The sequence below is a fragment of the Leifsonia shinshuensis genome, from assembly GCF_014217625.1.
GTDB lineage: Bacteria > Actinomycetota > Actinomycetes > Actinomycetales > Microbacteriaceae > Leifsonia > Leifsonia shinshuensis_A.
The window spans coordinates 3,477,142-3,928,370 of record NZ_CP043641.1 but is presented as its reverse complement, the minus strand read 5'-3'; the positions used below and the strand labels follow the sequence as shown (position 1 = coordinate 3,928,370).

The 451,229-nt window shown below is 70.2% G+C and carries 444 protein-coding genes, 4 tRNA genes, 1 pseudogene and 2 riboswitches (2 of these 451 only partly in view); of the genes and pseudogenes, 188 read left to right on the top strand and 261 right to left on the bottom strand.

The genetic code is table 11. The annotated features are described in order from the left end of the window. Positions 1-937: the 3' portion of an MFS transporter gene (locus F1C12_RS19135; protein ID WP_185276428.1), read on the top strand. 392 nt of this gene lie to the left of the window's left edge; 937 of the gene's 1,329 nt are visible here — the last part of the coding sequence; its start codon lies beyond the left edge, outside the window; it ends in the stop codon at positions 935-937. 6 nt (positions 938-943) lie between these two features. On the opposite strand, the gene F1C12_RS19130 is transcribed toward F1C12_RS19135, so the two are convergent. Next, positions 944-1,531: a TetR/AcrR family transcriptional regulator gene (locus F1C12_RS19130; RefSeq protein WP_185276427.1), complete on the bottom strand. Its 588-nt coding sequence runs from the start codon at positions 1,529-1,531 to the stop codon at positions 944-946. Between the two features lie 221 nt (positions 1,532-1,752). Here F1C12_RS19130 and F1C12_RS19125 point away from each other — a divergent pair, with 221 nt between their 5' ends. Further along, the gene (locus F1C12_RS19125) at positions 1,753-2,253 is read left to right on the top strand and encodes a DUF805 domain-containing protein (protein WP_185276426.1); all 501 of its coding nucleotides are present in this window, start codon (positions 1,753-1,755) and stop codon (positions 2,251-2,253) included. A 16-nt stretch (positions 2,254-2,269) separates the two neighbouring features. On the opposite strand, the gene F1C12_RS19120 is transcribed toward F1C12_RS19125, so the two are convergent. Both F1C12_RS19120 and F1C12_RS19115 read right to left on the bottom strand, forming a co-directional pair. Then, on the bottom strand, positions 2,270-2,749 hold the full coding sequence (locus F1C12_RS19120; protein WP_185276425.1) for a hypothetical protein: 480 nt from the start codon (positions 2,747-2,749) through the stop codon (positions 2,270-2,272). A gap of 42 nt (positions 2,750-2,791) precedes the next feature. Next, the gene (locus F1C12_RS19115; protein WP_185276424.1) at positions 2,792-3,268 is read right to left on the bottom strand and encodes a GNAT family N-acetyltransferase; all 477 of its coding nucleotides are present in this window, start codon (positions 3,266-3,268) and stop codon (positions 2,792-2,794) included. A 75-nt stretch (positions 3,269-3,343) separates the two neighbouring features. Here F1C12_RS19115 and F1C12_RS19110 point away from each other — a divergent pair, with 75 nt between their 5' ends. Then, a complete protein-coding gene (locus tag F1C12_RS19110; protein ID WP_258046018.1) occupies positions 3,344-4,588 on the top strand; it encodes a toxic anion resistance protein in 1,245 nt (414 codons plus the stop codon). Here the strand turns inward: F1C12_RS19110 and F1C12_RS19105 are convergent. The 4 genes from F1C12_RS19105 to fdhD form a co-directional block, all read right to left on the bottom strand. Continuing rightward, a complete protein-coding gene (locus tag F1C12_RS19105; protein ID WP_185276423.1) occupies positions 4,581-4,826 on the bottom strand; it encodes a hypothetical protein in 246 nt (81 codons plus the stop codon). The genes F1C12_RS19110 and F1C12_RS19105 overlap by 8 nt on opposite strands. Positions 4,827-4,871: 45 nt before the next feature. Continuing rightward, positions 4,872-6,467 carry an alpha-amylase family glycosyl hydrolase gene (locus F1C12_RS19100; protein ID WP_185276422.1) on the bottom strand — a complete coding sequence of 532 codons (1,596 nt, stop codon included), beginning with the start codon at positions 6,465-6,467 and terminating at the stop codon, positions 4,872-4,874. 88 nt (positions 6,468-6,555) lie between these two features. Further along, positions 6,556-8,859 carry an FdhF/YdeP family oxidoreductase gene (locus F1C12_RS19095; RefSeq protein ID WP_185276421.1) on the bottom strand — a complete coding sequence of 768 codons (2,304 nt, stop codon included), beginning with the start codon at positions 8,857-8,859 and terminating at the stop codon, positions 6,556-6,558. Then, positions 8,859-9,755 carry a formate dehydrogenase accessory sulfurtransferase FdhD gene (fdhD, locus tag F1C12_RS19090; protein WP_185276420.1) on the bottom strand — a complete coding sequence of 299 codons (897 nt, stop codon included), beginning with the start codon at positions 9,753-9,755 and terminating at the stop codon, positions 8,859-8,861. The genes F1C12_RS19095 and fdhD overlap by 1 nt, the downstream gene beginning before the upstream one ends. 98 nt (positions 9,756-9,853) lie before the next feature. On the opposite strand from fdhD, the gene F1C12_RS19085 reads away from it, so the two are divergent. Further along, on the top strand, positions 9,854-11,005 hold the full coding sequence (locus tag F1C12_RS19085; protein ID WP_258046017.1) for a molybdopterin molybdotransferase MoeA: 1,152 nt from the start codon (positions 9,854-9,856) through the stop codon (positions 11,003-11,005). A gap of 4 nt (positions 11,006-11,009) precedes the next feature. Here F1C12_RS19085 and F1C12_RS19080 read toward each other — a convergent pair whose 3' ends face one another. Continuing rightward, positions 11,010-11,441 carry a hypothetical protein gene (locus F1C12_RS19080; protein WP_185276419.1) on the bottom strand — a complete coding sequence of 144 codons (432 nt, stop codon included), beginning with the start codon at positions 11,439-11,441 and terminating at the stop codon, positions 11,010-11,012. After that, entirely contained in the window at positions 11,438-11,869 is a 432-nt protein-coding gene (locus tag F1C12_RS19075; protein ID WP_219732654.1) for a group III truncated hemoglobin, read from the bottom strand. The genes F1C12_RS19080 and F1C12_RS19075 overlap by 4 nt, the downstream gene beginning before the upstream one ends. 95 nt (positions 11,870-11,964) lie before the next feature. On the opposite strand from F1C12_RS19075, the gene treS reads away from it, so the two are divergent. The 7 genes from treS (at position 11,965) to F1C12_RS19040 (ending at position 19,199) form a co-directional block, all read left to right on the top strand. Continuing rightward, entirely contained in the window at positions 11,965-14,292 is a 2,328-nt protein-coding gene (gene treS / locus F1C12_RS19070; RefSeq protein WP_185276417.1) for a maltose alpha-D-glucosyltransferase, read from the top strand. Between the two features lie 378 nt (positions 14,293-14,670). Continuing rightward, a complete protein-coding gene (locus F1C12_RS19065) occupies positions 14,671-14,838 on the top strand; it encodes a hypothetical protein (RefSeq protein ID WP_185276416.1) in 168 nt (55 codons plus the stop codon). A gap of 410 nt (positions 14,839-15,248) precedes the next feature. Further along, entirely contained in the window at positions 15,249-15,641 is a 393-nt protein-coding gene (locus F1C12_RS19060) for an ArsR/SmtB family transcription factor (RefSeq protein WP_185276415.1), read from the top strand. Beyond that, on the top strand, positions 15,638-16,717 hold the full coding sequence (locus F1C12_RS19055; RefSeq protein ID WP_185276414.1) for a cation diffusion facilitator family transporter: 1,080 nt from the start codon (positions 15,638-15,640) through the stop codon (positions 16,715-16,717). Before F1C12_RS19060 ends, F1C12_RS19055 begins: the two co-directional genes overlap by 4 nt. After that, positions 16,714-17,328, top strand: coding sequence for a cation transporter (locus F1C12_RS19050; protein WP_185276413.1), 615 nt, complete (start codon positions 16,714-16,716; stop codon positions 17,326-17,328). Before F1C12_RS19055 ends, F1C12_RS19050 begins: the two co-directional genes overlap by 4 nt. A gap of 72 nt (positions 17,329-17,400) precedes the next feature. Beyond that, a complete protein-coding gene (locus F1C12_RS19045) occupies positions 17,401-17,826 on the top strand; it encodes a hypothetical protein (RefSeq protein WP_185276412.1) in 426 nt (141 codons plus the stop codon). Then, complete coding sequence (locus tag F1C12_RS19040; RefSeq protein WP_185276411.1) at positions 17,823-19,199, top strand: MBL fold metallo-hydrolase RNA specificity domain-containing protein; 1,377 nt, start codon at positions 17,823-17,825, stop codon at positions 19,197-19,199. Before F1C12_RS19045 ends, F1C12_RS19040 begins: the two co-directional genes overlap by 4 nt. Here the strand turns inward: F1C12_RS19040 and mgtA are convergent. Both mgtA and F1C12_RS19030 read right to left on the bottom strand, forming a co-directional pair. Further along, the gene (mgtA, locus tag F1C12_RS19035) at positions 19,171-21,813 is read right to left on the bottom strand and encodes a magnesium-translocating P-type ATPase (RefSeq protein ID WP_258046016.1); all 2,643 of its coding nucleotides are present in this window, start codon (positions 21,811-21,813) and stop codon (positions 19,171-19,173) included. The two genes, F1C12_RS19040 and mgtA, sit on opposite strands and share 29 nt — an antisense overlap. Then, positions 21,810-22,718 carry a universal stress protein gene (locus F1C12_RS19030; RefSeq protein ID WP_185276410.1) on the bottom strand — a complete coding sequence of 303 codons (909 nt, stop codon included), beginning with the start codon at positions 22,716-22,718 and terminating at the stop codon, positions 21,810-21,812. The genes mgtA and F1C12_RS19030 overlap by 4 nt, the downstream gene beginning before the upstream one ends. 122 nt (positions 22,719-22,840) lie before the next feature. Between F1C12_RS19030 and F1C12_RS19025 the strand changes: the two genes are divergently transcribed. Beyond that, positions 22,841-23,395, top strand: coding sequence for a flavodoxin family protein (locus F1C12_RS19025; protein WP_185276409.1), 555 nt, complete (start codon positions 22,841-22,843; stop codon positions 23,393-23,395). A 27-nt stretch (positions 23,396-23,422) separates the two neighbouring features. Here F1C12_RS19025 and F1C12_RS19020 read toward each other — a convergent pair whose 3' ends face one another. Genes F1C12_RS19020 through F1C12_RS19010 form a run of 3 tightly spaced genes read right to left on the bottom strand, consistent with a single transcriptional unit; the run spans position 23,423 to position 25,227 of the window. After that, positions 23,423-23,884 (bottom strand): universal stress protein, encoded by a 462-nt coding sequence (locus F1C12_RS19020; RefSeq protein ID WP_185276408.1) that lies wholly within the window; start codon positions 23,882-23,884, stop codon positions 23,423-23,425. A gap of 25 nt (positions 23,885-23,909) precedes the next feature. Further along, on the bottom strand, positions 23,910-24,329 hold the full coding sequence (locus F1C12_RS19015) for a pyridoxamine 5'-phosphate oxidase family protein (RefSeq protein ID WP_185276407.1): 420 nt from the start codon (positions 24,327-24,329) through the stop codon (positions 23,910-23,912). Next, complete coding sequence (locus F1C12_RS19010) at positions 24,316-25,227, bottom strand: universal stress protein (RefSeq protein ID WP_185276406.1); 912 nt, start codon at positions 25,225-25,227, stop codon at positions 24,316-24,318. The genes F1C12_RS19015 and F1C12_RS19010 overlap by 14 nt, the downstream gene beginning before the upstream one ends. Before the next feature lie 129 nt (positions 25,228-25,356). Between F1C12_RS19010 and F1C12_RS19005 the strand changes: the two genes are divergently transcribed. The 5 genes from F1C12_RS19005 (at position 25,357) to F1C12_RS18985 (ending at position 30,445) form a co-directional block, all read left to right on the top strand. Continuing rightward, positions 25,357-26,358, top strand: a complete 1,002-nt coding sequence (locus F1C12_RS19005) for a zinc-binding alcohol dehydrogenase family protein (protein ID WP_219732653.1) — start codon at positions 25,357-25,359, stop codon at positions 26,356-26,358. 13 nt (positions 26,359-26,371) lie between these two features. Continuing rightward, positions 26,372-27,271 carry a universal stress protein gene (locus F1C12_RS19000; protein ID WP_185276405.1) on the top strand — a complete coding sequence of 300 codons (900 nt, stop codon included), beginning with the start codon at positions 26,372-26,374 and terminating at the stop codon, positions 27,269-27,271. 30 nt (positions 27,272-27,301) lie between these two features. Continuing rightward, positions 27,302-29,023: a GAF domain-containing sensor histidine kinase gene (locus F1C12_RS22850; protein WP_308457990.1), complete on the top strand. Its 1,722-nt coding sequence runs from the start codon at positions 27,302-27,304 to the stop codon at positions 29,021-29,023. After that, positions 29,020-29,664 carry a response regulator gene (locus tag F1C12_RS18990; RefSeq protein WP_185276404.1) on the top strand — a complete coding sequence of 215 codons (645 nt, stop codon included), beginning with the start codon at positions 29,020-29,022 and terminating at the stop codon, positions 29,662-29,664. The genes F1C12_RS22850 and F1C12_RS18990 overlap by 4 nt, the downstream gene beginning before the upstream one ends. A gap of 70 nt (positions 29,665-29,734) precedes the next feature. Continuing rightward, positions 29,735-30,445, top strand: coding sequence for a BON domain-containing protein (locus tag F1C12_RS18985; protein WP_185276403.1), 711 nt, complete (start codon positions 29,735-29,737; stop codon positions 30,443-30,445). A 13-nt stretch (positions 30,446-30,458) separates the two neighbouring features. Here the strand turns inward: F1C12_RS18985 and F1C12_RS18980 are convergent, their stop codons facing one another. Continuing rightward, positions 30,459-31,319 carry a universal stress protein gene (locus F1C12_RS18980; protein ID WP_185276402.1) on the bottom strand — a complete coding sequence of 287 codons (861 nt, stop codon included), beginning with the start codon at positions 31,317-31,319 and terminating at the stop codon, positions 30,459-30,461. Positions 31,320-31,489: 170 nt separating this feature from the next. Beyond that, a complete protein-coding gene (locus F1C12_RS18975; protein WP_258046015.1) occupies positions 31,490-32,503 on the bottom strand; it encodes a universal stress protein in 1,014 nt (337 codons plus the stop codon). Here F1C12_RS18975 and F1C12_RS18970 point away from each other — a divergent pair. From F1C12_RS18970 to F1C12_RS18960, 3 genes are all read left to right on the top strand, one after another. Continuing rightward, a complete protein-coding gene (locus tag F1C12_RS18970) occupies positions 32,502-32,804 on the top strand; it encodes a DUF5652 family protein (protein WP_219732652.1) in 303 nt (100 codons plus the stop codon). The two genes, F1C12_RS18975 and F1C12_RS18970, sit on opposite strands and share 2 nt — an antisense overlap. A gap of 92 nt (positions 32,805-32,896) precedes the next feature. Beyond that, complete coding sequence (locus tag F1C12_RS18965) at positions 32,897-33,046, top strand: hypothetical protein (RefSeq protein ID WP_185276401.1); 150 nt, start codon at positions 32,897-32,899, stop codon at positions 33,044-33,046. Continuing rightward, the gene (locus tag F1C12_RS18960) at positions 33,043-33,741 is read left to right on the top strand and encodes a cytochrome b N-terminal domain-containing protein (RefSeq protein ID WP_185276400.1); all 699 of its coding nucleotides are present in this window, start codon (positions 33,043-33,045) and stop codon (positions 33,739-33,741) included. Before F1C12_RS18965 ends, F1C12_RS18960 begins: the two co-directional genes overlap by 4 nt. A 931-nt stretch (positions 33,742-34,672) precedes the next feature. Here F1C12_RS18960 and F1C12_RS18955 read toward each other — a convergent pair. The 5 genes from F1C12_RS18955 to F1C12_RS18935 form a co-directional block, all read right to left on the bottom strand. Then, complete coding sequence (locus tag F1C12_RS18955) at positions 34,673-34,900, bottom strand: ferredoxin (protein WP_185276399.1); 228 nt, start codon at positions 34,898-34,900, stop codon at positions 34,673-34,675. Then, positions 34,897-36,147, bottom strand: coding sequence for an NADH-ubiquinone oxidoreductase-F iron-sulfur binding region domain-containing protein (locus F1C12_RS18950; RefSeq protein WP_185276398.1), 1,251 nt, complete (start codon positions 36,145-36,147; stop codon positions 34,897-34,899). The genes F1C12_RS18955 and F1C12_RS18950 overlap by 4 nt, the downstream gene beginning before the upstream one ends. Beyond that, a complete protein-coding gene (locus tag F1C12_RS18945; protein WP_185276397.1) occupies positions 36,144-36,731 on the bottom strand; it encodes a ferric reductase-like transmembrane domain-containing protein in 588 nt (195 codons plus the stop codon). Before F1C12_RS18945 ends, F1C12_RS18950 begins: the two co-directional genes overlap by 4 nt. A gap of 27 nt (positions 36,732-36,758) precedes the next feature. Beyond that, positions 36,759-37,100, bottom strand: coding sequence for a hypothetical protein (locus F1C12_RS18940; protein WP_185276396.1), 342 nt, complete (start codon positions 37,098-37,100; stop codon positions 36,759-36,761). Between the two features lie 105 nt (positions 37,101-37,205). Beyond that, positions 37,206-38,858 carry an FAD-dependent oxidoreductase gene (locus F1C12_RS18935; RefSeq protein ID WP_185276395.1) on the bottom strand — a complete coding sequence of 551 codons (1,653 nt, stop codon included), beginning with the start codon at positions 38,856-38,858 and terminating at the stop codon, positions 37,206-37,208. 121 nt (positions 38,859-38,979) lie between these two features. On the opposite strand from F1C12_RS18935, the gene F1C12_RS18930 reads away from it, so the two are divergent. Both F1C12_RS18930 and F1C12_RS18925 read left to right on the top strand, forming a co-directional pair. After that, positions 38,980-39,162: a hypothetical protein gene (locus F1C12_RS18930; protein WP_185276394.1), complete on the top strand. Its 183-nt coding sequence runs from the start codon at positions 38,980-38,982 to the stop codon at positions 39,160-39,162. Positions 39,163-39,164: 2 nt separating this feature from the next. Continuing rightward, entirely contained in the window at positions 39,165-39,431 is a 267-nt protein-coding gene (locus tag F1C12_RS18925) for a metal-sensitive transcriptional regulator (RefSeq protein ID WP_185276393.1), read from the top strand. Here F1C12_RS18925 and F1C12_RS18920 read toward each other — a convergent pair. Next, a complete protein-coding gene (locus F1C12_RS18920; RefSeq protein ID WP_185276392.1) occupies positions 39,415-40,569 on the bottom strand; it encodes a cation:proton antiporter in 1,155 nt (384 codons plus the stop codon). The two genes, F1C12_RS18925 and F1C12_RS18920, sit on opposite strands and share 17 nt — an antisense overlap. Before the next feature lie 140 nt (positions 40,570-40,709). Between F1C12_RS18920 and F1C12_RS18915 the strand changes: the two genes are divergently transcribed. Genes F1C12_RS18915 through F1C12_RS18895 form a run of 5 tightly spaced genes read left to right on the top strand, consistent with a single transcriptional unit; the run spans position 40,710 to position 45,312 of the window. Continuing rightward, a complete protein-coding gene (locus F1C12_RS18915) occupies positions 40,710-42,095 on the top strand; it encodes a ferredoxin reductase family protein (RefSeq protein WP_185276391.1) in 1,386 nt (461 codons plus the stop codon). A 13-nt stretch (positions 42,096-42,108) separates the two neighbouring features. Continuing rightward, a complete protein-coding gene (locus F1C12_RS18910; RefSeq protein ID WP_185276390.1) occupies positions 42,109-42,603 on the top strand; it encodes an FMN-binding protein in 495 nt (164 codons plus the stop codon). Next, the gene (locus tag F1C12_RS18905; RefSeq protein ID WP_185276389.1) at positions 42,600-43,358 is read left to right on the top strand and encodes an FAD:protein FMN transferase; all 759 of its coding nucleotides are present in this window, start codon (positions 42,600-42,602) and stop codon (positions 43,356-43,358) included. Before F1C12_RS18910 ends, F1C12_RS18905 begins: the two co-directional genes overlap by 4 nt. A 41-nt stretch (positions 43,359-43,399) precedes the next feature. Further along, a complete protein-coding gene (locus F1C12_RS18900; RefSeq protein WP_185276388.1) occupies positions 43,400-44,068 on the top strand; it encodes a response regulator transcription factor in 669 nt (222 codons plus the stop codon). Further along, positions 44,065-45,312 carry a sensor histidine kinase gene (locus tag F1C12_RS18895; RefSeq protein WP_185276387.1) on the top strand — a complete coding sequence of 416 codons (1,248 nt, stop codon included), beginning with the start codon at positions 44,065-44,067 and terminating at the stop codon, positions 45,310-45,312. Before F1C12_RS18900 ends, F1C12_RS18895 begins: the two co-directional genes overlap by 4 nt. Positions 45,313-45,385: 73 nt before the next feature. On the opposite strand, the gene F1C12_RS18890 is transcribed toward F1C12_RS18895, so the two are convergent. Then, positions 45,386-46,309: a S1C family serine protease gene (locus F1C12_RS18890; RefSeq protein WP_185276386.1), complete on the bottom strand. Its 924-nt coding sequence runs from the start codon at positions 46,307-46,309 to the stop codon at positions 45,386-45,388. Between the two features lie 189 nt (positions 46,310-46,498). Between F1C12_RS18890 and F1C12_RS18885 the strand changes: the two genes are divergently transcribed. From F1C12_RS18885 to F1C12_RS18870, 4 genes are read left to right on the top strand one after another with little or no spacing between them, the layout of a single operon-like run. Beyond that, positions 46,499-47,593: an ABC transporter ATP-binding protein gene (locus F1C12_RS18885; RefSeq protein ID WP_185279058.1), complete on the top strand. Its 1,095-nt coding sequence runs from the start codon at positions 46,499-46,501 to the stop codon at positions 47,591-47,593. Next, positions 47,590-48,798 carry an ABC transporter substrate-binding protein gene (locus tag F1C12_RS18880; RefSeq protein WP_185276385.1) on the top strand — a complete coding sequence of 403 codons (1,209 nt, stop codon included), beginning with the start codon at positions 47,590-47,592 and terminating at the stop codon, positions 48,796-48,798. Before F1C12_RS18885 ends, F1C12_RS18880 begins: the two co-directional genes overlap by 4 nt. After that, positions 48,795-49,613: an ABC transporter permease gene (locus F1C12_RS18875; RefSeq protein WP_258046013.1), complete on the top strand. Its 819-nt coding sequence runs from the start codon at positions 48,795-48,797 to the stop codon at positions 49,611-49,613. Before F1C12_RS18880 ends, F1C12_RS18875 begins: the two co-directional genes overlap by 4 nt. Further along, entirely contained in the window at positions 49,610-50,425 is an 816-nt protein-coding gene (locus tag F1C12_RS18870; RefSeq protein ID WP_258046012.1) for an ABC transporter permease, read from the top strand. The genes F1C12_RS18875 and F1C12_RS18870 overlap by 4 nt, the downstream gene beginning before the upstream one ends. A gap of 71 nt (positions 50,426-50,496) precedes the next feature. Here F1C12_RS18870 and F1C12_RS18865 read toward each other — a convergent pair whose 3' ends face one another. Beyond that, entirely contained in the window at positions 50,497-51,507 is a 1,011-nt protein-coding gene (locus F1C12_RS18865) for an aldo/keto reductase family protein (RefSeq protein WP_185276383.1), read from the bottom strand. 90 nt (positions 51,508-51,597) lie between these two features. After that, positions 51,598-52,503 (bottom strand): alpha/beta fold hydrolase, encoded by a 906-nt coding sequence (locus tag F1C12_RS18860; RefSeq protein ID WP_185276382.1) that lies wholly within the window; start codon positions 52,501-52,503, stop codon positions 51,598-51,600. Between the two features lie 112 nt (positions 52,504-52,615). Here F1C12_RS18860 and F1C12_RS18855 point away from each other — a divergent pair, with 112 nt between their 5' ends. From F1C12_RS18855 to F1C12_RS18840, 4 genes are all read left to right on the top strand, one after another. Then, positions 52,616-53,122: a MarR family winged helix-turn-helix transcriptional regulator gene (locus F1C12_RS18855; protein ID WP_185276381.1), complete on the top strand. Its 507-nt coding sequence runs from the start codon at positions 52,616-52,618 to the stop codon at positions 53,120-53,122. A gap of 47 nt (positions 53,123-53,169) precedes the next feature. After that, entirely contained in the window at positions 53,170-54,117 is a 948-nt protein-coding gene (locus tag F1C12_RS18850) for a helix-turn-helix transcriptional regulator (protein ID WP_185276380.1), read from the top strand. A gap of 77 nt (positions 54,118-54,194) precedes the next feature. Continuing rightward, entirely contained in the window at positions 54,195-54,815 is a 621-nt protein-coding gene (locus F1C12_RS18845; protein WP_185276379.1) for an SGNH/GDSL hydrolase family protein, read from the top strand. A 33-nt stretch (positions 54,816-54,848) separates the two neighbouring features. Continuing rightward, on the top strand, positions 54,849-55,187 hold the full coding sequence (locus F1C12_RS18840; RefSeq protein ID WP_185276378.1) for a hypothetical protein: 339 nt from the start codon (positions 54,849-54,851) through the stop codon (positions 55,185-55,187). Here the strand turns inward: F1C12_RS18840 and F1C12_RS18835 are convergent. The 5 genes from F1C12_RS18835 to F1C12_RS18815 all read right to left on the bottom strand — a co-directional run bounded on the left by F1C12_RS18835 (position 55,174) and on the right by F1C12_RS18815 (position 58,804). Next, positions 55,174-56,166 (bottom strand): hypothetical protein, encoded by a 993-nt coding sequence (locus tag F1C12_RS18835; protein ID WP_185276377.1) that lies wholly within the window; start codon positions 56,164-56,166, stop codon positions 55,174-55,176. The two genes, F1C12_RS18840 and F1C12_RS18835, sit on opposite strands and share 14 nt — an antisense overlap. A gap of 65 nt (positions 56,167-56,231) precedes the next feature. Continuing rightward, entirely contained in the window at positions 56,232-56,864 is a 633-nt protein-coding gene (locus F1C12_RS18830; protein WP_185276376.1) for an ATP-binding cassette domain-containing protein, read from the bottom strand. Further along, positions 56,855-57,847, bottom strand: coding sequence for a peptidoglycan-binding domain-containing protein (locus tag F1C12_RS18825; protein ID WP_185276375.1), 993 nt, complete (start codon positions 57,845-57,847; stop codon positions 56,855-56,857). Before F1C12_RS18825 ends, F1C12_RS18830 begins: the two co-directional genes overlap by 10 nt. A 28-nt stretch (positions 57,848-57,875) precedes the next feature. Beyond that, entirely contained in the window at positions 57,876-58,325 is a 450-nt protein-coding gene (locus F1C12_RS18820) for a hypothetical protein (RefSeq protein ID WP_185276374.1), read from the bottom strand. A 194-nt stretch (positions 58,326-58,519) separates the two neighbouring features. Next, positions 58,520-58,804 (bottom strand): lactococcin 972 family bacteriocin, encoded by a 285-nt coding sequence (locus F1C12_RS18815; RefSeq protein ID WP_185276373.1) that lies wholly within the window; start codon positions 58,802-58,804, stop codon positions 58,520-58,522. A 254-nt stretch (positions 58,805-59,058) separates the two neighbouring features. On the opposite strand from F1C12_RS18815, the gene F1C12_RS18810 reads away from it, so the two are divergent. Then, positions 59,059-61,707: an MGH1-like glycoside hydrolase domain-containing protein gene (locus F1C12_RS18810; protein WP_185276372.1), complete on the top strand. Its 2,649-nt coding sequence runs from the start codon at positions 59,059-59,061 to the stop codon at positions 61,705-61,707. Positions 61,708-61,871: 164 nt separating this feature from the next. Next, complete coding sequence (locus tag F1C12_RS18805; RefSeq protein ID WP_185276371.1) at positions 61,872-62,312, top strand: DUF805 domain-containing protein; 441 nt, start codon at positions 61,872-61,874, stop codon at positions 62,310-62,312. A gap of 1 nt (position 62,313) precedes the next feature. On the opposite strand, the gene F1C12_RS18800 is transcribed toward F1C12_RS18805, so the two are convergent. Next, positions 62,314-62,949, bottom strand: coding sequence for a TetR/AcrR family transcriptional regulator (locus F1C12_RS18800; protein WP_185276370.1), 636 nt, complete (start codon positions 62,947-62,949; stop codon positions 62,314-62,316). Between the two features lie 125 nt (positions 62,950-63,074). Here F1C12_RS18800 and F1C12_RS18795 point away from each other — a divergent pair, with 125 nt between their 5' ends. Then, positions 63,075-64,598: an MFS transporter gene (locus tag F1C12_RS18795; protein ID WP_185276369.1), complete on the top strand. Its 1,524-nt coding sequence runs from the start codon at positions 63,075-63,077 to the stop codon at positions 64,596-64,598. Between the two features lie 54 nt (positions 64,599-64,652). Here the strand turns inward: F1C12_RS18795 and F1C12_RS18790 are convergent, their stop codons facing one another. Together F1C12_RS18790 and F1C12_RS18785 are read right to left on the bottom strand one after the other, a co-directional pair. Further along, a complete protein-coding gene (locus F1C12_RS18790; protein ID WP_185276368.1) occupies positions 64,653-65,354 on the bottom strand; it encodes a phosphonatase-like hydrolase in 702 nt (233 codons plus the stop codon). Then, positions 65,351-66,130, bottom strand: coding sequence for a GntR family transcriptional regulator (locus F1C12_RS18785; RefSeq protein ID WP_258046011.1), 780 nt, complete (start codon positions 66,128-66,130; stop codon positions 65,351-65,353). Before F1C12_RS18785 ends, F1C12_RS18790 begins: the two co-directional genes overlap by 4 nt. A 164-nt stretch (positions 66,131-66,294) precedes the next feature. Here F1C12_RS18785 and F1C12_RS18780 point away from each other — a divergent pair, with 164 nt between their 5' ends. The 7 genes from F1C12_RS18780 (at position 66,295) to F1C12_RS18750 (ending at position 74,098) form a co-directional block, all read left to right on the top strand. Beyond that, entirely contained in the window at positions 66,295-67,473 is a 1,179-nt protein-coding gene (locus F1C12_RS18780; protein ID WP_185276367.1) for a TIGR03364 family FAD-dependent oxidoreductase, read from the top strand. Between the two features lie 3 nt (positions 67,474-67,476). Beyond that, on the top strand, positions 67,477-68,538 hold the full coding sequence (locus F1C12_RS18775; RefSeq protein ID WP_185276366.1) for a 2-aminoethylphosphonate ABC transporter substrate-binding protein: 1,062 nt from the start codon (positions 67,477-67,479) through the stop codon (positions 68,536-68,538). Positions 68,539-68,588: 50 nt separating this feature from the next. Then, a complete protein-coding gene (locus tag F1C12_RS18770; RefSeq protein WP_258046010.1) occupies positions 68,589-69,722 on the top strand; it encodes an ABC transporter ATP-binding protein in 1,134 nt (377 codons plus the stop codon). Beyond that, the gene (locus F1C12_RS18765) at positions 69,719-70,612 is read left to right on the top strand and encodes a 2-aminoethylphosphonate ABC transporter permease subunit (protein WP_185276364.1); all 894 of its coding nucleotides are present in this window, start codon (positions 69,719-69,721) and stop codon (positions 70,610-70,612) included. Before F1C12_RS18770 ends, F1C12_RS18765 begins: the two co-directional genes overlap by 4 nt. After that, positions 70,609-71,409, top strand: coding sequence for an ABC transporter permease (locus F1C12_RS18760; RefSeq protein ID WP_185276363.1), 801 nt, complete (start codon positions 70,609-70,611; stop codon positions 71,407-71,409). Before F1C12_RS18765 ends, F1C12_RS18760 begins: the two co-directional genes overlap by 4 nt. Before the next feature lie 111 nt (positions 71,410-71,520). Further along, positions 71,521-72,990, top strand: a complete 1,470-nt coding sequence (locus tag F1C12_RS18755; RefSeq protein ID WP_258046009.1) for an AAA family ATPase — start codon at positions 71,521-71,523, stop codon at positions 72,988-72,990. Positions 72,991-73,111: 121 nt separating this feature from the next. After that, entirely contained in the window at positions 73,112-74,098 is a 987-nt protein-coding gene (locus F1C12_RS18750; RefSeq protein ID WP_185276362.1) for an Abi family protein, read from the top strand. A gap of 22 nt (positions 74,099-74,120) precedes the next feature. On the opposite strand, the gene F1C12_RS18745 is transcribed toward F1C12_RS18750, so the two are convergent. Then, positions 74,121-74,522 (bottom strand): VOC family protein, encoded by a 402-nt coding sequence (locus F1C12_RS18745; RefSeq protein WP_185276361.1) that lies wholly within the window; start codon positions 74,520-74,522, stop codon positions 74,121-74,123. Between the two features lie 61 nt (positions 74,523-74,583). Between F1C12_RS18745 and F1C12_RS18740 the strand changes: the two genes are divergently transcribed. Beyond that, positions 74,584-75,099, top strand: coding sequence for a MarR family winged helix-turn-helix transcriptional regulator (locus F1C12_RS18740; RefSeq protein WP_185276360.1), 516 nt, complete (start codon positions 74,584-74,586; stop codon positions 75,097-75,099). A gap of 10 nt (positions 75,100-75,109) precedes the next feature. On the opposite strand, the gene F1C12_RS18735 is transcribed toward F1C12_RS18740, so the two are convergent. From F1C12_RS18735 to F1C12_RS18690, 10 genes are all read right to left on the bottom strand, one after another. Beyond that, a complete protein-coding gene (locus F1C12_RS18735) occupies positions 75,110-76,471 on the bottom strand; it encodes a family 43 glycosylhydrolase (RefSeq protein ID WP_185276359.1) in 1,362 nt (453 codons plus the stop codon). 102 nt (positions 76,472-76,573) lie between these two features. Continuing rightward, positions 76,574-78,208: a collagen-binding domain-containing protein gene (locus F1C12_RS18730; protein ID WP_185276358.1), complete on the bottom strand. Its 1,635-nt coding sequence runs from the start codon at positions 78,206-78,208 to the stop codon at positions 76,574-76,576. A gap of 55 nt (positions 78,209-78,263) precedes the next feature. Then, entirely contained in the window at positions 78,264-79,577 is a 1,314-nt protein-coding gene (gene paaK, locus F1C12_RS18725) for a phenylacetate--CoA ligase PaaK (RefSeq protein ID WP_185276357.1), read from the bottom strand. Positions 79,578-79,607: 30 nt separating this feature from the next. After that, complete coding sequence (gene paaI, locus F1C12_RS18720; RefSeq protein WP_258046008.1) at positions 79,608-80,009, bottom strand: hydroxyphenylacetyl-CoA thioesterase PaaI; 402 nt, start codon at positions 80,007-80,009, stop codon at positions 79,608-79,610. 134 nt (positions 80,010-80,143) lie between these two features. Then, the gene (locus tag F1C12_RS18715) at positions 80,144-82,342 is read right to left on the bottom strand and encodes a beta-galactosidase (RefSeq protein WP_258046007.1); all 2,199 of its coding nucleotides are present in this window, start codon (positions 82,340-82,342) and stop codon (positions 80,144-80,146) included. After that, the gene (locus tag F1C12_RS18710) at positions 82,339-83,511 is read right to left on the bottom strand and encodes a glycoside hydrolase family 1 protein (protein ID WP_185276355.1); all 1,173 of its coding nucleotides are present in this window, start codon (positions 83,509-83,511) and stop codon (positions 82,339-82,341) included. The genes F1C12_RS18715 and F1C12_RS18710 overlap by 4 nt, the downstream gene beginning before the upstream one ends. 49 nt (positions 83,512-83,560) lie before the next feature. Next, complete coding sequence (locus tag F1C12_RS18705; protein WP_185276354.1) at positions 83,561-85,252, bottom strand: ABC transporter ATP-binding protein; 1,692 nt, start codon at positions 85,250-85,252, stop codon at positions 83,561-83,563. After that, a complete protein-coding gene (locus F1C12_RS18700) occupies positions 85,249-86,220 on the bottom strand; it encodes an ABC transporter permease (protein WP_185276353.1) in 972 nt (323 codons plus the stop codon). Before F1C12_RS18700 ends, F1C12_RS18705 begins: the two co-directional genes overlap by 4 nt. After that, positions 86,217-87,197: an ABC transporter permease gene (locus tag F1C12_RS18695; protein ID WP_185276352.1), complete on the bottom strand. Its 981-nt coding sequence runs from the start codon at positions 87,195-87,197 to the stop codon at positions 86,217-86,219. The genes F1C12_RS18700 and F1C12_RS18695 overlap by 4 nt, the downstream gene beginning before the upstream one ends. A gap of 73 nt (positions 87,198-87,270) precedes the next feature. Then, complete coding sequence (locus F1C12_RS18690; protein ID WP_185276351.1) at positions 87,271-88,929, bottom strand: ABC transporter substrate-binding protein; 1,659 nt, start codon at positions 88,927-88,929, stop codon at positions 87,271-87,273. A 166-nt stretch (positions 88,930-89,095) separates the two neighbouring features. On the opposite strand from F1C12_RS18690, the gene F1C12_RS18685 reads away from it, so the two are divergent. From F1C12_RS18685 to F1C12_RS18675, 3 genes are read left to right on the top strand one after another with little or no spacing between them, the layout of a single operon-like run. Next, positions 89,096-90,184 carry a LacI family DNA-binding transcriptional regulator gene (locus F1C12_RS18685; RefSeq protein ID WP_258046006.1) on the top strand — a complete coding sequence of 363 codons (1,089 nt, stop codon included), beginning with the start codon at positions 89,096-89,098 and terminating at the stop codon, positions 90,182-90,184. A gap of 52 nt (positions 90,185-90,236) precedes the next feature. After that, the gene (locus tag F1C12_RS18680) at positions 90,237-91,190 is read left to right on the top strand and encodes an alkaline phosphatase family protein (RefSeq protein WP_185276350.1); all 954 of its coding nucleotides are present in this window, start codon (positions 90,237-90,239) and stop codon (positions 91,188-91,190) included. A 58-nt stretch (positions 91,191-91,248) separates the two neighbouring features. Next, on the top strand, positions 91,249-92,436 hold the full coding sequence (locus F1C12_RS18675; RefSeq protein ID WP_185276349.1) for an alkaline phosphatase family protein: 1,188 nt from the start codon (positions 91,249-91,251) through the stop codon (positions 92,434-92,436). A 73-nt stretch (positions 92,437-92,509) separates the two neighbouring features. Here F1C12_RS18675 and F1C12_RS18670 read toward each other — a convergent pair whose 3' ends face one another. Then, positions 92,510-93,103 carry an N-acetyltransferase gene (locus F1C12_RS18670; RefSeq protein ID WP_185276348.1) on the bottom strand — a complete coding sequence of 198 codons (594 nt, stop codon included), beginning with the start codon at positions 93,101-93,103 and terminating at the stop codon, positions 92,510-92,512. Position 93,104: 1 nt separating this feature from the next. Then, the gene (locus F1C12_RS18665) at positions 93,105-93,791 is read right to left on the bottom strand and encodes a GNAT family N-acetyltransferase (RefSeq protein WP_219732649.1); all 687 of its coding nucleotides are present in this window, start codon (positions 93,789-93,791) and stop codon (positions 93,105-93,107) included. Positions 93,792-93,889: 98 nt separating this feature from the next. Here F1C12_RS18665 and F1C12_RS18660 point away from each other — a divergent pair, with 98 nt between their 5' ends. After that, positions 93,890-94,849, top strand: coding sequence for a diacylglycerol/lipid kinase family protein (locus F1C12_RS18660; protein ID WP_185276346.1), 960 nt, complete (start codon positions 93,890-93,892; stop codon positions 94,847-94,849). 140 nt (positions 94,850-94,989) lie between these two features. Here F1C12_RS18660 and F1C12_RS18655 read toward each other — a convergent pair whose 3' ends face one another. Beyond that, positions 94,990-95,382, bottom strand: coding sequence for an SHOCT domain-containing protein (locus F1C12_RS18655; RefSeq protein ID WP_185276345.1), 393 nt, complete (start codon positions 95,380-95,382; stop codon positions 94,990-94,992). A 186-nt stretch (positions 95,383-95,568) separates the two neighbouring features. Here F1C12_RS18655 and F1C12_RS18650 point away from each other — a divergent pair, with 186 nt between their 5' ends. Next, positions 95,569-95,982, top strand: coding sequence for a DUF7144 family membrane protein (locus F1C12_RS18650; protein WP_185276344.1), 414 nt, complete (start codon positions 95,569-95,571; stop codon positions 95,980-95,982). 127 nt (positions 95,983-96,109) lie between these two features. Further along, a complete protein-coding gene (locus F1C12_RS18645) occupies positions 96,110-96,547 on the top strand; it encodes a VOC family protein (RefSeq protein WP_185276343.1) in 438 nt (145 codons plus the stop codon). A gap of 7 nt (positions 96,548-96,554) precedes the next feature. Here F1C12_RS18645 and F1C12_RS18640 read toward each other — a convergent pair whose 3' ends face one another. Then, the gene (locus F1C12_RS18640; RefSeq protein ID WP_185276342.1) at positions 96,555-96,995 is read right to left on the bottom strand and encodes a tautomerase family protein; all 441 of its coding nucleotides are present in this window, start codon (positions 96,993-96,995) and stop codon (positions 96,555-96,557) included. A gap of 94 nt (positions 96,996-97,089) precedes the next feature. Here F1C12_RS18640 and F1C12_RS18635 point away from each other — a divergent pair, with 94 nt between their 5' ends. From F1C12_RS18635 to F1C12_RS18610, 6 genes are all read left to right on the top strand, one after another. Further along, complete coding sequence (locus tag F1C12_RS18635; protein WP_185276341.1) at positions 97,090-97,662, top strand: TetR/AcrR family transcriptional regulator; 573 nt, start codon at positions 97,090-97,092, stop codon at positions 97,660-97,662. 217 nt (positions 97,663-97,879) lie between these two features. Then, on the top strand, positions 97,880-98,650 hold the full coding sequence (locus F1C12_RS18630; protein ID WP_185276340.1) for an amino acid ABC transporter ATP-binding protein: 771 nt from the start codon (positions 97,880-97,882) through the stop codon (positions 98,648-98,650). A gap of 3 nt (positions 98,651-98,653) precedes the next feature. Next, positions 98,654-99,292: an amino acid ABC transporter permease gene (locus tag F1C12_RS18625; protein WP_185276339.1), complete on the top strand. Its 639-nt coding sequence runs from the start codon at positions 98,654-98,656 to the stop codon at positions 99,290-99,292. Continuing rightward, positions 99,289-99,960: an amino acid ABC transporter permease gene (locus F1C12_RS18620; protein ID WP_185276338.1), complete on the top strand. Its 672-nt coding sequence runs from the start codon at positions 99,289-99,291 to the stop codon at positions 99,958-99,960. Before F1C12_RS18625 ends, F1C12_RS18620 begins: the two co-directional genes overlap by 4 nt. 12 nt (positions 99,961-99,972) lie before the next feature. Continuing rightward, on the top strand, positions 99,973-100,848 hold the full coding sequence (locus F1C12_RS18615; RefSeq protein WP_185276337.1) for a substrate-binding periplasmic protein: 876 nt from the start codon (positions 99,973-99,975) through the stop codon (positions 100,846-100,848). A gap of 130 nt (positions 100,849-100,978) precedes the next feature. Then, positions 100,979-102,385: a DUF6421 family protein gene (locus F1C12_RS18610; RefSeq protein ID WP_219732648.1), complete on the top strand. Its 1,407-nt coding sequence runs from the start codon at positions 100,979-100,981 to the stop codon at positions 102,383-102,385. A gap of 73 nt (positions 102,386-102,458) precedes the next feature. Here the strand turns inward: F1C12_RS18610 and F1C12_RS18605 are convergent, their stop codons facing one another. Then, entirely contained in the window at positions 102,459-103,445 is a 987-nt protein-coding gene (locus F1C12_RS18605; RefSeq protein ID WP_185276336.1) for a LysR family transcriptional regulator, read from the bottom strand. A 5-nt stretch (positions 103,446-103,450) separates the two neighbouring features. Then, the gene (locus tag F1C12_RS18600) at positions 103,451-104,785 is read right to left on the bottom strand and encodes a M20 family metallopeptidase (RefSeq protein ID WP_185276335.1); all 1,335 of its coding nucleotides are present in this window, start codon (positions 104,783-104,785) and stop codon (positions 103,451-103,453) included. Positions 104,786-104,878: 93 nt separating this feature from the next. Here F1C12_RS18600 and F1C12_RS18595 point away from each other — a divergent pair, with 93 nt between their 5' ends. The 3 genes from F1C12_RS18595 to F1C12_RS18585 all read left to right on the top strand — a co-directional run bounded on the left by F1C12_RS18595 (position 104,879) and on the right by F1C12_RS18585 (position 107,199). Continuing rightward, on the top strand, positions 104,879-105,826 hold the full coding sequence (locus F1C12_RS18595) for a LysR family transcriptional regulator (protein ID WP_185276334.1): 948 nt from the start codon (positions 104,879-104,881) through the stop codon (positions 105,824-105,826). 129 nt (positions 105,827-105,955) lie between these two features. Continuing rightward, positions 105,956-106,420 carry a RidA family protein gene (locus F1C12_RS18590; protein ID WP_185276333.1) on the top strand — a complete coding sequence of 155 codons (465 nt, stop codon included), beginning with the start codon at positions 105,956-105,958 and terminating at the stop codon, positions 106,418-106,420. Then, the gene (locus tag F1C12_RS18585) at positions 106,417-107,199 is read left to right on the top strand and encodes a hypothetical protein (protein ID WP_185276332.1); all 783 of its coding nucleotides are present in this window, start codon (positions 106,417-106,419) and stop codon (positions 107,197-107,199) included. The genes F1C12_RS18590 and F1C12_RS18585 overlap by 4 nt, the downstream gene beginning before the upstream one ends. Here F1C12_RS18585 and F1C12_RS18580 read toward each other — a convergent pair. From F1C12_RS18580 to F1C12_RS18540, 9 genes are all read right to left on the bottom strand, one after another. Continuing rightward, positions 107,196-108,467 (bottom strand): amidohydrolase, encoded by a 1,272-nt coding sequence (locus F1C12_RS18580; RefSeq protein WP_219732647.1) that lies wholly within the window; start codon positions 108,465-108,467, stop codon positions 107,196-107,198. The two genes, F1C12_RS18585 and F1C12_RS18580, sit on opposite strands and share 4 nt — an antisense overlap. Positions 108,468-108,524: 57 nt before the next feature. After that, positions 108,525-109,469 (bottom strand): nucleoside hydrolase, encoded by a 945-nt coding sequence (locus F1C12_RS18575; protein ID WP_185276331.1) that lies wholly within the window; start codon positions 109,467-109,469, stop codon positions 108,525-108,527. Between the two features lie 17 nt (positions 109,470-109,486). Beyond that, complete coding sequence (locus F1C12_RS18570) at positions 109,487-110,452, bottom strand: nucleoside hydrolase (RefSeq protein WP_185276330.1); 966 nt, start codon at positions 110,450-110,452, stop codon at positions 109,487-109,489. Between the two features lie 32 nt (positions 110,453-110,484). After that, positions 110,485-111,279, bottom strand: a complete 795-nt coding sequence (locus tag F1C12_RS18565; protein ID WP_185276329.1) for an energy-coupling factor ABC transporter ATP-binding protein — start codon at positions 111,277-111,279, stop codon at positions 110,485-110,487. Then, entirely contained in the window at positions 111,260-112,132 is an 873-nt protein-coding gene (locus F1C12_RS18560; protein ID WP_185276328.1) for an energy-coupling factor ABC transporter ATP-binding protein, read from the bottom strand. Before F1C12_RS18560 ends, F1C12_RS18565 begins: the two co-directional genes overlap by 20 nt. Then, positions 112,123-112,944 (bottom strand): energy-coupling factor transporter transmembrane component T, encoded by an 822-nt coding sequence (locus F1C12_RS18555; RefSeq protein WP_185276327.1) that lies wholly within the window; start codon positions 112,942-112,944, stop codon positions 112,123-112,125. Before F1C12_RS18555 ends, F1C12_RS18560 begins: the two co-directional genes overlap by 10 nt. Positions 112,945-112,946: 2 nt before the next feature. Further along, entirely contained in the window at positions 112,947-113,618 is a 672-nt protein-coding gene (locus F1C12_RS18550; RefSeq protein ID WP_185276326.1) for an ECF transporter S component, read from the bottom strand. 120 nt (positions 113,619-113,738) lie between these two features. After that, complete coding sequence (locus F1C12_RS18545; protein ID WP_185276325.1) at positions 113,739-114,755, bottom strand: LacI family DNA-binding transcriptional regulator; 1,017 nt, start codon at positions 114,753-114,755, stop codon at positions 113,739-113,741. Further along, the gene (locus F1C12_RS18540) at positions 114,752-115,726 is read right to left on the bottom strand and encodes a ribokinase (protein WP_185276324.1); all 975 of its coding nucleotides are present in this window, start codon (positions 115,724-115,726) and stop codon (positions 114,752-114,754) included. Before F1C12_RS18540 ends, F1C12_RS18545 begins: the two co-directional genes overlap by 4 nt. Positions 115,727-115,983: 257 nt before the next feature. Here F1C12_RS18540 and F1C12_RS18535 point away from each other — a divergent pair, with 257 nt between their 5' ends. Beyond that, positions 115,984-116,604 (top strand): trimeric intracellular cation channel family protein, encoded by a 621-nt coding sequence (locus F1C12_RS18535; protein ID WP_185276323.1) that lies wholly within the window; start codon positions 115,984-115,986, stop codon positions 116,602-116,604. Between the two features lie 3 nt (positions 116,605-116,607). On the opposite strand, the gene F1C12_RS18530 is transcribed toward F1C12_RS18535, so the two are convergent. From F1C12_RS18530 to uriH, 4 genes are read right to left on the bottom strand one after another with little or no spacing between them, the layout of a single operon-like run. Further along, positions 116,608-117,984, bottom strand: a complete 1,377-nt coding sequence (locus tag F1C12_RS18530) for an FAD-dependent oxidoreductase (protein ID WP_219732646.1) — start codon at positions 117,982-117,984, stop codon at positions 116,608-116,610. A 53-nt stretch (positions 117,985-118,037) separates the two neighbouring features. Then, entirely contained in the window at positions 118,038-118,955 is a 918-nt protein-coding gene (locus F1C12_RS18525) for a ribokinase (RefSeq protein WP_219732645.1), read from the bottom strand. Continuing rightward, entirely contained in the window at positions 118,952-120,388 is a 1,437-nt protein-coding gene (gene uriT / locus F1C12_RS18520; protein WP_185276322.1) for a uridine transporter UriT, read from the bottom strand. Before uriT ends, F1C12_RS18525 begins: the two co-directional genes overlap by 4 nt. Next, a complete protein-coding gene (gene uriH, locus F1C12_RS18515; protein ID WP_185276321.1) occupies positions 120,385-121,386 on the bottom strand; it encodes a uridine-preferring nucleoside hydrolase UriH in 1,002 nt (333 codons plus the stop codon). Before uriH ends, uriT begins: the two co-directional genes overlap by 4 nt. 100 nt (positions 121,387-121,486) lie before the next feature. Here uriH and F1C12_RS18510 point away from each other — a divergent pair, with 100 nt between their 5' ends. After that, complete coding sequence (locus F1C12_RS18510; protein ID WP_258045981.1) at positions 121,487-122,509, top strand: LacI family DNA-binding transcriptional regulator; 1,023 nt, start codon at positions 121,487-121,489, stop codon at positions 122,507-122,509. 3 nt (positions 122,510-122,512) lie between these two features. On the opposite strand, the gene F1C12_RS18505 is transcribed toward F1C12_RS18510, so the two are convergent. The 3 genes from F1C12_RS18505 to F1C12_RS18495 are packed head-to-tail and all read right to left on the bottom strand — an operon-like array spanning position 122,513 to position 123,891. Then, positions 122,513-123,334, bottom strand: a complete 822-nt coding sequence (locus F1C12_RS18505) for a DUF1206 domain-containing protein (RefSeq protein ID WP_185276320.1) — start codon at positions 123,332-123,334, stop codon at positions 122,513-122,515. A 9-nt stretch (positions 123,335-123,343) separates the two neighbouring features. Continuing rightward, entirely contained in the window at positions 123,344-123,571 is a 228-nt protein-coding gene (locus F1C12_RS18500) for a hypothetical protein (RefSeq protein WP_185276319.1), read from the bottom strand. Continuing rightward, positions 123,568-123,891: a hypothetical protein gene (locus F1C12_RS18495; RefSeq protein ID WP_185276318.1), complete on the bottom strand. Its 324-nt coding sequence runs from the start codon at positions 123,889-123,891 to the stop codon at positions 123,568-123,570. The genes F1C12_RS18500 and F1C12_RS18495 overlap by 4 nt, the downstream gene beginning before the upstream one ends. A 217-nt stretch (positions 123,892-124,108) precedes the next feature. Here F1C12_RS18495 and F1C12_RS18490 point away from each other — a divergent pair, with 217 nt between their 5' ends. The 6 genes from F1C12_RS18490 (at position 124,109) to F1C12_RS18465 (ending at position 129,156) form a co-directional block, all read left to right on the top strand. Further along, positions 124,109-124,462 (top strand): DUF7882 family protein, encoded by a 354-nt coding sequence (locus tag F1C12_RS18490; RefSeq protein ID WP_185276317.1) that lies wholly within the window; start codon positions 124,109-124,111, stop codon positions 124,460-124,462. Between the two features lie 42 nt (positions 124,463-124,504). Beyond that, positions 124,505-125,041 carry a MarR family winged helix-turn-helix transcriptional regulator gene (locus F1C12_RS18485; protein WP_185276316.1) on the top strand — a complete coding sequence of 179 codons (537 nt, stop codon included), beginning with the start codon at positions 124,505-124,507 and terminating at the stop codon, positions 125,039-125,041. Positions 125,042-125,072: 31 nt separating this feature from the next. Next, the gene (locus F1C12_RS18480) at positions 125,073-125,564 is read left to right on the top strand and encodes a MarR family winged helix-turn-helix transcriptional regulator (protein ID WP_258045980.1); all 492 of its coding nucleotides are present in this window, start codon (positions 125,073-125,075) and stop codon (positions 125,562-125,564) included. A 246-nt stretch (positions 125,565-125,810) separates the two neighbouring features. Further along, a complete protein-coding gene (locus F1C12_RS18475; protein ID WP_185276315.1) occupies positions 125,811-126,362 on the top strand; it encodes an RNA polymerase sigma factor in 552 nt (183 codons plus the stop codon). Positions 126,363-126,427: 65 nt separating this feature from the next. Further along, complete coding sequence (locus tag F1C12_RS18470) at positions 126,428-127,393, top strand: AraC family transcriptional regulator (protein WP_185276314.1); 966 nt, start codon at positions 126,428-126,430, stop codon at positions 127,391-127,393. Between the two features lie 131 nt (positions 127,394-127,524). Beyond that, positions 127,525-129,156 (top strand): glucoamylase family protein, encoded by a 1,632-nt coding sequence (locus F1C12_RS18465; protein WP_185276313.1) that lies wholly within the window; start codon positions 127,525-127,527, stop codon positions 129,154-129,156. A gap of 69 nt (positions 129,157-129,225) precedes the next feature. Here the strand turns inward: F1C12_RS18465 and F1C12_RS18460 are convergent, their stop codons facing one another. Then, positions 129,226-130,062, bottom strand: a complete 837-nt coding sequence (locus F1C12_RS18460; protein WP_185276312.1) for a COG4705 family protein — start codon at positions 130,060-130,062, stop codon at positions 129,226-129,228. Positions 130,063-130,292: 230 nt separating this feature from the next. Between F1C12_RS18460 and F1C12_RS18455 the strand changes: the two genes are divergently transcribed. Further along, positions 130,293-131,399 (top strand): hypothetical protein, encoded by a 1,107-nt coding sequence (locus F1C12_RS18455; protein ID WP_185276311.1) that lies wholly within the window; start codon positions 130,293-130,295, stop codon positions 131,397-131,399. A gap of 9 nt (positions 131,400-131,408) precedes the next feature. On the opposite strand, the gene F1C12_RS18450 is transcribed toward F1C12_RS18455, so the two are convergent. Then, positions 131,409-131,708 carry a hypothetical protein gene (locus F1C12_RS18450; RefSeq protein ID WP_185276310.1) on the bottom strand — a complete coding sequence of 100 codons (300 nt, stop codon included), beginning with the start codon at positions 131,706-131,708 and terminating at the stop codon, positions 131,409-131,411. Positions 131,709-131,756: 48 nt separating this feature from the next. Next, positions 131,757-132,197, bottom strand: coding sequence for a hypothetical protein (locus F1C12_RS18445; RefSeq protein ID WP_258045979.1), 441 nt, complete (start codon positions 132,195-132,197; stop codon positions 131,757-131,759). Positions 132,198-132,428: 231 nt separating this feature from the next. Between F1C12_RS18445 and F1C12_RS18440 the strand changes: the two genes are divergently transcribed. From F1C12_RS18440 to F1C12_RS18430, 3 genes are read left to right on the top strand one after another with little or no spacing between them, the layout of a single operon-like run. Then, a complete protein-coding gene (locus F1C12_RS18440; protein WP_185276309.1) occupies positions 132,429-133,643 on the top strand; it encodes an epoxide hydrolase family protein in 1,215 nt (404 codons plus the stop codon). Then, complete coding sequence (locus F1C12_RS18435; protein WP_185276308.1) at positions 133,640-134,587, top strand: alpha/beta hydrolase; 948 nt, start codon at positions 133,640-133,642, stop codon at positions 134,585-134,587. Before F1C12_RS18440 ends, F1C12_RS18435 begins: the two co-directional genes overlap by 4 nt. Next, positions 134,580-135,632 carry a redoxin domain-containing protein gene (locus F1C12_RS18430; RefSeq protein WP_185276307.1) on the top strand — a complete coding sequence of 351 codons (1,053 nt, stop codon included), beginning with the start codon at positions 134,580-134,582 and terminating at the stop codon, positions 135,630-135,632. The genes F1C12_RS18435 and F1C12_RS18430 overlap by 8 nt, the downstream gene beginning before the upstream one ends. A gap of 45 nt (positions 135,633-135,677) precedes the next feature. Here F1C12_RS18430 and F1C12_RS18425 read toward each other — a convergent pair whose 3' ends face one another. The 6 genes from F1C12_RS18425 to F1C12_RS18400 form a co-directional block, all read right to left on the bottom strand. Beyond that, the gene (locus F1C12_RS18425; RefSeq protein ID WP_258045978.1) at positions 135,678-137,678 is read right to left on the bottom strand and encodes a beta-galactosidase; all 2,001 of its coding nucleotides are present in this window, start codon (positions 137,676-137,678) and stop codon (positions 135,678-135,680) included. Between the two features lie 8 nt (positions 137,679-137,686). Further along, entirely contained in the window at positions 137,687-138,625 is a 939-nt protein-coding gene (locus F1C12_RS18420; RefSeq protein ID WP_185276306.1) for a carbohydrate ABC transporter permease, read from the bottom strand. Next, on the bottom strand, positions 138,618-139,568 hold the full coding sequence (locus F1C12_RS18415) for a carbohydrate ABC transporter permease (RefSeq protein ID WP_185276305.1): 951 nt from the start codon (positions 139,566-139,568) through the stop codon (positions 138,618-138,620). The genes F1C12_RS18420 and F1C12_RS18415 overlap by 8 nt, the downstream gene beginning before the upstream one ends. Before the next feature lie 72 nt (positions 139,569-139,640). Continuing rightward, complete coding sequence (locus F1C12_RS18410; protein ID WP_258045977.1) at positions 139,641-140,999, bottom strand: ABC transporter substrate-binding protein; 1,359 nt, start codon at positions 140,997-140,999, stop codon at positions 139,641-139,643. Positions 141,000-141,042: 43 nt separating this feature from the next. Next, positions 141,043-143,142 (bottom strand): beta-galactosidase, encoded by a 2,100-nt coding sequence (locus F1C12_RS18405; protein ID WP_185276304.1) that lies wholly within the window; start codon positions 143,140-143,142, stop codon positions 141,043-141,045. A 133-nt stretch (positions 143,143-143,275) separates the two neighbouring features. Continuing rightward, positions 143,276-144,280, bottom strand: coding sequence for a LacI family DNA-binding transcriptional regulator (locus F1C12_RS18400; RefSeq protein ID WP_185276303.1), 1,005 nt, complete (start codon positions 144,278-144,280; stop codon positions 143,276-143,278). Positions 144,281-144,451: 171 nt separating this feature from the next. Here F1C12_RS18400 and F1C12_RS18395 point away from each other — a divergent pair, with 171 nt between their 5' ends. The 3 genes from F1C12_RS18395 (at position 144,452) to F1C12_RS18385 (ending at position 146,602) form a co-directional block, all read left to right on the top strand. Beyond that, complete coding sequence (locus tag F1C12_RS18395; RefSeq protein WP_185276302.1) at positions 144,452-145,555, top strand: GNAT family N-acetyltransferase; 1,104 nt, start codon at positions 144,452-144,454, stop codon at positions 145,553-145,555. Positions 145,556-145,673: 118 nt separating this feature from the next. Next, a complete protein-coding gene (locus F1C12_RS18390; RefSeq protein ID WP_185276301.1) occupies positions 145,674-146,207 on the top strand; it encodes a GNAT family N-acetyltransferase in 534 nt (177 codons plus the stop codon). Further along, positions 146,207-146,602, top strand: coding sequence for a hypothetical protein (locus F1C12_RS18385; protein WP_185276300.1), 396 nt, complete (start codon positions 146,207-146,209; stop codon positions 146,600-146,602). The genes F1C12_RS18390 and F1C12_RS18385 overlap by 1 nt, the downstream gene beginning before the upstream one ends. Positions 146,603-146,621: 19 nt before the next feature. Here F1C12_RS18385 and F1C12_RS18380 read toward each other — a convergent pair whose 3' ends face one another. From F1C12_RS18380 to F1C12_RS18370, 3 genes are all read right to left on the bottom strand, one after another. Next, positions 146,622-146,924, bottom strand: coding sequence for a hypothetical protein (locus tag F1C12_RS18380; RefSeq protein ID WP_185276299.1), 303 nt, complete (start codon positions 146,922-146,924; stop codon positions 146,622-146,624). Positions 146,925-146,969: 45 nt separating this feature from the next. Then, complete coding sequence (locus F1C12_RS18375) at positions 146,970-147,623, bottom strand: DedA family protein (protein WP_185276298.1); 654 nt, start codon at positions 147,621-147,623, stop codon at positions 146,970-146,972. Positions 147,624-147,713: 90 nt separating this feature from the next. After that, the gene (locus tag F1C12_RS18370) at positions 147,714-148,445 is read right to left on the bottom strand and encodes a PASTA domain-containing protein (protein WP_185276297.1); all 732 of its coding nucleotides are present in this window, start codon (positions 148,443-148,445) and stop codon (positions 147,714-147,716) included. Positions 148,446-148,692: 247 nt separating this feature from the next. Here F1C12_RS18370 and F1C12_RS18365 point away from each other — a divergent pair, with 247 nt between their 5' ends. Further along, positions 148,693-149,322 (top strand): DUF1269 domain-containing protein, encoded by a 630-nt coding sequence (locus F1C12_RS18365; protein ID WP_185276296.1) that lies wholly within the window; start codon positions 148,693-148,695, stop codon positions 149,320-149,322. Between the two features lie 70 nt (positions 149,323-149,392). Here F1C12_RS18365 and F1C12_RS18360 read toward each other — a convergent pair whose 3' ends face one another. Then, on the bottom strand, positions 149,393-149,701 hold the full coding sequence (locus tag F1C12_RS18360) for a hypothetical protein (protein ID WP_185276295.1): 309 nt from the start codon (positions 149,699-149,701) through the stop codon (positions 149,393-149,395). Positions 149,702-149,870: 169 nt separating this feature from the next. On the opposite strand from F1C12_RS18360, the gene F1C12_RS18355 reads away from it, so the two are divergent. Both F1C12_RS18355 and F1C12_RS18350 read left to right on the top strand, forming a co-directional pair. Then, positions 149,871-150,764, top strand: a complete 894-nt coding sequence (locus F1C12_RS18355; RefSeq protein WP_185276294.1) for a sigma-70 family RNA polymerase sigma factor — start codon at positions 149,871-149,873, stop codon at positions 150,762-150,764. Positions 150,765-150,789: 25 nt separating this feature from the next. Continuing rightward, positions 150,790-151,260 (top strand): carboxymuconolactone decarboxylase family protein, encoded by a 471-nt coding sequence (locus F1C12_RS18350; protein WP_185276293.1) that lies wholly within the window; start codon positions 150,790-150,792, stop codon positions 151,258-151,260. On the opposite strand, the gene F1C12_RS18345 is transcribed toward F1C12_RS18350, so the two are convergent. From F1C12_RS18345 to F1C12_RS18325, 5 genes are all read right to left on the bottom strand, one after another. Beyond that, positions 151,261-151,656: a VOC family protein gene (locus tag F1C12_RS18345; RefSeq protein WP_185276292.1), complete on the bottom strand. Its 396-nt coding sequence runs from the start codon at positions 151,654-151,656 to the stop codon at positions 151,261-151,263. It abuts the gene before it with no gap. Then, a complete protein-coding gene (locus F1C12_RS18340) occupies positions 151,653-152,117 on the bottom strand; it encodes an SRPBCC family protein (RefSeq protein ID WP_185276291.1) in 465 nt (154 codons plus the stop codon). The genes F1C12_RS18345 and F1C12_RS18340 overlap by 4 nt, the downstream gene beginning before the upstream one ends. Next, positions 152,114-152,452, bottom strand: coding sequence for an ArsR/SmtB family transcription factor (locus F1C12_RS18335; protein ID WP_185276290.1), 339 nt, complete (start codon positions 152,450-152,452; stop codon positions 152,114-152,116). The genes F1C12_RS18340 and F1C12_RS18335 overlap by 4 nt, the downstream gene beginning before the upstream one ends. A gap of 105 nt (positions 152,453-152,557) precedes the next feature. Continuing rightward, positions 152,558-153,145: a hypothetical protein gene (locus F1C12_RS18330; protein WP_185276289.1), complete on the bottom strand. Its 588-nt coding sequence runs from the start codon at positions 153,143-153,145 to the stop codon at positions 152,558-152,560. A 64-nt stretch (positions 153,146-153,209) separates the two neighbouring features. Beyond that, entirely contained in the window at positions 153,210-153,593 is a 384-nt protein-coding gene (locus F1C12_RS18325) for a hypothetical protein (protein ID WP_185276288.1), read from the bottom strand. 115 nt (positions 153,594-153,708) lie between these two features. Between F1C12_RS18325 and F1C12_RS18320 the strand changes: the two genes are divergently transcribed. From F1C12_RS18320 to F1C12_RS18310, 4 genes are all read left to right on the top strand, one after another. Then, positions 153,709-154,008, top strand: a complete 300-nt coding sequence (locus F1C12_RS18320; RefSeq protein WP_185276287.1) for a hypothetical protein — start codon at positions 153,709-153,711, stop codon at positions 154,006-154,008. Beyond that, positions 154,005-154,136 (top strand): hypothetical protein, encoded by a 132-nt coding sequence (locus F1C12_RS22780; RefSeq protein ID WP_258045976.1) that lies wholly within the window; start codon positions 154,005-154,007, stop codon positions 154,134-154,136. The genes F1C12_RS18320 and F1C12_RS22780 overlap by 4 nt, the downstream gene beginning before the upstream one ends. Before the next feature lie 97 nt (positions 154,137-154,233). Further along, positions 154,234-154,620: a hypothetical protein gene (locus F1C12_RS18315; RefSeq protein WP_258045975.1), complete on the top strand. Its 387-nt coding sequence runs from the start codon at positions 154,234-154,236 to the stop codon at positions 154,618-154,620. 185 nt (positions 154,621-154,805) lie between these two features. Beyond that, positions 154,806-155,498 carry a hemerythrin domain-containing protein gene (locus F1C12_RS18310; protein WP_185276286.1) on the top strand — a complete coding sequence of 231 codons (693 nt, stop codon included), beginning with the start codon at positions 154,806-154,808 and terminating at the stop codon, positions 155,496-155,498. Here the strand turns inward: F1C12_RS18310 and F1C12_RS18305 are convergent, their stop codons facing one another. Further along, positions 155,499-156,239 carry a helix-turn-helix transcriptional regulator gene (locus F1C12_RS18305; protein WP_185276285.1) on the bottom strand — a complete coding sequence of 247 codons (741 nt, stop codon included), beginning with the start codon at positions 156,237-156,239 and terminating at the stop codon, positions 155,499-155,501. Positions 156,240-156,714: 475 nt separating this feature from the next. On the opposite strand from F1C12_RS18305, the gene F1C12_RS18300 reads away from it, so the two are divergent. Continuing rightward, positions 156,715-156,909 carry a hypothetical protein gene (locus tag F1C12_RS18300; RefSeq protein ID WP_185276284.1) on the top strand — a complete coding sequence of 65 codons (195 nt, stop codon included), beginning with the start codon at positions 156,715-156,717 and terminating at the stop codon, positions 156,907-156,909. Between the two features lie 168 nt (positions 156,910-157,077). On the opposite strand, the gene F1C12_RS18295 is transcribed toward F1C12_RS18300, so the two are convergent. The 5 genes from F1C12_RS18295 to F1C12_RS18275 form a co-directional block, all read right to left on the bottom strand. Next, entirely contained in the window at positions 157,078-158,628 is a 1,551-nt protein-coding gene (locus F1C12_RS18295) for an AlbA family DNA-binding domain-containing protein (protein WP_185276283.1), read from the bottom strand. 288 nt (positions 158,629-158,916) lie between these two features. Beyond that, on the bottom strand, positions 158,917-159,444 hold the full coding sequence (locus F1C12_RS18290; RefSeq protein ID WP_185276282.1) for a hypothetical protein: 528 nt from the start codon (positions 159,442-159,444) through the stop codon (positions 158,917-158,919). A gap of 58 nt (positions 159,445-159,502) precedes the next feature. Beyond that, positions 159,503-165,640, bottom strand: a complete 6,138-nt coding sequence (locus F1C12_RS18285; RefSeq protein WP_185276281.1) for a hypothetical protein — start codon at positions 165,638-165,640, stop codon at positions 159,503-159,505. A gap of 587 nt (positions 165,641-166,227) precedes the next feature. Next, complete coding sequence (locus F1C12_RS18280) at positions 166,228-166,716, bottom strand: hypothetical protein (RefSeq protein ID WP_185276280.1); 489 nt, start codon at positions 166,714-166,716, stop codon at positions 166,228-166,230. Positions 166,717-166,937: 221 nt separating this feature from the next. Then, positions 166,938-167,522 (bottom strand): hypothetical protein, encoded by a 585-nt coding sequence (locus F1C12_RS18275; RefSeq protein ID WP_185276279.1) that lies wholly within the window; start codon positions 167,520-167,522, stop codon positions 166,938-166,940. 71 nt (positions 167,523-167,593) lie between these two features. On the opposite strand from F1C12_RS18275, the gene F1C12_RS18270 reads away from it, so the two are divergent. The 3 genes from F1C12_RS18270 to F1C12_RS18260 all read left to right on the top strand — a co-directional run bounded on the left by F1C12_RS18270 (position 167,594) and on the right by F1C12_RS18260 (position 169,862). Next, complete coding sequence (locus tag F1C12_RS18270) at positions 167,594-167,869, top strand: hypothetical protein (RefSeq protein ID WP_185279115.1); 276 nt, start codon at positions 167,594-167,596, stop codon at positions 167,867-167,869. Between the two features lie 488 nt (positions 167,870-168,357). After that, positions 168,358-169,428 carry an IS110 family transposase gene (locus F1C12_RS18265; protein ID WP_168688437.1) on the top strand — a complete coding sequence of 357 codons (1,071 nt, stop codon included), beginning with the start codon at positions 168,358-168,360 and terminating at the stop codon, positions 169,426-169,428. Between the two features lie 122 nt (positions 169,429-169,550). After that, the gene (locus tag F1C12_RS18260) at positions 169,551-169,862 is read left to right on the top strand and encodes a hypothetical protein (protein WP_155829054.1); all 312 of its coding nucleotides are present in this window, start codon (positions 169,551-169,553) and stop codon (positions 169,860-169,862) included. A gap of 328 nt (positions 169,863-170,190) precedes the next feature. Here F1C12_RS18260 and F1C12_RS18255 read toward each other — a convergent pair whose 3' ends face one another. Continuing rightward, positions 170,191-170,580: a heavy metal-responsive transcriptional regulator gene (locus F1C12_RS18255; RefSeq protein ID WP_039922792.1), complete on the bottom strand. Its 390-nt coding sequence runs from the start codon at positions 170,578-170,580 to the stop codon at positions 170,191-170,193. 345 nt (positions 170,581-170,925) lie between these two features. Between F1C12_RS18255 and merA the strand changes: the two genes are divergently transcribed. The 3 genes from merA (at position 170,926) to F1C12_RS18240 (ending at position 174,503) form a co-directional block, all read left to right on the top strand. Further along, positions 170,926-172,368 carry a mercury(II) reductase gene (gene merA, locus F1C12_RS18250; protein WP_021763757.1) on the top strand — a complete coding sequence of 481 codons (1,443 nt, stop codon included), beginning with the start codon at positions 170,926-170,928 and terminating at the stop codon, positions 172,366-172,368. Positions 172,369-172,410: 42 nt separating this feature from the next. Next, positions 172,411-173,058: an organomercurial lyase MerB gene (gene merB / locus F1C12_RS18245; RefSeq protein WP_021763756.1), complete on the top strand. Its 648-nt coding sequence runs from the start codon at positions 172,411-172,413 to the stop codon at positions 173,056-173,058. A gap of 95 nt (positions 173,059-173,153) precedes the next feature. Continuing rightward, on the top strand, positions 173,154-174,503 hold the full coding sequence (locus tag F1C12_RS18240; protein ID WP_021763755.1) for a dihydrolipoyl dehydrogenase family protein: 1,350 nt from the start codon (positions 173,154-173,156) through the stop codon (positions 174,501-174,503). A 725-nt stretch (positions 174,504-175,228) separates the two neighbouring features. On the opposite strand, the gene F1C12_RS18235 is transcribed toward F1C12_RS18240, so the two are convergent. The 3 genes from F1C12_RS18235 to F1C12_RS18225 all read right to left on the bottom strand — a co-directional run bounded on the left by F1C12_RS18235 (position 175,229) and on the right by F1C12_RS18225 (position 177,041). Then, positions 175,229-176,113, bottom strand: coding sequence for a cytochrome c biogenesis CcdA family protein (locus F1C12_RS18235; protein ID WP_021763754.1), 885 nt, complete (start codon positions 176,111-176,113; stop codon positions 175,229-175,231). A 5-nt stretch (positions 176,114-176,118) separates the two neighbouring features. Then, on the bottom strand, positions 176,119-176,469 hold the full coding sequence (locus F1C12_RS18230; protein WP_115698479.1) for a TlpA family protein disulfide reductase: 351 nt from the start codon (positions 176,467-176,469) through the stop codon (positions 176,119-176,121). Positions 176,470-176,675: 206 nt separating this feature from the next. Next, complete coding sequence (locus F1C12_RS18225) at positions 176,676-177,041, bottom strand: hypothetical protein (protein WP_168688434.1); 366 nt, start codon at positions 177,039-177,041, stop codon at positions 176,676-176,678. 176 nt (positions 177,042-177,217) lie between these two features. On the opposite strand from F1C12_RS18225, the pseudogene F1C12_RS18220 reads away from it, so the two are divergent. The 5 genes and pseudogenes from F1C12_RS18220 to F1C12_RS18200 all read left to right on the top strand — a co-directional run. After that, a pseudogene (locus F1C12_RS18220) lies at positions 177,218-177,718 on the top strand (IS110 family transposase); the annotation flags it as partial. Positions 177,719-177,819: 101 nt separating this feature from the next. Further along, the gene (locus F1C12_RS18215) at positions 177,820-178,509 is read left to right on the top strand and encodes a ParB/RepB/Spo0J family partition protein (RefSeq protein ID WP_185276278.1); all 690 of its coding nucleotides are present in this window, start codon (positions 177,820-177,822) and stop codon (positions 178,507-178,509) included. Between the two features lie 105 nt (positions 178,510-178,614). Further along, on the top strand, positions 178,615-178,803 hold the full coding sequence (locus F1C12_RS18210) for a hypothetical protein (RefSeq protein WP_185276277.1): 189 nt from the start codon (positions 178,615-178,617) through the stop codon (positions 178,801-178,803). A gap of 95 nt (positions 178,804-178,898) precedes the next feature. Next, positions 178,899-180,116, top strand: a complete 1,218-nt coding sequence (locus F1C12_RS18205) for a tyrosine-type recombinase/integrase (protein ID WP_219732644.1) — start codon at positions 178,899-178,901, stop codon at positions 180,114-180,116. Then, the gene (locus F1C12_RS18200; protein ID WP_185276276.1) at positions 180,109-182,610 is read left to right on the top strand and encodes a tyrosine-type recombinase/integrase; all 2,502 of its coding nucleotides are present in this window, start codon (positions 180,109-180,111) and stop codon (positions 182,608-182,610) included. Before F1C12_RS18205 ends, F1C12_RS18200 begins: the two co-directional genes overlap by 8 nt. 132 nt (positions 182,611-182,742) lie before the next feature. On the opposite strand, the gene F1C12_RS18195 is transcribed toward F1C12_RS18200, so the two are convergent. The 4 genes from F1C12_RS18195 to F1C12_RS18180 all read right to left on the bottom strand — a co-directional run bounded on the left by F1C12_RS18195 (position 182,743) and on the right by F1C12_RS18180 (position 185,793). Continuing rightward, on the bottom strand, positions 182,743-183,291 hold the full coding sequence (locus F1C12_RS18195) for a hypothetical protein (RefSeq protein ID WP_185276275.1): 549 nt from the start codon (positions 183,289-183,291) through the stop codon (positions 182,743-182,745). Between the two features lie 62 nt (positions 183,292-183,353). Continuing rightward, positions 183,354-184,622, bottom strand: a complete 1,269-nt coding sequence (locus F1C12_RS18190) for a hypothetical protein (RefSeq protein ID WP_185276274.1) — start codon at positions 184,620-184,622, stop codon at positions 183,354-183,356. Next, the gene (locus F1C12_RS18185) at positions 184,619-185,317 is read right to left on the bottom strand and encodes an ATP-binding cassette domain-containing protein (RefSeq protein WP_185276273.1); all 699 of its coding nucleotides are present in this window, start codon (positions 185,315-185,317) and stop codon (positions 184,619-184,621) included. Before F1C12_RS18185 ends, F1C12_RS18190 begins: the two co-directional genes overlap by 4 nt. A 59-nt stretch (positions 185,318-185,376) precedes the next feature. Beyond that, a complete protein-coding gene (locus F1C12_RS18180) occupies positions 185,377-185,793 on the bottom strand; it encodes a hypothetical protein (RefSeq protein WP_185276272.1) in 417 nt (138 codons plus the stop codon). A 261-nt stretch (positions 185,794-186,054) separates the two neighbouring features. Here F1C12_RS18180 and F1C12_RS18175 point away from each other — a divergent pair, with 261 nt between their 5' ends. Then, complete coding sequence (locus F1C12_RS18175; protein ID WP_219732643.1) at positions 186,055-186,489, top strand: hypothetical protein; 435 nt, start codon at positions 186,055-186,057, stop codon at positions 186,487-186,489. Positions 186,490-186,542: 53 nt separating this feature from the next. Here the strand turns inward: F1C12_RS18175 and F1C12_RS18170 are convergent, their stop codons facing one another. From F1C12_RS18170 to F1C12_RS18145, 6 genes are all read right to left on the bottom strand, one after another. Next, the gene (locus F1C12_RS18170; protein WP_185276270.1) at positions 186,543-186,845 is read right to left on the bottom strand and encodes a hypothetical protein; all 303 of its coding nucleotides are present in this window, start codon (positions 186,843-186,845) and stop codon (positions 186,543-186,545) included. 543 nt (positions 186,846-187,388) lie between these two features. Further along, entirely contained in the window at positions 187,389-188,762 is a 1,374-nt protein-coding gene (eno, locus tag F1C12_RS18165; protein ID WP_185276269.1) for a phosphopyruvate hydratase, read from the bottom strand. A 181-nt stretch (positions 188,763-188,943) separates the two neighbouring features. Further along, entirely contained in the window at positions 188,944-189,321 is a 378-nt protein-coding gene (gene crcB, locus F1C12_RS18160; RefSeq protein WP_185276268.1) for a fluoride efflux transporter CrcB, read from the bottom strand. Continuing rightward, a complete protein-coding gene (locus tag F1C12_RS18155; protein WP_175339102.1) occupies positions 189,318-189,821 on the bottom strand; it encodes a fluoride efflux transporter FluC in 504 nt (167 codons plus the stop codon). Before F1C12_RS18155 ends, crcB begins: the two co-directional genes overlap by 4 nt. 27 nt (positions 189,822-189,848) lie before the next feature. Further along, the gene (locus F1C12_RS18150; RefSeq protein ID WP_185276267.1) at positions 189,849-190,604 is read right to left on the bottom strand and encodes a 2,3-bisphosphoglycerate-dependent phosphoglycerate mutase; all 756 of its coding nucleotides are present in this window, start codon (positions 190,602-190,604) and stop codon (positions 189,849-189,851) included. After that, complete coding sequence (locus F1C12_RS18145; protein ID WP_175339100.1) at positions 190,601-191,119, bottom strand: universal stress protein; 519 nt, start codon at positions 191,117-191,119, stop codon at positions 190,601-190,603. The genes F1C12_RS18150 and F1C12_RS18145 overlap by 4 nt, the downstream gene beginning before the upstream one ends. A 174-nt stretch (positions 191,120-191,293) precedes the next feature. Next, positions 191,294-191,355: riboswitch (Fluoride riboswitch) on the top strand. A 37-nt stretch (positions 191,356-191,392) separates the two neighbouring features. Between F1C12_RS18145 and F1C12_RS18140 the strand changes: the two genes are divergently transcribed. The 8 genes from F1C12_RS18140 (at position 191,393) to F1C12_RS18105 (ending at position 202,141) form a co-directional block, all read left to right on the top strand. Further along, positions 191,393-192,952, top strand: a complete 1,560-nt coding sequence (locus F1C12_RS18140; RefSeq protein ID WP_185276266.1) for a MutS-related protein — start codon at positions 191,393-191,395, stop codon at positions 192,950-192,952. Beyond that, the gene (locus F1C12_RS18135; protein WP_185276265.1) at positions 192,949-194,484 is read left to right on the top strand and encodes a MutS-related protein; all 1,536 of its coding nucleotides are present in this window, start codon (positions 192,949-192,951) and stop codon (positions 194,482-194,484) included. Before F1C12_RS18140 ends, F1C12_RS18135 begins: the two co-directional genes overlap by 4 nt. A gap of 189 nt (positions 194,485-194,673) precedes the next feature. Continuing rightward, complete coding sequence (locus tag F1C12_RS18130; protein WP_217499248.1) at positions 194,674-195,633, top strand: respiratory chain complex I subunit 1 family protein; 960 nt, start codon at positions 194,674-194,676, stop codon at positions 195,631-195,633. After that, positions 195,633-196,325, top strand: coding sequence for a hydrogenase (locus F1C12_RS18125; protein WP_175339096.1), 693 nt, complete (start codon positions 195,633-195,635; stop codon positions 196,323-196,325). The genes F1C12_RS18130 and F1C12_RS18125 overlap by 1 nt, the downstream gene beginning before the upstream one ends. Before the next feature lies 1 nt (position 196,326). Beyond that, complete coding sequence (locus F1C12_RS18120; RefSeq protein WP_185276264.1) at positions 196,327-197,823, top strand: proton-conducting transporter transmembrane domain-containing protein; 1,497 nt, start codon at positions 196,327-196,329, stop codon at positions 197,821-197,823. Then, on the top strand, positions 197,820-199,313 hold the full coding sequence (locus F1C12_RS18115) for a hydrogenase large subunit (protein ID WP_185276263.1): 1,494 nt from the start codon (positions 197,820-197,822) through the stop codon (positions 199,311-199,313). The genes F1C12_RS18120 and F1C12_RS18115 overlap by 4 nt, the downstream gene beginning before the upstream one ends. Positions 199,314-199,346: 33 nt before the next feature. Further along, complete coding sequence (locus F1C12_RS18110; RefSeq protein ID WP_219732642.1) at positions 199,347-200,108, top strand: hypothetical protein; 762 nt, start codon at positions 199,347-199,349, stop codon at positions 200,106-200,108. After that, positions 200,105-202,141: a proton-conducting transporter transmembrane domain-containing protein gene (locus F1C12_RS18105; protein ID WP_185276261.1), complete on the top strand. Its 2,037-nt coding sequence runs from the start codon at positions 200,105-200,107 to the stop codon at positions 202,139-202,141. Before F1C12_RS18110 ends, F1C12_RS18105 begins: the two co-directional genes overlap by 4 nt. Positions 202,142-202,159: 18 nt before the next feature. On the opposite strand, the gene F1C12_RS18100 is transcribed toward F1C12_RS18105, so the two are convergent. The 5 genes from F1C12_RS18100 to F1C12_RS18080 form a co-directional block, all read right to left on the bottom strand. Beyond that, positions 202,160-202,651, bottom strand: coding sequence for an inorganic diphosphatase (locus F1C12_RS18100; RefSeq protein ID WP_185276260.1), 492 nt, complete (start codon positions 202,649-202,651; stop codon positions 202,160-202,162). Further along, positions 202,651-203,880 carry an MFS transporter gene (locus F1C12_RS18095; RefSeq protein WP_185276259.1) on the bottom strand — a complete coding sequence of 410 codons (1,230 nt, stop codon included), beginning with the start codon at positions 203,878-203,880 and terminating at the stop codon, positions 202,651-202,653. The genes F1C12_RS18100 and F1C12_RS18095 overlap by 1 nt, the downstream gene beginning before the upstream one ends. A gap of 159 nt (positions 203,881-204,039) precedes the next feature. After that, positions 204,040-205,464: a type I glutamate--ammonia ligase gene (glnA, locus tag F1C12_RS18090; protein ID WP_185276258.1), complete on the bottom strand. Its 1,425-nt coding sequence runs from the start codon at positions 205,462-205,464 to the stop codon at positions 204,040-204,042. A 25-nt stretch (positions 205,465-205,489) separates the two neighbouring features. Further along, positions 205,490-205,562: riboswitch (Fluoride riboswitch) on the bottom strand. Positions 205,563-205,592: 30 nt separating this feature from the next. After that, positions 205,593-206,138, bottom strand: coding sequence for a hypothetical protein (locus tag F1C12_RS18085; RefSeq protein WP_185276257.1), 546 nt, complete (start codon positions 206,136-206,138; stop codon positions 205,593-205,595). Positions 206,139-206,140: 2 nt separating this feature from the next. Then, positions 206,141-206,425, bottom strand: a complete 285-nt coding sequence (locus tag F1C12_RS18080) for a DUF211 domain-containing protein (RefSeq protein ID WP_175339267.1) — start codon at positions 206,423-206,425, stop codon at positions 206,141-206,143. Positions 206,426-206,644: 219 nt separating this feature from the next. Here F1C12_RS18080 and ettA point away from each other — a divergent pair, with 219 nt between their 5' ends. The 4 genes from ettA to F1C12_RS18060 are packed head-to-tail and all read left to right on the top strand — an operon-like array spanning position 206,645 to position 209,833. Continuing rightward, positions 206,645-208,273, top strand: coding sequence for an energy-dependent translational throttle protein EttA (gene ettA / locus F1C12_RS18075; protein ID WP_185276256.1), 1,629 nt, complete (start codon positions 206,645-206,647; stop codon positions 208,271-208,273). A gap of 5 nt (positions 208,274-208,278) precedes the next feature. Beyond that, on the top strand, positions 208,279-208,605 hold the full coding sequence (locus F1C12_RS18070; protein ID WP_185276255.1) for a hypothetical protein: 327 nt from the start codon (positions 208,279-208,281) through the stop codon (positions 208,603-208,605). Beyond that, on the top strand, positions 208,602-209,183 hold the full coding sequence (locus F1C12_RS18065; RefSeq protein WP_185276254.1) for a histidine phosphatase family protein: 582 nt from the start codon (positions 208,602-208,604) through the stop codon (positions 209,181-209,183). Before F1C12_RS18070 ends, F1C12_RS18065 begins: the two co-directional genes overlap by 4 nt. Next, complete coding sequence (locus F1C12_RS18060; RefSeq protein ID WP_185276253.1) at positions 209,180-209,833, top strand: histidine phosphatase family protein; 654 nt, start codon at positions 209,180-209,182, stop codon at positions 209,831-209,833. Before F1C12_RS18065 ends, F1C12_RS18060 begins: the two co-directional genes overlap by 4 nt. Here the strand turns inward: F1C12_RS18060 and F1C12_RS18055 are convergent. The 4 genes from F1C12_RS18055 to F1C12_RS18040 form a co-directional block, all read right to left on the bottom strand. Next, entirely contained in the window at positions 209,788-210,573 is a 786-nt protein-coding gene (locus F1C12_RS18055; RefSeq protein ID WP_185276252.1) for a hypothetical protein, read from the bottom strand. The two genes, F1C12_RS18060 and F1C12_RS18055, sit on opposite strands and share 46 nt — an antisense overlap. Positions 210,574-211,175: 602 nt before the next feature. Further along, positions 211,176-212,300 carry a hypothetical protein gene (locus F1C12_RS18050; protein WP_185275590.1) on the bottom strand — a complete coding sequence of 375 codons (1,125 nt, stop codon included), beginning with the start codon at positions 212,298-212,300 and terminating at the stop codon, positions 211,176-211,178. 269 nt (positions 212,301-212,569) lie between these two features. Further along, positions 212,570-212,920, bottom strand: a complete 351-nt coding sequence (locus tag F1C12_RS18045; protein ID WP_185275282.1) for a helix-turn-helix domain-containing protein — start codon at positions 212,918-212,920, stop codon at positions 212,570-212,572. Positions 212,921-212,939: 19 nt separating this feature from the next. Beyond that, positions 212,940-214,073 carry a tyrosine-type recombinase/integrase gene (locus F1C12_RS18040; RefSeq protein ID WP_258045872.1) on the bottom strand — a complete coding sequence of 378 codons (1,134 nt, stop codon included), beginning with the start codon at positions 214,071-214,073 and terminating at the stop codon, positions 212,940-212,942. A 219-nt stretch (positions 214,074-214,292) separates the two neighbouring features. On the opposite strand from F1C12_RS18040, the gene F1C12_RS18035 reads away from it, so the two are divergent. The 3 genes from F1C12_RS18035 to F1C12_RS18025 all read left to right on the top strand — a co-directional run bounded on the left by F1C12_RS18035 (position 214,293) and on the right by F1C12_RS18025 (position 219,144). Further along, positions 214,293-214,961, top strand: coding sequence for an ArdC-like ssDNA-binding domain-containing protein (locus tag F1C12_RS18035; RefSeq protein WP_185276251.1), 669 nt, complete (start codon positions 214,293-214,295; stop codon positions 214,959-214,961). Between the two features lie 662 nt (positions 214,962-215,623). Beyond that, a complete protein-coding gene (locus tag F1C12_RS18030; RefSeq protein WP_185276250.1) occupies positions 215,624-215,911 on the top strand; it encodes a hypothetical protein in 288 nt (95 codons plus the stop codon). Positions 215,912-216,537: 626 nt separating this feature from the next. Then, on the top strand, positions 216,538-219,144 hold the full coding sequence (locus F1C12_RS18025) for an AAA family ATPase (protein WP_258045974.1): 2,607 nt from the start codon (positions 216,538-216,540) through the stop codon (positions 219,142-219,144). An 8-nt stretch (positions 219,145-219,152) separates the two neighbouring features. On the opposite strand, the gene F1C12_RS18020 is transcribed toward F1C12_RS18025, so the two are convergent. Further along, positions 219,153-219,389, bottom strand: coding sequence for a hypothetical protein (locus F1C12_RS18020; RefSeq protein WP_185276248.1), 237 nt, complete (start codon positions 219,387-219,389; stop codon positions 219,153-219,155). A 261-nt stretch (positions 219,390-219,650) separates the two neighbouring features. Between F1C12_RS18020 and F1C12_RS18015 the strand changes: the two genes are divergently transcribed. The 3 genes from F1C12_RS18015 to F1C12_RS18005 are packed head-to-tail and all read left to right on the top strand — an operon-like array spanning position 219,651 to position 221,949. Beyond that, on the top strand, positions 219,651-220,727 hold the full coding sequence (locus F1C12_RS18015) for a tyrosine-type recombinase/integrase (protein ID WP_185276247.1): 1,077 nt from the start codon (positions 219,651-219,653) through the stop codon (positions 220,725-220,727). Positions 220,728-220,765: 38 nt separating this feature from the next. After that, the gene (locus F1C12_RS18010) at positions 220,766-221,347 is read left to right on the top strand and encodes a helix-turn-helix transcriptional regulator (protein ID WP_185276246.1); all 582 of its coding nucleotides are present in this window, start codon (positions 220,766-220,768) and stop codon (positions 221,345-221,347) included. Between the two features lie 47 nt (positions 221,348-221,394). Further along, positions 221,395-221,949: a hypothetical protein gene (locus tag F1C12_RS18005; protein WP_185276245.1), complete on the top strand. Its 555-nt coding sequence runs from the start codon at positions 221,395-221,397 to the stop codon at positions 221,947-221,949. Between the two features lie 439 nt (positions 221,950-222,388). Here the strand turns inward: F1C12_RS18005 and F1C12_RS18000 are convergent, their stop codons facing one another. Together F1C12_RS18000 and F1C12_RS17995 are read right to left on the bottom strand one after the other, a co-directional pair. Continuing rightward, complete coding sequence (locus tag F1C12_RS18000) at positions 222,389-223,102, bottom strand: hypothetical protein (RefSeq protein WP_185276244.1); 714 nt, start codon at positions 223,100-223,102, stop codon at positions 222,389-222,391. A 200-nt stretch (positions 223,103-223,302) separates the two neighbouring features. Beyond that, a tRNA-Ser gene (locus F1C12_RS17995) sits at positions 223,303-223,392 on the bottom strand. 136 nt (positions 223,393-223,528) lie between these two features. Between F1C12_RS17995 and F1C12_RS17990 the strand changes: the two genes are divergently transcribed. Further along, positions 223,529-224,296, top strand: a complete 768-nt coding sequence (locus F1C12_RS17990; RefSeq protein ID WP_185276243.1) for an SGNH/GDSL hydrolase family protein — start codon at positions 223,529-223,531, stop codon at positions 224,294-224,296. Here the strand turns inward: F1C12_RS17990 and F1C12_RS17985 are convergent. The 6 genes from F1C12_RS17985 to F1C12_RS17960 form a co-directional block, all read right to left on the bottom strand. Next, positions 224,293-225,237, bottom strand: a complete 945-nt coding sequence (locus tag F1C12_RS17985) for an alpha/beta fold hydrolase (protein ID WP_185276242.1) — start codon at positions 225,235-225,237, stop codon at positions 224,293-224,295. The genes F1C12_RS17990 and F1C12_RS17985 overlap by 4 nt on opposite strands. Positions 225,238-225,382: 145 nt before the next feature. Next, complete coding sequence (gene radA, locus F1C12_RS17980) at positions 225,383-226,744, bottom strand: DNA repair protein RadA (RefSeq protein ID WP_185276241.1); 1,362 nt, start codon at positions 226,742-226,744, stop codon at positions 225,383-225,385. A 116-nt stretch (positions 226,745-226,860) separates the two neighbouring features. Then, positions 226,861-227,496, bottom strand: coding sequence for a hypothetical protein (locus F1C12_RS17975; RefSeq protein WP_185276240.1), 636 nt, complete (start codon positions 227,494-227,496; stop codon positions 226,861-226,863). Between the two features lie 44 nt (positions 227,497-227,540). Further along, on the bottom strand, positions 227,541-228,056 hold the full coding sequence (locus F1C12_RS17970; protein WP_185276239.1) for an amino-acid N-acetyltransferase: 516 nt from the start codon (positions 228,054-228,056) through the stop codon (positions 227,541-227,543). Between the two features lie 86 nt (positions 228,057-228,142). Continuing rightward, positions 228,143-230,665, bottom strand: coding sequence for an ATP-dependent Clp protease ATP-binding subunit (locus F1C12_RS17965; protein WP_185276238.1), 2,523 nt, complete (start codon positions 230,663-230,665; stop codon positions 228,143-228,145). Between the two features lie 103 nt (positions 230,666-230,768). Beyond that, the gene (locus F1C12_RS17960) at positions 230,769-231,200 is read right to left on the bottom strand and encodes a hypothetical protein (protein WP_258045973.1); all 432 of its coding nucleotides are present in this window, start codon (positions 231,198-231,200) and stop codon (positions 230,769-230,771) included. A 100-nt stretch (positions 231,201-231,300) separates the two neighbouring features. Here F1C12_RS17960 and F1C12_RS17955 point away from each other — a divergent pair, with 100 nt between their 5' ends. Continuing rightward, positions 231,301-232,284 carry a pirin family protein gene (locus F1C12_RS17955; protein WP_185276236.1) on the top strand — a complete coding sequence of 328 codons (984 nt, stop codon included), beginning with the start codon at positions 231,301-231,303 and terminating at the stop codon, positions 232,282-232,284. 132 nt (positions 232,285-232,416) lie between these two features. Here the strand turns inward: F1C12_RS17955 and cls are convergent, their stop codons facing one another. Together cls and F1C12_RS17945 are read right to left on the bottom strand one after the other, a co-directional pair. Beyond that, entirely contained in the window at positions 232,417-233,895 is a 1,479-nt protein-coding gene (gene cls, locus F1C12_RS17950; RefSeq protein WP_185276235.1) for a cardiolipin synthase, read from the bottom strand. Positions 233,896-233,962: 67 nt separating this feature from the next. Next, positions 233,963-234,136, bottom strand: a complete 174-nt coding sequence (locus F1C12_RS17945; protein ID WP_185276234.1) for a hypothetical protein — start codon at positions 234,134-234,136, stop codon at positions 233,963-233,965. 27 nt (positions 234,137-234,163) lie between these two features. On the opposite strand from F1C12_RS17945, the gene F1C12_RS17940 reads away from it, so the two are divergent. Then, positions 234,164-235,075, top strand: a complete 912-nt coding sequence (locus tag F1C12_RS17940) for a cytochrome c oxidase assembly protein (protein WP_258045972.1) — start codon at positions 234,164-234,166, stop codon at positions 235,073-235,075. A 6-nt stretch (positions 235,076-235,081) separates the two neighbouring features. On the opposite strand, the gene lysS is transcribed toward F1C12_RS17940, so the two are convergent. From lysS to F1C12_RS17880, 12 genes are all read right to left on the bottom strand, one after another. After that, complete coding sequence (lysS, locus tag F1C12_RS17935) at positions 235,082-236,608, bottom strand: lysine--tRNA ligase (RefSeq protein WP_185276233.1); 1,527 nt, start codon at positions 236,606-236,608, stop codon at positions 235,082-235,084. Between the two features lie 55 nt (positions 236,609-236,663). Then, positions 236,664-237,539 carry a pantoate--beta-alanine ligase gene (panC, locus tag F1C12_RS17930; protein ID WP_185276232.1) on the bottom strand — a complete coding sequence of 292 codons (876 nt, stop codon included), beginning with the start codon at positions 237,537-237,539 and terminating at the stop codon, positions 236,664-236,666. A gap of 59 nt (positions 237,540-237,598) precedes the next feature. Continuing rightward, complete coding sequence (locus F1C12_RS17925) at positions 237,599-238,405, bottom strand: Rossmann-like and DUF2520 domain-containing protein (protein ID WP_185276231.1); 807 nt, start codon at positions 238,403-238,405, stop codon at positions 237,599-237,601. Further along, positions 238,402-240,048 carry a PH domain-containing protein gene (locus tag F1C12_RS17920; RefSeq protein ID WP_185276230.1) on the bottom strand — a complete coding sequence of 549 codons (1,647 nt, stop codon included), beginning with the start codon at positions 240,046-240,048 and terminating at the stop codon, positions 238,402-238,404. Before F1C12_RS17920 ends, F1C12_RS17925 begins: the two co-directional genes overlap by 4 nt. Beyond that, positions 240,045-240,530, bottom strand: coding sequence for a PH domain-containing protein (locus F1C12_RS17915; protein ID WP_185276229.1), 486 nt, complete (start codon positions 240,528-240,530; stop codon positions 240,045-240,047). Before F1C12_RS17915 ends, F1C12_RS17920 begins: the two co-directional genes overlap by 4 nt. Next, positions 240,514-240,993, bottom strand: coding sequence for a DUF3180 domain-containing protein (locus tag F1C12_RS17910; RefSeq protein WP_185276228.1), 480 nt, complete (start codon positions 240,991-240,993; stop codon positions 240,514-240,516). Before F1C12_RS17910 ends, F1C12_RS17915 begins: the two co-directional genes overlap by 17 nt. Beyond that, complete coding sequence (folK, locus tag F1C12_RS17905; RefSeq protein ID WP_185276227.1) at positions 240,990-241,553, bottom strand: 2-amino-4-hydroxy-6-hydroxymethyldihydropteridine diphosphokinase; 564 nt, start codon at positions 241,551-241,553, stop codon at positions 240,990-240,992. Before folK ends, F1C12_RS17910 begins: the two co-directional genes overlap by 4 nt. Then, a complete protein-coding gene (gene folB / locus F1C12_RS17900; RefSeq protein ID WP_185276226.1) occupies positions 241,550-241,948 on the bottom strand; it encodes a dihydroneopterin aldolase in 399 nt (132 codons plus the stop codon). Before folB ends, folK begins: the two co-directional genes overlap by 4 nt. Beyond that, positions 241,941-242,744, bottom strand: a complete 804-nt coding sequence (gene folP / locus F1C12_RS17895) for a dihydropteroate synthase (protein WP_219732641.1) — start codon at positions 242,742-242,744, stop codon at positions 241,941-241,943. The genes folB and folP overlap by 8 nt, the downstream gene beginning before the upstream one ends. A 79-nt stretch (positions 242,745-242,823) precedes the next feature. Then, entirely contained in the window at positions 242,824-243,399 is a 576-nt protein-coding gene (gene folE, locus F1C12_RS17890; RefSeq protein ID WP_185276225.1) for a GTP cyclohydrolase I FolE, read from the bottom strand. Positions 243,400-243,411: 12 nt separating this feature from the next. After that, the gene (gene ftsH / locus F1C12_RS17885) at positions 243,412-245,415 is read right to left on the bottom strand and encodes an ATP-dependent zinc metalloprotease FtsH (RefSeq protein WP_185276224.1); all 2,004 of its coding nucleotides are present in this window, start codon (positions 245,413-245,415) and stop codon (positions 243,412-243,414) included. Between the two features lie 78 nt (positions 245,416-245,493). Next, positions 245,494-245,844, bottom strand: coding sequence for a nuclear transport factor 2 family protein (locus tag F1C12_RS17880; protein WP_185276223.1), 351 nt, complete (start codon positions 245,842-245,844; stop codon positions 245,494-245,496). A 118-nt stretch (positions 245,845-245,962) separates the two neighbouring features. On the opposite strand from F1C12_RS17880, the gene F1C12_RS17875 reads away from it, so the two are divergent. After that, positions 245,963-246,232: a type II toxin-antitoxin system Phd/YefM family antitoxin gene (locus tag F1C12_RS17875; protein ID WP_185276222.1), complete on the top strand. Its 270-nt coding sequence runs from the start codon at positions 245,963-245,965 to the stop codon at positions 246,230-246,232. After that, positions 246,229-246,495 (top strand): type II toxin-antitoxin system RelE family toxin, encoded by a 267-nt coding sequence (locus tag F1C12_RS17870; RefSeq protein ID WP_185276221.1) that lies wholly within the window; start codon positions 246,229-246,231, stop codon positions 246,493-246,495. The genes F1C12_RS17875 and F1C12_RS17870 overlap by 4 nt, the downstream gene beginning before the upstream one ends. On the opposite strand, the gene F1C12_RS17865 is transcribed toward F1C12_RS17870, so the two are convergent. From F1C12_RS17865 to tilS, 3 genes are read right to left on the bottom strand one after another with little or no spacing between them, the layout of a single operon-like run. Beyond that, positions 246,477-246,923, bottom strand: a complete 447-nt coding sequence (locus F1C12_RS17865) for a DUF1801 domain-containing protein (protein ID WP_258045971.1) — start codon at positions 246,921-246,923, stop codon at positions 246,477-246,479. The two genes, F1C12_RS17870 and F1C12_RS17865, sit on opposite strands and share 19 nt — an antisense overlap. A 7-nt stretch (positions 246,924-246,930) precedes the next feature. Then, positions 246,931-247,482: a hypoxanthine phosphoribosyltransferase gene (gene hpt, locus F1C12_RS17860; protein ID WP_185276219.1), complete on the bottom strand. Its 552-nt coding sequence runs from the start codon at positions 247,480-247,482 to the stop codon at positions 246,931-246,933. A 16-nt stretch (positions 247,483-247,498) separates the two neighbouring features. After that, positions 247,499-248,605, bottom strand: coding sequence for a tRNA lysidine(34) synthetase TilS (tilS, locus tag F1C12_RS17855; RefSeq protein ID WP_185276218.1), 1,107 nt, complete (start codon positions 248,603-248,605; stop codon positions 247,499-247,501). A 44-nt stretch (positions 248,606-248,649) separates the two neighbouring features. On the opposite strand from tilS, the gene F1C12_RS17850 reads away from it, so the two are divergent. Further along, the gene (locus F1C12_RS17850; RefSeq protein WP_185276217.1) at positions 248,650-249,141 is read left to right on the top strand and encodes an inorganic diphosphatase; all 492 of its coding nucleotides are present in this window, start codon (positions 248,650-248,652) and stop codon (positions 249,139-249,141) included. A gap of 78 nt (positions 249,142-249,219) precedes the next feature. Here F1C12_RS17850 and F1C12_RS17845 read toward each other — a convergent pair whose 3' ends face one another. Further along, positions 249,220-250,545 carry a C40 family peptidase gene (locus F1C12_RS17845; protein ID WP_185276216.1) on the bottom strand — a complete coding sequence of 442 codons (1,326 nt, stop codon included), beginning with the start codon at positions 250,543-250,545 and terminating at the stop codon, positions 249,220-249,222. Next, entirely contained in the window at positions 250,538-251,797 is a 1,260-nt protein-coding gene (locus F1C12_RS17840) for a peptidoglycan DD-metalloendopeptidase family protein (protein ID WP_185276215.1), read from the bottom strand. Before F1C12_RS17840 ends, F1C12_RS17845 begins: the two co-directional genes overlap by 8 nt. Before the next feature lie 343 nt (positions 251,798-252,140). On the opposite strand from F1C12_RS17840, the gene F1C12_RS17835 reads away from it, so the two are divergent. The 3 genes from F1C12_RS17835 (at position 252,141) to F1C12_RS17825 (ending at position 252,466) form a co-directional block, all read left to right on the top strand. Next, a tRNA-Glu gene (locus F1C12_RS17835) sits at positions 252,141-252,213 on the top strand. Between the two features lie 37 nt (positions 252,214-252,250). Beyond that, positions 252,251-252,327 (top strand) — tRNA-Asp (locus F1C12_RS17830). 63 nt (positions 252,328-252,390) lie between these two features. Then, a tRNA-Phe gene (locus F1C12_RS17825) sits at positions 252,391-252,466 on the top strand. Between the two features lie 75 nt (positions 252,467-252,541). Here the strand turns inward: F1C12_RS17825 and F1C12_RS17820 are convergent. The 14 genes from F1C12_RS17820 to F1C12_RS17755 form a co-directional block, all read right to left on the bottom strand. Further along, positions 252,542-252,958, bottom strand: coding sequence for a tyrosine-type recombinase/integrase (locus tag F1C12_RS17820; RefSeq protein ID WP_258045970.1), 417 nt, complete (start codon positions 252,956-252,958; stop codon positions 252,542-252,544). Between the two features lie 242 nt (positions 252,959-253,200). Then, a complete protein-coding gene (locus F1C12_RS17815; RefSeq protein WP_185276214.1) occupies positions 253,201-254,841 on the bottom strand; it encodes an ABC transporter substrate-binding protein in 1,641 nt (546 codons plus the stop codon). Next, positions 254,831-255,751 carry an ABC transporter permease gene (locus F1C12_RS17810; protein ID WP_185276213.1) on the bottom strand — a complete coding sequence of 307 codons (921 nt, stop codon included), beginning with the start codon at positions 255,749-255,751 and terminating at the stop codon, positions 254,831-254,833. The genes F1C12_RS17815 and F1C12_RS17810 overlap by 11 nt, the downstream gene beginning before the upstream one ends. A gap of 2 nt (positions 255,752-255,753) precedes the next feature. Continuing rightward, positions 255,754-256,797, bottom strand: coding sequence for an ABC transporter permease (locus F1C12_RS17805; protein ID WP_185276212.1), 1,044 nt, complete (start codon positions 256,795-256,797; stop codon positions 255,754-255,756). Further along, positions 256,794-257,609 (bottom strand): ABC transporter ATP-binding protein, encoded by an 816-nt coding sequence (locus F1C12_RS17800; protein WP_185276211.1) that lies wholly within the window; start codon positions 257,607-257,609, stop codon positions 256,794-256,796. Before F1C12_RS17800 ends, F1C12_RS17805 begins: the two co-directional genes overlap by 4 nt. Then, on the bottom strand, positions 257,606-258,481 hold the full coding sequence (locus F1C12_RS17795) for an ATP-binding cassette domain-containing protein (RefSeq protein WP_185276210.1): 876 nt from the start codon (positions 258,479-258,481) through the stop codon (positions 257,606-257,608). Before F1C12_RS17795 ends, F1C12_RS17800 begins: the two co-directional genes overlap by 4 nt. A 43-nt stretch (positions 258,482-258,524) precedes the next feature. Further along, positions 258,525-259,583 (bottom strand): aldo/keto reductase family protein, encoded by a 1,059-nt coding sequence (locus F1C12_RS17790; RefSeq protein WP_185276209.1) that lies wholly within the window; start codon positions 259,581-259,583, stop codon positions 258,525-258,527. A 195-nt stretch (positions 259,584-259,778) separates the two neighbouring features. Then, the gene (locus F1C12_RS17785; protein ID WP_185276208.1) at positions 259,779-261,245 is read right to left on the bottom strand and encodes an aspartate ammonia-lyase; all 1,467 of its coding nucleotides are present in this window, start codon (positions 261,243-261,245) and stop codon (positions 259,779-259,781) included. Further along, positions 261,217-262,263, bottom strand: coding sequence for a zinc-binding dehydrogenase (locus tag F1C12_RS17780; protein WP_185276207.1), 1,047 nt, complete (start codon positions 262,261-262,263; stop codon positions 261,217-261,219). The genes F1C12_RS17785 and F1C12_RS17780 overlap by 29 nt, the downstream gene beginning before the upstream one ends. Positions 262,264-262,273: 10 nt before the next feature. After that, positions 262,274-263,038: an SDR family oxidoreductase gene (locus F1C12_RS17775; RefSeq protein WP_185276206.1), complete on the bottom strand. Its 765-nt coding sequence runs from the start codon at positions 263,036-263,038 to the stop codon at positions 262,274-262,276. Next, a complete protein-coding gene (locus tag F1C12_RS17770) occupies positions 263,035-263,823 on the bottom strand; it encodes an SDR family NAD(P)-dependent oxidoreductase (protein WP_185276205.1) in 789 nt (262 codons plus the stop codon). Before F1C12_RS17770 ends, F1C12_RS17775 begins: the two co-directional genes overlap by 4 nt. A 24-nt stretch (positions 263,824-263,847) precedes the next feature. After that, positions 263,848-264,858: a sugar phosphate isomerase/epimerase family protein gene (locus F1C12_RS17765; RefSeq protein ID WP_219732640.1), complete on the bottom strand. Its 1,011-nt coding sequence runs from the start codon at positions 264,856-264,858 to the stop codon at positions 263,848-263,850. Then, positions 264,851-265,618 (bottom strand): SDR family NAD(P)-dependent oxidoreductase, encoded by a 768-nt coding sequence (locus F1C12_RS17760; RefSeq protein WP_185276204.1) that lies wholly within the window; start codon positions 265,616-265,618, stop codon positions 264,851-264,853. Before F1C12_RS17760 ends, F1C12_RS17765 begins: the two co-directional genes overlap by 8 nt. Before the next feature lie 45 nt (positions 265,619-265,663). Further along, on the bottom strand, positions 265,664-266,872 hold the full coding sequence (locus F1C12_RS17755; protein WP_185276203.1) for an aspartate transaminase: 1,209 nt from the start codon (positions 266,870-266,872) through the stop codon (positions 265,664-265,666). Positions 266,873-267,062: 190 nt separating this feature from the next. Here F1C12_RS17755 and F1C12_RS17750 point away from each other — a divergent pair, with 190 nt between their 5' ends. Continuing rightward, positions 267,063-267,854: a hydroxypyruvate isomerase family protein gene (locus tag F1C12_RS17750; RefSeq protein WP_185276202.1), complete on the top strand. Its 792-nt coding sequence runs from the start codon at positions 267,063-267,065 to the stop codon at positions 267,852-267,854. Here the strand turns inward: F1C12_RS17750 and F1C12_RS17745 are convergent. Genes F1C12_RS17745 through F1C12_RS17715 form a run of 7 tightly spaced genes read right to left on the bottom strand, consistent with a single transcriptional unit; the run spans position 267,851 to position 273,913 of the window. Continuing rightward, complete coding sequence (locus tag F1C12_RS17745; protein ID WP_185276201.1) at positions 267,851-268,669, bottom strand: NAD(P)-dependent oxidoreductase; 819 nt, start codon at positions 268,667-268,669, stop codon at positions 267,851-267,853. The genes F1C12_RS17750 and F1C12_RS17745 overlap by 4 nt on opposite strands. A 40-nt stretch (positions 268,670-268,709) precedes the next feature. Continuing rightward, positions 268,710-269,507 carry an aldo/keto reductase family protein gene (locus F1C12_RS17740; RefSeq protein WP_219732639.1) on the bottom strand — a complete coding sequence of 266 codons (798 nt, stop codon included), beginning with the start codon at positions 269,505-269,507 and terminating at the stop codon, positions 268,710-268,712. A 16-nt stretch (positions 269,508-269,523) separates the two neighbouring features. After that, positions 269,524-270,690 carry a M24 family metallopeptidase gene (locus F1C12_RS17735; protein WP_185276200.1) on the bottom strand — a complete coding sequence of 389 codons (1,167 nt, stop codon included), beginning with the start codon at positions 270,688-270,690 and terminating at the stop codon, positions 269,524-269,526. Positions 270,691-270,712: 22 nt separating this feature from the next. Beyond that, positions 270,713-271,390: a 4-carboxy-4-hydroxy-2-oxoadipate aldolase/oxaloacetate decarboxylase gene (locus tag F1C12_RS17730; protein ID WP_185276199.1), complete on the bottom strand. Its 678-nt coding sequence runs from the start codon at positions 271,388-271,390 to the stop codon at positions 270,713-270,715. Between the two features lie 15 nt (positions 271,391-271,405). Further along, positions 271,406-272,416 (bottom strand): 5-oxoprolinase subunit C family protein, encoded by a 1,011-nt coding sequence (locus tag F1C12_RS17725; protein ID WP_185276198.1) that lies wholly within the window; start codon positions 272,414-272,416, stop codon positions 271,406-271,408. Then, positions 272,416-273,126 (bottom strand): 5-oxoprolinase subunit B family protein, encoded by a 711-nt coding sequence (locus tag F1C12_RS17720; RefSeq protein ID WP_185276197.1) that lies wholly within the window; start codon positions 273,124-273,126, stop codon positions 272,416-272,418. Before F1C12_RS17720 ends, F1C12_RS17725 begins: the two co-directional genes overlap by 1 nt. Positions 273,127-273,130: 4 nt before the next feature. Continuing rightward, positions 273,131-273,913 (bottom strand): LamB/YcsF family protein, encoded by a 783-nt coding sequence (locus F1C12_RS17715; protein WP_185276196.1) that lies wholly within the window; start codon positions 273,911-273,913, stop codon positions 273,131-273,133. A gap of 129 nt (positions 273,914-274,042) precedes the next feature. On the opposite strand from F1C12_RS17715, the gene F1C12_RS17710 reads away from it, so the two are divergent. Genes F1C12_RS17710 through F1C12_RS17700 form a run of 3 tightly spaced genes read left to right on the top strand, consistent with a single transcriptional unit; the run spans position 274,043 to position 276,717 of the window. Then, complete coding sequence (locus F1C12_RS17710; protein WP_185276195.1) at positions 274,043-274,957, top strand: LysR substrate-binding domain-containing protein; 915 nt, start codon at positions 274,043-274,045, stop codon at positions 274,955-274,957. A gap of 43 nt (positions 274,958-275,000) precedes the next feature. After that, on the top strand, positions 275,001-275,993 hold the full coding sequence (locus F1C12_RS17705; protein ID WP_185276194.1) for a 2-hydroxyacid dehydrogenase: 993 nt from the start codon (positions 275,001-275,003) through the stop codon (positions 275,991-275,993). A gap of 19 nt (positions 275,994-276,012) precedes the next feature. Next, positions 276,013-276,717: a GntR family transcriptional regulator gene (locus F1C12_RS17700; RefSeq protein ID WP_185276193.1), complete on the top strand. Its 705-nt coding sequence runs from the start codon at positions 276,013-276,015 to the stop codon at positions 276,715-276,717. Between the two features lie 4 nt (positions 276,718-276,721). Here F1C12_RS17700 and F1C12_RS17695 read toward each other — a convergent pair whose 3' ends face one another. The 11 genes from F1C12_RS17695 to nirD form a co-directional block, all read right to left on the bottom strand. Then, positions 276,722-277,429 carry an SDR family oxidoreductase gene (locus tag F1C12_RS17695; protein ID WP_185276192.1) on the bottom strand — a complete coding sequence of 236 codons (708 nt, stop codon included), beginning with the start codon at positions 277,427-277,429 and terminating at the stop codon, positions 276,722-276,724. After that, complete coding sequence (locus tag F1C12_RS17690; protein ID WP_185276191.1) at positions 277,426-277,779, bottom strand: hypothetical protein; 354 nt, start codon at positions 277,777-277,779, stop codon at positions 277,426-277,428. Before F1C12_RS17690 ends, F1C12_RS17695 begins: the two co-directional genes overlap by 4 nt. Positions 277,780-277,883: 104 nt before the next feature. After that, a complete protein-coding gene (locus F1C12_RS17685; RefSeq protein ID WP_185276190.1) occupies positions 277,884-278,231 on the bottom strand; it encodes a hypothetical protein in 348 nt (115 codons plus the stop codon). A gap of 18 nt (positions 278,232-278,249) precedes the next feature. Next, the gene (gndA, locus tag F1C12_RS17680; protein WP_185276189.1) at positions 278,250-279,713 is read right to left on the bottom strand and encodes an NADP-dependent phosphogluconate dehydrogenase; all 1,464 of its coding nucleotides are present in this window, start codon (positions 279,711-279,713) and stop codon (positions 278,250-278,252) included. After that, positions 279,689-280,252: a gluconokinase gene (locus tag F1C12_RS17675; protein WP_258045969.1), complete on the bottom strand. Its 564-nt coding sequence runs from the start codon at positions 280,250-280,252 to the stop codon at positions 279,689-279,691. The genes gndA and F1C12_RS17675 overlap by 25 nt, the downstream gene beginning before the upstream one ends. Next, positions 280,252-281,016 (bottom strand): SDR family oxidoreductase, encoded by a 765-nt coding sequence (locus tag F1C12_RS17670; RefSeq protein ID WP_185276188.1) that lies wholly within the window; start codon positions 281,014-281,016, stop codon positions 280,252-280,254. The genes F1C12_RS17675 and F1C12_RS17670 overlap by 1 nt, the downstream gene beginning before the upstream one ends. Positions 281,017-281,043: 27 nt before the next feature. Beyond that, complete coding sequence (locus F1C12_RS17665; RefSeq protein ID WP_185276187.1) at positions 281,044-282,093, bottom strand: D-2-hydroxyacid dehydrogenase; 1,050 nt, start codon at positions 282,091-282,093, stop codon at positions 281,044-281,046. A gap of 6 nt (positions 282,094-282,099) precedes the next feature. Continuing rightward, entirely contained in the window at positions 282,100-282,858 is a 759-nt protein-coding gene (locus tag F1C12_RS17660; protein ID WP_185276186.1) for an SDR family oxidoreductase, read from the bottom strand. Between the two features lie 215 nt (positions 282,859-283,073). Further along, positions 283,074-284,456 (bottom strand): MFS transporter, encoded by a 1,383-nt coding sequence (locus F1C12_RS17655; protein ID WP_185276185.1) that lies wholly within the window; start codon positions 284,454-284,456, stop codon positions 283,074-283,076. Positions 284,457-285,705: 1,249 nt separating this feature from the next. Continuing rightward, positions 285,706-286,437, bottom strand: coding sequence for a sirohydrochlorin chelatase (locus F1C12_RS17650; protein WP_185276184.1), 732 nt, complete (start codon positions 286,435-286,437; stop codon positions 285,706-285,708). 13 nt (positions 286,438-286,450) lie between these two features. Then, positions 286,451-286,822 (bottom strand): nitrite reductase small subunit NirD, encoded by a 372-nt coding sequence (gene nirD / locus F1C12_RS17645; RefSeq protein WP_185276183.1) that lies wholly within the window; start codon positions 286,820-286,822, stop codon positions 286,451-286,453. A gap of 218 nt (positions 286,823-287,040) precedes the next feature. Here nirD and nirB point away from each other — a divergent pair, with 218 nt between their 5' ends. From nirB to F1C12_RS17630, 3 genes are read left to right on the top strand one after another with little or no spacing between them, the layout of a single operon-like run. Further along, complete coding sequence (gene nirB, locus F1C12_RS17640; RefSeq protein ID WP_185276182.1) at positions 287,041-289,638, top strand: nitrite reductase large subunit NirB; 2,598 nt, start codon at positions 287,041-287,043, stop codon at positions 289,636-289,638. Then, positions 289,635-290,420: a uroporphyrinogen-III C-methyltransferase gene (gene cobA / locus F1C12_RS17635; protein WP_185276181.1), complete on the top strand. Its 786-nt coding sequence runs from the start codon at positions 289,635-289,637 to the stop codon at positions 290,418-290,420. Before nirB ends, cobA begins: the two co-directional genes overlap by 4 nt. Position 290,421: 1 nt before the next feature. Next, on the top strand, positions 290,422-291,546 hold the full coding sequence (locus F1C12_RS17630; RefSeq protein ID WP_185276180.1) for a uroporphyrinogen-III synthase: 1,125 nt from the start codon (positions 290,422-290,424) through the stop codon (positions 291,544-291,546). Positions 291,547-291,659: 113 nt separating this feature from the next. On the opposite strand, the gene F1C12_RS17625 is transcribed toward F1C12_RS17630, so the two are convergent. The 11 genes from F1C12_RS17625 to F1C12_RS17575 all read right to left on the bottom strand — a co-directional run bounded on the left by F1C12_RS17625 (position 291,660) and on the right by F1C12_RS17575 (position 305,699). Next, a complete protein-coding gene (locus F1C12_RS17625) occupies positions 291,660-293,228 on the bottom strand; it encodes an FAD-dependent oxidoreductase (RefSeq protein WP_185276179.1) in 1,569 nt (522 codons plus the stop codon). Next, the gene (locus tag F1C12_RS17620; RefSeq protein WP_258045968.1) at positions 293,225-295,264 is read right to left on the bottom strand and encodes a molybdopterin oxidoreductase family protein; all 2,040 of its coding nucleotides are present in this window, start codon (positions 295,262-295,264) and stop codon (positions 293,225-293,227) included. Before F1C12_RS17620 ends, F1C12_RS17625 begins: the two co-directional genes overlap by 4 nt. Positions 295,265-295,323: 59 nt before the next feature. Next, entirely contained in the window at positions 295,324-296,748 is a 1,425-nt protein-coding gene (locus F1C12_RS17615; RefSeq protein ID WP_185276177.1) for an MFS transporter, read from the bottom strand. Positions 296,749-297,284: 536 nt separating this feature from the next. Then, positions 297,285-297,932, bottom strand: coding sequence for a HutD/Ves family protein (locus F1C12_RS17610; RefSeq protein ID WP_185276176.1), 648 nt, complete (start codon positions 297,930-297,932; stop codon positions 297,285-297,287). A gap of 42 nt (positions 297,933-297,974) precedes the next feature. Further along, positions 297,975-299,648 (bottom strand): thiamine pyrophosphate-dependent enzyme, encoded by a 1,674-nt coding sequence (locus F1C12_RS17605; RefSeq protein ID WP_185276175.1) that lies wholly within the window; start codon positions 299,646-299,648, stop codon positions 297,975-297,977. After that, positions 299,648-301,324, bottom strand: a complete 1,677-nt coding sequence (hutU, locus tag F1C12_RS17600; RefSeq protein WP_219732638.1) for a urocanate hydratase — start codon at positions 301,322-301,324, stop codon at positions 299,648-299,650. Before hutU ends, F1C12_RS17605 begins: the two co-directional genes overlap by 1 nt. Positions 301,325-301,383: 59 nt before the next feature. Further along, entirely contained in the window at positions 301,384-302,298 is a 915-nt protein-coding gene (locus F1C12_RS17595; protein WP_185276174.1) for an ABC transporter substrate-binding protein, read from the bottom strand. A gap of 148 nt (positions 302,299-302,446) precedes the next feature. Further along, a complete protein-coding gene (locus tag F1C12_RS17590) occupies positions 302,447-303,196 on the bottom strand; it encodes an ABC transporter permease (protein WP_185276173.1) in 750 nt (249 codons plus the stop codon). Continuing rightward, the gene (locus F1C12_RS17585) at positions 303,193-303,852 is read right to left on the bottom strand and encodes an ABC transporter permease (RefSeq protein ID WP_185276172.1); all 660 of its coding nucleotides are present in this window, start codon (positions 303,850-303,852) and stop codon (positions 303,193-303,195) included. The genes F1C12_RS17590 and F1C12_RS17585 overlap by 4 nt, the downstream gene beginning before the upstream one ends. Continuing rightward, positions 303,849-304,925 (bottom strand): ABC transporter ATP-binding protein, encoded by a 1,077-nt coding sequence (locus F1C12_RS17580; protein WP_185276171.1) that lies wholly within the window; start codon positions 304,923-304,925, stop codon positions 303,849-303,851. The genes F1C12_RS17585 and F1C12_RS17580 overlap by 4 nt, the downstream gene beginning before the upstream one ends. A 69-nt stretch (positions 304,926-304,994) precedes the next feature. Then, a complete protein-coding gene (locus F1C12_RS17575; protein WP_258045967.1) occupies positions 304,995-305,699 on the bottom strand; it encodes an IclR family transcriptional regulator in 705 nt (234 codons plus the stop codon). Between the two features lie 135 nt (positions 305,700-305,834). Here F1C12_RS17575 and F1C12_RS17570 point away from each other — a divergent pair, with 135 nt between their 5' ends. Then, positions 305,835-307,274 carry an aromatic amino acid ammonia-lyase gene (locus F1C12_RS17570; protein WP_185276170.1) on the top strand — a complete coding sequence of 480 codons (1,440 nt, stop codon included), beginning with the start codon at positions 305,835-305,837 and terminating at the stop codon, positions 307,272-307,274. Positions 307,275-307,276: 2 nt separating this feature from the next. On the opposite strand, the gene F1C12_RS17565 is transcribed toward F1C12_RS17570, so the two are convergent. After that, positions 307,277-308,029 (bottom strand): IclR family transcriptional regulator, encoded by a 753-nt coding sequence (locus F1C12_RS17565; RefSeq protein ID WP_185276169.1) that lies wholly within the window; start codon positions 308,027-308,029, stop codon positions 307,277-307,279. A gap of 145 nt (positions 308,030-308,174) precedes the next feature. On the opposite strand from F1C12_RS17565, the gene F1C12_RS17560 reads away from it, so the two are divergent. The 6 genes from F1C12_RS17560 to F1C12_RS17535 all read left to right on the top strand — a co-directional run bounded on the left by F1C12_RS17560 (position 308,175) and on the right by F1C12_RS17535 (position 313,325). Then, positions 308,175-308,930 carry an MIP/aquaporin family protein gene (locus F1C12_RS17560; RefSeq protein WP_185276168.1) on the top strand — a complete coding sequence of 252 codons (756 nt, stop codon included), beginning with the start codon at positions 308,175-308,177 and terminating at the stop codon, positions 308,928-308,930. Further along, positions 308,927-309,607: a dihydroxyacetone kinase subunit DhaL gene (gene dhaL / locus F1C12_RS17555; protein WP_185276167.1), complete on the top strand. Its 681-nt coding sequence runs from the start codon at positions 308,927-308,929 to the stop codon at positions 309,605-309,607. Before F1C12_RS17560 ends, dhaL (F1C12_RS17555) begins: the two co-directional genes overlap by 4 nt. A gap of 31 nt (positions 309,608-309,638) precedes the next feature. Continuing rightward, on the top strand, positions 309,639-310,640 hold the full coding sequence (locus tag F1C12_RS17550) for a dihydroxyacetone kinase subunit DhaK (RefSeq protein ID WP_185276166.1): 1,002 nt from the start codon (positions 309,639-309,641) through the stop codon (positions 310,638-310,640). A gap of 16 nt (positions 310,641-310,656) precedes the next feature. Next, positions 310,657-311,328, top strand: coding sequence for a dihydroxyacetone kinase subunit DhaL (gene dhaL / locus F1C12_RS17545; RefSeq protein WP_185276165.1), 672 nt, complete (start codon positions 310,657-310,659; stop codon positions 311,326-311,328). Positions 311,329-311,400: 72 nt separating this feature from the next. Then, positions 311,401-312,420 (top strand): class II fructose-bisphosphatase, encoded by a 1,020-nt coding sequence (gene glpX, locus F1C12_RS17540; RefSeq protein WP_185276164.1) that lies wholly within the window; start codon positions 311,401-311,403, stop codon positions 312,418-312,420. A gap of 92 nt (positions 312,421-312,512) precedes the next feature. Beyond that, positions 312,513-313,325: an aldo/keto reductase gene (locus F1C12_RS17535; RefSeq protein WP_258045966.1), complete on the top strand. Its 813-nt coding sequence runs from the start codon at positions 312,513-312,515 to the stop codon at positions 313,323-313,325. Positions 313,326-313,349: 24 nt separating this feature from the next. Here F1C12_RS17535 and F1C12_RS17530 read toward each other — a convergent pair whose 3' ends face one another. The 12 genes from F1C12_RS17530 to F1C12_RS17475 form a co-directional block, all read right to left on the bottom strand. Further along, complete coding sequence (locus tag F1C12_RS17530) at positions 313,350-313,619, bottom strand: hypothetical protein (RefSeq protein ID WP_185276162.1); 270 nt, start codon at positions 313,617-313,619, stop codon at positions 313,350-313,352. Continuing rightward, on the bottom strand, positions 313,616-313,972 hold the full coding sequence (locus F1C12_RS17525) for a DUF7882 family protein (RefSeq protein WP_185276161.1): 357 nt from the start codon (positions 313,970-313,972) through the stop codon (positions 313,616-313,618). The genes F1C12_RS17530 and F1C12_RS17525 overlap by 4 nt, the downstream gene beginning before the upstream one ends. Beyond that, positions 313,972-314,274 carry a DUF7882 family protein gene (locus tag F1C12_RS17520; RefSeq protein WP_185276160.1) on the bottom strand — a complete coding sequence of 101 codons (303 nt, stop codon included), beginning with the start codon at positions 314,272-314,274 and terminating at the stop codon, positions 313,972-313,974. The genes F1C12_RS17525 and F1C12_RS17520 overlap by 1 nt, the downstream gene beginning before the upstream one ends. A 93-nt stretch (positions 314,275-314,367) precedes the next feature. Continuing rightward, positions 314,368-315,222 carry a serine/threonine-protein kinase gene (locus F1C12_RS17515; RefSeq protein WP_185276159.1) on the bottom strand — a complete coding sequence of 285 codons (855 nt, stop codon included), beginning with the start codon at positions 315,220-315,222 and terminating at the stop codon, positions 314,368-314,370. 84 nt (positions 315,223-315,306) lie between these two features. After that, positions 315,307-316,644, bottom strand: a complete 1,338-nt coding sequence (locus tag F1C12_RS17510) for a GGDEF domain-containing protein (protein ID WP_185276158.1) — start codon at positions 316,642-316,644, stop codon at positions 315,307-315,309. An 81-nt stretch (positions 316,645-316,725) separates the two neighbouring features. Next, positions 316,726-317,523: an EAL domain-containing protein gene (locus F1C12_RS17505; RefSeq protein WP_185276157.1), complete on the bottom strand. Its 798-nt coding sequence runs from the start codon at positions 317,521-317,523 to the stop codon at positions 316,726-316,728. A 116-nt stretch (positions 317,524-317,639) separates the two neighbouring features. Continuing rightward, complete coding sequence (ggh, locus tag F1C12_RS17500; RefSeq protein ID WP_185276156.1) at positions 317,640-319,004, bottom strand: glucosylglycerate hydrolase; 1,365 nt, start codon at positions 319,002-319,004, stop codon at positions 317,640-317,642. Beyond that, on the bottom strand, positions 319,001-320,362 hold the full coding sequence (locus F1C12_RS17495; RefSeq protein ID WP_185276155.1) for a hypothetical protein: 1,362 nt from the start codon (positions 320,360-320,362) through the stop codon (positions 319,001-319,003). The genes ggh and F1C12_RS17495 overlap by 4 nt, the downstream gene beginning before the upstream one ends. Before the next feature lie 14 nt (positions 320,363-320,376). Further along, positions 320,377-321,156, bottom strand: coding sequence for a polyprenol monophosphomannose synthase (locus F1C12_RS17490; protein WP_185276154.1), 780 nt, complete (start codon positions 321,154-321,156; stop codon positions 320,377-320,379). A gap of 117 nt (positions 321,157-321,273) precedes the next feature. Then, positions 321,274-321,894, bottom strand: coding sequence for a signal peptidase I (locus F1C12_RS17485; RefSeq protein WP_219732637.1), 621 nt, complete (start codon positions 321,892-321,894; stop codon positions 321,274-321,276). Then, on the bottom strand, positions 321,891-323,498 hold the full coding sequence (locus F1C12_RS17480; protein ID WP_219732636.1) for an RICIN domain-containing protein: 1,608 nt from the start codon (positions 323,496-323,498) through the stop codon (positions 321,891-321,893). Before F1C12_RS17480 ends, F1C12_RS17485 begins: the two co-directional genes overlap by 4 nt. Positions 323,499-323,535: 37 nt before the next feature. Next, complete coding sequence (locus F1C12_RS17475; protein ID WP_185276151.1) at positions 323,536-324,117, bottom strand: alternate-type signal peptide domain-containing protein; 582 nt, start codon at positions 324,115-324,117, stop codon at positions 323,536-323,538. A gap of 308 nt (positions 324,118-324,425) precedes the next feature. Here F1C12_RS17475 and F1C12_RS17470 point away from each other — a divergent pair, with 308 nt between their 5' ends. Then, positions 324,426-324,956 (top strand): DUF2127 domain-containing protein, encoded by a 531-nt coding sequence (locus F1C12_RS17470; protein ID WP_185276150.1) that lies wholly within the window; start codon positions 324,426-324,428, stop codon positions 324,954-324,956. On the opposite strand, the gene F1C12_RS17465 is transcribed toward F1C12_RS17470, so the two are convergent. Together F1C12_RS17465 and F1C12_RS17460 are read right to left on the bottom strand one after the other, a co-directional pair. Continuing rightward, positions 324,922-325,443, bottom strand: a complete 522-nt coding sequence (locus F1C12_RS17465) for a gluconokinase (protein ID WP_185276149.1) — start codon at positions 325,441-325,443, stop codon at positions 324,922-324,924. The two genes, F1C12_RS17470 and F1C12_RS17465, sit on opposite strands and share 35 nt — an antisense overlap. Before the next feature lies 1 nt (position 325,444). Then, positions 325,445-326,908, bottom strand: a complete 1,464-nt coding sequence (locus F1C12_RS17460; RefSeq protein ID WP_185276148.1) for a GntP family permease — start codon at positions 326,906-326,908, stop codon at positions 325,445-325,447. Between the two features lie 144 nt (positions 326,909-327,052). Here F1C12_RS17460 and F1C12_RS17455 point away from each other — a divergent pair, with 144 nt between their 5' ends. Next, entirely contained in the window at positions 327,053-327,784 is a 732-nt protein-coding gene (locus F1C12_RS17455) for a FadR/GntR family transcriptional regulator (RefSeq protein WP_185276147.1), read from the top strand. Here the strand turns inward: F1C12_RS17455 and F1C12_RS17450 are convergent. The 4 genes from F1C12_RS17450 to F1C12_RS17435 form a co-directional block, all read right to left on the bottom strand. Next, entirely contained in the window at positions 327,744-329,015 is a 1,272-nt protein-coding gene (locus F1C12_RS17450; protein WP_185276146.1) for a serine/threonine-protein kinase, read from the bottom strand. The two genes, F1C12_RS17455 and F1C12_RS17450, sit on opposite strands and share 41 nt — an antisense overlap. Further along, positions 329,012-329,419 (bottom strand): hypothetical protein, encoded by a 408-nt coding sequence (locus tag F1C12_RS17445; RefSeq protein ID WP_185276145.1) that lies wholly within the window; start codon positions 329,417-329,419, stop codon positions 329,012-329,014. The genes F1C12_RS17450 and F1C12_RS17445 overlap by 4 nt, the downstream gene beginning before the upstream one ends. A 66-nt stretch (positions 329,420-329,485) precedes the next feature. Beyond that, entirely contained in the window at positions 329,486-330,295 is an 810-nt protein-coding gene (locus F1C12_RS17440) for an alpha/beta fold hydrolase (RefSeq protein ID WP_185276144.1), read from the bottom strand. 10 nt (positions 330,296-330,305) lie between these two features. After that, on the bottom strand, positions 330,306-331,706 hold the full coding sequence (locus F1C12_RS17435; RefSeq protein WP_185276143.1) for an FAD-binding oxidoreductase: 1,401 nt from the start codon (positions 331,704-331,706) through the stop codon (positions 330,306-330,308). A gap of 74 nt (positions 331,707-331,780) precedes the next feature. On the opposite strand from F1C12_RS17435, the gene F1C12_RS17430 reads away from it, so the two are divergent. Further along, a complete protein-coding gene (locus tag F1C12_RS17430) occupies positions 331,781-331,939 on the top strand; it encodes a hypothetical protein (protein ID WP_185276142.1) in 159 nt (52 codons plus the stop codon). A gap of 45 nt (positions 331,940-331,984) precedes the next feature. On the opposite strand, the gene F1C12_RS17425 is transcribed toward F1C12_RS17430, so the two are convergent. Continuing rightward, positions 331,985-332,290: a hypothetical protein gene (locus F1C12_RS17425; protein WP_185276141.1), complete on the bottom strand. Its 306-nt coding sequence runs from the start codon at positions 332,288-332,290 to the stop codon at positions 331,985-331,987. 196 nt (positions 332,291-332,486) lie between these two features. On the opposite strand from F1C12_RS17425, the gene mgrA reads away from it, so the two are divergent. From mgrA to F1C12_RS17400, 5 genes are all read left to right on the top strand, one after another. Beyond that, positions 332,487-333,524, top strand: a complete 1,038-nt coding sequence (gene mgrA, locus F1C12_RS17420; protein ID WP_185276140.1) for an L-glyceraldehyde 3-phosphate reductase — start codon at positions 332,487-332,489, stop codon at positions 333,522-333,524. Positions 333,525-333,846: 322 nt separating this feature from the next. Continuing rightward, a complete protein-coding gene (locus tag F1C12_RS17415) occupies positions 333,847-335,418 on the top strand; it encodes a glycosyltransferase family 39 protein (RefSeq protein ID WP_185276139.1) in 1,572 nt (523 codons plus the stop codon). A gap of 43 nt (positions 335,419-335,461) precedes the next feature. Further along, positions 335,462-336,556, top strand: a complete 1,095-nt coding sequence (locus tag F1C12_RS17410; RefSeq protein ID WP_185276138.1) for a hypothetical protein — start codon at positions 335,462-335,464, stop codon at positions 336,554-336,556. Positions 336,557-336,913: 357 nt separating this feature from the next. Next, on the top strand, positions 336,914-338,437 hold the full coding sequence (locus F1C12_RS17405; RefSeq protein ID WP_185276137.1) for a DUF4082 domain-containing protein: 1,524 nt from the start codon (positions 336,914-336,916) through the stop codon (positions 338,435-338,437). A 100-nt stretch (positions 338,438-338,537) separates the two neighbouring features. Next, positions 338,538-339,464 carry a glycosyltransferase family 2 protein gene (locus F1C12_RS17400; protein ID WP_185276136.1) on the top strand — a complete coding sequence of 309 codons (927 nt, stop codon included), beginning with the start codon at positions 338,538-338,540 and terminating at the stop codon, positions 339,462-339,464. On the opposite strand, the gene F1C12_RS17395 is transcribed toward F1C12_RS17400, so the two are convergent. The 5 genes from F1C12_RS17395 to F1C12_RS17375 all read right to left on the bottom strand — a co-directional run bounded on the left by F1C12_RS17395 (position 339,403) and on the right by F1C12_RS17375 (position 344,017). Then, positions 339,403-340,893 carry an O-antigen ligase family protein gene (locus tag F1C12_RS17395; protein ID WP_185276135.1) on the bottom strand — a complete coding sequence of 497 codons (1,491 nt, stop codon included), beginning with the start codon at positions 340,891-340,893 and terminating at the stop codon, positions 339,403-339,405. The genes F1C12_RS17400 and F1C12_RS17395 overlap by 62 nt on opposite strands. After that, positions 340,890-341,738: a hypothetical protein gene (locus F1C12_RS17390; protein ID WP_185276134.1), complete on the bottom strand. Its 849-nt coding sequence runs from the start codon at positions 341,736-341,738 to the stop codon at positions 340,890-340,892. Before F1C12_RS17390 ends, F1C12_RS17395 begins: the two co-directional genes overlap by 4 nt. Beyond that, positions 341,735-342,433, bottom strand: a complete 699-nt coding sequence (locus F1C12_RS17385; RefSeq protein ID WP_185276133.1) for a hypothetical protein — start codon at positions 342,431-342,433, stop codon at positions 341,735-341,737. The genes F1C12_RS17390 and F1C12_RS17385 overlap by 4 nt, the downstream gene beginning before the upstream one ends. An 82-nt stretch (positions 342,434-342,515) precedes the next feature. Beyond that, positions 342,516-343,169 (bottom strand): polysaccharide deacetylase family protein, encoded by a 654-nt coding sequence (locus F1C12_RS17380; protein ID WP_185276132.1) that lies wholly within the window; start codon positions 343,167-343,169, stop codon positions 342,516-342,518. Then, positions 343,166-344,017 (bottom strand): glycosyltransferase, encoded by an 852-nt coding sequence (locus tag F1C12_RS17375; protein ID WP_219732635.1) that lies wholly within the window; start codon positions 344,015-344,017, stop codon positions 343,166-343,168. The genes F1C12_RS17380 and F1C12_RS17375 overlap by 4 nt, the downstream gene beginning before the upstream one ends. Positions 344,018-344,131: 114 nt before the next feature. Here F1C12_RS17375 and F1C12_RS17370 point away from each other — a divergent pair, with 114 nt between their 5' ends. Continuing rightward, positions 344,132-344,998 (top strand): hypothetical protein, encoded by an 867-nt coding sequence (locus F1C12_RS17370; RefSeq protein WP_219732634.1) that lies wholly within the window; start codon positions 344,132-344,134, stop codon positions 344,996-344,998. Between the two features lie 5 nt (positions 344,999-345,003). Here the strand turns inward: F1C12_RS17370 and F1C12_RS17365 are convergent, their stop codons facing one another. The 9 genes from F1C12_RS17365 to F1C12_RS17325 form a co-directional block, all read right to left on the bottom strand. After that, on the bottom strand, positions 345,004-346,734 hold the full coding sequence (locus tag F1C12_RS17365; protein WP_185276131.1) for an asparagine synthase-related protein: 1,731 nt from the start codon (positions 346,732-346,734) through the stop codon (positions 345,004-345,006). A gap of 4 nt (positions 346,735-346,738) precedes the next feature. Beyond that, positions 346,739-346,993 (bottom strand): acyl carrier protein, encoded by a 255-nt coding sequence (locus F1C12_RS17360; RefSeq protein ID WP_185276130.1) that lies wholly within the window; start codon positions 346,991-346,993, stop codon positions 346,739-346,741. A 65-nt stretch (positions 346,994-347,058) separates the two neighbouring features. Next, positions 347,059-348,285 (bottom strand): pyridoxal-dependent decarboxylase, exosortase A system-associated, encoded by a 1,227-nt coding sequence (locus F1C12_RS17355; RefSeq protein WP_185276129.1) that lies wholly within the window; start codon positions 348,283-348,285, stop codon positions 347,059-347,061. Continuing rightward, positions 348,282-349,838, bottom strand: coding sequence for an acyl-CoA ligase (AMP-forming), exosortase A system-associated (locus tag F1C12_RS17350; protein WP_185276128.1), 1,557 nt, complete (start codon positions 349,836-349,838; stop codon positions 348,282-348,284). The genes F1C12_RS17355 and F1C12_RS17350 overlap by 4 nt, the downstream gene beginning before the upstream one ends. Beyond that, positions 349,838-351,187, bottom strand: a complete 1,350-nt coding sequence (locus F1C12_RS17345; RefSeq protein ID WP_185276127.1) for a glycosyltransferase family 4 protein — start codon at positions 351,185-351,187, stop codon at positions 349,838-349,840. Before F1C12_RS17345 ends, F1C12_RS17350 begins: the two co-directional genes overlap by 1 nt. A gap of 14 nt (positions 351,188-351,201) precedes the next feature. Further along, positions 351,202-352,443, bottom strand: coding sequence for a rhamnosyltransferase WsaF family glycosyltransferase (locus F1C12_RS17340; RefSeq protein WP_258045965.1), 1,242 nt, complete (start codon positions 352,441-352,443; stop codon positions 351,202-351,204). Next, on the bottom strand, positions 352,431-353,582 hold the full coding sequence (locus F1C12_RS22770; protein WP_185276126.1) for a glycosyltransferase family 2 protein: 1,152 nt from the start codon (positions 353,580-353,582) through the stop codon (positions 352,431-352,433). Before F1C12_RS22770 ends, F1C12_RS17340 begins: the two co-directional genes overlap by 13 nt. Beyond that, on the bottom strand, positions 353,579-355,039 hold the full coding sequence (locus tag F1C12_RS22765; protein ID WP_185276125.1) for a lipopolysaccharide biosynthesis protein: 1,461 nt from the start codon (positions 355,037-355,039) through the stop codon (positions 353,579-353,581). Before F1C12_RS22765 ends, F1C12_RS22770 begins: the two co-directional genes overlap by 4 nt. Next, positions 355,036-356,088, bottom strand: a complete 1,053-nt coding sequence (locus F1C12_RS17325; protein WP_185276124.1) for a glycosyltransferase — start codon at positions 356,086-356,088, stop codon at positions 355,036-355,038. Before F1C12_RS17325 ends, F1C12_RS22765 begins: the two co-directional genes overlap by 4 nt. A gap of 132 nt (positions 356,089-356,220) precedes the next feature. Between F1C12_RS17325 and F1C12_RS17320 the strand changes: the two genes are divergently transcribed. Next, the gene (locus F1C12_RS17320) at positions 356,221-356,934 is read left to right on the top strand and encodes an SOS response-associated peptidase (protein ID WP_185276123.1); all 714 of its coding nucleotides are present in this window, start codon (positions 356,221-356,223) and stop codon (positions 356,932-356,934) included. A 13-nt stretch (positions 356,935-356,947) separates the two neighbouring features. Here F1C12_RS17320 and F1C12_RS17315 read toward each other — a convergent pair whose 3' ends face one another. The 12 genes from F1C12_RS17315 to pip all read right to left on the bottom strand — a co-directional run bounded on the left by F1C12_RS17315 (position 356,948) and on the right by pip (position 373,279). Continuing rightward, positions 356,948-357,961, bottom strand: a complete 1,014-nt coding sequence (locus F1C12_RS17315; protein WP_185276122.1) for a hypothetical protein — start codon at positions 357,959-357,961, stop codon at positions 356,948-356,950. A 24-nt stretch (positions 357,962-357,985) separates the two neighbouring features. Further along, the gene (locus F1C12_RS17310; protein WP_185276121.1) at positions 357,986-358,654 is read right to left on the bottom strand and encodes a hypothetical protein; all 669 of its coding nucleotides are present in this window, start codon (positions 358,652-358,654) and stop codon (positions 357,986-357,988) included. After that, positions 358,651-359,244 (bottom strand): acyltransferase, encoded by a 594-nt coding sequence (locus F1C12_RS17305; protein WP_185279031.1) that lies wholly within the window; start codon positions 359,242-359,244, stop codon positions 358,651-358,653. The genes F1C12_RS17310 and F1C12_RS17305 overlap by 4 nt, the downstream gene beginning before the upstream one ends. A gap of 99 nt (positions 359,245-359,343) precedes the next feature. Beyond that, complete coding sequence (locus tag F1C12_RS17300) at positions 359,344-360,876, bottom strand: sugar transferase (RefSeq protein ID WP_185276120.1); 1,533 nt, start codon at positions 360,874-360,876, stop codon at positions 359,344-359,346. 345 nt (positions 360,877-361,221) lie between these two features. Beyond that, complete coding sequence (gene lhgO, locus F1C12_RS17295) at positions 361,222-362,409, bottom strand: L-2-hydroxyglutarate oxidase (protein WP_185276119.1); 1,188 nt, start codon at positions 362,407-362,409, stop codon at positions 361,222-361,224. A 136-nt stretch (positions 362,410-362,545) separates the two neighbouring features. Then, a complete protein-coding gene (locus F1C12_RS17290) occupies positions 362,546-363,649 on the bottom strand; it encodes a DegT/DnrJ/EryC1/StrS family aminotransferase (RefSeq protein WP_185276118.1) in 1,104 nt (367 codons plus the stop codon). Next, positions 363,646-364,275 (bottom strand): NeuD/PglB/VioB family sugar acetyltransferase, encoded by a 630-nt coding sequence (locus tag F1C12_RS17285; protein ID WP_185276117.1) that lies wholly within the window; start codon positions 364,273-364,275, stop codon positions 363,646-363,648. The genes F1C12_RS17290 and F1C12_RS17285 overlap by 4 nt, the downstream gene beginning before the upstream one ends. Next, complete coding sequence (locus F1C12_RS17280) at positions 364,272-365,423, bottom strand: DegT/DnrJ/EryC1/StrS family aminotransferase (RefSeq protein WP_185276116.1); 1,152 nt, start codon at positions 365,421-365,423, stop codon at positions 364,272-364,274. The genes F1C12_RS17285 and F1C12_RS17280 overlap by 4 nt, the downstream gene beginning before the upstream one ends. Next, the gene (locus F1C12_RS17275; RefSeq protein WP_185276115.1) at positions 365,420-366,418 is read right to left on the bottom strand and encodes an NAD-dependent epimerase/dehydratase family protein; all 999 of its coding nucleotides are present in this window, start codon (positions 366,416-366,418) and stop codon (positions 365,420-365,422) included. Before F1C12_RS17275 ends, F1C12_RS17280 begins: the two co-directional genes overlap by 4 nt. Continuing rightward, positions 366,415-367,485 carry a Gfo/Idh/MocA family protein gene (locus tag F1C12_RS17270; RefSeq protein WP_185276114.1) on the bottom strand — a complete coding sequence of 357 codons (1,071 nt, stop codon included), beginning with the start codon at positions 367,483-367,485 and terminating at the stop codon, positions 366,415-366,417. Before F1C12_RS17270 ends, F1C12_RS17275 begins: the two co-directional genes overlap by 4 nt. Before the next feature lie 67 nt (positions 367,486-367,552). Then, positions 367,553-371,974 (bottom strand): DUF4082 domain-containing protein, encoded by a 4,422-nt coding sequence (locus F1C12_RS17265; protein ID WP_219732633.1) that lies wholly within the window; start codon positions 371,972-371,974, stop codon positions 367,553-367,555. 201 nt (positions 371,975-372,175) lie between these two features. Continuing rightward, on the bottom strand, positions 372,176-373,279 hold the full coding sequence (pip, locus tag F1C12_RS17260) for a prolyl aminopeptidase (protein WP_185276113.1): 1,104 nt from the start codon (positions 373,277-373,279) through the stop codon (positions 372,176-372,178). Positions 373,280-373,451: 172 nt separating this feature from the next. Between pip and F1C12_RS17255 the strand changes: the two genes are divergently transcribed. Then, entirely contained in the window at positions 373,452-374,432 is a 981-nt protein-coding gene (locus F1C12_RS17255) for a malate dehydrogenase (protein WP_185276112.1), read from the top strand. Between the two features lie 192 nt (positions 374,433-374,624). Here the strand turns inward: F1C12_RS17255 and F1C12_RS17250 are convergent, their stop codons facing one another. The 4 genes from F1C12_RS17250 to F1C12_RS17235 form a co-directional block, all read right to left on the bottom strand. After that, positions 374,625-376,757 carry an acyl-CoA dehydrogenase family protein gene (locus tag F1C12_RS17250; RefSeq protein ID WP_185276111.1) on the bottom strand — a complete coding sequence of 711 codons (2,133 nt, stop codon included), beginning with the start codon at positions 376,755-376,757 and terminating at the stop codon, positions 374,625-374,627. A 175-nt stretch (positions 376,758-376,932) separates the two neighbouring features. Then, a complete protein-coding gene (locus tag F1C12_RS17245; RefSeq protein ID WP_185276110.1) occupies positions 376,933-377,385 on the bottom strand; it encodes a DapH/DapD/GlmU-related protein in 453 nt (150 codons plus the stop codon). A gap of 168 nt (positions 377,386-377,553) precedes the next feature. Continuing rightward, positions 377,554-379,392 carry a glycoside hydrolase family 3 protein gene (locus F1C12_RS17240; RefSeq protein WP_185276109.1) on the bottom strand — a complete coding sequence of 613 codons (1,839 nt, stop codon included), beginning with the start codon at positions 379,390-379,392 and terminating at the stop codon, positions 377,554-377,556. Positions 379,393-379,428: 36 nt separating this feature from the next. Next, complete coding sequence (locus F1C12_RS17235) at positions 379,429-379,863, bottom strand: hypothetical protein (protein WP_185276108.1); 435 nt, start codon at positions 379,861-379,863, stop codon at positions 379,429-379,431. A 161-nt stretch (positions 379,864-380,024) separates the two neighbouring features. Here F1C12_RS17235 and F1C12_RS17230 point away from each other — a divergent pair, with 161 nt between their 5' ends. Further along, the gene (locus F1C12_RS17230; protein WP_185276107.1) at positions 380,025-380,600 is read left to right on the top strand and encodes a dihydrofolate reductase family protein; all 576 of its coding nucleotides are present in this window, start codon (positions 380,025-380,027) and stop codon (positions 380,598-380,600) included. Positions 380,601-380,609: 9 nt separating this feature from the next. Here the strand turns inward: F1C12_RS17230 and recQ are convergent, their stop codons facing one another. After that, complete coding sequence (gene recQ, locus F1C12_RS17225; protein WP_185276106.1) at positions 380,610-382,622, bottom strand: DNA helicase RecQ; 2,013 nt, start codon at positions 382,620-382,622, stop codon at positions 380,610-380,612. A gap of 167 nt (positions 382,623-382,789) precedes the next feature. Between recQ and F1C12_RS17220 the strand changes: the two genes are divergently transcribed. Both F1C12_RS17220 and F1C12_RS17215 read left to right on the top strand, forming a co-directional pair. Then, positions 382,790-383,635, top strand: a complete 846-nt coding sequence (locus tag F1C12_RS17220; protein WP_185276105.1) for a DMT family transporter — start codon at positions 382,790-382,792, stop codon at positions 383,633-383,635. A gap of 52 nt (positions 383,636-383,687) precedes the next feature. Then, on the top strand, positions 383,688-385,259 hold the full coding sequence (locus F1C12_RS17215) for an amino acid permease (protein ID WP_185276104.1): 1,572 nt from the start codon (positions 383,688-383,690) through the stop codon (positions 385,257-385,259). Positions 385,260-385,297: 38 nt separating this feature from the next. Here the strand turns inward: F1C12_RS17215 and F1C12_RS17210 are convergent, their stop codons facing one another. Both F1C12_RS17210 and F1C12_RS17205 read right to left on the bottom strand, forming a co-directional pair. Next, the gene (locus F1C12_RS17210) at positions 385,298-385,822 is read right to left on the bottom strand and encodes a MarR family winged helix-turn-helix transcriptional regulator (RefSeq protein WP_185276103.1); all 525 of its coding nucleotides are present in this window, start codon (positions 385,820-385,822) and stop codon (positions 385,298-385,300) included. Beyond that, on the bottom strand, positions 385,752-387,494 hold the full coding sequence (locus F1C12_RS17205) for an MFS transporter (protein ID WP_185276102.1): 1,743 nt from the start codon (positions 387,492-387,494) through the stop codon (positions 385,752-385,754). The genes F1C12_RS17210 and F1C12_RS17205 overlap by 71 nt, the downstream gene beginning before the upstream one ends. A 190-nt stretch (positions 387,495-387,684) precedes the next feature. On the opposite strand from F1C12_RS17205, the gene F1C12_RS22760 reads away from it, so the two are divergent. From F1C12_RS22760 to F1C12_RS17195, 3 genes are all read left to right on the top strand, one after another. After that, positions 387,685-387,810 carry a hypothetical protein gene (locus F1C12_RS22760; protein ID WP_258045964.1) on the top strand — a complete coding sequence of 42 codons (126 nt, stop codon included), beginning with the start codon at positions 387,685-387,687 and terminating at the stop codon, positions 387,808-387,810. A 73-nt stretch (positions 387,811-387,883) separates the two neighbouring features. Then, positions 387,884-388,552, top strand: coding sequence for a Type 1 glutamine amidotransferase-like domain-containing protein (locus F1C12_RS17200; RefSeq protein ID WP_185276101.1), 669 nt, complete (start codon positions 387,884-387,886; stop codon positions 388,550-388,552). 143 nt (positions 388,553-388,695) lie between these two features. After that, complete coding sequence (locus F1C12_RS17195; RefSeq protein ID WP_185276100.1) at positions 388,696-389,991, top strand: glycosyltransferase 87 family protein; 1,296 nt, start codon at positions 388,696-388,698, stop codon at positions 389,989-389,991. A gap of 18 nt (positions 389,992-390,009) precedes the next feature. Here F1C12_RS17195 and F1C12_RS17190 read toward each other — a convergent pair whose 3' ends face one another. Genes F1C12_RS17190 through F1C12_RS17180 form a run of 3 tightly spaced genes read right to left on the bottom strand, consistent with a single transcriptional unit; the run spans position 390,010 to position 392,444 of the window. Next, positions 390,010-391,218, bottom strand: coding sequence for an alpha/beta fold hydrolase (locus tag F1C12_RS17190; protein ID WP_185276099.1), 1,209 nt, complete (start codon positions 391,216-391,218; stop codon positions 390,010-390,012). Positions 391,219-391,245: 27 nt separating this feature from the next. Further along, positions 391,246-391,869, bottom strand: a complete 624-nt coding sequence (locus tag F1C12_RS17185; RefSeq protein WP_219732632.1) for a hypothetical protein — start codon at positions 391,867-391,869, stop codon at positions 391,246-391,248. After that, positions 391,866-392,444 (bottom strand): helix-turn-helix domain-containing protein, encoded by a 579-nt coding sequence (locus tag F1C12_RS17180; protein ID WP_185276098.1) that lies wholly within the window; start codon positions 392,442-392,444, stop codon positions 391,866-391,868. The genes F1C12_RS17185 and F1C12_RS17180 overlap by 4 nt, the downstream gene beginning before the upstream one ends. Before the next feature lie 135 nt (positions 392,445-392,579). Between F1C12_RS17180 and speB the strand changes: the two genes are divergently transcribed. Genes speB through F1C12_RS17150 form a run of 6 tightly spaced genes read left to right on the top strand, consistent with a single transcriptional unit; the run spans position 392,580 to position 399,377 of the window. After that, positions 392,580-393,548, top strand: coding sequence for an agmatinase (speB, locus tag F1C12_RS17175; RefSeq protein ID WP_185276097.1), 969 nt, complete (start codon positions 392,580-392,582; stop codon positions 393,546-393,548). Beyond that, positions 393,545-395,176 (top strand): thiamine pyrophosphate-binding protein, encoded by a 1,632-nt coding sequence (locus F1C12_RS17170; RefSeq protein ID WP_185276096.1) that lies wholly within the window; start codon positions 393,545-393,547, stop codon positions 395,174-395,176. Before speB ends, F1C12_RS17170 begins: the two co-directional genes overlap by 4 nt. 31 nt (positions 395,177-395,207) lie before the next feature. Continuing rightward, positions 395,208-396,713, top strand: a complete 1,506-nt coding sequence (locus F1C12_RS17165) for a sodium:solute symporter (RefSeq protein WP_185276095.1) — start codon at positions 395,208-395,210, stop codon at positions 396,711-396,713. A 28-nt stretch (positions 396,714-396,741) separates the two neighbouring features. After that, complete coding sequence (locus F1C12_RS17160; RefSeq protein ID WP_185276094.1) at positions 396,742-398,340, top strand: purine-cytosine permease family protein; 1,599 nt, start codon at positions 396,742-396,744, stop codon at positions 398,338-398,340. Then, on the top strand, positions 398,337-398,726 hold the full coding sequence (locus F1C12_RS17155; RefSeq protein ID WP_185276093.1) for a nuclear transport factor 2 family protein: 390 nt from the start codon (positions 398,337-398,339) through the stop codon (positions 398,724-398,726). The genes F1C12_RS17160 and F1C12_RS17155 overlap by 4 nt, the downstream gene beginning before the upstream one ends. Then, the gene (locus tag F1C12_RS17150; protein WP_185276092.1) at positions 398,727-399,377 is read left to right on the top strand and encodes a cyclase family protein; all 651 of its coding nucleotides are present in this window, start codon (positions 398,727-398,729) and stop codon (positions 399,375-399,377) included. It abuts the gene before it with no gap. Between the two features lie 29 nt (positions 399,378-399,406). On the opposite strand, the gene F1C12_RS17145 is transcribed toward F1C12_RS17150, so the two are convergent. The 3 genes from F1C12_RS17145 to F1C12_RS17135 form a co-directional block, all read right to left on the bottom strand. Then, on the bottom strand, positions 399,407-400,879 hold the full coding sequence (locus tag F1C12_RS17145; RefSeq protein WP_185276091.1) for an APC family permease: 1,473 nt from the start codon (positions 400,877-400,879) through the stop codon (positions 399,407-399,409). A gap of 113 nt (positions 400,880-400,992) precedes the next feature. After that, positions 400,993-402,375: an LLM class flavin-dependent oxidoreductase gene (locus F1C12_RS17140; protein WP_185276090.1), complete on the bottom strand. Its 1,383-nt coding sequence runs from the start codon at positions 402,373-402,375 to the stop codon at positions 400,993-400,995. Positions 402,376-402,380: 5 nt separating this feature from the next. Further along, entirely contained in the window at positions 402,381-403,598 is a 1,218-nt protein-coding gene (locus tag F1C12_RS17135) for an SfnB family sulfur acquisition oxidoreductase (RefSeq protein ID WP_185276089.1), read from the bottom strand. Positions 403,599-403,730: 132 nt separating this feature from the next. On the opposite strand from F1C12_RS17135, the gene F1C12_RS17130 reads away from it, so the two are divergent. After that, complete coding sequence (locus F1C12_RS17130) at positions 403,731-404,606, top strand: PhzF family phenazine biosynthesis protein (RefSeq protein ID WP_185276088.1); 876 nt, start codon at positions 403,731-403,733, stop codon at positions 404,604-404,606. A gap of 6 nt (positions 404,607-404,612) precedes the next feature. On the opposite strand, the gene F1C12_RS17125 is transcribed toward F1C12_RS17130, so the two are convergent. From F1C12_RS17125 to F1C12_RS17105, 5 genes are all read right to left on the bottom strand, one after another. Next, positions 404,613-405,281, bottom strand: a complete 669-nt coding sequence (locus F1C12_RS17125; RefSeq protein WP_185276087.1) for a phosphatase PAP2 family protein — start codon at positions 405,279-405,281, stop codon at positions 404,613-404,615. A gap of 106 nt (positions 405,282-405,387) precedes the next feature. Next, on the bottom strand, positions 405,388-405,864 hold the full coding sequence (locus F1C12_RS17120; RefSeq protein WP_185276086.1) for a hypothetical protein: 477 nt from the start codon (positions 405,862-405,864) through the stop codon (positions 405,388-405,390). A 92-nt stretch (positions 405,865-405,956) separates the two neighbouring features. Beyond that, positions 405,957-406,427 (bottom strand): hypothetical protein, encoded by a 471-nt coding sequence (locus F1C12_RS17115; protein WP_185276085.1) that lies wholly within the window; start codon positions 406,425-406,427, stop codon positions 405,957-405,959. A gap of 185 nt (positions 406,428-406,612) precedes the next feature. Then, positions 406,613-407,590 carry a zinc-binding dehydrogenase gene (locus F1C12_RS17110; protein ID WP_185276084.1) on the bottom strand — a complete coding sequence of 326 codons (978 nt, stop codon included), beginning with the start codon at positions 407,588-407,590 and terminating at the stop codon, positions 406,613-406,615. A 93-nt stretch (positions 407,591-407,683) separates the two neighbouring features. After that, positions 407,684-408,070, bottom strand: coding sequence for a MarR family winged helix-turn-helix transcriptional regulator (locus F1C12_RS17105; RefSeq protein WP_185276083.1), 387 nt, complete (start codon positions 408,068-408,070; stop codon positions 407,684-407,686). Positions 408,071-408,159: 89 nt separating this feature from the next. Here F1C12_RS17105 and F1C12_RS17100 point away from each other — a divergent pair, with 89 nt between their 5' ends. Then, on the top strand, positions 408,160-409,659 hold the full coding sequence (locus tag F1C12_RS17100; RefSeq protein WP_258045963.1) for an MFS transporter: 1,500 nt from the start codon (positions 408,160-408,162) through the stop codon (positions 409,657-409,659). 44 nt (positions 409,660-409,703) lie between these two features. Here F1C12_RS17100 and F1C12_RS17095 read toward each other — a convergent pair whose 3' ends face one another. After that, positions 409,704-411,095 (bottom strand): APC family permease, encoded by a 1,392-nt coding sequence (locus tag F1C12_RS17095; RefSeq protein ID WP_185276081.1) that lies wholly within the window; start codon positions 411,093-411,095, stop codon positions 409,704-409,706. Between the two features lie 105 nt (positions 411,096-411,200). Next, positions 411,201-412,889 (bottom strand): amidohydrolase, encoded by a 1,689-nt coding sequence (locus F1C12_RS17090; RefSeq protein WP_185276080.1) that lies wholly within the window; start codon positions 412,887-412,889, stop codon positions 411,201-411,203. Between the two features lie 123 nt (positions 412,890-413,012). On the opposite strand from F1C12_RS17090, the gene F1C12_RS17085 reads away from it, so the two are divergent. Further along, positions 413,013-413,669 (top strand): TetR/AcrR family transcriptional regulator, encoded by a 657-nt coding sequence (locus F1C12_RS17085; RefSeq protein ID WP_185276079.1) that lies wholly within the window; start codon positions 413,013-413,015, stop codon positions 413,667-413,669. A 22-nt stretch (positions 413,670-413,691) separates the two neighbouring features. After that, positions 413,692-414,654 carry a Gfo/Idh/MocA family protein gene (locus tag F1C12_RS17080; protein WP_185276078.1) on the top strand — a complete coding sequence of 321 codons (963 nt, stop codon included), beginning with the start codon at positions 413,692-413,694 and terminating at the stop codon, positions 414,652-414,654. Here F1C12_RS17080 and F1C12_RS17075 read toward each other — a convergent pair. Then, positions 414,648-415,403: a hypothetical protein gene (locus tag F1C12_RS17075; RefSeq protein WP_185276077.1), complete on the bottom strand. Its 756-nt coding sequence runs from the start codon at positions 415,401-415,403 to the stop codon at positions 414,648-414,650. The two genes, F1C12_RS17080 and F1C12_RS17075, sit on opposite strands and share 7 nt — an antisense overlap. Positions 415,404-415,710: 307 nt before the next feature. Continuing rightward, on the bottom strand, positions 415,711-416,709 hold the full coding sequence (locus F1C12_RS17070) for a LacI family DNA-binding transcriptional regulator (protein WP_185276076.1): 999 nt from the start codon (positions 416,707-416,709) through the stop codon (positions 415,711-415,713). 237 nt (positions 416,710-416,946) lie between these two features. On the opposite strand from F1C12_RS17070, the gene F1C12_RS17065 reads away from it, so the two are divergent. The 8 genes from F1C12_RS17065 to F1C12_RS17030 all read left to right on the top strand — a co-directional run bounded on the left by F1C12_RS17065 (position 416,947) and on the right by F1C12_RS17030 (position 426,090). After that, positions 416,947-418,239: an ABC transporter substrate-binding protein gene (locus F1C12_RS17065; RefSeq protein WP_185276075.1), complete on the top strand. Its 1,293-nt coding sequence runs from the start codon at positions 416,947-416,949 to the stop codon at positions 418,237-418,239. Positions 418,240-418,286: 47 nt separating this feature from the next. After that, positions 418,287-419,321, top strand: a complete 1,035-nt coding sequence (locus F1C12_RS17060) for a carbohydrate ABC transporter permease (protein WP_374939581.1) — start codon at positions 418,287-418,289, stop codon at positions 419,319-419,321. Continuing rightward, positions 419,321-420,190: a carbohydrate ABC transporter permease gene (locus F1C12_RS17055; RefSeq protein WP_185276073.1), complete on the top strand. Its 870-nt coding sequence runs from the start codon at positions 419,321-419,323 to the stop codon at positions 420,188-420,190. Before F1C12_RS17060 ends, F1C12_RS17055 begins: the two co-directional genes overlap by 1 nt. A 59-nt stretch (positions 420,191-420,249) precedes the next feature. Continuing rightward, entirely contained in the window at positions 420,250-422,565 is a 2,316-nt protein-coding gene (locus F1C12_RS17050) for a beta-xylosidase/alpha-l-arabinosidase (RefSeq protein WP_258045962.1), read from the top strand. A 209-nt stretch (positions 422,566-422,774) separates the two neighbouring features. After that, the gene (locus F1C12_RS17045; protein ID WP_185276071.1) at positions 422,775-423,212 is read left to right on the top strand and encodes a VOC family protein; all 438 of its coding nucleotides are present in this window, start codon (positions 422,775-422,777) and stop codon (positions 423,210-423,212) included. Positions 423,213-423,367: 155 nt separating this feature from the next. Further along, positions 423,368-424,114 (top strand): 3-hydroxybutyrate dehydrogenase, encoded by a 747-nt coding sequence (locus F1C12_RS17040; RefSeq protein ID WP_185276070.1) that lies wholly within the window; start codon positions 423,368-423,370, stop codon positions 424,112-424,114. Then, positions 424,111-425,025, top strand: coding sequence for an alpha/beta fold hydrolase (locus tag F1C12_RS17035; RefSeq protein ID WP_185276069.1), 915 nt, complete (start codon positions 424,111-424,113; stop codon positions 425,023-425,025). The genes F1C12_RS17040 and F1C12_RS17035 overlap by 4 nt, the downstream gene beginning before the upstream one ends. Next, the gene (locus F1C12_RS17030) at positions 425,026-426,090 is read left to right on the top strand and encodes an alpha/beta fold hydrolase (RefSeq protein WP_185276068.1); all 1,065 of its coding nucleotides are present in this window, start codon (positions 425,026-425,028) and stop codon (positions 426,088-426,090) included. Between the two features lie 4 nt (positions 426,091-426,094). On the opposite strand, the gene F1C12_RS17025 is transcribed toward F1C12_RS17030, so the two are convergent. Then, complete coding sequence (locus F1C12_RS17025) at positions 426,095-426,703, bottom strand: TetR/AcrR family transcriptional regulator (protein ID WP_185276067.1); 609 nt, start codon at positions 426,701-426,703, stop codon at positions 426,095-426,097. Between the two features lie 58 nt (positions 426,704-426,761). Between F1C12_RS17025 and F1C12_RS17020 the strand changes: the two genes are divergently transcribed. After that, complete coding sequence (locus F1C12_RS17020) at positions 426,762-427,796, top strand: agmatine deiminase family protein (protein WP_185276066.1); 1,035 nt, start codon at positions 426,762-426,764, stop codon at positions 427,794-427,796. After that, complete coding sequence (locus F1C12_RS17015; RefSeq protein ID WP_185276065.1) at positions 427,793-429,496, top strand: amidase; 1,704 nt, start codon at positions 427,793-427,795, stop codon at positions 429,494-429,496. The genes F1C12_RS17020 and F1C12_RS17015 overlap by 4 nt, the downstream gene beginning before the upstream one ends. A 65-nt stretch (positions 429,497-429,561) precedes the next feature. Here F1C12_RS17015 and F1C12_RS17010 read toward each other — a convergent pair whose 3' ends face one another. Beyond that, positions 429,562-430,368, bottom strand: a complete 807-nt coding sequence (locus tag F1C12_RS17010) for a hypothetical protein (RefSeq protein ID WP_185276064.1) — start codon at positions 430,366-430,368, stop codon at positions 429,562-429,564. Between the two features lie 127 nt (positions 430,369-430,495). On the opposite strand from F1C12_RS17010, the gene F1C12_RS17005 reads away from it, so the two are divergent. After that, positions 430,496-431,047: a M15 family metallopeptidase gene (locus F1C12_RS17005; protein WP_185276063.1), complete on the top strand. Its 552-nt coding sequence runs from the start codon at positions 430,496-430,498 to the stop codon at positions 431,045-431,047. A gap of 18 nt (positions 431,048-431,065) precedes the next feature. Here the strand turns inward: F1C12_RS17005 and F1C12_RS17000 are convergent, their stop codons facing one another. Beyond that, positions 431,066-431,683 (bottom strand): NAD(P)-dependent oxidoreductase, encoded by a 618-nt coding sequence (locus F1C12_RS17000; RefSeq protein ID WP_185276062.1) that lies wholly within the window; start codon positions 431,681-431,683, stop codon positions 431,066-431,068. 59 nt (positions 431,684-431,742) lie between these two features. Between F1C12_RS17000 and F1C12_RS16995 the strand changes: the two genes are divergently transcribed. Genes F1C12_RS16995 through F1C12_RS16985 form a run of 3 tightly spaced genes read left to right on the top strand, consistent with a single transcriptional unit; the run spans position 431,743 to position 434,199 of the window. Further along, positions 431,743-432,231, top strand: coding sequence for a MarR family winged helix-turn-helix transcriptional regulator (locus tag F1C12_RS16995; RefSeq protein WP_185276061.1), 489 nt, complete (start codon positions 431,743-431,745; stop codon positions 432,229-432,231). Positions 432,232-432,272: 41 nt separating this feature from the next. After that, positions 432,273-433,709 carry an argininosuccinate synthase gene (gene argG, locus F1C12_RS16990; protein WP_185276060.1) on the top strand — a complete coding sequence of 479 codons (1,437 nt, stop codon included), beginning with the start codon at positions 432,273-432,275 and terminating at the stop codon, positions 433,707-433,709. 7 nt (positions 433,710-433,716) lie between these two features. After that, the gene (locus tag F1C12_RS16985; RefSeq protein WP_185276059.1) at positions 433,717-434,199 is read left to right on the top strand and encodes a MarR family winged helix-turn-helix transcriptional regulator; all 483 of its coding nucleotides are present in this window, start codon (positions 433,717-433,719) and stop codon (positions 434,197-434,199) included. Between the two features lie 13 nt (positions 434,200-434,212). Here F1C12_RS16985 and F1C12_RS16980 read toward each other — a convergent pair whose 3' ends face one another. Further along, a complete protein-coding gene (locus F1C12_RS16980; protein ID WP_185276058.1) occupies positions 434,213-436,867 on the bottom strand; it encodes a LuxR C-terminal-related transcriptional regulator in 2,655 nt (884 codons plus the stop codon). Positions 436,868-437,457: 590 nt separating this feature from the next. On the opposite strand from F1C12_RS16980, the gene F1C12_RS16975 reads away from it, so the two are divergent. Next, the gene (locus F1C12_RS16975; RefSeq protein WP_185276057.1) at positions 437,458-438,771 is read left to right on the top strand and encodes a UDP-glucose dehydrogenase family protein; all 1,314 of its coding nucleotides are present in this window, start codon (positions 437,458-437,460) and stop codon (positions 438,769-438,771) included. A gap of 9 nt (positions 438,772-438,780) precedes the next feature. Here the strand turns inward: F1C12_RS16975 and F1C12_RS16970 are convergent, their stop codons facing one another. Further along, positions 438,781-440,070 (bottom strand): serine/threonine-protein kinase, encoded by a 1,290-nt coding sequence (locus tag F1C12_RS16970; RefSeq protein WP_258045961.1) that lies wholly within the window; start codon positions 440,068-440,070, stop codon positions 438,781-438,783. Between the two features lie 97 nt (positions 440,071-440,167). Here F1C12_RS16970 and F1C12_RS16965 point away from each other — a divergent pair, with 97 nt between their 5' ends. The 3 genes from F1C12_RS16965 to F1C12_RS16955 all read left to right on the top strand — a co-directional run bounded on the left by F1C12_RS16965 (position 440,168) and on the right by F1C12_RS16955 (position 441,157). Beyond that, on the top strand, positions 440,168-440,659 hold the full coding sequence (locus F1C12_RS16965; protein WP_258045960.1) for a MarR family winged helix-turn-helix transcriptional regulator: 492 nt from the start codon (positions 440,168-440,170) through the stop codon (positions 440,657-440,659). A gap of 70 nt (positions 440,660-440,729) precedes the next feature. Continuing rightward, entirely contained in the window at positions 440,730-440,894 is a 165-nt protein-coding gene (locus tag F1C12_RS16960) for a hypothetical protein (RefSeq protein WP_185276055.1), read from the top strand. Between the two features lie 11 nt (positions 440,895-440,905). Then, positions 440,906-441,157, top strand: coding sequence for a DUF6458 family protein (locus tag F1C12_RS16955; protein WP_185276054.1), 252 nt, complete (start codon positions 440,906-440,908; stop codon positions 441,155-441,157). A gap of 100 nt (positions 441,158-441,257) precedes the next feature. Here F1C12_RS16955 and F1C12_RS16950 read toward each other — a convergent pair whose 3' ends face one another. Continuing rightward, entirely contained in the window at positions 441,258-442,625 is a 1,368-nt protein-coding gene (locus tag F1C12_RS16950; RefSeq protein WP_185276053.1) for a pyridoxal phosphate-dependent decarboxylase family protein, read from the bottom strand. 190 nt (positions 442,626-442,815) lie between these two features. Here F1C12_RS16950 and F1C12_RS16945 point away from each other — a divergent pair, with 190 nt between their 5' ends. Next, positions 442,816-443,643 carry a class I SAM-dependent methyltransferase gene (locus F1C12_RS16945; protein ID WP_219732631.1) on the top strand — a complete coding sequence of 276 codons (828 nt, stop codon included), beginning with the start codon at positions 442,816-442,818 and terminating at the stop codon, positions 443,641-443,643. A gap of 116 nt (positions 443,644-443,759) precedes the next feature. After that, positions 443,760-444,644, top strand: coding sequence for an aminoglycoside phosphotransferase family protein (locus F1C12_RS16940; protein ID WP_185276052.1), 885 nt, complete (start codon positions 443,760-443,762; stop codon positions 444,642-444,644). A 53-nt stretch (positions 444,645-444,697) separates the two neighbouring features. On the opposite strand, the gene F1C12_RS16935 is transcribed toward F1C12_RS16940, so the two are convergent. Beyond that, on the bottom strand, positions 444,698-446,749 hold the full coding sequence (locus tag F1C12_RS16935) for a DEAD/DEAH box helicase (RefSeq protein ID WP_185276051.1): 2,052 nt from the start codon (positions 446,747-446,749) through the stop codon (positions 444,698-444,700). A 276-nt stretch (positions 446,750-447,025) separates the two neighbouring features. Between F1C12_RS16935 and F1C12_RS16930 the strand changes: the two genes are divergently transcribed. Genes F1C12_RS16930 through F1C12_RS16920 form a run of 3 tightly spaced genes read left to right on the top strand, consistent with a single transcriptional unit; the run spans position 447,026 to position 449,517 of the window. Next, positions 447,026-448,552, top strand: coding sequence for a phytoene desaturase family protein (locus F1C12_RS16930; protein ID WP_185276050.1), 1,527 nt, complete (start codon positions 447,026-447,028; stop codon positions 448,550-448,552). After that, positions 448,552-449,010: an SRPBCC family protein gene (locus tag F1C12_RS16925; protein ID WP_185276049.1), complete on the top strand. Its 459-nt coding sequence runs from the start codon at positions 448,552-448,554 to the stop codon at positions 449,008-449,010. Before F1C12_RS16930 ends, F1C12_RS16925 begins: the two co-directional genes overlap by 1 nt. 39 nt (positions 449,011-449,049) lie before the next feature. Further along, positions 449,050-449,517, top strand: coding sequence for a GNAT family N-acetyltransferase (locus F1C12_RS16920; protein ID WP_185276048.1), 468 nt, complete (start codon positions 449,050-449,052; stop codon positions 449,515-449,517). On the opposite strand, the gene F1C12_RS16915 is transcribed toward F1C12_RS16920, so the two are convergent. After that, positions 449,514-449,897, bottom strand: a complete 384-nt coding sequence (locus F1C12_RS16915; protein ID WP_185276047.1) for a phage holin family protein — start codon at positions 449,895-449,897, stop codon at positions 449,514-449,516. The two genes, F1C12_RS16920 and F1C12_RS16915, sit on opposite strands and share 4 nt — an antisense overlap. A 96-nt stretch (positions 449,898-449,993) precedes the next feature. On the opposite strand from F1C12_RS16915, the gene F1C12_RS16910 reads away from it, so the two are divergent. Continuing rightward, on the top strand, positions 449,994-451,163 hold the full coding sequence (locus F1C12_RS16910) for a S1C family serine protease (protein WP_258045959.1): 1,170 nt from the start codon (positions 449,994-449,996) through the stop codon (positions 451,161-451,163). A 29-nt stretch (positions 451,164-451,192) separates the two neighbouring features. Here F1C12_RS16910 and F1C12_RS16905 read toward each other — a convergent pair whose 3' ends face one another. Further along, positions 451,193-451,229: the end of an IclR family transcriptional regulator gene (locus tag F1C12_RS16905; RefSeq protein ID WP_185276046.1), read on the bottom strand. It continues 722 nt past the right edge of the window; 37 of the gene's 759 nt are visible here — the last part of the coding sequence; its start codon lies off the right edge, out of view; the stop codon is at positions 451,193-451,195.

Below are 451,229 nucleotides of genomic sequence, written 5' to 3'. Positions count from 1 at the left end.
GCGCACGCTGCCCGCACGCCTGCTCCCGCCCGGGGAGGTCGCCGCCGGGCTGGCGCTGCAGAACCTGTCGTTCCAGGCCGCGCTGCTCGCCGGGCCCGCGGTCGGCGGCCTCATCGCAGCGTGGTCACTGCCCGCGGCGTACGCGGCCGAGACGGTCGCGGTCGGGGTGGCGTTCGCGGTGACGTTCGCCCTCCCGGCGCTTCCGCCTGTCGCGTCGGCGCCGGGTTCGGGAGGTCGTCCGCGTTCCGAGCGCGGCGGCTGGACGTACGTCTTCCGCCGCCCGACCCTCTGGGGGTCCTTCGCCACCGACCTCGCCGCGACACTGCTCGCCATGCCGATCGCACTGTTCCCGCTCGTCAACCAGGAGCGGTTCGGCGGCGACCCGCGAACGCTCGGACTGTTCCTGTCCGCGATCGCAGTCGGCGGCATCGCGGCCGGCGCGTTCTCCGGGACGGTCACGCGCGTCCGCCGCGCCGGCCTCCTCCAGCTCGGCGCGGCGACGGTGTGGGGGCTGGCGCTGGCCGGGTTCGGGCTCGCGGGGCCGCTCTGGCTGTCGCTCGGCTGCCTCGCGGTCGCGGGCGCGGCCGACACGGTCAGCGTCGTGACGCGCGGCGCGCTGGTGCAGCTGGAGACGCCCGACGCGTTCCGCGGGCGCGTCTCCGCGATCGATCACGTGATCGGGGTGGCTGGTCCGCAGCTCGGGAGCTTCCGCGGTGGACTGCTCGGCGCGGCCGTCGGCGCGTCGGCGGCCCTGGCGATCGGAGGGCTGGCGGCCGCGGCGACGGTCCTGGTTGTCGGGGCGGTCAACCGGCCGCTTCGCCGGTACGTAGCGCCAGTGGAGGCAGTGGAGCCGGAGGTCGCGCCCGAACTCGCGCCCGCGCGCGACACCGGAGCCTCAGCCGAGGGGCACGTAAACGCCCCGAAAACCGCCGGATAAGGGCGTCTACGTGCCCTTCGGCGCTGTGGCGAGCGCGCCGAGCGCCCGCCAGAGGCGGTCGATGTCGGCCGGGAGCCCGTCGAGGCGTCCGCGCTCGGCCGCGATCATGTACGCGCCGAAGAAGCCCTGGACCGCCACGACCGCGACCTCGCGCGGCGAGAGCCCCCGCGGCAGCTCGCCCTCCTCCTGCTCGAGGTAGCCGGCGACGACCTCCACCCAGTGGTCGTAGGGGTCGGCGTCCGGTCCGGGCGGGAGGATGGTCTGCGACAGTGCCATCGCGGCGCGCACCCGCACATCCGACGCGAACACCGCCCCGACCCGGCGGGTCAGTTCGGCGGCGGCTTCCACGCCGCGGAGTCCGCTCGCGTCGATCTCAGCGACGATCGCCGGCCAGTTGCCGTACTTCTCGACGACGAGCGCCTTGGCCAGGTCGAGCTTCGAGCGGAAGTGGAAGTACACCGCGCCCTTGGTGAGCCCGGTGCGCTCGACGATCCGTTCGAGGCGGGCGCCGGCGTAGCCGTGCTGGTCGAACTCGTCCGCGGCGGCCTCGAGGATGCTGGCGCGGCTGCGCTCGGCGCGCTCCTGACGTGGCATGTGGGGTCTCGATCCGTTCGATGCGGCGGGTCCCCCAGCGGCCAACTCTAGCCCGGGCCGGCCGTCGGACACGGCACGGCGCTCGATTGAGCGGATACTCGGGCCGCGACTCCCGCAGACACGGCAGGCGACCGCGGTGCGGCCCGCGGACGAGGACGCTGGTGCGCGCGGCGACGTGGCGTCGCATCCTGGACTCGTAGCCTCGCGAGAGGAGGACCCCGATGTCGACGCAGCCCCCAGCCGCGGCTCCTCCGCCGCCGCCCTCCGGCCCCGCCCCGCCCTCCGGCCCCGCCCCGCTCTGGGCGCCGCTCTACGGCGCGAGCATGGGCGACGCCATCCGCCGGTTCTTCACCAAGTACGCCGACTTCACCGGCCGCGCCAGCCGCACCGAGTACTGGTGGTTCTTCCTGTTCGACGTGCTCCTGGCGATCGTCTACTGGACGTTCGTCCTCGTGATCAGCCGGCTGAGCGGGAGCTTCCGGATGACCGGCTCGTCGCGCCTGGTCGGCCCGCTGTTCTGGGTGCTGCTGGCCGTGTGGATCGTGTGGGTCTTCGCGACGCTGGTGCCGCACCTGGCGCTGGTCTGGCGCCGCCTGCACGACGCGAACCTGGCGGGGCCTTGGTACTTCATCTCGTTCGTCCCGTTCGGCTGGATCGCGCAGCTCGTGCTCACGGCGCTCCCGACCAACCCGCTCGGGGCGCGCTTCGACCGGCCGCGCTAGGAGAGCACCGCCGACCTCAGCAGGAGTCCGCGAACAGCCGCCGCGGCCGCTCCGGGTCGGCGTCGTCGAACAGCACCGAGGCGACCTCCCGCGGCGCCCCCAGCGGGTCCTTGCGGCCGGTGGCGACGAACGACCAGTCGGCGTCCCGTTCCGGGTCGTGCTCGATCCACACCGAGAAGTTCCAGAACCCGCGCAGGTTCTCGCCGAGCAGTCCGGGGCCGTCGATGACGAGGACGCCCTGCGGCGACGCCGTGCGGAACGGCGTCACCACCTCGGCGCGCAGACCGTCGGGCGTCGCGTGCGCCGTCGCGTGGGTGCGCTCGACCTCCTGGCCGCCCGCGCGCAGGGCCTCGGCGAGCGCGTCCGCCGCCGCGGGGAGGTCGGCGCCGGCGACGCCCGTGACCGCGATGAACCGCGGACCGCGGCTGTAGTGCTGGAGGAACTCGGCGGCGAGGCCGTCGAAGAAGGACGCGCGGTCGGTGGTGGTGCTGCCCATGCCGCGAGTATCCCACCGCGGCGGGGAGGCTGCCAGCGGGGTTCAGTCCTGCGACGTCCTCCGCGGGCCGACGGTGCGCGCGAAGAAGACGCGGTCGAAGCCTCCCGATTCGCGGCGGCCGGTCTCGCGGAAGCCGCGGCGCGGGTAGTAGGCGACGTTCTCGGTCATCCCCGCGTTCGTGTAGAGGCGCACCTCCGTCACCCCGGCCGCCCTCGCCTGGCCGTCGGCGAGGTCGAGCAGTCGCGACCCGAGCCCGGTGCCGCGCTCGCCCGCAGCCACGGCGATGTTCTCGACCTCCATGTAACCGGAGTGCAGCGCGCTGATCAGCAGTCCGACGACCTGTCCGTCCCGGCGCGCCAGCACCGCCCTGCCTTCGGCGACGATCGCGGTGTAGTCCGCCGTCAGCGGCGCGGGCGTCACTCCGAGACGGGCGACGTAGGGTCCGTAGGCCTCGTGGACGAGCGCCTCGATCGCCGCAACATTTTCCACGGTCGCCTGCTCGAACCCGATGCCGTCCATCCGGCAGACCTTACCGTTCACGCAGGTGCGCGGCCTACCCTGGAGGGGTTGCGGTCCTGGTGGGAGGAGAACGACGTGGAAGCCAGTCCCGGATCGGCGAGCGACGGCGCGGCGGGTGACGGCGCGGCGGGTGACGCAGCAGCGCGTCCCGAGAACGCCGGCCTGCACGCACCGGAGGCCGTGCCCGAGCTCCCCGACGAGCGCGCCATGGGCATGATGAGCGTCTCGCCGCAGCGGGCCGCCGAGCTGGAGTCCCGCGCCCGCGAGTGGATCCGCGACCTCGCGGCCTCCGAGCCGGACAGCGAGGCCTTCCGGCGCAAGATCGCAGGCTTCTCCCGCCTCGGCGACAAGGAGATGCAGGAGTCCAGCGACGCCTCCCGGCAGATGCTGAGCCGTCCGGCCACGGCGCTCGCGGCGGCGCGCGGCAAGGCGGTGCGGACCGACCCGCAGTACGGCGTCCTCCGCACCCTCCAGGCGCTGCGCGCGACGGTGAGCGACTTCGACCCGCAGCACGCCAGCAAGAGCTACCGGATGCTGGCGCGGATGCCCGGCGGCCGCCGCCTCCGCAAGTACGTCGAGCGGTTCGAGTCGGCGCAGAAGCAGCTGGACTCCATCGTCGTCTCCCTCGACCACGGCGAGGAGTGGCTGCGCCGCGACAACGAGGAGATCGAGAACGAGCGCACGGCGCTGTGGCGGACCACCGAGCGGCTCAACGAGTACGTCACCCTGGCCGCCGCGCTCGACCGAGCGACCGTCGAGCGCGCCGGGGAGCTGCGCCTCACCGACCCGCTGCGCGCCGCGACCCTGGAGAAGGAGGCGCTCTTCCCGATCCGGCAGCGCCGCCAGGACCTCACCACGCAGATCGCGGTCTCCGTGCAGGCCTACCTCGCGCTCGACGTCATCAAGAAGAACAACGTCGAGCTGATCAAAGGCGTCGAGCGCGCCAAGACCACGACGGTCTCCGCGCTGCGCACGGCGGTCGTCGTCGCGCAAGCTCTGGAGAACCAGCGCCTCGTCATCGACCAGCTCGGCTCTCTCCACCAGAGCACGAACGCCCTGATCGGCCGCACCGGTGAGGTGCTGCGCGACCAGACCGAGCAGATCCAGAAGGAGCAGACCACCTCCGCCGTCGACGCGCAGGTGCTGCAGCGCGCGTTCGACGACGTGTTCGCGACCATGGACGGCATCGACGTGTACCGCGGGCAGGCGATCACGAGCATGTCGCAGACCGTCGACGCGCTGGAGCACCAGGTAGCCCGCTCGCGCAGCTACCTCAAGCGGGCGCGGCCGGACCGGGATCAGCCGGGACCGGTCAACTGAAGATCGCCCACTCCGTACGGCCGAGCCGGGTGCTCGCGCCCTGCACTCGCAGGTACCAGAAGCGTTCGTCGCGGTGCAGATAGTGGCCGTGGATCGTGGTGTAGCGCCACTCCCCGTCGACCATCGTCCAGTGGATCAGGGAGATGAACTGATCGTGCCGCAGATACGGCACGGCCGCGAAGTCGTCCCGCGTGAAAGGGGACGAGTGGTGCGCTTCCTCCGCGTTCGCCGTGCTCATGCGGCAACGATGCCGTGCGGGGGAACGATCCGGTAGGGACCAAAGTCACGCGGTCCGCAGCCACGCGAACCCGTAGGGGGCGAGCGTGCCCGTGGCCCAGCCGTCCGCCAGGAGGGCGACACGCCCGGCCCCGATCTCGGCGGACGCCTCCCGGCTCGAGAGGTTGTGCAGGGTCAGGAGACCGTCGCGGCGCAAGGCCAGTACGGCGCGGTCCTCGACCTCCACCGTCGTCCAGCCGGCGGCAGCGGCGTGCGCCTCCCTTCGAACCCGGGCGAGGTCGCGAGCGAGCGACAGCAGCGAGCCGGGGTCGTCCTCCTGCGCCGAGGCGTTGACCGTGCGGAAGCCGAACGGGCCGTCCACCTGGGCGCCGAGGGTCAGCGGCGACACGGCGGCAGCCGTGAAGCCGCCCCCGTCGGAGTCGTCCCACTGCATCGTCGTGCGCGCGGCGCCGCGGCCCTCCACCGCGAGGTCGTCGCCCTGGCCGAGCTCCTGGCCGGCCTGCAGCAGCGGGACGCCGGGGAGCGCGTGCAGGAGGCTGAGCGTCATCCGCACCCGCTGGGCCGGCTGCAGCATGGGCGCCCAGCCGCGCCGGATGCCGCGCCCGTAGATCAGCGCGTCGTCGTCACCCGCGAACGCCGCGAACACCTCCCGGCGCTCCTCGTCGCTCAGCAGCGACAGGTCGAGCTCGTCGGCGTTGCGCATGAAGTTGAGGCGTGAGTCGGCCGGGATGTTCTGGTCCAGTCTGCTGAGCGCGTCCACGATCGGTTGCGCCCGCTCGCGCGCGAGCGCCAGGAACGTCGCGTTGTTGAGACTGAAGTCGATGACGGCGTCGAAGCGGTCGTTCTCGATCAGCGCGGCCATCGCCTCCGGCGGCTCGGAGGCCTCCGCGATCAGTGCGACGTCGGGGCGGATCTCGCGCAGCCGCGCCCGCAGCCGGTCGAAGAACACGCCGTCGTCCACGTCGGTGTCCGGCCGCCCCTTGCCCTGCACGAGCAGCAGCGCCGCGTCGATCCGGAAGCCGTCGACGCCCACGCCGAGCCAGAAGGTCAGCAGCTGGACGATCTCCTCGAAGACGTCCGGGTCGGTGGCGTTGATGTCGGGCTGGAACGAATAGAACTGGTGGTGGTAGTACCGTCCGGCGCGCTCGTCGAAGGCCCAGACGCTCTCCTCCTCGCCCGGGAACATCGGATGGTCCCCCGGCTCGGTGGAGTCGTCGTCGCTCCAGACGAAGAACTTCCCGGCCCTCCCGTCGGTGTCCTCGCACGCGGCGAGGAACCACGGGTGCCGGTCGGAGGTGTGGTGCGGCACGGCGTCGATCAGCACGCGCATCCCGAGGTCGCGGGCCTTCGCAAGGAACTCACGGAGGTCGTCCAGGTCGCCGAAGCGCGGATCCACCGCCAAGTGGTCGTCCACGTCGTAGCCGTTGTCACGGCGCTCGCTCGGATAGAACGGCAGCAGCCAGATCCAGGTGACGCCGAGCGACGCCACGTGCTCGAGCCGGGCCATGGCCCCGGGGAGGTCGCCGAACCCGTCGCCGTCGCTGTCGGCGAAGCGGGACAGGTCGAGGCCGTAGACGAGCGCGCCGGGATCGGTGGCCCAGCGCGCGGAATTGTCGGGCGTGCGTTCTCGGGTAGAAGGCATGCCCCACTCATACTCCCGTTGCCTTGAGCCGAGGGGCACGCAAACGCCCCTAAAAGGGCGGTTTAGGGGCGTTTACGTGCCCTTCGACTCAGGGGGCGACGGGGGCGACGGGGGCTAGGCGGACGATGACGGCCTTCGAGACGGGGGTGTTGCTGCCGGTCGCGGCGCTCTGCAGCGGCACGAGCACGTTCGCCTCGGGGTAGTACGCCGCCGCGCAGCCGCGCGCGGTCGGGTAGGACACCACGCGGTAGTTCGGGAGGACCCGGTCGACGTCGTCGGGCCACTCGCTGTGGATGTCGACGCGCTGCCCGTCCGTCAGGCCCAGCTCGACCAGGTCGTCCGGGTTGACGAAGATCACGTCGCGGCCGTTCTTGATGCCGCGGTAGCGGTCGTTCAAGCTGTAGATGGTCGTGTTGAACTGGTCGTGCGAGCGCAGGGTCTGCAGGATCAGCCGGCCCTCCGGGCGCTCCAGCGGCTCCAGCTCGTTGACCGTGATCATTGCTTTGCCGGTCGCGGTGTCGAAGCGGCGTTCGTCGCGCGGGCCGTTCGGGAGGACGAAGCCGCCCTTGCGGCGGACGTCCGCGTTGAACGTCTCGAAACCGGGGACGACGCGGCTGATGTGGTCGCGGATGACGTCGTACTCGGCCTCGAAGCCCGCCCAGTCGATCCCGTGCCTGTCGCCCACCGTCGCCTGCGCGAGGCGGCAGACGATCGCCACCTCCGACAGCAGCCCCGGCGCGACCGGCGGGATCTTGCCGTGCGTCGCGTGCACGGCGCACACGCTGTCCTCCACCGACAGGAACTGCGGCCCTCCGGCCTGGAGGTCGACCTCGGTGCGGCCGAGCGTCGGCAGGATCAGCGCCTCCTCGCCGGTCACGACGTGCGAGCGGTTCAGCTTGGTCGACACCTGAACCGTGAGGCCGGCGCCGCGCATGGCCGCCTCGGCGGCCGCGGTGTCCGAGATCGCGGCCACGAAGTTGCCGCCCATCGCGAAGAACACGTCGATGTCGCCGCGCTGGAGCCCTTCGAGGGTCTGCAGGGCGTCGAAGCCGTGCGCGCGGGGCGGGTCGAAGCCGAACTCGGCCGCCAGCGCGTCGAGGAACGTCGAAGGCATCTGCTCCCAGATCCCCATGGTCCGGTCGCCCTGCACGTTGCTGTGCCCGCGGATCGGGGAGGCGCCGGCGCCCGGCTTGCCGATGTTGCCGCGCAGGAGCAGCAGCGTGATGAGCTCCTTGAGCGTCGCGACCGCGTTCTTCTGCTGGGTCAGGCCCATCGCCCAGGTGATGATCACCCGGTCGGAGCGGATGTACAGGTCGGCGAGGAGGTCGATCTCCTCCAGGGTCAGCCCGGTCGCCTCCAGCACGGTGAAGTCGTCCAACGTCGCGATGTGCGCGCGGAACTCCTCCAGGCCCAGGGTGTGCCGGTCGAGGAACTCGTGGTCGAGCACGGTCCCCGGGGCGGCGTCCTCCGCCTCCAGCACGCGCTGCGAGACGGCCTGCAGCAGCGCCATGTCGCCGCCCGACCGGATCTGCAGGAAGTGGTCCGCGATCTGGGTGCCCTTGCCGATGATCCCGCGCGGCTTCTGCGGGTTCTTGTAGCGGATCAGCCCGGCCTCCGGCAGCGGGTTGACCGCGACGATGGTGGCGCCGTTGCGCTTGGCCTCCTCCAGCGCGGTGAGCATGCGCGGGTGGTTGGTGCCGGGGTTCTGGCCCATCACGACGATGAGGTCGGCCTTGCCGAAGTCGTCGTAGGCGATCGTGGACTTGCCGATGCCGATGGTCTCGCTGAGCGCGGTGCCTGTCGACTCGTGGCACATGTTCGAGCAGTCAGGGAGGTTGTTGGTGCCGAACGCGCGGGCGAACAGCTGGTAGACGAACGCCGTCTCGTTGGCGGTGCGGCCGCTGGTGTAGAACGCGGCCTGGTCGGGCGACGCCAGCGCGTTCAGGCGCGAAGCGATCAGCGCGAACGCCTCGTCCCAGCCGATCGGCTCGTAGTGGTCGGCGCCGGCCGGCTTGTGCACGGGCTCGACGAGGCGGCCCTGCATCCCGAGCCAGTACTCCGACTTGTCGAGCAGGCTGGTCAGCGAGTTCTCCGCCCAGAAGCTGGTCGGGACCGTGATCGGGGTGGCCTCCCAGGTGACCGCCTTCGCGCCGTTCTCGCAGAACTCCAGGATGTTGCGGTCGCCCGGGTCGGGCCACGCGCAGCTCATGCAGTCGAAGCCGTTCTTCTGGTTGATCGCCGTCATCAGCTTCGCGGTGCGGGCCGGGCCCATGTCGCGGATGGCGGGCTCCATCGAATGCAGGATGGCGGGCACGCCGACTGCCCACTTCTTGTTGGGGCCGACCTCCAGGTCGGGGTACTCGTCGCCCGGGTTGACGTCGGTGTCGTGCATCAGGCCATCGCTTTCTGTGTCGAGTCCGCGGGTTCGGCGGAGTGCGATTCGGCGGGGTGGGCCTCGGTCACCACGATCCGCTCGGCGCCCGAGTAGACCACCATCGAGGAGCCGCGGAGGAAGCCGACGACCGTGAGCCCGAGCTCCCGGCCGAGGTCGACCGCGAGCGAGGACGGCGCCGAGACCGCCGCCAGGATCGGGATGCCCGCCATCGACGCCTTCTGGACCAGCTCGAAACTCGCCCGGCCGGAGACCATCAGCACGGTCCCGCTCAGCGGCAGGCGACCCTCCTTGAGCGCCCAGCCGACCACCTTGTCGACGGCGTTGTGGCGTCCGACATCCTCGCGCAGCACGAGCAGCGTCCCGGTCGCGGCGTCGAACAGGGCCGCAGCGTGGAGGCCTCCGGTCTTCTCGAACATCGCCTGGCCCTCGCGCAGGCGGTCCGGCAGCGTGGTGAGCAGCTCGTCGGTGACGGTGACCGGGTCGGCGTCGACCGGGTGTGCGGAGCGGGTGCGCACGGCGTCGATGCTCGCCTTGCCGCAGAGCCCGCAGGAGCTGGTCATGTAGAAGTTGCGGTCGAGGCTCGCGTCCGGCCGCGGGACACCGGGGGCCAGCGTGACGTCGAGGACGTTGTAGGTGTTCTCCCCGTCGGCCGTGTCTCCGGCGCAGAAGCGGATCGCGCTGAGCTGGTCGCCGTGCGAGATCACGCCCTCCGACACGAGGAACCCGGCCGCCAGGTCGAAGTCGCTCCCCGGCGTGCGCATGGTGATCGAGAGCGGCGTGCCGGCCACCCGGATCTCGAGCGGCTCCTCGACGGCCAGCACGTCCTCCCGGCGGCTGCGCGATTCACCGACGACGATGCGCGTGATCTGTTTTCGCGATGTCGTGCGACTCATGCTCCAGGCTTACCACGGCGTAGCGTGAGACCGTACCGGAATGCCCGCAGCGGTCATTCGAATACTGCGGGAAGAGGATCGGGAATGGGCATGACGCCGTGAGCGGGCACGCTGGTCGGCCGTCCTGGCACGAGGCGCGGGGCATCGCCGCCGCCGCCGGCACCGCGCTCCCGCCCGAGAGCGTGCCGCTGCACGCCGCGATCGGACGACGGCTGGCGGCCGACCTCGTGACGCCGATCGACCTGCCGCATTTCGCGTCGGCGGCGATGGACGGCTGGCTGGTCGTCGGCGACGGTCCCTGGACGCTGGTGGAGGCCTCTCCGGGCCGCGGTGAGGCGAGCCCGATCGTCACGGGCGCGCTGGTGCCCGCCGACGCGTTCGCGGTGCTCCGCAGCGAGAGCGGGGAGGTCGCCGGCGGTGTGCTGCGCTCGACCGTGGCCGGTGAGCCGCGGGCCGGGCACCACATCCGGCGGCCGGGCACGGAGGCGCTGAGCGGGGAGCGGCTGATCGCCGCCGGAGCCCTCCTGAACCCGGCGCACGTCGCCCTCGCCGCCGCGACGGGAGCCGACGAGCTGTCGGTGGCGGCCGTCCCGTCGGTCGCGCTCGTGTTCACGGGCGACGAGGTCGTGACCTCCGGGGTGCCCGAGCCGGGGCGGGTGCGCGACAGCTTCGCCGTGCAGCTGCCGTCGCTGATCGGGACGCTCGGCGGCCGGGTGACCGGCACGGCGCGGGTGCCCGACCGGCTGGATGACACGGTGGCGGCACTGCGCGACGCCGATGCGTCCCTGATCGTCACGACGGGCGGCACCGGGACGTCGTCGGCCGACCACCTCCGCGACGCCCTGCTCGCTGTGGGCGCGCGCCTGCTGGTCGACGGGGTCGCGATGCGGCCGGGCGGCCCGACGCGGATCGCGCAGCTGCCGGACGGACGGCTCGTCGCAGCGCTCCCGGGCAACCCGCTCGCCGCGATGGTGTCCGCGATCACGCTCGTGGAGCCGCTGCTCGCCGGGCTCGCGGGGCGGCCTCCGGAGCCGGTGCGGACGGTGCGCGGCTCCGCGGTCGACGGCCGCGCGGGGTCCACGGTGCTCGTGCCCTACGCGGAGGCCGACGGGCGGGCGGTGGTCGCGGCGTGGCGCGGGGCGGCGATGATGCGCGGGCTCGCCGGGGCGAGCGGGATCCTGGTCGTGCCGCCGGAAGGTCTCCGGGACGGGGAGGACGCGGAGTGCGTCCCCGTGCCGTGGCTGCGCTGAGCGGTCACCCCGCCAGCAGCACCACGCCTAGCGCGATCAGACCGGCCGCCTTCACGACCTCCAGCCCCACGTAGTACAGGTGCGCCCGCGAGCGCGTCTCGGTCGGGGCGCCGGCGAGGACGGCGTCCGAGCGCCGGTTGAGGGCGGGGCGCACCGCGAGCAGCTGGATGGCGAGCACGACGGCCACGGCGATCGCGAGCACGGTCGGCGCGACCGCCACGCCGGTGCCGATCAGCGTCGCGACCAGCGCGACCACGGCGAGCGCGACCTCCAGAGCGTTGACCACCCCGAAGACCAACCGCCCGATGCCGAGGCCGATCGGGATGGTCACGCCCGGGGCGCGGAACTTGATCGGGGCCTCGATGAACGAGATGCCGACGACCACACCGAGCCAGACGAAGACGACGGCGATCGCCACGGCGGTGAGCGGGGTCATGCTTCTCCTTCGCGGGGCACGGGCCGGGTCCCGATCGTCTCGAAACCGCTGCCGGAGGAGCCGGCCAGCCGCCGCCCGATCGAGCCGGCGATGCGGTCCGCCTGCACCTTCGCCAGCTGGGCCTTCTCCCCCGCGAACAGGTCGTCGACAGCCCCGTTCCAGACCAGCAGCCAGCGATCGAAGTGCTCCGGCAGCAGCGGGGTCAGCGCGTGGAGGTCGCGGTGCACCTGGAGGGCGTTGCGGCGGTAGACGCCCGCGCGGAAGAGCACCGTCTCCCAGAAGTCGCACATGATCGGGAGGTGCGCCCCCAGGTCCATGTGCGCGATGTCGGTGAAGATCGGGCCGATGAGCGGGTCGGCGAACGCTCGGCGGTAGAACTCCACGACCAGGCGCTCGACGTCATCGCGGGAGCGGAGGTCGTGCGGCACGCTCCAACGATAGGCACTTCCTTCCAACGGATCATGTGAGCACGTCATCTGTTCCCCAAGCTGGGATACCGTGGCAGAGGCCGGAAGGAGAGCAGATGGACGAGCCGATCGGAACCGCCCGCACCACGGACAGCACCGAGCCCGACACCACCGAACTCGAGGCCGGGGGGCTCGAAGCAGGGGGACTCGAACCCGGGGAGACGGAATCCCCGGAGCCGGAGTCCCAGGAGACCGAGATCACCTACGACGAACAGCTCTACCCGGCCCGGCCTCGCCGGTTGCGGCCGCGTGCCAACCTGCGCGGCGGCAGCATCCGCCGCACCGTCTCCGACCCGCGCGCGGCCAACGGCCTGAACCCGGCTTACGTGCAGTGGCTGGTCCGCCAGTCGATGCTGAAGGACGCCGACGTGCTCAGCCGTCAGCTCTCCGGCTCGCCCAGCATGTGGCGGAACCCCTACGCGCGGCCGGACGCGCGCCGCGCGGTGTCGACCTCCGACGTGTGGTTCACCGCCTATCCGATCTCGCTGATCACGCGGCGTGACCAGACGTTCCTCGCCGCCCTCGCCGACCCCGAGCTGTGGAGCGTGTTCGAGCGGATCGGCATCAACGGCGTGCACACCGGCCCGGTGAAGCGCGCCGGCGGCCTCCGCGGCTGGCAGGAGACCCCGAGCGTCGACGGCCACTTCGACCGGATCGGCACGCAGATCGACCCGATCTTCGGCGACGAGGAGACCTTCCAGCGGATGACGGACGTCGCCGAGGAGCACGGCGGCGTGGTCATCGACGACATCGTGCCGGGCCACACCGGCAAGGGCGCCGACTTCCGCCTCGCCGAGATGGCCTACAAGGACTACCCCGGCATCTATCACATGGTCGAGATCCCGCCGGAGGAGTGGCACCTGCTGCCCGAGGTCCCGGAGCACCGCGACTCGGTCAACCTCGACCCCGCGACCGAGGCCTCCCTCGCCGAGCGCGGCTACATCATCGGCGAGCTGCAGCGCGTCATCTTCTACGCGCCCGGCGTCAAGGAGACCAACTGGAGCGTCACCGCGCCGGTGGTCGGCGTCGACGGCGTCACCCGCCGCTGGGTCTACCTGCACTACTTCAAGGAGGGCCAGCCCTCGGTCAACTGGCTGGACCCGACGTTCTCGGGGATGCGGCTGGTGATCGGCGACGCCCTCCACTCGCTCGGCGACCTGGGCACGAGCGCGCTGCGGCTGGACGCGAACGGCTTCCTCGGCGTCGAGAAGAGCGCTGAGGGCCTGCCGGCCTGGTCGGAGGGCCACCCGCTCTCGCACGCGGCCAACCACGTCATCGCCGGCATGGTCCGCAAGGTCGGCGGCTTCACCTTCCAGGAGCTCAACCTGACGGTGGAGGACATCCGCGACACCGGAGCGGTCGGCGCCGACCTGTCGTACGACTTCATCAACCGGCCCGCGTATCACCACGCCCTCGCGACCGGCGACACGGAGTTCCTGCGGCTGACCCTGCGCACGTCGCTGGAGCTGGGGGTGGAGCCGGCGAGCCTGGTCCACGGCCTCCAGAACCACGACGAGCTGACCTACGAGCTGGTGCACTGGGCGACGCTGCACAAGAACGACCTGTACCCGTTCCGGTACCAGGAGATGCCGGGCGGCGAGCTGGCCGAGCTGATCCGGTCGGAGCTGGTGGAGAAGCTGACCGCGCCGACCGCGGACTTCAACCTGGTGTTCACGACGAACGGGATCGCCTGCACCACGGCCTCCCTCATCGCTGCGACGCAGGGCCACGCGACGCTGGACTCCATCACGGAGGCCGACATCCCGGCGATCCGCGACGCGCACCTGCTGCTCGCGGCGTTCAACGCCTGGCAGCCGGGCGTCTTCGCGCTGTCGGGCTGGGACCTGCTCGGCGCGCTCACCCTCCCCCGCGACCAGGTCGCCGACCTGATCGCCGACGGCGACACCCGCTGGATCGAGCGCGGCGCCCACGACCTCCTGGGCGTGGCCCCGGAGGAGGAGCGCTCGGCGTCCGGGATGCCGCGGGCCCGCTCGCTGTACGGCACGCTGCCGGAGCAGCTCGCCCGCCCGGACTCGTTCGCGAGCGGTCTGCGCGATCTGCTGCGCATCCGCTCCCGCTACGGCATCGCGACGGCCCGCCAGGTCGACGTGCCCGACGTGGCGCACCCGGGGATGCTGGTCCTCGTCCACGAGCTGGAGACGCTGGACGAGCACGGCCTCCCGATCGTGCAGCTGTCGGTGCTCAACATGAGCGCGGAGGCGGTCGACGGCACGGTCCGCTCGGACGCGCTGCCGCTCGGCGCGACCGTGATCGACGCCGGGGACGACAGCGAGGTCACGACGGTCGACAACCTCAGCAGCTTCCCGCTGAGCATCGGGCCGTACGGGGTGCGGTTCCTGGTGCTGCGGCGGGCGGAAGGGTGATGCGGGCGGGGTGACGGTCGCGCCGGGCGGCGCGGAGCGAAGCGTCTCGATCAGACGGAGGCGCGGCGAGATCGGGAGGTGTTTCCCCGAGTTCGCGCGTTCGACCGTGGCGTTCCCCGCGGGCGCCTGTGACACTCGATACAGAGGGGCGGAACCCTTGTCGGCGAGGGCGGGGTGCCAGTGTCAGGGTTCGTACGCGGGGCACGCGTCTACGTCGATGAGTGCAAGGCCAAGGGCTAGATCGTCGCCGCTGCCGTCGTCTTGCCCCACGATGCGCCGGACCTCGACAAGAGGATCCGCAGACTCAGCCGACCGGGCCAGCGACGAATCCACTTCACAAACGAGTCGGATGCCAGCAAGCGGAAGCTCATCGCCGCGATGACGAAGCTCGGGCTCGCCGTCGTGGTCTACCACGTGAAGGGGCAGCCGGATCGGGTCGCCCGTCCGCTCTGCATCGACGCGCTCGTCGACGACCTGGTGGCCGCCGAGTGCTCGCACGTGATCCTCGAGCGCGACGGTCGATCGAGCGGGCCGACCGACAGCTGATCGCGTCGGGCCTCGCCCGGAACGACGGCTACGGGCTCCGATACGAGCACACCTCCCCGAACGACCACGCGCTGCTCTGGGTCAGCGACATGGTCGCGTGGTGCTGCTACAAGGGAGGCGACTGGCTGCGCCGGGTTCAGCCGATGATCGTCGCCAGTCGGACGCTCGTGCCTTAAATGCGCGAGCCTGGCTCGTCGAACCGTCCGGATGACTGCCAGGCCTACTTCGAACCGCTAGTGCGGGCCGCGGTACCAGCATAGGGGGGCGGGGTGGCGGGGGGACAACCCCGAGCCGGCCGTCGTTACCCCGTGCAGCTTCCCGCTGAGCATCGGGCCGTACGGGGTGCGGTTCCTGGTGCTGCGGCGGGCGGAAGGGTGATCGTTCCCCGCGTCATGTGATTGAATCTGCGTATGCATGCAGATAAGCCGATATGCGGACGTCTCCCCGACAGCCAGTTCGTCGAGCTCGCCGTCGAGGTGTTCGGGATGCTCGCCGACGCCACCCGGGTGCGCATCGTCCTGGCGCTCCGGGACGCCGGCGAGCTGTCGGTGAACCACCTGGCGGACATCCTCGACAAGCAGCCGGCCGCCGTGTCCCAGCACCTGGCGAAGCTCCGGCTCGCCCGGATCGTCGCGACCCGCCAGGACGGCCAGCGGGTGTTCTACCGGCTGGAGAACGAGCACGCGAGCCGGCTCGTCACCGACGCGATCTTCCAGGCGGAGCACTCGCTCGGCGGGACGCCCCGGCACCACCACGCGGAGGCGTCCGACGCGGAGACGCCGGGAGCCGAGGTCTCGGCATGAGCAGCGGGACGCACGCCGGGCACGAGCACGGGCATCCGCACGAGCACGGGCATCCGCACGAGCACGGGCATCCGCACGACCACGACCACGACCACGACCACGACCACGAGCACGACCACCACCACCCGACCGGCTTCAAGGGCTTCCTCTACGGCCTGTTCGTCCCGCACTCGCACGACGCAGCCGACTCCATCGACGACGCCCTGGAGGCCAGCAGCGAGGGCGTCCGCGCGCTGAAGATCAGCCTGTTCGTGCTCCTCGGCACCACGCTGCTGCAGGCGGTCATCGTCGCCTTCAGCGGGTCCGTCGCCCTGCTCGCCGACACCGTGCACAACTTCTCCGACGCGCTCACCGCCGTGCCGCTCTGGATCGCCTTCGTGCTCGGCCGTCGCGTCGCCTCCCGCCGCTACACCTACGGCTACGGGCGCGCGGAGGACCTCGCCGGGCTCTTCATCATCGCCGTGGTCGCGCTGTCCGCGGTCATCGCCGCCTGGCAGTCGATCGACCGCTTCTTCCACCCGCACCCGCTGGAGAACCTCGGCTGGGTGGTCGTCGCCGGCCTGATCGGCTTCGCCGGCAACGAGGCGGTCGCGATCTACCGCATCCGCGTCGGCCAGCGGATCGGCTCCGCCGCCCTGGTCGCCGACGGCGTCCACGCGCGCATCGACGGCTTCACGTCGCTGGCCGTCGTGATCGGCGCGATCGGCGTCATGCTCGGCTTCCCGCTCGCCGACCCGATCGTCGGCCTCCTCATCTCCGCGGCGATCATCGTGCTGCTCTGGGGCACCGTCCGCAGCATCGGCCGCCGCCTCCTCGACGGCATCGAGCCCGAGCTGGTCGGCCGGCTGGAGCACGCGCTCGAGGACACGCCCGGCGTGACCGCCGTGCCGCGCGTCCAGCTCCGCTGGATCGGGCACCGCCTGCACGGCAGCGCCCGGCTGACCGTCGACGCCGCGACCCTCGCCGACGCCCAGCGCATCGCCGAGGCCGCCCGGGGGCACGCGACCGCGCACCTCCGGAACCTGGACGACCTCCAGCTGGAGCTCGTGCCGGCGACCGCGACGCAGCAGCCATGACCGACGCGCGGCTCGACAGCGCGACCCGCCGCCGCCTGATCCGTTTCGGCATCGGGCTGGAGGCCGTCACGCTCGGCTGGAACGTGGTCGGCGTGATCGTGCTGGCGGTCCTGGCCTCCGCGAGCGCGTCCGTCGCCCTGCTCGGCTTCGGCCTGGACAGTCTCATCGAGATCTTCGCGAGCGTCGTGGTGATCTGGGAGCTCACCGGAGTCGGCGAGCGCCGCCAGCGACTCGCCCTCCGGCTGATCGGCGTCGCGTTCGTCCTGCTGGCCGCCTACCTCCTCGTCCAGGCGGTCGTCGCCCTCGTCGCCGGCCACCGCGCCGCGCCGACGCCGGGCGGCGCAGCCTGGACGGCCGTGACCGCGCTCGTGATGTTCACGCTCGCCTTCGGCAAGGCCCGCACCGGCCACCGCCTCGGCAACCCCGTGCTCATCACCGAGGGCCGGGTGACGCTGGTCGACGGCATCCTCGCGACCTCCGTCCTCGTGGGCATCGCACTCGACGGGCTGTTCGGCTGGTGGTGGGCCGACCCGGTCGCCGGGCTGGTGATCGTGGCGTACGCGGTGCGGGAGGCGGTGGAGATCTTCCGCGGCGGGCACGAGGCGGACTGACCCACAGGCCTTTCGGCCCTCCTCCCCCGCCGCGCGACCGGCGAAGCTCGAACCGCGAGCATCGGAGGAGTCATGTCACGCTGGACCCGCATCGTCCTGACCGCGCTGGCCGCACTCGTGGGTACCACGGCGGTCGCCGGGGGCGCCGCTCTGGTCATCGGCGCGGCCGGCTCGTCCACGCTCGGCGGAGCGGTCCCCGACCGGTCGTTCCTCGGCGGGAGCCCGTTCGCCTCCTACCTCGCGCCCGGCCTCGTGCTGGCCGTCGTCGTCGGCGGGACTCAGCTCCTGGCCGCCGTGCTCGTCGGACGCGGCTCCCGGTCCGGTCCGCTCCTCGCGGCCGTGGCCGGCTTCGGTCTGCTGATCTGGATCTTCGTCCAGATGATGTTCATCCCGTTCAGCCTGCTGCAGGCCGCCTACTTCGCGGCGGGACTGGCCGAGCTCGGGCTGGTCCTGCTCGGCCTAGGGCTCCTCCGCCGCGACCGGGTCGTGACACCGTGACCGCGACCCTGCGGTTCCTCGGAGCGACGGACACCGTCACCGGCTCGCGCTACCTGGTCGAATCGCAGGGGCGCCGCGTCCTGGTGGACTGCGGGCTGTTCCAGGGCTACAAGGTGCTCCGCGAACGCAACTGGAGCGCGTTCCCGGTCGAGCCGGCGAGCATCGACGACGTCGTGGTGACGCACGCCCACCTCGACCACACCGGCTACCTGCCCGCCCTGGTCCGCGACGGCTTCCGCGGGCGCATCCACACCACGCACGGCACCGCGGAGCTGAGTGCGCTGATCCTGCCGGACAGCGGCCGGCTGCTCGAAGAACAGGCGCAGTTCGCCGCGCGGCACCACAGCTCCAAGCACGCGACGCCGCGCCCGCTCTACACGGAGGAGGACGCGCTCGCCGCGCTGGAGCGCTTCCAGCCGCACCCCTTCGACCAGGAACTGGAGGTCGCGGGTCTCACGGTGCGGTTCGTCCCGGCCGGCCACATCCTCGGCGCCGCGCAGGTGCACCTGGTCGCCGAGGGCGCCCGGCTGCACTTCACCGGCGATCTGGGCCGGCCGGACGACACGCTCATGAAGCCGCCGCGACCACTGGAGGCGACCGACGTCCTCGTGTGCGAGTCCACGTACGGAGACCGTCTCCATCCCGAGACGGACCCGGCGTGGCCGCTCGGCGAGATCGTCCGGAACGTGTGCAGCCGCGGCGGGGTCGTCATCCTTCCTGCATTCGCGGTCGGCCGGGCCGAGACCCTCCTGCTTCAGCTCAGCCGGCTGCGGGCACGGCACGCCATCCCGGACGTCCCCGTGTTCCTCAACAGCCCGATGGCCGTCGACGCCGCCGAGATCTACGCGCGCCACCCGGAGGAGCACCGCATCCGCCCCGCCGAGTTCGAGGCGATGTACCGGCTCGCCACCCTGGTGCGCACGGTGGACGACTCGAAGCTGCTGAACCTGCGCGGCGGCCCGGCGATCATCATCTCCGCGAGCGGGATGCTCGAGGGCGGCCGGGTGCTGCACCACATCGCAGCGTACGGCTCCGATCCGCACAACGCGATCGTGCTGACCGGTTTCCAGGCGGGCGGCACCCGCGGCGACGCCCTGCGCCGCGGCGAGCGCAGCCTGCGGATCTACGGCCGCGACATCCCGATCCGCGCGCAGGTCCACGTCCTGGACATGCTCTCCGCCCACGCCGACGCCGGCCAGATCGTCGACTGGCTGAGCACTGCGCCCGCCTCGCCGCGCGCGGTCTACCTGACGCACGGCGAGCCGCACGCCGCCGACGCGCTGCGCGTCCGGATCCGGCGCACGCTCGGCTGGGGCGCACGCGTGCCGGAGTTCGGGGAGACGGTCAGCCTGCCCGCGGAGACCGGGTCGTGAACCGCGCGGCCCGCCGCGCCACCCGGTGCGGGTACGCCCGACGGCGCTCCGCCGGCGCCCGCGGCGCGCTCAGCCGGGCGTAGTACCAGACCTTCGCCACCTCCACGAGCACCAGATACACCAGCACGAGCCCGACGAGGGCGAGGAAGAACAGTGCGGGCAGCGGGGTGAAGCCGAGCAGGCCGGCCAGCGGCGAGTAGGGCAGCCACGCTCCGACGGCCACGACCGCGAGCACCGAGACGGCGAGCGGCAGGGAGGCGCGGCTGCGCAGGAACGGCACCCGCCTGGTCCGGATGACGAAGACGATGAGCGTCTGCGTCGCGATCGACTCGATGAACCAGCCGGAGCGGAACTCGGGCGGCGCCGCCTGGAACACGAAGAGCATCAGCCCGAACGTCGCGAAGTCGAAGAGCGAGCTGATCGGGCCGAAGAGCAGCATGAAACGGCGGATCGCGCCGATGTCCCAGTGCGACGGCACCCGGAGCTGCTCCGGGTCCACGTTGTCGCTGGGGATGGCGAGCTGGCTGGAGTCGTAGAGCAGGTTGTTGAGCAGGATCTGGCCCGGCAGCATCGGCAGGAACGGCAGGATGACCGACGCGATCGAGGCGCTGAACATGTTGCCGAAGTTGCTGGAGGTGCCCATCAGTACGTACTTGATGGTGTTCGCGAAGATCCGCCGGCCCTCCGTCACGCCGTCGGCGAGCACGTCGAGGTCCTTGTCCAGCAGCAGCACGTCGGCGGCGTCCTTCGCCACGTCCACGGCCGAGTCGACCGAGATGCCGATGTCGGCGCTGTGCAGGGCCAGTGCGTCGTTGACGCCGTCGCCGAGGAAGCCGACCGCGCGGCCCTTCTGCCGAAGGGCGCGGATGATGCGCGCCTTCTGCTCGGGGGAGACGCGGGCGAAGATCGTGGCGGCGCGGGCGGCCTCCCCCAGGTGCGCGTCGTCGAGCGCGTCGACCGCGTCGCCGGTCAGGGTGCCCGTGGAGGGCATGCCGAGCTCGCTGCAGACACGCTCGGCCACGACGGCGCCGTCGCCGGTGGCGATCTTCACCCCGATACCCAGGCCGGCCAGCCGCGCGAGGGACGCGCGCGCGTCCGGCTTCACACCGTCCACGAACGCCAGGAAGCCGCGCAGTGTCAGGCCGCTCTCGTCGGCGGGGGTCAGCGCGACCAGGTCGTCGGCCGCCCGGGTGGCGATGGCGATCACGCGGGAGCCGGCGGCGTACAGCTGCGACAGCGTCGCGGACGCGGAGGGGTCGACGTCCGCGCACAGCGGCAGCACCGACTCGGGCGCGCCCTTGACCACGACGATCGGCGCGGAGCCCGTCGCGGCGACCAGGGCTCCGGCCATGCGGCGCTCGTGGTCGAACGGCACGGCGTCCAGGCGCCGGTACGCGCCGACCGGGGCCGACGCCGCCTCCGTGCTCTCCCAGAGGGCCGCGTCGAGAGCGTTCAGCCCGACCGTCTGCGGCGCCGCCGGGTCGGTGTCCGTGGCCAGGAGGCCGAGCAGCAGCACTTCGTCGGCCTCCACGTGGTCCAGCGGCACCGGCCGGTCGAAGACGATCCGACCGGTCGTGAGCGTCCCGGTCTTGTCGGTGACCAGGAGGTCGAGGTCGCCCAGGTCCTCGATGCAGACCATCCGCTTCACCAGCACCCGGCGGCGCGCGAGGGCGCGCGATCCGGCCGCGAGGCTCGTGCTGACGACGGCCGGGAGCAGTTGCGGCGTGATCCCGACGGCGATCGCGAGGGAGAACAGCAGCGACTCGATCAGCGGTCTCCCGAGCAGCAGCGCGGCCACGAAGATCAGCGTGGTCAGGATGATCGCCACCAGCAGCAGGAACGTGGAGAACTGGCCGAGCCCGCGCTGGAACTCGGTCTGCGGCTGCTGCGCGGTCAGGCCGACGGCGATCCGGCCGAACTCCGTCGCGCCGCCGGTCGCGACCACGACGCCGGCGCCGCCCCCGGCGTGGACGACGGTGCCCATGAGCGCGCAACAGGCCAGGTCGCCGACACCGGCGCCCACCGCCACCGGTGCGACCGACTTCGCCGCCGCTCGCGCCTCGCCCGTCACGATGCTCTCGTCGCACTCCAGGCCGTTCGCCTCCACCAGGCGCAGGTCGGCCGGGACGACCGTGCCCACGGAGAGCAGCACGAGGTCGCCGGGGACCAGCTCGGTGACGTCGACGCTCCGGCGCGCGCCGCTGCGCAGCACGATCGACGTGTGCCGGAGCCGATCGTGCAGGGCGTCGGCCGCCTGCTCCGCCCGGAACTCGTTCACGAAGCCGAGCCCGACGCTCACCACGAGGATGACGGCGATGATGACCGCCTCCGTCCCCTGGCCGACGAACGCGGAGATGATCGCGGTGACGAACAGCAGGATGAGGATCGGACTCCGCACCTGCCGCCCGAGCACCCGCCACGGACGCGCCCGGTGGCCGCGGACCGCGTTCGGGCCGACCCGGGCGAGCCGGGCGGCAGCCTCCGCGTCGGTCAGGCCGGAGGCCGTGGTGGCCTGGCCGCCGAGGACGGTCGCGACATCCTGCGCGGCCGCGACTCGCACCGGGCTCGGCGGGGCGGTGTCGACGGCCGCCACCGTGCCCGGCGCGCCGCTCACTCGGCCTCGCCGTGCGCTCGCGCGATCACGACGGGCACGTGGACGTTCAGCAGCACGTCGTGGCCGACCGAGCCGAGCATGATGCGCTTGGCGCCGTGGCGATCGCGGGTTCCCACGATCAGCATTCTGCGGCCTTCCGCCGCTTCGACCAAGCCCCGCGCGGGCGCCGCCTCGATCACGTCGGCGCGGACGTCGATGTCCGGGCGGAGCCCGCGTGCGCTCTCGGCCGCTGCCGCCACGATCCGCTGCCTCCGGTCGTCGAGCGACACCTCGGGCACGAGGCCGGCGAGCAGCGGGTTGGCGGTGTAGCCGACGCAGACGAGGCGCAGCGGCTCGCCGAGCGCCGCGGCCTCGTCCGCCGCGAACGCGACGGCGGCCTCGGCGGGCGCTTTTCCGTCGACACCGGCCACGACGCCCACTCCTGTGCCCGTCCAGCCGTGCGGCACCACGGCGACCGAGCAGCCCGCGGTCGCGGCGACGCGGAGGTGCAGCGAGCCGGCGAAGCCGCGGTCGCGCTCCGAGCGCGACCGGGCGCCCACCACGAGGAGGTCGGCGTCCCGGGACGCCGACGCCAGCTCGGCGCCGACGTGACCGTACAGGTACCGCGTGCCGACCTCCAGGAGCGGATGCAGCCCTGGCGACGGCTCCGGCCCGGTCAGCGCGGGCACCCGGGCCGATGCGGCCTCAGCAGCGCGGAGGGCGGCCTCCCGCTCGGTCGCCAGCAGGGACTTCGCCGCCAGGACGAGCAGATCGCCGGGGGCATCCGCCCCGTCGCCCCAGGAGCGCTCCAGCACGAAGACGATCTCCAGGCGCGCGCCGTCGCGCGCCGCGCGGCGTGCCGCCCACTCCAGAGCCGCCCGGTGTTCGGCCTTGCCGTCGACCCCGACCATGATGGTGTTCGTCATCGCGTCCTCCCGCCACTCGAACGGCTCGAGCCTCGCAGTCGCGCCGCCTCCTCCCCAGTGCCGAAAGTCCCGCGTGACTTTCGGCCCTCCCTGCGGTGCGCGACGGACGCGAGGGTGTCGGCATGAACGACACCGCACCGGCCGCGCGCGCGGCCATCGTCTACGAGTCCATGTTCGGGAGCACCCGCCGGGTGGCCGAGGCCGTCGCGGACGGACTGAGGCCGTTCGCGTCGGTGACTCTCATCAAGGTCAAGGACGCGCCGGAGGCCTTCCCGGAGGCGGACCTCCTGCTCGTCGGCGCCCCGACGCACGTCCATTCGCTCAGCCGGCCCTCCACCCGGGTCGAGGCGGCGAAGTGGGGCGACGACCCCGCGCGCCGGCTCACCCTCGAACCCGACGCCGAGGGCATCGGCGTGCGCGAGTGGCTGGAGACCTGCGGCGACGTGCCCCCACGTTTCGCCGCATTCGACACGCGCGCCGATATGACGGAGATCTTCAGCGGCTCGGCAGCCGTCGCCATCGACAAGCGCCTGCGCAGGCTCGGGTCGCACCGGCTGCTCGCGAAGCACAGCTTCCTGGTGGACAAGGACAGTGCACTGGAGGCCGGGCAGCTCGACGACGCCCGCGAATGGGGCCGCACGATCGGCGCCGCGCTGAGGGCGACGGCCGCGGTCTGAGCGGGGTCGCCGCTCAGAGGCCGCCGATCACGATCCGTGGATCACGAGCACCGGACAGTCCGCGTGCTCCACCACCGACCGAGACACCGATCCCAGCAGCAACCCGGTGAACCCGCCGAGGCCGCGGCTTCCCACGATCAGCATCTCGGCGTCCTCCGCCTCGGCGATCAGCTGGCGGGCGGCCGACCCGGAGCGGATCACCGTCGAGTACCACGACGGCGCCGTGCCGCCCCAGACCTCGCGCACCGCGTCGTCGGCGATGGTGCGCGCGTCCCGCTCGGGATCCCAGCCGCCCATCACGTAGCCGGGCCACGACGGCGGGTACTCCCACACCGTCACGCCGACCAGGCTGCAGCCGAGCCGTTCGGCCATGCGGGCGCCGCGGCGGAGCGCCGCCAGCGACTCCGCCGAGCCGTCGATCCCGACGACGATGCGGCCGCCGGGGTGGATACGGTCCTCTGACTCGTCCGTGAGTGGCTCGTCTGTCATGATGCGCTTCCTTCCGTGCCGCGGCTCACCAGCGTTCGGGCTCCGGCTCGCGCCGGAACTTCCTGCCGGACATCGAGTCGATGTCGATGTGAACGTAGCGGTACTTGAGGGTGGGGATCCAGGGCTGCAATGGCGCCTTGTCCGCCTCGTCGATCTCGGCCTGGTGGTCCAGCTGCCTGGCCCGACCGTGCACGACGACGCTCCAGGCCTCTTCGTCGGTCCAGCCGTCCGTCTCGAACGCCACCGTGTCGTGCACCGTCAGCTCCAGCAGCTTGGTGCCGGGGGCCGTCCTGATCAGGATGCTCGACCCGTCGGAGTAGAAGTTGACCGGGTAGATGTCCGGCTCTCCGCCAACGGCCGTCGCCAGCCGGCCGACCATCCCGGCCTTCAAGACCTCCCGGCACTCGTCGCGGTCCAGCACCTGGACCGGTTCATCCGATGACATGGCTCTCTCCTTCCGTCCTCGACTGCTCCCGCCGCACCTCGGCGGTCGGGGCGTGCACCACGATCGTCGGCGAGGACAGGTTGAGCAGCACGTCGTACGCGACAGCGCCGAGGCTGCCGAGCTGCGCGTGCGCCCGGCGCGAGTCCCCGATCACGAGGAGCTCCGCGCTGCGGGCCAGTTCGTTGAGGGCGGCCCCCGCCGGCCGGCGCACCACACGGCTGCGGATGACGATGCCTGACTGGCGCGCCCGCGCGCGCGAGACGGCCGACGCGAGGACGCCCCGCGCCTCGTCGTCCCTGCGCAGCTGCCAGTCGCGGCGTTCATCGCCGTCCTCGACGTCGAAGGGGACGTGCGCCTCGGACGAGCGGACGGTCATCAGCTCGCAGTGGTGGTCGCAGGCCAGGTCCGCCGCCAGGTCGACCGCCGCCTCCCCCGCCGGTGTGTCGTCGACGCCGACGATCACGCCGCGGCGCATCCGCGAGGCCGCCTCCGGCACGATCGCGACCGGGCCCGTTGCGAGGTTCGCGAGCTGAAGGCTGCGCGAGCCGAACGCCCGCCCGTAGTGGAAGCCGGTCTTGTGGGTGCCGACGACGATCATCGTCCCCGGATCGCTGTACGACGCGAGCTCCGCCATCGGGCTGCCGAGCCGGACCTCCCCGCCGACCGGCACCCCCGTCCCGAGCGAGCGGGCGTAGTCGAGCTCCTCGTCGAGGCGCTTCCCGGCGTCCTGGTCCACCTCCTCGATGAGCCGCGAGCCCACGGCGCCCCACTCGTCGTCGGCGACGTGCACCAGGGTCACGCCGACGCCGCGCTCGCGTGCCCCCGCGAGCGCCCAGCGGATGGCGGCGCGGGCCGGCACCGAGCCGTCGACGCCGACGATGTACCTGCGGATCTCCATGGGGGCACCTCCGTGTGCAGTCTGATCACCCGGTCCGCCGGCTCGCAGGGCCATAGGTCCCGTGGGACCTTCGGCCCGCCCGCGGGTCGGGACCTGAACTTGACTCGGAGACGGAACGGGAGGCGGGACATGGCGGTGATGAGGGCGTGGCGCACCACGGGGACGAGCGGGGGCCTGGAGCTGGTCGCGGCGACGGTGCCGGAGCCCGGCCCGGACGAGGTCCTGGTCGAAGTCGAAGTGTGCGGGATCTGCCGCACCGACCTCCACGTGATCGACCACGAGATCCCCGTGCACCGGGCGCGGGTGACGCCCGGCCACCAGGCGATCGGCACCGTTGTCGACATCGGCGACGCTGTGACGTCGCTGGAGCCGGGAGCCCGCGTCGGCGTCGCCTGGCTGCGGCGGACGTGCGGTGAGTGCGTCTTCTGCCGCCGGGGAGCCGAGAACCTGTGCCCGTTCTCGGAGTACACCGGCTGGGACGCGGACGGCGGTTTCGCCGAGTACCTGGTCGCTCCGGCCGCCTACGTCTATCCGATCGCGGCGGACGCCGACGCGCTGGAGACCGCTCCCCTGCTCTGCGCCGGCATCATCGGCTACCGCGCGCTCCGGCGGGCGCAGCTGCCGCCGGGCGGCATTCTCGGCATCTACGGCTTCGGGTCGAGCGCGCACGTGACAGCGCAGCTCGCGATGGCCGAGGGCGCTCGCGTGTTCGCGATGACGCGCGGCGTGCAGAACCGTGCCCTCGCGCAGAAGCTGGGCGCGGACTTCGTCGGCGAGGAGGACGAGGAGCCGCCCGAGCCGCTGGACTCCGCCATCGTGTTCGCGCCGGCCGGTGGTCTCGTCCCGGTCGCGCTGCGCGCCACGGCGAGCGGCGGGACGGTCGTCCTCGCGGGCATCGAGATGTCCGACCTCCCGCCGCTGTCGTACACCGAGTCGCTGTTCCGCGAACGCGACCTCCGCACCGTGACGGCGAACACCCGGGAGGACGGCGCGCGGTTCCTCGCTCTCGCCCGCAACCTCCGGCTCCGTCCGACGGTGACGGCCGTCCCGTTCGACGGGCTGGCCGGCGCCATCGATGATCTGCGACGGGGCACGGCCGGCGGCTCGCTGGTCCTGCGGGTCGCCTCGTGAAAGGAAACGGACGATGACCGATCGGACGGTGGTCTGCTGGGACGGCTCCACGGGGTCGGAGGCGGCGCTGGACTGGGCGCTCCGCCGCGCTAGCGAGGGAGGGTCGACGATCGAGCTGTTCGACGTCGTCGACGACGCCCTCTACCTCGGCGACACGGCCGCCCTCGACCGGGCGACCGAGCAGGAGGAGGACCGGCTCGACTCCCGGGCGGAGGAGCTGAACGCATCGCATCCTGGCGTCGTGTCCGCCGCGGAGCTCCTGGTCGGCAATCCGCTCGACGTGCTGAGCGGGCAGACGCGCTCCGACACGCTCGTCGTGGTCGGCACCCGGCACCGGGTCGGACCACGCGTCCGGTACGGCTGGTCGCTCGGATCGCGACTCGCCACCGCGGCTGCCGGTCCCGTGGCCGTGGTCCCGGTCGAGGAGGCGGAGGCCGCGGAGGCGCGGACGGGCGTCGTGGTGGGGGTGGACGGCTCCGAGGTGGGGCGGCTCGCGCTGGAGTTCGCGGCCCGCGAAGCCGAGGACCTCGGGCAGCCGCTGACGATCGTGCACTGCTGGGTGGCCCCGCTGTCCGAGCAGCCGCTCGTGGTCCCCGACGACGACTTCGTCACCTCGCAGCAGAGCGAGCGGCAGGAGCTGCTCGACGACCATGTTCGTACCGCGCACGGGCTGCATCCCGGGGTCGCCGTGCGCTCCGTCCTGCTTCGCCAGAACCCGATCTCCGGCCTCCGGGTCGAGTCGGAGCACGCCTCGATGCTGGTCGTCGGCAGCAGACGGCTGACCGGCTGGAAGCGCACCTGGCTGGGCTCGGTCTCCCACGGGCTCGTGCTCGACCTCGCCGCACCGACCGTGGTGGTCGGCCAGGACACCCAGGTGTACACGACGCCGCCGGAAGCTACACTCGGCGCGTGAGGGCACGCGGCGTTTCCGGCCTGCGGCCCGTTGCGCGCTGCCGCCACCGAGAGGAGGCCCGCCATCCCGGACGATGAGCCGATCACGTTCCCCGACGCGCCTCGGGCGGAACTCGATCGCGCCCTCGGCGAGCTGGTGGAGCAGGCGCGCAAGGTGCTGGACACCCAGGGCCGGTTGCGCGCGCTCGTGCGCGCCAACCGGGCGGTGGTGTCGCACCTCGAACTGCCGGTCGTGCTGCGGACGATCATCGAGGCCGCCGTCGAGCTGGTCGGGGCGCGGTACGGCGCGCTCGGGGTGATCGCCGAGGGCGGCGGGCTGGAGCAGTTCATCCACGTCGGGATGTCGGACGACGTGGTCAGCCGGATCGGGCACCTCCCCGAGGGCCACGGACTGCTCGGCGCGCTCATCGACGACCCGCGCCCGATCCGCCTGGACTCGATCGCCGACGACCCGCGCTCCTCCGGCTTCCCCGCGGGCCACCCGCCGATGACGGCGTTCCTCGGCGTCCCGATCACTGTCCGCGACTCTGTCTACGGCAACCTCTACCTGACCGACCCCGTCTCCGGCGGGTTCACGGAGGACGACGAGCAGCTCGTCAAGGCGCTGGCCGCCAACGCGGGCTTCGCGATCGACAATGCGCGGCTCTACGCGGAGACCGTCGCGCGCCAGGCCTGGAGCGCGTCTGCCGCGGAGATGACCGCCAGCATCCTGGGGAGCGACGCCGCGGAGGCGCACGAGGAATTCGCCTCCCGCGCCGCGGCGCTGCTGGGCGCGCGCTCGGTCGTCGTCCTCGGGACGGCTGAAGCGGACGAGGTCGCCCCGATGCTCGGACGCAACGACGGCCCGGTCGGGGACGCCGGCCTGCTGCTGGACAACGATCGGGTCCGCAGCGCCGTCGAAGGAGGGCAGCCGACCCGGCTGGAGGAGTTGAGCGGCTATCCGCTCGCCGACGGCGGCGAGCCGGGACCCGCGCTGGTCGTCCCGTTCGACGGGAAGACCGGGTCGCCCGAGGTGCTGATCGCCGTGCGCGCGAGCGACGAGGCGCCCTTCACCGCCTTCGAACTCGAACGCGCCGTCACGTTCTCGCGCCAGGCCGCCCTGGCGATGGAGCTCGCGGAGGCACGCGCGGACCGGGAGCGCGTCGCGCTGCTGGAGGACCGGGCGCGTATCGCCCGGGACCTGCACGACCACGTCATCCAGCAGCTCTTCGGAGTCGGGCTCGAACTGCAGAGCGTGCAGTCGGCGCTCGGCGCCGGCCGGCTGGCCGACCGGATCGACGGCACGGTGAACTCGCTCGACGACGCGATCGCGCAGATCCGCACCGCGATCTTCTCCCTGTCGCACCAGCAGGGACCCGGCGGGAGCCTCCGGCACCGGCTGCTCGACATCGTGCAGGAGGTCGGCGAGGGCCTCCCCCGGCCGGCGACGGTCTCCTTCTCGGGCCCCGTCGACCTGGTGTCGGACGCCGCGCTCGCGGACGATGTGGCGGCGTTCGTGCGGGAGGGGCTCACCAACGTGGTCCGGCACGCGGGCGCCGACACCGCCACGGTCGACGTCGTGGCGTCCGCGGACGAGATCACGGTCGATGTGGCCGACGACGGCGCCGGCATCGGCGAGACGAGCAGGCGCAGCGGACTGGCCAACCTGTCCGAGCGGGCCGAGCGCCGCGCCGGAGTGCTGAGCGTGGAGTCGACGCCGCAGGGGACGCGCCTGCGCCTCCGGCTCCCCGTGCCCGCCGAGAGGGTCCGATGAGCCCGGCGCCGATCCGCGTCTTCCTCGCCGACGACCACGAGATCGTCCGCCGTGGCGTTGTCGCGCTGATCGACGCCCAGGACGACATGGAGATCGTCGGCGAGGCGGCCACAGCCGGCCAGGCCCGGGCCAGGATCCTCGCCGTGCGGCCCGACGTCGCCGTGCTCGATGTGCGGCTGCCCGACGGCAGCGGCATCGACGTCTGCCGGGCGGTCAAGCAGGGCGAGCCGGGTATCCGCTGCCTGATGCTCACCGCGTACGACGACGAGGACGCCCTGCGCAGCGCCATCATCGCGGGAGCGGACGGCTACGTCGTGAAGGACATCCGCGCCAGCACGCTGCTGGAGGACATCCGGGCCGCGCACCGCGGCAAGCGCCTCATCGACCCGCGCATGGCCGAGCGCGTCTCGGCGACCCTGCGCGAGCCGGCGGACGATCCGCGGTTCGCGTCGCTCGGCCTCCGCGAGCGGCAAGTGCTCGCGCTGATCGCCGACGGCCGCACCAACCGCCAGATCGCCGAACGCCTCGGCCTGGCCGAGAAGACGGTGAAGAACTACGTGAGCTCGCTGCTGGCGAAGCTCGGCCTGGAGCGGCGCACGCAGGCCGCGGTGCTCCATCTCGAGCACCGCGGGCGCGCCTGACCGGAGGCCGCTCGAACCGGCGGGACCTTCGACTCACCCAGCGCGCCCCGGCACGCCGATGCTGGGAGCCATGAGCATCAGCAGCGCACCGGAGTCGGCCACGTCGAGCACGTCGGCATCCACCTTCAGCGATCTCGCGGTCCGCAGGGCCGTCGAATCGGAGCTCGCCTGGACGCCGGAGGTCACCGCACCCGCCGTCGGCGTCGCCGTCGACGGCGGTGTGATCACCCTCACCGGGGAGGTCGCTACCCTGCACGAGCGCATCGCGGTCGTGGAAGCCGCCCAGCGCGTCGCCGGCGTCCGCACCGTCGCAGACGAGCTCCGGCTGCCCGAGCCGGGCGGCGACCCGCACGGACGCACGCTCGCCGCCGCGGTCGACGGCATCCTCGCCTGGACGGCGGGCGTGCCCAGGGAAGGCATCCGGGCCGACGTCCAGGGACACCGCGTGGTGCTGACCGGCGAGGTCGAGTGGGACGCCGAACGGGTGGCCGCCAAGCGCGCGGTCGAACGTCTGCACGGCGTCCATTCGGTCGAGAGCCGGATCGAGCTCACGCGCAGGCCGCAGGCCGACGATGTCGCCGAGGAGATCCGCAATGCGCTGGTGCGCAACGCCATCCTCGACGCCGGCCGCATCGCCGTCACCGTCGACGGGGACGAGATCACCCTCACCGGGTCCGTCGGCTCCTGGACCGAGCACCAGCAGGCCGTGCGCAGCGCGTGGGCGTCGCCCCACGTGCGGCAGGTGCACGACCTGCTCCGGGTGGAGCCACGCGAGAGCTGAGCCGCGGCTCGGCTCAGATCAGGCACTCCGGCGCGACCACGATGGTCGGCACCCGGATCGCCAGGATGAGCGCGTGGCTCACCGAGCCGAGCATCATGCGGTCGAGGCCGCGGGCCTGCTCGGTCCCGACGACCAGCAGCGCAGCGTCGCCGAGGCTCGACAGGACGGCCTGCCTCGCGTCGTCCCGGATGAGGGAGGCCGTGACCTCCAGGTCCGGGTTCGCCGCACGAACGGTGCGGGCGACCGACTGGAGGATCGCGTCGTGCTCCGCCTCGAGGTCGACCGTGAAACGGCCGTCGGGCTGCTGTACCTCCGGGATCCCCACCAGCGGGTCGAGCCAGGCGTGCACCAGCCGCAGCCGGCCGCCGAGCCGCCTGGCCTCCCGCGCCGCGAACCGTGCCGCCTTCAGCGACACCTCCGACCCGTCGACGCCGACGACGACGGCCGTGTGCGTGGGCTCCGGGAGAGCGGGGATCACGGCCACCGCACCGCGGGCGCGCGCCGCCAGCCGCGAACCCAACGACCAGTCGTAGCGGACGTGCGGCCAGTGCCGCCGTCCCGTCCCGACCACGAGGAGGTTGTCGGCGCGCGAGAAGCGCTGCAGTTCGTCCAGGCGCTCCCCCGCCATGACATGCGTGCTGACCCGGAGCCCGCCGTTGGCGTCGGTCACGCGCTGCGCCTCGGCGTCCGCCGCCAGGTGGCGACGGGCCACCATCTCGTCGGTGACGACCTGGCCCGGTGCGAGAGCGTCGACGTCCTCGACGTCCACCAGCACGATCGAGTCGTGCTCGGCCTTCGCCCGCCGCACAGCCCACTCGAGCGCAACGCCTGCCTCCTCCGAGCCGTCCCATCCGACGACCGTCCTGTCGTTCATGGCCTCTCCTCCTTCGAACGGCTCCGTACCTCGCTGCCACCTGGCGCCGACCCTGCCGCCGGCGCCCACGCCGCCACAGGGCACAAAGTCCCCTCCGGGCCGGGACCTCCGGCCCTATGGCCGACCGCTGAGAACGCCGACGCTGATCGTGCGGGCGCCTCGTGGCGTCGTCACCACTCGTCCCTGTCGTCCGGTCCGCTCGGCACGACGAAGGAGAACTCCTTCGGCGTGACCAGCACCGGGCACGGCAGGTTCTGCAGCACGTCGTGGCTGACCGAGCCGAGCAGGGAGGCCGCGAACCGGCCGCGGCCGCGCGTCCCGACGACGACGGCGACGGCCCCGGCGCCGCGCTCGATGAGCGCCTCGGCCGGGTTCTTACGCAGTACGACGTCGGTGATCGGCGCCGAGCGCGCGATCGGGACGTCCGCGATCGCCTCCGGGATCACGGCCCGCTCGCGCTTCAGGAACGCCGGATCGGCGTGCTCGCCGGAGTCGAGGGCGGCGTGCAGGGCCTCGGGCACGTCCCAGGCGTGCACAGCCTCGACCTCCGCGCCGGACCAGCCGGCCTCTGTCACGGCGAGCGCCAGCGCTGACCGTGCGAACGCCGAGCGATCGACCCCGACCACCACCACGTTCCGCGTCGGCCGGGGCGCGTCGGGGATCACGGCGACGACGCAGTCGGCCTTCGCCGCGAGCTTCAACGGGAGGGTGCCGATCCGGGTTCCGCTCCGCGACGGCCCCTTGTCGGTCCCCACCACCAGCAGGGCGGCGCCCGCCGCCTCCCCGAGGAGGGCGTTCGCCGGCGGGCCTTCGACCCACCGCACGTCCACCGCGACGCCGGGCGCGAGCGCGCGGACGTGGTTCCTCGCCTGCGCCAGCCCGACCTCGACGGTCGTCTCCAGGTCGAAGCGGGGCCCGAAGACCGCCCCGCCGAGGCGGGAGTCGATCGCATGCACCACCTCCAGCGCACCACCGCGCGCCGCCACCCGCTCGGCCGCCCAGTCGAGCGCCCGCCACGCCGACGGCGAGCCGTCGAACCCCACCACCGTCCGCCCGTCGATCGCCATCGCCGCTCCCCCTCGTCTCCCCATCGCCTCACGGTCGAGCCTGCCGCGCCCGCGCGCGGCCGACCAGGACCTTCGGCCCTTGCCGTGCCGGCGGCCCGCGCGGTCTGATGACGTCATGAGAAACCACTACGAAGCGTCCCGGATGGGGATGTCCGACGTGCCGCCCGCCGGCCGCGTCCTCGTCGTCGCGGTCGTCGCCTGGAGCCTCGCCTGGAAGGGCGCCTCGCTCTGGCGCGCCGCCAGGAACGGCAGCAAGCCGTGGTTCGTCACGCTGCTGCTCACCAACACGCTCGGCGTCCTCGACGCGGTCTACCTGTTCGGGGTGGCCCGCCGCGGCGGACCGGAGGCACTCGAGGAACTCGCCATCCTGGAGGTCACCGGCGAACCCGAGCAGGAGGGGCACACGCAGGAGACGTGATCGGCCGCGCCCGCGTGCGTCACACCGCGGGACCTTCGGCCCGCCCGGCGATCCGCCCGAGGATCACGCTGGTCTCGACCGAAGGAGGCACCGTGGACATCGTCGCAAGCGCGCCGGGCGTGTATCTCGGCTGGGGTGCGTTCACCATCCAGCTCGGCAACTTCATCGTCATCGTCATCATGCTCGTGCTGTTCGCGCTGGCGCTCCTGCTGCCGTTCCCGAAGGCGAGGCGCCGGCGATGAGCGGCCAGGACCCGGCCGGCGACGCGGACGAGGAGGTCTACACCTGGACCGGCCGCACCCGCCGCTGGCTCCTGAAGGTTCTCCCGCCGCAGAAGCTGCTGCCGCAGGACCAGCCGAGCTACGTGTCCTCGTGGATCTACGTGTTCGGGATGGCCTCCCTCGCGGCCCTGGCCGTCGTGATCCTGTCCGGCCTCGTGCTCAGCCTGAACGGCCCGGCCTGGTACCACGTCTCGAGCCTCGGGCACTTCACGAACAGCGTTCACCTGTGGAGCGTCGAGCTGTTCTTCCTGCTGATGGTCGTGCACCTCTGGGGGAAGTACTGGATGGCCGCGTGGCGCGGAGGCCGGGTCCTCACCTGGATCACGGGCGTGATCGCCTTCGCCGTGTCGATCGCGGCGGCGTTCACCGGCTACCTGCTGCAGACGAACTTCGACTCGCAGTGGATCGCCTTCGAGGGCAAGGACGCCCTCAACGCCGCCGGGATCGGCGCCTGGTTCAACGTCGCCGACCTCGGTCAGATGCTCACCTGGCACATCGTGCTGCTGCCGATCGGCGTCGGTGCGATCGTCGTGCTGCACGTCCTCCTGGTGCGCGTGCACGGTGTCGTGCCCCCGATCGACGCGTCGGAGACCGACGACCAGGTCCTGCACGCCTACAACGAGTCGACCTCCAACGAATCGGAGGGGCCGCGATGACGCGCACACCGAGCATGACCTGGCGGCGTCACGACGACATCGCCGGCCGTCCCTGGCGCGGGCGCGTCCGCGACTACGACCTGTTCAAGGAGGTCACCATCGGCTTCGTCGTCGTGGGAGCCGTGACGCTCGGGCTCGCCGCGGTGTTCGGGTCGCCGGACGAACCGGGCGTCACCTTCGCCTCCTGGTCGGCGAGCGATCCCGTCGACTTCGCGTCCACCGCGACGGCCGAGCTCGGCGGCACGAGCGACACGGCCCAGTACGGACCGCCGTACAACGACACCCAGGGTGCGACGCAGACTCTCGGGCCGCTCGACCTGCAGAGCCTGTCGGGTGTGCGCCTCCCCATCGACACCGCGCAGGCCTTCGTGATCGGCCCGTTGCGGACGCTGCCGGCCGTCCCGGCCGCGGTGGTCCGCTGGACGAGCGCGTCGCCCGCGCAACAGGCGAAGTGGACGGCCGCCTACGAGAAGGCGCTGGCCGCCGACACGGGGACCGCGCTCCCGAAGCCGTCCTCCGGCGACTACGGCCCGGTGCCCGCGATCATCTCCTCGCTCAGTGGGATGGCCCGCAGCGGCGCTCTCGACGGCGCGCTCACGAGCCAGGGCGGCTTCTACCCGCTCAACCACACGCCGGCGATCCTGTTCCTCGGCGACGGCCAGTACTTCCAGAACCTGGCGGCGGCCCAGCACCTGACCGGGGACCAGTGGGGGATGATGAACGAGACCGGCAACACGCCCGGCCAGGCCTGGCTCTGGCTGTTCTCGCTCTTCTACCAGGTCCAGCCGTTCGCGTCGCTCGCCAACGCCGACCTGGTCGTCGTGCTCATCATGGGAGTTCTGACCGTCCTGCTCGCGCTGCTGCCGTTCATCCCGGGGCTGCGCACCATCCCGCGCTGGATCCCGCTGCACCGGGTCATCTGGCGCGACTACTACAAGGCCACCCGCCTGAGCGCGAGCACCGGGCAGAGCGCGACCGCGTCGTCCGCGGCGTCGAGCTCGTCGGCGCGCAGCGGGATGTCCGACCGGAAGCCCTCCTCACCGCGCAGCGAGACCGGGTAGCCCCAGTCGTCGCGGGTGAGCGCGCGGTCGAGGATCTCCGCGCACAGGCCGCGCCCGTCGCACTTCGTCCAGTCGATGTGGAGGGCGTGGCCGCTCATCGCGCCGCCGCCCGTCGCACGCAGCGGCTGCGGGCGTGCGAGCGCACGTCGTGGTCGAAGACCGTGAGCGCGCTGCGCACGAGCCGCGCCGTCCCGTCGGGGTGGTGGCAGGAGCCGCGGCCGACGACCAGGCCGGCGAGCCGGGCGAGGTCGGCGGCGTTCTCCTCGACGGCCTGACCGGAGGCGACGGCGGCGAAGCGGTCGACCATCGTCGGGAGGCCGAACATGCAGGGCCCGCACTGGCGGGCGGACTGCCCGGCGAGGTACGTCACGATCCCGGCGGTCGCCTCGAGCCCGCAGCGGTGGTCGCCGAGGACGTGGATGATCCCGGCGCCCGGCGACGCGTCGAACGGGGCGAGGTCGAGGGCGGTCAGCGGGAGGTCGAACGCGTGCGCGGGCACCCAGGCGCCGTGGTAGCCGCCGATCAGCGCGGCGGCGACCGTCCCGAAGTCGAGGTCGAGCGCAGCCAGCGTCTCCCGCACGGTGGCGTCGGTGCGGATCTCGTAGACGCCCTGCCTCGGCACGTCGCCGGTCACCGTCACGAGCCGCGTACCGGGGTCGACGGGGTCGCCCACCGACCGGAACCAGCGGGCGCCGTGGCGGGCGATCAGGGCGAGGTGCGCGAGCGTCTCCACGTTCTGCACCACGGTCGGCCGGCCGCGGAGGCCGGAGGTCGTCAGCCGCTTGGTGCGGTCCACCGGGCGCGGGTCGTCGTTCTCGATCAGGTTGACGAGCGCACTCGCCTCGCCGGAGACGAAGCCGCCTGCGCCCTCCACGACCTCGATTCCGCGCGCGTCCGGCCGCTCGTCGACCGCCCGCTCGATCGCGCGGAGGGCGTCGCCCTCGGCCACGATGAGCACGTTGCGCGCGCCGATCGTCTTCGCGGCGGCGATCATGCCGTCGATCACGAGGTGGGGCGCATTGCGCAGCAGCACGGCGTCCTTGGAGCTCAGCGGCTCGCCTTCCGTGCCGTTCGCGATGAGGATCGGCGCACGTCCCCGGCGGCGTCCGCCCGCGTCGAGGGCGGCGGACAGCTTGCGCCAGACCGGGAAGGCCGCGCCGCCGCGGCCGGTGAGGCCGGAGGCCTCCAGCTCGGCGAGCATGGCGTCGGGGTTCCGCGTGGGGAGGTCGCCGTAGGCGCGCAGGTGCGCGTCGAGCGTCGCTCTGTGTCCGGCGGAGAAGAGCCGTCCGGCGTCGACCGCGCGCGTCGTGCCTCCCGACGTGGTCGGTTCCATCGTCATCGTCATGCGTCGTCCCTCTCTCCCGAGGTGGTGAGTCCCGCGGCGAGGCGCCGCGTGTGCGAGTGCTCCACGAACCGGGCCGACAGCCGCCAGATCACAGCGGCGACGACGAGGAGGGCGCACCCGGCGGTGACCAGCAGGAACCATCCGCTCGTCCCGTTCGTCCCGTTGCCGATACCGTGCAGGACGGCGATCGGCCACATGGCGTAGGTGAACCAGTGCACGAAGCGGAAGGCGCGCTGCCCGATCCGGCGCCGCAGCAGGCCGGTGATCGTGATCGCCACGACCAGGTCGAAGGCGACGGTGCCAAGCCCCTGCCAGAGCGGCTTGAACGACCCGGCGAACGGCACGACGATGTCCAGCACCGAGAGCTTGGCGTACGAGTCGAACAGCAGCGTCCCCACGTGGAGCACGAGGAAGACGCACGCGAGCAGCGACACGTTGCGGTGGATCAGGGACACCGAGAACCGCGGCAGCCCGGGCAGGGGGCGCCCGGAGCGCGTGACGATGCCGAGCACCAGCGTCAGCGTGAACAGCAGCAGCGCGATCAGCCCGGACGCGCGGCCGAAGGCCCACAGCAGCTCACTCATCGTCGCTCCCCTCCGTCGGCCTTCGCATCAGGAGCCTGACGACGTGCCGCTGGACGAGCCGCCCTGGCTCGGCTGCACCGGCGCTGGGGCGGGGGCCGGGGCAGCGGGCGCCGCCGCGGTCGGAGCAGCGGTCGGGGTCGCCGACGGCGTCGCTACGGAGCGGCCGGGGCCGGAGCGGGGGCCGGCTGTCGGGGTGGGAGTCGCGGTCGGTGTCGCCGCGGGGGTGCGCACCGTCACCGCAGCGGCGTGCTTGGTGGGGGTCGTGTCGAACAGCACAGTGCCGACGGCTCCCGCCGCGGTCACGCTGCCGACGCCGATCACGGTCGTCAGCACTCCGACGATTCGCTTGCCTCGCGTCCAGGTCGCCATCCGTCGCCTCCTTCTTCCGGGTCGATACACCTCCACCATCCCGGCGAATTCTTGACGGATTCTTACGTCACATGGGTAGACCCTGACGATCGGCTTTCGGTTGACCTAGGCGGCGACGGCCTCCCGCACCCGCGTCGCAGCCCCTGCGACCCACGTCCGGTACCCGCCGTCCAGGTTCACCGCATCCCGCCCGTGCTGGGCGAGGATGCGCGCCGCGGTGTGCCCGCGCTGCCCCACCTGGCAGTGCACGACGACCGGGCCGTCCGGCAGCTCGCCGAGCCGCTCGCGGAGGTCGTCGACCGGGATGTTGACCGCGCCGGGGATCGCACCCGTGGCATGCTCACCCGCGGTGCGGACATCCACCAGCGTCGCACCGGCCGCGAGCAGCGCGTCGAGTTCGTGCCATTGGACCGCGCGGGTCGCGCCGGTGCGGAGGTTGTCGGCCACGTAGCCGAGCTGGTTGACCGGGTCCTTCGCCGAGCCGAACTGCGGGGCGTAAGCGAGTTCGAGGCGGGCGAGGCCGGAGGCCGTGATGCCGCCCGCCATCGCCACCGCGATGACATCGATGCGCTTGTCCACACCCTCCCCGCCGACGACCTGCGCGCCGAGGATGGCGTCGGTCGCGGGGTCGACCAGGAGCTTCATCGACATCGGCTGTGCCCCCGGGTAGTACGTCGCGTGCGACGTCGGGTGGGTGTGGATGACGCGGTGCTCTCGGTCCGCCGCCGTCAGCTGCCGTTCGCTCCAGCCGACCTTCGCGGCGACGGTCTCGAACACCTTCACGATCGCAGTGCCGAGTGCCGGGGTGTTGCGCTCGTCGTGGCCGGCGATCACGTCCGCGACCGACCGGCCGTGCCGGTTGGCGAGGCCGGCCATGGTGACCAGGGCCGCGTCGCCGGAGAGGGCGTCGACCTTCTCGACTCCATCGCCGACGGCGTAGATGTGCGCGTCGCTGGTGCGGTTGTGCGCGTCGACGGCGATCCCGCCGGTCGCGCCGAGCGCCAGCCCCGCGGTGCGCGCGAGGTCGACGCTCGGCACCACGCCGGAGGCGTCCACGATGAAGTCGGGTCGGAGCGCGCCGCCGTCGGAGAGCACGACGACGCCGTCCTCCACCGCGTCGATCGTGACCGCGGTGCGCACGTCGACGCCGTGGCTGCGCAGCTGCGCCTCCAGCGGCGCCGCCATCTCCGGGTCGAGCGGGCTCAGGAGGTGCGGGCCGCGCTGGACGAGGGTGACGTGGATGCCGCGCCGCACCAGGTTCTCCACCGCCTCCAGCCCGATGAACCCGCCGCCGACCACCAGCGCGGCGGGGTGGTCCGCCGCCGCGTCCACCAGCGCGCCGATCGCGTCCACGTCCTCCACGGTGCGCAGCGTGTGCGTGGGGATTCCGGGATGCCCTGCGGCCTCCCATGCGGAGGCTCCGACGGCGAGGATCAGTTCGTCGTAGCCCTCGGTCGCCGTCTCGCCGCTCGCCAGGTCGAGCACCGTGACCGTGCGCTCTGCCGCGTCGACGGCGAGCACCTCGTGACCGGTGCGGACATCCAGCCGGAACCGCGACGCCAGCGACTGCGGCGTCTGCAGCAGCAGCGCCGAGCGGTCGCGGATGACGCCGCCGACGAAGTACGGGAGGCCGCAGTTCGCGTAGGAGACGTAGGGGCCGCGCTCGAACACGACGATGTCGCGCGACTCGTCCAGCCGGCGCAGCCGGGTCGCCGCCGACATGCCTCCGGCGACGCCGCCGACGATGATCGTTCTCACTGGGATGGTCCTTCTTCCGTGCGGGGTCCGGGGAGCGGATTGCGTATACCCCCGCCGGTATCGTACTATACCTCCGGGGGTATCCCGAATCCCCCGGGAACCATCCCAGAGAGGACCGCCCATGTGTTATCCCGTCGCCTGCTCCACCTGCGGCAAGACGACCTGGAACGGCTGCGGCCAGCACGTCGCCGACGTGCGCAGGAACGTCCCGGCCGCCCAGTGGTGCGACGGCCACGCCGAGCAGCCCGCGTCCGCCGGCTCGCCCGGCGCCGGCTTCCTCGGCCGTCTGTTCGGACGGAGCTGACCGTGGACCGCACCCCCGCCGACGTCAAGCCCGTGCTGAACCGTCTGCGCCGCGCGCAGGGTCAGCTGAACGCCGTGATCGCCGCGGTCGAGAACGGCGGGAAGTGCCGCGACGTCGTCATCCAGCTCGCTGCGGTCTCCAGCGCACTCGACAAGGCCGGCTTCCAGATCATCGCCACCGCGATGGAGAAGTGCCTCAACGACCCTGACGACACGACCGACCCGATGACCGTCGAGGAGCTCGAGAAGCTGTTCATGACGCTGGCGTAGCGCCGACGCTCCCTTTCGCCCGCCGCGCCACCGCAGCGACCGACACCGCCGACGTCGCCAGGCTGATCAGCGCCCCGAGCAGGATCGCCCCGCCCTCCCCCGCCGCGAGCGTGTGCGTCTGGAGGCCGAGCGTCACGGCCGCGACCGGCACTCCGAGCTGGCCGGCCGAGGCGACCGCCTGCGCCCACGGGAGGCCGGCGATCCGGGAGGCGAGGTGCGCCACGACCGCCCCGACGCCGAGCGCGACGCCGAGCAGGATCATCGCCGGATGCGCCACCAGCGCCCGCAGGTCGAGTGAGGCGCCCAGCCAGACGAAGAACAGCGGCCCGAAGAAGCCCTCCGTCATCCCGAACAGCTGCCGCGCCAGCCGGTGCGGCTCGCCGACGGCCGACAGCACGAGTCCCAGCGCGAAGCCCGCGATCATGATCGACAGCTGCGCGAACTGCGCGATCGCCGCGAACGCGAACAGCACCAGGAGGCTGAGCCGCAGCTCGAGCGCGAACCGGCGCCGTTCCGAGTAGGCGTGCAGCACCCGGCGCCGGTCGGAACGGACCCAGCGGGTCAGCCCGAACCACAGCCCGACGGCGAGCGCGGCGATCACCAGCAGACCGATCCCGGCAGTGAGCGCCCTCCCCGGCACGACGACGAGCGGCAGCAGGACGACGCAGACGACGTCCGCGACGGCGATCTGCGCGACGAGCTGCGCCGCGGAGCGCTTGTCCACGTTCACGGACTGGAGCATCGGCAGCACGAGCGCCGCCGACGATGACGCGAGCAGGACGCCGTAGAGCAGGCCGTTCCCCGAGTGCGCGACGGCCGCGAGCCCGGCCGCCAGCACCGCGGAGGCCGCGCCCACCAGTCCCGCGCCGAGCGCGCCGCGGGCGAGCGCCGCACGGACGACGGCGTCGCGCACCGGCACGTGCGAGCCGACGACGACCATCGTCAGCCCGAACCCGATGGAGGCCAGGAGCTGGAAGTCGTCGATCGACGGGTCCACCAGCCGGAACCCCGAGACGCCGATCAGGAGGCCGCCGAGCAGCTCACCCGCCACGACGGGCACGCGCCAGATCGACCGCGCGGCCGCCAGCGGGCCGAGCAGGCCGACGGCGACCACCAGCGCCAGCAGGGCGAAGCTCATGCCGAAACCGTAGTCGCACCCGCTCCGCGACCGGCGCCGGCGCCGCCGTCACGGCGCGCCGCCGCACTCCATAGCCGATCCTTAGCCCGTTCTCAGCCGACGTAAGAATCCACAAAGATTCGACCAGCATCGTTGGAGGCATGACAGAGACCTGGGCCGCGACGACGGCACCCGCACGGCGTCCCCGTGCGCGCCGTGGCGCCGCGACCAGGCACCGGCGCGGCTCGCGCACGGTACGCGTCCTGCTGGTCGCCAGCGTGATCGCGGTGCTCGGGATGTGGTGGTTCAGCGTCCCCGCGAACTTCGCCTCCACGCCGGCCAACGCCATCACCTCGCTCGGCGAGCTGAGCGGCCTGGTCGGCGCCCTGCTGGTCTGCTACCAGGTGCTGCTGATCGCGCGGGTGCCGTGGTTCGAGAACGCGGTCGGGCTCGACAAGCTGGTCTCCTGGCACCGCTCCCTCGGAGCGTCGGTCATCTTCCTCATCGTCACGCACGTGGTCTTCATCGTGCTGGGCAGCGAGGTGATCGACAAGAGCACGCCGTGGGACGAGTTCTGGACCGTCTACTACTCGTATCCGGACATGCTCTGGGCGCTCGTGGGGACCATCGCGTTCCTCGCGGTCGGGCTCTCCAGCGCGCGCCTGATCCGCACGAAGCTGTCCTACGAGGTCTGGTACTGGCTGCACCTCACGACCTACGTCGCGATCTTCCTCACCTTCCTGCACCAGCTCAGCGCGGGCGTGCACTTCGTCGGCAACCCCGTGAACCGCATCCTCTGGATCGGCCTCTACCTCGGCACCGCCTCTGCCGTGCTGACGTGGCGGTTCATCCTGCCGACGATGGACGCCTGGAAGGGCCGGATGCGCGTCCTCGCGGTGGTCCCGGAGGGCCACGGCCTGAACAGCGTCTGGCTGGAGGGGCCGCACGTCGACCGGCTGGGCGTCCGGGCGGGCAACTTCCTGCTGTTCCGCTTCTTCGCCTGGGGCCACCTCGGCACGGCACACCCCTACTCGGTGTCGGCGGTGCCGGCGAACGGGCGGCTGCGCATCACCGTCGGGACGCTGGGCGACCACTCCAGCCGGCTGACCTCGCTGAAGCCGGGGACCATGGTGTTCGCGGAGGGGCCGTTCGGGCACTTCACCGCCGACCGCGCGAGCCGCGGCAAGCTGCTGCTCATCGCGGGCGGCGCGGGCATCGGGCCGATCCGGGCGCTCGCCGAAGAGCTGGTCTACCGCGGCGGCCGGCCGGTCGTCCTGTACCGGGTCAGCGCACCCGAGCAGCTCGCTCTGCTCGGGGAGCTGCAGGCGATGGAGGGCGTCACGGTGATCCCGCTCGTGGGCCGCCGCGCGCAGCTCGGCTACGACCCGCTCGGCCCTGGCTCCCTCAGCCGCATCGTGCCCGACCTCCACAACTGGGAGGCTTTCATCTGCGGGCCGGAGGGTATGGCCGAGCAGGTGGAGTCCTCGCTGCGCGAACTGCGGATGCCCAAGCGTTTCATCCACCGAGAAGAACTGAGCATGTCATGAACGGACCGAGACCATGAACAGCAAATCCTGGCGCGGGACCGTCCTCTTCACCATCATCCTCGTGGTGATGGGCGCCACCATCGGCCTCAAGCTGTACGGCGTGGGTGAGCAGAGCACCGCCCTGTCGTCGGCGCACGCGACCACGACGCCGGCCGCCACGCCGACGCCGGCGGCCACGCCCAGCGCGACCGCGACGCCGTCCGCCTCTGCGAGCGCCGCCGCCGCTCCTGCCGCCGCGACGAAGACCGTCACCGGCACCGCCGTCGACACCCGCTACGGCCCTGTGCAGGTGAAGGTCACCTTCGAGGGGACCAAAATCACCGCCGTGGACGCCGTCCAGTACCCGACGGAGAGCTTCCGCGACCAGGAGATCAACTCGCAGGCGATCCCGATGCTGCAGCAGGAGGCCATGGCCTCCCAGTCCGCGAAGATCGACACGATCTCGGGTGCGACGTACACCTCGGAGGGCTACATCCAGTCGCTGCAGTCGGCCATCGACCAGCGATGAGGTTCCTGGAGACCGTCATGGGCATCCCGATGTCGATCGACATCCGGGAGGCGTCGGAGACGGTCGCATCGGCCGCAGCCGAGCGCGCGTTCCGCGTGCTGCGGGACGCGGACGCCCGGTTCTCCGCCTATCGTCCCGACAGCGAGCTCAGCCGGGTGAACGCCCACGGCGGCGACCTGTCCGGGGTGAGCGACGACTTCGCGGAGGTGGTCGCGCTCGGCTCCGGGATGGCGGAGGCGTCCGGAGGCGCGTTCCGCATCCGGCGGCCGGACGGCTCCTGGGACCTCGACGGCGTGGTGAAGGGCTGGGCCGCCGACCGCGCAGCGCGCTCGCTCGCCGAGGGCGGCCTCCCGGACTTCTGCCTCAATGCGGGCGGCGACGTCGCTGTGTCCGGAAGCCCGGGCGACGGCCGGCCGTGGAACGTCGGCGTCCGCTCCCCCGACAGCGCGGCGGACGTGCTCGCTGTGCTGGAGGTGCGGGACGGCGGCGTCGCGACCTCCGGCGCCTACGAGCGCGGCGCCCACATGGTGGACGGCCGCACGGACTCCGCAGCGACCGGGCTGCGCAGCGCCACGGTCGTCGCCGCCGACCTCACGACCGCCGACCTCCTGGCGACCGCGGTGTTCGCGCTCGGGGAGGACGGCATCCGCTGGGCACTGGGCCACGGCGCGCGCGGCGTGCTCGCCGTCGACGCGGCCGGCCGGCTGCTCGGGGTCGGCGAGCTGGACTTCGCGGGAGCGGAGCATCCCCGGTGAGCGGCGACGGGCTCGCGGGCGACCCCTCCTATACTGCGGGCATGAGTGAGCGCCGCAGGGTCCTGGTCGCCGAGGACGACAGCCGTCTCGCCGGGATGCTGGAGACGCTGCTCGTCTCCGACGGCTACGACGTGGAGATCGCCCGCGACGGCCAGCGCGCACTGCACCGCGGGCTCACCGAGCAGTTCGACGCCGTCGTGCTCGACCGCGGCCTCCCCGCCGTCGACGGGCTCGGCGTGCTGCGCGGGCTCCGCAGCAACGGCGTGACGACGCCCATCCTCATCCTCTCGGCCCTCGGCACCGCCCCCGACCGGGTGGACGGGCTGAACGCCGGCGCGGAGGACTACCTGGCGAAGCCGTTCGACATCGACGAGCTGCTCGCCCGGGTGCGCGCGCTGATCCGCCGGGCGTCGTCGGAGGTCCCGACCGTGCGCTTCCCCGGCGGCCAGCTGGATGTCGGCAGCCGCACGGTCACGCTCGGCAGCGGTGAGCGCACCGTGCTCTCCGACCGGGAGGCCGGCCTGCTCGAGCTGCTGGCCCGCCGCCCCGAGCAGGTCTTCTCCCGCGCCGTGCTGCTGGACGAGGTGTTCGCCGACGCGGACGACCCCGGCGTGGTCGACACCTACGTGCACCACCTCCGCAAGAAGTTCGGCCGCACGCTCATCGAGACGGTGCGCGGCGTGGGCTACCGGCTGGGCGGAGTCGGATGAAGGCCGACCTCCGCGAGCTGCGCACGGCGTCGGCGCGGCTCGCCCTGCAGTTCGCCGGGATCATCCTGGCGCTGTTCGTCGTGCTCGGCGGCGTCGTCTACATCGTGGTTTCGACGGGCCAGACGGAGGCCGCGAAGCGCGCGCTCGCGGACGCCTCGCAGGTGGACTCCGTGCACGACGCGCCGCACGACCTCCTGATCACGGTCATCCTCCCGCAGGGCAGGGACGTCTCCCCCAACCTGCCGAAGGGCCTCCCGGACGAGCGGGCACTGCAGGAGGTCGCCCGGAACGGCGGGTCGATCACCGAGACCGTCGTGGCCGCGGATGGGAAGAGCTACCTCACCCAGACCGACGTGCGGCGCGGCAAGGTCGTGCAGATCAGCTACGGCCTGGCCGAGCAGCAGGAGGAGATGGGCCGCCTGCTCACCGCGCTCGTCATCTCCGGCGCGATCGCGACGGTGGCAGCGGCCCTGCTCGGGCTCCTGCTGGCGCGCCGGTCGATGCGCCCGATGTCGGAGGCGCTGGCGCTGCAGCGTCGGTTCGTCGCGGACGCGGGGCACGAGCTGCGGACACCGCTGACGCTGCTGAGCACCCGGGCGCAGCTGCTGCGCCGGCGGCTGTCACGCGGTGGCGGCGGTGGCGGCGGAGCCGGCGCCGTGTCCGTCGACGACGACGTGCGCTCGGGCCTGGACGAGATCGTGGACGACAGCCGGGCGCTGACCGAGATCGTGGAGGACCTGCTCACCGCGGCCGACCCGCGCCAGAACGTGGAGCCGGAGCGCGTCGACATCGGCGAGCTCGCGGCGGTCGTCGCGCGGTCGGCGGAGGGGCGGGCGCATGAGCGGGAGATCGTGCTGACGACCACGGCCACGCCCGACGCGGTCGTCACCGGCGCCCCGGTGTCGCTGCGCCGGATGATCGTGGCGCTGGTCGACAACGCCCTCGATCACGCCGGTTCGCAGGTCGCGATCGACGTCTCGACCTCCCGCGAGGAGGTCGAGCTCACGGTCTCCGACGACGGCCCCGGCTTCGGCGACGGCCTCCAGGACCGCGCGTTCGACCGCTTCGCGTCCGCGCGCGCGGAGGGCGGCTCGGCCGGGCGGGAGCGGCACTACGGGCTGGGGCTGGCGCTGGTCGCGGAGGTCGTCGACCGACACCGCGGCCGGGTGAGCGCGGTGGATCGCGAGGGCGGCGGTGCGCAGGTCGTGGTGCGGTTACCGAAGGATGCCGCCGCGCGAACCTGACCCTTCGCGATTCGTGCCGAATGTCGACTTCGGCGGCGCGAGAGTCGACATTCGGCACGAATCGCGCGGGCGGTTACGCGTCGGTGAGTTCGGTGGGTTCGACGATGGCGTCGACGAGCGCGCCGTTCCGCCACACCGTCAGCTCCAGCCGCCTCCCGATCGTGCTCGCGATCATCAGCCGCTGGAGGTCCGCGACCGCGTGGATGCGCATCCGGTCGAGGGAGATGAGCACGTCGCCGGTGCGGATGCCGGCGAGGTCGGCCGGGCTGTCCGGGACCACCGACATCACCTGGATGCCGGTGCGTGCTCCCGCCTTGCGGGCGATCTCCGGGCTGAGGGTGATCTCGGCGCCGGCGATGCCGAGCCAGCCGCGGCGGACGCGGCCCTCGCGCATCAAGGTGTCCATGATCTGCCGGCTGGTGGCGTTGATCGGGACGGCGAGGCCGAGGCCGGTTCCGGCGACCGCCGTGTTCACGCCGATCATGCGGGCGGTGCTGTCGGCGAGCGCTCCCCCGCTGTTGCCGGGGTTGAGCGCGGCGTCGGTCTGGATGACCTCGTCCACCACCCGGCCGGACCGGGTCGGGAGCGACCTCCCGAGCGCCGAGACGATGCCGGCTGTCACGCTTCCGGCGAGGCCCAGCGGATTGCCGACGGCGACGACGAGCTGGCCGACCTGGAGCTTCGCGGCGTCGCCGAGCTCGACCGGTGCCGGCACTGCGGAGTCCGCGAGCAGCATCGCGAGGTCGGAGAGCGGGTCGCGGCCGATCACGCGGGCGCGCACCCGGGTGCCGTCCTCGAACGCGAGGTCGACGCTCCCCGCGCCCTCCACGACGTGCGCGCTGGTGAGGAGGTGGCCCTCCGCCGAGACGACGGTGGCGCTGCCGAGGCCGACGCCGCGGGAGGTCCGGGCGGTCACGGCGGCGACCGCCGGGCCGACGACCCGCGCGACGCGTACCACCGCCGTCGAGTAGGCGTCCAGCGCGTCCGCATCCGTCATGAGACGAGTGTGCGCCTTGCGCGGGGCGGAGGGGCCTCCCGTTCGCCAACGGCGGAGTACAGACCTTTCGGACCGAATGTCGACTCTCAGACAGCGGGAATCGACATTCGTGACGAATCTTTGCTGCGGAAACCGTAGTCGCACCAACATCTGATCGCATATGATTGCGACGCCCACCGTCGAAGGAGACTGGATGTGAGCGAGCAGCCCGCCATCAGGCTGACCGGACTGACCAAACGATTCGGGACGGTCGCGGCCGTCGACGGCCTCGATCTGGAGATCGCCGCCGGGGAGTTCTTCTCCATGCTCGGCCCCTCCGGCTCGGGGAAGACCACGGTGCTGCGCTGCATCGCCGGCTTCGAACAGCCGACCTCCGGCACGATCGAGCTGTTCGGCCAGGACGTCACCGGCAAGCCGGCCGCCGCGCGCGACGTCAACACCGTCTTCCAGGACTACGCGCTGTTCCCGCACATGTCGGTGCTCGACAACGTCGCCTACGGCCTGCGGGTCCGCGGCGTCGGCCGAGCCGAGCGACGCAGGCGGGCGATGGACGCGCTCGCCTCCGTGCAGCTGACCGGCTTCGCCGACCGCAAGCCCGCGCAGCTCTCCGGCGGCCAGCGACAACGCGTGGCCCTCGCCCGCGCGACCGTCGTTCAGCCGAAGGCGCTGCTGCTGGACGAGCCGCTCGGCGCGCTCGACCTCAAGCTGCGCCAGCAGATGCAGGTCGAGCTCAAGCAGCTCCAGCACGAGCTCGGGATCGCCTTCGTCTTCGTCACCCACGACCAGGACGAGGCCCTGACGCTGTCCGACCGGATCGCGGTCTTCAACAACGGGCGGATCGAGCAGTTGGGGACACCGCGGGAGCTGTACGAGCACCCGAACTCCCGGTTCGTCGCGGACTTCGTCGGCACGTCGAACCTGTTCGACCGCGAGCGCGCCCGCAGCATCCTGGGCCTGGAGGGCGAGTACTCCATCCGGCCGGAGAAGCTGGAGCTGCACACGCTACCCGACGCCTCCGGCTCGCCGTCCGCGGCCGGAACGCTGGTCGAGTCCGTCTACGCGGGCAACAGCATCCGCCGCGTGGTGGACCTCGACGCGGGCCTCCGGATCTCGGTGCTGGAGAGCAACGACCGCACGCACCGCGTCGAGCTCGACCGCGGCTCACGCGTGCACGTGACCTGGAACGACGACGACCTCCGGAGGCTCGGCGGCGACGCGGAGGACGACCTCCAGGACGCAGATGTACCTCGCAGCAGAGGTGTAGAAGAGAGGCAGGACTCATGATCCGTGCAACGAAGCGCGTGGCGCGCTCGGCGGCCGCAGCGGCGGCCGTCTCGGCCGCCCTCCTGGTGCTCGCGGCCTGTTCCGGCGGCGGCTCCACGGGCGGCTCGGCCGGCTCGGTGCCGAACGTCCCGATGGCGAAGAAGCTCGGGGCCAACGAGAACCAGCTCAACCTGATCGTCTGGGCGGGCTACGCCGAGGACGGCTCCAACGACCCCAAGGTGAACTGGGTGACGCCGTTCGAGCAGAACACCGGCTGCCAGGTCAACGCCAAGGTCGCCGGCACCTCCGACGAGATGGTGCAGCTCATGCGCACCGGCGACTACGACGGCGTCTCGGCCTCCGGCGACGCGACCCTCCGCCTGGTCTACGGCGGCCAGGTCGCGCCGGTCAACACCAAGCTGGTGCCGAACTACACGACCATCTCCAGCTTCCTCAAGAACAAGGCCTGGAACTCGGTCGACGGCCAGATGTACGGCATCCCGCACGGCTGGGGAGCCAACGTGCTGATGTACAACAAGGCGGCCGTCACCCCGGCGCCGGATTCCTGGTCGGCCGTCTTCGACGACGCGTCCAAGTACGCCGGCAAGGTCACCGCGTACGACTCCCCGATCTACATCGCCGACGCCGCGCTGTACCTGAAGGCGCACGACCCGTCGCTCGGGATCAAGGACCCGTACTCGCTGACCGAGAAGCAGCTCGACGCCGCGGTCTCGCTGCTGAAGAAGCAGAAGGCCTCCATCGGCGAGTACTGGTCGGACTACACCAAGTCCGTGCAGTCGTTCGAGTCCGGCGCCAGCGTCGTCGGCACGTCGTGGCAGGTCATCGCCAACCTCATCCAGAGCGACGGAAAGGTGCAGGTCGGCACGACCGTCCCGAGCGAAGGATCCACCGGCTGGTCGGACACCTGGATGATCGCCGCCAAGGCGAAGCACCCGAACTGCATGTACCAGTGGATGAACTGGATCACCTCCCCGACGGTCAACGCCCAGGTGGCGGAGTGGTTCGGTGAGGCGCCGGCGCAGACCAAGGCGTGCGAGAAGACCGAGGACCCGACCTTCTGCACGCAGTACCACGCGCTCGACGCGGGCTACGCCGCCAAGATCCACTACTGGACCACGCCGCAGACCAAGTGCGTCGACGGCAGCGGCAACGACTGCACCGCGTACAGCGAATGGGTGAGCAAGTGGCAGGAGATCAAGGGATGAGGGCTCGCCTGGGCTTCCTGCTCGGGCCTCCCCTGCTCTGGCTCGTCGTCATCTACCTGGGCTCGATCGCCGTCCTCCTGGTCTCGTCGTTCTGGACGGTGGACGGGTTCACGGGCGCGGTGGTCCCGACCTTCACGCTGGAGAACTACGCGACGCTGTTCACCGACCCGGTCTACGGGACGGTCGCGCTGCGGACGCTGCTCGTGGCGCTCGGAGTGACGCTCATCGACGCCGTGGTCGCCTTCCCGATGGCCCTGTACATCGCGAAGGTGGCCAAGCCGAGCCGGCGCGCGCTCTACCTGGTCGCGGTGACGACGCCGCTGTGGGCAAGCTACCTGGTGAAGGCGTACGCCTGGCGCATCCTGGTCGAGCCGGGCGGGCCGATCGCGGTCGCGACCGGCGGCTGGACCCCCGGATTCGGCCTCCCCGCGACGATCATGACGCTGGCCTACCTGTGGCTGCCGTACATGATCATCCCGGTGTACGCCGGCTTCGACCGGGTGCCCGACTCGCTGTTCGAGGCCAGCTACGACCTGGGCGCGTCGACCTGGCGGACGATCAGGACGGTGGCGTTCCCGCTGGTGTTCCCCGCGATCGTGGCCGGGTCGATCTTCACGTTCGCGCTGAGCTTCGGCGACTACATCGCGGTGGGGATCGTCGGAGGCAAGACGCAGCTGCTCGCGAACCTCATCTACGGGCAGCTCGTCACGGCGAACAACCAGCCGCTGGCGGCGGCGCTGTCGGTGATCCCGCTCGTCGCGGTCGTGCTCTACCTGCTGGCGGTCCGCCGCACCGGCGCATTGGAGAACGTGTGAAACTGCTCTCGACCCCGGCGCGGATCGTGGTCGGCCTCTGCATGCTGGTCGGCCTGGTGATCCTGTACGTGCCGCTGCTGCTGATCGTGCTGAACTCGTTCAACAGCTCGCACACGTTCTCGTTCCCGCCGCCCGGCTTCACGCTGCAGTGGTGGGTGGACGCGTTCCACTCCCGCGGCGCGGCGGACGCGCTGGCGACGTCCGTGATCGCCGGACTGTGCGCCTCCGCGATCGCGCTGGTGCTCGGGACGATGGCGGCGTTCGCGGTGCAGCGGTTCCGGTTCTTCGGACGGCAGAGCATCAACTTCCTCGTCGTGCTGCCGATCACCCTCCCCGGCATCGTGACGGGCATCGCGCTGGCGTCGACGTTCACGACGGTGCTCGGCCCGGTCGGCGTGACGCTCGGGATGGCGACGGTCATCATCGGCCACGCCACGTTCTGCATCGTGATCGTCTACAACAACGTCCAGGCGCGGCTGCGGCGGATGGGGACCTCGCTCGAGGAGGCCTCCGGCGACCTCGGCGCGCGCGGCTGGCAGACGTTCCTCTGGGTGACGCTGCCGCAGGTGCGCGGCGCGCTCGCAGCCGGCGTGCTGCTCGCCTTCGCGCTCAGCTTCGACGAGATCGTGGTGACCACGTTCACGGCGGGACCTGCCGTGCAGACGCTGCCGATCTGGATCTTCCAGAATCTGTTCCGGCCCAACCAGGCGCCCGTCGTCAACGTGGTGGCGGCCGTGCTGACGATTCTCGCGATCATCCCGGTGTGGATCTCGCAGCGGCTGGCGGGCGACTCGGTCAGCAGCCGCGTCTGAGCCCGAGACATTCGTGCCGAATGTCGACTCTCGCCGCGCGAGAGTCGACATTCGGCACGAATCGTAGCGGCTCAGGCGTCGCGGTGCTTCGGCGAGCGCGTGGCCGTGTGCGACGCGTCGCGCTCGACGGCGCCGCCGAGGACCTCGTCGATCCGGCCCAGCAGCTCGGCCGGGATCGTGACGCCGGAGGCCTTCACGTTCTCGACCACCTGCTCCGGGCGGGAGGCGCCGATGATCGCGGTGGCCACGTTGTCGTTCTGCAGCACCCAGGCGACCGCGAGCTGCGCCGGGGTGAGGCCGAGCTCCTGCGCGATCGGGGTGAGCTCCTGGACGCGGGTGAGGACGTCGTCGGACAGCCAGCGCTTCACCGCGCCCGCTCCGCCCTTCTCGTCGGTCGCCCGGCTGCCCTCGGGCAGCGGCGCGCCCGGCTTGTACTTGCCGCTGAGGACGCCCTGCGCCACCGGCGACCAGACGATCTGCGAGATCCCGAGCTCCTTCGACGTCGGGACGACCTCCGCCTCGATGACCCGCCAGAGCGCCGAGTACTCGGGCTGGTTCGAGATGAGCTGGAAGCCGAGGTCCTTCGCGAGGGCGTGGCCGGCGCGGAGCTGGTCCGCGGTCCACTCGCTGACGCCGATGTAGAGGGCCTTGCCCTGCCGCACGACGTCGGCGAACGCCTGCATGGTCTCCTCCAGCGGGGTGAAGAAGTCGAACCGGTGCGCCTGGTACAGGTCGACGTAGTCGGTCTGCAGCCGGGACAGCGAGCCGTCGATGGACTCCATGATGTGCTTGCGGGAGAGCCCGACGTCGTTGTGGCCCTTGGGACCGGTGGGACCGAAGACCTTCGTGAAGATCTCCAGCGACTGGCGGCGCTCGCCCTTCAGGGTCTCGCCGAGGACGGTCTCCGCCGCGGTGTTGGCGTAGACGTCTGCGGTGTCGAAGGTGGTGATCCCGGCGTCGAGGGCGGCACGGACGCACGCCGCGGCCGTCTCGTTCTCGATCTGCGAGCCGTGGGTCAGCCAGTTTCCGTACGTGATCTCGGAGATCTTGAAGCCGGAGTTGCCGAGGTACCTGAACTGCACTGTCGTTCCTTTCGAGCGGAGGTCGATCTCGATCGTAGGCAGGAGGCATTCAGCGACGCCAACAGTGGCTGGTTCTGGGATTCAGCAGCGTCAGTGCTGAGTGGCGCCGAGCCCCGCCCGCACCACCTCCGCCACCGCCTGCGGCTTGCCGCCGTCCTTCGCGTTCTGCGTCGCCGAGTGCCCGGCGCTCGGGATCGTGCCGGTGCGCGCGCCCGGCAGCAGCTCGCCCAGCCGCCCGACCGCGTGGCGGAGGTAGGCCGGCGACTTCTCCGCCGAGATCAGCAGCACCGGGCCGCGGATCGCCGCGTAGTCGCCGATGCGGTCGGCGCGCTGGGCCACGATCCTCATGTCGTACGGCACCGCCTGCGCGAGCTCGCCCATCGTCGCGCCGCCCACGGGGAGCGTCCCTGGGTCCTTGGCGATCATCTTCCGGGTGCTGGACTCCAGCATCCGGCGCGGGAAGAAGCGCAGGAAGGCCGGGCCCATCTGCGTTCCGAGGAGGGCGGTGACCATGTAGGCCGGGACGTCGCCGCGGGCGGCCTCCGGCTCGAACCGGCGCAGGAAGGCGTCGAGGTCGAGGGAGCCGTCGGCGACGAGGGCGGGCTCGAACAGCACCACCGCGAGCGACGGCTGCGCGAGCGCGACCTCCGCGGCGATGATCCCGCCGGAGCTGATGCCCATGACCGCGGTCGAGCCGGTCGCGGCGACGACGGCGGAGACATCCGCGACCTCCAGCGCCAGGTCGTAGCTCTCGAGCGCGGGATACGCGCCGCTGCGGCCCCGGCCGCGGCGGTTGACCAGATGGACGGTGAACGTGCCGGCGAGCGCCGCGGCCAGCTCGCTCTGGCTGGCCGCCGACTGCATCGTCCCGTGGACGATCACGAGGCCGGGCCCCGTGCCGGTGCTGAAGTACTCGATGGGCGTGTCATCCTCGGAGGACACCAGGTGCGGGGTGAGTCGATCGGTGGATGGTGCGGTGCTGACGGTGCGGGACATCGGATGCCCTTCCTCTCTGTTCTCGCCGGCCTCGCGGCCAGGCGGTAGATTTGCCTTAGTCGCTAAGATAGCTTAGTTACTAAGATAATGAGGAACTGAGAGGATTGCAAGAGTGGATTCGAACGAACCCGCCGAAGCCGACAGCGCAGCCCGCCGCGAGCTGATCGCCAAGCTGACCGATCTCGGCGCGCAGTCGGCGAGTCTGACCGGCCTGTTCCAGCAGCGGGCGGCCGCCAGCTACGGCCTCGGGGTGAGCGACATGAAGGCCCTCGACGTGCTGATGCGCAACGGCCCGCAGACGGCCGGTCAGCTCGGCGCCGCCCTCAACCTGACCTCCGGAGCGGTCACCGGGATCGCCGACCGGCTGATCAGGCGAGGGTTCGCGACCCGCGAGCACGACCCGGTCGACCGGCGCCGCGTGCTGATCAGCGTCGACTACGCCGCCCTGACGGCGGGCCCCAACGTGTACCAGTCCATCGGGGAGGCCTTCCAGCGGCTCCACGAGTCGCTCAGCACCGAGCAGCTCGCGTTCCTCGCGCGCTACCAGGAGGAGTCCATCGCCCTCACCCAGCACGCGGTCGACGCCCTCGCGGGCGAGGCCGGCCCGGCAGCGGAGTAGACCGCTCCCCCTACCGCCCGGCACACGGCGCGGCTACCGTGCTTCGCATGCCGGTCACGCGGATGACGATGTCGTCGCGGGAGCCTGATGTGGCCCTCGCGGTGATCCGCGGCCTCCAACCCGGCTTCGACTTCAACCGGGACCGCGACGACGGCCCGTTCTCCTTCGCGGCGGACGGAGTCAGCGACGAGCGGCTGTCGCTCCAGCGGCTCGACCTGATCTGCACGGCTCACGGCGAAGCGGATCCGATGACCTCGTACACCGTCTGCCAGACGACCACGCCCCTGCGCATCCTCGTCGGCCGCCGGCAGCTCGACACGAGCCGGCCCTTCCTCTACCCGCGCGCCCCGATCCGGTCGAGCTGGGAGCACGAGGCGCGATCCAGCGCGGTGCAGCTCGACATCGATGCGGTCGACGCGCTCGCCCGGCAGTACTTCGGCCGGCCCGGCCTCCGCGTCCGGTTCACCGGGGGCGCGCCGATCGACGCCGAACGCGAGCGGCACTGGCGGGCGGTGGCCGGTCACGCGCTCGGGCCGGGCGCCGAGCGCGGAGTGTTCGACGACCCGCTGCTCCGCGACACGCTGTTCCGCATGGCGGCGGCGGCCCTCCTCTCCGACTTCCCGAACAGCACCCTCGACCTCCCACCCGCTCACGACGGCGGGGTGGCGGTGCCGGCGACGATCCGCCGGGCCATCGCCTACATGGAGGAGCACATCGCAGAGCCCATCGGGCTGCTCGACGTCGCGGAGGCCTCCCGGCTGTCCCCGCGCGGGCTGCAGGACGCCTTCCACCGCATTGTCGGGGTCTCCCCCATGCAGTACCTCCGGTCGCTGCGGCTCAGCGCCGCGCACGCCGACCTCCTCGCCGCAGACATCGTCCACCAGGACACCGTGACCGCCATCGCCCATCGCTGGGGCTTCTCGCACGTGCCCCGCTTCGCCGCCGCCTACCGCACCCAGTACGGCGAGTACCCGCGGGACACGCTCGCACGGTGACCGGGAGACCGGCGAACGGCGATACGGTCGTAGCCGGCGTCCGCCCGCGCACGATCACCGACCCCGCAAGGAGCCCCATGTCGCACCCCGTCCGCTTCGTCTTCGTCGGCGACTCCATCACCGACTGCGAACGCGACCGCACCGACCCCACGTCGCTCGGCGCAGGCTACGTGCGGATGCTGGCGGACGCACTCGCGGAGCGACCGGGCGGCGCCGAGGTGCGCAACCTCGGCGTCTCCGGCGACCGCGCGGTCGACCTCGAGGCCCGCTGGGAGCGGGAGGTCGTGCCCGCGAACGCCGACGTGCTCACCCTCTACGTCGGCGTCAACGACATGTGGCGGCGCTTCGACAGCGACGACCCGACCTCCGCTGAGGACTTCGAGGCGACGCTGCGCCGCCTCCTCGACTCCCTCCCGGCGCCGCGCTCCCGGCTGCTGTTCATCGAGCCGTTCTTCCTGCCGGTCACCGTCGACCAGGAGGCCTGGCTGGAGGATCTGGACCCGAAGCGCGCCGCGGTGGAGCGCGTCGCCGCCGACTACGACGCGACCCTGGTGCGCCTCCACGAGCCGTTCACAGCGGCCGCGGCCGAGCGCGGCGTCGCGGCGGTCGCGCCGGACGGCGTCCACCCGAGCGCAGAGGGCCACCGGATGGTCGCCGACGCGTGGCTCGCGGAGTTCGCGGCCTCGTCCGTCCGCTAGACCGGTCCAGCGCCGACCGTCGAGAATGGCCACATGACCCAGGTGAACCCGGCTGAGACCGGCGCCGAGCCCACCGCAGCCGAACGCGAGCGCATCCAGCAGGCGGACGAGGGGGCGGGCTGGCGCGACTGGGGGCCGTACGTCGCCGAGCGCGCCTGGGGCACGGTCCGCGAGGACTACAGCGCCGGCGGCGAGGCCTGGGACTTCTTCCCGCACGACCACGCCCGCAGCCGCGCCTACCGCTGGAACGAGGACGGCATGGCGGCCAACGCGCGCCGCGGCAAGCTGGAACCGGAGTATGAACCGGCCGACATCGGGATCTTCGATGAGGGCGGAACGGGGTGGTCATGGACTCCGCTCAGCGCTCCTTGAAATAGCGGAATAGGTGGCGTTCGCGGATGGCGACCGCCCCTGACAACGCCCCTGCCAGGCCGGCGAGCCACACCGCGCACATCACCGACATCGAGAGCGCGAGCGACGTTCCTCCACCGCCATCGAACGAGGTTCGAAGCAGCACGACCACAGGCACCGTGAGCATTGTCGTCACGACGCCCCACGCCACGGTCTCCGCAGTGACGATGCTGCAGAGGTCGCCGTGGGAGGCTCCTGTATGGAGGGCGGAAGCGAATTCGAGTCGCCGTGAACGAACGCCTGAGAAGCCGAGGATCAGTCCGGCCAGCGCAGCGCACGGACCTGCTCCCCGGGTGATCCGCTCCGCGAAGAGGGCTGGACCGTCGAAGGTCGCACCCATCGTCGGATTCAATTGCGCGATCGTGGGTGGATCGTGCTCATCGCCCAACAGCAGCAAAGTCGAGAGCAAGGCGCTGGTCATCTCCTGCGCGGGCCGAACATCGATCCAGCACTCGTCGAAGGCTTGGGCCGCGAGCACAGGGGCGAGGGCTGCGTAGGAGAGCCCGGGTCTCCGGCCGTCGTCGGGGTAGCGGTAGCCACCCCCGACTCGCACGACGCCCGTCGTCGTCGCCAGCGCATCGGCGGCTCCGAGTCCCAGCGCGTCGACGACTTCCGGCCCCACGAGTACGCCGTCGGAATGCGTTATCGCACCGATCACGCCGCTGAACCCGGGCGACACCTCGCTGACGGGGATCGGCGAGCGCTGAAGCACGACGGGCGCGAGCTGTCGCGACGTCGATCGCAGCGCACCGGCAGCGGACACGCCCGGGACCTCAGCCAAACGATCGCACCGCGCTGCGTCCACGCGCCCCACCGCGGTCAGCACGGAGATGGAGGCACCGCTCCGAACGAACGCCTCCCAGCGCTCGACGAACTGGTGCGTCACGATCAGGTCTGCACCTGCGAGCAGGATCGTCGTCCCAGCGGCGACGATCGCCACGGTGCGCGTGCGCGCAGTGCCAGAAGCGATGTTCCGCCACGCCTCTCGCAGCACGGCCGCGACCCTCACAGCGCCGCTCCGGCGCGCGGCTCGTCCGAGGGTTCCCTGCGGAGCACGATGTGGTCGGTGCAGGCCGCCCGTGTGTCCTCATCATGGGTCGCCACCACCACGATCGTGTCGTGCGCCGCGATGGCCCCGATCGCCCTGTTCACTCCCCGGGCGGTCTCCCGGTCGAGCTGCGCAGTCGGTTCATCGATGAGGAACAGGTCAGGGCCAGCCGCGAGCCCCCGCGCGAGCATCAGGCGCTGGGCCTCGCCTCCGGACAGCGCGCGGAAAGGGCGGTCCGCGAGTGCGAGGAGGCCGAATCGGTCAAGCAGGCTGTCCGCGTGAGCGTCGGCGGCTGCGACCGACTGCCCGCGCGCCAGGAGGGGAAATGCGACGTGGTCGCGCGCCGTCCGGTTGGGTGTGCCGTGCGGATTCTGGAACACCCACCCCGTCCGGGCGTCCACCGGCACGGAGATGACGCCCTCAGCGGGTGTAATCCAGCCGGCCAGCAGCGCGAGCAGGGTGCTCTTTCCCGCGCCGGAAGGCCCGGTAAGGGAGTAGACGCGGCCAGGCGTCAGCGTCAGACTCAGCCCGCGGAAGAGCCACCCACTGCCAGCGAAACGATGGCCGACACTCGAGAGCCCTACCGGCATGATGAATGCGCGGCGGGCCGGGTATCGACCCGCTCCGGCGCCTTGCCGTCCGGGAACACCACGATGGTCTGGCCAAGCTGCGAACCGAGGATCTCGACGGAGTGGGTGACGCCCCGCGATACGACGCACCCGCGCGCGCCGTCGACGCCGAAGATCGCGCTGGGGACCACGACCGAGACATCTATAGGCTCGGCGAGCACCAAGCGGGCGTCGATCGGCTTCACCTCGACTGCGGAGGTGTCCATGCCTACCTCCGCGGCGAGCGCCGACACATCGGGATCCTGAACAACGCCCTCACCGTCGACGGCGAGGCTCGTGCCGCCGACAATCGCGGCGCGCGGCCCTGACACCAGATCCCCCGGCAGCCCGATGACCGAGACGACGGGTGAGAGGCTCGCGAACGTGGCCATCGTTGCGCCCTGATCGACGAGGGTTCCAGCTGGGAGCTCGCATCGCGACACCGCTACGGCCGGCGCCGGAAGCCAGATGACGGAGGCGGCCGGGACGCTGTCCGGCGCGATGTTGACGCCGACGCGCGCGAAGGCCGCCGCAGCGGCACGCATCGTCTTCCGTCCCAGCGTTCCATCGCTCTCGAGCTGATGACCGAGGCGGCGCAGTTCCTCCTGGAGGGCGCGGACATCGTCGCCTTTCGACTCAGGGGTTAGATCCCGCCACAGGGGCACACGTGTCGAGAGGGCGAGATACGGCCTACCATCGATGGACACCGGGGAGGACCCGGACACCACGCTCGCGCCCGGCTCGCACGAGAAGGAGGTCACGCGACCGTTCGCGGGAGCCGGCAGCGACACCGGCAGCGAGGTTCGAACGGAGAGCTGAACACTGCGTGCGTCCTCGAACCGGTCGTGCCCGACGGGGAGCTCCTTCGTCGGGATGGCCGACCGGAGCGTCGGCGGCGGTCCCGCCAGGGCCGTCACCGCCCCCGCGGCGCCGGCCGAGGCAGCCGCGACGGCGAGAATCGCCACCCACCCGATCCTGTTTCGCAGCGACCGTTCAGCCACCGAGCAGTCCTTCTGGATCTAGGTCGCAGGCTTTGATGTCTGCGAACCGGGCCTCGCTCTTCGGAAGATCGCCCGCGAGGTAGTCCTTGGCTCCGTAGCCCGATCCGACGAGGCCAGTGCGCTTGTAGCAATCAACGATCGCCGGAACCATGTCCTTGTGCGAAGGATTGACCCGCATTTGAACGTAAAACATGGCGATTGGGTACTCCCCCGACTCATCGGAGCATCGGCTTTCGGCTTTGTGCGCTTCGTCGTGCGACATCGATGCGGGAGGCATATATGACCCGCCCTGGAAGTCGTATCGAGTCATGGTGATTCCGACCGCAGACATACAGGCCAGATAGCGGTCCTTCATCTCCGCATACTCCTGGTCGGAGATCTTGCCGTCCTCGAGCGCCGCTTTGACTTCTGGGGATGTCGCTTTCTGATATTGCTGTTGCATCTCTTCCTCCCACGAGCCGAGGGAGAAGGAGACATCATCGTCCGCCTCAGGGGTCGTGCTCGAGCATCCACTGAGGACGCCAGCGAGGGACAATACGAGCGCTGCTCGATGGAACGTTCGTCGGGGCATGGTGGCTTGCTTTCGTTTCGAGTGACGGATGGCGCTACTCGACGAGCAGCGCCATCCGCCGCTTGCTACCGCACGTCGTAGAACGCGGTGTTCCCGCCGATTGCCGAAATGGCCTGAGCCCTCGCCTCCACGCGGGGCGTCTTCCAGCCGGCGTAGTCACAACCGGAACCACAGGCCGTTGCCTTGTGATCGCGTGAATTGTGCTGGTAGTTCGAATAGGTGTACTTGCCGGTCACGCCGTAATTCCATGTCCCGCCTTCCACAGACACTGCCTGCGCGGCGGTCGCCCCACCCGCGAGCAACCCGCCCGTAACCGCCACCGTGGCGAGAGCCTTCATCAGAATCTTCATCGTTCTCCTTGCTCGGTCTTTCGGCATATCTGGTGCTTGCCGAAATGTTCCACCTAGCATACACACCAGTTCCGTCTAGCGCGCAAAATTTTTAAGCGACGCCTTGACTCTCCTCTCGCGGGCCCAGAACGCGCCCCAACGCCGCACGGGTTCTGGGCAACGCAGTACCTCCGGCGCGGTGAACGGGAGGTCAGGAGTTCGCGGCCTCGTCCGTCCGCTAGACCGGTCCAGCGCCGACCGTCGAGAATGGCCACATGACCCAGGTGAACCCGGCTGAGACCGGCGCCGAGCCCACCGCAGCCGAACGCGAGCGCATCCAGCAGGCGGACGAGGGGACGGGCTGGCGCGACTGGGGGCCGTACGTCGCCGAGCGCGCCTGGGGCACGGTCCGCGAGGACTACAGCGCGGACGGGGAGGCCTGGGACTTCTTCCCGCACGACCACGCCCGCAGCCGCGCCTACCGCTGGAACGAGGACGGCATGGCGGCGTTCTCCGACCTGAAGCAGAACTGGTGCCTCGGCCTGTCGCTGTGGAACGGGCAGGACGCCATCCTCAAGGAGCGGATGTTCGGCCTGAGCGGCCCGCAGGGCAACCACGGCGAGGACGTCAAGGAGTACTGGTGGTACCTCGACGGCACCCCGACGCACTCCTGGAACACCTGGCGCTACCACTACCCGCAGGCCGCGTACCCGTACGAGGACCTGATCGAGACCAACGCGCGCCGCGGCAAACTGGAGCCGGAGTACGAGCTGGCCGACACCGGGATCTTCGATGACGGACGCTACTGGGTGGTCACCGTCGACTACGCGAAGGACGGCCCGCACGACCTCCTGATGCGCGTCACGATCGAGAACGCCGGTCCGGAGGCCGCGACCCTGCAGGTGCTGCCGACACTCTGGTTCCGCAACACCTGGTCGTGGGGGTACGAGGTCGAGAAGCCCGCGCTGCGCTTCGAAGGAGGGCGCATCCTCGGCACCGGGCCGGCCGGGGCCCTGGCGTTCAGCGGGGAGGGCGATCCGGAGGCGCTGTTCTGCGACAACGAGACCGACACCGCGCGGCTGTTCGGCGCGACGGACTCCCCGGCATACCCGAAGGACGGGATCGGGGACCACATCATCCACGGGGCCGCGACCGTCAACCCGGCGCAGACGGGGACGAAGGCCGCCCTCCATTTCGCGGTGACACTCGGGCCGGGCGAGACGCAGGTCCTCCGGCTGCGGCTGACGGGGGGCGACGGCGGGCCGTCCGCGATCGGCGCCCAAGATCTCGGGCCCGGCTTCGACGACATCGTCGACCTCCGCAAGGCCCAGGCGGACGCCTTCTACGCGGGACTCGAGAACGCCCCGGCCGACCCCGACGAGGCGCGCGTGCTGCGCCAGGCCTTCGCCGGCCTGCTCTGGTCGAAGCAGTACTTCCACTTCAACGTCGACAAGTGGCTGGACGGCGACCCCGCCGGCCCGCCTCCGCCCGCGGGCCGTGCGGCGGTGCGCAACGGGCAGTGGCGGCACTTCGACGCCGACGACGTCATCCTGATGCCCGACCCGTGGGAGTACCCGTGGTTCGCGGCCTGGGACCTCGCTTTCCACTGCGTGACGATGGCCCACATCGACCCGGCGTTCGCGAAGGCGCAGCTCGTGCTGCTGCTGCGGGAGTGGTACATGCACCCGAACGGGCAGCTCCCGGCGTACGAGTGGAACTTCTCCGATGTGAACCCGCCGACGCACGCGTGGGCGGCGATCCAGGTGTTCCTCATCGACGGCGGCCGCGACTTCGGCTTCCTCGCCCGCATCCTGCACAAGCTGCTGATCAACTACACCTGGTGGACGAACAGCAAGGACGCCGACGAGGACAACCTGTTCGAGGGCGGCTTCATGGGCCTCGACAACATCGCGCCGCTGAACCGCTCGACGCTGCCGCCGGAGGTCGGGACCATCGAGCAGGCCGACTCGACCGGCTGGATGGCGAGCTACGCGCTCGACCTGCTGGAGATCGCGCTGCGGCTGGCGCGCGAGGACGACGTCTACGAGGACGTCGCGGTGAAGTTCGGCGAGCAGTTCCTCCGCATCGCCGGGTCGGCCAACAGCTCCGGCATGTGGGACGACGAGGACGCCTACTTCTACGACGTGCTGCACCTCGCCGACGGCCGGGAGGTCCCGCTCAAGGTCCGCTCGCTCGTCGGGCTCGTGCCGGTCGTCGCGTCGCTCGCCTACGACGAGCCGGGCGTGCGGACGCTGCCCGAGTTCCGCCGCATCCTGAACCGCTACCTGGCGAAGCATCCCGAGCTCGGAGCGGCCTTCCACCGCCGCGTGATCGGGAAGGAGCAGGTCTACCTGCTCGCGCTGGTCTCGCCCGAACGCCTGTCCCGCATCCTGAAGCAGGTCTTCAACCCGTCCGGCCTGCTCAGCGACCACGGCATCCGCGGCGTCTCCGCCTACCACCGGGAGCACCCGTTCACGGTCGAGGTCGACGGTGTGGAGGCCTCGGTCGACTACGAGCCGGCCGAGTCCACGACCGGGCTGTTCGGCGGCAACTCGAACTGGCGCGGCCCGGTCTGGTTCCCGCTCAACGCGCTGCTCGTCGCGGCGCTGCAGCACTACCAGTCGCACGGCGAGACGGGCGTGCGGATCGAGGATCCGCTGGGCTCCGGCAACTCACTGACTCCGGGGGAAGCGGCCGACGACCTGGCCACGCGGCTGATCTCGCTGTTCCTGCCCGGCCCGGACGGACGGCGGCCGTCGGACGCGCGCTACCCGCTGCTGTCGAGCGACCCGCGCTGGAAGGACAACGTGTTCTTCTACGAGTACTTCGACGGCGACACCGGGCAGGGACTCGGCGCGTCCCACCAGACCGGCTGGACCGCCATGGTGGCGCACCTGATCCTGATGCGGCACCGCGCGCCCTGACATTCGTCACGAATGTCGCGAAACCGCGTCCCATAAGCGACATTCGTCACGAATGCCGCGGCGCAACACGCCGTCACTTACGCGCCTCACAACCCCTGCGGATGCGCTTGACTGTGGCCGCTCCATGTCGACGCAAGCCATGACCTCGCTCGAAAGGAACCACCATGACCGCACCGCAGAGTGCCGCCTCCGCACCCCTCGACCAGCCGCTGTACGGCGCCTCCTTCGGAGACGCCATCCGCCGGTTCTTCAAGAAGTACGCCGACTTCACCGGCCGGGCGAGCCGCAGCGAGTTCTGGTGGTGGTATCTGTTCGCCGTGCTCATCGCCATCGTCTACTCGATCCTGCTGACGACGCTCGGCACCATCGGCAACGGCGGGCGCGGGTACGGCCCGATCGGCTGGATCCTGATCGTCGTCTACATCGTGTGGGTGGTCGCCATCGTCGTGCCCAGCCTCGCGTTGGTCTGGCGGCGGCTGCACGACGCGAACTATCCCGGACCGTTCTTCTTCCTGGGCTTGATCCCGCTCGTCGGCTGGATCATCCTGCTGGTCTTCTACCTGATGCCGTCCAAGCCGGAGGGCGCGCGGTTCGACCGGCGCTGACTCACGCCCCCGCTGCTGCCCCCGGCCGGATCCCGACCGCGGGCAGCAGCACCCCGTCGATCAGCGACAGCAGGTACGCCCGGTCGACGGGCTGCTGCAGGATCAGCACCCGGTAGGCCGTCATCGACGGCACGATCATCGCGAGCGTCTCGACGTCGGTGTCCGCCGGGATCTCGCCGCGCTCGATCGCCCGGCTCATGAACAGTCGGTTGAGAGAGGCGCGCGGCTCGACGATCGCCGCCGTCACGGCGTCCACCAGGTCGGGGTCGCGCGCGAGCATCGACGTGAGGCCGGCCATGATCTGGAGCTTGCGCTCGCCGTCCTCGATCGTGTGCGGCTTCATCATCGCGACCAGGTCGCCGCGCAGCGTGCCCGTGTCGGGCAGGTGTTCGAAGTCGATGTCGTTCTTCTTCATGCACGCGATGGCCTCGACGACGAGCTCGCCCTTGGAGGCCCAGCGGCGGTAGACCGTCGCCTTGCCCGCCTTGGCGCGCGCGGCGACCATGTCCATCGTCATGCGGTCGTAGCCGGTCTCGGCCAGGACCTCCAGCGCGGCGTCGAGGATGTCGGCGTCGCGGGTGTGATCGCGTTTCCGGCCGAGTTTCGGCGCGGAACCGGTGGCGTCGAGCTGCGTCATTGCGGCCTTCCCCCTGATGTGTCGGCGACGGATGTCGCGTCTGGTGATGTCTTCTGGACCATTCTAAGGTTAATTTTAGAACTCGGGAGATCCGAAACTACTGAGTTTCGTATATGCTGTCCCGCATGACCCAGACTTCTCCCTCTCCTTCGGTCGCGCCCGCGGCTCCGGACGGCGGCGTTCCGCACTCGCGGCGCTGGTGGACGCTCGTCACCGTGGCGATGGCCCAGCTGATGGTCGTGCTCGACTCGACCGTCGTCAACATCGCCCTCCCCGCCGCGCAGCAGGACCTCGGCTTCTCCAACGCCGACCGGCAGTGGATCGTCACCGCCTACTCGCTCGCATTCGGCAGCCTCCTGCTGCTCGGCGGCCGCATCTCCGACCTGATCGGCCGAAAGCGTGCCTTCATCATCGGCCTGATCGGCTTCGCCGGAGCCTCCGCACTCGGCGGCGCGGCCGGCACCTTCGGGATGCTGGTCGGCGCCCGCGCGCTTCAGGGCGCGTTCGGCGCTCTGCTCGCACCGACCGCCCTCGCCGTGCTCACCACGACCTTCACCGTGCCGAAGGAGCGCGCCCGCGCATTCGGCATCTTCGGCGCGATCGCTGGAGCAGGCGGCGCAGTCGGGCTGCTGCTCGGCGGCGTCCTCACCGAGCAGTTCGACTGGCGCTGGAACCTCTACATCAACGTCTTCATCGCCATCGCCGCGATCATCCTGGCCACGTTCTTCGTCACGGCCGGCCACCGCTTCGGCCCGCGCCCGAAGCTCGACATCCCCGGCACGATCCTGGCCTCCGGAGCACTGTTCTCACTCGTGTACGGCTTCTCGAACGCCGAGAGCGACGGCTGGGACTCGCCGTTGACCTGGGGCTTCCTCGTGGCGGCCGGCGTGCTGCTGATCGCGTTCGTGCTCTGGCAGCGCAAGGCCGCCCACCCGCTGCTGCCGCTGCACATCGTGCTCGACCGCAACCGCGGCGCCTCCTACAGCTCCATCCTCATCGCGGGCTCCGGGATGTTCGGCATCTTCCTGTTCGTCACCTACTACCTCGAGACGACGCTGAAGTTCACGCCGATCCAGACCGGCCTGGCGTTCCTGCCGATGATCGTCATGCTGGTCATCGCCGCGCAGTTCTCCACCAACCTGTTCGTGCCGCGGTTCGGGCCGAAGGTCATGGTGCCGATCGGCATGGTGATCGCCGGCTCCGGGATGCTGCTGCTCACCCGCCTCGGCGTGAGCGCGAACTACGGCACCGAGATCCTGCCCGCACTCATGGTCATGGGCGTCGGCATGGGCTCGATCATGCCCGCGGCCATCCAGACGGCGACCCTCGGCGTCGACCGCCACTTCGCGGGCGTCGCTTCGGCGCTGGTGAACACGAGCCAGCAGGTCGGCGGCTCGATCGGCACCGCGCTGCTGAACACGCTCGCAGCGACCGCGCTGACCGACTACCTGGCTGCGCACCTGCCGCCGACCCCGCAGGTCGTCCAGGAGGCCGCGGTGCACAGTTACTCGACGGCGTATTGGTGGAGTGCAGGGTTCTTCGCCTTCGGCGCCGTTCTGTCGGCGCTGCTGTACCGGCGGCGCCGTCCGGCCGCCGCGGTGGACGCCGAGGCCCCGGCCGCCGACGCGGAGCCGGTGGTCGCGCACTAGCCGCGACATCGTCGAAGGGGCCGGCGCGCACGAGCGCGCCGGCCCCTTCCGGGTTCAAGCGCGCACGGCCTCCGCCGCGCTCCCGATCCCCACGAACTCCGGCACCTCGGCGACGGACGCCAGCACAGCGTCGTGATCGCCCGCCTCCAGGGCATCCCGCGGCGTCTGCCCGGTGAGCACGCCGACCGCGATGGCGCCCGCGTTGCGCGCGGCCTCCAGGTCGACCACGGTGTCGCCCGCCGCGAGCACCCGCCGCACGTCGGCCACGCCGGTGCGCTGCATCGCGAGGTGGATCATGTACGGCGCCGGGCGGCCGGCGGGCACGTCCGAGGTGGTGACCACCGCGTCCAGCTGCCCCTCCGGCCCGACCGTCCAGCCGAGCGCGGCCAGCAGCGGCTCCACCACGTCGTCCGAGAAGCCGGTGGTCAGCGCGACCTTCACGCCCGCGGCACGCAGGCGGTCGATCGCCTCCGGGATGCCGGGGAGGGCGACCGGCGGCTCGGCGCGATAGGCGTCGGCGAGCAGCGCCCGGAACCGGTCGAAGCGCTCGGCGACCAGGCCCGGCTCCGGCTCGACGCCGCCGAGACGCAGCAGAGCGGTGATCGCCTCGACTTTGTCGGTGCCCATCCAGCGCTGGAGGTCGTCGGCGGCGACGGTCGCGCCGGTCTCCTCGACCGCGCGCCGCAGGGCCACGTAGACCGCGCCATGGTCGTCGACGGTGGTGCCGGCGATATCGAACGCGGCGAGCTGGATCATGCGATGGACTCCTCGGTGCTGTTGTGGACGCCTGTGGTCGGGCGGATGCGCGCGATGGACGGGCGCTGGGAGATGATGTTCTCCACGACGAAGTTGGTCTGGTCGGGCAGGTAGCGGTCTTCGGCGTACTCGATGGCGCGGCCGGTCGCGGTGGAGGTCACGCGCCGCTCGCGCAGCAGCGGGGTGCCGGGGTCGACCTTCAGGAGGTCCACGTCGGTGGCGTCGGCCGCGACGGCGTCGATGGTGTGCCGGGCGCTGTAGAGGTCGACGCCCTGGTCGCGCAGATAGCGGAACGTCGAGCCGGAGTCGGTGTCGAAGTCGAACAGCTTCGCTCCGACGTCGACCACGAAGTGGGTGCGCTCGATCATGGTCGGGACGCCGTCGATGAGCCGCAGGCGCAGCAGCGCCACGACGTGCTCCTCCGGGTCGATGCCGAGCTGGGCGGCCACGAGCGTCCCGGCGGGTCGGCGCGCGATCTCGAACGTCTTCTGGCCCGGCGCCTTGCCGCGCTGCTCGACCCACTCGGTGAACGACAGGAACACCTCCACCGGCTGCGACGGCGTGGAGCGGCGCACGATCGGCTGGCGGCCCTGGCCGCCGGCGAGGATGCCCTCCTGGCGGAGCTGGGCGAGCGCCTGGCGCACGGGACCGCGCGACACCTCGAACTCCGCGCAGAGCTCCGACTCGCTCGGGACCTTGGATCCCTCGGGCCACTCTCCGGTGAAGACGCGGCGGCGGAACTCGTCGCTCAGGCGCTGGTGCATCGGTTGGGTCACGCCCTGAATATACAAGTCGGATACCGCAGAACGCCAACAAATCCGGTGAATTCTTCGCGAACCGCGCCGTTCTGTCCCCCGCCCGGTGAACGCAGCGTGAACTTATCTATACAAGTGCCGCCCCAGCTTGAAGCCGGGGTCCGCGGTCGCCCAGAGTGGCTGGCATGACGCAACCGTTCCTCGCCGAGAGCGACGTGCTGGTGGTCGGCGCCGGCATCGTCGGCCTCGCCCACGCCGCCGCCGCGCTCCGCCGCGGGCACACCGTCACGGTCATCGACCGCGACAGCCGTGCCGTCGGCGCCTCCATCCGCAACTTCGGGCACGCCTGCGTGACCGCCCAGTCCGGCGACCTCCTCGACCTCGCCCACGTCGCGCGCGGCCGCTGGCTGGACCTCGCCGCGGCGGCCGGCTTCTTCGCCGTCGAGCACGGCGCGGTCGCGGTCGCCCGCACCGCGACCGAGCTGGCCGTCCTGGACGAGCTGGCCGCGAGCCGCGAGCCCGGCGAGGTGCGGCTGCTCGACGCCGGCGCCGCGCGCGACGCCCTCTCCGCCCCCGGCGGCGCCCGGATCGCCGGCGGCGCGCTGCTGCGCGACGACCTCCGCGTCGACCCGCGGCAAGCGGTCGGCTCGATCGCCGGCTGGCTCTCCGAGCAGGGCGTGCGCTTCCTCTGGAACACGTCGTATCTGGAGGCCGCCGACGGGATCGTGCGCACCTCCCGCGGCCCGATCCGCGCCGAGCGCACCTACGTGTGCGTCGGCCACGACCTCGACTACGTGCACCCGGCCGAGGCGGCCGCGCACGGCATCCGCCGCTGCGGCCTGCAGATGGCCCGCGTCGCCGCCCCGGAGGGCGTGGCCATCGGTCCAGCCGTCCTCACCGGCACCTCCATGCTCCGCTACCCCGCGTTCGCGGAGACGACCGCCGCCGCGACACTGCGCGACGAGTTCCTGGCAGCCGACCCGGCCGTGGTCGACATCGACGCCAACGTGATGTTCACGCAGCGCCCGGACGGCACCATCATCATCGGCGACAGCCACCGCTACGAGGCGACGATGGACCCGTTCCAGGACGAGGCGACCTCCGATGTCCTCCTGCGCCGGGTCGCCGACGTGCTCGGCGCCGGCCCGCTGACGGTCGTCGAACGCTGGCAGGGCGTGTACGCCCACAGCCTCACCGGCCCCTACCTCGTCACCGAGGTCGCCGACGGCGTCACCGCCGTCTCCGTGACCTCGGGTGTCGGCATGACCATCGCGCTCGGCCTGGCCGAGCGCGTGCTCGGCATGCCCGCCTTCTCAACCACCGCACCCTCCCCCACCCTGCACTCCCTCACGAAAGCGAACTGACCCATGCGAAAGAACACGATCCGAATCGGCGTCGCCGGCGCGCTCGCCGCCGCCGCCGTGCTGGCCATGTCCGGCTGCTCCGGCACCGCCTCCGCCGACTCCAGCGCGGCCGCGGGCTCCGGCTCGAAGACCGTCACCATCTACAGCGCCGACGGCCTCGGCGACTGGTACAAGAAGCAGTTCGCCGACTTCACGGCGAAGACCGGCATCGCCGTCCAGTACGTGGAGGCCGGCTCCGGCGAGGTCGTCTCGCGCGCCCTCAAGGAGAAGTCGAACCCGCAGGCCGACGTGCTCGTCACCCTGCCGCCGTTCATCCAGCAGGCCAAGTCGAAGGGGCTGCTCCAGAAGACGGGCGCCGACCTCTCCGCGATCCCGGCGAAGGAGAAGGACGCGGGCGGCGACTACGTCTCGCTCGTCGAGAACTACGCGAGCATGATCCGCGGCACGGCGGCGAGCCCGAAGCCGGACGCCTGGAGCGACCTGCTCGCCTCCTCCTACCAGGGCAAGATCCAGTACTCGACGCCGGGTCAGGCCGGCGACGGCACCGCGATGCTGCTCCTGCTGGAGCACACCATGGGCCACAAGGCCGCGCTCGACTACCTGGGCAAGCTGCAGAAGAACAACGTCGGCCCGAGCTCCTCCACCGGAGCGCTCGGCCCGAAGGTGTCGAAGGGCGAGCTCGTCGTCGCCAACAGCGACCTGCAGATGGCGGAGCAGTCCATCGCCGCCGACAAGTCGGCCTACGAGGTGTTCTTCCCGAAGGGCGACGACGGCAAGCGCGCAACGGTCGCCCTCCCCTACGCGATGGGCCTGGCCGCCGGCGCTCCGGACAAGGCGAACGGCGACAAGCTGATCTCCTTCCTGCTCTCCAAGGAGGTGCAGCAGACCATCTCCGGCGACGCCTTCGGCTTCCCGGCGCGCTCCGACGTCACGCCGACCGACGCCAACTACCAGACGCTGAAGACGGCGCTCGACGGCGTCGAGCTGTGGCAGCCCGACTGGACCTCCGTCCTCGGCTCGCTCGACAGCACGGTGTCGGCGTACAAGTCGGCGACCGGTCAGTGACCCCGCGCTGACGACCCACCCCGAAGAGCACGAGGACCGAGATGACGACGATGACCGATGACCGCGCGGCCGCGGTCGAGCTGGACCGGCTGGAGGTCGCCTACGGCGGCGCCGTGGCCCTGCGCGACCTCAGCCTCCGGATCGCCGAGGGCGAGACCGTCGCCCTGCTGGGGCCGAGCGGCTCGGGCAAGTCGACGGCGCTCAAGGCGATCGCCGGGTTCGAGCCGGTGTCCGCCGGCACGATCCGGCTCGCCGGACGCGACGTGACCGCTCTGCCGCCCGCCAAGCGCGGCATCGGCATCGTCGTCCAGTCCTACGCGCTCTTCCCGCACCTGCGGGTCGGCGACAACGTCGCCTTCGGGCTCGCCGCGCAGCGGGTGCCGCGCCGCGAGCGCGCCGAACGGGTGGCGGCGGCGCTCGCGATGGTCGGGATGTCCGACTTCGCCGGCCGCTACCCCGGCCAGCTCTCCGGCGGCCAGCAGCAGCGCATCGCGATCGCCCGGGCGCTCGCCCCGCGGCCGCGCGTGCTGCTGCTGGACGAGCCGCTCTCCGCGCTCGACGCCCGGCTCCGGGAGTCCATGCTCGAGGAGCTGCAGCTGCTCCGCACCGAGCTGCCCGACATCGCGATGCTCTACGTGACGCACGACCAGTCGGAGGCGCTCGCGCTGGCCGACCGGATCGGGATCATGCGCGACGGCCGCATGGTCGACATCGGCGCGGCGGAGCAGCTCTACACGCGTCCGCCGTCGGCGTTCACCGCGACCTTCCTCGGCGGCGCGAACCTCCTGGAGGCGACCGTCGTGTCCTCCGGATCGTCCAGCGAATGCGTGGAGGTCGCGGTCGGCGGCGACCGGCTCGCCGGCCGCTCCGCCTCCCGGCGCTCGATCGGGGAGCGGGTGCTCGTGAGCGTGCGCCGGCACGCGATCGCGCTCGCCGCTCCTGGCACGGACGGCTCGCTCGCCGCCACGATCGAGTCGGTGGTCTGGCGCGGCTCGGCGCACCACGTGCGCGTGCGCCTCTCCGGAGGCGACACCGTGGCCGTCGTCGCACCGCTGACCGGCGACCGGCCGCACGTGGGCGACGCGGTGGCGCTGCTGATCCGGCGGGAGGACGTGCACCTGCTGGAGGAGAAGCCGTCTGGCGACGCCGGCACCGTCTCCGGGACTCCGGCGGTGGCCGCATGATCGTGCAGCCCGCCGTCCCCGTCCCCTTCGGGCCCGCCCCGCGCAGCCGCGCCGCCGGCCGCCGCCCCGCGGCCTCCCGCGGCTGGCTCTGGACCGCCGCGCCCGCCGCGCTGCTGGCGCTGTTCGTCCTCGTCCCGCTCGCCGAGATCGTGGTGCAGTCGTTCCTCGACGACGACGGTCACCCGGTCGGGCTGTCCGGCTGGGCGAGCATGCTCGGGAGCCCCTCGCTCTGGCGGTCGCTCGGCATCACGCTCGGCGTGGCCGCGGCCTCCACCGCGGGCTGCCTGGTCGTCGGGACGCTCCTGGCCTTCGTGCTGGTGTTCGTGCCGTTCCGCGGATCGGCGCTCGTCCGGCGCGCGATCGAGACGGTCGTCTCGTTCCCCTCCTTCCTCATCCCACTGGCCTTCGTGGTGCTCTACGGCAACGCGGGTGTGCTGCACGCGCTGCTCGGACCGGCCGCCGGGCGGTTCTCGTTCACCAACAGCGTCGCCGGGGTCGTCGTCGCCGAGGTCACCTTCTATACGCCGTTCATCGTCGCGCCGCTGCTCGCCGCGTTCTCCGGCGTCTCCGCCGACCAGCTGAACGTGGCCGGGAGCCTCGGCGCCGGCCCGCTGCGGATCATCCGCACCGTCGTGCTCCCGGAGGCCGCCCCCGCGCTCGGCGCCGCGGCGATGCTGACCTTCCTGCTGACGATGAACGAGTTCGGCATCGTGCTGTTCACCGGCGCGAAGGACGTGCTCACCCTCCCGATGCAGATCTACACGAGCAGCATCGTGAGCTTCGATTTCAGCGGCGCGGCCATCATGGCGATCGTGCAGGTCGTGCTGTCGGTCGGGATCTACCTGCTCTACCGGTGGGCTGCGGCGCGGTGGACGGGACGCAGCGCATGATCGTCTTCTCGGCCCGCGCGAAGGCCACGCTCTGGACGGTCTTCGGCATGGTTTTCGCCCTTCTGGTCGTGCTGCCGTTCGCCGTCATCGCGGTCGCTGCGTTCGCCGGCTCGTGGAACGGCGTCCTCCCCTCCGCGCTCACCCTCGGCCATCTCCGCGACGCGCTCGCCGGCGACAACCTCAGCAGCCTCCGGGTCAGTGTGGAGACCGCCGTCATCGCCAGCGTGCTGGCCGTCGCCGTCGGCTCCTGGGCGGCCATCGCCGTCCGCACGGCGCCGCGACCGGTCGGCCGCACCGTCGACGTGCTGTTCCACCTGCCGGTGTCGGTGCCCTCCGTCGTGGTCGGGCTCGGGCTGCTGATCGCGTTCAGCAAGCCGCCGCTGCTGCTCAACGGCACGGCCGCGCTGGTGGTGCTGGCACAGGCGGTGCTCGTGCTGTCGTTCTCGTACAGCACGGTCTCCGCTGCGGTGCTGCGGCTCGACCCGCAGCAGGAGCGCGTCGCGTTCAGCCTCGGCGCCTCCCGGGCGCGGGTGCTGCTGCGCGTCGTCGTGCCCGCGCTGCTGCCGGCGATCGGCGCCGCGGCGGGCCTCGCCGTCGCGCTGTGCATGGGAGAGCTCGGCGCGACGATCATGGTCTACCCGGCCTCCTGGCGCACCCTGCCGGTGTCGATCTTCACGGCCTCCGACCGCGGCGACCTGTACTTCGCCGCAGCGAGCGCCCTCCTGCTGATCGCGGTGACGTTCGTGGCCGTGGCGGTGACCGGGGCGCTGACGCGGCGGCGGCGCGCGCGGTCGTAGCTGGTCTTCACCTGGCAGTCTCCTGAAGACGGGTGTACCGTCCGTGGCCTCCGGTCTACTGTCCACCTTCGGTCTGCGTTCTCTCGTCGCGCGGACCGCGGAAGGAGTCCCGTGGCCCTCAACCTGCCCGTGTCACCGCACCTCAGCGTGCGCCTCGACCCCGACGCGACCGGTGAGCTGCTGGTCGACGGGGCGCCCGAGTGGTTCTCCGAGCCGAGCACCGAGCAGCTCCGGGAGGTCGTCCTCGGCCGGGTCGGGCAGATCGCCGCGAACGCCGGCCACCCCGTGCAGCTGACGGTCTCCGACGAGGAAGGCGACTGGTTGCTGGTCGTGCACCCGGACGGCTCCATCGGCGACGAGGAGGAGCTGGCCGCCGAGAGCATGGCCGATCCCGTTCCGTTCGCCGACCCGCAGAAGGCCGCGCGGCATCCCGAGCCCGCGTCGTTCAACGACCTGCTGGGCTCCGCCGGGCGCCCCAGCGACCCGGAGCCCGCGCCGTTCACCGACCTGCTCGGATCGCCGAAGCCGACCACGCCGGTGCCGCTCCCGGTCGCGCAGCCCCCGGCGTCCGAGCCTGCGCCGTCCCGGCAGGCTCCGGCCAAGCCCGTGAACACCTCCCCTGTGACGCCGCCGGAGCCCGTCGAGCTGGTGCCGCGCGCCCCCGAGCGGCCGTCGTTCCTGCACGTCGAGAAGCCGCGCCCCGACCTGGCGCGCTCCGGCGTCCGCGGCGCGCTCGCCCGGGTGGGGGTGCCCATGTCCCCGTCGGCGGCGGAGCTGCGGGAGCGCGAGGAGCTGGACTCCGTGAGCCGGCACTGGGCCGGTCCGCGCACCATCGCGATCGTGAACGGGAAGGGCGGCGCCAACAAGACGCCGACCACGGCCCTGCTGTCGGCCGTGTTCGCCCGCAACGGCGGCACCGGCGTGCTCGCCTGGGACAACAACGAGACCCGCGGCACGCTCGGCTGGCGCACGGAGCAGGACGACCACGACGCGACGCTCCAATCGCTGCTGCCCGCAGCCGACCAGCTGCTCTCGGCGGAGGCCCGCAGCGCCGACATCGGCCACTTCGTCCACCACCAGAACGCGGACAAGTACGACGTCCTCCGCTCGAACCCGACGATGCTGGCCACCGAGCAGCGCATCTCCACGGCCGACTTCGACCGCCTCCACGCCGTGGCGACGAAGTTCTACCGCCTGGTGATCATCGACAGCGGAAACGACGAGTCGGCCGAGCGCTGGCTCCGGATGATCGACCACACCGACCAGCTCGTCATCGCGACGACGGCCCTCGGCGAGCACGCGGAGGCCGGCGCGCTGCTGCTGGAGGCCCTCATGCAGCGCGACCCCCAGTCGGCACGGCTCGCCCGCGACGCGGTCGTGATCGTCTCCCAGTCGGAGCGCACCGGCCCGGAGTCGAACGTGACCCGCGTCGCCAAAGGCTTCGAGCCGCTGGCCCGGCGCGCGGTCACCATCCCGTTCGACCCGGAGATGCACGGCGGCCGGCTGTCGTACGACACGCTGGCGCCGCGGACGCGGCGGGCGTGGCTGCACGCGGCGGCGGCGGTGGCGGAGGGGTTGTAGGGGTCAGCGGTCGGAACCCGCTGAAGGGTTGCGTCCTGAAGCTGAACTGCTACCCTGGAATCATAAACACCAGCCCCTCTGCCTTCGGGTACGGGCTGGTTTTCTTTTTTCCTGGAGCACCATGCAGTACGACAAGCCTCATCTGACGATCGAGCAGCAGCTTCGACAGCTTTCAGAACGTGGGCTTCAAATCGACGAGGGTGACGCCGCCCGTCGCATCCTCGAAACGGTCGGCTATTACCGCTTCAGCGCGTACGCGTATCCGTTCCGGAGGCCGATTCCGAAGGACGTTGCCCCGGACACCTCGGTTCAGTTCCGCGTCAACTCGTTCGAGGTGGGCGCCCGATTCGATTGGGCCCGGAGTCTCTGGGCGTTCGACCGCTCGTTGCGCCTCCACATCCTCGATGCCGTCGAAGCCGTGGAGATCGCGCTGAGGTCCAAGATCGGCTACCACCTCGGGCGCCGAGACCCGTTCGGCCACCTCGATCGCACGAGCCTCGACACAGCGCGGTGCGCGCGGCTCGATATCGAATTCTCGGATCGAGGCGTCTTCGACGTTTGGCTGGACAGGTTCGCTCATCATCAGAAGAAGGCTCAGGCCGAGGACTTCGTCCAGCACTACGTCGAGAAGTACGACTCGAAACTGCCCGTGTGGGTCGCCACCGAGGTCATGGAGTTCGGTCAGCTCGTCCGTTTGTTCGGCCTCATGCGCGACGACGATCAGTCACTCGTTTCGAAGGACATCGCACAGGTGTCGGGAGCCGTGTTCGGGCGGTGGATGAAAGTCGCGAACTACACCCGGAACCTCAGCGCGCACCACGCGCGGCTCTGGAATCGTCGACTCACCTACAAAGTCGGGCGCATCCCCGACAACGCGGCCGACCTCATCCACCTCAACGAGGCGCCGGAGAGCCGGCAGCGGATCTACGCGGCGTGCGTCGTACTGGCGTTCCTCGTGCGGGCGATCCGTCCGGAGGCGCGGTGGGCGGCAAGACTGGTCGAGCTACTGGACACCTTCCCGAACGATCTGCCCGTGTCGCCGGAGAGGAACATGGGTTTTCCGGCCGGCTGGAGGTCGCTGGAGGTGTGGTCCACGGGCGCGGCGTAGTGGCCGCGCGCCGTTTGAGCCCCTACCTCCCCCCGACCCGCGCCGCAGCCTCCGGCGTCGCCGGCGTGAAGAAGTTGATCACCGTGCCGTCCGGGTCGCGGAACAGCATCGAGCGGTTGCCCCACGGCAGCGTCGTCGGCTCCATCACGAGGCCGCCGGCCAGCGCGGCGATGCGGTCGCGCTCGGCGTCGACGTCGTCGACCAGGAATTCCAGCATCAGGCCCGCGTTCGAGCGCGGTGCGACGGAGCCGGCGGCGAAGCGGTCCGTCAGGGCCGTTGCGCTGATCGCGATCGTGCCGCGGGAGGTCACGAGCTCGGCGAACTGGTCGTTCGCCCACCGGGCGGTGAGGCCGAGGGCCTGTTCGTAGAAGGCGACGAGGGCGGGGACGTCGTCGGTGGGGAAGCGGACGGATGCGAAAGTCATGGGTGGTCTCCTAACGGCTATGTCAGTCAGCTTATATAAGTTGACTGATACAGTGCAAGGCATGCCCGCACAGAACGCAGAGACCGCACAGAACGCAGAGACCGACCGGAACATCCACGGCGCGCGCGACTTCGGCGATCGGCTGACCTACCTCGTCCGGCGCATCGACGGCGCGCTCGCCCACCGCCTCGACCAGCGGCTGCGGGAGTACGGGCTCACCCCGGCGCAACTCTCCGCGCTCGCACAGCTCGACATCGAGCACCCCGGCACCCTGACCGGCGCGCAGCTCGCCGACCGTTCCGGCGTCACGGCCCAGTCGATGTCCGCGGCGATCGCGCGGCTCCTCGACCGCGGGCTGGTCGGCCGCACCCAGAGCACGGTGCACGGGAGGCGGCTCGACGTCTCGCTCACGCCGGAAGGCGCCGAACTCCTCCGCACCGTCCAGCGCGACACGCTCGACGCGGAGGCCGCGGTCGACTTCGGGCTGGACGACCAGGAGCTCCAGCAGCTCAAAGACACGCTGCGGCGCGTCGCCCGTGCGCTCGGCGTGTTCCTGCCGGCCGAGCACACGGGCTGACGGCGGCGCGCTAACCCGAAACGACCTGCCCGTGGTTCCGGCGCTGCACGTACAGCCGGTTGCTGTCCGGGCCGGTCCACTCCACGCGCACGACCCCGGGCACCGCGGTGTCCGGGAGACGCGACGGGTCGGCCCAGTAGCCCTGCGCCGGGTTGCGGAAGAAGGTCGTCCACAGGTGGCCGCTCTCGTCCTGGAACACGCTGTTGCCTCCGCAGCCGACGCCGAGCGTCCAGCGCGGCGAGTACGGTCCCTCCAGCTTGTCGGCGACGGCCATGATCGCGTCGTACTGGTACTGCACGCGCCCGGGCGCCGGGGTGTCGTAGGCGTACCGCGTCGAGCCGTCCGGGTTGGTGGAGGTGCGGTCCCAGGCGGCCTGCGTCAGGTAGTACTTGCCGCCGTAGGAGAACACGTAGGCGCCCTCCAGGTACGGCTCGGGAGAGTACGTCGCCTGGTCGAACGCCGGCAGCGCGGTGTCGGGGATGATGTCCTCCATGTCGTCGCTGAACCGGGCGTACACGCTGTTGTGCAGCACCAGCCAGGCGGCGTCGCCCTCCGTGAACATGCTGCCGTCGATGTGGTAATAGTCCTCCGGCTTGGCGACGGCCGGGCCGCTGCCGGTCGGGTCGCCGAACGGCTTCTCCAGGTTCCCGGTCGCCAGGCGGTACGGGCCCTCGACACCGCCGTCGCTCACGAGCAGGAACGAGCCGACCTTCTTCGAGTGGTCGCCCATGCACGCCACGATGTACCAGCGGCCGTTGAAGTAGTGCACCTCCGGCGCCCACACCTCGCCGCGCTTGCCGAACTTCGTGTCGTACCAGTACTCCTGCCACGGCGCGACGACGGTGCGGCCGGGGGTGTTCTCACCGACGAACTCGGGCGACCAGACCTTGCCCTTCTCGGCGTCGGGCCGGATGCCGGTCGTGTCGGCCAGCGTCCACGGGCCGTTCATCGACGGGGAGGTCCACACGAAGATCCCGTCGTTCCACGGCTGCGCCGCGCTCAGCCCGGGGACGCGCGTGGTGCCGGCGGCGACGTAGACCGAGTGGCCGTTCACCTTGAAGAAGTTCACGTACGTGTCCCGGATCCAGACGTGGCCCAGCTCCACGTCGCGCGGCCGCAGCTCCAGCGGGAGGACCATCGAGTTGTCGTCCCGCGGCCAGAGGTCGATCCGGTTGTCGGCGAGGCCGTACGGCGTCTGCTCCGGCCACGGGGCCGGGTACTTCCTGTTGGACTGCGCAGGAGGGAGCTGCGTGGCGAATGCCGGTCCCGCCTCCATCGCCACCGCCGAGAGCATCGCCGTGACGCCGACGAGCGTCGCGCCCTTCAGCAGCGCACGCCGGTCGATCTGCGCACCGTCGCCGTGAGAAACCATCCGTCATCCTCCTGATCCGAGGGGCGCCTTCGCCCGACCCTGTTCGACGCTACGAACGGGTCTTTTGCCAGTCAACGGATGGCAGAAAAGAGATCGGAGGGACTACTCGCCGCGGGTGTTCCTGCGCTGCCGGACGAGGCCGAGCGTCGTCACGACGGCCCCGGCCGAGAGCAGCAGGATGCCCAGCGCGACCATCGGGGCCGGCGCACCCGAGCCGGTGTCGGCGAGCTCGCCCGTCGGTCCGCCTGCCGCGGAATCGGGGTTGTCCGGCACCACGGGCGGAGGGGTCGGCGTGGGCGTCGGTGTCGGTGGCGGAGGCACGTAGGTGTTCTCGATCGTGCAGGTCACCTCGGCGCCCTGCGGCAGTGTGACGACGTCGCCGGAGACCACCCCGCCGACGCACGACCAGTCCCCCGCCGTGTAGTCGGGCAGCGTCCCCGACTCGGAGAGCGTGTAGTCCCCCGGCGCGACCACCTGCTGGGTCACGTCGGCGCTGCCGCCCTGGCCGGTGACGGTGTCGGGACCGGAGGCGGTGAGCGTCCAGTCGGAGGGCTGACCGGTCGAGCCGTCGCTGTTGTGCACCACCTTCACCAGCGACAGGATCGGGTCGTCCAGCGGGGCGGACTGGCAGGACAGCTCAGCCGCGAACGGGAAGTCGTGCACCTCCCGCACCTGGCCTAGATTGCCGGGGCCGTGGACGAAGGAGGCGGCGACCACGTTGCCCTCGATGTTGTTGGTCTGCACCCACGAGACGGCGGCGTTCGGCGCGTACAGCGTGCCCTCCATCGCCGCGCCGCCGTTGACCGTGACCGTGGAGGCCGACGCGAAGTTCCAGAGGATGTACGGCGCCTGCCCGCCGCTGACCCCCGCCTGGTTCGGGAACGTCCCGCTGTAGTCGCCGGAGACGTTGATCAGCAGCGGGGTGCTCGCCGTCGGGGCGGTGCGGTAGGTGATCTCGTTGATCTGCCCGAGCTCGGCCGCCGTGAGGTTCAGGACGTTCGTCACGCCGGGCGTCAGGGTCAGGTAGACGCTGGTCGGGGAGGTGATCGGCCGCGTGATGGGAGCGCCGTTCGCGTCGGTGAGCAGCACGTTCTCGTCGCAGCCGGCGAGCGCCGTCGCCGTCGGCCGGTAGAGCGCGAACGCGCCGTCGACGTCGATCAGCGAGCTGGGCACCGGCGTGCCGATCGAGGCGGGCGTCTGCGTGACCGTGCCCGAGATCTGCGGGTTGGTGTTCACGGTGCCGCCCGGCGGCACGATCGAGTAGTTGATGAGCGCGTTGTTCTGGTCGTGGTCGAACGCGGTGTACGTGGCGGTGTCGCCGATCTTCGTGTACCCGCCGTTGAGCACCTTGAGGTTCACCGCGGTGGGCGGGAAGACCACTCCCCCGCGCACGTACAGCAACGTCGGCACCGTGTCCCCCGGTGCTGTGAATGTCGGGACGGCGGGCGAGTGCGCCGCGACGTTGTAGCTGGTGGTGAACGAGAGGTTCCCGCCGACCGCGACGGTGCCCTCCGACTCGTCCGCCGCCAGCAGGACGTTCCCCTGCGCGATCACGGTGAACCCGCTGTTCGCCGGGTGCCCGGCCAGCGGCTGCGCGACGGGGTTGACCGGCCCGACCGTGCTGGCGGCGACCGGCGCGGCCCCCGCGGCCTGCGGGAAGCCGACTCCGGCCAGCAGCGCCGCCCCCAGTGCGGCCGCCGCGATCCCTGCCGTGGTGATGACGCGGGCCCCCGTCATGCGGGGGAGTCTAGGTGCGGTTCTTCACCCGAACAACCCCCGACGTGAGAAAGGCTCAGCGGTAGTCGTACACGCGCTTGTACTTGCCCTCGCTGCGCGGCAGCTCCGCCGGCTCGGCGAGCACGACGTCCACGGTCGTGCCGATGTGCACCTTGATCTTCTGGCGGAGCACCTGCGCGGCCGCCTCGCAGACCTCGCGATCGAGCTCGGGATGGCGCTCGATGCGCACCGTGAGCGCGTCCATCCGGCCGTCCTTGCGCAGTTCCAGGATGAAGTGCGGCGTCAGCGTCTCGATGCCGAGGACCAGCTCCTCGATCTGGGTCGGGAACAGGTTGACGCCGCGCAGGATGATCATGTCGTCGTCGCGGCCGGTGATCTTCTCGATGCGGCGCAGCGCCGGGTACGCACTGCCGGGCAGCAGCCGGGTCAGGTCGCGGGTGCGGTAACGGATGACCGGGAAGGCCTCCTTGGTCAGGGACGTGAAGACCAGCTCGCCCGTCGTCCCGTCCTCCACCGGCCGGCCGGTCTCGTGGTCGATGATCTCCGGGAGGAAGTGGTCCTCCCAGACGTGCGGGCCGTCTTTGGTGACCACCGACTCGCTCGCGACGCCCGGGCCCATCACTTCGCTCAGCCCGTAGATGTCGACCGCGTCGAGGCCGAGGCGGCGCTCGATCTCGGCGCGCAGCTCGTTCGTCCACGGCTCAGCGCCGAGGATGGCGACCTTCAGCGAGGTCCCGCGCGGGTCGAGTCCCGCCTCCTCGATGGCGTCGGCGATCGTGAGCAGGTAGCTGGGCGTGCACATGATGGCGTCCGGCTCGAAGTCGTGGATGAGCTGCACCTGCCGCGCGGTCTGGCCTCCCGACATCGGGATCACGGTCGCGCCCAGCCGCTCGATGCCGGCGTGCGCGCCGAGACCACCGGTGAACAGCCCGTAGCCGTAGGCGTTGTGCACCTTCCAGCCGGCCTGCACGCCCGCGGCCTGCAGCGAGCGCGCGACCAGGCCGGCCCAGCGGTCGAGGTCGCCCTGCGTGTAGCCGACCACGGTCGGCCGGCCGGTCGTCCCGGACGAGGCGTGGATGCGCCGGACGTCGTCCATCGGCACCGCGAACATCCCGAACGGGTAGGTCGAGCGCAGGTCCTCCTTCGTCGTGAACGGGAGGCGCACGATGTCCTCCAGGGTGCGGATGTCGTCCGGGCCGACACCGGCGGCGTCGAACTTCGCGCGGTAGAGCGGGACGTTCTCGTAGGCGTGCCGCACCGTCCACTGGAGGCGCTTCAGCTGGAGGTCGCGCAGCTCCTCGCGCGTGACCGCGACGGGATCGATCTCGGTGCGGTCGGGGGTGGCGGGTGCCGGTGTCGTCGTCGACATGGGGACCTCCGGGGTCGGGGTTGTGCGGTGTCAGTCGGCCGTGCCGCCGTGCTCGGCGGCGGCCCGGTTGGTGGTGAGCGACCGGCCGCGGAACTCCGCGACCACGTCGCCGGTCTCGTCGGTCACGGTGACGTCGTAGACGCCGTTGCGGCCGGTCACGCTGCGGCGCACGGCGCGCGCGGTGAGGGTCTGCCCCGCCCGCGTGGACTTGAGGAACGTGATGTCCGCGCCCGCGGCGACGGTCACCCGCTCGTCCTCGTTGCAGGCGATGGCGAAGGCGGTGTCGGCGAGCGCGAACACCAGGCCGCCGTGCGTGATCGCGAAGCCGTTCGTCATGTCCTCGCGGACCGCCATACTGACGATCGCCTCGCCCGGCACGTCCTTCTCGACCATCATGCCGAGCGCCGCGGAGGCGCGGTCGCGGAGCATCATGGGCCGGAGTGATTCTGAGCTCATGTGCGCACCACCCGCGAAACCTCCTCGTTCCTTACCGATCGTTCAGTAAATAGTGGCATCGAGGGTGCCGCGACGCAACAGCGGGCCGGAGATTTCACCCGCGGGAGGGATTACGACACGGGGTGGACGCGGTGTCCCCGCGCCGGCAGCACGACCGGCTCTTCGCTCACCGCGACGCCGTCGAGCACCGGACGGAGCGTCACCGGGTACGGCGCGACGTTGATCGCGACCAGCGCGGCCGACTCCTCGTTCGCCACCGGAACGACGATCGCTCCCGCCCGATCGGCCCCGGGTTCCAGCCGCTGCCGCACCCCGGCCTGCGCCAGCAGCGACCGCCAGAACCCGGCGTGCACGGGATAGTCGGCCCCGAGCACCACGGCGACCCCGCCTCCGGCCGTCTCGACGCGTATCGCCGCCGGGAGGCCGCTTCCGGTCTCGCGCAGCAGCGGCTCGCCCGCGCCGGCGAGGAGCTGGACGCGCGTCACGCGGACCTCCCGCGCCCCGTGCCCCGCGAGCGCGCCGACTGCGCGGACGCTCGGGAAGTACTGCCGGTCGGCGTGCATGCTCTCCGCCACGACGCCCGCGCTGGTCAGGCCGAGCGCGTCGGCGAGGATCGTGCAAGCACTGCCGTCCGCGTCCTCCGCGGGGAGGTCGCCCGCCAGCAGCAGCCGGCCTCCGGTCGCGAGGTGCCGCGCCAGGAACTCCTGCACACCGCGGCCCAGCTCCCGTCCGGTCGCCAGGACGATGAGCTCGCGGTCCCGGCCGTCGCGGCTGTCGGCGGGCGCGCCGGCGCTCCAGGCCTCATCGCTGCCGGCCGCCGCCTGGAGGTCGAGCCCGCGGAAGCTCCAGCCGCCGAACACCAGCGCGCGGGCCAGGGTCTGCCGCACGCCGAGGCCGCGGTGCAGCTCGCGGTCGCGCACCTGCTCCGCGCGCCGCGACGCCGCGGGATGCCGGTACTCGGTCAGATAGTGGTCGGCCACGAAGCCGAGCACGAGGTCGTCGGTGAGCTGGGTCGCGGTCGCGAACAGCGCGGCGTGCTCGCCCACCGTGCGCGCCGCCTCCACCACACCGTCGAGCCCGGCGGAGGGTTCGCCCTCCGGCCCGATCGGCGCGGCGAACCCGTGCCGCTCGCCGGTGAAGGAGATGCGGTCGTTGCCGTCGCCCACCGCCTCGTCGAGGAGCGGGTTGATCCCGCCCGCGAACAGGTAGTAGTTGATCAGCCGGGTGCCCTGCGCCACGTCGAGCAGCGTCTTCAGCACGGTCGCCTCCGGCGAGACGAGCTGGGCGAGGTCCTCGCTGTAGTCGCCGCTGCCCGCGTCGAACTCGAGCGCCGTCAGCGGCTGGTCCGCGTCGTTCACTGCTGCGGTGAACGCGTTCGCGACGTAGAGATCGGCCGCGTCGGTCACAGTGAGCTCGCCGAGGTACATGTCGGTGCCGCCGGCCACTCCCGGCCGGCCGCGGTACGCCTGCGCCAGCTGACTGATCCCGATCGGGAACGTGAGCCCGCGGCCGGCGTCGGTGCCGTGGAGGTTGACCAGCAGCGGAGCGGTGATCCCGGCCTCCCGCGCCCAGCGCTCCAATCGCTGCAGGTAGGCGGCGTAGCGGCTGCGCACGAAGCGGCCGAGCTGCTGGTGCAGCGCCAGCTCCGCGTCGGTGCCCGCGGCCCCGGTGCGCGGGTTGGTGGTCTCGCCCGACCACTGCGCGAACGCCCGGAGCGCGTCGTCGGTCAGCGTCGGGGTGTTCGACACCCAGTCGAGCATCCCGACCTCGTTGTCGAGCTGAACGGCGATCACCGGTCCGCCGTGCTCGCGCTGCCGCTCGCCGATCACCGGCAGCACCGCGTCGAACCAGGCCGACGACTCCGCCAGAAAAGCGGGAGCCAGGTAGTCGAGCGAGTGGGTCGACCCCGGCTCCCCGTCCCAGCCGAGTTGACGCAGCTCGGGATGCTCGCGCAGCACCCGGAACGGGATGCCCTCGTTCTTCAGCTCCGCCATCTGGAACGGCCCCGGCCGCGCGATGAACCAGAGGCCGTGCTCGGCGCACAGGTCGATGAACGCGCCCAGGTCGCGCTCCGGCCGTGTGGCGCCGGTCAGGTCGACCGTGCCGTCGGGGAGCTCGTGCCAGATCCACGGGATGTACGACGCGACGGCGTTGAGCCCGGCCTCTCGGGCCGCACGCAGGCGGTCGGCCCACTCGTCGCGCGGCACGCGGAAGTAGTGCACCTCCCCGGCGAGCACCATCCGGGGTTCGCCGTCGATCAGGATGCGCGTGCCGTCGAGCCGGGTCGGGAGGCCGGGCGCCACGCTCACAGCCCGTTCTGCCGCGCGATCGAGCCCAGCCACCCGAGCGACGGCTTCGGCGTGCGCTCGAAGGTCTCCAGGTCGACCCCGATGAGCCCGAACGTCGGCCGGTACCCGCTGGCCCACTCGTAGTTGTCGAGGGCGCTCCAGTGCAGATAGCCGCGCACGTCCACCCCCTCGCCGATGGTCTCGTGGATGGCGCGAAGCGAGGCCTCCGTGTAGTCGATGCGGCGGCGGTCGTTCGCGGTGGCGATGCCGTTCTCGGTGACCATGATCGGGGTGTGCCCGCTCTTCTCCCACGCCGAGCGGATGCCGTCGGCGGCGGCCTGCGGGAAGTACTCCCAGCCGGTCAGCGTCGTCTCGGCGTCCTCCGCGACGGGACGCGGCCCCTCCGGGCCGACGAACGTGCGGGTGTACGCCTGCACGCCGAGGAAGTCGTCGCCGGCGGACTCCTCCAGGTACCAGTCGTCGCGCGGGTAGCCGTACTCGTGCAGCATCTCGGCGGAGCCCGGCTCGTCGGTCGGCATGAAGTCCTGCGTCGCGATCGTCCAGCCGCTCTGCAGGCCGGAGACCGACGACAGCACCTCGCGGGAGCGCCGGTGCGACGCGAGCAGCGCGTCCGCGACCTGGAGGTCGGGGTTCGGGAGGCCGTAGGCGACCAGGTTCTCCGCCTTCTCGCCGCCGGCCAGCATCGCCGCGATGTTCGGCTCGTTGATCGTGCACACGTAGCGGACGCCGTCCTGGAGGATCGGCAGCACGGTCTCGGTGTACCACGCGAACAGGTCGGGTGCCTCCGGGTTCCGCCAGAAGCCGGCCTCGTCCATCCAGCGCGGCACCGTGAAGTGCATCAGCGTTACGACGGGCTCGAGCCCGACGTCGAGGCAGGCGTCGATCATCCGACGGTAGTGGTCGAGGTTCGCCCGCGAGACGAAGCCGCGCTCCGGCTCGATGCGCGCCCACTCCACCGAGAAGCGGTAGCTGTTCAGGCCGGCGTCGGCGAGCAGCTGGAGGTCCTCCGGGTAGCGGTTGTAGTGGTCGGCGGCGTCGCCGCTCGGCTCCACGATCGGGGTGCCGGGCGTGTGCTCCATGACCCACCAGTTGCTGTTGACGTTGTTGCCCTCGACTTGGTGCGCGGCGGTCGCGGCGCCCCAGAGGAAGCCATCGGGGAAGGTGAGCACAGAGTTCTCCTTGGTGTGGTCGGTCGGGAGTCGGGTCGGGAAAGGAGGGTCAGCCGCGCGACGGCGTCGGCACGGCGTCGAGCAGCCGCACCGTGTAGTCGTCCTGTGGGCGCTGCAGCACCTCGGCGGTGTCGCCGCGCTCGACCACGACGCCCTTGTCGAGCACCATGATCCGGTCTGTGACCAGCCGTGCGCTGAGCAGGTCGTGGGTGATGTAGAGCATGCTGACCCCGCGGGTGCGGCGCAGCTCCTCCAGCAGGGCGAGGACGCCGGCGCGCAGCGACATGTCGAGCATCGAGACCGGCTCGTCGGCGATGATCACCTGCGGGTCGCTGGCGAGCGCGCGAGCGATGACCACGCGCTGGCGCTGGCCTCCGGAGAGCTGGTGCGGCAGCCGGGTGGCGAACTTCTCGACCGGCGTGAGGCCGACCGTCTCGAGCAGTTCGAGCACCCGCATCCGCGCGGCGTTGCCGCGCAGTCCGGTGAAGTTCTCGACCGGCCGGGTCAGGATGTACTCCACGGTGTGCAGCGGGTTGAGTGCCGCGTAGGGGTCCTGGAACACCATCTGCACCTCCGAGTGGAGCTGCTTCAGCGCGCGCCGGCCGCGGAGGGTGTCGATGCGGACGTCGCCGAACCCGATCGTGCCGGAGGTCGGCCGTTCGACACCGGTGATCAGCTTGGCGATGGTGGACTTGCCGCTGCCGCTCGCGCCCACGAGCGCCATCGACATTCCGGGCTCCAGGGTGAAGGAGACATCGTCGACGGCGCGCGTCGCGCTGCCCCTCCGGCCCTTCGGGTAGACCTTCACGAGGTTGGAGACCACGATCGGCTCGCGCGCGCCGATGCGCTGCCGGGCGGCGTTGCCGGTCGTGCGCGCGCCCGAGACGGCTCCGGTCACGGGAGCCGGTCGCGCGGCGCCCTCGGTGCGTCGGTCCAGCCCCGGCACGGTCACCTCGGCGGCCCGCGGGTCGCCGTAGTGGCTCAGCAGCATCTGCGTGTAGGGGTGCTCGGGGGCGTTCAGGATGCGGTCGCTCGGGGCGTCCTCCACGATCACGCCGTCGTGCATGACGAGCACGCGCTGCGTCGCCTCCAGCACGACGCCGAGGTCGTGGCTGATGAGCACCGCGGTGAAGTTCTCCGACGCCTGGAGCTGGCGGATGGTGTTCATCACGGCGTGCTGCACGAGCACGTCGAGCGCCGTGGTCGGCTCGTCGAACACCATCAGCCGCGGTTCGAGCGCGAGCGCCAGGGCGATGGAGACGCGCTGGCGCATCCCGCCGGAGAGCTCACCGGGATAGCGCGACAGCGTGGACTCCGGCAGCTCGACCTTCGCGATCAGCTCCTCCGCCCGGGCGGCCCGCGCCCGTGGCGGAACGTGGCCGTGCGCGGCGAAGATGTCGAGGAAGTGGTTGCGGATGGTGCGGACGGGGTTCAGCGCGTTCATGCCCGACTGCAGCACCATCGCGAAGCCGCCCTGGCGCTGGGTGCGCACCTCCTCGGTGGAGAGCGCGGCGATGTCGGTGCCGTCGAACAGGATGCGGCCTCCCGCGATCCGCGCCGGCGGCTTGGACAGCCGGGTCAGCGCGTAGCCGAGCGTGGACTTGCCCGACCCGGACTCCCCGACCAGGCCGACGAACTCGCCCTGCTCCAGCTCGAACCCGACGTGCTTCACCGCCTCGAACGCGCGGCCCTTGCCCTCGTCGTAGACGACGGACAGGTCTTCGACCTTGAGCAGGCTCATCGTGCGGCCTTCCTCTCGCGCAGGCGCGGGTTGCTGAGCCCGTCGACCCCGAAGTTGATGAACGTCATGGAGACGGCGAACAGGGCGATCATGAAGCCGGGCGCGAAGAGCTGCACCCACTGGCCGGTGAGCAGCACGTTGCTGTTCTGGGCCCAGAACAGCATCGTTCCCCAGCTGACCGTGTTCGGGTCGCCGAGGCCCAGGAACTCCAGGCCGGCCTCCGCGAGGATCGCGGCGGTCGCCGCGCCGAAGAAGCTCGCGACGATCAGCGACGTCATGTTGGGGAGGATCTCCCGGAACACGATCCGGCTCGGGCTCTCCCCGCTGAACTTCGCCGCGGTGACGAAGTCCCGGGAGCGCAGGGTCTGCGTCTGCGAGCGCAGCACGCGGGCGCCCCACGCCCATCCGGTCACCACGACGACGAGGACGATCACGCCGATGCCGCCGTTGTGCAGGTACGCGGCGATCACGATCATGAGCGGCAGCGACGGGATGACGAGGAACAGGTTCACGACGAACCCGACGCCCTCACCCCAGAACGCGCGGACGTAGCCCCAGCTCAGGCCGACGAGGATCGCGACGATGGTGCTGAGGAGGCCGGCGATCAGCGCGACCGAGACGGACACCCGCGCGCCCCAGATCAGCTGCGACAGCACGTCCTGGCCGACGCCGGTCGTGCCGAGCAGGTGGGCGGCGCTGCCGTCCTGGCTGTGCGGGAACGACGTGTCGTGCGGGTCGTACGGCGCGAGCAGCGGCGCGAAGATCGCCATCAGGATGAACAGCAGGAGCAGGACGACGCCGAAGCGCGCCTTGGGCTCCGACCAGATCGTCCCGACGGCGCGGCCGAGGACGCGGAAGGGGTTCCAGTTCTTGTGCTCGCGCTCGACCACCCGGGCGGCCGCGGTCTTCGTGGCGACGCCCTCGGTGTCCTCGGGGGAGCTCTCGGTGGGATTCTCGGTCTGCGTCATCGTCTGGTCCTCGGGTCGAGCACGCCGTACAGGATGTCCACGAGGAAGTTCGCGATCAGGACGCTCACCGTGATGATGAGGAACAGCGCCTGCATCAGCGGGTAGTCCTGATTGGTCACCGCGTGGAAGAGGAGGAGGCCGACGCCCGGGTAGGCGAACACGGTCTCCACCAGGAGGGATCCGCCGACCACGCCGCCGAGCACCATGCCGAACGACGTGAACTGCGGCAGCAGCGCGTTGCGGGCCGCGTAGCGCAGCGCGACGGTGCGGGTGCGCAGGCCGTTCGCCTCCGCGAAGGTCACGTAGTCCTCGCCGAGCGTGTTCACCATCGTGTTGCGCATCCCGATGATCCAGCCGCCGAACGCGGTCAGCAGGATCGTCAGGCCGGGCAGGATGCCGTGGTACAGCGCATCGGTGAAGAAGTCCCAGCTCCAGTTCGGCGTCGCCGTCTGCGAGTACGCGCCGCTGGTGGGGAACCAGCCGGCGACGTAGCCGAGGAAGAACAGCAGGAGCAGCGCGATCCAGAAGTACGGGAACGCGGAGAGGAACTGCCCGCCCACGGTCGGGATGGTGTCGAGCGCCGTGCCGCGCTTCCACGCCGCCAGCACGCCGAGCAGCGTGCCGAGCACGAACGCGAGGATCGTCACGGTGCCGACGAGGACGAGCGTCCACGGCAGCGCCGCCCCGATCAGGCTCGACACCGACTGCGGGAAGTAGCTGAACGACGGCCCGAAGTCGAAGTGGACGACCTGGTTCAGGTACGTCACGTACTGGTCCCAGAGGCTGCCGGTCGGCACGCCGAGCTGGGCCTCGATCGAGGCGCGCATCGCGGGCGAGACGGGGCCGTTCTGGCTGAGCTTGGCGATCGCCGCGTCCGCGGGCGAACCGGGCATCAGTCGCGGCAGGATGAAGTTGACCGTGACGGCGGCCCACAGGGTGAGGACGAAGAGTCCCAGCTTCCCCAGCAGATAGCGCACGACGACCTCCTTTCGGTGTTCGGATCAGGCGGGACTGGCCGGTCGCGGGACGGCGCCCGCGACCGGCCGGCGATCACTTCGCCTTCGTGAGGTGGGTGAGGATCAGCAGCGAGTTCTCGGTCCAGGTGGCCGGGGTGGCGTACGGGTCGCTCGAGCTCGGCCAGCCGGTGAAGGCCTTGTCGCTGAACAGGCCCCACAGGCCGCCGTAGAACATACTGATGACGGGCACCTTGTCGTACATGACCTGCTGGAGCTGATCGATGTACTTCTTCTGGTCGCTCGTCGAGGTGGCCGACCGCAGCTGCTGGAGCAGCGAGTCCGCCTGCGGGTCGCTGAACCGCTCGAAGTTGCCGGACGTCGAGGTGCCGACAGGCTTCAGGAACTCGCTGCTCATCAGGGTGTTGAAGTCCTGGTAGACGCTGCCGGCGCCGCCGAACGCGCCCATCAGGAGCTGGAAGTCGCCGTTGTTCTGCGCCTGCGTGTACGCGGCGGGCTGCGGCTGGTCGATCGTCACCGCGATCCCGATCGCCTGGAGCTGCGCCTGGACGGCCTGCACACCGCGCAGCCAGTCGGCGTAGCCGTTCGGCGTGGTGATCGTGAGCTGGAGCTGCTGGCCGGCGGCGTCGACGAGCTTGCCGCCCTTCTGCGTGTATCCGGCCTTGGCGAACGAGGCGAGCGCCTTCTGGGTGTCCTGCGTGATCATGCCCTGGTTCGGCAGCGACGAGTTGAGCCACTGCTGCGAGTTGGGCAGGAGCAGGCCGTTCTGGCCCGCGGCCTTCACGTAGCCCTCCTCAGCGTCCTGGGCGATCTTGTCGCGGTCGAGGGAGTAGCTGAGGCCCATCCGGAAGTCGAGGTTGTTGAACGGCGCCTTGGTGAGGTTCGGCATCAGCGAGATGGTGCCGCCGGGCGGGAACCAGTACTTGTTGTGCTGCTTGTTCGCGCCGACCCACGTCTTGTCGACGTTGTCGATGAACGAGTAGGCCCAGTCGTAGCCGTTCTTGACGAGCTGGAGGCCGGTGTTGGAGGCCGGGAGCACCAGCTTCTCCGCCGCGACCTTGTCGGCCTGCCAGTACTTCGTGTTCTTCACCATCGTGTACTGGTTCGGCGCGAAGGTGCCGACCACGTACGGGCCGGTGGCGACCGGCTTCTCGTTGGTCCAGGTCACCGGGTCCTTCACGGACTTCCAGATGTGCTCCGGCACGATGATCTGCTGGTCGATGATGCTCGCGGCCGGCACGTTCGGGCTCTTCAGGTGGAACGTGACGGTGTCGCCGGACGAGCTGATCGTGTCGATGTTCTGCCACTGGCCGAGCAGGTCGAGCGCCGAGGTCTTCTTGATGAGGTCGAAGGTGTAGACGACGTCCGCCGGGGTGAACGGCGTGCCGTCGGACCAGTTCACGCCCTTGCGGATCGTGTACTGGATGGTCTTGGGGTCGACCACCTTGTCGCCGGTCGCGAGGAACGGGGTCGCCTTGCCGTCGATGGAGTTGACGACCTGGAGCGGCTCGTACATGTAGTGCGCGCCGGTGCGGGTGTTCGGGGAGAACGGGTTGAAGTTGCGGACGAACGTCGGGTTGCCGCCGTCGGCCCCGAACAGGAGGGAGCCGCTTGCGGAGCCCGAGTTGTTGTTCGACCCGGAGGTCTGGAGGCTGCAGGCGCTCATCGCGAGCAGTGACGCTGCTGCGGCGAGTGCGACGAGCGAACGCCGGAGGCGCGTTCTGGACTTGTTCATCGCGGTGTGGTCCCTTCAGTCGACGATGACTTGATGCTCGGCCACTGTAAGCGCATACGAAAAGTTCTTCAACCCCGCCCCGGATTAATTCTCCGCGTGCCAGAATGAGTTCTTGACAACGGATTCACAGACGAACTCGGGGGGAAAATTGGCGAGAAAACCGACGGTGTATGATGTCGCCGCGCACGCGGGAGTGTCCATCGCGACGGTCTCCCGCGTCCTCACCCGACCCGGCGATGTACGCGCTTCCACCCAGGAGCGGGTACTGGCCGCCGTCCGCGAACTCCGGTACGTGCCCAGCGGAAGCGCTCGCGGCCTCGCGGCCCGCCGGACCGGCGTCCTCGGGCTGTTCCTGCCCGGCGTGGACGCGGTCGAAGACCTGAACGACGTCCTCGTCGGCGACGACGCCACCGTAGAGGTGCGGCGCGACCCCGCGAGGCCGGACCATGGCAGCGCCGCCAACCTGTATTTCGAGGAGGTGCTGCGCGGCTGCGAGCTCGAGGCCTGGCGCCAGGGCTTCTCGCTGATGATCTGCGTCGGCCGCGGCCGCTCGCCGGAGAGCGTCGAGCTCACGCTGAACGATCTCGCAGGCAAGGTCGACGGCCTCGCCGTCATCGCCCAGAGCGCGCCGCACGACGTCCTGAAGCGCATCGGCGACACCATCCCCGTCGTGTACCTGGCCGGCCAGCGCCGCGGCGACGACTTCGACCATCTCACGGTGCGCAACCGGGAGGGCATGCGCGCCCTCACCGAGCACCTGATCGATGACCACGGCATCCGCGACCCGGTCTACCTGACCGGCCCGTTCGACTCCCCCGACGACGCCGAGCGCTACGGCGGCTTCGCGGACGCGCTGGAGGGCCGCGGCATCAATCCCACAGCGCTGCCGGTGCTGCACGGCGAGTTCTCCCGCGAGCGCGCCCGCGCGGTGGCCGAGGACCTGATCGCGCGCGGCAGCCTCCCCCGTGCCCTGGTCTGCGCCAACGACCAGATGGCCCTCGGAGTCCTGGACGCCCTCCGCGTCGCCGGCGTGCGGGTCCCGGAAGACATCATCGTCACCGGCTTCGACGGCATCGACGAGGGCGCCCGCTCCGAGCCGCGGTTGACGACGGTGATGCAGCCGATGTTGGAACTGGGCCGCGCGGCGGTGCGGGCGATGGTCGCCCGCGTGACGGACCCCGACCTGGACCCGGTCAGCACCGAGCTGCCGGTGACGGTGCTGCTGCGGGAGAGCTGCGAGGGTCCGCTGGGCTGAGCGACCTCGATCCGGTGGGCGCGCATCCGGTCCCACGGCGTACGGTGCTGCCATGATCGGGAGGGCTCTCGCCGCTGCGTGCGCCGTCGCCGGCGTGTTCGTCCTCGCCGGATGCGCTCCGGGCGCCGCGCCGACGCCGACGGGCGCGCCCGCCACGACGACCCCGGCCCCGGCCTCCCCGACGCGTCCCGCGCCATCCTCACCGCCGGCCGCCACCGCGATCCAGCACATCGTCGTCATCGTGGACGAGAACAAGCCGGCGCACTCCGTCATCGGCGACCCGGAGGCGCCCTACCTGACCTCCCTCGCCCGCGCGGGCGCCCTGGCCACCGCGTACTCGGCGGTGACGCACCCCAGCCTCCCGAACTACCTCGCCCTGACGAGCGGAACCACCGCAGGGATCACCTCGGACTGCAACCCGCCGGGCGGCTCCTGCCTCGTCACCGGCCCGAACCTCGCCGAGGAGCTGGACCGCGCCGGCCGCTCGTGGCGGATGTACGCCGAGAGCATGCCGGCGCCGTGCACGACGGCGAACACCAGCCTGTACGCGGTCAAGCACAACCCGTTCCTGTACTTCCCGAGCGTGACCTCCTCGGCCGGCTACTGCGCCGCCCACGACGTCCCGTACTCGCGCTTCGCCGGCGACCTCGCGTCGGCCTCCACCCTGCCGGCGTTCTCCTTCATCAGCCCCAACCTGTGCAATGACATGCACGACTGTTCGGTAGCGACCGGCGACGCCTGGCTGAAGGCGAACGTGCCGGCCATCCTGGCCTCCCCGGCCTTCAGGACCCAGCGGTCGCTGCTCGTGGTGACCTTCGACGAGGGCGACTCTGGTGACAACGTGGTGGCGTGCGTGTTCGCGGGACCGGCGGCGCGGGCGCACGTCGTGGTCGCTACGCCGTTCACGCACTACTCACTGCTGCGGACGATCGAGGAGGTGTGGGGGCTGGCGCCGCTGACCGGGGCGGATGCGGGGGCGGTGGCGATGACGGGGATGCTGGGGTGAGCACACTCGCGGAATCCCCCTCTGGCGCGTCGCGCCCTCCCGTGCTTCCGTGGACCCCATGGCAGCGGTGAAGCGCGTGATCGTCTTTATCCAGGAGAACAAGACAACCGACTTCTACTTCCCCTCCCTCGCGGAGTGGGGCGCCGAGGTCGCGAACAACGGGAACCTGCGCAGCAGCGCTCCCGATTTCGATCAGCCGCACGACCGGAACGCCTGGGTGCACTATGCGATGGGCGACTATCCGGCCGAGCCCATGCAGCTCGAAAACGACTCCGTCATTCCGTTCTACAGCTGGCTGGCCAAGAGCTTCGTGTTCAGCGACCATCATTTCGGGTCCGGGTCGAACTCCACTCCCGGGCACATGCTCGCGGTCGGCGGGCAGATGCCCACGCTGAAGAATCCGCCGTTCGTGGGCGCGCACCCGGTCTGGGACCTCCCCTCGATCTTCAGCGTCGCGCAGAAGGCCGGCGTGAGCTGGGGCGCGTTCCCCGACCAGAGCGGCTACCCGGTCAAGTTCTACACGACGACCTCGACGGCGCCGGGCACGAGCGAGGTGCACCCGCCGTCGCAGTTCATCCCGATGGCGAAGGGCGGGACGCTGCCGGACGTCTGCTACGTCTGGTCCCCCGCCGGCTACGACGAGCACCCGCCCGCCACCCCGGCGCCCGACTACGTGACCAAGGGGCAGGGTCTCGTCTGGCAGCGCGTCCAGGCCGTGATCGACGGCGGCGGCTGGGACGAGACGGTCTTCATCCTGACCTGGGACGACTGGGGAGGCTACGCCGACTCGGTGCCGACGCCCGCCATCGAGACGGTGCCGGACGCGCTGCACCCGGACGGGTTCCAGGTCATCGGCGGCTCGCGCATCCCCTTGCTCATGTTCGGCGGCGCGGTGACGCAGGCGATCGACCCGGAGTGGCACTCGCACGCGTCCATCCCGAAGACGATCTGCGACCTGCTCGGGCTCGGGACGTTCGGGGTGCCGCGCGTGGACGACGCGCCCTCCCTCGCCCACCTGGTGCAGCCGGGGCTCGGGAGGCCGGTCCCGCCGGCGCCCGGCAGCACGATCACGCAGCCGACGCCGCCGAGCCCGCGGCCGACGCCGGTGGCGCCGAAGCCCTGGCCCGGACCGCTCGGGCAGCCGCTCCCCGCGCTGGTGACGCTCGACGGCAGCACCGTCCCCGCGCCCATCGACGGCAAAGTGAACGCGAAGCCGCCGAAGCCACCGGTCGCGCCGCCGGCCTAGCCGGGCGATTCGTCACGAATCGCGCGAATACGGGAGCGTTTCGCGCGATTCGGCACGAATGTGCGGCGGGGGTTCACGCGTAGGCGAGGTAGCGTCCCGGCTTGCCCGGCTCGAGGTACTCGAACCGGCGGACGAGGCCGGAGTCGTCGAACAGGCCGACCTGCTGTGCGAACTGCTCATTCGTCACGAACACCGTCCGCGACACCGGCCACTCCCCCGCGAACCAGGCCCGCAGCTCGGCGAGAAGGCGCACGTCCAGCCCGGACGCCACGCGCCCGCGTCGCACCCAGAAGAACACGACCGCGTCCACGTCCGTCCAGGCGTCCTCCCCCAGCGCCGTCACCGTGGAGGCCGCCAGGAACTTCGCGCTCGTGGAGAACACGTAGACGCAGCCCAGGCACTCCGTGTCGCCCGGGTCGCGCACGGTGTAGGTGAACGCCCGGTGCGCGCGATGCCGCTCCTCCAGACCGGCCAGGTCCTCGCGGTTCGCCTCGACGGTGAAGTCGTCGGCCGGCCACGACGACTGCTCCCAGAGGCGCAGCTCCTCGCGGCTCTCCATCAGGGCGGCGTGGTCGTCGGCGGCGTCGTCCGCCGTGATGGGGCGCAGCACGAACTCCGCCGTCGCGAGCCCGACGGGGATCGGCACGGCCGGATCGGTCAGCGACACGTCACGCCGCCGTCCGGCAGACCAGCACGTTCATCCGCGCGCGCCGGGTGAAGCCGAGCCGCTCGTATACCGCGATCGCCCGCTCGTTCACGGTCTCGACGTGCAGGAACGGGCGTTCGCCGCGGTCCAGGATGCCGCGCATCACCGCGAGCATGACCGCCGCCGCGAAGCCGCGGCCGCGCCACTCCGGGTCCGAGCAGACCGCGCTGACCTCGCACCAGCCGTCCGGCCGCATCCGCTGGCCGGCCATCGCCGCAAGGCGGTCGCCGACGCGGACGCCGTGGTAGCCGCCGAAGTCGATCGTGCGCGGGAGGAACGGTCCGGGCTTCGTGCGCTCGACCAGATCCAGAGCCTCGGCGACATCCGCCTCCCCGAGCAGAACCAGCCGGGCGTCGTCACCGAGCGGAGGAGCCTCGGGGAGGGCCGCGCCCTCGAAAACGTACTGGTAGCAGTCGTAACCGGCGACCTCCTCCCAGCCCTCGGGCGCCGCCGAAGCGAAAACGCCCAGCGTCGTGCCCGGCCCGACGAGGGCGGCGAGCCGTGCCCAGTCGGCGTCGCTGCCGCGGTCCGCGACCGACGCGAACGGCGACATGTCCGGCGGGTAGCGGCGGGCCCGGTCGTCCCCGGCCGCGAGCGCGGCATGCGGGCCCGTGAGGGCGTTCCAGGCGGGGTCGTCGAGGACGTGCATCCCCTCAGCCTCGCACATGGATGCCCCGCAGGCCCGCGCAGGCGTACTGTCTGGGTCAGCGTCCTGCCGCCCGAGCACGACGCGCGAGAGGGAGACGGATGAGCAGGGCCGCGATCGTGGTCAACCCGACGAAGACAGACCCGGAACGGTTGCGGAAGGCCCTCACGGCCGCCGAGCAGCGCCACGGCTGGGAGGACACCCTCTGGCTGGAGACGACGGCGGACGACCCGGGCACGGGCCAGACCCGCGAGGCGCTGGAACAGGGTGTCGACGTCGTGATCGCGGCCGGCGGCGACGGCACCGTGCGCACGGTCGCCGAGGAGCTGCGCGGAACCGACACCCCGCTGGCGCTGCTGCCCTCCGGCACCGGCAACCTGCTCGCCCGCAACCTGTCGCTGACCCTGGACGACGTCGAGCACGCCCTCGACACCGCGTTCGACGGCGTCGACCGCGCGATCGACGTCGGCGTCGCCGAGCTGCGCGACGGCCGCGACGGCACGGAGAAGCGCGCGTTCCTGGTCATGGCCGGGCTGGGGATCGACGCCAAGATGATCGCGGCGACCGACGACGACCTGAAGGCGAAGGCGGGCTGGATCGCGTATGTCCACGCGATCGGCCGGGTGCTGCGCGACAAGAACGAGCTGCGGCTGCGCTATCAGCTCGACGGCGGCCGCACGCACACCCTGCACGCGCACACGGTGATGATCGGCAACTGCGGGTCCCTCCAGGCCGACATCATGCTGCTGCCGGACGCCGCGGTGGACGACGGCATCCTCGACATCGTGGTGCTGCGCCCGGAGGACGTGCTGGGCTGGCTGCGGATCGTGGTCAAGGTCTTCTGGGAGAACGGGGTGCTGCGCCGCACCAGCGTCGGCCGCCGGTTCATGCGCGACGACCACGAGGTGCACGCGATGAACTACCTCAAGGGCAAGGAGATCGTGCTGACCTCCGACCGCGCCGAGCAGGTCGAGCTCGACGGCGACCTCTTCGGGGAGGTGACCTCGATGCGCGTCCGGGTCGACCCCGGCGCGCTGCGGGTGAAGGTGCCGCGGGAGTAGCTTTCCCAGCGGCCCGTCGATGACGCGTGCGCCGGGCCGGGATATTCTGATGGTCCCCGTAGCTACGGGTATGGGGAAAATACGCCAGAGCCCGGCCGAGCGATCGACCGGGCTCTGGTGCGTCCGGCGCCGGATCCCGGCTACGCCGTGCCGCGCAGCGCCTTGGCCTTGAGCGCCTCGAACTCGGCCGGCGTGATCGTCCCGGCGTCGAGAAGCTGCTTGCCGGACTCGATCTCCGCCGCAGGCGAGGTCGCCCCCGTCCCCGCCACGGAGCGGATGTAGTCGGCGGAGGCGGCCTGGGCCTGCATCGACCCTGCCGCGCTGCGCTGCGCCATCCGGCCGCCGCGGGCGATCAGGTAGATGAAGGCGGCGAGGAACGGCACCACCACCAGGAAGACGCACCAGAGCGCCTTGGCCCAGCCGTTCAGCTCGGGGTCGCGGAAGAGGTCGATGAAGACCCGGATGAAGATCGTGATGCAGACGAACACCAGGTAGAACCAGAACGACCAGACGAGGAAATCCCAGAAGGTCATGGCGACTCCGATCGGTTGACGGGAGCGGTTTTCGCTTCGCGTGGCCGCACGGTACGACTCAGCGCCCTCGCTCGGCAAGAGGGCAATCTTTCCGCCGGGGATCAGGGAAAACCCGCTGTTGCCAAGTGCACTTTTTCGATGCATCATGCAGCCGAAAGCACCAACACAGAGCAAGGAGTCGAAACCATGACTCAAACGCAATCCCACCCGCCGGCGCAGAGAACGGGCTGGGTCGGCTGGGTGTTCTTCGCGGCGATCATGCTCCTGATCGGGGCGGCCATCGACATCTTCTACGGGATCATGGCGATCATCGGTCCCAACACCGCCTATTTCGTCGGCCCCAACGCGAGGGCGTCCTTCGACGTCGCCGGGTGGGGCTGGTGGTCGCTGATCATCGGGCTGGGGCTGGCGGTCGCCGCCTTCTCGCTGCTCACCGGCCGCACCTGGGCACGCATCTTCGCGGTCGTCGTCGCGGGGCTGAACGCCATCACCCAGCTGATGTCGCTGCCCGCACAACCCTGGTGGTCGATCGTGATGGTCGCGATCGACGTCCTCGTCATCTACGCGGTCACGGTCCACGGGAAGGAAGTCAGGGCCTGACAGCCGTTCGCGCGCGGCCGCCGGATTCCCGCTGTTACGGGGGTTTCCGCGGACGTACCGGGGTCGCGCGCGAGCCTCACCCGGCACGCGCTCCCGCGCCGGCGCGATGGTGGGTACGATGCGACGCATGCCTATCAGACTCGAGAACGTCGGCATCGCCGTCCGCGACCTGGAGGCGACGATCGCCTTCTTCACCGACCTCGGCCTCAGCGTGGTCGGCCGGGACACGGTCAGCGGCGAGTGGACCGACACCGCCGTCGGCCTGGACGGCAACCACGCGAACATCGCGATGCTGGAGACGCCGGACGGCCAGGGTCGCCTGGAGCTGTTCGAGTACCTCCACCCCGACGCGATCGAGACCGAGCCGACCCTCCCGAACGAGATCGGCATGCACCGGGTCGCGTTCCAGGTCGACGACATCGACGCCGCGCTGGCGGTCGCCGCGAAGCACGGCTGCCACCCGCTCCGCGGCGTCGCCAACTACCAGGACGTCTACAAGCTCACCTACCTGCGCGGCCCGAGCGGCATCCTGGTGATGCTGGCGGAGGACCTGACGAAGAGCTGACGCCCCGTCAGCCCTTCCGCGTCGCCTGCAGCTCGGCGATCTGCGCCCGCGCGGCCAGCACGAGCTCCTCGTTGGTGTTCGCGTGCCCGCCCAGCCCCCAGCCACCCTCGACGGCCTCGGTCAGGAGCACCCAAGTCCGCTCCGCGAGGGACGGGTCGCCCGCGGCCTCCGCGACGATGGCGGTGAACTGCTCGACCACGGCGAGCTGCTTCGGCCGGTCGAGCGCGCCCGCGTTCGTGAGGACCTGCACCCGCACGTAGCCGGAGTCGCCGTCGACGTTGGCGATCGCACCGTCCGGGAGCTCGTGGACGAACGCGGCCGTGTTCTTCCGGAACAGCGGGATGTCGGGCACCTGCTCGATCGTCTTGAGGGTGTCGGCGAGGGTCGCGGCGAGCGCGTGCGGTGCGGCGAAGGTGCCGGCAGTGGCGTAGACGTCGATCATGGGCATGGGACTCAGCTCCTCGTGTCGTGCGTGGTTGCGGCTCCAGTGTCGATTATGATGCTCGTCATAGTCAAGGGCGGATTTCTCGGAAGGGATGCGGATGACCTCGGACGCGAAGGCGCGCATGATCGAGGGCGCGGCCCGCCTGCTGGCCGAGAAGGGCCTCCAGGAGACCTCGTTCTCCGAGGTGCTGGCGCTCACCGGCGCCCCGCGGGGCTCGATCTACCACCACTTCCCCGGAGGCAAGGCGAGCCTGGTCGCCCAGGCCCTCGACCTCCAGCGCACCCGCTCGCTTGCGGTCATCGAGTCGGCGCGCGGCCGTCCGGCGGCGGAGGTCGCGGCGACGTTCCTCGACGCCTGGCGCCGCCTCCTCCTGGCTTCGCGGTTCCAGATCGGCTGCTCGGCGGTGGCCGTCGCCGTCGCCGCGGACTCCGACGACCTGCTGGAGCGCTCCGGCGCGGTGTTCCGCGACTGGGCGGACCTCCTCGCGGAGCTGCTGGCGCTCGGCGGTGTCCCCGCCGACGCTGCGCCGGGGACGGCGACACTGCTCGTCGCCGGGAGCGAGGGCGCCGTCATCCTGAGCCGCGCGCAGGCGAGCATCGACCCGTTCGAGGCGGTGGCGGGGCAGTTGGTCGCGCACGTGGCGGGGGTGAGCGGGGCGGCCGCGGGCTGACCCTCCCCCAGCAAAACCCTTCCTTACGCCACCCCAACCGACAGCCGCGCTCGTTCCGTAGCGCGCCCGGCGGCGCCGCCGCATCCTGGTCTGAGAACGATCCACGACAACGACGCCGCCGTGTTCGCGCTCCCGTCCCCGCATCGCCGCGCAGGCCGGTCTCGCGCAGTTCACGCTCCTGTCGATTGTCTCCACAGCAGCCAGGAACGGGTTCGACATGCACGAAGCACAGCACGCCGGCGGGGTCGCGATAGCACTGCGGTCCGTCGTCAAACGGTACGGGGAGCACACCGTCATCGACGACGTCTCGCTCTCCGTGCGCGAGGGCGAGGTCGTCGCGATCATCGGCCCGAGCGGGGCGGGGAAGAGCACCCTGCTCCGCTGCATCAACCTGCTGGAGGTGCCGGACAGCGGATGCGTCACCGTCGAGGGCACCCAGGTGGACGCCGGCTCCGAGATCAAGCGGAAGCAGCTTCAGGCGCTGCGGCGCGATGTCGGGATGGTGTTCCAGTCGTTCAACCTCTTCCCGCACATGACCGTGCTCCGCAATGTCAGCCTCGCGCAGGAGCGGGTGCTCGGCCGCAGCAAGGCCGAGGTCGACGCGCGGTCCATGGCCCTGCTCGACCGCGTCGGGCTGGCCGACAAGGCCGGCCAGTTCCCCGGGCGCTGCTCGGGCGGCCAGCAGCAGCGGATCGCGATCGCCCGGGCGCTCGCGCTCGACCCCCGCGTGATGCTGTTCGACGAGCCGACCTCCGCGCTCGACCCGGAGGTCGGGCTGGAGGTCCTGGCGGTGATGCGCGAGCTCGCGAAGTCCGGGATGACGATGGTCGTCGTCACGCACGAGATGCAGTTCGCGCGCGATGTCTCGGACCGCGTCGTCGTCATGGCGAAGGGCGCCATCCTGGAGGAGGGCGACCCGGAGCAGGTGTTCACCGCTCCCGGCACCGAGCGGACCCGGCAGTTCCTGCGCGCGGTCCTGGAGCGCTGAGACATGGACCACCTCGCCGTCGTCGCCCAGGGCGTCCAGATGACGCTGCTGGTGACCGTGTGCTCCTTCGCGCTCGGCGCCATCGGCGGCGTCCCGCTCGTCCTCGCCCGCCGCTCCCGGTTCGCGGCGCTGCGGTTCGCCGCCCGCGCCGTCATCGAGGTCGTGCGCGGCATCCCGCCGCTGGTGTGGCTGTTCATCCTGTACTTCGGGATCGGCAGCGGCGCGATCAAGCTGGACCCGTTCACCGCCGCGATCATCGCGTTCGGCGTCGTCACCTCCGCGTACATGGCGGAGATCTACCGGGGCGGGCTCACCGCCATCAGCGACGGCCAGTGGGAGGCGAGCGACGCCCTCGGGATGACCCGCACGGCCACCCTCGCGTCCGTCATCGGCCCGCAGGTGCTCCGGGTGTCGATCCCCGCCGCCGCGACGTACGCGATCGGGCTGCTCAAGGACTCCTCCATCGCGTCGGTGATCGGCGTGCAGGACATCGTCTTCTTCGCCGGCCAGGACGCCAGCCAGACCGCGGACGGCATCGTCCCGTTCCTCTGGGCGGCCGGCCTATACATCGCCATGACCATCCCGTGCGCCTGGCTGACCAGGCGCCTCGACACCACGCTCCGGAAGAGGGTCGCACGATGAATCTCGTCGAGGACTGGATCCAGTTCTGGCCGCAGTTGCTCGGCGGCCTCGGGGTGAGCCTGCGGCTCACCGCCGCCATCCTGGCCGTCGGGCTGCCGGCCGGCCTGCTGCTCGCGCTCGGCGCGGGCGTCCGCAGCCGGGCGCTGCGGACCACGAGCATCGTGATCGTCGAGATCGGCCGCGGGACGCCCGCGCTGGTCGTCCTGCAGCTCGTGTACTTCGGCCTGCCGACCGTGGGGATCACCTTCGGGTCGTTCGCGGCCTCGGTCATCGCCCTCGGCCTGACCACCGCGGCGTACACCAGCGAGATCATCCGGGGCGGCCTGCAAGCCGTGCCGGAGTCCGAGGTGGAGGCGGCGGACGCCCTCGGCCTCAGCCGGCGCGACACGCTGCGCTACGTCGTGATCCCGCAGGGCCTCCGGATCGCGATCCCGCCGCTCGTCGGGTTCTCGATCATGATCTTCCAGGCCACCTCCCTCGCCTACACGATCGCGGTGCCGGAGCTGATGTCGCAGGCCTACTCGATCGGGTCGACCACCTTCCGTTACCTGAGCATCCTCACCCTGGCCGGCCTCCTCTACGCGGCCATCACGATCCCGGCGAGCTGGTTGAGCGCGCGTGTCGAGAAAGCCCTGGCGCCCCATCGCGCGCCGGTCCCCACCCCCTGAAGGAGCAGCACCATGCCACACCGCAGCAGCACATCGCAGGCCTCCCGCCGGCGCCGAACCACCGCCACCGCGGCCGCAGCCGTCGTCCTCGCCGCCGCCACCGCCCTCACCGGCTGCGCCGCCTCATCCGGCAGCGTCGGGGTGGCGGCCGGCTGCAAGCCGACCGACACGTTCAGCACCATCCACACGGGCACGCTGACCGTCACCCTCTCCTCCCTCCCGCCGTTCATCAGCTCCCAGGGCACGACCCTCGGCGGGATCGACGGCGACATCCTGAACGCGTTCGCCAAGCAGGAGTGCGTGACCGTCACCGCGACGCCGGTCGCGACCGCCGCGGTCATCCCCGCCGTGCAGACCGGCCGCTCCGATGTCGCCGCCGGGTCGTGGTGGCGGTCTGCGTCCCGCGCCAAGATCGTGGGGCTGACCGAGCCCGTCTACCTCGACCAGATGGCCTTCGTGTCGAAGGAGGGCTACGACACCGTCCCCTCGCTGAAGGGCAAGACGGTCGGAACCGTCGACGGCGACCTCTGGGTCGGCGAGGCGAAGGCCTACTACGGCGACGACCTCAAGATCTACAAGTCGACGACCGACATGTACCAGGACCTCAAGGCCGGACGCCTCCAGGTCGCGATGGACAGCTTCGGCTCCGGCTCGTTCAACGCCCCGAAGCTGAAGGTGAAGGTCGCCAAGCCCGACCAGGCGATCGGCGCCTCCCTCCAGCCACCGCAGACCACGTTCCCGATCTCGTTCGACAACCCGGCGCTGCTGAAGGCGCTCGACCGCTACATCGCCACGATCAAGGCGAACGGGCAGCTGGCGAAGATCCTCCAGTCGCACGGGCTGCCGGGCTCCGCCGCGAACACCGGGGCGCCGCGGCTGATCAGCTGAGCCTCGCCCGACCCACCCGAGCCCCACCCCCAGACCGGCGGCGGGCGATGCGACCTCGACACCGTCGCCCGCCGCCTTCCACCCAGCGCCTTTCCACACTCCTGCCCACCACCGCCATGAAAGGGATCTGATGAACACCGAGATCGAGTACGCCCCCACCGCGGCGTCCAGCCGTGACCGCCTGCGCGCGAACCCCGACTGGCTCGCCCTGAGGCAAGCCGCCATCGACCTCCAGCAGCTCCAGGTGAAGGACGGCTCGCTCGACGGGCTGGCCAGCACGACCTGGGCCGTGGAGCTGGTGCGCACCCTCCGCGCGTCGATCGCGGCGCTCGCACCCCTGTTCCCGCACGACGCGGCGTACCTCGCCGCGCTGGACCGGGACTTCGCCCGCTGGGCCGACGAGGGCTTCGGGGTGCCGGACTTCCGCGAGTCACTGGTGGCCTTCCGGCCGGAGCTGCACCGGGAGAACGGACTCGTTCACCTCGTGGTGTTCCCGATGTACACGCAGAACGGCAGCGCGAACCGGTTCGTGGAGGCCGTGCTGGTGGAGGTGATCTGGCCCGACTTCATCGGGGAGCTGGAGAAGCAGTACACGAACGGCCTGTTCGTGTCCCTCTCGTTCATCGACTTCACGCCGGGCTACGACACGAACTCCGCGGTCCTCTTCCCGGAGAGCGTGTCTGTGGCGGAGATCCCGCAGTTCACGTGGGGTGCGATCTTCCAGGACAGGGAGGCCGCCCGCTACCGCCGGGTCGTGGCCGCCGCCGCACAGATAACGAAACTGGAGCTGCCGGAGGACGCCGCCCGGATGCTGGAGGACCAGCGGCTGACGGAGGAGACCTTCGTGATGTGGGACATCATCCACGACCGCTCCCACATGCGCGGCGACCTGCCCTTCGACCCGTTTATGATCAAGCAGCGGATGCCGTTCTTCCTCTATTCGCTGGAGGAATTGCGCTGCGACCTGACCGCGTTCCGCGAGTCCGTCCGCCTGGAACGTTCGCTGGGCGCCCTGCCGGAGGTCGAGCTGTCGGATGCGCGGCGGCAGATCCGCGACCACGCGAAACTGGTGCAGTACGCGGTGATCTTCGACCGGATCTTCCGGTTCGCGATCACCGGCAGCCGGATCCGCAACTACGACGGCCTCGGCGGCCAACTGCTCTTCGCCTGGCTGCACCAGCACAACGTCCTGCACTGGACCGACACCCAGCTCACCATCGACTGGGACGAAGTCCCCGACGTGGTCGTGGCGCTCTCCGACCGGATCAACGACCTGTACTGGCGCTCCATCGACCGACCCAAGGTCGCGCACTGGCTCGCCGCCTACGACATGCTCACCCAAACCCTCACCCCCAACCCGGCGTCGGTGTGGGCACGCGGGCTATCGGATGAGGTGCTGGCCGGACCACCGAAGGGATACACCGACGCCGTCCTGGACGACGAGTTCCCGCTCTCCATGTTCTATGAAGCACTCAACAAGAAGATGACCGCCGTCATCGAATGCACCTCCGGAATCACCGGGACCAGCGAGGTCTGAGCCCTCGACCATTCGTGCCGAATGTCGACTCTCGCCACGCGAGAGTCGACATTCGGCACGAATCTTTTGTGCGTCAGCCCGCCGCGGCGACGCGGCGAGCGAGGTACTCGACCTCTGCGACGCGGCGGCGCTGTGCGCCGGGCGCGTAGAGCCCGGTAGCGTCGTCGAGGAGGCCGCGCACGGTGTCCGCCAGCGCCGCCACCGACTCCGCGGCGAGCGCGCTCTCGTGCTCCGCGCGGTGCAGCGCGAGCACGTGGCGGCGGAGGCCGGGCTCCAGGGTCAGCAACTCGACGCCCTCCGCGGTCGCCGCGGACAGCGCAGGAACGAGGGCGATCCCGATTCCCGCCTGGACCATCCCGCGCACCGAGTCGGAGCGGGCTCCGCGCATGGCGATGAGCGGGTCGAACCCGGCCCCGCCGCACAGGCGGATCAGGCAGCTGTCGCCGGCGGAGCCGTCCCGGGTGGAGACCCAGGTCTCGGCCGCCAGGTCCTCGATCGCGACGGTACCGGCGCCGGCGAGCGGATGCCCGTCGGGCACCAGCAGGAACAGCTCCTCATCCAGCAACGGCGTGACCGTCGCGGCGGCGGGCCAGCGCTGGGGCACCAGGTCGTACTCGTACACGACGGCCACCTCCAGCAGCGCGTCGCGCAGCTTGGCCACCAGCTCGTCCGGCTCGCCCTCGTCCAGGGCGAGGTCCACGTTCGGATGCGACCGGCGATACGCGGCGAGACTGCCCGGCAGCACCCGCTCGGTGACGGCCGCGAAGCCGCCGACGCGGAGGCGGCCGAAGCCTCCCGACCCGAGTCCGCGCATGTCGTCCTCCAGCGCGCCGAGCGCCATCAGGATGTCGTGGGCGCGCTCGGCGAGGAAGATCGCCGCCGCCGTCGGCCGGATGCTGTGCGCGTCGCGCTCGAACAGGGTCGCCCGGAGGCTGTGCTCCAGGGCCGCGACCTGCTGGGAGACGGCGGACCCGGTGTAGCCGATCTGGCGCGCCGCGTCGGCGAAGGAGCCCGTGCGGACGACGACAGACAGCGTGCGGAGATGGACCGGGTTCAGCATGATCGTCAGGTCCCGGATGGGGAGGCCGCCGAGAAGGTGGAGGCCGCGGCGAGCGCGCTGACCGGCGACGCGAGCAGCCGCTCCACGTCCACCCGCCCGCCTGCCGCGGCGAACTCGCGGTCGACGGCGTCGCGCAGCACCGGGTCGGCCAGGTAGTCCGCCATCGTCGCGGCGAGCCCGAACGCGCTGTCGATCACGGCGGCGTCGCCGAGCGGGCTGACCGCCTGACGGCCGAAGCGCGCGGTGTGCATGACGATCGGCTTCGGCGAGATGCTGACGGTGGGGTGGATGGCCGGCCGGCGCACGCTCACGTTGCCCAAGTCGGTGGACCAGCCGCCGCCGACGAGCCCGGGCGGGTCGAGCACGATCCGCCGGCCGCGCGCCGACAGGTGGGTGAAGTAGCGCGCGGCCAGCACGCTGTTGCTGCGCACCGGGAGGTAGGCGGGGAACGGGTCCCACCGCGTCTCCAGCCGGGTGCCGGTGAGGAGCGCCGCGCCGTCGAGGATGCGCTGGACACGCTCCGACAGCTCGACCAGCGCGTCGAGGGATTCGGAGCGCACCTCGACCGTCAGCGCGGCCGTCTCGGGGACGACGTTGGTGGCGGCGCCGCCGTTCGTGATGATGGCGTGCAGCCGGTCGGTGGCCGGGATGTGCTGGCGCAGCGCGGCGACGCCCTGGTACGCGGCGACGACCGCGTCCAGCGCGTTGCGTCCCTCGTGCGGGGCGGAGGAGGCGTGCGCGGCGACGCCGTGGAAGGTCGCCTCGACGTCGCGAACCGCCAGCGAGGTGAAGGACGCGACCTCGTCCGGGCCGGTGAACGGGTGCACCATGACGACCGCGTCGATGTCGTCGAATGCGCCGGCGCGCTCCAGCAGCTCCTTGCCGCCGCCGTTCTCCTCGGCCGGCGTCCCGAGGAGGACGACCGAGCCGCCGAGCTCGGCCAGCTGCGCGCTCACCCCGAGGAACGCGCCGACGGCCGCGGCGCAGATGACGTTGTGGCCGCAGCCGTGCCCGACCTCCGGGAGGGCGTCGTATTCGGCGAGCACCGCGACTCGCGGACCTCCGCGGCCGGCCTGGACGCGCAGCGCGGTCGGCATCCCGAAGACCCCGACGGTCGGAGCGAAGCCGTGCCGGCGCAGGAACTCGGACACGATCGCGGCCGACCGGTGCTCCTCGAACCCGACCTCGGGCGTGGAGTGGATGCAGTGGCTGAGCCCGATCAGGTCCGAGCGGGCACGCCCGATCGCGTCGTCGATGCCCCGGAGGACGTGGCCGCCGGCGCCCACGGTGCGTGGAGCGGCGGTCGCCGGGATATCAGCGGGAGAGCTTTCAGTGGACATCGTCGTCGACTCGTTTCGGAAGAAGAGTTGAAGCTTTTTCTTACGATAAACCCTAGACTGTCGTAAGTACAACTAATCATGGAGAATGTGCGCATGACGGACAACTCGCTCCCGGACGTCCCCCGGCTGCGCCTGCTCAGCGAGGTCGCGCGGCAGGGTTCGCTGGCGGGAGCGGCCCGGACGATCGGCATCAGCTCCTCCGCGGTCTCGCAGCAGATCAGCATCCTGGAGCGGGAGGCCGGGGTGAAACTGCTCGACCGCTCCCCGCGCGGCGTCGGCCTCACCGGCGCCGGCGAGATCCTGGTCGAGCACGCCCGCCGCATCCTCCGGCTGCTGGAGGCCACCCGCGCCGAGATGGATCAGCTCAGCGGCGAGCTCGCCGGCCGGGTTCGGATCGGCGCCATCCCGTCCGTCGCCCGCTTCGTGCTGCTCCCGGTCGCCGAGAGCCTGGCCGCCGACGCCCCCGACATCGAGCTGACGGTGAATGTCATCGAGCCGGCGGAGAGCATCGACCTCCTGCTCGGCGGCGCGCTCGACGTCGCGATCATCGACCTCTACGACAACGTGCCGATGGCCTTCCCGGACTACCTGCACACCACAGAGCTGCTGCACGAGCCGCTCGTGCTCGTCGCTCCGCCCTCGTACGAGCTCCCGCAGAAGGTGCGGCTCGCCGACCTCAAGAACGAGCCGTGGGTGATGCCGGACGAGCTCGGCGCGTGCGGGCAGGCGGTGCGCTTCGCCTGCCGGTCGGAGGGGTTCGAGCCGAACGTCCGCTGGCACACCGCCGACCTGCTGCTCCTGGTCGAGTCGATCTCCCGCGGCCGCGGCATCTCCGTGCTGCCGCCGCTCTCGATCGACCGCGGTGTCGCGCCCGTCACCATCCACTCGCTCGACCGGCCGCACCTCGGCCGCCGGGTCCTGGCGGTGACGCGCGCCGCGGACGAGCGTCGGCCGATCGTCCGCGCGGTGCTGGACGAGATCCGTCAGGCCGCCGCGACCCAGAAGGCCGTGATCGAGGCGGCGGCCACCGCCGGGAACTGACCCGCGCGCCAGCCGAAGAATCCCTTGCGGCAGCACCAGCGGCCGCCGCGCTCGAAACGGTGCGCACCGCCCCGCCGACTCGCACACTGGTGATCGAACCCCCATCACCGGCTTCCGAGGAGACAGACCATGACCGCCGAACGACTCATCGCACAGGTTCCGGGCCACTGGCAGGTGCCCGGCCACTTCACCATCAACCACAGCCACGGCATCCGCGTGGGCGACATGATCTGGGTCGGCGGCCAGGAGGACCTGGACGAGCACGGGAACGTGCGCCACCCCGGTGACATCGAGGCGCAGTGCCACGCGGTGATGCAGTCCCTGCAGGCCGTCATCGAGGACTTGGGCGGGACGATGGGCGACGTGGTCCAGTTCAACACGTTCTACTCCGGCGAACTCAGCGTCGAGGAGTGGCAGCGCACCTACGACATCCGGTTCGGCTACTTCCCGAAGCCCGGCCCGACCGCGACCGGCATCCTGATCGGCAAGGAGTTGAACATCCCCGGCATCCGGGTGGAGGTCAACGCCGTCGTGGTCGTCGGCAGCGCCGCCCGGGACGCCGCCCGGCCGACCGTGCCCGCGGTGGGCGCATGAGCACCCGCACCCTCGGGGTCATCCTCTGCGACCTCGACTCCTACGCCGTGGACGACATCGACTGCGTCGTGCCCGGCGCCCCGGCGATCAGCGACAACCCGGTCGGCTTCTTCGAGAACCCGGACAGCTGGCCGGGCATCCCGGTGTCGTACGCCGTCGCACGCGGCGCCCGCGTGGAGAAGCTGGTCACCGGCGATCCCGTCGCGATCGACGCCTTCTGGCGGGCGAAGGAACGGCTCGCGCACTGCTCTCTGGTCATCACCGACTGCGGGTTCTTCTACTACGCGCGCCAGAGCGGCCTCCCGACCGGGAACACGCTGACCAGCGGCCTGGACCTCCTGCCGCTCGCCGCGAGCCTGACGAGCGAGCGGATCGGCGTGCTCACGGTCTCGGCGCCGCTGGCGAACCGGCTGCTCGCGTCCGACGCGCTGTTCCCCAGGCTGACCGTCGTCGGCCTGGAGGACCAGCCCGGCTGGAACGGCATCCTCACCGACGACCACGCCTATGGCAACGGCTGGGACCTCGACACCCTGCGCGCCGGGGTGGAGGCCGTGCTCGAACGGGAGTGCGCACCCGGTGGCCGGCTGGAGGGCATCGGCGCCCTCGTGCTCGAGTGCACGCTGCTCCCCGAATTCCGGCGGACGATCGCGCAGTACCACGTCGGCGCCGATCCTCGACATCGCCTCGTTCGCGCTCAGCGCGCTGGGGCCGGGGTTCGACGGCGGGGAGTAGTCCTCACTCCCCGAGCCGGACCACGACGGGCGGCGCGCCCCGGCTAGGACCGACCGTCCCCGAGCCAGGCCAGCGCGGCGACGACCGCCGCCGCCGTCCCCGTCCGCAGCGTCGGCTCGATGACGGGGGCGAAGTACGGGGAGTGGTTGGCCGGGATGTCCGTCGCGACCGTGCCGGCGGCCTGCGCTTTCGCGTACCGTCCCGGGTCGACGCTGCCGACGCCCCAGTACGTGTACGGCGTGCCGAGCGCGTCGGGGAGCTCGCCGAAGTCCTCGCTCGCCGACTGCCGGTCGATGGTGAACGCGGCGTCGCCGAAGTAGGCAGCGAACGCGTCAGCGACCTTCGCCGTGGCGGCCGGGTCGTTGACCGTCACCGGGTAGTGGTCGTAGAGCTCGTACTCGGCCGGCTTCGGCGAGCCGGAGGCGGCGCACTCGCCGTCGACGATGCGGTGGATGGCGTTCACCATCGCGGTGCGGGTGGCGTCGCTGAAGGTGCGGAGATTCAGCTCCAGCACGGCATGGTCCGCGATCACGTTGCTCTTCGCTCCGCCCGCGATGCGCCCCACCGTGAGGACGGCGAACTCGCCGGGGGTCACCTCCCGCGAGACGATGCCCTGCAGCCGCAGCACGATCGTGGAGGCCAGCACGACCGGATCCACGGAGAGCTGCGGCATCGACCCGTGGCTGCCGCGGCCCCACACCGTCACCCGCATGCTGTCGCCGCTGGAGAGGAACGCGCCGGCGCGGGTGCCGACGCGCCCGGACGGGAACGGCAGGACATGCTGGGCCAGCGCCACGTCGGGGTGCGGGATGCGGTCGGCCAGATGGTCGCCGATCATGAACTCGGCGCCGTCGGCGAGCTCCTCGGCCGGCTGGAACAGGGCGATGTAGGTGCCCTGCCATGCGGACGGGGTCGCCGCCAGCAGCCGGGCGGCTCCGAGCAGGCAGGCCACGTGCGCGTCGTGGCCGCACGCGTGCATGACCGGAACGTCGGCGCCGTCGCGATCGGTCGCGTGCTCGCTGCTGGCGTAGGGCAGCCCGGTGGCCTCGGCGATGGGGAGGGCGTCCATGTCCGCGCGCATCAGCACGACCGGGCCGTCGCCGTTCTCCAGGATGCCGATGACGCCGGTCGAGCCGACCTTCTCCTGCACGGCGAACCCGTACTCGCGCAGCGCGTCGGCGACGGCGGCGGCCGTCTTCACCTCCTGGTGGCCCAGCTCGGGATGCTGATGGACGGTGCGGTAGAAGTCTTCCTGCCACTGCGCGATCCCCGGCTGACCGGCCAGCACCGCCGTCGCTGAATCCGTGGCGCCCATGGTCCTCCCTCCCCGGCTGCCACGGTACGTCAGGACAGCCGGGGAGAGAAGACGCGATCAGGCGAGCACGCGCTCCAGCAGGTGCGGAGCGAGGTCCGGCTCGGTCCGCAGCACGACGCGCACGTGCGCGCCCGACCGGTCGACCGGACCGGGACGCTGCCCGCGCAGGTCGCAGATCGTCTGGCCGCGGCCGGGCCCGTCGGTCGCGTCGACCTCCACCGGGACGGCAGGCGCGAGCACCGCGCGGACACCGCCGACGGCGAGCGCCGCCGCCAGCGGGTCGTGCAGGGCGCTGGAGCGGCGGCCGTACTCCGTCACGTAGAAGTCGAAGTAGTGGTCGAGCATCCTCCCCACGGCGCTCGCCAGGGAGCCGCCCTCCTCGACCAGGCGGACCCGGTCGGCCTCTTCGAGCACGTTCTCCATCGTGGAGTCCAGCGGCACCAGGACGATCGGCCACGTCGCGGCGATCACCGCGCGCGCCGCCTCCGCGTCGTTGCCGATGTTCGCCTCGGCGACCGGCGTGATGTTGCCGGGGACGAGCGCCGCGCCGCCCATGATCGTGACCTTCGCGATGCGTCCGGTCAGCCCCGGGTCGCGCTCCAGGGCGCGGGCGAGGTTGGTGAGCGGGCCGACGGCGAGCACCTCGAGCGCGCCGTCGTGCTCGCGCGACAGGCGCAGCAGCATGTCGGCGGCGTCCTCGGCGACGGGCGCCGCCACGGCCGCCGGGAGGTCGAGACCGCCGAGGCCGTTGGCGCCGTGCACGTGCGGAGCGCCGCCGTGGAAGTCGCCGGCGAGCGGGTGGTGCTCCCCGACGGCCACCGGCACGTCGCGGCCGGCCAGTGCCAGCAGGCGCAGCGTGTTGTCGGCGGCCTGAGCCGAGCTGACGTTGCCGCTGACCGTGCCGATGCCGGCGAGCTCCACCTCGGGGGAGTTCAGCAGGTAGGCGAGGGCGAGCGCGTCGTCCACGCCGGTGTCGCAGTCGAAGTAGAGAGGGGTGGGCATGACGGGATCCTCCTCGCTCAAACGCGGACGCCGGTGACGACGTCGAAGAACAGCTCGAGCACGGCTCCGGTGTCGACGCCGAGGGCGACATCGACGAGCGGCCACGGTTCCTGCCCGGGGGCGTAGACGGCGTCCTCACCGCCGTAACTGCGCCGATCCACGATGGTCTGGCCGCGGCCGATGCCCTGGCTGATGTCGACCTGCACCGGAACCCTCTCGAAGCGGAACAGCTCGGGCGCGACCAGCGCGCAGACCGCTCCGGCATCCCCGATCAGCGGGTGGCTGAAGACGGTCCCGTCGGCGGGGTCGACGAGCTGGAAGCCGAGCAGCGACCCCAGCGCGGCGTCGACGGCGCGCTCCGACGCCGCCAGCTCGGCCACCCGCTCAGCAGCCACCTCGACGACGTTGAACACGTCGAGCCCGTACATCGTCAGCGGGATGCCGCTGGAGAGCACGATGGCCGCGGCCTCCGGGTCGTGCCAGATGTTGAACTCGGCGACGGCGCTGGCGTTGCCGACCGACGCGGAGCCGCCCATGAACACGATCCGCCCCACGCGGTCTGCGACCTCGGGGTAGACGCGCAGCAGGAGCGCGAGGTTGGTCAGCGGAGCCAGGGCGACGATCGTCACGGGCTCGTCGGCCGCGAGCAGCTCGCGGCGGAGCAGTTCGACGGCGTGCACCTGCTCCGGCACACGCGAGCCCGCGGGCAGGCGGAGGTCGCCCAGCCCGGTCTCGCCGTGCACCCAGGAGGCGTCCCTGGCCGGCTCGATCAGTGGCCGGCGGGCGCCGGCGGCGACGGGGATGTCCGGTGCGCCGAGCAGGTCGAGCACGGCGAGCGTGTTGGCGACGACCTTGTCGACGGAGACGTTCCCGGAGAGGCAGGTGATCGCCTTGACGTCGATGTCGGGGTGCCGGACGGCGAACATGATCGCCATCGCGTCGTCGATGCCGGTGTCGACGTCGAGGATGACCGAGTGCTTCATAGTGGCCTTTCGTTGGAGGTCGGGAGCGGGGTTCACGGGATGAGCGCGGCGATCGTGTCGATCTGCAGCGCGGTGCGGCTGAGACCCAGATCACGGACGAGCTGGGCGGCGACCGGCCGCTGCAGCCGGGAGGCATGCAGCACGGCGTCGTCGGCGAAGACGTCCTCGACCGCGCCGTCGGCGACGACCCTGCGGTTCGCCATCGCGACCACGCGGTGGAACGAGTCCGCGACGAACCGCATGTCGTGGGTGATCGTGATCACCGCGACGCCCTCCGCGCCGAGCTGGTCGATCATCCGGTTCAGCAGGGCGAGTCCGCGGCTGTCGAGGCCGGCGGTCGGCTCGTCCAGGATGACGTAACGCGGCTCGCCGACCAGCACGGCGCCGATCGCGACGAACTTCTTGATCGCGAACGGGAGGTCGCTCGGGTTGGTGTCGAGGAAGCGCCCGATTCCGGTCATCCGCACGGCGCGCTGGACGCGCTCCGCCGTCTTGTCGGCGTCCCACTTGTCGTAGCGGGGCATGTACTCCAGCTCGCCGCGCACGTCGGGTGCGAACACCTGGTCGTCCGGATTCTGGAAGACGTAGGCCACGCTGCGGGCGGTCGTCGCGGTGGTCTGCGTCTTCGTGTCGACTCCGTCGATCGAAACCGTGCCGGAGGTCGGCTTGAGCAGGCCGTTCATCAGCTTGACGGTCGTGGTCTTGCCTGCGCCGTTCTGGCCGACGATCGCGACCCGCTCCCCCGCGTCGATGCGCAGGCTGACGCCGTCGACGGCCAGGGAGCCGTCCGGGTATGCGAACGTGACGTCATCGAGCACGATGGACATCGGCCACCTCCTGTACGCGCGCCTCGATCAGCTGCCGGGCGTCTTCTCTCGTGATGGGTGTGCGCTCGAGCGCGCGGCCGTCCGCCGCGAGCCGGGCGGCCACCCGGGTGACCTCCGGCTGCGGCACCCCGGCCGCCTCGAGCAGCGGCGAGGCGAGGACCTCGGCCGCCGGGCCCTCCGCCGCCACGGTGCCGCGCTCCATGACGATGACGCGGTCGGCGTACTCGGCGATCAGGTCGATCTTGTGCTCGACGAGGACGATCGAGGTCCCACGCTCCTTGAGCCGGCGGATGATCGCGAAGATCGCCTCGGACGACTCCGGGTCGAGCTGGGAGGTCGGCTCGTCGATGACGAGGAAGTCGGCCTCCATCGCCAGGATCGACGCGAACGCGACCTTCTGGCGCTGGCCGCCCGAGAGCTCGTTGGGGTTCTTCGCGATCAGGCCCTCGATGCCCAACTCGCGGACGACGGAGATCACGCGCTCGATCATGGTGTCGCGGTCGACGCCCATGTTCTCCAGCCCGAGGGCGATCTCCTCGAACACCGTGTCGCGGATGCCCGAGATCTGGGTGAACGGGTTCTGGAACACGTAGCCGATCTGCTGGGAGAGCACGGCCGGGTCCCAGTCCGCCAGGCTCGTGCCCAGCACCTGCACGTCGCCGGTCAGCTCGCCGTCGTGGAAGTGCGGCACGATCCCGCGGATCACATTGCACAGCGTCGACTTGCCGCTGGCGTTGCGCCCGACGACCCCGTAGACCAGGCCGGGTTCGAGCGTCAGGTTCACGCCTTCGAGCGCGGCCTCCTCGGCGTGCAGGTACGTGAACGACACGTCCCGCATGGTGACTAGTGCCACAGCAGTACCTTTCCGACGATCGCGAACGCCGCGCAGGCGTAGGCGAGAACCAGGACGCCCCACTGCGCAGCGGTGGTGCGGGGGAGGAAGACGAGCCGCGTCTGGGCCGTCGGGGCGTTGAAGGCGCGGGCGTCGAGCGCCAGCGCGCGCTCCTCGGTCTGCGCCATCGCGGACAGGAAGACCGGGGTGAGCACCGGGAAGAAGGCCCCGGCCCGCCGCAGGAGCGACCCCTCGGTTTCGATTCCGCGCGCCTTCTGCGCGTCCATCACCGTGCGGGTGTTGGCGCCGAGGTCGATGATCGCCTGGAAGGAGGCGAGCACGACGTAGCTGGCCTTGCGGCTGACGCCGACCCGCTCCAGGGCGAGCATCAGGTGCCCGATCGGGACGAGGGCGAAGAACAGCGTCAGCACACCGCACATCGCCATCACCACGAAGACGAACGCGGCGGCGTCGGTGATGCTCGAGACGCTGATCGCGAAGGGGCCCCAGGCCCACAGCGCGTTCTGCCGATCGGTCGCGAAGATCACGCGGACGACGAACAGCAGCACGCCGACGATCCCGAACAGCCGGAGGTAGGTCTTGGCGAAGCCCGCGCCCACGCCGCCCAGCGCGCCGAGCAGCAGCATCGCGACGCAGACGGCGGCGGGGCCGACGAGCTTGGGGAGGGTCGCGGCCAGGATCGCGAAGGGGATCGCCGTGCCGAGCACGATCAGCGGGTTCGCGTCGCGGATCGGGTTGCCCAGCGAGGCCGCCCGCCGGAACCGGTCGACGAAAGCCTCGTCGAGGGCCGGTGCGCTTGCAGTGGAGGTCATGCTCAGCGTCCCAGCGACAGGTCGTCGTCGGTCTCGTACTCGATCGGCGCCGAGGCCGCGCTCTTCGGCTTGCTCTTGCGGTAGATCGAGCCGAGCGGAAGCTTGGTGAGCAGACGCTCCGGGACCCGCTTGAGGATCAGGAAGACGACCAGGACCGTCAGGAGCTTGTCGAGCATGTCGAACGGGATGCCCGCGATGTAGACCGCAGTGTTCAGGTCGATGCCGGTCGCGTGCAGCGCGGCGACGATGACGCTGTTGCCGCTCGGGGTGAGGCCGCCGAACAGCCAGATGGTGATGAGCGCGCCGCCCGCGCCGCCGACGAGGGCGAACGGGATGACGGTCAGCAGCGCCTTCCACAGCTTCAGGAACCAGCCGGCGCGCGAGAACCAGCCGGCGAGGAGGCCGATGACGACGCTGATGATCGCGTAGGCCATCGTGGTCGGGTTGGTGATCGAGTTGATCACGTTGGACACGGCGCCGACGACCGCGCCCGGCAGGCCGCCGCAGAGCGCGCCGACCAGGACGGTGCCGATGCTGTCGAGGTAGATGGGCAGCTTCAGGAGGTTGGCCAGCTGGCCGCCGATGAAGTTCGTGGCGACGCCGATGGGGATCAGGAAGATGGTCAGGCGGCCGTAGCCGGCGAAGAAGCGGGCGAGGCGGTTGGGATTCGACACGGGAGATGCCTTTCGTTGTCGTCGTTGACGTGCACCGGGCCCGGGGTCGGTGAGGGCCGGTGCTTCGAGGGGGTACTGGTGGTGCGTGATGCGGGCGGGGCGGGTGGGTCGGGTGCGGCGTCAGTCCTTGTGGGGGCCGCAGGAGGGCCGGATGCGCAGTTCGTGCGTCACGACCAGGGAGGAGGGGGCTGCGCCGTCCGACGCCGCCGCGAGCATCGCGACCGCGGTGCGGGCGATGTCGGCGAGCGGCTGAACGGCTCCCGAGAGCTTCGGGACGGTGTAGTCGGAGGCCTCGGTGCCGTCGAAGGAGATCACGGCGAGGTCGTCGGGGACGCGCACGCCGAGCTCCGCCGCCGCCGCGAGCAGGCCGATCGCCTGCTGCTCGTTGGAGGCGAAGACCGCGCGGGGTCGGTCCGCGCTGGCGAGGAGGGCACGGCCGGCCTCCAGACCGCCGCGGCGCGTGAACGGCGCCTCGACGACCCAGCGCGCGTCCGGTTCGATCCCGGCGGAGGCGAGCGCCTGCCGCCAGCCCTCGTACCGGTCCTGCCCGGTGTAGAGATGGCGCGGCCCGGCGATGATGCCGAGGTCGGTGTAGCCGTGCTCCAGAAGGTGCTCGGTGACGTCGCGCGCGGCGCCGATGTTGTCGACCGCCACCGACGACGCGGTCTGGTGCGGGTCGACGCGGTCGAGCACCACGACCGGGACCTGGTTGCCTGCGAACGGGGCGAGGTCAGGGGCGTTGTCGACGCCGACGAACAGGAGCCCGTCGACGCGGCGCCGGGCGAAGGTCTTCAGGAGCTCGGTCTCGCGCGCCTTGCTCTCCGCCGCGTCGCCGAGCAGGACCACGCGGCCGGCCTCGGACGTGGCGTCCTCCAGCTCGTGGGCGAGCGCGGCGAAGAACGGGTTGGAGATGTCGGGGACGATCAGGCCGTAGGTGCCGGTGACACCGGAGGCGAGCGCTTGCGCGATCGTGTCGGGCTCGTAGCCGACCTTCTCGATGGCGTCGAGCACGCGGCGCCGGGTCGCCTCGGACACCGGGCGCGGGCCGTTGTTGATGACGTAGCTGACGACCGCGGTGGACGTCCCGGCCTCCCGGGCGACGTCCTCGCGGGTGACCCGGCCGGCGCGGGGGCTCACGGGACCACCACCCCGTCCTGGGCGAGCGCGCGCAGAGCGTCGTAGGAGTCGACGGTGCCGAGCGCGGCCACCGCGGCCGAGCCTGCGGCGGCGCCCCGGCCCACGGCGGTCTCGAGGTCGGCGCCGCCGGCGAGGGCGGCGGCCAGCGCCCCGACGAAGGCGTCGCCTGCTCCGGTCGTGTCCACGACGACGGCCGGGACCGGGGCGGGCTGGTGCCACTGGCGGTCGCCCGTCGCCGCGACGGCGCCGTCCGCGCCGAGGGTGATGACGACGGACTCCGCGACGGTGCCGGCCAGCCGGCGGGCAGCGTCGAGCGCGTCGGCGGTCCCGAACGACCGGGGATCGCCGTCGCGCGCGAGCAGGGCCAGCGCCTCGGACTCGTTGACGATCAGCGGGTCGGCGAGCCGGAGGGCGTCGGGCGCGATGTCGATCACCGGGGCGAGGTTGAGGATGAACCGGAGGCCGCGCGCGGCGAGCGCGCGGGCGAACGCGGCAACGGCCTCCGCGGGCAGCTCGCCCTGCGCGAGGCCGATGGAACCGGCAGGCACATCGAGCGCGGCGCTCTCCGGCCCCAGGATGTCGGGTCCAGCTTCGGCGTTCGCCCCCGAGACGACCACGATGGTGTTCTCGCCCGCGGCGTCCACGGTGATCTGGGCGCTGCCGGTGACGGCGGTCGGCGAGACCCGGAGGCCGGAGGTGTCCACGCCATAGCCGGCGAGCGTGTCGCGCACGAATGCGCCGCCGTCGTCGGCGCCGACCTGGCCGAGGAAGCTCGTCGCCGCGCCGATCAGGGCGGCCGCGACAGCCTGGTTCGCGCCCTTGCCGCCGAGGCCGCGGCGGCCGGCCGTGCCGAAGACGGTCTCGCCGGGCTGCGGGAAGCGGTCGAGGTAGACGTAGGAGTCGATGTTGGCGGACCCCAGGACCACGACGCAGGCGGCGGCGGTCGTGCGCTCGTCGTCGAAACGTTCCACGGGGTTCCTCTCCATCAAGGCTGCCATTCGGCACTGTCTACGCGCATTGTCTACGCGCGTAGCTCGGTGCTGATACGCAAACATAGACCGGCCGGGCTCGCCCCGTCAACCACAGCCCTCCCGATGCGTTCCCGCGCTCCGCCAGGCGAACACTGGTTCATCTCGGGAATCGATCCAGGGCATCCGAAACGGCGAGGCGCAGCGCGAGGGCACCGGTCTCCTTCTCCCCGCGTCGCGTTCCATGAGAGAGTGGCCTGATGGTGGTGCCCCTCGTGCTGGACCTCCTCGGCACGTTCTTCTTCGCCATCTCCGGCAGCCTGCTGGCCGCCCGGCGCGGCTTCGACGTGATCGGGTCCCTGCTGCTCGGCTCGCTGACCGGCCTCGGCGGCGGCGTGATCCGGGACGTCATCCTCGGCGTCACACCGAACGCCTTCGCCAACCCGATCTACCTGGCGCCGCCGGTCGTCGCCGCCGTGCTGGTCTACTTCCTGTTCGGGGCCGTCGCACGGTTCCCGCGGACGCTGCTCGTCTTCGACGGCGGCGGGCTCGCGCTGTTCTGCATCACGGGCACGGTCATCGCGCTGGAGCGTGGCGCCAATCCCATCGCGGCCGGCGTGCTCGGCGTGACCACCGCGGTCGGCGGCGGTCTCCTCCGCGACGTCGTCGCCAACCGCGACCCGCAGCTCTTCGATCCGCACGACCTCTACGCCGTGCCGGCGATGCTCGGGGCGGCGATCATCGTCGTGGTCTGGAGCGTTGGCGGCTACAACCCGTGGACGGAGGCCGCGGTCGCCGCGCTGGTCTTCGCCTTCCGGATGCTGTCGCTCCGGTTCCGCTGGCACGTCCCGCTCGCCGCCGCGTCGCACCACACGGTCTGAGGCTCAGCCCTCGTCGTAGGGGGCGAGCTCGGCGAGCACTTCGTTGAGCGCCTCGGTGCTGGACGGGTGGGTCCAGATCCCGTTCATCAGTTCGTCCGCCGTGACGCCGGCGCGCATCGCGAGCGCCACCAGGTTGATGACCTCCTGCGAATCGACGCAGAACAGCGTCGCGCCGAGGAGCCGCCGGGAGGCCGCGTCGACCGTGAAGGTGATCACGCCGTCGGCGTCGCCCAGGATCTTGGGCCGCGGCATCGCGGCGATGGCCGCGACCTTCTTGGCGGCGTAGAGCACGTCGTGTCCGCGCCGCCTGGCCTCGGCGGGGGTGAGCCCGACCTGCGACAGCGGCGGCGTGATGAAAGTCGTGTTCGGCACGGCCACGCGATCGGCCGTCGTGCGCCGGCCCTCCCCCGCGAGCTGGTCCCACACCACCCGGTTGTCGTCGAGGGAGATGTAGGTGAACTGCGGACCGCCGTTGACGTCCCCGACCGCGAACACGCCGTCCGCCGAGGTGCGGAGCCGGTCGTCCACCCGGATGTAGCCCCGGTCGTCGACGTCGACTCCCGCGCTCTCCAGCCCGAGGTCGGCGGTCACGGGAGTGCGGCCGGTGGCGACCAGCACGGCGTCGACCTCGACGGCGCCGTCCTCCAGCAGAACGCGCAGCCCCTCCGGGGCGCGCTCGACAGCGCTGACCCGGGTGCTCGTCCGCAGCGTCACGCCGTGGGCGCCCAGCACCTCTCGCACCGTCTCGACCACCACCGGCTCGAGCCGCGGCAGGATGTCGGGACGCGGATCGAGCACGGTCACCTGCGACCCGAACCGCTGGAACATGCCGGCGAACTCCAGCCCGACGAAGCCGCCGCCGATGACCGCGAGCCGGCGCGGGAACGGCTCGGCGTGCTGGATGGTCGTGGAGTCGTAGACGCCGGGGAGGTCGAGTCCCGGCAGCTCCGGCCGGGCCGGGACGGTGCCGGTGCCGATCACCACGGCGGCCGCTCGGATGGTCAGTGCCTCGCCGTCGGCGGTGCGCACGTCGACCTGGCGCGGGCCGATGAAGCGCGCCGTGCCGTCGACCAGCGTCGCGAGGCCCTCGAGCATCCGGTGGTTCGCCGCGTTGAGTCCGTGCACCAGTTCGTCGCGGCCCGCCACCGCGGCCGTGAAGTACCCCTGCGGGTCGTCGTCGGGCCGCCGCGCCTCGGCCGCGACGACCAGGTTCTTGGTCGGCACGCAGGCGATGTTGATGCAGGTGCCGCCGTACATCGCGGGATCCCGTTCGACCAGCGCGACGGAACGCCCCGCCGTCGCGTAGCGCCGGGCGAGCGTCTTGCCCGCCTTGCCCCACCCGACGACGAGCAGGTCGACCTCCAACTCGGCAGTGCTCACGATGGCCTCCTCGGTCGCTCGGTGCCACCCTACGACCGCGGGGTCTGCGGCGGTCAGGCCAGGAACGCCGCCAGCTCGTCCGGGGTCGGGTACGAGTCCTGCGCGCCGGCGTGGGCGGCCGCGTAGGCGCCGACGCCGACCGCGAAGCGCGCGGCGTCGAGCACGGAGTCCCCGCTCGCCAGGCGGACGAGCAGCGAACCCATGAAGGCGTCGCCTGCCCCGGTCGTGTCGACCGCGTCGACGCGCACCGCGGGAACGGCGGCGGGCTCGGCCGCGCCGTCGACGACCAGGCAGCCGTCGGCGCCGCGGGTCACGACCGCCCGGGCGACGCCCAGCGCGGCGAAGCCGTCGCGCACCGACGCCGGAGCGGACGCGACCGCGCCGGACGCGAGGCCGAGCAGCGTCTCCGCCTCGCCCTCGTTGACGAGCAGGACGTCGGCGAGCGGCACGAGCGCGGGCGCGGCCTCTCCGAACGGCGACGGGTTGAGCACGACGGTCGCCGTGGCGGCGCGAGCACGCTCGGCGGCTGTGCGCACGGTCTCCACCGGCACCTCCAGGCACAGGCCGAGCACCGCCGCGCCGTCGAACGCGCCGTCGGGGAGGTCGTGCGGCGCGAGCGTGCCGTTGGCGCCGGCCGACACCACGATCGTGTTCTCGCCGTGCGCGTCCACGGTGATCAGCGCCGTCCCGGTCGGGATGGCGTCGCGGACGGCCAGCGCGGAGGTGTCCACCCCCGCGCCCGCCACGGCAGCGCGGAGCAGGTCGCCGTGGCCGTCGGCCCCGACCGCGCCGACCATCGCGACGTCGCCGCCGAGGCGGCCTGCCGCGACGGCCTGGTTCGCGCCCTTGCCGCCGGCGCCGACCCGCAGGTCGCCGCCGGCGACGGTCTCGCCCGCCCGGGGGAACCGTTCGGTCCGGACGACCAGGTCGGCGTTGAGCGAACCGACGACGACGATCCTGCCCGTCGTCACCGGGTGGCCTCCGCTGCGGCGACCTCGGCCGAGGCCGGACGCGGGATCAGGAACGAGACGGCGAGCGCCGCAGCAGTGATGACAGCACCGAGGATCATCCCCGCAGAGTACCCGGTCGTCGAGTGACCCGTCGCGCCTGTCGCGATCTGGATCGCCGGAAGCAGCGCGAAGCTGAGCCCGGCGCCGAGGTTGAACGCGCCCGCGTTGAGGCCGGGCAGGAAGCCCGGGTTCGCGGCAGGCGAGAGCACGATCCCCAGCCCGTTCAGCATGATGTTCGCGATGCCCGCGTAGGTGATGCCGAGCAGCACGGTCGCAGCGATCAGCACCGGGAGCGAGTGCACACCGACGAACGCCATGATCAGCGTCCCGATCACGCTGCCGGCCAGGCCGATCCGGAGGATGCGGCGGTAGCCGAGCGTCGGAGCGAGGCGCCCGGCGAGCGGGCCGACCGCCCAGCCGACCAGCGCGTACGGGGTGAGGAAGGCGAGCGACGCGAGGTCCGGCGCCATCCCGAAACCGGCGTCCGGGTTCTGGGCGATGGAGGTCACCAGGCCGTTGACGACGGCGAAGACACCGGTCATCGTCAGCAGGGTGGTGAGCAGCAGCGCCCAGGTGGAGCGCGGCTTGAGGTACGGGGTCGGGATGAGCGGCTCGCTCCGGCGGTTCTCGATCGTCCAGAACGCGGCGAACGCGAGCACGGCGACCAGCAGCGACCCGCCGACGAGCAGCCAGTTCGCGGCGGCCAGCTTGCCCGCCTCGTTGAGGCCGGTCAGCAGCGCGGCGAGCGAGAGGGCCAGCGGGAGCACGCCCCACCAGTCCATCCGGACGCCCTCCGACGGCCGCGACTCGACGCCCCAGGCGGCGAGCATGACCACGGCGACGACCGTGACGGCGGCGATCACCCAGAACACCGAGCGGAAGCCGAACGCCGTCGCGAGCCAGCCGCCCGCGATCGCGTCGATGCCGGCGATGCCGCCGTTGACCGCGGTGAGGAGGCCCATCGCAGCGCCGTAGCGGCGCGGATCGGAGATCTCGGAGCGCAGCATCAGCAGGCAGATCGGGACGACCGGACCGGCGACGCCCTGCACGATGCGGCCGACGAAAAGCATCTCCACGTTGAGGGCGAGCGCGGCCACGATGCTTCCCGCGAACATGACGACGAGCATCCCGATGAGCACGCGCTTGCGGCCGAAGATGTCGCTGAGGCGCGGCAGGAACAGCGAGAACACCGCGGCCACGGTGAAGAACAGGGTCTGCGAGAGGCCGATGGTGGCGTCGTCGCTGTGCAGCTCGCGCGCCATCGTCACGAGGACGGGGCTGAGCATGCTCGCGTTGAGCTGGAAGGCGACGCACGCGGCGAGCAGGGCTGCGGTGAGGGCGGCGATGCGGACCGGGCGGCCGGTCGGGGTGGAGGTGGCGGCGGGGGCGGTCATGCGACGGCTCCGGTCGCGGTGGCGGCCGGCATGGCGGCGGTCGCGGCGGCATCCGCCGCCTCCGGGTCCCCGATCCGCTCCAGCGCGTCCGCGATCAGCCCCCAGAACCGCTCGTGGTCGAGGTCGAGCGCGGCCCAGGTCACGCAGTCGTCCGGCACGGGGCCGCGGCGGTCGGCCACGGTCATCCCGGTGGTCAGGCGCCCCTGCGTCTCGATCGCGATCGGCATCCGCTCGGCGCGGACGATGGTGGGGTCGATCACGTACGCGACGGCGCACGGGTCGTGGACGGGCGGGCTGTCGAAGCCCTGCGCTTCCGAGTAGGTCTTCCCGAAGAAATCGAGCAGCTCGCCGACGAAGCGGGCAGGGGCGGTGCCGACCGCGGCGATCCGCTCGCGGACCTCCGGAGTCGCGAGGGCCTGGTGGGTGAGGTCGAGGCCGACCATCACGACCTTCCACCCGGCGCTGAACACGATGTCCGCGGCCTCCGGGTCGATGACGATGTTGAACTCCGCGACCGGGCTCCAGTTGCCGACGTGGACGCCGCCGCCCATCAGGACGACCTCCTTGACCCGCTCCACGATCCGCGGCTCGCGGCGAACCGCGAGGGCGATGTTGGTCAGCGCGCCGGTCGGGACCAGCGTGATGGTGCCGGGCTCGTGCGCCATCACGGTCTCCACGATGAGGTCGACCGCGTGCCGGCCGTCGAGCTCGATCACCGGCTCGGGGAGGACCGGCCCGTCCAGGCCGGACTCGCCGTGGATGTCGGGCGCGACCTCGATCGGGCGCACCAGTGGCCGGTCGGCGCCGGAGGCGAACGGGACGCCGGCGATGCCCGCCACCCGCGCGACGGAGAGCGCGTTACGGGTGACCTTGTCGAGGGTCTGGTTGCCCGCGACGGTGGTCACGGCGAGCAGCTCGATCTCCGGATTTCCGTGAGCGAGCATGAGCGCGATCGCGTCGTCGTGACCGGGATCGCAGTCGAGGATGATCTTCTCCATCGGGTGGAGCCTCCGCTTCTTCGAGGAACGTAAAACGTTTGACACGATAAACCTAAAACGCTTGACGCGCAAACGGACCGGCCCTCGCTACGATGGACGGGTGTCGACGCCGCCCCCGCCTCCGCCCCGCAAGCGGGTCACCGCGGCCATGGTCGCCGAGCGCGCAGGCACGAGCATCGCCGCCGTCTCGCTCGTGGTCAACGGCAAGCACCGCGGCCGGATCTCGGACGAGAACGCCGAGCGCGTGCGCGCCGCCGTCGCCGAGCTCGGCTACGTGGTCGACAGCACCGCGAGCGCGCTGGCCCGCGGCACCAGCGATCTCGTCGTACTGCTCGCCCCCGACCTCCCGAACCCGTTCTTCGGCCGGGTGATCAACGCGGTGCAGGAGACCCTCGGCTCGCGCTTCCAGCTCCTGCTCTTCGCCTCCCCGACCGGAGCGCAGCCGACCGTGGCGGACGTGCACCGGCTCGCCGCGCTGCGGCCCGCCGGACTGCTGGTCTCCGCGCCGACCGTGGCGTTCCTGGACGACGCGCCCGCGGGGGTCCCTGTGGTGCTGCTGGACGCCCCAGGCCTGGAGGACCGCGCCCCGACGGTCAACTACGACCTCGCCTCCGGCGTCCGCGCGCTGATCGCGCACCTCGCCGAGCGCGGTCACACCGTGATCGGCTACTTGGACGGCTCGACCCCGGCCGCGACCTACGAGCTGCGCCGCAGCCTGCTGGAGGCCGAGGCCGGCCGACGCGGGATGACACTCCTCACCACCCCGCCGGTCAGCAGCCGCCCGGATATCGCGGAGGCGATGGCGGCCGCGGAGGTCGCCCTCCCCGCCTGGCGGGCCGCGGGCGCGACCGCGGTGATCGCGGCCTCCGACACCCTCGCGCACGGCGTGCTCGCCGCGTGCGCACGCGCCGGGCTGCGGGTCCCGGAGGACATCGCGGTCGCCGGCTTCGACGACCTCCCCGCCTCCGCGGTCACGGCGCCCGCCCTGACCAGCGTCGCCCTCCCCGGCGACCTCCTCGGCTCCGTGGCGGCGCGCCTCCTGCTGTCGCTCATCGACGGCGGAGACGCGCCGGAGACGCAGGAGCTGCCCGCCGAGCTCGTCGTGCGGGCGTCGACGGGCTGACCCTCAGAACCGCGCCAGCCACGCCCGCGCGATGTTGTACACGCCGGACGCGATGAGCCCCAGCCCCACCACGACGGTCAGCACCCCGCCGAACGGGAGCTGCTGCAGCGCGCTCAGCCCGCCGGCCAGCCCCGTCGCGGTCGCCGGCTGCGCGCGGATCGCCGCGAGGACGAAGGCCGCCCCGGCGAGGACGACCACGATGCCCTTCGCGATGTAGCCCACCATGCCGAGGACGACGACCACGTGGCCGGCGACGCCGTCCGGCACCTGGACGTCCTGCCGGAACCTGCGCCGGATCCCCTTGACGACGAAGTACCCGCCGACCGCGCCGGTCACCAGGCCGAGCACGCCCAGCCCGATCTGGCCCGTCGGAGACGCGAGGATCCCCGCGCTGATCTGCCGGGTCGTGGTGCTGGCGTGCGAGGGATGCCCGTCGGCGAAGGCGATCGCGGTCAAGCCCAGCGCGCTGTAGGCGACGGCCTTGCTCAGGTGCTCCCCGCGCGCGATCCAGCGGTCGGCGGTCGATCCCGCCCGGACCAGCACAGCCTCGGTCAGGAGCCACAGCGCGAGGGCGAACAGCCCGATGGCGGCGATCCAGAGGACGATGAACCCGCCGGGGAGCTTCGTCACCTCGTCGAGGGCGCCGGTCTGGTCGACCTCCCCCACGTGTGCCGCGCCGAGCTGGATGGCCAGGCCGCCGAGCAGCACCTGGATGAGCCCGCTCGCCGCGAACCCGGCGCGGGCCGGGATCTCCAACAAAGAGCTCTCGCCCGCGGTCCGCGCTGCCTTCCGCAGCTGCGCCTTACCCTCCGCCGCCGTGCTCATGGCGTGGAGCTAGTCCTCCTGGACGCTGCTCAGCACCGTCCAGCCGTCGCCCGGGGCGATCGTCAGTTCACCGTCGCCCTCGGGAGAGTGGGCGAAGAACACGGCGGAGCCGGCCGCCTCCCCCGGGCCGCCGTAGGTCGATAGCAGGTCTTCGCCCTCGGGCGAGCGCAGGACGTAGGCGCGTTTCGGGAGGAGCTCGCTCCAGTCGGTCACCGCCTCCTCGGTCGCGTCGATCACGCGCGGCGCCGCATCCACCCGAGGAAGCCCGTCTTCTGCGGACGGAACCAGTTCGCGTAGACCGCGATCTTGGCGTCCGCGAGGGAGGCGAAGGAGCCGAGTGTCCGCCCGTCGGCGGCAGACGCCGTGTACCCCTCGTTCGTCTGGTCGATCATGCCGAGGTAGGCGGACGGGGTCTCGGCGACCCACAGCCCGGCCACCGGCTGGCGCCACGCGAGGTGCTCGCTCTGAGCGGGGGCGGCGGCCGTGCGGAGGCCGCGGCGCACCCGGGTCTCGGAGCGGCGCGGAAGCGGTCGTGCTGCTTTTACCGCGATCGTCATGACAATCCCTTCGGCGGAGCGGTGCTGCGATGGATGATGAAGTAACTAGAGCTTCTAGCTAATCGACTTTCGAGGCAAGTTTTGGCCGGGGGGTTGATTCGCACCCGTGTACCTGCTAGTGCTTGCGGCGATCGAACATCTAGAAATCCACGTAGCTAGACGCCCTAGCGATCGGCTAGGCTCATCCCGCACGACCGACGAGCGGAGAGGGACGGCAATGGGAACGATGACCTACGACGGTGACACGATCACCTTCGAGGACCGGACGCTGGCGCACCTGCAGGCGGCGATCACCACCAAACTGCGGCGGCGGGAGCCCTTCCTGATCAGCTGGAAATCCGACGTTCCCGGCCTCCCTGTGCGGAATTCGCTGTGGATCGACAATGCCATCCCGATCCGCTACGCGTTCGACCGCGACGACCTCGGGGGCCTGAACACCGCCTGGCTGAACAGCATGGTGGAGATGGCCGGCCGCACCAGCGGGCTGCTCGTGACCGAGGAGCCGACCGACCTGGGCGAGTACCGCCATCGCCGGGAGCGCTCCGGCACGCGGAGCGTCGCGGCAGGCTAGTCTCTAGCTTCTCTAGCTTGTAGATGGTCTATCATCTACAGCATGACGACGGACAGCACGAGTCCGGCGCCCCACTATTGGTACAGCGCCGAGACGGACCGCGAGCGGGCGATCGAGGTCCTGGAGCACGTGCGCGCATACGGTGCGGCGGACAGCGCGATGCAGCGCCGCTCCGAGAAGGCCATGCGCATGAACGAGAACGACATCTCGGCCCTGCGCTATCTGCTTCGCGCGCGCGAGCGCGGGATGACGGTCGGGCCGCGCGAGCTCGCGGAGTACCTCGGCATCCAGAGCTCGTCCATCACCGTGCTCCTCGACCGCCTCGAGAAGGCCGGCCACATCCGCCGCGAGCCGAGCCCATTCGACCGCCGGGCGCTGATCATCGTCCCGACCGTCCCGACCGACCACCTGCAGCGGGCCATCCTCGGCGACGTCCGCGAAGAGCTCGTGGAGGTCGCCTCGAACCTCACCCCGCAGGACGCGGAGACCGTCGTCGAGTTCATCGACCGCCTCCGCGACGCGGTCGACCAGATCGACACCCCCTCCTTCGACGGCGCGCACGCGAAGGAGCGGACGTAGTCCGCCTCGCCGTCGCACTAGGATCGACCAGATGAGCGAGGCTCCCTGGTACGACGCGGCGCCCCCGCACGCCGTCCGCGTGATCGCGTCGCTGCGCGAGTACCGCACCGCCGAGCAGGCCATGCGCCGCCGCACCCGCGAATCCATGCGCATGGGCGAGGCCGACCTGAAGGCGCTGCGCTTCCTCCTGAAAGCCGAGGCGGAGGGCCGCAACGCGACCCCCGTCGAGCTCGGTGCGCACCTGAACATCAAGTCGTCGTCGGTGACGGCGATGCTCGACCGCCTGACCGCATCCGGCCACATCACCCGCCATCCGCACCCGAAGGACCGCCGCAGCCTGACCATCCGCGCGACGCCCGGAGCGGACGAGGAGGTCAGAGACACCCTCTCGGCGATGCACCGCCGGCTGCTCGCGGTCGCCGCGGAGCTCGACCCGGCGAAGTCGGAGACGGTGAGCGCGTTCCTCGCGCAGCTGACCGCGATCGCGGAGCAGGGGGACCGGGCCTCGCAGCCCGCGGACTGACGCGACGGATCCGGTCCGGGCCGCCCTCGACCATCGTGTCCGAAACCGGCCGACCCGCTGTCGCAGATCGGCTTTCCGGCGCCGACGCCCGGAAATTAGGTTCTTTCCATCCCCGCGCCGCCCGCGTCGTGGAGCACCCGTTCCGGCACCCGACCGGAGGCCTCCGCACCCGCCGACGGCGCACCCCCGACATCGTCGGGGCAGCCGGCGTCCCTCGCGCCCGGCTGCCTCCGGAAGGAAACCGCCATGCGCCCGCACGCAGACACCGCCGTCGACGACGACCTCGTCGCCCGCAGCCGAGGCGGCGACAACGCGTCGTTCGCCGAGCTCTGGCGCCGCCACTCCGACGCCGGCCGCCGGTTCGCGGCCGGAGTGACCTCGGCCTTCGATCCGGACGACCTCGTGTCGGAGGCGTTCGCCCGCATCTACCGCGCCCTTCGGAACGGCAACGGGCCGGTCCGCGGGTTCCGCGCGTACCTGTACACCACCATCCGCAACGCCGCCGCCGGCTGGGGATCCGCCCGCCACGAGATCGCCGTCGAGGATCCGGGCGAGTACAGCGACGAGCGCTGGAGCGACGACCTCCACGACGGCGTCTGGGAGCGGTCGCGCGTCGCCGCCGTCCTCAGCGCACTGCCGGAGCGCTGGCGGAACGCCCTCTGGTACAGCGAGGTGGAGCAGCTCACCTCGACGGAGGTCGCCGGCGTGCTGGGCATCTCGCCGAACGCCGCGGCCGCGCTGACCTACCGGGCCCGCGAGGGCCTTCGGCGGGCGTGGGACGCGCAGGCCGCGGCCTGACCACGGGCTCCGAACGCTGCGATGCGCGGGTGCCGCCACCCGGGCCGACGCGCATACTGCTGTACATGGAGCCGAGGATCTCGACGACGGACCCGGACGAGGCGAGCGCCATCGGCGCCCGGCTGTTCTACGGCGGCGCCATCCACCCCGCCGGCCGGGCCGCGGGTTTCTCCGCCCAGCTCGGCGGCGCCCGCGTCGGGTCGGTCGCGCTCGGGACCGTCAGTTACGGCACCCGCGTCACGATGGTGTTCGGCGAGCTGAAAGGGTCCTACGGCGTGAGCCTGCCTGCGCTCGGCCCGCTGGAGCTCGGTCTGGGCTCGACGGAGGTCACGGCAACCCCCGACTCCGCCGCCGTCATCGGGCCCATCGACGCCGTCCGGGCCACCGGATGGGGCACCCTGCACGATCGTCTCGCCCACGTGAAGTTCGAGCGCGAGATCCTGGAGGCGGAGCTCAGCCGCATGCTCGGCGTTGACCAGGTGGACGAGATCCGCTTCCCGTACCTCATGGACCTCCGCAGCGGCCGCGGGGCCGAGTGGTCCCGACTCGCCCACGTGTTGTTCGGCGCACTCGACGCGCCGGGCGGCCTGGCCGGGAACACACTGTTCTCGTCGCAGCTGTCGAGCGCGCTGATGACGGGGCTGCTGCTGGCGACCGGGCACCAGTACCGTGAGGCGCTGGAGTCGCCGACCCGGCCGGCGCCGCCCGCGACCGTCCGCAGGGCGACCCAGTTCATCGACGAGAACGCCCACCTCCCGATCACGGTGCCGGACATCGCCGCTGCCGTCGGGGTGAGCGTGCGCACGCTCACCCGCGGATTCCGCGACCACCTCGGCACCAGCCCCGGCGCGTACCTGACGCGGGCGCGCCTGGACGGGGCGCACCGCGACCTCGCGGCCGGACGCCCGGACACGACGTCGGTCTCGCAGGTCGCCGCAGACTGGGGGTTCTTCAACCTCGGCCGCTTCGCGAGCCGGTATCGCGCGGCGTTCGGGGTGCTGCCGTCGCAGACGCTGCGCGCCGGGTCGTAACCGGCTGAAACCGGCGTGCCGAAGGTCTTGCGCGATCGAATGTATGCGCATACGGTGCGCGGCGTGACCGCCCCCGGGAGTGCGCTCTCGCGCGGGAGGTCGTCAACGATGACACGAAACGGAGACCGTCCATGACCAGATCCCATCCGCGGCGCTCACGCCGCACCACCGCGATCGTGCGGGCCGGCGCGGCAGCCGTCCTCGCGATCGCGTCCCTCGCGACCGCGCAGACGGCGTTCGCGCAGGGCGACCAGAACGCCCAAGGCTCCAACGCCCAGGGCGACCAGAACGCCCACGGCATGCAGGGCATGAGCGCCCAGCCGCCGCTCACCTCCGCCCAGAAGGCGACCCTCCTCCAGGTCGCGAAGGACACCTGGACCTTCTTCCAGAACGACACCGACCCCGTCACCCACCTCCCCCTCGACAACCTCGGGCCGGGGACGACGAAGGGCCAGTACACCTCCGCCGCCAACATCGGCACCTACCTGGAGGCCGTGGTCTCCGCCGGCGATCTCGGCATCGTCCCACGCCCACAGGAGCGTGCGCTGATCTCGTCCACGCTCGACACCGTGGCGACGCTGAAGCGCTCGCACGGCTTCTTGTTCCAGTGGTACGACACGACGAACGGGCACACCATCCTGAACCCGGGCGCCGCCGACTGCTCCACCGAGACGACGCCGCAGCAGGACAACTGCTCGTTCCTCTCCGCGGTCGACAACGGCTGGTACGCCTCCGGGCTCATGGTCGCGCGCCAGGCGCTGCCCGAGCTCCGCAAGCAGATCGACGCGCTCATCGCCCCGATGGACTTCTCGATCTTCTACGACGACCGGGCGCAGACCGCCTGCAACACCAACCCGGACATCGCGGGCAACCAGCCCACCGGCCAGATGTACGGCGGCTACTACGCCGACCAAGGACCGGCGGGGTACCACAACGGCGCGATCTACAGCGACCCGCGCATCGCGATGTACATCGGGATGGGCCTGCACCAGATGCCCGGCGACGTCTGGTGGCGCACCTGGCGCACCCTCCCGCCGAAGCAGTGCCCGACCGATCCGGACTTCTCCTGGCAGGGCCAGTGGCCGGTCGGCGGCGCCTGGCAGAAGTACACCGACCCGCAGAGCGGCAAGGTCTTCAACGTCTGGGAGGGCCACTACACCTACCCCGGCACGTCGATGACCTTCCTGCCGACCTGGGGCGGCGGGATGTTCGAGGCGATGCTCGCGAACGAGATCGTGCCGGAGACCACCTGGGGCCAGAACGGCTTCGGGCTGGCGGACGTCCGCACGGCGCAGGTGCAGGAGAAGTACGCGACGCAGACTCTCGGCTACCCGGTCTGGGGAATGTCGCCGTCGAGCACCGCTGACGACACCGGCGGCTACGGCATCTACGGCGCGACCGGCCAGAAGTTCCCGGCCGGCCAGGCCCTCGCCCAGTGCCCGGGCTGCTCGACGGAGGACGTCGTCACCCCGCACGCCTCGTTCACGGCGCTCGGCGTCCTCCCGCAGGACGCGTTCGCGAACATCCAGAAGCTGCGCACGCTCTACCCGGGCAGCTACACGAAGGACGGCGGCTTCTACGACGCGGTCAACCCGGTCTCCGGCGCGATCGGCCACCGCCGCCTGGTGCTCGACCAGTCGATGATCATGATGTCCCTGGACAACGCCCTCCGGAACGGAGCCATCCGCCAGCACTTCGCGGACGACCCGGCCTCCTGGGCGGCGAAGACGTACCTGGGGATGGAGACGATGACGCTGAAGTAGCGCGAGACCGTCGGCGCCCGGACGCCGCCCTCTGGGCGGTGTCCGGGCGCCGCGGCGTCTCGTGCGCGGTCAGGCCGTGACGCGCTCGTCCTCGTCCAGCGGGTCGGCGACCGACGGGGTGCGCCCGCGGCCCGTCACCGTGAGGGAGACCACCAGCGCGACGATGGCCGCGAGGAAGATCAGGCTGGTCACGATGGTGCCGAGCCCGAGACCGCCGTCCGCGGTGGGCTGGGACAGGTAGTCCCCGAGCGAGGCGCCGAGCGGACGGGTGAGCACGTAGGCGATCCAGAAGGCCACGATCGCGCCGAGGCGGAACACGGAGTGCGCCACGGCGACGAGCGCGATCGCGCCGGCGAACACGCCGACCGACACGAGGTAGCCGAGGTTCAGCTGCTCGGCGACCAGGTCGCCGGCCGCCGTCCCGAGCGCGAACGTGAAGAGCACCGCCAGCCAGTAGAACGCCTCCCGGCGCCGCGTGACGATGTCGTGGATGGACAGCGTGCGCTCGAACCCGTACCAGACCGCGAACGTGGCGATCAGCGCGACGCCGAACACGACCGTCGAGACGATCAGCGGCACGCCGAGCCCGTCGGTCAGGTTGTCGGTGATCAGGGTGCCGACGATGCTGATGAGCACAACGGTCAACCAGTAGACCGCCGGGATGTAGCGACGGCTCCGGAACTGAACGACGAACACCGCCAGGAAGACGACGGCCATCACGACCGATGTCAGCTGGGTGCCGAGGTGGAGGCTGGAGGACAGCAGGTCGGCCGCGGTCTCGCCGACGGTGGTGGCGAGGATCTTGATGGCCCAGAACGAGACGGTGGGCTCGGGGACTTTGTTCTCGCGGTGGACGATCTCGCGCTCGGCGGTCTGGCGCGCGATGGGATGGTTCGGCTCGGTCATGGGGCTCCCTTTCGGAGGTTCGGAGGACTGATCGGGTCGGACCTCTCGAACGCTAGGCAGGGTGCTCCAAGGGCGCGCTAAGAATCGTTCGGCGCACCCTCCGTTTCTCTGAGCTTCTTCAGCCAGGTTTGCCCGGTGTTCACCCGATGGGGGCCCTCGAACGGGGGATGCGCTGCTTAGCGTGAGAGACGTCTCCCCCGGACACCGTCATCCCCCTGAAAGGAATCCCCATGTCGTTCACCGCGCGCACCCGCGCCTGCCTCCTGGTCGCCGGCATCGCCGCGACCACAGCCGTCGCCTGCGCCGCCCTTCCCGCCGCGGCCGCACCGACGCCCGCGCCGGCGCACTCGGCGTTCACCGTGCACGCGTTCCCCGCCGTCGGCGCCGAGAAGAGCCCGGACGACATCACGCGCCTCGGCGACTCGATCTACGTCACCTTCCAGAACGGCGTCGGCCCGATGGGCGAGGCCGCGCCGTCGGGGGCCACGGCCTCCACCATCCAGCAGTACAGCCTGGCCGGCGTGCCCGGCCGGTCATGGTCGGTGACCGGCAAGGTGGACGGCCTCACCGCCGACCCCGAGCACCACCGCCTGCTGCTGACCGCCAACGAGGACGGGAACTCCAGCTTCCTCACCCTCGACCCCCGCGCGACGGCAGCCACCCGCTACGCCTACCAGGGGCTCACGCACGGCGGCGGGACGGACGCCATCTCGGTCGTGCGCGGCTCGATCGTCGTGAGCGCGTCCAACCCGACCGTCCCGAACGGACCGGCCGCGTACCGGGTGGCGCTGCAGGGCTCGAACGCGGTGCTCACGCCCGTGCTGTCCGACAACAGCGTCGCCACCAGCGCGAACGCGGCCACCGCAGGCCAGACGGTCCAGCTCGCACTCACCGACCCGGATTCCAACACCGTCGTCCCCCGCTCCAGCTCCCGCTTCGGCGGCTCGTTCCTGCTGGACGCGCAGGGCGACCAGCAGCTGCTGTTCCTGAACCCTGCCGTCCGGGATGACGCGGCGGGCCACGGCATCCAGGTGCTGTCCGTCGCCCAGCCGCTCGACGACACCGCGTTCGCCACGGCGTCCCGCCGCACGCTGTGGGCGACCGACCCGGCGCACGACACGGTGGACGAGATCACCGGGCCGTTCGCGCCGGGTGAGGCGGTCTCGGCGGTGACCCCGGACAGCGGCCCGACCTCGCTGGCGCGCCTCGGCCTCACCGACGGATCGCTGACCCCGATCGCGGGCCTCAGCGCGGTCACGCCGAAGGGGCTGCTGTTCACCAGCAGCGAGCACGGCGACGACCAGGGCGACCAGGGCGACCAGGGCGACCGGCAGTAGGCCGGCGGCTCAGGCGACGCGCGGCCTCCTGGTCGACACCACGACTCCGGCCAGGAGGAGCGCGACGCCGAGCGCGAACACCGCCAGCCCGGCCAGGATCCCGGTGGGGTCGGCCGTCACGGCGTGCTGCGTGTACTGGGCGTACACGCCGACCGGGAGCGTCTCCATCCGGTTCGCCGCCCGCGCCGCCGCGTCGAGGGACGCCTTCGCGAGCAGCATGGCGACGACGCCGCCGATCACGGCCGCGACTCCCCCCACGAGCAGCAGGACGACGGCGCGGCGTCGCGGTGGTCCCCCGGGTTCGGTCATGAGCCGACCATAGACGATCCGCGGCCGCAGCGGGAGTGCGGGGTCGCCTCAGCGCGCGACCGCGGCCGACCGCTGGGCCAGCGCCCGCGCTCCGATCACCACGTAGAGCGCGGCCGCCGCGACGAAGCCGGCCGACATCAGGAACGACAGCCACTCGCTGCCCGTGAGCATCGTCCCGACCCCGGCGAGGAACGTGAGCAGGATCACGACGAAAGCCCACAGCGCCGCGCGCGGGGCGACGTCCGCGCGGCGGGCTGTCAGCCAGGCCCGCACCGCCACCACGATGACGCCGATCCCGACGAGCGCGTGCAGACCGAGGACGATGCTCGCGAAGACGCGCGCTGCGCCGTCGTCCTCGGCCGGGCTGCCGAGGAGGTTCGCGCCCATCCCGAGCAGGAACTGGACGGCGAGCGCGCTCAACGCCTCCCGGGATCGACGCACGACGGCGGCGGGAGAGACGGTGGCGGGAGAGGTGTGCACGGCGGACATGGAGGTCCCTTTCACTCGACGGATCGTGATGTTCGGGGCCATCCTCGTGCGGCGCGGGGGACCGTGTCGTCCCGCGGGTGGAGTAGGTGCGGATACTCTCCGCGGAGTAGCGAGTCGCAGGCTCGCCGAGGTCGAGGGAAGCCCCCATTGCCGCAGCGCCCACCATGCGGAAAGGTCGGGGCCGTCGGCGCCTGTTCAGCGTCGGCGTCTCACCCGAGAAGGAGGACGAACATGTCCATCAGCGAACACACCGAACGGACCGGCCACGACGACACGGCCGTCCGGCCGTTCACCATCGACATCCCGCAGGCCGACATCGACGACATGATGCGGCGCGTCCGGGAGACCAGGCTGCCGGAGCGCGAGACCGTCGACGACACGTCCCAGGGCGTGCGCCTGCAGGTCATCAGCGACCTCATGGAGTACTGGAAGACCGGCCACGACTGGCGCGGCGTGGAGGCGCGGCTCAACAGCCTCCCGCAGTTCGTCACCGAGATCGACGGGCTCGACATCCACTTCATCCACGTGAAGTCGCGGCACGAGGGCGCCCTCCCGATGATCGTCACGCACGGCTGGCCGGGATCGGTCATCGAGCAGCTGAAGATCGTCGGGCCGCTCACCGACCCGACCATGTACGGGGCGAGCGCGGAGGACGCGTTCGACCTCGTCATCCCGTCGCTGCCCGGGCACGGCTTCTCGGCCAAGCCCGACCGGCCCGGCTGGGACCCGATCCGGATCGCGCGCGCCTGGGCCGAGCTCATGCGCCGCCTCGGCTACGACCGCTACGTCGCGCAGGGCGGCGACTGGGGCAACGCCGTCACCGAGCAGCTCGCGCTGCTGAAGCCGGAGGGACTGATCGGCATCCACACGAACATGCCCGCGACCGTGCCGGACGGCATCCAGGCCGCGCTCGACGCGCACGAGGCGCCGCCGGCCGACCTCGATGCGGACGAGCGGTACGCGTGGGACCAGCTCGCGTACTTCTACGCGCACGGCCTGGGCTACGCGCAAGAGATGGCAGGCCGTCCGCAGACGCTGTACGCCCTCGCGGACTCCCCCGTCGGCCTCGCCGCGTGGATGCTCGACCACGACGCCCGCAGCTACGACCTGATCGCCCGCGTGTTCGCCGGCGGGACGGAGGGGCTGACCCGCGACGACATCCTTGACAACGTGAGCCTGTACTGGCTGACCAACACGGCGGTGTCGTCGGCGCGGCTGTACTGGGAGAGCAAGCTGGCGTTCTTCGCGCCGAAGGGCGTCACGCTCCCGACCGGCGTCAGTGTCTTCCCGGACGAGATCTACGCCGCCCCGCGCAGCTGGGCGACGCAGGCGTACCCGAACCTGATCCACTTCAACCGGCTCGCGAAGGGCGGACACTTCGCGGCCTGGGAGCAGCCGGAGCTGTTCTCCCAGGAGGTCAGGGACACGTTCCGCTCGCTGCGATGAGCGCGCTCGCGCACATCGTCGCGGGCGAACTGGAGGTCGAGTACGCGGACTCCGGCCCGCGCACCGGGCCGGCCGTGCTGCTCCTGCACGGCTGGCCCTATGACCTGCACGCCTTCGACGACGCCGGTGCTCTCCTCGCCGACGCCGGGTTCCGGGTGCTGGCGCCGAACCTTCGCGGCTACGGCGGCACCCGCTTCCTGTCGGAGGCCACCGTCCGCAACGGCGAGCAGGCCGCGCTCGCGAAGGATGCGCTGGCGTTCCTCGACGCACTCGGCGTGGCCGACGCGATCGTGGCCGGGTTCGACTGGGGCGCGCGCACCGCAAACGTGCTCGCCGCGCTCTGGCCGGATCGGGTCCACGGCCAGGTCTCGGTCAGCGGCTACCTCATCGGCAGCCAGGCCGCGGGGGCCGAGCCGCTGCCACCGGCGGCCGAGCTGTCCTGGTGGTACCAGTTCTACTTCGCGACCGAGCGCGGCCGGGCGGGCTACGACCGCAACCGCGACGACTTCGCGCGGCTGATCTGGCACACCGCCTCACCACGGTGGGAGTTCGACGACGCGACGTTCGCCCGCACCGCGGCCTCCTTCGCCAACCCCGACCACGTCGCGATCGTCGTCCACAACTACCGGTGGCGGCTGGGGCTGGCGGACGGCGACCCGGCGCTGGCGGACCTGGAGGCGCGACTGGCGACGCGTCCGCCGATCGCGGTCCCGACGATCACGCTCGAAGGCGACGCCAACGGGGCTCCCCATCCCGACGCCGCGTCGTACCGCGACGTGTTCACCGGGCCGTACGAGCACCGCGTCGCGACCGGCGGGGTCGGGCACGACCTCCCCCAGGAGGCGCCGCAGGTGTTCGCGGACGCGGTCGTCGCCGTCGACCGGATGGCCCGGGAGGGCGTGGCGCCGTCGTCCGAGCCGGAGGAGGATGTCGGCCATGGCTGACACCGACGACCCGTTCGAGGACCGGCGGCCCTTCCGCTCGCTCCTGCACCGCCGGCCGGACGAGGACCGCGATCACCTGCCGGACGAGGGCGCCCTCGCACCGTTCACGCGCGCCACGGCCTGGCTGAACTCGCCCCCGCTGACCCCGGCCGGCCTCCGCGGCCAGGTCGTGCTGGTCGACTTCTGGACGTTCACCTGCGTCAACTGGCTGCGCACGGCGCCCTACCTCCGGGCCTGGCACGCGAAGTACGCGGACGCGGGGCTGACGGTGATCGGCGTCCACACGCCCGAGTTCGGGTTCGAGCACGACCTCCCCACGGTGACGGAGCGGGTGCGGCAACTCGGGATCGACTACCCGGTCGCGGTGGACAGCGACTACGGCGTCTGGGGTGACTTCGCCAACCAGTACTGGCCGGCGGTGTACGTCGCCGACGCTGACGGCCGGCTGCGGCACCACCACTTCGGCGAGGGCGAGTACGCGATGACCGAGATGGTGATCCAGGAGCTGCTACGCGACGCCGGCGCCGACGGGATCGACGGCTCCCTGGTGGCGCCCGCCGCGCACGGGCTGGAGGTGGCGGCGGACTGGGCGACCCTCCGCTCCCCCGAGACCTACCTCGGCTACGCGCAGAGCAGCGGTTTCGTGTCGGAGGACGCGGGCCTGTACGACCTCCCGAGCGTCTACCCCGGCGGATCGCGGCCGGCCCTGAACGAGTGGGACCTCACCGGCCGCTGGACGCAGACCCGCGACGCGGCCGTGCTCGGCGAAGCGGGCGGGCGGGTCTCGTTCGCGTTCCACGCGCGCGACGTCAACCTCGTCATGGGGCCGGCGCCCGGTCACGGCCCCGTCCCGTTCCGGGTCCTCCTGGACGGGAGGCCGCCGGGCGACGCCCACGGGTCGGACGTCGACGCGGACGGGAACGGCGTGCTGGACGAGCAGGACACCTACCAGCTGCTCCGCCAGCCGGGGGCGATCGGCACCCGGCTGTTCGAGCTGGAGTTCCTGGCGGGAGGCGCCGAGGCGTACTGCTTCACATTCGGGTGAGCGGAGGGTCACCGGGATAGTCCCGCCATGACAGGGCCGCCCGCCTCACCCCACGATCAGCGCCACTCCCTGCGGATCGAGCCTCAGCCCCGCCGCGGGCGCCCCGCTGAGCAGGTCCGTCCCCGACAGCTCGAGCGTCACCGTCTCGGCGGAGTGATTGATCGCCGCGAGCACGTCACCGCGCCGGACGAACTCCACTCCGGCGACTGTCGGGAGCAGGTCGACAGCCGCCGAAGTCAGGGCCGCGTGGACGAGCCGTCCGAGCGGCTCAGGGCCGAGGCGTGTGGCCACGTACCAGGCGGTCCCCTCGCCGCGGCGGTTCCGGGTGAGCGCGGGATGGCCGTCCAGCGCGCCCCCGTCGAACACGGCGGGGACGTCCGCGGTCAGCACCCGCACGTACTCCGCCCACTGCGACGCCTCCGCCGCTTCCCCGACCACGTCGCCGCGGACGCGCAGCGCCGGCGGCTCGCCGCCACCCACGGCGGCGAGGTCGGGCGCTGCGGGTGGCGCGAACTCCTCGATCCACACGCCCAGCGTGTCACGGAGCGGGCCGAGGTAGCCGCCGGCCCTGGCGTGGAGGTCCGGGTCGAGGACGCCGGTGAGGAAGCCGACGACGAGGGTCCCGCCCCCGGCGACGTAGTGGTCGAGCGCCGCGAGCTGCGCGTCGGTCGCGACGAGCAGCGTCGGCGCGACCACCACGCCGTAGCCGGCGAGGTCGTCCGTGGCGCGCACGAAGTCGACCGTCGCACCTGCCGCGACGAGCGCCGCGTACCAGGAGAACACCTCCTCCAGATAGCTCGTCCGGGCCGGCGACGCCTCCTGCTCGACCGCCCACCACGAGTCCCAGTCGAAGACGATCGCGACCTGCGCGGGCACGGCCGCGCCGAGCAGCCCGCGCGCTTCCGACAGCGTCGCCAGCTCGCCGCCGAGCTGCACCACCTCGCGGAAGACACGGCTGTCCGTCCCGCCGTGCGGCAGCATGCCCGCGTGGAACTTCTCCGCTCCGGCGACCGCCTGCCGCCACTGGAAGAACAGGATGCCGTCGGCGCCGCGCACGATGCTCTGATACGACCAGGCCCGCATTTGGCCAGGGAGCTTCGCGGCGTTGCGCTCGCGCCAGTTCACCGCTCCGGGCGACTGCTCCATCAGCAGCCACGGCTGCCCGCCGCCCAGCGAGCGCATCAGGTCGCGCTGCATCGCGGCGTAGACCGGTGAGCGCGGGTCGGCCGGATCGGGATAGGAGTCGTCGGACACGACATCCACCTCCTGCGCCCACGCCCAGTAGTCGAGCGGCTTGAAGAAGCCCATGAAGTTCGTCGTCACCGGCAGGGCCGACCGGGAGCGGATGATCGCCTTCTCCATCCGGAAGCAGTCGAGCAGCTCGTCCGAGCTGAACCGGTCGAAGTCGAGCAGCTGGGTCGGGTTCTTGAACGAGGGCGCGGCCCGCGGTGGCAGGATCTCGTCGAACGACGCGTAGTGCTGCGACCAGAACGCGGTTCCCCACGCCTCGTTCAGCGCCTCGATCCTCGAATACTTCGCCTCCAGCCAGCGGCGGAAGGCGGCCGCGGACACGTCGCAGTAGCAGCGGCTGACGTGGCAGCCGTACTCGTTGTTGACGTGCCAGAGCTCGAGCGCGGGATGGTCGGCGTAGCGGTCGACGATCGCCTCCACCAGCCGCGCGGCGTAGCGCCGGTAGACCGGGGAGCTCGGGCAGTACGCCTGCCGGCTGCCCGACGAGAGCGTGACCCCGTCCTCGGTCACCGGCAGCAGCTCCGGATGCGCGACGGCCAGCCAGGGCGGCGGGGAGGCCGTGGCCGTGGCCAGGTCGACGCGCACGCCGCCCGCGTGCAGCAGGTCGAGCACCTCGTCCAGCCAGGCGAAGTCGAACTCGCCGTCCCGCGGCTCGATCCGCGCCCAGGAGAAGATGCCGACCGAGACCAGGTTCACCCCGGCCCGGTTCATCAGCTCCACGTCCTCCCGCCAGACCTCCGGCGCCCACTGCTCGGGGTTGTAGTCGCCGCCGTACGCGAATCCGTTGCTCAACACCGCGCCGGTCACTCCTTCACGCTCCCGCTCGCGAGGCCCGTCGTCCAGTACCGCTGCAGGAAGAGGAAGGCGATGACCAGCGGGATGATCGACACGAGCGAGCCCGTGATGACGACCGAGAACAGCGCCTGCGACCCTCCTCCCGCCGCACTGGTGGCCTGCTGCTGGGCGAGGCCGACGGTGAGCGGATAGAGCTGAGAGCTGTTCAGCATGATCAGCGGCAGGAAGTAGTTGTTCCAGGTGCCGACCAGGGCGAACAGGAAGACGGTGACGATGCCGGGGGCCAGCAGGCGGAGCCCGACCTGCCAGAAGATCCGGAACTCGCCCGCGCCGTCGACCCGGCCCGCCTCGATCATCGAATCCGGGATGGCGTCGGCCGCGTAGACCCGCATCAGGAAGACCCCGAACGGGCTCACCAGCGACGGCACGATCACCGCGGCCGGGGTGTTCGTGATCCCGATCTGGCTGAACATCAGGTAGGTCGGCAGCGCCAGCGCCGTCAGCGGGATCATGATCGCGCCGAGCACGACGCTGAACATCAGCACGGCGCCGGGGAAGCGGTACTTGGCGAACGCGTAGCCCGCCATCGTGGCGAGGAGCGACGCTCCCGTCGCGCTCACCACCGCGTACACCAGCGTGTTGATCGCCCAGTGCGCGTAGATGCCGTTCTGCGCGGTGAATACCGCGCCGATGTTCGAGAACAGCTCGAACGTATGCCCGAAGGCGAAGCCGAACGTGGTGAACAGGTCGCCGTTGCTCTTCGTGGAGGCGATGAACAGCCAGACGATCGGCAGCACGAAGTAGAGAGCGCAGATCCAGAGCAGGACGGTCAGCAGCGTGCTGCGCCGGCTCTCGCGGTTGTACGCCTTCGCCCGGCCTCCGCTGCGGCTGCGCGGCCGGTCGGCCGTCGCGGGCGGGAGACCCGTGCGCGTCGCGGTCTCAGTCATTGCGCGCCTCCTTGCGCTGGGTGGTGAGCTGGACGACGTACGACACGATCGCGATCACGATCCCGAGCAGGAAGGCGATGGCGGCCGCGTAGTTGACGTCCTGGTTCGTGAACGCGAGGTTGTACGCGTAGTAGTTCGGCGTGTAGCCGTTGTCGATCACGTTCGGCGCGATCGCGTGCAGCAGGCTCGGCTCGTTGAAGAGCTGGAAGGTGCCGATGATCGAGAAGATGACGGTCAGGATGATCGCCGGGCGGATGCCGGGGATCTTGATGCTCCATGCCACGCGCCACTGGCCGGCGCCGTCGATCTCCGCCGCCTCGAACAGCTCTGCCGGGATCGACCGGAGGGCCGCGTACATGATGATCATGTTGTAGCCGACGAACGCCCAGGTGACGATGTTCATCATCGAGCCGAGCATGTTCTGGGCGCTGAGCAGGTCGGGCGCGGCGAGCCCGACGGCGCGGAAGGCCTGGGCGATCGGGCCGAAGTCGTTGCCGTAGAGGTAGCCCCACATGAGCGTTGCGACGACGCCGGGAACCGCGAACGGCAGGAAGATCAGGAGCCGCAGGGCGATCGAGCCGCGCACCCGGCCGCTGTCCAGGGCGAGCGCGAAGAACAGCGACAGGGCGAGCATGATCGGCACCTGGATGACCAGGAACAGCGCCATCCGGCCGAGACCGGCCAGGAAGTCCGGATCGGTGAAGGCGCGCAGGTAGTTGGTGAACCAGGCGAATGTCTGACCGCCGATGAGCTGCGTCGTGAACAGGCTCAGATAGCCGGAGTAGAACAGCGGCAGCAGCAGCATCACGACGAAGACGAGCATGAAGGGCGCCACGAACAGGTAGGCGGCGCGATTCAGCCGTCGCTGGTTGGCGCTGCGCCGCGGTCGCGGTTTCGCGGTCCGCTGCGTGCGCACCCGTCCGGGTGCGACGGACTGGGTCATGGTGAACTCCCTTGTTCGGTCCGGTGACGGCCTGCCGGTGGCGGGAGGTCGCCTCCCGCCACCGGCGCGGCGTCACTTGTTGACGGAGAAGCCCTGCTGGGTGCCGTAGGTGACGAGGGCCTTCTGCCAGGCGTCGAGCCCGGCCGAGACGTCGCCCTTGGCGGCGAGCGCCTTGCCCACGGTCTCCGTGTAGCTCGAGTACGCGTAGTCCATGTACGGGAGCCAGTCGAACTTGGTGTCGACGGTGGTGGAGATGTTCGCGAAGAGCTCGTTGACCTTCTGGCCACCATAGAACGCGGACTGCTGGTCGACGAACTGCGGGTCCTTCAGCGTGGCGTTCGAGGTCGGGAACAGGAACTGCTTGTTCGCGAGCATGAGCGTCGACTCGGGGTCGTTGTTGATGAACTTCGCCAGCTCGTAGGCCGCGATCGGGTTCTTCGTCGTCTTCAGGACGGCGTCGGACGATCCTCCCCAGTTGCCGGAGGCGGCCTTCACGCCCGGCGTCTGCGGCAGCGCGGCCGCGCGCCAGAGCCCGGAAGTCTTGGCCGCCGTGCCCTGCAGGAACACCGGACCCCAGGCCGCGGTCAGCCAGCCGGCGTACTTGCCGTTGGCCAGACCCTGGTACCAGCTGTCGGTGAAGTCCGGGTCGGTCGAGACATAGCCCTTCTGGATGAGGTCCTGCCAGTACGCGCCGACCTTCTTCGCCCCGGCGCTGTTGACGTCGACCGTGACGCCCTTCTTGCCGTCGTAGCCGAACGGCTTGACCCCGGCCTGCCAGAGCAGCCCGAGCATCTGGCCGGCCTGGCCGGACGCCAGGTTGGACATGTAGACGCCGGTCTTCTCCTTCACCGTCGCCGCGTCGGCGGCGTACTCGTCCCAGGTCTTCGGCGCGGAGGTGATGCCCGCCTTCGACAGGATGTCCTCCCGGTAGAGGTTGCCCATCGGGCCGGAGTCCTGCGGGATGGCGTACACGCCGTTGTTCTGCTTGACCTGGTTCCACACCCACGGCACGTACTGGCTGCCCAGGTCGGACGCGCCGTACGGCGTGAGGTTCAGGAGGCTGTCGGTGACGGTGAACGACGAGATGTACTGGAACTCCATCTGCGCCACGTCCGGAGCGCCCTTCCCCGCCTTCAGCGCGGTGCGGAGCTTCTGGTAGTGCGCAGCGCCCTGGCCCACGTTCTCGACGTCGACCTTGATCGCCGGGTACTTCTTCTCGAAGAGCGCCACTTCGTTCTTGATGTCGGGGACCCACGTCCAGAAGGTGAGGTTCGTCGGCGTCTTCATCGCCTTGTCGATCTCCGCCTGTGTCACGGGCTTCGTGCTGTCCCCGGAGTTGCCCCCTCCTCCGGTGCAGCCGGTGAGTGCGAGTGCGACAGCCAGGAGGCCGGTACCCAGCGCCACTGCTGTTCTCGGTGCTTTCTTCCTCATGAGCGTTTCTCTTTCTCTTGGTTTCGGTTCCGTGCGATCCGGCTCACGCCTGCGAGCCGGGGACCTCGAACACGGCGACGCCGCGCGGCTCGAGGGTGAAGCGGGACCCGGCGGCGAACCTCTCGCCGGACTCCACGTGGATGCTGTCGGCGGGCACCGTCACCGTATGCCGGGCGGCCGACCAGTTGTGGACGAACGCCACCGTGCCGCCGCCGGCGCGGCCGGTGCTGACGCTGACCGGGCTCGCAGCCTCCCACGCCCGCGCCGCGGTCTCCGGCACCAGCCAGCGTGCGAGGCTGCGGGCCAGCGGCTCGTTCGGCACGGTGCCGACGTAGGTCACGCGTCCGGCGCCGAACGGCGCGGTGGTGATCGCGGCCTCGGCGCCGAGCTCGGTCGGCCGGTAGGAGACGACGGTCTCGGCGCCGTCCAGGTTGAGGACGTCCACCCAGGCCGTCGCCTGCGCGCCGTCCTCCAGCTCGAAGGCGGCGGCCGCGGTCACGTCGAGCGGCTCGGCCAGGTTGCTGTACTCGTCGTACCAGACGCCGGCGGCGTCGTGCAGCCGGTCCGGCGCGACCCCGCGTCGTGCCCGGGCCAGCTCGTCGCCGTAGCCGGTGCGGATGCCGACGACGAGGTGGCCGCCGGCCTCGGCGTACGCGCGCAGGGCGTCGAGGACCGCGTCGTCCGCGACGTACTCGGCCGCGGCCACCAGGACCGGGTAGCGCTCCACGAGCTCGGCGGTCGGCTGCTCGACGAACTGCCGGCTGTGCTGCACGCGCACCTGCGCGCCCGTCTCGCTGAAGCCGCGGTAGAAGGCGTCGACGATGCGCGCGTAGGAGCGGCGGTCCGCCTCCCCGGTGTCGGTCGCGAGCGGCGGGTAGAACTCGAACGACCACTTCGTGTCGGTGGAGTGCAGCATCAGCACGTCCGCGTCCGGCTCGAAGCCGTCGAGCGCGCCGCCGATCCGCTTGAGGCTCGCACCCAGCTCGGCGACCTCCCGGTAGATGCGGCCGGGCGCCTGGCTGTGCGGGAGCACCCCGCCCCAGTAGGTCTCGACGCCGAAGTGGAGGGTGTGCCAGTGCCAGTACTCGACCATCCGGGAGCCGCGCGCGACCAGCGCGAACGCGGCCTGCTTGATCTGGCCCGGGTACGGGGGCTGGTTCTGCCAGGGGCCGCCGATGGACTGCGCGTTGGTCTCTGTCACCAGGAAACGCTCCTGACGCGAGGAGTACGCCCGGTCTCCCCACTGGAAGAGCGCCCACGGCCCGGTGTGCCACCAGTCGGCGCGGCGCGGGAGGTCGACGTCGGCCGAGAGTCCTTCCTGCATCAGGTAGTACGGGTTGCCCGCTGTCACGTCGAGGGAGGCGGCGAGCTGGTCGTCGGAGAGCTGCGGACGGGAGTAGGAGATGCAGGTCGTGACGAACTGGTCGTCCCTGGCGTACTCGCGCACGATCTCCGCCTGCCAGGCGATCAGGTCGGTGGCCTGCTCGCCCTGGAAGCGCCGCCACTCCAGCTGGTACTGCGGCATCAGGTTGCCGCCCGGTCGCCAGAGCTCCGACCACTCGGCGATGCGGTGCGACCAGTAGACGAGACCCCACTCGTCGTTGAGCCGCTCGACCGTGCCGTAGCGGCGGCGCAGCCAGGAGACGAACGCCTGGAAGGTGCTCTCGTTGTGCGGCAGGTTGTTGCCCGGCTCGTTGTCCACCTGGTAGCCGATCACAGCCGGGTGGTCGGCGTAGCGTGCGACGACCTTCCGGATGATCCGCTCGGCGTACCAGCGGTAGACCGGGACCGACTGGTCCATCTCCTGGCGGGCGCCCCAGCCGAGCGCGTGCCCCTGCCCGTCCACCGAGGCGATCTCCGGGTGCAACGTCTGCAGCCACGGCGGGATGGCGTAGGTCGGCGTCCCGAGGATGACCGCGATCCCCCGCGCGTGCGCCCCGTCGAGCACCGGCTGGAGCCAGTCGAGGTCGAACTCGCCGTTGCGCGGCTCCCAGGTCGACCACACCGACTCGCCCACCCGGATGACGGTGAAGCCCGCCTCCACCATCAGGTCGAGGTCGCGATCCAGCGACCCCTCCTCCTGGTACTCCGCGTAGTAGGCGGCTCCGAAGAGCACACCGGGGAACGTGGGGTTCAGCGTCATCGTCGACCTTTCCGCTTCGTCGCGCTGTTCTCGACCTCCGGTCAATGTGACCGGTCACTGTTGTCGACAACATTTTGGTTGAGAGCAGCATACACACACCCTCCGCGGACTCACAACAGCGTTGACCCGACCGTTATGAACGGGCGTTCGCCGGCCGCACGACCGCCGTGGATCCGCGCGCGACGAGCTCGGGCAGACGGTAGCGCGGGACCTCGTGGATGTCGCCGCCCTCGATCTTGGCGATGAGCATGTTCATCAGGTACGCGCCCTCCCCCTCGAAGTCGAGCCGGACGGTCGACAGCGGGGGGAGGTGGAAGCGGGACTCCGGCGAGTCGTCCATGCCGATCACGCTGACATCCTCCGGGACCCGGACGCCGCGCTCGTCGAGCCCGTAGATCAGCCCGATCGCCATGCTGTCGTTCGCGACCGCGACGGCCGTCACCTCCGCGGGCAGCTCCTGCGCGGACCGGTACCCGGATTCGGCCGACCAGTCGCCCTCGTACTCCCACACCACCTGCAGCCCGCGCTGCGCGGCGACGTCGATGAAGCCCTCCCGGCGCTGGTTCGCGGCGATCCACACACGTGGGCCGTTGACGAACGCGACGCGGGAGTGGCCGAGGTCCGCGAGGTGGTCGGCGGCGAGCGCGCCGGGGAGCGAGCGCGGGTTGAGGCTCGTCGACGACAGCCCCTCCGCCGAGTCCATCGCGATGGGGATGTCGAGCCCCCTCTCCGCGATCGCCGCGCGCACGACGTCCGTCTGCGCCGTCGCGAAGACGCCGGCGATCTGGTGCTCCATGATGACGTCGAGGGCTTCGTCGACGGACACCCCGTCCTCGCCGTCCATCGAAGCGATGTCGAGGACGAACCCCCGGCTCCTGGCCGCCGTCGTGGCGCCGGCCACGATCCGCCCCGGACCCGACAGCTCCATGCGGTGCGCCAGGATCCCGATCCGGTTCGACTGGCGGGACCGGAGCCACCGTGCCGCGCCGTTCGGGCGGTAGTTCAACTCCTCCAGCGCGGCCTGCACCTTGGCGCGGGTCGTCGGCCGGATGCCCTCGAACCCGTTCAGATACCGGGTCACCGTCTGGTGGGACACGCCGGCCTGGCGGGCCACGTCGTAGATGGTGGCGCGCTTCATGAGACGGAGTCTAGCTACAGCCGGCGCGTCCGGAACGTCGCGGGCCGGCGCTCGGCGCTTGCTGTCCGGGCCACCGCTATGGAATGCTGAACCCCGTGATCCTGTAGCAGTGACTCCCTTCCTCCCCACGACCGTGGGTGAGTCGATCGTTCCTGCGTACAAAGAGGTTTCATGTCATCTTCAGATCACACCATCACGCTCACCGGCTTCACCATCGAACCGCTCGTCGTCCCGGACAGCGTCGACGCGGCGGACGCCGCGGACTTCGTCGGCTTCGCCACCGTGCGCAACGCCGTCGAGGCGGAGCAACGCGGCCACACCGGCGAGGTCATGACCGCGGCCGAGCTGCTGCCGGACTGGAAGGACGAGTCCCGGCAGATGGCCGGGCTCGTCTCCAAGGTCGACGGCCGCGTCGTCGCGCGGGCGAACCTGGCGCTGCCGGCCGGCGCCGCCGAATGCTGGGGAGCGGTCTCCGTCCTTCCGGAGTTCCGCGGCCGTGGCATCGGCGGGGCGCTCTACGACCGCCTGGAGCAGCTGGCCCGCGAGGCCGGCCGCACGACCATCCAGAACCAGTCCACCTACCCGGCCGGCGTCGAGGGGGAGGCCATCCCCGCGCCCACCGGCTTCGGGGCGGTGCCGCTCGGCATCCCGTCGACGCGCTTCCTGCGACGCCAGGGCTTCTCGCTCGAACAGGTCGGCCGCATCAGCGCGCTGCCGCTGCCCATGGACCCGGACGTGTTCTCCGCCCACCTCGCGGCGGCGGTCGCGGCCGCCGCCGGCTACCGTACGGTCAGCTGGCAGGGCCGGACGCCCGAGGAGTGGGTGGAGTCCATCGCGCTGCTGCGCACCCGGATGAGCACCGACGCCCCGAACGCCGGCATCGAGCTGACCGATGTCTGGACGGCGGAGCGCGTCCGCGCCGTCGACGACCTCTGGGCCGCAAGCCCGCGCGTCGCCCTGACGTCGATCGTGGTGGAGGAGGCGACCGGGCAGGCCGTGGGCTTCACCGAACTCGACGTCTCCACCGAGTCCGACCGCCCGGCGGAGCAGATGGACACCCTTGTCCTGCGCGAGCACCGCGGCCACCGGCTCGGGATGCTCCTCAAGCTCGCCAACCTCCGCGAGCTCGAAGCACGGTTCCCGGGTTGCGTGCTCGTGGAGACGGTCAACGCCGAGGAGAACCTCCCGATGCTGGAGGTGAACGACGCCCTCGGCTTCACGGCGGCGAGCTTCTCGGCGCGGTGGCGGAAGGTCCTCGCGGAGCCGGCCTCCTGACGGCCCTCGGCAGCTGACAGCGGTGCGAACGCCCCGGAACCTGTGACTTCACGGGGGCCGGGGCGTGTTCCCGACCGCCCATGGCCGGGCCGGGCATACCGCAGGGTACGCTCGCGCCATGGCGCATCTCGACGGAGTGACCTGGCCTCCGGTCCCAATCTCGACCGGCCGGCTGGTCCTCCGCGCGACGGAGCCGCGCGATCGCGAGGCGATGCTCGACCTCTGGAGCAGCCCGGAGGCCCACCTCCACCTCGGCGGCGCCACGCCCCGGGCGGAGCTCGACGCGCTGGTGCCCGAGACCCCCGGGAAGCGCACCGGCTTCTTCGCGATCGAGCTCGACGGCGAACTGATCGGAATCGTCACGTTCGATCCGCGCGCGGCCGACCGGCCGGGCCACGTCCTCGAGGAGGGCGGCGAAGCCGATCTCGGCTACCTGCTGCTCCCGCACGCCTGGGGGCGCGGCTACGCGACGGAGGCCTGCGCCGCCGCGATGGGCTGGTTCAGGGCGGCGGCTCCCGACGAGCCCCTCGTCGTCTCGACGCAGCTCGCGAACACCGCGTCGAGGCGCGTGCTCGACAAGCTCGGCTTCGCGGAGGTCGAGCGTCACGAGGAGTTCGGCGAGCCCCAGTGGTTCGGGGTCTGGACGGCGTGATGCGGGGCCGCCGGGGGGACACGGACACCACGACCATCCCGACCGAGGCCGCACCCGCCCGGCGACGTCGTCAGACCGTTCTCACCATCCTGCTGCTGCTTCTCCACGGCGCCGTCGCAGCCATCCTGGTCATGCTGGCCATCTCGATCGCGGCGGCCGTCGGCGGGCCGTCCATCGGCCGCGACGAACTCTACCGGGTGGGGCCGGCGCTGCGACTCGCGGTCGCCGGCGCGATCGTCCCCCTCCCGATCAGCGCGGTCGCGACGCTGGTCGCCGTGGTGAGCGCACGACGGCGATCGTGGGCGGCCCCGGTCGTCGGGATCGGCGCGAGCGTCGTCCTCTGGGGTGTCGCGCTGCTGTTCCTGCACGCGCCGGAGCCGCTGCAGGGCGGGTGAGTTCCAGCCGGAATCGCCCCTAACGCAACCGCCACCACGCCCGGTCGCCGCGGATGTGGAGATCCTCGTAGACCACGATCGACCCGGTCTCCGCGAGCAGGACGAACTGCTGGAGGGCCGAGTCGAATCCGCGGCGGTCGCGCTGCTCCGGCACGTCCAGGTCGACGTCGTTGAGCGATTCGAGATGCGCCTCGAAGAGCGGCCGCCACCGCTCGAACGCGGGTGCCGGATGGAACGCGGCGAACATCCACGGCCGGTCGACCGCGGTGACGTTCAGGGTCCCCCGGAACTCGCCCGCGGCATTCAGAGTCCAGACGGACACGCGACGCTTCCCCCTCTCCCCCCGGAGCCGACTCACTCGGCCGACTCACTCGACGGGGGCGTTCTCCTTCTGCGCCAACTCCCGCGACCGGGTGCGGCGACGCCGCAGCGCACTGATCACGATGGGCAGGACGGACACGGCGACGATGACGATCATCAGCACGTCGATGTTGTTCGCCACGAGCGGGATGCCGCCGAGCAGCACGCCGAGGACGACCATGACGATGGTCCAGCTGACGCCGCCGAGCGCGTTCCAGAGCAGGAAGCGCGGGTACCGCATCGCCGCGATGCCGGCCGCCAGCGGGACGTAGGTGCGCACGAACGGCACGAACCGGCCGAGCACGAGCGAGACGCCGCCGTACCGGGCGAAGAACGCGTCGGCGGCCTCCAGCCGCTCGGTCTTGAGGATCCGGGCGTCCGGCTTGAAGAGGTGCCTCCCGAAGCGTTTCCCGAGCCAGTAACCCACCTGATCGCCCGCGAACGCGGCGACTGCGGCGACGACGGCGACCTGCCAGGGCTGGATGCCGAGGTGCGGGGCGAGGATGGCGGCGGTGATGAGCAGCGAGTCGCCGGGGAGGAACGGGAACAGCACCCCGGACTCGATGAACACCACGACGGCGATGCCCACCAGCACCCACGGCCCGAACGCGTGCAACCAGGCCGACGCGTCGAGAAGCGGGATGCTCGCGTGGAAGATCATGGCACCCAGTGTCCCTGGGGCGGCGCAAGGTGCTTCTAAGAAAGCGCGGCGCGAAGCCGGCGAGGTCGCCCGGCGCGTGGCCGAGATCCGCTAGATGACTCCGCGGAGGAGGCCGCCGACGACACCCAGAGGCGAGCCGGGAAGCGTCGGAAGCGGCAACGACGGCACGGGCGGCGTCGGCACCTGGACGACCGGCGGCGGTGCGACCGGCTGCGGTGCGACCGGCTGCGGGACCGCAGGGGGCTGCGGAGTCGGCGCCGGCGCAGCACCACCACTACCGGCAACACCGGAGCCTCCCGAACTTCCAGCTCCGCCTGCGCTCCCCGTCGTGGCCGAGGCACCCGACCCGGCCGGCGCCGAGACGGTTCCCGGGCTTGCCGGGCCGCTCGCATTCTGCGGAGGCGTCGAGACGGTGGACCCTGCCGGTGCGACGGTCAGGGCGATCCTCGTCCCCTTCGCCACCCACGCGTTCGCCCCCGGAGTCTGCCGGATCACGACCTCATCCGTCCGGCCCGTCGCGGGCTCCCAGGACTCCGTGCGGAATTCCATCGAGAACCCCCGCGCGCGCAACACGTCCGCGGCGCGGGTCTCCGAAAGACCGACCACATTCGGCACGGAGAGGCTGACCACGGGTGCCGCGTCGGCCGCCGGTATGCGCGAAGGCGTATGCGCCGGCATCAGGTCGGCCGCTCCCAGTGGCGTGACCGCCAGCGCCGCGACCAACGCGGCCGTCAGGACCGCGCCCGTCGGGAGCGGATACTCGACGATCACGTCGCCGATGCGGCGGAGTCCGCCGACCCGCGCGGTGTGCCTTCCCGCCATACTCTCTTCCCTGCCGATGAATCGGTCGACGGGCGGATCGCCAGTCGACGGCGAAGACGGTACGCCTCGCGCGCCGGATTTCGTGCGGACGGCCAGGAGACTGCCAGGCAGGATCGCTCGGGTCGCCTGCGCGCGAGCGCCTCCGGCCCGCCCGCTGAACAGCACCCCGATCCGGCATAGCCGCCGTCGAACCCCGCTCCTATACTTTCGCCCGAACGGCAGTCACCGCTCGTTAAGGAGACCCGACATGACCGATCCAACATCCACTCCCGCCGACCCGACCGGCGCCGACGACGGAGCCGTCAGCGTCGAGGCGGCCGGCATCAGCGACGGCGCCTACACGCTGCTCGCCGCCGACTTCTCGGACACCGACACCGCGCTGGAGGCGTACGAAGCACTCAAGAAGGTCGAGGACGGCGCGACCGTCAAGATCGACGGGGTCGTCGTCGTCCGACGCACCGCGGACGGCAAGCTCGAAGTCCAGAAGGCCACCGACCACAGCACCCGCGAGGGCCTCGCCTGGGGCGCTGTCGGCGGCGCCGTCCTGGGTGTCCTCTTCCCGCCGTCGATCATCGGCAGCGCCCTCGTCGTCGGCGCAGGCGGGGGAATCTTCGGCAAGCTGCGCGAGCGCCACCACAAGAAGGAACTGGCGAAGGAGCTCGAGGACGCGATCGACCCCGGCCACTCCGGGATCATCGCGCTGGTCTCCAACCCTGGCGAGGTCAAGATCCGCGAGGCGCTCGAGAAGGCCGACCGGATCGTCGAGAAGGCCGTCGACGACGCCGCGGCGGCGGACATCAAGGCAGCGGGCAAAGCCGCGGACAGCGCGGCCGACGCACCCTCCGGCGCCGAGGGCGACTCCGCCGACAAGAAGTAGGCGGCCAGGGGAGCGCGCGAGGCTCCTGGAACGGCACGGTTCCTGCCGTGCCGTTCCTCCAGCTGCGGGCTCAGTCCTCCGGGACGAGCGTGTAGACGGCGGCGTCGCCACCTTTCGCGTACCGGGCCGCGACGATCTTGAAGCCGGGATTCTGCTCCGCGATCACCGGCAGCCACGGGTCGGCGCCGCCCGTCCGCAGACGGTGCTCCACCTCCACCGGCAGCCGCGGGATGGTCGTCGTGTCCTTGGGCGCTTCGATCACCTGCAGCAGCCGCTGCCGGTGGAATTGGGGCCTGGCGCCGACCGCGCGACGTTCGGCCGGCGCGTACGGGCGCGTGACACGGGAAAGGCGGCCGGCTGCGTTCTCGATGGTGGTCATGGTCCCTCCCTGAACTCGGTGGTCTACCCACACGTACCACCCGTGGGGGCTCGGCTCGACTCCGGTTGCGGGATTTCCCGGACCGGTGACCCGAACGCCCGGATGACGCCTGTTACCTTTCCGGCGGCTCGTCCGTCCCCCTCGTAGAGTGTGGATGAGAGGGGCACCGATGACCGACGAGAACGCCACGAGCGCGGCCTTCGAAGAGCAGCGCGCGCGGTTGACCGCGCTGGCGGCCCGGGTGCTGGGCTCGCGGGCGGACGCCGAGGACGCGGTGCAGGAGGCCTGGCTGCGGCTCTCGCGCCAGGATCCCGCCTCCATCGACAACCTCTCCGGCTGGCTGAGCACCGTCGTCGGCCGGGTCTGCGTCGACATGCTCCGCTCCCGACGTGCCAAAGGCGAGACCGCGTGGGAGGAGCCCGGCCGCGAATGGGTCGTGTCCGACGACGCCGACGATCCCGAGGCGAGCGCCGTCCTGAGCGATGCCGTCGGCGTGGCGCTGCTCATGGTGCTGGAGACGCTGACCCCCGACGAGCGGCTGGCTTTCGTCCTGCACGACACCTTCGCGGTCCCCTTCGAGGAGGTCGGGCGTGTGCTCGGCAAGTCCACCGATGCCGCGAAGATGCTCGCGAGCCGCGCGCGGCGCAAGGTGCGGGGCGCCGACCTCCCGCACGACCGCCGCCGCCAGCGGGAGGTCGTGGACGCGTTCCTCGCGGCCGCCCGCGAGGGCGACTTCCAGGCCCTCCTGAAGGTGCTCGACCCGGACGTGGTGTGGCGCGTCCACACGACCCGCGGCATCCGGGTGCGCCTCGGCGCGGACGAGCTCGCCCGGCACGCCGCACTGGGCGAACGGACGCGCACGATCGCCCAGCGCGTCGACGTCGACGGCGTCCCCGGCATCATGGCGTGGCGCGCGGACGGCACCCCGCTGGCCGTGATGTCCTGCGTCGTCGTCGACGGCCGGATCGTGCAGGTCGACTCCCTCATCCGGCCAGAGGGCCGAGCGCGGATCACGGTCACCGCGCCCGTTGTTACCTCCGGAGCGCGCCATCCGTCTCTCTGATGAGTCCGACACGAAGGAGATCATCATGGGACCCCGTTTCGACATGTACGCCGCCTCGATCACGCCGAAGTTCGTCAAATACATCGTCTCGGCCAACCGCGTCGTCCGCCAGTCGACGCTGCCGCGCACGATCGAGGGGCTGGTGGACATCCGCGCCAGCCAGATCAACGGCTGCGGCGCGTGCCTCGACATGCACGTGAAGGAGGCCGTCGAGGCCGGCGAGACCGCCCTGCGCCTCAGCCTGGTGGCGGCGTGGCGGGAGACGACCGTCTTCACCCCCGCCGAGCGGGCCGCGCTCGAGCTGACCGAGCAGGGCACCCGCCTGGCCGACGGCGCGGGCGTCGACGACACGGTGTGGGCGGCCGCGGCCGAGCACTTCGACGAGGAGCAATTGGCGGCGCTCGTAGCGCAGATCGCGTTGATCAACGCGTTCAACCGGATGAATGTGATGATCCGGATGCCGGGTGGGTCGTATCAGGTGGGGCAGCTCGCTTGATCAGCTCCGGGACACCGAATGTGCGCTCTCGCCATTCTCTTCGATGAAGACGAGGCCATTGCCGAACGGGTCGTCGAAGTAGAACATCGGTGAGCCGTCGCCGATCGTCAGCGGAGCGTCGTTGTAGAGGTCCACGCCCGCATCGTCGACCCGGGAGAAGGCCTGCGCGGCGTCAGCGGTGCCGAGCCGGACTGCGACCGGGATCGCGCCGTCGGCGGGGAGGAGGACGATGCCGACCGAGGAGCCGGGTGGTACGACCTCCAGCATGCGCACACCCGGCCACGGTTCGCCGTCGTAGCGGACGTCGCAGCCCAGGACATCGCGGTAGAACGCGAGCGCCCGGTCCTGATCCGGCACCGGCAGGCTCACACTGAGCACCCTGGTCGTGATCGTCACCCCTCGCCCCCGCTCAGCACAGAGGCGATTGCGTCCAGCTGCTCGGCGATGCCCTGCCTGCGGTACTCCGGCTGGTCGAGGTCGTCGAGGTAGACGCCGTGTTCGGTGAGGGTCAAGCGGGTGCCTTCGGGGACCGCCGCGAATTCGACCGAGGTCAGTGAGACGGAGATGCGGTCGCTGTTGCGGAGCATGTGGTTCGTATAGACGATGCGGTGCTCCGGGACGATGTCGACGTAGAGGGCGTCGTAGGTGTACACGTCGCCTCCATCCGCCAGCGTCGCCCGCGAGAACTCCCGCCCGCCCACCCGGAAGTCGAGCGAGTACTCGCCCTCGCCATCGCCTCCGGTGAACCAGAGCCGCTTGGCCGCGGGATCCGTCCACGCAGCGAAGACCCGGGCGACTTCGGCCGGGTACACCCGCTCGAGGACCATGGTGTCGTGCTTCGTGCTGTGGTTGCTCACTTGCTGTTCTCCCCTTCGTCGCCGGAGGAGTCGAGGTACTCCCCCAGACTGTCCAATCGCTTCTCCCATTGCTGCCGCTGAGCGGCGAACCACGACTCGGCCTCATCGAGCGCGTCGCGGTTGAGGCGGCACATGCGCACCCTCCCCGTTTTGCGCGTCTGCACCAAGCCGCTGCTCTGCAACACCTCCAGGTGCTGGACGACCGCCGGCAGCGACATCGGCAGCGGGCGCGCGAGCTCGCTGACGGTCGCCGGGCCACGGCCCAGCCGCTCCAGCATCAGCCGCCGGCTCGGGTCGGCCAGAGCATGGAACACGCCGTCCAGATACTTAACCATGTGCTTAAGTATCTGGACGGTGGCTGCTCCTGTCAACTGCCGGTCGACCGTGAGGAGGCCGACCTGGCGGCGAGCGCAGCACGTGCGCCGCCGGGCACGTCAGGACTACTCGACCCAAACGGGCCGCGCCCGTGACGCGAGCTCGCGCAGAGGCGCGCTGTCGAGCACCACGTGCGACTCCGGAACACCGAAGGCCGGCCACTGCGCGACGACCTCGAGCGGCCCTTCCGGCGGCAGCGGCCAGAGCCACATCCCGTCCTCGAAGGTATAGAAGTCCTCCGATCCGCCACCGTTGCCGCGGGTGTGGGTCAGAGAGTGTCGCTCGGGAACGACACCATACAGCCCCGGCGCCAGATCGAGGATGAGTTTCTGGCCGTCCCCGAGCACAACGCCATACCGCAGCCGCTCGGGATCGAAGCGACCGAAGTGGTCGTGCATCCGCGACTGCATCTCCTGCCAGTCTCGACGACTCGTGTTCCGGCGTCGGATGCGGCGCTCCACGACGAGTTCGACGCCATTGCCGTAGACACGTGCCACCGTGAGGATCAGGGCGACGCTCTCGGTGACGGCGATCGTCTCGCCGATCGGAAAGGTCGCCGGGAGCTCGTCGTCCGAGGGCTTCCACCACGGTGCAGGTGCGTGGTCCGAGCCCTCGGGCTCGTCTTCGGGTGGGTCCGCCGGAAAGAAGTTCACGAGGGCAAGAGGATCACGGCACCTCCATGCTCCGCAAGGGTCGATCGCCGCTCGCTGCGTCGTTTCAGCCGAAGCAGTTGGACCCGATCGCGACGTGGGTGAACAGCGTCCACCCGCTGAAGGCCCATGCGACGAGAACGCCCATCGCCGTCGCCGCGAGCAGAATCGCGACTCCGACGAGGAGCCGGCGGCCGGCGCTTCCCGCGATCGTGGCGATCAGCGCGACCAACGCGCCGGCGGTCACGAGCACAAGGGGCGCCGATCCGACCGTGACGGCGAACGAGAGCTCGCTCGTACCGGCGACGCGCGCCTTGCACTCCTCGTCGTACGCGTCGCTGAAGACAACAGCGAACCAACACCACGCCAGCACGATCGCGACGGTGCTGAGAGCGATGGCGGTGACCACGATCGGGCGCCGCCGGGCGATGGTGGAAGTGTCAGCAGTCATCGTGGCGCGACTCTACCGTGCGGACATCGACCGTGAGTCATCGCGGCGGCCTAGACGAGCAACACCGCCGGCCCGCTAGCATCGTCACCAACCGCGACGAAGGGGGACGTCCGTCATGGAGCCGAAGGTGCGACCGAAAGTGGTGCTGTGGTGGGGCATCGGCCTCACCATCGCTGGAGTGCTTGTGACCCTGCTCCTGCCACAACTGGCCTATACGGCCGCCCAGCAGCCGAGTTCGGCGGCCAGCGTCGACCAGGGGCTCCTCCTGCTGGTGGATCTGCTGACCCGGGTCATCGCGCAGGTCTTGGCACCGCTCGGTGTCGCGCTCATCGGGGCGGCGGTCGTGATGACCTACGTTGCCCGGCTGCTGGCGCCGGCCGCAGCGAACGAGGACCGAAGGAGGATCGAGCTGTGATCCGTGGCGCGGTCGCTGCGGGTATCCGCGCGTTCCTGCGCGAGGAATATCCGGAGCACGAGCACGGCGCTCGATGGGAGCTGGAGGACGACCAAACCATCGCGGTGCGGGCCCGATTCTCGGACTGAAACCATGATGCAGTTCCGGTGCGGAGCGGCCCTGGCGGCTGGACTTCTGGCCGCGACCCTGCTCGCTGGCTGCAGTCCGCTGTACGCAGCTTGCTCCATGCCCGCCATCCGCCCTCCGCATGTCACCGTCGACGCCTCGATCTGGCTCCGTCTGCACCCGGGCGGCACCGTCCATGCCTGCTACGCCGGGTCCTGCGACAACGAAGACGGCACCAGACCGTCGTTCGAAGTCCTGGCGCCGGCGAAGGTGGATCTCACGAACCAGCACGACCTCGTGGTCACGTTGACCGACCAGGCCGGCGTGACGCACGAGACCGCCCGGATCGAACTCGAGGTCGTCCGGGGGCAGAAGGATGCGCCGTGCCCGATGCCCGACCAGTGGAGCCGCCAGGTCCTCATCGGAACCGACGGGCGGATTCAGGTCGGCGGCGCGGACGACGGACACATCATCGTGCCGACTCCGGCTGAGACGTCCGGCTCGTAGGTCGCGAGAATCGGAGCGGCACGACAATGGGGCGGCCGTTGGCAACCGCTCGTCAGGGGACCGCCTGGAGCGAGTGTTGCTGGGTTCGACCCTCCTGCCGGGATACGACCATTTGCGTATCGGTTCAGAGTCCTCCGGCCCTCCACACTGGTCGCACCACGAACATCCGGGCCGAGAGGAGCGACATGGTCACCCAGCTTCCCAGCAACGGAACTCCGCCGGGCGCAGTGTGCGACACCAGCGGGATGCTCGTCATCCACCGTGTCCTCCGCCGCCGATACGCGGCCATGCCGGCCCTGGTCGGTGACGTCGCCACCGGTGACCTCGACCGCGCGGCCGTCGTCGCAGCCCATGTGACCGAGTTCACCGAAATGCTTCACGCGCACCACGAGACGGAGGACACGCAACTCTGGGGCGTGCTCGAGTCGAGATCCCCCGCCTGCGCCGTCCACGTCGAGCTGATGAGATCGCAGCATCGCGCTGTCGCGGCTCTGCTGGTCCGGTTAGGAAGCCTGCTCCCCGAGTGGGGACGCACAGCCGACCCCGCCCTCCGGTCGGCCGCGGTGGACGTCCTCGGAGAGGTGAATACTGCACTCGGAATCCATCTCGTAGCCGAGGAATCCAGGATCCTGCCCATCGCGGCCGTCACGATGACCCAACGCGAATGGGACGCATTCGGTGACCTCGGGCGCACGAGCGTCCCCAAGGCAAGACTCCTGGTCCAACTCGGGTACGTCCTCGAGGCGATCGACCCCTCGCAACGCGCCCACTGGATGCGCGCCAATCTCCCGGGTCCGGTCCGAGGTCTCTACGCTGTGGCAGGTCGCCGTCAATTCGTCAACGACTACCGACGCGTGTTCAGGACGGAACCGAGCTGATCACCCGGTGATGTCGCCGTCCCGGATCGCGGCATTGATCGCGCGAACGCGGCTGTGCTCGCCCAGCTTCTCGTACACGTGCTCCATATGCTTGCGCACGGTCGACGCGCTGATCCGCAGCATCAGCGCGATGTCCGTCGCGCGAAAGCCCTGCGCCACCAGCTGAAGGATCTGAGCCTCCCGTGCCGAGAGCCGCCGTCGGTCGTGCTCCGCGCGCGTTTTCGCGCCGATCAGCGTCAGCCGGTTCAGCGTGACCAGGACCGCTTGGATATCCGTCGCGGTCTCCACTTCAGCATCGGTGAAGTCCCGGGTCGCGCGATGAAAGCCCCAACCGTCGAATTCGACGGGGCTGACCGGCGAGACGACGATCGTCAACTCGCGACGGGCGCCCAGCGGGACGAAAACCTCCCGGTAGAGCGGGTGGTTCAGCCAGTCGCGGTCGCCGACGATGTCGCTGATCCGCCGCGGGGCGATGTCGCCCGGATGCGCCAGATACGACGTCAGCATCGGATGTGCGTCCTTCGTCCGCTGCACACTGGACGCATGCCGGGGATCGCCTGACCCGTTCGTGCCGTAGAACTCGTAGCGGCCGCGCGGCAGGTCCATGCCGACCCACCCGTTGGAGTCGCACGGGAACACGACGGCAAGCGACTCGATCATGGCGTTCAGATAGGTCCCGCGGTCGGTGACACCAGCGAGGTCGTAGCTCAAACGCAGTGCGAGGCGATTCCTGTCATCCATAACGGCTCCCCACGGAAACCCATCGGAAGGGTAGCGCCGACGCGACCACCCGACAAGGCGGCGGGAGAGCAAAAACCCCCGGATCCCTGATAAGCACTGGGATCGCGGGGGTTTTTCGTGGCGGTACCGGTGGGATTTGAACCCGATCCCATCCCTTGAAATCTCAGGGCACGCGGATTAAATCGCTGGTCAGTCAATTGATTTGAGTCACGTATGATCACGTTGAATCATTTAGAGTCACGTACGGTTGTGGGCAAAACGTGGGCAAACGAAAGAACCTGCGAGCCGACAAAACGTCATGTCGGCGGACGCCAACTGACGTCGTCTACGATCAATCGCACTCTCGGACTGTTGCCGACTTTCGGTTGAATAAGCCCGACTGCAATCGCGTTCGGCGCGCGCAAATCAATACCGTCCCAATTCATCCGTGAAAGCGACGCCGACGGATTGCGGTCGACCGGCGAGCCGCACAGCTGTGCAATCCGAGGTCAGCCGCCGCCGGCCTTCGCAGGCCAAGGATCACGCCCGCCACCAGGTCAACCAGACCGACGACAAGGAGCCAGGTGACGGCGGCGTGCTTCTTCACACGCCGAAGATACCCGTGGTGCCGCAGCGATCGGGGATGCTGCCGTCGATTGCGCGCGGGAGCCCTACGGCGATGCTCGTCTGAGACCGAAGCCGCGGTCGTGGGCGCACTGGCCCTCAGGCGGCCACCGGCTCCGCACTTGGATGGAGACAACCATCGTAATGACCCGACTAACCCACCGCGAGACAGGCATCGAGACCTCGATCTGTAACGCCCTGAACCGCTTCGACAGGCTTCCTGAGCCTGCGGCAGCTAAACGGAGTCCCTGAGATGCTCTTCGACGTAATCGTCGAACCCGTACGTTTGCCACCAGGTGATGTAGTGCAAGGTCCGACTTTGCGTCACAGCGACAGCGTTAACCCTGAGGAGAGCCTCTTTCCAAACCGACGCCGGGGTGCCCGGGAGGATCGCGCGACGAACGGATTCTGATTTCACGAGCCGGTCCATGATGGGTGCAGTTCGCTCTCGCTTCAGCGCCGCGCACGAGGGATAGAACAACGGCCCGTCGTCCTTGTCCGGGTGTGTGGCGACGGTGACCGTGCACCAAAGGAAGTCGAACTGGCACAGTGCGTTCAGCAGTGCGTCATTGTCGGGAAGCTCGTCATCGTCGCCAATCAGAGCTCGACCCTCGAGCGTGGGCATTAGGGTCGGATTCGCCAACGCAAGCGCCCGTGCCCGGACGAGGACCAAGGAATCCTCTCGTCGACCGCCGGAGAGCAGGCCCGCTCTCGATGCATGGACTAGCGCGTGGCGTAGCCAGATGATGTAGTAATCGCTGACCGGCCGATTTACTAGTGACTCGACCGCCCACCACGCTTCCTCGTCGACCAGGGATGCGCCGACTACGAGCAGACGCAGCAAGATCTCTAGCCCGTACTGCGATTGCTTCGGGATCGTTGAGTCCGGGTCCGACGTTCCGATCGATTTCATGTACAGGTCGTAGAAGAGGTCCATGGTGAGCTGGAATTCTCGCCGCGACTCGGCCATGACCGCCTGGATGGCGACGATACACAGCTTGTCCAGAGCGAGGGATTGCACAATTGAGTCATCGTTGTTGGGGCCGGCCGCATCGCGCATCGAGCGCAGGAAACGCCGCAACTCTTTCAGCCCATCGTCGCGGTCGAAGTACGGCTGCACCGCCTCGGAGAAGGTGCCGTCCTCCATCTCGAGGGCGAGCGGTGCTAGCCGCGCGCCCGCATTTACATCGCCTAGTCCGGCAACCACTTTGGCGACGAGCACGTCGATGTTCCCTCGAGTATCGGCGACAATGCCCTCGCGGTAGCGGCTCAGAATCCGGTGCCAGTGGGCATCCGTGGCCGTGACGGTACGAGTGCCGTCCCGCACGTACAAGACACCCTCGACAAGAACTGTCTTCATCCCCTTCTCGACGGCGTACTCGCCGGCCGTGCTGATCAGCACTGGCAGCCCACTGGTAGGCGGCGCAACGTGAACGAGGACCAGCGCTCTCCCGTCGACTTCGTGAACCTGCGAGGTGACGACCGGTGCCGTGACGACGTATTTCGCGACGAGCTGCCCGAGATCCGCGCTGTCGAATCTCTTCGGATCGACGACGCTGTGAGCGCTAGCGGGGGCCCCGTGTTCGTCTGCGCCAATGATGACGTAACCGCCTGAGCCAGCGTTGGCCATCGCGATCAGGTCCTTGACCAGTCCGAGCCGGTGCGCGGGCTGGTTGAGGTCGAGGGTCGCTTTGAAGTCCAGTTCGGGATGCTCAGCGCCGAGGGCCAGAAGCTCATCCAGCTTCTCGCGAGTGAGCCGCCCATCGACCACCACCGGAGACGTCATGACGCAAACGTAGCGCGAGGCTCGACACTCGTCGGGACGCGACCACGGAGCGGCGTCGCCGGCGGCGCACACTCGTCTGGATTCACGCGTTGGAATCAGAGCTGTAGCAACCTGATGGCCCTGTTCTGGCCGGCGCGCTTACCGACGCGTCGAGCTCACGACTAAATGAACGGGGGGTGACCTTTTTCTACGATCGCACGACCCCGAAAGTTCCGAAGACGCTGCTGCCGTCGCCGCACCACGTAACACGGGGCGGAAGCTCTCAGCAGCCCCGCCGACGCAATTTTGCTACTCGTCTCCGTTGCGTTGGCGCAAGCTGTCGGCGATCGCATCCAGTACCTTTTGAACTGCCATGACGGAACTAAGCGCGTCCGAAATCCTTTTGTCGTCCGAGTTGCCGTAACCGAGTGACTCGATAATTGATGAGACGAGCGATGGTTCATCGTCCCCGCTTTGGTCTATCGGATCGATCCACTCATGCTCAGAATCCACTGCCGAAGCTGCGGCTTCCCGCATGAGAAAGCGGATAACGCCTCCCATTGACTCGTCTAGCCTCAGGGCCAGTTCCGTGTAGATCGCGCTTGTGTCGCCCTCCAAGTCGGCTTTCCGTCGGCGGTCGTCGAAATATCCCCAGCGTGGCCGCTCTGGGTCAAGCCGCTCAAGCGCCCGCACAATCGGTTCGAACGAAGCAAGGGGCTGGCTGGGACCAGGGAACGTCGCTCGAGCCTCCCACAACTGCCGAATGGCCTGTGCGCAATCACGTTGTGCGGCCGAGTCCTCAGGTGCGGAGTCTGCTTTGGTGATGAGTTCTGCCACATAGTGAGCCATCCACCGACCGAGGGTGTCTGTGCCCTCGAGGTGACGAGCAAGTCGTTTACCTAGCGAGATAGTTTCCTCGGTAGTCGTACCATCCGTCGTGGGCTCGATAGAGGAGGAGTTGGGTGTAACTTTCGACATATTCGAGCCACTCTTCACTGTGTCGGGTTGATTGGTAAGCGGAGCGCTGGTTGCGGTCAATGCTGACTTCGACCACGAGATCTAGTCTGCGTTTGCTCAAGAAAGCGTCAAGCCAGGACTTCTGTACAGATAAGAGATGACCTTCTTCACCGCGGTCGTGGCGAGGATCATCCGCGTGTTGCCACGACTGAAGGTCATATACCTCGAATGCTTGTGGGTCTGCCCACGAGTTGGATTCAGCGCGAAAGTCGAGGCCGGCATCATGGCTGACCCACTCCGCTGGGCTCACCGGCGGAAACGACAGGCCCTTCGCGAACGGATCGGATCTGTCGAGGCGGAGATCATGCGGCGAATAGTCGATCCAGCCCCTTAGCTCGTAACCGGGCACATCGATCTCGAAGTCTTCGCCAGCGTCTGGCAACCGGAAATCAGAGGGCGCTCGATCGACTTGCAGCGAACGAATCAGTGCGAGACTGCGATCCTCTGCTGCCAGGGCCGTATTAACACGAACCCGTTCTGAAGCTGAATATCCTGCAACCCTCGAGTACAGATTCACTGTCGCCTGTCCACCCTGTTGGACAAATGCCAAGAAGTCTGTCCGTTTGACCGACCATCTCCAAGTAGGGTCGCTGCCGTGGAGCGGCTGGTGCTGAACACTCGCGGGCCGCGCGCTCCGCAGATCCGAAACAAGCCACCTATCGGGCCGTGTCAGTCCTTCGCGACGCACCCAGCGCTGATAATCGTCGAACTCATGCTCGGGGTCTCGGTACACCGACTTGTGTCTTCGAAGAACGCCCGCGACGATAAACATCGCGTGATAGCTGACGTAGAAGTCAAGGTCATGTACTTGGGGGTCGCTGTGCTTATGAAGGTACGTCTTCTCTTGATCGCCGAAGATCCGAAGGGTGTGGCGGGCGTCCTCACTCCTCGTGCCTGAAAGGCCTAGGTCGAAAGCCGTCGCGATAACGTCGCTGGCCTCCTGCTCTACTTCTTCCAAGTCCACTTCGAAGCAATTTGCGAGGGGTTGAAGCCAGTATTCGACGAAGTCACCACGGAATTTGAACGCTGTCTCGCTTACCCAGAAGCTGTGGCGACGCTGACCTGGCCGCTGATAATCAGCCTTAACGACAGTTTTCGGGGCCGCAACTTCTTGGGTATCAAGGATGGAATCGATGAGTTGTCTAAAGAGGGCGTGGGTTGGATACCGGGCAACTACATGAGTCAGAAACGGTTCAAACGCGCCTGGCGCCCTAGGCGCAGTCTTGGCTGCACGACTGATAGCGATCAACAGCCAGAGGACCGCATGCAATTCGTAGAAGCTAAGCCGCTCGTCGATGAAGGCTTTCGGTTCACCACTTCTTGCAACTTGATCAAGGGCCGCAACAAAGCGCGCATTATCGAGCTCACACAGTGTGAGTACGACGTATGTGGCGCGCCAACGGGTGTCAGCACTCGGATCTGCGAGGGATGCCCACACGAAGCTGGCAACAGCTAGCCAGGGATCGGTGGAGGGTTGCAGACGCGGAGTCCAGCTTGGATCTGGCGCATCAGGCATGGCGAGGTAGCTAAGGCTTTCGGTTAGGCGCTCGATGAGCTCTACCGCTTCAGATGCGGAGACTACGTCGGCGAGGTTGCCCACGACGCTGTATGCGGATTCAGCCTCAGATAAATCCAACGCGCTCGCGCTGCCGCGGAATAGTGCGGCCTGGAATTCAATGGAAGACTCGTCGGCGAAAGTGGCCAGCGTCTTAATCGATATTCGCTCGTAAGTGCGGCTAAGCATTTCCGGCCCGAACTGAGCGACGACGTGTTGAACGAGATGTTTCGCAGCGGTTTTAGCGGATGCGGGCATTCCTCTGAGCCGCTCCATAACTGCGAATGCGGTCTTATAGTCGTACTCGTCGAATTCAGGGACCTGGGCAAGCGCCCGTATTACGGTCGCCCATTTCCTAGTGGGCAACTCGAATGCAAGGTCGGCAAAGGTCGATTCTGTTCCGTAGTGACGACCCAGTAGCCGCGAGGCCGCGAGCAGTCCTTCGGGAGTAGTGAGGTCCTTCTGTCGGGCACGCGCGATCGCCCTAGTTCGGGCGCGCGCTTCCTTCTTCTCCCGCGCGGGATCATCGCGCCAAAGGCTCGAATTTCCGATGGCGGTATCGTCCGGATGTAGTTCCGCTGTTCGTACGGGTATACCGGCTCCCTCGAGAACAGACCGAAGCCCAAGGCCGGGGTGCTCACCTAGGCGGCGGAGCATCCGATCGGCCACCCATGCCTTTCGTTCCGTGGGCACCCCGTCTGACTGTCGGAACAAGGCGTCTAGCATGCTACGCATGTCGACGCGTCCCCCGAAGTGAGCGAATGCGAGAGCTAATCCCGGATCGAGAACTGCGAGCGGGCCGCCCGTATCGCCGGCGAGCGCTGACGAGATTGTGCTGAGCGCGGCAGTCCTTCGATCGCGCCAACGAGATGCAATCGAGAGGCCGCCGGGAAGATCGAGCTTGCAGCACAATTCGAGCGCGCGTTGAAAATCGACCTCGAAATTCGGCTCGATGGCTTCGGCGAGCCGGGCGATGCGAAAGGCCAAGTGGGCATCTCCGCTTTGCGCGGCGGTGCCCCCGATCCGAAGGATGGCGTCCCAAAGATGAGGCAGATCGTCGCCTGCCCTTTCAGCCTGTTCAAGCGCGTTGGAAAGGTGCTCCCGTGCTTCATCTTCGCTCGCACGGCGCAGAGCTCGCGCAATGTCAGCAAGGGTGCGCGACCTGGTTTCAGCGTCGCTGCCATCGCTCATGGCTAGCTTCGCCACATGAGCGCCCACCTCGATCGCGAAATCCTGAGCCGCATCATTGCCACCACCGAGAAATCGGGCAATCGCGATTGCAGTCGAGTGCCACAAATGGGTTGCTTCCTCGAACCACGCCTTGAGCTCTCCGGTTCGGGTGCTATTCCGCCCAATAGCCACTAGCCGGGACGCGATTCTCGGCGCGCTATTCGCGAGCACGTAGGCAGGCATGTAGTCGGCAACGCTCGTAGGCAGGGTCGCAATCGGCGGAGGTGAACAGGATGAATCGCCGATGCTGGCGCTTATCCATGCTTTGATCCATGGAACCAGTCCAGGGATGTTATTCCTGAACTCGGTGACGTCCCAACCGGACGAGTAGGAACGAGAAAGCTCCTCGCTGAGGCGCGTATCGGCAAAGTGCTCAGCCACGAGGTCTTCGCCCACGAGATGCGTTCGTAGTCCAATCGAGAAGAAGGCCTCTTCATTTCGATCGCCATGTGCAGAGGCCAATCCTGAAGGTGCCGAGGCCCCGACATATCTCTGCACCAGGATTGAGGCTTCATCCTTCGCAATCTTCTTTTCCCGGAGTGCGCACGCTACTGTCCAGCACACTGCCGCTGAGATCTGATGAGGGCCTTGATACGTAAGCTGACTGACTTTCACCTCTCTCTTCCGCTTCTGGAGAAGCGCAAAGAGCGCGGATGCTGCCTCCGGCACCATGGCAACATTTGCGTCGAACGCAGCAAAGGCGTAGCCGAGAAGGACACGAACGTTCTTCGCTGCGGTTTGGGCGAGGGCGCGCGCGGTAGCTTCGTCGCCTCTGTCGAGGAGGCGGGAGAATACGGTTCTGGCGACCAGGTAGTGAACGTCGTTGGGTCGCCAAGAAAGAATGTAAGAAAAGCTGGTTTCTGGACCGTCGGTATTCAGGAGGCCGAACGCGACGTTGGCGATGTCGGTGTCATCGACGGGGCTGTTGTCGCGTTGTTGTTTTGGCAACCGTGACCAAGCTTGAACCCAGGAGTTCGCGCTTCGGAGCCTGCTTCTCGCGATACCGACGGTGCCCGGCCTTATGCTAAGAAGGCATCCCTCCCGAGCAAGCGACGATGGGATTGATCCGGCGCGAGCCTCTCGGTCAGATACGAGTTGCTCGACGGTGGCCTCCTCAAGGAGGTCACCGCCGAGATCCGGATGCCTGGTGAGTAGCGCGATTCGGCGCGACCCCCCAGCGTTGAGTACACCGCATCGCGCTGCAAGGATTGCCCCTTCTTTGAATCGCCCATTGGCAATGGCGGCACGCGTCGCGAAAATCGATCGTGACTTATCCACTTGCTGGCGTTCGAAATGGTCAGCGGCGGGCAATGAGTCCTCTGACATCGCAAGCGAAAGCAGCCCGTCGAGATCGTCGGTTTCCCATAAGAGCTGCGGGAGCGAGGAGGCGAGGTAGACGCTTTTGTCTGCCTCCGGACGGATCATTTCTATTAGCGTCCTGAGATCGGTTCCTCTTGGCATATATGTGTAGCGGACGAAGGTCTCGGTCGGCTCGTCCTTGAACTGAAGCGCGTCGCCGTCCAGAAGAAGCGGGCCTCCGAGATCGCTTGCGAAGCTCCGGATCGTTGATTCCGAAGCTCCGGTGAGCTGCGCGACCACATCGACAGGAATCCTCGGCCGCAGAGCGGCGAGAATGTGAAGCACTTGTTCCAAGGCAGCGCGATTAGGTGATTCGTCAAGAACCTCGATGACGCGCCGGTGAAGGATGCGGTCGAAAGCTTGCTCAGGCGAGTTTGGCAATTCGCTGAGGTTAGTCAAGAGTTCGGCAACAGTCGCGGGCCCAGACAGCGCACCATTTTGAATCCGCGGATTTCCAAACGTCCGCTGATGAAACTCGTGCGCATCAGCATCCGAAGCGTGTGGAAAATGATTGCGAAGGTGCTGTGCACTTTCGGTCCGGTCGAAGCCCCCGAGAAGATGACGTACCGCGTTCGGAGGTGGCTCGAGGTCCTCGACGCGCTCGGTGCGCGACGTCATTACGACTCGGAAGTTGCTTGGCAACGCCTGTCGCAATAGCGCCCTCACGAAGGGACGAGCCGAGATGTCTGCTTTGGATGCAATGACGGAGCTGTCCGCCGCGTCGACTATCAGAACTATAAGAGCGTCTGGGTCAGTCGACGATACCGCCTCTGAGGCGGCGACGACTCGAGCCAAAAAGGCGCGAGCCCAGTCCTCGTCGGAGATATTCGAATCGGGTACGAGAACCTGACATAGTCCATATGCGGCCAGCGTATTCGCGATCTGAACAAACCCATGCGCGGGGTTATGGCGGGCCTCGCCTAATCGACGGTATGCGCCGTTTGCGTAGCAGTCGTATACAACCGCCCGGTCATTCGACTCGATCAACGATGGCAACGTTAGGGCGAAGGTTGTCTTTCCAACACCTCCGCTGGCATGGATGATGTGGGGCGATGGATCTTGTCGAATCGCGTCCACTATCTCGCGCCATGATTCCCTCACGAGGGGATCCGGCGGGGCAGAGATCTCAGTGGGGGCCGGAAAGAGATCGCGCTCGGATACCTTCAACGCAACGAGAAGGTCGCCGCGATAGATGGGGGAACGATTCAGGGTGGTAGCTCGCTCAGCGACCATTTCTTTGAGTCGTAGAGTTGCGTCAGAGTTTGGCCCTGGTAGCAACTCGCCGAGCCCCAGCGCAACGGCACTCGCGAGCTCGCGTAACGCGGGAGCAGAGGCGTCCACGTCGAACCGCAGAAAGAAGTCCGACGGATCCAACTCGTCTAGCTTCGCCCATGCAGTGAATTTATCTCTGGTTGCCTTTGCTTGAGTTGTGAGGGCTGTGGCACCTGTCAGCTCCGACAGAGCCATGCGGACGTTTGTCGAAACCGCTCGATTCGAAACGAACTGATACCGATACTTATCTCGATCAGAAGGCGCAGCTGCTCTATAGAGAGCAGCGAAGCGTGAGATTGAAGACTTGAGGCCTGCCGGCCCCCAGGGAATATCTCGCTGAGTGGTGGAGTGCTTGAGCTGTCGATAGACGATGCGGGTCGCATCACTTGCATTAGTGCCTCCGAAGTATTCGGCAATATCGATCTCATGCGCAGAGGACGTCCTCAACCCGGCACTCAAATCATTGGGCGCTGCTCCCTCTACAGCGACGGCCGTGAGGTCTGACGTCAGGTCCAACAGCTGGAGGCATCGTTGCGCCGCCCAGAAGTAGTGAAACTGATCACCATCTCGACTTTCGCGAGTGGAGTCCAGGTTGACCACGGTCCCTCTTTCTGCAGACGAGTTCAGACGCTGCCCAGCTTAGGGTCAGGGACGTTCGGCGGCCGACAGGCGCAAAAACAGCGTCCGCGGGAGCGGCGCCTCAAAGAACGGATGAGCTGGTAGGTCGCTCCCGCGTTGAGCCCGCCGGAGTTGCCCGTCGGGAGGTGTCTCAAAGCATCGTTGAGCACCTCCGAAACCGCAAACTCGGTTAGCGATGAGAAAGGGTGATGCTCATCCCCAGCTCCGTTCATCCGATTGCAAGGAGCGGCGGATTCCGAGCGCACTTCAACTTCCTGGGCACCGGGGCGGGACACCTCTGAAAGGCCACCGAACTCGCCGGCTTGTGGCGGCAAGATCGACGATTCCCACGCTCCGACCCGTCGCATTTGTTCTCCAATCGACGTAGCTTGCTGGGCGGCATTGCGCTGAGCAACAGCCAGTATCGGCCGCCATGGCGCGCATACGCTGCGAGCAGCACAACCTGGCGAACGGAATCTCGGCAGCCGACCTCTGGCGGCGAAAGGCCGAGGCTGCGGGTGCCATCGAGTAAGAAGTGGAAGCTTGGCGCTTCGCGGCAGCCGCACTACCTAGGTGATCCAAAACTGGCGGCGATAGTTCTCCTTGTGCTCACTGTCCTGCCACGCAACTTCAACCTGCTCGACCCGACCCGCGGTGCGCTGATCGATCGTGAAGTTCGCGCTTTCGTTGGGAGCCAAGTCCTGGGGCGGCCCACTGGAGACCATGTTCACGAAGAGGTCCGGATAGCCGTGCACCGTCAGGGAGAACGCCTTCTCGCTGCCGATGTTCACCACGAACCCGCCCTCTTCCCCGTGGTCAGTCCTCACCTCGAAGTCAGGCCTCGAGGCCGAGGGCGTCATTACTTTTTCCCACAGACTAGTGAGGCGCTCCGCAGCAGCTGCCGAGCGTTGTAACGCACTCGTTGCGTCGGATTGCGCTGCCGCAGCTGCGGCTTCACTCGCTAATGAGCGCTTCCGTGCATTCCGCGAAACAAGGAATCCGATCCCGCCGCCGAGAAGCCCCAGCGCCGCCAACACATCGCCAACCCAGTCCGTCACGATCAGATGCTGCTGAGAGACGCTGACTTCAGGTGAGATCCCGAGGCGATGAGCCACAATGTCATTCGCGCCCGGCATGAACCGGCACGGCGCGGCGGCGGATCGGTTCGATGATCGTCTCCGCGGGCAAATGTGCCGAGCATTGAGACGCGATTTGCTGTACGCGCGGACCTTGAGAGCCCGTGGGCCATGTCCCGGCGGAAACGACACGATGCCGCTGCTCAAAGTCCTAATGGATCACGCGACTCGGTTGTCGACTCTCCGGTGACATAGCGACCCGATTCTCTGAGCCAGTCGTCGAAATCGGGTGCCCGCACCTTGTCGGCGACACGTTGATCAGAATCGCGCCACCGTCGTAGCGAGTCTGCAGCCATTTCTACGTACTCAATCGCATACGTGGTCCAGCGGTAGTTGTACGGCGCCATAGTGTCGTTCTCGTCGTCACCGCTTCTCCAATAGTCCACAAATGAAAGTGCTGTCGCTTCTCCGATCGCATAGCGAATGCTTCGCTTAAGGTGCCTGAGTCGGGCTGGAAGCCGGTGTCTTGCATCGTCGAATGCGTCATAAGTTGCCTCAATCGATACGTGCCAAACCTTCACATCCCGGGTGTGCTCTGCCTCACGCAAAAGCCCCTTGAGCTCGGCCAATCGCTGTATCAGAACGTTGGCTGTGTCTCGGCGCAGCTCCGCCGCCAACGCCCGCTCTCGCTGAAGTGAGCCAAACCTGGCGCTAAAAAAAGCACCGACAGAAGCTGCCAATGTGCTACTGACCAACGTCGCGACGAGGCCGAGATAATCAAATGGCATGCAGTGAGTATTTCGTACTCAAAAGGCATGATCGTCATCACACCCGTGAAGCGTCACAGGGGCGTGCCTACGTGTCCGAACATCAGTACGAGCTCACCCATTTCACCGCGGTGTTCAGCAAACACGACCTCGCCGCCGACCTGGCGCCCCGGCTCAGCTGCATCGAATTCGAAGCTCTCGCCGGCCTGCTCCGCGCCGCCCTCGGAGAACCCGCCTCCGCCGACACCTGGATCCAAGAACACGCCACCAACGACGAACTCGGCGACGCCCACTACCGGGGCGACACGCTCGAGTACCTGGTCCCGATCGACCCAATGGACGACCTGGGCTGCGACAGCTGCCAATAACACCCTCCGAGCCCACGCCAAACTGGCGCGGGCTCATCTCATATGACAGAAAGACTTGAAGGAGCCGCGAGCGGCGCCGTGTTTGTTGAGTTGTCCGTCTGCCTGGCCGTCGATCGTAGTTCGCTCCCGCGGGCTGCATTCCGGGCTTTCGCGGCATATCCTCACTCGCTGCGCTCCCTGCGGTATTCCACTGTGAGTCTTGGACTGGCTGGTCTGGGACTGGCTGGCAGGGTTGATGTTGGTCGTCTCGCCCGGTTCGTGACTCATATTCCACGTGGCCTCGACAGAGTGCCTTCGGGTCGACTTGTCCGTTCGGGGCGGGGCGGCTGGCGTTGGCCCGGCCCACGTCGGTGGCTTGATTAGAAGCTTGTCCAACCCCGTCAGGGTTGTGGCCCCTCACAGTGTTGCCCCGAAGTGATTTCCTCCCGGATCAGCGCCGGCCGCGTCGCGGCCGTTCGAAGGACCCCTAGAGAGAGGAGGCGGCCGCTGTGACTATCGTTGCGCACTCCCGCCCGTATGTCGTCGGCGTGGACTGCCACGCCCGCACCCACACCTACGTCGTCATCGACACCAGCACCGGGCAGCAGCTGGGTTGTCAGCAGTTCCCCACCAGCACGGCCGGCATCGCCCGAGCGATCGCATGGGCCGGCCGCGGAACCGGCGGTGACGCCGAGACGTTATGGGTGATCGAGGGCGTCGGCAGCTATGGCGCCGGCCTGGCCCGCGCGGTCACCAATGCCGGCTATCAGGTAGCCGAGGCGCCGCGGATGAACGCCCGCGTCCGCCGCGGAATCGGGAAGTCCGACCCGTTGGATGCCCACACGATCGCCGCCACCGCCCTCAGCCTCGAGGAGACTCAGCTGCGGACGCCGCGAGAGGGCCAAGGCGCCCGCGCTGCGCTGCGGACGCTGGTCGCCGCGCGTGACCAACTGAGCCACGAGCGCACGATGAACATCAACGCGCTCACTGCGCTGCTTCGCGTGAACGACCTCGGAATCGATGCCCGCAAACCTCTCAGCGCAGCGCAAGTGAGCACCGTGACCCGATGGCGGGAACGGGATGAACCCTTGGAAGCGGTGATCGCTCGGGAAGAGGCCGTCCGTCTCGCCCGTCGCGTTCACGAACTCACCGAGCAGCTGGCAGCGAACCTGAATCGCATGACCGGACTGATTCAGACCAGCCCCGCCGCTCCGCTTCTTCAGATCACCGGGGTTGGGCCGGTCACCGCTGCAATCGTGCTCACCGCGTGGTCCCACCCCGGCAGGGTGCGCTCCGAGGCCGCCTTCGCTGCCCTCGCCGGCGTCAGCCCCATCCCCGCATCCTCGGGCAACACCACCAGGCATCGTCTCAATCGCGGAGGCGACCGACGTCTCAACAGGGCGCTCCACACGGCCGTGCTCGTCCGCATGGTCCACGACCCCGAAACCCGCGCCTACGTCGAAAACAGGCTCCAGGAAGGACGCAGCCGACGCGAGATCCGACGGGCACTGAAACGCTACCTCGCCCGAAGCGTTTATCGATCACTCAACGCGCTCCACCAGCCAGTGCTGACGACTTGACAGATATAGAAGCGTCGCTGCGCTCGCTCCGGTATTTCACGGTCTCTTGCTCATTCACCGTCGGCGCTGTTTCGGCAAGAGCGCCGAACGGCAAATGAGTTGATATGAGAGAGGAGTGCGCCGTGACCGCGAACGTCACCTTGTATGTCGAGTCCGGGTCCGCAACAAGCGACAAAACCAGAGCAGCAATAGACAGCGCCGGCATCGTCCATGAGATGGTACCGGTGAGCGCGAACGACTGCCCCCTGCAGGCCGCAATCACCCGCAGTGTGCCCTTCTCCCACCATTCGGAGTCGCGACGTGTGAACCGCCACGCGACAGCCGCCGCAGACAGAATTTCGATTGTCGAGTCGAGACCGAAGCCGATCAGCGCCGCCGATGATGCGGCGGCGCCCGCGGCGATCGCGACAACGGCCTCGACCAGTTATAGATGATGGTCGCAGCGACGATCCCGGATTCGGTGCTGGAGGACGTGCCGGCGCTCGTCGGCAAGTGCGGGACTCATGGCCGTCATGCGAAGGTGCAGTTCTCTTCGGCGCAGCAGCCAGATTCGACGTAGAGCACGACACGCAGTAGCTCGTCGAGCGCTGGCGTGAGATGACCGTCAGCGAGCCGGTACCAAGTGCGTCGACCGTCCGGACCGAAGTTTTGTCAAAAGGGAGCGGTGGCGGCTGGTGTGACCTCGTTCTGGCCAAAAGTGGTCGGCACGATCAGCTTCGGGCGCGGTTTCGTTTCTGCCTGATGCGTCCTTTGTGTCGGGCTTCAGACGTAGCTGCAGATTAGTTCCGCGTCACACCGGGTTGGATCCCCGGCGTTGGCGGCCTCGTGGAAGCTGGCGACCGTGGCGCGCAGCGCGGTGAGCTCGGCGATCTGAGCGTCCAGGCGCTCGAGTTCGTTGCCGAGCAGCGTCACGACGTGGCGGCAGGGCGCCGTGCCGGCGTCCCGCAGGCGGAGGATCTCGCGGATCTGGGCCAGGTTCAGTCCGGCGGCCCGCCCTCGGCGGATGAACTGCAGCCGGCCCACGGTTTCCTCTCCGTAATCCCGATAGCCGTTCGGGGCCCGCTCCGGATACGGAAGCAGTCCCTCGACTTCGTAGAACCGCAGCGCCTTCGTTGTCATGCTCGCCGCTGCCGCGGCCTCACCGATTCGCATCTGACCCTCCCGGAGCCCCACCTGACCGTCCAGTATAGGGGAAAATGGGGGATGTCGTGCGCGCGTGCCGAATACGTTGAGGAACGGCCAGGCGGTCACTTCCTTGGCGCACGATGTTGCGACGGGGACCGCGATCGTCACGACCCGGCGCTGCGCAACCCGAGAGGCCTCGACGTGAACACGGTGCGTGGCCTGGGACGGGAGCGAGGTGGGCATCATTTGAGCCGCCCGAGCTGCTGCTGGAGTTCTCGCAAGTGCTCGGCACGGGGGGTTGACCTTGCCTTATAGGGCAAGGCGCATGATGGGGGAAATCGAAGCATCTGCACCTCGTATTCAGGAGTCCTCATGACCAACAGCGCACCCGCCGAGTTCGATCTGGCGGTGATCGGCTCCGGAGGCGGTGCCTTCGCCGCCGCGATTCGGGCGACCAACCTTGGCAAGCGAGTCGTGATGATCGAGCGGTCGACCGTCGGCGGTACCTGTGTGAACACCGGTTGTGTGCCCTCAAAGGCACTAGTCGCGGCCGCCGAGGCACGCCACGTCGCGTTGGACGCCGCCCGGTTCCCGGGGATCGACGCGTCCGTGGAGCCGGTGGATATGCCGGCGCTGATCGAGGGGAAGCGGGTGCTGGTGGAGGGGATGCGCTCGGAGAAATACGTCGATCTGATCGGCGAGTACGGCTGGGAGCTGCTGCAGGGCGACGCCACCTTCACCGGATCCCCCGACGACCCGGCGCTGACCGTCACGGACTTCGAGGGCCGCCAGGTTCCCGTTCGTGCTGAGCAATATCTGGTCGCGACCGGATCACGGCCGTGGGCACCGACGGTCGAGGGGCTGGCGGAGGTCGACTTTCTGACCTCGACGACGGCGATGGAAGTGTCGGAGGTTCCGGAATCGTTGCTGGTCCTCGGTGGCGGACCGGTGGCGATCGAGATGGCGCAACTCTTCTCCCGCCTCGGATCGAAGGTGACCATGCTGGTCCGGTCGCGACTGGCCTCCACGGAGGAGCCGGAGGTCGCCCGCGCACTTGCGGCGGTGTTCGCCGACGAGGGTATCCGGGTGGTGCGTCGCGCCGCGCTCACCTCCGTGAGCGCCGACCCGACGACCGGCGAGATCCTCGCGACGGCCACCGTCTCGGGCGGCCGCGAGGAGTTTAGGGCGGCACGGCTTCTCGTCGCCACCGGTCGCCGGCCCGTAACCGAGGGACTGAACCTCGAGGCAGTAGGTGTGCAGACCGGGGATCTTGGCGAGGTCGTCGTCGACGATGAACTCGCGACCTCGAACCCGCGGATCTGGGCAGCGGGCGACGTGACCGGGCATCCGGAGTACGTCTATGTCGCCGCGGCGCACGGTGCACTCGTGGCCGAGAACGCGTTCAACAACGCCGGCCGCAAGATCGACTACGGGCACCTGCCCCGCATCATCTTCTCCAGCCCTACTGTCGCCGCTGTCGGGATGACGGACAAGCAAGCCAACCACTCCGGGGTCCGCTGCCGCTGCCAGGTGGTGCCGCTGGAGTACGTGCCCCGAGCGATCGTGAATCGCGACACCCGCGGCTTCATCAAGATGGTCGCCGAAGCAGACACCGGCCGCATAGTCGGACTCACCGCTGTCGGGAAAGAAGCGGCCGACCTTGCCGCGGCCGGGGTCTACATCCTCGAAGCCGGCATGACGGTTGACCAGGTCGGCAAGCTCTGGAGCCCCTATCTGACCATGGCCGAGGGTATCAGGATCGCCGCGCAGTCCTTCAGCACCGACGTCAGTAAGCTCTCCTGCTGCGCCGCGTAACCCCTTGTTCCTTCATCACACCAACAACGAAAGCGGGTCACAATGACCGAGAACGACACGCTCGCAGAGCGCCTCACGTCGAGCGAGACCGGGCAGGAAGCCTCTCTCTGGCTGCCGCTGATGAAACTACTTGCCCAAGGCGACCCGGTTGAGGTCAGCACCCTCGCGACGGTGACCGGGCGCAGCGAAGCCGACGTGCAACAGGCGCTGGCCGCGGTTCCCGACATCGAGTACGAGTACGGCCGCATCATCGGCCAGGGCCTCACCCTGCGTCCCACCCCGCACCGCTTCGAGGTCAACGGTGAGCAGCTCTACACCTGGTGCGCACTGGACACCCTGATCTTCCCCACCCTGCTGGACGCGTCAGCGCGGGTCGAGTCCGTTAGCCCCGCAACCGGCGAGCCGATCGCCGTCACCGTCGGCCCCCACGGGGTTCAGTCGGTCTCGCCCGAGACCGCCGTGGTTTCCCTCGTCAATCCCGAGGACATGACCTCGATCCGATCGGCGTTCTGCAACCAGGTGCACTACTTCACGTCCGCCGAGGACGCGCAAACCTGGCTCGAGACACACCCAGGAGGAGAAGTCATGCCCGTGGCCGACGCCTACGCCCTCGGCACCCAAATGGCTCGAACCATGATCGAGAATGCCCAGGAGGGAAGCGGCCCGTCAGGCGCCGACAGCTGCTGCTAGAACACAGGCGGCTCAGCGACCCGACGATCAGCAAGAGCCAGCCGACGCCCAACGGCACCCGAAACGATCAATGACGACAACACAAGGAGTAGCTAATGAGTGAACGTGTCGATGTTGCGGTGCTCGGGATGGGCCCCGGCGGTGAGGTCGCGGCGAGCCGGCTGATGAAGGCTGGCAAGAAGGTTGCCGTGATCGAGCGGGAGCTGATCGGCGGGGAATGCGCCTACTGGGCCTGCGTCCCCTCGAAGACCGTGCTGCGGCCGCCGGAGGCGCAGACCGAGGTCCAGCGAGCGGCCGGAGTCAGCGGTGCGGAGTTGAACTGGTCGGAGACTAGCGACTACCGCGACTACATGATCCGGAACCTCAATGACGCTGGCCAGGTCGAGGGCTACAGCAAGCGAGGTGCCCTCGTCATCAAAGAGGATGCCCGCATCACCGGCCCTGGCCGTATCCAGGCCGGCGAGCAGGAAATACTGGCCGAGCACATCATCATCGCCACCGGTTCCGATGCGGTCGTGCCGCCACTGGAGGGTCTGGAGGACATCACCGCCTGGACGAACCGGGAGACCTACACCGCGACGTCACTGCCCGGCAGTGCCGTAATCGTCGGCGGGAGCGCCGTCGGGGTGGAAACGGCGACGTTCCTCTCCCGGTTCGGTGTGAACGTCACCCTGCTGCAGCGTGGCCCCAGGCTGATCGACCGCGAGGATCCGCGCGTCGGGGAGCTTGCCAAGCACTACCTTCAGAGCGCCGGGGTCGACGTGCGGCTGAACGCGGTGGTCCGAAGAGGGCGCCGCGATGGCGGCGCGAGCGTGATCGAGCTCGAGGACGGCAGCACGGCCACCGGAGACGTCGTGATCTTCGCCACCGGCCGCAGCCCCCGCAGCGGCGGCCTCGGCTTCGAGGACGTCGGCGTCTCGCTCGGTGAGCACGGTCAGGTGCTGGTGGACGACCAGTGCCGGGCGGCCGAGAACATCTGGGCGATCGGCGATGTGACCGGGGTCATGCCGTTCACCCATGTGGCGAAGTACCAGGGCCGCATCGCCGCCGAGGCGATCCTCGGCGGGACGCGGAAAGCGTTCTACGACGGCATCCCTCGCGTCGTGTTCGGGGAGCCGGAGATCGCCGCGGTGGGGCTCACCCAGCAGCAGTCCGATCACGCCGGTTTGCACACCACAGCCACCGAGCTCGACCTCGCCGACGCAATCACCCGGCCCTGGACTTACGAGAAGGACCCCGTCGGCAACCTCGGGCTCCTGGTCGATACCGAGGCGAAGGTGCTGGTCGGCGCCTGGGCCGTCGCACCCTTGGCCGGGGAGTGGATCCACCACGCCTCGCTCGCCATCCGGGCACGGATACCGCTAGACACCCTCCGCGACCAGGTCGCCCAATACCCCACCTACAACGAGGCCTACCTCGCCGCCCTCGACCACATCAAGGCCTGAGCTCGTGCGCGGGAGGGGCGGTCTGAAGAGCTGCCCGAGCTGGTTTCGTTCCCTCAAGAGCCGTGAAAAGATCAGCGTGAAGATCCCAGGAGCGATCGAAGACGTACTCACCGCGTAAGTCGGCGGCTACGTCGGCACGAAAGTTGCGGAGCCGGTGAGCACCAAGCTCAACGAAGTGCAGCCAAGCAGGCCCCGGCCGATGGAGGACGCTGTCCGACCCGGGGGCAACTGATCGCCGACGACATGGTGACACCGACGGCCGGCTTCAGCGCCCCGAATCGCGCCTACCGCTGGTCACCCACCTGCACGGTTTCCTCGCCCACCAAGTCTTCGGCCTCGCTGCCGTGGTCACCCTGCGAAGCCATCTAGCCACACGGTGGCGCCGCCGCTGAGACTGTCGGATCGGCCACTTGGAGCGACGTCCGGGCCCCGCGGCTACGCGCACGCCAGGCGGGCCGAATTCGGACCGTCCGAGCGGTGTGGACGGAATTCCGGGTCGGTGTCGAACTGTCGGCGCTCTTGCATGATGCGGTCAGTAGCCGCTCGGCCAGGCGAACCTGGGGGGCAACCGGACTGTTGCCGCCGTGGGTCACGATGATAGCGATGTCCTCCTTGCTTGACAGCGCGCCGCCTGCCGGCGGTCGTTGTTCGATAGCATCGATCTCCTCGGTCCCTCGTCCAGCGCGGCCACCGTCCCACGGCGGCCTCGAATTTCCCGGCTGCGATTACCGTGATCGCGGCTCGTCATCGTCGGCCGTCACTGTGTTCCGGGATCGGTTCCGCGCGCGGACGAGAATTGCGCTGATCAAGATGACCGCGACCGCGGCCAGGGCGGAGCCGGTGACCAGACCTATGTTGCTGCTGAGGAAAGCGGTCATAGCGGAGGAAATGCGGCTGCCGGTCGTGGCCAGGCTCTCATTCGCGCCCCCGGCGACCAACGCAGGTGCCCAATAGGCGACGAGGTAGATCCCGGACAGCAGCAGCACCGCCCCGGCGATCCGGGGCACATACCTTGCGGTGCGGTGCAGGATCCGCGCCAGCAGGCCGCTGGCCAGGGCCGAGGACAGAGCCAAGAGCACCAGCACCATCGCCGCTCCGGCTGCGTACGCGGCGAACACCACCACCAGGCCGACCGCGCTGCCAGCTGCCAGAGCCTGGCCGATCACCGCAAGCAGCACCGCGAGGGTGCAGGACAGGGACGCCACCCCGTACGCGGCACCAAAGGCGAGCATCGCGCTCGGGCCGCGTCCTTGCCGAGCGATCCGGCTGGAGTTCATGGTGAACCCGACGTGCCGGCCGGCGAGCAAAGCGGTGCCAAGCCCGACAAGCAGCACACCGACCAGCACTGCTACCCACGGCACCGCTCCGATCAGGCTGCGCATTCCAAGTGCGACCAGCAGCCCGGCCACGCTCAGCACTCCGGCGAATCCGGCGCTGACCAGCAGCCCGGCTCCGAGCCCGACCAGCGCACGCCGTACGAGGCTCTGCTGCGCGCCGGGTTCGTCGCGGCCAATGTAGTAGGCGAGGAACGCGGGCAGCATCGCGAATCCGCACGGGTTCACCGTCGACAGCATGCCCGCCGCGAAGGCGAAAGCGAAGGTACCCAACACGCCTCCTATGAGCCCGCGGCCGCGATGGCCTGGGCCGTCTGGGCCGCTGAGGGGTCCACCCCGCGGTAGACCACCCGCCCGGCTCTATCCAGCACCATCGTCAACCCGAGCGCGTCCACGTTAAACCGCTTCAGCAGGGTCCCGTCGTCGCGTACCACCGACAACGGCGGATTCCCGACGTCCTGCATGAACCCGTTGATTATGTTCACCGGCTCGCCGGGGTCCAGATCGACCGCGACGGCCTGCACCCCCGAGCCAGCCTTCGCCACACCCGCCCCGACGGACTTCGCGCCCGTCACGCAACTCGAACACGAGGCGGTGAAGAAGTAAAACAGAGCCGGCTTGTTGTTCGGCACCGTCAAATTCGTCCCGGACACCGTCCGCACCGTCGTGGACGGGAACGAGGACCCGGCAGCTGAGCCACCCGACGGGCCCGTTGCCGCGCCCGGCGACGTCTGCGCTCCGCACCCGGTAAGCAGCAACGCCACCGCGATCCCTGCCAAGGCGACGGCGAAACCACGACCTCGACGGCTTCGCAACAGGCTGGATCCCGAACCGCGCCTCACTTGCGCGCCGCCCGCTGGCGCCGCTCCTTATTCGGCGGCACCACTGCAGGGCTCGGCACAGCACAGCAGTCGTCAACCATCACTGGCAACACCTGCTCACCAGCACCCTCGCGGCCTGCGCTGTTGGTTTCCGCTGAACGGGCGGCCGAACGACGCCGCGCCCGAAGCACCGTGTACACCACGGCGGCGGCCATCACCAGGGCCGCCACAGCCAAGACCGGCCAGCTGCCCAGCACTCCACCAACCAACGCGAGTCCACCCGCCGCGATCAGCGCCGGGCCGCCGCAACACGCAACTGCCAGCCCCACCGCGCCGATGGCGATCAACGCCACGCTCATCCCGCCTCCACGATTCTCGGACATCGCACTCTCCATCCACGGTCAGACAATCCCGGCCATACCCGACCGGTCTGTATTCATCTTTCACGTTTCCCTATAGGGGAATGTCAACCCACCGGGCGCGAGCTGCTGCTGCTCTGCGCTGGTCATCCTCACATCCATCGAGGTGCGGGCTACAGTGCGGGAGGCCGGCCTTAGCAGATGAACCCTTGGAAGCGGTGATCGCTCGGGAAGAGGCCGTCCGTCTCGCCCGTCGCGTTCACGAACTCACCGAGCAGCTGGCAGCGAACCTGAATCGCATGACCGGACTGATTCAGACCAGCCCCGCCGCTCCGCTTCTTCAGATCACCGGGGTTGGGCCGGTCACCGCTGCAATCGTGCTCACCGCGTGGTCCCACCCCGGCAGGGTGCGCTCCGAGGCCGCCTTCGCTGCCCTCGCCGGCGTCAGCCCCATCCCCGCATCCTCGGGCAACACCACCAGGCATCGTCTCAATCGCGGAGGCGACCGACGTCTCAACAGGGCGCTCCACACGGCCGTGCTCGTCCGCATGGTCCACGACCCCGAAACCCGCGCCTACGTCGAAAACAGGCTCCAGGAAGGACGCAGCCGACGCGAGATCCGACGGGCACTGAAACGCTACCTCGCCCGAAGCGTTTATCGATCACTCAACGCGCTCCACCAGCCAGTGCTGACGACTTGACAGATATAGAAGCGTCGACCCGGCACTACGCTTCGCTCCCGCTCACCCTCGATCCCCTTGCCAGACAGGCGAACAAGAGCAGTTGAAGGGATCACAAAACCATGAACGACACCACCACCGTTACGGGCAGCATCGAACACCTCGACCCACACACCCTGACCATCGAAACCAACGTCCGACCCTCCGCCCCCATCACCCCCGCATTCATCCAGTCCATCAAAGAGAACGGCGTCCTCACCCCCGTCCTCGGACACCGCAACGACGACCGCACCGTCACCGTTCGGGCAGGGCAGCGTCGCGTCTTCGCCGCCCGCGAAGCAGGACTCACCACGATCCCTGTCTACCTGGTGGATGCGGACGAGGTGGCGGCGGAGCGGATCGTGCAGCAGATGGTCGAGAACGACCAGCGCGAAGCCCTCACCGATGGCGACCGGGCCGCCGCGTTCCAGCAACTCGCTTTCGAAGGACTCAGCGTGACCGCGATCGCGCGACGCACCGGGACGAAGCCGAAGGAGGTCAAGACCGCGTTGGAGGTAGTCGAGAACCAGGTGGCGGCGTCCGCGATCCAGGAGCACCAGCTCACCCTCGATCAGGCGGCGGTGCTGATCGAGTTCGACGGTGACGACGAGATCCGCGCCGACCTGATCAAGGTCGCGACCACGGATCCGGCGCAGTTCGCGCACGCGGCCCAGCGGGCACGGGACGAGAAGGCCCGCGCCAAGACTAAGACGGACGCGGAAGCCGACCTGGTGGGACGCGGCTATCTGATCCTCGACAGTGATCCCGGTTAGTACGACACCGAGTACATCCGCATCAGCGAACTCCTCACCGCCGACGACCAACACGTCACCGTCGGGGACATCGAGAACCTGGACGGGCGAACTGCCTTCGTGCGCGTGTACGCGGACGGCGACGCCAACATCAGCTACTTCCTCCGGGACGCGAAAGCGGCAGGATTCCACACCTACGGCGGCACCCAACCCAAATCCGGGCCGATGACCGACGAAGAGAGGGCCGAACGACGCACCCTGATCGCGAACAACAAGGCGTGGGCATCCGCCGAGATCGTCCGCCGCGAATGGTGAGTTGACTGCACTACCAGCGCGTCGCCAAAGCGGGCTATCTCGCGTTGGTAGACCGGTGGTGCGGCCCCTGACCAGCCGTGGCGAGGAGCATTAGCGTGACCGAACCGGACACCTCGGAGGACCCCGTGCGCCGCGGGCTACGTACCGGCGAGGTCCCGCTGGCGCGGGTGGGCAAAGTGCGTACCGGGCCGGGCCCGACGGAGCCGTACCTGCTGCTCGACGGGAAAGGCCGGGTCGTGGAGCCTGTCAGCGCATGGGTGCGATACATGGTCGTCGGCGACCACAGTCCTCGCACGATCCGGTCGTATTGCTACGCCGCGCTCACTTGGTTCAGGGTGCTCTGGCAGCTCGAGGTCGGCTGGGATCTGGCGACTGAGGCGGAGACAGCCGCTTTGGTGGGCTGGCTCCGCGTCGCACCGAACCCGCAGCGTCGCCTCAAGGCCGGCGCCCCGGGCGTCAACCTCAAGACAGGCAAACCGAACCTCGGCGTAGGCTACGGTGCGGCGACCATCAATCTCACACTGGCCGCGGTGCACGGGTTCTACGAGTTCCACGCCCATTGGGCCAGAGGGCCGGTGGTCAACCCGGTCCCGGAGTCGCCTGCACGTCGTCGCGCGCTCGCTCAGCGCAGCCCGCTTGAACCTCGGCAAGCGTACCGGCGCGGGGCCTACAGGCAGCGCGCACTGTCGCGTGCGCCGCGGTCGATCCCGGATGCGATGTGGGAGGAGTTCTTCGCGCAGATGCCGAGCGATCGTGATCGGGCGTTGCTCGCTTGCTTCGTCAGCTCTGGAGCGCGCGCCGAGGAGATGCTGGGAGCTCAGATCGAGGACGTGGACTGGGCTGGCCAGCGGATGTCGGTTGTCTCGAAGGGCTCGCGGGAGCGGCGTCTCGTCCCGTTGTCACCGGAAGCATTGATGTGGCTTGGCCGGTACCTTCGGGGCTTCGATGATGCCTCCAGCGGGCCGCTCTGGAGGACCGTTCGGGGAGAGCCGAGCCCACTGACCTACGGCGCCGCCCGCCGTGTGTTGCAGCGAGCGAACGGCAGGCTTGGTACGAACTGGACGTTGCACGATCTGCGACACACGGCGGCGATGCGGATGGTCAACAGCGGCGTGCTTACCCTGCCAGAGGTGCAGGTCGTGCTCGGCCACGCTGACCTGCGGACCACGAGCATCTACACCACGCCGCGCATCGAGGAGGTCATCGACAAGGTGCACGAACATTACTCGCGCCCGACGCCGCCGCCGCCACGGTTCGCGACCGGTTACGCCGCCGAGGACATCGCGATCGTCTTCGGAGACGCCCATGAGTAGAGCGATGGTGTCGACGACCGGTGTCTGGAGCCGGAGAGAGGCACCGGACGACGGCGACACCGGCTCCGAGGAGCCGTCGAAGAAGTCCTGGGGCAATGCCGACGTCGTTGAGCCGCTCGCACCGCAGCCTCGCCTGCCGCAGCCGCTGGGAGACTTGAGCGCGACGCCGATCGAAGCGTTGGTCGCAGCTGCCTGCTCGGTGCTTCCGCGGTCGGCTATCCAGCTTGATAAGCGCTCACGCTCGATCCGGCGTTTCGCCGAGCATCTGAGCGCCTTCCCGGGTGACACCTGGCAGCAGCGGTGGGACGCGAGCGGTTGGGAGTCCTCGACCACCGGGCTGATGTCGCTCAACCCGGCGCCGGCTGCAAGCTGGACGATGACCAGCGGCTTCTCTTGGCTAGTTGCTCTCCGTGTCCTGGTCCCGTCGCTGCGCGTGCTGCGGACGACCGCGGTCTCGGATTTCTTCAAGATCTTCATCGCGAGCCAACACGGAGACGACGACCTGGCTGCCCTTACGGCTGCGGTCGAAGCTGCTCCGGTGAGTGCGAAGTCGCGCCATCAGACCCTCACCGACCTGTCCTACATGCTCGCCGTCCAGGCCATCCCTGCCTCCGACATCACACCGGGCGGTTTGATGCACTTCGGTCTGGCGTTGCGCGAGGTCAGCACCGCTCGGGACAAGAACACCCGCAAGCTGGCGGGAGCCCTGGTCTGGCAGGTGCTGTTCGACGCCGACAAGTTCCCGGCGGGAACTCCCGTGACGATGCGAATCGCCACGGTGGGCGGGCGGAAGAGCGTGGCAGAAATGGTCGACTCATACAGCGTCTCCAACGCCGGGGTGCGCCAGCTCCTGATCGACTACATCGCTCACCGCGGCGCACTGGGAATGGACTACTCCACCCTCAGCCACCTGGTCCGGGCATTGACCCGCAACTTCTGGTGCGTGATCGAGCGGGTGAACCCCGACCAGACGAGCCTGGAGCTCGACGAGGCAACATACGAAGCCTGGCGCGCCGAGATCGACACCGTACAGACCACGGAGGGCCGACGTCCTCGCCAGAGCATCTGGGATCTCCTGGTCACTGTCCGCGCGCTCTACCTCGACATCCAGAGTTGGGCGATCGAGGACCCGGCACGCTGGGGACCGTGGGTCGCCCGGTGCCCGATCCCGCCGATCGCCAGCCGCGGCTACAGCGCCGGCAGACGTCGACAAGCTGAGCGGATCGCCGACCGGACCCGCACGCGCCAGCCGCTGCTGGAGTTGCTGGTCGACCACGTCGTGGTGGTGCGTGACCAGATGACCGCGTTGCTCGCGGCGGCCCGGGCATCCGCGGAAACCGAATTCGAGGTGAACGGCGTCCGCTATCTGCGATTCACGTCACCGCCAAACGCAGCCACGTTCCCTCACGCCGGTCCGCGCGCACGTCGCGGTGCCGCCCTCGAGCCCTCACCCGAGAGCGGCTTGCTCCGGATTCAGCGGGCCGATGGCGGCCCGAGCATCGAGATCCAGAGCGAGGAAACCCGGGCCTTCTGGACTTGGGCGATCATCGAGGTGCTACGCCTGACCGGCATCCGCCACGAGGAGCTGTTGGAGCTGTCCCACCTTTCGATCCGGCAATATCGGCGCTCGAATGGCGAGGTGGTCGCACTGCTCGTTGTGACACCGTCGAAGACGGACCGGGAGCGTGTCATCCCGATGTCGCCCGAACTTCTCCACGTGGTCGCCCAGGTCATCCGACGACAGACGGACAAGTTCGGGGCGATCCCGCTGGTGCGCCGCTGGGACCCCCACGAGCGGCAGCACACCGAACCGATGCCGTTCCTCTTCCAGCGCAGCAGCGGCCAGACCACCGGTGTGATGAGTCCGACGACCGTCGCCAGAATGATCCGCCGCGCCTGCCAAGAAGTGGCGGGCCGCTACCCGCAGTTTGCAGGACTGACCTTCACCCCGCACGACTTCCGGCGCCTGTTCGCGACGGACCTCGTGAACAACGGACTACCCATTCACATCGGAGCGGCTCTCCTCGGTCACGCGAGTCTCCAGACAACGCGCGGCTACGTCGCCGTGTTCGACGAAGACGTCGTCCGCCACTACCAGCTCCACCTGACCCGACGTCGGCGACTTCGGCCTCAGGACGAATACCGCGACACAACCGTTTCCGAATGGCAAGAGTTCGAGGAGCACTTCGACAAGCGCAAAGTCGAGCTCGGCTCGTGCGGTCGCCCGTACGGAACGCCATGCGCGCACGAACACGCCTGCGTACGCTGCCCAATGCTTCACGTCGAGCCGCAAATGATCGCCCGACTCGATTACCTCGAATCCGACCTTCTGGGACGTCGAGAACGCGCAGAAGCTGAGGGTTGGCGCGGGGAGATCGAGGGGATCGACGTGACGCTAGACCATCTGCGCACCAAACGCGAGCGGACAATCCGGCTCCGGCCAGAAGGAGCTGTCGACCTACCGATGCCGACCTTCCGGGCGTTCGTACGCTGATGTGTCGCCGACTTCGAATTTAGATCTGAATCCGAGCTCTGGCGATGACCACAACTTGAAAGACGCGCACCGAGCACGCCACGTCATCACCCTTTCTAACGAAAGCGCAACTTCATGGCTTGCGCAAGCAAGCTAGCGGAGCACCCGCAGCGGAGACCGAGCGGTTTCGAAACCAACCGCCAACGCCAGACCCACCCCCGCGACAATGAGGCAGAAGATCAATGAGCTGAGTTGATCGTCTGCTTGCGCGTAGAAGGTCGCTATCCCCACTGGGTCGTCTTCTCGATTGACGAAGTAGAACGGAGGAAGGGTGATCCAAGCGAGCGGGATAAACCAGCTCAATTTGGGACCCACGATGGCAGCGCAAACGAGCGTTATGCCAGTGAATCCGAGTAGGTTGCGTTCTGCCGAGAGGATGCTTTGGCCATTGATTGGGGAGGTGGCAAGGGCTCCAACGAAGATGCCTGCAACCACCAGGAAAAATGCGAGTTGGGCTCCTCGAGCGCGGACGAGATTGCGTGTCGCGCCTCGGTCCAACTCGGGTGTCGGTGAACCAGAGAGCGCGCCGATTGCCAGGCCGTAGAACGCTGGGGCAACCATGGCCAGAGGGAAGGTGAGTGTGCCGAATTCATGGGGTCGGACGATCCATTCGCGGGCAAGGAACGCGGTAACAAAAACCACGGCCGCGACAGCTAGGTAGGGCAGCGTTCGCCGCGACTTGAGGAAGAGACTGCTCCCTCGCATCAGAATGCCGCAGAGGTAAGCGAGCAGGTCCGAATGTCTTGGGCGTGTGCCTTCAACCACGCGACCTTGCCGCTCTCTGTCATTCGCTCAAAGCGCGCTGATGCCGCGCCGACCGGACCCTTTCCCTCGAGCGCAGCGTACGGGTCCGGCTGGGCAACCAGCCACGAATACACAATCTCGGCGAGGTTCTGGAACTCGGCGGTGCCTTGGCAGTTCGGCGCGAGCGTGTACTGGACATACATCTGTAGCGCGATCGGTGCGGCAGATACTCCGACATCTTGAAGGTAGATCGCCCGGCTCCCGTCCAAATCTTGGGCGGACCCCGCATAGCTCTGTTGGAGCTTCGTGGCTTCGAGATAAGTGCCGACGGTTTTGCGGTTGAACTGCTCGAATTGCCGCTCGAGAGCTGGAATGGCTGCCTTGTATGGCTCCGCGACGCATACCTGCGGGCGCCCGTCGGCGCAGGCGTAAACCGGCCGCACGTAGCCTTCGGTGATCACACCTTTGCCGCTGGCAACAAGCAAGATCCCAACCACAGCGACTGCCGCAGTGGCGGGAAGCGCAACGACGAACAGCCGACTGACTCGAGTCCCGATTCGAGCTACGCACACGAGGAAGACCACCGCGCTAATCGCTACGTACCAGATCGCTTCTCCGGCCAGTGTCGACCACCGATAGCCTGAGAACAGCTCTGTTGCGTCACCCGTAATGAAATATAGGTGAGAAACCCACCTAGCCTCGTTTGGAAGGAACTGGCTAAACGGGATGAATAGGAAGTACGCGACTAAGGCTGCGATCGGAGGGACGAACCAGCGAAACGTGGCGAAGATCCCCACTGCGAAGCCACAGGTGCTGGCGAATATGAGCCCGGCCGCAGTCGCGAGGAGCCACAGCCACACCGGAGTCCCGTACCCGTTCTGGAGCACCATGATCGCACCAGTAACGACGATGCCCGCAGCGAATCCGAGCAAGGGCCAAATGAGGCTCGCGAGGTAGTGGCTAAGCACGGGCCGGAGCACCCCGATGACGGATTGCCTCAGCTCGAGTCGATGACTGTGCCGCATGCGTAGCCCCGCTTCAAGGGCGACGGCGCCCACAGCGGCCGGACCTAAGATAGCGATCGACGCCGTCAACGATTGAGTGGTGGTTGCCCATTCCCACAATCCGGGTTTGTGCAACCCCAGAACAGCCAGCAGCACCAGCACCGCATACGCGCCGCAGAAGAACCGTCCAGGCGAATGCGTGGCCTCAAGCAGTACGTGTTTCACGCAGCATCAAGCTTCGTCTTCGACAACCTGGCGTAGCCGCGCTCCAACGCCGTTGTGCCGGGGCTTGAGCCGTCGTCCCATGCGACGAGCTGGGCGGCCGACCCTGAAAAGATCACGCCTCCACCACCGATCACCAGCACGTTTGCCATCATGTCCTCCACATCATCGATCAGATGCGTGCTCAGAATGACGGTGGACGTCGCCACCTGCTCGGCAATCACCCCTCGGAAGTAAGTGCGCTGCTCAGGATCGAGTCCCACAGTCGGCTCATCAAGAATCCACAGCGCTGGATCGTGAACCAAAGACGCGGCGATGTTGACGCGCTGTTTCATGCCCCCAGAAAGCTTTCGGTATTTCGTCCGTGCATGCTCGGTCATCCCCACGCGATCAAGCGCTTCTGCTGCTCGCACTGTCAGCTCCCGGCTCGGGACTCCCTTTAACCACGCCGCGTACTCGACAGATTCGGTTGCGGTAAACGACGGGAAGGCGTCGGCCGACTGGGCGATGAATCCGATGCGCGCCAGAAGAGACTTGCGATCCATGGCACGGGAGGAATCTTGGCCGAAAGCTACTCTCTCGAGCACGGGCTCCTTCAGGAGCGCGAGGGCTTCCAATAGTGTCGTCTTTCCAGCGCCGTTACGTCCTAGAACGATGTTCAGTCCTGGCCGGAACTCAAAGGCGATGTCAGACAGCACCCGCTTCCTCCCCCGCTTGAGAATGAGGGAGGAAGCGGATACAGTCATGCGTTCTTGAGTCAGCAATGGCTAAGGGTGATCGTGCCCGAACCGCCGACGTTCACGAGAATGCCACCACCAGAGTTCTCCAGCGCGCCGTTGGTGTAGTAGGTCGTCGTGCCACCGTTGTCGCAGACGTTCTTGCTGACGTTGTAGCTCGTCTTCGTTCCCGAGTCGTAGGCGGTCGTCACCAGCGCGGCCGGAAGCAGATCGTAGTAGTGCCACAGCTGGACGTTCATCGATCGGTAGCTGCTTGCGCTGCACGAGGCGCTCCCGGCGACATGGATGTAGTTCCCCGACTTTGACGGCGTCTTTACGGTCGCCGTACAGCCGTTCCCGCTGTTCGAATTGTCTGCCATGGCCGGCGCCGCAACCGCGACGGACCCGGCAACCAATGCCGCCGCAGCAATGAGTGAAGCAACTTTCCCTTTGATCATTTGAATACCCCTAATTTCAGGCGCCCGCGGACGCCATCATCCAATCGCGGCTATTGCCGCCTCGAAGCACCCCCAGGAATTCTCAACCGCTATCCCCAATAGCGCCCTTGTTTGAACCTATCGGGCCGAGACGCAGATTCCTGTGTCGTCACTTTTGCGGACTTGCTCAGATGTCAGCTGATCGACTACGCCCCACAAAAGCACGAGCCGTCGTCAACTTCGGGTGATCGAACAAATGGCAGGGCTGGACGATCGGTTCAAGTGCAGATAAGGCTCACCACGCTCCTGTCCCGCAAGACCCTTCCCAAGGACGCGGCAGTCGTGATCGCCAAGGGTCTGACCACCCACAGGCAGGCGATCAGCACTGCCACACGGGAGGGTAACGGGCTCGCCCACCAGCTGCTCGGGCTGGAGCCCTCCGGCTACTTCGAGAACGACAGGCTCGTCGCGTTGCTCGAGCAGACCCCGGCAAAAGCGCAGCATGTTGCGCTGGCTGTCGTACTCGGGGCGTGCGAGTCGGTCACCAGCAAGCAAACCTGGCGCTACCCCTCCCCCACCGACACGGACTACTTCACCCAACTCGGGGCCTGGGGCTACAGCCTCAGCGACGTCGAGCAAATCGTGACAGCAGGCGAAGCCGCCCAGGCGGCAGAAAAGGGTGATCCGGTCAACGCAGAACCTGGCGCAGGCGACTGACCACGCCGGACGGAAGCGGGCCTGCGCACCAGGCCCGCTTCTCCTTTGCGCGGTCAGGACAGTTCGCGAGTCGCCGCCGACAGCGTCGTGGGCCCAACGACTGGACCTCCCCGCTGGGCTACCCGGTCGAAGGCCACGAACGGCACACACGCCGTCTCAGCCGTCAGTGCCGCCAGCCGGCCGACCGGTGTACGGGGATCGGCGGCGATCGCCCACCCATCGAGGGCATACCCGCTTACCGTCTCGACGCACTCCCGCTTCTCCTCCGCCGAGGGGTTGATCGAGCCGACAACTCCGATCAGTCCACCTTGCAGTTCGGGACCCATGTTTCTCGTATCGATAGCGAATACCCGCATCCTGATCACTCCCCTGGTTGATCGTTTTGTTTGCCTTTCCGGCGGGGAGATCAGTGGCGAGTGGGAGGGGCGCAGTCCCGGGACCGTGGAATACCGGAGGGAGCGCAGCGAGTGAGGATATGCCGCGAAAGCCCGGCACGGAAGCACCGGGAACGAGCTACGATCGGGCGGCGGAAAGACACACAAACGAAGGACAGCGCCGCCGCAGGCGGCTCCCTGCTGTCACCGACGAGGTGGCGCACTGATACCATCCAGTCGATCTCCGACGCCCGCGGCCGGCATATCTGTCGGGAGATCGGCTGCCACACTCAGCACGCGACGGCTCAGAGATGAGGACAGAACCGAGAGACCCTGAACGAGTGACGGTTCGCGCGACGACGAAGCGGGCGAAGTGCCCAATCGATGCCGACAGATGAAAGCGATGACGGCCCTGAGGAAGGTGGTCGGGGCCGCCACCGCTACGGCTGTGGCGGCGCTCCGATACGCGTCCACGAACCGGTGGGCCGGCGGCTCGCACAAGCCGTCGCCCCACGTCTGGTCGGATCAGTGTTCGATCGCGGCGAGCTCCTCTGCACTTGCGAGAGCGAGGCCATATGGCAGGCCGGGGTTCTCGTCGGCGATCTCCAGGAGCCGGTTGTACTTCGCCACCCGCTCTCCGCGGGCGGGCGCCCCGGTCTTGATCTGCCCGACGCCGGTTCCGACGACAAGGTCGGCGATGAACGTGTCGGTGGTCTCACCGGAGCGGTGGGAGACCATCGACGCCATCCCGAGCCGGCGGGCGGTCTCGATCGCGTCGAGGGTCGCCGACACGGTTCCGATCTGGTTCGGCTTGATCAGGGCGGCGTTGGAGTAGTGGTTGCGGGCTCCGTCGGCGATGCGGCGCATGTCGGTGACGTAGAGGTCGTCGCCGACCAATTGGGTGCGGTCACCGACCGCGTCGAACAGGAGCTTCCAGCCCGCGTGGTCGTCCTCCGCGAATCCGTCCTCGATACTGCGCAGGGGGTACTGGTCGAGCAGCTTGACGTAGTAGTCGACGAGCTGGTCGCGGCCGATCAGCCGGCCGGCGATCTTGTACTGGCCCTCCCGTTCGTAGAACCCGTTGGCGGCCGGGTCGATCGCGATAGCCACCTCGTCTACACCCGGCGTATATCCCGCGTCCTGGATCGCCTGGACGAGCAGGTCCATCGCGTCCTCCGGGCTGGCGATGTCCGGCGCGAAGCCGCCCTCGTCGCCGAGCCCCGCAGTGTGGAAGCGGGCCTTCACCCGCGCGGCGAGGGCATGATAGATCTCCGCCCCGGCCTCGACGGCCGCGGCTTCGTCGACGGCGCCGACCGGGGCGATCATGAATTCCTGGAACTCGAGGGGGTTCGCAGCGTGAGCGCCGCCGTTGAGCACGTTGAAGTGCGGGACGGGCATCCGTTCGGCGCTGTCGGTCACGCGCGCCAGCCAGACGTGCAGCGGCACTTCGGCGGCGTGGGCGAAGGCTCGGGAGGCGGCGATCGAGACCGCGACGACGGCGTTTGCGCCGAGGCGGGCGAGGTTGTCGGTGCCGTCGAGTTCCCGCATGGCGGTGTCGAGGTCGCGAATGGTCCGCCAGTGCTTGCCCACAAGCGCGGGCGAGATCTCGTCAGTGACCGAGGTAACGGCCTTGTGGACGCTGCGGCCGGAGTACGACGGGCCGTCGTCCCGCAGTTCGACCGCCTCGAACACGCCGGTGGATGCGCCGGCGGGTGCCGAGGCTTCGACGGTGGTGCCGCCCTCGAGGTGCAGGGCGACAGCGACGGTCGGATAGCCGCGGGAGTCGAGGATTTGGCGGGCTGTCACCTGGTCGATCACGACGGGGTGGCCTTCGGGGTGGCTCACATAGTGGCCCTGGTGGGCAGGGTCGATGTGACCGGTGTAGCCGTGGGCGTGCATCGGTTTCTCCTATCTCAGGGCATGCGCGCGGGCATGCGTTATCGCTTGAGATAGGGACCGTTGTCGGCATCGAGGTTGGTGTCGGCGAGCCCCACCGCCGAAGCGCCGAAGCGCTGATCAGGAGTGTGCCAGAGAAATCTCGAGAGCGAAAGTGTCTCGCGTGGTGATTCTCAGCGACCTGTCAGAACATGCCGCCGAGCCAGAGCCCCAGACCGGCGGCCAAGAGGGCGCCTGCGAGCATCCCGAAGCCGTTGGAGACCGCGGCCGCGTAGCGGCCTTCCTGGGCGAGCCGGACTGTCTCGAAGCTGGCGGTGCTGAAGGTGGTGTAGCCGCCGATGAAGCCGACCCCGATGATCGCCCGCCACTCCGGTGGGAGGAGGTGGGTGACCGCGAGGCCGGTCACCAGGCCGAGCAGGAAAGAGCCGGTGATGTTGATCACGGTGGTGCCGAGCGGGTACGCGACGCGCACGCGTGCCTTCAGGATTCCGTCGAGGACGAGGCGGCAGGTGGCGCCGAGGCCGCCGGCGAGGGCGACCCCGAGAACGAGCAGACCGATCATCGCGCGCGCTCCTTCCGCGCACGGGCTCGGTGGATGGCTGCGCCGAGCGCGATGCCTCCGACCGATGCGGCGGCGCCGACGAGCACGGTGGCCAAGGCGTAGAGGATGCTGTCGCCGAGGTGCGCGGTAGCGATGAGCCCGTCGGTGTCGACCGCAAACGAACTGTACGTCGTGTAGCCCCCCATGATCCCGGTTCCGGCGAAGAGACGGATGGCTCTGCGCCTGCCCTCGTCTGGTCCGCCGCGGGACAGGGTCTCAAGAAGCCAGCCGAGCAAGAACGCCCCGGTGACATTGATGCCGAACGTCGCGACCGGCAGGCCGTTCCAAGCAGGGATGCTCAACGACAACAGGTAGCGAACGGCCGTGCCAATGGCTCCGCCGGCGAAGACCAGCCCGATGTAGCGCCAGCGCAGGTGGACGGGCCGCGGTGTGCGGGTGCGCGTGTCATCGACTTCGATGTCTGAGTCGATGGGGAGAGTGTCGTTGGGGTCTGGGTTCATGGTTGGTTCTGTTCGCGCAGGCGACACCTAGGTGCCCCCTTGCCGGTTGAGGAGTTCGGTGGCTTCGACAGCGGCGTCGGGGTCGAGGTAGTCGCGTGCTACGAGAGCGGGCGTTCCGGACCGGAGATCGAAACGATACCGCAAGGGCTGACCGGTCGGAATCGCCAGCTGCTCGACCTGCCGCGGGGTGAGGCCCTCGATGATCATGCACAGGGCGCGAAGCGAGTTCCCATGACCGACCACGATCACCGGCGATTCTTCGACCAGCGCGTGATACAGCTGCTCGGCGACGAAGGGCAGGATCCGCCGTCCGACGTCATGGAGCGACTCCGTCGGGGTCAGAGCGGCCTGCGGGAGTGACCGGAAGGGCTCTTCGGACCGGATCGCCTCGAGCTGTTCGGCGCTCATCGGTGGCGGCGCGGTGAGGAACGAGCGTCGCCAGGTGAGGAATTGGCTCACTCCATAGCGGCGAGCGACCGCTGTCTTGGACTGGCCCGTAAGCGCACCGTAGTTGCGTTCGTTCAACCGCCACTCGATGCGCAGGTCCGCGTCAAGGCCGAGGACATCCTTGACGATGAGTGCCGTGGCGATGGTCCGCTCGAGCGCCGACGCGAAGATCGATACAGGCCTGATGCCCGCCGCTTGCAGCAACAGTCCGGCGTCTCGCGCTTCAATACGCCCACGCTCGGTCAACGGCGGGTTGAGCACACCGGTGAAAAGTCCTTGCGCGTTCGCGGTGCTCTCACCGTGCCGAAGCAGGTAGACCTCGTAGAGCCGTGTCACTCCCACGGCAGCGCCCGGCCGTCGGTCACCGGCGACAGGGGGACGACCAGCACCGGCCGGTGCTGTCGGTGCGCGAGGTGGACAGCGACAGAGGAGCGGAAGAATTCGCGAAGGCCCGAGCGCAGGCCGGCTTCGTGGGTGCCGACGACGATCATGCGGGCGTTCAGCGTCTCGGCGAGATGTCCGAGCGCATGGGCGGGGTCGCCGGCGAGTTCGCGCTTGCTCCAGTTGACGCCGGTCTTTGCGAGGGTCTTCTCGATGTGTGCGGCGAGTTCGGTGTCGAATACGTCCTCATCGAGTTCCGGGAGGTCGGGGTCGAAGGGGAGCGAATGCACCGATCCGTCCGGGTTCTCGTCGACCGTATATCGGCCGAGGTCGACGTGGGCGCAGATGAGTTCGCAGTCCAGGTCTCGGGCGATATGGGCTGCTTCCAGCAGGACGGCGTCGGCCAACCCGTGTTCGACACCTACGAGGATGACGGAGCGGTTCTGGTCCGGGGTGTGGGGATCGGACATTGACGTCTCCTATCTCGGCGGCGGGCGCGCGCGTCTGGCGAGATAGGGACTGTTGTCGGCGGCGCCGAGGTTGTTCGCGGTGAGCCCCACCACCGCGACGAGTTCATCGTCACCTCACAGTGTGCCAGAAGGTGCGACGAGTTCAACCACACCGCCGGGGGGTGTATCGTTGTGCTCCCAAACGGTGATGAAGCTCACCGAAACCGCGGGTCCCCGCTGATGGCTTCTACCTGAACACCCTTGCTCTGCATCGCGTCCAGGTAGGAGGACCACGTGGAAGAGAACCGCGCACAACTGACGAGCATCCTGTTTCCGGCCGCCGGCCCAGCCGGCACCGACGCCGCCTCCATGGAGTTGGCAAGAACGCAACCGGACTGCTTCCCCGACCTTGCCCTCGATCTGGTGATCGAACGCTTGGTCGGCACGGACGACTACGAGCTGCGGCCGTTCTACTGGACGCCGCTGACCACGTTGGAGCAGGTGGAGTTCCGTCATGCGGTGCTCGCCGACCTGGCGCACGAGCGCGTGCAGCAGAGTGGGCGGGCCTTCGCCGAGGGCATGCGGGAACTGCGCACCCAGCTCGCCCTGGTCGACAAACTGCGATACGTGCTGCAACGACAACGGGTGTTCCTGGACGCCGTCACTCACTATGTGACCCTAACCGGCAACCTCGCCCGCGGGCTCATGGACGCACCGCTCGAGTCGGCGGGAATGCTGGTGTTCCAGGACCATCTGGATCGCTACGTCGCCTCGGAGGGATTCACTCGGTTGGCGGAGGACGCCGAACGTGTGGCCGAACAGCTGGACGAGGTCGAGTACGAGTTCCTCATCGACGGCAACAGCGTCACCGTGATCCCATACGGCGGCGAGACGGACTTCAGCGCCGACGTCGCTGCGACCTTCGCGAAGTTCCGGCAGTCCGACGTCGGAACGCACCGGACGAAGTTCATCGACACGGTCGACATGAACCATGTCGAGGCGGGCATCCTGGGCCTGGTGGCTGACGTGTTCCCGGAGCCATTCGCGGCGTTGGCCGAGTTCTGCAATGAGCACGCGACGTTCCAGTCCGCGACGCTCGCCCGGTTCGACCGTGAGCTGCAGTTCTACTTCACCTACCAGGACTACCTGGCCCACGCCTCAGGCAACAGACTGCCGGTCTGCGTGCCCCGTGTCGTCGACGAACGCGAAAGCAACGTCACCGGCGGCTACGACCTCGCGCTGGCATTTAAGCGACAGACGGACGCGACGCCGCTGGTCACCAACGATTTCCAGCTCCGGCGCGGGGAGCAGTTCCTCGTAGTCACCGGCGCCAACCAGGGCGGCAAGACCACGTTCGCACGGTCCTTCGGGCAGCTGCACTACCTCGCCGCACTCGGGCTCCCCGTCCCGGCGCGCCGGGCGGTCCTCCCGCTGTTCGACCGGCTCTACACTCACTTCGAACGGCAGGAAGATCTCACCAACCTGGCCGGCAAACTCGAGGACGACCTGGTGCGGGCGCACGCGATCATCTCCTCGGCTGACGATCGCAGCATCGTGATCATGAACGAGACGTTCACCTCGACCACCGCCCAGGACGCGCTCGAGCTCGGCGAGAGGATCCTCCGCACGTTGATCGATGAGGGCGCGATGGGCGTCTACGTGACGTTCATTGACGAGCTGACCGCCCTCGGTCCGGAGACGGTCAGCATGGTCGCCGAGGTCGACCCGGACGACGTGACCCGGCGCACCTTCCACATCGAACGGCGGCCCGCCGACGGCCTGGCACACGCGACCGCCCTCGCTGACCGCTACGGACTGTCCACCGCCCGGATCACCGAACGGATCGCATCATGAAGGCCCACCTGCTCTTCACCGACGCCGACTTCGTTCTCATCGATCATCCGGATGAGAACCAGCACGACCGGTTCGCCGACCTCGAACTCGGCGTCCTCGTGCGCGCGATGGCAGCCGACGACGCATTCCTCGCCGAGACCGCGACCGCGGCCCTCCACCAGCCGTTGACCGACGCGGACCAGATCCGTCACCGCCAGCAGGCCCTCACCGACGCACTCGCGAACCCGGACGCAATCCGCGCGCTCTACGCGCTGCCGGTCCAAGCGCTGGCGGAGGCGAAACGCATCTACAGCTGGGGGTTGTCCTCCCCGTCCGGGATGGTTCATCACGGCAGCCAGCTGATGGAGGTGTACATCCGCTACCTGCGGAGTCTGCGGCTGCTCGCCGACGAAAACGCACCCGCCTTCCGGTCGCCGGCGTTCACGACCCTGTTCCAGATGCTGCAGTCCGAGTTGACGGACGAGTACTTCGAGGAGATCGACGAGCACCTTGCCCAGTTGCGATTCCGGCACGGAGTGCTCAGCAGCGCCCACCTCGGAGAGGCGAACAAGCCTACAAGGATCACCCTGCGCCGCCCCTCCGGCCGCCGTATCCCGCTGCTGCAGCGGCTGGGGTTCACCCACCCCGCACACACGATGACCATCCCGGACCGGGACGAGGCCGGCTTCAGCGCGCTCCACGAGCTCCAGGACCGCGGAGTCGACCTCGTCGCGAACGCGCTGATCCAGTCGACCGATCACATCAAGAGCTTCCTGACGATGCTGCAACGCGAGCTCGCGTTCTACCTCGGAGCCATCAACCTCCACGACGCGCTGACCGCGCAGGGCGAACCGACGACAATCCCCACACTGACCGACACGGCCGGATTCGCGGCAGACGAGCTCTACGACATCGCTCTCGTGCTGATCGGCGGCCGGCCCGCCGTCGGCAACACGATCGATGCCACAGCGACCCCTCTGGTCGTGATCACCGGAGCGAACCGCGGCGGCAAGTCCACGTTCCTGCGCAGCCTGGGCCAGGCCCAGCTGCTCACCCAGTGCGGACTCTTCGCCCCCGCCACGGCGTTGAGCACCGGTGTCCGCACCGGCATCTTCACCCACTTCAAGCGCGAGGAGGACAAGCAGCTCGTCAGCGGCAAGCTGGATGAGGAGCTCGGCCGGATGAGTCGGATCGTCGACGCCGTGACACCGGGGGCGATGGTGCTCTTCAACGAGTCGTTCGCCTCCACCAATGAACGGGAAGGCTCGGAGATCTCTCGTCACGTCGTCCACGCGTTCCGGGATCGCGCGGTGACCGTCGCCTTCGTGACCCACCTGTTCGACTTCGCGCACCGGCTGCGCGAGGAAAACCGCGAGGACACGCTCTTCCTGCGCGCCCATCGCGCAGAGGACGGCGGCCGCGACTTCACCCTGACCGAAGGCGAACCCCTCTCCACCAGCTTCGGCTGGGACGTCTACCAACGCGTATTCGGCGACGAGAAGGATCCGCGACCCGCCGAACGGATGTCCTTGACCGCGTTCGAAGAGCCGTGATTCACTGAGCATCCGGCGATGGAGCTCGCCGGGACGACCCTCGTCCGAACCGCCTACGCGCTGATAGCCCCTGTGACCAGAGATGGGAACAGGCATGCACGCGCATTGGAACGAGGACGAGAGCACCGGGCAGAGCCCTCGCTCCGATCCACCTCCGACCGTGGCTGCAACGACCGCGGCGGGAGCACAGTGATCGAACTCTCCGCACCCGTCATCCAATTCCTTCAAGTCCTCACGATCGCCGGCGCCGCGCCGGGCGTGAGCGGGATCATCGCGAGCATCGAAGCCCGGATGCAGGGGCGCCGAGGCCCAAGAATCCTGCAGCCCTACTTCGACCTCGCGAAGCTGTTCGGCAAGGAGGCTCTCGCCCCGGCAGGCGCCGGCTGGTTCTTCCTCGCCGGTCCGGTGATCGCGTTCGCCTGCTACCTCACCGTCCCGCTGCTGATCCCCGTGCTGACCACCTTCGGGCTGCCGTTGGGGAATATGGGCGACATCCTCGGCGGCGGCTTCATTCTCGCCCTCGCCAGCTTCGTCGTCGCCGTCGCCGCGGCGTCCACTGGCGACCCGTACGCACAGCTCGGCGCCAGCCGTGCCAAGACCTTCGGGGCGATCACAGAGCCGGTCGTGCTGCTGGTCGTATTCACGGTCGCGATCCTCACCACGACCGATCTGCCGTACGTGCTCGGCGCGACCGTCACCAGCGGGCCGGAGCAGATCATCCGGCCGGCGCACCTTCTGGCTTCGGCGGCGTTGTTCATGGTGATCCTGTTCGAGACGGCCCGCATCCCCGTTGAGACCCATACCGGCACGATCGAGTTCGGCATGATCGAGGAGGCCAGGTCGTTCGAGCACTCCGGGCCCTACCTGGCCTTGCTGAAGTGGGGATCGGCGGCGAAGCAGCTGATCTTCTACACGATCCTGCTCAACGTTTTCGTGGCGCCGTGGGGTCTCGCACCGAGCGGACGCCTGGACCTCGTGGTGCTCGCAATCATCGCTCTGCTGGTGAAGGCCACCGCCCTCGGTGTCGTCGTCGCGGTGATCGACAACACGTTCGCCAAGCTCCGGCTGTTCAAAATCACCGAGTTCGTCGCGGCCGCGTTCCTGCTCGCGGTGCTCGCCATCCTGACCCTCTACCTCGGAGGTGGCTGATGCTGTCCCTGTCCGCGACGGCTGCGGCGCAGAGCGTGCCGAGCGTATACGAGGGCACCGCGAACACGGTCGCCGTGATCGTCCTGCTGCTCGAATTCGGGATGTTGCGCGCGGCGATGCTGCGCTCCCAGGTGGGGCTATACGCCATGCAGTCGGCCGCCGTCAGCGTGCTCGCCTTCGTGGTGGCTGCCGGCCGTGGCATCCCCGAACTCTACGCGTTGGCCGCGATCTCTTTCGCGCTGAAGGTGGTGATCGTCCCGCTGGTGATGCTCCGGCAGCTGCGCCGCTCCGGAACCGAGATCGCCGGAAGCGGCGCGGTCGGTGTGGCCAGCGAGGTGGTGATCGCGCTCATCGTGGCAGCGTTCGGGTTCTTCGCTGTCGGGGCACTTCACATCGACTCACCGGTACTCCCGTCGACAGCATTGAGCCTGTCGATGGCCGTCGTACTGGTCTCGTTCGTGCTGATGATCCTGCGGAGGGACGTGGTCAGCCAGGCCATCGGGTTCTTCTCCCTCGAGAACGGGGTCTCTATGGCGAGTCTCGTCGTCGCGGCCGGACTGCCGCTCATCCTCGAAGTCGCGTTTCTGTTCGACCTACTCGTCGCCGTCGTCGTCTTCGGGGTGCTCATCCGCATCCATCACGGCCGGTCGAACACGCTGTCCACCATCCCGCTCGACCGGTTGCGAGGCTGAGATGTCGACATTGCTGATCCTCCTCGTCACGATGCCGCTGGGTGCGGCGATCATCTCGTTCGTGGCGTCGTATCGCGTCGCGCGCGCCCTGACGGTGGCGGTCGCCGTCGTCTGCGTGGCGCTCTCGATCGCATTGGTCCCTGCGGCGACGACCGGGACGGTGGAGGTCACTGGGTATCTGCGCCTGGACGCGGTCGGCTGTGTGTTCCTCCTGGCCACCACCTCGCTATTCGCGCTGACCAGCATCTACGCCGTCGGCTACTTCGGCGACCGAGCCCGCGCCGCCGCCTCCTCCAGCGTCGGCGTCGACCGCAGCTTCCGGCGCTACTCGGCCCGGTTCTACGCGGGCTTCAACATCTTCGCCTGGTCGATGATCTGCGCACCTCTCGTCAACGGCCTCGCGCTGCTCTGGATCGCCGTGGAGATCACGACGGTCGTCTCGGCTCTGCTTGTCGCGCTCGACAACACCGACGAGGCGGCAGAAGCCGCGTGGAAGTACGTCCTCATCGCATCCTCCGGGCTCGGCATCGCACTGCTGGCCACGATCATGCTCTACTACGCCGGCGCCACCGCCCTCGGCTCCTCCTACGATCTCGCCTTCGCACCGCTCCTGGACGCGGCGAAGCACCTTCCCTCGACGCCGGTGCAATTCGCGTTCGCCCTCGCGGTTGTCGGGTACGGCACCAAAGTGGGCCTCTTCCCGGTGCACACCTGGCTGCCCGACGCGCACTCGGAGGCGCCGACCCCGGTGTCCGCGCTGCTCTCCGGAGCACTCCTGGCGACCAGCTTCTACGCGATCGTGCGCTACTTCCAGGTCGCCGTCGCCGCGCTCGGGCCGACGTTCCCGCAGACCATGCTGCTGATCTTCGGCGTGCTCTCGCTGCTGCTGGCCGCGCTGTACCTGTTCGACCAGAAGAACCTCAAACGGATGCTCGCGTACTCCAGCATCGAGCACATGGGTATCCTCGCGATCGGCGTCAGCTTCGGCACCCCCCTCGCCTTCGCCGGGGTGCTACTGCATGTCCTGGGTCACGCGCTCGGCAAGGGCGCGGCGTTCATGGGCGCCGGGGTGTTCGTCCACACGTACCGGACCAAAGAGCTGCGCCGTATCCGGGACGGCCTCGGGGTGCTGCCCTGGTCGGCGCCGCTGTTCCTGCTGGCGATCTTCGCGCTCTGCGCGCTCCCGCCGTTCAGCATCTTCCGCAGCGAGTTCCAGATCGTCATCGGGGGCCTCCAGGGCGCGAAAACCGCGGGCGCGGCGGCGCTGGTGCTGCTGGTCACGTTCGCGTTCTTCGGGCTCTCCATGGCGGTGACGCGGATGCTGTTCCGACCCGCTCGCGACGGCGAGCCGCTTCCCACTCGCGGCGAGCCGAGTATGTGGATGGTGATCCCCGTCGTCCTGGCGATGGTGGCGCTGCTCTGGCTCGGCGTGCACCCTCCGGACGCATTGTCGGCGCTGTTGAACGCGGGAGCGCAGCAGTTGGGGGCGGGGCGATGAGCGACGTCCGGCTGGCAGAGCAGTGGCGGGACGCGATCCGCGACAGCATCGAGGATGGCGCACGCTTCGCCGGCCTGTTCGGCACCGCGACCGCCGGCGGCTGCCGGTTGACCGTGCTGCTGGCGGTGGACGGCGGGTTCGAGCTCCGCTCGATCGACGTGGTCGACGAGGGTGACGGTCTGCGCTATCCCGCGCTGACCCCGGTGGTGCCGAGCGCGTTCTGGTACGAGCGCGCCGCGGCAGATCTGTCCGGGGTCGTTCCGGTCGGGCACCCCCGGCTCGACCCACTGTTGTTGCCGATCGCGGAGGGCTCTCTGCGGCCACGGCCGGGACAGAACGGTGCGCACCTGGAGGAATCCGCCGTTCGCACCGCTACACCGCCGGGCCCAGTCGAGGTGGAGGGTCGCGGGTTGTTCACGATCGCCTACGGCCCGGTCCGCTCGGGTGTCGCCGAGTCGATCGAGTACCTCGTCGAGACGCCCGGAGAGGACATCCCGCGGTTGAACATCCGGCCGCACTACAAGCACCGCGGCATCGCGAAGGCGTTCGAGGGTCGCAGCATCGACGACGGCGTCCTCGTCGCCGAACGCGTCGAAGGAATCGCCTCGGCCACCCATGCGTCGGCGTACGTGCATTCAGTCGAGGCGCTCACCGGCACGATCCCTCCGCTGCGGGCACAGCTCTCGCGGGTCGTCGTCGCCGAGGTCGAACGGATCGCCAACCACCTCGACGTGGCCATGAAGCTCGCCGAAGCGGCCGGGCTCGCGGTCGCGAACACACGGTTCGCCTGGCACAAGGAATCCACCTTGCGGTTGATGAGCGCACTGACCGGCAGCCGGTTCGGACGCTCCTTCGTGGTCCCCGGTGGAATCGCGCGCCCGCTCGCACTCAGCCCGGACGAGATCCTGGACGCGGTGCGTGTGCTGAGGGAGCGCATCCGGCCGGATGCGGCGCTCGCTATGAAGACACCGTCTTTCCTCGACAGGCTCCGCGGAACCGGCCGACTGGACCCGGCACATGCGCGCGAGTGGGGCGCGCTCGGCCCGGTCGGCAGAGGAAGCGGAGTCATCGACGACAACCGGTGGAGCAGGCCCACCGATGCCTACGGCCTTCTCGTGGAGGGGCTGGAGCCCGCCGTCGAGAAGACCGCCGATGTCCTCGCCCGAACACGAGTCCGCTGGTCTGAGATCGAGACTGCGGTCGTCCTCGTAGAGCGTGCCTGCTCGGCGCTGCGGGAGGTCGCCGGCGAGAGCTCCCGGGCGCACGTCCCCGCCGCCACGGGGACGGCGGTCGGCTGGTCCGAAGGCCCGCACGGCGAGATCGTCTACGTCACCGAACTGCAGGAAGGCCGGATCGTGCGCTGCTTCGCCCGCACGCCATCCCTGCACAACCTGGTCCTCTTGCACGACGTGTTCAATGGCGACGTATTGACCGACTTCGCCTTCAACGAGTTCAGCTTCGGACTCAGCGCAGCAGGGGTGGCGATGTAGATGCCGTGGGCAACACGAGGACTCCGCGACGGAGTGATCACCACCCGTTGGCCGCAACGACCAGACGAATACGGTGACGGGTTCGCAGGCACCATCGACATCACCTCGGCCGAGGCGGACGACCGGGACACGGATCGCGCCATCGATGCGTGCCCCACCGAAGCCATCTACCGCGGGGACGACGGGAGGCTGCGACTCGACCGCGGCCGGTGCATCCTCTGCGGCCGGTGCCCGCTCATCGCGCCGCACACCTTCGCGTGGCGGGAGGGCTCCGACGTCGCCGATCTCACCCGTCGCAGCATCGTCGTCGGCGAACCCGCCGAGACCGAGGACGCTCTCCGTGCCGTTCGCGCCGAGCTCGCCACCCGGGTGCGGCGGCTGCGCCAATCCGTGCACCTGCGCCACGTCGACACCGGCTCGGACGGGTCGGACGAGTGGGAGGTGCAGGCGCTCACCAACCCCGTCTACGATCTCCACCGCCTCGGCCTGTTCTTCACCGCCAGCCCGCGTCACGCCGACATCCTCCTCGTCACCGGGCTCGGCGCCCACGGGATGACCGACGCGCTCCTCACCACCCTGGACGCCATGCCGACCCCGACCGTCGTGATCGCTACCGGGGTGGATGCCATCAGCGGCGGGATCGTCGGCAGCGGGTACGCCACGTCCGGCGGCATCGGCGGCCTCCTCGACGTCGACGTGTGGGTGCCCGGCTCGCCGGCCTCCCCGTTCGCGATCCTGCACGGGATCCTGCTCGCCCTCGACCGGCTGCCCGCCCGGAAGGAGACGCGACGGTGACGGTGCTCGGTCTCCTACTCTTCCTCGCCGCCGGCGCCGTCGGCTGGCTGGCGCTCCGCGTGGACTCCGACGCTCGGCGCTGGTCGCGCATCGCCGCGGCGACGTCCTGGACGCTCTCCGTCCTGGCTTCCCTGCTGCTTGTCGTCGTCGGCGCCCGTGCACTTGCCGGAACCGGCGAGTCCACCACGCTCGAGTCGTCCCCGCCACTCGGCGCGATCGGGCTCCATGTCGACTCATTGACCGGGTTGTTCCTCGTGATCACCTTCGGCGTCGCAGTCCCTGCCTTTCTGGTTGGCCTCACCCGCGGTGGAGCATCCAGACCGCGGCTTGGCTCGGCGGCCGCGCTCGTCGGGCTCGCCGTCGGGCTGGTGCTGACCGCGAACGACCTGTTCACGCTTCTCGCCGGGTGGGAGCTGCTGGGCTTCTCCTTCTATCTGGCCGTCGGCTACGACCGCAGGAGGGCAGGGCGGGGGCGAGCAGCTGTTCTCGCCGCCGGATTCAGCAAGACCAGCGGTGCGCTGCTCCTCCTCGGTGGCGGCGTCCTCGCCGCGCAATCCGGTTCGATCGCCCTGTCCGAGCTCGGTCGGCATCCGGGCGCGTGGACGGCGCTCGGCTACACGCTCCTGCTCGCAGGATTTGCGGTGAAAGTGGGACTCGTCCCTGCCCACGTTTGGCTGCCGCCGAGCTACTCGGCCGCTCCAGGTCCTGTCCGCGCGCTGCTGGCCGGCATGGCTGTGAACGCCGGCTTCTACGGGCTGTGGAGGACACTCGACGTCCTCGGCGCCCCACCGACCTGGCTGACCTGCGCCGTCCTCCTGCTCGCCGGGGTGTCGGCCATCCTCGGAATCGCCCACGCCGCCGTCCACGCGGACCTGCGCGGCCTGATCGCCTGGTCGAGCGTCGAGAACGCAGGGGTGATCGGTGCGGGTTTCGCGGTGGCGCTGGTCGGCGAAACGATCGGGTCGAAGCAGCTGGTGGCGGTGGGCCTCTTGGCCGGCACGCTCCAGGTGATCACGCACGCCGCGGCGAAGTCGCTGTTGTTCATCAGCGCGAACGCCGTGGAGGTGGGGCTCGGCACCACCGACCTCGACCAACTTCGCGGTGTAGCACGGACATTGCCATTCACTGGCGTCGGGCTCGTCGTCGGTGGACTCACCCTCGCCGGAATGCCGCTGACAGCCGGGTTCGCCTCCGAGTGGATGACCCTGGAGGCGCTGATGCAGCAGTTTCGGGTCGGGCAGTTGCCGCTGCAGCTGTGCATGGCGGTCTGCGGCATCCTTGTCGCCCTCACGATCGGTGTCTCCGGGATTGCCTTCGTACGCCTGGTCGGGCTCACTGCGTTCGGCAAGCCCGCGAACCCTCAGCCCGCTCATCGCGAGGCTGAACGGTCGTGGACCCATCGGGCGGCGACGGGCCTGTTGGCTGCTGCCTGTCTCGGAGTCGCCGCCGTGGCTCCGCTCGTGGTCGTGATGATCGCGGCGGGGATACGTCCGATCGCCGGGACGACAACTAATGGCGCCCTGGCCGGTGGGTGGGTTCTCCAACCGGTGTTCGCGGACTTCTCCGCTCTCTCGCCGACGTTACTGTGGATCGTGATCCCCGCCTACGTCGTGATCACCATCGTCGTCGCCATCGTTTTCTCCGGCCGCCGATTCTGGCGGGTACGGCGTACACCCGCTTGGACCTCTGGATCTGAGGGGGCCCCAGGACGCACCGGCTACACCTCCTACGGGTTTGCCAACCCGATCCGCAAGGTCCTCGCCGCCCTCTTGATGACTCGGCATGAGCTGCGGGAGCTGAGCCCGGATGCCGGCTCGTCTGGGGGCCGGCCCGCCGCTGCGTCCGCCCGGCTCGGATACGTCGTGGATGTCACCGACGTCGTTCAGCGCTACCTCTATCGCCCGTTGCTTCCCGCGGTCCGTGCTGTGGTCGCGGCAGCACGAAAGCTCCAGTCCGGGCGGCTCGACGCCTACATGGCGTACATGCTGATCGCGCTGCTCGCGGTCATCGTCGTGGTGACCGCGTTGGCCTGACGGCCGACGCCGACGGGATCAGTGGTCGACGCGGTCTCGTTCGCGGGCGAGTGCGTCGCGGACGATCTGCTCGGCTTCCGCTTTGCCGCCCCAGCCGGCAATGTCGGCGTGCTTGCCAGGCTCGAGCTCCTTGTACTGGGCGAAGAAGTGCTCGATCTTGGCCAGCAGCTCCTGCGGGACGTCCGCAACGTCCTGGATGCTAGCCCAGCGGGGATCCACGTCGGGTACGCAGAGGATCTTCCAGTCGATGCCTGCCTCGTCCGTCATGCGCAGGACCCCGACAGGTCGTGTAGCGACATCGACGTTCGGGACGACCGGTGCCCCGAGCAGGACAAACGCGTCGAGAGGATCACCGTCTTCACCGAGAGTGTCGGGGATGAATCCGTAGTCGACCGGATACACCATGGACGAGAAGAGTGTCCGGTCCAACCGCAGCCGACCGGTCTCGTGATCGATCTCGTACTTGTTGTTGCTACCTGCGGGGATCTCGATGGTCACGTCGAACTGCATCAGGGTGTCCTCTCTGAACTGGGGTTGGTGAAGAAGGCCGAGGCGGCGAAAGAAAGCAGCATCCATGCGGCCGCGTAGATGAACGCTGCGGTCGGTGAAAGTGTTGTGTAGAGGATGCCTGCGACGACGGTTCCGACGATGTTGCCGATCGCCTGGACGCCACCGAGAACGCCGAAACCAGTTCCGCGCACCCGATCGGGAAGTGCACGCGCAACAAGGGCGGACTCGGCCGTTTCAGCGAGTCCGATACCCGCGCCGGCCAAGATGAACCCGAGCAGAAGAAGCGCCCATCCGACACCGGGCACGGAGAACGCCGCGTAGCCGAGCACGTACGCAGCAGCACCAGCGGCGAACACGATACGTGGCCCGGCGCGGTCGAGCCATACACCGCCGATGAAGGAGATCGCGGCGGCGATGGCGTTGTGGCCGGCGTAGAACAGGATCGCCAGCGACGCGGCGGACGCGAAGCCCAATGCAGTGAGCTGATCTGTCGAGCGGAGGATCAGCATGGTCGTCGCCAAGTTGCCGCACTCGAACAACAGGATCGGCAGCAAAGGGCGGCCAAGGCCTGCTGAGCGGAGCCCGGCGATATTGAGCCGTACTCGCTCTTTCGTCTGATCGCCGAGGCGTCGCTTGGCCTCTCTGGCGGCGACGATGATCGCGACGGCGGCGAGGATCCCGGGGATGAACGCGAACCATATCGCCGGTCGAATGCCCACCCAGGCGACCAGGCCGGCGGCAAGGAGTGGGCCGACGACCGCACCGAGGTTGTCGCCGGCGCGCTCGATGCCGAACGACTTCCCGTAGGCGTTCGGGTTCGCAAGTGAACCCAGGAGCGAATCACGGGCGGGGGAGCGGATCCCGCGTGCCGCCCAGGCGAACGCGCGGAGGACCCCGACCTGCCAGACGGCAGTCGCCAGACCGATCGCCGCGGTCGCGACGGCCGTGACGATGTACCCGCCCGTTGCCAGCGACCGGCGACGGGCCGGGTCGTTCGCGAGCGGTCCGCCAACGACCTTGGTGACACCCGTGAGGGCGTCGCTTATCCCTTCGATGACGCCGAGCGCTGCTGCCGAGCCGCCAAGCACGCTGGTGAGGAATGCGGGCATCACACTCGTGGCGATCTCGTGTCCGGAGTCGGAGAAGAAGCTCGCCGCGCCGATCGAGACGACGCCCGGCGTGATCCAGCGTTCGTCGGGCCCTGTGCCCGTGTCACGTGGTTCGCTCATCGGCGTATCCTCCGAAGGTGTCAGGTCGAGGGGGAACGCCTCGGCGAAGGACGTTCCCCCTCTGGCTCCCGCGCCGGGCCCGTGGACGAACCCATAGCGGCGCGGGAGCGTTCTGGCTCTGCCGGTACTCCGGCAGAAGTCGTGATGGCGGCCGTCATTTCAGACGCCGTAATAGAGCTCGTACTCGAACGGGTGGGGACGCTGGGCGAGGGGCTTGATCTCCTTCTCGCGCTTGTACTCGATCCAGGTCTCGATGAGCTCCTGGCTGAACACGCCGCCTGCGGTGAGGAAGTCGTGGTCGGCCTCGAGCGCGTCGAGGGCCTCGCCCAGCGATGCCGGAACCTGGGGAATGTTCTTGGCCTCCTCGGGCGGCAGCTCGTAGAGGTCCTTGTCGACCGGCTCGTGCGGCTCGATGCGGTTCTTGATGCCGTCGAGGCCGGCCATGAGCTGGGCGGCGAACGCGAGGTACGGGTTGCCGGAGGCGTCGGGCGCGCGGAACTCGATGCGCTTGGCCTTCGCGTTGGTGCCCGTGATCGGGATGCGGATGGAGGCGGAGCGGTTTCCGGCCGAGTAGACCAGGTTGACCGGGGCCTCGAAGCCGGGGACCAGGCGGTGGAACGAGTTCACTGTGGGGTTCGTGAAGGCCAGCACCGCCGGGGCGTGCTTGAGGAGGCCGCCGATGTACCAGCGGGCGATGTCGGAGAGGCCGCCGTAGCCGGCCTCGTCGTAGAACAGCGGCTTGCCGTCGTTCCACAGCGACTGGTGGGTGTGCATGCCCGAACCGTTGTCGCCGAACAGCGGCTTCGGCATGAAGGTGGCGGTCTTGCCCCACAGCTCGGCGGTGTTCTTGACGATGTACTTGAACTTCAGGATGTCGTCCGCCGCGTGGACCATCGTGTCGAAGCGGTAGTTGATCTCCGCCTGACCGCCGGTGCCCACCTCGTGGTGCGCGCGCTCCAGGATGAGACCGGCGTCGATCAGCTTCAGCGAGATGTCGTCGCGGAGGTCCGCCTGCTTGTCGACCGGGCTCACCGGGAAGTAGCCGCCCTTGTACGGGGTCTTGTTGCCGAGGTTGCCACCCTCTTCGACGCGGCCGGAGTTCCAGGCGCCCTCCTCGGAGTCCACCGCGTAGAAGCTGGAGTTCTGCTTCACCTCGTAGCGCACGTCGTCGAAGATGTAGAACTCGGCCTCCGGCGCGAAGAACGCGGTGTCCGCGATGCCGGTGGAGGCGAGGTACTTCTCCGCCTTCTTGGCGACCTGACGCGGGTCCTTCGAGTAGATCTCGCCATTGCGGGGGTTGTAGATGTCGAAGACCATGATCAGGGTCCGCTCGACACGGAACGGGTCGATGTACGCGGTCGAGACATCCGGGATCAGCTGCATGTCCGACTCGTGGATCGACGCGAAGCCGCGGATCGAGGAACCGTCGAAGGCGATCCCTTCGGTGAAGAAGGCTTCGTCGACCGTGTCTGCCGGGACGGTCAGATGCTGCTGCACACCGGGCAGGTCAGTGAAGCGCACGTCCAGGAATCGGACCTTCGTATCGGCGATGAAGCCGAGCGCTTCGGAACCTGAAGTGAACACAGCTGTCCTACTTTCCGTCGATGTCGGAGAAGTAGGAACCATCGGCCGTCGTGGCGGTTCGAGCTGTCGCTCCGGCGGGATCCATCGCCGTCCCGCGATCGTAGCGGAGAATCCCGTGCGGAAGGAAATCAGGCGATGTTGAGCCACACGCCGATCGCGGTCACCGCCACCCCACCGACCGTCATCGACGCCGCCCAGAAACCGCGACGCCCTGCGAGCAGCCCGCCGAGCAACCACCCGAAACCGCCGAGCAACGCGATCGTGAGCGCCACGACAATCCAGGCGGGCCCGGGAAGAATTGCGCCGACCGCAAGCGGAGCGCCGGCGCCTACCAGGCTTGCACCGGCGGCGACGATCATCGCTACGAATGACTCCCGCAGCGCTTTGCGGCCCAGGTTGGTGGCGGCGAGCCGTCCCGGCTCCGTCATGTTGAGTTGCTTTGCTGCACGCACCAGAGCCGAACGGCGTTCAGCGTAGTCCGCGACGAACACAGTGAACGCAGCAGTCACCAAGGCGGCGATCCCAACTCGTAGGGCCAGCATGAGGGTCAGGCTTCCAGCACCGTCCCGCAGGAGCGCCCCGCCGGCGAGGGTGAGCGCGTTCAGCATCCCGTCGGTGACGCCCAGCACCAACGGGAGAGTCGGCAATGTTCGGGCGAACTCGGCGACGGTCATGGTCAGCGCACGCGGGCCACACGCTCGATGATGTGATCCCCAGCGACGACCTCGTCGATGCTGTGCAGGACCGCCCCCACCGTCTCGATGGCGCGGAACAGCGCTTCCGTGTCGATGTCGTCACCTTCGACCGTGATGTCGGTGCCGACGGTCTCCACATCGATCTCGGTGACGGTCACGTTCACCGCGGTGACGCCGGAGACCTGCTCGATTGCGCGGGCCAGGCTGACCATGTCTGGGCGGTCGACGACCTTGTCGACATCCATCGCAAGCCGGCGGATAGGCATGAGTGACCTCCACGTTAACGAAAGCGTGTAGGCCCATCAGCGTGCGTTGCGGTTCGAACGTTGCCGTTCCGGCGGGGTCCATCGCCGTGATCGTCACTCTAGCCCCCTCGTTTCGGCCGGAGTATCGTGTGAGGTCGGCGATGGTGGAGGGGCTCACCACAACGCGGCGAACGTCGACAACGGTCCCTACCTGTTAGATGCAACGGTAGGGAGCCCGCCATGTCAGGAGAACACTGGGTCGCACGGGTCGAGAACGCGACGATCACCCGCGGTACGAAACACATCCTTGAGAACGTCAACCTCACCATCAGTGAGCACGATCGTGTCGGCGTCATCGGTCCAAACGGCGCCGGTAAATCCACACTTCTGGGGGTGATCGCCGGTACCGACACGTTGACGGCCGGAAGCGCAATGACCGCTCCGGACATCAGCGTCGGCGTCCTGATGCAGGAACCGGTCCTTCGTGACGACGAGACGGTCCTGGAGAACATCGAGGACGCGATCTCGGACACGATCACCGCCCGTGCCCTCTACGACGACGCCGCGCGACGGCTCGCAGCGGATGGGTCTGAGGCAGCGCTGGCAGAACTCGGTGATCTGCAGGAGTACCTGGACCGGGTGGACGGTTGGGATGTCGCATCCCGCGTTGAACAGGCGATGACCGCACTGCGCTGCCCACCCGGACCGGTGTTCGTCGCATCGCTCTCCGGTGGTGAACGTCGACGCGTTGCTCTCTGTCGGCTGCTGCTGGCCCAGCCGGATCTGCTGCTACTGGATGAGCCGACGAACCACCTGGACACGGACAGCACCAACTGGCTTCAGGAGCATCTGGCCGCCTACCCAGGAACCGTCATCGCGATCACCCACGACCGGTCATTCCTTGACATGGTCGCCAGGCGAATCATCGAGGTGGAACATGGCCGGGTCCACGTGTTCGCCGGAGGTTACAGCGACTACCTGGCGAGACGGCTGGCTGACTTCCGTGTGGATGGGCGGCGGGACGTGCAGCGCCTGCGGTTGCTGGAACGCGAGTTCGCATCGCTCAGCGAAGACGACGCCCGCCGTCGTCCGGATGGTGACTCGCAGGTCCCGGTTGGTGAGCTGCTCATTCCGCCTCCCCCGCGGCTTGGAACGAACGTGATCGAGCTCGACTCCGTCTCGAAAGCGTTCGACGAGCGCGTCGTCCTGGACCATGTCTCCTTCACGGTCCCTCGAGGCGGCATCGTTGGAGTGCTCGGTCCTAACGGTGTCGGCAAGACCACGCTGTTCGAGATCATCAGCGGTCGTCTTGCACCGGATTCCGGGGCGGTCCATGTCGGGGAGACCGTCCGGATCTCATACGTCGATCAGGCACGCAGCGGCATCGACGCGGCTCGCACCGCGTGGGAGGCCGTCGCTGACGGAGAAGCAACCGTCCGTCTCGGGGACACGGAGGTGCCAGCCCGTGCGTACGTTGCCCGGTTCGGGTTCACCGGCCAATCCCAGGAGAAGCCAGTGAAGGACTACTCAGGCGGCGAACGCAACCGTTTGAACCTCGCCCTGACGCTCAAGCAGGGCGGCAACGTTCTGCTGTTGGATGAACCGAGCAACGACCTGGACACAGAGACGCTGATCGCGCTCGAGCAGGCGCTGCTCGACTTCGACGGCTCAGCGATGATCACCTCACACGACCAGTGGTTCCTGAACCGTGTCGCCACCCATATCCTCGCCTGGGAAGGCGCAACGGACGACCCCGGCCACTGGTACTGGTACGAAGGCAACCTCGCAGACTACGAGGAGAACCGCACGCAACGTCTCCCGGTACTGGTGCAGGCGGTCGGCCCTCGCCGGCGGATGGTCCGGGGGTGAGGACGGTGGAGGAGCCCACCATTATCCGTGTCGCTGAGAACATCATCGCCCGTGCCACCCTCACCGTGCTGGAAGAGAACGCGGTCGCGACAGCATGCGCGCATGGCGTGTGTCTCGTGCCGATGTTCCCCGGTAGCGACGTCGTCCAACTCGTGGTCCGCAACCAGACCGTGATTGGCCGAGTTCGACGCGAGTACCCCCGTTTCCTGCCGGCGCGATGGGTCGCCATACCACAGGGAACTCACCATCCGCGAGGGCCGTTCCGTTCCCCCGAGGCCGCAGCCAACATCATCGTCACACTCGCCGAACACGCAGAGAGGAAGCCAGGATGACTGACCAACCGCAACACCTGTTCCTGATCCGGCACGGACAGACCGCGCTCAACGCCGAAGGACGACTTCGAGGACTAGCGAACCCGCCGCTTGACGAGGTGGGTCGTGCCGAAGCCGAGGAGACCGCGGTCGCGTTGACTGGGCGAGGGATCGACATCGTCTACTGCAGCCCACTAGAGCGGGCGTTCCGCACCGCGCAAATCATCGCCCACCACCTCGACTGCGACTTCGATGTAGTCCCGGAGTTCAACGACCGCGACTACGGACCGTGGACCGGGCAGGTGAAAGCGGAGGTCGAAGCCCAGTTCGGCTCAATCGACGACGCCCCCGGGGTCGAACCGATCGACCATGTCCTCAAACGGGTCTGGCCGGCGCTCGACGAGGTGATGCGCGCCCACGCTGGTGTCCCCATCGCCGTGGTCACCCATGACGCTCTGATCCGCCCAATCCTGACAACGATCGACCCGCGGATCGGACCTATCGAAGCGAGAACAGGTTCCTGGAACGAGCTCGTGCGCCACGACAGCTCATGGACGGTGCTGAAATACGACCAGAACCCGGAGGCTGTCAGCCGATGACATCGCCGACGCCGGGCCGCGTGTACCTGATCCGACACGGGCAGACACCGTGGACGATCACCGGACAGCACACGTCTGTCACCGACATTCCCCTCACCCCGGCTGGAGAGGACGAGGCGAAAGCCATCGGTGTCGCGCTGGCACATGTGACGTTCGAGTTGGTGCTGGTCAGCCCACGCCAACGCACCCAGCGAACCGCAGAGCTAGCCGGACTCAGCCAGCAGGCCGTCATCGAACCCAACATCGTCGAGTGGGACTACGGCGGATTTGAAGGACTCACCACCGCCGAAATCCTGCAAGCCCGCGGCGACGGCTGGGACCTCTGGATCGACGGAGTTGTCGGCGGCGCCACCCCCGGAGAACACGCAGCCGACGTCTATGCCCGCGCCCGCGCCGTGCTAACCGAGGTGAAGAACATCGTGCGGGACGGCGGGAACGTCGCACTAGTCGCGCACGGCCATTTTCTGCGATCCCTCGGCGCCGCCTGGGTGGACCTCCCCGTGATCGACGGACGCAAACTCGCCCTGCACACCGGGACTGTAAGCATCCTCGGATACGAGCACGGGCACCCGGTCATCATCAGCTGGAACATCCCCGCCACCGGTTACTCCAGCTGCGACGACAGCGTCAACGGGAACGCCCAACCATGAAACCAGCCCAGCGTCTCCACCCAGGATGCGTCGACAGCTGAAGTTGCCGGCGTACCCGACTGAGTCATCGACGCGGTCAGCAGCGACAACTCCTGCTGCAACCTGCCGAGGTAGGAGGCGAGTACGGCGAACTCTGTCGGTTCCGGCGGTGCCCCATCCAGCAGGTGCCGACGGCAGCGGATCGACGCCTCCGGGGCAGCCTCACCATGATCGCCGGCGCACTGAGCGCAAACGACGCGAGACCACAGCGGCGCAGTCTCCGTGAACCATTCGGCAATGTACGCCATCCGGTTCGCTTCCACCGTCAGCTCGGCAAGGTCCATCCCCGCATGTGTGACGATGATCCCCGTCAGGGCCGGACCCTTCAAATCCGCGCAGACCACGCAAACACCACCGCTGGCCAAGTGACGCCGCATCGCCTTCGGGGGCCCGTGCAGCGCCCACCGGACATCCTCGAGCAACGCTGTGTAGAGGACGGACACATCGAACGGTTGATGCCCGCCGCGGGCGCCGGCTCCGTCGTGCCAGAGTTCGATCTCCACGGTGGCGTACGCCCACGCATGGCGGGTACACATACCCCGGTTCGCCAGCAGTCGCCGCCTGGTCGTCCCGTCCATGATGTCGCCGTGGACGAAGTCCCAGAGGATCCGCACCTCCTCCGGTAGGAGGTTCGCGTCGCTGCTCGGGCCGAAAATCTCTCTCCCCCGCAGGGTCAACGCATCACCGTTGCTCTTGGTCACTGGGCGCTCCTCATCGTCACCTCAGGGACCGTTGTCGCCGCACGGCGCAGTTTCGTTCGGGGTGAGCCCCACCACCTGCCTGTGAGCTTAGCCCGCTGGCTCTTCGCAGTGTTTCGTCGGACACGGTTGTGATCGTCTCGAGCCCTCGTGGTCAAACAAAGCCGGGTCCTAACCTGCGGGGGTGATGGCAGGGCACCAGCGTCTTGTCGTATCGGCGGTCTTCTTTCCGATCCGGCAGCCGATCATAGCGAGCTCCATCAGCTCCGTTCCCTTGATGCGCTATTTGCAGACTCCACTCGCTACGCTCGTTGCGCTTAGCAACCGCTCCCTCCGGGCACTACGCCGCCTCCGCCCGCTCTCGATCTCTGTGCCGGAACGGCAACAAGAACGATCAGGAGGCAAGCATCATGGTCCCCACCCACAACTCTCGAAGTGCAGAGGAACGACAGGCGGAGGCGGAGGCACTGCACGCGTCGATCATGGACCAGGTCCAACAGCTCGCCGACAGCGGCCAGTGGCGGGCATTCCTGGAGTTCGCCCGCTCCTTCCACAACTACAGGACTGGCAGGGTTGGCGTATTCGAACCCCGTGAATACTCGCTGTCAGGTCTGCCGGTCGGCGGCGTAGTTCGCCCACGAGCCGCCAGCGTTCGCGCTGATGCGGACGATGGTGAGTGGGCGCAGTCCGAGGATGCTGGCGAGCATCGCGGGCGGGATCTCTCGGGTGAGCTGCTCGGCTGCGGCCAGGCGCAGTTGCCTCGGCTGGATGTCGAGTGTTCGGCGCAGCCGGTTCGCTAGAGCGTTCTGGGTGATGTGGGTGCCGGCGTGGTTTCCGGGGAACAGCCATCGGGTCGGGAGCTGCTCGGCCGTGCCGGCGCGGCGGCGGACCGGGAGTTGGCGGATCACGGTCGCGAACGGCTCGGGCAGTTCGAGCGCGTCAGTGCCGAGGGCGAGGTTCGTGCCGGTCTCGGTGACGGTCACGTCGTCGGTCGTGAGCGCAACGACCCGGTTCACCGGTTGCGCGTAGAGCACGATGAGCGCGGCGGCGATCCGGTCGGCGGGATCGAGGGTGTCGTCGGTGATCAGTCGCCGGGCGATCTGCCAACGCTGTTCGGTGTCCATCGGGGTGACGGGCTGTCCGACGTAGGTGGGCGGGAGCTCGATCTCTCGGGGCAGCTGACGGTTCTGGCGTGCCCAGGTGAGGAACGGGCGGACGACGTGTCGGATGGCGCCGGGGCCCGCGAACCACGAATCGATATCGTGCTGGGTTGCCTCGTCCAGATGCCGGTCGACGTCTTGCAGTCCAGCGAGGAAGGCGACGACCTGTTCGATCTGGCGGGTAGCGTTGCGCGCGCTGATGTCGACGCGCTGTTGCTCGTCCAGAGTCCGCAGCCGTGGCAGGACTTTCCAGTTGAGCCAGCGCGTCGCGAGCTGCCGGTGCTCGTGATCCAGCGGTGCGGTCAGATCCAGGACGCGGGCTTCGAGGCGGCGCAGGCTTCGATGAGGGTCCGGCTCGAGGAGCCCAGCGGCGATCAGCAGCGCGCGCAGATGCTCGGCTGCTCGGCGTTGCGGGAACCGGTCGAGGGTGTCGTGGCTGAGCGGGATGCGGCCGGTGTCGAGGTCGCGCAGCAGGTCGCGGGTGCGGGTCAGCCAGCGGCGGGTCGTGAGGGGTTCCGCGGCGAGGACCGACGCGTGCAGCGGGGCGAGCACGCCGTCTCCGGTGAGCACGCGGTCAAGGTGCCGCCGCAGCGCGCAGGGATTGCAGACACGGTTCCCGTCGATGCCGACGAGGAGGACGTCACTGCGGCTGCAGTCCTGGCAGTGTTTCCTGGCTCGTTCACGACACCATCGGCAGCGGCCCTCGAAGTCGAGCAGCCGATCCGGTTTCTCGCAGCGGGAGCAGTCGCCGCGCACTCGACCGACGCCCTTGCTGCAACGCGAGCAGAGCCCACGGCCGGGCATCGCGGCGCGGTCGCAGAGCTGACAGGTTTGTCCCGTCACTTGCTGCGGGTGATATCCGCGCGCCGCGGGGTGCGGGTCTTCGCCGTGGCCGAGACGGCAGTGGGTTTCCCGGTGGTGCCGGTAGCTTTGACGGCTGCGGTCTCGGCGACGGGCTCGATGAGGTCGTTCGGGGTGCAGCCGAGGATGTCGCAGAGCGCGGTCAGAGTGCGCAGGCTCAACCGCTCGGGGGTGCCGGTGACGAGCCGATATACCTGCGCTTCAGACAGGACGATGCCGCGCTCGGCGAGCAGCGGAACCAGTGTCGTGGTGGCGAACATCTCCTGGGCGGCCATCAGCCGTCGCAGGTGCCATCGGTATCCCAGGCGGGGCTGGGGTGTGCGTGCCATCGTGTTCCTCCTCGGGGTCTCACTCGGTCTCGGGCTGGAAGGCGCGGTCGAGGGCTCGGCGCAGCGCCTTGTTCTTGTAGTCGGCGCCGACGGTCGTGTAGATCGCGGTCGTCGAGCCCCAGGAATGGCCGAGCTGCTGCTGCACGAACAAGTGGTCGAAGCCGTCTTCGAGCAGATGCGTCGCATACGAGTGGCGCAGGCAGTGCGGGCCGAGGTTCCGGTCCAGACCGATCGCGTCCCGGTACTCGGCGAACCGTCGCGAGATCGCATCCGCGCTGACGCGGGCGCGCCGCTCAGTCGGCCACAACGCCGTGCCTGTCGCGTCGTAGAGCGGGCGAAGCTCCTCCGTCCACTCCGCGACGGCCTCGGCCGCCCACCCCATCGTGGTCAGAACGGTGCGACGCCTGGGCGGGCTGCCGCGCAGTGCTTTGCCGTAGCGGACGGCCAGCGCCCCGTATCGGCCGAACCCGATAGCCGCAGCGTTGCCCGACCAGTCAACCGTCTCCAACTTGGAGGCTTCCCGCCGGCGCAGACCCCAGGCGTAGATCGTCTTGAACAGTGTCGCGTCGCGGAACGCCGCCAGCCAGCCCTTGCGGCCCGTCGACTGCACCTGGGAGACGCGCTGGTCGCAATAGTCGAAGAACGCTTGGAGCTCGTCGCGCGACAGCGGCCGGTTGCCCGGCCGCCCCTCGTAGTCGCTGCGATGGATCACCGTGTTCCACTCGTGGAACACCTGCACCGGCACGTCTCCGAAGTGCCGTTCGCAGACCTCGTGCCACTGATAACGGGGATCGGAGAGGTAGCCGCAGAACAGCGACACCGCCATCTGGTAGTTCCGCACCGTCGAGTGCGCCATCCCCGCCGAGACCATCTCCGCCGTCCACGCCTCGACATCGCCCGGCGTCCAGTGCCACGGGTAGTCGTTCGTGAACGACGCGAACCGGCGAACCGTCAACAGCCGACGCTCGATCGTCAACCCCGACAGCATTCGGGACCGCTGCTGCAGCTCCCAGCCCTCCAGCATCGCCGCGAGCACGGTCTCCTCGGCGGCGAACAGCGCCACGCCCGGTGTGAGCAGCCGCGCCGCTGGGCTGCCTTGAGCAACGCGCACCGACCGCTCCTCCTCGGGACCATCCGCACCTCGCACCGACACCCGATGATGATATCATTCATCAGATGCACGATCCGGGGTGAGGTTCGCTCCTCGTTTCCGCACCGCAGCACCTCATGTGGCGTTTCTACGCAGCGACCACAGGGCCCGAGGCGACGCAGCCTCGGCCGGTCTCGAATCCCTGAATCCTGCATCAGATGCAATTCCCCAGCCTTCCTGAACAACCTCCTCCTGATCCTCGCCCAGAACCCAGAAGCGACGATGGTCGCTGGGTTCCGGCAGTGGCAGGCGAAAGGACGTCAGGTGCGCAGAGGCGAGAAGTCGATCAAGATCTTCGGGTACCACGAGAAGAAGAACGAACCCGTTGAGGGCGCTGATGAAGCAGCCCAAGAGGCTAAGCGCGTGATTCGGTATTTCCCGACGTTGTCGGTGTTCGACATTGCGCAGACGGACCCAATCGAAGGGGCCGAGCCACTGCCAGAGAACCCGACCCACCAGCTGACCGGCGACGACGACCACGGCGTCATCCCTTCCCTCACCGCGCACCTCGCGACGCACGGATGGACGGTTCACCGCGCGGCGATCGGAAATGCTAGCGGGTACACCGACCCCAAGTCGCGCCGGGTGACCTTGGCTGAAAACCTCGCCATTGAGCAGGCCGCGAAGACGCTCATTCACGAAACCGCACACATCGAACTGCGCCACATCGACGACGTCGACGAGTACCGCGCTCACCGCGGCCAGATGGAAGTCGAAGCCGAATCGGTCGCGTACATCGTCTCCGGTCTCACCGGATTCGACACCAGCGCATACAGCGTCGGATACATCACCGGGTGGGCGGACGAAGACGTCACGGTCATTCGAGACACCGCAGCACTCGTCCTGAAGGTGGCCCATACCCTCGCGGAGATCATCGAGCTCCACGGCTAGCAGTTCTGGTAACCGGGCTCGTTGTGAACAGGGCGCCGGTAAAGGGCATGCGAGAGAAGCGGCGAGAAAGGAAAGAGCGAAAGGGAGAAGAGACAGATGGAGCAAGGAATGAAGGAGACAGAGGGCAGGAAGGAGAAGAGACGATGAGAGAAGGGACGTAAGGAGAGACGAGAGAGAAGAGAGCGAATGCACGTAGGCACTTAAGTGGGACGGCGTCCGTCGACCCAGGTTTCACTGGGGTCTCGCGTCAACGTGGTTGCGGTGAAGCGAGCGGCGTCTAGAGTCGAGCGATCCGTACTCCGCAGCTCCGATCCACGTGGACAAGGATGTCTACTTGCGAGCGTTCAGCGTTCGGATGCAGGGCGTCTTGGTACTGGCCCCGCGTCGTAACCCGAGACGATGACGGGGCCACATCCATGTCCCCGCGTGCCACCAGTCGCGGACGCCGCATGCGGCGCTGCCCTTTGGGATTTGAGGGCCTTTCCGTCGCCCGATCGTAGCTCCCTGCCGGTGCTCCATCCCGGGCTTTCGCGGCGTATCCTCACTCCGCTGCGCTCCCCTCCGGTACTCCACGGTCCCGGCACTGCACACCTCCCACTCGCTCTCAATCGCCCGCCGGAAAGGCACTCAAAAACGATCGACCCTACGAGGGAGTGAGCGGGATGCGGGTATTCATCATCGACACCAGCAACATGGCACCGGAACTACAGGGCGGACTCATCGGCGTGGAAGGCTCAGACAACCCGACCGCAGCCGAGAAACAGGAGTGCGTGGAGACCGTCAGCACGTACGTGATGGACGGGTGGGCGATCGCCGCCGACCCGTCCACCCCGATCGGATGGCTCACCGCCCTCACTGCGGAGACGGCGGGCGTGCCCTTCATCAACCTCACCCGCCTGGCCATCGAAGAGAGTGAGCCGCAGTCAGCACGCGCCAGCGTCGCTGGTTAGTCGCACGATGGCCGTGCGGTCCTCGGCACGGTTCGAGCCGAAGGTCCGCCACGATTCCCGCGAATTCCTAGCGGGTTTCGGACATTTGAGGGGTTCGCGCGTCAAATTCGGCCGGGAAACACAACGTGTAGATATGAAGGCAATCGTTTCGGACACCGAACTCCAGCGCAGCTCGCCGGCGAGCCTGTCGGACGCCCCTGTCGTGAACTTCCGCCGTTGCCAGGCGGGCGCGTCTGCACCCGGTGTGCTCGTCGGAATCGTCACGGCTAGCAAATTCCCAGCAGAGGGTGGTTTGCACGCTCAGACACCCGGAAACACAGGCCGGATCTGGCCGGTCACCGTTGGCCAGGGACAGAGCGGATTCGGGAAAAAGCAGCAGCGCGCGCCATCTGCGCGCCAAAACGCTCGCCGAACCGGAAGTAATAAGTAGAGGGAGTCTTTTTCGAAAGGACAAGACCGTCCAGTTTCGGGAAGCTCAAGACGAGGTTAGTGGGAGGTGAGTTCGGGTGCGAGGTGGAGTAGCGAGGTGGAAGCGGGGACAGTCTTCCCACGGTGTCAAGCAAGCGGTCAACTACGCCTTCAGCGGGGTCTGTGACGCCACCCTCACTGCTAAGACCGCAGACGGTGTGATCGCCGCGGCCGGCTATGCGGACGCGGTGATGACCCGGTACGTCGTGGAGAACGGTGCCATCCGCGACGACCTCCTCACCAAGGACCAACTCAAGGACTGGGTCGACGGACTCGACCCGATCACTGGGGAACGTCGCGGGCGTGACCTCGAGTCCCCCGTTGCGGACCTGGTCCTGGATGCGACGATCAACGCACCGAAGTCGTTCTCGATCGCCGCGATGCTCGACCCCGAGTTGGCTGCCGCGTATGAGGACCTCCAAGACCGGCTCCGGGACCGGATCATCAAGCTGTGGCAGTCCGAGCTGAACGCCCGCCGCGGCAAAGGCGGCGCCATTCGCGAAGACCTGGCCCGGGCCGAGGTCGTCGAACTCCGCCACGAACGCTCCCGCTCCCTGGACCCGCACAAACACCGCCACCTCTGGCTCAACGTCAAAGTCCAAGGCCAAGACGGCAAATGGTCCAACATCGACACGAGGGTGGCGTTGCGGTTTCAGAACGTGATCAACGCCGAAGGTGACCTCGCCTCCCGCACCGACCCCGCCTGGATCCACGCTCTCGCCGCCAAAGGGTTCACCCTCAACGCGGACGGGGAGATCTCCCAACTTCAGCATCTGGTGCGACCGTTGTCGAAGCGGTCCGCGCAGATCGAAGCCAACAAGATCACCCGCACCCTTTGGTGGAAGCAGCAACACCCCGGGCAGGAACCGTCCCACGATGTGCTCAGTCAAATCGACAATTGGGCGTGGGCTGTTGGCCGACCCAACAAGCCTGGCGAGCTGGACGAGGACGGGTGGGCCGCGCTCGTCCGCGAGGAACTGCACACCGCTGATCCGACGCTCGGCATGCAGCGTTCTCCCGCACCGCTGCCTTCTGTCGCCGTCGAGGATCTCGATATCGAGTTGCTGGCAGCCAAGGCCGTTGTCGACGCCGATGCCCGCTCGACCGGCAGCGGTGGTCGCTTCAGCGTGATGGACGTGCGGGCCGGCGCGCTCCGCGCAATCGCGGAGACTGGCGTCGTCGCCGCCCGCGGCGTCCTTACGACGCTCGCTGAGGAAGTCGTGGCTCGAACGCGCACGGTGACCTTGATCTCCGAACCGGACGCCCCGAAGCACGTCAAGCACCTCATGGCGGTCTCCACCGCCACGCTGAAGGCCACCCTCGCTCAAAAGGTTGATGCGTTCTCTGCGCCCGGACAGATCCTCGACACAGACGAGGTCGCCGCGATCGCTCACGCTCTCGAGCCCGATCGCACGCTCGATGGAGGCCAGCTCGCTGGTGCGGCCGCGATCGGTGGCACGTCCCGCAACGTCGTCATCTCCGGCCCGGCCGGCACTGGCAAGACCACGATGCTCAAGGTGGCTGGCGCAGCTCTGCGTCGACACGGTCACAAAATGATCATCGTCGCGCCGACCAAGAAGGCTTCCGCTGTTGCGGGCCGCGAGACGATGAGCTCGTCGTCGTCACTCCACCAGCTTTTGCACGATTACGGATGGCGTTGGGCGCCTACCATGTCTGGTGCAACCGAATGGCGACGGCTCTCGATCGGCGAGATCGATCCGACTACAGGACGTGGCTACAGCGGTCCCCGGATCAGTATCAACCCTGGAGATCGCGTCGTCGTGGACGAGGCTGGAATGCTGGACCTCGAGGCCGCGTCAGCACTGCTCGACGTTGCGTACGCCGCCGGAGCGGGAGTCGCCCTCGTCGGTGACCAGAGACAAGCCCTACCGGTCGGGCACTCGGGAGCCATGGCACTCTTCTGGCACCGCTCGCCAGATCGATTTGAGCTCACGGCTACCCACCGCTTCAAAGATCCGGCGTGGGCGGACCTCACACTTCGACTGCGCGACCCCCAAGGCAAGGATGAAATGCACGAGATCGCAGAGGATCTCATCCGAACCGATCATGTAATGACGACCGATAACGACGTCGCCGCGCGCGAGGCAATGGTCGAAGGATGGTTCGACGCCAGCTGTCGTCACGAGACGATCGCACTAATCACGGCAACGCACACGGAAGCGCAGGAGATCAGCGAAGCGATCCAACGCCGCCGACTCGGATCCGGGGCGATTAGCAGTGGGCGTGCTATTTCCGGGCAGTCGGATCAGGCGATTTACATTGGTGACGTTGTCCAGACCCGACGTAACGACAGTGCTGCTGACGTCCAGAACCGCCAGAACTGGATCGTACGAACGATCGGCAAGGACTACGCAATCCTCGCTGCGAGCACCGACTCCACCGATTTGCGGAAAGTCAGCCTCGCTTACGCCGAATCGCACATGCACCTCGCCTACGCCACAACGGTCTACGGGGTTCAGGGCGAGACCACCGACCGCGCCCTTGTCGGGCCCGGAGTCGACGCCGCGGGCCTCTACGTCGGACTCACTCGCGGTAAGCAACAAAACGCCGCAGTACTAGTGGCACCCTCGTTTGAGTCCGCGAAGTCGCAGCTGGTCGAGATGATGCAACGCCGCACGCTGGAAGAGACGATAGAGAAGTCGCGAGCGGCAGCCCTGACCGAACTCAGACGGGCAGCCGAGTCGCCCACCGGACCGACTATCGCTGCGCCAGATCGTCAACTCACTCGACTCGGCCTTCAATGAACAGGTCGCTAGTCCTGCCTGGTCTGAGCGTTCGCGAACAGCTCGCGGCCAAGCAAATTGACGCCATCCAGAGTTCCACCCTGAGGATCGAACCCAAAGATGGCGATCCCCAGCTCGTCAGCCCTCATCCGCGCGTCCGGCATCACACCACGACGAGCGAAGACCAATCCTCTACGACCATCAGCAGCGGCGACGGTCGCCGCACGCTCAACAAGCTCCACTTCCAGATTCCCTCGCTTGTTCATGACCCAGCCGAGATAGCGAGACCCGTACAGATCACAGACCTGTCGCGCTTCACCTACTGCGACAACTACGTCCGTGACACCGAGGTAATGCATCCACTCCCGACAAAGCTCGACCGCTTCATCGTCCGAGGCTCCCCACGGTCTTGGTTCAGGCGTCTCTATCACACGTCAAGAGTGCACCCATCTTCAGATACCCGCTCAGGTCGGTCGCGTTTCTCACTGCGATCCGACCTCGTCGGTGGCGGGAGGTAGGTTCTGCCCATGGGAAGCATCACCCCCTACGAGACGGCAGGTGGGCGGCGCTATCGCGTCCGCTGGCGGGCGCCTGACCACACGCAGAAGGAGAAGCGCGGTCTTCGCACCAAGCACGCCGCCGAGATCTACTTGGCGTCGGTGCAGATGAAGATCGCGACTGGTGAGTACATCGACCCGGCCCTCTCGCGCGCGACTGTGGGCCAGCGGCACGAGACCTGGCTCAATGCTCGCAAGGCGGCGATGAAGCCGTCAGCGTTTCGGGTCCTTGAAATCACATGGCGCCTGCACGTCGCCCCACGATGGGAGAACGTGCGGCTCACCGACGTGGCTTACAGCGATGTCCAGGATTGGCTGACCGAGCTCGCTGAAAAGCGAAGCGCTACAGTCACGCTCCGGGCCTACGGCATTCTGGCCGGCATCCTCGACGTCGCCGTCCGCGACCGACGGATCCCGAGCAACCCGGCTCGTGGCGTCGTGCTGCCCCGCAAGAACAAGAAGCGTCACGTTTACCTCTCTCACAAGCAGGTCGAAGCACTCGCGGTCGAGTCCGGCGACCACGGGCCGCTCGTGCGCCTGCTCGCGTACACCGGACTCCGCTGGGGCGAGGCGGTCGCAATTCGAGTCGACAACATCGACATCGAACGACGCCGGCTCCAAGTCGACGAGAACGCGGTCATGGTCGGCGGCGAGATCGTCGTCGGAACGCCGAAGTCGCACAAGCGACGGAGCGTCCCGTTCCCGGAGTTCCTCGTCGAACCGCTCGAACAGCTGTGCGCCGGGAAGCAGAGCAGGGCGCTCGTCTTCGGCGATGGGTTCACCCACCAGCGCCGGCCGGATCAGCGGAAGGGCTGGTTCGTCTATGCGAAGAAGCGCTCCGGCGTGCCCGCCGAGCTGACGATTCACGACCTCCGGCACACGGCCGCCAGCCTCGCGATCGCGTCGGGCGCGAACGTCAAAGCCGTGCAACGGATGCTCGGCCATGCGTCCGCCGCGATGACGCTGGACGTCTATGCCGATCTCTTTGACGATGACCTCGATGCAGTTTCCACCGCTCTCCACGAAGCGAGAGCTCGTTCGATCTGAGTGGTAGTATCGAATACGACACTAGGCGGAGGTGAGCAATGACGATTCAGAGCTCTCTCAAACAAGCGCGCGTGCGAGCCGGACTCAGCCTCAGCGACGCTGCTAAGAAGAGCGGCATCCAGCGCTCAAACATCGCCGCCATCGAGAACGGTCGCCGCGACCCGACCGCGTCCACGATTCAAAAGATCGCGAACGCGGCACGCGTTCGCCTCATCCCCGTGACGAGCGACGGGAAGACCACGGTCGCGGAAGCCTCGGCCGTCCTGGCAGACGCTGTGCAGCAGAACAACATCCGGCGTGCGTACCGTGTGCTCGCCCAAGTCGCCAACGACCTCACAGCACCTAATCCCGCAGACCGATTCGTCCTAGCGATTGAGCCACCGGCTCAGATCAGCCCGGAATGGGATGCGGCGCTAGCCGGCGTCACCGAATGGCGGCTCAGCCAAGCGCAGCTTCCGCTTCCAAGCTGGGTCGTCGACGAGCACGGCAACCAGGGCTGGAATTGGACTCCCCCACTCTCGGCGGCCTCTTCCTTCATTCCGGTGGACATCGAGAATGTCCCTGGTCCGCTCCGCAAGCGTGGCGTGCTCATCGAAGCCGACGAATTTGCAAGCGCATGACGGATAACCTTCGCCCACCGGCGCGAGCCGAATTCACTCGGCAGGAGATGATCGAAGGTCTCCGCGATCTGGTGAGCCGTCTTCGCGGAATCGGACAACCGTCACGCATCCAGATAGTCGGCGGCGCAGCTATCGCTCTCACTCTGAACGAGCACCGCTCGGCCACCGCCGATATCGACGGCCCTGTGTCTCCACCCGGTGTCGTACTCGCGCTGGCCGAGCAGATCGCGTCCGAGCGGAATTGGCGAAGCGACTGGCTGAACGACGCCGCCGCACAGTTCGTGCCGTCGGGCTATGGTCGCTCGGCAGGTTGGTTGACAATCTACGACGCAGACGGCGTGACTGTGCAGGTCGCGGATGCCGAGACCCTTCTCGCAATGAAGGTTTTCGCTGCGCAGAAGCGAGGACGCCGCGAACTCGAAGATCTCGAGGTGCTTATCCCAGCGATCGGACTTACCACTGTCGACGAAGTCGAGGAGCTCTTCGAGTCGTTCTACCCGGGTGACGAGCTCACCCCACGCACGGCAAGCATCATCCAAGCTGTGCTCAATCTTCACTCCCCAAAGCCTCCAGCGCCGCCGCGCCCGGATCTTGGGCAATAGCGCGACCTACACTCGTGGCTACTCAGCAGATTCAACGGGGCGGTCCTCTTCCACCTCGTCGGTCGCGACAATCATGAGAGCCATCGCGCCAAGCCCCACCAACGCGACAATTAGGATCACCCACGCAACCGACCCCGCCACCAATCCGAGGCCCCTTAGCTGCACCCCCACCACCGCCACGACTGTCCCGATCAGAGAGGCAGCTACGGTAGTCAGGACCAGCCGACGAAACCATCGTGTTCTACGGATCTTGATGCTTATGCGCGAGCGCTCAAGCACGACGGTAATAAGAATCAGGGGAAAGACCGCACTAAGCGCAGAGCACGTGGAAGCATTCACCGTGTGAGCTTACTGATCGCGTCCGCAGGGCCCTCACTTCATTCGCCGAGTCCTGGAAAACGTCGGCCAGCATCAGGCTTCTACAGGTGCGCGACGAAGATCAATTGAAATGGAAGGTCCGATAGGAGCTGCGCACGTTGAATCGACCGCCGTCCTTCCGCCGTCGGACGAGGGCAGCGACCGTATCGACATCATTGGGCCGCATTCCTAGCTCGCGGCATTTGGAACGGACCTGTTCGACCGTGATCGGTTCCCATCTCTGAGGCCGGTTCATCATGTCAGCCTTGAGCTTGTCCTCTTCGTTCCACTTCAATCCCGAAGAATAACCGGCAGCCATATCGGCGATGTGCTTCAATATCGCCTCAACACCATTCGGGAGGTGATCAGATGCGGGCGATTCCCGGTCCCGCGCGGACGGCTGGATCGTCGAGCCATTCAGAAGCGGAACAGGGTTCGCGTCCTCGATCCATTCTGCCGTCTCAAGTTCGTTCCACTCAATGACCACGAGCGCATCAAGGTCGACTCCATAAAGATCGTTCAGGTGCTGACGATCTGGCCAGGCGTAGACCACCCGGCCGCCGGCCAGCGACTGGCTCGAGAATCCTCGCCAACTTCGGTGGACAATCCCGGAACTCGTCGCAAAGCGACTCAGCACCTCCCCCGGTACCTGCTTCCGAGGTGTGACGAGAACCACCGGTCCTCCCGACTGGTCGAGAAGCCACCTGAGGGCGCGAGCGTTTTGGGGCTCGCGTGACATCTCCCCTTCGCTAAGTCGCGAAATCGCCGTCGGGTACCGGTAGGTCTCAGACGCCATGGGCCTCTCCTCAATCGTCCTATCCATGGCGACGCTACAAGCGACCGGCGACACCGAGCCGCAACGCGAATGGCGAGAATCGTGCCATACCTAGAAGTACACGGCTTTGAAGTGTGGGCAAATGGTGGGCAAATGGCCCTTTCTGGGAAAACGAAAACCCCCGGATTCCTCATAAACACTGGGATCCCGGGGGTTTTTCGTGGCGGTACCGGTGGGATTTGAACCCACGGTGGGCTTTCACCCACACAACTTTTCGAGAGTTGCACCTTCGGCCGCTCGGACACGGTACCGCGGACGAGTTTACTGGATGCTCGCGAGCACCGCGAATCGGGGCGGGCGACCGGGCGCGTCGGCAGCGCGCGGATGGGGGCGGCAGCATCCAGGGAAGCCCAGGGAAGCGCAGGGGGCGCGCGGTACGCTGCCCGGATGGGGTTCCTGAAGCCGGTGTTCTGGGTGGGTGGCGCAGCCGTGGCGGTCGCCGCCGGCGCAGTGGCCGGGCGGGCGTGGGTGGCGCAGCAGCGCGCCTCGCTCGCCGCCGGGAAGGAGCGCATCAACCAGACCCTGCCCGTGCACTCCGCGTGGTGGCGCGACCACGCCAAGACGGAGGGCGAGATCCTGTACGTCGCCATCGGGGACAGCGCCGCGCAGGGGATCGGCGCCTCCGCGCCCCGCAACAGCTACGTCGGTGTCATCGCCGACCACATCCGGTCCGCGACCGGGCGCAGCGTCCAGGTCGTCAACCTGTCCGTGTCCGGGGCGACCGTCGCGCTGGCCGTCGCCGATCAGCTGCCGCGGCTCGCCGACCACGCGCCCGACATCGTCACCGTCTCGATCGGGGCCAACGACATCGGGGACTTCGACGCCGAGCGGTTCCGGGAGGGCATCCGTCGGGTGCTCGATGCGGTGCCGCCGGACGCGATCGTCGCCGACCTCCCTTACTTCTACCTTCCGCGCAACGAGCGCAAGGTCGCGGTCGCGAACGGGATCCTCCGTGAGGCGGCCGCCGAGCGTGGGCTGACGGTCGTCCCGCTGCACGAGGCGATGCGGCGGGAGGGGTGGCGCGGGGTCATGCAGCAGTTCGCGGACGACTGGTTCCATCCCAACGATCGCGGTTACCGGGTGTGGGCGTCCGCGTTCCTGCCCGCGGTGATCGAGCAGGCGACGGCGAAGTTCCCGCGGCGGGCCGCGCTCTAGACGGCGTCGGCGTCGTGCAGCGGCTCGGGGTGTGGCGCGAGGAACGACAGCACCCGCTCCCACGCCGGCGCGATGACGAGGTGGCCTGCACCCGGGAACATCTCCATCCGGGCGTTCGGGATGGCCTTCTGATACCAGGCGGCGTGCGCGTGACCCGCGATCCGGTCGGCCTGGCCGCCGATGATGAGCGTCTTCGCCTGCACCGCTGACGGATCGAAGCCCCACGGGCGGGCGGTGTAGCTCAGGATGTCGGAGGCCACGCCGTCAGGGCCCTGGCGGTAGGCGTCCTTCAGCATCCGCCCGAGGCGGTCCTCCAGGCCGCGGCGGGCGAGCACGTCGGTGTCCACCGGGCCCACGCCGAGGGCGTCGAGCGGGACGCCGCTCTCGAGATCCGACGCGCGCACCTCCTCGGCCTGAGGCTGCAGCATGGTCGACAGCCGGCTCCGCGCCTCGTCGGGCGACAACCGGCCCAGCTCGTCGGACTGCTTCTGCAGCTCGGGCGGGATCCAGGGCACGTCCTCGTTCGGCGCGGGCGTGGCCACCACCGCGACCCGGTCGACGAGCTCGGGATGCCGCGCCGCGAACGCGAGGGCCACGCGTCCACCGGCGGACCAGCCGGCGATGCCGATCCTCGGCGGACGGTTCACGCCGATCGGCGACTCCAGGCGCTTCATCTCGCGGATGTACTCCGCGATGTCGTCGGCGGCGGCCACGATACTCGGCCAGGAGCCCGCCGGCCACGGGTCGCTGGAGCCGTAGCCCGGCCGGTCGAGCGAGACGATGTGGACGCCGCGGTTCGCCGACGCGTCCGGATCGGGGTCGAACACCGACGATCCGGGCGCGGGATGGCAGAACACGACGACGCGGGCGGCGACCGCGTCGCCCAACGTGGTGACGCCGACACGTCGGCCCGAACGAAGGGTGAAGGTCAGGTTGGCCATGCCGCCCATTGTGGCCCGCACGCCCGACGGCGAAAACCCCGCCGTCGCGAGCGGAGGAGATCCGGTGCGACGCGCCGTGCGCGAGCAGCTTCGGGAGGATCCCGCCGGCGTGTCGGCCGGGAATCTCCTCCGGTAGCGGCGGCCGCTAGAACGCGGCGTCGAGCTCGCGCTCGCGCGGCGGCGCGGCCGCCGTGAACGCCACCCTCAGCGCCTCGCGCACCGTCGCGGCGCGCTCGTCGATGCGGGTCGCGAAGCCGAGGCGCGACGCCTCGGTCGCGCGCTGCTTGCCGCTCGACACGGGGCGGATCTCCCCCGCCAGGCTGATCTCACCGAACGCCGCGAGGGTGTGCGGGATGGCGCGGTCCGTCGCGGCAGACGCCACCGCCAGCGCAATGGCCAGGTCCGCTCCCGGCTCGGCCAGCCGCACGCCGCCGACCGTGGACACGTACACGTCCTTGTCGCCCAGGCGGATGCCGGCGCGGCGCTCCAGCACGGCGAGCAGCATCGCGACGCGGGAGGAGTCCACCCCGTTCGTCACGCGCCGCGGGTTGGGCGCTGTGGTGGCGACCACGAGCGCCTGCACCTCCACCGGCAGCGGACGACGGCCCTCCATCGCCACCGTGACACAGGTGCCGGACACCGGCGTCGTCGTGCGGCTGAGGAAGAGGCCGCTCGGGTCCGGCACCTCGGCGATGCCGTCGCCGGCCATCTCGAAGCAGCCGACCTCGTCGGTCGGGCCGAACCGGTTCTTCAGCGCGCGCACGAACCGCAGCGCCGTCTGACGGTCGCCCTCGAACTGGCAGACCACGTCGACCAGGTGCTCCAGCAGGCGCGGGCCGGCGATCGAGCCGTCCTTGGTGACGTGCCCGACGATCAGCACCGGGAGGTCGCGCTCCTTGGCCACCCGGATGAGCGTGCTCGCCACCTCGCGCACCTGGCTCGGGCCGCCCGCGATGCCTTCGGCCGAGCCGCTCGAGACGGTCTGCACCGAGTCCACGATCACGAGCGACGGGCGAACGGCGTCGATCTGGCCGACGATGGTCGCCAGGTCCGTCTCGGAGGCGAGGAAGAGCTGGTCGTGGAGGGCGCCCGTGCGCTCGGCACGCATCCGCACCTGGCTCACCGACTCCTCGGCGCTCACGTAGAGCACGGGGTTGCCGTCGCGCGCGGCCCGGGAGGCCACCTCCAGCAGCAGCGTGGACTTGCCGACCCCGGGCTCGCCGCTCAGCAGGATGGCCGCGCCTGGCACGATGCCGCCGCCGAGCACCCGGTCGAACTCGCCGATCCCACTCGGCCGGCGCTCCGTCGACTCCGTGCCGATCGAGGTGATCGACCGCGCAGCCCTGTCGGCGCCGACGACCACCGGCTTCAGGGCGCGCAGCACGCCCGTCGGCGCCGACGCCTCGGTGACCGTGCCCCACTCCTGGCATTCGCCGCAGCGGCCGACCCACTTCACCGTCGTCCAGCCGCACTCGGTGCAGCGATACGTCACAGCGGCTTTTGCCACGGAACCTCCTCAGTCGGGCTCCACACTACGGTCGGCCACCGTCATCCACGGGAGGATCGCGGAAGTGGTGGAGGAGTCGGAGCAAGGCCAGAGCTGTGCAGGAGAAACGCGACCGCTCAGTTCAGCGAGAACTGCTTCGTCGTCGCCGACGTGATCCCGGCCACCGACACCTGCAGGTGGTACGACGCGCCCGCCGCCGGCACCTGCGAACGCTGCGCTTGGCACGTCGTCGGATCCGAGCGCGTGCGGTCCCAGGTGATCGGCGTTTGCGACGAGATGGTCTTGCCCGGCTGCAGCAGCACCTGGGCGTCGACCTTCGAGCTCTGGCAGTCGGTCGACTTCCAGTAGACCTCCGAGCCGCTGGTGATCGTGAACACCTGCTGGGCGGTGCCCGCGTCGATGACGCACGCGTTCGCTCCGGTGTTGGTCAGCGCGACCGAGAGTTGTGGGAGCTGGCCCGCGGAGTAGCTGGAGGCGTCGGTCACGGCCTCCACCTTGACGTCGGCCGGCTTGCACGGCTGGCCGCTCGCGCTGGCGCTGGAGGTCGGGATGCTGGTGGCCACGGCGGCGGTCGGCTTCGGCGTGTTGGTCGTGACGACGCCCTTCGCCGGCTCGCCGCTCGAGGAACCCGGACGGACCACGATCAGGACGATGACCACGACGACGGCGACGAGGCCGATCAGGACGATGAGCCGGCGGCGCCAGTAGACGCCGCTCGGCTGAGGGCCGACAGGGTGCTTGAACGTCGACATGCCCGAAGGTTAGCGCCGACCCGCGACACGCCGGGGAGGCGCGCTCAGAGACGCTTCAACATGCGCGTGTTTCCCAGGGTGTTGGGCTTCACGCGGGCGAGGTCGAGGAACTCCGCGACGCCCTCGTCGTGGGAGCGGACGAGCTCGGCGTAGAGGGTGGGGTCGACGGTCTCCGAGCCCATGTCCACGAAGCCGTTGCGCTCGAAGAAGCCGACCTCGAAGGTGAGGCAGAACAGCCTGCTGAGGCCTAGCTCCCTGGCGTCGCCCTCCAGCCGGCCGAGCAGCGCGCGGCCGACGCCGCGTCCGAGCCACGGGTCGGCGACGGCGAGGGTGCGCACCTCCGCGAGGTCGCTCCACATGACGTGCAGCGCGCCGCAGCCGATCAGCTGACCGTCTGCGGTCTCGGCGACGCGGAACTCCTGCACCGACTCGTAGAACGTCACGGCCTCCTTGCCGAGCAGGATGCGTCGCTGCACGAGCGGCTCCACGAGCTCCCGGATGCCGGGCACGTCGCCGGTCCGCGCCCTCCGGATGACGTACGCGCTGCCCTCAGAACTCACCTACCCACCCTATCGATCGCAGACGACCGGACATGACGAAGGGCCGGCCCCGCAGAAGCGGAGCCGGCCCTGGGACGCGTGACGCGTCAGTCGTTCGCGGCGAGGTCGGGCGTCGCCGGGCCCGTGCCGATCGCTGCGGCAGCGTTGACCCCGGCGCCGACCGACTCCTGGCGGGCCGTCGTCGTGAAGACGAAGTCGCCGTCCTTGAAGTCGACGTGCACGTGGTCGCCCGCGTTCAGCTCGCCGTGGAGGATCTTCTCGCTGAGACGGTCCTCGATCTCGTGCTGGACGGCGCGGCGCAGCGGCCGGGCTCCCAGCGTCGGGTCGAAGCCCACCTCGATCAGGCGCTCCTTGGCGGGGACCGCCAGCTCGATCGTCATGTCGCGGTCGAGCAGCCGGTCGGAGAGGCGCTTGATGAACAGGTCGACGATCTGCAGCAGCTCCGCCTTGTTCAGCTGCGGGAAGACGATGATCTCGTCCACGCGGTTGAGGAACTCCGGCTTGAAGTTCTTCTTGAGCTCCTCGTAGACCTTGCCGCGCATCCGGTCGTAGCCGGTGGTCGGGTCGCCCTCGATCTGGAAGCCGACGGGGCCGCCGGAGATATCCTTCGTGCCGAGGTTCGTGGTCATGATGATCACGGTGTTCTTGAAGTCGACGACGCGGCCCTGGCCATCCGTCAGACGTCCCTCCTCCAGGATCTGGAGCAGCGAGTTGAAGATGTCCGGGTGCGCCTTCTCGATCTCGTCGAACAGCACGACGCTGAACGGCTTGCGGCGGACCTTCTCGGTGAGCTGGCCGCCCTCCTCGAAGCCGACGAACCCGGGAGGGGCGCCGAACAGGCGGGAGACCGTGTGCTTCTCGCCGTACTCGGACATGTCGAGCGAGATCATCGCCGACTCGTCGTCGAACAGGAACTCGGCGAGCGCCTTGGCCAGCTCGGTCTTTCCGACACCGGTGGGGCCGGCGAAGATGAACGAGCCGGAGGGGCGCTTCGGGTCCTTGAGGCCGGCGCGCGTACGGCGGATCGTCCGCGAGAGGGCCGCGATGGCCTCCTCCTGGCCGATCACGCGCTGGTGCAGCGCCTTCTCCATGTAGACCAGGCGGGCCGACTCCTCCTCGGTGAGCTTGAACACCGGGATGCCCGTGGCCTGCGCCAGCACCTCAGCGATCAGGCCCTCGTCGACCTCGGCCGTCGTCTTGACGTCACCCGAGCGCCACTGCTTCTCGAGGCGCAGCCGCTCGCCGAGGAGGTTCTTCTCCTCGTCGCGCAGGGACGCGGCCTTCTCGAAGTCCTGGTCCTCGATCGCGGCCTCCTTCTGGGAGCGGACGGCGGCGATCTTGTCGTCGAACTCGCGCAGCTCCGGCGGCGCCGACAGGATCGACAGGCGCAGGCGGGCGCCGGCCTCGTCGATCAGGTCGATGGCCTTGTCCGGGAGGAAGCGGTCCTGGATGTAGCGGTCGGCGAGGTTCGCCGCGGCGACGATGGCGCCGTCGGTGATGGACACCTTGTGGTGCGCCTCGTAGCGGTCGCGCAGGCCCTTCAGGATGTTGATCGCGTGCGGCAGCGACGGCTCGGCCACCTGGATGGGCTGGAACCGGCGCTCCAGCGCTGCGTCCTTCTCGAAGTGCTTGCGGTACTCGTCGAGCGTCGTGGCGCCGATGGTCTGTAGCTCGCCGCGGGCCAGCAGCGGCTTCAGGATGCTGGCGGCGTCGATCGCGCCCTCCGCAGCCCCCGCGCCGACGAGGGTGTGGATCTCGTCGATGAAGGTGATGATGTCGCCGCGGGTGCGGATCTCCTTGGTGACCTTCTTCAGGCGCTCCTCGAAGTCTCCGCGGTAGCGGGAGCCGGCGATGAGCGAACCGAGGTCGAGCGTGTAGAGCTGCTTGTCCTTCAGCGTCTCCGGCACGTCGCCGCGGACGATCGCCTGGGCCAGGCCCTCCACGACGGCGGTCTTGCCGACGCCGGGCTCGCCGATCAGCACGGGGTTGTTCTTGGAGCGGCGCGACAGGATCTGCATGACGCGCTCGATCTCTTTCTCGCGCCCGATCACGGGGTCGAGTTTGTTGTCGCGCGCGGCCTGCGTGAGGTTGCGGCCGAACTGGTCGAGGATCTGGCTGCCGGCCTGCGCGGTCGCCTGATCGTTGCCGCCCACCTGGACCTGCTCCTTGCCCTGGTAGCCGGAGAGCAGCTGGATGACCTGCTGGCGCACGCGGTTGAGGTCGGCGCCCAGCTTGACGAGCACCTGGGCGGCGACGCCCTCGCCCTCGCGGATCAGGCCGAGGAGGATGTGCTCGGTGCCGATGTAGTTGTGGCCGAGCTGGAGTGCCTCGCGCAGGCTGAGCTCGAGGACCTTCTTGGCCCGCGGGGTGAACGGGATGTGCCCGGTCGGCTGCTGCTGGCCCTGGCCGATGATGTCCTGGACCTGCTCGCGGACGGCGTCCAGCGAGATACCGAGCGATTCCAGCGCCTTGGCGGCGACACCCTCACCCTCGTGGATCAGGCCGAGCAGGATGTGCTCCGTCCCGATGTAGTTGTGGTTGAGCATCTTGGCCTCTTCCTGGGCCAGGACGACGACGCGGCGAGCGCGATCGGTGAATCTCTCGAACATGTCTACTCCTCGCGACGCCGTTGCAGGGTCGGCGCCGATACATCGAGAGTAACCGCGGCATCCGGTGCCGCGGAGTCATGTTCGCTGGAGGCGTGACGCCGTGTCAGCCGCGGATCGCGGCGATCGTGAGGGTCGTGTCGGGGAGCTTGACGGTGACGTCCGAAGTGGTCGTCAGGCCGCTCGGGGTGTCGAACACGGTGGTGTGCGGGACGATGTCGTGCGTGCAGACGCCGCCCGACGCGGGGGCGAGGGTGGCCTCCAGCTGGTTGGAGGCGACGACCTTGACGGACTGCACCGTCGGCGGGCAGGTCGAACTGCCGTTGAGCACGATCCCGAACTGCTTGCCGTCCTGCAGCCAGGTCGCCCAGGAGGCGCCGCCCGCGCTGCTGGCCGGCGGCTGGACGCCCTGCGGCTCGCCCGCGTAGTCCTTCGTGGGTTTCACCTGGGTGCTCGTGCATCCCGCGAGCAGCAGGGCCACGGCGACGAGGGCGGCGGAGGCGACGACGGACGTCCGGGGGCGCGCTGCACGGTTCACGGTGGCCATTCTATGGGCGGCGATCCTGAGTTCGGCAGGGGCGTCACTTGGGCCGGATCCGGGATGCCGTCTGGCGGACGCGCGCGCCTAGGATGCCGCTATGAGCAACCTCGAGCGCGACCCGGTGGAGGTCCTCGCGGGCGACGATGTGGTCGTCGCGGACGCGGGCGTGGAGATCCTGGAGCCGCGCGAGGTGCCGCTCGGCGGACCGCGCGCGATGACGGTCCGGCGCACCCTCCCGCAGCGGAGGCGCTCGCTGATCGGCGGCTGGTGCTTCGTCGACCATTACGGCCCCGACGACGTCTCGCTGACCGGCGGGATGCAGGTGCCTCCGCATCCGCACACGGGGCTGCAGACGGTGAGCTGGCTGTTCGAGGGCGAGATCGACCACCGGGACAGCGTGGGCAGCCACGCGCTGGTGCGGCCGGGCGAGCTCAACCTGATGACCGCGGGGCGCGGGATCAGCCACTCGGAGGTCTCCACGCCGGGCACGCAGCGGCTCCACGGCGTCCAGCTCTGGGTGGCGCTGCCGAGCGCGTCCCGGGAGGTCGACCCGTTCTTCGAGCACCACGTCCCGGCTCCGGCGCCGCTCGGGGACGCGACGGTGCGGACGTTCGTCGGCGCGCTGGCCGGGAGCGGCACAGCGGCGACGGTGTTCTCGCCGCTGGTCGGCGCCGAGCTCGACGTGCCGGCCGGGACGCGCGTGACCGTTCCGCTCGACCCCGCGTTCGAGCACGGCGTGCTGGTCGACGCGGGCGAGGTGACGGTCGCGGGCGCGGCGGTCCCCGTCGCGCATCTCGCGTACCTCTGCCCGGGGCGGGACGCCGTGGAGGTGGAGGCCGGCGACGCGGGGCCGGCGCGCCTCCTGCTGCTCGGCGGCGAGCCAATGGGCGAGGAGATCGTGATGTGGTGGAACTTCATCGGGCGCAGCCACGAGGATGTCGTGGCGGCACGGGCCGAGTGGCAGCGCGACGTGATCGACGGGGAGGATCCGGACGGGCGGTTCGGGACGGTGCGCGGGTACGACGGGGGCGCGTTGCCGGCGCCGGCGCTGCCGACGGTGCGGCTGAAGCCGCGGGGCTAGCGGAGGAGATCCGGCCAGACACGCCGCCCCTCGACAGCTACCGGAGGAGATTGGGCCCCGCAGGGCCTGGATCTCCTCCGTTGACCGGCATTTGGAGGGGCGTCGGGGCGGATCTCCTCCGTTGGCGACGCGCTACTGGAGGGCGGAGGTGAGGCGCGCGAGGTTGTCGAGCACGGTGGAGCGGAGCGGCTGCTTCATCCACTCGTCCAGGGTCAGCTCCCGGCTGTCGCGGCGGTAGCCGTCCTCCACCTCGCGCATCTGCTCCACGAACGAGCGTCCGCGGACCATCAGCGAGACCTCCATGTTCAGCAGGAACGAGCGCATGTCCATGTTGCTCGACCCGATCACGGCGACGTCGTCGTCGATCGTGAAGTGCTTGGCGTGGAGGATGTAGGGCGCCTTGTACATCCAGATCCGCACGCCCGCGCGCAGCAGCGCCTCGTAGTAGGAGCGCTGGGCGTGGTAGACCAGCGCCTGGTCGCCGATCTCGGAGACGAACAGGTCGACGGCGATGCCGCGCTGGGTGGCTGTCGTGATGGCCGTGAGCATGGCCTCGTCCGGCACGAAGTACGGGGACGTGATGACGATGCGCTCCTGCGCGTAATACAGCAGCGCGAGGAACAGCCGGAGGTTGTTCTCGCCGGCGAACCCCGGGCCGGACGGGACGACCTGGGCGTCCAGCTCCTCCGGGTCGTTGGCGTTCTGGACGTCCTCGTCGGTGATCGGCTCGGTCTCGCGGCGGAGCAGTTCGTCGGTCTCGCTGTACCAGTCGGTGATGAAGATCGCGTTGAGACCGGCGACGATCGGGCCCTCCAGGCGGACGATGAGCTCTTTCCACTTGAGGCCGCGCCGGATGTTCGACTTCTTGTTGTAACTCCGGTCGATGACGTTCTGCGACCCCATGAACGCCACCCGGCCGTCCACGATCAGCAGCTTGCGGTGGTTGCGCAGGTCGGGCCGCTGGTACTTGCCCTTGAACGGCTGCACCGGCAGCATCAGGTGCCACTTCGCGCCCATCGCGGTGAGCCGCTTGACCGTGGCCTTGTAGTCGGGCGTCCGCACCGACGCGATGTGGTCGAGCAGCACGCGCACGACGACGCCGCGGGCGACCGCGGCCTCCATCGCGTCGAAGAAGGGGGCGGTCGTCTTGTCCAGGGTGAGGATGTAGAACTCGACGTGCACGTACCGCTTCGCAGCGGCGATCGCGGCCGTCATCGCGGCCAGCGACTCGTCGTAGTGGCCGTCGAGGGTGGCCCGGTTGCCGCCGACCAGCGGCATCGCGCCGAGGTTGCGGTTGAGCTCGACCACCGACTCCAGCCACGCCGGCCACGGGTGGTCGCGGCGCACCCGCTCGATGCCCTCGGTGCTGTCGATGATGAACCGGTTGATCTCGTCCTGCTTCTCGCGGCGCTTCTTCGGGAGCTTGTAGCTGCCGATCAGCAGGAAGAACAGGACGCCGATGTACGGGATGAGGAAGATGGCCAGCAGCCAGGCCGTGGCGGAGGTGGGCTTGCGGTTGCGCGGGACGACGATGATGGCGATGACGCGGATGACGAAGTCGAGCAGCAGCGCGAGCACGACGATCGTCGTGGTCAGGAAACCCGCGTCCATCCAGCCCCCTCCGGCGTCTGGCGTCGAGGACCGGGATGTGCGCCCTCTCCGCTAACCGTAGTGGGCGCTAGGACTTGGGCGCGAGGCCGCGGCGGGCGCGCTCCTCGTTCTCCATGCGGGAGTACACCTTGCGCTCGGTGCGGTCGGCTCGCACGATCGCGCGCATGATCATCCAGAACAGCAGGCCGACGAGCACGGTCGGGGCCAGCGACCAGACGATTCCACCGATGATGTCTCCCATAGCGGGATAATGGTACCTCGCGCACATGTGAAACCCGACTCCCCCGAAAGCAGCACCACGCCTCCCTTCCTCGTCTTCCTCTCCACCTGGTCGTTCGACCCGGCGGCCGCGGCCATGCTGATCGCCGCCGCGGGCCTCTACCTCGGCGGTGTGCTGTCACTCCGGCGGCGCGGCCACCATTGGCCGAAGCGGCTGACGGCGATGTACCTGCTGCTCGGGCTCGGCTCGTACGCGGTCATCTCGTTCGGCTTCCTCGGCGCCGAGAGCACCCAGCTGCGCTGGGCGTTCACGACCCGGATCGCGCTGCTGCTGTTCGTCGTCCCGGCGCTGGTCAGCCTCGGGAGGCCGATCGCGCTCGCCCGCGTGGCGCTCGGCGGCACAGGTCAGGCCCGCACCGACCGGTTCCTGCAGTCGCGGCCGGTGAAGCTGTTCGGCAACGCGATCTTCGCGACGGTGTTCGCGTGCGCTGCGTTCATGATCTTCCTGACGCCGGTCGCCGCCGTCCTGCGCGACTCACCGTGGTCGGAGTGGACCATCTCGGTGCTGGTCCCGCTCGCCGGCCTGCTGATGGTGCTGCCGATCGCGGCGCACTCCGTGACGCACACCAGCTTCTTCATCACGGTCGAGTTCCTGCTGGCGTTCGTCGCTCTGCTGCTCGACGCCATCCCCGGGCTGCTGCTGCGGCTCAACGACGCGGTGCTCGACCACGCGCCGGCGATCGTCGGCCGGATGCCGTTCTGGTTCCCGAACGCGCTGCACGACCAGCACCTGTCCGGCGATTTCCTGTGGTTCATCGCCGAAATCGCGGACGTGCCGATCCTGGTGATCCTGTTCGTCCGGTGGATGCGCCTGGACCGCCGCGAGGGCAAGAAGCTGGACGAGCTGAGCGACGAGGAGATGGAGGCGCTCACGCAGGCGCACCTCCACCAGCGCGGCTGAACGCCCTTACTTGACCAGCGGGAAGAGGATCGTCTCGCGGATGCCGAGGCCGGTGAGGGCCATGAGCAGGCGGTCGATGCCCATGCCCATGCCGCCCGTCGGCGGCATGCCGAACTCGAGCGCCCGCAGGAACTCCTCGTCCAGGCGCATCGCCTCGTCGTCGCCCGCGGCCGCCAGGCGCGCCTGCTCCACGAAGCGCTCGCGCTGCACGACCGGGTCGATCAGCTCGGAGTAGCCCGTCGCCAGCTCGAAGCCGCGGGTGTAGAGGTCCCACTTCTCCACGACGCCGTCGCGCGAGCGGTGCGCGCGGACGAGCGGGCTGGTGTCGACCGGGAAGTCCATGACGAATGTCGGGCGCACGAGCCCCGACTTCACGTGGTGCTCCCACAGCTCCTCGACGTACTTGCCGGGCAGCGGGTGCGGCACCTCGATCTCGGCCTCGGCCGCCAGCTCGCGCAGGCGCGACATGGGGGTCTCCGGCGTGATCTCCTCGCCGATCGCCTCGGACAGGCTGTCGTACATCCGGATGCGGTCCCACTGGCCGCCGAGGTCGTACTCGGTGCCGTCGGCCCAGGTGACCACGTGCGATCCGGAGACGGCGAGCGCCGCGTCCTGGATGAGCTGCTGGGTCAGGTCGGCGATGGAGTTGTAGTCGCCGTAGGCCTGGTAGGCCTCCAGCATCGCGAACTCGGGCGAGTGCGTGGAGTCCGCGCCCTCGTTGCGGAAGTTGCGGTTGATCTCGAACACCCGGTCGATGCCGCCGACGACGGCGCGCTTGAGGTACAGCTCCGGCGCGATGCGCAGGAACAGGTCCGTGTCGAACGCGTTGGAGTGCGTGACGAACGGGCGGGCGGAGGCGCCGCCGTGCATCACCTGCAGCATCGGCGTCTCGACCTCCACGAAGCCCTGGCCGGCGAACGTGCTGCGGAGGCTCGCGACGGCCGCCGCGCGGTCGAGGACGTTGCGGCGGGCCTGCTCGCGCGCGATCAGGTCGAGGTAGCGCGAGCGGACGCGGGTCTCCTCGTTGAGCTCGTTGTGCAGGTTCGGCAGCGGCAGGATCGCCTTGGACGCGATCTCCCAGCCGCGCACCATGATCGACAGCTCGCCGCGGCGGCTGGAGATGACCTCGCCCGAGACGAAGACGTGGTCGCCGAGGTCGACCAGCTCCTTCCAGCGGGCCAGCGACTCCTCGCCCACCTCGGCGAGGGAGACCATGGCCTGGATGCGCGAGCCGTCTCCGGCCTGCAGCACGGCGAAGCAGAGCTTGCCGGTGTTGCGCTGGTGGACGACGCGGCCGGCGAGGCCGACGGTCTCGCCGGAGGTCTGGTCGGCTTCCAGCTGCCCCCAGGCGGCGCGCACCGCGGGGATGGTGGTCGTCACCGGCACCTGCACCGGGTAGGCGCCGCCGCCCGCGTCGCCGGACTCGGCGATCAGGCGCTCGCGCTTGGCCAGGCGGACGGCCTTCTGCTCGCTGATCTCGTCGGCGGTGAGGTCGCCGTCGGCGTTGAGGTCGGTGGCGGGCGCTTCGGTCATCGTGTCTTTCCGTTCCGGCGGTTCTGTGCGTGGAGGGCGGCGTGCTTCGGGCGGCTCAGCCGAGCGTGATGCGCGCGTTGTCGATCAGGCGGGTGGAGCCGACGCGAGCGGCGATCAGCAGGAGCGCTGGACCGTGGAGGTCCGCACCCGCTTCGAGGAACGTGTCCTGATCGACGATCGCGAGATAGTCCAGTTTAACGACCGGCTCGGCCTCCACGCGCGCGGTCGCCGCGGCGAGGGCGGCGGCGGCTCCCCCGGCGGCGGCATCGGCGCCGGCCGCGAGCGCCTGCGACAGCGTGAGCGCGGCCCTGCGCTGGTCGTCGTCCAGGTAGCGGTTGCGGCTGGAGAGCGCGAGGCCGTCGTCCTCGCGGACGGTGTCGACCACGGCGATGGCGACCGGGAGGTCGAGGTCGTCCACCATGCGGCCGACGAGGTGGACCTGCTGGGCGTCCTTCTGGCCGAACACGGCCACGTCGGGCTGGACGATGTTGAGCAGCTTGGCGACGACGGTCAGCATCCCGTCGAAGTGGCCGGGACGCGAGGCGCCCTCGAACAACCGGCCGACCTCGCCTGCGGTCACCCGCGTGGAGGACGGGCCGTCCGGGTACATCTCGGCGGCGGTCGGGGCGAAGACGAGGTCGGCCAGCCCGTCGAGCGCGGCGACGTCGGCGTCGAGGGTGCGCGGGTAGCGGTCGAGGTCCTCGTTCGGGCCGAACTGCAGCGGGTTGACGAAGATCGACACCACGACGAAGCCGCCCAGGTCGCGGGCCCGGCCGACGAGGCGCAGATGGCCGCGGTGGAGGGCGCCCATCGTCGGCACCAGCACGACGCGGCCCGCCGGAGCGTCGGCGGGACCCTCGAGCGCGGCCGCCCGCCTGGCGTGCGCCACCCGCTCGCGCAGTTCGGCGATGGTGGTCACGACGTCGGGCATGAGGTCCTTTCGGGGTGGGGCGGAGGCGGTGCTGTGCGGGCGAGCCGGCCGCATCCAGGCTACTCGCCGCGGAGGAACCAGCCACGCCCGTCGTCGCCGGGATCGCCCTCGGCCGGACCGTCGTCCACACCGCCGAGCGATTCCAGGACATCGCCGACGTCGAGCGGGGTCGGCGCGCCCGCGCGCGTGAGCGCGTTGTCGACGGCCGAGCGCAGCAGCGAGCTGAGGAATGAGCCGGGGTTCTCCACGCCGATCCCGGCGAGGATGCCGGTGGACTGCTCCACGATCGAGCGCGAGAACGCGGTCGCCGTCGCGATCGCCTCGGCGTAGGCGGGGCGGTCGGCCTCCGCGACCACGACCGGCTCGCCGCCCATCTCGACCACCAGGGCTTGCGCGATCGGCAGCACCGGCGTCGGTGCGGTGACGGCGAACCAGCTCTCCGCGAGCCGGGTGAGGTCGAGGCTGGTGCCGGTGAACTCCAGGGCCGGGTGCACGGCGAGCGGGATGGCGCCGGCCTCCGCCGCGGGACGCAGCACCTCGACGCCGTACCCGGGCGCGGTGTGCAGCACCAGCTGGCCGGGCTGCCAGGTGCCGGTCGCCGCGAGGCCGGAGACGAGGCCGGGCAGCTCGCGGTCCGGGACGGCGAGGATGACGAGCTCGCTGCGCTCCACGAGGGTCGGGACGTCCAGGATCGGCGCCTGCGGCAGCATCGCCTGCGCGCGCTCGCGGCTCTCGGCGGAGACGGCGGTGATGCCGACGATCGCGTGGCCGGCCCCGGCGAGCGCGGCGCCGAGCACGGGGCCGACGCGTCCGGCGCCGACGATGCCCAGACCGAGGCGGCCGGAGCGGCGGGTGGTGGCGTTCATGCGTCCTCCCCGGTGGGTCGGTGTCCGATGGGCGGATCGGCGGGTTCGTCCGGTCGCACGACGACCTCCGGCTGCACCCGCCAGCGGTGGCTGCGGTCGGTCGTCGCGGCCTCCACCGCCCGGACGGCGACAGTCTCGAAGAGCTGCTCGCCGGTCGCCGCGTCCATCGCGCCGAGGCGGGGATGCACCGGACCGGACACCGTGTGGAAGCGCGCCTCGGCCAAGCCCAGCAGCCGGTCGAGCGGGCCCTGCTGCAGCTCCAGGCTCTGCAGCCGGGCCAGCGGCACGATGGCCAGGCTGCGCCAGACGAAGCCGCGGCGCAGCAGCACCGAGCCGTCCACCATCCGGAAGCCGGTGCGCTGCCAGGAGAGCGGGCGCAGCCAGATCGCCCGGCGCGGGCTGCTCGTGAACGCGTCGTGGCCGCGGGAGGTCATGCCCTCCAGGATCGCAGCGCCGTGCTCGTCTGTGAACGACGGCAGCACCAGCGACAGCACCTTCGCCACGTCGGCCTGGTCGCCGACCGGCAGCATGGTCGTGTTGGGCTGGCCCGCCGCGCCCTTCTCGCGCGAGTGGCCGGCCGTGTCGATGCGGATCTGCCACCAGCCGAACGGGCGCCACAGCAGCGGCTGCAGCACCTCCACCGCGTGGATGCGGCCGGGCGGAAGCGTCTCGTTGCTGGTCGTGAGCAGGCCGAAGCCGACCCGGACGCCGTCGGGCGTGCCCGCGATCGAGTAGCGCAGCGACTTCGTGAACCGGTTGATGTAGAAGCTCGCCGAGCCGAGCAGGCCGGGCAGGACGACGATCAGCAGCCAGGGAGCGCCGCCGGCCGAGCCGATCACCAGCAGGACGATCACGGCGAGCACGAACAGCGTGAACCCGCTCAGCACGAGCGAGCCGGCCAGCCGGGCGGGCGGGATCTTCACGACCGACTCGGGCGGCGCCGCGTTCGGATCGAGCTCCGGCGCGAGGAAGTCGTCGATGCGGCGGCCGACGAAGTCGCCCACCTGGGCGGCGCGGGAGGCGGGCGCCGCGACTCCTCCGGCCGGCGCCGCGGCCTCGGCCTCCCGCACCCCCGACGCGAGCCGCAGCACGTCCGACCGCAGGCCGTCGGCGAGCACCGACCCGAGGTAGGCCAGCGTCACGTTCGCGTCGTGCCCGGCCACCGAGATGTCGAGCTTCGCCGCCCCGAAGATGCGGGCGAGCAGCGGCCGCACGACATTGATGCCCTGGATGCGGTCGAGCCGCGCCTTGCGCTGCGTGCGGAACAGGATGCCGCTGCGCACCTCCACGGCGTCGTCGGTGATCCGGAAGCTGTGCATCCGCCAGGACACGTAGAAGGCGGCCAGGCAGCCGAGCAGGACCACGGCGACGCCGAGCAGCGCCCAGCCCTCCCAGCCGTGGTTGTAGATCGCGTCGATCGGATCGCCGCCGATGTCGGGAGCGCCGACGAAGAAGCTCACCAGCCGCTCGCGCAGGTTGGACAGCACGAAGCCCAGGACGGCGATGAACACGATGCCGCCGCGCAGCAGCGGCGTCGCGGGGTGGAGGCGGTGCCACTCGCCGTCGGTGAAGCGCTCGGCTGCGCGCTCCGCGGCGTTCAGCGGTCCGCCGGGGAGGGGAGCCCCGGGCTCCGGGACGGTCACAGCCCCGCCCGGCGGCTCTCCGCCAGCTCCACCAGCCGGTCGCGCAGCTCGGCGGCCTGCGGCTCGGGGAGTCCGGGGACGACGACGTTGGTCGACGCCGCCGCGGTCACGAACTTCAGGTCGGCCAGCCCGAGCATCCGCCCGACCGGCCCGCGCGTGATGTCGATGAGCTGCATGCGCCCGTACGGCACCGACACGAAGCGCTGGAACATGATCCCGCGCCGGAACAGCAGATCGTCGGCCCGCAGGATGTACCCGATCGAGCGGGTGCGCCGGTTGGCGATGAACAGCCCGATCAGCGTCGACACCACCACGACGGCCAGGAGGATCCACGCCCACGACCAGCCCGCGACCAGCCAGAGGAACACGGACCCGGCGCTCAGGACGATCCCGCTGAGCAGGGTGCTGACGACGACCACGACCACGTACTTCGGCGAGACGCGGTTCCACTCCCCGACGCTGAGGTCAATGCGAGCGGGCACGGGCGGTCTCCGGGTCGTCGTCCTTGTCGTCGGGCGGGAGGGTGCAGAAGAACTCGGCGACCAGGCCCGCGATGAGCAGGATGACGGCTCCCGCCGTGCCGAGCGCGGTCAGCAGCACGGCGTTGGACGCGGGCAGCACATCCCGGGTGAGGACGTAGAGCAGGATGCCGACGCCGGCTCCGGTCAGCAACGCGCCGCTCAGGCTGCACGCCTTCGCGAACACGACGATGCGCATCGCCTGGAACGGGTCGATGCGGCGTGAGCTGCGGCCGCGCACCGCACGCCGGATCGGGATGGCGAACGCGACCACGATGATCGCGACTGCGACCAGTGTGATCGGCAGGGTCAGCGGCGGCACGAACACGGCGACACCGCTTCCGGCGGCGGCGAACTCGCCGAGGAAGCCCACGACGACGCCGAGCACGGCGAGGCCGATCAGGGAGGTGGCACGGGTGCGCTTCATGCGTCGCCGTCCCCGTTGTCGTCCCCGTCGTCGTCGCCGGGCTCGAAGAGCGTCACCGGATCGGTCGCTTGTGCGGCGAGGGCGGCCACCGGCCCATAACCGGGCAGCACGGCGTCCGGGTCGACGTCGAGCCACGGGACCAGGACGAAGGCGCGTTCGTGCGCCCGCGGGTGCGGGAGGACGATGCGCGGGTCGTCGTCCGCGACGATCCCCTGGTAGTCGACGATGTCGATGTCGATGGTGCGGTCCCCCCAGCGCTCCTCGCGCACGCGGCCGAGGGCGTCCTCCACCTGGTTGACGGCGGCCAACAGCGCCAGCGGGTCGAGGATCGTGTTGATCAGCGCGACGGCGTTGAGGTAGGCGGGCGCCTCCTGGTCGATGCCCTCGGGCTTCAGCGCGGGCGTCTCGTACAGCCGCGACACCGCCTCGACGCGGAGGCCGGGGTCGTCCGCGAGCAGACGCAGCGCCTCCCGGATCGTGGCGACGCGGTCGCCCAGGTTGCTGCCGAAGGCGAGCACCGCCGGCACGCCCACGCGCAGGCGCTCGGGCCGCGGCCTCATGACCGGCCCCGGAGGATGCGTACGGCCACGTCGCCGAAGGGCACCTCGATCGGGGCGTCCGGCTTGTGCACCGTGACCTCCACCGAGTGCACCGGATCGTGCGCGAGCACCACCCCCGCCACCCGCTCCGCGACGGTCTCGATCAGGTCGACCGGGTCGCGGCGGACGGCGTCGGCGATCTCGTTCGCGAGCTCGCCGTAGTGGACGGTGCGGGCGAGGTCGTCGGAGGCCGCGGACGGCGACAGGTCGAGGTGCGCGGTCACGTCCACGACGAAGTCCTGGCCGTTCTCGCGCTCGAAGTCGAACACCCCGTGGTGCGCCCGCACGCGCAAGCCGGTCAGCACGATCGCGTCCGTCGGCGTGCGCGAGACGGACACGGCAGCGGAATCAGTCATCGCGTCCAGCTTGCCACGCCTGCACGACATCCAGGGCCATCCGCGTCGACGCCACGTCGTGCACGCGCACCGCCCAGACGCCGGCCTGGGCGGCGAGCGCCGAGATGACGGCGGTCGGCGCGTCCCGGTCCTCCACCGTGGCGCCCTCGCCGAGCAGTGTGCCGAGGAACCGCTTGCGCGAGGCGCCGATGAGCACAGGGTAGCCGAGCGTCTCGAACTCGTGGAGGCCGGCGAGCACCTGCCAGTTGTGCTCGGCGTTCTTCGAGAAGCCGAGGCCGGGATCGAGCACGAGCTTGGCCGGGTCGATGCCGTGATCGACGAGGCTGCTGACCCGGGCGGACAGCTCCGAGCGCACCTCCGCGACGGTGTGGCTGTAGACGGCGCGCGAGTCGGCCGCGTCGAGCCGGCCGCGCCAGTGCATGACGACGTACTGGAGGCCGGTGTCGAGCACCGCGTCCGGCATCCCCGCGTCGGCCAGGCCGCCGGAGACGTCGTTGATGATCGCGGCGCCCGCGTCGGCGGCGGCGCGCGCGGTGGAGGCGTTGAGCGTGTCGACGCTCACGGTCACGCCGTGCTCGGCGAGCGTGCGGATGACGGGGACGACGCGGGCGCGCTCCTCCTCCGGGTCGACGCGCAGCGCGCCGGGCCGGGTGGACTCGCCGCCGACGTCGATCAGGTCGGCGCCCTGCGCCACCAGTTCGAGCGCGTGCGCGACCGCGGCCTCCGGCTCCAGCCACAGGCCGCCGTCGCTGAAGGAGTCGGGCGTCACGTTGAGGACGCCCATGATGAGCGTCACGCCCGCTCCCCCGTCGGAGATTCAGCACGAATGTCTGCTTTCAGCGCGCGAGAGTCGACATTCGGCACGAATGTGCGCGTCACTCGAGGCCTCCGCCGATGAGCGCGATCAGCTCGGCGCGGGAGGCCGGGTCGCTGAAGGCGCCGCGGGCGGCGATCGTCACGGTGGTGGCGCGCGTCTGCCGCGCACCCCGGGTGGTGACGCACTCGTGGGAGGCGTCCAGCACCACGAGCACGCCACGGGCCTGTGCGCCCTCCTCGATCGTGTCCGCGATCTGCTCGGTCAGGCGCTCCTGCAGCTGCGGGCGCGACGACAGGGTCTCGATCACGCGTGGGATGCGGCCGAGGCCGATCACGGCGTCGCCGGGCAGGTAGGCCACGTGCGCGACGCCGAGGAACGGCAGCAGGTGGTGCTCGCACACCGACCGGAACGCGATGTCGCGCAGGATCACGGTCTCGGCACGGGCGTCCTCCAGCGCCACCGGCTCACCGAGCTGCCCACGCGCGTCGACGCCCACGCCGGAGAAGAACTCGGCGTAGGCGTCGGCGACGCGCGACGGCGTGTCGGTCAGGCCCGGACGCGACGGATCCTCGCCGATGGCGGCGAGGATCTCGGCGACGGCCGCCTCGATGCGTGCGCGATCGAATCCGGTCATGCGGTGCGCGGCCTAGGCCGTCGCCGGCCGCGGCTTGATGGCGGGGGAACGCTTCGGCTTGGACGACGGCGGCTCCGAGTCGACGCCACCGTCCACGGCGCCGGAGTCGATCGGCGCCTTCGGGAACTCGATGGGCGGCAGGTCGGAGATCGGGCGCTTGTCGCTGGAGAGCCACTGCGGGCGCTCCGGCAGCTTCTTCACGTCGGCGAAGATCTCGGCGATCTGGTTGTGGTCGAGCGTCTCGTGCTCCAGCAGCGAGGCGGCGAGACGGTCGAGCACGGCGCGGTTGTCGTTGATGACCTCCCACGCCTCGTCGTGCGCCTTCTCGATGAGGGCGCGCACCTCGGCGTCGACGCGCTCGGCGATCCGCTCGGAGTAGTCGCGCTGGTGGCCCATGTCGCGGCCGAGGAACATCTCGCCGTTCGCCTGGCCCAGCTTGACCGAGCCGATGTCGGCGCTCATGCCGTACTCGGTGACCATCTTGCGGGCGATGGAGGTCGCCTTCTCGATGTCGTTGGAGGCGCCGGTGGTCGGGTCGTGGAAGACGATCTCCTCCGCGACACGTCCGCCCATCGCGTAGGCGAGCTGGTCGAGCAGCTCATTGCGAGTGACCGAGTACTTGTCCTCCAGCGGCATGACCATCGTGTAGCCGAGGGCGCGGCCGCGCGGGAGGATGGTGATCTTGGTCACCGGGTCGGTGTGGCGCATCGCCGCGGCGGCGAGGGCGTGACCGCCCTCGTGGTACGCGGTGATCAGCTTCTCCTGGTCCTTCATCACGCGGGTGCGCTTCTGCGGGCCGGCGATGACGCGGTCCACGGCCTCGTCCAGCGCGCGGTTGTCGATCAGCTGCGCGTTGGAGCGGGCGGTCAGCAGCGCGGCCTCGTTGAGCACGTTGGCCAGGTCGGCGCCGGTGAAGCCCGGCGTCTTGCGGGCGAGCACCTCGAGGTCGACGCTTGCCGCCAGCGGCTTGCCGCGGCCGTGCACCTCGAGGATCTTCTTGCGGCCGAGCAGGTCGGGCGCGTCCACGCCGATCTGACGGTCGAAGCGGCCCGGGCGCAGCAGCGCGGGGTCGAGGATGTCGGGGCGGTTGGTCGCCGCGATCAGGATGACGTTGGTCTTCGGGTCGAAGCCGTCCATCTCCACCAGGAGCTGGTTCAGCGTCTGCTCGCGCTCGTCGTGACCGCCGCCGAGGCCGGCGCCGCGGTGACGGCCGACCGCGTCGATCTCGTCGATGAAGATGATGGCGGGCGAGTTCTCCTTGGCCTGCTGGAACAGGTCGCGGACGCGGCTGGCGCCGACGCCGACGAACATCTCCACGAAGTCCGAACCGGAGATGGAGTAGAAGGGGACGCCCGCCTCACCCGCGACGGCGCGGGCCAGCAGCGTCTTGCCGGTGCCGGGAGGGCCGTACAGCAGCACGCCCTTGGGGATGCGCGCGCCGACGGCCTGGAACTTGGCGGGCTCCTTGAGGAAGTCCTTGATCTCCTGCAGCTCCTCGATGGCCTCGTCGGACCCGGCGACGTCGTCGAAGGTGACCTTCGGCGTCTCCTTGGTGACGAGCTTCGCCCGCGACTTGCCGAACTGCATGACCTTGTTTCCGCCGCCCTGCATGCCGGAGATCATGATCCAGAAGAAGACGCCGATCAGCAGCGCGGGAATGAGGAAGCCGAGGATGTTGACCAGCCAGTTGGGCTGCGGAACCTCGTCGTTGTAGCCCTTGGGCAGGTTGGCGTCGTCGATCGCCTTCACAACGTCGGCGCCGCGCGGGGTGACGTAGTAGAACTGCACCTGCGTGCCGTTCGCGCCGTCCGCCTGCTTGAGCGTGAGGTCCACGCGGTTCTCGCCGTCGACGATCTTCGCCTGCGAGACCTTGTCCTGCTGCAGCAGGTCGAGGCCCTGCTGCGTGGTCACGCTCTTGAAGCCCGACATGGTGATCAGACTGGAGCCGATCCACACCGCGATGATCGCGAGCACGACGTACAGGATCGGGCCGCGGAAGATCTTCTTGAGGTTCATGGTGCGACCACAGTACCGCCTGGGCGCTGTGGGTCGGCTGCGTGTTCGCTCTGGGCGCGCTTACCGCTGGAGGGCTGGTCAGGAGGCCGGGCTGATGGCCGGCCAGTACTCGGCGATGACGCCGTCCTCCACCCGGACGAAGTCGTGTCCGGCGAACGACATCGTCTCGTCGCCCATGTGGCAAGTCAGGATCCAGCGCGCGGCGACGAACCCGTCCCCGACGAGCGGGCCGGCCTGCACGTCGAAGTCGACGCGATCGAACTGGTCCACGGTCTCGGCGATGGCCCGCGCGAACCCGCGCGGCCCGACGACATCACCCTCCGGCCAGTGCCCGACGGCGTCGGCTGCCACGATCGGCTCCAGCGCGGCGTGCCTGTCGGTCCAGGCGGCCAGCCAGCGTCGATAGAGCTCAGGTGGTTCGTAGGGCATGGAGTCATCGGACCACGAGGGGCGGGCGGGCGCAAGTCGACCGGTGGGTCTCGTTCAGGTCGAACGGATTCAATGGGTCTGTTCGAACCAATCGGACGATATGGGCTAGAATCGACCCATGACTGCCGTTCTGCCCCTCTCCGAAGCGAAGCAGCACCTGGGCGCGCTCGTCGATCGCGCACACCTCCAGCACGAGCTCGTCTCGCTGAGCAAGCGGGGCCGCCGTGTGGCTGTCCTCGTCGACGCCGACGACTACGACCGCATGGTCGAGCGGCTCGAGGAGCTCGACGACGCCCAGGCTGCGATCGCCGCCCGCCGCGAGCTGGAGGAGACCGCGGCGGAGCCGATCCCGTGGGAGGACGTGAAGGCGGAGCTCGGCCTGGCATGACGTATCGGATCGACGTCGCACCCGCGGCCGCCCGCGAACTGCGAAAGCTCGACCCTCCGGCGCGCCGCCGCATCCAGGCGGCGATCGAGATTCTCGCCGATGTTCCGCGCCCTCCCGCCGCCAAGCCCCTGGTCGCCAGCGGGGGCGCGTGGCGCGTCCGCGTGGGCGACTACCGGATCGTCTACGACATCGAGGACGACCGGCTCGTCATCCTCGTGCTGCGAGTCGCGCACCGGCGCGAGGTCTACCGCGACTTCGTCTGACCCGGCGTTTCGAGGCCGTCGTCGCGCCGCCACGCGATCGCGATCAGCCGCCGGAGCACCGTCAGGTCGATGTCGTCCAGGGTGCGCACGTAGACGCAGCCGGCGCCCTCCGTGTACCGGCCGAGCGACGGCAGGAGAGCAGCCCCCTCCGGGAGATCCTTGAGCCCGTAGAGGGAGAGCTGTGCCTTGCGCGGGGAGAAGCCCGCGCGCGGCCAGTCGCCTTGCCGCCGGGGGTCGGACGGCGAGACGTAGCGGTAGCTTCCGTAGCCGACGATCGACGGACCCCACATGACCGGATCGGTGCCCGTCACCTCGGCGAAGATGTCGGCCAGTACCAGGCCGTCCTCCCGGCGGCGCGCCGGAGTCGCAGCGGCCAGGAACGCGGAGACGTCCGCTCCGGTCGGCGTGGTCCTCGGCTCGGCCGCCACGACGGGACTAGCTGTAGACGGCCGGCGCCAGGATGCCGACGCCGCGGAGGTTGCGGTAGCGCTCGGCGTAGTCGAGGCCATAGCCGACGACGAACTGGTTGGGGATGTCGAAGCCGACGTACTTCACGTCGATCTCGACGCGGGCGGCCTCCGGCTTGCGGAGGAGCGTGAAGATCTCGATCGACTCCGGGCCGCGGCTGCGGAGGTTCGAGAGCAGCCACGACAGCGTGAGGCCCGAGTCGATGATGTCCTCGACGATCAGCACGGTCTTGCCGCTGAGGTCGGTGTCCAGGTCTTTGAGGATGCGCACGACGCCGCTCGACGCTGTGCCGCTGCCGTAGGAGCTGACCGCCATCCAGTCCATCGTGACCGGGATGCGCAGCTCGCGGGACAGGTCGGCCATCACCATGACCGCGCCCTTGAGGACGCCGATCAGCAGGACGTCCTTGCCGGCGTAGTCGGCCTCGACCGTCCGGCTCAGCTCGGCGATGCGGGAGCGGATCTGCTCCTCGGTGATCAGAATCTCGGTCAGGTCGTCGTGAACGTCCGTGAGTTCCATGGGGGAGGCGCTGTCCTTAGCTGTCGGGGTGAAACGTGAGCAGGCCGTTCTGCCTGACAACTCTAACGCCTGGCAGGCTGAGCGGACCCTGGCCGTGCCACCCCGTGATCAGCTCGGCCACGGCGAGGGTGTGCGCCCTGCTCAGCGACACCCCGAACTCGGCCGAGACGACCAGCCGGATGATGCGCTGGCGGAGCGCCGCGGGGTCGGCGGCGAGGCCGCGGACGTCCAGGGCGACGGCGCCGTCGTCCGTCTGGCTGACCAGCTCCTGCGCCCATTCCAGGGCCAGCCCGTCGAGCGCGTCGTCGTCCTCGCGGAGCTGTTCTGCGGTACGCGCGAGCGCCTCGGCCACGCCGGGACCGAGCTCGTCCTCCAGCGCGGGCAGCAGCCGGGTGCGCACCCGTACGCGCGCGTAGGAGGGGTCGTCGTTGTGCGGGTCGTCCCACGGGGTCAGGCCGCTGTCGGCGCAGAAGGCGCGCGTTGTCCCGCGGCGCAGGCAGAGGAACGGGCGCAGCAGTGCGCCGGTGTCCGGGCGCATGCCCTGGAGGCTGGACGGGCCGGAGCCGCGGGCGAGACCCAGCAGCACGGTCTCGGCCTGGTCGTCGAGGGTGTGGGCGAGCAGGATCCGGGCGGCGCCGGTCGCGGCGCGGGCGCGTTCGAAGGCGGCGTGCCGAGCCGCGCGGGCGTCCCCCTCCGGACCGGATGTTCCGGCCGCGACGGTGACGCGCTCCAGGAGCACGGGGTCGAGGCCGAGGTCGCGCGCCTGGGCGGCCGCCGCCTCGGCGACCTCCGCCGAGCCGGGCTGGAGGCCGTGGTCGACGACGATCGCGCCGGCAAGGTATCCGCGCCGGGGCGCCTCGAACGCGGTCGCCGCCGCGAGGGCGAGGGAGTCCGCTCCCCCGCTCAGGCCGACGAGCACCAGCGCTCCGGGAGCGAGCGGCGCGGGCCGGGCCGGGCCGTGGTCGTCGTGCGGATCGACGGGCGGCAGGGCGGCCGCGTCGGCCAGGGCCTCCCGCACCGCGCGGCGGGCGTCGGCGATCGGGGGCGTCAGGCGCGGCCGGCGCGGAACCCCCGCCGCCGACTCTCCACCCGGCACTTCACCCGAGGACCCGTTGAGGCGCATCCAGTAACGTTAGTGCAGATTTCCAACAGCTAAGGAGCATCGGCATGGCCGCATACGACGTCGTCATCGAGATCCCGAAGGGGAGCCACAACAAGTACGAGGTGGACCACGAGACCGGACGGGTCTACCTGGACCGCGTGCTGTTCACCAGCTTCGTGTACCCGACCGACTACGGCTTCTTCGAGAACACCCTCGGCCTCGACGGCGACCCGGTCGACGCGCTGGTGCTGCTCGAGCACCCGGTCTTTCCCGGCGTCGGCGTCAAGGTGCGCCCGGTCGGCGTGCTCAACATGTCCGACGAGGCCGGCAGCGACGCCAAGGTGATCGCCGTGCCGCACAAGGACCCGCGCTGGCTGCACATCCAGGACGTGAACGACATCCCGGAGCAGACCCGCAAGGAGATCGAGCACTTCTTCGCCCGCTACAAGGACCTGGAGCCGGGCAAGTTCGTCAACATCGAGGGCTGGGGCGACGCCGCGGAGGCCGAGGCCATCGTCGAGGCCGGCTTCGCGAAGCTCGCCGCCGAGGGCCACTGACCCCTCCCCGCACGCGCGAGAACGTCCCCGGTCGAATGCGACCGGGGACGTTCTTCGTTGCGCTCGGGGGGCGCCTGATCAGGCGGACGGGCGCGCCACCTGACCCCAGGGCGAGCCCCAGACCGACTGGACCTTGACCACATCGCCCTCGGTGGGCGCGGCGATCATCATGCCGCCGCCGATGTAGATGCCCACGTGGTAGAAGTTGCCTGGGCCGTCGCCCCAGAAGATGAGGTCGCCGGCCTGGCGCTGGCTGTACGGCACGATCTGGCCGCGGTTCAGGGCCGTGTAGTACTGGTTGTTGACCGAGTGCGAGCCGATGTAGACGCCTGCGTACGCGTACGCCTTCATCGTGAGGCCGGAGCAGTCGTAGCCGGTCGGGCCCTCGCCGCCGAAGATGTACGGCTTGCCGAGCTGGGCGTTCGCGTACGCGATCGCGGTCTGGACGACGTTGCCGTTCGGCGGGGCGACCGGGCCGCCCCCGCCGCCACCGCCCGACGAACCGCCGGACGAGCCGCCGCTGCTCTGCTGCTGCTGCGCCGCCTGCTGCTGCTGCTGGCGGATCGCGGCCTGCCGTGCGGCCTCCGCGGCCGCAGCGGCCGCCGCCGCGGCAGCAGCCTGCTCCTGCCGGATCTTCTCGCCCTGCAGGTACGCCGCCTCCACCTGCGTCGAGGTGTTCTTGAGGGTGGCGAGCTGTGCGACCAGCTCCGTCGACTTGTTCTGCTGCTCCACGAGCGCCGCCTGCGCAGCGGACTGCGCGTTCTGCGCGGCGGTCAGCGCCTGGTCGGCGGCGGCCGCGAGCTTCTCGCGCTCGGTCTTCGCCGTCTTGGCCTGCGCGTTCAGCGACTCGGCGGTGTTCTTGTCCTTGGTCGCCTGGTCGTAGACGGCCTTCGACTGCTCGGTGAGCTTGCTCATCGTGCCGAGCTGGAAGAGCAGCTTGTCGGCGTTCGAGCCGGTGCCGCCGCCCTTCAGCAGCAGCTCGGTGCTGACGTCCGTCCCTCCCCCGGCCTTGGCCAGATGGGAGGCGAGCAGCCCGGCGCGCATCTGCGAGGTCTTCGCCTTCGCGGCCGCGTCGGCCGACTGCTTCTCGAGGTCCGCCTGCTTGGCCGTCGCCGCCGTGAGGGCGTCCTTGGCCTGGAAGTAGGCCTCCGCCGCCTTCTCGGACGCGACCCTGGCCGCGTCGACGCTACTCTGGAGGCCGCCGATCAGCGTGGTGATGTTGGTGATCATCGCCTGCTGGTTGGCGACGTTGGCCTTCGCCTGCTGGACGTCGTTCCAGGACGGGTAGTCGACCGCGTGCGCGGGCGCGACGATGCCGATGGAGGCCGTGACGGCCCCCATCACGCCGGCGCCGATCGCGAGGCCGGTGCGGGTACGGGAGTTCTTCGAAGTGTCGCTAGCCAAGGGGTGCCTGCCTTGCTCTCATGAAGGGGATTCCGTCGATCTTCTGACCGTTCACCCGCACCTCGAAGTGCAGGTGGCAGCCCGTGGACGCCCCGGTGGTTCCCACGTGGGCGATGGGCTGTCCGGCGCCGACGCTCTGGCCGATGCCGACGAGGATGCCGCCGTTGCGGATGTGCGCGTAGCCGGTGTTGATGCCGCCGCCGTTGTCGATGAGGACGAAGTTGCCGTAGCTGCCGTCCGGGCCGGCGTAGATGACCGTGCCGCTGTGCGCCGCGTAGATGGGCGCGTTGCAGGAGGCGCCGATGTCGATGCCCATGTGGTAGGTGCTGCCGACGCCGCCGGGCGACGGGCGCGCGCCGAAGCCGTCGGTGATCGGGCCGGCCGCGGGAACCGCCCAGCCCTGCGGTCCGACGTACCCGCCGGGGAGGCCTCCCGAGCCGCGCGCCGCTGCCGCCGCTGCCGCAGCCGCGACGCCCGCCTCGTAGCCCGAGACGGTCTTGGCCGTGGCGTCGCGCAGCGCGGCCAGCTGGGCCTGCATGACCACGATCTGCTTCTGCTGCTCGGCGAGCTTGTCCTGGGCGGCCTTCGCGGCGGCGACCGCGGCCTGGAGCGCGGCGGTCGCTGCGACGCGCAGCTTCTCGCGCTCGGCCTTGGCGACCTCCGCCTGCGCCGACAGCGCCTTCGCGGTGTTCTGCGCGACCTTCGCGTCGGTGTAGACCTTGTCGGACTGCTCGGTGAGCTTGGACATGCTCCCGAGGCTGGTCAGCAGGGTCTCGGGGTTCGTGCCGCTGGCGCCGTTGCCGCTCAGGAAGAGGTTGGCCGTGAGGTTGCGGCCGCCGGTGCGGTAGAGCTGGGCGGCGAGCTTGCCCGCCTGGGCGCCCGCGTTGTCGGCCTTCTGCTGGCTCGCGGCGGCCTGCGACTCCAGGTCCCTGGCCTTCATGTCGGCTTCGTCGAAGGCGGCCTCCGCGGCCTGCAGCTCCTCGCCGCGCTTGACCGCTGCGGCCTGTGTGTCGGAGACCTCCTGGTTGAGCTGCGCGATCAGAGTCGTGATGCGCGTCACCTGCGCGGCCGCCGCAGCCTCGTTGGCCTTGGCGTTCTGGACGTCCTGCCAGCTCGGGTACTGGTCTGCGTATGCCGGTGCGGCGATGGAGCCGACGACCCCGGTCAGGGCGATGGCGCCGACGGCGAGGAGGCGCAGCAGCGCCCGGCGCGGCCTGCGCCGAAGCGTCTCGTCTCTCGTCGCGTATCTCATCGTCACCTTCAACCCGTCGGATGGAACATCGGCTGTCACACGAATCACACGGGTCTCGTCATCACCAGGAGCAACATTAGCAACATCACCATACGCCGCCCGGGTCGGGGGGAGGGCGGCTGTGCTCGATCGGGGACCACGTGCGGCTCGCACGGACGACAGGGGGCCGTCGCTCGCAATCTACCTGCGCGCACCGGCCCTCACCGGGCATTTCACCGGGGCGTGGCGCGAACGGAGCCGACCGACCCGCCCGGGCTGCAGCCCCGATTCGCTTTCTGTCAGGGACTTCCGTATGCTTATGCGTCGGTGGTCATCGAAAAGCGAAAGCGATTCGGGACGATCCGGCCCCATCGTTTAGTGGCCTAGGACGCCGCCCTTTCACGGCGGTAGCACGGGTTCGAATCCCGTTGGGGTCACGATGGCATCCTCTACAATTCAATAGCAACACTGTTAGGCCCTGTAGCGCAGTTGGTTAGCGTGCCGCCCTGTCACGGCGGAGGTCGCGGGTTCAAGTCCCGTCAGGGTCGCCACGGCGACAAGCCCTTCCGGATGGAAGGGCTTCCGTCTAGGTAGGCGACAACACATCGCCTCCCGGCTCTGTAGCTCAGTTGGTAGAGCGTTCGACTGAAAATCGAAAGGTCACCGGATCGATGCCGGTCGGAGCCACCAAGAAAAACCCCTGGTCCCAATCGGAATCCGGGGGTTTTTTTGTTGGCTCGTAGAAGCGGCCGAATCGGCGTTTGACTACATTTTGACTACAACTGATTTCGCAGCCTGGGCATCGAGTGCGTTGGCAACGTCGTCAAGGTCATCGTCGAAGAGGTCCGCGTAGACGTCGAGGGTCATCGCGGCGGAGGCGTGGCCGAGCATCCGTTGGACGGACTTGACGTTCGCGCCGGCGGAGACGGCGAGTGACGCGGCCGTGTGTCTGAGGTCGTGGGGAGTCAGGCGCGGAAAGGTGTCATCCGCTTCCATGCACCGGGCGACTGCTGCGTTGAAGACCCGGTTGCGGAAGTTGCCGGCCCTAAGCACACCGCCGTCGGGGCCGACGGAGACCGGCTCCTCGGGGTCGCGACCCGCGCACCGAGCCTTGAGCGGAGCCGTCAGCAGATCTGGGAAGGGAACCGAGCGCCGTTCGTGATTCTTCGGCGTTCCCCACACGATCACTCCGCGCGGTTCGGAGACCGCTCGGGCTCTGTCGATCCGTCGGACGGGTCCACGAGCCGGACGTTGCCCCACCTCGGAAGGACGTATTTGTACAGGTGGAATCGATCAACACCGAATACGGCGGGGCGCACTGCGCCCCGCCGTATCTCCGAACACCACCTGCCCGCCATCGGGACGGACCTGTCGTGGCGGATGGGCTGCTGTCAGCCGATTTTGACCGCAGCCGTTCCTGAGCCTCAGCCGCCGGCCGGCGTGAGGATGCTATAGTCCACCGTGCTGTCGTAGCGGTAGGACAGGTTCGAGAGGTCCTTGCTGTAGGCCTGGTTCGGCTGCTTGTACAGCAGTGGCAACTGGCTGGCGTCCTGGTTGATGTAGTCGTTGACCTTCTGCCAGTGCGGGGCTGCCTCCTTGCTGGTGCCCGTACCCGCCGCGATGGCCGTCGACATCAGCGACTTCCATTCATCGTTCGGGATGAACGCGCCGCTGTTGCTCGGGTCGCCGGGGAGGAAGAAGTTGTTGACGAACGACGGCACCTGCACCTGCACCCGGTTGGATGCGATCAGAGCCTGGAACGTCTGCTTCAGTCGCCCGGTGGCGAAGTCGGCCGGGTTGAGCTGGTCGACCGTGACGTTGAAGCCGGCCTTCTTGGCATAGGAGCCGATCATGATCGCGGTGTCGACGATGTCGGGGCTCGCATTCGAGATCGACAGGGTGACGTCGACGCTGGACTTGCCGGCCTTCGCGAGGAGCGCCTTCGCCTTCTTCGCGTCGTAGGTGTAGGCGGGCTTGGTCGAGAGGCCGGGCACACCCATAGTCGGGGTGAACCAGCCCGGGCTGGGAACGGCGAAGCCCTCGTAGACCTGACTGATGATCTTGTCGTACGGGATCGCGTAGTTGAACGCCTGACGGACGAGCGCGTCGTCGAACGGCGCCTTGTTCTGCACCAGCGAGATGTCGTCGAACTCGATCGGGTGGTCGACGGAGGGCTCGGTGACCTTAGCCGAGTCCTTGATGGAGTTGAGGTCGCTCGGCGTCAGCGCCTCGGCCACGTCCACGTTCCCGGAGGCGAGGAGCTGGGCGCGCGTGCCGGAGTCCGGCACGACCTTCATCGTGATGGTCGTGAACGCGGGGTGGCCGACCGGATAGTTCGGGTTCGCCTTCAACACGACCTGCTGGCCTGCGCTGACCGAGTCCACGACGTACGGCCCGTAGCCCCAACCGGTGTTCTGAGCCGCCCACTTGACGGCCCACGGGTCGTCGGTGGTCGCGTGCTTGAGCAGCTCGACCTTGTCGTACATCCGGCCGGTCTGCCCAGTGAAGATCGGCAGGAAGACGTTGTCGTTCCCGGCGTTGTGCAGGTGGAACGCGATCGTGTGGTCGTCGATGATCTGCACCTGGCTCATCGAGTTGAAGTAGTTCTTGATCTGCGTCAGCCCGACACCTTTGTCGCTGAGCTTCCGCTCCACCGACCAGTAGACGTCCTCCGCGGTGAACGGATTGCCGGCCTGGGATTTCACACCCGTCCGGAGGTGAAAGGTATAGGTCTGACCGTTGTCGCTGACGGTGTACGGGTTCTTCGCGTCGGCGAGCGCACCGACGAAGTGTGTGAAGTCGGTGGTCACGACCCCGTTCTTCGTCGTGGTCTTGTAGTTGAGCAAGCCGATCTGCGTCTGCGACCACATCGTGTAGTTCTCGTTCGACGCAGCCCAGGACCCGTCGAGGTCGTAGCTCGTCGGCGTCGCAGCGACCGCGACCGTGAGCGAGGTTTTGGCCGGGGCGTTCTTGTCGGCGGTGCTGGCGTGGCCGCTGCAGGCCGCCAACGCCAGGGAGGCGACGGCGACAGCGACGAGGCCTCCCAGTCTCTTCTTAATGGGCACGACTCTTCCTTTCGGTGCGATATCGCTTTTTGACGTGTGCCGCTAGGTACGGCCACACCTGGGGGATCGCTCGCGACGAGTGGGCGATCGCGAGGACGGAGAGCGCGACGAAGATCGCGGGGAACACGGTCGGCCACCAGCGACCGAGCATGAGGGAGGAGATCCCGGACGAGATCATGTAGCCCCATTCCGGCGTGGGCGCTTTGACGCCGACGCCGATGAAGCCGAGGCTGGCGAGGATGATCACGCAGTTGCCGAAGACGAGCGGCATGTTGCGCATGGCCGGGCCGATCGAGTTGGGCACGACGTGTACGAACGCCGCTCGGAGCGGGCTCTCCCCCGCGAGCTCGGCCGCTTCCAGATAGCCCTCGCGGCGCACCCGCAGCACTTCGGCGCGGGTGAGCTTGATCGTCGCCTGGATCAGGCACAGCGTGATCGCGATGATGAGCGCGACCGGCGACGATCCCATGATTCCGACGACGACGATGCCGAGGATGATGGAGGGGATCGCGATGAAGTAGTCGCTGACCTGGTTGAGGAAGCGTCCGATCCAGCCGGCGAGTCCCCGGCTGCTCTCGGACAGGCCGATGAAGGTCCCGATCAGGATGCCGCCGGCGGTGCTGCATACGGCCACGGCCACACCGAACTGCACCGCCACCCTCGCGCCGTAGATCGTGCGGGAGAAGACGTCCATCCCCACCGAGTCGGTGCCGAACAGGTGGTCCGCCGACGGGGCCAGCCGTGAGGCGGCGACGGTCGTGACCGGGTCGTAGGGCGCGATCAGGGGCGCGAAGACCGCGAGGGCGAGGATGATCGCCAGCGGAAGGAACGCCAGAGTCACTCGGAGCCAGTTCACGCGTGCTCGAGCCGGCCGCGACTTCACGGCGGCGATCGCCAGGGTCTGCGCCATGATCAGTTGGCCTCGCTCTCGATACCGGGCCGACGCCGTGGGTCGAGCCACATGTTCACCAGGTCGACGGCGAGCATCGCGATCAGGCAGACGGCGACGACCACCACCAGGAAGCCTTGGAGCGCCGTGAAGTCGACCGCCTGCACCGATCGGACGCCGAGCGCGCCGATCCCGCCGAATCCGAACAGGCTCTCGATGGTGACGGCGCCGCCGATGAGCGACCCGAAGAAGAGGCCGAAGACGACCACGACGCTCGACAGCGACCGACGGAAGACGCTGAAGAAGATCCATCGGCGGGGCACGCCGGCGGCGACCTGGAAACGGGTGGTCGGCTGGACGAGCTCGCGGTCGAGGCCGCCGATGAACTGGGTCAGCAGGTTCGGCGTGTAGGTGAGCACCATCGCCGCGACGGGCATGATGTACTGCACGGTCGTCTCGCCGAGCATCCCCCAGTTGCCGGTCAGCGCCTCGTCCAGCAGCGGGAAGCCGGTGACCACCGGCAGGACTCCCGATGACACCCTGCCCAGTGGTGCCGGCAACCAGTCGAGGACGACGTAGAAGATCACGATCAGGAAGATCGCGACCACGAACACAGGGACGGTCGTCGCGAACGAGGCATAGGTCCTGATCGCCCCGCGCAGTGCCCGGTTGGAGAACCGCAGGTAGAGGAATCCGAGGGCGAGGCAGAGGAGCAGCGAACCGATGAGGCCGAGCAGGATCAGTTCGATCGTGGACGGGAGCCGGGAGAACACCTCGTCGAGGACCGGAGCGCCTGTGACAAGTGAGTGGCCGAGGTCTCCGTGCAGGAGGCCGCCCCAGAAACGCACCAGCTGATCCCACACGGTGCCGTCGAGTCCCATCTGGGTGCGGACGGCGGCCGCCGACGCGGCCGACACCGTGCCCGAGCGGGACGAGAGCGCAACGCTGACCGGGTCGCCCGGCAACAGACGCACGAGGAAGAAGGCGATGGTCGCGAAGACGAAGATGTCCAGTGGCAGCCGGGCGAGCCTGAGCACCCACCACCGGTTCGATCGGTACCAGCTCATGACGCGGCCTCCCGTCGCTCAGGGCTCGACGAGTCGGCGTAGGCGTCGAGCAGTTCCCGGGTGTAGGCGTGCTCCGGCCCGTCGACCACGCGCCCGACGGCACCGCGCTCGACCACCTCGCCGTGGCGCATGACCAGCAGGTCCGAACTGATGAAGGTGACGGCCGGGAGTCCGTGCGCCACGAAGACGAGCCCCATCCTGTGCCGGTCGACGTGACGCTTGATGAGGTTGAGCACCGCACCCTGCACCGAAACGTCGAGTGCGGAGACGACCTCGTCGCAGATCAGGAGGCGCGGTTCGACGACGAGGGAGCGAGCGAGCGCGAACCGCTGGCGTTGCCCGCCGGAGACCTGATGGGGATAGCGGGAGAACAGCGCCGGGTCGAGCGCGAGGTCCGCGGCGATCGCGTCGAGGCGCTCGCGGATCTCCGCCCGGTTCGTGACTCCGCGCAGGATCCGCAGCGGGACGGAGATCGCCTCCAGGAAGGTCTGGCGCGGGTCGAACGATGTCGTGTCCTGTGCCACGTACTGGACCTGCTGACGGTAGGCGAGCCGGTCGGTGCGGTTGGAGAGCCAGTCCGCGACGGATCGACCGCGGTAGGAGATCGTGCCGCGGGTCGGCTGCTCCAACCCGACGATCATGCGGGCGAGGGTCGACTTGCCCGACCCCGACTCCCCGATGACGCCGACCTTGGAGTCCGCGTCGACGCGGAGGTCGACCGGCTGGACCGCTGTGACCTTGCGGTGGCCGCGGCCGAAATCCTTCTGAACGCCGTCGAGCACCAGCTCGAAGTCCGTGCCCTTCGCGGTCATGACGCCTCCCTGCCGACGGCGCGGGCGAGAGTCGGAAGCGACTCCCTGTCGTGATCGTGAAGCCGCGGGACGCAGTCGAGCAGTGCTCGCGTGTACGGCGAGTGCTCCTCTTCGGCGAGACCGGCCGTATCGCAGAGGTCCTGCACTTCGCCCTGGTAGAGCACGAGCATCCGGTCGGTGTATTTGCGGGCCAGGTCGATGTCGTGGGTGATGACGATGACGGCCGTCCCCAGCTCGACCGCCAGCGTGAGGACGAGGTCCATGATCCGGCGGCTCACCACGACGTCGAGCGCCGAGGTCGGCTCGTCGGCGATCAGTACCGCCGGGTCGCTGCAGAGCGCGAGGGCGATCATGACGCGCTGTCGCATCCCGCCGGAGAGCTCGTAAGGGCGGAGCTTGAGCACCCGCTGCGGGTTCGGGATGCCGACGCGTTCGATCCACTGCAGCGACTCCGAGCGGATGCGCGACCGGCGGCTGCCGCCGTGCGCGCCGAGCACCGAGCGGAACTGGTGGCCGATGGTGGCGACCGGGTCGAGGGATGTCATCGCGTCCTGGAAGATCATCGAGACGCCTTCGTGCCGGACGGGGATGACACTCGAACTGGCCCGCATGTCGACCGGCGTGCCCGCGACGCGGGCCATCCGGTAGTCGATCTGGGCCGTGTCATGGGAGAGGAGGCCGGCGATCGCCATAGCGAGAGTGGTCTTGCCTGAGCCGGACTCGCCGACGATCGCCAGCCGCTCGGAGCGGCGCAGCGCGAAGCTGACATCCGACACCGCCGGGACGAGCCCGGCGTCCGTCCGGTATGCCACCGCGAAGCGCTCGACGGCGATCGCCTCGTCTGCGGTGCGCTGCTGCGGAAGTCGATTCACGGGGCTGTCCTCTCTGACAGTGGAACCTGGGTGGGCGTGCGGCTCAGGCCGTCTGCGGCACCGGCTGGCGGGCTTCGGGCCCACGCGCCGCCGGACGTGTCTTCGACGAGATCTCGTACGTCAGCGCCGGGTCCGTGACGGCGACCGGGAGCAGGGCCTCGTCGATGGCGGCAACCTGGTCGTCGCCGAGGGTGACGTCCGACGCCTTCACCGTCTCGGCCAGCTGCTCGGGCCGCGAGGCGCCGACGATGGTGGCGGCGACGTTGTCGTTGTGCAGCACCCAGGCGAGGGCGAGCTGGGCAATGGAGAGCCCGGACTCCTCGGCGATCGGCCGCAGCTTCTGCACCGCGGTGAGGATCTCGTCGGTCATGAAGTCCTCGATGCGCGGCCGGACGCCCGTGCGCTCGTCGGCGGCCCGGCTCCCCGCTGGCAGCGGTGCGCCCGGGAGGTACTTCCCGGTGAGCACGCCCTGGGCGAGTGGCGACCAGACGATCTGCGAGATGCCGAGGTCGCGGGAGGTGGGGACGACCTCCTCCTCGATCACCCGCCACAGTCCCGAGTACTGCGGCTGGTTGGAGACGAGCTGGATGCCGAGCTCCTTCGCGAGCGCGTGACCGGCCCGCAGCTGCGGAGCCGTCCACTCGGAGACGCCGATGTAGAGGACCTTGCCCTGCCGCACCAGGTCGGCGAAGGTCTGCATGGTCTCCTCGAGCGGTGTCTCGTAGTCGAACCGGTGGGCCTGGTAGAGGTCCACGTAGTCCGTGCCGAGCCGGCGGAGCGAGCCGTGAATGGCGTCGTGGATGTGCTTGCGCGACAGCCCGGCGTCGTTCGCGCCTTTCGGGCCGATCGGCCAGTAGACCTTGGTGAAGATCTCGAGGGACTCGCGGCGCAGCCCCTTCAGGGCGGCACCGAGCACGCTCTCCGCCGCGGTGTTCGCGTAGACGTCCGCGGTGTCGAAGCTCGTGATCCCGAGGTCCAGCGCGGCGTGCACCGTCTGGACGGCGGTGTCGTTCTCCACCTGCGACCCGTGGGTGATCCAGTTGCCGTAGGTGATCTCGGTGATCTTCAGACCACTGTGTCCGAGGTATCTGTAAGCGACCATGCGGCGACGCTAACCGGGCTCGGACAGCCCGGTCAACGGATTCTATATAATATTTAGACATGGCTACCACGCGTATCCCGATGGTCGGGGACAGCGCATCCGGTCAACGCCGAGCGCCCGCCCCCGCACCAGGACATGCCTGGGCGAAGGCGGGCGATTCCGCCGGCCGCCCCCACGAAGAGCGGCCGGAGCTCATCATTCGGCGAGGTGCGCGACGGCCTCCAGGTCCGGCTCGGTGAGCGCGCGGAGCGACAGCAGCCGTCCGACGGCGTCGGGGCTGAGCATGCCCTGCTCTACGGCGAGTTCGGCGATGGGCCGGCGGGTGAGCACGGCGTGCTTGGCGAGGCGGGAGGCGGCGTCGTACCCGATTGCGGGCGTGAGAGCCGTGGCGAGCGTCGCACTGCCCGCCACCCGCTGCCCCAGCTCCGCGTTGACCGTGATGCCCTCGACGCACCGCTCGCGCAAGGTCACGACGGCGGCCGTCATCAAGCGGAGGGCCGTGAGGAGGGAGTGCGCGATCACGGGCTCGAACGCGTTGAGCTGGAGCTGACCGGACTCCGCCGCCATCGAAACGGTCGTGTCGGCGCCGGCCACGATGTAGGCGACCTGGTTCATCGCCTCCGGAATCACCGGATTGACCTTGCCCGGCATGATGCTCGACCCCGGCTGCCGGGCGGGCAGCGAGATCTCGTTGAACCCGGCCTGCGGACCGCTGGAGAGCAACCGGAGGTCGCTCGCGATCTTGGAGAGCTTCAGTGCGGAGCGCTTCAACGCGCCCGACGCCGACAGGAACGGGCCGGTGTCGCTCGTGGCCTCCACAAGGTCCTCCGCGGTGCGGAGCGGGAGGCCGGTGATGGCCCGGAGCTCCTCGACCACGAGGGGACGGTACCGCGGGTCCGCGTTGATGCCGGTGCCGATCGCCGTGCCGCCGAGGGTGACGCCCTCCAGCAGTGGCATCGCCTCCAGGAGGCGCGCCCGGTCGTTGCCGATCGACGCCCCGAACGCGTGGAACTCCCGCCCCAGGGTCATCGGCACCGCATCCTGAAGCTGGGTGCGGCCGACCTTCAGCACATCGGCGAACTCGTCGCCCTTCCGATGGAAGGCGTCGGCGAGGTCGGCCAGCACGGTGGTCAGCGCGGCCATCTGCGCCCGGAGAGCGAGCTTGACCGCAGTCGGATAGACGTCGTTCGTGCTCTGCGACCGGTTGACGTGGTCGATGGGGTGGATGACGTCGTAGCTGCCCCGGGCATGGCCCGCGAGCTCGAGGGCGCGGTTGGCGATCACCTCGTTCGCGTTCATGTTGGTCGAGGTGCCGGCGCCACCCTGGACGACGTCGACGACGAACTGCTCATGCAGCGCTCCACTGATGATCTCTTCGCAGGCGGCCTCGATCGGGCCAGCGGCCTCCGCGTCCAGGACTCCGAGCCGCCGGTTGACGCGGGCGGCCGCGAGCTTGACCTGAGCGAGCGCGACGACCAGCGAGCGGTGCGTCGAGATCGGAACGCCGCTGAGCGGGAAGTTCTCGAGCGCGCGAGCAGTGGCCGCGCCCCAGTAGACGCCCGGCGGCACCTCCACGGGGCCGAGTGCGTCGTGCTCGATCCGGCGGCCGACGGCGGGCGCGGTGGCCGGGACCTCAGACTCGGTGGTCGGGGTCGGGGCCAACGGCGATCACCACTTTCGCGGATCGAGAGGAGTCGGCCGCGCGGTCGAACGCCTCGGAGGCAGCGTCGATGCCGAAGGTGTCGCTCACCACGGCGTCGAGGCCGGGGGTGGTGGCGAGCAACTCGATGGCGCGGTCCAGCTCGACGTCGAAGCGCTGCGAGCCGAAGAGCGCGACCTCTTTGGCGATGAGGCCGGCGAGCGGCACGGGGAGGGGACCGGCGGGCAGCATCCCGAGCTGGAGGACGGCGCCGCCCCGACGCACCGCGTCGAGGCAGGTCACCAGCGACGGCACGGCACCTGCCGCCTCCACGGCGAGATCGAACGACTCGCTCTCGATCGGTGCGTCCGCTCCGATCTGGACGGTGGCGTCGGCTCCGACCGCGCGGGCGACGGAGAGCGGGAAGTCCTGCAGATCGGTCGCCACGATGGTGGCGGCCCCCGCGGCACGCAGCGCCGCGACGGCGAGGCTGCCGATCGGCCCGGCCCCGCTCACCAGCACCCGAGCACCGCGGACGCGGTCGCCGAGCCGGGAGACACCGTGGATGGCGACGGCGAGCGGTTCGGCGAGGACGGCCCGTGCGAGCGGAAGGGACTCGGGCAGCGGCCGCAGCTGGTCCGGCGTAACATGCAGCACCCCGACGAAGCCGCCCTGGGTATGCGGGGTGGTGGACGCGCTGCCCAGATACGTTCCGCCCACGGCGAGGTTGAGCCCGCCGCCGTCGGTCTGCCCGGGCTGGGGCGTCGGCGTCGCAGGATGGATGGCGACCCGGGTGCCGACCGGCGGGCCGCCGTCGACTGCGGCGCCGACGGCTTCGACGACCCCGACGACCTCGTGTCCGAGGGTGAGGGGCTCTGCGATCGTGTACGCGCCGTTCGCTCCGTTCTTGGCGTAGTGGAGGTCGGAGCCGCAGATCCCGCCGTAGACGATCCCGACGGCGACGCGCTCGGCCGGCAACTCCGGCTCGGCGACTTCCTCCACGCGCAGGTCGCCTGCGCCGTGTGCGATGACTGCTTTCATGGTCCTTCTCCTATCGCGCGAGGTATCCGCCGTCGACCGGCAGCACCACGCCCTGGATGTAACGGGCGCCGTCCGAGGTGAGGAACAGCGCTGCGCCGGCGATGTCCGTCGGCAGGCCCCACCGGCCGGCGGGGATGCGCTCGTGGATCTGACGGTTGCGGGTCTCGTCAGCGCGCAGCGCGACGTTCATCTCGGTGTCGATGAAGCCCGGCGCGATCGCGTTGACAGTGACACCGCGCGGCGCCCACTCGTTCGCGATCGACTTCGTCAGCTGGCCGACGGCGCCCTTCGAGGCGGCATAGGCCGCCGCGGTGAAGCCGCCGGTGAACGAGAGCATCGAGGCGATGTTGATGATCGTGCCGTGCTCGCGCTCCAGCATCGGCCGGCCGAAGAGCTGCGTCAGCTCGACGACGGCGGCGAGGTTGAGCTGGAGGACGGCGTTCCAGTCCTCCAGCGGGAACTCTTCGAAGCGGTGTCGGATGTTGATGCCGGCGTTGTTCACGAGGATGTCGACCTCGTTCTCCCGGAGCACTTGGTCGGCTGCCTGCCGGAGCGCGATCGGGTCGCTCAGGTCGGCCTCCACGTTGGCGAACCGGTCGCCGAGACCTTCGGCCGGGCGGCGCTGGATGCCGACGACACGCGCGCCGTTGGCGATGAACAGCTCGGAGATGGCGCGTCCGATGCCGCCGCGCGCACCGGTGACGACGGCTGTCTTGCCGGCCAGATCGACAGCGAACGGGCTGCTCTTGGTGCGGGTCTGCTCGATGGTGCTCATGCGATGTGCGACCCTCCGTTGACGTCGTAGGTGACGCCGGTCAGGTAGCCGGCGTCGGCGCCGACCAGGAACCCGACGACGGCCGCGACGTCCTCGGTCGTGCCGACCCGCCCGACCGGGAGCTCCTTGAGAAGGAACTCCTTGCGTTCGTCGCTGAGCCGGCCTCCCATGATGTCGGTGTCGATGGAGCCCGGGGAGACCGAGTTCGCGGTGATGCCGTGCGGGCCGAGCTCCCGGGCGAGGGTGCGTGCCATGCCGAGGAGGGCGGCCTTGGACGCGGAGTAGGCCGCCCGCCCGTAGACCCCGCCTCCGCGCTGCGCCGAGGCCGACGAGATGTTGACGATGCGGCCGAGGGAGTGGCGCGCCATGACGCGTGCAGCAGCCTGGGTGACGTGGAAGGTGCCGGTGAGGTTCACTTCGATCACCCGTCGCCACTCGGCCTCGTCAACCTCCAGGAACGGGACCGGCGAGCTCACACCCGCGTTGTTGACGAGGGCGACCAGTTGCGGAAGCTCGGCGTCGGCGCGGTCGACCGCCGCCTGGACGGCGTCGCGATCGGTGATGTCGGCGCCCACCCCGATGGCCTGGACTCCGTGCTCCTGGGCGATGGAGTCGGCGACGGCGGAGGTGGCGTCCGCGTCGCGGTCGATCAGGAGGAGCGACCAGCCCTCGCGCCCGAGGCGCGTCGCGATCGCGCGGCCGATGCCGCGCTCGGAGGCGGCGCCGGTGACGATCGCGGTCTTCTGATCGGGGAATGATGTGGCGGGGTACGGCGGCAGTGCCATGAGGGAGTCTCCAGTGGTGGGGGGTCAGACGGTCTGGGGAGGGAGGATGGAGCGCAGATAGGCCTCGTTCGTGGCGCCGACGCTCAGCCCGTCGCCGCCGTAGTGCTCGACCACGAACGCGCCGGAGAAGCCGTGCGCGATCGCGTAGCGGACGGCGTCGCGGTAGTTGATGATGCCGAGCTCGAGCGGCGTGGGATGCGTGAGGACGATGCCGGCCTCCGGATTCTCGAGCCGGGAGTAGTTCTTGACGTGCCAGTAGTTCGCGTGCGGCAGCGTCGTCGCGACCATGTACTCCCAGGTGTCGATCGGTCGCTGCTGGCGGATGAGGTTGCCGAGGTCGGGGTTGAGACCGACCGCCGGCTCGTCGATGTCCTCCAGGAACCGAACGGCTCCGTCGGCCGATCCGAGGTAGCCGTCCTCGTACAGCTCCAACGAGATCTGGAGGCCGAGGGAGGCGGCGTGCTGCCCGAGCTCGCGGTAGCTGCGCACGGCGAGTTCGCGCACATCGGGGTCGGGTGACTCCTGCGTGCCCTCGACGGTCCAGAACCACTGGACCTCCTGCTGCCGCGGGAGCAGCTTGTCGTGGAGACCGAAGCAGACCAGCGGGACGCCCAGTTCGGCGGCGGCGTCGATGGTGCGGTGCGAGAAGTCGAGGTTCCGCGCCGCGTTCACCGGATGGATGACGCTCTCGCGGACGACCGAGAGCCCGGGGACCGAGAGGCCGAGGCTTGCGAGCACGTCCGCGAACTCCCGTCGTCGTGACGATTCGAGGTCGGCGAGGCGGATCCAGGAGCTGGGGACCTCCAGCGCCGTGTAGCCGGCACGGGGCACCGGCTCGAGCAGCGCCCGCCACTCGTCGGGGGCGAGCTCGCCAATCGGGCGGCCGTCATGGGCGACCCCGGGGAACTGCAGCATGGCGGCGGCGATGGGCCACGCATCCGGCGCGTAGGCGGGTTCGAGCACGGGCGCGGTCTGCAGCGAGGGACGCTCGTCGTGCAGCCGGACGGGGGCTTCCGTGGCGAGGATGTCAGCCAATTCGGATGCCTCCGTTGATGTTGTAGGTGGCGCCGGTGATGTAGCCGGCGTCCGGGCCGATGAGGAACTCGATGAGTGCGGCCACCTCGCCCGTCGTCCCGAGCCGGCCGACCGGCAGCTGCGCGAGGAACTGCGGTTTGCGGTCGTCGGTGATCCTGCCGCCCATGATGTCGGTGTCGATCGTCGCCGGCGCGACGACGTTGACGGTCACGCCGTGCTGTGCGGTCTCGAGAGCGACGGCCCGGCTGAACGCCTCCACGGCGCCTTTCGATGCGGCGTAGGACGACTTGCTGTAGGTTCCGCCGCCGTTCTGCATCGCGGTCGAACCGAGGTTGACGACCCGGCCGTGGCCGCGGTCGATCATGCCCGGGATGACTCGGCGTGTGGTGAGGAACGTGCCCGTGGCGTTGATCCGCATCACGCGCTCCCACGTGGCGAGGTCGAGCTCCAGGAAAGGCACGGGCGAGCTGATGCCGGCGATGTTGACCAGCGCGGTCGCGGGTTCGAGCTCCCGCTCCAGCCGCTCGATCGCCGCGTCGACGCTCGCCTCGTCGGAGACGTCGACCGCGACCCCGGCGGCCCGCACGCCGAAGCGCTCCTCGAGCGACGCGGCATACTCGCGCAGCGGCTCCTCGTTCAGGTCGAGCAGGCCGAGGTTCCAGCCGCCCTCCGCGAGTCGCTCGGCGAGCTTGCGCCCGATCCCGCGCTCGGACGCCGCTCCCGTGATGTACGCAGTGCCCGCGTCGTTCTTCGCCGACATGAATCCTCCTTGATGTCTTCCTGTGTTCGTGTGAGTCGCGCCGTCTCAGCGGAGCTTGGCGACCGCGGCCCGCACGGCCTCGATCGCCGTGTGCAGTGTCTCGTCGTCGGTGGCGAACGAGATCCGGAAGTACGGGGAGAGCCCGTAGGCCGATCCCTGGACGGCGGCGACCTTGGCCTCCTCGAGCAGGTACAGCGTCACGGCCTGGTCGTCGTCCAGCCGGACTCCCGTCGGCGTGACCTTGCCGATCACCCCGGAGCAGTTGATGTAGAGGTAGAACGCTCCGTCCGGCGCGCTGCAGCTCAGGCCCTCGATGGAACCGAAGCCCTCGACGCAGAGGTCGCGACGACGGCGGTAGACGGCGACGGTCTCCGGAATGAAGCTCTGGTCGCCGTCGAGCGCGGCAGCCGCCGCGGCCTGGCTGACGGCGGCGGGGCACGACGAGATCTGCGAGAGCAGCTTGTTGATCGCGCCGACCAGCACGGCGGGCCCGACGCCGTAGCCGATGCGCCAACCGGTCATCGCGTAGGCCTTCGAGACACCGTTGACGAGGAAGGTCCGGTCGCGCAGGGCGGGCGCCGCCTCCACGAGGGAGACGACTTTGCCGTCGCCGAAGTAGATCTCGTCGTAGATCTCGTCGGTGAGCACCCACACCTGCGGGAAGTCCGCGAGAACGTCGGCGAGCGCCGCCAGCTCCGAGCGGGAGTAGACCGCGCCGGTCGGGTTGCTCGGGGTGTTGAGGACGAGCCACCGGGTCTTGTCGGTGATGGCGGACCGCAACTGCTCGGGGGTCAGCTTGAACCCGTTGTCCTCGGTCGCCTCGACGATCACCGGGGTGCCGTCGTTGGCGAGCACCATGTCCGGGTAGGACACCCAGTACGGCGCAGGGACGATGACCTCGTCGCCCGCGTCCAGGGTCGCCATCAGCGCCATGAAGATGACCTGCTTGCCGCCGACGCCGACCGTGAGCTCGTTCGTCGCGTAGCGCACGCCGGTGTGGCGCTCGACGCGACCGAGGATCGCCCGCTGCAGTTCGGGGGTCCCGTTGACCGAGGTGTACTTGGTGTCGCCACGGTCGAGCGCCGCCACGGCTGCCTGCTTGATGTGGTCGGGGGTGTCGAAGTCGGGCTCGCCGACGGTGAGGCTGAGGATGTCCTCGCCCGCGGCGCGCAGCTGCCGGACTCGCTCGGCGGCGGCGCCGCTCGCTGACTCCTGGATCCGGGTGACCCGGTTCGCAACGGCGAGCTGACTCATGATGGTGCGTCCTTTTCGTGTTCGGCGGCCGGCGCAGGCTGCGACGGCTTCGCTCTTTCACGCTAGGCAAAGGACCGCGCGAGATCACGGGATCGGGCATCCGTATTCGCTATGGAGGCATACGTAAAGGCGGCTCGCGACCGGGATGTGCACGCTCCTAGCCTGGAGTCAGACGTCCAGAGGAGGCACGATGCGGATCGCCGCGAACCTGACCATGCTGTTCCGGGAATACGACTTCTTCGAGCGGTTCGACCGCGCGGCCGAAGCCGGGTTCACCGGGGTCGAGTTCTTCTTCCCCTATGCCCACGACCTGGGGCGCATCGCGGACGCCGTCGAGCGCAACGACCTCCAGCTCGTGCTGTTCAACCTGCCGGTCGGCGACTGGGACGCGGGCGAGCGCGGCTATGTGGCGCAGGCCGGGCGCGAAGCGGAATTCCGCGGCGACCTCGCCCGCGCCGTGGCCGCCATCGAACGGCTGCACCCGCTCCGGGTGAACACCCCGTCCGGTCCCGCCCCGCAGGACGCGGAGTCGCGGTCGACCCTGGTGGCCAACCTCACGGCGGCCGCCGCCGCGGTGAACGCTGCCGGCGCCGGCCTGGTCGTCGAACCGATCAACCGTGACGATGTGCCGGGAGCTTACATCCACACCGTCGCCGAGGGCGTCGCCGTGCTCGATGAGGTCGGCAGTCCCGGCGCCGGCATCCAGTACGACGTGTACCACTCGCTGCGGGCGGCCGAAGACCCGTTCGCCGTGCTCGACGCGTATGCCCACCGCATCCACCACATCCAGATCTCGGATGTTCCGGGACGTCACGAGCCGGGGACGGGCGGCTTCGACTTCGACCGCTTCTTCGCGAAGCTCGAGGCGAGCGTCTACGACGGCTGGGTGAGCCTCGAGTACCATCCGGAGGACTCGACGGCGGACAGCTTCCGCTACTTCCGTGAGCGCGGGCTGCTGGGCGGCGACCGGCAGCGGGCCTAGGGTCCGACCACCTCCTGCACCGCCGAGTGATCCGCCTGGCCATAGCCGGATCGCTCCGCTCGGCGGTACAGCTCGCGCGCCGCGCGGGTGTGGGCCAGCGGTGCGCCGACCTCCTCGGCGAGCCGCACCGCGTAGTCCAGGTCCTTGAGCTGGTTGACCGTGCTGCCGCCGAGCGAGTACTCCCGGTGGAGGAGCTTGTCCTCCTTGAGGTCGAGCACCCGGCTGGAGGCGAGGCCGCCGTGGAACACGGTCATCAGCTGCTCGACGCTCAGGCCCGCGCGCCGGCCGAGGTCGACACTCTCCGCCAGCGCCGCCAGCGTGCCGGCGACAACGAGCTGATTGCACAGCTTCGCCGCGCTGCCCGCACCCGGCGGACCGAAGTGCTCGATCGTGGTCGCGAAGCCGCGCAGCAGGGGGAGCAGCAGCTCGAAGGTCTCATCGGACGCTCCCACCATCAGGCTGAGCGTGCCGGCGCGAGCGCCGGCGTCGCCGCCGCTCATCGGGGCGTCCGCCACGTCGATCCCCGCCCGTGCCGCGCGGGCTTCGAGCGTCCGGACCTTCTCGGGTGAGGTCGTCGACAGCACGACGAGCGTCCTGGTCCCCGACGCCCGCCACCGATGCAACGTGGCGTCGTCCACGAGCGCGTCGAACTGGTCGATGTCGGGCAGCGCCGAGAACACGACCTCGGCCGCGAGATCGGCGGGCGAGCCGACGACCGTCGCGCCGGTGACGCTCTCGGCGACCGACCGCGTCCGGTTGAAGAGCGTCACGTCGTGACCTGCCGACACCAGGTGCCCGGCGATCGGCAGTCCCATCGGTCCCAGCCCGATGACGCCGACTTGCCGAGGCGGCGCGCTACTCGAGCTCGTTGAGGTCATCGATCGCCCGCATCTCTTCGTCGCTCAGCTCGAAACCGAGAGCATCCAGGTTGCGGACCATACGCTCGCGGTTGGCGGACTTCGGCACCACCGACACACCGTGCTGCATGTTCCAGCGCACGATGACCTGCGTCGTCGTCACGCCGTGGCGTTCGCCGATCCTCGTGAGGGTGGGGTCGTCGAGGCGCGCGCTCTTGAACGGGCTGTACGCGCTGACGACGATCCCGCGATCGCGCGCCTCGGCGAGGTACCGCGCGCTGAAATGGACGGGGCTCCACTGCAGCTGGGCCACCTCTGGGTACACGCCGGTCGCGGCGTGCAGCTCGTCGAACAGCCGGATGGCGTGGTTGCTCACGCCGATCGCGCGGACCAGGCCGGCTTCGCGCAGCCGGACCATCTCCTTCCACGCGGTCACGCTCGCGGTGCCTCCGGGTGGCCAGTGGATCAGCCAGAGGTCGACGTGGTCGGTGCCGAGCTGGGCGAGGCTGTCTTCCAGCACCTCCTGCTCGTGGCGCACGGAGTCCGAGGGCAGCTTGGTGGTGATGAACACGTCCTCGCGCCCCACGGGCGAACGGCGCAGGCCTTCGCCGATGGCGTCCTGGTTGCGGTAGCGCGTCGCCGTGTCGAGGCTGCGATAGCCGACGTCGAGCGCCTCGACGATGGCCGAGGCGGCCTCCTCTCCGCGGAGCGGGAAGGTGCCGAAGCCGATGAGCGGCATCTCTGCCCCGGCGGTCAGCGTGACGGTCGGTGTCGCCGGAGCGGTGATGGTGGTCATGCGCTGTGCCTCGCCTTCAGTAGAGCTCGATCATCCGCAGCGGCACGACGTTGAGCACGTCGTTCCCCTCCGGCGTGATGAGGACGGTCGTCTGATACGCGACGGGTGCGGACCCGTCGCCCGGCAGGGAGGCCCGGACCGAGACGACCGAGCCCTCCTGCAGCACGTCGCGCGAGCCGGCCGAGAGGAACGGCCGGCTCACACCGGTGCCGAGTCCATAGCCGACACTCTGGGCCGCGACGTCGTCCGGCACGCGGCCGCCGACCGCCGACCGGAAGGCGGACTGCAGCTCGGCGCCGGTCGCCCCCGGCTTCGCGGCGTCGATGACCGCTCGCAGCGCGTCCGTCAGGAGCGACGCCCGCGACCGCAGGCCGGCGTCCGGCTCCGACAGCACGACAGTCGTCCCGGCGGCGCCGGCATAGCACTCGCTGAGCGGGTAGATCGCGAACGGCAGGGGCTCACGTCGATCGAGCACGCCGCTCTCCCGCCTGCGTCCCAGAAGCACGGCGACCGACGCGTGAGGATAGGAGGAGTCCACGGTCAGGCCGGCGTCGTCCTCGAGCGGGCTCCACCAGCCGCTGCCGCCTGCGGAGCGCAGCGAACGGTCGACGTTGCGGACGATCTCCAGCACCCGGAGCTCCGGGTGCAGGCGGTCCACGGTCGCGGTGTACCCGATGTCCGCCAGGTTCGCCGCCTGCCTCAGCCGCCGCAGCTCGTCGTCATCGCGCACCCGGGAGGCCGCCTCGATGATGCTGTCGGCGTCGGTCAGCAGGGAGCGTGGCCGGGTGTCCGACAGGACATGTCGGTAGCTTCCCGCGCTGCGCATCTCCACCGCACCGCGGGAGAGCGAGCCGGAGCTCGGCTTGCACGACGCGTCGCGCACGAGCCTCTCCCGCTCCGCACGCGATCCCGGTCCCGATCGCCAGGCCTTCACCGTGCCGCGGAATCCAGAGTCCTGCACGGAGTGCAGGTCGGTGTCGGCGACGAGCAGTGTCACCGTGCCGTCGGCGGAGAGGATGACGGCCGTGCCGACGCCGCTGAACGGCCGGATGTCGACGTCGGTCAGGTAGGCGACCGCGGCCGGCGAGTCCGCGACCAGGAAGTCGCGCTCCGATCGCAGCATCTCCGCGACGACGCGTTCCCGTCGGCGGTCCACGGCGACCGCCTCGATCGTGCTCGACATGGTAATCCTCTCCGGATCGGTGTCAGACCTCGACGACCAGGCCCTTGGTCTTGAGCTTCTCCACGAGCCCGTGCAGCTCGACGACCGAGCCCTCCTGCGCCCGGTGCCGGGCGCGGAGCACGTCCTCGTTGTCCTCGCGCTGCTGGCACAGGTCGATGACCGCCTCGGCCTCGGCCTTGCGGACGACGACGATGCCGTCGGCGTCGCCCTTGAGGATGTCGCCCGGGTACACGAGCTGACCGCCGACGACCAGCGGCTCGTTGACGGTTCCGAGCGTCTCCTTGACGGTGCCCTCGATGCTCACCGAGCCGGAGAAGACCGGGAAGCCCATCGCGCGGATGTCGTTGCTGTCGCGAACACCCGAGTCCGTGACGAATGCCGCCAGACCCTTGGATTGCGCGGCGGTCGCGAGCACGTCGCCGAACGAGCCGGAGTGCGCCAGCTCGCCCGCCGCCACGACGACGACGTCGCCGGGCGCGGCGTACGAGATGCCGACCTGGACCATGATGTTGTCGCCGGGGCTCGCCTGCACGGTCACGGCCGGCCCGCAGAACTCCATCGAGTCCGCGAGCGGCTTGATCCGGTGGGACAGGGCGCCTTTGCGGCCCTGGGCCTCGTGGATGGTCGCGGCCGAGAAGACGCCGAGCCGGGCGACGATGTCCGCGTCGGGCCGCTCGATGCTGGTGCGCACGTGGATCATGGGATTCGATCTCCTTCAGTTGGTGCTGATCAGTTCGGTCTGTGACAGATCGCCGACGCCGAGGTCGTCGATCCCGTTCTCGCGCAGCGCGTTCCAGCAGTGCTGGCGGAACCGCTCCACGGCGAGATGCTGCTCGAGGTGGGTCTGGGTGGCCGCGTCGAGGGTCGAGCGGCGGAAACGGACGATGTCGCCCGGACGCAACTGCGCCACACGGTCCAGCCCAGCGCCGGTGACCACGGCGAGGACGGGATAGCCCGCCGTCACGCCGCGTCCGCGGTGCAGCAGGAGCAGGTCGGTGGTCGACGGCACCTCGATCGCGCCGACCGGGACGCCGCGTGAGAGCACTTCCCCTGTCGTCTCGCGGTGCGGCGGCCGGCCGGAGAGCCTGAGGCCGACGTGGTTGCTGCGCGCCCCGACGGAGAAGACGTCGCTGTACAGGAGGGCCGCGCTCGCGCCGAACTCCTCCAGGTCGGGGCCGTCGGTGACCGGGATGACCGGCCGGCTGTCGTATGCGGTCGCCGGGACGTCGAAGCTGAACACGGCGCCGCCGAGGAAGGGGTTCGTCGGCACGGCGCAGCCGTGGCCCTGCTCCGGGATGTCGTCGCCCGCCGTCAGCCGGATCCCGAACCCGATCATGCTGTCCGGTGCGCAGCTGCCGAGCAGCGTCGGCGCTTGCAGTCCGCCGTGCACGGCGATGTAGGCGCGCAGTCCGCGACCGAGGACGCGGACGCTCACCGTCCAGCCCGCGCGGACGCTCAGCGGCGTGCGCATGGGGCTGAGCATCCCGTCGACGCGCACCTCGACATCCGCTCCGGTGACGGAGACGAGCTGGTCCGAGTCGCAGACGAAGACGAGCTCGCTCGCGGTGAGCTCGATCAGTGCAGCGTTGTCGGCGTTGCCGACGAGGATGTTGGCCGTGCGTGCCGACAGCTGGTCGAGCGCTCCGTTGACGGAGAGGCCCAGAGACGGGCCCTGGAATCGCCCGAGGTCGGTGACGGCGGCGAAGCCCGCGGCGAGGATCTGCATCAGGCGGCCAGCTCCCAGAGGTGCACGCCCGCGTACGCGTCCCACTCGGACGCGTCGATGGCGGTGAAGCGGATGATGTCGCCCGGCCGGTACGGCACGAGGGTCGGCGTGGAGCGATCCATGATCTCGACGGGGCTGAGACCGATCAACCGCCACCCGCTCGGAGCGCGCACCGGCCCGATCACTCCCTGCTTGCCGGCCACCGAGATCGCGTTCGGCGGGACCTCGAGCCGGGGATCGGCCAGCCGAGGGATCGGACGGCTGAATGCCGGACCGTCGACCATGCACGACGCGGCGGGACCGCCCAGGCAGCGCACCGTCCGCTCTTCGAGTGTGTGGAGCGCGATGACCTCCGCCTCCGTGATGCCCAGGTGGTCGGCGACGAAGCCGAGGTCGGGGCCGAACTCGCCGCCGTACACGACGGGGAGCGTGAAGCGGGTCGGCAGGTGGCTCCCGGCCTGCTCGCCGTCGAGAGCGTCCCGCGCCATCAGGCGCAGCAGCGGTTCGAGCGATGCGAAGTTCTGGCAGCTGGCGTCGAACTCCACCAGCAGCGAGTCGTACGTCGGCACCGAGCCGTACACGCCGGCCACCGGGTTCTCGCCGAGCCAGTCGGCGACCCGGTGGACGACGCTCCACTGCTCGTCGTCGGTCGCGTCGTCGACGATCAGGCGGAGTGCGGCTTCGCCGCACGGGAGGATCCTGAGCTTCATCGCGTCAGGCCGCTCTGCTCGCGAGGGCATCCTTGAACGGCGCCAGCTCGACCCCGGAGGCGACGAGCTCGGAGCGTACCCGGTGCGCGAGCTCGAGCGCGTGGTCGCCGTCGCCGTGCAGCAGGATCGAGTCCAGCTCCACCGGGATAACGGTGCCCGCGCGAGTGACGATCGTCCCCTCGTGGACCATGCGGAGGGTGCGCGCGACGATCTCGTCGACGTCGTGGAGCACGGCGCCCGGGAGGCTGCGCGGCGTCAGCGTGCCGTCCTCCTCGTAGCTGCGGTCGATGGCGGCGACCATCGCGATCCGGACGCCGCGCTCGGCGGCTGCCTTCTCCACCTCGCCCGGCTGGGTCACGACGATGATCGACGGGTCGAACAGCGCGACGGCGTCGACGATCGCGCGTGCGTAGTCCGGGCGCGTGATGACGAGGTTGCCCAGCCGGCCGTGCGGGCAGAGGTGCGTGACGGAGGTGCCGTGCGCGGAGGCGAAGGCCGAGAGAGCGCCCAGCTGATAGAGGGTGTCCGTGCGCACCTGCTCCTCGGTGAGGTCCATCGCGCGTCGTCCGAACCCGACGAGGTCGGGGAAGCTGGGATGTGCGCCGACGGCCACTCCGCGCTCGACACATTCCCGGACGGTCTGATCCATCACCTGCGGGTCGCCGGCGTGGAAACCGCACGCGACGTTGGCCGAGGTGACGATGCGCAGCAGCTCCTCGTCATTGCCCATCGTGTAAGCGCCGAAGCTCTCACCGAGATCCGCGAGGAGATCGATCGTCGTGGCCATGTGAATGCACCTTTCCTGCTGTTGCTTCGGTTTCCAGCTAACCCGCAGGACTCGGCCCACCGCTAATACGCAGATCGAATGGAGGTATAGCTCGGGCTTATGGATTCCTGAGTACGATCGACTTTCAAGATGGACACCCGGAGACTCGCCTACTACGTCACAATCGTGGATTGCGGCACGATCACGCGTGCCGCCGAGATCCTTCACATCGCCCAGCCGGCGCTGAGCCAGCACGTCTCGGCCCTCGAGAACGAATTCGGCCAGCAGCTGCTGATCCGCAGCCGCAAGGGCGTGGTTCCGACCGCCGCGGGGCGTTCCCTCTACCGCTACGCTCAAGGCATCCTGCGTCTCGAGGAGTCCGCCCGCGACGAGATCAACAGCGAGGCCTCCAGCCCGGCAGGAGCGGTGACGATCGGGCTCGCCGCCTACAGCCTCGCCTCCACGCTCGTCGTCCCGATCCTGCAGACGATCCGCTCCCGCTATCCCCGGATCGTCACCCGCGTGGTCGAGTCACTGACCGTCATCCACAGCCAAGCGCTCAAGATGGGGCAGGTCGACGCCGCGATCATCTACGACCCCGGGCTCGTCCGCGGAGTGCGCTTCGAGCGGTTCGCCGTGGACGAGCTCTGCCTGGTCGCGCCGCTCTGGCTGGAGCTGCCCGGCGCGACCGACGACGAGGTGCCGCTGCACTCGCTCGGCTCCCTCGAATTCATGCTCCCCAACCGCACGCACACCATGCGCAAGCTGCTCGAGCAGAACTTCAACCAGGCCGGGATCGAGCTCGACGTCGTGATCGAGATGGACCACAGCCGGCCGCTCAACGATGCCATCCAGCTCGGCCTCGGCGTCACCGTCCTGCCCCGCGCGGTCGCCGAGGCCACCTTCCCGCGCGACCAGTTCTCGATCCGCCGCATCGTCGAGCCCACCATGACTCTGACGCTGGCGCTCGCGACCCCCGATCACCACCCGCTCTCGGCCGCCGCCGAAGCGGTCGTCGAGGTGCTCCGCGAGGTCGTCGTCAAGCAGCACCCCGACTCGCCCTGACCCGGGCCGGGCACCGTTCACCACCACGTCCAGGAGGACCACCATGCCCTATCGCGTCGCAGTCACCCGCGCGTTCGCCGAGCCCGACGGCACCACCATCTTCGGCGACATCGGCCTCGACCGGCTGACGGAGGCGGGGATCGAATGGCAGACCCTCGCGGCCCCGTCCTCCCGCATTGACGCACACGAGCTCGACGGCTTCGACGCCGTGCTCGTGCTCGGGGGCGAGCGCTTCGACGCGGAGTCCATCCCCGCGGGAGGACGGTTGCGCCATGTGGCCCGGTTCGGAGTCGGGTACGACGCCGTGGACATCGACGCGTGCGCGGCCGCCGGGATCACGGTGACCAACACTCCGGAGGCGGTCCGCCGTCCGATGGCCGACACCGCCCTGACGCTGCTGTTCGCGCTGGCGCACAACCTCCTCATCAAGGACGAGCTGGTGCGCACCGGGCGCTGGAACGAGCGCTCCGACTGGCGAGGGCAAGGCCTCCAGGGTCGCACCGTCGGAATCGTCGGCCTCGGCAGCATCGGGCTCGAGACCGCGCGACTGCTGCGCGCGCTCGGCATCACCGTCGCGGCGTACAACCGTTCGCCCAAGACGGCGGAGGCCGGCGATCTCGGAATCACGATGCTCCCGCTCGACGAGCTGCTCGCCGTGTCGGATTATGTCGTCGTCACCGTCGCAGCGGCTCCCGGAACGCACGGGCTGATCGGAGAACGCGAGCTCGGGCTCATGAAGCCGAGCGCGTTCCTCATCAACATCGCGCGCGGCAGCGTGGTCGACGAGGCCGCGCTGATCGACGCACTCCGCACCCATCGCATCGCGGGCGCGGGACTGGACGTCTTCGAGCAGGAGCCCCTGCCGCAGGACAGCCCGCTCACCGGGCTTCCGAACGTCGTGCTGGCGCCGCACTCGCTGTGCTGGACGGACGATTTCACCGCGTCGGTGTCGGCAAGCCTCCGCGAGGCGGTCGTCAACATCAGCCAGGGCCGCCAGCCGCGTCACGCCGTGCGGCCGCGGGCGGTGAGCGCCTGACGCTCGATAATATATATAGATGCAGCTCGAAGACCTCGCCCTGTCCCGACGCGTCCGCCGCGCGGGACTGAGGGAGGAGGTCTATGACGCTCTGCTGGAGCTGCTGATCGAGAACCGCATCGACGAGGGATCCCCGCTGCGTGTGGAGTCCGTCTCGAGGCTCCTGGACGTCTCCCCTACACCTGTCCGCGAAGCGCTGGTCCAGCTCGAGTCCACCGGCCTGGTCAGCTACGTCGCGAACAAGGGCTACAGCGTGGCACCCCGGCTCACCCCCGAGGACATCGTCGAGCTCATGGACGCACGCACCGTGCTGGAGACGGCCGCCGCCGCCCGCGCCGCGACGGCGGCCGACGACGACGCGATCGCCACTCTGCGCCGGCTGATCGAGGAGCAGACCGCCGCCGCACGCGCGGTGGAGTCCGCGGACGAGGCCGAGCACACGGCCGCCGTGCGCGCGTACCTCCGGCTCGACCACGCCTTCCACGACACGATCTTCGCCGCCAGCGGCAACATGCACCTGCACGCGCTGGCCCAGCGCCTCGACGCCCAATCGCAGCGGGCCCGCCAATCCTTCCGCTACGGCGTCTCGGACGCCCAGGAGGCGCTGGCGGAGCACGCCGCCATCGCGGTGGCCATCGGCGCGCACGACCCGGTCGCGTCGGAGACGGCGATGCGGGAGCACCTCCGAGGCGTCCTCGCGCGGTCGCTCGCCGACGCGGCCTAGGCGCTCATTCCCTCCGCGGCCGGACCGACACGTCCACCAGCTGTGCGTCCGATCCGAGGTCGACGATCGTGCGGACGGTCCGCGCGATCGACTCGGGGTCGATGTACGCGCCCGTCTCGAACGGGCGACCCGCCTTGCGGAGGTCGCCGGCCAGCATCGCCGTCTCGGTCGGTCCCGGGAAGACCGATGCGACACGCACCCGGCGGTCCAGCTCCTCGGCACGGAGCCCGTCGGCCATCGCCTTGAGCGCGTGCTTCGTCGCGGAGTAGAGGGTGTGACCGCCGTACGAACGCAAGCCCGCCCCCGAGTTGATGAAGATCACCTGCCCCGTCGACTCCCGCAGCAACGGCAGCGCGAACCGGGTGACCTCCCCGGGGACCACGACGTTGAGCTCGAGCTGGCGCCGCCATTCGGCCGCGTCGGCGTCCTCGACCGTGAAGCGCGAGCTCATCGCGGCGGAGTGCACGAGAACGTCGAGGCGGTCGAGCGAGCGGATCAGCCGGGCCATTGAATCCAGGTCGAGAAGGTCGGCGAGCGTGGCGCGGATGTTGTCGACCTCGCCGAGGGACTGCAGAGAGGGGATGTCGCGACCGACGGCAATGACCGTGTGGTCCAGTGCGAGGGCTCGCGCGATGGCCCCGCCGATACCACCCGTGGCACCCGTGACGAGAGCGACCGGGCGATCTTCTTGTCGGTTCCTGTCGACGTTCATGCGGCGAGACCCGTTTCCGTCTCGCCGGCTTCGCTCCACGGGCAGCGGGTCACTTCCTGCACTGTCAGCGGCTCTGCGACCACCCAGCTGGCGCCCGACCCGGGCGCGAAGTCGCACACCATCCCGGACCGCAGATACACAAGGGAGTCGTCGCCGTCGAACTCGACGACAGCTGAACCGCGCAGAACCGCGAACGGTCCTGCCGGCACCGGCTGACGTCCGGGCGGCGCTGTGACCGTCCTCCCCACGCCCGGCTCGTTTCCGACATTCACGCCGGACGCCGTACCGCCGAGGGCGACGATGTACGATGTCGCGCGCACGATTCGCGGCCGGTCCTGCAGCTCGATCATGATTCCCCTCTCCACAATTCACGCTAGAACCGATGGCTTCCCCGCGGGGGCTTCCGAGCATCGCCGTTCGCTATGACGGGATAGCGGAACCGCGTCGAGCAGCATCAGGACACGTGCCTGCGCGGCCGGAAGGGACGGATGGAGCGAACTCGGCCGTCTCCTGCCGATGTGCCCGTGGGCTCGTCGGCGTGCTGCTTGAACACGAAGGAGGCTTCCGTGACCGGAAGGTACTCGATCGTCTCGGACACCGCCCAGCGCGTCATCGAAGCCGACGGGAGGCGACAGATCGACCCGCGCCGGACGAAGACGACCGCGTCCTGGTCTTCTGACTCGATCATCGCCCGCCCGCGGAGGACGACGAATGCGGCGCCCTCTTCGATGCGGGAGTGGACGCCGACCGCGAGGGTCGTGGCAGAAACCTCACGCGGGTCGAGGCCGGGGCTGCCGTCCATGCGAGGGCTCCTTCGTCATCAGTGGCCGGAGCCTTCGGTTTCGATCTCGCTGCGGTCGCCTGACCACAGCGTGTGGAAGACGCCGTCCTTGTCGACGCGCTTGTAGGTGTGCGCGCCGAAGAAGTCGCGCTGGCCCTGCACGAGCGCGGCCGGGAGGTGGGTGGAGGCCAGCGAGTCGTAGTACGACAGCGCCGAGCCGAAGCCGGGGACCGGGACGCCGGAGAGCGCGGCGGTGGCGACGATGCGGCGCCAGGCGGCCTCGCCCTCGCGGACGGCGTCGGCGAAGTAGGGCGCCTCCAGCAGGGTGGCGATGTCGGGGTTCTCGTCGTAGGCGTCGGCGATCCGGTTCAGGAACTGGGCGCGGATGATGCAGCCGCCGCGCCAGATCTTGGCGATCTTGTCCTTGTTGATGTTCCAGCCGTACTTCTCAGCCCCCGCGATGATCGCGTCGAAGCCCTGCGCGTACGCGACGACCTTGGACGCGTACAGCGCCTTCGACACGTCGTCGGCGAACGCGGCCACGTCCGCGGCCTTCTGCACCTCGGGACGGGAGGTGATGGTCGCCTGCACGGCCGCGCGCTGGGCGGGCTTGGAGGAGACGGCGCGGGCGAAGACGGCCTCGGCGATGCCGCCGACCGGGATGCCCAGGTCGAGCGCGTTCTGCACCGTCCAGACACCGGTGCCCTTCGAGCCGGCCTGGTCCAGGACGATGTCCACGAACGGCTTGCCGGTCTCCGCGTCCACCTGGCGCAGCACCTCGGCGGTGATCTCGATCAGATACGACTCCAGGTAACCCGTGTTCCACTCCGCGAACACATCCGCGATCTGCGCCGGCTCCAGGCCCCCGACGGTGCGGAGCAGGTCGTACGCCTCGGCGATGAGCTGCATGTCGGCGTACTCGATGCCGTTGTGGATCATCTTCACGAAGTGACCGGCGCCGTCGGTGCCGACATGGGTGACACAGGGCTCACCCTCCGCGACCGCGGCGATCGACGCCAGGATCGGCCCCAGGGTCTCGTACGACTCCGCCGAACCGCCCGGCATGATCGAGGGACCGTTCAGCGCGCCCTCCTCGCCGCCGGAGATGCCCGCGCCGACGAAGTGGATGCCGGTCGGCGCGATCCGCTTCTCACGCTCGATGGTGTCGTGGAAGTTCGCGTTGCCACCGTCGACGATGATGTCGCCCGGCTCGAACCGCTCCACCAGCTGGTCGATCACCGCATCCGTGCCGCGGCCGGCCTGCACCATGATGATCGCGGTCCGCGGCTTGGAGAGCGAGGCGACGAACTCGTCGATCTGCTCCGAGGAGACGAACCCGGCCTCCGGATGCGCGTCCACCAACTCCTCGGTGCGTGCGTAGGTCCGGTTGAAGACGGCGACGGTGTTGCCCTCGCGCGAAGCGAGGTTACGGGCCAGATTCGACCCCATCACAGCCAGACCGACGACCCCGATATTGGCTAACTGATGACTGCTGTCGCCCATGACGACCTTTCTGAGGATTCGATGGTGAGAACGACGGATTCGACCAATTCGTCGACCGGCCGCTCGATGTCGAGCACGATCCCGCGCTCGTCGTCGGCCAGCGGCTCCAGGATGCGCAGCTGGCTGTCCAGCAGGGTGGCCGGCATGTAGTGATCGGCCCGCGCCGCCATTCGCTCATGGATGAGGTCGCGGTCGCCCTGCGCGTGGACGAAGACGGTACGCGGCGCCTCCCAGCGGATGACGTCGCGGTAGATGCGTTTGAGCGCCGAGCACGCGATCACGAGGCCACGGTCGGTGTGGTCGCTGAGGGTGCGGCCGATGTCGGCCAGCCACGGCCAGCGGTCGGCGTCCTCGAGCGGGATCCCGCCCGCCATCTTGGCGACGTTTGCCGCCGGGTGCAGGTCGTCGCCGTCGATGAAGTGCACACCCAGCCGCTGCGCGAGTGCCGCCCCCACAGTGCTCTTGCCGCAGCCGGAGACTCCCATGATCACGACCAGCGGTGCAGCCGACAGCTGTGCTGTCGTGTCCGGATCGCCCATCAGACGACGACCGTCATGCCGCCATCGACGAACAGCACCTGTCCGTTGACGTAGTCCGAGGCAGTCGAAGCGAAGAACACCGCGGGTCCCGCGAGGTCGGCGGTCGTCCCCCACCGTCTCGCCGGGGTGCGGCCGAGGATCCAGGAGTTGAACTCCGGATCGTCGACCAGCTTCTGGGTCATCTCGGTGTGGATGTAGCCCGGGGCGATCGCGTTGATCTGGAGCCCGGAACCGGCCCATTCGGCCGTCATCGCGCGGGTCAGGTTGCGCAGCGCGCCCTTCGCCGCCGTGTAGGGGCCGATGGTGACTCGCGCCAGGTCGGTCTGCACCGAGCAGATGTTGATGATCTTCCCTGCGCCGCGCGCCAGCATCGCGCGGGCGACCGTCCGGCCGACGAGGAACGCGCCCGTGACGTCGATGTCGATGACCCGGCGCCAGTCCTGCAGACTCACATCGACCAGAGGCTCGCGATGCTGGATGCCCGCGTTGTTGACCAGCACGTCGATGCCTCCGGTCGACTTCTCGATCGCGGCGACGGAAGCCGCCACCGCGGCCTCGTCGGTGATGTCGAACGCGGACGCGAGGACTCGTGCCTGGCCGTACTTCGCGGCGAGGGCATCGCGGGCGGCGTCGAGCCGGATCTGATCGACGCCGTTGAGCACGATCGTGGCACCTGCGGCAGCGAGGCCGTCCGCGATGCTGTTGCCGATGCCCCGGCTCGACCCGGTGACGAGGGCGGTGCGGCCGGTGAGGTCGAAAGTCATGTTTCGCTCCAGAGGTGACGGTGCAGGTCAGTAGAACTCGACGGTGTCGACGCGGTTGCGCAGCGGCCGCCCGTCCAGAAGCCGGCCGGCGTTGTCCGCGAACAGCTCGGCGATCCGGCGTTCCTCCCCGGCGTCCAGGGCAGCCGTGTGCGGGCTGACCAGCACATCGGAACGCGACCACAGCGGGCTCGACTCCGGCAGCGGCTCCACCTCGAAGACGTCCAGGGCAGCGAAGCCGGCGCGGCCGGCCTTCAGCGCCTCCACGAGCGCGGTCTCATCGACCACGTTCCCACGGCCCACGTTCACGACCGTCGCGCCGCCCGTGAGCGCCGCGAAGAACTCGGCGCCCAGGAGGTGGTGGGTCGCGTCGGTACCAGGGAGGGTGTTGACCACCGCGTCCAGCGACGGCGCATGCGCCACGATGTCGTCTGGGCGCACGATCCGGTCGACTCCGTCGACCTCCACATCCCGGCGGCTGACGCCCAGTACGGTGGCACCGAGGTCGCTGAGCCGTCGCGCGACGACCGCCCCGATCCCGCCGAGGCCGAGCACGAGAATGGTCTGGCCGGCAACCTGGCGCATCTCCCAGCGCCCGCTCCACTCGCGGTCGCGCTGCTGCGCGATCAGCCGCGCCAGATCCTTCGCCCCCGCGAGCACGCCGAACACGGCGAACTCGGCCAGGGGGCCGCCGTGGACGCCAGCGGACGTCGTGAAGGCCACGCGCGCGAGGTCCGCCGCCGACAGTCCGGCGGCCTTCACCTGGCCGCCGCCGCCCGCTGCCATCGTGTGCACCCAGCGCAGCCCCGCGTTCGCCGCGACCGTCCGGGACAACGCGGCCGGGTCGACATCGGGGATGCCGTAGAGGGCGTCAGCGGAGTCCAACAGGACCTCGAATCGCCGCTGCTGCTCAGGCGTCCGCCGGAAGTCCGGGTCACCGGAGTAGTCCGCAGCCCACCGCATCGGCGCGACCAGGCTGGCGTCGCGCACCAACTCGATCCGCGGCTCGGTGGCCTCGATGAGGGCGTGGAGCTCGTCCGTCAGGGGCGCGGCGACAGCGACGCGCAGACGTGTTGACACCGTCGATCAGTCCTCGGTCCGGCGGTCGAAGGTCAGGCCTCCCGGCACCTGGAAAGTCGGCATGATCTCGATCAGGCCGACGTTCACGTGCCGCGGCGCGTCGATCGCGAACGCGATCGCGTTCACCACGTCCTCCGTGGTGAGCGACTCGTAGCCCTCGAAGTAGGTGGCGTGCGCCTGCGCGATGTCCTCGGGGGTTCCGCCCGAGTTGCGCGCGAAGATCTCCGTCTCCACACGGCCTGGGGAGATCTCCGTCACGCGCACCCGCTTGCCGAGGGTGTCGTTCCGCAGCTGCCTGGACAGCTGGTGGATGGCGGCCTTCGTGGCGTGATAGGCGGTGTGGCCGAAGAAGTTGTAGTGGCCGGCGATGGAGCTGATCGTGACGACGTGGCCTCGATCGCGCGCGACCATCCCGGGCAGCACGAGTCGGGAGAGATGCAGCACCGCCCCGAGGTTCACCTCGATCATGTCGTCGATGTCGTCGCGGGTCGCGTCCAGGACGTTCCCGTTGCGGGAGACGCCGCCGACGTTGGCGAGCACGTCGATCTCCAGCCCCGAGAGGGTCGCTTCGAGGGCGTCGGTGTCGCGCAGGTCGGCCACGTGGCCGACGGCGCCGGTGCGCTCCTCGAGCTCCGCGAGCCGCTCTGCGTTCCGCGCCACTGCGTGCACGGTGAGACCGTGCTCGCGGAAGCGCTCGACGAGCGCGGCGCCGATCCCCGAGGTCGCCCCCGTCACGAGGGCCGTCGAATAGTCGCCGAACGTCACATCTACTCCTGTCGATCGAATGCTCGTAAACCACGGTAAGCGCCGCGTGAACGCTCCGACCACCGATCGGCATTCGCATCCGCTATGGACTCATAGCAAGGCCCGGTGGCCCACGGGACGGCGCTGCTTCCTTCACAGCAGCAGGGCGGCCGACGGTGTCGAGGACACCGCGCGGCCGCCCTGACGGACGGATGCGCACATGCGCGCCTGGGCGACTAGTCCGTAGCGAGCCCGGCGGCGGCGCGGGTCGGGATCGCGGTCGCCGCGGTGACCGCGTCCTTCTCGCGCTCGGTCTGCTGCAACTCGTCGACCTCCTTCAGCGTGTACTTGCGGGTCTCCTTGGCGGTGAGCGCCGAGATCACTGCGCAGAGCATGAAGCCGAGAGCGACCACGGACGGACCGACCCACCCTCTGAGATCGGGACCCGCCAACGCCGTCGAAAGGACAGGGCCGAGAGCACCGGAGAGGGCGAAGCCGATCTGGGTGCCGATGGCAAGCCCGGACACGCGCACCCGGCTGGGGAACATCTCCGCGAAGAACGAGGGCCAGGCTGCGTTGACCATCGAGTAGAAGAGGGAGTAGTTGATGATGGCCAGCGGGTACATCAACGCCCAGTTGCCGGTCGTGACAGACCAGAGGTACGGCGCCATCGTGACACCGGCGCCGATGGCTCCAGCGAGGAACATCGTCCTGCGACCGAGCTTGTCGACCAGGAATCCGGACAGCGGCGTGATCGCGAGGGCCACGATGGACGCCACCGCCTGCATCAGCAGGAAGGAGGGCTTGTCCAGCTTGTATCCGGTCGTGCCGAAGGCGACCGAGTAGGTCTGCATCATGTAGCTCACGCCCGCCACGAGCGCGCAGAACACGATCCGGACGATCGCCCGCCAGTGGTAGCGGACGGCCTGGTGCAGTGGTGCGATGTTGACCTTGACCGACTGGGTCTCGATGAACGCCGGCGGCTCCGACAAGTGGCGACGGATGAAGTAGGCGACGACCACGACGACGGCAGAGAACCAGAACGGGAGCCGCCATCCCCAGGTCAGCAGCTGCTCCGACGGCATGGCGGAGATCGGGATGAAGACCAGGAGCGTGAGAAGCGTGCCGGAGGATGCGCCGAGGGTCGTGAAGCTGGTGAGGAATCCCCGGCGGCTCTCGGGAGCGTGCTCCAGGCTCATCGTGATGGAGCTGGGCTGTTCGCCGGAGAGGCAGAGTCCCTGGATGACGCGAAGAAGAATGAGCAGGATCGGAGCAAGAGCGCCGACCTGGGAGTAGGTCGGAAGGCAGCCGACCAGGAAGGTGCAGCCGCCGATGCCGAACAGCGTGACCAGCATCACGAACTTGCGGCCGAAACGGTCCCCCATCGGCCCGAGGATCAAAGACCCGAGCGGCCGGACGAAGTAGCCCACCGCAAACGTGACCATGGCGAGCAGGACGCTGACTCCCTGGGGCAGCTCGGGCGAGAAGAACAGGACATTCAGCACCAGCGCCGCCGACGTGCCGTAAACGGCGAAGTCGTAGTACTCGAGCATGGTGCCCGTCCAGCCGGCGATCGCGGCCTTGACTGGCGTCTTCTTGGGAAGTGCGATTTGGGTCATTTCGTCTCCATTGGCGATGGGTGAACAGCGGCCGGCCGGTACGAGTCGGGTGCGGAAAGATCTCTGTGTGGAGGATCCGGCAGGTCCTGCTGTGAGCTGTCTCGCATGACGGTCGAGTGCTCGTACGGCCACGATAAGCGTCGGATGCCGTCGGCGAACCTCCTCCGGCATTCACATCCGCTATGGAGCCATAGCGAGGCTTGGTGGAACAGGTATCGCCTGCGACGGAGGGGCGCCTGGAACCACCCGACGAGGGAGGTCAACCCAGCGCCATCCCCGAGAAGAGACGCTCGAGAAGTCTCGGATCGCCGCCCGTCGTGAGCTCGCACGAGCATCCCGCACCGACCCGACGCGAGCTTCGACCGCGAGCGAGGCTCCCTCGCCTTCCCTGCGCCACTGACTCGGACCCTGGATTAGGCCGTCCTCAGCCCTGAGGCCACGACCGCAAGACCGGGTCGACTCGCGCCCGCCAGGGTTGCGTCAACAGCGTGGTACCAGACGATCGCCACGCCCAGGGCGTCGGCCTGTTGCTGCGCCACCGGTCGAACTCCCCCTCGCACGAAGATCAACGCCTGCCGGCCATCGGAGGTCGCTAGCACTTGTACCGATTCGTCCAAGCCCTCCTGGTCAGGACAGTGACGGCTGTGTATCCGGCCGCTTCGATGATCGATTGAGCCATATCGGGCTCGCTGGCGGGCTTCACGGGACTCCGCCCGGCTCCGGAACCTGTCAAGAGTTGACGGTTTCTGTCCTCCATATTGAGGACACGGCCCGGTGACCCGTACTGTGGTGTTCACCCAAGGGATGCCCGGCCGACGTGGAAACGCATTCAATTCGGATACGTCTCAACCCGACACTGATCGGCCGGCATCCCCAGGGCACTCACGAGTGCGTGCCGCGCGTCCGGGCGTATTGGTGGCATGTCCGAGGATGCACGACAACTCGCCAGGGACGCTATCTTCCGCTCCCCGAGCGGCGTGATCTCTCGTCGATGGCCGCCTACCGCAATGCGTGGACCTCCCAGCAACCGGCCGATCCAGTGCGCGCGATCACGAGAACGTGAGACTCGCAACGGGCGATCAGGACGAGACACGCACTCAGCCCAAGGAAGAACATCAGCGCGCCTGCGCTCGGTTTCCGGATCGGACACTGCGCCTCTTCTCGTCATCGCCGGCCTCATCTCGTCATCGCCCGTCGGGGTGACCGCGAGGCAGAAAATGCGGCCGGAGGGCGCTCTGCGTAGCTCTCGTTACGCCCCGTGAATCGAAGCAGCGTCGACGAGGCTCCTGTCGAGGGAGGCCCGCTCCACGACGAGCTCCACGATTCCCGCGGGTGTGGAGTCGGCCGTGAGGAGCGGCGCCGTCACGAGGTCGGCGCCGGATTTCCGGGCCAGTGATGCGAAGAAGCCGGGAGCGAGCAGGTAGCTTGCGACGACCACCCGCGCGCCAGCCGCGAGTCGGCGCGCTTCCTTGACGGCGCTCGGAAGCGCCGGGTCCGCGGACGAGATGAACCCGATCGAGACGGCCGAGTCGAGTCGCGCTCCCAGCAGGTCCGCCGTGCGGCTGCAGTCGGCGACGGCACGCGCATCGGACGAGCCTGCAGCGGCGAGCACGACCAGGTCTGTCGGGCGGTGACCGGCCTCACGAAGTCGGTCGGCGAGCGCGTCGACCAATCGCGGGTCCGGACCGAGGGCGGCGGTCACGACCGTGGGCAGGGGCGACGCCTCGGCGGCCTGCGCCAGGTCCACGTAGACGTGGTAGCCGGCGGACAGCAGGAGGGGGACGATCACGGCGCGGTCTGCTTCCCCGGAGCGTGCCGCGGCCCCCAGCGCCGACGGCACGTCGGGCTGCTCGACGTCCACATGGCAACCCACCACCTCGACCGGGAGGGCGGCTGCGACCGCCTCGACGAGACGGCGCACGGCGGCACGGCCCTCCGGTGACGAGGTGCCGTGGGACGCGGCGAGAACGACGTCCCTCACCGGGCGGACTCCGTCACGGGCTCTCCAGTTCGATCTCGATGAAGCCGCCCACGATGCGCGTACGGAACGTGTGCAGGGCTAGTGACGGGTCGGTGAAGCAATCGCCGGTGCCGAGGTCGTAGACCTCCTTGTGCAGCGGGGAGGCGACCGTCGGCCGGTCGCCGCGCGAGCCGACGATGCCGCGCGCCATCACGGGTGCACCGTTCGCCGGGTCCTCGTGGGCGACCGCGTAGACCTCCCGCGGCCCGAGCAGGAACAGCGCGATCTGGCGCATGCGGAGGAGAACGGCCTCACCCCACGATGGCTCCAAGTCATCGACCCGACAGGCCCGCACCCAGTCTGCGCGGGCGGCATCGGTGTGCCGGAGAGTCTGCGTGATCGTCATGCGACGACGCTACGGGAAGCGTGTTTCGGGAGGCCGCCCGCCGTGTTACCCCTCTGTGAATCCCGGCTCACACCCCGCGCCCGGCCGTGTGCAGGCGGTGTTAACGCGCGGTTACACAGCCGAAACGGCGGGGAAACCCCCTGCTTCTACGCTCGAAAGGCACCGGCCGGGGAACCGGCGGTGCGGCGGCAGCCGCTGGACACGGAAGGGGCGCCCGCATGACGAGACGACGCACAGTGATCGTAGGAGGCGGCCCTGCCGCGCACCGGCTGGTCGACGCACTCGTGTCGCGGGGCGCCGAAGGGGCCGATGCGCGATCCATCGTGGTCGTCGCCGAGGAGCCGTACCTGCCGTACGACCGCGTCCAACTCAGCAAGCGCCTTGCCGACGGCGAAGCGGACCTCACCTTGGAGCCGGCCTCGCACTGGGAGGACGCGGCCGTGGAGCTGCGGGTCGGGGAGGCCGTCACTGCGATCGACCGCACCGCGAAGAGCGTGACGACCTCCGCCGGCGCGGTGCTGCGCTACGACGACCTCGTGCTCGCCACCGGCTCGTCCGCTCCGGTCCCCGACATCCCCGGCGCCGAGGCGAGCCGGGTCTACCGCACGATCGACGACGTCGACGCGCTGGTGGCCGAGGTCGCCGACCTGCGTGAGCGGCTCGGCCGTGCGCCGCGGGTCGCGGTCGCGGGCGGCGGCCTGCTCGGGCTGGAGGCCGCCGGCGGAGTGGCTGCGCTCGGCGCAGAGGCCGTGATCATCCACTCCGGCGGCTGGCTGATGTCCGCCCAGCTGGACGAAGGCGCGGGGCAGGCGCTCGGGAGGCTGATCTCCGCGCGCGGGATCGACCTCCACCTTGGCACCCGGCCGCGCGAGATCGTGCTCGGCGCCGACGGGCTGCCGACCTCCGTGCGCTGCGCCGACGGGCGCACGGTCCCCGCCGACGTCGTCGTGTTCGCTATCGGCATCCGGGCGCGCGACGAGCTCGCCCGGGACGCGGGGATCGAGACGGCAGAGCGCGGCGGCGTCGTGGTGGACGAAGCATGCCGAACCTCCGATCCCGCGGTCTGGGCGATCGGCGAGGTCGCCGCGATCGACGGCCGGACCATCGGCCTGGTCGCTCCGGCCAACGCGATGGCCGAGACGGTCGCCGACCGGCTGCTCGGCGGCGACGCGACCTTCACGACCGTGGACGACGCGACCAAGCTCAAGCTCTCCGGGGTGGATGTCGCCAGCTTCGGTGACGCCTTCGCGCGCGAGCCCGGGTCACTGGAGATCGTCTACGCAGACCCGGCGCGCGGCCTCTACCAGAAGCTCGTCGTCAGCGACGACGCGAAGACCCTGCTCGGCGGGGTGTTCGTCGGAGACGCCTCGCCCTACGCCGGCCTCCGCCCGCTGCTCGGCCGCGAGCTCGACGCCGAGCCGGCCGCGTATCTCGCCGCGGCCGGCGCCGAGCCGCCCGCGGGCGGGGCGCTGCCCGACGACGCGTTCGTCTGCTCGTGCAACAACGTGACCGCCGGCACCGTCCGGGAGGCCGTCGGCGACGGCTGCCACGACCTCGGCGAGCTCAAGACGTGCACCCGCGCCGGCACCCAGTGCGGCTCGTGCGTGCCGCTGGTGAAGAAGCTGCTGGAGGCCGAGCTCACCGCCTCCGGCGCCACCGTCTCGCACGCGCTCTGCGAGCACTTCGAGCTGTCCAGGCAGGAGCTGTTCGAGTCCGTCCGGGTCCTCGGCCTGACCAGCTGGGAGGATACCATCGCCCGGCTCGGCCGCGGTCGCGGCTGCGACATCTGCAAGCCGGCGGTCGGCTCCATCCTCGCCAGCCAGCACAGCGCCTACCCGCTGGACGGGGGCCGCGGTCCGCTGCAGGACACCAACGACCGCGCGCTCGCGAACATGCAGAAGGACGGCACCTACTCGGTCGTCCCGCGCATCCCCGGCGGCGAGATCACCCCGCAGAAGCTCGCGGTGATCGCCCAGGTCGCCACCGACTTCGGCCTCTACACGAAGATCACCGGCGGCCAGCGCATCGACATGTTCGGCGCCCGCCTCGACCAGCTCCCGGACATCTGGAAGCGCCTGGTCGACGCGGGCTTCGAGTCCGGCCAGGCCTACGGCAAGGCGCTGCGGAACGTGAAGAGCTGCGTCGGCTCCACCTGGTGCCGCTACGGTGTCCAGGACTCGGTCGGCATGGCGGTCTCGCTGGAGCTGCGCTACCGGGGCCTGCGCGCCCCGCACAAGTTCAAGTTCGGCGTCTCGGGCTGCGCCCGCGAGTGCGCAGAGGCGCGCAGCAAGGACGTCGGCGTGATCGCGACCGACAAAGGCTGGAACCTCTACGTCGGGGGCAACGGCGGCTTCCAGCCCGCGCACGCGCAGCTCCTCGCCTCCGACCTCGACGACGAGACGCTGGTGCGGTACATCGACCGCTACCTCATGTACTACATCCGCACAGCCGACCGGCTTCAGCGCACGGCCCGCTGGATGGAGGACCTCGACGGCGGCGTCGACCACGTCCGCGAGGTCGTCGTGGAGGACTCCCTGGGCCTCGGCGCCGAACTGGAGGGGGCGATGGCGAAGCACATCGACACCTACGAGGACGAGTGGGCGGCGACCCTGCGCGACCCGGAGCGGCTGCGCCGGTTCCGGTCGTTCGTGAACGCGCCGACCGAGCCCGATCCGTCGATCGCGCGGGTCGAGGAGCGCGGACAGCTCCGGCCGGCCACCGCCGAGGAGCGCGCGGCGGGCGCGGTGCTGGTGGCGGGCGCGACGATCCCGGTTCGCGGCGCAGTGACGGCCGCAGCGGAAGGAGACACCCCATGACCCACCCGATCCGGACCGGCTCCGTGACCCTGGTCGGCGGCGGCCCCGGCGACGCGGACCTCCTCACCGTGGCTGCCGTACGCGCACTCGCGGCAGCGGATGTCGTGCTCTACGACCGCCTCGCCCCCCACGAAACGCTCGCCGAGCTCGCGCCCGGAGCCGAGCTGATCGATGTCGGCAAGCGGCCGGGGCACCATCCCATCCCGCAGGACGAGATCGAGCGGCTGCTGGTCGCACACGCATCGCAGGGGGCGGCGGTCGTGCGGCTGAAGGGCGGCGACCCGTTCGTCTTCGGCCGCGGCGGCGAAGAGGTGGAGGCGTGCCGGCGCGCTGGCGTCCCGGTCAGCGTCATCCCGGGAGTCACGAGCGCGGTCGCGGTCCCCGCGGCGGCCGGCATCCCCGTGACGCACCGGCGCGCATCCCGCATGTTCACGGTCGTCTCCGGCCACGCGCCGCTCTCGCCTGCCGAGCTGGAGCACCTCGCGGGCCTGGGCGGCACCATCGTCATCCTGATGGGGATCACCAACCTGCCATCGATCACCGCGGGCCTGGCGCGCTTCGGGATGGCCCCGGACATGCCGGTCGCGGTCATCGAGCAGGGCTACTCCGCCCGGCAGCGGACCACCTTCGGCGAGTTGCGGACGATCCTGACCGAGTCGGTTCAGGCCGGGGTCGGCTCGCCGGCGGTCGTCGTGATCGGCGAGGTCGTCGGCCTCGCTCGCGGAGGGAACGTGGACGCGACGGCGGCACTGGCCGACGCGGCCGCGGTGGCCGGAGGCTGACATGGGTGACGAACGCGTCGCGGCCTTCCGCCCGGACCAGCTCGCCGGGTTCCGGATCGGCGTGACGAGCGACCGCCGCTCGGCCGACCTGATCGACGCGTTCGAACGGCGCGGGGCGGCCGTGCTGCACGCGCCGACCGTGCACATGCAGCACGCCGAGGACGACGCGCCCGTGATCCAGGACACCGAGCGGATCATCGCAGCGTCGCCCGACGTGCTGCTGGCCACGACGAGCTACGGGATGCGGCGCTGGTTCGAGGTCGCCGACTCGGCCGGCCTCGGCGAGGAGCTCCAGCGTGCGCTCGCGGAGTCGACCATCCTGGTGCGCGGTCCGAAGGCGCGCGGCGCGGTGCGGGCGGCAGGGCTCGACGACGCGGGGATGAGCGACGAGGAGACCACGGCCTCCCTCGTATCGAAAGTGATCGCGGAGTTCCCGCCGGGCATCACGGTGGCCGTCCAGCTCCACGGTCAGACCGACGTCGGCCAGCTTCAGCGGCTGCAGGAGGCCGGCGATCGGGTGCTCACAGTCGCGCCGTACACCTGGTCGGTGGCCGAGGACGACGACGAGCGCGCGACCCGGCTCGTGGACGCGATCGCCGCCCGGCAGCTCGACTGCGTGACCTTCACCAGCGCGCCCGCGGTCGACGGGCTGCTGATCGCCGCTCTCGCGCGGGGGCGGCACGCGGAGGTGCTGGAAGCGTTCCGCACGGACGTGGTCGCCGCGAGCGTCGGGCCGGTGACGTCCGCCCCGTTGCTCGGCGCGGGGATCGAGCCGTTGCAGCCGGACCGGTACCGGATGGGCGCGCTCATCCGGCTGGTCTGCGAGGCGCTCGAGGCGGAGTCGACCCGCCGGGTGAGCACGCGGCATGGCGAGGTCGAGCTGCGTGGAAGCGTGGCGGTGGTGGCCGGGAGGCCCGTCCGGCTGACCCCGACGGCGCTGTCGCTCTTCCGGGCACTGGTGGCGGCCCAGGGTGCGGTCGTGTCGCGCCGAGAGCTCTCCGTCGCCCTCGACGGCGGCTGCGACGAGCACGCGATGGAGGTCTCGCTCAGCCGCCTCCGGCAGAGCCTCGACACCCCGGGCCTGGTGGCCACCGTCGTCAAACGCGGCTACCGTCTCGACGTCTGACCCCGCGCCCCGTCCACAACTCCGGAGACCTGTGTCGGCGGCACCCCGTTCTCCGGAGCTACGGACGAATCGAACGGGTTCCACAGCGAGTCTCCGGAGTCGGCGACAGTTCTCTACCCGACGGGCGCGGCCGCCAGGATGGCCGCGATCCGCCCCTTGCAGCCGCCGCAGCCGGTCCCGGCGCGCGTGCAGCGGCCCACGGCCTCCACGGTGTCGCAACCGTCGGCGACCGCGTCGCCGATGCGGCCGGCGGTGACGCCGTTGCACCAGCAGACCGTCGCGTCCGGGCCGAGCGGGTCCTCCACGGCGACGGCTCCCGCGTCGGCGGCGTCCAGTCGCAGCAGTGCGGACGGCTCGGCCGGCAGCGCCGCGCCGCGCTCGAACAACAGAGTCAGTTCAGCGCCGGCCTGCGGGAGGCCGACCGAGACGAATCCGGTCAGCACGCCCTCCCGCACGACCGTCTTCAGATAGCACCCCCGGGCCGGGTCCAGCCACACGGTCACCTCGGCGTCGGCGTCCCACGGCTCCGCCGCGTGGTCCCCGCCCGCGACGACGTCGATCCCGGTCGCCTTGAGCATCACCGCGGTCGGTCGCTCGTGGAGGGCGACCGCCGCCTCGGCCCCGGCCACCGCTCCCGCCGCCTCCGCCCGGAGCCGCCGGGCCAGCGCCGCCGCCTGCCGCCAGCCGGGCCCGATCAGCCCGCTCGGCGCGCCCGGCACCCGGCCCGACGCGTCCGCGTCCTCCGGCGCCGCCACCTGCGCGCAGTCACCGATAGCGAACACGTCCGGGTCGCTCCAGCTGCGCAGCTCCTCGTCGACGAGCACGCCGGCCGAGCACGCCAGCCCCGCGGCGAGCGCGAGCTCCACCCGCGGGCCGACGCCGCAGGACAGCACGAGGAGGTCTCCGGGGATGTAGGTGCCGTCCGCGCAGCCGACGCCGTCGAAGACCCGGCCGCCCTCGGTGTCGCGGAAGCCGATGCTCTCGGCGCGCGCGTGCGCGGCCATCCCGACGCCGGCGGTCCGCACGGCGCGGGCGAGCATGCGCCCTCCCGCCTCGTCGAGGTTGCGGGCCATCGGGGTCGGGCCGTGGTGGACGACGACCACCTGGGCGCCGTGCTCGGCGGCGAGCAGGGCGAACTCCATGCCGAGCACCCCGGCGCCCAGCACGACGATCGCGCCTCCGGCCGCCACGACGGGAGCGACGGAGTCGGCGTCGGCCACGTCGCGGAGGGCGACGACACCGCCCGGGAGGGGCCGCCTGCCCCGGTCGACGTCGGCTCCCGGCGCGGCGTCCCGCTCGCGCCGGGTGCGCTCGAGGCCGTCGAGCGTCGGGATGTTCGCGCGGGACCCGGTGGCCAGCACCAGCCGGTCGTAGGGCAGCTCGTCGCCGCCGGAGGTGAGCACCCGCTGCCGCACCCGGTCGATGGTGACGGCGGTCTCGGCGAGGCGGATGTCCGCCCCGGCCGCCCGCGCGGCCTCCGTGTCGGTGACGTCGAGCCGGTCGCGGGCCGCGACGCCCACCGCGTACTCGGCGACGAGCACCCGGTTGTAGGCGTCCTCGTCCTCGGCTCCGAGGGCGACGAGAGAGGCTTCCCCGGCCGCGACGGCGGGCAGCACCTCCTCCACGAAGCGCGCGCCGACGGGCCCGTAGCCGACGAGGACGATGCGCAGCGGTCTGGTCATGCGCCGGCCTCGACCGTCACCAGCGTGCGCTTGAACTCCGGCATCGCCGAGATCGGGTCGACCGCGGCCTCCGTCAGCAGGTTGGCGCACTGCCGTCCAGCGAAATGGAACGGCAGGAACACCGTGTCGATCCGGATCCCGGCTGTCAGCAGTGCCGTGGCCTCGACGCTCCCGCGCGCGTTTCGGATCAGCACCGGCTCCCCGTCGCCGATCCCGAGCCGGGCGGCCGTGGCGGGGTGCAGCTCGGCGCGCGCACGCGGCTGCGCGGTGACGAGCTCCGGCACGCGTCGGGTCTGCGCGCCCGACTGGTAGTGCTCCAGCAGGCGGCCGGTGATCAGCGTCAGCTCGCCGACCTCCCGTCCGGTCTCCAGAGCGCGCGGGCGGACGGCGACCAGGCGCGCCCTCCCGTCCGGATGGCCGAACCGCTCCAGGAACAGCCGCGGCGTCCCCGTCGATCCCGCGGGGTAGGGCCAGTGCGCGGCCACGTCGTCGGCGAGCTGCGCGTCGAGCAGTGCGTGGCTGAGCCCCGAGTAGTCGGCCGCGCCTCCCGCCGACGCGCGCGCCAGCTCGTCGAAGACCTCCGCCGGGGACGTCGGCCACACCGACGGCGCCCCCAACCGCTGCGCGAGGTCGGCGAGGATGTCCAGCTCGCTCCGCACCCCCGTCGGCGGGTCGAGGGCGCGACGGCGGCGCAGCACGCGGCCCTCCAGATTCGTCATGGTCCCCTCCTCCTCGGCCCACTGCGTGACCGGGAGCACCACGTCGGCGAGCTCCGCCGTCTCCGACAGGACGAAGTCGCAGACGACCAGCAGGTCGAGCGCATCCAGGCCCGCGCGCACGGCTGCCGCGTCCGGCCCGGAGACGACCACGTTGGAGCCGTGCACCAGCAATGCGCGAACTCCGTCCGGCCGGCCGAGCATCCCGAGCAGCTCGACCGCGGGCACGCCCGGGCCGGGGAGGACGCCGGGGTCGACGCCCCAGACGGCGGCGACGGCCGCACGGTCGGCCGGGTCGGCGATCGAGCGGTAGCCGGGAAGCTGGTCGCACTTCTGCCCGTGCTCGCGGCCGCCCTGACCGTTGCCCTGCCCGGTCAGCGTGCCGTAGCCCGAGCCGGGGCGTCCGACGAGGCCAAGGACGAGCGCGAGGTTGATCGCGGCCGTCGCGGTGTCCGTCCCGTCGACGTGCTGCTCGACTCCGCGGCCGGTGAGGATGTAGGTGCCGCGGCCGCGGGCGAGCCGGCGGGCGACCTCCCGGAGCTGGGCGACCGGGATGCCGGTGTGCTCCTGCACGCGCTCGGGCCACCACGCCGAGACGCTGCGGCGGACCGCGTCGAACCCGATGGTCCGCGCTCCCAGGTAGTCGAGGTCGGCCAGGCCTTCGGCGAGCACGATATGGGTCAGCCCGAGCAGCACCACCAAGTCGGCGCCCGGCGCCGGCGCGAGGTGCATTCCGCCACCCTCCGCCGTGAGCTGCGCGGTCTGCGAGCGCCGCGGGTCCACGACGATGAGGCCGCCGGCCGCTCGCACGCCGGCCAGGTGGCCGATGAACGGGGGCATCGTGGCCGCGACGTTCGATCCGAGCAGCAGGATGGCGTCCGCGTCGTCGAGGTCGGTCACCGGGAACGGCATCCCCCGGTCGATCCCGAATGCCCGCTTGCCGGCGGCCGCGGCCGACGCCATGCAGAACCGGCCGTTGTAGTCGATGCGGGAGGTCGCCAGAGCCAGGCGGGCGAACTTGCCGAGCAGGTAGGCCTTCTCGTTGGTGAGCCCGCCGCCGCCGAAGACCGCGACCGCGTCGGGGCCGTCCTGGTGGCGGATGGCGCTGAGGCGCGAGGCGATCAGGGTGAACGCCTCCTCCCACGCGGCGGGTCGCAACTCGCCGTCGCGCCGGATGAGCGGGGTGGTCAGCCGGCCGGGCGTCGCCAGGAGCTCGGCGGAGGTCCAGCCCTTCTTGCAGAGGCCGCCCCGGTTGGTCGGGAACATCCGGCCGCTCACGGTCACCGGTGTCGCTGCGTCAGGCGGGGGCGTGAGTGTCATGGCGCACTGAAGCGCGCAGTACGGGCAGTGACTCGGCGCGGGCATCGGGAGGCCGCCGCTCAGATCCGCACCCCGCGGCGACGACCGCTGACCGCGACCGCGACCGTGATCGCCAGGAGCACGACATAGGCGGCGACGAACCAGCTCAGCCCCGCCTCGTAGCCTCCGGTGGTCGACTTCGAGAGCCCGAGGACCTGCGGGATGACGAAGCCGCCATAGGCGCCGAAGGCCGAGACGATCCCGAGGGCCGCGGCGGCCGTGCGCTGCGACGAGACGTCGCCGGCCGCGCTGTGCCCGTCGGCCGCGCCCGAACGCAGCGCGAACAGCGTGGGGATCATCCGGTAGGTCGCCCCGTTGCCCGCGCCGGACGCGATGAACAGGACGAGGAAGAAGCCCAGGAACAGCCAGAAGTTGTCCAGCGGCAACGTGAGGATGACCGCGAGGGCGCCGAGCGCCATGACCACGAAGGCGGCGATCGTGATGGTGCTGCCGCCGAACCGGTCGGCGAGCCGGCCGCCGAACGGACGGGCGAGGGAGCCGACGAGCGCACCGAGGAACGCCAACGAAAGCGTCGCGCCGGCGACGGGGAACGCGCTGAACGCCGGGAACTGGTCGGCGATGAGCTTCGGGAAGACGCCCGAGAAGCCGATGAACGACCCGAACGTGCCGATGTACAGGAGCGCCATCAGCCACAGCTCGGGCGCGCGGAGGGCGGCGAGCGAGGCCGTCACATCGGCCTTCGCGTTCGAGAGGTTGTCCATCCGCCGCCACGCCCCGACGATGGCGACCAGGATGAGCGGCACCCAGACCAGTCCGGCGAGCGGCAGCTGGAGGGTCGCGCCCGCGCCGATGGTGATGACGATCGGCACCGCGAACTGCGCGACCGCCGCGCCGAGGTTGCCGCCTGCCGCGTTGAGGCCGAGCGCCCAGCCCTTCTTCCGCTGCGGGTAGAAGAACGTGATGTTCGCCATCGACGAGGCGAAGTTGCCGCCGCCGAATCCGGCGAGCGCCGCCACCAGCAGCATCACCCCGAACGGCGTCGCCGGGTTCGCGACGCAGATCGCCAGGCCGACGGCCGGGATGAGCAGCAGCGCCGCCGAGACCATCGTCCAGTTGCGCCCGCCGAACTTCGGGACCATGAACGTGTACGGGAACCGCAGGGTCGCGCCGACCAGGCTCGGCATCGAGATCAGCCAGAACGTCTGCGAGGTCGTGAAATGGAAGCCGGCTGCCGGGAGCGCGACGACGACGATCGACCAGAGCTGCCAGACGACGAAGCCGAGGAACTCGGCGAAGATCGACCAGCGGAGGTTGCGCTGCGCGATGGCGGCGCCCGCGGCCTCCCACTGGACGGTGTCCTCGGCGTTCCAGCCGTCGATCCAGCGGCCGGGACGGACGGCGAGGCCTGAAGGCGATGCCACGCCCGTGCGGGTGGTTGAGTTGGACGCTGTTGACGTTGCTGGGGCGGAGACGGTGCCGGTCATCGGGACCTCCTGCGACAGGGGCGAGTGGATGCCACCACGCTAGGAAGGCGGTGTTTCCGCTACCCGCGCCGCGCGTGAAACCTGCGTGACGAAGACCTCTCGGGCCCGGAACCACGCTGTGAGGAGCTGGAATCTGCCAAAGCGGTGAGTAAACGGTGAGTTTGGCCAAAAACCATGAGCGGGTAGTCTGGGCCGCAGCCCTACTTCCCAGTGTTTGTCTGGGATTCCGGGCCGCGCGAGTGTAGTTCAATGGTAGAACTTCAGCTTCCCAGTACTCCCGCGCAGATCCTCTCGCTCGAGCCCAAATCAATCCGGCTGACGAGGATGTCGGAGATCCGTGGCCGCCATTCTTCGGCGCGTACCGCGTCGGCAGAACCAGCCAACGCAGCGTTGAGATCATCTAGATCGCGGTCCGTGAGCGTGTTGAGATCAGCGAATACGATGCCGTTAGATGCGTCATCAGCAAGAGCACGGCCGGCCGGCCACTGTGCGTATTATCATCGCGTGGCAATGGATTGTCGGCAAGTGCGAAATGTTCACATCTCTCGACACGTGCCGAGCGAGAAAGGACCGTCTTTCAGCGTGATGCGCACGAGCGCAGTGTTTCCGAATCCTGTGAGATATCCTCCGTCTCGCTCGTCGAGGAGGATGGCATCGCCGATCAGCAGCGGATTGCCGTTGCGTCGAAGTGTCGGAGCGAGCGCCACGATGACGGCAACCTCCTTCTCGGCGGCCTTCCGGATCGGAGTGGAACCGACGACGTAGCGTCGGGTCAGCGTCGCGGAACCCGCGTTCCGGTCAATCATGACGTTGATGTCCTGCGACGGCACCCGCACGTTGTGCGCTGCGACGGCGGCTTCGCCGGGGAATGCGAGGACGGAGTACCGCGGCACACGCGTGAATTCGCCGTCGATCGCGAGCTCCATCCCGTCGCGGCTGATGGGCATCAGGATCCGCTCCATCCCCTCGAATCGCGAGAACGGCACGTCGCTGTCGACCGTCGCCAGCGCGACGCGCCAATACGGGTGTCCGCTCGCGTCGACCGTCGGCGAGACGAGGATGTCCTCGCTGACGCCGCAGGCGTTCTTCCACGGCCGAACCTCCCGCGAGGTCCGCGATAGCAGTTTCATGGTCCCTTCTCCGATTCCGAGAGTGCGTGCCGTCGCGTCGGCGTCAGGCCCCACGAAGACCTGGACGCCGCCGCGACGAGTCTGCGCGCGGCAGCGCTAGTACGCTTGCCGCCGTTGTTCCACGAGGAGGTGGATGAGCGCGAACCTCCCGGTGACCGCGATGACGTCCAGCGCCGACCGGACGGCGGAGGCGACCTGCGCGTCGTCCTCGACGCGGAAGCCCCGGCCGCCGTACGCTTCGGCGAGGGCGGCGAAGTCCGGATTCTTCAGCTGCGTTCCGGAGACGCGTCCGGGGTAATGACGCTCCTGGTGGGTGCGGATCGTCCCGTACTCCTGGTTGTCCATGACGATCACCAGCGGACTGAGCCCGTACTGCGCTGCCGTCGCGAGCTCCTGGCCGTTCATCAGGAACTCGCCGTCGCCGGCGATGCAGACCACCTGTCGATCCGGGAAGTTCAGACTCGCGGCGACCGCGGCCGGCACCGAGTACCCCATCGACCCGTTGCCGGCGCTGAGCATCGAGGTGAAGGTGGCGGCGGGAAAGTAGCGGTGAGCCCAGTTCGTGTGCTCTCCCGCGCCGAACGTGACGATGGCGTCGCGCTCGAGTCGAGGTACGAGCGCGGCCATCAACGTGTCCATCCGGGCGGGACCGTTCGCCCCGCCGCCGGAAGGAAGGGCGGAGAACGCGACTTGCTGCCCGCGAAGCCGCGCGGTCCATCCGGCCCATTCCGGTCGCGTCTGGATGTCGAGCTCGACCAGATCGCGCACGAAATGACCGGGTCGGGCGACGATATGGTGCGTCACCGCCCCAGAGCGGCCACGCAGACGGGTGTCGATGGAGACGAGCACGTTCTCCGTGCTCCAACCCTGGCGTGCGTGGAAGCCGCTGGTGAGCACGTCGCCCGGGACGGTGCCGACGTAGACAAGCAGGTCCGCCTCGTCGAGGATGTCCACGGTGGGTTTGGGCCGCCCGTAGCCGATCGGGCCGACGTAGGACGGCGAGTCGAACGGCACCACCCCTTCGGTTCGCCACTCGGCGGCCGCCGCGATGCGGTGACGCTCCAACCAGGCCGTCAGCTTCTGCGTGGTCTCGTCGTCCCAGTCGCTTCCACCCGTGACGAAGAGCGGCCGCTGCGCCCGCGCCAGGGCTCCCGCCAACGCGACACCGTCGCGGCGGGTGAGGCCGCCGCCCGCCACGGGGAGTTCGGGATGCCGCAGTCCCGGGATCCTCTCGGTGAGGACGTCCTCGGGGAGCCCGACGACGACCGGGCCCGGCCGTCCGGACCGCGCCGTGAAGATCGCCTCGGCGACCAGTTCGGCCGCACGATCCGGCGAGTCCAGGACGAACACCGCTTTCGCGCCCGAGTCGAACCACGACTGGATGTCGAACTCCTGGAACGCCTCACGCCCACGATGCGCGGTGGGGATCAGCCCGACGAAGAGGATCATCGGGGTCGAGTCCTGCCACGCGGTGTGCAGGCCGACGTGCGCGTTCGCGGCCCCGGGGCCGCGGGTGACCATCGCGACGCCGGGGAGCCGGCCGATCTTGCCCTCGGCCTCCGCCATGTAGGCGGCGCCACCCTCGTGCCGGCAGACGATCGTGTCGATCGTCGACTCGTACAGGCCGTCCAGGACGTCGAGGTAGCTCTCCCCGGGGACGACGTACGCCCGACGGATACCGTGCTCCTCCAGGGTGCGCACGATAGCGTGCCCTGCGGTCTCGACCAGGGTCGGGATCGGCTCCGTCTTGGGTGCGGTCAGGGTGTCCATCACCGTTCCTGCATGGGGATGCGGAGTCCGCGTTCGCGGGCGATGTCGGTGGCGTGTTCGTAGCCGGCGTCGACGTGGCGCATGACGCCGGTGCCGGGGTCGTTGGTGAGCACGCGTTCGATCTTCTCCGCCGCGAGCGGGGTGCCGTCGGCGACCACGACCTGGCCGGCGTGGATGCTGCGGCCGATGCCGACCCCGCCGCCGTGGTGGAGGGAGACCCAGGTCGCGCCGGAGGCGGTGTTCAGCAGCGCGTTCAGCAGCGGCCAGTCGGCGATCGCGTCGGAGCCGTCTTTCATGGACTCGGTCTCCCGGTAGGGGGAGGCGACGGAGCCGGAGTCGAGGTGGTCGCGGCCGATCACGATCGGCGCCGACAGCTCGCCGGAGGCGACCATCTCGTTGAACTTCAGGCCGGCCAGGTGCCGCTCCTTGTAGCCGAGCCAGCAGATCCGCGCCGGCAGGCCCTCGAAGTGCACCTTCTCACCGGCCTGGGTGATCCAGCGGCGCAGCTTGTGGTCGTCGGGGAACAGCTCCAGGATCGCGCGATCGGTCGCGGCGATGTCCGCCGGGTCGCCGGAGAGCGCCGCCCACCGGAACGGGCCGCGACCCTCCTCGAACTGCGGGCGGATGTAGGCGGGCACGAAGCCGGGGAACGCGAACGCGCGCCCGTAGCCGCCGAGCTGTGCTTCGGTGCGGATCGAGTTGCCGTAGTCGAAGACCTCGGCGCCGGCGTCGAGGAAGCCGACCATGGCCTCCACCTGCTTCGCCATCGACAGCCGCGCGGCGATCGTGAACGCCTCCGGATCGGCGGCGGCGGCCTCGTGCCACTCCTCGACCGTGACATCCTCGGGGAGGTAGCTGAGCGGGTCGTGCGCGCTGGTCTGGTCGGTGACGATATCGATCGCCACCCCGCGGGCCAGCAGCTCGGGGAAGACGGTGGCGGCGTTGCCGACCAGACCCACCGACAGCGCCCACCGCTCACTCTTGGCGGCGAGCACCCGGGCGATCGCGTCGTCGATGTCGTCGGTGAGCTCGTCCAGGTAGCCGTGGTCCACCCGGCGCTGCAGGCGGGTGGCGTCGACGTCCACGATCAACACGACACCGTCGTTGAGGGTGACAGCCAACGGTTGCGCGCCGCCCATCCCGCCACAACCACCGGTCAAGGTGAGGGTGCCGGCTAGGCTCCCGCCGAACCGCTTGTCGGCGATCGCCGCGAACGTCTCGTAGGTGCCCTGCAGGATGCCCTGCGAGCCGATGTAGATCCAGGAGCCGGCGGTCATCTGCCCGTACATGGTCAGGCCGAGGGCCTCCAGGCGGCGGAACTCCGGCCAGGTCGCCCAATCACCGACCAGGTTGGAGTTGGCGATCAGCACCCGCGGCGCCCACTCGTGCGTGCGGAACACCCCCACCGGCTTGCCCGACTGCACCAGCAGCGTCTCATCCGCCTCCAGGTCGCGGAGGGTCGCGACGATCGCGTCATACGCCTCCCAACTGCGCGCCGCCCGGCCGGTGCCGCCGTAGACGACCAGATCATCCGGACGCTCAGCCACCTCCGGATCCAGGTTGTTCATCAGCATCCGCAACGGCGCCTCGGTCTGCCAACTCTTCGCAGTCAACTCGGTGCCGCGCGGCGCACGGATCGCTTCGCGGAGGAGGGTGGTGGAGGTGGTGTCGGTCACGTCATCGGCCTTTCTGAATTCTCATCGACATGGTGCTGTCCGATCGCTTCGGGCGCGGCCTACTTCAGGCCCTTGGCGCTCAGCCACTCGGTGGCGGCCTTGGCGAAGGACTCCCCGTTGGTGACCTTCTCGTTCAGCGCGATCAGCTCCTGGGTCGTGAGCTGAGCGGAGACAGCGTCGAGCGTCTTCTGGACGGTGTCGCTCGCCTTGCCCGCGGCGATCAGCGGGAACACGTTCTGCGCGGCGAAGAGGTGTTTGTCGTCCGCCAGCGCCACGAAGTGCTTCTCGTCCATCGACGGGTCGGTGCTGAACATGTCGGCCGCCTGCACCTGACCGTTGGCCAGGGCGGTGATGGTCAGCGGGCCGGCCTCGTCGAGATTCTTGTAGCCGCCGAACGTGAGACCGTAGACCGACTTCAGGCCGACCATTCCCGCCTGGCGGGTCTGGAACTCCGGGTTCCCGCCGACGGTGAAGCTGCCGGCCACGTCCTTCAGGTCGGAGATCTTCTTGAGGTTGTGCTTGTCGGCGGTCTCCTGGGTGATGGCCAGCACATCGCTGTCCTGGGCGGCCGACTGCTTCAGCGCCTTCAGCCCCGAGGGGAGCTTCTTCTGCAGCTCGGTCATCACGTCGTCCGGCGCGCTCGCGGTCGACTTCGGGTCCAGGTAGGTCAGCACCGATCCGGAGTACTCCGGGATCAGGTCGATGGAGCCGTCCTTGAGCGCCGGCATGGTGATCTCCCTGGCGCCGATGTTGAACTTCTCCTGGACCTTCACGCCCGCGCCCTGCAGGGCCTGCGAGTAGATCGCGGCGAGGGTCTCGCTCTCGGGATAGTTCAGCGAGCCGATGATGATGCTGTCCGAGCCGGACGTGCTGCCGGAGCCTTTGCTCAGCGGGTCGCCACCCGCTGAGCAGCCGGCGAGGGCGGTGATGGCTGTGACGGTGACGGCGGCCGCGAGGATGAGTCGGCGGTTCATGGGGGGAACTCCTTCGGGGTTATGGGGTGCACAGGGGGTGGTGGATGTATCGAGGGGTGTGGCTCTGCCGGGTTCCGGGCACGCCGGACACCGGCCTGGCGCTGCGCGCCGGGTTCGATGGATCAGAGGGATCAGGGGATCTGGGTGGTCAGGGGGTGAGATCGAGAGCGATCGTCGCCGTCGAGGGCTCCGGCTTCGCCGACGAGACGCGGGCGCGCCGCGCGTTCGTGCGGCGCAGACCCGGAGAGACGACCAGATGGCCGACTCCGACGAGGATGAGTTCCACGGCCAGGGCGACCGCCGCGACGACGATGGCGCCGCCGACCATCTCCGAGTAGTTGCTCGTGGCGCCCCCGTCGATGATGAAGCGGCCGAGGCCGCCGAGGGAGACCACCGCGGCGATGGTCGCCGTCGAGATGATCTGCAGGAACGCGCTGCGCACGCCCGAGAGCATGAGCGGAAGCGCGCACGGGATCTGCACGTGCCACAGCACCTGGCGGGTGGAGTAGCCCATCCCGCGTGCGGCGTCGACCGCAGCGGGATCGGTGGCCTGGATCCCCGCGTAGGTGTTGGTAAGGATCGGCGGGATCCCGAGCATCACCAGCACGATGATCGTGGGGATCTGGTACGCGAGGTCGTTGGTGAACGCGAGCGACACCAGCATGACGGCGAGGACGAGCACACCGATCGACGGGAGCGCCCTCAGCGTGTTCGCGATGCCGGCGATGAGGTTGACGCCCTTGCCGGTGACGCCGATGTAGACGCCGAGCGGCAGCGCGATGAGCATCGCGATGACGAGCGAGATCAGCGAGTAGGCCAGGTGGACCAGGATCTGGACCGGGATGCTTCCCGGGCCGCTCCAGTTGGCGGGGTCGGCGAGCCAGCTCAGGTAGTTCATGATGCACCGCGCATTCTGCGATTCCACGGGGTGAGACCACGGATGGAGCCTTGGACAAGCAGGTCGAGTCCGAGCGCCAGCACGGCGCTCAGCAGGATTCCGATGATCACCGGCAGCATCTGGAAGACCTGCAACCCGTACGTGAAGAGGGACCCCAGCTGCGGGATCCCGATCAGCGCCGCCATCGAGACCACACTGACGTTCGCGACGACCGCGACGCGCAGGCCGGCGCCGATCACCGGCACGGCGACCGGCAGCTGGACCCGCAGGAGCCGCTGGACGGGGGTGTATCCCATCCCGGTCGCGGCTTGCACCGCCTCCTCCGGGACCGAACCGAGACCGTCCGCGACGACACGCACGAGGAGCGCGATGGTGTAGACGGTGAGTGCGATCACGACGTTGAGCGGGTCGAGGATCTTCGTCCCGATGATCACCGGCATCAGCACGAAGAAGGCCAGCGACGGGATCGTGTAGAGCAGCGACGATCCGGCGACGATGACGGGCAGCACTGCGCGATAGCGGTGGGCCAGCCAGCCGATCGGGAGGGCGATCGCCAGGCCGATGATCACGGGGATGATCGAGAGGTAGAGGTGGGACACGGTGAGCTCGCCGATCCAGGCGAGGTTGTTCTGAAGCCACGCCAGCTGGGAGTTCATGCGGCCCGTCCGCGATGTGCTTCGGCGGCGAGCTGTGAGGCGTCCTCGATGCTGACCGTCCCCAGGAACACGCCGCTGGTGTCGACCACCAGTCCGCGCCCCGTGGGCGACGACAGGGCGGCGTCGAGGAGCTCGCGCAGCGACCCGTCGGCGCGTGCGACCGTCCCGCTCACATCGACATCCCCCTCGCGGACGGTGGTCGACGTGCGCGTCCAGCCGAGGGGGCGCTCGCGGTCGTCGACCACGACGTGCCAGCCGTCCGTGCGCGGAGTCGCGCCCAGACCGACGCGACTCTCGTTCGCGAGCCGGGCGACGGCGTCGCCGATGGCGAACTGGAGCGAGCGGAAGCCGCGCCCGTTGCCGAGGAAGTCCGCCACGAACGGGCTGGCGGGCCGCTCGAGCAGCCGCTGCGGGGTGTCGAGCTGCGCCAGGTAGCCGCCCTCCTGCAGCACCGCGACCTGGTCGCCGAGTTTCAGCGCTTCGTCGATGTCGTGGGTGACCATCACGATGGTCTTGCCGATCTCCCGCTGGAGCCGGAGGAACTCGTCCTGCAGCTGGTTGCGCACGATCGGGTCGACGGCGCTGAACGGCTCGTCCATGAGGAGATACGGCGGGTCAGTGGCCAACGCCCGGGCGACCCCGACGCGCTGCTGCTGACCTCCCGAGAGCTGCCACGGATACCGCCGGGCGTGATCGGCCGTGAGACCGACGCGTTCCAGCAGCTCCATCGCGTTCGCACGGGCGGGAGCCTTCTTCTCGCCCAGCAGGATCGGCAGCGCGGCGACGTTGTCGAGCGCCGTCCGGTGCGGGAAGAGTCCCGCGTTCTGGATGACGTAGCCGATCTTGCGACGGAGCTGAACGTCGCCGAGGGTGGCGGTGTCGACGCCGTCGAGCTCGATCGTCCCCGAGGTGGGGCGGATCAGCCGGTTGATCATGCGGAGCGTCGTCGTCTTGCCGCACCCGGAGGGTCCGACCAGGACCGTCAGCTTTCCGGTGGGCGCCTCGAGGTTGAGGCTGTGAACGGCTGTGGTGCCGTCCGGGTACTCTTTGGTCACATCTTTCAGACCGATCATTCGGTGCTCCTTCGCTCGAATGCTTGAGCCCTGTCGGGGACGCAGGGACTTCGTCGGTCTCAGCCGGGCTCAGCCGGCCGGGACCTCGTATGCCTCCTCGAGGCCCGCGACCGGATCACTTGCGTCGGCGCTGCGGGTGAGGAGGGCGGAGACCGACCCGGTTCGCTCGGCCAACTCGTGGCCCAGCGTGCGGATCGTCGTTTCGTCGGCGCGGTACGTGGGGGCGAGTAACGACATCGCTGCGACCACGCGTCCATTGGTGGTCACGGGTGCGGCGATCGCCGTCACATCGGGTTCGATCAGATTCGATTCGACCTCGAATCCTTCGTCGCCGAGGTGCCCGAGCAGCACCTGCCCTGCCGCAGACCCTGCGAGGGGAAAGGTGCGCCCGATCCAGCTGACGTGGCGGACGGAAGAGGTTCCTTCCGCCATCGCGACGTAGACGGCGGTGTCGTCCACGCCCCGGATGCTGAGGTAGATCGACTCGCCGGTCGATTGGGCGAGTTGATTCATCACGGGCTGGCACAGACGGATGAGCTCGTCGTTACTGAGGACGTGAGCCCCCAGCTGGATGAGACGCACACCCGGGACGTAGGAGTTCGTGTCGTCCCTCCGCAGGAAGCCCAGTTGGGTCATCGTCCGAAGCAGCCGGGTCGCGGTGCTCGGAGAAAGGTCGACGGCTCTGGCGGCCTCCACCATGGAGAGGGAGCCCGCATCGCAGACCGCGGCGAGAATGTCGAAAGCACGCTCCACGGTGCGGGTGTTCGTCTCCACGTGCTGGACCTCCTCGTCGCTGAGCCGCCCATCGAAACTCTGTCTTGTGGAAGAGGGGGCCGCTGTGCGTATTATCATCCCGCGGCAACGCGTTTTCGGCAAGTGCGAATATTCACATCTCGACGAGGAGGCTGAATGTCCCCGGACAACAGGATGACGATTGAGACCATCCGGGCTGTCGCCTGTGATCATGCGCCGGTCGTGGTGAGTGCTGAAACACGGTCCGCCGTCACCGAAGCGCATCTGCGGATCGCGAACGCATCAGGGTTGCGCGCGTACGGCAGGACTACGGGGGTGGGCTTCAACCGCACGACCTCGGTTCCGGAAGCCGACACCGAGCACGGGATGCGCCTGCTGCGCAGCCACGCGGTGGAGGTGGGCGCGCCGATCCCCGCCGAACAGGTGCGGGCGATGCTCGTTGTTCGGCTGAACCAGCTCAGCCACGTCGGTTCGGGCATACGCCCCGATGTCCTCGACGGGGTCGCCCGCATGCTGAACGAGGACGCGCTCCCTACCGTTCACGAGCACGGCGCGAGCATCGGCACGGCGGACCTGTCGGCGCTGGCGCGAGCGGCTCTCACGCTCACCGGTGAGCTGCCGGCGAGTCGCCCGCTCGCACCGCTGCCTCCGTTCGGTGCAGACAGCGCCCTCCCGTTCATGAGCAGCAGCGCGCTGACGATCGGCAGAGCCGCTCTCGCGGCGGCCGCGTTCTGGCGACTGGAGGCGGCCGCCATCGAAATCTTCGCGCTGACAGCGTTCGCCGTCGGCGCCAATGCCGAACACTGGTCCGCACCCGCCGCTGAAGCAGCGGCCTCCACCGGAGTCCGTGACGTCGCGGCCCGGATCCGCCGTGTCTTCGGCACCCGCCCGCTCCCTGAGCGCGCCCGTGTGCAGGACCCATTCGGGATCCGCGCGTTCCCGCTCGCAGCAGGAGCGCTGCACGAAGCGATGGAACAGGTCACTGACACAGTCGAGTCACTCGCCTCCGTCGCGCAGGAGAACCCCTTGTTCGTCCTGGACGGAGAACACGTCGAAGCGGTGCACCACGGCGGCTTCTTCCAGCTGAAGCTCGCGCTCAACATTGACGCAGCCCTGAACGCGCTGGCCGCGGTGGCACCGCTGAGCACGGCCCGTGTCCGGATGCTCAACGACCCTGACTACACGGGGCTCGCCCGTTTCCTGGCGTCCGGCCCGGACGGATCGTCCGGGACGATGATCGTTGAATACGTGCTCGCGGCATCCGGTGCCGAGATCCGCGCCGCGGCGATGCCGGCCGCCAGCGGGACCACCGTCCTCTCTGGCGGCGTGGAGGAGGACGCGAGCTTCGCGAGCCAGGGCGTGCTGCAACTTGAACGAGCTGTCGCGGCGTGGCGGACGGTCCTCGCGTGCGAATTCCTCCTGGCTGTGCGAGCCATCCGGCAGAGCGACCGTCTCGACTCCATGTCCCCGGCTGTTCGCGCCATCATCGACGGCGAACCCGAGTTCACGGGGGGCGATGCCGACCGAGATCTCCGTCCGGCGCTCGAAGCCTGCCTCAGGGTGCTGGATCAGTTGGGCTCGGTCCTCCCCGAGTAGTCCTACGCCAGCCCGGCCATCTGCCCACCACCGAGTTCTCGTGAAATATTACGGGCGGCTTCGCGGAGGGCGCTGGCCGTCGCAGACGATGCGGGCCATTCCGTGGAGGGGACAACGAGCCCGAGGGCTGCGACCACCTCACCGCCCGCGGCGACGATCGGGGCCGCGATGGAGCATTCGCCGATGAGCGCCTCCTCCTGCTCGGTGCCCAAGCCGCCGTTGCGGATGTCCGTGAACTGCTGTCGCAGCGCGTCGATGTCGGTCACGGTATCGCTGGTGAGCGAACGCAGCCCCTTCTGCACTACCGCGGCGGCGTGGTCGTCGTCGAAGGCGAGGAGGACCTTTCCGAGCGCTGACGCATGGCTGGGGATGGTGACGCCCGTCTCGGGCATCTGCTCGCTGCCATCCGGTCGTCGCTCCTGGTGGATGACGATGACGTCGCCGAACAGCTCCGCGCCCAGCCGGGAGGCGAGGCCCGTCTTCTGCGAGAGCTCGTGCATCCAGCGCATGGACCTGGAACGGACTTCGAGAGTGTCGAGGTAGACGCTCGACAGCCTCAGAAGCGCAGGCCCGAGGACGTAGCGATTGCCGCCGGGTTCCTGCGCGACGAGGCGATGGGCCTGCAGCGATTTCACCAGGCCGTGCACGGTCGACGGCGGGAGCTCGAGAGCGGCGGCGAGCTCGGAGATGCCCAGCCGGCGCGCACCGCGAAGCAGGTCGAGGATCCGCGCGGCGCGATCAATGGACTGGATCACTCGGTCTCCCCTTCGTGTCGATGGCGTGCGCTTCTTCCATCTTGCCGGTTCCTCGGCTTGACAGCGCACTCCGGCTCCGGCATTATTCGACATTACCGAAATAGATTCGATAATGTCGAATCTCTGGTTCAAAGGAGAACGAAAAATGGATGAGAACAGATTCTGGCAACGCCTGGTCGCCGAAGGCCTCGGAACGGCTTTCCTCGTCTTCGTGGGTGTCGGCTCCGTGCCGGCACTGGCGATGGTCGGCGGCGGAGCCAAGTTCACCGGCGCGGACCTGGGATTCATCTCCCTGGCGTTCGCGACCATCGTGATCGGGACGGTCTACGTCTTCGGATACATCTCGGGCAACCACATCAACCCCGCCGTGACCCTCGGGCTCGCCGTCACCGGGAAATTCCCGTGGCGTGAGGTCCCCGGCTACATCGTCGCCCAGGTCGCCGGAGCCATCGTCGGCTCCTTCGCCATCGTGGCCGTCCTCGGCCAGAAGGCGAGCACGCTCGGCCTGGGGGTCGCCTCCTACTCTGGTATCCCGTGGTGGCAGGCGTTCACGGCCGAGTTCGTCGGGACGTTCATCCTGGTCTTCACGGTCTTCGGCGTGATCCACCGCAAGGCCGCCCCCGGCTTCGCCGGAATCGTCATCGGCCTCGTCGTGTTCGCGGCGATCATCCCCGTCGCACCCGCCACCGGAGCGTCGATCAACCCGGCACGCACGACCGGACCCATGCTCGTCCAGCAGTTGCTCGGCGGCCAGGTCCACTGGGAGCAGTGGCCGGTCTACATCGCCGCGGAACTCCTCGCCGGCGTCGTCGCGGCTTTCGCGTTCACTCTGGTGTCGCGCACCGCTGCCGACCGCACGAGCCTGACCGAGGCTCTCACCGAGCAGCCCACGAACGCGTGATCGGCACCGCCCCCTCCTCCGGGACCGAGTCCGGTCCGGTGACCGTCCGGCTGATAATGGACTGGTTCGTCGAGTTCGATCTCGCGATCGCCGAGAGCGCTCCGTGGCTCACTGACCTCGACACGGCGATCGGTGACGGCGACCACGGCATCATCATGCACAAGGGTGCGCGCGCCGCCCGTGCCCAAGCGGATGCGGATGCGGACGCGGACGCCGATGTCGCGGCCCTTCTCGCCCGGATCGGCGCCGCATTCGGCGCAGCGACCGGAGGGGCGGGCGGGATCCTGTTCTCGACGCTGATCCACGGGATCGCGGCGGCCCTGGACGGCCGTGACGCCGTGCGGCTGCCGGAGTTCGTGGACGCGTTCGCGGCAGGTGTGGCGCGCGTACAGGATCGGGGCCGGGCGGAGCCCGGCGACAAGACCATGATCGACGCTCTCGTCCCCGCACTCGTCGAACTGCGCTCGGCCGTCGCCGACGGCGTCCCGCAACCGACGGCGTTCGCTCGCGCAGCGGCATCCGCCACGGTCGGTCGTGACGCCACCTATCCGATGATCGCCCGCCGCGGGCGCGCCAGCTACCTGGGCGAACGCAGCGAGAACCACCTCGATCCCGGCGCCGCGACCGTGGCGATCCTCATGCACTCCCTCGCAACCGCCGCAGTGAAGCGCGGCTGACTCTCGTCCGAACGGACGGAAAGGAAACACAATGTCCAACAACCGACAGCTCATCAACCAGCCCGGCGACGTGATCGGGGAGGCCCTCGAAGGCCTGGCCGCGACATACCCGTCGCTGATCACGCTCGACCCCGAGTTCTCCCTGATCAGCCGAGCCCAGCCGATCGCGGGGAAGGTCGGACTGGTCTCCGGCGGCGGCTCGGGACACGAGCCTCTGCACGCGGGATTCGTCGGGACGGGGATGCTCGACGTGGCCGTCGCCGGCGCCGTCTTCGCGAGCCCCACGTCCCAGCAGGTGCTCGCGGGAACGCAGCTCGCCGACAACGGGGCCGGTGTCGTCCAGATCGTCAAGAACTACACCGGGGACGTCCTCAACTTCCAGATCGCCGCCGAACTCGCCGAAGACGAGGGCATCACGGTCGAGACCGTCCTCGTCGACGACGACCTGGCCTCCGACAGCGACAAGGACGGCCCTGGCAGGCGCGGAACGGCCGCTGTCATCACCGTCGAGAAGGTGTGCGGCGCCCTGGCGGAGCGAGGAGCCAGCCTGTCCGTCGTCGCCGCTGCCGGCCGCGACATCGTCAGCCGTTCGCGCACCCTCGCGCTCGCCCTCGACGGTTGCACGCACCCCGGCGACGCGACCGCGGCATTCCAGCTCGACTCGCACGAGGTCGAGTTCGGCGTCGGGATCCACGGCGAGCGCGGCACCGCCCGCATCCCGTTCACGCCCGTCGACGACCTGGTCGACGCGCTCGTGGACCCCCTCATCGCCGACCTCTCCCTCAGCCGCGGTCAGTCGGTCGTCGCGATCGTCAATGGGCTCGGCGGCGCCTACCCGCTGGAGCTCTCGATCGTCGCCCGCCGGCTCCACCGCATCCTCGGCGGTCACGGCATCGGTGTCGCCCGCTCCCTCGTCGGCTCCTACGTGACCAGCCTGGACATGCACGGCGTCTCCATCACGTTCACCATCGCCGACGAGGACCTCATCACGGCTTGGGACGCACCCGTCCGCACCCCGGCCCTCACCTGGTAACAAGGAAAGGAAGACCATGAGCACTCAGCTCGACGGCACGACCGCGCACGACTGGATCAGCGAGTTCGCGCGCACCTTCACTCTCGCCCAGCAGCAGCTCACGGAGCTCGACCGTCTCGCCGGCGACGGCGACTTCGGCACCAACATCGCCTCCGCGCTCCGCCGTGCGGACGAGGCATTGCCCACGGTGGAGGACGCCACCTTCCGGTCGGTGTTCGCCGCGGTGTCCAAGGGGTTTCTCGCGACGGGCGGAACGAGCGGCCCGTTGTTCGGGATGTGGTTCCGCCACATCTCCCGGAGTGCGAACGCGACGGCCACCCTGAGCGAACTCGCGGCCGGGGTGGCTGCGGGCCTGGACGCCATCCAGAAGCTCGGCGGCGCGAAGGTCGGCGACAACACCATGATCGACGCCCTCGCACCCGCGTCGACGTCGCTGGTCGAGGACGCGGATCGCGGACTCGCTCTTCCGGAAGCGCTCGAGCGAGCCGCCCACGCCGCCCGGGCGGGCGCGCTCTCCACCGGCGAGCTCGTCGCCAATCGCGGACGCGCGAGCTACGTCGGCGAGCTGGCCAGGGGCGTGCTGGATCCCGGCGCTGTCACCATCGCGCTGTTCTTCGAGGCCGGCGCCACCGCGAGCGGGAGCACCCAGCACTGGGAGACGCTCGACGCGGACGCACTGACGCACTGACGCACTGACGCACTGACGCGCAGCTGGTGGCGGCCTCGGCGGCCGCCACCAGCTCCTTATGTGAAAGCAGCCATGACAGCACACGACGGCACTGCAACCTCGACACTGGCACCTTCCCCCGACCGCAACCTCGCACTGGAGCTGGTCCGGGCGACGGAAGCGGCGGCGATCCGGGCGCACCCGTGGGTGGGCAAGGGCAAGAAGAACCTCGCCGACGGCGCAGCCGTCGACGCCATGCGGGCCTTCCTCCGAACCGTGGACATCGACGGGGTCGTCGTCATCGGTGAGGGCGAGAAGGACAGCGCCCCGATGCTCTACAACGGCGAGCGCGTCGGCAACGCCAACGGCCCGTCGTGCGACATCGCCGTCGACCCCATCGACGGCACGTCCCTGACCGCCGCGGGACGACCGAACGCGATCTCCGTCATCGCGGTCTCGGACCGCGGATCGATGTACGATCCGAGTGCTGTGTTCTACATGGACAAGATCGTGACCGGCGCCGAAGGCCGTGACGTCCTCGATCTGGATCGCCCGATCGCGGACAACATCCGTGCCCTCGCGGGCGCGATGGGCAAGCGCGTGGAGGACCTGGCCGTCGCCGTCCTCGATCGCCCCCGTCACCACCGGCTCATCGAGCAGATCCGCGCCACAGGCGCCGGGACGCGCCTCCTGCTCGACGGCGACGTCGCAGCTGGAATCTCCGCAGCGCTCCCGGGAAGCGCGATCGACATGTGTGTCGGGGTCGGTGGCACCCCGGAAGGGATCATCACGGCGTGCGCGATCAAAGCGCTGGGCGGCACGATGCTCACCCGCCTTCAGCCGAAAGACGACGAAGAACGCGACAAGGCCATCGACGCCGGCCACCGCCTCGATGCAGTGCTCGACCAGGACGCCCTCGTCTCGGGCGAGAACACGTTCTTCGTCGCGACGGGCGTCACCGACGGGTTGCTCGTCGACGGGGTGCGGCGGAGCCGGGGCCTCCTTCACACCGATTCCATCGTCCTGAGGTCGCGCTCCCAGACGATTCGACGCATCCGCGCGACGCACACAGCCGAGAGGTGGGGGGATCAGTGGCTTCACCCACGCGCCTAGGACTCGGCCTGGCCGCGCTCGGCCGACCCGCGTACATCACGCTCCACCGCGACGACGATCTCGGTTCCCCTACCTCGCGGACGGTCGAACGCATGCGGCTCCGCACCGGGGACATGCTCGACGCGGCGTGGGAGCACGGGATCCGCTATGTCGACGTCGCCCGCTCCTACGGCCTCGCGGAGTCCTTCCTGGGCGACTGGCTCCGGCGGCATCCGGAGCGACGCGAGCAGCTCATGATCGGGTCCAAGTGGGGGTACGAATACGTCGCCGACTGGCGCTTCGACGTCCGCGAGCACGAGCGCAAGGAGCACTCCGCGCGCCTCCTCGACACGCAATGGGAGGAGTCGACGGCCGCACTCGGAACCCGACCCGACATCTACCTCATCCACTCGGTCACCCCGGAGAGCCCCGCCCTCCGCGACCCGCTGCTGCTCTCCCGCCTTCAGCACCTGGCGGACCGGGGCACGCGCGTCGGGTTCTCGACGAGCGGTCCCCATCAGGGCGACGTCGTCGACGCCGCTCTAGCACTCCCCGGGTCGCCGTTCACGGTCGTGCAGGCGACCTGGAACCTGCTCGAGCAGTCGGCCGGCCCGGCCCTGCAGCGCGCCCACGACGCCGGATACACCGTGGTCATCAAGGAAGCACTCGCCAACGGTCGCCTCACCGACGCGGCAGCGGAATCCCGCGTCGCGAGCCGAGCCCACGAGCGGGGCCTCTCCCTGGACGGCTTCGCGCTCTCCAGCGCTCTCGGACTCCGTTTCGCCGATCACGTCCTCAGCGGAGCCGTCAGCGCGGCCCAACTCGCGAGCAACCTCGAAGCCGCCCCACTCAGCGAGCCCACGACGGACCTCGCGATCGATCCGGAGGTCTACTGGAGGACGCGCTCCACACTGCCGTGGGGTTGATCCGCAGCAGCGCTCAACGGTTGCTCAGAGCTCGTCGAACGTGTCGTCGTCGATGCTCGACTCCGACACCTCCGCGGCCTCCGCCGCAGGGTCGCCTCCGACGTCGATCTGGCTCCAGACCACCGGCATGCCCGGCGAGAACAGGATGTCGATGCCGGGGCCGGAGCGCAGCGGCGGGATGTTCACGTAGTCGCCGCCGGCCTGGATCGCCGCCCGGATCTTCTCGCGCAGCTCCGTCACGGATCCCGGCAGGAAATAGTCCTTGCCGTCCACGGTCAGCCTGTTGACGATCACTGTTCATCCGTTCTGTCGGTCTTGTCCTGGCCCTGCGCCTGCGGCTCTGCGCCGGCGGGAGGTTCGTCGACGACGCGGAGGCCCGAGACGCTGTTCGCCGTGCGGACCAGCGCCTCCACCCAGGCGCGGTTGATCGGCTCGCGCGTGTGCGTCGGGTAGGTGAAGCGGAGGCCGAGCGTCGGGGACAGCCAGACCGAGTTGGAGCCGCTTCCGCCGGTGACGGGGATGTCCCAGGAGAACACGAAACTCTCGTTCCGGCGCAGCTTCGTGATGATCGCCAGTTGCAGGTGCGCCAGCAGGCGGTCGTCGAACTCGACGGAGGAGAGCGCGTCCCCGTAGAAGAGCGTCCCCATCAGTGCGCCGCGGGCTCGGGGACCACGCGCAGACCGCCGACGCTGTTGGCGGCGTCCATCAGCGCCTCCGTCCACGCCCGGTTGAGCGCCGGGCGGCGGCTGCCGACGTACTGGAAGTGCACGGGGACGGACGGGTTGATCCAGATCGCGGTCCGGCCGCGCGAGTACGCCTCGTCGTGGTCCCACTCGAAGAGGAACTGCTCGTTCCGTCGCAGCTTCGACGTGATGACCAGCTGGAGGTGGGCCAGCAGGCGGTCGTCGATGTCGATCTTCGCGCCGGAACCGTAGATCAGAGTGCCCAACGGGTGCTCTCCTTCACTGGGCGGTCGCCGGGGCGGGTCCCACCGGCCTGTCGATCATATGCCGACGGACCTCCGATCGGATGACGCGCCCGCTCACGCGGCCTCGTGCTCCCTGTCGGCGCGCAGGGCTCCGCGCGCGGCGGTCGCGACGTCCGCGGCGGACGGCCTCCGCGTCGCGTGGGCATGGGTCATCGACTCGATGAGGCCGCGCCAGCGCTCGGGCACGACGTCCGGCGTCACCGGGTCGCGGTCCAGCCGGGCGAGGGCGGACTCCACGGGTGTCCCCGGGAAGGCGACGGTCCTCGTGAAGCACTCCAGCAGGACGAGGCCGAGCGAGTAGATGTCCGATGCGGGAGTCAGGGTCTCGCTTCGCACCTGCTCGGGGCTCAGGTAGGCGGCTGTTCCGAACGTCCCCTCCGCGAACTCCTGAGGACGCTTCGCGTGGATGGCGATGCCGAAGTCCGTCAGTCTCGCCCGCGGACGCGAGAACCGGGTGCCGTAGTCCACGATCATGATGTTCGACGGTGTCACATCGCGGTGGATGACGCCGCGCGCGTGGACGTATTCGAGCGTCTCCGCGACCTCGAACGCGACTTCGCCGATCTGCCGCGTCGACAGCGGGTCCGCGTTGAGCACCGCGCGGAGCGTATCGCCCTCCACCAGCTCGATGACCAGGAACGGGCGGGGGTCCTTGGGCGACGAGTCGTCGACGCCCGCGTCGAGGATCGACACGACGCCGTGATGGCGGAGTCCGGCGAGCACGCCCACCTCGGCCCGGAACCGTGCGACGTCGTTCTGGCTGCCGGAGGAGAACAGCTTGACGGCGACATCGCGGCCGAGGTTCTCATCGCGGGCACGGAAGACCATCGAGGTGCCGCCGCGCGCGAGCAGCCGCGTCGGCCGGTACCGTCCGAGCAGGAGCGGGACCGGGATGTCGGGTTTGTCCACCCTGACATTCTCCGGCAATCACGACGTCGCCGCCCCCCATAGACCGCGGCGCGAGTCCGCGGTATGGGGTGCGACGGCCGACCGCTACCGCTCGGCGCCGTGGACGACCGCCTGGTCGCCTCCGCCGCGCTTCGCCGCGTACATGGCCTGGTCCGCGAGCCGGATGAGTCGGTCGATCGCGTGGGCCCCGACGTCGCCCTCCGCGATGGCGATCCCGACGCTCGCCGTGATGTTCAGCTCACGGGGGATGCCGGCGAAGTCCTGGGCGATGGCCGCCCTGGCGCGGTCGGCCAGTTCGAGCGCGTCCGACGTGTCGGCGACATGCAGCACGGCGATGAACTCGTCTCCGCCGTAGCGCGCGATCATGTCCTCCTGGCGGAAGACGCTGCTCAGCCGCTCGCCGACCTCCTTGAGCACGGTGTCGCCCGCGGCGTGCCCGAGGGTGTCGTTGATCGCCTTGAAGCCGTCCAGGTCCACGAAGAGCACGGCGACCTGGTCCGTGTGTGCGCGCTCGGTCTGGTGCAGGTTCTCGTCGAACAGGCGCCGGTTCGGCAGGCCGGTGACCTCGTCGAGCATCGCAGCCCGGCGCAGCCGTGCCTCCAGGCGCAGCCGGACGAGGACCTGCCCGGCGAGCTGGGCCAGCGCCTCGGCCAGCGGGACGGCCTGGTCGTCGAACCTGCGGGGCTGATCGAAGTAGCAGGCGAACGCGCCGTAGAGGACGTCGTCCTCGATGATCGGCACACCGATGACGGCGGAGACGCCGGACCGCTCGAAGACGCCGCCCAACCCGAGGCCCGGCGCGATCTCATCCGCCTCGGCGGGCGACTGGATCGTCACGACGTTCCCGAGCTGGGGCGAGTCTCCCGAAGCGTCCTTCGGCCACTCCGCCTCCAGCAGGTTCTCCCCTGCCACGAGTGCGTAGTTCCCCGGTTCGCCGGTGTGCACGCTGGCCGCGGTCGCGTTGAACGCCCGGCGCGCGGTCTGCGACAGCAGCTCGCCGAGCTCCTCCTCGGTCCGCGTCTTAGCGAACGCGACGGAGGCGGAGAGCAGCAGCTGGAGGCGGTCGCTCTCGCGTCGGCCGAGCGCCATGGTGCGCTCGCCGACGGCGGCGAGCTCCGGGTCGAAGGCGACGATCGTGTGACCGCCGGAGATGCGCACGGCTTTGATGACCACAGAACTGCGCGTCCCCTGGTACGCGTGCGTGCTGGTCGCCAGGCGGATGCCGCCGGGGTTGCCTGTCGCCAGCGCGGCGGAGAGCTCCTCGGCGTCGACGCCGAGCACCGCGGCGAGCGGCATCCCGACGAGCTCATCGGAGGTCCGGCTGGCCCAGACCTCCAGTGCCAGGTTCGTGTCGACGACGGTGTGCGATCGGTCTACGAGGGCTCGCGGGAACGGCTGCATACGCGCGATTTCGTCGCGCACATCCTGCCTCAAACGCGTGACCGGTCAGAATACATGTGTTGAGAGTGACGGTTTCTGAGACGGTCGTCAAGTTAGCGCGCCCTACTCTTCCGCGCGGAACCCCCCGGCGCTCACCAGCAGGCTGTCGACATCGGCTTTCGTCGTCGGGCGCGACAGCAGATAGCCCTGGCCGCGATCGCAGTGCAGCGCACGGACGCGGGCCAGCTGCGCCTCCGTCTCGATGCCCTCCGCGACCAGGCGCATCCCCTGCGCTTTGCCGAACTCGACCGCGCGCGCCAGGTCTTCTCCGCGGGCGCCCTGCGTCTCCTGCACGAGGGATTGGTCGACCTTCAACTCGATCGCCTGCAGTGCGATGACCTGCTCCCGCGACGCATAGGCGGCGCCGAAGTCGTCGACCGAGATGTTCACGCCGAGCCCGCTCAGCCGGTGGACGACGCCGATGGCCTCCGGGACCTGCGTGACCGGAGTGGTCTCGGTCACCTCGAGCGTCAGCAACCGCGGCGCGAGGGAGAACTCGTCGAGCAGTCCGGCGATGGTGTCCACGATCGCCGCTGTCCGGAGCTGCAGGATCGACACGTTCACGGCGACCTCGATCGGGCGCCCCTGGTCCTGCCAGTCGCGGGCGGCGTGGGCGCCGAGCCGCAGCATGACGTCCCCGATCTCGCCGACGAGCCCGAGACGCTCGGCCATCGGGATGAACTCCCCCGGAGCGATCAGACCGAACCGCGGGTGGATCCACCGGCTCAGCGCCTCCGCCCCGACGACCTCGCCGGTCTCCAGGGAGAACTGCGGCTGGAACAGCGCGATGATCTCGCCGCGCCGCGCAGCCCCCGGGAGGTCGCGTTCCAGCAGCGCGCGGCGATCGTCAGAGCGCACCATGGACCTCCCAGCTTGTGTCGATCACCCTAGTCTTCCGTCTCGGCGCGGAAGGCCGGGGGCGTTGACAGAGCGCTTGCGATGTCTCATAATGCCCGACCAACGCCATCGGGACGCGCCTAGCCGGCGGCCACCCCGAGTTCCCCCGCCCACTCCAGCGCCGCCGCCGCCGTCCACGACTGGTCGTGGCTGCCGAGCGGTTCGCCGGTGAAGGGCTGGTAGTACTCGCCGAAGGCCAGGTCGGCGAGCTGGGCGAGGGAGGCCGTGCGGAGGTCGGCGGCCAGGTCCGGGTCGCCGCCGCGGTCGACCGCCCAGCCCAGGAGGAGGGTGAGGAACGGCCAGGTCGGGCCGCGCCAGTAGGTCGACGGGCGGAAGGCCGGACTCGCAGGGGAGGTCGACGGCGGCAGCGGGAAGCGGAGGCGGGGGTCGCCCATCCAGCGCTCGCCCCGCAGCAGCGCGGTCTGGGCGGCCGTGACCTCCGCCGACGCGCCCGCGAACAGCGGCGCGAAGCCGGCGATGGTCTCCGTGCCGATCCACTCGCCCGCGCGCACGTCGAAGTCGCGGGCGAGCTGCGTCTCCGGGTCGATGGTGGAGCGCACGCCGAGGCGGAAGCGGGCGCCGATGTCGCGGAGGCCGGGGGCGAGGTCGGTGCGGCCGAACTCGTCGGCCAGGTCGGCCAGGACGTCGCTCGCGACGGCGAGCACCGCGGAGAAGAAGACGTCCTTGACCCGGAAGTCCACGACCTCCCGAGCTGCCGCGTCGTCGTAGTCGACCGACTTCAGCTGCTCGACCAGCCAGAGGTAGCGGGTGTACTCCTCATCCGTCGGGCGCTCGCTCGCGTCGGCGACGTGCAGCGTGTCCCTGCGCTGGAACGGCGGCACGTCGCCCGGGCGGATGCGCGCGAACGCAGCGTCCCAGCGCGGCGAGTTGTCGAAGCCGGACTCCCAGCTGTGGTGGATCTCCACCAGCCCGGAGCCGTCCGGGTCGCGCACCGAGGCCAGCCAGTGGTGCCAGGCCGCCCAGGCGTCGAGGGACCCGCGTGCGAACTCCTCCGCCGCCGCCCGGTCCGCTCCCCCGCGCTCGCGGCCCCGGTCGAGGATGTGCCGCAGCGCGATCGCGTGCACGGGAGGCTGGCAGATACCGCTGGTCTGCACGCCCTCCGGCCTCGCCGCCGCGCGGGCGGTCCCCCACCGGTCGAAGTCGGGGAAGTACCCCGGCTCGTCCGGGTTGAACACGATGTGCGGGATCATCCCGGTCGACCACTGGGCGTCCAGGAGGCTCTGCAGCTCGCGGATCGCACGCGGCACGTCGAAGCGCGCCAGACCGATCGCGATGAACGCGGAGTCCCAGCTCCACATGTGCGGATAGAGACCGGGCGCGGCGCGGGTCATCGAGCCGGCGTCGTTGCGGCGCAGGACGGCGGCGGCGGCGCGGGCGATGTCCTCGATGGACGGCGCGGCGGGGGTGTCGGGATTCTGCGTCATCGGGAGTCCTCCGGGGTTCCGCCGTCCAGGTAGCGGCAGGGCACCGTCACCGTCCATCCGATCGTCTCCCTGAGATTGACGAACTTCAACTCGTCGTCGCGGCGGCACTGCGCGGCGGCGCTCGCGAGCTGCGGCTGCCAGGCGGGACCGTCCGAGCGGCGGGTGAACTGCGGACCCGCCTGCGCGAGGATCAGCGCGGCGCACAGTCCAGCCGCCGCCAGCGCCGACCACGCCGGCCACTGCGCGCGACCGCGGCGGAACCGGCGGCGGTACGCGATCGCCGCGGCCACGGCGGGCACGAGCGCGAGCAGCATCGACGGGATCACGCCGTAGCGCGTGAGCCACGCGGCGCCGAGCTGCGCCGAGGTCATCCCCGCGTAGTCGTAGAAGGTGTTCGGGTTGGTCTCGACGCTCACGGCGTAGAGCAGCACCGATCCGGTCAGCGCCGCGGCGACGAGCAGCCGCTGCCGGCGCGAGCCGCGGAGGAAGACGTACACCGCGGTCGCGAGCACGACTGCGAGCACGAGAAGGCCGACGGCCGGGCCGGTCGCGGCGAGCACATGCCCGAGCTGCGCCTGCGGGACGGCGAGAGGCATCACAGCGTTGATCAGATAGCCGTACGCGATCGACAGCGGATCGACCGCGCGGTTCGTGTTCTCCGCGCGCGGCCAGCCGAACGTCACGACGAGCTGGACCACGATGCCGGCGAGCAGTCCCGCGCGGACGATCCACACCCTCCTGTCGTGCGATCGCAGCAGCAGCAGCGGCGCCAGGAACACCACCTGGATCTCGGTCAACGCCCCCAGCAGCGCGACGGCCGAGAGCGTGATCGCGCTGCGCGTGCTCCGCGGCCGGGACAGCGCGATCCAGAACAGGGCCCAGAGGATCAGAGAATGCAGATTGGCGAGGTTCCCCAGCACCTCCCGGGGCGCGAGCGGCGCGAGCACGGTCAGGCCGGCGACGAACAGCCGCGCGGGAAGCCACGGCACCAGGTCGCGCGCGCAGACGAACACGACCACGGCGAGGCCGCCCGCGATCGCGCACGCGGCGGCCGCGGTGGCGAGCGCCCACCAGGAGACCGGCAGCAGCACCACGACGGCCGCGACCAGGCGCGGGACAGTGTGCAGGTACCCGGCATAGGGCTGCAGGAGCACGCTCGGGCCGCCCACCGCAGCCGCCGAGACGAAGGTGCGGCCGTCCTCCGCCCAGAACGTGTCGTGCGCGACGGCCGGGAGGCGGAGCCAGGCGGCGAGCGCAGCGGCCACCCCGAGGGCGACCAGGAGGAGCACCGGCCGCCGGGCGACCGCCTCCCGGACCCGGCGGCTCCGGGAGCGGTGGGCGATCGGCGCGACGGTCATCCCCGTCACCTCTGTCACACGACTTCTGCTGCCGCCTGGGCGAGCCGGGGCGATGACGGCTGGAACCGGAGGACGACGAGCTGCCGCAGGAAGGCGGCGCCGTTGGCGACGGTGGCCTTGGAGGCTCCTGCCGTGCGGATCCCGAACGCGAACGGGATCTCGGTGAGGGTCAGCCGGTGGCGCAGCAGGACCTCGAGGAGGATCTTGAAGCCCTGCGGGCGCAGCGACGCGAGGTCGAGCGCGTCGCGGCGGACCGCGAAGAACCCGGTCATCGGGTCGGAGCAGTCCCGCAGGCGGCGCGGGAACAGCGCACGGGCGACGAGCGTGCTGCCGGACGACACGAGGCGGCGCAGCAGCCCGTCGAGCCCTCCCGCGCTGCCGCCGTCGAGGTAGCGCGAGGCGGCCACGATGTCCGCGCCGCGCGCCTCCCCCGCCGCCAGCAGGCGGGGGAGGTCCTCCGGCGGGTGCTGGAGGTCGCCGTCCATGACGACGATCCAGGGGTGGACGGCCAGGGCCATCCCGGTGAGGACGGCGCCGGAGAGCCCGCCGGCCGGTTCCTCCCTGCGCACGACGCGCACGCGGTGCGGCACCCGGTCGGCGCTCTCGGCCGCCACCTGTGCGGTGTCGTCCGTGGAGTCGTCGACGATGAGGATCTCGCCGAGGTCGGCGTCGAGCACCGCCGCGAGCCTTCGCACGAGCTCCGCGACGTTGCCCGACTCGTTGTAGGTCGGCACGACCACCGAGACGCCTTCGACGGGTGTCCCGTACTGCTTTTCCGTTCCGACCTGGCTCACCCTTCCATTCCACGCCACGGCCTCCAAGGTTCGACACAGAATTCGGGACGCAGGCTGGGAAATGCTTATGCGTCTCCGATCGATCCACCCGGGCGCGGCGGGATGAGGCGAGAGGGCTCACAGAGAGGGGGCGCGGGACTCCTCCGGCGCAGGCTCGGCCCCTGCGGCACCGCGCGTGCGCCGCCGCACCGAGGCGGTCGTCCCGCGCACGAACATCCACCCCGCGTAGAGGATCAGCAGGACTCCCACGGCGGGCAGCACCCACGACCGCTGGCTCTGGTCGAGGGCGCTGTTGACGTAGCCGATCAACGGGACGCTGTACCAGACCACGCCGCGGACCTGCGCGGGCACCACGGGAGGGTCGGCCTCCGCGTTGTTGTCGCCCTTCGTCGTGAACGTCAGGCCGTTCGTGGTGGAGGACGTGATCCCGACGACCCGGTGCGAGATGACCTCCGGGTCGCCCGAGCGGATCTGGTAGGTCATCACATCGCCGACGCGGATGTCGTGGACGGCTTTCGGCTTCACCACCACGAGCGTCCCGGGCGGCAGGGTCGGCTCCATCGAGGAGGTCAGCACGGTCACCGGGGTGGCGCCCGCCGCACGCGGGATGACGATGACGACCGCGGCCACGAACAGCACCAGCCCGAGCAGGCCGACGCTGAGGCCGGTCACGACGTACTGCAGCAGCGACTTGGTCGCGCGGGGTTCGGCCCCTCTCACGATGGGATCTGGGCTCACGGTGTCACCTGCCTGAGGAAGAAGGACTGGTTCTGCGCTCCGGCCGTGCACGTCGTGGTCGTGAGCTGGCCTCCCCCGGCGGCCGCCGCAGTGGCGCACAGGGTGGTCGTGTTGCCGTTGCCGTTGCCGTTGTTGCCCTTGATGGTGTTGCCGACGCTGAACGAGCCGTCCGCCTGGAGGGTGAACGTCCACTGCAGCGACCCGTCCGTCGCGGTCCTCGAGGACGTCACCGAGACCGGCGCCGTCCGCGCGCCGGACCACAGGTACTGGCCGCTCGCGAGCGACGGGAGGGCGGAGGTCACGGTCGCCGTGGTCCCGGAGGATGTGGTGAGCAGCCACTCCTGCGCGCCGCTCGCCGGGGTCGCGCACGGCGACTGGGTCAGCACGCTCCCGTTCGCGATCGGGGACGGGACGGTGACGCACTGGCCGCTCGCGGCGTTCACGAGCTGGTACCAGGAGCCGGAGCTGTACGAGCCGGCGGCGGAGACGGGAGCCGAGGGCGCGGAGACGTTCCCCGCGGCGTCGGAGGCCGTCACGGTGTACTGGTGCAGACCCACGGTGAGGCCGGTGTCGGTGTAGCTGGTCGTTGTCCCGGTTACGGTGGCGATCGGCGTGCCGTCGCGGGAGACGGTGTACGCGCTCACCCCGATGTTGTCGGTCGCGGAGAAGGACAGCGTGGCGGTGGAGCCCGTCTTTCCGGTGAGCGAGAGCGACGGCGTGGCCGGTGCGGTCCGGTCCACGAAGAGAGTCGCGGCAGGAGAGGTCAGCGTGACGGCGTCGCGGGCGAACACACTGTAGGTGTACGACGTGCCGGTGGCGGCGCCCGCGTCGGTGAAGGTCGTGGAGGTCGTCGAACCGATCGCGGCGGCGGTCCCGGACCGGTACACGTCGTAGCGTACGACGCCGACGTTGTCGGTCGCGGCGTTCCACGACAGGGCGACGGGGGTCGTCGTCGTGGTGCTAGCGGTCAGGCCGCTCGGCGCGGTCGGCGCGATGTCGTCCACGAACGTCTGGGTGACCCCGGCGGATGCGGACGCGCGCCAGGTCGTCCCGGCGGTCACGGTCGCCGAGAAGACGATGTCGACGGCGGAGCCGCTCGCGATCCCGGGCGCGGACGCCACGTTCATGGTCTCGCGGACGCAGAACGCGGCCGACGCACCGGCGGCCAGCGCGCCTCCGGTCGAGCCGAGCGCGGCCAGTCCGGCGAGGGTGCCGGAGTAGGAGCCGGCCGGCACCGTGGCCGTCGCGGTGCAGGAGGTCGCGGTCGCGGCCGGCCAGGCGGTCACCGAGATGGCCGAGGCGAGCGCTGTCGATGTCCCCGCCGCGAGACCGAGGGCCGCGCTGAACGTCGTGTCGACGTTGCCGGTGTTGGTGACGACGACGCCTCCGGTCGTGGCGGTGTGGCCGGTCCGGAAGACGGTGTCGAAGGGCTGTGCGACGGTCACGGCCGCCGAGACGGTGGCGGCCGTGATCGCTCCGGCCTTCGCCGCGGCGACGCCGTTCCACAGCGCGTCGGTGCCGGCGCCCGGCATCAGGAGGAAGGTGACGAGCGCCGCACCCGCCGCGGTCAGGGGGAGGCCGAAGCGCTTCATCGCTCTCCGCACCTCCCCCTGCTCCGGTGGCCTGCTGGTCCGGCCTGCGTTATTGCTGGGCCAGCTTGAACCCGAGCGCGCTCAGGTCGACGGTGCCGCCCTGCGCCACCGTGCCGGTCGTCGTGGAGTCGAACGGCAGCGTCACGGACACGGTCAGCACCTTCGTGCCGGTGGCGCCGCTGACGTTGTAGGTGTTGGCCGCGGTTCCGGCGGTCACTCCGGTCGGCAGAGGCGTGCCGACGGTCACGGTCATCCCGCTGGTGAGCGCGGTGACGAGCGCGGCGCTGGACGGCGAGGCGTCGCCCGCCTTGATCGAGGTCGGGTCGACGCTGAGGACGGCGGAGAGGTTGTCTCCGGTGGCAGTGACGTCGACCTTCTGCGTGAACGTCAGGACGTCGCCGGGGACGGCGCGGAAGTTCGCAATGCTCGCGATCGAGGTGGCGGACCCGGAGCCGTGGGTGACGCTCCACGTCCCCGCGACCGCGTCGGCCGCGATGGTCATCGTTCCGGACTTGACGGAGCCGGCCGCGGCGCTGGCCGAGCCGTTCCACAGCGCGAAGGTTCCCGCGCCGCTGAGGAGGAGGAGGATGCCGGCCGCGCCGGCGATCGCGCCCTTGGCGAACCTGTTCATGGGACGTGCTCACAATCTGTTCGGGACGTCGTCCCGCACAGGCAGGGGTGAGCACGCGTGCGACGACGCACGCGTGTGGCACCCTGACGTCGCTAGGTCGACGTTCGAGCTGAATCCCTCCGCTCACGCGGAGGGCGGTGCACGAGGGGAGGGTCGGGTTCCACTCGGTGGGCCACCCGTGACCGGATTTTCGGGTAGGTCACGTCGGCCCACTTCGGAGACTAGTGGTCCTCATATTGGAGGACAAGAATGTCCGCGCACCCAGATCAGGGGGTACTCCGCGGTAGCATGCGGCCCGGGAGGACGCGATGAGGGAACGGGTGCTCGACCTGGTCTTCCTCCTCGGCGTGCTGTTCAAGGGGATCGACGGTCTGGTGGAGCTGGTGGGCGGGGTCCTGCTGCTGTTCGCCACTCCGGCGACGCTGCTCAGCGCCGCGAACCGGGTCACGGCCGAGGAGTTGTCGGAGGATCCGCACGACCTCATCGCCAACCTGATCGTCCACGGCGCGGCCCGCCTCCACGCGGGCGGTGTCCTGTTCGTCGCCGCGTACCTGCTGCTGCACGGCGTGGTGAAGCTCGCGATCGTGGTCGCGCTGCTGGTCGGCTCGCGCCGCGTGTACCCGTGGGCCATGGCCGCGCTCGGGGTCTTCCTGATCTTCCAGCTGTACGAGCTCGTGACCAAGCCGTCCGTGGGCGTCGCGGTGCTGACCGTGTTCGACGCGGTCATCATCTGGCTGACGTGGCGGGAGTGGCGGCGCGGACGGGAGCTGCGGACGACGTGGCGGGGGACGGTGCAGTGGGTGCTCAGGCGGCAGCCGCCGCCGGACCCAGCTCGCTGAGGATCCCGGCGACGATCTCCGCCGGCTCGGCGTCGATGTCCACCGTGACCGCGGCCTCGTCCGGCTGGGGCGGCTCGAGGGTGCTCAGCTGGGAGTCCAGCATCCCGGGCTTCATGAAGTGGCCGCTGCGGGCGGCGATGCGGCTCTCGAGCAGCGCGCGGGTGCCGCTGAGGTAGGCGAAGACCACGCCCTCCCCGCGGAGCACGTCGCGGTAGCGCCGGGCGAGCGCCGAGCAGGCGACCACCAGCGGCCTCCCGCCGGCGCGGCCCGCGCGGATGCGGTCCGCGATCGCCGCGAGCCAGGGAGCACGGTCGGTGTCGTCGAGCGGGATGCCCGCGGTCATCCGTTCGACGTTGCGGGCGGGGTGGAGGCTGTCGCCCTCCAGCAGGTCCCAGCCCAGCCGTTCGGCGAGGCGTGCGGCGACGGTGGACTTGCCACAGCCAGCCACGCCCATGACGACGATCGTGCTCACCTGGCTCGCGGTCATGTCAGCCTCCGATGACGAGGGCGATCACCAGCGTCCCGGCGAGGCCGACCACCGAGGCGATGCACTCCAGGACGGTCCAGCTGCGCAGCGTCTGCGGGATGCTGAGGCCGAGGTACTCCTTGACCAGCCAGAACCCGGCGTCGTTGACGTGCGAGAGGAACAGCGAGCCCGAGCCGATCGCGAGGACCAGCAGCGAGACCATCGGGGTCGAGAGGTGCGCGGTGAGCGGCACCATGATCCCGGCCGCGGTGACGGTCGCGACCGTCGCCGAACCGGTGGCGACGCGGATCAGCGCCGCGATGAACCAGGCGAGCAGCAGGATGCCGATGCCGTTGCTGCCGTGCGCGAAGGACGCGATGACCTGGCCGATGCCGGTGTCGACGAGCACCTGCTTGAAGCCTCCGCCGGCGCCGACGATGAGCAGGATGCCGGCGATGGGCGGCAGCGACGCGGTGAGGCTGGCCTGCAGCGACTTGCGGTTCATGCCGCCAGGGAGGCCGAGCAGGAAGAAGCCGGCGAGCACCGCGATGGTGAGCGCGATGGCCGGGGTGCCCAGGAAGTCGAGGATCGTCTTCCACTCGGCGGTGGACGTCGCGGCGGTGATGTCGACCAGGGCCTTGCCCAGCATGAGGACGACGGGGAGCAGGATGCTGATGAGCGCCAGGGCGAACGAGGGGCGCTTGCGGTCGGCGGGCTCCGTCTCGTCGGCGTCCTTCGCCTGGGGGTCGTCGCCCTCGGTGCCGAGGAACAGGCCGGGGACGTCCACCGGCACCCACTTGGCGGCGAAGCGGCTGAACACCGGGCCGGCGAGGATGATGACCGGGATGGCGACGAGCACGCCGAAGGCGAGGGTGACGCCGAGGTTCGCGCCGAGCGCGCCGATGGCCACGAGCGGGCCGGGGTGCGGCGGGACCAGGCCGTGCATGGCCGAGAGGCCGGCGATGGCCGGGAGGGCGACGCGCATCAGCGGCAGCTTCGAGCGGCGTGTGACCAGGATGATCACCGGGATGAGCAGCACGAGGCCGATCTCGAAGAACATCGGCAGGCCGATGATCGCGCCGACGAGGCCCATCACCCACGGCAGAGCGCGGACGCTCGTCCGGGACACCAGCGTGTCCACGATGCGGTCGGCGCCGCCGGAGTCGGCCAGCAGCTTCCCGTACATCGCGCCGAGCGCGATGAGGATGCCGACGCTGCCCTCGGTCGCGCCGAAGCCGGTGATGAAGCTCGTCGTCGCGGCGTCGGCGGCCATGCCGGCGACCAGGCCCGTGACGAGCGAGCCGAGGAGGAGGGAGAGGAACGGGTGGATCCGCAGCCAGGTGATGAGGACCACGATGACGGCGACGCCGACGACGGCCGCGAAGATCAGCTGCGGCTCGGAGGAGGCGGGGTGCGGGGCGGGCGGGGCGGCGGCTGCGGAGACGGCAGCCGCGACGCGGAGCGCGCCGGAGGGAAGGGCGATCATGAGCATCCTTGGTCGTGATGGGACGTGTGCTCGGCCACCCTACAGATAAATCAGGTTAATTTGAAAATCTGTGCGTTTTCGTATGCATTAAGCTACGTTGCCATCGCGTTTGTTCGCACGTAAGGAATCCTCGATAATGAGGCCATGGCTCCCACGGACTCCCTGCACGACCTGGCGCTCGAGTCCGTCGGCAGCCGCATCGTCACCGGCGAGATCCCGCCCGGAGCAGTGCTCACACCGGAGGGGCTCGGCATCTCGCGCACGGTGCTCCGGGAGTGCATCCGCGTGCTGGAGGCGCTCGGCCTCGTGCAGGCGCGCCGGCGCCGCGGCACGGTCGTCCAGCCGGAGACCGAGTGGCGCGTCCTCGACCCGCGGGTCATCGCCTGGCGCCTGGCCGGCCCCGACCGCCTCGCCGCACTCGGCACCCTGAGCGAGCTGCGCCTGGCGATCGAGCCGGTCGCGGCCCGGCTCGCCAGCGCCCGCGCCACCCCCGAGCAGTGCGGCGCGCTCACGGAGGCCATCGTCGGAATGGCCGCCACCCAGCGCGCCGCCGACCACGGCGAATACCTGGCGTACGACCAGGCCTTCCACCGCATCCTCCTGGAGGCGTCCGGCAACCCGGGCTTCCGCGCCCTGAGCAAGGCGGTCGTCGAGGCGCTCTCCGGCCGGACGACCCACGCGCTGATGCCGCACACGGCCAACCCGGAGGCCATCCGGCTGCACGAGGAGGTCGCCGGCGCGGTGCGCGCCGGAGACGGGACGCGCGCGGAGGCGGCGATGCGGGCGATCGTCGAGGAGGCGGACGTGGCGGTGCAGGAGATGGCGCGGGGCGCGATCACGGCCCCGAGTTCGACACATCGTGCTCCAGCTGTCTGAGGTGGTCGCCGAGCGTCCCGCCGACCGCGGGATAGGACTTCACCGGGTCGGGTGACGACTGCCCGCCCCCGCTCATGGTGCCGAGGGCGATCGCGATGACCACCACGACGAGGGCGACGCAGGCGACGATGATGATGAGCATTCCGCGGCGCAGGCTGAGCAGAGGGCGGAGGAAGCGCGAGGCCGTGGTCGCCGCCGGACGTGCGGGGGCCGGGCGCGTACCGGGGAGCGCGGAGGTCGCGGCGGCCGTCGGCACGGGGGCGCCGGGGAGCACGGTCGTCGCGGCGGTGGGCTCGTGCGGCGGCGCAGCGGCTGCGTCCTCGTCGGCCGACGGGAGCAGCAGGGTCCGGTCGAGGGCGTCGCCGGAGGCCTCGCCCGGCGCCTCGCCGCGCGCCAGGAGCGCGCTCAACTGCTCCGCCACGACGGCCGCCGTCGGCCGGTGGTCCGGCTCGCGGGCCACCATCGAGCGGATCAGCCGCCGCCACTCCGCGTCCAGCGTCTCCGGGACGTCCGGGTCGCGCGAGAGCCGCGCGACCGCCGACTCCACGCCGCTGCCGGTGAACTCGCGCTTGCCGGTCAGGCACTCCAGGAGGACCAGGCCGAGCGAGTAGACATCGCTCGGCGGTCCGACCGGACGGCCGGCCGCCTGCTCGGGGCTCAGGTAGCTCGCGGTGCCGATAACGAAGCCGGTCGACGTGATCCGGGCGTCGTCGACGAGGCGGGCGATGCCGAGGTCGGTCAGCTTGGCGGCGACGGCGGAGGACGTCGCGCTCGGCAGCAGGATGTTGGCCGGTGCGATGTCGCGGTGGACCACGCCCTTCGCGTGGATGTACGCGAGCGCCCGGGCGATGTCCAGGCCGAGGGCGGCCACGGCGGCCGCGGGCAGCGGCCCCTCCTTCAGGCGTGCGCCGGCGTCGGTGCCGTCGACGAACTCCAGGATCAGGACACCGCGACCCTCCTCGTCCGACGTGGTGTCGAACAGGGTGACGAGCGACGGGTGCGACAGGTTCGCGAGGATGCGGACCTCGCCTTTCTGCCTGCGGAGGTCGTCGGCGGACGCGAACTCGCGGCGGAAGACCTTGAGCGCCACATCCCGGCCGAGGAGCTCGTCGTGCGCGCGGAAGACCTCCGCCATCCCGCCGGAGCCGACGCGCCGCAGGAGCCGGTAGCGGTCGGCGACCCGGGCGCCGTCCGGCGCCGCCTCGGCCGGTGTGCGACCTGTCGCGCTCATCCGCCGTCACCGCCGTCGCCGCCGTCGCCGTGGCCCTTGCCCTTGCCCTTCTGGTCCTTCTGCTGCTGCTGGAGCTGCTGGAGCTGCTGCTGCAGCTGCGCGCGCTCGGCGGCGTCCTTAAGCTGGGTCAGATCGGCCTTGACGGCCGCGAGCGACTTCGCGATCGCGTCGTGGCGGCCGGCGGCGATCGTCCCGGCCTTCAGGGCGGCGTCGTTCCGCTGCTGGAGGGAGGCCAGCTGCGACAGCGCGCCGGCGTAGTCCTTCCCGTTCGCGGCGGTGGCCACGCCCAGCACACCGTGCTGCAGCGAACTCGCCGTGTCCGCCGCGTACGTGCCTCCCCCGGCGCAGCCGGCGAGGCCGAGCGCGAGGGCGACGCCGGCGGCCGCGATGGATAGTCGTCTCATAGCCCAGAGCACAGTAGACGCCGAACCTGGGGATGTCGAGTCGGAGGGCGGCGCGGCCGGCGGCCGTCAGCGTCTGGCGAGCCACTCCAGGACGGCCCGGTTGAACGCCTTCGGCTGCTCCATGTTGGCCGCGTGGCCGTCGTCGTCGAGCACGACGGCCGTGCCGTCCACGGCGAGCGCCGCCGACGCCGCCGCGTGCCCGCTCGGCCAGTACTCGCTCTCCGCTCCCGCGACGAACAGCAGCGGGACGCCGGCGGCGGCGATGGCGGGACGCCAATCCGCGACGGCGTGGTCGTGCAGCAGAGCCAGCTCGCCGGGCGTGAACTCGCGGTTCATCCCCTTCATCGCCGTCATCAGGCGCACGAGCCGCATCCCGCGCTTCGCCATCGGGGTGCCGTGGCCGGTCTCCGGGATGCCGGTCGCGAAGAAGGTGTCGCGGTTGGCGGCGTCGTAGCCGTAGAAGCCGAACGGCCAGCCGTCGTCGTTGAGCATCTTGGGCGTCTGGTCGATGGAGACGGCAGCGGCGACACGGCGACGGCCGGCGTCGGACTGGGACAGGTACGACCAGATCGTGTTGGCGCCCATCGAGCCGCCGACGAGCACGGCGTCCCGCAGGTCGAGGGCGTCCAGCACCACGGCGACATCGCGGCCGCGGCGGCCCATGTCGACGCCGTCGTCCGGGTGCTCGCTGGTCCCGTGGCCGCGCAGATCGACGGCGAGCACGCGGTAGCCGGCGTCGGCGAACGCGGGGACCTGGTAGCGCCAGGTGGTCGCGGGGGCCTTGAAGCCGGCGATCAGGACGACCGGTCGGCCGGCCGGGTCGCCGTATTCGGTGTAGTCGAGGCGGACTCCGTCGTCGGCGGTGAGTGAGGGCATGGCGAGCCTTTCAGGGGAGGGACGGTGCGGCGGGCACGGGGAACGCCTTCCCCGGGTTGAGGATGCCGTGCGGGTCGAGCGCGTGCTTCACCGCCGCGTGCATCCGCAGCACGACCGGGCTCAGCTCCTGCGCCGCACCCGGCAGCTTCAGGAGGCCGACGCCGTGCTCGCCCGTGACGGTGCCGCCGAGTTCGCGGCACGACTCCACGATGAGGTCGAACGCCGCCTTCGCGCGCTCCTTGGCGGCCTCGTCGCCCTCCGGCGCGATGATCAGCGGGTGCAGGTTGCCGTCGCCGGCGTGCGCGATGTTGGCGATCACGACGTCCGCGTCGGCCGCGATCCGCTCGATGCGCGCCAGCATCTCGGGCACGGCCGAGCGCGGCACGCAGACGTCCTCGGTGAGCACAGGGCCGAGCCGTTCCAGGGACGGGTAGGCCAGCCGCCGCGCCAGGAACAGCCGGGCGACCTCCTCCGGGTCCGTCGCGCGCTCGACGTCCGCTCCGCCCGCGGCGAGAAACAGCTCGGCGACCCGGCCGGCCAGCTCCTCCCCCGACGCGCCGACCTCGTCCACCGAGGCGAGCAGGAGGGCGTTGGCGTTCTCAGGCAGCCGCCAGCCCTGCCACTCGGCGACCGTGTGCAGGCACATCCGGTCGATGAGCTCCAGCGCGGACGGCACGATCCCCGCGGCCGACACGGCGGCGACCGCGCGGCCGGCGTCGGTGAGCGAGCGGAAGTACCCGATGACCGCGCGCTCCTCGCGCCCGCCGATGGGCCGCAGCTTCACGGTGACGTCCACGACGATGCCGAGGGTGCCCTCCGAGCCGACCATCAGGGCCGTCAGGTCGTAGCCGGTGACGCCCTTCGCCGTCGTGCGGCCGAGCCGGGCGATGGAGCCGTCGGCGAGCACCACGGTCATCCCGAGGACGTAGTCGCGGGTGACGCCGTACTTCACGCAGCAGATGCCGCCGGCGTTGGTGGCGACGTTCCCGCCGATGGTGCTGATCGCCTGGCTCGCCGGGTCCGGCGGATACCAGAGGCCGTATGCGGCGACGTGGCGGCGGAGGTCGTCGTTGATGACGCCGGCCTCCACTACGGCATATCGTTCCTCGACGTTGACTTCCCGCACGGCGGTCATCCGCTCCAGCGAGACCACGACGCACCCCGCGATCGCGTTCGCCCCGCCGGACAGGCCGGTCCCGGCGCCGCGCGGGACGACGGGGACGCCCCGCTCGGCGGCGACCCGAACGGCCGCGGCCACCTCCTCGGCGGAGGCGGCGAGGACGACGGCGGCCGGTGTCCCGGAGTCCGCCCACTCGGCGTCGTCGCGCCGGTAGCGCTCCAGCCCGGCCGGGTCGGTGAGAAGCGAGGAGGGAGGGAGCACCGCGCTCAGAGCGGCGACGACATCGTGCATACCGGGGATGCTATCCCCATGCGCACCGTGTCCAGCCCGTTGACGAACGCGCGCGCAGGGAGTTCGGTGACGGCATGATCGCACTGATAATCGTCCTGCTCGTCATCTGGCTCGTCCTCGCCATCCTCGGCTTCGCCATCAAGGGGCTGATCTGGCTGGCGATCCTCGGCATCGTGTTCTTCGTCATCACCGCCATCGTCGGCTGGATGCGGCGCGGGGCGTCGCGGAGCTAGCGGGCGGCGAGGTGCGCGGCTGCCGGTCAGCCGCGCACCTTCCTCTCACCCGATCGCATCGATCGCCGACAGCACCACCCCGGCGAGCGCGGTCGCGGCCATCGCGCAGAACAGCAGTCCCAGCGCGATCAGCCGCGCTCGCCGGGAGCGGACGGCCACTCGGACGGTCCCCATCGCCAACAGGAACAGCAGCACCAGCCCGGCGGTGCCGAGCGCGACGCCCGCCTGCATCCCGCTGAGTGGGAGGAGGACGGCGAGCGAGACGGCGGCGAGCAGAACGCCGAGCCCCAGCCACTCCCGGCCGGGGGTTCGGTCCGCGGCCGGGGTCTGCTCCCGGCCGGCGGATCGCACGGAAATGCGCTGGACGTCGTCCCGTGGGGGGTCGGGGCGACGGATGCTGCTGTGAATCTCGTCCACGTGCATGACCCGATTGTCCGCGGCAACGGATGCGCTGCGACCCCTTGACAATCGATTCATACGTGCACCCGGACAATCGCATCGGCGCCCCGTGTTGGACGAACGACCCCTCCTCGACAAGGCTGGTGACATGACCTACGTACCGAAGCCGTCCCGCTACGACCGGATGCTGTACCGCCGCACCGGCCGCAGCGGTCTCGACCTGCCCGCGCTGTCCCTCGGGCTCTGGCACAACTTCGGCGACGACCGCCCGTTCGAGACGCAGCGCGCCATCGTCCGCCGCGCCTTCGATCTCGGGATCACGCACTTCGACCTCGCCAACAACTACGGGCCCCCGTACGGCGCCGCCGAGGTCAACTTCGGGCGCATCCTCCGCGAGGACCTGCGGCCGTACCGGGACGAGATCGTCGTGTCGTCCAAAGCCGGCTGGGACATGTGGCCCGGCCCGTACGGCCAGGGCGGCGGCAGCCGCAAGTACGTGCTCGCCAGCCTCGACCAGTCGCTGTCCCGGCTCGGCCTCGACTACGTGGACATCTTCTACTCGCACCGGCCCGACCCGAGCACGCCGCTCGAGGAGACCATGCAGGCGCTCGACACCGCCGTCCGCAGCGGCAAGGCGCTCTACGTCGGCATCTCCTCGTACGGCGAGGAGGACACCCGCCGGGCGGCGGAGATCCTGCGCGAGCTCGGCACGCCGCTGCTCATCCACCAGCCCAGCTACTCCATGCTGAACCGCTGGATCGAGACGGAGGGCCTGCTCGACGCCGCCGGCGAGCTCGGTGTCGGCGTCATCGGCTTCACGGCGCTGGCGCAGGGGATGCTGACCGGCAAGTATCTGAACGGCGTCCCCGAGGGCTCCCGCGCCGCGGCCGGCACCTCGTTCGACGCGGACTGGCTGACCGACGAGGCCGTGGAGCGCCTGCGCGGCCTGAACGCGATCGCCGAGGCACGCGGCCAGTCGCTCGCCCAGCTCGCGCTGGCCTGGGCGCTGCGCGACCCGCGGGTGACCTCCCTGGTGATCGGCGCCAGCAGCGTGGCCCAGCTGGAGCAGAACGTGGGCGCGCTCGACAACCGGGAGTTCAGCCCGGAGGAGCTCGCGGCGATCGACGACCTCGCCGTCGATGCGGGCGTCGACCTCTGGGCCGGCGCGCGTCGCGGGGAGCTGTAGCTCCGGATCCCTACCACTCTCCGGGCGCGGCGTTAATCCCCTGCCCCGGATGCGCGCGCCCACGTACCGTTCGGTTCAGCACGCTGGATGCGGCGGAGCGTGGATCACGGACACCCCGTCTTCCCGGCGTGTGTGGGGCGGATCCCGGGCGGCAGGGCGAGTGCGCCCGCCACCCGGGATCCAGCGCGCTTCCACTCGATGGCGACAGAGCGACCCCATGGAAACAGTGGGTGAAATATGTGTTTCCGCAGCCGACCCACAGGGTCTCCCCGGGGACGTCTGGTTGGGTGATGACGGACGTGTGTGACGAGACGGGGGTGGGATGAGCGCGCTGACGGAACGCGAGCGCGAGGTCGCCGCTCCTTCGCTGCGGGCGGTCCGGCCGTGGACCATCGCCGTCGCGTTCGGGCTCGTCGCCACCGTCATCTGCGCCGCCGGGAGCTGGATCCCGTCGCTCTGGGGCGACGAGGCGGCCACGCTGCTGTCGGCGCGCCGCCCGGTGTCGACGCTCATCCCGATGCTGTTCCACGTGGACGCGGTGCACGGGCTGTACTACCTGGGCATGCACGGCTGGATCCGCCTCGCGGGCGAGAGCCCGTTCGCACTGCGGCTGCCGAGCGCCGCGGCCATCGGCTTCGCGGTCGCCGCGGTCACGCTGCTGGCCGGCCGCCGCGGAGGCCCGAAGGCCGCGATCGTCGCAGGGCTCGTCGCCTGCGTGCTGCCGCGCATGACGTACGCGGGCGAGGAGGCCCGATCGTTCGCTTTCACCGCGGCCGCCGCGGCCTGGCTGACGCTGCTGCTGGTGTGGCTGGTCGACGGACGGGGACGCACGGCGCCCGCGTCGGTGCGGCGGAGCCTGTGGGCGGTCTACGCGGCCGGGATGGCACTCACCTCGTACCTCTTCCTCTATACGGTGTCGCTCGTGCTCGCGCACCTCGGCATCCTGCTGATCTCCCGGGCGTCCCGACCGACCCTGCGGGCGTGGCTGATCGCCACCGGATGCGTGGTCGTCGCGCTGGCGCCGCTCGGGCTGCTCGCCTACTTCGAGCGCAGCCAGATCGGCTACCTCGGCACCCAGCCCTTCGACTCGTCGACGCTGCTCTGGCAGCCCTGGTTCGGCAACGGCTGGGTGGCGATCGCTGCCTGGGCGCTCATCCTGCTCGCCATCGGCGCGTGGGTCCGCGCGCGGTGGGGACGAGGCTCCCGGCCGGATGCGCGAACAGCGCCGCTGCCCATCGACGCCACGCTCGTCGGAGCCTGCTGGCTCATCCTTCCGACCGGCGCCATGCTGCTGGTCAACCTCGTCTTCCCGATGTACACGGGCCGCTACTCGACCTTCGCCGCCCCGGCGGCCGCGCTGCTGATCGCCGAGGGCCTGCTCGTGCTCGGCCGCCTCGTCTCCCGGCGCGGCGGGATCCCCGCCATCGCGGCGACCGGCGCCGGCGCGCTGCTGTTCATCGCGGTGAGCACGCCGGCCTACCTCGACCAGCGCGGACCGTACTCGAAGAACGACTCGGACTGGGCGGAGGTCAGCAGTGCGATGGCCTCGGTGGCGCAGCCGGGCGACGCCGTCGTGTTCGACGAGTCGACCAAGCCGTCGCAGCGGCCGCGGCTCGCGATGCGCACCTACCCGGCCGGATTCGCCGCGGTGAGCGACCCGACACTGCGCACGCCCTACACCCACAACATCGGCTGGGCGGACCGGGTCTGGACCGTGCAGCAGGCCGCCGAGCTCGGCAGATTCGACGGCGTGAAGACGGTCTGGCTGATCGAGAACGACCTGGACGGCGACCTCCACTCCTACGGCCTCGCCGACCTGGAGGCGCTCGGCTTCGAGAAGACCGGACGCAGCGTCCCGACGCACCGCACGATGCTCATCGAACTGACGCGCTGAACACCCCCTCCGCACCGCGACGCCCGCAGCCTAAGCTCTGACCATGAGGGATGCGGTCTCGGAGGACGGTGTCGCTGAGCACGCCGCGGAACGTCTCTCCCGGCGCCTGCGCGCGGCCTCCGTGGAGTCGCTGGCGCTGGGCGCGGGAGGCCTCGCGTTCGTGGCGGTCTGCGTGATCGCCTTCTTCGTCTTCGCCGGGCACAACCTCTCCATCTCCGGCGCGGGCTCGGTCGGCCAGTTCGCCGCGATCGCCTGCTGCGCCGTGACCCTGGTCGTCTACGGCGGCGGCCGGGTCGCGACCTGGAGCATCCCCTGGTACAGCCGGCCCAAGGAGCACCGCTCCCGGATCGGCGCGGTCGTCGAGGTGTTCGACTCGATCGCGATCGCCGTCGCGCACGCCGTGGTGGTCCTGCTGCTCTGGACGGTGCTGAGCGACGTGCTCGCCCGCAGCTTCCAGGACGCGCAGGTCTTCGCCATCCCGGCCACGCTGCTGGTCGGGACGGCGGCCGCGGTCACGGGGTACTACGTCTTCCTCGCGGCGGCGAACATGAACCCGCTGCTGCTGTCGGCTGTGCTGGCGGTGTTCCTCGTCGTCGGGGCGCTGACCAGCATGCTCACCGCGTCGAACCCGCACTGGTGGAAGCAGAACCTGAGCGTGCTCGGCATCGCGGACGACTGGTCGTCGGCGACCTTCAACGTCACGGTGATCGTGGGCGGCATCCTGGTCACCGCCATCGCTCGCTACGCCACCGACAGCGGGGCCGACCGGCGCCCGAGCCGCGGAGAGCTCCAGGTCCGCACCGCGCTGATCGTCGTCGGCGCGATGCTCGCCTGCGTCGGGCTGTTCCCGGTCAACCGCTTCTTCCTGCTGCACAACACGGCGGCGACCGGGATGGCCGTGGTCTTCTGCGCGCTCGCGGTCGGGATCCGCTGGGCGATGCCGCACCTGCCGCGCGCCTTCTACGTGCTCGGCTGGGTGTTCATCGGCGTGATCGTCCTGGTCACGCTGTTCTTCGCGGTGGGGTACTACAACCTGACGGCGGTGGAGCTGGTCGCGGCCGTGCTGATCTTCAGCTGGATCATCGTGTTCCTGCGGGTCAGTGTGGCCGCCGGGGCGGACAGAGAACCGACGATCTGACGGGTGGACAGCCGGGGAATTCCATGTTAATTTGCGTCCACCAGAATCCGGCCGTCGCCCGCTCGCATCGTGAGAGCGGGGACATTCGGCATCCGCTGGGCCATTGGCGCCACCTCTCGGGAGGCCTCCGTGCGCACCGCGACATCCCCCGAACTGGGGTCGATCATTCGGTCTGTTATTCGTTTGCGACCTGATATGGCGGCCCCTACTATGGCCTCAACCGGCGCCCGACACGCCGTAAACCCCCACCTAACCCCAGACGACGGAAGTGAACCCCCCAGTTCACCCAATCGAACGGAAGATTCATCTATGTCCGAAATGCCACGGCACAGACTGTCCGCGCGCAAAAATCGAGGATTGCTGGCCGGAGCCGCTGCTCTGGCCACCCTCGCGGTCACCGCCGGCGCCCTCGCCATCGGCTCGGCGGCCGCGAAAGCCGACACAACCGGTATTTTCCCCGATGATCTGAGTCCCAGCATCGCTGCGGCCTCCGACACCAACTCCGTATCCCTCGGCGTGAAGTTCTCGCCCAAGCAGGCGGGCAGCGTCACAGCCCTCCAGTACTACCAGGGCCCGAAGGACTCCGGCATCACGACGGCCACCCTGTGGTCGGGATCCGGCAAGGCGCTCGCAAGCGTCTCCGTCCCCGCCAACCGCACGGTCGGCTGGCACACGGTCCCGCTGGCCAAGCCGGTCGCGCTGACCGCGGGAAGCACCTACGTCGCCTCCTACCTCGACACCAAGGGCGGCTACGCGGTCACCCAGAACACGCTGAACTCGGCGCGCACCAGCGGCGGCTTCGCGCTGCCGGCGAACGCGGGTGTCTTCACCTACAGCCGGACCAATGTGCTGCCGACCAGCACCTACCGGGGCTCGAACTACATGGTGGACATCGTGTACGCGGCGACCGGCACTGCCGCGGCGACGTCGAAGCCGACGCCCACCGCCAGCTCCACCCCGCGGCCGACGCCGACCCAGACGACCGCGCCCACTCCGGTGAACACGCCGACCCCGACGCCGACGCCGACGCCGACGCCGACGGCCACGCCCGCTCCCGCCCCGGCAGGCGGCATGACGGCCAACGGCCGGAGCTTCCCGTCGCCGGCCACCACCGGCGTTCCCGCCGGGACCGCACTGACGCCCTACACCGGGCCGTGCACCATCCAGACGGCGAATACCGTCATCGATGGCAAGACGATCAACTGCACCATCACCGTCCAGGCCAAGGGCGTGGTGATCTCGCACTCGCAGATCAACGGGACGGTGTACTCCGACTCCGCCGGCTCGGGTTCGTTCACCATCAGCGACAGCTCGGTGAACGCCGGCAACCAGGCCGGAACCGGCATCGGTGACGCGAACTTCACGGCGACGCGCGTGAACGTGACCGGCGGCAACCGGTCGATCAACTGCTACGCGAACTGCACCGTGCAGGACTCGTACGTCGCCGGCCAGTTCACGGACAAGACGGGCGTTTACCACGAGTCCGGAATCCGCTACAACACCAACAGCCACCTGATCCACAACACCATCGCGTGCACCGCGCCCGATGTCGCGCCGGACGCAGGTTGCTCGGCGGCGATCACCGGATACCCGGACTTCGATCCGGTCACGAACGACGTGATCCAGGACAACCTCATCCTGGCCGGTTCCGGAGGCTACTGCTCCTACGGCGGCTCAACGGGCGGAAAGCCGTACTCCGGACACACCGCGAACATCACGTTCACCGGGAACGTCTGGCAGCGCGGCACCCAGAAGGGCAGTGCCGGCGGTTACGTCTGCGGCTACTGGGGCCCGATCACGGCCTTCGACACCGGCGCTCCCGGAAACGTCTGGTCGAACAACCAGTATGACGACGGAACGCCCGTGGCCGCCGCGAACTGAGCGAGCGCCCAGGGACCCTTCTCTCGGAGGCCGAAACGTGAGAGATTCTAACTGTTCGCCCGTCCCCGCTCGGGCGCCCAGGTCTCCGCAGGAGGAATGAATGCCCGAGCCACGCATCGCGCTCTGCGTGGTCACCTACAACAGCGGGGACCTCATCGAGGCGTTCGTCGCCGCCGTGCCTGAGGGCACGGCGGGGACGAACGCCTCCTTGGTTTTCGCGGACAACGGCTCGCAGGACGACACACTGGAGCAGATCGCCCGCTGGGCGCCCGACGCGCTCGTCGTCCGGACCGGCGGGAACCTCGGCTACGCCGGCGGCGTCAACGCGGCCGTCCGCGCCGCAGGCGATCAAGACGCCTACCTCATCCTCAACGCGGACGTGCGCCTCCACCCCGGGTGCACCAAGACGCTGTACGAGCGCCTCGGCGACGGAGTGGGGATCGTCGTCCCCCGGCTCCTGGACCAGCGCGGCCAGCTCATCTGGTCGATGCGCCGCGAGCCGTCGGTGCTGCGGACCTGGGCGGACGCCCTGGTCGGCGCCGAGCACGTCGGCCGCGTCGCCGCCCTCGGCGAGGTGGTCACGGATCCCGCCGCGTACGAGATCGGCCAGAACACGGACTGGGCGGAAGGCTCGACCCAGCTCGTCGGAGCGGAGTGCTGGCGCGTGTGCGGGGAGTGGGACGCGTCGCTGTTCCTCTACTCCGAGGAGACGGAGTACGACCTGCGCGCACGCGACAACGGCCTGCGGACCTGGTACGAGCCGGCCGCCGTCGCCACCCACTTGGAGGGCGGCTCCGCGACATCGCCCCGGCAGTGGTCGCTGCTCGTCGCGAACCGCCTGCGGCTGTTCCGGATGCGGCACGGCCGGGTGGCGACCGGGATGGTCTGGCTCGCCCTGGTCGTCCGCGAGGGCAGCAGGGCGCTGCTGGGCAAGCCGACCAGCCGCGCCGCCGTCCGGGACCTGGTCAGCCCGATCCGGATGCGCCAGGCTCGCGGCCCCGAGTGGCTCGAGGGCGTTCGGCTCTGAGCTCCCGGTCGTCTGCGGCGGGATCCCGCGCGCCTTCGGCCAGGTCGCGCCGCGGCCTCCCCCCTGCGTTGAGCCAGGCGTCCGTCGCGCCGATGTTGCGCAGACTGCCGCACAGCCCGGCGACCAGGAAGAGCGTGCCGGCGCTGATCGGGAAGGACAGCCCGTCGAAGAATGCGAACATGATCGCCATCGCCAGCATCGAGACGGCGAGGGAGTAGCCGAGCAGGCGGACGTCGTCGTGGCCGGACTGCCGCCGGGCGACCAAGGCGCTCCAGACGGACGACACGACCACGCCGGCGAAGGCCGCGACGCCGAGGATGCCGAGCTCCACCGTCATGAGCACCCACGCGTTGTCGAAGATGTAGTACCGCGGCAGGAACGTCCCGAACCCCACGCCGAAGACCGGCGAGGCGCCGATGAACTCGGGGGCGCGGTCGAGCCCGCCGACCCGGGACTGGGTGCTCGGGTCCGTCCCCGCACCGGTGAACAAGGCGACCGTCGTGGAGAGGAGGCCGGGGAGCGCTGCGACCACCACGGCGATCAGGAGGACGGCGCCTGCCACCACTCCGGCCCGGTAGCGCCGCGGGATGGCCGGGATCATCGCCACCGCGGCGACGAAGAACCCGATGATCGCCGAGCGGGACACCCCCACCAGGGCTGAGATCACGATCGCGGCGACGGGTGCCCACCAGCGCAGCATCACCTTCGAGTGATGCCAGCGGAAGCCGTGCGAGATCGCGGCGGCGATGACGATCGGGAAGGCGCCGATCAGCGTCGTCGCGTACTCCAGCGGGTGGATGGCGGTGCCGGACGCCCGCGTGACGCCGCCGCGCTCGACCACGCCGCCGCCGGAGCTGGACAGTCCGGGGACGAGGTTGAAGAAGTCGACGATCGTCTGCTTGGTGAGGAACTGCAGGATCCCGAGGGCGGCCAGCAGCCCGGCCGCGATCGCGATGCGCCGCGTGATGCGGACGAAGTCGGTCATGGTGCGGATGCCGTCGACCGCCACCAGCACCACACCGGCCCACGACATCAGGCGCACCAGCGCGGTGAAGGCCGGGCTGACCTGGTCGGCCGGCTGGCCGCGCAGGAGCGCGGCGGTGAAGCTGACCAGAGCGATCACGAAGAGCAGGGCGAACGCGAAGCGCACCGGCTGGCGGATCGGGCGCGGGTCGCCGTAGTGCCGCTGCAGGCGCGACAGCGTCCAGAACACCATCAGGACGACACCCCACAGCAGCGACGGCCGGCCGAGCGAGTTCAAGGCGTCGATCGTCACGTTGGAGGGGATCGCGTACAGCAGGACCAGGTACACCGTCAGCAGCGTGACCGCGTCGAACCGCTCGCGGCGGCGGGGCTCCTTCAGCGTCCGATCGCGCCGCGTCGCGGCCGGCTTGCGCTCGGCCGGCGTGCGCTCCGCCGCCGCGGTCATCGCCGGTGGCGCTCGGTGATGTCGGAGCGCGACGGTGGCACCGTCTCGCTCACATCCTCGTCGCGGCGGGGGTCGGCGACCGGGGCCGACCGCATGGCCGGTTCCTCCGGCGGCTCGGGAAGCCTGCCGGCAGACAGACCGTCTGCGGCCGGAGCGTCCGCGCCCTCGGCCGGGGCGACCTCATCCTCCGCCGGTTCGTCGGCGGTCGGGATGTCCGCCGCCGGCGCCTCCACGGCGTCCGCGCGACGGCGGCGTTTGCGCGACAGCCCTTCGGTCAGCGCCGCGATGAGCAGGGCCAGAGCGGCCAGCACCGCGCCGGCGGCCACGGTCAGCACGAGGCGTGTGCGCTGCTGGAGGGTGCTCTCGGTGGCCACCGTGATCGGCTCGATGCTGATCCGGTCGGTCCCCTGGATGTGCTGGCTCGCCTGCAGCGCCGCGAGCTCGGTGGCCGTGCGGTCCACCATCACCGACAGCACGTCCCGTGCCACGGCGTCCGTCTTCGCCGTCACGGTGATCACGATGAGCGGGGTGCTCGTGGACCCGTCGCGCTGCACGGTGATGTCGGTTCCGGGATGGCCCTTGGTCACCTCCTTGATCACGTTGTCCGCGCCGACTGCTCGGGTCAGCACGTCCGCGGAGTTCGCGAGCCCGCCGAGGTAGAGCAGCGGGTTGGAGCCGACGGGGTAGTCGTTCTTGCCGGGCAGGAGCAGCTCCGTCGCGCTGCGTTCGTAACTCGGCGGCACGGCATACCAGATGCCGGCGGCGACCAGGCCCGCCAGGAGGAGGCCGGGGAAGGTGATGTACCACCGATGCCACAGCATGCGGAGCGTCGCGATCAGGCTCATGTCGGGGAGCCTCCCATCTTTGCTCTCTGGAAACGCGGAACCCGGACGGGCACCGACCGCCGGCGGAGGCGGCGGTCGAGGGCCACGGAGCTCCACGCGCTCACGATGACCACGGCGAGCAGCATCGCCGCGATCGCTTCGACCTGGTCGCTGCGCGTGGGCGACACTCGCGTGATCGCCAGGGTCAGCGGCGAGACCGTCACACTGATGTACCCGCCGGGCTTCGCCCCCAGGGCCTCCTGCAGGTGCTGCGAGGACGCGAGGATCTCGGCCACCGCGATGGTCTGCTGCTGCTGGACCCACTCGCGGGTGCGGCCGACGATCTGCACGTCGATCTCCGCGCGCGTGTAGCTCGCGTACCACTGGTTGCCGTCGTTCGGGACGTTCAGCAGGACGCCCTGGCGGATCCCCGCGCCGTAGTAGGGGGAGTCGTCGGAGGAGTACTCGGTCGCCGCGCTCCCGTTGTTGACTTCGGCGGCGACCGCGCGGGCGAAGGTGATGATGCTGGTGTCGCTCGCGCCGTTGGTCGGCGAGAGGCTGGTGGCCGAGGGCAGCAGGAAGGTGACGACGGTCTTCGTGGTGTACCCGCCGCCGTCCCGCGCGAAGAAGCCGACCAGGAGGACCGCGACGACGAGGACGCCGAGCAGCGCGTACCAGCGCCGGCCCATCGCCGAAAGGACTTCCCGGATCGTCACGAGCCGGCTCCCCCCTGAGCGTGCCGCGACGCCACGGTGGTCTCCGCATCGCTCGTTGAACTTGTATATCGCATCGGCTGTCCTACCGCACTCGCTTGGCCAGGCTCGAAGCGATCTGCCAGGCGTCTCGGAGCGCCGGGGTGTGCGTGAAGATGCGCCGCGTCCCGGCCACGGTCGAGGCCGACGTCGCGCTGTACCTCGCCTGCATCCACGAGTCGGGCTTCGCGGGGAAGCGGTCGCTCGTGTAGATCGCGGTGTAGCCGGCGCGCTCGAGACGTTCCAGCAGCAGGCGGTCGTAGCGCCCCAGCGGGAGGGCGGCCTCCTCGATCGGTCCGTCGCTGGCCTCCGCGAGCGCGGCTCTCGCCTCGGTCACCTCCCGCTCCGTGTCGGCGGCGGACAGCCGCCGCCACGGCACGTGGTTCCAGCCGTGGCTGCCGATCCGCATCCGCGCCGCCCGCAGCTCACGCAGATCCGCCTCGTCGAGGCTCGCGGGATCGTCCAGTCTCCCGGCGAGCGCGAAGAAGGTGGCGGTGAGCCCCCGGTCGAGGAGAGCGGGGAGCGCGATCTCGATGTCGGAGCGGTTGCCGTCGTCGAAGCTCAGCCGGACGTTCGGATGCAGCGCCACCTCGTCCAGCAGGTCGAGGAACATGCGCTCCGACACCCAGTAACCGCTCTCGCCCGACTCGCGCTCCTGCGCGGGGGTCCCGATTCCGTGGAAGCAGAAGTTGATGATCATGAGGGGCTCCCTCCCCCGTCTGCCGCGGGCGACCGGCGCGTGCTGTCGTCGCGCCCCCACGCGTCGGCGCGCGGCGTCCTGCGCGCCCGGACGGAGGCGTACACGGTGATGGCCGCGTAGGGGATCGCGGCGGGCCAGAGGCGGGGATGCGGCGCGACGACCTCGCGCAACCAGGCCCAGCGGTCCGGGGCCCGGACCGCGCCACCGACATCGCCGGCGGCGGCGGCCGCGTGGAGCTGGCGGTTGCCGCGCCGCACCCGGACCAGGCGCGCGACCAGCTGCCGCGTCGAGAAGGGCGCCTCGACCACGACGGTCGCGCCGGTCGCCTCGCGCTTCTCGGCGGCGCCGAACTGCGCGTCGAGGAAGAGGTCGTCGGCGACCAGCTCGGGGAACGTCGCGAATCGCGCGCGCCCCGCCTCGGAGACGGCGATCATCCCGCGTCCGAAGAGCCCCTCGCGGAACACGGGCAGCCGTTCGTTGATGGAGAAGTAGGCGCGCACCGGCCACGGCCGTCCGGTCAGGTTCAGCCGGCGGCCGGGGAACGTGGCGAGCACGCCGGGGCCGAAGGCCGCGGCGAGCGCCGCGAGCGAGCCGGCGGGCACCACGATGTCGGCGTCCAGGTAGATGCGGGGGAAGCCGTGCGCGACGGCGTCTCCGGCGTTGAGTGCGGCCGCCTTGCCCGGCTCCTCGCGCTCCACGACGACGACGCCGTGCTCCCTGGCGACCTGCGCCGTCCGGTCGCCGCAGCCGTTCGCGACCACCACGATCCGGTCCTTCTCGACGCCCTCGCTCAGCAGTGAGCTCAGGCACGCGCCGAGCACGGCCTCCTCGTCGTGGGCGGCGATCACGACGCTCGTCGCCGGGCGTTCGGCTCTGGCCTCCGGGCGGCCCGGGGAGGCCGCAGCGTCACGCTCGCCCGGAATACCCGTCGCCGGGGCCGGCGTGCCGGTACGATACGGGCCATGCCCGCCGAACGCGCCGAGCTCCTCCCGATCACGGCGGACGACGCCACCGCTGTCGCGTCGTTCCTGCACCGCAACCTGAACCAGAAGGTGCCGGTCGGGACGTGGCTCACGCTGCTGGCGCCGCCGTGGCCGGCCGATGCGCCCAACCGCGGATTCCAGCTGGTCACTCCGGCCGGGATCGTCGGCGCGTACGTCGCCGTGTACTCCGAGCGCGAGATCCGGGGAGAGACCAGGCGCCTGTGCAATCTCGCCGCGTTCTGCGTGCTCCCGGACCACCGGGCGGACGGCCTGCGGCTGATCCGGGCGCTGCTGCGCCAGCCCGGCTTCGAGTTCACCGACCTGTCGCCGAGCGGCAATGTCGTCGCGCTCGACGAGAGACTCGGCTTCGTCCACCTCGACACCGCGACCAGGATCACGCCGAACCTCCCGGCGTTCGGGCGCCGCGGCGTGCGGGTCAGCAGCGATCCCGCCGTCGTCGCCGCGACGCTGCGCGGGGCGGACGCGGACACCTATCGCGACCACAGGGACGCGCCGGCCTCCCGGCACATCGTGGTCGTCGAGGGCGACGCCTACGCCTACCTCATCGTCCGCCGCGACCGCCGGAAGGGCCTGCCGCTCTTCGCGACCCCCATCCACGCGGGAGGGGACACCGAGCTGCTGCGCCGGCACTGGGCGCGGGTCGGCGCCCACCTGCTCGGCCGGCACCGCCTCCCGCTGACGCTGGCCGAGCACCGGACGCTCGGCTTCCGCCCGCGGCTCGGCGTCGACCAGCGCACCCCGCGCGCGAAGATGTTCCGCAGCCACGAGCTGGAGGCCGCCGACATCGACTACCTCTACAGCGAGCTGACGCTTCTGGAGTGGTGAGGACATCACGCGCCTCCCTCCGTCGCGACGATGACGTTCGTCAGGAAGCCGACAGAACTCGGGCGCGGCTCGACCGTGCCGGCGAGCATCCCGTCCAGCCACTCGTCGCTCACGAAATCGGCGGTCCGCAGCGCGGCGACGAGGCTCGGTTCGGCGCGCCAGCGCTCCACGACCTTCTGGGCGAGGACGTCGCCGCCGGCCGGGGGACGGTTGCCGCGACGGGCGACCTGGACCGCCTTCTTGGCGAACCGGCGTCCGGTGCGCAGCGTTTGGGCGACCGGATCCCAGGCGGACGGGTGCGCCAGAGCTGCGGGGCTGGCGCGGCCCTCCAGGGGACGCCGGCCGAGTTCGGGGTCCAGCTCCAGCTGCAGCGCCGCGAGGAAGCGGGCGTGCGCCTTATCCTGCGGGGTCAGACGGCCGCAGATCCGCAGGAAGTCGTGGTCCAGCATCGGGTTCACCACGATCCGCTGCTGGCCCACCGCCGTGTCGGTCGCCCCGGCCCAGCGCTGCATGCGGTCGCGGAGGTAGAGCGAGTCGGTCGCGCGGAACCACTCGTCGCCGCCGCGCCGGAGCGCCTCGTAGACCTCGCGGTTCGCGGCCTCCCTGCCCCAGGCGGAGAACTCCTCGGTGAGCAGCCCGGGTTCGACCGCCTCGTTGGCGAACATCCGCCAGGAGGCTAGCTGCTCGGCGTCCGCACGGGTGTACTCCTTGTCGCGCACCCTGCCGACGTAGTAGAAGCCGCGGGCGACCTCGCCGCCGAGTCCGGAGATGCGCACCCCCTGTTCGAACGCGCGCTCGGCCACGCCGAGCGCGGCGGAGGCGACGGGATCCGACATCCCGTCGAGGCGCAGCGCGGCCTCCCGGCAGAGCTCCCACGCCTCCACCGGATCGAGGCCACCGAGGTCGGCCAGGCCGTGCACCTCGTGGACCATGCCGTACTGCGCGCAGATCTCGCGGGCGATCGGGACGTCTCCGCTGCCGGGCACGCTCAAGGTCATCGCGTGCAGGCCCGCGCGGCGGGACGCCGGGATGGCGCTCAGCAGCAGCCGGGAGTCGAGGCCTCCGGTGAGCTGGAGCACGGCGTCCGGCTCATCGTCGAGCAGCGCGGCCAGGGAGGTGCGCATCAGGGCGGCCGCCTCGGTGACCGCACGGTCGAACGGCAGAGGGTCGAGGGGCTCCGGCTCGGGCGGCGTGACCGCCACGCCCTCCGCCCCGAGCTGCGCCGTCGCACCCGGAGCGAGCTTCACGACGCCCTCGAACAGCGTCCGCTGACCCAACTGCCAGCCGAGCAGGGACTGCACGGCGACAGCGACCCGGTCCGGGTCCGCGCCGCGCGCCCACCCCGCCAGCAGCGCCGAGGTCGAGAGCACCCCGGTGCCGGCGGCCGCGGGGTCGCTGTGGAAGACCTGCCGGAACCCCATCGAGTCGGCGACGACGACCACGCCGCCGTCGCGCACGCCCTGGGCGGCGAACGGCGGCAGCAGCCGGGACAGCGAGCCGGGGTCGGTGGCCACCAGCTCCGCGACCTCGCGGTCGGGGACGGCGCCCGCGGTCCGGCGGGACACCCGCGAGAGCACGATGGCCGCGCTCCCGTCGACGGGCCGCAGCCCCCAGTACGCCAGGCGCGCCGAGCCGGCGGCGGTCTCGACCGATCCCTCGAGCGACCTCCGCACGGCGGCAGGGAGCTCACCGGAGGCCCAGGCGAGCACTCCGGGAAGGGCGGCGGGAGCGGTCATGGCGCTACGCGGCGAGCTTCGCGTCGACGAAGTCGGTCAGCGAGCCGACCGTCTCGAACAGGTCGGCGCCGAACTCGTCGTCGTCGATGACGATGTCGAAGCGCTCCTCCAGCGCGACCACGAGCTGGACGACCCCGAAGGAGTCCAGTTCGGGAAGTGCGCCGAACAGCGCGGTGTCGCGAGTGAGGTCGGCGGGAGCCTGGCTGAGTTCGAGCGTCTCGATCAGGACGCCGCGGACGGCGTCTTCGGTGTCTGCCATGAGTGGTTCTCCTTCGTGTGTCGGGCACGTGGCGAGTCGGGCACGTGGTGATGCGGGGTGCGGAGTCAAACGAGGACCTCCGCGGGGGCGGGATGGCCGAGGAAGGCGGTCGGGCTCGCGGTGAGGCCGTAGGCGCCCTGCTGGAAGATGACGATCAGGTCGTCGATGTCCGCGTCCGGGAGGACGACGTCGTCCCCCAGCAGGTCGAGCGGCGTGCAGAGGCAGCCGACGACGGTCACGGCGTCGTCCTCCGACGCCTCGACGCGGTTGCCCACCACCAGGGGGTAGTTGCGACGGATCGCCTGCCCGAAGTTGCCGGAGGCGGCGAGCTGGTGGTGCATCCCGCCGTCGACCACCAGGTAGGTCCGGCCGCGGGAGACCTTCCGGTCGAGCACGCGTGTGACGTAGACGCCGCACTCGCCCACCAGGTAGCGGCCGAGCTCGATCACCGGCGTCGCCTCCGGCAGCCGCTCGCTCAGCGGACCGTCGACCAGCTCGTGCAGGGCGGAGGCCACGGCCTCCAGGTCCAGCGGCCGGTCGCGCTCCGTGTACGGGATGCCGAAACCTCCGCCGAGGTTGAGGTAGCGCACGGGCGCGGCCAGGTGCTCGGCCAGGCCGCTCACGAGGTCCACCGTCCGGCGCTGTGCCTCCGCGATGATCGCCGCGTCGAGGTTCTGCGAGCCGGCGAACACGTGGAAGCCGCGGACGTCCAGCCCGGCCGACGCGTACTCCGCCAGCAGCCCGGGCACCTGCTCCGCGTCGATGCCGAACTGCTGCGGGCCGCCGCCCATCCGCATCCCGGAGCCCTTGACGGCGAAGTCGGGGTTGACCCGGAGCGCGACGACCGGCGTCAGCCCGAGCTCGTCCCCCGCCGCGATCACGCGCTCGATCTCGGTCGGCGACTCGACCTCCACGATGATCCCGGCGGCGACCGCCTGGCGCAGCTCGGCCGGAGCCTTGCCCGGCCCGGCGAAGCTCACCGACTCCGGACGGATGCCGGTGTCGAGCGCCGTCCGCAGCTCCAGCCCCGAGGCCACGTCGATCCGGTCCACCCGGGAGGCGAGCTGCTGGACGACGGCCGGCATCGGGTTGGCCTTCATGGCGTAGCTGAGCTCCACCCGCGCGGGGAGCACCGAGCGCAACCGCTCCACCCTCGCGTCGAGCAGGCCGCGGTCGTACGCGAAGAACGGCGTCGAGCCAACGCGCGCGGCCAGGCGCGAGAGCGGCAGGCCCCCGACGCTCAGCTCGCCGTCGATCGTCCCGAACGCGGCGGCGTGCTCCAGCGGCTTCATGCGGACACCTGCGCCTTCATCAGGACCCGGTCGAACTTGCCGTTGGGCGAGCGCGGGAGCTCGTCGCGCAGGTCGATCGCAGACGGGACCATGTAGAGCGGGAGCACCTGCCGCAGGGCGGTCGTGAGCGCCGACCCTTCGAGCTGTCCCTCCGCCGAGGTGGCCACCAGGACGATCCGGTGGCCGAGTCCGGGCTCCTCGACGCCGAGCGCGACCGCGTCGCGCACCAGGCCGGTCGCGTAGGCGGCCTCCTCGATCTCCGACGGGCTCACCCGATAGCCGGAGGTCTTGATCATCTCGTCCGTGCGCCCGACGAAGTAGAGGAAGCCCTCCTCGTCCGCGACGACCGTGTCGCCCGACCAGACGGCGAGCTCCGGCGCGCGCCACTCCTGGCCTGGCCGCTCCACCGGCCGGTACCGCTCCGCGGTGCGCACCGGGTCGTTCCAGTAGCCGAGTGCGACGAGGGCGCCCCGGTGCACGAGCTCGCCCTCCTCCCCCGGCGCGCAGCGGCTCCCGTCTGGGCGCAGCACCAGCACCTCCGCGTTCGGGATGGCCTTGCCGATGGAGTCGGGACGCCTGTCCACTTCGGCGGGGTCGAGGTAGGTGGAGCGGAAGGCTTCGGTGAGCCCGTACATGAGGTACGGGTCGGCCGCGGTGAAGGTGGCGCGCAGGCGGTCGAGGATGGTGCGCGGCATGCGGCCGCCGGTGTTGGCCCAGTAGCGCAGGCGCCCGGCGGTCTCCGCCGGCCAGGGCGCCTCGACCAGCTGCAGCCACAGCGGCGGCACGCCCGTGATCCCGGTGACCCCGTGCTTCTCGCACAGCCGCGGCACGTCGCGGGGCAGCAGGTAGTTCATCAGCACGCAGTGCGCGCCGACGGCGAAGGCGGTCGTGACCTGGCTGAGGCCCGCGTCGAAGCTCAGCGGGAGGACGCTCAGGATGACGTCGTCCGCGGTGTTCCCCAGGTAGCTGCTGACGCTCTCCGCGCCGACGATCAGGTTGCGGTGGCTGAGCACGACACCCTTCGGCTTGCCGCTGCTCCCCGACGTGTAGAGGATCGCCGCCGGGTCCACATCGATCGATCCGGCCCGCGGTGCCTCCCCCGACGGCTGCTCGCCCGCCCACGGGTGCACGCGGAGAGCGTCGAAGGGCCCCGTCCGCGGCTCGCCGACCACGATCACGTCGGTCAGCGCGGTGCCGTCGAGCCCGTCCGCGAGCTGTCCCAGCCGGTCGGCGGAGGTGACCAGGAAGCGCGCGCCGCTGTCCCGCAGGATATGGGCGACCTGCGGCGGCTTCAGCACGTGGTTGACCGGCACGAACACGCCGTCCGCGACGGAGGCGGCGAACAGGGCGACCACCGTCTCGACGCGCTTCTCCAGGTAGATCGCCACCCGGTCGCCGCGCTCCAGGCCGAGGGCGGCGAGCTGGGCGCCGACGCTCAGCGCGCGGCTCCAGAGCTCCCCGTACGCGACGGTCGTCTCCTTGTAGGTGAGGGCGGGACGGCCCGGGGCGGAGTCGGCCGCCTGGGCGAGGAGGTCGTGCACGCGGGTCCTCATCAGGGCGCCCTCCTCTCTCGGAGGTAGCGGTCGAACTCGGCGCCGTCGTCCAGGTCGACGTAGCGCCGCCCCTGGTCGTCGGCCGTCGGGGCGGGGCCGTCCGCGTCCGGGACGGCCGGTCCCGGCTGCGAGAACCCGGACACCTCGTCGAAGACCGAGACGTACGTCTCCGCCTGCGGGCGCCAGTCGAGCTCCGACGCGACGCGCGCTCTGCCCGCCCTGCCGAGCTCCGCACGGAGCCCCGGGTCGTCGATCAGGCGCTCCACCGCGTCGGCGAACGCCGCGATATCGCCGGAGGGGACGTAGAGGAGGCTGTCGCCGCCGGAGACCCGGGTCTCGGCCAGGTCGAACGAGACCGACGGCAGCGCGTACGCCATGTACTCCATGGTCTTGTTCATGGTGGAGAGGTCGTTCAGCGGCGTCTTCAGGTCGGGGCACACGCCGATGTCGGCCCGGCTGAGGTACTCGGCGATCGCCACCCGGTCGACGCGGCCGGTGAAGGTGACGTGGTCGTCGAGGCCGAGGCGGGTGGACTGCGCTTTGAGCTCTTCGAGGCAGTCCCCGAACCCCAGGAGCGTCGCACGGACGTTCGTGCGCCCGCGCTTGTGCACCAGCTCGTCCACGACGAGCAGCACCTGGTCCACGCCGTCCTGCGGCCCCATGATCCCGAGGTAGGCGAGCACGATGCCGTCGGCCGGGCGCGGATCCCGGGGATAGACGGGGCGCATCCTGCGCGTGTCCGGACCGCTGCGGACCACCGTGACGTGGCCGGGACGCCGGCCTCCGCGGCGCACCGCGATCGCCTTGTACGACTCGTTCGTGGAGATCACGCGCTCGGCGGTGTGGAACGTCCGCCGCTCCAGCCACAGCAGGGCGCGGAACTCCAGCTTCTGCGCGAGGCTGCGCGGCCGGCCGAAGCGCGAGACGAACAGCTCGGGGTTCAGGTCGTGGTGATCGAACACGAAGTGCACGCCGCGCGCGCGCCACAGCAGCGCGAGCAGCCAGTAGGTGTCCGGCGGATTGCACGCCTGGATGATGTCGAAGCGGCCGCGGCGCCAGGCGGCCAGCGAAAGCCGGGCGGTGTGCACCCAGCAGTAGGCGAACTCCCACGCGAACCCGAGGAAGCCGGCCGCCTCGCGAGGCGGCGCGTACTTGTAGATGTCGACGCCGTCGAGATGCTGACGTGCCGGATCGCCCGGGCCCTTCGGGCAGATCACGCTCACCCGGTAGCCGCACGCGACGAGGGCCTGGCACTCCAGCCAGACCCGGCGATCCAGCGGGACCGGCAGGTTCTCCACGATGATGAGCACGTGCGGCCCCCGCGATCGGGCGTCTGCGCCTCCGGACATTCTGCCTCCCCCGTTCATGACCCGTAGACCTCGTGCTCGATGATGCGGACGACGTCCGCCTGCGCTCTCGTCCACCCGAACTGCCGCACCGACTCGGCTGCCGCGGTCGCGCGGGCATCGATGTCCGGCCGGGACACCGCGTCGGCCAGCGCGTGCGCGATGCCCTCGGGTGTCGGCGTCGCCCAGGCCACGTGCTCGTTGACGAGGTCCGCCCGCGAGTGCGGCGAGTCGTTGACGACCGGGATGGCGCCGGCGGCGAGCATCTCCTCGGCCACCAGCGAGATGTTCGTGAACGACATCGCCAGTCCGGCGATGCTCTCGTTGTAGAGCTCGTTGAGCTCGGCCGGGGTCAGCCTCCCGTGCTGGATCGCGGGGAAGGACAGCCCCTTCACCCGCTCGCCGTAGAGGTGGATGTCGACGTCGGGCCGCAGTTCGTGGAACCGCTCCAGCGCCAGGCGTGCGAGCCAGTATCCGCGGCGAGGGATCGCCGGCCGTGCGTAGAGCACGACGCCGGTCCTGCGGCGCTCCGGCAGGAGTCGATAGACGGAGGTGTCGCAACCGAACTCCGTGACATCCGCCTCGACACCGGCCTCGGACCGCAGCAGGTCGGCGACCATGTCGCCGAGCGCGATGCAGCGGAAGCCGAAGCGGTAGGTGTCCTCTGCCAGTGAGTACATCGAACCTCTGGCGTAGAAGAAGGGCTCGTAGTCCTGGATGAAGTAGAGCCGCCGCATCGGGCCGGTGCCCCGCTTGGCGAGGATGTGGGCGGTGTCCCACGACGAGGCCACGACCGCGTCCACCCCGGCGATCCCGTCGGCGGCGGAGTGCACTCCGGCGCGGAGGCCCGGCCACCACTGGCGGATGACGCGCTCCTGCTCCCGCAGGTCGCCGCCGTACCGGTCGTACAGGAACAGCTCGCAGGTGTGCCCGGCCTGTTCGAGGGCTTCCACCATCCGGAACAGGGTGGTGTGGCCACCGGATCCTGGGCTCGGCGGGATCGTGACCCAGCCGATCCGGAGCGGCCCGGGCCGCTGCGGCCGGGTGTCGGGCACCGGGAGGTCGAGCCGGGTCGAGTCGGCGATGTCCGCGTCCCGCAGCGGTTCGGCGAGCACGCCGGCGTCGAGCCGCGTGTACGCGAACCGCGTCGCCCGCTGTGCGAGCACGAGCGGCCCGTCGTCGCGCATGATGGCGGCCGCCTTCGCGGCGTTCCGTCCGAGCCTGCGGACGGAACGGCCAGCCGCGCTCACTGCGCCCATGTCGATCCCACCCCGGTCTCCGTGCGTCCCCAGTGCAGCCGCATGCGCTCGTAGTCCCCCGTCCTGGCCCAGCGGGCGTAGCGTCTCGATGCGCGCACCCGCCGGCCGATCCGAGGCAGCGCCCCCCGGAGCACGGCCACCATCGTGTTCGGGGCGCGGTCGGCCATGGCCCTCTCGGTCACACGCCGCCACGCACGGGTGGAACGGATGCCGGGCGAGCACTGCGCGGCGAAGTCCAGCAGTTTCGGGACCGCCTCCGAGGGGGTGCCGCGATCGAGGAGCCGGGTCGCCTGGTCCAGAGCCTCCGATGCCACCGCGTGGTACGCCGCCTCACGCAGCGGCGCGCCGTCCGGCAGCAGCGGCCCGACCTCGTCGAACAGCAGCGTGAACGCGTCCCGGATCTCGCCGAGGATGACGAGCGGCTCCTCCGCCTGCGTCGACAGGCTGCCCGCGTGCTCCCTGTGCCAGGCCTGGTCGGCGCCGCGGATGTAGGCGACGTCCGAATACGCCGAGAGCCTCAGCCACATCTCCATGTCGTGCGTGTGCGCGAGCGGGCGCTGCCCGCCTGTGAGGTCGACGACGCTCCGCCGCATGACGACCTCGGGCGAGGTGATGACATTCGTCCCGTCCATCGCCCGCGCGGCCAGCCATTCGCTTCCCGTCCAGACGGTCCACGACTCCGCCTGCTGGCGGCTGGTGGGGAGCGTCGGCCCGGCGAAATGGATGGGATGGCCGTAGACGAGACCGACCCGGGGGAAGCTCTGCATGACGGCGACCGCGCGCTGGAGCGACCCGGGCGTCAGCACGTCGTCGGCATCGAGCCGGACCAGGAACTCTCCCGTCGCCGCGGCCAGGCCGCGGTTGAACGTCTCGACGGCGCCGAGGTTCTCCGCGTTGGCGATGACCCGGACGCGGTCGGACTCGGCTGCGAGCCTCCTCGCGACGGCCAGGCTCTGGTCCAGTGACGCATCGTCCACGACGATGACCTCGACCTCGACGCCGGCCTGGTCGAGCACGCTGTCGACCGCTTCGACCAGGTAGCGCGCGTAGTTGTAGCACGGGATCACCACGCTGACCGTCGCTCCCGGGCGCGCCGGCAGGGGCTGGTAGCGCCGTCCGGTCAGAGCTGTCTGCGTCATGAGGCTCCCTCCGTCCGGACCGAGGGGGCTCGCAGCACCTTCAGCTGCTTCCGCAGCCACGGCCACACCAGCGCCGCGTAGAGGACCAGGGCCGCGCCGCCCCCGGCGAGCAGGGCCAGCAACGGGTTCTGGATGAACACCGCCGCCGCGATGGCCGCGGCCACCGCGGGGAGCGCCGCGACCGTGGGCAGCCACGCCGCGTGCGCGAGCTCACCGAGGCGGATGCCTGCGAGCTTGAGGGCGATGAGGTACGCCGGGAGGATGACGACGACCGCGACGAGCACGTGCGCCCATCCCGCCCCCTCGATCCCGAAGGCCCGGGTGGCGACGATCATGACCCCCACCAGCGCGACGAGCCACACGATCTGGATCCAGAGCACCGGCCGCGACCGACCCTGGGAGTAGAGATAGCCCGCCGAGATGTCGAACGCGACCCTGAGGCTCCCGTACAGGCCGAGCGCGGCGAGCACCGGCGCGCCGGGCAGCCAGCGCTCGCCGTACAGCACGTCGATCAGCGGGAAACTCAGCGCCGCGAGAACCGCCCCGGCCGGCAGGGCGCCGGCCCAGGCGACGGCGGCGACGACCGAGAAGGCGTGGCTGCCGCCGCGCGATCGCGCGAAGAACGGCAGCGAGATCGAGCGCACCACCTGGGACAGCGCGCTCATCGGCCAGCTCGAGATGTTGAAGGCGAGGACGTAATACCCCAGCGCGGTCGCGCCGGCCACCCGGGCCAGGACGATGTTGTCCACGTTGAGCAGCGTCCAGGAGAGGAGGTTGGCGCCGGCGACCGGGAGACCGAACGCCAGGACGCCCCGCACGACCGTGCGGTCGATCGAGTAGTGCGGCTTCACCCGCGCCAGCAGGAACTGCATGGTCGAGGAGACGCACTGCGCGGCGACGCGGCCGAGGGCGAGGCCCATCACGCCGAAGCCGAGGGCGACGAGCACCAGCGTCACGGTGGTGGAGACGACGAAGTCCGCGACCCCGACGAAGAACAGCTCGCGCTGCTGGAAGCGCCGCTGCAGCATCGCGATCGGGACGACGGTGCCGCCCGCCAGGAAGAGCGTGACCGAGAGCACGGCGATGGCCGGGCCGGCCTGCGGGCTGCCCAGCAGCGACGCCAGCCCGGAGCTGGAGGCCATGGTCGCCAGCATCGTGATCGTGCCGGCGGTGAGGCCCAGCGTCGCGACGGTCGGTGCGATCCGGTCCGGCTCGTCGGAACGGATGAGGTCGGCAGAGAGCCCCAAGTCGGCGACGGTGATCAGGATCCCCTGGACGGTCAGCGCGACCGCGTACGCGCCGAACTGCTCCGGGGCGAGCAGGCGGGCGAGGACGATGCCGACGACCAGACCGCCCAGCCGGAGGACGATCGTGCTCACGCCGCTCCACGCCGCGCCGCGCGCCGCGCGGGAGCGGAGCGTGGGCTCGGTGTCGGCCATCCCGGTGCTCTGACTCACAGTCCCACTGCCGCCTGCCGACGCGACCGGATCTTCCAGCGCGTGCTCTCCACGACGCGGACCAGCCGCGGGGAGTCGAACGACCCCTTCTTGTCGGAGGCGAGGCCGCTCCACCGCCACGCCGCCGACCCGACCGCCCGGGGGTAGGTCGTGCGCGCGAAGGCACGGAGGTCGGCCGACGCGGACCGCGGTGCGCCCGTGGACTCCAGGAGCGCCGAACGGAGGAGGGCTTCGCGGGCGACGGAACGCCGGGCGGTCTCCCGCCACCTGTCGGCCCGCGGCAGCCCCGCGCCGTCGCTGGCGAAGAAGCGCTCGTACACGTCGCGGACCTGGGTCATGTCGTCGGTGGCGCCGGCGAAGTCGGTGGAGTGCATGTTCTCGCCGTGGTCCCGGTAGTAGGCCTGCCGGGGTCCGCCGACGAATCCGATGCCGGAGAACGTCGCCGCCTGGAGCCACATGTACATGTCCGCGGCGTGCGGGAAGTCGACGTCGTATCCCCCGGTCCGCTCGTAGACGGAGCGGCGCATGACCACCTCGGGGTTGACGATGGAGTTGCGTCCGCGGTGCACGATCCGGCGCAGCCACTGCTCGCCGGCCCAGGTCTGCCACCAGACCCGCGCGTCGGCCACGGGCGGGAGCTCGCCGTGGAACCACTCGACCGCGCCGTAGACCAGACCGACCTCGGGGTGCGCCTCCAGCAGAGCCGCGGACCGCGCCAGGGAGCCGGGCGTGAGCGCGTCGTCGGCGGAGAGCAGCACGACGTAGTCGCCGGTCGCCCGCGACAGCCCGTCGTTGTAGGTGCGGATGTGCCGGAGGTTCACCTCGTGCTCGACGAGGGCGATCCGGTCGTCGCCGGCGGCGAGGCGCCGGGCGACCTCCAGGCTGCCGTCGGTGGAGGTGTCGTCCACGATGATGATGTCGACGTCGACCCCGTCCTGCCCGAGCACCGACTCCACCGCGACCGGCAGGTACCGGCCGTAGTTGTAGTGCGGGATGACCACGGTCACCCTCGGGCGCCGGGTCAGAGCGCGCGGTCGGAAGATCCTCACGTCACTTTCCCCCAGACTGAGTCTTACTCACCTTTGAACAGTGCCACAGGGTATGAAGAACCTAAAGACCCTCGTTGGAGGGGTGAACCGCCGGGTGAACCGAACGTCGGCGGCACCGGGTACGCTGCCGTCATGTGCGGACGCTTCGCCCTCGACTCGGAGACGGATGAGCTGATCCAGGAGTTCGTCGCCGACGGCGGCGACTTCCGGGACTGGCGGCCGAGCTACTCCCTCGCGCCGACCGACGCCGTGCCGATCGTGCGGGAGCGCGTCCGCAGCGGCACGGGAGAGCTGGAGCGCACCGTCGACGCGGCGGCGTGGGACTTCCATCCCGCCTTCATCCGCGAGTCCAAGCGGCCGAACTTCAACGCACGCCTGGAGACGGTGTCCAGCAACGGGCTGTGGAAGGGCGCGTTCGCCTCCTCGCGCGCCCTGATCCCGATGCGGGGCTACTACGAGTGGACGGGCGAGGCCGGGCACAAGGACGCGCACTTCCTGCACGCGGCCGACGGCGGCCTGCTCGCCGCCGCCGGACTCTACACGGCACGGAAGATCGGCGACGAGTGGCACGTCTCCGCCGCCATCATCACCCGCCCGGCACGCGACGCCTCCGGCGAGATCCACGACCGGATGCCGGTCTTCCTGGAGCGCTCGGCGTGGGACGACTACCTCGACCCGGCCAAGCTGGACGAGGCGGGCAAGGCGCGGATGGTCGACTTCCTCAGCACCGAGTCCGAAACCGTGGCGGCCACCATCACGAGCTACGAGGTGGACCGCCGCGTGAACAACTCGCGCACGATCGACCCGGCAGACCCGACCCTCATCGAGCCGCTCGCGGAGGACTGACCGGGCCTCGCCGTCAACGCACCACCGACGGCGACCAGGCGTGCGCGAGGAAGAGCCTCGGCGCGGCGGAGCCGTCGGCCTTGACCGCGTAGACGTTGCTGTTCCCGGGCGCCGCCGGATCGGCGAGGCCGTAGAGCAGCGTGCCGTCGTCGAGCCATTCGGCCTGATCGTCCACGCTGACCGACGCCGGGATGGGCAGCTCCTTCTCGACCCCGGTCGCGAAGTCGAGGACCGCGAGCGTCCAGTGCTTGGTCGCGGTAGTCGAGATGTTCTTCTTGTACGCCACCCTGGTGCCGTCCGGTGACAGCGATGGGCACTCGGCGCCGTCCTTCACGGCGACGAGGGTCCGCCCGCGCAGGTTGCCGCGGACCAGCCAGATCCGGCCTCCGGACATCGCCGTCGCGAAGAACGTGTTGTCGTCCGAGGCGAAGGTCACTCCCCAGATCTCGCGGTCGGCGGTGACCTTCTGGCCGTCCACCAGCAGTGTGAACGCCTCCAGGTTGCCGTAGTCGATGCCGTTCACCGCCGAGATGGTGGTCTGGGTCGAGAACCCGGCGGCCCCGTACGAGGATCCCGTGACGAAGGAGGTCTGGGCGACCAGCGACGAGTCGGGCGAGATCCGCGTGCGGCTCGGGAAGCCGGGGAGCGGCCAGCTCTTGAGCTGGTCTCCCGCCACGTCGTACAGCGTCGCGTCGAAGCTGGTCACGGTCCCGCTCTGGGTGCGCAGGCACATCAGGTTCTCGTGGGTGGCGTAGACCCGGTCGCAGAGCAGGCCGGTGGAGGTGCGCGCGGCGGACGGATCCGCCAGCGGCACCGACGCCACCTGGCCGTAGTGCGCACCAGGCGACGTGTCGCGGAAGACCAGCAGTGGACCGCTGGGAAGCGTCGGCCGCGGCGTGGCCGCGCCCACCGTGGCTGTCGCGCGCGACTGGTACCCCGCGATCGCGACGCCGGCGTAGGCGACGGCGCCGCCGAGCACCAGGACCGTGATCCCTGCGAGGAGCCAGTTCCGCCGCACCGCCTTCATGCGGTCATTCTGCACGATGCCCCGTCAGCCCGCAGCCGTGAACGCCGCGAAGAGCGCATACGTCGTGCCGCTCGTGGCCGGAGTGACGGTGAGCGTCACCGAGTTCCCCCCGCGGACGAACAGCGCCGAGGTGGACCCGGCGAGCGCGGGCGCCGCGCTGTCGTACATCCCGTACTTCGCGAGGATCCCGCGGTAGAACGCGACCACGTCCGTGACCTGCTGCGTGGACCCCGCGGTCAGCGTCACCTGCAGATGGTTGCTCTGGGAGGCGATCGAGCTCGTCTTGATCGTGGAGCCCGGCGCCTGCGGCAGCACGCTGGTCGGGTAGCCCGCAGCCAGCGCCCCGACCGCAGCCGCCGACTTGGGGAGCGGCGCGCTCACCGGGTACGGGAGCGGAGTCGTCGGGGGCAGCGCGGGCGATGTCGCCGGCGCGGCGGGGAGCACCTCCGTGGTGTACCGCTTCGTGACCGCCGGAGGCGTGACGGGCGCTAGGGGCGTGTCCGTGGATCCGGTCGAGCCTGGCTTCGAGCCCGACCCCGTCGCAGGGGTCGAGTGCGACGCGGTCGGCGACGAGCCCGCCGCGGTCGTCGGCGCCTGGACGGGCGCCTGCGAGATCACGAACGCGCCCGCCGCGATGACGACGGCGGCGGAGAGGCCCAGGATGATCCAGGTGCGCTGGGACGGCCGCCTCATGCGAGGTCCTCCTCCCGGATCAGGATGCCGTCGTGCTCGCGGTAGCCGTGCCTCGTGCGCGGGCAGCGCCAGCGGCCGTCGCCTTCGTCGACCAGCGGGAAGCCGGCCTCGCCGACCCAGCCGATCCGGCGTGCGGGCACTCCGGCGACCAGCGCGTAGTCGGGGACGTCCGAGCGGACGACAGAGCCGGCTGCGACCAGCGCCCAGCGCCCGATCCGCACCGGGGCGATGCAGACGGCACGTGCGCCGATCGAGGCGCCGGCCTGGACGGTCACGCCGACGGCGTCCCAGTCCTCCGCGGACTTGAGGGAGCCGTCCGGATTCACCGCCCGGGGGAAGACGTCGTTCGTGAAGACCACGGCCGGGCCGACGAAGACGCCGTCCTCGAGCACGGCCGGTTCGTACACGAGAGCGTAGTTCTGCACCTTGCAGTTGTCGCCGATGCGCACGCCGGGGCCGACGTACGCGCCGCGTCCGATGACGCATTCCGCGCCGATCGTGGCGTCCTCGCGCACGTGGGCGAGATTCCACACGCGGCTCCTCGCGCCGATCCGGGCGCGGGGGTCGACCTCCGCGCCCGGCGCGATCATCGTCGCGGCGGTCGTTCCCTCCGCACTTGCAGTGCTGGTGATGATGGTCATCGGCGTCGCCCCCAGGTCGTCGCTCGTGTTCAGTCGGGTGGTGGCGCTTCAGTAGGCGCCGGTGGGATGCAGGAGCACGCGAGCCGTGCGCCAGAGGATCACCAGGTCGCCGGTGAGCGACCAGTTCTCCACGTAGTAGAGGTCGAGGCGGACGCTCTCGTCCCAGGAGAGGTCGGAGCGGCCGTTGACCTGCCACATCCCCGTGAGACCCGGCTTGATGTACAAGCGGCGGTGGACGTGGCTCTCGTAGCCGTCGACCTCGCGCCGCAGCGGCGGGCGCGGTCCGACGAGGCTCATATCCCCGACGAGCACGTTCCACAGCTGAGGGAACTCGTCGATCGAGAACTTGCGGATGACGTGGCCGATCCGGGTGATGCGCGGGTCGTCCCTGAGCTTGAACAGCAGCCCGTTGCCCTCGTTCCTGTCGTTCAGCTCGGCGAGCCGCGCCTCCGCGTCGACGACCATCGAGCGGAACTTCAGCATCTTGAAGGTCGAGCCGTTGCGTCCCACGCGGTCCTGCCGGAACAGGGCGGGCCCGGGCGAGTCCAGTCGGACCAGCAGGCCCACGATCACCATCGGGATGGCGAGGACCACCAGGGCGGCGCCGGAGAGGACGACGTCGAGCATCCGCTTGAGGATGTGCTTGCCGCCCTCGAACTGCGGGATCTCGACGTGGATCAACGGCAGGCCTTCGACCGGCCGGAAGTGGATGCGCGGCCCGGCGACGTCGGTCAGCCGCGACGCCAGCACGAGGTCGGTGGCGGTGCCCTCCAGCGCCCAGCCCAGATCGCGGATGTACCGGCTGCCGCCGCGCGGCTGCCCGGCGACGATGACCGTGTCCACGCCGAGACGGCGCGCCGCGTCCGTCACGTCGGACAGGCCCCCGACGACCGGGATGCGCTCGGTGCCGATGTCGACCAGGTCGCGGCCGGCGTTCTCGGTCGCGACGCCGACCACGTGGTAGGCCGCTCCCGACTTCGCCTGGATCTGTGCGGCGACGTAGCCGACGTCGTCGCGGTCCCCGACCACGAGGGCGCGGGAGAGGTAGTGGTCGTAGCGCTGCTGGCCGATCAGCCAGCGCCGCCACATCCAGCGACTGCCGAGCAGCGCGACCGCCCCCGCGGGGAGCGCGAGGATGAAGTAGCCGCGGGCGACCTCCACGTCGCCGACCAGGAAGACGATGGCCAGGAGCCCGAAGGTCAGGGCGCTGGCGGACGCCACCCGGCGGTACTCGGTGAGCCCGGTGCCGCAGACCCGCGCGTCCCTGGTGTGTCCCGCGGAGAGGGCGACCGACCAGCTCAGTGCGATCAGGAGCGAGATGAGCGCGTAGGGCACGGGGAACCCGGCGACGCTCGCGGCGATGTCGTGGGTGCCGAAGCGGATGACGAAGGCGGTGCCGATCGCGGCGAGGATGATGACCGAGTCGGTGATCCGGAGCCGCAGCAGGTAGGAGTGCGCCCAGGGGCGGCCGTCTCCCGGACGGAGGCTCTCGACTTCACCGGCGACGGCGAAGCGCCGCCAGGGGCGCCGGGAGCGGCCGCCGACGGCTCCTGCGACGGCTCGGGGACGGACGACGGTCATCACTCTCCCCTTCCCTCGCCGGAGGCGCCGTGGCGGGCGCGGTGGACAGAACCGGCGGCGGCTGGGGGAAAGCCGTGGTCTCGAACGACTTTGCCGCCGCCGGCTCCGTGCATGGGGACGGCCGGAGGGAGAAGCGCCGGGCGGACCGCACCGGCGCATGGACTTGGAGTTCTCGCGTGCATCACAACTCGTCCCTGCTCATCGGGTTTCACAGGTGTATTCGGGTGTGCAGGGCCGGAGTCCGATCAGAAAAATGACTGTTCCTCAGCTCTACGAAAATGAGGATACATCGGCTTTCGGAGCCGAACCTATCCCCCGTCCGGGGGGGGTGCCCCCGCGAGCGCGTCAGGCCGAGACGCCGGTCTCCGCGAACAGGTACGCGGCGATCTCCAGGGCGCTGGTGGCGGCCGGGGACGGTGCGTTCAGGACGTGGAGCTGATGGCGCGAGCGCTGGATGACGAAGTCGTCGGCGAGGGTCCCGTCGCGGCGGACGGCCTGCGCGCGGACGCCCGCTCCCGCCCGGACGATGTCCCTGGCCTCGATCCGGGGCACGAGACGGGCGAGGCTCGCCGCGAACGCGGAGCGGCTGAGCGACCGGGCGACCTCCCGCACACCGGTCTCCAGATTGTGCGACGCCATCCGCAGGAAGCCAGGGTAGGTCAGCGACTCCACCGCGTCATGGACGTCGATGTCGCGCCAGCGGTAGCCCTCGCGCTTGAGGGCGAGCACCGCGTTCGGCCCGGCGTGGACCGAGCCGTCGATCATCCGGGTGAGGTGCACGCCGAGGAACGGCAGCTGCGGATCGGGCACCGGGTAGATCAGCCCGTTCACGAGGTCGCGGCGCTCAGGGACGAGCTCGTAGTACTCGCCGCGGAACGGCACGATGCGCACCTCCGGCTCGACGCCGGCCAGGAGCGCGACGCGGTCGGCCTGCAGCCCGGCGCAGTTGACCAGGATCGAGCCGCGGGCCTCCCCGCCCTCGTGCTCCACCACGACACCGTCGGCCGAATCGTGGATGGCGACGACCCGCGCGCCGGTGCGGAGCTCGGCGCCGTGCCGCATCGCGATCACGGCGAGCTCGCGGCAGACCGCACGGTAGTCGATGATGCCTGTGGTCTCGACCCGGAGCGCCTCGACGGCGTACACCTCCGGCTCGTACTCGGACGCCTCGACGCCGTCGACGAGATGGCACGGCACGCCGTTGGCCTCCGCGCGCCTGTGCAGCTCGTGCAGGCCGTCGAGCTCGTTCTCATCGGTGGCCACGATCAGCTTGCCGGGCACGGCGTGCGGGATGTCGTGGTCGCGCGCGAAGGCGATCATGGACGCGTTCCCCGCGGCGCACATCCTGGCCTTGAGCGATCCCGGCCGGTAGTAGGGGCCGGCGTGGACCACGCCGCTGTTGTGGCCGGTCTGGTGGGCGGCCCAGTCGTCCTCCTTCTCCAGGAGCGTGACCCGGGTTCCGCGGCGGGCGGCGTGCGCCGCGAACGCCAGTCCGAGGATCCCTCCTCCCACGACGACGACGCTCGGGCCCATCGACTCCTCCAGCACGACTCGGTGACGCAGCGCTCGCCCTGATCCAGGGAAATGAATAGTTCTCATAATCGCGACGAGCGCCGCAAAAGCCCAGTCCGCGAAGCGAAAATGAGGGAAAATCACCCCCGGTTTGGGGTCAACGCAGCGCCGCCGCGAGCTCCTCCGCGACGAACTCCTGCTGGTCGGCCGTGATGTGCGGATAAAGAGGGAGGGACAGGATCCGGTCGGCCGCGGCCTCCGCGATCGGGAACGACCCGCGCCCGGGCGCACCGTCGCGGTACGCGGCGGTCAGGTGCAGCGGCGTCGGGTAGTGGATCGCCGCTCCGATGCCGGCCTCGTTCAGGCGCGCCAGCACCCGGTCGCGCTCGTCGACGCGCACGACATAGAGGTGCCAGACGTCGAGGTTGCCCGGGGCGCTCGACGGCAGCCGGACGCCGGCCACGCCCTCCAGGAGGGCGGAGTAGCGCGCTGCAGCGACCCTGCGGCGGCGGTTCCAGTCCGCGAGGTGGCGCAGCTTGACGCGCAGCACGGCCGCCTGGAGCGAGTCCATCCGCGAGTTGAAGCCGACCAGCTCGTGCACGTACTTCTTCTCGCTGCCGTGGGACGCGATGACGCGCACCGTGCGTGCGATCTCGGGATCGCCTGTTGTCACGGCCCCCGCGTCCCCCGCCGCTCCGAGGTTCTTGCCCGGATAGAAGGATGTGGAGGCGACCATGCCCAGGCTTCCCGCCCGGCCGTCGACGCTCTCCGCGCCCTGCGACTGCGCGCCGTCCTCCACGATCGGGATATCGGTGGAGCCGAGCGCCCGCCGGATGGCCCCGACCGGCGCCACCTGGCCGAACAGGTGCACGGGCACGACCGCCTGCGTGCGGGAGGTGACCGCCGCCGCGGCCGCGGCCGGGTCCAGGAGCAGGTGCTCGTCGTCGACGTCCGCGAAGACCGGGACGGCGCCGATGCGCGAGACCGCCTCCGCCGTAGCGATGAAGGTGTTCGCGGGGAGGACGACCTCCCCGCCCGCGGTCACGCCCGCCGCGCGCAACGCGAGCTCGAGCGCGTCCGTGCCGTTGCCGACGCCGACGCAGTGGCCGGCGCCGGTGGCCTCGGCGTATTCGCGCTCGAAGGCGCCGACGTCGCTGCCGCCGATGTAGGAGGCCGTCTCGAACACGTGGTCGACCGCCGTGCGGATGTCGTCCGCGGTCTCGGTGTTCTGGGCGACCAGATCGACAAGTGGGACCCTCACAGCCGTACCCCCAGTTCTCGTGCGGGCACTCCGGCCCAGGTCTGTCCCGCCGGGACGTCCGAGAGCACGACGGCCCCCATCCCGATGGTCGCGCCCGCGCCGACGGAGACCCGCTGGCGGATGGACGAGTTCATGCCGAGGTAGGCGGCCTCGCCGAGCCGCACCACGCCACCCACCGCGACGCCGGCCGCGAGCGTCACGAAGTCGTCCACGATGTCGTCGTGCGTGAGCGTGCAGTTCGGCATCAGGACGACATGGCGCCCGACGATCACGTCGGCGGTCAGCACGGTGCCGGCGAGGATGATCGAGCCGGCGCCCACCAGGCTGTTGACGGACAGGCGCGCCGAGTCGTCGACCACCGTGGCGTAACGCTCCGGCCCGACGCCGAGCGCCGCCAGCCGCTGCACGACGGACCTGCGGCCCGAGCCGCTGCCGACGCAGACGGTCAGCGCGCCGGGGAGCTCCCCGGCCAGCTCCACGCCGCCGAGGATCTCGACCCCGCCGATGCTGTGCCCGTGCAGGCCCGGGTCGTCGTCCAGCACGCCGATCACGCGCGCGCCCGTCTGCTGCATCGCCATCACCTCGCGGGCGAGCCCGCTGGCGCCGATCAGGACGAGGTCCCTCATGCCGCACCCCGCAGTTCGCCGGCCTCGCGGAGGGCGTCCACGACGCGCAGCTGCTCGGCCCCGGTCAGCTCGTGGAAGAGCGGGAGGATCAGCGTGCCGTCGGTCAGCCGCTCGGTCACGGGCAGCGGGACGGAGCCGGTGTCCACGTCGCGGTACGCCGGCTGCCGGTGGGCGGCCATAATGCCGCGTCGCGCGGAGACGCCCGCCTCGGCGAGCACCTCCATCGTCCGCTCCCGCGAGGCTCCGAACGACGACTCGACCTCCACCCAGTAGGACTGGAAGTTGCCGGTGCCCCACTCGGGGTCGGTGACCGGCCGCAGTCCGGGGATGTCGCCGATCAGCTCGGCGTAGCGCGCGGCCAGCTCCCTGCGCCGCCGGACGATCTCCGGCAGGCGCCCGAGCTGGACGATGCCGACCGCCGCCTGCAGGTCGGTCATCCGGTAGTTGAAGCCGATCTCGGTGTACTCCTCCTGCGGCGCCAGGATGCTCGCCTGGCGGTCGGCCGCCGAAACGCTCATGGAGTGCTCGCGGAGCCGCCGGGCCCGGTCGGCCCAGGCGCGGTTCGAGGTGGTCAGCATGCCGCCCTCGCCGGTGGTCAGCAGCTTGCGCGGGTGGAACGACCACGCGGTGACGTCCGCCCCCGCCCCGACCGGCCGGCCGCGGTAGGTCGAGCCGGCGCCGCAGGCGGCGTCCTCGATCACGACGATGCCCTTCGGGTCGCACACCGCGCGGATGCCGTCGAGGTCGGCCGGCACGCCGCCCTGGTCGACGACGATGACCGCGCGGGTGCTCTCGGTGAGCGCCGCGGCGACCGACCCAGGGGTGAGGTCGCCCGTCACGGCGTCCACGTCGGCGAACACCGGTCGCGCGCCGACGTAGGTGGGCGCGTTCGCCGTGGCGATGAAGGAGAAGGACGGGACGACCACGTCGTCGCCCCGCCCCACGCCCGCCACGACCAGCGCCAGGTGCAGAGCGGTCGTGCAGTTGGAGGTCGCGACCGCGTGGGGCGCGCCCATCGCGGCGGCGAACTCCTCTTCGAAGCGCGCCACGCGTGGGCCCTGAGCCACCCAGCCGGAGGCGATCACCTCCGTGACGGCGGCGATCTCCTCCTCGCCGAGCCACGGCTTCATGACGTTGATCCGGTTCATGACGTCACCAGCTCCGCCCGGCCGGCCGCGATCTCCTCGCGCAGCGGGCGCCACCATTCGACCAGCTCGCGCAGGCCGTCCTCCAGCGGCACCTCCGCCGTGAAACCGAGGTCGCGCTGCGCCGCGGTGACGTCGGCGAGCCGGCGGGTGACCCCGTTGACCGCGCGCTCCGGGCCGTGTTCGACCTCCAGGTCGGAGTCCATCGCCGCCAGCAGCGCCTGGGCCAGCTCCAGGAGGCTGGTCTCGGTGCCGCTCGCGATGTTGTAGAAGCCCTCCTGCACGTCGGCGGTCGCCGCCAGCAGGTTGGCTCTGGCGATGTCGCGCGTGAAGACGAAGTCCATCGTCTGGAGGCCATCGCCGAAGATCAGCGGCGGCTTCCCGTCGGCGATCCGCTCCATCCAGCGCACCAGGACCTCGGTGTAGAGGCCGTGCACGTCCATCCGCGGGCCGTAGACGTTGAAGTAGCGCAGGATGACGTAATCCAGCCCGTTCATCGCGCGGAAGCTGCGCAGCATTCCCTCGTTGAACGACTTGGCCGCGCCGTAGAACGTGTCGTTGTTGTGGTGATGGTGGCGCTCCGGCGTCGGGAACTCCTCTGCCAGGCCGTACACCGACGCGGAGGACGCGGTGATGAGCTTGTCGACGCCGTGCTCGACCGCCGCCTCGTAGACGTTGAAGCTGCCGTCGACCAGCACCTCCAGCGCGAGCCTCGGCTCCTCCGCGCACTGCGTGATGCGGATGGCGGCCTCGTGGTAGACCAGGTCCTTGCCGCGCGTGACGTCGTGCACGAGGTCACGGTCGCGCAGGTCGCCCTGCACGAGGGTGACCCGGCCGGAGGCCAGCGCGTCGTCGAGGTTGGCCAGGCGGCCGCGCACGAGGTTGTCGAGCACGTCGACGTGCGCGGCGCCCGCCTCCAGGAGCTGGTCGACGATCTGCGAGCCGATGGTGCCGGCGCCTCCCGTGACGAGCACGTCGGCGCCGTCCAGGGCGGTCACCGCGCACCCGCCAGCTGCTGGGCGTCTGCCGGGTCCTCGACGTCGACCACGGCTCCGTCGCCGGCGAGGCTGCGGGTCGCGGCCTCCAGCACGGACAGCACGCGGAGCCCGGCGGCGCCGTCGGTGCGCGGAGCGCGCCTGCTGCGGATGCTCTCGGCGAACTCGGCCGCGAGCTGCCCCAGGGCCTCCCGCTCGGGGAGGGCGGGCGACCAGGTGTCGCCGAGCCGGTAGGAGACGGTCGCCGCGGTGCGCTCGACGCCGTCGGCGGCCTGCAGGCCGAGGTCCACGCCGCGGTCGTACACGCTGATCCGCTGCTGCGGGTTCAGGTCGTCCCAGACCAGCGTGCGCTTGGTGCCGCCGATGACCATCTGGCGGATCTTGGTCGGGCTGAGCCAGTTCACGTGCACGTGTGCCATGGCGCCGTTCTGCAGCGGGAGGACGAGGTAGCCGACGCACGACTTGCCCGCGCCGAGCGGGTCGGCGCCGTGGGCCGCCACGGTCTTCGGGCGCAACCCGCCGGGGAGGATGAAGTCGATGATCGACAGGTCGTGCGGCGCCAGATCCCAGAAGACGTCGACGTCGGGCTGGATGAGGCCGAGGTTGATCCGGGTCGAGTCGATGAAGAGGACGTCGCCGAGCGCGCCCTCCTCGATCAGCTCGCGGATCTTCAGCACCGCCGGGGTGTAGCAGTACGTGTGGTCCGCCATCAGCACGAGGCCTCGAGAGGCGGCGGCGGCGACCATCGCCCTGCCGCGGTCGCCTGCGTCGGCGAGCGGCTTCTCCACCATCACGTGCTTGCCCGCGGCGAGCGCCTTGAGGGCGAGGCCGTGGTGGGTTCTGGCAGGTGTCGCGATGGCGACGGCGTCGAGGTCGTCCCTCGCCAGCAGCGCGTCGACGTCGGTCTCGACGTCGACGCCGCCGACGCGGGCGGCGAGACCTTCCGCCCGTTCGCGATCCAGGTCGCAGATGGCGACGAGCCGCCAGTCGGGGCCGGCCGAGAAGTTCCTGGCCAGGTTGGGGCCCCAGTAGCCGGCGCCGATCACCGCGATTCGCAATTGTGTTTCCATGTGCCCCCAGCACCTTTCTTGTCGACGGGGTCGCCTTCGGGCGACGACCCCGGGCTTGCGTGAACGCCTACTGACTCGCGACGAAGTTGACGTCGACCCAGTAGTTGTTCGAGACCGTGTTGTTCGGGAAGCCTGTCGAGTACGCGTACGCCCCGCCGGTGGCCAGCGTCGAGAGCGGGCCGTTCACGATCGGGCTGGACAGCGTCCCGACGTCGGCCGCGTAGGTCGCGTTGGTCGTGTAGTACGACGCCCGGTACTCGGTGTTCGCCGTGATGGTCACGGGCGTCGTGAAGAACACGTCCTGCCAGCCGCTCGCCGTCTCTCCGGTCGACGCGGCGGTCGCGAGCTGCGTCCCGTCCGCCGTCCAGAGGGAGACGGTGTGGGTGCCCGTGTCTCCTGCGCCTTTGTAGAAGCGGATGCCGGTGATCGTGCCCGCTGCGGACGAGGTGAACCTTACGCCGAGCTGGACGGGCGTGCCGTCCTGGACCGCGCTGTTCGCCGGCGTCGCGGTGCTCGAGAAGATCGAGACCCCGGCTGCCGGGTTGGTGCCGCCGGTGCCGCCCGTTCCGCCGGTGCCGCCCGTTCCACCGGTGCCGCCCGTCGTCGTCGTTCCGCTACCGGCCGCAGGCGCGAACACCACGTCGACGAAGTAGTTGGTGGAGCCGTACGAGTACGTCGGGAAGCCTCCGGCCGCCGCGTAGAGGTACAGGCCGTTCGCTCCGGCCGGAGCGGTGAGCGGGCCGTTGGTCTTCGGCTGGGCGAAGTAGCTTCCGGTGTAGGCGTAGTTGCCCTGCGGCGCGAAGTACGAGACGACGTAGGCGGTCCCCGCCGTGACGGAGAGCGGCGTCGTGAGCTGCGCGGTCTGCCAGCCCACCGATGTCTCACCCGTGAAGGTCACCGAGGCCAGCTTGGTCCCCGACGACGACCAGATCGATCCGACGTGCGTGCCGACGTTGCCGATCCCCTTGAAGAAGCGGATCGCGTTGATCGTGCCGCTCTGCGACGGGGTGAACTTCATCCCGAGCTCGACGGCCGAGGAGTCGTTGGTCGCGTCCGCTGTGGCAGGCGTCTCGTTGCCCAGCAGCGTGTACTGCGTGACCGCCGCTGCCTTCACGGTGAACGACCAGGTCTGGGTTCCGAGCGTCGCCCCTCCGGTGGACTTCACACCGGACAGCGTCGCGGTCACCACTGCTCCGGACGGCAAGGCGGCCGACGGGGTGAACGTGATCGTCTTGCCGTCGGTCGACTGCGCGACCGTGCCCGCCACGGCGGCCCCGCCCGCCGTCAGGCCCATCGTGTAGCCGGCCGCGATGGGGGTCGACAGCGTGACGGACACGCCCGTCGCCGGGTCGACCTCGACCGCTCCGTTCGCCGGCGACTCGGACACCACCGCCACCGGATCGGGCGCCTTGGTGAACACCACGTCCACCAGGTAGCTGGTCGTCGACGACGAACTCGGGAACCCGGTCCCGTACGTGTACCGGCCCATCGAGTTGCCGGCGACCAGCGGCGGGTTGCTCACTCCGGATCCGGAGAAGACGCCGGGCGTCACAGAGTAGCTGCCGGTCGTCGTGCGGTAGGAGACCACGTAGTCCGTGTTCGCCGTGATGTTCACGGGCGTGCCGAATGTGAGTGTCTGCCACCCGGCCGTGGACTCGCCGGTGAAGGTGCCGGTCGCCAGCTGCTGGCCGGTGCTGCTCCAGAGGGTGCCGACGTGCGTGCCGGTGTTGGTGGAGTTCTTGTAGAACCGGATGCCGCTGACCGCGCCGGCCGCCGAGCTGGCGAACTGCACGCCGAGCGTGACAGGCGAGTCGTTCACCTGCAGGATCGACGGGACGGTGGAGTCGGAGAACAGGCCGCACGGGCAGACGCCGGGCGCCGGGTCGGGTTTGACGGTCGTGAAGCTCCACGATCCGCCCGACGTCAGGGCGTTGCCGTAGGTGTCCTTCGCGGTCATCGCCACGGAGTAGTTCACGAAGCCGTTCAGCGGCGACGTGGGTGTGAAGGTGGCCGTCCTCGTGGAGGCGGCGTAGCCCACCGAGCCGGCCACGGTGTTCCCGAGGGAGTCCTTGACCGTGAAGGCGATGCTCGCCGGGTTGACGGCCTTCGACATCACGGCGCCGATCGTCGTCGTCAGGGGCACGCTGGACGACCCGGGCAGCGGCGACTGACCGGTGGCCACCAGCGGCGAGTTGTCGACCGCCGAGAAGACGGCGTCCACGAAGTAGTTGGAGCTCTCGTACGACGCCTGCGGGTAGGTGCCGACCGACGTGGAGTACACCCCGGCCGGAGCGGCGCCGAAGCCGCCGGCGACAGAGAAGACGTTGTCCGTCGGGCCGCGGTACGAGAACGCGTAGGTCTGGGCGGAGTAGTGGCCGGCCGGTGCGGAGTACGACACCACATAGGTCGTCCCTGCCGTGACCGAGACCGGCGACACGAAGTTCGCCGTCTGCCAGCCGGAGGCCGTCTCACCGCTGAACGCGACGTTCGCCAGCCGGTTGCCTGAGCTGTCCCAGAGCGAGCCGGTGTGCGCTCCGGTGTTCGCCGAGCTCTTGTAGAACCGCACCCCGGTGATGAAGCCGCTCTGCTGGGGCGTGAACCGCAGCCCGAGCTCGACGGCCGACGCGTCGCCAGCATCGGGGGTCGCCGGCACGGTCGAGCCGAAGATCGACGCCGGTCCCGTCACGGTGACCGGACGGGAGGTCGGCGTCGACGTGTTGGCGCTGTCGTCCGTCGCCCGGACGCTGATCGCAGCCGTGGCGAGTCCGTGCTGCACGTAGGTGTACGACCAGGAGGTCGTCCCGGTCGCCGGGTGCCAGCTCGTCCCGCCGTCGGTGGACACCTCCACGCCCGCGACGACGCCGCCGACATCGGAGGCTGTGCCGGTCACCGTGACCGACGCCCCGTTGGCGATGGTGGCGCCGGAGGCCGGCGAGGTGATCGTCACGGTCGGAGGCGTGGTGTCCGTGCTGGCGGTCGACGCCACCAGGCCGGACTGCAGGGAACCCGGCTGGGCGCCCATGTCGGCCATCAGGTTGACCTGGGCCTGCTGCATCCGCGGGTCGGCGGCCGCGCCCGCACCGTCGTGCGTGGCGTCGAGGCCCCACGACCACTGCACGGAGCCGGCCGAGAAGACGAGCGCTCCGCTCGCCGCGCGGTAGAGGGTCACGTGGTGCGTGGTCACGGCGGTTCCCGTGGTGTTGCCGAAGTCCAGCATGTACGACGGGACGGTCCCCGACACCGTGGACAGGTCGATCAAGCCGGCCGGTCTGAACCCGTTGTCGACGTCCTCGTCCGACTCGTAGCCCACCGTGTGCGGCGCGAGGGCCGCCGTCGTCCCCGCGGCGAGCGAGGACAGACTGGTATTGCGCCACAGTCTCGTCTTCCCCTGCGCGGCCGTGACCGTGATCGGGAGATCGGTCAGGTTGGAGACGTACATCGTGCCGCTGACGCCGTTCTCCGGAAGCCCCGCGCCGTTGGCCTGGGAGGCGAACCTCGGGTCGCGCCAGGTGCCCGTCCACTCGGCCGTCGGGTCGATCTTCGCGTTCGACCAGGTCTCCTTGTACGACACGAGGGTGCGGTAGTTCGTGGGCGTCCCGGCCACCGACGGCTCGTAGCGCGTGTGCCAGTACATCTCGTTGCCGGAGAGGAACTGCGCGTTCACGCCGGCGTTGATGGCCGCCTGGACATTGGCGCGCTGATTCGCCGACCAGTACTCGTCATGGCCGACGGAGAGGAACACCTTGTGGTTCAGCAGCTCCGAGCCGTACCGATCCGTGTCGACCCCGCTGAAGTACGACATGTTGTAGCCGTTCTTCTCCAGGAAGCGCACTTCGGGGTACTCGGCGCTGAAGTAGAAGTCCCGGCCGGAGTTGAGACCGCGGGTGGTGATCGGGCGGTTGTAGCTGATCTTGTAGGCACGGCCGTTCGCGGCGCCCTGGTAGAAGTCGGAACCACCGTAGGTGTTGTACGCCTGCCAGGTCGGGTCGGAGGTCTGATAGAGGACGTCCGAGTGGCTCGCGTCATTGCGCACCACGAAGGTGATCTGGCTCTCGTCGCTGTTGTCGTTGCGGTGGAGCAGGGCGATGTAGACGCCGGAGACCGCCGACGGCGGCACCGTCCACGACGCCGACTGCGCCCAGTTGCCGCAGTCGGTCAGTTCCACCGTCGGGTCCCAGTAGCAGGCGGGCTGCGTCTGCGGGAGGGTGGCCGACGGCGTGACGTCCGCGATCTTGCGCGCCCCGAGGCCCTGGTAGTAGCCCGTGCGGAAGATCTGGATGGTGTACGACTTGGCGGTCGTGTTGATCTTGAAGCCGATCGTGCCGCCGATGTTGACGCTGATGTCGGTCGAGAAGCCCTGGATGTCCGAGGCGCCGGAGCCGCTGACGTCCCAGACCGACGGGTCCGTCCCGGGAAGCGCGTTCTCGCACACGATCGGATTCGCCGCGGCATTGCAGCCCTGGTCCGCTCGCGCGGGCTGGCTCGTCACGAGACTGACCCACGCGAACAAGACGACCACCAGCGCACACGCGGTCGCGAACAGCGCGTTCCGCCGGCGGCTCGGCCGCCCGGCACGCATACCCACAGATTGAGCTTTGCTCATATCTGAGAGATTGTCACAATATTGGCGTCATCGCTCACCCCCCAATCGGGGGCGAACCGCCAGACGACCCGCGCAGGGCCGGTCAGCTCAGGCCTGGTGGCCGTCCTCGGCGCCCTCGTCGGCGCTCTCGGAGGACTCCTCGGCGTCCTCGCCCTCGGCGTCCTCCCCCTCGGCTGCGGCGTCGTCCTCGGCTTCTGCTGCGGCGTCGTCGCCCGTGTCCGCCTCATCCGCGGGCCCGCCGGCGAACCGGTCGGTCGCCTCGATCAGCGCGTCCAGGATCCCCGGCTCGTCGTAGGCGTGGCCCGCGTCCGGGACGATGTTCAGCTCCGCCTCCGGCCAGGCCCTGTGCAGGTCCCACGCGGTCATGGCCGGCGTGCAGATGTCGTAGCGGCCCTGCACGATGACGCCGGGGATGTCCGCCAGCTTGTACGCGTCGCGGATCAGCTGGTCCTCCTCGAACCAGCCGCCGTTCATGAAGTAGTGGTTCTCGATGCGCGCGAAGGCGACCGCGTACTTCTCCTCGGTGAACGTCTCCACGACCTCCGGCCGGGGCAGCAGTGTGATCGTGGAGGACTCCCACCGCGACCAGGCGACGGCGGCCGGCCCATGCACGGCCGGGTCCTCGTCGGCGAGCAGGCGGCTGTAGGCACGGATCAGGTGGCCGCGCTCCTCCACCGGCACCGGCTCCACGAAGCCTTCCCACAGGTCGGGGAAGAGCGCAGCGGCGCCGCCCTCGTAGAACCAATCGAGCTCGGCGGGGCGCAAGGTGAAGATGCCGCGCAGGATCAGCCCGGTCACCCGCTCGGGATGGGTCTCCGCGTACGCCAGGGCGAGCGCGCTGCCCCACGAGCCGCCGAACACCAGCCAGCGCTCGACCTCCAGGTGCTCGCGCAGCTTCTCCATGTCGGAGACGAGATTCCAGGTGGTGTTCGCCGACAGGTCGGCGTCCGGGTCGCTCGCGTGCGGGAGGCTGCGGCCGCAGTTGCGCTGGTCGAACAGGACGATCCGGTACCGCTCCGGGTCGAACAGCCGGCGGTGGGAGGGCGTGCTGCCGCCGCCGGGGCCGCCGTGCAGGAAGACGACCGGCGTGCCATCGGGGTTGCCGCTGGTCTCCCAGTACACCTGCTGGCCATCGCCGACGTCCAGCATCCCGCTGTCGTACGGCTCGATCTCCGGATAGAGAGTGCGCATGGTGCGACTGTAGCGGCCCACCGCCCGCGCACCCCCGCGCCGCGCGGCCACCTGGAGGCGTCGCCAACGGAGGACATCCGCCCTCCATTCCCGCCGACCTCCTCCGTTCACTGCGATTCGAGCCCCGCCGCGGGCGGATGTCCTCCGTTGCCGACGGCGCTAGGCTCACGGCATGAGCACCCCCGTGACCGTCGCCGTCACCGGCGCAGGTGGACAGATCGGCTACGCCCTCCTCTTCCGGATCGCCTCTGGGCAGCTGCTCGGGCACGACGTGCCGGTGCGGCTGCGGCTGCTGGAGATCCCGGCCGGGCTCGGCGCCGCGGAGGGCACGGCCCTGGAGCTGCAGGACGGCGCCTTCCCGCTGCTGCACGGCGTGGACGTCACCGACGACGCACGCACGGCCTTCGACGGCGCGAGCGTCGCTCTGCTCGTCGGCGCCCGGCCGCGCACCGCCGGGATGGAGCGCGCCGACCTCCTGGAGGCGAACGGCGGCATCTTCGGCCCGCAGGGCGCCGCGCTGAACGACGTGGCGGCCGACGACCTGCGCGTGCTCGTCGTCGGCAATCCGGCCAACACCAATGCGCTCATCGCGAGCGCGCACGCGCCGGACATCCCGGCGGAGCGCTTCACCGCGATGACCCGCCTCGACCATAACCGCGCCGTCGCGCAGCTCGCGGCGAAGCTCGGCGTGCCCGTGCACGCGATCCACGGCGTGATCGTCTGGGGCAACCACTCGGCCAGCCAGTACCCGGACCTCAGCCACGCGACGGTGAACGGCAGGCCGGCGACCGAGCTGGTGGACGAGGGCTGGCTGGCGGAGGAGTACATCCCGCGGGTGGCGAAGCGCGGCGCCGAGATCATCGCCGTGCGCGGCTCGTCGTCGGCGGCCTCCGCGGCGAGCGCCGCCATCGACCACATCCGCGACTGGGTGGACGGCACCGGCGAGCGCTGGACGTCCGCCGCTGTCGTCTCGGACGGCTCCTACGGCGTGCCGGAGGGCCTGATCTCGTCGTTCCCGGTGCGCGGCGTGGACGGCCGCTGGGAGATCGTCCAGGACCTGACGATCGACGCCTTCTCGCGCGAGCGCATCGACGCGTCCGTCGCCGAGCTGGAGGCCGAGCGCGACGCCGTGCGCGCCCTGGGCCTCCTGTAGACCCGCCGCACCCATCCCCACATTCGCCCCGAATGTCGCGTTACGCCGCGCCATTCCCCACATTCGTCACGAATGCGCCTACGGAGGTTTCGCCCACATTCGTGCCGAATGTCGCGTTTGGGCGCGCCAATGTGCGCATTCGTGCCGAATGTCGCTTCGGGCCGAGCGCGACATTCGGCACGAATGTGCGCGTCAGCGGTGCTTGCTGGGCGCCTTCTCCGGCGTCGGCAGCGTGCCGGCGGCGCGGCGCTCGGCGTAGTACGCGCGCGCCTCCGCCTGGCGCTCGGCCTCCGCGCCGCTCGCGATCTTCGCGCGCACCAGCTCCGGGCCGTAGCCGAACGCGTCCACCAGGTCGACCGCGTGCGGCCGGATGCGGGTGAGCAGCCGGTCGATGTACGCCGACACGGCCTGCGCGCGCTGCGGCGAGAGGCGGCCGTGGATGAGGTACCAGGCCAGGTGCTTCTCGATCAGACCGAAGCCGAACAGGTCGCGCAGCCAGGTCAGCACCTGCTTGGTGCCGGCGTCTGGGGCCTGCTCCAGGGCCTCCGTGAAGGCCTCCCACTGCAGCAGCTCGGCGTGGGCGCGGGCGGCCTCGATGAGCTCGTTCTGCTGCGAGTTGAACAGGTCGGCCGCAGCCTTCTTGCCGAGCTTGGAGGCCGGGCGCAGCCGTCCGCCGATCTCGGAGATCATCGTCTCGACGCGGTCCGTCAGCAGCTCGCGCTGGGTCGCGGACTCCTGCAGCCAGTTCACCGAGCGCGCCGTCGAGCCGAAGTCGCGCACCGTCTGGCCGACGCTGCGCAGGCCCGAGCCGTGGTACGCCCGGCCGGCCGCCTGCACGACGACGTAGCGGGCGAGCGCGCCGGCGTCGGCCTTCGCGAACTTGCGGCTGAAGTCGGTGAGCAGACGCTTGGCGACGAGCTGCAGAAGGACGTTGTTGTCGCCCTCGAACGTCACCCAGATGTCGAGGTCCTGACGCAGCGAGGTGATCCGGTTCTCGGTGAGGAAGCCGGCGCCGCCGCACGCCTCGCGCGCCTCCTGCAGAGTCTCCAGAGCGTGCCACGTGCTGAGCGGCTTGAGCGCCGCCGCGATGGTCTCCAGGTCCTGCCGGTCGGCGTCGGTGTCGGCCGCGCCGCTGAACACGTCGTCGAACTTGTGCAGGAACATCTCGTGCGCGAAGCTCTGCGCGTACGTGGTGGCCAGCAGCGGGAGCAGCCGTCGCTGGTGACGCTGGTAGTCGAGCACGACCTCCTCGTCGGTGTCGCTGCCCGCGGTGAACTGGCGGCGCTGGTCGCCGTAGGTGAGCGCGATCTTCAGGCCGATCTTCGCGGCGATCGTCGCCGAGCCGTCCAGCGAGACGCGGCCCTGGACGAGCGTGCCGAGCATCGTGAAGAAGCGCCGGCCCGGGCTCGCGATCGGCGAGCTGTAGGTGCCGTCCTCGGCGACGTCGCCGTAGCGGTTGAGGAGGTCGTTGCGCGGGATCCGGACACCGGTGAAGTGCAGCCTCCCGTTGTCGATGCCGTTGAGGCCGCCCTTCTGGCCGTCGTCCTCGCCGCCGATGCCGGGCAGGAAGTCGCCGTTCGCGTCCCGGATGGGCACGTAGAAGGCGTGCACGCCGTGGTTGACGCCCTGCGTGACAAGCTGCGCGAACACGACCGCGGCGGTCGCGTCGACCGCCGCGTTGCCGAGGTAGTCCTTCCACGCGCCGCGGAACGGGGTGTCGATGACGAACTCCTGCGTCTCCGGGTCGTAGGTCGCGGTGGTGGCGATGGCGGCGACGTCAGAGCCGTGGCCGGTCTCGGTCATCGCAAAGGCTCCCGGCACGTCGAGCGACATGATCCCGGGCAGGTAGGTGGTGTGGTGGTGCTCGGTGCCGAGGTGCAGCACGGCGGCGCCGAACAGGCCCCACTGCACGCCCGACTTGATCTGCAGCGACGGGTCGGCCGCGACGAGCTCCTCGAACGCGGCGATGTTGCCGCCGTGGTCCTCCAGGCCGCCCACCGACTTCGGGAAGGCGCGGTGCACCTGGCCGTGGTCGACCAGGAGCTTCAGCTGCTCGAAAACGCGGGTGCGGTGGTCGGCGACGGAGAGGCCCTCCACCTTCTGCAGCTCCGGCTGCGAGGAGAGTGCGCGGGAGGCCAGCCGGACCTCGGCCCAGGTGCCCAGGAGCTGGCGGCCCAGCGCCTCCACGTCGACGTGCGGCGCGGCGCCGGCCGGTGCGGTGGCGGCAGCTGCCGCGGCGGCTTCGTTGGCGGCGGCGTCCACGACGGGGGTGCCGGAGGTGGTGCGGGTGGACTTCTCGGGTGCGCGCTCGGCGGTATCAACCATGAGTTTCCTCTTCGATGTCTCGGGGTCATGGTCACGCTACGACGGGGCGCGGGACGAGGGAAACCGTCGGTGCGGAGGCGACAAAAACGGCCCGCGAGGTCCGCGGGCCGTTTGTGGGATGCTCCAAATCGATGGGCTGAGCCTCATCGGGTATAGACAAGGCGGCTGTGAGCGGTCAGGCCGCCCGGCGGGTCGCTCGCGCTTCGCGCGGCAGGGCCGCGAGGGCCGCGCGCGCGGCCGTGGCCCCGCGCAGCTCGATCACGGTTCCGGCCGCGATCTGCTCGTCGCGGTCGACCCGGGCGCCGTTCCCGATCATGGCGTTCTCGCCCACCTTGACGTTGCTTCCGATCCGCGCGCCGCTGCCGATGACGCAGCCCCTGCCGATGTGGACGTTGGCGCCGACGAACGTGCGGTCGCCGATCGTCGCGCCGGAGTCGATCCAGCTGCCGGCGCCGATGTAGGCGTCCAGCCCGATGCGGGCGTCGGCCTCCACATAGGCGGTCGGCTCGACGCGGGCGGAGTCGGCCACGCGTGCCGACGGGGACACCAGTCCCTTGCCGTTCGCGTGCCGCCTGTACTTGATGATTGCGCCGGTCTCGTCCTCGAGCTCTTCTATCCTCCGTGCCATTTCATCCCCTCCTTCGAGATCGTCGCGAGATTATGCCACCTGACATAACCGTGAACGGGGGCGAAAGATTCCCTGATCGCCCCACGGAACGGGCACTGTACGCCGGTGTTCCGGGGGCGACCAGGGGGGATGCTCGGAAGGTGCTGAGCGTCGAGCGCCTGGCCCGCGCTAGTAGCTCAGCCCGTGGCCGAACCGGTAGAGCGGGTCGGCGGTGTCGAACGGCACGTCCGGGCGGTTCTCGACCACCGCGGCCATCGACGACGGCAGGTCCATCGGGAGCCGGCCCTGCGGCGCCGCCTCCCCGAACAGCACGTCCAGCAGGGCCGCGGAGCTCGCGCCGAAGTCGGCCGCGATGGCGCGGACCTCGCCCGCGAACGGCGTCAGGATCGCCGGGCGGTCGAGGAACACCTCCAGCACGGTCGGCACGGCGCGGGCGATCGCGAGCACCTCGTCCACGGTCTCCTGCGGGAAGTCCAGCGAGCCGGCGTGGAAGAAGTTCTCGAACATGGTCGACCGCTGCTCGTACGGCGCGTGCAGCCGCACCAGCGCGACGTCGGCCTCCTCCGGGATGGCGACGACGGTCGCATAGCCGGCCACGGCCTCCGGGTCGAAGCCATGGACGAACACCTTCGTACCGCGGGCGAGCGGGAGGACGGCCTCGTTCTTGAGCAGGGTGACCGACGCGCGCTGCGCAGCCTCCCCCGCCGCCACGAACTCCGCGTTGCCGACGACCTCGGCCGCGCGGGCCGGGTCCACCGTCGGCGCGTCGAACAGGCCGAGCCGGAACTTCTCGCGCAGCAGGCGCCGGGCGGACACGTCGAGGCGCCCCTCCGGCAGCTCGCCGCTGCGCACCAGGTCGATCAGGAGGTCCGGGATGGCCTCCCCGCCGAACTGGTCGGCGCCGGCGTCCAGCACCTTCGCCATCCGCTCGCGCGTGCTCAGGTGCTCCACGCCCCAGGCGCGCGCCGGGAACGGCTGGCCGGCGATCTCGGCGTCCGAGAGCAGCCCCCAATCGGTGCAGACGATCCCGTCGAAGCCGTAGCGCTCGCGCAGCAGGCCGGTGACGACGGACTTGTTGAAGCCGAATCCGACCTCCTCGTACTCGGTGCCGACCGGCATCCCGTAGTACGGCATGATCTGGCTGGTGCCGGCCTCGAACGCGGCCTCGAACGGCTTCAGGTGCGTCTCGAACTCGCCGCCCGGGTAGACCTGCTCGCGGCCGTACGGGAAGTGCGGGTCCTCGCCGTCCTTCTGCGGGCCGCCGCCGGGGAAGTGCTTGGTCATCGTCGCGACGGAGTCCGGGCCGAGCTCGGGACCCTGGAAGCCGCGGATGTAGGCGGCGCCGAGCCGCGAGGTGAGCTCGACGTCCTCGCCGAAGGTGGCGACCTGACGCGCCCAGCGCGGCTCGGTCGCGAGGTCGATCTGCGGGTGCAGGGCGACGCGGATGCCGACGGCGGTGTACTCCTGGCGCGCGATGTCCGCGAACCGCTCGACCAGGTCCTCGTCGCCGATCGCCGCGAGGCCGAGGGTCTCCGGCCACTGCGAGAACGGCCCGGCCATGATCGCGGCGCCGGGGTTGTCGCTGAACGAGTGCCGCGGGTCGGTGGAGAGGGTGACGGGGATGCCGAGCCGCGTGCTCGCCGCGACCTCCTGGATGCGGTTGTGCCACTCGGCCATCTCGGCGGCCGAGCTGGCAGCGCCGAACACGTTGAAGTGCGTCATGTGCCGGTCGCGGATCATCTCGGCGCTGTCGGCGATCCCGAACAGCGGGTTCGGCCCGGCGACGGCGCCGCCCTCGCCGATGGTGATCATGGTCTGGAAGAACAGCCCGGCCTTCTCCTGGAGGGTCATCTGGCCCAGCAGGTTCTCGACGCGCTCGTCCAGCGGGAGGCTCGCGTCGCGGAAGCGCGGGTCGACGGGGAGCGCGTCGGCGGTCGCCGCGCCGTCGGCGGTCGGGTCGCCGGCGGCGGGTCCGGTGGTCGGGTCGGTGGTGGTCGTGTCGGTCATTCGCACTCCTTCGGGCGTCACGGTGAACGGTTCCGATCATAAACCTACTGTTACTTGGTTTTTGCCGTGAGTGTGTGCAGCCGGGAATCCGCGCTCGATGACCGCGACCTCCCAGAGTTCGATCTCGAGAGCGTCTTCCAGCTCGCGGGCTCGCCGAACCCACCAGTCGCGGTCGTCAGCAGACGACCACTCTCCGTCCATACCCAGGTGGGTCGCCCAGAACGACGACCAATCGCGCAATTCAGCATTCAGTACAGGACTCAACGGCAGCGAGTTCTCCTCGAGGAGCCCGACTCCGCGCTGCCAGATCGGCCACGAGACTCCGTGCTCGGGGAGCAGGCGAATCGAAATCAACAGCCCGTCCCGGTTGGCCCGTGCTCGCTGAATCGCACTTCGAGGGTCGAAGCCCTCGGGGACCCGCAACTCGACCTGCGTGATGGGATCGGGGACCCAGGTGCCGCATCCTTGCATGCGTTCAGCACATTTCACATCTCAGCGAGCCGGGGTGGAGCTCTGTGCGGGACGCTGGACGGTAGCCGGTCGCTGAATCTCCGTCACGCGCGTCTGGGATGCGCGATCCTTGACCCCGTCGCTCGCCCGCGCCTAGGGTGGCGGCGTCGAAGGGGGACGGGATGGCGCGGCTCATCGTGGAGCAGATCGTGTCGGCGGACGGGACGGCGGCGGACGCCGAGGGCGGCATGAGCTTCCTGACGCCGGAGGCCGCCGGGGACGAGGCCGACCGGGAGCAGCTGCGGAGGCTCGCCGGGCTGTCCGCGATCGTGCTCGGCGCGAACACGTACCGGATGTTCGCGTCCTACTGGCCGACGGCCTCCGAGGAGGACGACCCGATCGCCGGACTGATCAACCGCCTCCCGAAGCACGTGCTCAGCAACAGCCTGGACGCGGCGCCGTGGGGCGACCTCGCGCCCGCGACCGTCGAGCGCGGGGGCGTCGTGGAGTCGCTGCGCCGGCTGAAGGCGTCCTACCCGGGCGAGATCATTCTCTGGGGCAGTCTGCGGCTGGCGGACGCCGCGTTCCTGGCGGACGAAGTCGACGTGCTGCGGCTGCGGATCCTGCCGAGCATCCTCGGCGGCGGCCGCGGGGTGGTGCCCGAGTCGCTGCCGGTGACGCCGCTGCGGCTGGTGTCGTCGAGCATCCACCCGGGAGGGCAGGTGGCGCTGGAATACGAGGTCGGGGCGCCGGACTGAGCCTGGGGCCTAGGCTTCCCCCGCCACCACCTCCAGCAGCGCCTCGCCGTACGTCTCCTTCTTCTTCGCGCCGATGCCGCTGATGCCGTCGAGGTCGGCGAGGGAGGACGGGCGTGCGGCGGCGACCGCGCGCAGCGTCGCGTCGCCGAAGACGATGTACGCGGGCACCCCCTGGGTCTTCGCTTCGCCCGCTCGCCAGGCGCGCAGCGCCTCGAAGAGGCCGGCGTCGGCGGGCGCCAGGTCGGCCGGCGCCGCGGAGCGGCCGCTGCGGGAGGAGCGGGCTGCGCGCTCGGGCTCGCGGCGCAGGACGACCTCCCGGCCACCGGACAGCACCTCGGAGCTCGCCGGGGTCAGCGTGAGGACGCCGTACTCGCCCTCGGGCTTCAGCAGCTCCTGCGCGATCAGCTGGCGGACGACGCCGCGCCACTGGCTCTCGCCGAGGTCCTCGCCGAGGCCCCAGGTGGAGAGCTTGTCGTGGCCGTACTGGTCGACGCGCGGGGTGCGCTTGGCACGGAGGATGTCGATGAGGTGGCCGGCGCCGAAGCGCTGGTTGCGCTCGCGCTGGAGGCGGACGACCGTCGAGAGCAGCTTCTGGGCGGGGACCGTGCCGTCCCAGGTCTCCGGCGGGGTGAGGCAGGTGTCGCAGTTGCCGCACGGGGTCGCGCGCTGTCCGAAGTAGTTCAGCAGGTTCACGCGGCGGCACTGGACCGTCTCGCACAGCGCGAGCATCGCGTCCAGGTGCTGGGTCAGCCGGCGGCGGTGGGCGAGGTCGCCGGGGGACTCGTCGATCATCCGGCGCTGCTGCACGACGTCCTGCAGCCCGTAAGCCAGCCAGGTGGTCGACGGGAGGCCGTCGCGGCCGGCTCGGCCGGTCTCCTGGTAGTAGCCCTCGACCGACTTCGGGAGGTCGATGTGGGCGACGAACCGCACGTCCGGCTTGTCGATGCCCATGCCGAACGCGATGGTCGCGACCACGATCACGCCGTCCTCGCGCAGGAAGCGCGCCTGGGTGCGCGCCCGGGTCTGAGCGTCGAGACCGGCGTGGTACGGCAGGGCGGTGAGGCCGCGGCCGGCCAGGAACTCGGCCGTGCGCTCCACCGAGTTGCGGGACAGCGCGTAGACGATGCCGGCCTCGCCCGGGTGCTCGCCGGTGATGAAGTCGAGCAGCTGCTTGCGGACCTCCACCTTCGGCACGATGCGGTACTGGATGTTCGGGCGGTCGAAGTCGGAGACGAAGTGCTCGGCGTCCTGCAGGTGCAGCCGCTCAGTGAGCTCGCGGTGGGTCGCCTCGGTCGCGGTCGCGGTCAGGGCGATGCGCGGGACCCCCGGCCACCGGTCCGCCAGCTCGGAGAGCGCCAGGTAGTCGGGCCGGAAGTCGTGGCCCCACTGGGAGACGCAGTGCGCCTCGTCGATGGCGAACAGCGCGACGCGGCCGCCTTCGAGGAAGCGCTTGGTCGCCTCGCTCGACAGGCGCTCCGGCGCGACGTAGAGGATGTCGAGCTCGCCCGCGAGGTAGGCGCGCTCCACGGCCGAACGCTGCCCGGCGTCCTGGGTCGAGTTGAGGAACGCCGCGCGCACGCCGACGGCGGTCAGCGCGTCGACCTGGTCCTGCATCAGCGCGATGAGCGGCGACACGACGACACCCGTGCCCTCGCGGACCAGGGACGGGATCTGGTAGCAGAGCGACTTGCCGCCGCCGGTCGGCATGAGCACGACGGCGTCGCCTCCCGCCACGACGCGGTCGATGATCGCTGCCTGCTGCCCGCGGAAGGAGTCGTAGCCGAACACGGTGCGCAGCGCCTCGGCGGGAGAGTCGAAGCGCGCGGGCGTCGCCTGCGGAGTCCGCGGGGCGCCGGCGGAAGACGCGGCGGAGCCCGCCGACGCCGCCGGCGGCGCGTCCGTGAACGGCACGTCCGCATACGGGTCGTCGCCGAAATCGGGCAGCGGAGGCTCGACATCGAACGGAGGCTCGTCGAAGGGCGGCGCCTCCCGGTCGTCGGGCTCCCACGTGTTCCAGCTCATCCCTCGATCGTAACGATCGCCGCCGACCGCGACGCCCAGGCTGCGAAGACGTGGAGAACCCACTACGAGGGTGAAGCTGTGGAGGACGAAAGGCCCGCGACCGCCCTCCGCTACGATCGGCCCATGCGGACGCATCCCGAAGCCCCCACCGCGCCGGTCCCGGCCTGATGCCGGCCGCGATCCTCGGCCTCGTCAGCGCGCTCGTCTACGGCTCGGCCGACTTCGTCGGCGGCCTCGCCGCGCGCGCGATCGGCCCGCTGCGCACCACCGCGCTCGGCGCCGTCGGCGGGCTCGCGCTCCTCCTGCTGGCGCTCCCGTTCGTCGGCGGCACGTGGTCGACACCCGCCCTCGGCTGGGGCGCGGCCTCCGGAGCGGTCGGCGCCGCTGCCGTCGCCCTCCTCTACGCGTGCCTGGCGATCGGCCCGATGAGCATCCTCTCGCCGCTGACCGCCGTCGTCTCCGCGATCGTGCCGATGGTCTGGGGGCTGGTCGGCGGCGACCGGTTCGCACCGATCGGCTACGTCGCGCTCGGGCTGGCCCTGGTCGCCGTCGTCCTGGTCGGCTTCGTCCCGGAGCGCGGCGCGGTGCGGCCCAGCGCCCGCGCGCTCGGGATGGCGGTCGCGGCCGGCGCGCTCATCGGCGTCTTCCTCATCATGCTGGACCAGACCCCCGCCGACTCCGGGCTCGTCCCGCTGGTCGCCAACCGCACGGTCAACGCGGCGATCATGTGGACGATCGTGGGCGTGCTGGCCGCCCGCGGGGTCACCCGGAGGCTGCCGCGCCGCGGCCTCCTGCTCGCACTCGGCTCCGGCCTCCTGGACGCCTCGGCCAACGTCCTCATCCTGCTCGGCCTGCGCGCGGGAGACCTGACGACGATGTCCGTACTCGTCGCGCTCTACCCCGCCGGCACGATCGTGCTGGCCGCGTTCGTGCTGCGCGAGCGCATCGCCCCGGTGCAGTGGATCGGGCTCGTCCTCGCGGTCGCCGCGGCCGGAATGCTCGCCGTCGCCTGAGCCGTGGCCCCCGAACGGGTACTGTGGGTCGCCGGAATACGGGAGGGCGCGGATGACGCAGAATCAGAACCAACCACACGACCCGGCAGACGATCTGGAGAACCGGCGCGAGCACCTGGGCGACGTGTCCCAGGCTGTGCAGGACTTCTCCAGCGAGCAGGAGGGCTACCACAAGTCCCTGACGTCGCGGCAGCTGCAGATGATCGCGATCGGCGGGGCGATCGGCACCGGCCTCTTCCTGGGTGCGGGAGGCCGTCTCGAGCAGGGCGGACCGCTGCTCGTCCTCGTCTACGCGGTCTGCGGGTTCTTCGCGTTCCTCGTGCTGCGCGCGCTCGGCGAGCTGGTGCTGCACCGGCCGTCGTCGGGCTCCTTCGTCTCCTACGCCCGCGAGTTCTACGGCGAGAAGATGGCGTACGTCGCGGGTTGGATGTACTTCCTCAACTGGGCGATGACCGCGATCGTGGACTCCACCGCCGTCGCGCTCTACGTCAAGTACTGGCAGCTGTTCACGGCGGTGCCGCAGTGGCTGCTCGCGCTGATCGCGCTGGTGGTCGTCGTCAGCCTCAACCTCATCTCGGTGAAGGTGTTCGGCGAGATGGAGTTCTGGTTCGCGATCATCAAGGTCGGCGCCCTCGTCGCCTTCCTCGTGGTCGGCATCGTCGTGCTCGCCGCAGGCTGGCCGACCGACCAGGGCCCGACCGGGATCGCGATGCTCGCGCAGAACGGCTGGCTGCTCCCCCACGGCGTGGCGACGATCGGGATGGCGATCGTGCTCGTCCAGGGCGTCGTGTTCGCCTACGCGGGCGTCGAGCTGGTCGGGATCGCGGCCGGCGAGACGGAGAACCCGGAGAAGATCATGCCGCGCGCGATCAACAGCGTGGTGTTCCGCATCGCCGTCTTCTACTGCGGCTCGATCCTGCTCCTCGCGCTGCTGCTCCCGGCCGCCACGTACAGCGGCAGCGAGAGCCCGTTCGTCACCTTCTTCAGCCACCTCGGCGGCCCGCAGCTGAGCGCGATCGTCGGCTCTGTGATGAACTTCGTCGTGCTCACCGCGGCGCTGTCGAGCCTGAACGCCGGGATGTACTCGACCGGCCGCATCCTGCACTCGATGGCGCAGACCGGCGCGGCGCCGGCCTTCACGTCCCGGATGAACGCGCGCGGCGTTCCGTACGGCGGTATCCTGCTGACCGCGGCGATCGGCGTGCTCGGCGTCTTCCTCAACCTGATCGTGCCGGCGGAGGCGTTCAACATCGTGCTGAACGTCGCCTCGCTCGGGATCGTCACCAGCTGGGCGATGATCATCCTCTGCCAGATGCAGTTGCGGAAGTGGTCGCTGCAGGGCAAGCTCGCGCGACCGTCGTTCCGGCTGTTCGGGGCGCCGTTCACGGCGTACCTGACGCTCGCGTTCCTGGCGGCGGTGATCGTGCTGATGGCGTTCGACTACCCGACCGGGACGTACACGGTCGCCTCGCTGGTGGTCATCATCCCGCTGCTGATCCTGGGCTGGTACGCGCAGCGCTCACGCATCCTCGCCATCGCCCAGGCCCGCGAGGGCTACACCGGCGCCCACCCCGTCGTCGCCGCCCGCCGCCCCCGCCGCCCCCGCTCCAGCAACGAGAAGTGAGTAATCGCGGGAATCCCGGCCGGGATTTCTGCGATTACTCACGTTTCGGCGGGGGTGGGGCGGGTTTGGGCGGCTTGTTCTAGGGCGGGGAGGGCGGCTCGGATGTCGGCCACGTCCTCCGGGGGCAGGTCGGCCAGGATGGCGGCCACGGCCTGCGCCCGGTCGGAGCGCGCGGCGAGCAGCAGGTCGGTCCCGGCCTGCGTGCCCGAGACGAAGAACGAGCGGCCGTCGGCCGGGTCGGGCGTGCGCTCCACCAGCCCCCGCGCCTCCAGGTCGGAGACCACACGGGTGATCGTGGGCGCCGCCACGACCTCGATCGCGGCGATCTCGCTCGGCCGCAGCGGCCCGCGGCGCACGATCGTGGAGAGCGCCGAGAGCTGGCCGTGGCTGAGGCCTCCGGTCGCCGAGCGGATGCGGCGGTTCAGCCGTCCGACAGCGAGGGCCAGGCGGCCGGGGACATCGTCGTCACCGGTCGTCGGCCGTCCGGAAAGATCACGCTCGCCCTGCACCGACTTCCTCGCCTTCCACAGCGACCGGCCGTGCTGCTGCGACGGCCTCCTCATGAACATACTTGGATCCGCCGAGGAACGAGGCGATCGCGCCGATGATCGACATGACCGCCGCCGCGATGAACACCACCACGAGGCCGTCGTGGAACGGCCCGGAGATGAGCTGAGGGAAGAACTCCTTGCCGGTCAGCGTCGCCGCGTCGACGTGCGGGGACTGCAGCAGGCCGGTCGGCCCGAGCAGGCTCGCGATCGGGTTGTAGCCGAGGAACGCCGCGAACAGACTGCCGACCGGAGGCGTCGCGCCGATCTGGGCGGCGACGTTCTGCGGCACGCCGTGGGAGGTCAGCCCGGTGCTGAGCGCGGTCGGCAGCGCGACCGACAGGCCCGCGATCATCAGGGAGAAGAAGATGCCGATGGAGAGCGAGCTTCCGGCGTTGAGGGCGACGCCCGCCATCCCGGAGGCCGAGCCGCGCTCGTTCGCCGGGACGCTGTTCATGATCGCCGTGCGGTTCGGCGACGAGAACAGGCCGGAGCCGATCCCGTTGAGGCCGGTCAGCAGCGCGAACTGCCAGTACTCGAAGTTCACCGGGATGAGCAGGAGGCCGACGAAGGTCGCCGCGACGAGCACGAGTCCGACGGTCGAAAACGCCCGCGAGCCGAACCGGTCGGAGAGCGCGCCGGAGATCGGGCCGGCGATGAGGAAGCCGATCGTGATCGGCAGCATGTAGATGCCGGCCCAGAGCGGCGTCGACTCGTAGCTGTAGCCGTGCAGCGGCAGCCAGATCCCCTGCAGCCAGATGATCAGCATGAACTGGAGGCCGCCTCGCCCGATCGCCGCGAGGAAGCCCGCGAAGATGCCGGACGAGAACGCTCTGATCTTGAACAGCCGCATGTCGAACATCGGCGACGGCACCTTGAGCTCGATGACGACGAACGCGATCAGCAGCAGGATGCCGCCGATGATCGAGCCGAGCACCCACGGGTTGCCCCAGCCCTGCGACGAGCCGCCGTAGGGCTGGATGCCGTAGGTGATGCCGGTGAGGAGGGCGATGAGGCCGATCGCGAAGGTGACGTTGCCGAGCCAGTCGATCCTGCCGGGGTTCTTCTGGCCGACCTCGTGCAGCGACTTGAAGGACCAGATGGTGCCGATGATCCCGAACGGCACCGAGACGAAGAAGACCGCGCGCCAGTCGATCTCGGCGAGCACGCCGCCGAGGATGAGGCCGATGAACGAGCCGGCGATCGCCGCGACCTGGTTGAGGCCGAGCGCGAAGCCGCGCTTGTTGGCCGGGAACGCGTCGGTGAGGATCGCGGTCGAGTTGGCGAACAGCATGGCGCCGCCGATGCCCTGGACGAACCGCCAGGCGATCAGCCACATGGCGCCGGGGCCGCCGGAGAACGGGTCGAGGCAGAGCGCGATCGCGGCGACGGTGAAGATGACGAAGCCGAGGTTGTAGATGCGGACGCGCCCGTACTGGTCGCCCATCCGGCCGAACATGACGACGAGCACGGCGGTGACGAGCATGTAGCCCATCAGCATCCAGAGCAGGTAGGAGACGTTGCCCGGCTCGAGCGGGTTCAGCTTGACGCCGGTGAAGATCGCGGGCAGCGAGATGATGACGATCGAGGAGTTGATCGTCGCCATGAGCATGCCGAGTGTGGTGTTGGAGAGCGCCACCCAGCGGTAGTGCGGGTGATCCTTGGTGAAGATGCCGGTGCGGGCCAAAAGAGTCCTTCGTGCGTTTCGTATCGGGTGTCGTGGGTCGCCGGCCCAGGCAAGAGGTGCGCGCCGGAGCGGGAAGCGCGTCGGCGCGCTGATGATTTATATGCGTTAACTATATATCCGGGTGATTGTTCCCGGAAGCGGAGGTGAGGTTCTTAGAGGCTTCTGTGCCCCGATGGGTGAGGATCGGGCCGTGCGCGTGTTCGTGATCATCGTCACCCTCTGCGCCGCCGTCGTCGCGGCCGTGGTCGCGCTCGGCCTCGCGGTGGACCTGGTGGACGCGCGCGACATGGGGGACGGGGCACCGGACGCGCTGTAAGGGCTCCGCCCGGCGTCGATTCCGGGTACGGTCTCCCCCGGGACCGGGTCGTCTCCGGCGAAAGGCGCTCACGATGAAGCTGCTCCTCACCTCCGGCGGGATCACCAACCCGAGCATCGAGGCCGCCCTGGTCGACCTCCTGGGCAAGCCGATCGCCGAGTCCCGCGCCCTGTTCGTCCCGACCGCGCAGTGGGGTCAGCCCCAGTGCTCGCCCGAGTCGGTCTGGATGTCGATCGCCGGGAAGTGGGACGACGCCGTCGGGCTCTGCGACCTGGGCTGGAAGTCGGTCGGGGTGCTGGAGCTGACGGCGCTGCCGGGCATCCCCGTCGAGCGCTGGACCTCGTGGGTGCGCGACGCCGACGTGCTGCTGGTCGACGGCGGCGAAGCGGTCTACCTCACGCACTGGCTGCGCGAGTCCGGCCTGGCCGACCTTATCCCGTCGCTGCCCGACACCGTGTGGGTCGGGGTGAGCGCCGGAAGCATGGCGCTGACGCCGCGCATCGGGCGCCAGTTCGTGGACTGGGAGCCGGACGGCGGCGACGGGACGCTGGGGCTGGTCGGCTTCTCGATCTTCCCGCACCTGGACTACCCGGGCTGGCCGGCCAACACGCGCGAGAGCGCGCACCGCTGGGCGGCGGGCATCCCTGGTCGCGCGTACGCGATCGACGACCAGACGGCGATCTCCGTCGTCGCGGGGGAGGTCCGGGTGATCTCCGAGGGGCAGTGGGAGCAGTTCGGCTAGGGGCGCCGCGTCGCATGATCCGGGCGTGATGTTCCCGGAAGCGTGGCCTGTTGTACACCCGCGCCACTGCCCGCGGGACACGCTCCACCGGTACTCTGACGGCGTCGCGAAGCTCTGCGGTCGCGGGTTGGAGGTCGCCCCTCGTGAGTGCCGTGTACGAAGCTGTCGAGAACGACGTCGCGACACCCGCGCTGTCCTGGTTCGGACAGCGACGGAACCTGGTGTCCGCGTTCGTCGTCCTGCACGTGATGTTCCTGGTCGCACTCGGGCCGGCCATCGTCACCGGGGATGCGCTCGGGGACCTGCCGCTCTACCGGACCTGGGTCCTGGACGCCTTCCAGTACGGGCAGTGGCCCGGCATCACGGAGCCGTGGGTGTACCCGGTCGGAGCGCTGGCGCCGCTGCTGGCCGCCAGCGTCGCAGGGCCCGCCCTGTTCCAGTTGATCTGGTTCCTGCTCATCACCGTGCTGAACGGCGCGGCCGTCCGCGTCCTCATCCGGGAGGGCTCGACGGCCGGCTACCGCGCCGCCTGGTGGTGGCTGGCGTTCGTGCTGGTGATGAGCCCCGTCGCGCTCCTGCGCCTGGAGGGCTTCACCGCACCCCTCGTCATCATCGCGCTCACCGTGCTGGCGCGTCGGCCGGCGGTCGCCGCGGCGCTCCTCACCGTGGCGGCGTGGATCAAGGTGTGGCCGGCCGCCGTGCTGCTGGCGGCGGTCATCGGGTTCCGCCGACGCCGCCCGCTGATCCTCGCCGCCCTCGGCGTGACCGCGCTGGTCGTCGGCACGATCGCCGCTCTCGGCGGAGCGCGCTTCCTCACCGGGTTCCTCACCACGCAGACCGAGCGGGGACTCCAGCTCGAGGCGCCGATCACGACGCCCTGGCTGTGGCTGGCCGACCTCCACGTGCCCAACACCTACGTGTGGCAGAACAACACCCTGAGCACGGAGGAGGTGAGCGGGCCAGGAGACAGCGTCGCCGCGGCGGTCATCGGCTACGCGCTGCCGATTGCTCTGCTGCTGGTGGCATTCCTGCTGATCCGGGCGGTCCGGGCTCGCGGTCCCGAGCCGGTTCTCGTCGTTCTCGGCTCCCTCGCGCTGGTGACCACCCTGGTGGTGTTCAACAAAGTCGGGTCGCCCCAGTACGTGCTCTGGATCGCCCCTGTCGTCGCCGTGCTCATCCGGACGGACCCCCGCGCGGCGCGCATCCCGTCGATGCTGCTCCTCGTCATCGCGGGGCTGACCACCCTGATCTTCCCGATCCTGTACATCCCCCTCACCGATGGGGATCCCGTCGTCGCGGCCATCCTGACCGTCCGCAACGCGCTGTTCATCGTCCTGCTCGGCTGGTCGATCAGGAGGCTGTTCGCGCTCAGCCGCCCGGCCGCGGCCGCCGAGGCCGCCGAGGCTGTCGAGGCCGACGGGTCGGGCGTCGCGTCCTAGAGCGCGCTCTCCTACCGCTCACCCCACGGCCGCGAAGAACGCGAGCACTCGCGGAAGCGCTTTGCCCACGATGGTCCCGTGGGTCGCCCCCGGCACGGTGTCGTACGTGACCGCGGTGCCGAGCCGGAGCTCCCGATCGACGAAGGCCTTCGTCAGGTCCGGGCGGACGAGCTGGTCGGAGAGGCCCTGGGCGACCAGCAGCGGGATGGGCAGCCGGACGCTCCCGGGGGTGTTGGCGGCGAGCAGGTCCTGCCACGGCTGCGTGGTGGCCGGGTCGGCCGTGAGGAACGTGCCGACCAGCGGCCGGGCGACGGCATGGAGGGCGTCGTTCTGCGTGATGAGGCAGAAGCCGTTGATCGCGGGCAGGGCCCGGGCCGCGGCCGGCGTCAGGATGGACTCCACCGGCGCGCCGTAGACCGAGGAGTACGCCGCGAACGCGTACGAGGCGATGCTGACTCCGGAGATGTCGCCGATGTCCGCCCGCAGCAGCGGCGCCAGGTCGGTGGCCGGCGCGGCGACCGCGACGGCGCGCACATCGAGCTCCGGCGCGTAGGCCTTCCACAGCTGCGCGGCGAACAGGGCCGCCTGGCCGCCCTGCGAGTGGCCCCAGAGCAGGACCTTCGAACCCAGATCGGTGCGTGGGAGGCTCCGTGCGGCTCTGACCGCGTCGAGCAGGTTGCGTCCCGCGGTGTCGCCGATCAGGTACGAGTCGGGGCCGGGCACGCCCATCCCGGTGTAGTCGGTGGCGACGACCGCGTAGCCCTGGCCGAGCAGCTCGGGGAGGCCCTCCATCCACACGTACGGGTCGACGGACCTCGACGGCGCGCATTTCTCGGCGGTGCCGGTGGTCGGGTGCCCCCAGGAGACGACCGTGCGGCCGCCGGCCGGCGCCGGGGCGTCGGGCACGACGAGCATGCCGCTGTTGAGCACCGGGGCGCCGTGGAGATCGGTGGACCAGAACAGGATCCGCCAGGCGGTCGAGCCGCGCGGGGCGCCGACGGCGGTCTCGGAGCGGACGAGCGTCCCCGGTTTCTGCGGCGTGCTGGGGGCGTCGGCGTAGAACCGGCCGGTGTATGCGCGCGCGCCGAGGTCTTCGCTCACCCGTTCCGCCTGCGTACAGGCGACGAGGGAGGTGAGGCAGAGCAGCGCCAGCGCTGTCGCGAGCACGGCGGACAGGCGAGCGGAGCGACTGCTGGAGCGGCGAGCGGAGCGCGGCTGCGCGGACATGCGCACATCCTGGCATGGCTCGCGCGGCTAGCGCGCCCCGTCGTCCACCTGCACCGGGTACCCCGCCCGCAGCACCGCGAGCGTCGACGGCGGCGTCAGCACTTCCGCGGTCCCGCGCCGCGGCCGCACCAGCCGCTCGCCGTACCCTGCGCTCCCCCACACGCTGAGGTGGTCGCCCAGCACCAGCGCGGGCCGGCCCTCCACGACGGCGAACGCGCCGTCCGGCAGCGACGACCAGGCAGCCTCGTGCACCCGCCGCCGATGCGTGCGCGGATACAGCCGCTCGCTGTGCAGCCGCCGGTTCATCTCCCCCGCGGACGGCAGTGCCGTGCCGGCCTCCGACGCCCAGGCCGCCTGGTATTGCTTGTACGCGGCCCAGCGGCACTCGGCGCACGGCCGGTGTCCCGCGGCGAAGGCGACCGCCTCGTCGTGGAAGAACAGGAACGTGTAGCGGCCCGGCCGCCACAGGTCGTGGTGGCGGCCGCGGAACTCCAGGGCGCACGTGATCCACAGGTTGCCGCCGTGGTAGCGGACGACCTCCTCGCCCTCGTGCAGCCTCCCGCGGTTGCCCGTCCACGCCCCCCGGAGCGGGATCGCGACGATCTCGCCGGTGGGGGTGACGCGGTTCCGGTACGGGGACACGGCGGTCACGCGCTCCAGAGCGCCGGCACCAGCACCCAAAGCACCTCGGCGCCGTCGTCGGTGAGCACGCGCCAGCTGTGCGGCTCGTGCCCGCTGAACGTCAGGCTGTCGCCCGGGCCGAGCCGCCACTCTCGGTCGGAGAAACGGACCTCGATCTCGCCGCGGAGGACGTGCAGCACGTCGACGTCCGCCGCCACCGCGTAGAGCTCCTCGCCGCCGTGGCCGCCGGTCTGGATGACCGAGCGGATGACTTGCACGCGCGACTCCGAGCGCGGGGACAGCAGCCGCTCCTCCGTGTCGACACCGCCCAGGTTGACCTTCGCGCCTGTGCCCGCGGGGACGAGCTGCACGTCGGGCTCCTCGAACAGCGAGCCGACCGGGATCGACAGGACGTCGCAGAGGCTGATCAGGGATGAGACGCTCGGGGACGTCATGTCCCGCTCCACCCGCGAGAGGAAGCCCTTGGTCAGGCCGGTGATCTGCGCGACCTCGTCGATCGTGAGCTGCTGCGCCCGGCGTGCCGCGCGCAGCCGCGGGCCGATGGCCACGCGGCGGTCGGCGGGTTCGAGGGGCATCGGGCGCATGGGACAACGGTAACCGTTCGAGGGGCTGGAGCCGGCGACGACCCGATCGCGTTGACGTCGGGGCGATCGCGTTGTAGCCTCTCATGCAACAAAGGTTCCGTCACAGGAAACCTGCACCGCACCAAGGAGGTTGCCTTGCCGCAGAACGTCGGCCCCATCGACTCGTCGCGCACTCCCCGCTACGCCGGCCGCGACGGCTTCGCCCGCCTCCCGCGCCTCGACCAGGTGGACCATGCCGACATCGTCGTGGCGGGCGTCCCGTTCGACACCGGCGTCTCCTACCGCCCGGGCGCGCGCTTCGGACCCAACCACATCCGGGAGGCCTCCCGCCTGCTGCGCCCCTACAACCCGGCGCTCGACGTCTCCCCGTTCGAGCTCACGCAGGTCGCCGACGCCGGCGACATCGCAGTGAACCCGTTCGACATCGCGGAGGCCATCGAGACCGTCCAGTCGGCGGCCTACGACCTCACCGCCGACGGTACCCGGCTGGTCACCCTCGGCGGCGACCACACCATCTCGCTGCCGCTGCTCCGCGCGGCGGCCGAGCGCCACGGGCCGGTCGCCCTCCTGCACTTCGACGCGCACCTGGACACCTGGGACACCTACTTCGGCGCGGAGTTCACCCACGGCACACCGTTCCGGCGGGCGTTCGAGGAGGGCATCCTCGACACCGCGGCGCTCAGCCACGTCGGCACCCGCGGCCCGCTCTACGGCAAGAAGGACCTGGACGACGACCACCGCTTCGGCTTCGGCATCGTCACCAGCGCCGACGTCTACCGGCAGGGCGTGGACGAGGTGGTCGCGAAGCTGCGCGACCGCATCGGCGACCGCCCGCTCTACATCTCGATCGACGTGGACGTCATGGACCCGGCCCACGCGCCCGGCACCGGCACCCCGGAGGCCGGTGGCGTCACCAGCCGCGAGCTGCTGGAGATCATCCGCGGCTTCGTGGGCCTCAACCTGATCGGCGCCGACGTCGTGGAGGTCGCCCCCGCGTACGACCACGCCGAGCTGACCGGCGTCGCGGCCTCCCACCTCGCCTACGACCTGGTGTCGCTGCTCGCGCTGCGGCACGAGGACGAGAACCGGGGCGCGACGTCGTGACCGCGCGCACCGGAGGCGACGTCGTCGTCGAGACCCTGGCCGCGCTGGGCGCGACCCACGTATTCGGCATCCCCGGGCAGCACGCCCTCGGGCTCTTCGACGCCCTCCGCCGCAGCCCGCTGACCTTCGTCAGCTCGCGCGTGGAGAACAACTCCGCCTTCGGTGCGGACGGCTTCGCCCGGGTGACCGGCGGCGTCGCCGTCCTCTTCCTCTCCACCGGCCCCGGCGCGCTGACCTCCCTCGGCGCACTGCAGGAGGCGTCCGCGACCGGCGTGCCGATCGTGGTCGTGGCGAGCCAGGTCCCGCGCCGCGGTCTCGGCGGGACCCGCAACGGGCTGCTGCACCAGCTCGACGACCAGCAGGCGAGCGCCCGCAACGTCACCAAGTCGACGGCGCTGGTCAGGGAGGCTGCCCACCTGCCCGCCGCGCTGGCCGACGCCTGGGCGCTCGCCCAGACCGCGCCCGCAGGGCCGACCTGGGTGGAGGTCCCGGAGGACGTGCTGCTCGGGCCGGCCGACACCCCGCCCGTCGTCGAGGCTCCCGCGGTCGCGCCGGTCTCGCGCGGCCCGCGTGCGGAGTCGGTGGCGGAGGCCGCAGCCCTCCTCGCCGCCGCACGTCGTCCGGTCATCCTCGCCGGCGGCGGCGTCCGCCGCTCTCCCGGCGGTCCCGACGCGCTCCGCCGGCTCGCCGAGGCGCTCGACGCCCCGGTCGTCTCGACCGTCGGCGGCAAGGGCGCGCTCCCGTTCAGCCACCCGCTGTCCGCGGCCTCCTGGATCGAGGACCGGCACACCACCGACCTGCTGGAGGACGCGGACGTGCTCCTGGCCGTCGGCACCGCGATCGGGGAGGTCACCAGCAACTACTTCACCTTCGCCCCGCGCGGCCGGCTGATCCAGATCGACGCCGAGCCCCGCGTGCCCGGCTCGAACTACCCGGCCCTCGGCATCCCCGCCGACGCCGGGCTCGCGCTCGGCGCGCTCGCGGACGCGCTCGCCGGGCACGACCCGGCCGGCATCGTCGAACGACCAGGCGCGCGGGTCGCCGCCGAGCTCCGCGCCCGGGTGGAGGCCCGGCTGGCGGCCCAGGACCGCGCGACGGAGCAGACGCTCCTCGCCGGCCTCCGCGAGGCCGTCCCTGCCGACGCGCACACCTTCTGGGACATGACCATCGCCAGCTACTGGGCCTGGTCGGCGTGGGATCCGCAGACCGGCGGCTTCCACTCCGCGCAGGGCTCCGGGGGCCTCGGCTTCGCCTTCCCCGCCGCCCTCGCGGCCGCGGCCGGCACTGGCCGCCGCACCTTCGCGGTCAGCGGCGACGGCGGCGCGCTCTACTCGATCGCCGAGCTCGCCGCCGCGCGGCAGCACGACGCGGACGTCACCTGGCTGATCGTCGACGACGGCGGCTACGGCATCCTCCGCGAGTACATGACCGGCGCGTTCGGGGAGGCGACGGCCACCGAGCTGGCCCGCCCGGACTTCGTCGCGCTCGCCCGCTCGTTCGGGATCCCGGCCGAGCGGGTCGGCCTGGACACCGTCGACGCGGCCGTCGCGGACAGCTTCACCCGGTCCGGCCCCGTCGTGCTCGTGCTGCCCGCCGTGCTGCGCATGTTCGACGCCACCCACCTCTGAAACACAGTCCACTCGACGCGAAGGAGCGCCCATGGACATCGCCATCATCGTCATCTACCTCGCTGCCATGCTCGGCTTCGGCTTCTGGGGACGCACCCGGGTGAAGAACTCGGCCGACTTCCTGGTCGCCGGCCGCCGCCTCGGGCCGACGCTGTACACCGGCACGATGGCGGCAGTCGTCCTCGGCGGCGCATCCACGGTCGGCGGCGTCGGGCTCGGCTACAAGTTCGGCATCTCCGGGATGTGGCTGGTCGTCGCCATCGCGGTCGGCCTCCTGCTGCTCAGCCTGCTGTTCGCCGGGCGCATCCAGAAGCTGAAGGTGTACACCGTCGCCCAGATGCTGCACCTGCGCTACGGCGTCGACGCCACCAGCGCCTCCGGCATCGTGATGCTCGCATACACACTCATGCTCTCGGTGACCTCGACCATCGCGTACGCCACGATCTTCAACGTCCTGTTCGGCACCGACCAGACCGTCTCCGTCATCATCGGCGGCGCGATCGTGCTGCTGTACTCGGCGATCGGCGGGATGTGGTCGATCACGATCACCGACATGGTGCAATTCGTCCTGAAGACCATCGGCGTCTTCTTCCTGATGCTGCCGTTCGCCTGGGCCCACGCGGGCGGGTACGAGGGCATCGTGAAGCGCCTCGGCACCTCGCACTTCGACCTCGGCGCGATCGGCACCGGAACCATCGTGACGTTCTTCGTCGTCTACTCGTTCGGGATGCTGATCGGCCAGGACATCTGGCAGCGCGTCTTCACCGCCCGCACCCCGCGCGTCGCCAAGTGGGGCGGGACGGCCGCCGCGGTCTACTGCCTTCTGTACGGCGTCGCCGGCGCGCTGATCGGCACCGCGGCCGCAGCCTTCCTGCCGGAGCTCAGCAACAAGAACGACGTGTACGCGGCCGTGGCGGAGGCCATCCTCCCGGTCGGCGTCGCGGGTCTCGTCCTGGCGGCGGCCGTGGCTGCGATGATGTCCACCGCATCCGGCGCCCTGCTCGCCGCGGCGACCGTCGCCCGAGCGGACGTCATGCCGCTGCTGCGCCGCCTCACCGGGCGCCGCCCAGTCGCGCCCGAGGGCAACCCCGAGCACGACGTGCGCGCCAACCGCTGGTGGGTCGCCGCGCTCGGCCTCATCGTCGTCGTCATCGCCGCGCTGCTCAACGACGTGGTGAGCGCCCTCACCGTCGCGTACGACATCCTGGTCGGCGGCCTGCTCGTCCCCATCCTCGGCGGCTTCGTCTGGCGCCGCGCCACCGGCACGGGCGCGCTCTGGGCGATGGGCGCCGGGACGATCGCGACCCTCGGCACCATGGCCATCGTCGGCGACGTGCTCGCCAACGAGCCGATCTACGTCGGCCTCGGCGCCAGCCTGGTCGCCTACATCGTCGCCAGCCTGCTCAGCCCGCGCACCCCGGCCGCCGTCATGGCAGTGTGGGACGCCCGGCAGAAGGGTGAGCCGGAGCCCGCGACGGCCTCCGACGCGCCCGAGGACGAGCCGGCCGGCGAAGCGTCACCCTCCCCTCTCCGATAACCCCCACCCGCCCCCGAAGGGAACCCGCATGTCCGACGACGACGTCACCGCTGCACTGAACCCCCGCCCCAAGATCACCGAGGTGGAGGCCCACGGGATCGACACCATCCCGGACGCCGACCGCACCTCGAACTGGCTCGACCTGGCCCGCATCCAGTTCGGCGGGGTGAACACCTTCGCGACGATCCTGCTCGGCACCTTCCCGATCGCGCTCGGGCTGTCGTTCTGGCAGGCCGTCGCCGCGACCGTGCTCGGCGTCGCCGTCGGCATCGCGTTCCTCGCGCCGATGGCGCTGTTCGGACCCAAGACCGGGACCAACAACGCGGTCTCCTCCGGCGCCCTGTTCGGCGTGCGCGGCCGGATCGTCGGCTCGTTCCTGTCGCTGCTGACCGCGATCGCGTTCTACTCGATCTCGGTGTGGGTGTCCGGCGACGCGATCGTCGGCGCGCTGACCCGGCTGGCGGGCGTGCCGGACTCGATCGGGCTGCGGCTCGGGATCTACGCGATCATCGGCCTGATCGTGATCGTCGTCGTGATCTACGGCTACCAGTTCATGCTTCTGGTCAACAAGGTCGCCGTGTTCGCGAACACCGCACTGATCCTGCTCGCCATCGTCGCGTACTCGGGCGTCTTCGACGCGGGCTACGACCCGGGCCCGAAGGCGCTGGCGATCGGCGGCGCGTTCTGGCCGACCTTCATCGCCGCCGCGCTCATCGTCATGGCCAACCCGATCTCGTTCGGCGCGTTCCTCGGCGACTGGTCGCGGTACATCCCGCGCGCGACCAAGCCGCGCAAGCTGATCGGCGCGACCATCCTCGGCCAGGGCCTCGGCCTCATCCCGCTGCTGTTCGGCGTCGCAACGGCGACCCTGGTGTTCGGCAAGTCGGACTACGTGGTCTCGCTCATCCACGTCTCCCCGCTCTGGTACGCGCTGCTGCTGCTCGTGGTCGCGTTCATCGGCGGACTGTCGACGGGCACGACCTCCCTCTACGGCACCGGCCTGGACTTCTCGTCGGTCGTCCCGCGGTTCAGCCGCGTGCAGGCGACGATCTTCATCGGGACCATCGCGTTCCTGTTCATCCTGGTCGGCCGGCTCGTGTTCGACCTGCTCGGGACCGTGAACGCCTTCGTCGGCGCGATCGTCGTCACCACCACCCCGTGGATGGTCATCATGACGATCGGCTACATCGTGCGGCGCGGGTTCTACGATCCGTCCGACCTCCAGGTGTTCAACCGCGGCGAGACGGGCGGCCGGTACTGGTTCGCGGCCGGCGTGAACTGGCGCGGGATGACCGCGTGGATCGTCGCCGCCGTCGTCGGTCTGCTGTTCGCCGACTACCCGCCGATCATCGTCGGGCCGTTCAGCGGTCTGGCGGGCGGCATCGACCTCAGCCTGCTGTCGAGCGTGGTCGTGGCGGGAGTCCTCTACGGCATCCTGCTCGCGATTTTCCCGGAGCCGCGCTACGTGTTCGGGCCGGACGGCCCCCGCGGTGTGCGCTCCGCCGACGCGGTCGTGCCGCCGATCCACCTGGACGAGCGCTCGGCGGCGGCGCGTGCGCACGCGCGCCGAGCAAAGGCGCAACCGCTGGAGGCACGCACGATCGAGGCGCCGGAGGCGGGAGCATGAGCGAGCAGGACGTCCTGGCCGCGGTCGACCGCATCGTCGACGACTTCGCCCACCACCGCCGCGACGCCTACTTCTCGGGCTTCGCCGACGACGCCACCTTCGTGCTGCACACGCATCCGGTCAGGCTGGAGTCGCGCGCCGAGTACGAGGAAGCCTGGGACGCCTGGGAGCGCGACGGCTTCCGGGTGCTCGGCTGCCGTTCGACCACGCGGCGCGTGCAGTTCGCCGGCGAGGACGTCGCGATCTTCACGCACGACGTCGAGACCGAACTCGCCGACGACGACGGCTCCACGACCGTGCGGGAACGCGAGACCATCGTCATGCAGCGCCGCGACGGCGCCTGGACGTGTGTGCACGAGCACCTGTCGCCCCGGGAGGAGTCCTAGATGCGGGTGATCGACCTGAGCCATCCCGTCCGCGGCGGGATGACGGTGTTCCCCGGCGACCCGGCGGTGAGCGTGGAACCGGCCGTGACGATCGCGGAGGCCGGCGTGAGCGTGCTGAGCCTCCATCTCGGCAGCCACACCGGCACGCACGTGGACGCGCCCTCGCACACCGTCGAGGGCGGCGCGACGATCGACGCGGTCGACCTCGGCCGGCTGATCGGGCCGGCGCGCGTGATCGACGTGAGCGGCCTCCCGCCGCGGACGCGGATCCACATGGAGGACGTGCGCGACGACCTGTCGGAGCTCGCGCCGGGGACCATCGTGCTCTTCCGCACCGGCTGGTCGGCGCACTTCGACGACCCGGACTACCTCGACCACCCGTTCCTGGACGCCGGCATCGCCTCCGCGCTGCTCGACGCGGGCGTGACCGTGGTCGGCGTCGACGCGCTCAATCCGGACGAGACGCCGCGCGACGACCCGGCCCCTGGCCTGCCGTTCCACGACGTGTTCCTCGGCGCGGGCGGGCTGATCGTCGAGAACCTGACCGGCCTCGACCGGATCACGGCGAGCGCGCCGCGGTTCATCGGGCTGCCGCTGCCGATCGCGGGCGGCGATGGGGCGCCGCTGCGGGCCGTCGTCGTGGAGGACTAGGCGGGGCCGACCCGAGCGGGAGCCGTCCCTCAGCCCTCGGCGTCCTCCGGTGCCACCCCCGCGTGCGCCCGCACCCGAGCCACCACCGGCCCGAGGGCGAACGCGGCGAGCAGCAGCACCACGATCCCAACCGCGAGCGGGACGCTCCCGCCGACGAGGGTCGGCAGATTCTGGAGAATGAGCACCAGGAAGAGCAGCAATCCCGCCAGCCCCAGCGCCGGCGCGACGGCGCGGCGCCAGAGCGAGACACCCGTGCCGCGGTTGCGGCCGAAGAAGACCAGTACGGCGACGCTCGTGATGCCGAGCAGCAGCACGATGCCGACCGAGGAGAAGCCGGCGAGCCACGTGTAGAACTGGTTGATCGGGTCGAGCCCGGTGACCACGCCGGCCAGGAGCAGCACGCCGACGACGACGCCGGTCGCGACCGACGCGCGGTGCGGCGAGCCGAGCCGGGCGTGGGCGTGACCGAGGCGCTGCGGGAGGGCGGCGCGGCCCGAGAGCGTGAACACGTACCGCGACACGATGTTGTGGAACGACAGGATGCAGGCGAACAGGCTGGTCACGAAGAGCACCTGGATGATGTGCTCGCCGACCGTCCCGAGGTACCGCTGGGTGACGTCCGCCAGCAGCGTGCCGCCGTGCGCCGTGGCGGTCGTGACGGCCTTCGAGTCGCCGACCGCGCTGATCAGCGCCCAGCTGGACAGCGCGTAGAAGACGCCGATGAGCACGAGCGACAGGTAGGTGGCGCGCGGGATGGTCCGGTCCGGGTCGCGCGCCTCGTCGCGGAACACCGCGGTCGCCTCGAAGCCGATGAAGCTCAGGATGGCGAACAGGATGCCGATGCCGGGCGCCCCGGAGAGGATCGCCGACGGCGTCACGATGCCGGTCGAGAGGCCCTCCGGGGTGCTGCCGCCGAAGACAATCACCGCGTCCAGCACGAGGACGATCAGCACCTCGGCGACGAGGAGGACCGCGAGTACGCGGCCGGAGAGCTCGATGTTCCGGTAGCCGAGGAAGACGACCACGCCGAACGCGACGGCGGCGTAGATCCACCACGGGATGCTCGGCACGCCGTAGGAGCCGAGCAGCGAACCCACCCCGGGTCCGATCAGGCCGAAGACCGCGGCCTCCAGCGTGATGTACGACAGCAGGGCGGCGAAGCCGGTGCCGAGTCCCGCCGCGCGCCCGAGGCTGCGGTCGACGTAAGAGTAGAACGCTCCCGCCGACTTCACGTACGGCGTCATGGTCGTGAAGCCGACGGCGAAGAGCAGCAGCACGACCGTGGCGATCACGAACGTGAACGGGAAGCCGGTGCCGTTGCCGATCGCGATGCCGAGCGGCACCGGGCCGCCGATGACACCGAGCGGGGAGGCCGCGGCGACGACCATGAACACGATCGAGGCGACGCCGAGGTTGCCGCGGAGCCGCGAACGGGCCGGGGCGGTGGCGGCGGTGCCGGTGGTGGTTGCGGGGGCGACGCTGGTCTGGTCTTCGATGGCCATCAGGGTTCTTTCGGGTGGAAGAAAGGTGCGGGGCGGGGACGGGTGTCAGCAGACAGTAGCGAGACGGCGGTGGCCGTGTCGCGGCGGGTTACCGAATGTTGCCGCGGGCGGCGTCAGAGCGCCGGCACGACGTCGTCGAGCGAGACCAGCGCAGCCGGATGCGGCTCCGACGGCCGCGCCGAGGCGCCGCCGAGCTTCTCTCGCAGCGTGCCGGGACGGTACGCGGTCTGGTAGCGTCCGCGGCGCTGCAGCTCGGGGACCAGCAGGTCCACCACGCCCTCGAAGGTCTCGGGCACCGCGGCCGCGGCCAGGTTGAAGCCGTCCACACCGGTCTCGTCGACCCACTCCTCGAGCGCGTCCGCGACGGTCTCCGCCGAGCCGGCGATGACCGGGCCGTCGCCGCCGATACGGGCGTACTCGGCGATCTCGCGCACGGTCCACTCGCGATCGGGGTCGGCCGCGCTGAACGCCTTCACCACCGACTGGATGGCGTTGGAGTCCTGGTCGCGCAGCACGGCATCCTCGTCCAGCGCGCTGAAGTCGATGCCGGTCCACCCGGACATCAGGGTCAGCGCGCCGACCCGGGAGGCCACCTCCAGGTACTCGTCCAGCCTCCGCCGCGCCTCGGCGTCGGTCTCGGCGACGATCACGGTCTGCTGGTTGATCACGGCGACCGAGGCGGCGTCGCGGCCGGCCGCGGACACGGCCTCCCGGAGTCCCGTGACCTGGCGCGCCAGGACCGTCTTGCTGGGCGCGGCGACGAAGACGTTCTCGGCGTGCTTCGCCGCGAACGCGAGCCCGCGCGCGGAGGCTCCGGCCTGGAACAGGAACGGCGTGCGCTGCGGGCTCGGCTCACTGAGGTGGATGCCGGGCACCCGGAAGAACTCGCCTTCGTGACGGATCGGCCGCACGCGCCCGGGGTCGGCGTAGACGCCGGACTCGGCGTCCGCGATCACCGCGTCGTCGTCCCAGCTCGCCTGCCACAGCTTGTAGACGACCTCCAAGTACTCCTCGGCGATCTCGTACCGGCGGTCGTGCGCCTCCTGGCCGCTCACACCGAGGTTCAGCGCTCCGCTGTTCAGGTAGGAGGTGACGATGTTCCAGCCGATGCGCCCGTTCGTCAGGTGGTCGAGCGTCGACATGCGCCGGGCGAACGGATAGGGATGCTCGAACGAGACGCTCGCGGTCACGCCGAACCCGAGGTGCTCCGTCGCCGCCGCCATCGCTGGGATCAGCTGCAGCGGGTCGTTGACCGGCACCTGGACGCCGCCGCGGAGCGCCGCATCCCTGCTGCCGCCGTAGACGTCGTACACACCGAGCACATCGGCCAGGAACACGGCGTCGATCAGCCCGCGCTCGAGCGTCTGCGCCAGCTCGATCCAGTAATCGAGGTCGAGGTAGCGGCGGGACTCGTCCCTGGGATGCCGCCAGAGCCCGGGCGAGAGGTGCCCGACCGTGTTCATCGTGAACGCGTTGAGCCGGATCTGCTGCGGCATGGCGGTCAGATCCAGGAGTGCCGCGCGGGCAGCGTGCCGTTGAGCGCGTAGTCACCGATGATGACCGGCTTCCAGCGCACCGGGTCGTGCAGCGTGTGGACGCGGGCATTGCGCCAGTACCGGTCGAGCGCCTTGGCGCCGAGGGTCGCGCGGGTTCCGCCCAGCTCGAGCAGTCGGGTGGAGGCCTCCAGCGACAGCTCGGTGGTCAGGACCTTGGCGCGCGCGACGGCGATGGAGGCCGCGGCCACGTTGGCCTCGTCGGCCGCGGGCTTGGCCGTGTCGATGGCCTCGCCGGCCTTCTCGGTGAGCGCCTCCGCAGCGGCGAGGTCGATGTCGAGGCGGCCGAGCCGCTCCAGGGTCAGCGGGTCCTTGGCCGCGGAGTCGACACCGCTGTCGATCCAGGGCCGCGCGACGCGGACGGCGTCGTGCGTCTCGCGGATCGCGCCGCGGGCGATGCCGAGGTCGATCGCGGCGGTGGTGAGCTGGGCGAACGGCCCGGCGATCGTCGGGTTCTCGTACTCGGTGTGCATCGGGAACACCCGGTCGGCCGGGACCCGCAGCCCCTCCAGCACGACCGAGCCGCTGGAGGTCGCGCGCTGGCCGAACGCCGACCAGTCGTCCACGACGGTCAGGCCGTCGGAGTCGCGCTCGGTGAAGACGAGTTGCTCGAGCCCGTCCTCGTCCACGGCGAGGACCGGGATCCAGTGCGCGTAGGCCGAACCGGTCGAGTAGAACTTGCTGCCGGTCACGACGACCTCGTCGCCGTCGTGCACGAGCCGGGTCTGGATCTCCGCCACGTTCTTGCCGCCGGCCTCCGAGAATGCGTTGGCGAAGCGCGCGCCAGAGAGCACGAGCCCGAAGAAGAACTCCTTCTGCTGCGGCGTGCCGGAGAGGCGGATGTCCTCCACCAAACAGAAGTGGTTCTGCGGGATCTGCCCGAGCGACGGCTCGACGGCGGACACCGTGGCGATGACGTCGGCGAGGGTCGCGTGCGACACCTCCGCACCGCCGTACTCGCGGGGAATGGTGATCGCCCACAGCCCGGTCGCGCTGAACGCGTCGACGATCTCAATCGGGATGCGCCGGTCGGCGTCGATCTGCGCGGCGTGCGGGCGCACGGTCTCTGCGAACGCGCGGGCGGCGGCGCGCGCCTCCGCGTCGGTCGCGATGACGCGAGCGGGCGCGACGGCGCTGGCGGGGCTGACGACGGTGTCGCTGGGCATGGTGCACCTCGGGAGGTCTCGGGACGGGTTGCGTTGCGCAGAACGCTATCGCCCGGCGGGGAGCGCCGGACGCACGCCCGAAATGCGCCGTAACCTGCCCCGCCTGGCGCCCGGCTGCGACAGGATGAGCGCATGGACCTGCCGTTCCTCTGGGTCGACGTGTTCGCCGACGAGCCGCTCACCGGCAACCCGCTCGCGCTGGTTCCCGACGCGGACGCGCTTACCGAGGCGCAACTGCGCGCGATCGCGCGCGAGTTCAATCAGTCCGAGACGACATTCTTGTGCCGCCCGACCGCCGCCGGGGCCGACGTGCGTCTCCGGTCGTTCACCCCGGCGGGCGTGGAGGTCGGCGGCGCCGGCCACAACGCGATGGGCGCCTGGATCTGGCTGGCCGGCTCCGGACGGCTCGATCCGGCGCGCGACCGGTTCGTGCAGCAGCTCGGCGGGGACCTCCTGCCGGTGACGGTCTCGCGTCTCGCCGACGGCAGGCCCGTGGTGACGATGGAGCAGTCCGCCCCGGTCTTCTCGCCGGCGGACGTCGGCTGCGAACGCCTGGCGCGCGCCCTCGGCCTCGACCCGGAGGGGCTCGCCCCGAGCCCTCGTCCGGAGGTCGGCTCCACCGGCGCCGCCCACCTTCTCGTGCGGGCGTCCGGCTCGGCGGCGGTCGACGCGGCCGCCCCGGACGCGGCCGCGCTGAAGGCGCTTCTGGCGGAGGCGGGCGGCGAGGGCTGCTATCTGTACGCGGTCGGGAGCGACGGCGAGGACGCCGACGCCCGGTTCTTCAACCCGACGGTCGGGATCGCCGAGGACCCGGCTACCGGCACGGCGGCGGGACCGCTGGCGGCCCTGCTCGTCCGCGACGGGTCGGCTCCGGCGGGGGATCCGGTGCGGATCCGCCAGGGGCGGGCCCTGGGCCGGCCGAGCCTTCTGACCGTCACGGTCGACGGAGAACGGGTCGCGCTGACCGGCTCGGGGGTCCTCTCCGCGTCCGGCGCCCTCCACCTCTGAGGCGCGTTACGCGGCGACGCGGCGGCCGCCGGCGGGGAACACCCGCGCGGCGACGAGGTTCCACAGCCCGGCGAACAGCAGCACGCCCGCGACGCCGTTGAGCACGCCGCCGACCACGTCCGTCCCGTAGTGGACCCCGACGTAGAGCCGCGACCACATGACGACGGCGACGAAGACGGCGCCCACCACGATGACGATCGTGCGGGCGAGCGTTCCGCGGCACACCATCGCCAGCGCCGTCACCAGGGCGGTGGCGAACACCACGTGGCCGCTCGGGTAGCTGAGCGTCGCGGGGTTCACGTGCAGGAGGTGGGTCAGCCCTGCGGTCGTGGGGCGTGGCTGGGCGACGACGGCCTTCACGGCCAGAGTGGTGAGCCAGCCGAGCCCGGTCACCACGACGGCGCCGAGGGCGAGCCGCCAGCCCTTCACGAACAGCAGGATCACGAAGGTGATCACGAGGATGACCGCGACGATCGTCGGCCTGTCGAGCTGGTCCAGCAGCAGCGCGACCTTGTCGAGCAGCGGCGAGTTCACCTTGTTGACCGCGGCGTCGAGCGAGTCGAAGCGCAGCGCGACGATCCACTTGGCGGCGAAGCCGAGCGCGAAGGTCAGGACGAACAGGACCACGGTCCAGACGATCCAGTGTCGGGGGATGCGGAGCTGGGCGGGCTTCACGAGAGGGGTCTCCTTTGTCGGGCGGACTCCTCAGTCAAGCACTTTTCGGCTCAGCAACCTCTAAGAGAGCACCCGGAAACGTTGCGCGTCTCTCAGGCGGAGCGCGTCAGGCCACGCGCGCTGGGCGCGTGTTCACGACCTCCACGTGCGCGTCGATGAACGTGTGGACGCTCTCGTGGATGTGGTACTGCGTGTGCGACAGCCGCGCCTCGTGCGACGCCACCAGCTCGCGGGCCGCCGCCCGGCGGGAGCGGACGCCGACCAGCGAGACGGTCGCGCCGATCACCACGGTCACCGCGAGCGCGACCGCCACCGCGTCGGCGAGCAGCAGCCAGCCGGCCGGGAGGTGCGCCGACGCCGCGAAGCCCGTCGCGGCCGCGATCGCCGCCAGGAGTGCGACGGAGACCAGGACGGTCCGGCGCGCGAGCGACCAGCGGCTCGAGGCGAGCAGCGCGGAGGCCGCGACGATCTCGCGCTCCTGCTGGCGGCGGCGTTCCTTGGCCCAGTGCAGGTCGCGCTCGTGGCGGCGGGCGAGCCGCTGCGCGTCGTCGTGGGCGCGGTCGTAGGAGGTGTGGTGGTTCACAGACGTGTCCTTCGGGTAGACGTGACTGTCTCGGGTGGGGTGGTGCTGCTTGCGAGGCGGCGGGCGCGCGGCGTCCGCGGGCGATTGCTAGGTCAGTGCGTGGGCGTCGTGACGACGGTCGGGGAGCTCGAGGTCGACGGGAACGACGACACCGAGCCGAGCGTCGGCGCCGGGCCGAAGGCCGGGGCGGAGACGACGGGCGCCGGCGCAGGAGCGGGCGGCGGAGTCAGGGCGACGACGGGGGCGAGTGCCGGGGACGAGGGGGTCGCCGGGGCGACGGGCGCGGAGGCGGTCTCGGTGTCGGCGGAGCGGCGACCGCTCGGGGCCGGCAGCGACTCCGGTGCGCGCAGGCCGATGTCGGAGAGGGTGCCGTCCGTCCAGCCGGCGCGCTGAGCGACCTGCCAGGCGGAGACGTAGTCGGCGATGGCGCTGTCGAGGTCGTTGAGCCGCTTGGCGAGCTCGCGGACGGCGTCGAGGCGGGCGGTGATCTCGTGCTCGAGGAGCACGTGCGCGCGCTCGGCGGCCTTCTCGGGATCGACGGTGGTGCCGTTCGAGGGGTTCACAATGACGTCCTTCCGCTTGGTTCGGGTCGGGGCAAAAGGCGGTGGAACTGCGACGCTTCGGTGCGTCAGGGCGAGCATAGCCAGAAAGAACGTTCTGTGGGTCGTTTGGAGGACACGAATCTGTCCCCCAATCCGGGCGACACGGGAGCGGCGTGTCGGCGCGCTCCGAGCGCGGCGCAGGCGGGCTAGGGGCGCAGCAGCACCTTGCCGGAGCGGCCGGAGCGGGTGGCGACCTCCACCGCCTCCCGGACCTGGTCGAACCCGAACACGGCCTCCACCGGCAGCGTGATCGCACCCGTCGCCGCGGCGCGGATGAGTTCGCCGAACAGCTCGGCGCGCTTCCCCGGCTCCATCGAGGCGCTCACCTTGCTGCCCCAGAAGCCCGTGACCGCGATCTGCCGGAAGATGACATCGCCGGACGGAATCCGCATGGGCTCGCCGCCGGTCGAGCCGAACGACACCAGCGTGCCGCCGTCGGACAGGAGACCCGTGAGGTCGCCGCTCGCGTCGCCGCCGACCGAGTCGACCGCGACCGCGATGGGCGCGCCGTCCGCGAGGTCGCGCACGCGCTCGCGCCAGTCGTCGCCGGCGGTCGCGACCAGGTTCGGGATGCCCTGTGCTGCGAGCGCGTCGGCGTCGTGCTGGCGCCGGACGATCCCGATGACCTTCTCGTCGCGGGTCGCCGCGAACTGGGCGAGCAGCCGCCCGACCGCGCCGTTCGCCGCGTTCTGGAGGATGACCTCCCCCGGTTTCACGTCGAGCGAGTCGAGCAGGCTCAGAGCGCTGAACGGCATCGCGACCAGCTGGGCGGCCACCTCGTCGGAGAGCCCGTCCGGCACCGGGATGAGCGCCCCGGCCGGCGCGACGAACGCCTCGGCCCAGACCCCGAAGGTCCCGCCCGTGACCACGCGCTGCCCGACGCTGAGCGCCGTGACCCCGTCGCCGACCGCGTCCACGACGCCCACAGCCTCGGTGCCAGCACCCGCCGGCAGCGCCGGCTTGAAGCCGTACGTGCCGCGGATGGTCCACAGGTCGTGGTTGTGGATGGGCGAGAGGACGGTGCGGACGCGCACCTGCCCCGCCCCCGGTTCGGGGAGCGGCCGCTCCTCCACCTTCAGGACCCGTGCCGGGTCGCCGAACTCGTCCTGGACGATCGCGCGCATGGGGTCCATGCTAGGTCGCCCGATGGGCGGCCCGCCAGGAGTGGGCGCAAGCAGCGGCGATGGGCGAGGTTCGGCTGGACTCCGCCCTTGTCCTCAGGCGGTGCCCGCCCCCGCGAACGCCTTCTCCAGCAGCCCGTCGTACTCGCGCTTGGCGTCGTCGTGCACGCGCGCGCCGTCGGCGGTGATGCCGACGAACAGCGCGCGCCGGTCGTAGTCGCAGGTGCTCCGCTCCACGAGGCCCGCCTTCACGAGGCGCTCGACGACGCGGGAGAGTGCGCTCTGGGTCATCGGGGTGAGGTCCACGAGGTTGCGCATGGTGCACGACTCGTTCGCGTAGCCGGCGACCAGGTCGAGCACTTCGTACTCGCTGAGGCCGAGCTGGTGGGTCTGCTGGAGGGTGCGCTCGAGCTCGGCGGCGGTGCTGAGGTAGAGGCCCTGCAGCTCGCGCCAGCGGGCCGAGACGTCGACCGGTTCGTTCACGGGTGCAATGATACGCTCGCTTCCTTGCGAACTACATGAATGTGCATACTTTGCTGACACAATCTATTCCGTGTCATAGACTTTGGCTCGTGCTGAACTCCGACACCGCCTCCCGCCCCGCCGTCCGGCCGTCACCGAACCCGTCCCCGGCCGGCTCCGCCCCGGCCGTCCGCTGGAGCCGCGCCCGCTGGCTGCTGCTCTTCGCCACCTGCATCGTCATCGCCCTCGACGGCCTCGACGTCTCGATGGTCGGCGTCGCACTCCCCTCGATCGGCAAGGAGCTCGGCCTCCAGCCCGGCGCCCTGCAGTGGATCGTGTCGGGCTACGTGCTCGGCTACGGCAGCCTCCTGCTGCTCGGCGGACGCCTGGCCGACCTGCTCGGGCGGCGCACCGTGCTCCTGGTCGCGCTCAGCGTCTTCACCGTCGCCTCCCTCGCCGGCGGGCTCTCGATGGACGCCGGCCTCCTGATCGCCAGCCGGTTCGTCAAGGGCGTCGCAGCCGCGTTCACCGCCCCGGCGGCGTTCTCGCTGATCACGACCAACTTCGAGGAGGGGCCGGAGCGCAACAAGGCCATCTCGATCTTCACGACCTTCGCCGCGAGCGGCTTCTCGCTCGGCCTCATCATGAGCGGCCTGATGACGTCGCTGAGCTGGCGCTGGACGTTCCTCTTCTCCGTCCCGCTCGCCGTGCTCGCGCTGGTGCTCGGGTTCCTGTTCGTGCCGAAGGACGCCCGCGAGCGCGGCGCCGGCCACGACGTCGTCGGCGCGATCCTGCTGGCGGCCGGGATGCTGCTGCTCGTCTACACCGTGGTCTCCGCGCCCGGCGCCGGCTGGGGCTCGCTGCCGACGGTCCTCGGCTTCGTGGTCGCCGGTGTGCTGCTCGCCGCGTTCGTGGTCCTGGAGTTGCGGGTGCGGCATCCGCTGATCCGGTTCGGGATCTTCCGGGTCGCGTCGGTGCTGCGCGCGAACCTCACCGCGATCACGCTGTTCGGCTCGTACGTGTCGTTCCAGTTCGTGCTCACGCTCTACCTGCAGGACGTCCTCGGCTGGTCGCCGCTCGCCATGGCGCTCGCACTGCTGCCGACCGGACTGGTCGTGGTCGCGAGCGCCCCGTTCACGGACCGCCTGATCGACCGCTTCGGGCCGACCACGCTGATCGTGGTCGGGCTCGGCTCGCTCTCCGCGGGCTACCTGCTGTTCCTCCGGCTCGGCACCGCCCCGGTCTACTGGCTCGACGTGCTGCCTCCGGTCGTGCTGCTCGGCGTCGGCTTCGGCGTCGGCTTCCCGTCCATCCAGGTGCAGGCGACGACGGGCGTCCACGACGACGAGCAGGGCCTCGCGGCCGGACTGGTGCAGACCAGCGCCCAGGTCGGCGGCGCCCTCGCACTGGCGGTGACGACCGCGCTGATCGCGGGAGGCCCGTCCGCGGGAGCCGGGTCGCACGACCCGGCCGGCCTGGCGGAGCAGCTCGCGCACTACCGACCGGGGCTGTACCTGAGCGCGGGGCTGGCGCTGGCCGGCCTCCTCATCGCGGCGCTGCCCCGGCGACGGCGGCGGACCGCAGTGGAGTCCGCCCCGGCCGAGCTCTGACGGGAGGCGTCACGCCCCGCCCTCCGCTCGGGGCGTGACGCCGGTCAGCGCTCCTCCACCGGTCCGCTCAACGCCGGCGGCGCCACCCGGAACAGCCGCGTCCGCCACAGCAGATAGCCGAGGCCGATCGCCACCCACACGGCGCCGACGATCATCGCGCTCGGCTCCAGGCTGAACCACAGCGCCACGTTGACCGCGACCCCGAGCGCCGGCAGCACCACGAAGCCGAGGGCCGGTCGCCAGCCGCGCTCCTTGACGAACCGGATGTAGGTGAAGATCACCGACAGGTTGACGAAGATGAACGCCACGAACGCGCCGAAGTTGATCAGGGAGGCCGCGCGGCTGAGGTCGAGGAAGACGGCCGAGCACGCGAGCGCCGCGATCAGCAGCACGTTCCCGGCCGGGACGCCCGCCTTGTTGAGCCGGCCGAAGAACCGCTTCGGCAGCGCGCCGTCCCGGCCCATCGCGAACAGAAGGCGCGCCGCGCTCATCTGCTGCGTGATCCCGCAGCCGAGCACGGCCACCATGTAGCCGCCGATGAAGAGCGCCTGGAACGCCGCCCCGCCGATGTACTTCGCGATCTCCGGGGACGCCCCGACGATATTGCCGACGGTGGACACATCCGGGAACAGCACCTGCATGACGTACGTGACGCTCACGAAGAACAGCCCGGCGACGCCGACGATGATGAGGATCGCGCGCGGGATGTCCCGGCGCGGGTGCTCGGCCTCCTCGGCGAGCGTGCTCACCGCGTCGAAGCCGAGGAACGACAGCGCCAGGATCGCCGCGCCCGACGCGATCGCGCCCGCGTCGATCCCCGGCGACAGGAACGGCGTCATCGAGAAGTGCGCGCCGTTCGCGCCCTCCACGATGTTCTTGATCGTGAGCCCGACGAACGCGACCGCGACGACCACCTGGATGACGACCAGGATCACATTGACCTTGGCCGCGATCCGCACGCCGATCAGGTTGAGCGCGGTGCAGACCACGATGGTGGACAGGATCCACACCCACGACGGCACCTCCGGGAACGCCGCCGTCATGTAGATCGCCGACAGCAGCGCGTTGATCATCGGCAGCAGCAGGTAGTCGAGCGTCGCCGCCCAGCCGACCAGGAAGCCGAGGTGCGGGTTGATCGCCTCGCGGGTGTACGTGTAGGCGGAGCCGGCGCGCGGGTAGAAGCGCACCATCTTGGCGTAGCTGAGCGCCGTGATGAGGACGGCGACGAGCACCAGCAGGTACGAGAGCGGGACGTGGCCGTGCGTGATGTCGGCGACGATCCCGAAGGTGTCGAAGACAGCGAGCGGCGCCATGTAGGCGAGGCCCAGGAACACGATGTGTCGGAGGGTGAGGCTGCGGCGCAGGCCGGCGGCCTCCAGGTCGTCGGGCGTCTCGGCGGTGCGGGCGGGGGAGATGGCGGGGTCGAGCTGGGACATCGGGTGGATCCTTTCGCGACGGTGGGAAGGAACGGAGAGGGGTGGGAGGTCGCGGGTGCGACGCCTGCCGCGTGGTGCGCGGAGCGGGTGAGGCGGGCGGCCTCCCTAGTGCCCCGCCGCCGAGCAGTGCGCGAGCGCCCCGAACTGCTCGGGAGCGGGCGCGTCCCGGTCGGCGTCGTGGACGATCTCGCCGCCGACGACGGTCAGTGCCGCCCGCTGCTCCAGCAGCGCGGCCGGGTCGCCCTCGTGCTCGTACAGGTCGTCCGACCAGGCGACGACATCGGCCGCCGCGCCGACCCGCAGCACCCCCCGGTCGTCCTCCGCGTGCCACGCCCACGCCCCCTCGCGCGTGTAGCCGCGGATCGCGTCGTCCAGGCCGATCCGCTCGGCGGGCGTCCAGGCGTCGCGGCCGTCGAGGCCGGCGCGGGTGAGCGCCGAGTAGAAGCCGACGAGCGGGTCCATCTCGCCGACCTGCCAGTCGCTGGACAGCGCGACGTGCGCGCCCGACTCCATCAGCGAGCGGAGGCGCCAGGCACGGTCCCAGCGCTGCTCGCCGACGTTCTCCATCCAGGTGCCCGCGACCAGGTCGGGCGAGCAGTGCCGTGGCTGCATCGCGGCCGTGATGCCGTGCGCGGCGAAGCGCGGGAGGTCGTCCGGGTGCAGGCACTCCACGTGGACGATCCCGTGCCGGCGGTCGCGGGTCCCGTTCGTCCGGGCGGCGGCCTCGATCGCGTCGAGGGCCAGGCGGATGCCGCCGTCCCCGGTCGCGTGGGTGTGGGTCTGGAAGCCGAGCCGGTCGAGCTCGGCGACGATGCGGGTCAGCTCCCCGACCGGAGCGGACGGGTGCCCGCGGTGGCCGGGACGGTTCGCGTAGTCGTCGAGCATCCACGCCGTGTGCGGCTCGATCACGTCGTCCGCGTAGAGCTTGACCGGGCCGAAGCGCAGCCGGTCGTCCGCGGGGGCGCCGTCGACGGCCTCCCGCAGCTCGCGCCGGAAGGCCGCGTCCGCGTCGATCGGGTGGAACAGCGCGGCGATCACCCGCGAGCTCAGCAGCCCGCGCTCGCGCGCCCGGTCGAGGAGGCCGATCTCCGCGAGCGGCACCTGCGGCTCCACCACCGTGGTGATCCCGGACGCGGTCGCCAGGGCGAGGCTGCCGAGCAGGCGGCGGTAGCGGCGCTCGGGCGAGTAGAGCGGGATGTCGCGCTGCAGGCCCGCGAGGCCCGCGGTGGTCATCGCGCTGGTGTAGAAGTCGGTGACCCAGCCCGTCGGCCGGCCGTCCTCGTCGCGCTCCGGGCGGCCCCACGGGATGTCGCCGCCGTGCGCGATGCCGAGCGACCGCAGCGCCGCGTCGTTGAGCCAGACCGAGTGCTGGTCGTACGTGGTGACGAACACCGGGCGCTCCGTCAGCCCGGCGAGGTCGGCGGCGTTCGGGCGGCGACCGGGGACGATCGAGTAGACGGCGTTCTCCGCGCAGATCCAGTCGAGCTCGGGGCGGCGGTCGGCGAGGTCGCGGATGCGGCGGCGGACCTCCTCCAGGGTCTCTGCGCCCTCCAGGCTCACCGCGTCGGGGTCGAAGCCGAGCAGGAGGTGGTTGTGGCTGTCGATGATGCCGGGGGTGACGAGCGCGCCGCCGAGGTCGCGCGTCTCGCGGGCGGCCGGAGCCTCGGCTGCTGGCCCGACGTAACTGATCCGGCCGCCGGTGACCCCGACCGCTTCGGCCCACGGCTGCGCGTCGTCGAAGGTCCTGACCCGGGCTCCGGTGAGCAGGAGGTCGGCGGTGCGTGGTGCGGTCATGGTGTTCCCATCGACGGTGAAGAGAATTCTTTGACACTTGCGTCAAAGAATTCCACGAGTGTGCCACGCCTCCGCGAGAGGTGTCAAGCGAGCCCGGCCGTCGCCCGCCGGTAGGGTCGACTCATGGCCCGGCCGAAGAAGCAGGATGAGCGCCGCGCCGACCTCATCGAGGCGGCGCTCAGCGCGGTCGGCGAGCGCGGCCTCCGCTCGCTCTCGCTGGCCGATGTCGCGGCCAAGGCCGGGCTCACCCGGGGCGCGATCCTCTACTACTACGAGGACCTCGATCAGCTCCTCGTCGAAGCCCATCGCGCCGGCCTCGAACGGTTCTGCGACCACCGGGATGCGGTGGTCGCCGGCATCCCCGAACCGCAGCTCCAGCTCGCCGCCGCCATCCGGGAAGGTCTGCCGAGCGGCCCGGACGACGCGCTGATGCGGCTGCTCTACGAGTTCGACGTGTTGGCGGGGACCTCCACGCTGCACGACGAGCTGGTCGAGCGGATGTACCTCCGGCAGCTCGCGACCTACACCGGCATCCTGGAGCGCGGGGCCGCGGCGGGCGTCTTCGCGCCGGCGCTCCCGGTCGAGACCCTGGCGATGAACCTGGTCGCTCTGGAGGACGCCTACGGCCTCCACATCGTCGCGGGCAACAGCCTGATCACCGTCGCGAGCGCGGAGGCGGCCATGCGCGCCGCGGCCTCCGGGCTGGGCGCACCCACTGAACTGGGCGCACCCACTGAGCCAGGCCCACCCACTGAGCCGGGCGCCCCGGCCGATCTCTGAGCGCACGGCCTAGGCTGGCCGCATGACACGATGGGGCATCCTCGGCACCGGCTGGATCGCGGGCGCGATGACCGCCGACCTGCAACTGCACGGGCACACCGTCACCGCCGTCGGCTCGCGGGCCGACGACTCGGCCGCGCGGTTCGCCGCCGCCCACGGCATCCCGCGCTCGCACGGCAGCTACGAGGCCCTCGTCGCGGACCCCGAGGTGGACGTCGTCTACATCGCGACTCCGCACCCGCAGCACGCGCCGAACGCCCTGCTGGCGCTGGCCGCGGGCAAGCACGTCCTAGTCGAGAAGCCCTTCACCATGAACGGCGCGGAGGCCGAGAGCATCGCGGCCGCCGCGCGCGCCACCGGCCTGGTCGCCCTGGAGGCGATGTGGACGCGCTGGCTCCCGCACATGCGCCGCCTGCACGAGATCATCGCGGACGGCACGATCGGGGAGGTCCGCACCGTCATCGCGCACCACGCCCAGCGCGCGAGCGCGGACCCGGCCGGGAGGCTGCTGAACCCGGCGCTCGGCGGTGGAGCCCTCCTCGACATGGGCGTCTACCCTGTCTCGTTCGCGTGGGACGTGCTCGGCGAGCCGACCGCCGTCCAGGCCCTCTCCACGCCGACGGCGACCGGAGTCGACCGGCAGACGTCGATCCTGCTGGGCCACGCGGGAGGAGCCCAGTCGGTGCTGACTTGCGGGCTCGACGGGCGCGGCAGCAACGGCGCCGTCGTGGTCGGCACCGAGGCCCGGATCGAGCTGGCCCCGTTCTTCTTCTCGCCGACCGTGCTGCGGGTGCTCGACCCGGAGGACCGCGAGCTCGAGCGCTTCGAGGCGACCGTCACCGGCCGCGGGATGCAGTACCAGGCGGAGGCCATGGAGCGCCTGATCGCCGTCGGCGGCGAGGACCCCCGAATGCCGCTCGCCCAGACCGTAGCGATCATGGGCACCCTAGACGAGATCCGCACCCGCATCGCCCTCCACTACTGACGTCGAGGGGCACCTAGACGCCCCAAAAACCGCGTTTTAGGGGCGTTTAGGTGCCCCTCGATCAATCTGCGGACGCGCTGGATCAGTACAGCAGGACTGTGGAGGTCGTTGGCGGTCACGCGGATCATCCGCCAGCCGAGGTCCTCCACGCGCTCGCGGCGCCGGATGTCCTTCTGCCAGGTCTGCCGGTCGACGCGGTGGATGTCGCCCTCGTACTCCACGGCGATGCGCGAATGCGGATACGCCAAGTCGATGCGAGCGACGAACACACCGGACCGATCCCGCAACTCGTGGTTCAGCACGGGCGCGGGGAGACCGGCATCGGCCAGCACGAGCCGAAGCCGCGACTCGCCGGGAGACTCGGAGCCGATGCGGATCGACTCGAGCGCTTCCTTGGCGCGACCGACTCCTCGCCGCCCTGGTGCTGCCGCGATGGCCCGGGCGAGTGAGATGCGGTCGGCGAGCGGCGAATCGCCGCCGACGAGGAAGTCGCCCGCGACGACCAGCGCATCGCGGTGGAGCAGTTGTGCGAGGTCGAGCCAGGTCTGTTCAGGAGTGGTCACGGGGAGCTCGCCGATCATCCAGGTCTCCCACTGCGTGAGCTTGTGCCCGACGAAGCCACGGACCGCCGGCGCGCGACCAGGAGCGCGCACGGTGACGTGGATGCGCTCATCCACTCGCGGCAGGGGCAGCCCGTAGAGCGTCGCCGCCGTCGTGTGACTGAACGCGAAGTCGAGCTTGCGATGCAAGGCGTATGCCCGGCAGCGCGCGAGGAGGCCGTCCGTTTCCGGCGTCAGACGCGTTCCACGGACCGGAGTGAGCAGGTCTGGTCCCCGCAGGCGCTTCCTACTCACGCCGTGTCCGGTCGCCTGAGCGACGGTGAATGTGTCGCCCCGGAGGGCCACGGGAAGGGGAGCGCGCTGTCGTGGCATGCCCGCCACCCTGCCAGACGGGACAAGCCCTGCCACAGTTATCCACAACCCACTCCGTCGAGGGGCACGTAAACGCCCCTAAAACGGCGTTTTAGGGGCGTTTACGTGCCCTTCGGCGAAGGGGCTACGCGGGCGGGGCGGTGCTGGCGCGGCGGATGAGCCGCGTGGGGAGGCGGATGTGGGTCGGGTCGGGCTCCTCGCCCGCCATCAGCGCCACAACCAGCTCGGCCGCGGCCGCGCCCAGCCGCCCCATCGGCTGCCGGATCGTCGTCAGCGGCGTCGAGTACCGTGACGCCTCCGGGATGTCGTCGAAGCCGACCACCGACAGGTCGCGCGGCACCTCCAGCCCCAGCTCGTGCGCCACCTCGATGACCACGATCGCGGACAGGTCGTTGGCGGCGAAGATCGCGCTGGGCCGCTCTGGCGCCGCGAGCAGCCGCCTGGCCGCCTCCCGCGCGCTCTCCTGCTCGTAGTTGCCGACGCCGACGATGGCCGGGTCGAACGGGATGCCGGCCTCCGTCAGCGCCCTCCGGTAGCCCGCGTCGCGCGCGGCCGACGAGCGCAGGTCCGGCCGGCCGGCGACGAAGCCGATCCGGCGGTGGCCGAGCCCGATCAGGAAGTCCACGGCGCTGCGCGCTCCCCCGAAGCTGTCCGACTCCACGGTCGGGAGGTCGGCGCGGCCGGTGTGCGGGTCGACCGCGACGATCGGGACGTCCGCGTTCACGTTGACCACCGTCGGCGTCACCATGATCACGCCGTCGATCAGCGTGCCGCTCAGCCGGCTGAGCGAGCGGCGCTCCCAGCCCTCCGGCGCGAGCTGGCGCGAGCCGCTGTAGGCGAGGAGGTCGTAGCGGGACTCCGCGAGCGCAGCGCCGACGCCCTTCAGCACCTCGGCGCTGAACGGCTCGAAGTCGGCCACCAGCACGCCGATCACGCCGGTCTGCCGCGAGCGCATGCTCGACGCGACGAGGCTCGACTCGTAGCCGAGCTCCTCCACGACCTGGAGCACGCGCTCGGCGGTGTGCGACGCGACGCCGTAGCGGCCGTTGACCGCCTTGGACACGGTCGCAGCGGACACTCCGGCCGCCTCGGCCACGTCGTTGATGGTTGGACGCCGTCCCATGACCGAGCAGCGTAGCAGCTTGGAAAAGGATTTCGAAAAGGATTTCGAAAACGTTTGACACTCCCAGATGGCCTTGCGACACTGACGTGGTCCGGTCAGCCTCCCGGACCCGACGAGTCCCAGCTCCGGCCCCAGGCGAGAGGCTTCGCCCGGCCGGACGCCCCAGGCACGGACTTCCGTCATCAGGCATCGCGAATCCGCGGATGCCGCTCAACGAAGAGAACAGGTTGGAATCACATGAAAGCCAAGAAGCTCCTCATCGGAGCAGCTGTCCTGGCAGCGGGCTCGCTCGCGCTGACCGCGTGCAGCGGCACCTCCTCCGACAGCTCCAGCAACAGCAAAGTGACCATGTCGCTGTGGCAGAACTCGACGACCGGCCCCGGCCAGCAGTACTGGAAGGACGCGATCGCAGCCTTCGAGAAGGCGAACCCGAACGTCACGATCAAGATGCAGTCGATCCAGAACGAGGACCTCGACGGCAAGCTGCAGACCGCGCTCAACTCGGGTGACGCCCCCGACATCTTCCTGCAGCGCGGCGGCGGCAAGATGGCCGCCATGGTCCAGGCCGGCCAGCTGATGGACCTGACCGACAAGGTCTCGTCCGACACCAAGAAGGTCATCTCCTCCGGCTCGTTCAAGGCCGAGACCTACCAGAACAAGGTCTACGCGATGCCGCTCTCGGTCCTCCCTGGCGGCCTCTTCTACAGCCAGGACCTCTTCAAGGCGGCAGGGATCACCGGAGCTCCCAAGACCATCGACGACCTCAGCGCCGACGTCCAGAAGCTGAAGGCCACGGGCGTCGCCCCGATCGCCCTCGGCGCCAAGGACGCCTGGCCCGCCGCGCACTGGTTCTACTGGTTCGCGCTCCGCGAGTGCTCCGGCACGACGATGGAGAAGACGGCCGACTCGAAGAGCTTCTCGGACGGCTGCTGGCTGAAGGCCGCTCAGGACCTGGAGGACTTCGCCGGCCAGAAGCCGTTCAACGACGGCTTCCTGACCACCTCCGCCCAGCAGGGCGCCGGCTCCTCCGCCGGTCTGGTCGCCAACCACAAGGCCGCCATGGAGCTCATGGGCGCGTGGGACCCGGGCGTGATCGCCTCCCTCACTCCCGACCAGAAGCCCCTCGCCGACCTCGGCTTCTACCCGTTCCCGGAGCTCTCCAGCGCCGGCAAGGGTGAGCCCGGCTCGATCATGGGCGGCGTCGACGGCTACTCCTGCTCGGCCAAGGCTCCGAAGCAGTGCGCCGACTTCCTGAACTTCATCGCGACGACCCCGCAGCAGATCGCCTACTACAAGGCCTTCAACTCGCCGCCGGTCAACACCGACGCTCAGAAGGAGGTCACCGAGCCCTACCTGAAGGACGTCCTCGCCGCCTACAACAAGGCGCCGTACGTCTCGCAGTGGCTGGACACGGTCCTCGGCCAGAACATCGGCAACGCGCTGAACGTGGCCGTGGTCGACATGCTCGCCGGCAAGAGCGACGCCAAGGGCCTGATCCAGGCCGCGAACGACGCCGCGAAGAAGGGCTGAGAGGCCCGATAGTGAGCAACACCCGCGAGTCAACCTCGACCGAGCACGTGTCGACGGCGGATCTCGCGCAGCACGACGGGAGCGGCGCCACCGCGTCGCTCCCGTCGCAGCCGCGCCGCCGCCGCGGCGCGGGCTGGGGCCTCGGCGCCGAGATCCTCCTCCTGGCCGGCCCCGCCGTCATCGTCTTCCTGGCCTTCGTGATCTTCCCGGTCGTGATGGCCGCCTACTACGGCTTCTTCCGCTGGGCGGGCTACGGCACCCCCACCGACTTCGTCGGACTCCAGAACTACGCCGTCATCCTCACCGACCCCGCCTTCCTGGCGGCGCTCGGCCACAACGCCTTCATCGTGGTGATGTCCATCGTCATCCAGGGCCCGATCGCCATCCTCCTCGCGCTCCTGCTCAACCGCAGGATGAAGGGGCAGTCGATCATCCGCGTGCTGATCTTCGTGCCCTACGTGATCTCGGAGGTCGTGGTCGGCACGGGCTGGAGCCTGATGCTCGCCACCAACGGCGCGCTCAACGGCTTCCTGCACAACGTCGGCCTCGGCTTCCTGGCGCACGACTGGCTGTCCGACCCGAACATCGCCATCTGGACCCTGATGGCCATCCTGACCTGGAAGTACGTCGGCTTCGCCGTCATCCTCTTCCTCGCCGGCCTGCAGGGCATCCCCGAGGAGCTCTACGAGGCGGCAGCGCTCGACGGCGCGTCGTACTGGCAGATCCAGCGCAGGATCACCCTGCCGCTGCTCGGCCCGACGCTGCGGATCTGGGCGTTCCTCTCGATCATCGGCGCCCTCCAGCTGTTCGATCTCGTCTACATCATCTGGGGCCAGTACGTCGCCTCCACCGCGGGCACCTCCACGATGGCGACCTACATGGTCGCGAACGGCCGCAACGCCGGCAACTACGGCTACGGCAACGCCGTCGCCGTCGTGATCTTCCTCATCTCCCTGATCGTCGCGCTGATCTACCAGCGCTTCGTCCTCCGCCGCGACACCGCAGGCGCCGTGACCACGGCGAAGAAGGCCGAGCGCACGAAGGGCCGCAGGAACGCGGCCGCGAAAGAAAGGACGGCGTGATGACAACCCTCACCGTCTCCAACCGCGCCGCGCGCCGCGCCGAGCGCAAGAACCTCCCCTGGGGCTCGCCCGCCGTCTACTTCATCGCGCTCATCGTGATCGCCCTGATGATCGTGCCGATCGCGTACATCATCATCGGCGGCTTCCGGACGAACTCGCAGATCACGGTCGATCCGGCCGGCTTCCCGAACCCGTGGAACGTGGCGAACTACGTGGACGTGTTCACCGGCGGAGTCTTCTGGAGCCAGGTCCTCAACTCGACGATCACCGCCCTCGTCACCACGATCGGCGCGGTCGCGCTCGGGCTGATGGCCAGCTACGTGCTCGCCCGGTACACCTTCCGGGGCAGCGGGTTCCTCTACGCGCTGTTCGCCGCCGGGCTGATGTTCCCGATCACCGTCGCGATCACGCCGCTCTACATCGTGGTGCGCAACCTCGGCCTGATGAACTCGCTCGCCGGCGTCATCATCCCGCAGATCGCGTTCGCGCTGCCGACGACCATCATCATCCTGGTGCCGTTCCTGCGGGCGATCCCCGACGAGATCCAGGAGGCCGCCTTCATCGACGGCTGCAGCCGGCTCGGGTTCTTCTTCCGGATGGTACTGCGCCTCTCGCTCCCCGGCGTGATCACGGTCGGCATCCTGGCCTTCATCGCCAGCTGGAACAGCTACCTGCTGCCCCTGTTCATCCTCAACGACCAGGCGACCTTCACCCTGCCGCTCGGCGTGCAGGCGTTCTCGTCGCAGTACGCCACCGACACCTCTAAGGTGCTGGCCTTCACGTCGCTGTCGATGATCCCCGCGCTGATCTTCTTCAGCCTGTTCGAGCGCCGCATCGTCGGCGGTCTCACCGGTGCGGTCAAGGGCTGAGCCCGGCTCCCGCGGCGTTCCCGACACGTTCCCGTACCACCCGTATGCAGGAAAGAAGCATGACTACCACTGACAACCTCCCCACCGTCTCCGAACGCGTGCGCGACCTGCACGCCCGGATGACCCTCGACGAGAAGCTCGCGCAGATCGTCGGCTACTGGGTCGACAAGGGCGAGGACAACGTCGCCCCGCTCGACGGCGAGATGACCACCGGCCAGAGCTACGAGGACGCCACCGCCCAGGGCATCGGCCACCTCACCCGCGTGTACGGCACGCGACCCGTCGACCCCGTGGAGCGCGCCTCCTGGCTCTGGTCGGAGCAGCGCCGGCTGCGCGAGCAGACCCGGCTCGGCATCCCCGCGCTCGTGCACGAGGAGTGCCTGACGGGCCTGGCGGCGTGGAAGGCCGCGACCTTCCCGACGCCGCTCGCCTGGGGCGCGGCCTTCGACCCGGAGCTCGTGGAGGAGATGGGGGCCGCGATCGGCGCCTCGATGCGCGAGCTCGGCATCCACCAGGGCCTCGCGCCGGTGCTCGACGTCATCCGCGACCCGCGCTGGGGCCGCGTGGACGAGTGCATCGCCGAGGACCCGTACGTCGTCGGCACGATCGGGACCGCCTACGTGCGCGGGCTCCAGTCGTCGGGCGTGCACGCCACGCTCAAGCACTTCGTCGGCTACTCGGCGTCGCAGGCCGGGCGCAACCACGCCCCGGTGCACGCCGGGACGCGGGAGGTGCGCGACACTCTGCTGCCTCCGTTCGAGATGGCGGTCCGCGACGGCGGCGTCCGCTCGGTCATGAACTCCTACGCGGAGATCGACGGCGTGCCCGTCGCCGCGAACCCCGCCTACCTCACCGGCGTCCTCCGGGACGAGTGGGGCTTCGACGGCACCGTCGTCGCCGACTACTTCGCGGTCGCGTTCCTGCACACCATGCACCGCGTCGCGGCCGACCGCGGCGAGGCGGCGGAGCTCGCCCTCGCGGCGGGCATCGACGTCGAGCTGCCGACCGGCGACGCCTTCCTCGCGCCGCTGGCCGAGCGCATCCGCGCCGGCCTCGCCGACGAGGCGCTGGTCGACCGGGCCGTGCTGCGCCTGCTCGCGCAGAAGGAGGAGCTCGGCCTGCTGGACGAGACCTTCGACACCCCGCCGGCCTCCGTCGACCTCGACTCGCCGGAACACCGCGCGCTCGCGCTGCGCCTGGCCGAGGAGTCGCTGGTGCTGCTCACCAACGACGGCGCCCTCCCGCTCGAGGGCGACCGCGCCGCCGCCCGGATCGCGGTGGTCGGCCCCAACTCCGACGCCGCCGAGGCGCTGATGGGCTGCTACTCGTTCGCCAACCACGTGCTCGCCCACCACCCGGAGGTCCCGCTCGGGTTCGAGCTGCCGTCGGTGCTGGAGGGGCTGCGCGAGGAGTTCCCGGCGGCCGATCTCGTCCACGCCCGCGGCTGCGACGTGGAGGGCGACGACCGCTCCGGCATCGTCACCGCCGTGAGCGCCGCCGCCGACGCCGACGTGGCCGTGGTCGTCGTCGGCGACCGCGCCGGCCTGTTCGGCCGCGGCACCGTCGGCGAGGGCAACGACGTCGAGAGCCTGGAACTGCCGGGCGTCCAGCGCGAGCTGGTCGAGGCCGTCGTCCGCACCGGCACACCGACGGTCGTCATCGTGCTCTCCGGCCGCCCGTACGCGATCGACTGGGCGATCACCGGCCCGGACGCCCCGGCGGCCGTGCTGCAGGCGTTCTTCCCGGGCGAGGAGGGCGGCCGCGCCATCGCCGCCGTGCTCTCCGGCCGCGTGGCCCCCAGCGGCCACCTCCCGGTGTCCCTGCCGCGGTCGGCCGGCGCGCAGCCGTTCTCATACCTGCACCCGCTGCTCGGCGGACCGTCGGACGTGACGAGCGCCGACAGCACGCCGGTCCTCCCGTTCGGCCACGGCCTGAGCTACACGACCTTCGAGCGGACCGCGCTGGAGGCCGACGCCTCGGTCGCCGCCGGCGGCGAGTTCTCGGCGCGCGTGACCGTCCGCAACAGCGGCGAGCGCGCGGGCACCGACCTGGTGCAGCTGTACGCCCGCGACGTGTTCGCGAGCGTCACCCGCCCGGTCGCGCAGCTGCTCGGCTACGCACGGGTCACGCTGGAGCCGGGCGAGGAGGTCGAGGTCTCCTTCCAGGTTCCGACCGCGCGACTGGCGTTCACCGGCCTCGACGGCGTGCGCATCGTGGAGCCGGGCGACGTGGAGCTGTGGGTCGGCCCGTCCTGCGCCTCCCGCGAGACGGAGACCCGCATCGCGCTGACCGGCCCGAAGCACGCGGTCACCCCGGCCGACGGCCGCCTGGTGCGCGCCACGGTCGCCGCCCCCGCCCCTGCTCCGACCGTCTGAGCCGCCCCCTCCGCGGCCGCCGGGTTCGGGTTCCCGGCGGCCGCGCCCCTCCCTCCCACAACCCACCCCCCTCCGCGAACGGAGGAGATCCGCCCTCCCCGCAGCCGGATCTCCTCCGTTCGCTGCGTTTTCGGGGCGCATTCCCTCCCATCTCCTCCGTTCCCGACACGCCGCTCCCAGCGCTAGGCTCCCGCCCGGGAGGCTCCGCCATGTCGAATCTCGTCGTCCACTTCGAAATCCACGCCATCGAGCCGCAACGGCTGATGGACTACTACTCCGGCCTGCTCGGCTGGACCTTCACCCGGTTCGGCGAGATGCCGTACTGGGCGATCGACACCGGCGAAGGGGCGATCGGGATGGGCGCCGCCGGCAACGGCATCAACGGCGGCCTCACCCAGCGCATGGGACAGGCGCCCGCCCTCGACGCCCCCATCTCCGGCGCGAACATCGTGGTCGGAATCGACGGGAGCGTGGACGAGCTGTACCAGCGCGGCCTGGACCTCGGCGGCACCGAAGCGCTGCCTCCCGACGACATGCCCTCGATCGGCCGTGTCGCCTACCTGCGCGACCCCGAGGGAAACGTCTTCGGGATGATCTCGCCGGTGCTGTCCGACGGCACCGACGTCACCTCCTTCATCGCTTCCTGAGCGCTCATCCCCCATCGCCGAAGGGCACCTAAACGCCCCTAAAACGCGCGGATAGGGGCGTCTACGTGCCCCTCGGCGGAGACTCCTTCCGCGGGGCCGCGGGGCGCGGGTAGGGTGCCGGTGTGGGCGGGGCGCGCCTAGGGAAGGAAGCGGGTATGGCGGACCTCTCGGGGCGCAGGGCGCTCATCACCGGCGGCGCCAGCGGCATCGGCCTGGCGTGCGCGGAGGCGTTCGCCGCGGCGGGCGCGCACGTCACCATCGCCGACCTGAACGGCGACGCCGCGCGCGCGACCGCCGCCCGTCTCGGCGGCGAGGCGTGGGAGGTCGACCTCTCCGACACCGCCGCGCTCGGCGACCTCCGCCTGGACACCGACATCCTCGTCAACAACGCCGGCATCCAGCACGTCCGCCCGATCCCCGAGTTCGAACCGGAGAGCTTCGCGCTCATCCTGCGGATCATGCTGGAGGCGCCCTTCCTCCTCATCCGCGCCGCGCTGCCCGGAATGTACGAGCGCGGCTTCGGGCGCGTCATCAACATCTCGAGCGTCCACGGCCTCCGCGCGTCCGAGTTCAAGTCGGCGTACGTCGCCGCCAAGCACGGCCTGGAGGGCCTGTCGAAGGTGACCGCGCTGGAGGGCGCAGAGCACGGCGTGACGAGCAACTGCATCGAGCCGAGCTACGTCCGCACCCCGCTGGTCGAGAAGCAGATCGCCGACCAGGCGCGGCTGCACGGCATCCCGGAGGACGAGGTGGTGGAGAAGATCATGCTCACCGAGCCGGCGATCAAGAGCCTGGTCGAGCCGGAGGAGGTTGCCGGGCTCGCCCTCTGGCTGGCCGGCGCGGGGTCGCGCATGGTGACCGGCGCGAGCTACACGATCGACGGCGGCTGGAGCGCGAAATGACGGCTTTCACGCCCGCGACGCCGTTCCGCGTGTCCGTCGACGGCGGCGAGCTCGCGGGCGGCCAGTGGCACGCCGACGCGGGTGGGATGCCGCTGGTCGGCATCCACGGGATCACCGCCAACCATGTGTCGTGGGGCATGGTCGCGGCGGCGCTGCCCGGCGTGCGGCTGATCGCGCCCGACCTGCGCGGACGCGGCGGCAGCGGCGGCCTCCCCGGACCGTACGCGATGGCCGGCCACGCCGACGACGTCGCCCGGATGCTCGACGGGCTCGGCGTCGAGCGCGCGGTCGTCGCGGGCCACTCGATGGGCGCGTTCGTCGCGGTCTGGATGGCCGAACGGCACCCCGACCGGGTCGAGCGGCTGGTCCTGATCGACGGCGGTCTCCCCGTGCTGCGCACCGCCGATCTCGGCCCCGCCCGCGACCGGCTGCGGATGACCTTCGCGAGCGCCGACGACTACCTCGCGTTCTGGCATCGGCACCCCGCGCTCGGCCCGTGGTGGAACGACGCGGTCGAGGCGTACGCGCTCTACGACCTCGTCGGCACCCCGCCCGAACTGCGGTCGAGCGTGTCCGAGGCGGCCATGTCCGTCAACGCGACCGAGATGGACGGCAGCAGCGGCTACGCGGAGGCGCTCGCCGGGCTCACCCTCCCGATCGCCTTCGTCCGCGCGCCGCGCGGCCTCCTGAACACCGACCCGCTCTACCTGCCGGAGGAGCCCGCCGAGTGGCGCGGCCGGCTGCCGTGGTTCGAGGCCTTCGAGGCGGACGACGTGAACCACTACACGATCGTGATGACGGAGGCGGGCGTGCGGCAGCTCACCCCGCACCTGCCCGGCGCGTACCCCGCTCACCCGCACTATCACTCCGACCCCGCAGCGCACGCTCACCCTCACCCGAAGGAGAAGTAAGTGACAGGAACCCTGCTCCCGGGCATCGTCGCCCGCAGCATCCCGACCTCCCGCTACACCGCCAACGTCCTCGCGCGCACGACCGACCCCACCGTCGCCGCCGACGCCACCCGGACGATCGTGTTCGTGCACGGCAACGTGTCGTCGTCGCTGTTCTGGCAGCCGCTGATGCTGTCGCTCCCGGAGGGCACCCGCGCACTTGCGATCGACCTCCGCGGCTTCGGGGAGAGCGAGACGCTGCCCGTCGACGCGACCCGCGGGGTCGGCGACTTCTCGGAGGACGTCGCCGCCGTACTGGACGAGCTCGGCACCGGCCCGGTGCACCTGGTCGGCTGGAGCATGGGCGGCGGCGTGGTCATGCAGCTCCTGCTCGACCGCCCCGACCTGGTGAGCAGCCTCACACTGGTCTCCACCGTCTCCCCGTACGGCTTCGGCGGCACCGCGCTCGACGGCAGCCTCCTCAACGCGTCCGCCTCGGGGAGCGGAGGGGGCGGAGCCAACCCGGACTTCGTGGAACGCCTGGCAGCGGGCGATACCGGCGAGGAGTCGCCCACGTCGCCGCGCGCCGTCTACCGCTCGGCGTACGTCGCGCCGGGCTTCACGACCGAGTACGAGGACCTCTGGGTGCAGTCCATGCTCACCACGGCGACCGGCGTCGACAACTATCCCGGCGACGCGACCACGACCGACGACTGGCCGGGCTTCGCGCCGGGCCCGCGCGGCGTCCTCAACACCATGGCGCCGACCTACTTCGACACGACCGACATCGTCGACCTCCCGGTCAAGCCCCCGATCCTCTGGATCCACGGCGCGCTCGACGCGATCGTCAACGACGCCTCCTTCTTCGACCTCAACCAGCTCGGCGCGGCCGGCGTCATCCCCGGCTGGCCCGGCGAGGACGTCGCGCCCCCGCAGCCGATGCTGAAGCAGATCCGCGCGGTGCTGGAGAGCTACCAGGCGGAGGGCGGCGTGACCAGGGAGGTGGTCTTCGAGGACTGCGGGCACTCGCCGCACATCGAGAAGCCGGAGGAGTTCCTGGCGGAGTTGACCGCCTGGGTGGAGTAGCCTTCTACGCCACCAGCACCCCGCGCTCGACCCCCAGCATCCCCTCCACCGCGTGCGCGAGCAGCGAGCCGCGGTCGGCCGCGCCTCCCCAGCGGACCAGCGCCTGCGCGTTGAGCCCGTCGAGCATCCCGAGCAGCTGCCAGGCCACCGCGCGCGGGTCCTCGACGCGGAACGACCCCGCCGCCACGCCGTCGGCGATCACGCCCTCGATGACGTCGCTCCACGCGTCCATCTGGTCGCGCACCGCGGCTCCGAGCACGGAGTTGCGGCGACCGAGCGCCCAGGCCTCCACCCACACCACGGTCACGTCGTCGCGGGTGCCGTCGAGGAGGGTGCGCAGCAGCGTCGCGAGCCCGGCCGCGGGCGACGGGGCCGCGGCGAGCAGGGCGCGCAACTCGGCGATCTCCGCGCCGACGATGCTCGTGAAGGTCTCGGCCACCAGGCCGTCCATCGACTCGTGGTAGTGCGCGACCAGGGCGGGTGTCACACCGGCGCGGGCGGCGACGGCCCGCAGCGTCACCGCGGCGAGGCCTTCGTCGAGGGCGAGGGCGCGGGCGGAGGCGGCAAGTTCGGCGCGGCGCTCGGCGGGCGGTTTGCGGGCTGCTCTTGACATCGTGGGTCCAGTATAGGTATCTATTGATCATCCGATCAATAGAGCCCGGAGGTTCACGATGACCTGGCGCATGCCCGCCGAGACCGCACCGCACGAGCGCACCTGGATGGCTTTCCCACGTGCCGGCATCACGCTCGGCGACGACGCCGCCTCCGCCGAGGAGGCCTACGCCGCCTGGACCGCCGTCGCCCACGCGGTCGCCGAGTTCGAGCCCGTCACGATGGTGGTGGACCCGACCGAACGCGAGCGCGCCGCCCGCATGCTCGGCTCGCACGTCGAGCAGGTGGAGGCGCCGCTCGACGAGTTCTGGATGCGCGACTTCGGCCCGACCTTCGTGGTCGACGACGAGCGCCCGGGCGTGCTCGGCGCCGTCGACTGGACCTTCAACGGCTGGGGCGACCCGGAGTGGTCGGAGTGGCGGAAGTCGGCCGAGATCGCCCGCTTCGTCGCCGAGCGCACCGGCGCCGAGCTGGTCAGCTCCGTGCTCGTGAACGAGGGCGGCGGCATCCACGTCGACGGCGACGGCACCGTGCTGCTCACCGAGACGGTGCAGCTCGACCCGCGCCGCAACAAGTACGCGGACAAGGCCCGGGTGGAGGCCGAGCTCGCCCGCACGATCGGCGCGACGCACGCCGTCTGGCTCCCCCGCGGCCTCAACCGCGACTACGACGACTTCGGCACGAACGGGCACGTCGACATCGTCGCCACCATCCCGTCGCCCGGCCGCCTGCTGCTGCACACGCAGCGCAACCCGGAGCACCCCGACTTCGAGGTGTCGCGCGAGCTGCGCGCGTTCCTCTCCGGCACGACCGACGCGGCCGGCCGCGCCTGGGACATCGTCGACCTCCCGGCCCCCGCGACGCTCCGCGACGAGGAGGGCTTCGTGGACTGGAGCTACGTGAACCACCTCGTCGTCAACGACGGCGTGATCGCCTGCGGCTTCGGCGAGGAGGCCGCGGACGCCGAGGCGACCGAGATCCTGGAGGCCGCGTACCCGGGCCGCCGGGTGAGCATGGTGGACTCGCGCCCGATCTTCGCCCGCGGCGGCGGTATCCACTGCATTACGCAGCAGCAGCCGGCGGTCGCCCGATGACCGCCTTCGACGTCGTGGAGGCCGGCATCGCCGACCTCCGCCGGGCCCTGGAGTCCGGCGAGACCACCAGCGCCGAGCTGGTCGACGCCTACCTCGCCCGCATCGACGCCTACGACACCGCCGGCCCGCGGCTCAATGCGCTCGTCGTCCGCAACCCCGACGCCCGCGCCGAGGCCCAGGCCGCCGACGAGCGCCGAGCCCGCGGCGAGACGCTCGGCCCGCTGGACGGCATCCCGTACACCGCCAAGGACAGTTACCTGGCCCGCGGCCTCACCGCCGCGGCCGGCTCCCCCGCGTTCGAGCACCTGGTCGCCCAGCGCGACGCCTTCACCATCGAGCGGCTGCGCGCCGGCGGGGCCATCCTGCTCGGCCTCACCAACATGCCGCCGATGGCCAACGGCGGGATGCAGCGCGGCGTCTACGGCCGCGCCGAGAGCCCGTACAACGGCGACTTCCTGACGGCCGCGTTCGGCTCCGGCTCGTCTAACGGCTCCGGCACCGCGACCGCGGCGAGCTTCGCCGCGTTCGGGCTTGGGGAGGAGACCTGGTCGTCCGGCCGCGCCCCGGCCTCCAACAACGCGCTGTGCGCCTACACGCCGTCGCGCGGCGTCATCTCGGTGCGCGGCAACTGGCCGCTCGTCCCGACGATGGACGTCGTGGTGCCGCACACCCGCACGATGGCCGACCTCCTGGAGGTGCTGGACGTCATCGTCGCCGACGACGCCGAGACCCGCGGCGACTTCTGGCGCGCGCAGCCCTGGGTGCCGATCCCGCCCGCGTCCGAGTTGCGGCCTGCCTCGTATCCCGCGCTGGCCGACGGCGCGAGCCTCGCCGGCCGCCGCGTGGCCGTCCCGCGCATGTACATCAACGCGGACGAGGAGGCCGGCACCGGCGAGCAGGTCGGCATCGGCGGCCCGACCGGGCAGCGCATCCGCACCCGCGAATCGGTCATCGCGCTGTGGGAGGCCGCCCGCCGCGATCTGGAGGCCGCCGGCGCCGAGGTGGTCGAGACCGACTTCCCCGTCGTGTCCAACTACGAGGGCGACCGGCCGGGAGCGCCCACCATCGCCACCCGCGGCCTCGTCTCGCCCGCGTACCTGCGCCGCGAGATCATCGACCTCTCCGCCTGGGGCTGGGACGACTTCCTCGCCGCCAACGGCGACCCGGCGCTGAACACGCTGGCCGACGTCGACGGCGCGCGGATCTTCCCGCAGCCGGAGGGCGCGCTGCCCGACCGCTACACCGGGTTCGACGACGACATCGCCGAGTACCCGGACTGGGTGCGCGAGCACCCCGGCACGACGTTGGAGGGCATCCCCGAGCTGGAGGACGGTCTGCGCGGCCTGGAGGAGACCCGCCGCGTCGACCTCGAGCAGTGGATGGCCGGCCTCGGCGTCGACGCCGTCGTGTTCCCGGCGGTCGCCGACGTCGGCCCCGCCGACATGGACGTGAACCCGGCCTCCGCCGACCTCGGCTGGCGCAACGGCGTCTGGGTCGCGAACGGCAACCTGGTGCCGCGGCACCTGGGCATCCCGACCGTCACGGTCCCGATGGGCACGATGAGCGACACCGGGATGCCGGTCGGCCTCACGTTCGCGGGCCGCGCGTACGACGACGCGGCACTGCTGGCGCTGGCCGCGGCCTTCGAGGCGACCGGCCGCCGACGCACGGAACCGCCGCGGACGCCCCGCCTCGGCTGACCCGACCGATTCGGCACGAATGTCGACTCTGTCGCGCTCAGAGTCGACACTCGTGCCGAATGCGCTCAGCGGTAGGCGATGCTCAGGTTGAGCCGGGTGTCGCGCAGCAGCTCGGTGTCGCCGCGCCGCAGCTGCGGGTTCAGATAGAACAGCTGATCCTGGGTGATCCCGAAGCGGGTCGCGACGGCCTGCGAGTTGTCGTTCCCCCACACGGTGTAGCTCGCGGGCTGACCGGCGTACGAGGTGACCGTGCCGCGCGCGTAGGGCTTCGGTCCGGAGTCCTTCAGGGTGAGCCCCGGGTAGAAGTCCGGGATGGTCCACGCGATGGGGGCCGCGGCGATCACCGTGCCGTCGCTCACCAGCTCGACGCTGTTGAAGTACGACAGGTTGCCGCGGTCGCGCCGGCCGTCCGAGTCGAACGGCAGCACCTGGTCGCCGGTGGTGCCGTCGGTCGTCCCAACGGGATCGTCGACGGCGGGGACGGTCGGCGCTCCTGCCGTCGGCCCGAACCGGTCGACGCTCAGCGCGACGACCAGGCCAGGGGCGGAGCTCGTGGCGAATCCGGTGATCGCGACCTGGAAGCGGAGGTCGGCCGCGACGGAGACCGTGACGTGTCCGGTGGCGTGCCCGGTGACGTCGGCGAGCGTCCCCGTCCCCATGACCGTCCCCGCGGGCGGGAGGTACAGGAACTCGTCCGCGTAGGGCGTGCCCGTAGCCGCGGCCGTCGCGGCCGGACTGCTCACCGCCCGTGCGCTGTGGGCCGGCGGATGCGGCGCCGCCGTCACTGTGCAGCCCGTCACCAGCGACAGCCCGGCGAGCACGATCGCAGCGGTGGCCGCTGGCTGCGCCGCCCGGCGACCCCGTTTCCCCATGCGCATACTCTGTCGGTCCCGCGCGTCGCTCGCAAGCAGCCGGACGTGTGCGAATCCGCCGCGAGGCCGACCCGGATACCTCCCGGGGCGGACGACCGGGGCCGTCGGCGCTTGGCACGGTGGGACGATGCATCCCCGCCGCTCCGTCCTGCACATCGCGCTCGCCCTGTCCGCGCTCGCGGCCCTCACGGGCTGCACCTCCTCGGCGGCGGTCGCCCCTCCCGTCACCGGATCGGCGCAGCTCACCGACGACGACGGCTACATCCCCGAGGGCTCGTCCCTCACGCTGGACAGCGATCTCCCCGCGGTGCGGCGGCTCGACCCGGCCCTGCTGGACGCGCTCCGGTCGGCGGCCTCTGCGGCCTCCGACCGCGGCACGGCGATCACGATCGTGGACGGCTGGCGCTCCGAGCGCTACCAGGAGTACCTGTTCGCGCAGGCCGTGCGGACATACGGGAGCGAGCAGGAGGCCTCCCGCTGGGTGAAGCGCGGCGCCGACTCCGCTCACGTCTCCGGCAAGGCGGTCGACATCCAGACCGCGGACGCGATGGACTTCCTCAGCCGGTTCGGCTCGGAGTGGGGCCTCTGCCAGACCTACGCGAACGAGCGCTGGCATTTCGAGCTGCTGACCGGGCCGGGAGGCGACTGCCCGGCCCCGCTGGCGGACGGTCGCGGCTAGTTCGCCGGGATCACCCGCTCAGGCGGCGACCCCGACCGGCTGCCGCTCCGTCTCCGGGCGGCCGAGGCTCGCGAGCATGGCGTCGGCGAGGTCGGCCCTGGACACGCTGAAGCTCCGCGGCACGCTGCCGCCGACCCTGGTCCGGTAGCGTCCGGTCGCCTTGCCGTTGGTGAGCAGCGGCGGCCGGAACGCGGTCCAGACGCTGTCGGATGCGGCGAGCGCCGCCTCCATCTCGCGCAGGTCGTCGTAGACCGGGCGCAGCACGCTGCTGACGATCGGGAGCGCGATGCGGCGGCTGATCACACTGTCGTCCGCGGGCGGCGGCGCGACCGGCGCCGCGCTGATGACGACGATCCGCCGCGGTCCGGCGGCCAGGATGCGGCGGGTGGCCGGCGCTGCGACCGGGGCATCCTTGCGCGAGCGCGGCCCGATCGCGGAGAGCACGGCGTCGGAGTCCTCGATCGCCGCGCGCAGGGCGGCGGTGTCGGCGAAGTCGGGGACGACGCGCACCGTGACGCGCGGGTCGAGCCCGGCCGGCCGGCGCAGCACCGCCGTGACGTCGTCGCCGCGTTCGAGTGCGCGATGGACGAGCTGCGTGCCGGTGCGGCCGCTCGCTCCGAAGATGGTGAGCTTCATGTCGGCATACTAAGTGATAATCACAGCACCGTGCAATCACTGATTGGTACGATATCGGGATGCCGGCCCCGGACGACCGCCCCGAGTTCACCGCCCTCGAGACGCGCGCGAGCTTCCTCCTCTCGCAGCTCGGCCTCCAGAGCGCCCAGCGCTTCACCGCTGCGCTCGCCCCGCTCGGGATCACGCCGAACCGCTTCGGCGTGCTGGCGCAACTCGCCCGCCAGGAGGGCCGGACCCAGCAGGAGCTGGCCACCGCGCTCGGGCTGCACCGCAACTCCATGGTGGGCATGATCGACGACCTCGAGTCCCGCGGCCTGGTCGAGCGCCGCCGTCACCCCGGAGACCGGCGCGCCTACGCCATCCACCTCACCCCCGCGGCCCGCGACGTGCTCGCGACCGGCGAGCTGATCGCGGACGAGCTGGAGGAGACGATGCTCGGCGTCCTCGGCCCCGAGGAGCGTGCGACGCTCGTGGCGACCCTGACCCGCCTGGTGGCCGCGGCGGGGTACCGGGCGGGGGTGCATCCGGGCCTGAGCGAGGCGCACTGACCAGGATTCCGCTCGCGCGCACCCGCACTAAGCTGGAACGCGTGTCCAAGGTCTTGAGCAGTCTTCCCGTCGGTGAGCGAGTCGGCATCGCGTTCTCGGGGGGTCTCGACACCTCCTGCGCGGTGGCGTGGATGCGCGAGAAGGGTGCGGTCCCCTGCACCTACACCGCGGACATCGGCCAGTACGACGAGCCGAACATCGACGAGGTCCCCGGCCGTGCGAAGGAGTACGGCGCGGAGGTCGCCCGCCTGGTGGACGCCAAGCGCGCGCTGGTCGAGGAGGGCCTGATCGCGCTGCAGTGCGGCGCCTTCCACATCCGCTCCGGCGGCAAGACCTACTTCAACACCACGCCGCTCGGCCGCGCGGTCACCGGCGTCATGCTGGTGCGCGCGATGATGGACGACGACGTCGAGATCTGGGGCGACGGCTCCACCTACAAGGGCAACGACATCGAGCGGTTCTACCGCTACGGCCTCATCGCCAACCCGCGCCTGCGCATCTACAAGCCGTGGCTGGACGCCGCGTTCGTGGAGGAGCTCGGCGGCCGCAAGGAGATGAGCGAGTGGCTCGTCGCGCGCGGCTTCCCGTACCGCGACGCCACCGAGAAGGCGTACTCGACGGACGCGAACATCTGGGGCGCGACGCACGAGGCGAAGCGCCTGGAGGAGCTCGACGCCGGGCTCGACATCGTCGACCCGATCATGGGCGTCGCCGCCTGGCGCGAGGACGTCGAGATCATCCCGGAGACCGTCTCGGTCCGCTTCGAGGCGGGCCGGCCGGTCGCGCTCAACGGCGTGGAGTTCGCCGACCCGGTGGCGCTCGCGCTGGAGGCGAACGCGATCGGCGGCCGGCACGGTCTCGGCGCGTCCGACCAGATCGAGAACCGCATCATCGAGGCCAAGAGCCGCGGCATCTACGAGGCGCCGGGCATGGCGCTCCTCCACATCGCCTACGAGCGTCTGCTCAACGCGATCCACAACGAGGACACCGTCGCCAACTACCACAACGAGGGCCGTCGCCTGGGCCGCCTCATGTACGAGGGCCGCTGGCTCGACCCGCAGTCGCTCATGCTGCGCGAGTCCCTGCAGCGCTGGGTCGGCTCGGCGATCACCGGCGAGGTGACCCTGCGCCTGCGCCGCGGCGACGACTACACGATCCTCGACACGACGGGTCCGGCGCTCAGCTACCACCCCGACAAGCTCTCCATGGAGCGCGTCGGCAACGCGGCGTTCGGTCCGTCCGACCGCATCGGCCAGCTCACCATGCGCAACCTCGACATCGCCGACTCGCGCTCGCGCCTCGAGCAGTACGCCGCCTCCGGCCTCATCGGCGGCCCGACCGGCGACCTCGTCGGCGAGCTGGAGGAGGGCAGCGCCCGCTCGATCCTCGAGCTCGACGTGAGCGGCTCCGACGACGCGCTGTCGCGGGAGATCGACGCATCCTCCGAGGGCGCCGCGTTCGACGCCGGGACCGACTGAGGCGACCATGGCGGGGGAGGCGACGTCCGGGCCGGCAGGACCGCGCGCGCTCCCGAACCAGGAGCAGGGCGAGCACGAGCCGGACAAGTGGCCGCTCGGCCGCCTGCTCGGCGCCGCTTCCCGGGCCGTCGAGCGCGCCTGGTACGACGCACTGGAGGCCCGACGCCTGACGCACGCTGGCCTCATCGTGCTGCACTTCCTGGAGCTGGGCTTCGACTCGCAGACCGACCTCGCCCGCTTCGCGCAGGTGGAGGCGCAGACCATGTCCCGCACGGTCGACCGGCTGGAGCGCGAGGGCCTGGTGATCCGGCTCCCTGATCCCGCCGACCGGCGCCGGCACATCGTGTCGATCACCGAGCGCGGTCACGCGGCCTTCGAGGCCGTGCGCGGCCTGGAGGACGAGGTCTTCCCGGCCGTCGACGACCCGGACGCGCTGCGGGCCGCGCTGATCCAGATCGTCAGCGCCGCCCCCGCGCGCCAGCCGCGCTGACGCCTCCGTCGTCTTAGGCGATCCGGTCGTCCCCCTCGTAGCGGTTCCGCGAGATCGGCAGCCGCGGCCGCAGCAGGCCGAGGTCGTAGGCGACCCGCACCGCCTCCTCGCGCGAGTTGGCGCCGAGCTTGCGGTAGATGCTGCGCGTCTGCGTCTTGACCGTGTTGATCGAGACGACGAGCGAGCGCGCGATGTACTCCAGGCTCGCGGTCGACTGGAGCCGGTCGAGCACGATCCGCTCCCGCTGCGTGAGCTGGGCCGCCATCGCCGCCTCCGAGAAGAGCGGCTTGATCCGCGACAGCGCCGCGTCGACGTCTCCCGGGCCGGTGGCGGAGGCCGCGGGAAGCGGAGTGACCTGGCCCTCGATCGTGAGCACGAACGGCGTGAGGAGTCCGTTGGCCTCCGCCAGCTGCCGCGCGTTCAGCCGGATCGTCGCGGCCCGCGCGCTCTTCAGCCGGTGCAGCGCCTCCGCCTGGACGAGCAGCATCTCCACCCGCGTCCGCGGGCCGGGGCTCTCCGCGAGCACCGTCTCCGCCAGCAGCTGCGCGCTCCGGTACTCCCGGAACATCAGCAGCAGCCGCGCCGAGACCGGACGCAGCGCGTTCGTGCCGTCGGGGAAGGCCTTGATCAGCTTCTGCGCGGCGACCAGGTTGCCCTGGGACATGAGCAGGTCGGAGCTCAGCGCCACGAAGCGGGCGCTCTCGGTGTTGCTCGGAGTGTGCGCGCCCTTGCTGAGGAGTTCGCCGTCGATGACCTGCTGCGCCTCGTCCAGTTCCCCGGCCGCCAGCGCGCGCAGGGCGGACGCATAGGCGGAGTAGCTGTGCAGCTCGCCGACGTCGCCCGCGGCGACAGGTGGCAGGGACGACGCCTCTCGCGCCTCCGCCCCGTGCGCGTCGGCGGACACGTGCAGCTCGGTCGCGATGAGCTGCTGCGCGATGGCCAGTGGCGCGGACGCGCACGGCGCGAGCGGCCGATCGCCGTGCCGGTGCGCGTCGAGCCGGTCGGCCACGGCCTTCGCCCGGTCCAGCTCGCCGTGCAGGGCGTGGGCGAGCGCAGCGGCTCCCGACGCGAACACGTACAGGTCGGGGTCGTCCGAGACGCTCAGCGCGGCGCGCTCGAAGGACGTCACGGCTTCGAGCTCCCGGCCGAGACGCAGCTGGGTCACCCCCATCTCCAGCCACGCGATCGGCGGGACCGTCACGGCCGGGTCCTGCGTCGACAGCGGCACCAGGAAGTCGTCCGCGTTCGCCAGCCGGCCCACCTTGCGGAGGGCGATCATGCTGGCCAGGTCGGTCCAGTACTGCCGGACCGGGTCCAGCCTCCTGCCGCGCAGCGCCTGAGGCTCGGCGGCCGCGTGATAGTAGTCCAGCGCGCCCGTCGCGTCGCCCGCGGCGATCTCACGCAGCAGACCGGTCACGGCCAGCAGGATCGTCGACGAGCGGACCGCGCCGAGCTCCACCCCGCCGAGCACGTCGAGGTAGTCCGCGGCGTCCTCGGTGAAGGCGGAGGTCCAGTTGCGCGCGATGATCGTCTCTGCCGCGGCGACGTCGCCCGCGCGCAGCGCCTGGCGGAGCGCGGCGACCGCGTCGCCGTTGGCCTCCAGCACGTCGAGGAGGTCTGCGGCGAGCCTGTCCCCTTCGCCGGGCGACGCCGCGTCGAGCTGCGCGCGCAGCACCACGCGCACCGGGTCGAGCAGTTCGTAGACGAGGCGGCCTTGTCCGCGCGCGTAGGTCCACACCCCGAGGCCCGCTGTCTCCGCGGCGCCGAGGGCGTCGCCGTCTGCTGCGGCGGCGCCGATCCGCTCGACGATGTCCGGCGAGAGGTACGGAGCGACGGCCGCACGCTGGAGGCCGAGTCGGCCCTCGTCGCCGACGGCGGCCCCGGCCAGCAGCTCGGCGACGACCGTCGCCATGATGTCCTCGAGCGCGCGAACCGCGACCGGCTCGGCGAGCGCGGTGCGCGGGTCGTCGAAGATCCTGACCATGGCGCGGGCCGCCAGCGGCCAGCCGCGGCTCTGCCGGAACACGTGGTCCAGAATGCGCCGTTCGACGTCGAGCCCGAGCACCCGGGCGACGTCGTCGAGCTCGGGCCGGTCGAACGCCAGGTCGTCGTCCTGGATGACGACGAGATCGAGGACCGCCGCCATCGCGGGAGCCTCGAAGGAGGTCAGCGCGCGGGTCAGGACCATGAGGTGCAGGCCGGGCGTCCGGCGCAGCACCTGCAGGAGGTCGGCGGACAGCAGAGCGTCCCAGCGGCGGGTGAAGCCGTCCAGGACGAGCACGACGGTGCCGGCGTACCCGGCGATGACTTCCTGCGCGGCGGACACCGGGTCGGTGTCCCACCGGCCGTCGGCGTCGTGCGGGTCGAGCTCCGTGCGGACGGCGTCCCAGAAGCCTCTGACCTCCCCGGTCACGAGGTCGAGGTCGATCCAGCCGGCCGCGGCCCGCTTGCCGTCGGCCGGGCTCTCGAGCCACTTGCGGACGAGCGAGGTCTTCCCGTAGCCGGCCGGGGCGCGCACGACCGTGGCCTGCTCCCGCAGCGCGCGGTCGAGCCGCCCGGCCAGGGCCGGACGGTCGATCGTGTAGCGCGAGAGCCGCGGCAGCCGCGGCGGCTCGCGGTCGACCTGCCCCGCCCCGGACGACGGGTCGGACGTGTTCGTGATCGTCATGCTGGATCCCTTCGGCTCGATGTGATTGAAAGAGAGCCGGTCACCCGTCGGATCGTGATGCGCTGAACGCTCGAATTCACCTTCGTATTGCCCATCAATTCCCCCTGACACCTCGTGAACCCCTCTTATCCCCTGGGTGCGCCCCCGCGGAGCGCATAGGCGATGCTGGCAGCCGACTCACGTCGGATACCGCCCAGCGGAAGGCCAGTTCGCGAAGGATCGCACGGGAGTCATCTGTCTCTTCATCTCACCAATCACCTCACGTCAGCAGGTAACATGATAGTGCTCACACCCTGAGTGTGTCATTTTCACCTGGGTGACGAGTCCACATGCGACCCGGAGCGGCCCGACGGGAAGAGGGTGAGTTTCCCGCCCGGCACAGGTGAAATCGTGTGAAGCGACTTGCCGAACCACGGTTGTAACGCACAGAATTTCAGCCGACGCGACGACCATTTCGGGAATCGCCGCGTAGGCCCGCCGCCCATCCCCTCCGGTGGCGAATGAGGCGCGGGCGCCGTCCCCTGACATCGAGCGGCGCCCGTGCCGGCCACCAGAACGAGCCGCACCGGCCGAGCAAGGAGTGAGACCTGGTGAGACTGTCTGTCGTCGGCTGCGGTTACCTCGGGGCGGTCCACGCGGCCGCGATGGCCGACCTCGGCCACGACGTCGTCGGCGTGGACGTCGACGCGGGCAAGGTCGACCGGCTCTCCCGCGGCGAGGCGCCCTTCTTCGAGCCGGGGCTGCAGGAGCTCCTGCTGTCCGGCCTCCGCAGCGGACGGCTCCGGTTCAGCACGGATCCCTCGGCGCTGAGCTCGGCGGACCTCCACTTCATCGCCGTCGGCACGCCCCAGGTCGCGGGCGGCGCCGGCGCAGACCTCTCGTATGTGGACGCGGCGTTCGCGCAGGTGCTGGCGCACGGCAAGGACGGCGACGTCGTCGTCGGCAAGTCGACGGTGCCGGTGGGCACCGTCCAGCGGCTGGCGGCGAACATCCCCGCCGATGCCCCGCGCATGACGGCGGCCTGGAACCCGGAGTTCCTGCGCGAGGGACACGCGGTCGCGGACTCGCTGACCCCCGACCGGCTGGTGTTCGGTGTGGACGGAGGCTCACGGGACGATGCCGCCGCAACAGCGCTGGCGGAGGTGTACGAGAAGCCGCTGCGCGCCGGCACGCCGCTCATCGTCACCGACTGGGCCACGGCCGAGCTGGTCAAGGTCGCGGCGAACGCCTTCCTGGCGACCAAGATTTCCTTCATCAACGCCATGGCCGAGATCGCGGAGGCCACGGGCGCGGACGTGACCCTGCTCGCGGACGCGATCGGCCACGATGCCCGGATCGGGCGCCGCTTCCTCAACGCGGGCGTCGGCTTCGGCGGCGGCTGCCTCCCCAAGGACATCCGGGCATTCCAGGCGCGCGCCGTCGAACTCGGCCTGGCGGAGACGGTGGCGTTCCTCGACGAGGTCGACAGGATCAATCTGCGCCGGCGCGCCAAGGTCACCGACCTGGCCGGCGAACTGCTCGGCTCCTCCCCGGCCGGCCGCAGGATCGCTGTGCTCGGGCTGGCGTTCAAGCCGGACTCGGACGACGTCCGCGACTCCCCAGCCCTCGAGATCGCGAGCGCTCTGCGCGCAGCAGGAGCCCAGGTGGTGGCCGCCGACCCCCACGCAGCGGCGAACGCCCGCGCCCGCGACCCCGAGCTCGTGGCGGTCGAGTCCGCGGATGAGGCCCTGGCGGGCGCCGAGCTGGTGATCCTGCTCACCGAGTGGCGCGAGTACGCGTCGCTCGACCCCGCGCAGACCGCGGCCCTGGTATCCGGCCGCCGGATCATCGACGCGCGGAACGTGCTCGACCCCGGCGCGTGGCGCGCCGCCGGGTGGGAGTACCGCGGGCTGGGCCGGCGCTAGGGTCGGCGCTCAGCCACCGCCCTTCCCGTGGCCGTTCCCGTTCCCGTGACCGTTGCCGTTGCCGTTCCCGTTGTTCCCCGTGGCCGGCTTGGGCGCGACCGGCGCCGCCGGCGCGGGCGCCGGGGCCGCGGGCTCGGGGGCCTGGGTCGCCACAGGCGCGACGGTCTGCGCCGGTCCGGTGACCGTCGGGCTCGGCCGCGGCGTGCTCCCGTCCGTCCCGGCCGGAGTCGGCTCCGTGAAGGCCGGGGCGAGCACGCTGCCGAGCGTCAGCGCCAGCGCGACGACCGCCACGCTTCCCGCCGCCACCGCGCCCACGAGGATCCTGCGCCGCCGGGACGCACGCTCGGCGGCCCCGCCGGACCGCCGCGGCGAACCCTCCGCAACGCCCGCCAGCGCCCCGCCGAGCTCGGCCGCCGGCATCGCGGCGGTCGGGGCCATCTCGCCAGGCACCTCGGCCGGCGGCAGCGTCCAGCCGGTGAGCTGCGGGGCGAGCTCCCGCGCCATGACCGCGACCTCGATGGCGGTGGGGCGGATGCCGGGATCGCGCGCGGTCATCGCTCCCAGCAGGCCGCGCCAGTCCTCCGGCAGCGAGGCGGGGATGCGCGGGTCGCGGGCGAGCCGGGCGGTCACGGCCTCCAGGGGCGTGCCCGGGTACTCGGTCACGCCGGTGAGCGCTTCCAGCGCCACCAGGCCGAGTGCGTAGATGTCGGCCTCCGGGCCGGGCTCGGCGACGTCCGCCTGCTCCGGGCTGAGGTAGCCGGCGGTGCCGATGATCGTCCCGGCCGTCGTCAGCCGTTCGGTGCCGAGGAGGTGTGCGATCCCGAAGTCCGCGAGCTTCGCGTGCGGCATCCCGCCTGGCACGCCCGAGTCTCCGAGCAGAATGTTCGCGGGCTTGAGGTCGCGGTGGACCATCCCGGCGCCGTGCACGACGACCAGGGCCTCCGCGATGCCGCCGGCGATCGCCGCGGCCTCCTCGGCGGGCACCGGTCCGCGGTCGAGCCGCGAGCGCAGGTCCTCGCCGTCGACCAGCTCGAGCACCAGGAAGCTCGGGGTCGGATCGCCCTCGGGCGACAGGTGCGCGTCAAGCAGGGTGACGAGGTTCGGATGCGACACCCGGGCGAGCGCGGTGGCCTCCGCGCGCCTGCGGGCGTCGTCGCTGGCCTCCCCCGCTGCGAAGACCTTCACTGCGACGAAACGCTCCAGCTGACGGTCGAACGCGCGGTAGACGGTGCCCATCCCGCCGCGCCCGAGCCGATCGCGGAGCTCGTAGCGATCGAAGAGGAGCGTGTCGGGAAGCACTGCCCGAGCATACGCGCTCCCGGGCATGCCGTGAATCCGCCGAAAATCAGACGTCGTCCCGTTGAATTCGCGCGGAGGTGAGAGGTGACTGAGAAGAGTGACCGAACGATCCGAAGAGCCTCCGCCTGACACCGGCGTGCTCGAGGCGCTCCAGGTCTATCGGGCCGCCGAGACCGCGATGCGGCGCCGGACGGGCGCGGCTATGGGGATCGGGGAGAACGACTTCCTCGCACTTCGTCTCATCCTCGACAACGCGGCGGAGGGCAGGCGGACGTCCGCGAAGGACGTCAGCGCGTACGTCGGCGTCTCCAGCGCCTCGACGACCGCGCTGATCGACCGCCTCGTCCGCGGGGGCTTCATCGAGCGCAGGACGAACGACGCCGACCGCCGGTCGGTCGACCTCGTGCCCACCCGCGCGGCCTTCGGCGACACGGGTCCGCTGAAGATCGCGCAGGAGCAGATCGCCGTGCAGGCCGCGGAGTTGAGCGAGGAGGAGGCGCAGACCGTCACCCGCTTCCTGACGAAGATGCGGCGGACCGTCGACGGCATCGGCGCGCAACGACACGCGAATAGGCCGGAAAGGCCCTGACGTCAAGGGGATTGTTCGACAACCGAAACAGTTGTTCTGTGGAGCGCGTCAAGGAAAGGACAACCCCTCCATGAACATCCTGCTCATCATCATCGCCATCATCGCGATCATCCTGCTGCTCACCGGCGGCTTCGTGTCGTCCTTGAACTTCCTGCTCTGGGTCGGCATCATCCTGCTCGTCCTCGCGGTGATCGTCTGGCTCGTGCGGCTCCTCACCGGCAGCCGACGCGTATAAGGGAGGTCTCCATGAGTCTGGGCACCGGAATCGTCCTGTTCGTGATCGGAGCGATCCTCGCGTTCGCCCTCAACATCCAGGTCGACTGGATCAACCTGCACTTGGTCGGGTACATCCTGATGATCGCCGGCGTCGTCGGCATCATCATCGGGATCATCCTGCTCACCCGCCGCCGCCGTTCCATTGCGACCACGCGCACCACCGTGGACCCGGTGACCGGCGACCGCGTCACCCGGCGCGGCGTCGACGACGACATCGTCTGAGCCGGACCCGAACAGCACGAAGCCCCCGCCGCACGGCGGGGGCTTCGTCGCGTCCGGGGGGGGGCGAAGCTCAGCCCATCGAAGCCCAGCTCATCGAAGCTCAGCCCATCGAATCCAAGATCTCCACCAGGTCCTCGAACGTGGTCAGCGGGTTGAGGATCGCGAACCGCGTGTTGGTGCGGCCGGCGTGCGAGCTCGGCGTGACGAAGGCGCGCTGCTCGTCCAGGAGGCGGGCGGACCAGAGTGCGTAGTCCTCCTTGCTCCAGCCCTCCCGCTCGAAGACCACGACCGAGAGCTGCGGCTGGCGCACCAGGTGGAAGCCCTCGCGGCGGTCGATCTCGTCCGCGATCCGGCGGGCGAGCTGCAGGGAGGCCGTGACGGCGTCCCGGTAGGCGGCGGCGCCGTGCGAGGCGAGCGAGAACCAGAACGGCAGGCCGCGCGCGCGGCGGGTCAGGTGCGCTGCGTAGTCGGACGGGCTCCACTCGGTGGCCTCGGTCAACGTGTCCAGGTATTCGGCGTGCTGCGTGTGCGCGCGGCGGCCCATCTCCGGGTCGCGGTAGAGCAGCGCGCAGGCGTCGAACGGCGCGAACAGCCACTTGTGCGGGTCCACGATGAGCGAGTCGGCGCGCTCGACGCCGGCGAACCGCGCGCGGGCGAGCGGGGACAGCATCCCGGCCAGGCCGTAGGCGCCGTCCACGTGCAGCCAGAAGTCGTACTCGTCCTTCAGGGCGGCGATGGAGGCGATGTCGTCCACGATGCCGAAGTTGGTGGAGCCGGCGGTCGCGATCACGGCGAAGACGGCGTCACCGTGCTCGGCGAGGGCCGGGCGGACGGCGTCGCCGGTCAGGACGCCGGACTCGCCGGGCGAGACGGTGACGACCTCCACGTCCATGACGCGAGCGGCCGACGCGACGGAGGAGTGCGCCTCCGCGCTGCAGACGATGATCCAGCGCCCCGGCGGGTTGCCGCGTTCGGTCCGCGCGTGCTCGCGGGCGGCCACGAGCGCCGACAGGTTGCCGAGCGTTCCGCCCTGCACGAAGACGCCGCCCGCGGTCGCCGGCAGGCCGAACTCGGCGGCCAGCCACGCCAGCACCTGGTTCTCGGCGTAGACGGCGCCTGAGCCCTCCAGCCACGACCCGCCGTAGACCGCGCTCGCGGACACGACCAGGTCGAACGCGGTCGCCGCCTTCGTCGGAGCGGTGGGGATGAAGGAGAGGTAGCGCGGGTGGTCGGTGGTGATGCACGCGGGCGCGAGCACGTGCTCGAACACGGCGAGCGCGCGCTCGGCGCCCATCCCGTTCTCCGAGACGGTGCGCCCGGCCAGCCGGCGCAGCTCGGACTCGGGCAGCGGCTTGTCGAGGGGCGTGTCGGTCGCGAGGATGCGGTTGCGCGAGTAGTCGAGAACGAGGTCGACGAGCTCGGTGGTGGCGTCGGTGACGCTGTGCATGCGTGCGGGGTCGGTAGTCATGGGGCCTCCGCACCAATGCTGGCACACGAGTTCAGCACGATTTCGCGGCGGTACGCAGGTTCGCTGCACATTTGGATATCGGTACGCAGCGACATTGCGTGGTCGGCTGTCGGGGCGGCCGGATATCGCGTCGATAACGGTCACGACGCACCGCTGCCCGCGCATCGGCCTCCCGGGCTAGGGTGTGCGTGTGGCCGGGATCTGGGGGCGCGGTGACCCGTACGAGCGATACGTGGGCCGCTGGAGCAGGCGCGTCGCGCCGCTGTTCCTCGACTGGCTCGGCGCTGGGACGGGGCTGGACTGGGTGGATGTCGGCTGCGGCACCGGGGCGCTGACCGAGGCGATCCTCGACGGCAGGGCGCCGGCCTCCGTGGTCGGCGTCGACCCGGCTCCGGGATTCGTCGCCTCCGCGCGCGAGCGCCTGGGCGGCCGCGCACGATTCGACGTGGGCGACGCCGCCGCGCTGCCGCTTCCGGACGGCTGCGCCGACGCGGTGGTGTCCGGCCTGGTGCTGAACTTCGTGCCCGATCCGGCCGCGGCGGCGGCGGAGGCCCTCCGGATCGCCCGGCCCGGTGCTGTGGTCGGCGCCTACGTCTGGGACTACGCCGGGCGCATGGACCTGATGCGCCGCTTCTGGGACGCGGCGGCGGCCCTCGACCCGGAGGCCGCACGGATCGACGAAGGCCCGCGCTTCCCGCTGGCCCACCCGGACGCGCTCGCCGCCCTGCTCACCTCGGCCGGATGCGCCGACGTCGCGACAACGGCGGTCGACATCCCGACCGTCTTCGCGGACTTCGAGGACTACTGGACGCCGTTCCTGGGCGGCCAGGGCCCCGCGCCGGCCTACACGATGTCCCTCGAGCCCGAAGCGCGCGAGGCGCTGCGGGCGCGGCTGGAGGAGACGCTGCCGCGCGAGGCGGACGGGTCGATCGCGTTGCTGGCCCGCGCGTGGGCGGTGCGGGGCACGCGACCGGGGAGCTGGACGGCGCCCCGCCTGGCGGACGCCGACATCGCCTGATCGACGCGTCCGCGCGCCCGACGCTGCTCCTGGGGTCGCGTGAGGAGCCGTGGCTCGACTGACCCTGCGAGAAGCCGTGGCTCGACTGGTCCCGCGAGCCCTGCTACGGTCGTCCGGTGCCGCTGACCCCGCCCGCCGACATCCCCACCGACCCCGAGCTCGTGGCCGCTCTGGTGGCCGCCCAGCATCCCGACCTGGCCGCCCCGCTGCGGCTGGTGTCGGACGGCTGGGACAACCAGCTCTACCGGCTGGGCGACGCGCACGCCGTGCGCATCCCGCGCCGGGAGGCCGCCGCGCACCTGATCGAGCACGAGCAGCAGATGCTGCCGGGGATCGCGGCCCGGGTGCGGGCGACGGTCCCCGCGCCCGTGCGGGTCGGCGTGCCGTCGGAGCTCTTCCCGTGGCCGTGGAGCATCGTGGCCTGGATCGACGGCGTCGACGGCGCGTCGATCGGAGCCGCCGACCGGGCCGGGATCGCGGAGGCGCTGGCGGAGTTCGTCGGCGAGCTCGCGGTGCCGGCGCCGGAAGCCCCGCACAACCCCGTGCGCGGGGTGCCCCTCGCGACCCGGCGGGAGGTCGTGGCGACCCGGCTGCGGTCCTTGTCCGGGCGGATGGAGGTCGCGGCGCTGGAGCAGGCGTGGCGCGAGGCGCTGGCGGCGCCGGCCTGGGACGGGCCTCCGCTGCTGCTGCACGGCGACCTCCACCCGGGCAACCTGCTGCTCACCCTCGACGGCGGGCTCGCGGCGGTCATCGACTTCGGCGACGTCACCTCGGGCGACCCCGCGACCGACCTGGCGACGGCCTGGCTGACGTTCGACGCAGAGGCGCGCGAGCGGTTCCGCGCGGCCCTGCCGGTCGCACCGGACCGCGCCACATGGCTGCGCGCGCGCGGCTGGGCGGTCACCATGGCGAGCGCGCTCGCGACGTCGTCGGACGACAACCCGCGGATGGCCTCCCTCGCCCGGCACGCCCTCGACCAGCTCACGGCCGAAGCCGATTAAGACGAAACCGCCGGGCACCCGTGAGGGGTGCCCGGCGGTCGTCGCTCGGAGCGTCAGGCCTGCGAGAGCGTCAGCACGACGTCGTCGCCCGGCGCGGCCGGCACGAAGTCGGCCTCGATCTCGGCGCGCTCCAGGAGCTCGTTCATGCGGCGCTGGCGGTGGCGCGGGATGAGCGTCACGACCGTGCCCTGCTTGCCGGCGCGGCCGGTGCGGCCGGAGCGGTGCAGGTAGGTCTTGTACTCGTCCGGCGCGTCGGCCTGGATGACCAGGTCGATGTCGTCGACGTGGATGCCGCGGGCGGCGACATCCGTCGCGACGAGCACGTTCACGCGGCCGCTGGTGAGCTGGGCCAGGTTGCGCGTGCGGCGCGACTGGTTCAGGTCGCCGTGCAGGCTGACGGCGGGAATACCGGCGTCATCCAGCTGGTCGGCCAGCATCTCGGCGAACGCGCGGGTACGGGCGAAGATCAGCGTCTTGCCGTCGCGGTCCGCGAGCTGCTCGATGATGGCCGGCTTGTCGCGGTGCTCGATGACCAGCACGCGGTGGTCGATGGTCGAGGACGCCTGGTCCTCGCCGGCGACCTCGTGCACGGTCGGCTCCACCAGGAACTCGTCCACGAGCTGCGCGACACCGGTGTCCAGGGTCGCCGAGAACAGCAGCTTCTGGCCACCCTCGGAGGTGCGGCGCAGGATGCGCTGCACCGGCTCCAGGAAGCCGAGGTCGCACATGTGGTCGGCCTCGTCCAGGACGCTGATGACGACCTCGCTGAGGTCGAGGCGCCCCTGCTCCACGAGGTCCTCGATGCGGCCGGGGGTGCCGATCACGATGTCGACGCCGCGCTGGAGGGCGCCGACCTGGCGGCCCTGCGGCACGCCGCCGTAGATCTGGGTGGTGAAGAGGCCGACGCTGCGCGCGATGGGCTGCACGGTGCGGTCGATCTGGAGAGCGAGCTCGCGGGTCGGCGCCAGGATGAGCGCGCGCGGGGCGCGGCCCAGCTGGCGCTTGCCGCCGGACTTGCCGGACTCGGCCCAGAGCTGCATGAGGCGCTCGACCAGCGGGGCGCCGAACGCGATCGTCTTGCCGGAGCCGGTGCGGCCGCGGCCGAGCACGTCCTTGCCCGCGAGCACGTCGGGGGTGGTGGCGGCCTGGATCGGGAACGGCGTCTCGGCGCCGAGCTCGGCCAGTGCGCGGACAATGTTGCCGCCGAGGCCCAGGTCGCCGAAGGTCACGCCCTCGACGTCCGCGGCCTGGATGGCCTCGGCCTCCAGGCGCTCGAGGACCACGTCCTCCTGCGGGGAGAACGACTGCTTCTCGTCGCGGGACGGGTAGAAGGAGGAGTCGCGGCGCGGGGCGCGGTCGTCCCGGTCGAAGTCGCGGCGCGGACGGTCGTCGCGGTCGCGGCGCGGGGCGCGGTCGTCCCGGTCGAACTGACGGCGCGGACGGTCGTCGAACTCGCGGCGGGGGGCACGGTCGTCGCGGTCGAAGTCGCGGCGCGGACGGTCGTCGCGGTCGCGGCGCGGGGCACGGTCGTCGCGGTCGAAGTCGCGACGGGGACGCTCGTCCCGGTCGAAGCGACGCGGACGGTCGTCGTTGTCGCGACGGGGCGCGCGGTCGTCGCGGTCGAAGTCGCGACGGGGACGGTCGTCGCGGTCGAAGCTGCGGCGCGGACGGTCGTCGTACTCGCGGCGCGGAGCGCGGTCGTCCCGGTCGAACTGACGGCGCGGACGGTCGTCGAACTCGCGGCGCGGAGCGCGGTCGTCCCGGTCGAACTGACGGCGCGGACGGTCGTCCTCGCGGCGGCCGGCGCGGGCGCGGTTCTCCCACTCCCGCTCGGTGCGGCGGGCGTCCTTGCCGCGCGGCTCCCAGTTCGGGCGCTCGCCACGGCCGGTGCGCTCGGCGCCACGGGCGTCGCCGCGGGTGCCGTAGGTGTCGCGGCCGCGGGCGGCGCGGTCCTCGGCGCTCCAGCGGTTCTTCTTGCCGGTCTCCGGCGCCTCGTCGCGGTAGCCGCGGTGCTTCGGGCTGCGGCTGCCCGCACCCTTCGGGGCGTGCTGCTGTGCCGGTCGGCCGGAGCTCTGGTGTCCGGCGTTCTTCTTGTACGGGGGCATGGCTGTTCTTCCTGGGTTGTTCTTAGAAATGCGCGGCGGCACGCTGAAGCGCACCGGAGGTATCCCCAGCAGACATCGCCCGGGGCCGTTCACATCGTGATGAATCCGCTCACCGACTGGCTGCGGAACCGGCCCACTTGACTTACAAACCCATCCGCGCGACAAAACGGCGCGGTGTCAAGAGCCGACCTCCCTACGATACAGGATCCCGCCTGGGAAGACGCTGCCCATCCGCAACCCCCTGCCGGGGCATGGCGGGCGGGGTATACATGGGGCATGTCCTCCGTCGACGCGATCGTCATCGGGTCCGGCCCCAACGGGCTCGCGGCCGCCGTCACCCTCGCCCGCGCCGGGCTGAGCGTCCACGTCTACGAACGCAACGCGACGCCGGGCGGCGGCGTGCGGACGGAGGAGGTCACGCTCCCGGGCTTCCGGCACGACATCTGTTCTGCCGTGCACCCGCTCGCCCTCGCGTCCGGCTTCTTCCGCAGGTTCGGGCTCGCGGACCGCGTCCCGTTCATCACCCCGTCCGCCTCCTACGGGCATCCACTGCCCGGCGGGGAGGTCGCGGTCGCCTACCGCGACCTCGAGCGCACCGCCGACGGCCTCGGCCCGGACGGCCCGGCCTGGCGCGCCCTCCTCGGCCCGCTCGCGCGCAACGCGGACGCCGTCGCGCAGTTCACCGGGTCGTCGCTCCTGCAGGTGCCGCGGAACCCGCTCGTCGCCGCCCGGTTCGGGCTGGCCGCGCTGTCGCAGGGCGGCCCGTGGTGGAACCTGCCGTTCCGCACCCGGAAGCCGGGCGCCCTCCTCACCGGCGTGATCGCCCACGCGACCCTGCCGCTGCCGAACCTCGCCGCATCGGCCGCCGGACTCGCCCTCGCGACCTACGCCCACGCCCGCGGCTGGCCGATCCCGGTCGGCGGCTCGCAGGCGATCGCGGACGCGATGGTCGACGACCTGCGCGCGCACGGCGGCGAGGTCGTCACCGGCGCCGAGGTCGAGTCGCTCGGCGAGCTGCCCGACTCCCGGGTGGTCCTCTTCGACACCCACGTCGCGATCGCCGCGCGGCTCGGAGAAGACCTGCTGCCCGCCGACTACCTCCGCCGCGTCGCCGGCTTCCGCGACGGCAACGGCGTCTTCAAGATCGACTTCGCGCTGTCCGGCCCTGTGCCGTGGACGAACCCCGAGCTGCTGGAGACCGCGACCGTCCACCTCGGCGGCGAGCGCGCCGCCATCGCCCGCTCCGAGCGCGTCGTGGCGTCCGGACGCGAGAGCGACGACCCGTACGTGCTCGTCTCCCAGCCGACGCTCTTCGACCCGTCGCGCGCGCCGGCCGGCAAGCACGTGCTCTGGGCGTACACGCACGTGCCGCGCGGCTCGACCTCCGACCGCAGCGAGGCCGTCATCGCGCAGATCGAGCGGTTCGCCCCCGGCTTCCGCGACCTCATCCTCGGCACCTCCACCCGCACCGCGCACGAGCTGGAGGGCTACAACCCCAGCTACATCGGCGGCGACATCTCGTCCGGGATGCCGGACCTGTCCCAGCTCGTCATGCGGCCGACCCTGTCGACCGACCCCTGGCGGATGCCGGGCCGCGGGCTGTACCTCGCCTCGTCGTCCGCCGTGCCCGGCCCCGGCGTGCACGGGCTGGCCGGCTACTACGCGGCGCGCAGCGCCCTCCGGCACGAGTTCGGGGTGACCAGGATGCCGTCGCTGGCGCCGGAGAGACCCGCCGCAGCGCCGGGCGCACCCGCCAGCGGCTTCAACCAGAGCACCGGCTTCATCGAAGAGGAGATCGCCTGATGTCCGTCAACGTCCGCCGTTTCGCCTGCACGCCGGAGGAGGTCTTCACCGCCCTCGCCGACCCGTGGGTGTTCCCGACCTGGGTCGTGGGAGCGTCGCGGCTGCGCGGCGCCGACGGCCACTTCCCGGAGCCGGGGTCCCGCCTCCACCACTCCATCGGAGTCTGGCCGTTCGTGCTGAACGACGAGACCACCGTCGAGGTGTGGGACCGGCCGAACCGGTTCGTGCTGGAGGCGAAGACCCGGCCGGTCGGGACCGAGCGCGTCGTCATCGAGGTGCAGCCGCGCGGCACAGGCTGCCTGGTGCGGATGGAGGAGCACGCGGTCACCGGGATCGCCGCGCGCATCCCGACGCCGATCGTCGATCCGATCCTGTGGATCCGCAACCGGGAGGCGCTGCGCCGGCTGGAGTGGGTCGCACGGGGGATCTCCCGGCAGAAGGCGCGCTCGGGCAGCTGACGAAACCTCCCTGACACAGACGCTCGCTAGCATCGGCGCATGACGACCACCCGCGTGTCCGCCGAGCCCGCGCGCTCCCCCGGCGTCGCAGAGCTGCTGCGCCTGAGCGACGAGTTCACCTTCGCGCTCTACCCGGCCGAGAGCTGCTACCTGCTCGACATCTCCGAGCTGGAGCGCCCGGGCGTGACCGTGTTCGTCGGCCGCGACGAGGAGGGCGCAGCGCTCGGGATGGCCGCGCTCGTCCGGAAGGCCGACGGCACAGCGGAGCTCAAGCGGATGTTCGTCCACGCCGAGGCCCGGGGCCGCGGCCTCGCCGGGGGCCTGCTCGCGGCGGTGGAGGCCGAGGCAGTCCGCACCGGCGTCGCCACCCTCCAGCTGGAGACCGGACCGCTGCAGCACGCGGCCATCGCGCTGTACGAGAGCCGCGGCTACGCGCGCATCCCGAACTTCGGCGACTACGTGGGCGACCCGCACTCGGTCTGCTACGCCAAGGCGCTCTCCGACTAGGTGCGCGCCGCCACCTTCTTCTTGAGGAAGATCAGCGGCAGCAGCCAGGCGCCGAGCGCCGTCACCACCCAGACGACGAGCGCGGCGAGGATCCAGGTCACGACGTCGTCCACGTGGATGCCGCCCGGCACCAGCGACGCGACGAGCAGCGCGACCAGCGTCGACACGAGCCCGATCCCGCCCAGCATCGCGGACGCGTACTTGCGGGCGAGATTGAAGATGAAAGGCGCGAGGATGCTCTGCGCCACCGCGAAGATCAGCACCGCGATCAGAAAGCCCTCCCAGTCGAGATGGAACCCGGGAAGGATCCAGGAGGCCACCAGCAGGCCGAGCGCCGCGGTGACCACGAAGATCGCCGCACGGATCAGGAATCGCACCATGCCCGAAGGGTAGCGGCCTCCCGAGCCGTCGAGAACACCCCTTCTCCCGGAGCGGCCGTCCCGCTAGCCTGGCGCCACCGTCCTGGAGGGGGCACCGTGTCAGAGCAGAAGAGCACCGAGCCCGCATCCACCCCGGGAGCAGCGGCCCCCGGCGAGAGCGCCCCGCGCACACCGGCGCAGCGCGCAGCCGTCCCTGGCACGTCGCCCCGGCCCGCGACCGGCCTGCGCGGCTGGACCATCGCGCTCATCGTCCTGGGCTGCGCACTCGTCCTCATCGGCGGCGGGATGATCGCCGGGGGCTTCGCGTTCGCCGCGATCACCGCCGGCCGCTCCGGCGCCTGCGACGCCGCCCGGGTCGCGGACGAGGTGCTGCCGAGCGTGGTCACCATCGCCGTCACGAGTGCACGGGGCTCGAGCAACGGCAGCGGCGAGATCATCACCGAGGACGGCTACATCCTCACGAACAACCACGTGATCTCCGACGCGGCGTCGGGCGCGAAACTCGCGGTGCGGTTCAGCGACGGCCACGAGCTGCCCGCAGAGCTCACCGGCCGCGACCCGAAGACCGACCTGGCCGTCATCAAGGTGAAGACCGACGAGCCGCTCCCGGTCATCGCGACGGGGGACTCCGGCGCGCTGGTGGTCGGGCAGCCGGTGGTCGCACTCGGCGCCCCGCTCGGCCTCTCCTCGACCGTGACGGCCGGCATCGTCAGCGCGCTCGGGCGGACCGTCCCGGTGCCGAGCGACGACGACAGGAACGCCATCCTCGCCGGCGCCATCCAGACCGACGCCTCGATCAACCCGGGCAACTCGGGAGGCGCGCTGGTCGACTGCGCGGGGCGCCTGGTCGGAATCAACACGGCCATCGCGACCGTCCCCGGCTCCAACGGCTCGGCGAGCACCGGCAGCGTCGGGATCGGCTTCGCCGTTCCGGAGGCGCTGGCGCTGCCGATCGCGCACGAGCTGATCGCGCACGGCGAGGTCGCGCATCCGGACGCCGGGCTCACCGTGGTGCCGATCCCGCCGGGCGCGGCGGCGGCGTTCGGAGTGGACGGCGGACTGTTCGTGCAGTCGATCGTGCCGGGCGGTCCCGCGCAGCAGGCCGGCCTGCGGGTCGGGGACGTGATCACCGCGGTGAACGGCAACCCGGCGACCGACATCGACGTGCTGACGGCGATCCAGGTCACCAGCAAGGCGGGCGACGAGGTGAAGGTCGACTACCTCCGCGACGGCGCCGCGCACACGACGACGCTCACGCTCCGCTGACCGGCGAAGGGGAAGGAACTCGGCGGGAGTCAGCTGCCGCGGATACGGCGGGAGAGCTCGGCGGCG

Bases quoted from the DNA above. Each gene is read 5' to 3' on its own strand.
- F1C12_RS19130 (WP_185276427.1), bottom strand. From the start codon at position 1,531: ATGCCACGTCAGGAGCGCGCCGAGCGCAGCCGCGCCAGCATCCTCGAG.
- F1C12_RS19125 (WP_185276426.1), top strand. From the start codon at position 1,753: ATGTCGACGCAGCCCCCAGCCGCGGCTCCTCCGCCGCCGCCCTCCGGC.
- F1C12_RS19120 (WP_185276425.1), bottom strand. From the start codon at position 2,749: ATGGGCAGCACCACCACCGACCGCGCGTCCTTCTTCGACGGCCTCGCC.
- F1C12_RS19115 (WP_185276424.1), bottom strand. From the start codon at position 3,268: ATGGACGGCATCGGGTTCGAGCAGGCGACCGTGGAAAATGTTGCGGCG.
- F1C12_RS19105 (WP_185276423.1), bottom strand. From the start codon at position 4,826: ATGAGCACGGCGAACGCGGAGGAAGCGCACCACTCGTCCCCTTTCACG.
- F1C12_RS19100 (WP_185276422.1), bottom strand. From the start codon at position 6,467: ATGCCTTCTACCCGAGAACGCACGCCCGACAATTCCGCGCGCTGGGCC.
- F1C12_RS19095 (WP_185276421.1), bottom strand. From the start codon at position 8,859: ATGCACGACACCGACGTCAACCCGGGCGACGAGTACCCCGACCTGGAG.
- fdhD (WP_185276420.1), bottom strand. From the start codon at position 9,755: ATGAGTCGCACGACATCGCGAAAACAGATCACGCGCATCGTCGTCGGT.
- F1C12_RS19080 (WP_185276419.1), bottom strand. From the start codon at position 11,441: ATGACCCCGCTCACCGCCGTGGCGATCGCCGTCGTCTTCGTCTGGCTC.
- treS (WP_185276417.1), top strand. From the start codon at position 11,965: ATGGACGAGCCGATCGGAACCGCCCGCACCACGGACAGCACCGAGCCC.
- F1C12_RS19065 (WP_185276416.1), top strand. From the start codon at position 14,671: ATGACGAAGCTCGGGCTCGCCGTCGTGGTCTACCACGTGAAGGGGCAG.
- F1C12_RS19060 (WP_185276415.1), top strand. From the start codon at position 15,249: ATGCATGCAGATAAGCCGATATGCGGACGTCTCCCCGACAGCCAGTTC.
- F1C12_RS19055 (WP_185276414.1), top strand. From the start codon at position 15,638: ATGAGCAGCGGGACGCACGCCGGGCACGAGCACGGGCATCCGCACGAG.
- F1C12_RS19050 (WP_185276413.1), top strand. From the start codon at position 16,714: ATGACCGACGCGCGGCTCGACAGCGCGACCCGCCGCCGCCTGATCCGT.
- F1C12_RS19045 (WP_185276412.1), top strand. From the start codon at position 17,401: ATGTCACGCTGGACCCGCATCGTCCTGACCGCGCTGGCCGCACTCGTG.
- F1C12_RS19030 (WP_185276410.1), bottom strand. From the start codon at position 22,718: ATGACGAACACCATCATGGTCGGGGTCGACGGCAAGGCCGAACACCGG.
- F1C12_RS19025 (WP_185276409.1), top strand. From the start codon at position 22,841: ATGAACGACACCGCACCGGCCGCGCGCGCGGCCATCGTCTACGAGTCC.
- F1C12_RS19020 (WP_185276408.1), bottom strand. From the start codon at position 23,884: ATGACAGACGAGCCACTCACGGACGAGTCAGAGGACCGTATCCACCCC.
- F1C12_RS19015 (WP_185276407.1), bottom strand. From the start codon at position 24,329: ATGTCATCGGATGAACCGGTCCAGGTGCTGGACCGCGACGAGTGCCGG.
- F1C12_RS19010 (WP_185276406.1), bottom strand. From the start codon at position 25,227: ATGGAGATCCGCAGGTACATCGTCGGCGTCGACGGCTCGGTGCCGGCC.
- F1C12_RS19005 (WP_219732653.1), top strand. From the start codon at position 25,357: ATGGCGGTGATGAGGGCGTGGCGCACCACGGGGACGAGCGGGGGCCTG.
- F1C12_RS19000 (WP_185276405.1), top strand. From the start codon at position 26,372: ATGACCGATCGGACGGTGGTCTGCTGGGACGGCTCCACGGGGTCGGAG.
- F1C12_RS18990 (WP_185276404.1), top strand. From the start codon at position 29,020: ATGAGCCCGGCGCCGATCCGCGTCTTCCTCGCCGACGACCACGAGATC.
- F1C12_RS18985 (WP_185276403.1), top strand. From the start codon at position 29,735: ATGAGCATCAGCAGCGCACCGGAGTCGGCCACGTCGAGCACGTCGGCA.
- F1C12_RS18980 (WP_185276402.1), bottom strand. From the start codon at position 31,319: ATGAACGACAGGACGGTCGTCGGATGGGACGGCTCGGAGGAGGCAGGC.
- F1C12_RS18970 (WP_219732652.1), top strand. From the start codon at position 32,502: ATGAGAAACCACTACGAAGCGTCCCGGATGGGGATGTCCGACGTGCCG.
- F1C12_RS18975 (WP_258046015.1), bottom strand. From the start codon at position 32,503: ATGACGTCATCAGACCGCGCGGGCCGCCGGCACGGCAAGGGCCGAAGG.
- F1C12_RS18960 (WP_185276400.1), top strand. From the start codon at position 33,043: ATGAGCGGCCAGGACCCGGCCGGCGACGCGGACGAGGAGGTCTACACC.
- F1C12_RS18955 (WP_185276399.1), bottom strand. From the start codon at position 34,900: ATGAGCGGCCACGCCCTCCACATCGACTGGACGAAGTGCGACGGGCGC.
- F1C12_RS18950 (WP_185276398.1), bottom strand. From the start codon at position 36,147: ATGACGATGACGATGGAACCGACCACGTCGGGAGGCACGACGCGCGCG.
- F1C12_RS18945 (WP_185276397.1), bottom strand. From the start codon at position 36,731: ATGAGTGAGCTGCTGTGGGCCTTCGGCCGCGCGTCCGGGCTGATCGCG.
- F1C12_RS18940 (WP_185276396.1), bottom strand. From the start codon at position 37,100: ATGGCGACCTGGACGCGAGGCAAGCGAATCGTCGGAGTGCTGACGACC.
- F1C12_RS18930 (WP_185276394.1), top strand. From the start codon at position 38,980: ATGTGTTATCCCGTCGCCTGCTCCACCTGCGGCAAGACGACCTGGAAC.
- F1C12_RS18920 (WP_185276392.1), bottom strand. From the start codon at position 40,569: ATGAGCTTCGCCCTGCTGGCGCTGGTGGTCGCCGTCGGCCTGCTCGGC.
- F1C12_RS18915 (WP_185276391.1), top strand. From the start codon at position 40,710: ATGACAGAGACCTGGGCCGCGACGACGGCACCCGCACGGCGTCCCCGT.
- F1C12_RS18910 (WP_185276390.1), top strand. From the start codon at position 42,109: ATGAACAGCAAATCCTGGCGCGGGACCGTCCTCTTCACCATCATCCTC.
- F1C12_RS18905 (WP_185276389.1), top strand. From the start codon at position 42,600: ATGAGGTTCCTGGAGACCGTCATGGGCATCCCGATGTCGATCGACATC.
- F1C12_RS18900 (WP_185276388.1), top strand. From the start codon at position 43,400: ATGAGTGAGCGCCGCAGGGTCCTGGTCGCCGAGGACGACAGCCGTCTC.
- F1C12_RS18895 (WP_185276387.1), top strand. From the start codon at position 44,065: ATGAAGGCCGACCTCCGCGAGCTGCGCACGGCGTCGGCGCGGCTCGCC.
- F1C12_RS18890 (WP_185276386.1), bottom strand. From the start codon at position 46,309: ATGACGGATGCGGACGCGCTGGACGCCTACTCGACGGCGGTGGTACGC.
- F1C12_RS18880 (WP_185276385.1), top strand. From the start codon at position 47,590: ATGATCCGTGCAACGAAGCGCGTGGCGCGCTCGGCGGCCGCAGCGGCG.
- F1C12_RS18875 (WP_258046013.1), top strand. From the start codon at position 48,795: ATGAGGGCTCGCCTGGGCTTCCTGCTCGGGCCTCCCCTGCTCTGGCTC.
- F1C12_RS18860 (WP_185276382.1), bottom strand. From the start codon at position 52,503: ATGTCCCGCACCGTCAGCACCGCACCATCCACCGATCGACTCACCCCG.
- F1C12_RS18850 (WP_185276380.1), top strand. From the start codon at position 53,170: ATGCCGGTCACGCGGATGACGATGTCGTCGCGGGAGCCTGATGTGGCC.
- F1C12_RS18845 (WP_185276379.1), top strand. From the start codon at position 54,195: ATGTCGCACCCCGTCCGCTTCGTCTTCGTCGGCGACTCCATCACCGAC.
- F1C12_RS18840 (WP_185276378.1), top strand. From the start codon at position 54,849: ATGACCCAGGTGAACCCGGCTGAGACCGGCGCCGAGCCCACCGCAGCC.
- F1C12_RS18830 (WP_185276376.1), bottom strand. From the start codon at position 56,864: ATGCCGGTAGGGCTCTCGAGTGTCGGCCATCGTTTCGCTGGCAGTGGG.
- F1C12_RS18820 (WP_185276374.1), bottom strand. From the start codon at position 58,325: ATGCAACAGCAATATCAGAAAGCGACATCCCCAGAAGTCAAAGCGGCG.
- F1C12_RS18815 (WP_185276373.1), bottom strand. From the start codon at position 58,804: ATGAAGATTCTGATGAAGGCTCTCGCCACGGTGGCGGTTACGGGCGGG.
- F1C12_RS18810 (WP_185276372.1), top strand. From the start codon at position 59,059: ATGACCCAGGTGAACCCGGCTGAGACCGGCGCCGAGCCCACCGCAGCC.
- F1C12_RS18805 (WP_185276371.1), top strand. From the start codon at position 61,872: ATGACCGCACCGCAGAGTGCCGCCTCCGCACCCCTCGACCAGCCGCTG.
- F1C12_RS18800 (WP_185276370.1), bottom strand. From the start codon at position 62,949: ATGACGCAGCTCGACGCCACCGGTTCCGCGCCGAAACTCGGCCGGAAA.
- F1C12_RS18795 (WP_185276369.1), top strand. From the start codon at position 63,075: ATGACCCAGACTTCTCCCTCTCCTTCGGTCGCGCCCGCGGCTCCGGAC.
- F1C12_RS18790 (WP_185276368.1), bottom strand. From the start codon at position 65,354: ATGATCCAGCTCGCCGCGTTCGATATCGCCGGCACCACCGTCGACGAC.
- F1C12_RS18780 (WP_185276367.1), top strand. From the start codon at position 66,295: ATGACGCAACCGTTCCTCGCCGAGAGCGACGTGCTGGTGGTCGGCGCC.
- F1C12_RS18775 (WP_185276366.1), top strand. From the start codon at position 67,477: ATGCGAAAGAACACGATCCGAATCGGCGTCGCCGGCGCGCTCGCCGCC.
- F1C12_RS18770 (WP_258046010.1), top strand. From the start codon at position 68,589: ATGACCGATGACCGCGCGGCCGCGGTCGAGCTGGACCGGCTGGAGGTC.
- F1C12_RS18765 (WP_185276364.1), top strand. From the start codon at position 69,719: ATGATCGTGCAGCCCGCCGTCCCCGTCCCCTTCGGGCCCGCCCCGCGC.
- F1C12_RS18760 (WP_185276363.1), top strand. From the start codon at position 70,609: ATGATCGTCTTCTCGGCCCGCGCGAAGGCCACGCTCTGGACGGTCTTC.
- F1C12_RS18750 (WP_185276362.1), top strand. From the start codon at position 73,112: ATGCAGTACGACAAGCCTCATCTGACGATCGAGCAGCAGCTTCGACAG.
- F1C12_RS18745 (WP_185276361.1), bottom strand. From the start codon at position 74,522: ATGACTTTCGCATCCGTCCGCTTCCCCACCGACGACGTCCCCGCCCTC.
- F1C12_RS18740 (WP_185276360.1), top strand. From the start codon at position 74,584: ATGCCCGCACAGAACGCAGAGACCGCACAGAACGCAGAGACCGACCGG.
- F1C12_RS18735 (WP_185276359.1), bottom strand. From the start codon at position 76,471: ATGGTTTCTCACGGCGACGGTGCGCAGATCGACCGGCGTGCGCTGCTG.
- F1C12_RS18730 (WP_185276358.1), bottom strand. From the start codon at position 78,208: ATGACGGGGGCCCGCGTCATCACCACGGCAGGGATCGCGGCGGCCGCA.
- paaK (WP_185276357.1), bottom strand. From the start codon at position 79,577: ATGTCGACGACGACACCGGCACCCGCCACCCCCGACCGCACCGAGATC.
- paaI (WP_258046008.1), bottom strand. From the start codon at position 80,009: ATGATGCTCCGCGACCGCGCCTCCGCGGCGCTCGGCATGATGGTCGAG.
- F1C12_RS18705 (WP_185276354.1), bottom strand. From the start codon at position 85,252: ATGAGCCTGCTCAAGGTCGAAGACCTGTCCGTCGTCTACGACGAGGGC.
- F1C12_RS18700 (WP_185276353.1), bottom strand. From the start codon at position 86,220: ATGACGCAGACCGAGAATCCCACCGAGAGCTCCCCCGAGGACACCGAG.
- F1C12_RS18690 (WP_185276351.1), bottom strand. From the start codon at position 88,929: ATGAACAAGTCCAGAACGCGCCTCCGGCGTTCGCTCGTCGCACTCGCC.
- F1C12_RS18680 (WP_185276350.1), top strand. From the start codon at position 90,237: ATGATCGGGAGGGCTCTCGCCGCTGCGTGCGCCGTCGCCGGCGTGTTC.
- F1C12_RS18675 (WP_185276349.1), top strand. From the start codon at position 91,249: ATGGCAGCGGTGAAGCGCGTGATCGTCTTTATCCAGGAGAACAAGACA.
- F1C12_RS18665 (WP_219732649.1), bottom strand. From the start codon at position 93,791: ATGCACGTCCTCGACGACCCCGCCTGGAACGCCCTCACGGGCCCGCAT.
- F1C12_RS18660 (WP_185276346.1), top strand. From the start codon at position 93,890: ATGAGCAGGGCCGCGATCGTGGTCAACCCGACGAAGACAGACCCGGAA.
- F1C12_RS18655 (WP_185276345.1), bottom strand. From the start codon at position 95,382: ATGACCTTCTGGGATTTCCTCGTCTGGTCGTTCTGGTTCTACCTGGTG.
- F1C12_RS18650 (WP_185276344.1), top strand. From the start codon at position 95,569: ATGACTCAAACGCAATCCCACCCGCCGGCGCAGAGAACGGGCTGGGTC.
- F1C12_RS18645 (WP_185276343.1), top strand. From the start codon at position 96,110: ATGCCTATCAGACTCGAGAACGTCGGCATCGCCGTCCGCGACCTGGAG.
- F1C12_RS18640 (WP_185276342.1), bottom strand. From the start codon at position 96,995: ATGCCCATGATCGACGTCTACGCCACTGCCGGCACCTTCGCCGCACCG.
- F1C12_RS18635 (WP_185276341.1), top strand. From the start codon at position 97,090: ATGACCTCGGACGCGAAGGCGCGCATGATCGAGGGCGCGGCCCGCCTG.
- F1C12_RS18630 (WP_185276340.1), top strand. From the start codon at position 97,880: ATGCACGAAGCACAGCACGCCGGCGGGGTCGCGATAGCACTGCGGTCC.
- F1C12_RS18625 (WP_185276339.1), top strand. From the start codon at position 98,654: ATGGACCACCTCGCCGTCGTCGCCCAGGGCGTCCAGATGACGCTGCTG.
- F1C12_RS18620 (WP_185276338.1), top strand. From the start codon at position 99,289: ATGAATCTCGTCGAGGACTGGATCCAGTTCTGGCCGCAGTTGCTCGGC.
- F1C12_RS18615 (WP_185276337.1), top strand. From the start codon at position 99,973: ATGCCACACCGCAGCAGCACATCGCAGGCCTCCCGCCGGCGCCGAACC.
- F1C12_RS18610 (WP_219732648.1), top strand. From the start codon at position 100,979: ATGAACACCGAGATCGAGTACGCCCCCACCGCGGCGTCCAGCCGTGAC.
- F1C12_RS18605 (WP_185276336.1), bottom strand. From the start codon at position 103,445: ATGCTGAACCCGGTCCATCTCCGCACGCTGTCTGTCGTCGTCCGCACG.
- F1C12_RS18600 (WP_185276335.1), bottom strand. From the start codon at position 104,785: ATGTCCACTGAAAGCTCTCCCGCTGATATCCCGGCGACCGCCGCTCCA.
- F1C12_RS18595 (WP_185276334.1), top strand. From the start codon at position 104,879: ATGACGGACAACTCGCTCCCGGACGTCCCCCGGCTGCGCCTGCTCAGC.
- F1C12_RS18590 (WP_185276333.1), top strand. From the start codon at position 105,956: ATGACCGCCGAACGACTCATCGCACAGGTTCCGGGCCACTGGCAGGTG.
- F1C12_RS18585 (WP_185276332.1), top strand. From the start codon at position 106,417: ATGAGCACCCGCACCCTCGGGGTCATCCTCTGCGACCTCGACTCCTAC.
- F1C12_RS18580 (WP_219732647.1), bottom strand. From the start codon at position 108,467: ATGGGCGCCACGGATTCAGCGACGGCGGTGCTGGCCGGTCAGCCGGGG.
- F1C12_RS18575 (WP_185276331.1), bottom strand. From the start codon at position 109,469: ATGCCCACCCCTCTCTACTTCGACTGCGACACCGGCGTGGACGACGCG.
- F1C12_RS18570 (WP_185276330.1), bottom strand. From the start codon at position 110,452: ATGAAGCACTCGGTCATCCTCGACGTCGACACCGGCATCGACGACGCG.
- F1C12_RS18565 (WP_185276329.1), bottom strand. From the start codon at position 111,279: ATGTCCATCGTGCTCGATGACGTCACGTTCGCATACCCGGACGGCTCC.
- F1C12_RS18555 (WP_185276327.1), bottom strand. From the start codon at position 112,944: ATGACCTCCACTGCAAGCGCACCGGCCCTCGACGAGGCTTTCGTCGAC.
- F1C12_RS18535 (WP_185276323.1), top strand. From the start codon at position 115,984: ATGGTGGTGCCCCTCGTGCTGGACCTCCTCGGCACGTTCTTCTTCGCC.
- uriT (WP_185276322.1), bottom strand. From the start codon at position 120,388: ATGACCGCCCCCGCCGCCACCTCCACCCCGACCGGCCGCCCGGTCCGC.
- uriH (WP_185276321.1), bottom strand. From the start codon at position 121,386: ATGGAGAAGATCATCCTCGACTGCGATCCCGGTCACGACGACGCGATC.
- F1C12_RS18505 (WP_185276320.1), bottom strand. From the start codon at position 123,334: ATGAGCACGGCGGCGGAGGGTAAGGCGCAGCTGCGGAAGGCAGCGCGG.
- F1C12_RS18495 (WP_185276318.1), bottom strand. From the start codon at position 123,891: ATGACGATCGCGGTAAAAGCAGCACGACCGCTTCCGCGCCGCTCCGAG.
- F1C12_RS18490 (WP_185276317.1), top strand. From the start codon at position 124,109: ATGGGAACGATGACCTACGACGGTGACACGATCACCTTCGAGGACCGG.
- F1C12_RS18485 (WP_185276316.1), top strand. From the start codon at position 124,505: ATGACGACGGACAGCACGAGTCCGGCGCCCCACTATTGGTACAGCGCC.
- F1C12_RS18480 (WP_258045980.1), top strand. From the start codon at position 125,073: ATGAGCGAGGCTCCCTGGTACGACGCGGCGCCCCCGCACGCCGTCCGC.
- F1C12_RS18475 (WP_185276315.1), top strand. From the start codon at position 125,811: ATGCGCCCGCACGCAGACACCGCCGTCGACGACGACCTCGTCGCCCGC.
- F1C12_RS18470 (WP_185276314.1), top strand. From the start codon at position 126,428: ATGGAGCCGAGGATCTCGACGACGGACCCGGACGAGGCGAGCGCCATC.
- F1C12_RS18465 (WP_185276313.1), top strand. From the start codon at position 127,525: ATGACCAGATCCCATCCGCGGCGCTCACGCCGCACCACCGCGATCGTG.
- F1C12_RS18460 (WP_185276312.1), bottom strand. From the start codon at position 130,062: ATGACCGAGCCGAACCATCCCATCGCGCGCCAGACCGCCGAGCGCGAG.
- F1C12_RS18455 (WP_185276311.1), top strand. From the start codon at position 130,293: ATGTCGTTCACCGCGCGCACCCGCGCCTGCCTCCTGGTCGCCGGCATC.
- F1C12_RS18450 (WP_185276310.1), bottom strand. From the start codon at position 131,708: ATGACCGAACCCGGGGGACCACCGCGACGCCGCGCCGTCGTCCTGCTG.
- F1C12_RS18445 (WP_258045979.1), bottom strand. From the start codon at position 132,197: ATGTCCGCCGTGCACACCTCTCCCGCCACCGTCTCTCCCGCCGCCGTC.
- F1C12_RS18440 (WP_185276309.1), top strand. From the start codon at position 132,429: ATGTCCATCAGCGAACACACCGAACGGACCGGCCACGACGACACGGCC.
- F1C12_RS18435 (WP_185276308.1), top strand. From the start codon at position 133,640: ATGAGCGCGCTCGCGCACATCGTCGCGGGCGAACTGGAGGTCGAGTAC.
- F1C12_RS18430 (WP_185276307.1), top strand. From the start codon at position 134,580: ATGGCTGACACCGACGACCCGTTCGAGGACCGGCGGCCCTTCCGCTCG.
- F1C12_RS18420 (WP_185276306.1), bottom strand. From the start codon at position 138,625: ATGACTGAGACCGCGACGCGCACGGGTCTCCCGCCCGCGACGGCCGAC.
- F1C12_RS18415 (WP_185276305.1), bottom strand. From the start codon at position 139,568: ATGACCCAGTCCGTCGCACCCGGACGGGTGCGCACGCAGCGGACCGCG.
- F1C12_RS18410 (WP_258045977.1), bottom strand. From the start codon at position 140,999: ATGAGGAAGAAAGCACCGAGAACAGCAGTGGCGCTGGGTACCGGCCTC.
- F1C12_RS18405 (WP_185276304.1), bottom strand. From the start codon at position 143,142: ATGACGCTGAACCCCACGTTCCCCGGTGTGCTCTTCGGAGCCGCCTAC.
- F1C12_RS18400 (WP_185276303.1), bottom strand. From the start codon at position 144,280: ATGAAGCGCGCCACCATCTACGACGTGGCCCGCCAGGCCGGCGTGTCC.
- F1C12_RS18395 (WP_185276302.1), top strand. From the start codon at position 144,452: ATGTCATCTTCAGATCACACCATCACGCTCACCGGCTTCACCATCGAA.
- F1C12_RS18390 (WP_185276301.1), top strand. From the start codon at position 145,674: ATGGCGCATCTCGACGGAGTGACCTGGCCTCCGGTCCCAATCTCGACC.
- F1C12_RS18385 (WP_185276300.1), top strand. From the start codon at position 146,207: ATGCGGGGCCGCCGGGGGGACACGGACACCACGACCATCCCGACCGAG.
- F1C12_RS18375 (WP_185276298.1), bottom strand. From the start codon at position 147,623: ATGATCTTCCACGCGAGCATCCCGCTTCTCGACGCGTCGGCCTGGTTG.
- F1C12_RS18370 (WP_185276297.1), bottom strand. From the start codon at position 148,445: ATGGCGGGAAGGCACACCGCGCGGGTCGGCGGACTCCGCCGCATCGGC.
- F1C12_RS18365 (WP_185276296.1), top strand. From the start codon at position 148,693: ATGACCGATCCAACATCCACTCCCGCCGACCCGACCGGCGCCGACGAC.
- F1C12_RS18360 (WP_185276295.1), bottom strand. From the start codon at position 149,701: ATGACCACCATCGAGAACGCAGCCGGCCGCCTTTCCCGTGTCACGCGC.
- F1C12_RS18355 (WP_185276294.1), top strand. From the start codon at position 149,871: ATGACCGACGAGAACGCCACGAGCGCGGCCTTCGAAGAGCAGCGCGCG.
- F1C12_RS18350 (WP_185276293.1), top strand. From the start codon at position 150,790: ATGGGACCCCGTTTCGACATGTACGCCGCCTCGATCACGCCGAAGTTC.
- F1C12_RS18335 (WP_185276290.1), bottom strand. From the start codon at position 152,452: ATGGTTAAGTATCTGGACGGCGTGTTCCATGCTCTGGCCGACCCGAGC.
- F1C12_RS18325 (WP_185276288.1), bottom strand. From the start codon at position 153,593: ATGACTGCTGACACTTCCACCATCGCCCGGCGGCGCCCGATCGTGGTC.
- F1C12_RS18320 (WP_185276287.1), top strand. From the start codon at position 153,709: ATGGAGCCGAAGGTGCGACCGAAAGTGGTGCTGTGGTGGGGCATCGGC.
- F1C12_RS18315 (WP_258045975.1), top strand. From the start codon at position 154,234: ATGCCCGCCATCCGCCCTCCGCATGTCACCGTCGACGCCTCGATCTGG.
- F1C12_RS18310 (WP_185276286.1), top strand. From the start codon at position 154,806: ATGGTCACCCAGCTTCCCAGCAACGGAACTCCGCCGGGCGCAGTGTGC.
- F1C12_RS18305 (WP_185276285.1), bottom strand. From the start codon at position 156,239: ATGGATGACAGGAATCGCCTCGCACTGCGTTTGAGCTACGACCTCGCT.
- F1C12_RS18295 (WP_185276283.1), bottom strand. From the start codon at position 158,628: ATGACGTCTCCGGTGGTGGTCGATGGGCGGCTCACTCGCGAGAAGCTG.
- F1C12_RS18275 (WP_185276279.1), bottom strand. From the start codon at position 167,522: ATGCCATTTGATTATCTCGGCCTCGTCGCGACGTTGGTCAGTAGCACA.
- F1C12_RS18255 (WP_039922792.1), bottom strand. From the start codon at position 170,580: ATGCGAATCGGTGAGGCCGCGGCAGCGGCGAGCATGACAACGAAGGCG.
- merA (WP_021763757.1), top strand. From the start codon at position 170,926: ATGACCAACAGCGCACCCGCCGAGTTCGATCTGGCGGTGATCGGCTCC.
- merB (WP_021763756.1), top strand. From the start codon at position 172,411: ATGACCGAGAACGACACGCTCGCAGAGCGCCTCACGTCGAGCGAGACC.
- F1C12_RS18240 (WP_021763755.1), top strand. From the start codon at position 173,154: ATGAGTGAACGTGTCGATGTTGCGGTGCTCGGGATGGGCCCCGGCGGT.
- F1C12_RS18225 (WP_168688434.1), bottom strand. From the start codon at position 177,041: ATGTCCGAGAATCGTGGAGGCGGGATGAGCGTGGCGTTGATCGCCATC.
- F1C12_RS18215 (WP_185276278.1), top strand. From the start codon at position 177,820: ATGAACGACACCACCACCGTTACGGGCAGCATCGAACACCTCGACCCA.
- F1C12_RS18200 (WP_185276276.1), top strand. From the start codon at position 180,109: ATGAGTAGAGCGATGGTGTCGACGACCGGTGTCTGGAGCCGGAGAGAG.
- F1C12_RS18180 (WP_185276272.1), bottom strand. From the start codon at position 185,793: ATGATCAAAGGGAAAGTTGCTTCACTCATTGCTGCGGCGGCATTGGTT.
- F1C12_RS18170 (WP_185276270.1), bottom strand. From the start codon at position 186,845: ATGCGGGTATTCGCTATCGATACGAGAAACATGGGTCCCGAACTGCAA.
- eno (WP_185276269.1), bottom strand. From the start codon at position 188,762: ATGCACGCCCACGGCTACACCGGTCACATCGACCCTGCCCACCAGGGC.
- crcB (WP_185276268.1), bottom strand. From the start codon at position 189,321: ATGATCGGTCTGCTCGTTCTCGGGGTCGCCCTCGCCGGCGGCCTCGGC.
- F1C12_RS18155 (WP_175339102.1), bottom strand. From the start codon at position 189,821: ATGAACCCAGACCCCAACGACACTCTCCCCATCGACTCAGACATCGAA.
- F1C12_RS18145 (WP_175339100.1), bottom strand. From the start codon at position 191,119: ATGTCCGATCCCCACACCCCGGACCAGAACCGCTCCGTCATCCTCGTA.
- F1C12_RS18135 (WP_185276265.1), top strand. From the start codon at position 192,949: ATGAAGGCCCACCTGCTCTTCACCGACGCCGACTTCGTTCTCATCGAT.
- F1C12_RS18125 (WP_175339096.1), top strand. From the start codon at position 195,633: ATGCTGTCCCTGTCCGCGACGGCTGCGGCGCAGAGCGTGCCGAGCGTA.
- F1C12_RS18120 (WP_185276264.1), top strand. From the start codon at position 196,327: ATGTCGACATTGCTGATCCTCCTCGTCACGATGCCGCTGGGTGCGGCG.
- F1C12_RS18115 (WP_185276263.1), top strand. From the start codon at position 197,820: ATGAGCGACGTCCGGCTGGCAGAGCAGTGGCGGGACGCGATCCGCGAC.
- F1C12_RS18100 (WP_185276260.1), bottom strand. From the start codon at position 202,651: ATGCAGTTCGACGTGACCATCGAGATCCCCGCAGGTAGCAACAACAAG.
- F1C12_RS18095 (WP_185276259.1), bottom strand. From the start codon at position 203,880: ATGAGCGAACCACGTGACACGGGCACAGGGCCCGACGAACGCTGGATC.
- F1C12_RS18085 (WP_185276257.1), bottom strand. From the start codon at position 206,138: ATGACCGTCGCCGAGTTCGCCCGAACATTGCCGACTCTCCCGTTGGTG.
- F1C12_RS18080 (WP_175339267.1), bottom strand. From the start codon at position 206,425: ATGCCTATCCGCCGGCTTGCGATGGATGTCGACAAGGTCGTCGACCGC.
- ettA (WP_185276256.1), top strand. From the start codon at position 206,645: ATGTCAGGAGAACACTGGGTCGCACGGGTCGAGAACGCGACGATCACC.
- F1C12_RS18065 (WP_185276254.1), top strand. From the start codon at position 208,602: ATGACTGACCAACCGCAACACCTGTTCCTGATCCGGCACGGACAGACC.
- F1C12_RS18060 (WP_185276253.1), top strand. From the start codon at position 209,180: ATGACATCGCCGACGCCGGGCCGCGTGTACCTGATCCGACACGGGCAG.
- F1C12_RS18045 (WP_185275282.1), bottom strand. From the start codon at position 212,920: ATGGCACGCACACCCCAGCCCCGCCTGGGATACCGATGGCACCTGCGA.
- F1C12_RS18035 (WP_185276251.1), top strand. From the start codon at position 214,293: ATGGTCGCTGGGTTCCGGCAGTGGCAGGCGAAAGGACGTCAGGTGCGC.
- F1C12_RS18030 (WP_185276250.1), top strand. From the start codon at position 215,624: ATGCGGGTATTCATCATCGACACCAGCAACATGGCACCGGAACTACAG.
- F1C12_RS18020 (WP_185276248.1), bottom strand. From the start codon at position 219,389: ATGAACAAGCGAGGGAATCTGGAAGTGGAGCTTGTTGAGCGTGCGGCG.
- F1C12_RS18015 (WP_185276247.1), top strand. From the start codon at position 219,651: ATGGGAAGCATCACCCCCTACGAGACGGCAGGTGGGCGGCGCTATCGC.
- F1C12_RS18010 (WP_185276246.1), top strand. From the start codon at position 220,766: ATGACGATTCAGAGCTCTCTCAAACAAGCGCGCGTGCGAGCCGGACTC.
- F1C12_RS18005 (WP_185276245.1), top strand. From the start codon at position 221,395: ATGATCGAAGGTCTCCGCGATCTGGTGAGCCGTCTTCGCGGAATCGGA.
- F1C12_RS18000 (WP_185276244.1), bottom strand. From the start codon at position 223,102: ATGGCGTCTGAGACCTACCGGTACCCGACGGCGATTTCGCGACTTAGC.
- F1C12_RS17990 (WP_185276243.1), top strand. From the start codon at position 223,529: ATGGGGTTCCTGAAGCCGGTGTTCTGGGTGGGTGGCGCAGCCGTGGCG.
- F1C12_RS17985 (WP_185276242.1), bottom strand. From the start codon at position 225,237: ATGGCCAACCTGACCTTCACCCTTCGTTCGGGCCGACGTGTCGGCGTC.
- F1C12_RS17975 (WP_185276240.1), bottom strand. From the start codon at position 227,496: ATGTCGACGTTCAAGCACCCTGTCGGCCCTCAGCCGAGCGGCGTCTAC.
- F1C12_RS17965 (WP_185276238.1), bottom strand. From the start codon at position 230,665: ATGTTCGAGAGATTCACCGATCGCGCTCGCCGCGTCGTCGTCCTGGCC.
- F1C12_RS17955 (WP_185276236.1), top strand. From the start codon at position 231,301: ATGAGCAACCTCGAGCGCGACCCGGTGGAGGTCCTCGCGGGCGACGAT.
- cls (WP_185276235.1), bottom strand. From the start codon at position 233,895: ATGGACGCGGGTTTCCTGACCACGACGATCGTCGTGCTCGCGCTGCTG.
- F1C12_RS17945 (WP_185276234.1), bottom strand. From the start codon at position 234,136: ATGGGAGACATCATCGGTGGAATCGTCTGGTCGCTGGCCCCGACCGTG.
- lysS (WP_185276233.1), bottom strand. From the start codon at position 236,608: ATGACCGAAGCGCCCGCCACCGACCTCAACGCCGACGGCGACCTCACC.
- panC (WP_185276232.1), bottom strand. From the start codon at position 237,539: ATGCCCGACGTCGTGACCACCATCGCCGAACTGCGCGAGCGGGTGGCG.
- F1C12_RS17925 (WP_185276231.1), bottom strand. From the start codon at position 238,405: ATGAACGCCACCACCCGCCGCTCCGGCCGCCTCGGTCTGGGCATCGTC.
- F1C12_RS17910 (WP_185276228.1), bottom strand. From the start codon at position 240,993: ATGAAGCGCACCCGTGCCACCTCCCTGATCGGCCTCGCCGTGCTCGGC.
- folK (WP_185276227.1), bottom strand. From the start codon at position 241,553: ATGAGGCCGCGGCCCGAGCGCCTGCGCGTGGGCGTGCCGGCGGTGCTC.
- folB (WP_185276226.1), bottom strand. From the start codon at position 241,948: ATGACTGATTCCGCTGCCGTGTCCGTCTCGCGCACGCCGACGGACGCG.
- folE (WP_185276225.1), bottom strand. From the start codon at position 243,399: ATGACCGGATTCGATCGCGCACGCATCGAGGCGGCCGTCGCCGAGATC.
- ftsH (WP_185276224.1), bottom strand. From the start codon at position 245,415: ATGAACCTCAAGAAGATCTTCCGCGGCCCGATCCTGTACGTCGTGCTC.
- F1C12_RS17880 (WP_185276223.1), bottom strand. From the start codon at position 245,844: ATGCCCTACGAACCACCTGAGCTCTATCGACGCTGGCTGGCCGCCTGG.
- F1C12_RS17875 (WP_185276222.1), top strand. From the start codon at position 245,963: ATGACTGCCGTTCTGCCCCTCTCCGAAGCGAAGCAGCACCTGGGCGCG.
- F1C12_RS17870 (WP_185276221.1), top strand. From the start codon at position 246,229: ATGACGTATCGGATCGACGTCGCACCCGCGGCCGCCCGCGAACTGCGA.
- hpt (WP_185276219.1), bottom strand. From the start codon at position 247,482: ATGGAACTCACGGACGTTCACGACGACCTGACCGAGATTCTGATCACC.
- tilS (WP_185276218.1), bottom strand. From the start codon at position 248,605: ATGCGCCTCAACGGGTCCTCGGGTGAAGTGCCGGGTGGAGAGTCGGCG.
- F1C12_RS17850 (WP_185276217.1), top strand. From the start codon at position 248,650: ATGGCCGCATACGACGTCGTCATCGAGATCCCGAAGGGGAGCCACAAC.
- F1C12_RS17840 (WP_185276215.1), bottom strand. From the start codon at position 251,797: ATGAGATACGCGACGAGAGACGAGACGCTTCGGCGCAGGCCGCGCCGG.
- F1C12_RS17810 (WP_185276213.1), bottom strand. From the start codon at position 255,751: ATGGCGCAGACCCTGGCGATCGCCGCCGTGAAGTCGCGGCCGGCTCGA.
- F1C12_RS17805 (WP_185276212.1), bottom strand. From the start codon at position 256,797: ATGAGCTGGTACCGATCGAACCGGTGGTGGGTGCTCAGGCTCGCCCGG.
- F1C12_RS17800 (WP_185276211.1), bottom strand. From the start codon at position 257,609: ATGACCGCGAAGGGCACGGACTTCGAGCTGGTGCTCGACGGCGTTCAG.
- F1C12_RS17790 (WP_185276209.1), bottom strand. From the start codon at position 259,583: ATGGTCGCTTACAGATACCTCGGACACAGTGGTCTGAAGATCACCGAG.
- F1C12_RS17780 (WP_185276207.1), bottom strand. From the start codon at position 262,263: ATGAAAGCAGTCATCGCACACGGCGCAGGCGACCTGCGCGTGGAGGAA.
- F1C12_RS17775 (WP_185276206.1), bottom strand. From the start codon at position 263,038: ATGAGCACCATCGAGCAGACCCGCACCAAGAGCAGCCCGTTCGCTGTC.
- F1C12_RS17770 (WP_185276205.1), bottom strand. From the start codon at position 263,823: ATGGCACTGCCGCCGTACCCCGCCACATCATTCCCCGATCAGAAGACC.
- F1C12_RS17760 (WP_185276204.1), bottom strand. From the start codon at position 265,618: ATGTCGGCGAAGAACGACGCGGGCACTGCGTACATCACGGGAGCGGCG.
- F1C12_RS17755 (WP_185276203.1), bottom strand. From the start codon at position 266,872: ATGAGTCAGCTCGCCGTTGCGAACCGGGTCACCCGGATCCAGGAGTCA.
- F1C12_RS17750 (WP_185276202.1), top strand. From the start codon at position 267,063: ATGCGGATCGCCGCGAACCTGACCATGCTGTTCCGGGAATACGACTTC.
- F1C12_RS17745 (WP_185276201.1), bottom strand. From the start codon at position 268,669: ATGGGACTGCCGATCGCCGGGCACCTGGTGTCGGCAGGTCACGACGTG.
- F1C12_RS17740 (WP_219732639.1), bottom strand. From the start codon at position 269,507: ATGACCACCATCACCGCTCCGGCGACACCGACCGTCACGCTGACCGCC.
- F1C12_RS17735 (WP_185276200.1), bottom strand. From the start codon at position 270,690: ATGTCGAGCACGATCGAGGCGGTCGCCGTGGACCGCCGACGGGAACGC.
- F1C12_RS17730 (WP_185276199.1), bottom strand. From the start codon at position 271,390: ATGATCCACGTGCGCACCAGCATCGAGCGGCCCGACGCGGACATCGTC.
- F1C12_RS17725 (WP_185276198.1), bottom strand. From the start codon at position 272,416: ATGCAGATCCTCGCCGCGGGCTTCGCCGCCGTCACCGACCTCGGGCGA.
- F1C12_RS17720 (WP_185276197.1), bottom strand. From the start codon at position 273,126: ATGAAGCTCAGGATCCTCCCGTGCGGCGAAGCCGCACTCCGCCTGATC.
- F1C12_RS17715 (WP_185276196.1), bottom strand. From the start codon at position 273,913: ATGGCCACGACGATCGATCTCCTCGCGGATCTCGGTGAGAGCTTCGGC.
- F1C12_RS17710 (WP_185276195.1), top strand. From the start codon at position 274,043: ATGGACACCCGGAGACTCGCCTACTACGTCACAATCGTGGATTGCGGC.
- F1C12_RS17705 (WP_185276194.1), top strand. From the start codon at position 275,001: ATGCCCTATCGCGTCGCAGTCACCCGCGCGTTCGCCGAGCCCGACGGC.
- F1C12_RS17700 (WP_185276193.1), top strand. From the start codon at position 276,013: ATGCAGCTCGAAGACCTCGCCCTGTCCCGACGCGTCCGCCGCGCGGGA.
- F1C12_RS17695 (WP_185276192.1), bottom strand. From the start codon at position 277,429: ATGAACGTCGACAGGAACCGACAAGAAGATCGCCCGGTCGCTCTCGTC.
- F1C12_RS17690 (WP_185276191.1), bottom strand. From the start codon at position 277,779: ATGATCGAGCTGCAGGACCGGCCGCGAATCGTGCGCGCGACATCGTAC.
- F1C12_RS17685 (WP_185276190.1), bottom strand. From the start codon at position 278,231: ATGGACGGCAGCCCCGGCCTCGACCCGCGTGAGGTTTCTGCCACGACC.
- gndA (WP_185276189.1), bottom strand. From the start codon at position 279,713: ATGGGCGACAGCAGTCATCAGTTAGCCAATATCGGGGTCGTCGGTCTG.
- F1C12_RS17675 (WP_258045969.1), bottom strand. From the start codon at position 280,252: ATGGGCGATCCGGACACGACAGCACAGCTGTCGGCTGCACCGCTGGTC.
- F1C12_RS17670 (WP_185276188.1), bottom strand. From the start codon at position 281,016: ATGACTTTCGACCTCACCGGCCGCACCGCCCTCGTCACCGGGTCGAGC.
- F1C12_RS17655 (WP_185276185.1), bottom strand. From the start codon at position 284,456: ATGACCCAAATCGCACTTCCCAAGAAGACGCCAGTCAAGGCCGCGATC.
- nirD (WP_185276183.1), bottom strand. From the start codon at position 286,822: ATGACGATCACGCAGACTCTCCGGCACACCGATGCCGCCCGCGCAGAC.
- nirB (WP_185276182.1), top strand. From the start codon at position 287,041: ATGACGAGACGACGCACAGTGATCGTAGGAGGCGGCCCTGCCGCGCAC.
- cobA (WP_185276181.1), top strand. From the start codon at position 289,635: ATGACCCACCCGATCCGGACCGGCTCCGTGACCCTGGTCGGCGGCGGC.
- F1C12_RS17630 (WP_185276180.1), top strand. From the start codon at position 290,422: ATGGGTGACGAACGCGTCGCGGCCTTCCGCCCGGACCAGCTCGCCGGG.
- F1C12_RS17625 (WP_185276179.1), bottom strand. From the start codon at position 293,228: ATGACCAGACCGCTGCGCATCGTCCTCGTCGGCTACGGGCCCGTCGGC.
- F1C12_RS17620 (WP_258045968.1), bottom strand. From the start codon at position 295,264: ATGACACTCACGCCCCCGCCTGACGCAGCGACACCGGTGACCGTGAGC.
- F1C12_RS17615 (WP_185276177.1), bottom strand. From the start codon at position 296,748: ATGACCGGCACCGTCTCCGCCCCAGCAACGTCAACAGCGTCCAACTCA.
- F1C12_RS17605 (WP_185276175.1), bottom strand. From the start codon at position 299,648: ATGGACACCCTGACCGCACCCAAGACGGAGCCGATCCCGACCCTGGTC.
- F1C12_RS17595 (WP_185276174.1), bottom strand. From the start codon at position 302,298: ATGAACCGCCGACTCATCCTCGCGGCCGCCGTCACCGTCACAGCCATC.
- F1C12_RS17590 (WP_185276173.1), bottom strand. From the start codon at position 303,196: ATGAACTACCTGAGCTGGCTCGCCGACCCCGCCAACTGGAGCGGCCCG.
- F1C12_RS17585 (WP_185276172.1), bottom strand. From the start codon at position 303,852: ATGAACTCCCAGCTGGCGTGGCTTCAGAACAACCTCGCCTGGATCGGC.
- F1C12_RS17580 (WP_185276171.1), bottom strand. From the start codon at position 304,925: ATGATCGGTCTGAAAGATGTGACCAAAGAGTACCCGGACGGCACCACA.
- F1C12_RS17570 (WP_185276170.1), top strand. From the start codon at position 305,835: ATGTCCCCGGACAACAGGATGACGATTGAGACCATCCGGGCTGTCGCC.
- F1C12_RS17560 (WP_185276168.1), top strand. From the start codon at position 308,175: ATGGATGAGAACAGATTCTGGCAACGCCTGGTCGCCGAAGGCCTCGGA.
- F1C12_RS17550 (WP_185276166.1), top strand. From the start codon at position 309,639: ATGTCCAACAACCGACAGCTCATCAACCAGCCCGGCGACGTGATCGGG.
- dhaL (WP_185276165.1), top strand. From the start codon at position 310,657: ATGAGCACTCAGCTCGACGGCACGACCGCGCACGACTGGATCAGCGAG.
- glpX (WP_185276164.1), top strand. From the start codon at position 311,401: ATGACAGCACACGACGGCACTGCAACCTCGACACTGGCACCTTCCCCC.
- F1C12_RS17535 (WP_258045966.1), top strand. From the start codon at position 312,513: ATGCGGCTCCGCACCGGGGACATGCTCGACGCGGCGTGGGAGCACGGG.
- F1C12_RS17525 (WP_185276161.1), bottom strand. From the start codon at position 313,972: ATGGGGACGCTCTTCTACGGGGACGCGCTCTCCTCCGTCGAGTTCGAC.
- F1C12_RS17505 (WP_185276157.1), bottom strand. From the start codon at position 317,523: ATGGTGCGCTCTGACGATCGCCGCGCGCTGCTGGAACGCGACCTCCCG.
- ggh (WP_185276156.1), bottom strand. From the start codon at position 319,004: ATGACGCAGAATCCCGACACCCCCGCCGCGCCGTCCATCGAGGACATC.
- F1C12_RS17495 (WP_185276155.1), bottom strand. From the start codon at position 320,362: ATGACCGTCGCGCCGATCGCCCACCGCTCCCGGAGCCGCCGGGTCCGG.
- F1C12_RS17475 (WP_185276151.1), bottom strand. From the start codon at position 324,117: ATGAACAGGTTCGCCAAGGGCGCGATCGCCGGCGCGGCCGGCATCCTC.
- F1C12_RS17470 (WP_185276150.1), top strand. From the start codon at position 324,426: ATGAGGGAACGGGTGCTCGACCTGGTCTTCCTCCTCGGCGTGCTGTTC.
- F1C12_RS17465 (WP_185276149.1), bottom strand. From the start codon at position 325,443: ATGACCGCGAGCCAGGTGAGCACGATCGTCGTCATGGGCGTGGCTGGC.
- F1C12_RS17460 (WP_185276148.1), bottom strand. From the start codon at position 326,908: ATGATCGCCCTTCCCTCCGGCGCGCTCCGCGTCGCGGCTGCCGTCTCC.
- F1C12_RS17455 (WP_185276147.1), top strand. From the start codon at position 327,053: ATGGCTCCCACGGACTCCCTGCACGACCTGGCGCTCGAGTCCGTCGGC.
- F1C12_RS17450 (WP_185276146.1), bottom strand. From the start codon at position 329,015: ATGAGCGCGACAGGTCGCACACCGGCCGAGGCGGCGCCGGACGGCGCC.
- F1C12_RS17445 (WP_185276145.1), bottom strand. From the start codon at position 329,419: ATGAGACGACTATCCATCGCGGCCGCCGGCGTCGCCCTCGCGCTCGGC.
- F1C12_RS17440 (WP_185276144.1), bottom strand. From the start codon at position 330,295: ATGCCCTCACTCACCGCCGACGACGGAGTCCGCCTCGACTACACCGAA.
- F1C12_RS17435 (WP_185276143.1), bottom strand. From the start codon at position 331,706: ATGCACGATGTCGTCGCCGCTCTGAGCGCGGTGCTCCCTCCCTCCTCG.
- F1C12_RS17430 (WP_185276142.1), top strand. From the start codon at position 331,781: ATGATCGCACTGATAATCGTCCTGCTCGTCATCTGGCTCGTCCTCGCC.
- mgrA (WP_185276140.1), top strand. From the start codon at position 332,487: ATGACCTACGTACCGAAGCCGTCCCGCTACGACCGGATGCTGTACCGC.
- F1C12_RS17415 (WP_185276139.1), top strand. From the start codon at position 333,847: ATGAGCGCGCTGACGGAACGCGAGCGCGAGGTCGCCGCTCCTTCGCTG.
- F1C12_RS17410 (WP_185276138.1), top strand. From the start codon at position 335,462: ATGAGGGATGCGGTCTCGGAGGACGGTGTCGCTGAGCACGCCGCGGAA.
- F1C12_RS17400 (WP_185276136.1), top strand. From the start codon at position 338,538: ATGCCCGAGCCACGCATCGCGCTCTGCGTGGTCACCTACAACAGCGGG.
- F1C12_RS17395 (WP_185276135.1), bottom strand. From the start codon at position 340,893: ATGACCGCGGCGGCGGAGCGCACGCCGGCCGAGCGCAAGCCGGCCGCG.
- F1C12_RS17390 (WP_185276134.1), bottom strand. From the start codon at position 341,738: ATGAGCCTGATCGCGACGCTCCGCATGCTGTGGCATCGGTGGTACATC.
- F1C12_RS17380 (WP_185276132.1), bottom strand. From the start codon at position 343,169: ATGATCATCAACTTCTGCTTCCACGGAATCGGGACCCCCGCGCAGGAG.
- F1C12_RS17370 (WP_219732634.1), top strand. From the start codon at position 344,132: ATGCCCGCCGAACGCGCCGAGCTCCTCCCGATCACGGCGGACGACGCC.
- F1C12_RS17365 (WP_185276131.1), bottom strand. From the start codon at position 346,734: ATGACCGCTCCCGCCGCCCTTCCCGGAGTGCTCGCCTGGGCCTCCGGT.
- F1C12_RS17360 (WP_185276130.1), bottom strand. From the start codon at position 346,993: ATGGCAGACACCGAAGACGCCGTCCGCGGCGTCCTGATCGAGACGCTC.
- F1C12_RS17355 (WP_185276129.1), bottom strand. From the start codon at position 348,285: ATGAAGCCGCTGGAGCACGCCGCCGCGTTCGGGACGATCGACGGCGAG.
- F1C12_RS17350 (WP_185276128.1), bottom strand. From the start codon at position 349,838: ATGAGGACCCGCGTGCACGACCTCCTCGCCCAGGCGGCCGACTCCGCC.
- F1C12_RS17345 (WP_185276127.1), bottom strand. From the start codon at position 351,187: ATGTCCGGAGGCGCAGACGCCCGATCGCGGGGGCCGCACGTGCTCATC.
- F1C12_RS17340 (WP_258045965.1), bottom strand. From the start codon at position 352,443: ATGGGCGCAGTGAGCGCGGCTGGCCGTTCCGTCCGCAGGCTCGGACGG.
- F1C12_RS22770 (WP_185276126.1), bottom strand. From the start codon at position 353,582: ATGACGCAGACAGCTCTGACCGGACGGCGCTACCAGCCCCTGCCGGCG.
- F1C12_RS17320 (WP_185276123.1), top strand. From the start codon at position 356,221: ATGTGCGGACGCTTCGCCCTCGACTCGGAGACGGATGAGCTGATCCAG.
- F1C12_RS17315 (WP_185276122.1), bottom strand. From the start codon at position 357,961: ATGAAGGCGGTGCGGCGGAACTGGCTCCTCGCAGGGATCACGGTCCTG.
- F1C12_RS17310 (WP_185276121.1), bottom strand. From the start codon at position 358,654: ATGAGGCGGCCGTCCCAGCGCACCTGGATCATCCTGGGCCTCTCCGCC.
- F1C12_RS17305 (WP_185279031.1), bottom strand. From the start codon at position 359,244: ATGATCGCGCCGGGCGCGGAGGTCGACCCCCGCGCCCGGATCGGCGCG.
- F1C12_RS17300 (WP_185276120.1), bottom strand. From the start codon at position 360,876: ATGACCGTCGTCCGTCCCCGAGCCGTCGCAGGAGCCGTCGGCGGCCGC.
- lhgO (WP_185276119.1), bottom strand. From the start codon at position 362,409: ATGGGCCCGAGCGTCGTCGTCGTGGGAGGAGGGATCCTCGGACTGGCG.
- F1C12_RS17285 (WP_185276117.1), bottom strand. From the start codon at position 364,275: ATGAGGGACCTCGTCCTGATCGGCGCCAGCGGGCTCGCCCGCGAGGTG.
- F1C12_RS17280 (WP_185276116.1), bottom strand. From the start codon at position 365,423: ATGAACCGGATCAACGTCATGAAGCCGTGGCTCGGCGAGGAGGAGATC.
- F1C12_RS17270 (WP_185276114.1), bottom strand. From the start codon at position 367,485: ATGGAAACACAATTGCGAATCGCGGTGATCGGCGCCGGCTACTGGGGC.
- pip (WP_185276113.1), bottom strand. From the start codon at position 373,279: ATGCGCACTCTCTATCCGGAGATCGAGCCGTACGACAGCGGGATGCTG.
- F1C12_RS17255 (WP_185276112.1), top strand. From the start codon at position 373,452: ATGAGCACCCCCGTGACCGTCGCCGTCACCGGCGCAGGTGGACAGATC.
- F1C12_RS17250 (WP_185276111.1), bottom strand. From the start codon at position 376,757: ATGGTTGATACCGCCGAGCGCGCACCCGAGAAGTCCACCCGCACCACC.
- F1C12_RS17245 (WP_185276110.1), bottom strand. From the start codon at position 377,385: ATGGCACGGAGGATAGAAGAGCTCGAGGACGAGACCGGCGCAATCATC.
- F1C12_RS17240 (WP_185276109.1), bottom strand. From the start codon at position 379,392: ATGACCGACACGACCACCACCGACCCGACCACCGGACCCGCCGCCGGC.
- F1C12_RS17235 (WP_185276108.1), bottom strand. From the start codon at position 379,863: ATGCAAGGATGCGGCACCTGGGTCCCCGATCCCATCACGCAGGTCGAG.
- F1C12_RS17230 (WP_185276107.1), top strand. From the start codon at position 380,025: ATGGCGCGGCTCATCGTGGAGCAGATCGTGTCGGCGGACGGGACGGCG.
- recQ (WP_185276106.1), bottom strand. From the start codon at position 382,622: ATGAGCTGGAACACGTGGGAGCCCGACGACCGGGAGGCGCCGCCCTTC.
- F1C12_RS17220 (WP_185276105.1), top strand. From the start codon at position 382,790: ATGCCGGCCGCGATCCTCGGCCTCGTCAGCGCGCTCGTCTACGGCTCG.
- F1C12_RS17215 (WP_185276104.1), top strand. From the start codon at position 383,688: ATGACGCAGAATCAGAACCAACCACACGACCCGGCAGACGATCTGGAG.
- F1C12_RS17210 (WP_185276103.1), bottom strand. From the start codon at position 385,822: ATGAGGAGGCCGTCGCAGCAGCACGGCCGGTCGCTGTGGAAGGCGAGG.
- F1C12_RS17200 (WP_185276101.1), top strand. From the start codon at position 387,884: ATGAAGCTGCTCCTCACCTCCGGCGGGATCACCAACCCGAGCATCGAG.
- F1C12_RS17190 (WP_185276099.1), bottom strand. From the start codon at position 391,218: ATGTCCGCGCAGCCGCGCTCCGCTCGCCGCTCCAGCAGTCGCTCCGCT.
- F1C12_RS17180 (WP_185276098.1), bottom strand. From the start codon at position 392,444: ATGCGCCCGATGCCCCTCGAACCCGCCGACCGCCGCGTGGCCATCGGC.
- F1C12_RS17165 (WP_185276095.1), top strand. From the start codon at position 395,208: ATGGACATCGCCATCATCGTCATCTACCTCGCTGCCATGCTCGGCTTC.
- F1C12_RS17160 (WP_185276094.1), top strand. From the start codon at position 396,742: ATGTCCGACGACGACGTCACCGCTGCACTGAACCCCCGCCCCAAGATC.
- F1C12_RS17155 (WP_185276093.1), top strand. From the start codon at position 398,337: ATGAGCGAGCAGGACGTCCTGGCCGCGGTCGACCGCATCGTCGACGAC.
- F1C12_RS17150 (WP_185276092.1), top strand. From the start codon at position 398,727: ATGCGGGTGATCGACCTGAGCCATCCCGTCCGCGGCGGGATGACGGTG.
- F1C12_RS17145 (WP_185276091.1), bottom strand. From the start codon at position 400,879: ATGGCCATCGAAGACCAGACCAGCGTCGCCCCCGCAACCACCACCGGC.
- F1C12_RS17140 (WP_185276090.1), bottom strand. From the start codon at position 402,375: ATGCCGCAGCAGATCCGGCTCAACGCGTTCACGATGAACACGGTCGGG.
- F1C12_RS17135 (WP_185276089.1), bottom strand. From the start codon at position 403,598: ATGCCCAGCGACACCGTCGTCAGCCCCGCCAGCGCCGTCGCGCCCGCT.
- F1C12_RS17130 (WP_185276088.1), top strand. From the start codon at position 403,731: ATGGACCTGCCGTTCCTCTGGGTCGACGTGTTCGCCGACGAGCCGCTC.
- F1C12_RS17110 (WP_185276084.1), bottom strand. From the start codon at position 407,590: ATGCGCGCGATCGTCCAGGACGAGTTCGGCGACCCGGCACGGGTCCTG.
- F1C12_RS17095 (WP_185276081.1), bottom strand. From the start codon at position 411,095: ATGTCCCAGCTCGACCCCGCCATCTCCCCCGCCCGCACCGCCGAGACG.
- F1C12_RS17090 (WP_185276080.1), bottom strand. From the start codon at position 412,889: ATGACCGCACCACGCACCGCCGACCTCCTGCTCACCGGAGCCCGGGTC.
- F1C12_RS17085 (WP_185276079.1), top strand. From the start codon at position 413,013: ATGGCCCGGCCGAAGAAGCAGGATGAGCGCCGCGCCGACCTCATCGAG.
- F1C12_RS17080 (WP_185276078.1), top strand. From the start codon at position 413,692: ATGACACGATGGGGCATCCTCGGCACCGGCTGGATCGCGGGCGCGATG.
- F1C12_RS17070 (WP_185276076.1), bottom strand. From the start codon at position 416,709: ATGGGACGGCGTCCAACCATCAACGACGTGGCCGAGGCGGCCGGAGTG.
- F1C12_RS17065 (WP_185276075.1), top strand. From the start codon at position 416,947: ATGAAAGCCAAGAAGCTCCTCATCGGAGCAGCTGTCCTGGCAGCGGGC.
- F1C12_RS17055 (WP_185276073.1), top strand. From the start codon at position 419,321: ATGACAACCCTCACCGTCTCCAACCGCGCCGCGCGCCGCGCCGAGCGC.
- F1C12_RS17050 (WP_258045962.1), top strand. From the start codon at position 420,250: ATGACTACCACTGACAACCTCCCCACCGTCTCCGAACGCGTGCGCGAC.
- F1C12_RS17045 (WP_185276071.1), top strand. From the start codon at position 422,775: ATGTCGAATCTCGTCGTCCACTTCGAAATCCACGCCATCGAGCCGCAA.
- F1C12_RS17040 (WP_185276070.1), top strand. From the start codon at position 423,368: ATGGCGGACCTCTCGGGGCGCAGGGCGCTCATCACCGGCGGCGCCAGC.
- F1C12_RS17035 (WP_185276069.1), top strand. From the start codon at position 424,111: ATGACGGCTTTCACGCCCGCGACGCCGTTCCGCGTGTCCGTCGACGGC.
- F1C12_RS17025 (WP_185276067.1), bottom strand. From the start codon at position 426,703: ATGTCAAGAGCAGCCCGCAAACCGCCCGCCGAGCGCCGCGCCGAACTT.
- F1C12_RS17020 (WP_185276066.1), top strand. From the start codon at position 426,762: ATGACCTGGCGCATGCCCGCCGAGACCGCACCGCACGAGCGCACCTGG.
- F1C12_RS17015 (WP_185276065.1), top strand. From the start codon at position 427,793: ATGACCGCCTTCGACGTCGTGGAGGCCGGCATCGCCGACCTCCGCCGG.
- F1C12_RS17010 (WP_185276064.1), bottom strand. From the start codon at position 430,368: ATGGGGAAACGGGGTCGCCGGGCGGCGCAGCCAGCGGCCACCGCTGCG.
- F1C12_RS17005 (WP_185276063.1), top strand. From the start codon at position 430,496: ATGCATCCCCGCCGCTCCGTCCTGCACATCGCGCTCGCCCTGTCCGCG.
- F1C12_RS17000 (WP_185276062.1), bottom strand. From the start codon at position 431,683: ATGAAGCTCACCATCTTCGGAGCGAGCGGCCGCACCGGCACGCAGCTC.
- F1C12_RS16995 (WP_185276061.1), top strand. From the start codon at position 431,743: ATGCCGGCCCCGGACGACCGCCCCGAGTTCACCGCCCTCGAGACGCGC.
- F1C12_RS16985 (WP_185276059.1), top strand. From the start codon at position 433,717: ATGGCGGGGGAGGCGACGTCCGGGCCGGCAGGACCGCGCGCGCTCCCG.
- F1C12_RS16980 (WP_185276058.1), bottom strand. From the start codon at position 436,867: ATGACGATCACGAACACGTCCGACCCGTCGTCCGGGGCGGGGCAGGTC.
- F1C12_RS16960 (WP_185276055.1), top strand. From the start codon at position 440,730: ATGAACATCCTGCTCATCATCATCGCCATCATCGCGATCATCCTGCTG.
- F1C12_RS16955 (WP_185276054.1), top strand. From the start codon at position 440,906: ATGAGTCTGGGCACCGGAATCGTCCTGTTCGTGATCGGAGCGATCCTC.
- F1C12_RS16950 (WP_185276053.1), bottom strand. From the start codon at position 442,625: ATGACTACCGACCCCGCACGCATGCACAGCGTCACCGACGCCACCACC.
- F1C12_RS16935 (WP_185276051.1), bottom strand. From the start codon at position 446,749: ATGCCCCCGTACAAGAAGAACGCCGGACACCAGAGCTCCGGCCGACCG.
- F1C12_RS16930 (WP_185276050.1), top strand. From the start codon at position 447,026: ATGTCCTCCGTCGACGCGATCGTCATCGGGTCCGGCCCCAACGGGCTC.
- F1C12_RS16925 (WP_185276049.1), top strand. From the start codon at position 448,552: ATGTCCGTCAACGTCCGCCGTTTCGCCTGCACGCCGGAGGAGGTCTTC.
- F1C12_RS16920 (WP_185276048.1), top strand. From the start codon at position 449,050: ATGACGACCACCCGCGTGTCCGCCGAGCCCGCGCGCTCCCCCGGCGTC.
- F1C12_RS16915 (WP_185276047.1), bottom strand. From the start codon at position 449,897: ATGGTGCGATTCCTGATCCGTGCGGCGATCTTCGTGGTCACCGCGGCG.